Origin of the sequence: Advenella sp. S44 (genome assembly GCF_002810445.1) — a bacterium.
Classification (GTDB): Bacteria; Pseudomonadota; Gammaproteobacteria; order Burkholderiales; family Burkholderiaceae_B; genus Advenella.
In genome coordinates, this window is record NZ_NEXS01000001.1 from 1 (window position 1) to 461,373 (window position 461,373).

The 461,373-nt window shown below is 53.6% G+C and carries 422 protein-coding genes, 4 tRNA genes and 3 pseudogenes (1 of these 429 only partly in view); 165 read left to right on the forward strand and 264 right to left on the reverse strand.

All coding sequences use genetic code 11. The annotated features are described in order from the left end of the window. The 11 genes from CAP48_RS00005 to CAP48_RS00055 form a co-directional block, all read right to left on the reverse strand. Positions 1-572: hypothetical protein (locus CAP48_RS00005; RefSeq protein WP_153045637.1), on the reverse strand; the 572-nt coding region annotated here is incomplete at its 3' end. Between the two features lie 75 nt (positions 573-647). Beyond that, positions 648-1,904 (reverse strand): SGNH/GDSL hydrolase family protein, encoded by a 1,257-nt coding sequence (locus CAP48_RS00010; protein ID WP_153045638.1) that lies wholly within the window; start codon positions 1,902-1,904, stop codon positions 648-650. Between the two features lie 115 nt (positions 1,905-2,019). Next, complete coding sequence (locus CAP48_RS00015) at positions 2,020-2,994, reverse strand: glycosyltransferase family 4 protein (protein ID WP_161495163.1); 975 nt, start codon at positions 2,992-2,994, stop codon at positions 2,020-2,022. A gap of 40 nt (positions 2,995-3,034) precedes the next feature. Continuing rightward, entirely contained in the window at positions 3,035-4,135 is a 1,101-nt protein-coding gene (locus tag CAP48_RS00020) for a hypothetical protein (protein ID WP_100693996.1), read from the reverse strand. A gap of 154 nt (positions 4,136-4,289) precedes the next feature. Next, positions 4,290-9,443: a glycosyltransferase gene (locus tag CAP48_RS00025; RefSeq protein WP_161495164.1), complete on the reverse strand. Its 5,154-nt coding sequence runs from the start codon at positions 9,441-9,443 to the stop codon at positions 4,290-4,292. A gap of 214 nt (positions 9,444-9,657) precedes the next feature. Beyond that, positions 9,658-10,935, reverse strand: a complete 1,278-nt coding sequence (wecC, locus tag CAP48_RS00030; RefSeq protein WP_100693998.1) for a UDP-N-acetyl-D-mannosamine dehydrogenase — start codon at positions 10,933-10,935, stop codon at positions 9,658-9,660. Between the two features lie 34 nt (positions 10,936-10,969). Next, on the reverse strand, positions 10,970-12,091 hold the full coding sequence (wecB, locus tag CAP48_RS00035; protein WP_100693999.1) for a non-hydrolyzing UDP-N-acetylglucosamine 2-epimerase: 1,122 nt from the start codon (positions 12,089-12,091) through the stop codon (positions 10,970-10,972). Positions 12,092-12,211: 120 nt separating this feature from the next. After that, complete coding sequence (locus tag CAP48_RS00040) at positions 12,212-12,871, reverse strand: ABC transporter ATP-binding protein (RefSeq protein WP_100694000.1); 660 nt, start codon at positions 12,869-12,871, stop codon at positions 12,212-12,214. Further along, complete coding sequence (locus tag CAP48_RS00045) at positions 12,868-13,659, reverse strand: ABC transporter permease (protein ID WP_100694001.1); 792 nt, start codon at positions 13,657-13,659, stop codon at positions 12,868-12,870. Before CAP48_RS00045 ends, CAP48_RS00040 begins: the two co-directional genes overlap by 4 nt. 8 nt (positions 13,660-13,667) lie before the next feature. After that, positions 13,668-14,795, reverse strand: coding sequence for a polysaccharide biosynthesis/export family protein (locus CAP48_RS00050; protein ID WP_100694002.1), 1,128 nt, complete (start codon positions 14,793-14,795; stop codon positions 13,668-13,670). A gap of 52 nt (positions 14,796-14,847) precedes the next feature. Beyond that, positions 14,848-15,849 carry an ABC transporter permease gene (locus tag CAP48_RS00055; protein WP_242444272.1) on the reverse strand — a complete coding sequence of 334 codons (1,002 nt, stop codon included), beginning with the start codon at positions 15,847-15,849 and terminating at the stop codon, positions 14,848-14,850. 392 nt (positions 15,850-16,241) lie between these two features. Between CAP48_RS00055 and CAP48_RS00060 the strand changes: the two genes are divergently transcribed. Together CAP48_RS00060 and CAP48_RS00065 are read left to right on the forward strand one after the other, a co-directional pair. Continuing rightward, positions 16,242-17,519 (forward strand): capsule biosynthesis protein, encoded by a 1,278-nt coding sequence (locus CAP48_RS00060; RefSeq protein ID WP_100694004.1) that lies wholly within the window; start codon positions 16,242-16,244, stop codon positions 17,517-17,519. Between the two features lie 35 nt (positions 17,520-17,554). After that, complete coding sequence (locus CAP48_RS00065; RefSeq protein WP_100694005.1) at positions 17,555-19,516, forward strand: FUSC family protein; 1,962 nt, start codon at positions 17,555-17,557, stop codon at positions 19,514-19,516. Between the two features lie 4 nt (positions 19,517-19,520). On the opposite strand, the gene CAP48_RS00070 is transcribed toward CAP48_RS00065, so the two are convergent. From CAP48_RS00070 to CAP48_RS00110, 9 genes are all read right to left on the reverse strand, one after another. Further along, the gene (locus CAP48_RS00070; RefSeq protein WP_242444273.1) at positions 19,521-20,891 is read right to left on the reverse strand and encodes a GntP family permease; all 1,371 of its coding nucleotides are present in this window, start codon (positions 20,889-20,891) and stop codon (positions 19,521-19,523) included. 401 nt (positions 20,892-21,292) lie between these two features. Further along, positions 21,293-23,011 carry a tannase/feruloyl esterase family alpha/beta hydrolase gene (locus CAP48_RS00075; protein WP_100694006.1) on the reverse strand — a complete coding sequence of 573 codons (1,719 nt, stop codon included), beginning with the start codon at positions 23,009-23,011 and terminating at the stop codon, positions 21,293-21,295. Positions 23,012-23,344: 333 nt separating this feature from the next. Further along, on the reverse strand, positions 23,345-24,406 hold the full coding sequence (locus tag CAP48_RS00080; RefSeq protein WP_100694007.1) for an ABC transporter substrate-binding protein: 1,062 nt from the start codon (positions 24,404-24,406) through the stop codon (positions 23,345-23,347). Between the two features lie 34 nt (positions 24,407-24,440). Then, on the reverse strand, positions 24,441-25,565 hold the full coding sequence (locus tag CAP48_RS00085; RefSeq protein ID WP_100694008.1) for an FAD-binding oxidoreductase: 1,125 nt from the start codon (positions 25,563-25,565) through the stop codon (positions 24,441-24,443). Beyond that, positions 25,553-26,929 carry an NAD(P)/FAD-dependent oxidoreductase gene (locus CAP48_RS00090; protein ID WP_100694009.1) on the reverse strand — a complete coding sequence of 459 codons (1,377 nt, stop codon included), beginning with the start codon at positions 26,927-26,929 and terminating at the stop codon, positions 25,553-25,555. The genes CAP48_RS00085 and CAP48_RS00090 overlap by 13 nt, the downstream gene beginning before the upstream one ends. Further along, the gene (locus CAP48_RS00095) at positions 26,926-27,216 is read right to left on the reverse strand and encodes a (2Fe-2S)-binding protein (protein ID WP_100694010.1); all 291 of its coding nucleotides are present in this window, start codon (positions 27,214-27,216) and stop codon (positions 26,926-26,928) included. The genes CAP48_RS00090 and CAP48_RS00095 overlap by 4 nt, the downstream gene beginning before the upstream one ends. Positions 27,217-27,253: 37 nt before the next feature. After that, a complete protein-coding gene (locus tag CAP48_RS00100) occupies positions 27,254-28,045 on the reverse strand; it encodes an ABC transporter permease (protein WP_100694011.1) in 792 nt (263 codons plus the stop codon). Positions 28,046-28,048: 3 nt separating this feature from the next. Continuing rightward, on the reverse strand, positions 28,049-28,921 hold the full coding sequence (locus CAP48_RS00105; protein WP_192871257.1) for an ABC transporter permease: 873 nt from the start codon (positions 28,919-28,921) through the stop codon (positions 28,049-28,051). A gap of 2 nt (positions 28,922-28,923) precedes the next feature. Then, entirely contained in the window at positions 28,924-30,003 is a 1,080-nt protein-coding gene (locus CAP48_RS00110) for an ABC transporter ATP-binding protein (RefSeq protein ID WP_100694012.1), read from the reverse strand. Positions 30,004-30,293: 290 nt separating this feature from the next. Between CAP48_RS00110 and CAP48_RS00115 the strand changes: the two genes are divergently transcribed. After that, positions 30,294-31,112, forward strand: a complete 819-nt coding sequence (locus CAP48_RS00115) for an IclR family transcriptional regulator (RefSeq protein WP_100694013.1) — start codon at positions 30,294-30,296, stop codon at positions 31,110-31,112. 84 nt (positions 31,113-31,196) lie between these two features. Here CAP48_RS00115 and CAP48_RS00120 read toward each other — a convergent pair whose 3' ends face one another. The 3 genes from CAP48_RS00120 to CAP48_RS00130 all read right to left on the reverse strand — a co-directional run bounded on the left by CAP48_RS00120 (position 31,197) and on the right by CAP48_RS00130 (position 33,426). Then, positions 31,197-32,504 carry an FAD-binding oxidoreductase gene (locus tag CAP48_RS00120; RefSeq protein ID WP_100694014.1) on the reverse strand — a complete coding sequence of 436 codons (1,308 nt, stop codon included), beginning with the start codon at positions 32,502-32,504 and terminating at the stop codon, positions 31,197-31,199. Between the two features lie 217 nt (positions 32,505-32,721). Further along, the gene (locus tag CAP48_RS00125) at positions 32,722-33,183 is read right to left on the reverse strand and encodes a GyrI-like domain-containing protein (RefSeq protein WP_100694015.1); all 462 of its coding nucleotides are present in this window, start codon (positions 33,181-33,183) and stop codon (positions 32,722-32,724) included. Positions 33,184-33,237: 54 nt separating this feature from the next. Continuing rightward, complete coding sequence (locus CAP48_RS00130; RefSeq protein WP_100694016.1) at positions 33,238-33,426, reverse strand: YqaE/Pmp3 family membrane protein; 189 nt, start codon at positions 33,424-33,426, stop codon at positions 33,238-33,240. Between the two features lie 211 nt (positions 33,427-33,637). Here CAP48_RS00130 and CAP48_RS00135 point away from each other — a divergent pair, with 211 nt between their 5' ends. From CAP48_RS00135 to CAP48_RS00145, 3 genes are all read left to right on the forward strand, one after another. Further along, positions 33,638-34,177 (forward strand): DUF924 family protein, encoded by a 540-nt coding sequence (locus tag CAP48_RS00135; protein WP_100694017.1) that lies wholly within the window; start codon positions 33,638-33,640, stop codon positions 34,175-34,177. 348 nt (positions 34,178-34,525) lie between these two features. After that, the gene (locus tag CAP48_RS00140; RefSeq protein ID WP_100694018.1) at positions 34,526-35,875 is read left to right on the forward strand and encodes an HlyD family efflux transporter periplasmic adaptor subunit; all 1,350 of its coding nucleotides are present in this window, start codon (positions 34,526-34,528) and stop codon (positions 35,873-35,875) included. Next, entirely contained in the window at positions 35,868-37,433 is a 1,566-nt protein-coding gene (locus CAP48_RS00145; protein WP_192871258.1) for a DHA2 family efflux MFS transporter permease subunit, read from the forward strand. Before CAP48_RS00140 ends, CAP48_RS00145 begins: the two co-directional genes overlap by 8 nt. A 33-nt stretch (positions 37,434-37,466) precedes the next feature. On the opposite strand, the gene CAP48_RS00150 is transcribed toward CAP48_RS00145, so the two are convergent. The 11 genes from CAP48_RS00150 to CAP48_RS00200 form a co-directional block, all read right to left on the reverse strand. Beyond that, complete coding sequence (locus CAP48_RS00150; RefSeq protein ID WP_100694019.1) at positions 37,467-38,117, reverse strand: DUF3540 domain-containing protein; 651 nt, start codon at positions 38,115-38,117, stop codon at positions 37,467-37,469. 38 nt (positions 38,118-38,155) lie between these two features. Then, complete coding sequence (tssF, locus tag CAP48_RS00155) at positions 38,156-40,081, reverse strand: type VI secretion system baseplate subunit TssF (RefSeq protein WP_100694020.1); 1,926 nt, start codon at positions 40,079-40,081, stop codon at positions 38,156-38,158. Beyond that, entirely contained in the window at positions 40,081-40,635 is a 555-nt protein-coding gene (gene tssE, locus CAP48_RS00160; protein ID WP_100694021.1) for a type VI secretion system baseplate subunit TssE, read from the reverse strand. The genes tssF and tssE overlap by 1 nt, the downstream gene beginning before the upstream one ends. Before the next feature lie 67 nt (positions 40,636-40,702). Then, on the reverse strand, positions 40,703-41,524 hold the full coding sequence (locus CAP48_RS00165; protein ID WP_100694022.1) for a type VI secretion system accessory protein TagJ: 822 nt from the start codon (positions 41,522-41,524) through the stop codon (positions 40,703-40,705). Between the two features lie 117 nt (positions 41,525-41,641). Continuing rightward, positions 41,642-42,127 carry a type VI secretion system tube protein Hcp gene (locus CAP48_RS00170; RefSeq protein WP_100694023.1) on the reverse strand — a complete coding sequence of 162 codons (486 nt, stop codon included), beginning with the start codon at positions 42,125-42,127 and terminating at the stop codon, positions 41,642-41,644. A gap of 185 nt (positions 42,128-42,312) precedes the next feature. After that, positions 42,313-43,809: a type VI secretion system contractile sheath large subunit gene (gene tssC / locus CAP48_RS00175; protein ID WP_100694024.1), complete on the reverse strand. Its 1,497-nt coding sequence runs from the start codon at positions 43,807-43,809 to the stop codon at positions 42,313-42,315. A 13-nt stretch (positions 43,810-43,822) separates the two neighbouring features. Then, a complete protein-coding gene (tssB, locus tag CAP48_RS00180) occupies positions 43,823-44,389 on the reverse strand; it encodes a type VI secretion system contractile sheath small subunit (protein WP_100694025.1) in 567 nt (188 codons plus the stop codon). A gap of 59 nt (positions 44,390-44,448) precedes the next feature. Further along, positions 44,449-45,501, reverse strand: a complete 1,053-nt coding sequence (gene tssA / locus CAP48_RS00185; protein ID WP_100694026.1) for a type VI secretion system protein TssA — start codon at positions 45,499-45,501, stop codon at positions 44,449-44,451. 369 nt (positions 45,502-45,870) lie between these two features. Continuing rightward, on the reverse strand, positions 45,871-47,169 hold the full coding sequence (locus CAP48_RS00190; RefSeq protein WP_100694027.1) for a TRAP transporter large permease: 1,299 nt from the start codon (positions 47,167-47,169) through the stop codon (positions 45,871-45,873). An 86-nt stretch (positions 47,170-47,255) separates the two neighbouring features. Next, positions 47,256-47,765, reverse strand: a complete 510-nt coding sequence (locus CAP48_RS00195; RefSeq protein ID WP_100694028.1) for a TRAP transporter small permease — start codon at positions 47,763-47,765, stop codon at positions 47,256-47,258. After that, positions 47,762-48,736 (reverse strand): TRAP transporter substrate-binding protein, encoded by a 975-nt coding sequence (locus tag CAP48_RS00200; protein WP_100694029.1) that lies wholly within the window; start codon positions 48,734-48,736, stop codon positions 47,762-47,764. Before CAP48_RS00200 ends, CAP48_RS00195 begins: the two co-directional genes overlap by 4 nt. Before the next feature lie 416 nt (positions 48,737-49,152). On the opposite strand from CAP48_RS00200, the gene CAP48_RS00205 reads away from it, so the two are divergent. The 3 genes from CAP48_RS00205 to CAP48_RS00215 all read left to right on the forward strand — a co-directional run bounded on the left by CAP48_RS00205 (position 49,153) and on the right by CAP48_RS00215 (position 55,987). Next, a complete protein-coding gene (locus CAP48_RS00205; protein ID WP_100694030.1) occupies positions 49,153-52,773 on the forward strand; it encodes a hydantoinase B/oxoprolinase family protein in 3,621 nt (1,206 codons plus the stop codon). A gap of 402 nt (positions 52,774-53,175) precedes the next feature. Then, on the forward strand, positions 53,176-54,171 hold the full coding sequence (locus CAP48_RS00210) for a tripartite tricarboxylate transporter substrate binding protein (protein ID WP_100694031.1): 996 nt from the start codon (positions 53,176-53,178) through the stop codon (positions 54,169-54,171). Positions 54,172-54,430: 259 nt separating this feature from the next. After that, positions 54,431-55,987 (forward strand): acetolactate synthase large subunit, encoded by a 1,557-nt coding sequence (locus CAP48_RS00215; RefSeq protein ID WP_100694032.1) that lies wholly within the window; start codon positions 54,431-54,433, stop codon positions 55,985-55,987. A 70-nt stretch (positions 55,988-56,057) separates the two neighbouring features. Here the strand turns inward: CAP48_RS00215 and CAP48_RS00220 are convergent, their stop codons facing one another. From CAP48_RS00220 to CAP48_RS00245, 6 genes are all read right to left on the reverse strand, one after another. Further along, positions 56,058-57,005 carry a LysR substrate-binding domain-containing protein gene (locus CAP48_RS00220; RefSeq protein WP_100694033.1) on the reverse strand — a complete coding sequence of 316 codons (948 nt, stop codon included), beginning with the start codon at positions 57,003-57,005 and terminating at the stop codon, positions 56,058-56,060. 110 nt (positions 57,006-57,115) lie between these two features. Then, positions 57,116-57,886, reverse strand: a complete 771-nt coding sequence (locus CAP48_RS00225; RefSeq protein ID WP_100694034.1) for an amino acid ABC transporter ATP-binding protein — start codon at positions 57,884-57,886, stop codon at positions 57,116-57,118. Then, positions 57,883-58,533 (reverse strand): amino acid ABC transporter permease, encoded by a 651-nt coding sequence (locus CAP48_RS00230; RefSeq protein WP_100694035.1) that lies wholly within the window; start codon positions 58,531-58,533, stop codon positions 57,883-57,885. Before CAP48_RS00230 ends, CAP48_RS00225 begins: the two co-directional genes overlap by 4 nt. Before the next feature lie 2 nt (positions 58,534-58,535). Beyond that, positions 58,536-59,396 carry a transporter substrate-binding domain-containing protein gene (locus tag CAP48_RS00235; protein ID WP_242444274.1) on the reverse strand — a complete coding sequence of 287 codons (861 nt, stop codon included), beginning with the start codon at positions 59,394-59,396 and terminating at the stop codon, positions 58,536-58,538. A gap of 130 nt (positions 59,397-59,526) precedes the next feature. Then, positions 59,527-60,678, reverse strand: a complete 1,152-nt coding sequence (locus tag CAP48_RS00240; RefSeq protein ID WP_100694036.1) for a PLP-dependent aspartate aminotransferase family protein — start codon at positions 60,676-60,678, stop codon at positions 59,527-59,529. A gap of 221 nt (positions 60,679-60,899) precedes the next feature. Next, complete coding sequence (locus CAP48_RS00245) at positions 60,900-62,231, reverse strand: PLP-dependent aminotransferase family protein (RefSeq protein ID WP_100694037.1); 1,332 nt, start codon at positions 62,229-62,231, stop codon at positions 60,900-60,902. A gap of 253 nt (positions 62,232-62,484) precedes the next feature. On the opposite strand from CAP48_RS00245, the gene CAP48_RS00250 reads away from it, so the two are divergent. Beyond that, positions 62,485-63,363 carry a DMT family transporter gene (locus CAP48_RS00250; RefSeq protein WP_100694038.1) on the forward strand — a complete coding sequence of 293 codons (879 nt, stop codon included), beginning with the start codon at positions 62,485-62,487 and terminating at the stop codon, positions 63,361-63,363. Positions 63,364-63,402: 39 nt separating this feature from the next. Here the strand turns inward: CAP48_RS00250 and CAP48_RS00255 are convergent, their stop codons facing one another. Together CAP48_RS00255 and CAP48_RS00260 are read right to left on the reverse strand one after the other, a co-directional pair. Next, complete coding sequence (locus CAP48_RS00255) at positions 63,403-64,218, reverse strand: siderophore-interacting protein (protein ID WP_242444275.1); 816 nt, start codon at positions 64,216-64,218, stop codon at positions 63,403-63,405. Positions 64,219-64,325: 107 nt separating this feature from the next. Further along, positions 64,326-64,904 (reverse strand): PadR family transcriptional regulator, encoded by a 579-nt coding sequence (locus CAP48_RS00260; RefSeq protein ID WP_100694039.1) that lies wholly within the window; start codon positions 64,902-64,904, stop codon positions 64,326-64,328. A 278-nt stretch (positions 64,905-65,182) separates the two neighbouring features. Here CAP48_RS00260 and CAP48_RS00265 point away from each other — a divergent pair, with 278 nt between their 5' ends. Both CAP48_RS00265 and CAP48_RS00270 read left to right on the forward strand, forming a co-directional pair. Next, entirely contained in the window at positions 65,183-65,659 is a 477-nt protein-coding gene (locus CAP48_RS00265) for a hypothetical protein (protein WP_100694040.1), read from the forward strand. Positions 65,660-65,818: 159 nt separating this feature from the next. Continuing rightward, the gene (locus CAP48_RS00270; RefSeq protein WP_100694041.1) at positions 65,819-66,430 is read left to right on the forward strand and encodes a superoxide dismutase; all 612 of its coding nucleotides are present in this window, start codon (positions 65,819-65,821) and stop codon (positions 66,428-66,430) included. Between the two features lie 94 nt (positions 66,431-66,524). Here CAP48_RS00270 and CAP48_RS00275 read toward each other — a convergent pair whose 3' ends face one another. From CAP48_RS00275 to CAP48_RS00290, 4 genes are all read right to left on the reverse strand, one after another. After that, on the reverse strand, positions 66,525-67,517 hold the full coding sequence (locus CAP48_RS00275; protein WP_100694042.1) for a hotdog domain-containing protein: 993 nt from the start codon (positions 67,515-67,517) through the stop codon (positions 66,525-66,527). Between the two features lie 175 nt (positions 67,518-67,692). Further along, positions 67,693-68,667 (reverse strand): tripartite tricarboxylate transporter substrate binding protein, encoded by a 975-nt coding sequence (locus CAP48_RS00280; RefSeq protein ID WP_100694043.1) that lies wholly within the window; start codon positions 68,665-68,667, stop codon positions 67,693-67,695. A gap of 69 nt (positions 68,668-68,736) precedes the next feature. Beyond that, on the reverse strand, positions 68,737-70,248 hold the full coding sequence (locus CAP48_RS00285; protein WP_100694044.1) for an AMP-binding protein: 1,512 nt from the start codon (positions 70,246-70,248) through the stop codon (positions 68,737-68,739). A 9-nt stretch (positions 70,249-70,257) separates the two neighbouring features. After that, positions 70,258-71,142: an SDR family oxidoreductase gene (locus CAP48_RS00290; RefSeq protein WP_197707217.1), complete on the reverse strand. Its 885-nt coding sequence runs from the start codon at positions 71,140-71,142 to the stop codon at positions 70,258-70,260. Positions 71,143-71,289: 147 nt separating this feature from the next. Here CAP48_RS00290 and CAP48_RS00295 point away from each other — a divergent pair, with 147 nt between their 5' ends. From CAP48_RS00295 to CAP48_RS00340, 9 genes are all read left to right on the forward strand, one after another. Beyond that, positions 71,290-72,213, forward strand: coding sequence for a LysR family transcriptional regulator (locus CAP48_RS00295; RefSeq protein WP_100694045.1), 924 nt, complete (start codon positions 71,290-71,292; stop codon positions 72,211-72,213). 360 nt (positions 72,214-72,573) lie between these two features. Then, positions 72,574-73,269 (forward strand): GntR family transcriptional regulator, encoded by a 696-nt coding sequence (locus tag CAP48_RS00300; protein WP_100694046.1) that lies wholly within the window; start codon positions 72,574-72,576, stop codon positions 73,267-73,269. A 90-nt stretch (positions 73,270-73,359) separates the two neighbouring features. Beyond that, complete coding sequence (locus tag CAP48_RS00305) at positions 73,360-74,322, forward strand: tripartite tricarboxylate transporter substrate binding protein (RefSeq protein WP_161495165.1); 963 nt, start codon at positions 73,360-73,362, stop codon at positions 74,320-74,322. Between the two features lie 28 nt (positions 74,323-74,350). Then, entirely contained in the window at positions 74,351-76,042 is a 1,692-nt protein-coding gene (locus tag CAP48_RS00310) for a thiamine pyrophosphate-binding protein (RefSeq protein ID WP_100694048.1), read from the forward strand. Next, positions 76,043-77,671, forward strand: coding sequence for a GMC family oxidoreductase (locus CAP48_RS00315; RefSeq protein WP_100694049.1), 1,629 nt, complete (start codon positions 76,043-76,045; stop codon positions 77,669-77,671). Between the two features lie 10 nt (positions 77,672-77,681). Further along, a complete protein-coding gene (locus tag CAP48_RS00320) occupies positions 77,682-78,053 on the forward strand; it encodes a carboxymuconolactone decarboxylase family protein (RefSeq protein WP_100694050.1) in 372 nt (123 codons plus the stop codon). A 988-nt stretch (positions 78,054-79,041) separates the two neighbouring features. Further along, a complete protein-coding gene (locus CAP48_RS00330) occupies positions 79,042-79,872 on the forward strand; it encodes a tripartite tricarboxylate transporter substrate binding protein (RefSeq protein WP_161495166.1) in 831 nt (276 codons plus the stop codon). Between the two features lie 140 nt (positions 79,873-80,012). Then, positions 80,013-81,035 carry an amidohydrolase family protein gene (locus CAP48_RS00335; RefSeq protein ID WP_242444276.1) on the forward strand — a complete coding sequence of 341 codons (1,023 nt, stop codon included), beginning with the start codon at positions 80,013-80,015 and terminating at the stop codon, positions 81,033-81,035. Positions 81,036-81,437: 402 nt separating this feature from the next. Continuing rightward, on the forward strand, positions 81,438-82,193 hold the full coding sequence (locus tag CAP48_RS00340) for a helix-turn-helix domain-containing protein (RefSeq protein WP_100694054.1): 756 nt from the start codon (positions 81,438-81,440) through the stop codon (positions 82,191-82,193). Between the two features lie 688 nt (positions 82,194-82,881). On the opposite strand, the gene CAP48_RS00345 is transcribed toward CAP48_RS00340, so the two are convergent. The 5 genes from CAP48_RS00345 to CAP48_RS00365 all read right to left on the reverse strand — a co-directional run bounded on the left by CAP48_RS00345 (position 82,882) and on the right by CAP48_RS00365 (position 87,323). Further along, the gene (locus CAP48_RS00345) at positions 82,882-83,937 is read right to left on the reverse strand and encodes an alcohol dehydrogenase (RefSeq protein ID WP_100694055.1); all 1,056 of its coding nucleotides are present in this window, start codon (positions 83,935-83,937) and stop codon (positions 82,882-82,884) included. A 63-nt stretch (positions 83,938-84,000) separates the two neighbouring features. Continuing rightward, positions 84,001-84,525, reverse strand: coding sequence for an Lrp/AsnC family transcriptional regulator (locus CAP48_RS00350; protein WP_100694056.1), 525 nt, complete (start codon positions 84,523-84,525; stop codon positions 84,001-84,003). A gap of 82 nt (positions 84,526-84,607) precedes the next feature. Further along, positions 84,608-85,417, reverse strand: coding sequence for an HpcH/HpaI aldolase/citrate lyase family protein (locus tag CAP48_RS00355; protein ID WP_100694057.1), 810 nt, complete (start codon positions 85,415-85,417; stop codon positions 84,608-84,610). Next, on the reverse strand, positions 85,414-86,346 hold the full coding sequence (locus tag CAP48_RS00360) for a hypothetical protein (RefSeq protein ID WP_100694058.1): 933 nt from the start codon (positions 86,344-86,346) through the stop codon (positions 85,414-85,416). The genes CAP48_RS00355 and CAP48_RS00360 overlap by 4 nt, the downstream gene beginning before the upstream one ends. A gap of 5 nt (positions 86,347-86,351) precedes the next feature. Next, a complete protein-coding gene (locus tag CAP48_RS00365) occupies positions 86,352-87,323 on the reverse strand; it encodes a tripartite tricarboxylate transporter substrate binding protein (protein ID WP_100694059.1) in 972 nt (323 codons plus the stop codon). Positions 87,324-87,804: 481 nt separating this feature from the next. Between CAP48_RS00365 and CAP48_RS20580 the strand changes: the two genes are divergently transcribed. Beyond that, entirely contained in the window at positions 87,805-88,053 is a 249-nt protein-coding gene (locus CAP48_RS20580; protein WP_369806317.1) for a hypothetical protein, read from the forward strand. A 440-nt stretch (positions 88,054-88,493) separates the two neighbouring features. Here CAP48_RS20580 and CAP48_RS00380 read toward each other — a convergent pair whose 3' ends face one another. Genes CAP48_RS00380 through CAP48_RS00390 form a run of 3 tightly spaced genes read right to left on the reverse strand, consistent with a single transcriptional unit; the run spans position 88,494 to position 91,513 of the window. Further along, positions 88,494-89,273 carry an enoyl-CoA hydratase/isomerase family protein gene (locus CAP48_RS00380; RefSeq protein WP_100694673.1) on the reverse strand — a complete coding sequence of 260 codons (780 nt, stop codon included), beginning with the start codon at positions 89,271-89,273 and terminating at the stop codon, positions 88,494-88,496. Positions 89,274-89,285: 12 nt separating this feature from the next. Further along, complete coding sequence (locus CAP48_RS00385; protein WP_100694062.1) at positions 89,286-90,368, reverse strand: acyl-CoA dehydrogenase family protein; 1,083 nt, start codon at positions 90,366-90,368, stop codon at positions 89,286-89,288. Then, the gene (locus CAP48_RS00390) at positions 90,365-91,513 is read right to left on the reverse strand and encodes an acyl-CoA dehydrogenase family protein (protein ID WP_369806308.1); all 1,149 of its coding nucleotides are present in this window, start codon (positions 91,511-91,513) and stop codon (positions 90,365-90,367) included. The genes CAP48_RS00385 and CAP48_RS00390 overlap by 4 nt, the downstream gene beginning before the upstream one ends. Before the next feature lie 94 nt (positions 91,514-91,607). On the opposite strand from CAP48_RS00390, the gene CAP48_RS00395 reads away from it, so the two are divergent. From CAP48_RS00395 to CAP48_RS00405, 3 genes are read left to right on the forward strand one after another with little or no spacing between them, the layout of a single operon-like run. Then, the gene (locus CAP48_RS00395) at positions 91,608-92,747 is read left to right on the forward strand and encodes a CaiB/BaiF CoA-transferase family protein (protein ID WP_100694063.1); all 1,140 of its coding nucleotides are present in this window, start codon (positions 91,608-91,610) and stop codon (positions 92,745-92,747) included. Positions 92,748-92,767: 20 nt separating this feature from the next. After that, positions 92,768-93,721, forward strand: coding sequence for a tripartite tricarboxylate transporter substrate binding protein (locus CAP48_RS00400; RefSeq protein WP_100694064.1), 954 nt, complete (start codon positions 92,768-92,770; stop codon positions 93,719-93,721). 23 nt (positions 93,722-93,744) lie between these two features. After that, a complete protein-coding gene (locus CAP48_RS00405; RefSeq protein WP_100694065.1) occupies positions 93,745-94,431 on the forward strand; it encodes a TetR/AcrR family transcriptional regulator in 687 nt (228 codons plus the stop codon). Positions 94,432-94,668: 237 nt separating this feature from the next. On the opposite strand, the gene ssb is transcribed toward CAP48_RS00405, so the two are convergent. After that, positions 94,669-95,175 carry a single-stranded DNA-binding protein gene (ssb, locus tag CAP48_RS00410; protein WP_100694066.1) on the reverse strand — a complete coding sequence of 169 codons (507 nt, stop codon included), beginning with the start codon at positions 95,173-95,175 and terminating at the stop codon, positions 94,669-94,671. 91 nt (positions 95,176-95,266) lie between these two features. Then, the gene (locus CAP48_RS00415; protein ID WP_100694067.1) at positions 95,267-96,484 is read right to left on the reverse strand and encodes an MFS transporter; all 1,218 of its coding nucleotides are present in this window, start codon (positions 96,482-96,484) and stop codon (positions 95,267-95,269) included. A gap of 114 nt (positions 96,485-96,598) precedes the next feature. Between CAP48_RS00415 and uvrA the strand changes: the two genes are divergently transcribed. Further along, positions 96,599-99,454 (forward strand): excinuclease ABC subunit UvrA, encoded by a 2,856-nt coding sequence (uvrA, locus tag CAP48_RS00420; RefSeq protein ID WP_100694068.1) that lies wholly within the window; start codon positions 96,599-96,601, stop codon positions 99,452-99,454. Between the two features lie 27 nt (positions 99,455-99,481). Here the strand turns inward: uvrA and CAP48_RS00425 are convergent, their stop codons facing one another. From CAP48_RS00425 to CAP48_RS00445, 5 genes are all read right to left on the reverse strand, one after another. Next, positions 99,482-101,113, reverse strand: a complete 1,632-nt coding sequence (locus CAP48_RS00425) for an acyl-CoA synthetase (RefSeq protein WP_242444277.1) — start codon at positions 101,111-101,113, stop codon at positions 99,482-99,484. A 46-nt stretch (positions 101,114-101,159) separates the two neighbouring features. After that, positions 101,160-101,999 (reverse strand): DNA-binding response regulator, encoded by an 840-nt coding sequence (locus CAP48_RS00430; RefSeq protein WP_100694070.1) that lies wholly within the window; start codon positions 101,997-101,999, stop codon positions 101,160-101,162. A gap of 167 nt (positions 102,000-102,166) precedes the next feature. After that, positions 102,167-103,297, reverse strand: a complete 1,131-nt coding sequence (locus CAP48_RS00435) for a deoxyguanosinetriphosphate triphosphohydrolase (protein WP_100694071.1) — start codon at positions 103,295-103,297, stop codon at positions 102,167-102,169. 3 nt (positions 103,298-103,300) lie between these two features. Then, positions 103,301-104,434 (reverse strand): 3-dehydroquinate synthase, encoded by a 1,134-nt coding sequence (gene aroB, locus CAP48_RS00440; RefSeq protein ID WP_100694675.1) that lies wholly within the window; start codon positions 104,432-104,434, stop codon positions 103,301-103,303. Between the two features lie 8 nt (positions 104,435-104,442). Then, a complete protein-coding gene (locus tag CAP48_RS00445; RefSeq protein ID WP_100694072.1) occupies positions 104,443-105,018 on the reverse strand; it encodes a shikimate kinase in 576 nt (191 codons plus the stop codon). Between the two features lie 207 nt (positions 105,019-105,225). On the opposite strand from CAP48_RS00445, the gene CAP48_RS00450 reads away from it, so the two are divergent. Next, positions 105,226-107,679, forward strand: coding sequence for a penicillin-binding protein 1A (locus CAP48_RS00450; protein ID WP_100694676.1), 2,454 nt, complete (start codon positions 105,226-105,228; stop codon positions 107,677-107,679). Positions 107,680-107,828: 149 nt separating this feature from the next. Here the strand turns inward: CAP48_RS00450 and cyaY are convergent, their stop codons facing one another. Further along, positions 107,829-108,158: an iron donor protein CyaY gene (gene cyaY, locus CAP48_RS00455; protein ID WP_100694073.1), complete on the reverse strand. Its 330-nt coding sequence runs from the start codon at positions 108,156-108,158 to the stop codon at positions 107,829-107,831. Positions 108,159-108,191: 33 nt separating this feature from the next. On the opposite strand from cyaY, the gene CAP48_RS00460 reads away from it, so the two are divergent. Further along, complete coding sequence (locus tag CAP48_RS00460) at positions 108,192-108,458, forward strand: lipoprotein (RefSeq protein ID WP_192871259.1); 267 nt, start codon at positions 108,192-108,194, stop codon at positions 108,456-108,458. Positions 108,459-108,718: 260 nt separating this feature from the next. Next, positions 108,719-110,017, forward strand: a complete 1,299-nt coding sequence (gene lysA / locus CAP48_RS00465) for a diaminopimelate decarboxylase (RefSeq protein ID WP_100694074.1) — start codon at positions 108,719-108,721, stop codon at positions 110,015-110,017. Between the two features lie 434 nt (positions 110,018-110,451). Here lysA and CAP48_RS00470 read toward each other — a convergent pair whose 3' ends face one another. The 4 genes from CAP48_RS00470 to CAP48_RS00485 all read right to left on the reverse strand — a co-directional run bounded on the left by CAP48_RS00470 (position 110,452) and on the right by CAP48_RS00485 (position 115,143). Further along, on the reverse strand, positions 110,452-110,820 hold the full coding sequence (locus CAP48_RS00470) for a hypothetical protein (protein WP_100694075.1): 369 nt from the start codon (positions 110,818-110,820) through the stop codon (positions 110,452-110,454). A 6-nt stretch (positions 110,821-110,826) separates the two neighbouring features. Further along, entirely contained in the window at positions 110,827-112,179 is a 1,353-nt protein-coding gene (ccsB, locus tag CAP48_RS00475; RefSeq protein ID WP_100694076.1) for a c-type cytochrome biogenesis protein CcsB, read from the reverse strand. A 10-nt stretch (positions 112,180-112,189) separates the two neighbouring features. Continuing rightward, on the reverse strand, positions 112,190-114,298 hold the full coding sequence (locus tag CAP48_RS00480; protein ID WP_369806309.1) for a cytochrome c biogenesis protein ResB: 2,109 nt from the start codon (positions 114,296-114,298) through the stop codon (positions 112,190-112,192). 131 nt (positions 114,299-114,429) lie between these two features. Then, entirely contained in the window at positions 114,430-115,143 is a 714-nt protein-coding gene (locus CAP48_RS00485) for a c-type cytochrome (protein ID WP_100694078.1), read from the reverse strand. Between the two features lie 172 nt (positions 115,144-115,315). Here CAP48_RS00485 and yihA point away from each other — a divergent pair, with 172 nt between their 5' ends. After that, positions 115,316-115,939, forward strand: coding sequence for a ribosome biogenesis GTP-binding protein YihA/YsxC (gene yihA, locus CAP48_RS00490; protein WP_100694079.1), 624 nt, complete (start codon positions 115,316-115,318; stop codon positions 115,937-115,939). A 152-nt stretch (positions 115,940-116,091) separates the two neighbouring features. Further along, on the forward strand, positions 116,092-117,105 hold the full coding sequence (gene hemB / locus CAP48_RS00495) for a porphobilinogen synthase (protein ID WP_100694080.1): 1,014 nt from the start codon (positions 116,092-116,094) through the stop codon (positions 117,103-117,105). Between the two features lie 110 nt (positions 117,106-117,215). Here hemB and galU read toward each other — a convergent pair whose 3' ends face one another. After that, positions 117,216-118,052, reverse strand: a complete 837-nt coding sequence (gene galU, locus CAP48_RS00500; protein WP_100694081.1) for a UTP--glucose-1-phosphate uridylyltransferase GalU — start codon at positions 118,050-118,052, stop codon at positions 117,216-117,218. Between the two features lie 54 nt (positions 118,053-118,106). Then, positions 118,107-118,661 (reverse strand): dTDP-4-dehydrorhamnose 3,5-epimerase, encoded by a 555-nt coding sequence (rfbC, locus tag CAP48_RS00505; RefSeq protein WP_100694082.1) that lies wholly within the window; start codon positions 118,659-118,661, stop codon positions 118,107-118,109. A gap of 144 nt (positions 118,662-118,805) precedes the next feature. Here rfbC and rfbB point away from each other — a divergent pair, with 144 nt between their 5' ends. Continuing rightward, positions 118,806-119,894 (forward strand): dTDP-glucose 4,6-dehydratase, encoded by a 1,089-nt coding sequence (gene rfbB, locus CAP48_RS00510; protein WP_100694677.1) that lies wholly within the window; start codon positions 118,806-118,808, stop codon positions 119,892-119,894. Positions 119,895-120,050: 156 nt separating this feature from the next. Then, positions 120,051-120,317, forward strand: coding sequence for a SinR family protein (locus CAP48_RS00515; RefSeq protein ID WP_153045639.1), 267 nt, complete (start codon positions 120,051-120,053; stop codon positions 120,315-120,317). Positions 120,318-120,505: 188 nt separating this feature from the next. Here CAP48_RS00515 and dsbD read toward each other — a convergent pair whose 3' ends face one another. The 21 genes from dsbD to rplN all read right to left on the reverse strand — a co-directional run bounded on the left by dsbD (position 120,506) and on the right by rplN (position 133,735). Continuing rightward, positions 120,506-122,566: a protein-disulfide reductase DsbD gene (gene dsbD / locus CAP48_RS00520; protein ID WP_153045640.1), complete on the reverse strand. Its 2,061-nt coding sequence runs from the start codon at positions 122,564-122,566 to the stop codon at positions 120,506-120,508. Between the two features lie 9 nt (positions 122,567-122,575). Further along, positions 122,576-122,899: a divalent-cation tolerance protein CutA gene (gene cutA, locus CAP48_RS00525; protein WP_100694085.1), complete on the reverse strand. Its 324-nt coding sequence runs from the start codon at positions 122,897-122,899 to the stop codon at positions 122,576-122,578. Positions 122,900-122,925: 26 nt separating this feature from the next. Next, positions 122,926-124,170 (reverse strand): MFS transporter, encoded by a 1,245-nt coding sequence (locus CAP48_RS00530; RefSeq protein ID WP_100694086.1) that lies wholly within the window; start codon positions 124,168-124,170, stop codon positions 122,926-122,928. Positions 124,171-124,713: 543 nt separating this feature from the next. Then, complete coding sequence (rplQ, locus tag CAP48_RS00535) at positions 124,714-125,103, reverse strand: 50S ribosomal protein L17 (RefSeq protein ID WP_014752483.1); 390 nt, start codon at positions 125,101-125,103, stop codon at positions 124,714-124,716. 259 nt (positions 125,104-125,362) lie between these two features. Next, positions 125,363-126,346, reverse strand: a complete 984-nt coding sequence (rpoA, locus tag CAP48_RS00540; protein ID WP_100694087.1) for a DNA-directed RNA polymerase subunit alpha — start codon at positions 126,344-126,346, stop codon at positions 125,363-125,365. A 131-nt stretch (positions 126,347-126,477) separates the two neighbouring features. Then, positions 126,478-127,101, reverse strand: coding sequence for a 30S ribosomal protein S4 (gene rpsD, locus CAP48_RS00545; RefSeq protein ID WP_014752485.1), 624 nt, complete (start codon positions 127,099-127,101; stop codon positions 126,478-126,480). Positions 127,102-127,118: 17 nt separating this feature from the next. Beyond that, positions 127,119-127,517: a 30S ribosomal protein S11 gene (rpsK, locus tag CAP48_RS00550; RefSeq protein WP_014752486.1), complete on the reverse strand. Its 399-nt coding sequence runs from the start codon at positions 127,515-127,517 to the stop codon at positions 127,119-127,121. A 12-nt stretch (positions 127,518-127,529) separates the two neighbouring features. Next, positions 127,530-127,895 (reverse strand): 30S ribosomal protein S13, encoded by a 366-nt coding sequence (gene rpsM / locus CAP48_RS00555; RefSeq protein ID WP_100694088.1) that lies wholly within the window; start codon positions 127,893-127,895, stop codon positions 127,530-127,532. Positions 127,896-127,926: 31 nt separating this feature from the next. Beyond that, positions 127,927-128,040, reverse strand: a complete 114-nt coding sequence (gene rpmJ, locus CAP48_RS00560) for a 50S ribosomal protein L36 (RefSeq protein WP_024004065.1) — start codon at positions 128,038-128,040, stop codon at positions 127,927-127,929. A gap of 25 nt (positions 128,041-128,065) precedes the next feature. Continuing rightward, complete coding sequence (infA, locus tag CAP48_RS00565; RefSeq protein WP_014752489.1) at positions 128,066-128,284, reverse strand: translation initiation factor IF-1; 219 nt, start codon at positions 128,282-128,284, stop codon at positions 128,066-128,068. Between the two features lie 3 nt (positions 128,285-128,287). Continuing rightward, positions 128,288-129,622, reverse strand: coding sequence for a preprotein translocase subunit SecY (gene secY, locus CAP48_RS00570; RefSeq protein WP_100694089.1), 1,335 nt, complete (start codon positions 129,620-129,622; stop codon positions 128,288-128,290). Between the two features lie 11 nt (positions 129,623-129,633). Then, positions 129,634-130,077, reverse strand: a complete 444-nt coding sequence (gene rplO / locus CAP48_RS00575; RefSeq protein WP_100694090.1) for a 50S ribosomal protein L15 — start codon at positions 130,075-130,077, stop codon at positions 129,634-129,636. Positions 130,078-130,099: 22 nt separating this feature from the next. Next, positions 130,100-130,288 carry a 50S ribosomal protein L30 gene (rpmD, locus tag CAP48_RS00580; protein ID WP_014752492.1) on the reverse strand — a complete coding sequence of 63 codons (189 nt, stop codon included), beginning with the start codon at positions 130,286-130,288 and terminating at the stop codon, positions 130,100-130,102. Between the two features lie 3 nt (positions 130,289-130,291). Further along, complete coding sequence (gene rpsE, locus CAP48_RS00585) at positions 130,292-130,813, reverse strand: 30S ribosomal protein S5 (protein WP_100694091.1); 522 nt, start codon at positions 130,811-130,813, stop codon at positions 130,292-130,294. A 15-nt stretch (positions 130,814-130,828) separates the two neighbouring features. Beyond that, positions 130,829-131,194, reverse strand: a complete 366-nt coding sequence (gene rplR / locus CAP48_RS00590) for a 50S ribosomal protein L18 (protein ID WP_014752494.1) — start codon at positions 131,192-131,194, stop codon at positions 130,829-130,831. A gap of 21 nt (positions 131,195-131,215) precedes the next feature. Next, a complete protein-coding gene (gene rplF, locus CAP48_RS00595) occupies positions 131,216-131,749 on the reverse strand; it encodes a 50S ribosomal protein L6 (RefSeq protein WP_100694092.1) in 534 nt (177 codons plus the stop codon). Between the two features lie 10 nt (positions 131,750-131,759). Further along, positions 131,760-132,155, reverse strand: a complete 396-nt coding sequence (gene rpsH, locus CAP48_RS00600) for a 30S ribosomal protein S8 (RefSeq protein WP_100694093.1) — start codon at positions 132,153-132,155, stop codon at positions 131,760-131,762. Positions 132,156-132,166: 11 nt separating this feature from the next. Continuing rightward, complete coding sequence (gene rpsN / locus CAP48_RS00605; protein ID WP_014752496.1) at positions 132,167-132,472, reverse strand: 30S ribosomal protein S14; 306 nt, start codon at positions 132,470-132,472, stop codon at positions 132,167-132,169. A gap of 11 nt (positions 132,473-132,483) precedes the next feature. Next, complete coding sequence (rplE, locus tag CAP48_RS00610) at positions 132,484-133,023, reverse strand: 50S ribosomal protein L5 (protein WP_100694094.1); 540 nt, start codon at positions 133,021-133,023, stop codon at positions 132,484-132,486. A 2-nt stretch (positions 133,024-133,025) separates the two neighbouring features. Then, positions 133,026-133,355, reverse strand: a complete 330-nt coding sequence (rplX, locus tag CAP48_RS00615; RefSeq protein WP_100694095.1) for a 50S ribosomal protein L24 — start codon at positions 133,353-133,355, stop codon at positions 133,026-133,028. Between the two features lie 11 nt (positions 133,356-133,366). Continuing rightward, positions 133,367-133,735 (reverse strand): 50S ribosomal protein L14, encoded by a 369-nt coding sequence (rplN, locus tag CAP48_RS00620; protein WP_014752499.1) that lies wholly within the window; start codon positions 133,733-133,735, stop codon positions 133,367-133,369. 625 nt (positions 133,736-134,360) lie between these two features. Here rplN and CAP48_RS00625 point away from each other — a divergent pair. Next, positions 134,361-134,960: a TetR/AcrR family transcriptional regulator gene (locus CAP48_RS00625; RefSeq protein WP_100694096.1), complete on the forward strand. Its 600-nt coding sequence runs from the start codon at positions 134,361-134,363 to the stop codon at positions 134,958-134,960. 19 nt (positions 134,961-134,979) lie between these two features. On the opposite strand, the gene CAP48_RS00630 is transcribed toward CAP48_RS00625, so the two are convergent. From CAP48_RS00630 to CAP48_RS00660, 7 genes are all read right to left on the reverse strand, one after another. Further along, the gene (locus CAP48_RS00630; RefSeq protein ID WP_100694097.1) at positions 134,980-135,771 is read right to left on the reverse strand and encodes a MipA/OmpV family protein; all 792 of its coding nucleotides are present in this window, start codon (positions 135,769-135,771) and stop codon (positions 134,980-134,982) included. A 262-nt stretch (positions 135,772-136,033) separates the two neighbouring features. Continuing rightward, complete coding sequence (fhuE, locus tag CAP48_RS00635) at positions 136,034-138,268, reverse strand: ferric-rhodotorulic acid/ferric-coprogen receptor FhuE (RefSeq protein ID WP_242444279.1); 2,235 nt, start codon at positions 138,266-138,268, stop codon at positions 136,034-136,036. 532 nt (positions 138,269-138,800) lie between these two features. Then, a complete protein-coding gene (locus CAP48_RS00640) occupies positions 138,801-139,637 on the reverse strand; it encodes an ABC transporter permease (protein ID WP_100694098.1) in 837 nt (278 codons plus the stop codon). Then, on the reverse strand, positions 139,638-140,816 hold the full coding sequence (locus CAP48_RS00645; protein WP_242444280.1) for an ABC transporter permease: 1,179 nt from the start codon (positions 140,814-140,816) through the stop codon (positions 139,638-139,640). It lies immediately after the preceding gene. After that, a complete protein-coding gene (locus CAP48_RS00650) occupies positions 140,816-141,877 on the reverse strand; it encodes an ABC transporter substrate-binding protein (protein ID WP_100694099.1) in 1,062 nt (353 codons plus the stop codon). Before CAP48_RS00650 ends, CAP48_RS00645 begins: the two co-directional genes overlap by 1 nt. 240 nt (positions 141,878-142,117) lie before the next feature. Then, on the reverse strand, positions 142,118-143,242 hold the full coding sequence (locus CAP48_RS00655; protein WP_100694100.1) for an ABC transporter ATP-binding protein: 1,125 nt from the start codon (positions 143,240-143,242) through the stop codon (positions 142,118-142,120). A 172-nt stretch (positions 143,243-143,414) separates the two neighbouring features. Next, on the reverse strand, positions 143,415-144,785 hold the full coding sequence (locus tag CAP48_RS00660) for an aspartate aminotransferase family protein (protein ID WP_100694101.1): 1,371 nt from the start codon (positions 144,783-144,785) through the stop codon (positions 143,415-143,417). A gap of 354 nt (positions 144,786-145,139) precedes the next feature. Between CAP48_RS00660 and CAP48_RS00665 the strand changes: the two genes are divergently transcribed. Both CAP48_RS00665 and hutG read left to right on the forward strand, forming a co-directional pair. After that, positions 145,140-146,729 carry a gamma-glutamyltransferase family protein gene (locus CAP48_RS00665; protein WP_100694102.1) on the forward strand — a complete coding sequence of 530 codons (1,590 nt, stop codon included), beginning with the start codon at positions 145,140-145,142 and terminating at the stop codon, positions 146,727-146,729. Positions 146,730-146,763: 34 nt separating this feature from the next. Continuing rightward, positions 146,764-147,561 carry an N-formylglutamate deformylase gene (hutG, locus tag CAP48_RS00670; protein ID WP_100694103.1) on the forward strand — a complete coding sequence of 266 codons (798 nt, stop codon included), beginning with the start codon at positions 146,764-146,766 and terminating at the stop codon, positions 147,559-147,561. 214 nt (positions 147,562-147,775) lie between these two features. Here hutG and CAP48_RS00675 read toward each other — a convergent pair whose 3' ends face one another. The 5 genes from CAP48_RS00675 to CAP48_RS00695 form a co-directional block, all read right to left on the reverse strand. Continuing rightward, positions 147,776-149,317 (reverse strand): tripartite tricarboxylate transporter permease, encoded by a 1,542-nt coding sequence (locus CAP48_RS00675; RefSeq protein WP_100694104.1) that lies wholly within the window; start codon positions 149,315-149,317, stop codon positions 147,776-147,778. After that, positions 149,314-149,751, reverse strand: a complete 438-nt coding sequence (locus tag CAP48_RS00680) for a tripartite tricarboxylate transporter TctB family protein (RefSeq protein ID WP_100694105.1) — start codon at positions 149,749-149,751, stop codon at positions 149,314-149,316. The genes CAP48_RS00675 and CAP48_RS00680 overlap by 4 nt, the downstream gene beginning before the upstream one ends. Positions 149,752-149,835: 84 nt before the next feature. Further along, positions 149,836-150,831 (reverse strand): tripartite tricarboxylate transporter substrate binding protein, encoded by a 996-nt coding sequence (locus CAP48_RS00685; RefSeq protein WP_100694106.1) that lies wholly within the window; start codon positions 150,829-150,831, stop codon positions 149,836-149,838. Positions 150,832-151,056: 225 nt separating this feature from the next. Further along, positions 151,057-152,472, reverse strand: a complete 1,416-nt coding sequence (locus CAP48_RS00690; RefSeq protein WP_100694107.1) for a sensor histidine kinase — start codon at positions 152,470-152,472, stop codon at positions 151,057-151,059. After that, positions 152,469-153,149 (reverse strand): response regulator, encoded by a 681-nt coding sequence (locus CAP48_RS00695; RefSeq protein WP_100694108.1) that lies wholly within the window; start codon positions 153,147-153,149, stop codon positions 152,469-152,471. The genes CAP48_RS00690 and CAP48_RS00695 overlap by 4 nt, the downstream gene beginning before the upstream one ends. A gap of 319 nt (positions 153,150-153,468) precedes the next feature. On the opposite strand from CAP48_RS00695, the gene CAP48_RS00700 reads away from it, so the two are divergent. From CAP48_RS00700 to CAP48_RS00755, 12 genes and pseudogenes are all read left to right on the forward strand, one after another. Continuing rightward, entirely contained in the window at positions 153,469-154,902 is a 1,434-nt protein-coding gene (locus CAP48_RS00700; RefSeq protein WP_100694109.1) for an NAD-dependent succinate-semialdehyde dehydrogenase, read from the forward strand. A 261-nt stretch (positions 154,903-155,163) separates the two neighbouring features. Continuing rightward, positions 155,164-157,665 carry a glucose/quinate/shikimate family membrane-bound PQQ-dependent dehydrogenase gene (locus tag CAP48_RS00705; protein ID WP_197707218.1) on the forward strand — a complete coding sequence of 834 codons (2,502 nt, stop codon included), beginning with the start codon at positions 155,164-155,166 and terminating at the stop codon, positions 157,663-157,665. A 454-nt stretch (positions 157,666-158,119) separates the two neighbouring features. Beyond that, positions 158,120-158,635, forward strand: a complete 516-nt coding sequence (locus CAP48_RS00710; protein WP_100694110.1) for an SRPBCC family protein — start codon at positions 158,120-158,122, stop codon at positions 158,633-158,635. Next, the gene (locus tag CAP48_RS00715; protein WP_100694111.1) at positions 158,619-158,960 is read left to right on the forward strand and encodes a helix-turn-helix transcriptional regulator; all 342 of its coding nucleotides are present in this window, start codon (positions 158,619-158,621) and stop codon (positions 158,958-158,960) included. Before CAP48_RS00710 ends, CAP48_RS00715 begins: the two co-directional genes overlap by 17 nt. 587 nt (positions 158,961-159,547) lie before the next feature. Next, positions 159,548-160,321 carry an ABC transporter ATP-binding protein gene (locus tag CAP48_RS00720; protein WP_100694112.1) on the forward strand — a complete coding sequence of 258 codons (774 nt, stop codon included), beginning with the start codon at positions 159,548-159,550 and terminating at the stop codon, positions 160,319-160,321. Then, a complete protein-coding gene (locus CAP48_RS00725) occupies positions 160,318-161,037 on the forward strand; it encodes an ABC transporter ATP-binding protein (RefSeq protein WP_100694113.1) in 720 nt (239 codons plus the stop codon). The genes CAP48_RS00720 and CAP48_RS00725 overlap by 4 nt, the downstream gene beginning before the upstream one ends. A 44-nt stretch (positions 161,038-161,081) precedes the next feature. Further along, entirely contained in the window at positions 161,082-162,278 is a 1,197-nt protein-coding gene (locus CAP48_RS00730) for an ABC transporter substrate-binding protein (protein WP_100694114.1), read from the forward strand. Between the two features lie 84 nt (positions 162,279-162,362). Then, positions 162,363-163,250, forward strand: coding sequence for a branched-chain amino acid ABC transporter permease (locus CAP48_RS00735; RefSeq protein WP_100694115.1), 888 nt, complete (start codon positions 162,363-162,365; stop codon positions 163,248-163,250). Further along, the gene (locus tag CAP48_RS00740) at positions 163,247-164,227 is read left to right on the forward strand and encodes a branched-chain amino acid ABC transporter permease (protein WP_100694116.1); all 981 of its coding nucleotides are present in this window, start codon (positions 163,247-163,249) and stop codon (positions 164,225-164,227) included. Before CAP48_RS00735 ends, CAP48_RS00740 begins: the two co-directional genes overlap by 4 nt. Positions 164,228-164,809: 582 nt before the next feature. Further along, entirely contained in the window at positions 164,810-165,799 is a 990-nt protein-coding gene (locus tag CAP48_RS00745) for a tripartite tricarboxylate transporter substrate binding protein BugE (protein WP_100694681.1), read from the forward strand. Between the two features lie 105 nt (positions 165,800-165,904). After that, a pseudogene (locus CAP48_RS00750) lies at positions 165,905-166,351 on the forward strand (tripartite tricarboxylate transporter TctB family protein); the annotation flags it as partial. A gap of 103 nt (positions 166,352-166,454) precedes the next feature. Continuing rightward, positions 166,455-167,960: a tripartite tricarboxylate transporter permease gene (locus CAP48_RS00755; RefSeq protein WP_100694118.1), complete on the forward strand. Its 1,506-nt coding sequence runs from the start codon at positions 166,455-166,457 to the stop codon at positions 167,958-167,960. A 509-nt stretch (positions 167,961-168,469) separates the two neighbouring features. Here CAP48_RS00755 and CAP48_RS00765 read toward each other — a convergent pair. After that, entirely contained in the window at positions 168,470-169,216 is a 747-nt protein-coding gene (locus CAP48_RS00765; RefSeq protein ID WP_100694120.1) for an SDR family oxidoreductase, read from the reverse strand. A gap of 189 nt (positions 169,217-169,405) precedes the next feature. Here CAP48_RS00765 and CAP48_RS00770 point away from each other — a divergent pair, with 189 nt between their 5' ends. Further along, positions 169,406-170,191, forward strand: coding sequence for an IclR family transcriptional regulator (locus CAP48_RS00770; protein ID WP_100694121.1), 786 nt, complete (start codon positions 169,406-169,408; stop codon positions 170,189-170,191). Between the two features lie 219 nt (positions 170,192-170,410). Here CAP48_RS00770 and CAP48_RS00775 read toward each other — a convergent pair whose 3' ends face one another. The 31 genes from CAP48_RS00775 to CAP48_RS00925 form a co-directional block, all read right to left on the reverse strand. Continuing rightward, on the reverse strand, positions 170,411-171,319 hold the full coding sequence (locus CAP48_RS00775; protein ID WP_100694122.1) for an aldose 1-epimerase: 909 nt from the start codon (positions 171,317-171,319) through the stop codon (positions 170,411-170,413). A gap of 110 nt (positions 171,320-171,429) precedes the next feature. After that, on the reverse strand, positions 171,430-172,242 hold the full coding sequence (otnI, locus tag CAP48_RS00780) for a 2-oxo-tetronate isomerase (RefSeq protein WP_100694123.1): 813 nt from the start codon (positions 172,240-172,242) through the stop codon (positions 171,430-171,432). Then, positions 172,242-173,237 (reverse strand): Ldh family oxidoreductase, encoded by a 996-nt coding sequence (locus CAP48_RS00785; protein WP_100694124.1) that lies wholly within the window; start codon positions 173,235-173,237, stop codon positions 172,242-172,244. Before CAP48_RS00785 ends, otnI begins: the two co-directional genes overlap by 1 nt. Before the next feature lie 491 nt (positions 173,238-173,728). Next, the gene (locus CAP48_RS00790; protein ID WP_100694125.1) at positions 173,729-174,343 is read right to left on the reverse strand and encodes a bifunctional 4-hydroxy-2-oxoglutarate aldolase/2-dehydro-3-deoxy-phosphogluconate aldolase; all 615 of its coding nucleotides are present in this window, start codon (positions 174,341-174,343) and stop codon (positions 173,729-173,731) included. 152 nt (positions 174,344-174,495) lie between these two features. Beyond that, positions 174,496-175,905 carry an FAD-binding oxidoreductase gene (locus CAP48_RS00795; protein WP_100694126.1) on the reverse strand — a complete coding sequence of 470 codons (1,410 nt, stop codon included), beginning with the start codon at positions 175,903-175,905 and terminating at the stop codon, positions 174,496-174,498. A 51-nt stretch (positions 175,906-175,956) separates the two neighbouring features. Then, positions 175,957-176,154, reverse strand: a complete 198-nt coding sequence (locus CAP48_RS20285; RefSeq protein ID WP_192871260.1) for a hypothetical protein — start codon at positions 176,152-176,154, stop codon at positions 175,957-175,959. A 66-nt stretch (positions 176,155-176,220) separates the two neighbouring features. Beyond that, entirely contained in the window at positions 176,221-178,005 is a 1,785-nt protein-coding gene (locus CAP48_RS00805) for an IlvD/Edd family dehydratase (protein ID WP_100694127.1), read from the reverse strand. 33 nt (positions 178,006-178,038) lie between these two features. After that, positions 178,039-179,058 carry a TRAP transporter substrate-binding protein gene (locus CAP48_RS00810; RefSeq protein WP_100694128.1) on the reverse strand — a complete coding sequence of 340 codons (1,020 nt, stop codon included), beginning with the start codon at positions 179,056-179,058 and terminating at the stop codon, positions 178,039-178,041. Between the two features lie 33 nt (positions 179,059-179,091). Beyond that, positions 179,092-180,372, reverse strand: a complete 1,281-nt coding sequence (locus tag CAP48_RS00815) for a TRAP transporter large permease subunit (protein ID WP_100694129.1) — start codon at positions 180,370-180,372, stop codon at positions 179,092-179,094. 21 nt (positions 180,373-180,393) lie between these two features. Continuing rightward, positions 180,394-180,951: a TRAP transporter small permease gene (locus CAP48_RS00820; protein ID WP_100694130.1), complete on the reverse strand. Its 558-nt coding sequence runs from the start codon at positions 180,949-180,951 to the stop codon at positions 180,394-180,396. A gap of 117 nt (positions 180,952-181,068) precedes the next feature. After that, complete coding sequence (locus CAP48_RS00825) at positions 181,069-181,821, reverse strand: SDR family NAD(P)-dependent oxidoreductase (RefSeq protein ID WP_100694131.1); 753 nt, start codon at positions 181,819-181,821, stop codon at positions 181,069-181,071. A gap of 19 nt (positions 181,822-181,840) precedes the next feature. Further along, positions 181,841-182,923 carry an Ldh family oxidoreductase gene (locus tag CAP48_RS00830; RefSeq protein WP_100694132.1) on the reverse strand — a complete coding sequence of 361 codons (1,083 nt, stop codon included), beginning with the start codon at positions 182,921-182,923 and terminating at the stop codon, positions 181,841-181,843. Continuing rightward, positions 182,920-184,452, reverse strand: coding sequence for a tripartite tricarboxylate transporter permease (locus tag CAP48_RS00835; RefSeq protein WP_100694682.1), 1,533 nt, complete (start codon positions 184,450-184,452; stop codon positions 182,920-182,922). Before CAP48_RS00835 ends, CAP48_RS00830 begins: the two co-directional genes overlap by 4 nt. Before the next feature lie 10 nt (positions 184,453-184,462). Further along, positions 184,463-184,999 (reverse strand): tripartite tricarboxylate transporter TctB family protein, encoded by a 537-nt coding sequence (locus CAP48_RS00840; RefSeq protein WP_100694133.1) that lies wholly within the window; start codon positions 184,997-184,999, stop codon positions 184,463-184,465. 6 nt (positions 185,000-185,005) lie between these two features. Next, positions 185,006-185,974 carry a tripartite tricarboxylate transporter substrate binding protein gene (locus CAP48_RS00845; RefSeq protein WP_100694134.1) on the reverse strand — a complete coding sequence of 323 codons (969 nt, stop codon included), beginning with the start codon at positions 185,972-185,974 and terminating at the stop codon, positions 185,006-185,008. Positions 185,975-186,207: 233 nt separating this feature from the next. Beyond that, entirely contained in the window at positions 186,208-187,053 is an 846-nt protein-coding gene (locus CAP48_RS00850; RefSeq protein ID WP_100694135.1) for a fumarylacetoacetate hydrolase family protein, read from the reverse strand. After that, on the reverse strand, positions 187,050-187,796 hold the full coding sequence (locus tag CAP48_RS00855) for a FadR/GntR family transcriptional regulator (RefSeq protein WP_100694136.1): 747 nt from the start codon (positions 187,794-187,796) through the stop codon (positions 187,050-187,052). Before CAP48_RS00855 ends, CAP48_RS00850 begins: the two co-directional genes overlap by 4 nt. 142 nt (positions 187,797-187,938) lie before the next feature. After that, positions 187,939-188,880, reverse strand: a complete 942-nt coding sequence (locus CAP48_RS00860; protein ID WP_100694137.1) for a sugar kinase — start codon at positions 188,878-188,880, stop codon at positions 187,939-187,941. A 110-nt stretch (positions 188,881-188,990) separates the two neighbouring features. Then, on the reverse strand, positions 188,991-189,623 hold the full coding sequence (locus CAP48_RS00865) for a 2-dehydro-3-deoxy-6-phosphogalactonate aldolase (RefSeq protein WP_100694138.1): 633 nt from the start codon (positions 189,621-189,623) through the stop codon (positions 188,991-188,993). Then, positions 189,604-190,509 (reverse strand): 2-dehydro-3-deoxygalactonokinase, encoded by a 906-nt coding sequence (locus CAP48_RS00870; RefSeq protein WP_161495167.1) that lies wholly within the window; start codon positions 190,507-190,509, stop codon positions 189,604-189,606. Before CAP48_RS00870 ends, CAP48_RS00865 begins: the two co-directional genes overlap by 20 nt. A gap of 211 nt (positions 190,510-190,720) precedes the next feature. Then, positions 190,721-192,145, reverse strand: coding sequence for an FAD-binding oxidoreductase (locus CAP48_RS00875; protein ID WP_100694140.1), 1,425 nt, complete (start codon positions 192,143-192,145; stop codon positions 190,721-190,723). A 143-nt stretch (positions 192,146-192,288) separates the two neighbouring features. Next, on the reverse strand, positions 192,289-193,656 hold the full coding sequence (locus CAP48_RS00880) for an FAD-binding oxidoreductase (protein WP_100694141.1): 1,368 nt from the start codon (positions 193,654-193,656) through the stop codon (positions 192,289-192,291). A 167-nt stretch (positions 193,657-193,823) separates the two neighbouring features. Beyond that, the gene (locus CAP48_RS00885; RefSeq protein WP_100694142.1) at positions 193,824-194,915 is read right to left on the reverse strand and encodes a leucyl aminopeptidase; all 1,092 of its coding nucleotides are present in this window, start codon (positions 194,913-194,915) and stop codon (positions 193,824-193,826) included. Further along, positions 194,912-195,733 carry an alpha/beta fold hydrolase gene (locus CAP48_RS00890; RefSeq protein WP_161495168.1) on the reverse strand — a complete coding sequence of 274 codons (822 nt, stop codon included), beginning with the start codon at positions 195,731-195,733 and terminating at the stop codon, positions 194,912-194,914. The genes CAP48_RS00885 and CAP48_RS00890 overlap by 4 nt, the downstream gene beginning before the upstream one ends. Before the next feature lie 149 nt (positions 195,734-195,882). Next, entirely contained in the window at positions 195,883-196,665 is a 783-nt protein-coding gene (locus tag CAP48_RS00895; protein WP_100694144.1) for an isochorismatase family protein, read from the reverse strand. 20 nt (positions 196,666-196,685) lie between these two features. Beyond that, positions 196,686-197,885, reverse strand: coding sequence for an FAD-dependent monooxygenase (locus CAP48_RS00900; protein ID WP_161495169.1), 1,200 nt, complete (start codon positions 197,883-197,885; stop codon positions 196,686-196,688). Positions 197,886-197,920: 35 nt separating this feature from the next. After that, the gene (locus tag CAP48_RS00905) at positions 197,921-198,412 is read right to left on the reverse strand and encodes a (2Fe-2S)-binding protein (protein WP_100694146.1); all 492 of its coding nucleotides are present in this window, start codon (positions 198,410-198,412) and stop codon (positions 197,921-197,923) included. Next, positions 198,409-199,257 (reverse strand): xanthine dehydrogenase family protein subunit M, encoded by an 849-nt coding sequence (locus CAP48_RS00910; RefSeq protein WP_100694147.1) that lies wholly within the window; start codon positions 199,255-199,257, stop codon positions 198,409-198,411. The genes CAP48_RS00905 and CAP48_RS00910 overlap by 4 nt, the downstream gene beginning before the upstream one ends. Beyond that, on the reverse strand, positions 199,238-199,705 hold the full coding sequence (locus CAP48_RS00915; RefSeq protein ID WP_100694148.1) for a CoxG family protein: 468 nt from the start codon (positions 199,703-199,705) through the stop codon (positions 199,238-199,240). Before CAP48_RS00915 ends, CAP48_RS00910 begins: the two co-directional genes overlap by 20 nt. 1 nt (position 199,706) lies before the next feature. Beyond that, positions 199,707-201,980: a xanthine dehydrogenase family protein molybdopterin-binding subunit gene (locus CAP48_RS00920; protein WP_100694149.1), complete on the reverse strand. Its 2,274-nt coding sequence runs from the start codon at positions 201,978-201,980 to the stop codon at positions 199,707-199,709. A 23-nt stretch (positions 201,981-202,003) separates the two neighbouring features. Continuing rightward, entirely contained in the window at positions 202,004-202,987 is a 984-nt protein-coding gene (locus CAP48_RS00925) for a tripartite tricarboxylate transporter substrate binding protein (RefSeq protein ID WP_100694150.1), read from the reverse strand. Between the two features lie 110 nt (positions 202,988-203,097). Here CAP48_RS00925 and CAP48_RS00930 point away from each other — a divergent pair, with 110 nt between their 5' ends. Then, positions 203,098-203,787, forward strand: a complete 690-nt coding sequence (locus CAP48_RS00930) for an IclR family transcriptional regulator (RefSeq protein ID WP_161495170.1) — start codon at positions 203,098-203,100, stop codon at positions 203,785-203,787. Between the two features lie 286 nt (positions 203,788-204,073). Here the strand turns inward: CAP48_RS00930 and CAP48_RS00935 are convergent, their stop codons facing one another. From CAP48_RS00935 to CAP48_RS00995, 13 genes and pseudogenes are all read right to left on the reverse strand, one after another. Further along, positions 204,074-204,469 (reverse strand): hypothetical protein, encoded by a 396-nt coding sequence (locus tag CAP48_RS00935; RefSeq protein ID WP_100694152.1) that lies wholly within the window; start codon positions 204,467-204,469, stop codon positions 204,074-204,076. A 270-nt stretch (positions 204,470-204,739) separates the two neighbouring features. Further along, on the reverse strand, positions 204,740-205,021 hold the full coding sequence (rpsQ, locus tag CAP48_RS00940; RefSeq protein ID WP_024004135.1) for a 30S ribosomal protein S17: 282 nt from the start codon (positions 205,019-205,021) through the stop codon (positions 204,740-204,742). A gap of 1 nt (position 205,022) precedes the next feature. Next, entirely contained in the window at positions 205,023-205,217 is a 195-nt protein-coding gene (gene rpmC, locus CAP48_RS00945; protein ID WP_014752559.1) for a 50S ribosomal protein L29, read from the reverse strand. A gap of 10 nt (positions 205,218-205,227) precedes the next feature. Next, a complete protein-coding gene (rplP, locus tag CAP48_RS00950; protein WP_014752560.1) occupies positions 205,228-205,644 on the reverse strand; it encodes a 50S ribosomal protein L16 in 417 nt (138 codons plus the stop codon). Between the two features lie 2 nt (positions 205,645-205,646). Continuing rightward, a complete protein-coding gene (rpsC, locus tag CAP48_RS00955) occupies positions 205,647-206,453 on the reverse strand; it encodes a 30S ribosomal protein S3 (protein ID WP_100694153.1) in 807 nt (268 codons plus the stop codon). A 9-nt stretch (positions 206,454-206,462) separates the two neighbouring features. Further along, positions 206,463-206,792 carry a 50S ribosomal protein L22 gene (rplV, locus tag CAP48_RS00960; RefSeq protein ID WP_100694154.1) on the reverse strand — a complete coding sequence of 110 codons (330 nt, stop codon included), beginning with the start codon at positions 206,790-206,792 and terminating at the stop codon, positions 206,463-206,465. 3 nt (positions 206,793-206,795) lie between these two features. Next, positions 206,796-207,071 carry a 30S ribosomal protein S19 gene (gene rpsS / locus CAP48_RS00965; protein ID WP_014752563.1) on the reverse strand — a complete coding sequence of 92 codons (276 nt, stop codon included), beginning with the start codon at positions 207,069-207,071 and terminating at the stop codon, positions 206,796-206,798. 12 nt (positions 207,072-207,083) lie between these two features. Beyond that, the gene (rplB, locus tag CAP48_RS00970; RefSeq protein WP_100694155.1) at positions 207,084-207,911 is read right to left on the reverse strand and encodes a 50S ribosomal protein L2; all 828 of its coding nucleotides are present in this window, start codon (positions 207,909-207,911) and stop codon (positions 207,084-207,086) included. A gap of 1 nt (position 207,912) precedes the next feature. Beyond that, a complete protein-coding gene (gene rplW, locus CAP48_RS00975) occupies positions 207,913-208,215 on the reverse strand; it encodes a 50S ribosomal protein L23 (protein WP_100694156.1) in 303 nt (100 codons plus the stop codon). Next, positions 208,212-208,832 (reverse strand): 50S ribosomal protein L4, encoded by a 621-nt coding sequence (gene rplD / locus CAP48_RS00980; protein ID WP_100694157.1) that lies wholly within the window; start codon positions 208,830-208,832, stop codon positions 208,212-208,214. Before rplD ends, rplW begins: the two co-directional genes overlap by 4 nt. Then, positions 208,832-209,521, reverse strand: coding sequence for a 50S ribosomal protein L3 (rplC, locus tag CAP48_RS00985; protein ID WP_100694158.1), 690 nt, complete (start codon positions 209,519-209,521; stop codon positions 208,832-208,834). Before rplC ends, rplD begins: the two co-directional genes overlap by 1 nt. 712 nt (positions 209,522-210,233) lie before the next feature. Then, a pseudogene (locus CAP48_RS00990) lies at positions 210,234-211,798 on the reverse strand (FGGY-family carbohydrate kinase). A gap of 165 nt (positions 211,799-211,963) precedes the next feature. Continuing rightward, positions 211,964-212,752 carry an aminoglycoside adenylyltransferase family protein gene (locus CAP48_RS00995; protein ID WP_197707219.1) on the reverse strand — a complete coding sequence of 263 codons (789 nt, stop codon included), beginning with the start codon at positions 212,750-212,752 and terminating at the stop codon, positions 211,964-211,966. 89 nt (positions 212,753-212,841) lie between these two features. On the opposite strand from CAP48_RS00995, the pseudogene CAP48_RS01000 reads away from it, so the two are divergent. After that, positions 212,842-213,517 (forward strand): annotated as a pseudogene (locus CAP48_RS01000) (bifunctional allantoicase/(S)-ureidoglycine aminohydrolase); the annotation flags it as partial. A 180-nt stretch (positions 213,518-213,697) separates the two neighbouring features. Here CAP48_RS01000 and CAP48_RS01005 read toward each other — a convergent pair. The 12 genes from CAP48_RS01005 to CAP48_RS01060 all read right to left on the reverse strand — a co-directional run bounded on the left by CAP48_RS01005 (position 213,698) and on the right by CAP48_RS01060 (position 228,067). Further along, entirely contained in the window at positions 213,698-214,630 is a 933-nt protein-coding gene (locus tag CAP48_RS01005; RefSeq protein WP_100694160.1) for a delta(1)-pyrroline-2-carboxylate reductase family protein, read from the reverse strand. Continuing rightward, complete coding sequence (locus CAP48_RS01010; RefSeq protein ID WP_100694161.1) at positions 214,623-215,222, reverse strand: helix-turn-helix domain-containing protein; 600 nt, start codon at positions 215,220-215,222, stop codon at positions 214,623-214,625. The genes CAP48_RS01005 and CAP48_RS01010 overlap by 8 nt, the downstream gene beginning before the upstream one ends. Position 215,223: 1 nt before the next feature. Further along, positions 215,224-215,928: an ABC transporter ATP-binding protein gene (locus tag CAP48_RS01015; protein ID WP_206781026.1), complete on the reverse strand. Its 705-nt coding sequence runs from the start codon at positions 215,926-215,928 to the stop codon at positions 215,224-215,226. 17 nt (positions 215,929-215,945) lie between these two features. Next, positions 215,946-216,770 carry an ABC transporter ATP-binding protein gene (locus CAP48_RS01020; RefSeq protein ID WP_100694163.1) on the reverse strand — a complete coding sequence of 275 codons (825 nt, stop codon included), beginning with the start codon at positions 216,768-216,770 and terminating at the stop codon, positions 215,946-215,948. Beyond that, positions 216,770-218,257 carry a high-affinity branched-chain amino acid ABC transporter permease LivM gene (gene livM / locus CAP48_RS01025; RefSeq protein ID WP_255411687.1) on the reverse strand — a complete coding sequence of 496 codons (1,488 nt, stop codon included), beginning with the start codon at positions 218,255-218,257 and terminating at the stop codon, positions 216,770-216,772. The genes CAP48_RS01020 and livM overlap by 1 nt, the downstream gene beginning before the upstream one ends. Further along, entirely contained in the window at positions 218,257-219,174 is a 918-nt protein-coding gene (locus CAP48_RS01030; RefSeq protein WP_100694164.1) for a branched-chain amino acid ABC transporter permease LivH, read from the reverse strand. The genes livM and CAP48_RS01030 overlap by 1 nt, the downstream gene beginning before the upstream one ends. Positions 219,175-219,302: 128 nt before the next feature. After that, positions 219,303-220,430 (reverse strand): branched-chain amino acid ABC transporter substrate-binding protein, encoded by a 1,128-nt coding sequence (locus CAP48_RS01035; protein WP_100694165.1) that lies wholly within the window; start codon positions 220,428-220,430, stop codon positions 219,303-219,305. Between the two features lie 94 nt (positions 220,431-220,524). Then, positions 220,525-221,703 carry an FAD-binding oxidoreductase gene (locus CAP48_RS01040; protein WP_100694166.1) on the reverse strand — a complete coding sequence of 393 codons (1,179 nt, stop codon included), beginning with the start codon at positions 221,701-221,703 and terminating at the stop codon, positions 220,525-220,527. A 239-nt stretch (positions 221,704-221,942) separates the two neighbouring features. Then, positions 221,943-222,845 (reverse strand): transglutaminase family protein, encoded by a 903-nt coding sequence (locus tag CAP48_RS01045; RefSeq protein ID WP_100694167.1) that lies wholly within the window; start codon positions 222,843-222,845, stop codon positions 221,943-221,945. Continuing rightward, a complete protein-coding gene (locus CAP48_RS01050) occupies positions 222,845-225,433 on the reverse strand; it encodes a circularly permuted type 2 ATP-grasp protein (RefSeq protein ID WP_161495171.1) in 2,589 nt (862 codons plus the stop codon). The genes CAP48_RS01045 and CAP48_RS01050 overlap by 1 nt, the downstream gene beginning before the upstream one ends. Positions 225,434-225,578: 145 nt before the next feature. Further along, complete coding sequence (locus tag CAP48_RS01055; RefSeq protein WP_100694169.1) at positions 225,579-226,526, reverse strand: alpha-E domain-containing protein; 948 nt, start codon at positions 226,524-226,526, stop codon at positions 225,579-225,581. Positions 226,527-226,633: 107 nt separating this feature from the next. Then, positions 226,634-228,067 carry a circularly permuted type 2 ATP-grasp protein gene (locus tag CAP48_RS01060; protein ID WP_100694170.1) on the reverse strand — a complete coding sequence of 478 codons (1,434 nt, stop codon included), beginning with the start codon at positions 228,065-228,067 and terminating at the stop codon, positions 226,634-226,636. Between the two features lie 568 nt (positions 228,068-228,635). Here CAP48_RS01060 and CAP48_RS01065 point away from each other — a divergent pair. Together CAP48_RS01065 and CAP48_RS01070 are read left to right on the forward strand one after the other, a co-directional pair. Continuing rightward, complete coding sequence (locus CAP48_RS01065) at positions 228,636-230,141, forward strand: aldehyde dehydrogenase family protein (protein ID WP_100694171.1); 1,506 nt, start codon at positions 228,636-228,638, stop codon at positions 230,139-230,141. Positions 230,142-230,162: 21 nt separating this feature from the next. After that, positions 230,163-231,374 carry a PLP-dependent aminotransferase family protein gene (locus tag CAP48_RS01070; RefSeq protein ID WP_100694172.1) on the forward strand — a complete coding sequence of 404 codons (1,212 nt, stop codon included), beginning with the start codon at positions 230,163-230,165 and terminating at the stop codon, positions 231,372-231,374. A gap of 85 nt (positions 231,375-231,459) precedes the next feature. On the opposite strand, the gene rmuC is transcribed toward CAP48_RS01070, so the two are convergent. The 9 genes from rmuC to rpsL form a co-directional block, all read right to left on the reverse strand. Continuing rightward, the gene (gene rmuC, locus CAP48_RS01075; protein WP_161495172.1) at positions 231,460-233,319 is read right to left on the reverse strand and encodes a DNA recombination protein RmuC; all 1,860 of its coding nucleotides are present in this window, start codon (positions 233,317-233,319) and stop codon (positions 231,460-231,462) included. Between the two features lie 476 nt (positions 233,320-233,795). Next, entirely contained in the window at positions 233,796-234,584 is a 789-nt protein-coding gene (locus CAP48_RS01080) for a MetQ/NlpA family ABC transporter substrate-binding protein (RefSeq protein ID WP_100694174.1), read from the reverse strand. 18 nt (positions 234,585-234,602) lie between these two features. Then, positions 234,603-235,262, reverse strand: a complete 660-nt coding sequence (locus CAP48_RS01085) for a methionine ABC transporter permease (protein ID WP_100694175.1) — start codon at positions 235,260-235,262, stop codon at positions 234,603-234,605. Next, complete coding sequence (locus CAP48_RS01090; RefSeq protein ID WP_100694176.1) at positions 235,259-236,269, reverse strand: methionine ABC transporter ATP-binding protein; 1,011 nt, start codon at positions 236,267-236,269, stop codon at positions 235,259-235,261. The genes CAP48_RS01085 and CAP48_RS01090 overlap by 4 nt, the downstream gene beginning before the upstream one ends. Positions 236,270-236,749: 480 nt before the next feature. Beyond that, entirely contained in the window at positions 236,750-237,061 is a 312-nt protein-coding gene (gene rpsJ / locus CAP48_RS01095) for a 30S ribosomal protein S10 (protein WP_014752595.1), read from the reverse strand. Positions 237,062-237,160: 99 nt separating this feature from the next. Further along, entirely contained in the window at positions 237,161-238,351 is a 1,191-nt protein-coding gene (tuf, locus tag CAP48_RS01100; RefSeq protein WP_100694177.1) for an elongation factor Tu, read from the reverse strand. A gap of 88 nt (positions 238,352-238,439) precedes the next feature. Continuing rightward, complete coding sequence (gene fusA, locus CAP48_RS01105; protein ID WP_100694178.1) at positions 238,440-240,545, reverse strand: elongation factor G; 2,106 nt, start codon at positions 240,543-240,545, stop codon at positions 238,440-238,442. Between the two features lie 15 nt (positions 240,546-240,560). Next, positions 240,561-241,031: a 30S ribosomal protein S7 gene (gene rpsG, locus CAP48_RS01110; protein ID WP_100694179.1), complete on the reverse strand. Its 471-nt coding sequence runs from the start codon at positions 241,029-241,031 to the stop codon at positions 240,561-240,563. Between the two features lie 186 nt (positions 241,032-241,217). Beyond that, positions 241,218-241,595: a 30S ribosomal protein S12 gene (rpsL, locus tag CAP48_RS01115; protein WP_014752599.1), complete on the reverse strand. Its 378-nt coding sequence runs from the start codon at positions 241,593-241,595 to the stop codon at positions 241,218-241,220. 895 nt (positions 241,596-242,490) lie between these two features. Here rpsL and CAP48_RS01125 point away from each other — a divergent pair. From CAP48_RS01125 to CAP48_RS01135, 3 genes are read left to right on the forward strand one after another with little or no spacing between them, the layout of a single operon-like run. Continuing rightward, a complete protein-coding gene (locus CAP48_RS01125) occupies positions 242,491-243,240 on the forward strand; it encodes a response regulator transcription factor (RefSeq protein WP_100694181.1) in 750 nt (249 codons plus the stop codon). After that, positions 243,237-244,349 carry a FecR domain-containing protein gene (locus CAP48_RS01130; protein WP_100694182.1) on the forward strand — a complete coding sequence of 371 codons (1,113 nt, stop codon included), beginning with the start codon at positions 243,237-243,239 and terminating at the stop codon, positions 244,347-244,349. The genes CAP48_RS01125 and CAP48_RS01130 overlap by 4 nt, the downstream gene beginning before the upstream one ends. Positions 244,350-244,363: 14 nt before the next feature. Beyond that, positions 244,364-246,727, forward strand: a complete 2,364-nt coding sequence (locus CAP48_RS01135) for a CHASE2 domain-containing protein (protein ID WP_100694183.1) — start codon at positions 244,364-244,366, stop codon at positions 246,725-246,727. On the opposite strand, the gene CAP48_RS01140 is transcribed toward CAP48_RS01135, so the two are convergent. The 4 genes from CAP48_RS01140 to CAP48_RS01155 form a co-directional block, all read right to left on the reverse strand. Then, entirely contained in the window at positions 246,687-247,496 is an 810-nt protein-coding gene (locus CAP48_RS01140; protein ID WP_100694184.1) for a CoA ester lyase, read from the reverse strand. The two genes, CAP48_RS01135 and CAP48_RS01140, sit on opposite strands and share 41 nt — an antisense overlap. Before the next feature lie 79 nt (positions 247,497-247,575). Further along, positions 247,576-248,778, reverse strand: coding sequence for a CaiB/BaiF CoA-transferase family protein (locus CAP48_RS01145; protein ID WP_100694185.1), 1,203 nt, complete (start codon positions 248,776-248,778; stop codon positions 247,576-247,578). After that, positions 248,775-249,614 (reverse strand): MaoC family dehydratase N-terminal domain-containing protein, encoded by an 840-nt coding sequence (locus CAP48_RS01150; RefSeq protein WP_100694186.1) that lies wholly within the window; start codon positions 249,612-249,614, stop codon positions 248,775-248,777. Before CAP48_RS01150 ends, CAP48_RS01145 begins: the two co-directional genes overlap by 4 nt. 256 nt (positions 249,615-249,870) lie before the next feature. Continuing rightward, the gene (locus CAP48_RS01155; protein ID WP_100694187.1) at positions 249,871-250,848 is read right to left on the reverse strand and encodes a LysR substrate-binding domain-containing protein; all 978 of its coding nucleotides are present in this window, start codon (positions 250,846-250,848) and stop codon (positions 249,871-249,873) included. Positions 250,849-250,963: 115 nt separating this feature from the next. On the opposite strand from CAP48_RS01155, the gene CAP48_RS01160 reads away from it, so the two are divergent. Both CAP48_RS01160 and CAP48_RS01165 read left to right on the forward strand, forming a co-directional pair. Beyond that, the gene (locus tag CAP48_RS01160; protein WP_100694188.1) at positions 250,964-252,124 is read left to right on the forward strand and encodes an acyl-CoA dehydrogenase family protein; all 1,161 of its coding nucleotides are present in this window, start codon (positions 250,964-250,966) and stop codon (positions 252,122-252,124) included. 24 nt (positions 252,125-252,148) lie between these two features. Beyond that, the gene (locus CAP48_RS01165; RefSeq protein WP_369806310.1) at positions 252,149-253,519 is read left to right on the forward strand and encodes an MmgE/PrpD family protein; all 1,371 of its coding nucleotides are present in this window, start codon (positions 252,149-252,151) and stop codon (positions 253,517-253,519) included. Positions 253,520-253,564: 45 nt separating this feature from the next. Here CAP48_RS01165 and CAP48_RS01170 read toward each other — a convergent pair whose 3' ends face one another. Beyond that, positions 253,565-254,524: a GlxA family transcriptional regulator gene (locus CAP48_RS01170; protein ID WP_100694190.1), complete on the reverse strand. Its 960-nt coding sequence runs from the start codon at positions 254,522-254,524 to the stop codon at positions 253,565-253,567. 198 nt (positions 254,525-254,722) lie between these two features. Here CAP48_RS01170 and CAP48_RS01175 point away from each other — a divergent pair, with 198 nt between their 5' ends. After that, positions 254,723-255,175, forward strand: a complete 453-nt coding sequence (locus tag CAP48_RS01175; protein WP_242444281.1) for a VOC family protein — start codon at positions 254,723-254,725, stop codon at positions 255,173-255,175. A gap of 166 nt (positions 255,176-255,341) precedes the next feature. On the opposite strand, the gene CAP48_RS01180 is transcribed toward CAP48_RS01175, so the two are convergent. Together CAP48_RS01180 and CAP48_RS01185 are read right to left on the reverse strand one after the other, a co-directional pair. Next, positions 255,342-255,641, reverse strand: coding sequence for a DUF1289 domain-containing protein (locus CAP48_RS01180; protein WP_242444282.1), 300 nt, complete (start codon positions 255,639-255,641; stop codon positions 255,342-255,344). Positions 255,642-255,674: 33 nt separating this feature from the next. Continuing rightward, positions 255,675-257,048, reverse strand: a complete 1,374-nt coding sequence (locus CAP48_RS01185; protein ID WP_100694191.1) for a lyase family protein — start codon at positions 257,046-257,048, stop codon at positions 255,675-255,677. 200 nt (positions 257,049-257,248) lie between these two features. Between CAP48_RS01185 and CAP48_RS01190 the strand changes: the two genes are divergently transcribed. Then, the gene (locus CAP48_RS01190; RefSeq protein WP_100694192.1) at positions 257,249-257,881 is read left to right on the forward strand and encodes a glutathione S-transferase family protein; all 633 of its coding nucleotides are present in this window, start codon (positions 257,249-257,251) and stop codon (positions 257,879-257,881) included. 30 nt (positions 257,882-257,911) lie between these two features. Here the strand turns inward: CAP48_RS01190 and CAP48_RS01195 are convergent, their stop codons facing one another. Next, on the reverse strand, positions 257,912-258,823 hold the full coding sequence (locus tag CAP48_RS01195) for a DMT family transporter (protein ID WP_100694686.1): 912 nt from the start codon (positions 258,821-258,823) through the stop codon (positions 257,912-257,914). Positions 258,824-258,951: 128 nt separating this feature from the next. Between CAP48_RS01195 and CAP48_RS01200 the strand changes: the two genes are divergently transcribed. Continuing rightward, positions 258,952-259,512, forward strand: coding sequence for a DNA-3-methyladenine glycosylase I (locus tag CAP48_RS01200; protein WP_100694193.1), 561 nt, complete (start codon positions 258,952-258,954; stop codon positions 259,510-259,512). A 197-nt stretch (positions 259,513-259,709) separates the two neighbouring features. Here the strand turns inward: CAP48_RS01200 and CAP48_RS01205 are convergent, their stop codons facing one another. Beyond that, the gene (locus tag CAP48_RS01205) at positions 259,710-260,174 is read right to left on the reverse strand and encodes a PACE efflux transporter (protein WP_100694194.1); all 465 of its coding nucleotides are present in this window, start codon (positions 260,172-260,174) and stop codon (positions 259,710-259,712) included. Next, positions 260,171-261,118, reverse strand: a complete 948-nt coding sequence (gene rocF, locus CAP48_RS01210) for an arginase (protein ID WP_100694195.1) — start codon at positions 261,116-261,118, stop codon at positions 260,171-260,173. The genes CAP48_RS01205 and rocF overlap by 4 nt, the downstream gene beginning before the upstream one ends. A 301-nt stretch (positions 261,119-261,419) precedes the next feature. On the opposite strand from rocF, the gene CAP48_RS01215 reads away from it, so the two are divergent. Further along, positions 261,420-262,190, forward strand: coding sequence for an SDR family oxidoreductase (locus CAP48_RS01215; RefSeq protein ID WP_100694196.1), 771 nt, complete (start codon positions 261,420-261,422; stop codon positions 262,188-262,190). Positions 262,191-262,272: 82 nt separating this feature from the next. On the opposite strand, the gene CAP48_RS01220 is transcribed toward CAP48_RS01215, so the two are convergent. Beyond that, entirely contained in the window at positions 262,273-263,007 is a 735-nt protein-coding gene (locus CAP48_RS01220) for a GntR family transcriptional regulator (RefSeq protein ID WP_100694197.1), read from the reverse strand. Positions 263,008-263,107: 100 nt separating this feature from the next. Between CAP48_RS01220 and CAP48_RS01225 the strand changes: the two genes are divergently transcribed. The 4 genes from CAP48_RS01225 (at position 263,108) to CAP48_RS01240 (ending at position 267,247) form a co-directional block, all read left to right on the forward strand. Further along, positions 263,108-264,313 carry an ABC transporter substrate-binding protein gene (locus CAP48_RS01225; protein WP_100694198.1) on the forward strand — a complete coding sequence of 402 codons (1,206 nt, stop codon included), beginning with the start codon at positions 263,108-263,110 and terminating at the stop codon, positions 264,311-264,313. Between the two features lie 113 nt (positions 264,314-264,426). Then, positions 264,427-265,410: a 3-hydroxyacyl-CoA dehydrogenase gene (locus CAP48_RS01230; RefSeq protein ID WP_242444283.1), complete on the forward strand. Its 984-nt coding sequence runs from the start codon at positions 264,427-264,429 to the stop codon at positions 265,408-265,410. Between the two features lie 123 nt (positions 265,411-265,533). Then, positions 265,534-266,475: a 3-keto-5-aminohexanoate cleavage protein gene (locus CAP48_RS01235; RefSeq protein ID WP_100694200.1), complete on the forward strand. Its 942-nt coding sequence runs from the start codon at positions 265,534-265,536 to the stop codon at positions 266,473-266,475. Continuing rightward, a complete protein-coding gene (locus CAP48_RS01240; RefSeq protein ID WP_100694201.1) occupies positions 266,462-267,247 on the forward strand; it encodes an SDR family NAD(P)-dependent oxidoreductase in 786 nt (261 codons plus the stop codon). Before CAP48_RS01235 ends, CAP48_RS01240 begins: the two co-directional genes overlap by 14 nt. A 244-nt stretch (positions 267,248-267,491) precedes the next feature. Here the strand turns inward: CAP48_RS01240 and CAP48_RS01245 are convergent, their stop codons facing one another. After that, positions 267,492-267,845 (reverse strand): excinuclease ABC subunit A, encoded by a 354-nt coding sequence (locus CAP48_RS01245; RefSeq protein ID WP_242444284.1) that lies wholly within the window; start codon positions 267,843-267,845, stop codon positions 267,492-267,494. 376 nt (positions 267,846-268,221) lie between these two features. Here CAP48_RS01245 and CAP48_RS01250 point away from each other — a divergent pair, with 376 nt between their 5' ends. The 17 genes from CAP48_RS01250 (at position 268,222) to CAP48_RS01330 (ending at position 282,476) form a co-directional block, all read left to right on the forward strand. Continuing rightward, a complete protein-coding gene (locus tag CAP48_RS01250) occupies positions 268,222-268,968 on the forward strand; it encodes a beta-ketoacyl synthase chain length factor (RefSeq protein WP_100694202.1) in 747 nt (248 codons plus the stop codon). After that, positions 268,965-269,741 carry a 1-acyl-sn-glycerol-3-phosphate acyltransferase gene (locus CAP48_RS01255; protein ID WP_100694203.1) on the forward strand — a complete coding sequence of 259 codons (777 nt, stop codon included), beginning with the start codon at positions 268,965-268,967 and terminating at the stop codon, positions 269,739-269,741. The genes CAP48_RS01250 and CAP48_RS01255 overlap by 4 nt, the downstream gene beginning before the upstream one ends. Further along, positions 269,738-270,010: a phosphopantetheine-binding protein gene (locus CAP48_RS01260; RefSeq protein ID WP_100694204.1), complete on the forward strand. Its 273-nt coding sequence runs from the start codon at positions 269,738-269,740 to the stop codon at positions 270,008-270,010. The genes CAP48_RS01255 and CAP48_RS01260 overlap by 4 nt, the downstream gene beginning before the upstream one ends. A gap of 8 nt (positions 270,011-270,018) precedes the next feature. Beyond that, entirely contained in the window at positions 270,019-270,270 is a 252-nt protein-coding gene (locus CAP48_RS01265) for an acyl carrier protein (RefSeq protein ID WP_100694205.1), read from the forward strand. A 13-nt stretch (positions 270,271-270,283) separates the two neighbouring features. Beyond that, positions 270,284-270,856: a hypothetical protein gene (locus tag CAP48_RS01270; protein ID WP_197707220.1), complete on the forward strand. Its 573-nt coding sequence runs from the start codon at positions 270,284-270,286 to the stop codon at positions 270,854-270,856. Next, complete coding sequence (locus CAP48_RS01275) at positions 270,853-272,655, forward strand: AMP-binding protein (protein WP_100694206.1); 1,803 nt, start codon at positions 270,853-270,855, stop codon at positions 272,653-272,655. The genes CAP48_RS01270 and CAP48_RS01275 overlap by 4 nt, the downstream gene beginning before the upstream one ends. Positions 272,656-272,734: 79 nt before the next feature. Beyond that, on the forward strand, positions 272,735-273,478 hold the full coding sequence (locus tag CAP48_RS01280) for a glycosyltransferase family 2 protein (protein WP_100694207.1): 744 nt from the start codon (positions 272,735-272,737) through the stop codon (positions 273,476-273,478). Next, positions 273,475-274,401: a glycosyl transferase family 2 gene (locus tag CAP48_RS01285; protein WP_100694208.1), complete on the forward strand. Its 927-nt coding sequence runs from the start codon at positions 273,475-273,477 to the stop codon at positions 274,399-274,401. The genes CAP48_RS01280 and CAP48_RS01285 overlap by 4 nt, the downstream gene beginning before the upstream one ends. Further along, positions 274,394-274,828 (forward strand): thioesterase family protein, encoded by a 435-nt coding sequence (locus CAP48_RS01290; protein ID WP_100694209.1) that lies wholly within the window; start codon positions 274,394-274,396, stop codon positions 274,826-274,828. Before CAP48_RS01285 ends, CAP48_RS01290 begins: the two co-directional genes overlap by 8 nt. A gap of 19 nt (positions 274,829-274,847) precedes the next feature. Next, the gene (locus tag CAP48_RS01295; protein ID WP_100694210.1) at positions 274,848-275,474 is read left to right on the forward strand and encodes an outer membrane lipoprotein carrier protein LolA; all 627 of its coding nucleotides are present in this window, start codon (positions 274,848-274,850) and stop codon (positions 275,472-275,474) included. Then, a complete protein-coding gene (locus CAP48_RS01300; protein ID WP_161495173.1) occupies positions 275,458-277,809 on the forward strand; it encodes an MMPL family transporter in 2,352 nt (783 codons plus the stop codon). Before CAP48_RS01295 ends, CAP48_RS01300 begins: the two co-directional genes overlap by 17 nt. A gap of 14 nt (positions 277,810-277,823) precedes the next feature. Next, positions 277,824-279,080: an NAD(P)/FAD-dependent oxidoreductase gene (locus tag CAP48_RS01305; protein ID WP_100694212.1), complete on the forward strand. Its 1,257-nt coding sequence runs from the start codon at positions 277,824-277,826 to the stop codon at positions 279,078-279,080. After that, positions 279,058-279,654 (forward strand): hypothetical protein, encoded by a 597-nt coding sequence (locus CAP48_RS01310; protein ID WP_153045642.1) that lies wholly within the window; start codon positions 279,058-279,060, stop codon positions 279,652-279,654. Before CAP48_RS01305 ends, CAP48_RS01310 begins: the two co-directional genes overlap by 23 nt. Then, positions 279,621-280,847, forward strand: a complete 1,227-nt coding sequence (locus CAP48_RS01315) for a beta-ketoacyl-ACP synthase (RefSeq protein WP_242444285.1) — start codon at positions 279,621-279,623, stop codon at positions 280,845-280,847. Before CAP48_RS01310 ends, CAP48_RS01315 begins: the two co-directional genes overlap by 34 nt. Further along, positions 280,847-281,341, forward strand: a complete 495-nt coding sequence (locus tag CAP48_RS01320) for a hypothetical protein (protein WP_100694215.1) — start codon at positions 280,847-280,849, stop codon at positions 281,339-281,341. Before CAP48_RS01315 ends, CAP48_RS01320 begins: the two co-directional genes overlap by 1 nt. Next, the gene (gene fabG, locus CAP48_RS01325; protein WP_100694216.1) at positions 281,338-282,069 is read left to right on the forward strand and encodes a 3-oxoacyl-ACP reductase FabG; all 732 of its coding nucleotides are present in this window, start codon (positions 281,338-281,340) and stop codon (positions 282,067-282,069) included. Before CAP48_RS01320 ends, fabG begins: the two co-directional genes overlap by 4 nt. A gap of 104 nt (positions 282,070-282,173) precedes the next feature. After that, on the forward strand, positions 282,174-282,476 hold the full coding sequence (locus tag CAP48_RS01330) for a hypothetical protein (RefSeq protein WP_192871261.1): 303 nt from the start codon (positions 282,174-282,176) through the stop codon (positions 282,474-282,476). Positions 282,477-282,485: 9 nt separating this feature from the next. Here CAP48_RS01330 and CAP48_RS01335 read toward each other — a convergent pair whose 3' ends face one another. Together CAP48_RS01335 and CAP48_RS01340 are read right to left on the reverse strand one after the other, a co-directional pair. Next, entirely contained in the window at positions 282,486-283,346 is an 861-nt protein-coding gene (locus tag CAP48_RS01335; protein ID WP_100694217.1) for a 4'-phosphopantetheinyl transferase superfamily protein, read from the reverse strand. A 102-nt stretch (positions 283,347-283,448) separates the two neighbouring features. Next, positions 283,449-284,531 carry an ornithine cyclodeaminase gene (locus tag CAP48_RS01340; protein WP_100694218.1) on the reverse strand — a complete coding sequence of 361 codons (1,083 nt, stop codon included), beginning with the start codon at positions 284,529-284,531 and terminating at the stop codon, positions 283,449-283,451. A 476-nt stretch (positions 284,532-285,007) separates the two neighbouring features. On the opposite strand from CAP48_RS01340, the gene CAP48_RS01345 reads away from it, so the two are divergent. Both CAP48_RS01345 and CAP48_RS01350 read left to right on the forward strand, forming a co-directional pair. Further along, positions 285,008-285,427 (forward strand): Lrp/AsnC family transcriptional regulator, encoded by a 420-nt coding sequence (locus CAP48_RS01345; protein WP_100694219.1) that lies wholly within the window; start codon positions 285,008-285,010, stop codon positions 285,425-285,427. Between the two features lie 516 nt (positions 285,428-285,943). After that, positions 285,944-287,101, forward strand: coding sequence for a PQQ-dependent sugar dehydrogenase (locus CAP48_RS01350; protein WP_369806318.1), 1,158 nt, complete (start codon positions 285,944-285,946; stop codon positions 287,099-287,101). A 165-nt stretch (positions 287,102-287,266) separates the two neighbouring features. On the opposite strand, the gene serA is transcribed toward CAP48_RS01350, so the two are convergent. From serA to mnmG, 18 genes are all read right to left on the reverse strand, one after another. After that, positions 287,267-288,496 (reverse strand): phosphoglycerate dehydrogenase, encoded by a 1,230-nt coding sequence (gene serA / locus CAP48_RS01355; protein ID WP_100694220.1) that lies wholly within the window; start codon positions 288,494-288,496, stop codon positions 287,267-287,269. Between the two features lie 231 nt (positions 288,497-288,727). After that, entirely contained in the window at positions 288,728-292,978 is a 4,251-nt protein-coding gene (rpoC, locus tag CAP48_RS01360) for a DNA-directed RNA polymerase subunit beta' (RefSeq protein ID WP_100694221.1), read from the reverse strand. Beyond that, positions 292,975-297,090: a DNA-directed RNA polymerase subunit beta gene (rpoB, locus tag CAP48_RS01365; protein WP_100694222.1), complete on the reverse strand. Its 4,116-nt coding sequence runs from the start codon at positions 297,088-297,090 to the stop codon at positions 292,975-292,977. Before rpoB ends, rpoC begins: the two co-directional genes overlap by 4 nt. Positions 297,091-297,276: 186 nt before the next feature. Next, on the reverse strand, positions 297,277-297,657 hold the full coding sequence (gene rplL / locus CAP48_RS01370) for a 50S ribosomal protein L7/L12 (RefSeq protein WP_100694223.1): 381 nt from the start codon (positions 297,655-297,657) through the stop codon (positions 297,277-297,279). Between the two features lie 77 nt (positions 297,658-297,734). Beyond that, the gene (gene rplJ, locus CAP48_RS01375; RefSeq protein ID WP_100694224.1) at positions 297,735-298,259 is read right to left on the reverse strand and encodes a 50S ribosomal protein L10; all 525 of its coding nucleotides are present in this window, start codon (positions 298,257-298,259) and stop codon (positions 297,735-297,737) included. A gap of 244 nt (positions 298,260-298,503) precedes the next feature. Continuing rightward, entirely contained in the window at positions 298,504-299,199 is a 696-nt protein-coding gene (rplA, locus tag CAP48_RS01380) for a 50S ribosomal protein L1 (protein ID WP_100694225.1), read from the reverse strand. Next, positions 299,199-299,633 carry a 50S ribosomal protein L11 gene (gene rplK, locus CAP48_RS01385; protein ID WP_100694226.1) on the reverse strand — a complete coding sequence of 145 codons (435 nt, stop codon included), beginning with the start codon at positions 299,631-299,633 and terminating at the stop codon, positions 299,199-299,201. Before rplK ends, rplA begins: the two co-directional genes overlap by 1 nt. A gap of 66 nt (positions 299,634-299,699) precedes the next feature. Then, on the reverse strand, positions 299,700-300,233 hold the full coding sequence (gene nusG, locus CAP48_RS01390; RefSeq protein ID WP_100694227.1) for a transcription termination/antitermination protein NusG: 534 nt from the start codon (positions 300,231-300,233) through the stop codon (positions 299,700-299,702). Between the two features lie 10 nt (positions 300,234-300,243). Continuing rightward, complete coding sequence (gene secE / locus CAP48_RS01395; RefSeq protein ID WP_100694228.1) at positions 300,244-300,624, reverse strand: preprotein translocase subunit SecE; 381 nt, start codon at positions 300,622-300,624, stop codon at positions 300,244-300,246. A 34-nt stretch (positions 300,625-300,658) separates the two neighbouring features. Continuing rightward, positions 300,659-300,734, reverse strand: a tRNA-Trp gene (locus tag CAP48_RS01400). Between the two features lie 99 nt (positions 300,735-300,833). Beyond that, a complete protein-coding gene (tuf, locus tag CAP48_RS01405; RefSeq protein ID WP_100694177.1) occupies positions 300,834-302,024 on the reverse strand; it encodes an elongation factor Tu in 1,191 nt (396 codons plus the stop codon). Between the two features lie 46 nt (positions 302,025-302,070). Next, positions 302,071-302,145: transfer RNA gene (locus CAP48_RS01410), tRNA-Thr, on the reverse strand. 79 nt (positions 302,146-302,224) lie between these two features. Further along, positions 302,225-302,298 (reverse strand) — tRNA-Gly (locus CAP48_RS01415). Between the two features lie 180 nt (positions 302,299-302,478). Continuing rightward, positions 302,479-302,564 (reverse strand) — tRNA-Tyr (locus tag CAP48_RS01420). A 142-nt stretch (positions 302,565-302,706) separates the two neighbouring features. Next, positions 302,707-303,714, reverse strand: coding sequence for a ParB/RepB/Spo0J family partition protein (locus CAP48_RS01425; RefSeq protein WP_100694229.1), 1,008 nt, complete (start codon positions 303,712-303,714; stop codon positions 302,707-302,709). 11 nt (positions 303,715-303,725) lie between these two features. Then, positions 303,726-304,523 carry a ParA family protein gene (locus CAP48_RS01430; protein WP_100694230.1) on the reverse strand — a complete coding sequence of 266 codons (798 nt, stop codon included), beginning with the start codon at positions 304,521-304,523 and terminating at the stop codon, positions 303,726-303,728. After that, positions 304,513-305,193 (reverse strand): 16S rRNA (guanine(527)-N(7))-methyltransferase RsmG, encoded by a 681-nt coding sequence (rsmG, locus tag CAP48_RS01435; protein ID WP_100694231.1) that lies wholly within the window; start codon positions 305,191-305,193, stop codon positions 304,513-304,515. Before rsmG ends, CAP48_RS01430 begins: the two co-directional genes overlap by 11 nt. 10 nt (positions 305,194-305,203) lie before the next feature. Further along, entirely contained in the window at positions 305,204-307,144 is a 1,941-nt protein-coding gene (gene mnmG / locus CAP48_RS01440; RefSeq protein ID WP_100694232.1) for a tRNA uridine-5-carboxymethylaminomethyl(34) synthesis enzyme MnmG, read from the reverse strand. Positions 307,145-307,409: 265 nt separating this feature from the next. Between mnmG and CAP48_RS01445 the strand changes: the two genes are divergently transcribed. Next, positions 307,410-308,585 carry a methionine aminotransferase gene (locus CAP48_RS01445; RefSeq protein ID WP_255411689.1) on the forward strand — a complete coding sequence of 392 codons (1,176 nt, stop codon included), beginning with the start codon at positions 307,410-307,412 and terminating at the stop codon, positions 308,583-308,585. Between the two features lie 587 nt (positions 308,586-309,172). Here CAP48_RS01445 and CAP48_RS01450 read toward each other — a convergent pair. After that, complete coding sequence (locus CAP48_RS01450; RefSeq protein WP_100694233.1) at positions 309,173-310,786, reverse strand: ABC-F family ATP-binding cassette domain-containing protein; 1,614 nt, start codon at positions 310,784-310,786, stop codon at positions 309,173-309,175. 257 nt (positions 310,787-311,043) lie between these two features. Here CAP48_RS01450 and CAP48_RS20175 point away from each other — a divergent pair, with 257 nt between their 5' ends. Next, the gene (locus CAP48_RS20175; protein ID WP_161495174.1) at positions 311,044-311,208 is read left to right on the forward strand and encodes a hypothetical protein; all 165 of its coding nucleotides are present in this window, start codon (positions 311,044-311,046) and stop codon (positions 311,206-311,208) included. Between the two features lie 206 nt (positions 311,209-311,414). Further along, positions 311,415-311,834 (forward strand): HIT family protein, encoded by a 420-nt coding sequence (locus CAP48_RS01455; protein WP_100694234.1) that lies wholly within the window; start codon positions 311,415-311,417, stop codon positions 311,832-311,834. An 864-nt stretch (positions 311,835-312,698) separates the two neighbouring features. On the opposite strand, the gene CAP48_RS01460 is transcribed toward CAP48_RS01455, so the two are convergent. From CAP48_RS01460 to CAP48_RS01470, 3 genes are all read right to left on the reverse strand, one after another. Further along, positions 312,699-314,210, reverse strand: a complete 1,512-nt coding sequence (locus CAP48_RS01460) for an MFS transporter (protein WP_100694235.1) — start codon at positions 314,208-314,210, stop codon at positions 312,699-312,701. Continuing rightward, positions 314,207-315,238 carry an AbrB family transcriptional regulator gene (locus CAP48_RS01465; RefSeq protein WP_369806311.1) on the reverse strand — a complete coding sequence of 344 codons (1,032 nt, stop codon included), beginning with the start codon at positions 315,236-315,238 and terminating at the stop codon, positions 314,207-314,209. Before CAP48_RS01465 ends, CAP48_RS01460 begins: the two co-directional genes overlap by 4 nt. A gap of 237 nt (positions 315,239-315,475) precedes the next feature. Next, the gene (locus CAP48_RS01470; RefSeq protein WP_100694237.1) at positions 315,476-316,381 is read right to left on the reverse strand and encodes a LysR family transcriptional regulator; all 906 of its coding nucleotides are present in this window, start codon (positions 316,379-316,381) and stop codon (positions 315,476-315,478) included. Between the two features lie 188 nt (positions 316,382-316,569). Here CAP48_RS01470 and CAP48_RS01475 point away from each other — a divergent pair, with 188 nt between their 5' ends. After that, positions 316,570-316,995 carry a VOC family protein gene (locus CAP48_RS01475; RefSeq protein WP_100694238.1) on the forward strand — a complete coding sequence of 142 codons (426 nt, stop codon included), beginning with the start codon at positions 316,570-316,572 and terminating at the stop codon, positions 316,993-316,995. A gap of 337 nt (positions 316,996-317,332) precedes the next feature. Here the strand turns inward: CAP48_RS01475 and CAP48_RS01480 are convergent, their stop codons facing one another. Beyond that, the gene (locus CAP48_RS01480) at positions 317,333-317,956 is read right to left on the reverse strand and encodes a GntR family transcriptional regulator (RefSeq protein ID WP_100694239.1); all 624 of its coding nucleotides are present in this window, start codon (positions 317,954-317,956) and stop codon (positions 317,333-317,335) included. A 135-nt stretch (positions 317,957-318,091) separates the two neighbouring features. On the opposite strand from CAP48_RS01480, the gene CAP48_RS01485 reads away from it, so the two are divergent. From CAP48_RS01485 to mnmE, 8 genes are all read left to right on the forward strand, one after another. Then, positions 318,092-318,967 (forward strand): hydrolase, encoded by an 876-nt coding sequence (locus CAP48_RS01485; protein ID WP_100694240.1) that lies wholly within the window; start codon positions 318,092-318,094, stop codon positions 318,965-318,967. 64 nt (positions 318,968-319,031) lie between these two features. Next, positions 319,032-320,570 (forward strand): ABC transporter substrate-binding protein, encoded by a 1,539-nt coding sequence (locus CAP48_RS01490; RefSeq protein ID WP_100694241.1) that lies wholly within the window; start codon positions 319,032-319,034, stop codon positions 320,568-320,570. Between the two features lie 67 nt (positions 320,571-320,637). Further along, positions 320,638-321,735, forward strand: a complete 1,098-nt coding sequence (locus CAP48_RS01495) for a C45 family peptidase (RefSeq protein WP_100694242.1) — start codon at positions 320,638-320,640, stop codon at positions 321,733-321,735. A 16-nt stretch (positions 321,736-321,751) separates the two neighbouring features. Beyond that, on the forward strand, positions 321,752-322,696 hold the full coding sequence (locus tag CAP48_RS01500) for an ABC transporter permease (protein ID WP_100694243.1): 945 nt from the start codon (positions 321,752-321,754) through the stop codon (positions 322,694-322,696). Then, positions 322,693-323,514 carry an ABC transporter permease gene (locus CAP48_RS01505; RefSeq protein ID WP_100694244.1) on the forward strand — a complete coding sequence of 274 codons (822 nt, stop codon included), beginning with the start codon at positions 322,693-322,695 and terminating at the stop codon, positions 323,512-323,514. Before CAP48_RS01500 ends, CAP48_RS01505 begins: the two co-directional genes overlap by 4 nt. After that, on the forward strand, positions 323,511-325,154 hold the full coding sequence (locus CAP48_RS01510; protein WP_100694245.1) for an ABC transporter ATP-binding protein: 1,644 nt from the start codon (positions 323,511-323,513) through the stop codon (positions 325,152-325,154). Before CAP48_RS01505 ends, CAP48_RS01510 begins: the two co-directional genes overlap by 4 nt. 187 nt (positions 325,155-325,341) lie before the next feature. Then, entirely contained in the window at positions 325,342-326,589 is a 1,248-nt protein-coding gene (locus CAP48_RS01515) for an FAD-binding oxidoreductase (RefSeq protein ID WP_192871281.1), read from the forward strand. A 305-nt stretch (positions 326,590-326,894) separates the two neighbouring features. Then, positions 326,895-328,301 carry a tRNA uridine-5-carboxymethylaminomethyl(34) synthesis GTPase MnmE gene (mnmE, locus tag CAP48_RS01520; RefSeq protein WP_100694247.1) on the forward strand — a complete coding sequence of 469 codons (1,407 nt, stop codon included), beginning with the start codon at positions 326,895-326,897 and terminating at the stop codon, positions 328,299-328,301. Positions 328,302-328,790: 489 nt separating this feature from the next. Here mnmE and CAP48_RS01525 read toward each other — a convergent pair whose 3' ends face one another. Both CAP48_RS01525 and CAP48_RS01530 read right to left on the reverse strand, forming a co-directional pair. Then, on the reverse strand, positions 328,791-329,429 hold the full coding sequence (locus CAP48_RS01525; RefSeq protein WP_100694248.1) for an FMN-dependent NADH-azoreductase: 639 nt from the start codon (positions 329,427-329,429) through the stop codon (positions 328,791-328,793). 126 nt (positions 329,430-329,555) lie between these two features. Next, the gene (locus CAP48_RS01530) at positions 329,556-330,065 is read right to left on the reverse strand and encodes a GNAT family N-acetyltransferase (protein WP_100694249.1); all 510 of its coding nucleotides are present in this window, start codon (positions 330,063-330,065) and stop codon (positions 329,556-329,558) included. Positions 330,066-330,164: 99 nt separating this feature from the next. Here CAP48_RS01530 and CAP48_RS01535 point away from each other — a divergent pair, with 99 nt between their 5' ends. Together CAP48_RS01535 and CAP48_RS01540 are read left to right on the forward strand one after the other, a co-directional pair. Further along, positions 330,165-331,601 carry a PLP-dependent aminotransferase family protein gene (locus CAP48_RS01535; protein ID WP_100694250.1) on the forward strand — a complete coding sequence of 479 codons (1,437 nt, stop codon included), beginning with the start codon at positions 330,165-330,167 and terminating at the stop codon, positions 331,599-331,601. A gap of 318 nt (positions 331,602-331,919) precedes the next feature. Beyond that, on the forward strand, positions 331,920-332,417 hold the full coding sequence (locus tag CAP48_RS01540) for a carboxymuconolactone decarboxylase family protein (RefSeq protein ID WP_100694251.1): 498 nt from the start codon (positions 331,920-331,922) through the stop codon (positions 332,415-332,417). Positions 332,418-332,775: 358 nt separating this feature from the next. Here the strand turns inward: CAP48_RS01540 and CAP48_RS01545 are convergent, their stop codons facing one another. Genes CAP48_RS01545 through CAP48_RS01560 form a run of 4 tightly spaced genes read right to left on the reverse strand, consistent with a single transcriptional unit; the run spans position 332,776 to position 338,193 of the window. Continuing rightward, complete coding sequence (locus CAP48_RS01545) at positions 332,776-333,894, reverse strand: ABC transporter permease (protein WP_100694252.1); 1,119 nt, start codon at positions 333,892-333,894, stop codon at positions 332,776-332,778. Positions 333,895-333,899: 5 nt separating this feature from the next. Next, a complete protein-coding gene (locus tag CAP48_RS01550; RefSeq protein WP_100694253.1) occupies positions 333,900-335,066 on the reverse strand; it encodes an ABC transporter permease in 1,167 nt (388 codons plus the stop codon). Beyond that, on the reverse strand, positions 335,063-337,153 hold the full coding sequence (locus CAP48_RS01555; protein WP_100694254.1) for an ATP-binding cassette domain-containing protein: 2,091 nt from the start codon (positions 337,151-337,153) through the stop codon (positions 335,063-335,065). The genes CAP48_RS01550 and CAP48_RS01555 overlap by 4 nt, the downstream gene beginning before the upstream one ends. After that, positions 337,150-338,193, reverse strand: coding sequence for an efflux RND transporter periplasmic adaptor subunit (locus CAP48_RS01560; protein ID WP_100694255.1), 1,044 nt, complete (start codon positions 338,191-338,193; stop codon positions 337,150-337,152). The genes CAP48_RS01555 and CAP48_RS01560 overlap by 4 nt, the downstream gene beginning before the upstream one ends. 111 nt (positions 338,194-338,304) lie before the next feature. Between CAP48_RS01560 and CAP48_RS20525 the strand changes: the two genes are divergently transcribed. Next, the gene (locus tag CAP48_RS20525) at positions 338,305-339,054 is read left to right on the forward strand and encodes a TetR/AcrR family transcriptional regulator (RefSeq protein WP_255411690.1); all 750 of its coding nucleotides are present in this window, start codon (positions 338,305-338,307) and stop codon (positions 339,052-339,054) included. Positions 339,055-339,326: 272 nt separating this feature from the next. Here the strand turns inward: CAP48_RS20525 and CAP48_RS20585 are convergent, their stop codons facing one another. Next, on the reverse strand, positions 339,327-339,578 hold the full coding sequence (locus tag CAP48_RS20585) for a hypothetical protein (RefSeq protein ID WP_100694256.1): 252 nt from the start codon (positions 339,576-339,578) through the stop codon (positions 339,327-339,329). A 267-nt stretch (positions 339,579-339,845) separates the two neighbouring features. On the opposite strand from CAP48_RS20585, the gene CAP48_RS01575 reads away from it, so the two are divergent. From CAP48_RS01575 to CAP48_RS01600, 6 genes are all read left to right on the forward strand, one after another. After that, on the forward strand, positions 339,846-341,189 hold the full coding sequence (locus CAP48_RS01575; protein WP_100694690.1) for an MmgE/PrpD family protein: 1,344 nt from the start codon (positions 339,846-339,848) through the stop codon (positions 341,187-341,189). 44 nt (positions 341,190-341,233) lie between these two features. Next, on the forward strand, positions 341,234-343,378 hold the full coding sequence (locus tag CAP48_RS01580; RefSeq protein ID WP_100694257.1) for an acetate--CoA ligase family protein: 2,145 nt from the start codon (positions 341,234-341,236) through the stop codon (positions 343,376-343,378). Positions 343,379-343,416: 38 nt separating this feature from the next. Continuing rightward, positions 343,417-344,565, forward strand: a complete 1,149-nt coding sequence (locus tag CAP48_RS01585) for an acyl-CoA dehydrogenase family protein (RefSeq protein ID WP_100694258.1) — start codon at positions 343,417-343,419, stop codon at positions 344,563-344,565. Positions 344,566-344,698: 133 nt separating this feature from the next. Beyond that, positions 344,699-345,478 (forward strand): class II aldolase/adducin family protein, encoded by a 780-nt coding sequence (locus CAP48_RS01590; RefSeq protein WP_100694259.1) that lies wholly within the window; start codon positions 344,699-344,701, stop codon positions 345,476-345,478. 233 nt (positions 345,479-345,711) lie between these two features. Continuing rightward, positions 345,712-346,701, forward strand: a complete 990-nt coding sequence (locus CAP48_RS01595) for a tripartite tricarboxylate transporter substrate binding protein (RefSeq protein WP_100694260.1) — start codon at positions 345,712-345,714, stop codon at positions 346,699-346,701. A 100-nt stretch (positions 346,702-346,801) separates the two neighbouring features. Continuing rightward, entirely contained in the window at positions 346,802-347,806 is a 1,005-nt protein-coding gene (locus tag CAP48_RS01600; protein ID WP_100694691.1) for a D-2-hydroxyacid dehydrogenase, read from the forward strand. A gap of 204 nt (positions 347,807-348,010) precedes the next feature. Here the strand turns inward: CAP48_RS01600 and CAP48_RS01605 are convergent, their stop codons facing one another. The 5 genes from CAP48_RS01605 to rpmH all read right to left on the reverse strand — a co-directional run bounded on the left by CAP48_RS01605 (position 348,011) and on the right by rpmH (position 351,675). Then, positions 348,011-348,895: a LysR family transcriptional regulator gene (locus CAP48_RS01605; protein WP_100694261.1), complete on the reverse strand. Its 885-nt coding sequence runs from the start codon at positions 348,893-348,895 to the stop codon at positions 348,011-348,013. Between the two features lie 158 nt (positions 348,896-349,053). Further along, complete coding sequence (gene yidC, locus CAP48_RS01610) at positions 349,054-350,733, reverse strand: membrane protein insertase YidC (RefSeq protein ID WP_100694262.1); 1,680 nt, start codon at positions 350,731-350,733, stop codon at positions 349,054-349,056. Between the two features lie 95 nt (positions 350,734-350,828). Then, positions 350,829-351,086, reverse strand: coding sequence for a membrane protein insertion efficiency factor YidD (gene yidD, locus CAP48_RS01615; RefSeq protein WP_100694263.1), 258 nt, complete (start codon positions 351,084-351,086; stop codon positions 350,829-350,831). Then, positions 351,083-351,478: a ribonuclease P protein component gene (gene rnpA / locus CAP48_RS01620; RefSeq protein ID WP_100694692.1), complete on the reverse strand. Its 396-nt coding sequence runs from the start codon at positions 351,476-351,478 to the stop codon at positions 351,083-351,085. The genes yidD and rnpA overlap by 4 nt, the downstream gene beginning before the upstream one ends. A gap of 62 nt (positions 351,479-351,540) precedes the next feature. Continuing rightward, positions 351,541-351,675 (reverse strand): 50S ribosomal protein L34, encoded by a 135-nt coding sequence (gene rpmH, locus CAP48_RS01625; RefSeq protein ID WP_006578231.1) that lies wholly within the window; start codon positions 351,673-351,675, stop codon positions 351,541-351,543. 788 nt (positions 351,676-352,463) lie between these two features. On the opposite strand from rpmH, the gene dnaA reads away from it, so the two are divergent. The 6 genes from dnaA (at position 352,464) to CAP48_RS01660 (ending at position 361,374) form a co-directional block, all read left to right on the forward strand. Beyond that, positions 352,464-353,993 carry a chromosomal replication initiator protein DnaA gene (dnaA, locus tag CAP48_RS01635; RefSeq protein WP_100694265.1) on the forward strand — a complete coding sequence of 510 codons (1,530 nt, stop codon included), beginning with the start codon at positions 352,464-352,466 and terminating at the stop codon, positions 353,991-353,993. Between the two features lie 2 nt (positions 353,994-353,995). After that, on the forward strand, positions 353,996-355,105 hold the full coding sequence (gene dnaN / locus CAP48_RS01640) for a DNA polymerase III subunit beta (RefSeq protein ID WP_100694266.1): 1,110 nt from the start codon (positions 353,996-353,998) through the stop codon (positions 355,103-355,105). Positions 355,106-355,283: 178 nt separating this feature from the next. Then, positions 355,284-357,734 carry a DNA topoisomerase (ATP-hydrolyzing) subunit B gene (gene gyrB / locus CAP48_RS01645; RefSeq protein ID WP_100694267.1) on the forward strand — a complete coding sequence of 817 codons (2,451 nt, stop codon included), beginning with the start codon at positions 355,284-355,286 and terminating at the stop codon, positions 357,732-357,734. A gap of 483 nt (positions 357,735-358,217) precedes the next feature. After that, positions 358,218-358,481, forward strand: coding sequence for a helix-turn-helix domain-containing protein (locus CAP48_RS20590; RefSeq protein ID WP_100694268.1), 264 nt, complete (start codon positions 358,218-358,220; stop codon positions 358,479-358,481). 228 nt (positions 358,482-358,709) lie between these two features. Further along, entirely contained in the window at positions 358,710-359,429 is a 720-nt protein-coding gene (locus CAP48_RS01655; RefSeq protein WP_161495175.1) for a TnsA endonuclease N-terminal domain-containing protein, read from the forward strand. After that, entirely contained in the window at positions 359,392-361,374 is a 1,983-nt protein-coding gene (locus CAP48_RS01660) for a Mu transposase C-terminal domain-containing protein (protein WP_100694270.1), read from the forward strand. The genes CAP48_RS01655 and CAP48_RS01660 overlap by 38 nt, the downstream gene beginning before the upstream one ends. 187 nt (positions 361,375-361,561) lie before the next feature. Here the strand turns inward: CAP48_RS01660 and CAP48_RS01670 are convergent. Both CAP48_RS01670 and CAP48_RS01675 read right to left on the reverse strand, forming a co-directional pair. Then, positions 361,562-362,637, reverse strand: a protein-coding gene (locus CAP48_RS01670; protein ID WP_369806312.1) for an IS3 family transposase whose coding sequence is annotated in 2 segments (ribosomal slippage) — positions 361,562-362,382 and positions 362,382-362,637 — 1,077 coding nt in all. Because the reading frame shifts where the segments join, the coding sequence is not laid out codon by codon here. A 391-nt stretch (positions 362,638-363,028) separates the two neighbouring features. Further along, positions 363,029-363,667: a tRNA-uridine aminocarboxypropyltransferase gene (locus tag CAP48_RS01675; protein WP_369806313.1), complete on the reverse strand. Its 639-nt coding sequence runs from the start codon at positions 363,665-363,667 to the stop codon at positions 363,029-363,031. Between the two features lie 217 nt (positions 363,668-363,884). Here CAP48_RS01675 and rlmF point away from each other — a divergent pair, with 217 nt between their 5' ends. After that, positions 363,885-364,850 carry a 23S rRNA (adenine(1618)-N(6))-methyltransferase RlmF gene (gene rlmF, locus CAP48_RS01680; RefSeq protein ID WP_100694272.1) on the forward strand — a complete coding sequence of 322 codons (966 nt, stop codon included), beginning with the start codon at positions 363,885-363,887 and terminating at the stop codon, positions 364,848-364,850. Between the two features lie 275 nt (positions 364,851-365,125). On the opposite strand, the gene CAP48_RS01690 is transcribed toward rlmF, so the two are convergent. The 3 genes from CAP48_RS01690 to CAP48_RS01700 form a co-directional block, all read right to left on the reverse strand. Beyond that, positions 365,126-365,635, reverse strand: coding sequence for a flavin reductase family protein (locus CAP48_RS01690; RefSeq protein ID WP_100694273.1), 510 nt, complete (start codon positions 365,633-365,635; stop codon positions 365,126-365,128). Positions 365,636-365,767: 132 nt separating this feature from the next. Further along, entirely contained in the window at positions 365,768-366,796 is a 1,029-nt protein-coding gene (locus CAP48_RS01695) for a methionine synthase (RefSeq protein ID WP_197707221.1), read from the reverse strand. A gap of 27 nt (positions 366,797-366,823) precedes the next feature. Further along, positions 366,824-367,807 carry a DUF1852 domain-containing protein gene (locus CAP48_RS01700; protein WP_100694274.1) on the reverse strand — a complete coding sequence of 328 codons (984 nt, stop codon included), beginning with the start codon at positions 367,805-367,807 and terminating at the stop codon, positions 366,824-366,826. Between the two features lie 664 nt (positions 367,808-368,471). Here CAP48_RS01700 and CAP48_RS01705 point away from each other — a divergent pair. Then, complete coding sequence (locus CAP48_RS01705) at positions 368,472-369,329, forward strand: PA4780 family RIO1-like protein kinase (protein WP_100694275.1); 858 nt, start codon at positions 368,472-368,474, stop codon at positions 369,327-369,329. Positions 369,330-369,427: 98 nt separating this feature from the next. Here the strand turns inward: CAP48_RS01705 and CAP48_RS01710 are convergent, their stop codons facing one another. Further along, on the reverse strand, positions 369,428-369,685 hold the full coding sequence (locus tag CAP48_RS01710) for a hypothetical protein (RefSeq protein WP_100694276.1): 258 nt from the start codon (positions 369,683-369,685) through the stop codon (positions 369,428-369,430). 269 nt (positions 369,686-369,954) lie between these two features. Here CAP48_RS01710 and CAP48_RS01715 point away from each other — a divergent pair, with 269 nt between their 5' ends. Continuing rightward, positions 369,955-370,302, forward strand: a complete 348-nt coding sequence (locus CAP48_RS01715; RefSeq protein WP_100694277.1) for a hypothetical protein — start codon at positions 369,955-369,957, stop codon at positions 370,300-370,302. A 75-nt stretch (positions 370,303-370,377) separates the two neighbouring features. On the opposite strand, the gene CAP48_RS01720 is transcribed toward CAP48_RS01715, so the two are convergent. Beyond that, positions 370,378-370,815, reverse strand: a complete 438-nt coding sequence (locus CAP48_RS01720; RefSeq protein WP_100694278.1) for a hypothetical protein — start codon at positions 370,813-370,815, stop codon at positions 370,378-370,380. Positions 370,816-370,829: 14 nt separating this feature from the next. Then, the gene (locus tag CAP48_RS01725; RefSeq protein WP_100694279.1) at positions 370,830-371,009 is read right to left on the reverse strand and encodes a hypothetical protein; all 180 of its coding nucleotides are present in this window, start codon (positions 371,007-371,009) and stop codon (positions 370,830-370,832) included. 181 nt (positions 371,010-371,190) lie between these two features. Between CAP48_RS01725 and CAP48_RS20315 the strand changes: the two genes are divergently transcribed. The 4 genes from CAP48_RS20315 (at position 371,191) to CAP48_RS01740 (ending at position 373,288) form a co-directional block, all read left to right on the forward strand. Next, the gene (locus CAP48_RS20315) at positions 371,191-371,397 is read left to right on the forward strand and encodes a hypothetical protein (protein WP_197707222.1); all 207 of its coding nucleotides are present in this window, start codon (positions 371,191-371,193) and stop codon (positions 371,395-371,397) included. An 84-nt stretch (positions 371,398-371,481) separates the two neighbouring features. Continuing rightward, positions 371,482-371,658 carry a lysozyme inhibitor LprI family protein gene (locus tag CAP48_RS20595; protein ID WP_197707230.1) on the forward strand — a complete coding sequence of 59 codons (177 nt, stop codon included), beginning with the start codon at positions 371,482-371,484 and terminating at the stop codon, positions 371,656-371,658. Positions 371,659-371,670: 12 nt separating this feature from the next. Next, entirely contained in the window at positions 371,671-372,096 is a 426-nt protein-coding gene (locus CAP48_RS01735; protein WP_100694280.1) for a hypothetical protein, read from the forward strand. A gap of 82 nt (positions 372,097-372,178) precedes the next feature. Continuing rightward, positions 372,179-373,288 (forward strand): transporter substrate-binding domain-containing protein, encoded by a 1,110-nt coding sequence (locus CAP48_RS01740; RefSeq protein ID WP_242444287.1) that lies wholly within the window; start codon positions 372,179-372,181, stop codon positions 373,286-373,288. Between the two features lie 236 nt (positions 373,289-373,524). Here the strand turns inward: CAP48_RS01740 and CAP48_RS01745 are convergent, their stop codons facing one another. After that, the gene (locus CAP48_RS01745; RefSeq protein ID WP_100694281.1) at positions 373,525-375,054 is read right to left on the reverse strand and encodes an MFS transporter; all 1,530 of its coding nucleotides are present in this window, start codon (positions 375,052-375,054) and stop codon (positions 373,525-373,527) included. A gap of 2 nt (positions 375,055-375,056) precedes the next feature. Then, complete coding sequence (locus CAP48_RS01750) at positions 375,057-376,193, reverse strand: HlyD family secretion protein (RefSeq protein WP_100694282.1); 1,137 nt, start codon at positions 376,191-376,193, stop codon at positions 375,057-375,059. A 161-nt stretch (positions 376,194-376,354) separates the two neighbouring features. Between CAP48_RS01750 and CAP48_RS01755 the strand changes: the two genes are divergently transcribed. After that, on the forward strand, positions 376,355-377,008 hold the full coding sequence (locus tag CAP48_RS01755; protein WP_100694283.1) for a TetR/AcrR family transcriptional regulator C-terminal domain-containing protein: 654 nt from the start codon (positions 376,355-376,357) through the stop codon (positions 377,006-377,008). Positions 377,009-377,262: 254 nt separating this feature from the next. Here the strand turns inward: CAP48_RS01755 and CAP48_RS01760 are convergent, their stop codons facing one another. Together CAP48_RS01760 and CAP48_RS01765 are read right to left on the reverse strand one after the other, a co-directional pair. Then, entirely contained in the window at positions 377,263-378,240 is a 978-nt protein-coding gene (locus CAP48_RS01760; protein WP_100694284.1) for a tripartite tricarboxylate transporter substrate binding protein, read from the reverse strand. Positions 378,241-378,481: 241 nt separating this feature from the next. Beyond that, the gene (locus CAP48_RS01765) at positions 378,482-379,438 is read right to left on the reverse strand and encodes an IclR family transcriptional regulator (protein WP_100694285.1); all 957 of its coding nucleotides are present in this window, start codon (positions 379,436-379,438) and stop codon (positions 378,482-378,484) included. 179 nt (positions 379,439-379,617) lie between these two features. Here CAP48_RS01765 and CAP48_RS01770 point away from each other — a divergent pair, with 179 nt between their 5' ends. The 8 genes from CAP48_RS01770 to CAP48_RS01805 are packed head-to-tail and all read left to right on the forward strand — an operon-like array spanning position 379,618 to position 385,753. Next, positions 379,618-380,412, forward strand: coding sequence for an enoyl-CoA hydratase/isomerase family protein (locus CAP48_RS01770; protein WP_100694286.1), 795 nt, complete (start codon positions 379,618-379,620; stop codon positions 380,410-380,412). Positions 380,413-380,449: 37 nt separating this feature from the next. Then, positions 380,450-381,349, forward strand: a complete 900-nt coding sequence (locus CAP48_RS01775) for an SDR family oxidoreductase (RefSeq protein ID WP_100694697.1) — start codon at positions 380,450-380,452, stop codon at positions 381,347-381,349. Between the two features lie 17 nt (positions 381,350-381,366). Continuing rightward, positions 381,367-382,047 carry a 3-oxoacid CoA-transferase subunit A gene (locus CAP48_RS01780; RefSeq protein ID WP_100694698.1) on the forward strand — a complete coding sequence of 227 codons (681 nt, stop codon included), beginning with the start codon at positions 381,367-381,369 and terminating at the stop codon, positions 382,045-382,047. Further along, entirely contained in the window at positions 382,031-382,708 is a 678-nt protein-coding gene (locus CAP48_RS01785; RefSeq protein ID WP_100694287.1) for a 3-oxoacid CoA-transferase subunit B, read from the forward strand. Before CAP48_RS01780 ends, CAP48_RS01785 begins: the two co-directional genes overlap by 17 nt. A gap of 9 nt (positions 382,709-382,717) precedes the next feature. Next, complete coding sequence (locus CAP48_RS01790; protein ID WP_100694288.1) at positions 382,718-383,689, forward strand: nitronate monooxygenase family protein; 972 nt, start codon at positions 382,718-382,720, stop codon at positions 383,687-383,689. A 47-nt stretch (positions 383,690-383,736) separates the two neighbouring features. After that, positions 383,737-384,201, forward strand: coding sequence for a MaoC family dehydratase (locus CAP48_RS01795; protein ID WP_100694289.1), 465 nt, complete (start codon positions 383,737-383,739; stop codon positions 384,199-384,201). Then, positions 384,201-384,599, forward strand: a complete 399-nt coding sequence (locus CAP48_RS01800; RefSeq protein ID WP_100694290.1) for a Zn-ribbon domain-containing OB-fold protein — start codon at positions 384,201-384,203, stop codon at positions 384,597-384,599. Before CAP48_RS01795 ends, CAP48_RS01800 begins: the two co-directional genes overlap by 1 nt. Then, entirely contained in the window at positions 384,596-385,753 is a 1,158-nt protein-coding gene (locus tag CAP48_RS01805) for a thiolase (RefSeq protein ID WP_100694291.1), read from the forward strand. Before CAP48_RS01800 ends, CAP48_RS01805 begins: the two co-directional genes overlap by 4 nt. Positions 385,754-385,822: 69 nt before the next feature. On the opposite strand, the gene CAP48_RS01810 is transcribed toward CAP48_RS01805, so the two are convergent. Continuing rightward, the gene (locus CAP48_RS01810) at positions 385,823-386,296 is read right to left on the reverse strand and encodes an AtaL-like protein (protein WP_100694292.1); all 474 of its coding nucleotides are present in this window, start codon (positions 386,294-386,296) and stop codon (positions 385,823-385,825) included. A gap of 191 nt (positions 386,297-386,487) precedes the next feature. Between CAP48_RS01810 and CAP48_RS01815 the strand changes: the two genes are divergently transcribed. Next, positions 386,488-387,369, forward strand: a complete 882-nt coding sequence (locus CAP48_RS01815; RefSeq protein WP_100694293.1) for a LysR family transcriptional regulator — start codon at positions 386,488-386,490, stop codon at positions 387,367-387,369. Between the two features lie 185 nt (positions 387,370-387,554). Here CAP48_RS01815 and CAP48_RS01820 read toward each other — a convergent pair whose 3' ends face one another. The 6 genes from CAP48_RS01820 to CAP48_RS01845 form a co-directional block, all read right to left on the reverse strand. Then, entirely contained in the window at positions 387,555-388,166 is a 612-nt protein-coding gene (locus CAP48_RS01820; protein WP_100694294.1) for a TetR/AcrR family transcriptional regulator, read from the reverse strand. A 102-nt stretch (positions 388,167-388,268) separates the two neighbouring features. Next, positions 388,269-389,909, reverse strand: coding sequence for an AMP-binding protein (locus tag CAP48_RS01825; protein ID WP_100694295.1), 1,641 nt, complete (start codon positions 389,907-389,909; stop codon positions 388,269-388,271). Between the two features lie 48 nt (positions 389,910-389,957). Further along, positions 389,958-391,103, reverse strand: a complete 1,146-nt coding sequence (locus CAP48_RS01830) for a CaiB/BaiF CoA-transferase family protein (RefSeq protein WP_100694296.1) — start codon at positions 391,101-391,103, stop codon at positions 389,958-389,960. A 12-nt stretch (positions 391,104-391,115) separates the two neighbouring features. Next, complete coding sequence (locus CAP48_RS01835) at positions 391,116-392,276, reverse strand: acyl-CoA dehydrogenase family protein (RefSeq protein WP_242444288.1); 1,161 nt, start codon at positions 392,274-392,276, stop codon at positions 391,116-391,118. 43 nt (positions 392,277-392,319) lie between these two features. Further along, positions 392,320-393,507 (reverse strand): CaiB/BaiF CoA-transferase family protein, encoded by a 1,188-nt coding sequence (locus tag CAP48_RS01840; RefSeq protein WP_100694298.1) that lies wholly within the window; start codon positions 393,505-393,507, stop codon positions 392,320-392,322. Further along, a complete protein-coding gene (locus CAP48_RS01845; protein WP_242444289.1) occupies positions 393,507-394,385 on the reverse strand; it encodes a glycoside hydrolase family 88 protein in 879 nt (292 codons plus the stop codon). The genes CAP48_RS01840 and CAP48_RS01845 overlap by 1 nt, the downstream gene beginning before the upstream one ends. A 363-nt stretch (positions 394,386-394,748) precedes the next feature. Here CAP48_RS01845 and CAP48_RS01850 point away from each other — a divergent pair, with 363 nt between their 5' ends. The 3 genes from CAP48_RS01850 (at position 394,749) to CAP48_RS01860 (ending at position 398,411) form a co-directional block, all read left to right on the forward strand. Then, positions 394,749-396,311, forward strand: a complete 1,563-nt coding sequence (locus CAP48_RS01850; protein WP_100694300.1) for an acetolactate synthase large subunit — start codon at positions 394,749-394,751, stop codon at positions 396,309-396,311. A 39-nt stretch (positions 396,312-396,350) separates the two neighbouring features. After that, positions 396,351-397,328 carry a tripartite tricarboxylate transporter substrate binding protein gene (locus tag CAP48_RS01855; RefSeq protein ID WP_100694301.1) on the forward strand — a complete coding sequence of 326 codons (978 nt, stop codon included), beginning with the start codon at positions 396,351-396,353 and terminating at the stop codon, positions 397,326-397,328. Between the two features lie 84 nt (positions 397,329-397,412). Beyond that, positions 397,413-398,411 carry a tripartite tricarboxylate transporter substrate binding protein gene (locus CAP48_RS01860; protein WP_100694302.1) on the forward strand — a complete coding sequence of 333 codons (999 nt, stop codon included), beginning with the start codon at positions 397,413-397,415 and terminating at the stop codon, positions 398,409-398,411. A 131-nt stretch (positions 398,412-398,542) separates the two neighbouring features. On the opposite strand, the gene CAP48_RS01865 is transcribed toward CAP48_RS01860, so the two are convergent. The 6 genes from CAP48_RS01865 to CAP48_RS01890 all read right to left on the reverse strand — a co-directional run bounded on the left by CAP48_RS01865 (position 398,543) and on the right by CAP48_RS01890 (position 404,953). Next, positions 398,543-399,301: a GntR family transcriptional regulator gene (locus CAP48_RS01865; protein WP_100694303.1), complete on the reverse strand. Its 759-nt coding sequence runs from the start codon at positions 399,299-399,301 to the stop codon at positions 398,543-398,545. 62 nt (positions 399,302-399,363) lie between these two features. Further along, a complete protein-coding gene (locus tag CAP48_RS01870) occupies positions 399,364-400,962 on the reverse strand; it encodes an AMP-binding protein (protein ID WP_100694304.1) in 1,599 nt (532 codons plus the stop codon). A 1-nt stretch (position 400,963) separates the two neighbouring features. Beyond that, positions 400,964-402,007: a cyclase family protein gene (locus CAP48_RS01875; RefSeq protein WP_100694305.1), complete on the reverse strand. Its 1,044-nt coding sequence runs from the start codon at positions 402,005-402,007 to the stop codon at positions 400,964-400,966. Positions 402,008-402,029: 22 nt separating this feature from the next. Next, positions 402,030-402,752, reverse strand: coding sequence for an SDR family oxidoreductase (locus CAP48_RS01880; protein ID WP_100694306.1), 723 nt, complete (start codon positions 402,750-402,752; stop codon positions 402,030-402,032). Between the two features lie 17 nt (positions 402,753-402,769). Further along, positions 402,770-403,957, reverse strand: a complete 1,188-nt coding sequence (locus CAP48_RS01885) for an acyl-CoA dehydrogenase family protein (protein WP_100694307.1) — start codon at positions 403,955-403,957, stop codon at positions 402,770-402,772. 24 nt (positions 403,958-403,981) lie between these two features. Then, positions 403,982-404,953, reverse strand: coding sequence for a tripartite tricarboxylate transporter substrate binding protein (locus CAP48_RS01890; RefSeq protein WP_100694308.1), 972 nt, complete (start codon positions 404,951-404,953; stop codon positions 403,982-403,984). A 416-nt stretch (positions 404,954-405,369) separates the two neighbouring features. Here CAP48_RS01890 and CAP48_RS01895 point away from each other — a divergent pair, with 416 nt between their 5' ends. Beyond that, positions 405,370-406,251, forward strand: coding sequence for an NAD-dependent epimerase/dehydratase family protein (locus CAP48_RS01895; RefSeq protein WP_100694309.1), 882 nt, complete (start codon positions 405,370-405,372; stop codon positions 406,249-406,251). 72 nt (positions 406,252-406,323) lie between these two features. Here CAP48_RS01895 and CAP48_RS01900 read toward each other — a convergent pair whose 3' ends face one another. The 6 genes from CAP48_RS01900 to CAP48_RS01925 form a co-directional block, all read right to left on the reverse strand. Then, positions 406,324-407,097 (reverse strand): enoyl-CoA hydratase/isomerase family protein, encoded by a 774-nt coding sequence (locus tag CAP48_RS01900; RefSeq protein ID WP_100694699.1) that lies wholly within the window; start codon positions 407,095-407,097, stop codon positions 406,324-406,326. Between the two features lie 140 nt (positions 407,098-407,237). After that, positions 407,238-408,203: a tripartite tricarboxylate transporter substrate binding protein gene (locus tag CAP48_RS01905; RefSeq protein ID WP_100694310.1), complete on the reverse strand. Its 966-nt coding sequence runs from the start codon at positions 408,201-408,203 to the stop codon at positions 407,238-407,240. 54 nt (positions 408,204-408,257) lie between these two features. Next, entirely contained in the window at positions 408,258-409,253 is a 996-nt protein-coding gene (locus tag CAP48_RS01910) for an NADPH:quinone oxidoreductase family protein (RefSeq protein ID WP_100694311.1), read from the reverse strand. Continuing rightward, on the reverse strand, positions 409,250-410,008 hold the full coding sequence (locus CAP48_RS01915; protein WP_100694312.1) for a crotonase/enoyl-CoA hydratase family protein: 759 nt from the start codon (positions 410,006-410,008) through the stop codon (positions 409,250-409,252). The genes CAP48_RS01910 and CAP48_RS01915 overlap by 4 nt, the downstream gene beginning before the upstream one ends. After that, positions 409,998-410,660 (reverse strand): TetR/AcrR family transcriptional regulator, encoded by a 663-nt coding sequence (locus CAP48_RS01920; RefSeq protein WP_100694313.1) that lies wholly within the window; start codon positions 410,658-410,660, stop codon positions 409,998-410,000. Before CAP48_RS01920 ends, CAP48_RS01915 begins: the two co-directional genes overlap by 11 nt. A 21-nt stretch (positions 410,661-410,681) precedes the next feature. Beyond that, complete coding sequence (locus CAP48_RS01925) at positions 410,682-411,821, reverse strand: CaiB/BaiF CoA-transferase family protein (protein WP_242444290.1); 1,140 nt, start codon at positions 411,819-411,821, stop codon at positions 410,682-410,684. Positions 411,822-411,933: 112 nt separating this feature from the next. On the opposite strand from CAP48_RS01925, the gene CAP48_RS01930 reads away from it, so the two are divergent. From CAP48_RS01930 to CAP48_RS01945, 4 genes are all read left to right on the forward strand, one after another. Beyond that, a complete protein-coding gene (locus CAP48_RS01930) occupies positions 411,934-412,125 on the forward strand; it encodes an acyl-CoA dehydrogenase family protein (protein WP_255411693.1) in 192 nt (63 codons plus the stop codon). Between the two features lie 80 nt (positions 412,126-412,205). Further along, on the forward strand, positions 412,206-413,396 hold the full coding sequence (locus CAP48_RS01935; RefSeq protein ID WP_100694315.1) for a CaiB/BaiF CoA-transferase family protein: 1,191 nt from the start codon (positions 412,206-412,208) through the stop codon (positions 413,394-413,396). 3 nt (positions 413,397-413,399) lie between these two features. Next, positions 413,400-414,305 carry a MaoC/PaaZ C-terminal domain-containing protein gene (locus tag CAP48_RS01940; protein WP_100694316.1) on the forward strand — a complete coding sequence of 302 codons (906 nt, stop codon included), beginning with the start codon at positions 413,400-413,402 and terminating at the stop codon, positions 414,303-414,305. 512 nt (positions 414,306-414,817) lie between these two features. Continuing rightward, a complete protein-coding gene (locus CAP48_RS01945) occupies positions 414,818-415,477 on the forward strand; it encodes an NUDIX hydrolase (protein ID WP_100694317.1) in 660 nt (219 codons plus the stop codon). A 246-nt stretch (positions 415,478-415,723) separates the two neighbouring features. Here CAP48_RS01945 and proC read toward each other — a convergent pair whose 3' ends face one another. Continuing rightward, positions 415,724-416,560 carry a pyrroline-5-carboxylate reductase gene (proC, locus tag CAP48_RS01950; RefSeq protein ID WP_100694318.1) on the reverse strand — a complete coding sequence of 279 codons (837 nt, stop codon included), beginning with the start codon at positions 416,558-416,560 and terminating at the stop codon, positions 415,724-415,726. Between the two features lie 182 nt (positions 416,561-416,742). Here proC and CAP48_RS01955 point away from each other — a divergent pair, with 182 nt between their 5' ends. Further along, complete coding sequence (locus CAP48_RS01955) at positions 416,743-417,531, forward strand: IclR family transcriptional regulator (protein ID WP_100694319.1); 789 nt, start codon at positions 416,743-416,745, stop codon at positions 417,529-417,531. Between the two features lie 9 nt (positions 417,532-417,540). Here the strand turns inward: CAP48_RS01955 and CAP48_RS01960 are convergent, their stop codons facing one another. From CAP48_RS01960 to CAP48_RS01980, 5 genes are all read right to left on the reverse strand, one after another. Continuing rightward, positions 417,541-418,326, reverse strand: a complete 786-nt coding sequence (locus CAP48_RS01960) for an enoyl-CoA hydratase/isomerase family protein (protein ID WP_161495176.1) — start codon at positions 418,324-418,326, stop codon at positions 417,541-417,543. Between the two features lie 37 nt (positions 418,327-418,363). Continuing rightward, positions 418,364-419,929, reverse strand: coding sequence for an AMP-binding protein (locus CAP48_RS01965; RefSeq protein ID WP_100694321.1), 1,566 nt, complete (start codon positions 419,927-419,929; stop codon positions 418,364-418,366). A 34-nt stretch (positions 419,930-419,963) separates the two neighbouring features. Continuing rightward, a complete protein-coding gene (locus CAP48_RS01970; protein WP_100694322.1) occupies positions 419,964-420,746 on the reverse strand; it encodes an enoyl-CoA hydratase/isomerase family protein in 783 nt (260 codons plus the stop codon). A gap of 20 nt (positions 420,747-420,766) precedes the next feature. Further along, complete coding sequence (locus CAP48_RS01975) at positions 420,767-421,759, reverse strand: tripartite tricarboxylate transporter substrate binding protein (protein ID WP_100694323.1); 993 nt, start codon at positions 421,757-421,759, stop codon at positions 420,767-420,769. Positions 421,760-422,183: 424 nt separating this feature from the next. Further along, a complete protein-coding gene (locus CAP48_RS01980) occupies positions 422,184-422,747 on the reverse strand; it encodes an ABATE domain-containing protein (RefSeq protein ID WP_100694324.1) in 564 nt (187 codons plus the stop codon). A 369-nt stretch (positions 422,748-423,116) separates the two neighbouring features. On the opposite strand from CAP48_RS01980, the gene CAP48_RS01985 reads away from it, so the two are divergent. From CAP48_RS01985 to CAP48_RS20600, 5 genes are read left to right on the forward strand one after another with little or no spacing between them, the layout of a single operon-like run. Further along, positions 423,117-424,082, forward strand: a complete 966-nt coding sequence (locus CAP48_RS01985) for a pyruvate carboxyltransferase (RefSeq protein WP_100694325.1) — start codon at positions 423,117-423,119, stop codon at positions 424,080-424,082. A 12-nt stretch (positions 424,083-424,094) separates the two neighbouring features. Then, the gene (locus CAP48_RS01990) at positions 424,095-424,865 is read left to right on the forward strand and encodes a TenA family transcriptional regulator (protein WP_100694326.1); all 771 of its coding nucleotides are present in this window, start codon (positions 424,095-424,097) and stop codon (positions 424,863-424,865) included. Positions 424,866-424,870: 5 nt separating this feature from the next. Then, positions 424,871-425,737 carry an aminotransferase class IV gene (locus CAP48_RS01995; protein ID WP_100694327.1) on the forward strand — a complete coding sequence of 289 codons (867 nt, stop codon included), beginning with the start codon at positions 424,871-424,873 and terminating at the stop codon, positions 425,735-425,737. A gap of 7 nt (positions 425,738-425,744) precedes the next feature. Further along, positions 425,745-426,452, forward strand: coding sequence for a PIG-L deacetylase family protein (locus CAP48_RS02000; RefSeq protein ID WP_100694328.1), 708 nt, complete (start codon positions 425,745-425,747; stop codon positions 426,450-426,452). Further along, complete coding sequence (locus CAP48_RS20600; protein ID WP_100694329.1) at positions 426,445-426,882, forward strand: PhzF family phenazine biosynthesis protein; 438 nt, start codon at positions 426,445-426,447, stop codon at positions 426,880-426,882. The genes CAP48_RS02000 and CAP48_RS20600 overlap by 8 nt, the downstream gene beginning before the upstream one ends. Before the next feature lie 3 nt (positions 426,883-426,885). On the opposite strand, the gene CAP48_RS02010 is transcribed toward CAP48_RS20600, so the two are convergent. Further along, positions 426,886-427,961, reverse strand: a protein-coding gene (locus CAP48_RS02010; protein ID WP_369806312.1) for an IS3 family transposase whose coding sequence is annotated in 2 segments (ribosomal slippage) — positions 426,886-427,706 and positions 427,706-427,961 — 1,077 coding nt in all. Because the reading frame shifts where the segments join, the coding sequence is not laid out codon by codon here. A gap of 63 nt (positions 427,962-428,024) precedes the next feature. Between CAP48_RS02010 and CAP48_RS20005 the strand changes: the two genes are divergently transcribed. Both CAP48_RS20005 and CAP48_RS02015 read left to right on the forward strand, forming a co-directional pair. Continuing rightward, positions 428,025-428,699, forward strand: a complete 675-nt coding sequence (locus CAP48_RS20005; RefSeq protein WP_153045643.1) for a reverse transcriptase domain-containing protein — start codon at positions 428,025-428,027, stop codon at positions 428,697-428,699. After that, positions 428,686-428,898 (forward strand): cold shock domain-containing protein, encoded by a 213-nt coding sequence (locus tag CAP48_RS02015; RefSeq protein ID WP_100694330.1) that lies wholly within the window; start codon positions 428,686-428,688, stop codon positions 428,896-428,898. The genes CAP48_RS20005 and CAP48_RS02015 overlap by 14 nt, the downstream gene beginning before the upstream one ends. Positions 428,899-429,306: 408 nt before the next feature. On the opposite strand, the gene CAP48_RS02020 is transcribed toward CAP48_RS02015, so the two are convergent. Together CAP48_RS02020 and CAP48_RS02025 are read right to left on the reverse strand one after the other, a co-directional pair. Next, positions 429,307-430,059, reverse strand: a complete 753-nt coding sequence (locus CAP48_RS02020) for a glucose 1-dehydrogenase (protein WP_100694331.1) — start codon at positions 430,057-430,059, stop codon at positions 429,307-429,309. Between the two features lie 4 nt (positions 430,060-430,063). Further along, on the reverse strand, positions 430,064-430,456 hold the full coding sequence (locus tag CAP48_RS02025; protein ID WP_197707223.1) for a helix-turn-helix domain-containing protein: 393 nt from the start codon (positions 430,454-430,456) through the stop codon (positions 430,064-430,066). Between the two features lie 77 nt (positions 430,457-430,533). Between CAP48_RS02025 and CAP48_RS02030 the strand changes: the two genes are divergently transcribed. Continuing rightward, complete coding sequence (locus CAP48_RS02030) at positions 430,534-431,127, forward strand: NADPH-dependent FMN reductase (protein ID WP_100694333.1); 594 nt, start codon at positions 430,534-430,536, stop codon at positions 431,125-431,127. A 378-nt stretch (positions 431,128-431,505) separates the two neighbouring features. Here CAP48_RS02030 and CAP48_RS02035 read toward each other — a convergent pair whose 3' ends face one another. The 3 genes from CAP48_RS02035 to CAP48_RS02045 form a co-directional block, all read right to left on the reverse strand. Then, positions 431,506-432,852: an MFS transporter gene (locus tag CAP48_RS02035; RefSeq protein WP_100694334.1), complete on the reverse strand. Its 1,347-nt coding sequence runs from the start codon at positions 432,850-432,852 to the stop codon at positions 431,506-431,508. 78 nt (positions 432,853-432,930) lie between these two features. Then, complete coding sequence (locus CAP48_RS02040; RefSeq protein ID WP_100694335.1) at positions 432,931-433,725, reverse strand: SDR family oxidoreductase; 795 nt, start codon at positions 433,723-433,725, stop codon at positions 432,931-432,933. 69 nt (positions 433,726-433,794) lie between these two features. Continuing rightward, positions 433,795-434,934 carry an iron-containing alcohol dehydrogenase gene (locus tag CAP48_RS02045; protein WP_100694336.1) on the reverse strand — a complete coding sequence of 380 codons (1,140 nt, stop codon included), beginning with the start codon at positions 434,932-434,934 and terminating at the stop codon, positions 433,795-433,797. A gap of 154 nt (positions 434,935-435,088) precedes the next feature. On the opposite strand from CAP48_RS02045, the gene CAP48_RS02050 reads away from it, so the two are divergent. Next, a complete protein-coding gene (locus CAP48_RS02050; protein ID WP_100694337.1) occupies positions 435,089-436,012 on the forward strand; it encodes a LysR family transcriptional regulator in 924 nt (307 codons plus the stop codon). A gap of 259 nt (positions 436,013-436,271) precedes the next feature. Here the strand turns inward: CAP48_RS02050 and CAP48_RS02055 are convergent, their stop codons facing one another. Continuing rightward, positions 436,272-437,159 carry a LysR family transcriptional regulator gene (locus CAP48_RS02055; RefSeq protein ID WP_100694338.1) on the reverse strand — a complete coding sequence of 296 codons (888 nt, stop codon included), beginning with the start codon at positions 437,157-437,159 and terminating at the stop codon, positions 436,272-436,274. Between the two features lie 113 nt (positions 437,160-437,272). Between CAP48_RS02055 and CAP48_RS02060 the strand changes: the two genes are divergently transcribed. The 3 genes from CAP48_RS02060 (at position 437,273) to CAP48_RS02070 (ending at position 440,585) form a co-directional block, all read left to right on the forward strand. Further along, on the forward strand, positions 437,273-438,439 hold the full coding sequence (locus CAP48_RS02060; RefSeq protein ID WP_100694339.1) for a mandelate racemase/muconate lactonizing enzyme family protein: 1,167 nt from the start codon (positions 437,273-437,275) through the stop codon (positions 438,437-438,439). A 24-nt stretch (positions 438,440-438,463) separates the two neighbouring features. Next, on the forward strand, positions 438,464-439,402 hold the full coding sequence (locus CAP48_RS02065; protein ID WP_100694340.1) for an alpha/beta hydrolase: 939 nt from the start codon (positions 438,464-438,466) through the stop codon (positions 439,400-439,402). Between the two features lie 193 nt (positions 439,403-439,595). Next, entirely contained in the window at positions 439,596-440,585 is a 990-nt protein-coding gene (locus tag CAP48_RS02070; protein WP_100694341.1) for a tripartite tricarboxylate transporter substrate binding protein, read from the forward strand. Positions 440,586-440,782: 197 nt separating this feature from the next. On the opposite strand, the gene CAP48_RS02075 is transcribed toward CAP48_RS02070, so the two are convergent. Further along, on the reverse strand, positions 440,783-441,361 hold the full coding sequence (locus CAP48_RS02075; protein ID WP_100694342.1) for a CGNR zinc finger domain-containing protein: 579 nt from the start codon (positions 441,359-441,361) through the stop codon (positions 440,783-440,785). Between the two features lie 141 nt (positions 441,362-441,502). Here CAP48_RS02075 and CAP48_RS02080 point away from each other — a divergent pair, with 141 nt between their 5' ends. From CAP48_RS02080 to CAP48_RS02140, 12 genes are all read left to right on the forward strand, one after another. Continuing rightward, complete coding sequence (locus CAP48_RS02080; RefSeq protein WP_242444315.1) at positions 441,503-442,411, forward strand: alpha/beta fold hydrolase; 909 nt, start codon at positions 441,503-441,505, stop codon at positions 442,409-442,411. 545 nt (positions 442,412-442,956) lie between these two features. Continuing rightward, on the forward strand, positions 442,957-443,514 hold the full coding sequence (locus CAP48_RS20010) for a hypothetical protein (RefSeq protein ID WP_153045644.1): 558 nt from the start codon (positions 442,957-442,959) through the stop codon (positions 443,512-443,514). 293 nt (positions 443,515-443,807) lie between these two features. Continuing rightward, positions 443,808-445,481, forward strand: a complete 1,674-nt coding sequence (locus CAP48_RS02095) for an ABC-F family ATP-binding cassette domain-containing protein (protein ID WP_100694346.1) — start codon at positions 443,808-443,810, stop codon at positions 445,479-445,481. Positions 445,482-446,097: 616 nt separating this feature from the next. Then, positions 446,098-447,081: a tripartite tricarboxylate transporter substrate binding protein gene (locus CAP48_RS02100; protein ID WP_100694347.1), complete on the forward strand. Its 984-nt coding sequence runs from the start codon at positions 446,098-446,100 to the stop codon at positions 447,079-447,081. A gap of 29 nt (positions 447,082-447,110) precedes the next feature. Beyond that, positions 447,111-448,658 carry an acyl-CoA carboxylase subunit beta gene (locus CAP48_RS02105; RefSeq protein ID WP_100694348.1) on the forward strand — a complete coding sequence of 516 codons (1,548 nt, stop codon included), beginning with the start codon at positions 447,111-447,113 and terminating at the stop codon, positions 448,656-448,658. Positions 448,659-448,669: 11 nt separating this feature from the next. Continuing rightward, the gene (locus CAP48_RS02110) at positions 448,670-450,034 is read left to right on the forward strand and encodes an acetyl/propionyl/methylcrotonyl-CoA carboxylase subunit alpha (protein ID WP_100694349.1); all 1,365 of its coding nucleotides are present in this window, start codon (positions 448,670-448,672) and stop codon (positions 450,032-450,034) included. 52 nt (positions 450,035-450,086) lie between these two features. Continuing rightward, positions 450,087-450,302, forward strand: coding sequence for an acetyl-CoA carboxylase biotin carboxyl carrier protein subunit (locus CAP48_RS02115; RefSeq protein ID WP_100694350.1), 216 nt, complete (start codon positions 450,087-450,089; stop codon positions 450,300-450,302). 2 nt (positions 450,303-450,304) lie between these two features. Continuing rightward, positions 450,305-452,395: a 3-hydroxyacyl-CoA dehydrogenase NAD-binding domain-containing protein gene (locus CAP48_RS02120; RefSeq protein ID WP_100694701.1), complete on the forward strand. Its 2,091-nt coding sequence runs from the start codon at positions 450,305-450,307 to the stop codon at positions 452,393-452,395. A 19-nt stretch (positions 452,396-452,414) separates the two neighbouring features. Continuing rightward, positions 452,415-452,840: a Zn-ribbon domain-containing OB-fold protein gene (locus CAP48_RS02125; RefSeq protein WP_242444291.1), complete on the forward strand. Its 426-nt coding sequence runs from the start codon at positions 452,415-452,417 to the stop codon at positions 452,838-452,840. Beyond that, complete coding sequence (locus CAP48_RS02130) at positions 452,833-453,996, forward strand: thiolase (RefSeq protein ID WP_100694352.1); 1,164 nt, start codon at positions 452,833-452,835, stop codon at positions 453,994-453,996. The genes CAP48_RS02125 and CAP48_RS02130 overlap by 8 nt, the downstream gene beginning before the upstream one ends. A gap of 45 nt (positions 453,997-454,041) precedes the next feature. Then, positions 454,042-454,734: a 3-oxoacid CoA-transferase subunit A gene (locus tag CAP48_RS02135; protein WP_100694353.1), complete on the forward strand. Its 693-nt coding sequence runs from the start codon at positions 454,042-454,044 to the stop codon at positions 454,732-454,734. After that, the gene (locus CAP48_RS02140) at positions 454,727-455,386 is read left to right on the forward strand and encodes a 3-oxoacid CoA-transferase subunit B (RefSeq protein ID WP_100694354.1); all 660 of its coding nucleotides are present in this window, start codon (positions 454,727-454,729) and stop codon (positions 455,384-455,386) included. Before CAP48_RS02135 ends, CAP48_RS02140 begins: the two co-directional genes overlap by 8 nt. A gap of 293 nt (positions 455,387-455,679) precedes the next feature. Here the strand turns inward: CAP48_RS02140 and CAP48_RS02145 are convergent, their stop codons facing one another. After that, entirely contained in the window at positions 455,680-456,648 is a 969-nt protein-coding gene (locus tag CAP48_RS02145) for a tripartite tricarboxylate transporter substrate binding protein (RefSeq protein ID WP_100694355.1), read from the reverse strand. A gap of 245 nt (positions 456,649-456,893) precedes the next feature. Between CAP48_RS02145 and CAP48_RS02150 the strand changes: the two genes are divergently transcribed. The 3 genes from CAP48_RS02150 (at position 456,894) to CAP48_RS02160 (ending at position 460,114) form a co-directional block, all read left to right on the forward strand. Then, positions 456,894-458,369 carry an aldehyde dehydrogenase gene (locus CAP48_RS02150; RefSeq protein ID WP_100694356.1) on the forward strand — a complete coding sequence of 492 codons (1,476 nt, stop codon included), beginning with the start codon at positions 456,894-456,896 and terminating at the stop codon, positions 458,367-458,369. A gap of 38 nt (positions 458,370-458,407) precedes the next feature. Further along, the gene (locus tag CAP48_RS02155; RefSeq protein WP_242444292.1) at positions 458,408-459,298 is read left to right on the forward strand and encodes an NAD(P)-dependent oxidoreductase; all 891 of its coding nucleotides are present in this window, start codon (positions 458,408-458,410) and stop codon (positions 459,296-459,298) included. A gap of 111 nt (positions 459,299-459,409) precedes the next feature. Continuing rightward, a complete protein-coding gene (locus CAP48_RS02160) occupies positions 459,410-460,114 on the forward strand; it encodes an IclR family transcriptional regulator (RefSeq protein ID WP_100694358.1) in 705 nt (234 codons plus the stop codon). Positions 460,115-460,157: 43 nt separating this feature from the next. Here CAP48_RS02160 and CAP48_RS02165 read toward each other — a convergent pair whose 3' ends face one another. After that, a complete protein-coding gene (locus tag CAP48_RS02165; protein WP_100694359.1) occupies positions 460,158-460,505 on the reverse strand; it encodes a RidA family protein in 348 nt (115 codons plus the stop codon). A 65-nt stretch (positions 460,506-460,570) separates the two neighbouring features. Then, a protein-coding gene (locus CAP48_RS02170; RefSeq protein WP_100694360.1) for an IclR family transcriptional regulator crosses the window boundary here: on the reverse strand, positions 460,571-461,373 show its 3' portion. The gene runs 22 nt beyond the window's last position; 803 of the gene's 825 nt are visible here — the last part of the coding sequence; its start codon lies beyond the right edge, outside the window; it ends in the stop codon at positions 460,571-460,573.

Sequence of the window (461,373 nt, forward strand, 5' to 3'; positions counted from 1 at the left end):
GGTTTATTTTCTTCTACAAGCGGATCAAACTTGCTGCCTATATTTAAAAACTTGATCTGTTTTATTGAGTTATTCTCTAGATCCGCGAAACGTGACGTATGAGAATTTCCAGCCAAATTAATCCCTTGACAATAATTTCGGATCGTAAAATTCTTAAAATGCAGATTACTATTGGTTAACGACTCACCATTTTTCTTAGGAATCCGAACCGTAAAAAAAGTTGCCAACCGACTACCTTTTCCATCAAATATTACTGCTCCAGCGGAATTTTCGATCGGAGAAAAATTTACTTGTGCTCCATTAAGATCCAAGTTCCAAGCAACAGCATCGCCCCTGTGAACCCCCGAAGCAAATAGGATATTTATGATAGATTTTGAAGTCAGGTCATCTCTTTTATTTAGCAATTTCCTTGCCTCTTCTAATGAAGTAACTACCAACGCTTTTTCAGTAGATTCTGAAGTCTTTAGATAGTCAGGAATTACATAAATATTGATCGGGGTAGCCGCATATGCGATCACAGGCAACAATAGTATCACTGAGGTGAACAACGAATATAACGAGGATTTCTTCATAACTATTCCATCAAAATCTCAACTTGATACTGATTAAACCTGAAGGATTTGGGTTCCTAAAACTATGCTCTAGAATCAAAAGAAGAATAAGTTCAAGTTTGCCTTCAGGAGTTTGACTTCTGTTCTTTTACGCCATAGCCGAAATCCCAACTGTAATTCTTTCGCACCAGCAGGGATATTGAACTTCACGGTATCCTGGATAAGCAATCTAGGGCCTGTAGACAAATAAGAAAATAACCCCACATTATCGGAATACTTTAACCCGACATCCGTAAAAGAGTAATTCTCATGTTCAAATTTTAAACAAAGTAACGCATTGTTCTCGATAGCATCTGCACCACAATCTAATTCATACTCAAGGATCGCGTGCGAAAATTTTGACATATCACTTGGAATAACTACCTTACTTGACCACGACATATCTACCGTCAAATTGATACTATTCAGGTCTGAGCGATAAACCGATAATCTAGGAGGATCATCCGATTTTTTTAAATACTTTTCTAGACGAGAGGCTAAGACACTCGCAACCACGCAGGACCCTTCCGCATTAGTATGCACGTCATCAAAAAATAATTTCTTGTTCCCACCCATCGCCTCATGCAAATCGAGCGAGTCGAATCCCTCTGATCGGAACATTGAATACAGCGTGTCATATATAAGGCTTCTCTTTTCGCACATTTTTCTGTAATAGTTATTATCTAATACATAAAATGAGTCATCAATTTCATTGATAAACGGTGTATTAGCCACTAACAGATTTATGTTGAAAAATTTGCAAAGCTCCTTCAGCGTTCGATAGACATTTTTAAGTTGCGAAAGATTTTCTTTTGCAATGTCCGGTTGAGTGCGCTCACTGGCCGACGCCTGATTTAGTGTAGAGAATAATTTGTATTTATTCCAGAACCCCGCCTTGAAGCTCAAAGCGTGGGTGTCATTAATAGAAATACAAAAAAGGATCGTACATGGCGCATACGGAACGATCTTATTGAGTACAACATTTAGCAAATTTAAGCTCGTTGACCCGGAAACCCCACTGTTTAATACTTCGACAAGATAGCCACGGTTAAGTAAAATTTTCTCTAGCTCTGAATGTATACGCTGATTTTGCGAAGTATACATATTCTCAATAAAAGATCCTCCCAATAAAAATATCTTTTGAGAGGATTCAATATAATTCCCAGATATCATGAAACCATCATCGTTTACCGAGCTCGCATACGATAAATAGCGATCTAGAGTAGGTCGGATCAACTTATACGACTCTGTCGGAGTATGCACTCGACGGGTCAGTGGTTCCTGCTCTTTTAGACGGATAAGACGTTTTTTCATGCTTACATCTAATTATTACGGATGTAATTAGTGTACCGCATTCAATCACGGTAGATAAAAAACTCAATTAACTGTGGTAAGAATTTTGCAGGGCTTATAAAAATACTTATGCTTACTACATAAATGAGCCCGCATCGTATGCAATTATTCCTAAGCGATTTTTCTTATGCTCAAATTCCCAATCGCTTTCACAAATCAGTTTGGAAAAACGAAATTGATCACCAGGTGATACAAATTGAATACTAAAGTTATGCTTTGAATGTTCAGGCAACGCCCCGACATCGTAGGCGATCACCGGTAATCCGGTGAGCGCGGCCTCCAACACTCCATAACCAAAGGACTCGGACAATGAGGTACTACAAAAAAAACCTTTTCTATTAACTGCAAAGCGATATAAGCCCGCCATATCGGCTTGTGAAACATTGAAAAAAATCCTGATACGTCTTTCTAAGCGCATGCTTTGGATTTGATATAGTACATGAGCTAGTCGGTTCACATCGTTTTCCAAACTTGCAACCATAACTCCTACGTATTCTGTGGGAAGTTCTGCCACCACAGTCAAAAAATCTCTAAAATTTTTTGTTCTATCAAATCTCCCAACCCATATCAGCGGTCTTACAACGCTCCCAAATTGAGGAAATTCAAGAGATGTTCCTTCAGGACAAAAAATGGATGTATCCACAATATTTGGCACAATCTTTAGCTTTTCTGCCCATTGTCCAGGAACAAATGGCAGAACTAAATTCAAAGAATATTGACTTGGAACCCATATTTCGTCCAAATGGGAAAGATCTAATTGGCAAAATTCTTTCCCTATGGTGGCGAAATCTGAGGTATGAATCTCATAAATCAGTTTACTGCTTGATATTTTTTTTACTAATTCATGCAAAGTTGTAATCCGTATTTCATCATATTCTACTTTGCGAATTTCAGTAGCCAAATATTCCGAGATATTGTCGTGATCTATCACTGTGACATTAACATTGTTCAATACATTAAAGGATGTTATTCCTCCGAAATTTCTAAGAAAAATAAAATCAAAGTCAACGCTTGGCTCAGCAATAGCTCTGTTCCTATAAACCGTTGTCATCCCACCCAAACTGCAATTCGGATAAATAGTCAGTACACGTCTACGAGGTAATCTCATCGATAAACCCTATTAAAGCTGCAGCTCGATAACTCCATGCCATAGTTTTTTTGCTAGCCCAAAACCCCTCGCAATTCAGATCCCCATTCAATGTCATCTCTACAGCATCACGTAGACCAGCTGCACTCCCGTCATATATCAAAACATTTGATTTACCCCTCATCGGCCCATCTGGGCTGGCCAAAACCGACAACCCCATCGACAAATAATCGTAAACTATTATTGGATCAATTGACATGCTTAATGGGTTTTTCCTCAACGGAACTAGGCCAATTGACCAATTAGAAATAATTTTTTTATAGTTTTTATATTTTCCTCCCTCGAATATTCTTATATTGTCAGGCAAACAAAGACCCTCAGGAATATCGTCACCTATGATTTCAAACTGTACCGCGGGAAACTCTTGCGCAACGCTCACCACTGATGGCCAGTCCAACCATACAGGATCCAAGCTTCCAAAGTAACCAACAATATGAGGCCCGATCGGCTTGCCATTGCAACTCTGTTTTGTTTGTAAAGTGCTTCCTTCACCAAGCAACGCCGTTGCGTTTGGGATAAGCGCTATTTTCCGATCGACGCCAAAGGATCTGGCTTTCTCACGCAATTCCGTACTAACCGCTATTACACCTTCCACGGATCTTGCTATCGTAGCTTCAACCTGAAAACTATATGATTTTAAGAGCTTCAATCGATGCATATCTTCTAAGTCGTGGCCCATATCATATAAAGTACACCAGCCGCAAGACTGCAGGCGCTGTATAGCACTAAACGCATGGATATCTGCGGAACAACTAGATACGAAGATATTAAGATTTCCGCAGCGACGCGCCAGCTGCGTCAACACATCTGAAAAGTGAGAACAATACTCGTGAATCACATATTTCTTGAAGAGAATTTGCAATTTAACGCGCTGGTCCTTTGCTGAAACAAGAATTATGACTGCCGCTCCAGTACGGGCGATCTCCGCTCCCAAAGAGCAAACCCTCCCCCCACTAAAGCCATCGTCAATAGTTGGAGGGGATGAGTAAAAAATAATCAGCCGCTGTTGCTCTGAGATATGATTCAGCACTTCTTCGATGAGCATCTTAAAATGACCTGCCTAGAGTATCTGTAAGAGGTATTCTCACTCGCAAAATATCCAAACATAATTGTGCTTAAGATAAAGCAACTGTTTCGTGTTCGTCAACGCTTTCTCTATCGTGTTTCTATGGGCGACATCACCATAGAAAACTTTGATTTCATCCGTGTGATTTCGCCCCATAGGTGATAACTCCCTGGCGCAGAAAATTTCTTCTCGCCTCAGTAAAAGTAAACTTTTGACTGACAGTTAACACATCGTCTACCAATTTTTCAATTTGGCTTTTGTCCCTTGAATACTGCATCAATAGCTGCACAGCTTCGTCAACTGTATCTGCAAATAGCGGATACTGCTTACCAAAGACCTCTTCATTAATTTCATTACGAGACAAAATAACAGGAACTCCAGCCGACGCATACTCCAGGATTTTTGTTGAAAGTTCTCTAGTATTCTGTTCAAGCTCTTTATGGCGGAAAGCCCATCCAATATGCATTTCTGGCAAAGAAGACATAACTGTCTCTCGAGCCACTGCTTTGTGCCAGACTATACCGGCACCGTTCTTTAGCCTGTCAGCAACAAATTTTTTAAATGCAGGATCGTCTGGAGGATTATGTATCTTATCCCCAAAGATATGGAATTCCACATTTTTATCGAAAGCATATAATCGTTCAAATACCTCAAACATCTCTCGTATACCCCACAATGGGGCAAATTTTCCGGCGTAAATAATTTTTAACGGTTGCTCGTTCCGGAACTTAAGATGGCCCTGCTTTCCGGCCTTCGGGTCGGGTATCATCGGAGATAAAATCGCCGTCCTTCCTACTGTCTGAGGAAACAGCTCTTCCACATATCGTTTGAATTGCTCTGTTTGGCACAGTACTCTATTCGAATAATCGAAAATTCTGTTTATTACTGCAAGCTGATCAGCCTTAAACAGATTCTTTTGCTGAGGCAAATCTGTTATGTAAGTCCAAATCTTATTTTTTAAATACGGAAACTTCGTTGCATTATCGCATAAGTCCATTCCTCGTAAAATGACTGCGCTAAAACCATAATGCGCGTCTTCTTGTTCAATTGCGATTAACGCTTCTAGCGTAGTTAAATTGGCATTATCGGCTATTCTTGGCTCCACCAACCGAACCTTTCCTGACAAATTTAATAGTGGCGCAATAATATGTACACTTTTGATTCGTGATTTGAGAAATAAAGTTACATATACTCCTTTAATGCCGGCTAACGTTTCAGCCAACGACACAGCCCAAATTGCCGATCCATCTGTTAAGTTTAGGTTAACATCGCCATAAATGGCTATGTTAATGTTAGTTCGGTCTGCTTCTTTATCATCCTGTTTAAGGTGATAAGTTTTTCCATTTTTTATTAATTCAATTTCATGTCGAATCGTATTCTCAAAGCCGGAAATTGATCTTACTTTTTCCGATGCTGATTTCGACATTTTACTAAAGAGTTCTGCATTTAAATATAGTTTCTTTATTCCTTCAGCTAACTCCTTAGGGCTTTCTGGGTCAGCCAGAATGCCGCAATTTTCGTCAACGAATTCCGGAATTGCAGCAACCCGATTAGTGATGGGAACAAGCCCAGACGACATTGCTTCGTCTCTAGATACGCCCTGAGTATCCATCCGTGAGGGTACTAAAAATAACCCATATTCTTTGTGCAGTGATGCAATCTCGCTTTGAGTAACAAAGCCCTTATGCAAAGAAACGTTCGCGAAATCTTTGATTGGTTCCAATGTACTTTCAAACAAAGGACCATCTCCCACGAACTTAAACTGTAGTTCATTAAAGAACGGTTCCTGAGAAAGCTCTTTTACTGCCTCCACAGAAAGATCGTTTCCGTAAATTGCCGACGCATAAGGGCGAATTGACAATATCTTCGCTCTGGAAGATGAGTCTTTGGCTATATATGGGAAAAACTCGTTGTTGACATAATTGGGAATAACGCTATAAGAACTCTTCTCTAATCGGCACCCGAAATCACTCTGAACTTCGTTTGCGAGATAATCCGATACGAACACTAGCAATAATTTCTCGCCTACATTTTCGAATATATCAAGCCACATTTCTTGCGCGCGATCGCTAGCAATCCTAGCCTTCTGGAGCGAGCTAGCGGTGTCAAACCGAACAGCGCGACGATACCAAGGTTGAATCTCCGCTCCGTGGATCCAAATGTATATACTGATTTTTCCCAGGTATTTCTTGAGTACATTCCAAATTTTTGAATCGATGAAATGCACTATAATCTTCTTCACCGTACCTTGCTGAAGAAGATTATCTAAAAACTGATAATCGGAACTTAGAACGTCAATACCTTCAAATTCACGGTACTCAATATTTACATGTTCAGATACTCTAAAAACCTCGAAATCCAAATTTTGTTTCTTATATTCTTTAATCCGAGAATGTAAGAAACCATATTTATACAAATCGCTGTAATCCGGATATTGCTTTGTCAACACCAGATTCTCAGAGCTAGATAAAAGAACACTTGGCTTCTCACGGAGATCTCCCAAAATCAATCGTTCAAAAGCTGCTTCTCCTGGTCCCTGAAACCTGAAACCAAGCTTAATCATATGACAATTTTTGGGTATGGTAATTGAGTAAGCAGCGCCAACTTTATTCATTGCGTGCTCTATCTTTTCTCCCTTTGCGTCAAGAAATACATATATGGTCCTGGCATCACCAGCGACCTCCCCATCGCATAAAAGCTGGAACCTATTATTAGTTTCAAAATTTAACTCGGCCCGAGTGAATAGCTTGGTTAGATATATATATTTATGCTGATCCGCTTGTAATGACGATTTGACGACTAGTTTCGAATTCGTAAGCGAAAATCTCAATGTATTTGCAATTTTCTTCGGCAGGTACGAATAAAGCTCCTTGGCCGAAATCCCAGGAAGTTTTTCAGCAGAATCTACCAGCCCACCTCTCGAACTAGGGTTTATCGTATCAACGATACGATAAACCGTATTTTCCAAATCTAAACCTTGGTTATCTATTTCAATGTCGCTTACCATCGAAAGTATACGTGCTAAATCTAATAAGTCTGCGTCCCTACAATAGTTGAATTCGTCTGTACTAAAGAATTCTCCTTTAACATTTTTTTCCAGCTGCTCTTCGGAATGAATATTTGCAGCCGCAAACGCAGACAATCGAAATAGAGAAGCCCTTATACTCAACGAATTAACTGAGTGATACTGAGCCCCATCATTTACTAAGCTTAAAGCGCCTTTTTTTGCGCAGTTGTAGTACGCAGCCTTCCCTATTACGGGAAAATCGGTAGCATATAATCTAGCTAAGGCCAGATCAGTCAAATAATTAATACCGTAATAGTCCTTTTTGCTGATTGGTGCAACAAACTGAGCACCATCCCGTCTTAGCGCAGGCATGAGTTCCGACGCGTCCGTTACCACGGTAGCGAGGCCTTGTTGTTCAGTTCCCGACACGGGCAAGTTGGTGACGATATAAAGTTTTTTGTTTGGATAATTTTGTTGATCAAAGGAATTAACCAGTATTTTCATATCACCGCGTGTTGCTGCAAACCCGACCACCGCAATACTGGGATCCGGTAAAGCTAAATTCTTTCTCGTTATTTTAGACAATACAAAAGCTAATCGATGGCTATACGTATGTTCACTTAAAACCTTCCTCAGTCCTAATAGGCGAAATTTTCTATAATAAACTTCATCCTCACATAGTCTTTTGAGTCTCTCCATTAGTTCAGAGCGCGCATCTGAAGAGACCACCAGATCACCAAACAGTGTCCGAAGACCTCGAGAGAAATTACTCACAACTATTGTGTTTGAAGCCATAAGCTCATATACGCGCCTGGCAAACATAGTTTGAGAATACTTGATTGTATTCATATTGATGCCAAACTTGTAGCCTTTATATGCCTTATCTATTTCTTCGACAGGCAAACATCCAACAATACTGGCGTCGTACTTTTCTGGAAACTTTAAATGAGGATGAGGATTTTCGAAATTACGGTCATAAATATCGACAGACTTTAACTCTTGCCCAACATCGTAAATGTTATCAAAGTCTCGTTGCCGCTCCGGATATCGTAGATAGAACGATCCCGCGAAGCTGAAGGCGTCTTTTCGATCAAAGTACTCAATCGGGTTATGACTCGCAGGCTGAGCAGCAAACGGTAAAAGATATACTCGGCCATGACCTACCTCGAACTTGTATTTCTCAATACAATCCACGTCAGTGGTGAATACGATATCTACTCGCTTTGCAATTGGCAAAAATCGTCCGAAGTGGAATGGATCTTCCTTATTCCAAAACACGACAGGTATTTGGTTTTGCTTACAATAGTCGATCAACTCTATTGCTTCTTGAGAGATATCGCTGATTTTTTTTGCCCAAACTTCCTCAATGCCCTTCCATGCTGACTCCAAAAATAAGATATCGGGCTTTTTTTCGGCTAATTCAGCTTTCCATGTATCTGGACGAATTTGGAACAAATCACACTCATCTTTAAACGAATGATAAGTAAATTCGTCCATAATGCAAGCCATGCGTAAATTTTTTAAATTTTCGACTAATGATTCAAGATCAGACGCATTGTTTTCACGATCGATTTTGTCAGTATTGGCATGAGGTTCGGAATCGTAATTTATTTTTTCCAGTACGATATCATCCGACTTGCTCCGATCCGAAACAAATTCGGTACTGCTATCCAAATTAGAGATCTGGTCTGTCTTCAATGCAGGCTCAGCAATTTCTCTGCTCTCACTGCGCAGCGGTTGTTCCTCACTTGTTATATGCGGGTGATTGGTGTTTACGCTTTGGTTATTCTCACTCAATGCTTTTTGTGAAAGAGGTTTATTACTGTTTGCCGTATCAAGATCGCCTTTCCTTCTCCGCTTCGAATCGCGACGAATGGCTAGCAATGTTTTAGGTAGGTTAACAAATGCACTCCACGATTTGAATCCGTGTATCAGCGCATATCCGAGTCGAAATGAGACAGTATTTCTCACCATTTCAACTTGGTTTTGGAGATTAATAATTTTTTTATCTAACGATTCGAGACGGATTTTTTGCTTTCTGGTTAATTCTACTGCCGTAGCATGGTCCTTTTTTACCTCAGCAAGTTCCGTCTTTATTTTTTTGACTTTTCCACGAACCAAACGCCCATATTCCAACTCTTTCGCTAACCTACTTTCTACAGCAGAATACTTATCAAGCAGCAATAAAAACTCGTCCGTTCTAGTTCGATTTTGTGTGTTTTCAATCGCATCCTTAATCACACTTTCTGGACGCTCTTCATTTGACTTTGACGTACTCATTCCCAATTCCCAACAAGCTAATTTGTTCGTAGACATTTACTGCTCACGTAGCCAGTAAGCGCTACAGTACAACTCGTACCACTCTATCAACTGGTGTCAGACCGTATTTAATATGGTAAGCCATTTCATACGGCCATAAAGAAGCTATTAGCCGATGCCACGCCTTCTACGAACCGCTCTAGAAGACGCAATCACCGTTCAACTACTCACAAAACTACCAGATCCCTTTCGTATCCACCAAACGTTGCGTGGCCTGTATTTCGGGCTGTATTTCAATAAACTCTTTGTGATCGACTAAAACGACAAGTACATCTGAATTTTTAACGGTATTTGCCAGTTGTCCCAACTTAATTTGCGTACCCTCAAATCTGCTTGGCAGCTCTTGTATATTAGGTTCCACAGCGGTCACTTGTCCTCTGTATTTTTTCCCTAAGGCTAGTGTAATTTCAAGGGCTGGGCTTTCTCGTAGATCGTCAATATTTGGTTTGAAAGCCAAACCGAGGCAACCTATTTTTATTTGTTCAAGGCTCTTATCTGCCGTCACTAACTCTTCAACGGCTTCATGCACTTTTTGCTGGACCCACTCAGGTTTGTGGTCATTCACTTCCCTCGCCATTTTTACGATACGCGCCTCCGCTGGCGTCTTATTAACTATAAACCATGGATCAACAGCGATACAATGCCCACCTACCCCACAACCCGGCTGCAGTATATTTACCCGTGGATGATGGTTGGCAAGTTTAATCAATTCCCAAACATTAATGCCAAGCTTATCGCAAATTAACGATAGTTCGTTTGCAAATGCAATATTCACATCTCGAAATGAGTTTTCCGTCAGTTTGCTCATTTCCGCAGTTCGCGCATCAGTAACAAGCAACTCTCCTTCAACAAAAATTCGATAAACATCGATCGCTTTTTGTGAACAATCTTGAGTAATACCGCCAATAATTCTATCGTTCTGAACCAACTCTCGTACCACGTGGCCAGGCAATACGCGTTCAGGACAATAAGCGATATGAACATCCATGTCAGTACTTTGCGCACTAGTCGGAAATTTAAGATCAGGCCTAGCTGCAGCTAACATTTCCACCATCTTCTCGGTGGTACCGACGGGAGAGGTCGATTCCAAAATAACAACATCCCCCTTTTTCAACACAGGCGCTATTGATTGAGATGCTGCCAGTACATACGACTCATCTGGTTCATGGTCAGCTTTAAACGGAGTGGGCACTGCTATCAGAAAAGCATCAGCAGGCTCAGGCATATTGGTAGCCCGTAGAAATCCTTCTGAGACAGCGGCGTGCACAATCATATCCAATTCAGGCTCTACGATATGAATCTTGCCTTGATTAATAGTGTCTATCGCGTGTTGATTTACATCGACACCAATAACCTTGACTTTGCGCGACGCAAACATCGCCGCTGCTGGCAAGCCAATATATCCTAATCCAATTACAGAAATTGTAGTACTAGCAGATCGTTGTGTTGTCATTAATTCACCTGTTGATAATATTTACGGTCGTACATTACAAGCGCTTCCGAATCTCATTAATTATTCGTTCACATGCTTTCCCGTCACCGTAAGGGTTGTGGGAAATGCTCATAGTGTTATATGCATCATCGTTAGTCAGGAGTATGCTAACCTCCCGTTCTATTACGCTTGGATCAGTACCAACCAATCTCACTGTGCCTGCCGCAACTGCCTCAGGTCTTTCCGTCGTATTACGCATAACTAACACTGGCTTCCCCAAAGAAGGAGCTTCTTCTTGGATCCCGCCAGAATCTGTCAAGATAATCGAGGCCCGCCTCATAAGATAAACAAAGGGAAGATAATCCTGAGGCTCGATCAAGTGTACGTTTAAGACCTTGTCTAAAATACGCCCAACGGGCTCTCTCACGTTAGGGTTCAAATGCACAGGATATAAAAAATCGACATCGGGAAACCGAACTGCTAATGCCTTAATAGCAGCGCAGATATTGATAAAGCCTGTACCAAAATTCTCGCGACGATGTCCGGTGATCAACACCAACTTGCTGTCCACACGTAAGAAAGGAAATTTTCCCTCAAACCGTTCTAATAAACCCTTGTCAGACTCTAACTTCTCTTTAACCCAAAGCAAAGCATCTATAACCGTATTACCAGTGACCAGTATTTCTTCCGCGGAAACCCGCTCTTTCAGCAAATTTTCTTTGGATTGGTCAGTCGGCGCAAAATGAAATTTAGCCAACGCTCCTGTTAACTTCCGATTCGCCTCTTCAGGCCATGGAGAGTAGATATCTCCCGTCCGCAGACCAGCTTCAACATGCCCAACGGGTACCTTATGATAATAGGCTGCTAGCGCGGTAGCGAATGTAGTAGATGTATCGCCATGCACGAGAACTAAATCAGGTTGTTCTTTCTCTAAAACTATCTCTATCCGGTTCAATATTTCAGTAGTAATACCCGCCAACGTCTGCCCAGGCTTCATTATATTTAAATCATAATCAGGGGCTATCTCAAACAGCTCCAATACCTGATCCAGCATCTGCCTGTGTTGCGCTGTTACGCAGACAACACTTCTTATATCGTTCTGTTTCTCGAGCAATTTTACCAGCGGCGCCATCTTAATCGCCTCTGGCCGTGTTCCAAACACAGTTAGAACTTTCATTTATTCCTCTTCGTATTTTTCATGTAATCTCCGTAGAACTCTACCCAACATTCATAATCCCACCACATTGTAATTGTAGTTAGTCAGGGTGGCATATTTATGAAACGTACAAACAATGAATTAACAAATTGTTTCGTACATATGTATGCCTTCTTCAATATCTTCGAATTGCAGCACCATGCCATTTTGGACTAAAAGAACATAATCGCACATTGCCCGAACCTGAGACATACTGTGGGAAATTAAAATAACCTTAGACTTGCTGATCCTATTCTTAAAAGCCATTTGAGCCTTATTCCTAAAATGAGCATCGCCCGTTGACATCGCTTCATCAATTAAGTAGTAATCAAAATCGAATGCAAGACTAAGACCAAACGCTACTCTGGACCGCATACCTGATGAAAAAGTCTTCACTGGTCGATCGAAGTAGTCTCCTATCTCCGCAAACCGCTCGACGTATTCCACAATCTGACGAAGCTTCTCTCCATCGGCTCCATACACACGGCCAACAAATTTCACGTTATCTCTGGCCGTAAGTGAACCTTGAAACCCTCCTGACAGCCCTACTGGCCACGAAACAGAGCCTCTCGTTATAATCTTTCCTCTGTCGGGCATATCAAGACCAGCAATCATCCGCATAAGCGTAGACTTTCCAGCACCATTTCTACCAATTAAAGCGATATTTCTATTGTCAGGCGCATAAAAGGAGAGATCACGAAAAATCACAACGCGCCCGGTAGGCGTCATATACGATTTGGTTATATTTCGAACCTCGATCATGAGGCCACCAGTTTGAATCGGCGAATTCGGTAGAGACCTAAAGAAATTAATAACAAGAATACTGACACTTTGAAAGGATAGACAATGGTCACATCCACGTGATCAGGATAATAAGGAAAGGTAGCCAAACGCAGCTCATCAATAATATGCACAAATGGATTCCACAAAAGCAAATTTAGCGCATCTGCCGGTAGTACCCAAATCGGAAATAACACACCAGACAAGATATAAACTGGAAAAAAGAGAAGTCTGATAAAAACTTTTGAATCAGGAAACACATCAACAATCATGCACAGTAAAAGACCGAGCGCGAAAGAAAATACCACACCAATAGCCAGCACCGCGGCCCAACGCAATGGGTCCACCATGCTAACTTTATAACCAAATATAAATCCCAATAAAAACATAAATATTAGGTATACGCTAATAGAAATTATGATTGCAATAACGGCACGAGCAATGATGGTATCGAGTGGCTTTATTTGTCTATAAGCAAAGAGCGCTTTGTTCGCGTCGACGGCAGACATAGACTGAAGCGCAATATTTCGCATCAGAAAAAAAGGAACCATCCCCGAGACTAAAAAAAGCGGAAAATCGATCCCACTCCGGACGGAGATGTTCCTAAAAGAAAATACCATCATATACAACGCTATCTGGGCAGCCGGTTCAAAAAACACCCAAAATGCACCAAACCTTCTCGCACCAAACCGCCCTTGTAGTTCCCTTAAAATAAGAGCAAAGAGCACCGAGGTCGTTATGCGCAACGAAGAACGTTTTTCAAGGGTCATAGTCGAAGTTATAATCTGGAAAGAGTTCTACCCAATACTAACGTTTGAACAATTGGCGAAATGATTTTCTGCCATTCGTATACTGGTGCGTTAGTCACATATACAGCGTCGTCGGGAAACACTTGAAATGCCCGTGCCAGGAAAATTGCCTCTGGACGGCGCATATCAAGTTTGAATACTTCAGCAGCCGGCTGACCTTCTTTCGGCTCCTGGTTAATCCTAAACACAAATACGCCTTGAGGATCAGCTTTTTGTTCATCAAGCCCACCTACAGAACCTAGAACCTCTAATAAGCTTGGATTCCTTGCAGGTAAATCTTTTAACCCCGGTTCTTTTACAGAACCCATTGCAACAAAACGCTGCCGAGCCCTTTCCAGAATGATCTCTGATCGCGGTGACACCTGCCGATTCTTGCCACCAAGCACGTCGTCATAGTTAACCGAGTATGCGCTTTTCCCGTTTCTTACTACAACATTGATAAGATGTGGCTCAAGCACTGGTCCACCAGCCATATTCACCGCATCTAAAATAGTGAGTGGCCCCTGGAGACTAGAAAACCGTCCGGGTGTCTTAACAGCACCTGCTACCAAAACAGAGCCTGATAAATCTCCTACCATCTCACTGTGCACTTGCGGATCAGTAGCTGCCGCACCTTTTAATTTTTTTCTGACAGAATTATCAACTTGAGTTAGTGTAAACCCACGTACATTGACAGTACCGACATAAGGCAACGAAATTGTTCCATCAGACGAGACCCGGACGTTATTAAAAATAGTCCCCCCTGCTGACAATGGAGCAAAAACACCACCTTCAGCAGAATCGGAAATCATAATTTTGATCACATCTCCAGGGATCAACTGAATAGAAGTTGTTCCTGTCTTAGAAACTTTTGCGGATGCCGGCGGAGGGGCTTTACGTGAGTATTCCGCTATATTATCAGGAGCCAAGTCAATAAGTGAATACGGCAAAGCTGGATCTTGTCCCGCTGACGACGATGTAATAGCACTGGAATACGGTCCAGTTCCGGATAAGATAGATCCACACCCTGCCAACATTACCAAAACACCAATTGCGCTCAAGGTTTTGAAAAATAAACGCTGATTAGTAGAACCAAAGCTAAATGAGAGTGATTGCATAGTATTTGTTCACAAAAGAAAGGTTGTGTGTTTGATGTTATTCATGCGTAACTCAATCCATGTGATCTTCAATAGTGGCAACAATAAAACGCACAATGCCCAGAAGCGCCAATAAGCCAATAAGAATCGTAACTAGGTTATAGGTTCGATTTGGATATACTGCACTATCTGGCAAATTCGGGCTTACAACCACCGCTAAGCTGCGAAATTTTTTGTTAATCTCTATACGCGTGTTCTGCAAAGAAGCCAAGCTGATTTTATAAGCTTCCTCTGCTATTCCTGCTTGTATGCTTAAATCACGGAACTTTGCAGCAACTGTATTGAGCTTGCTCCCACCTCCGTCCTGTGCGATAAGCCGCTGAGTTTCCACCTGCAACTGCTTCTCGATTGCACTGATTTTTCGACGCTGCTGCTGAACCTGTGGAGCTCCTGAAGTCAAGGACGATGTGAGGGCACTTAATTTGGCTTTTTCTGTCGCAAGTTCAGCCTCCATTCCAGCGATCATGGAAGAGCGTGAAGTGACTGTCGCTTCCGCATCGAGCAAATTATTTTGGGCCTGAAATTGTAACAATTCGTCGCGTTTTACTTCATACGCAGTACGTGCAGTAGCAAGCTCTCGCTCTACGAATGTCAATTGATCTCGCGTCAGCTTATGCGATAGCTCATTAACAAAATGCTCGCTTTCTCTCAGAATTACATCCAACACGCGCTGCGACATATCCGGATCAAATGCTTCAACCTGTATTTGCAGCAACCCCGTCTCGTCATCGAAATGGACCTTGACCAATTTACGATAGAACTCGATAGTGTCCGATTGAGAAGCGTCACCGCTAAGCCAGTAAAATGGGTCACTATAAACAGATGTATAGTGCTCAGTCCATTTAAGTTCTTTCTTTAAAACAGTCAGCATATCATTTGACATAATATACTGCCTTAAGAACAACGTCTCTTCCCGCGAGGTTGGATTCGTCGCTCCCAGCAATAAAGCAAGCCCGGGTGCATTACTAATAGCCGGATTGGCATTGTCAGTTTGTCTGACGGCAACCTCAGCCACACTAACATATCTGTTCGTGGCAAATAGGGCGTAATATACGATTGCCACGATCATGGGAATCAGAACTATGCCAATAAATAGGAGCCGGTTTTTCGAGGATGAATTTGACATCTACAAGTCGCTGATAGTTTAATCGTGCATGGATTGTAAAATGAAAACTCCATTCAGATAACGGATTTGGATACGAACAACGGTTTTAACTTAAAGCGAATTTTATCTATCACAAATAACTTGTTGATTTATATGTGAATTTTTATTTGCCTTGAAATATAGTTTCATGTATGTTACTGCATGATACAATATTTCCTGTGCATTTTCGCGGTATTCTAGCAACTATGTACGTGAGATTCCTACAGGAAAGCGTATTTATGGATAAGGACGTTTAAACAATTGTGATAATTGAAGGAATCGAAGCGTTCAGCGGCAAAAATATTTTGCTATTGCAGGGGCCAGTTGGTCCTTTTTTTCGTCGCTTTGCAACCGATCTTCGCAGGCGTGGCGCCAATGTGCATGCGATCAATTTCAATGGCGGTGACTGGCTGTTCAATCGTAAAAACGCGATCAACTTTCGCAAGCACCCCAGGGAATGGCGCAACTTCTTCGAAAACATCCTGAACGACCTGGACATTGACATTGTCTTTTTATTCGGCGACTGCCGCCCCATTCACATTGTGGCTCACCAAATTGCCACCCAGTACGGGGTGCAAATAGGCGTTTTCGAAGAAGGCTATGTGCGGCCCAACTTTATCACGCTTGAAAAAAATGGAGTAAATAACCACTCCAGCGCAGCTCGGGAGGCTCAGTTTTATTTCAGCCAGAAAACCATTCCCACGCCAAAAGAAAAACAGGTTGGTTATGCCTTCCCGCATATGATGCTATGGGCGTTTCTATATTACGTGTGCAGTTTGATGCTCAAGCCGTTCTTCTGGCATTACCGTCATCACCGGCGGCTGCATATCATTGAGGGGTATATCTGGACCCGCAGTTTCCTGCGCAAGGCCTATTACCGCATCACGGAGCGGAATATGGAAAAAAATCTGACCACAAACCTGTCCAAACAATATTTTCTGCTGCCGCTACAGGTTTATAACGACGCACAGATCCATACCCACTCGGACTTTGCCACGGTAGAAACCTTTATTCGTCATGTGGTTACATCGTTTTCCAAGCATGCGCCGCTGGGTACGCACCTGGTTATCAAGCACCATCCCATGGATCGTGGCTATAACGATTATTCCAACTGGTTGCAGCAGCTGGAGTTTCTTTACGATCTATCGGGGCGGGTTCATTACATTCATGATCAGCATTTACCGTCGTTGCTGGATCACGCCATTGGCACGGTCGTGGTAAACAGTACGGTTGGTCTGTCTGCATTGCTGCATGGATCGCCGCTCAAGGTTTGTGGCCGGGCCATGTATGACTTCAAAGGGCTAACGTTTCAGGGAACGCTGGATGAGTTTTGGCGGGAGGCCGCCGATGAAAAGGTGGACACCAGCCTTTTCGAGGCGTTCCGAAACTATTTAATTGCCACAACGCAGATCAACGGCAATTTTTATAAACGTATCAAGGGCGAAAAGGCGGCTACGGGTTTGTCCTGGATGGCCCTCGCAAATGGCGCTGGCTCTGTCCAGCCCAACAAGTTTCGTTCCGATAGCCATATCCATGGCTGACTGCTTTAACGCCCAGCTTTAAGTTACCCGCCCCCATGACGAATAACATGCTGCCCTTGCGCCTCGCCCAGGTTATCGGGCTGGACAAACCAGGAGTCGTTTACGGTCTGCAACTTGCCCTTAGTGCCTGGCTGGCGTTTGCCGTTGCGTCGTTTCTGCATATTCCCAATCCGTTCTGGGCCGCCATGCCGGTGTTCGTTGTCGCCCAGGCAACCCGCGGACTGGCGTTCGAACGCGGGCTGTATCGGTTTGTAGGCACGGCGCTGGGTGCCTTGGCCGGCTTTGGCATGATTCATTTCATTCAGGACGCACCCTATGCTGCGCTATTAATGTTGGCGCTATGGGTCGCCGTGTTCGGCGCCTTGACCCATCTGCTTTACGGCGTGCAATCTTACGCGATGCTGATGGCGGGGATTACGGCTGTGGTCGTGGTCATTCCGTGCCTGTTCGCGCCCGAGAACTATATGCAACTGGCGCTGGCCCGGGTGGAATGCACATTTATTGGGGTGATCATGATTACCTTGTCTTCTGCTCTATTCACGCCCAATGCCGATCGTGATCGGTTTTATCTGTCTGTGTGCGAAGTTGCGGCAAGTGCCTGTCATCTTCTGGGTACAACACTTAAAGGCACGACAAAAGACGGCGCGGCGCAGGAAGCCGAGATTCTGGACAAGATCAGTCGCCTGGAAGCATCGGGCATTGCGATCATGGCCGGCTCCCCCATCGCCGCAAAACAAAAGCGGGTGATCAATGCCGTGATCGTCTCGACCATCGGCCTGCTAGCTACCTCGCGCCGGCTACACACTCGAAATAGACCAGGCAAGCCGCTGGCTCCGGAGCTGGGCGATCATCTGCTGATGCTATCGACGCTGACCAAGGACAACGCGCCGCAGGTTTTGCGCCCTGAGCCTGTACAGCAAATGCTGGCGTTGGCCCAGGCAACGGACCCGACGTTGGCGCAGCACATGCAACGCCTGCTCAAAGGGGCCAAGCAGTTGCTGGCCTCGGACCAGGAGGCAGCGCGCTTTGTGTTAGGCACGGATACACCCATGCTTGCGCCCGCGACACATTGGGGGCTGGCGCGCCAGACCGGTCTGCTGTGTGGGCTGATTACGCTGGTGTCGGCCTCGCTCGCCTATGCGGGCGGCTCTTTTATTGGAGAGATGACCGCGCTGGCCACCGCCATGTTTTCTCTGGTGCTCGGTTCCATGATCAAGCCGCAGATCGTCGCGCCTTTTCTGCTTAAGGGCATTATTGCCGGCTCGGTTATCGCTGTTGGCTATCGGCTTGTGATTTTCCCGCATATCCATAGCACGGAACTGGTTGTGATATCGCTTCTGCCCTTCCTGCTCATTGGCGGGGTGGCCAGGGCCAGCAAAATGTTCGGCTTTCCGGCGCTGGATGCTACGATGGCGTTCCTGCTGGGCAGCCAGGCCATGTTGCCGGCACGCGTGGTGACGCCGCTGCAAGTGATGGCAGAGTCGGGATCTATGATTCTGGCAGCATGCATTGTGGCCGGCGGCTTTATTTTGCTGCCACGGCGCAGTGACCGGCATGTTCATGAAGCCACGCGCACGATTAATAAGGATTTATTCAGGCTGATCAATCACAGCGGCAAGCTTGGCGAGCAACGCTGGATGGCACGATCGGTTCGACAGACATTGCGGCTGACGGCGCACCTGGCCCAGTCAGGGCAGCGGCATAGCCTGGCGCCCGCACATATTGTGTCGGCTTTGAATTTTGGACACAGTATTGCGCAGCTGCACAGTTTGCGAGACACCTGGACCCCACATACTCGGGACATTCTGCAAGACCTGGACGCGCAACTGAACACCTTTACCGAAGAGCCCAATACGCTCGCCGCCACCCTGATGCAATACGCCAGGGACGTGCAACAACCCGCGGTTGCGGATGCGCTGTGGTCTGCCTCTGAGGCGTTGATCACCGGACGGGACTTTTTCTCGTACCGCCCGGGCATTCGCCGCAGCCAGGCGTGACGACTTAAAAAGATCCGAACACAGTACCCAGGGTGATCACCGTGACTACGGCAATTAGCGGTATCACAATTGTGACGGCTGCAATGTTCAGATAAGACTGGCGGTGCGTCAGCCCGCAAATAGCCAGCAACGTGATAATGGCGCCGCAATGCGGCAAGGTGTCAAAGCCGCCCGCAGACATGACCGCCACGCGGTGCAGCAGTTCGGGGCTGATATTGTTTTCCTGCGCCAGGCGCAGGTAGTCTGCCCCAAGCGTTTGCAAGGCAATGCTCAGGCCACCCGAAGATGAGCCGGTAATACCGGCCAGCGACGTCATGGCAATGTTCTCGGAAATAAGAGGATTGCCAGGCGCTACGCCCAGCACGAATTCCTTGATGATGGCAAAGCCGGCCAGGCTGGCGATCACCGCACCATAGCCGACTTCGGATGCCGTATTGAAGATGGGCAGCATGGAACCGTAAGCCCCTTTGTTGATGGTCCCTTGCAGGTCTGTCCAGTGGCGCAGCCGCGTAATAATGAGCCACAGGCAGGCAACGACAAGCGAAATAATGATGGCCCACAGTCCCACCGCGCCTTTCACATTCATTGCGGGGAACTTCTCCTTGAGAAAGGCCAGGTCCATCCCTTCGAAGATGCCGTAGGTAAACAGGGCATTGATGCCGATAACCAGGACCAGCGGAATGATACTGCTGACAAATGAAATATTGTGGTCTGTGCTGATGACCTCGTCGGCAACGCCATCGTCATGATTGCCATAGCCTTCTCCAGCCGCTTTTGCCTTGCGGGCGCGACTCACTAGCCACAACATGCCCAGTCCAAACATAATCAGGCCTCCAATAATACCCAGGCCAGGCGCTGCAAAGGCGTTGGTGCCGTAATAGGGAATCGGGATGGTATTTTGAATGGCCGGCGTGCCGGGTAATGCCGTCATGGTAAAAGTAAAAGCGCCCAGCGCAATGGCAGCAGGCACCAGTCGTTTGGGGATATCTGCCATGTAGAACATGACTTTTGAGATCGGATAGATGGCAAAGGCAACCACGAACAGTGAGACGCCACCGTAAGTCAGGATGCCGCAGGCCAGCACAACCGTAAGGATGGCGTGGCGCGGGCCCAGTACCCGCATGATCCAGTTGGCAATAGAGGCGGCTGCGCCCGAGTCGGCCATAAGCTGGCCAAACAGCGCGCCCAGCAGGAATACCGGGAAGAACTGCAGCAGGTATTTACCCAGCGCAGGCATAAAGGTTTCGGTGTAGATCGGCAAAAGCGCCGCAACGTCGCCAGAGAGCAAAACGGCCAGAGCCGCCATAAGTGGTGCCAGGATCAGAACGGAATATCCCCGGTACGCCAAGTACATCAGCAGAACCAGAGATATCATGATAGATATCATACTGAACAAAATAATCCCCTTGTTGAAAGGAAGCGGTGATACGTTTTCAGTACTGGAAAAAAGCAACCGGCCAGTGCGGCACACTGAGTCAGGCCATGCGCCGAATTAGTTGATTTTTCCAGTTCATTGAAAGATTGGCAGCCATTATAGGGATTGAATATGGCAGGACAGCACAAGAGTTATCGCATTAGTATTAACCCTTAGTTTGGTGTGAGTATGCCAGGGATGGTCCGGGCAATCTGCCAACCGCGAAATGGGAGGGCGAAGGCGCGCCAACGCCCATGTCGCCGCGCTTGGCTCTCCTTCTTATGACGGCAGTGCAACAACGGCTATGTGCCATCGATAGAGCGCGAAATAGCATTACGCCTCATTAATGGAATATTTTTCGTTCAATGAGCGACGCATTCAAAAGACGCGGCACGATTGATATCGCCACTACCCGTGTATCTTGGCCATGCCGGGTATTCACAAAGCGGACGGGTTCTGCCTGGTACGCCAGCCGTGTCCGCAACAACTTGTGGTCCCGGCTCAATGCCCTTTTCCACCCAATCCTCCAGTGCACTTAGGGAATCCCAGCTGGCATTGAATACCGTGCTCACGGCATGGCCATATCCTGGGATCTCGTAGTATCGCAGGAACTGATCGGCTTTCTGTTTGCCCATAGTTGCACGCACACGTCGCACGTAATCTTCGGTCGCCCGGGTGGGCACCAGACCGTCAGCAACACCGTGGGTAATCAGTAGCTTGCCGCCGTGATCGGCAAAGGCTGACAAGTCGGTCTGGTTGATATCCTGCAGCCGGGTCAGCTCATCAATACGTTTGCGCCATTTGCCCGGCCGCTCCGGGTCCAGCGACAGACTGTTGAAAGCGGGGTCCTGTGTAATGAAATACTTGACCCATTGGTCCCAGAAACCGGCATGGTAAGGCACGCTTTGGCTGCCGGCCGGGTTGGGCGGCATCGGATAAGCGGGCGCAATAGACCCCAGGGTCAGATAATTGACGGTTGCCTGCAGTTTGCTGTCGCCTGCGGGGCGCCCCAGGTCCACGCCCCAGACGTTAAAGCCCGCATGGCGTACTTCTCCACTGCCCACCGCAGGCCGAAACACGATATCAGAGGCCAACACCTTCATGGCCTTGATCTGTGCATCCGACAGGCATTGGTTGCCGGTGTCGCGCCCATTCTCGCAGCGTAAGGGCCGGCCATCCACCGAGACAGTCGCAGGATCGAACATCCGGTTGCACTGCCGCTGGTTGCTGATCACCCCATCACGAATGCCATCGAGCGCATCGCATGCCTGCATGCCCGCTTTGTACAAAACAGCCCGCTTTTCCGGATCGGGGTAGGCGCCGGGCGCTGCCAGTGCGCGCGTGATTCGACCGAATTGCAAATCCAGCGATGCGGCTGCAAAAGCCGGGTAAAGGGCGATGACGCCATTGAAATCCTGCGGCCACTTTTGAACAACGGCCAGCCCCTCGCGCCCGCCGGTAGAGCCGCCTGCGAAATATTTCACTTGTGCCGGCTTGCCATAATATTTCGCAATCAGTTGCTGGGCAGTATCATGGGTTTTCTTAAGTGCTTCATAGGAGAAGTTTCTTAGCGCTTCGCGATTGAGCGCAAATATGCCGGGGTTGGCCGGGTCGTCGGCCAGTTGATGGCCTGAATCGCTGCCATAAGTGGCATAACCAAGACCAATCGGATCGGGCTTGTCCACCGGACCGGCCGGCAACAGGTCTGTGGTTTTGGCTGGCACACCATTATATCCCCCGCCACCAATCATCAGCGATTTGTCGTTCCAGTGTGCAGGCAGGTTCAGCTGGAATTTGATGGCTGGCGCCGTGGGGTCCACCGGCGCAATATCACCCAATACCTTGCAATAGCCTTGATGGGATTTGGGCGAGTCCGATACCGGCGGCACATACTCGGTAGCGGTGACCGTGGCGCCTCGGGTAGGCAGACCGATAGAGGAAGCCGCAACAGTGCCGCCCTTCAGTTCACTGCAAGAGCCGATAACCTGATCAGGATCAGCGGTCGCGACACAACCGGCGAGAATGGCCGGGCCGCACACGGCGCCCAGCACAGCGACAAAACGCGAAGGTATAGCGGACATGGCCTCTCCTCTTTCCTCTATTGCATCTGTAATTGAATTTTTACCAGATACTAAATGCTTTTGAAGAAAATGGAAAGGGCCGCATATATACCGCTCAGGCTCATCTTGACGGCAGCCGATCGACGTGAAGTCCTCAAGAGGCGGCGATGACCGGCAGTTGATTTTCATCCTTTGCCAGCGCCAATCTGCCGCTGTCCTGACCGGTGTATCCCATTACGCCTGTATTATCCAGTCGGCCTCAAAGGCTGCATTATCCAATCTGGTGTAACCGGCGCGCATTGTCAGAAAGGCACTGACCGGTCAGCTTGTACCGGTCAGCTTTAACCGATCCGTTTATCGTTCGATCTGTTCTTTCCAGTCACGGTTAAGCTTGGGACGAACTTTATTGATGCCGCCCCAGTCCACAACCACGACGTGCTTCATATATTGTTCAAAGTCGCCCAGCATTTCCTTGTGTTCGGTTTTGGCGGCGACATTTTTGTTGGACGGGTATTGTCCGAATTTAAGCGCGCCTTCCTGTGCCGGGACCGACAACAGATATGAAGCCAGCTTCTGTGACAACTCTGGTTCACTGTTTTTGGCGATCACGCACTGGGCCACGGCCAGCAGCACTGAACCTTCTTTCGGGTCAACATACTCCACCGGCAGGTTTTTTTCCTGTAGCGAATAAATGGCCGTAGGCGTCAGCGGGAACAAGGCCGCTTCCCCGGTTTGCGTCATCTCCGAAATTTTGGCAGAGCTCGGAATATAGGCGACCACATTCTTGGCAACGGTGTCTTTAAATTTGCTCAATGCGTCCTGGTAATTGTTGTCGTCGCCGCCGTCAATACGATTGAGCATCAGGAAGGCATGCAGACCATAAGTGCTGCTGGCGACAGACTGGAAGACCACTTTACCCTTGTACTTGGGATCGGCCAGATCTTTCCACGAGGTAGGCGGCGCCCAGTTGTTTTCCTTGAACAGTTTGGTGTTGTAGGCCAGCCCGGTCATCGTGGTCATCACGCCGGCTGCCATGTTCTTGCCGATCAGCGTTTCCGGGTACAACTCGGATAAGGCCTTGTCGTCTTTGATGGGTTCGCACAGTCCCATTCTGGTTGCGCGATTCATGATGCCATCATCCAGAAACATGATATGCATTTGCGGCTTGTCCTTGAACGCCTGTGCCTTGGCCAGAACGTCTGTTGACGTCCCTGGCACTACCACGATTTTCACATTGTTGGCTTTTTCAAAGGCTGGAAAAACGTGCTCTTCGAAACCGCGCTGCATGTCGCCGCCGTTCATGCCGACATAAAGCGTTTTCTGTTCCGCGCTCGCGTTGGCGCCCGTCAGCATTCCGGCCACAGCCAGCATGCAAGCCATAACGACTGGACGTTTTTTTACTGATACTGATTTCATCTGTGTTCCTTTTGCCGGCATTGCATGAAGAGATCTACAGCTTGCCGGAATCAGCTGTAAATCTGTCAATTCGAAAATCCTCGATCTCAATGTCGCTCTTACCACTCACCACAAGCTGCGCCAAGACTTCTCCGGACGCCAGGCCCACCTGGAATCCGGCGCCACTATAGCCAAAGCCATGAAAAAGGCCTGGCGTCTTGCTGCTTGCGCCAAGAAACGGATTCAGGTCCGGCGTGGCGCCTTCGACGCCGCTCCAGAACCGGATAACACTGGCCGTGGCAATACCCGGAATAAGCCCGGACAGTCGGCCAAGCAGCATGCTCACGCTCTGATGCGACGGACGGGCATAGCCGGCTGCCACCGACAGCGCGCGACTGCCGCCAAAAACAATATTGCCGCGTGCGACCTGTCGCGCGTAAATGCCCCCGCCCTGTACACCGAGCACTACATCCATGATGGGCGGCAACGGTTCGGTCACGCCCATTTGCGGATAAATTTCCGTCAGCGGTACCGCGTCCCCAAACATCGCCGCGATGCGGCCAGCCCAGGCTCCTGCTGCGTTCACCAGAAAGCGGGACCGGATGCGGTGTCCGTTTGCTGTTATCGACTCAAAATGCCGTCCGTCATAACGACTCTGTGTAACGGGACTGTGCTCCATCAACCTTGCGCCGCCCTGCTGCGCCGCCCAGGACAGTGCCGGAGACACCAGCCGCGGATTGGCATGGCCATCGGCAGGACACAGCGACGCCCCCGCAATATCGGTGCTTATCCATGGATAGCGGCTGTGCACCTGCCGGGCGTCAAGCAATTGCAAATCCAGTCCACAGGATTGGACCTTGCGGTTATATTCCTGCAGACGGTCCATGTCCTGCGCGGTGAATGCAATTTTCAGATGGCCGCAACGAATGTACTCGCCATCGATACCAATCAGCTCGGACAACTGCCCCCACAGCTGATGGGAACGCGCCGCCAGCGGCATTTGCGACAGCGGCCGCCCCTGGCGCCGGACACCGCCGAAGTTGACGCCACTGGCCTTGGTGCCACTTTGCCCCGCGTCGCACAGCAATACCTGCCAGCCATGCTTTGACAGGAAATAAGCAGTGCTGGCGCCGATAATGCCCGCGCCGACGATCAACACATCGGCATTCAGGGTTTGCATGCCGCCCTTCCTATCTGGATCGGTTTGATTGGTGGCTGGTTGCGCAAACGCTCGACGGCAGACAGGGCAATGCCCTGTTCATGAGCCAGCAGCATGGAAGCGCCCGCAGCGCACATTCTTCCTTGGCAACGTCCCATGCCGACACGGGACAGGGCCTTCATTCTGTTTAAGCCAGAAAGCGGATCGTCGCGCAGCATCTGTCGAACGTCGCCCACGCAGATTTCTTCGCACCGACACAACGTGAGCGTATCCGCTGCAGCATCGAGCCAGTGTGCGGGCGGTGCGAACATGGTATCGATGCACTGGCGCGTTTTCCGACCGCGCGTGATGCGCCTGGCCAGTTGCGCCACCTGTTTTTTTTCGCAAGCGATGCCCAGGTCCTGCAATACGCTGTAGGCGCATTCCATGCCGGTCAGCTCTGCCATATCGGCCCCGCCAATTCGCATCCCGTCGCCGGCCAGATACACGTTGGGCAGGCTGCTTCGTCCGCCTGCCTGCACTTGCGGCTGCCAGCCCTGATCCTGTTGATCAAACACAAAGTCGCAGCCCAGCAGGCTGGCAAGCTGGTTTTCAGATCGCAGACCGAAGCCACAAGCAACGGCATCACACTCCAGCGTTTGCATGGCAGCCTGCGGCGTTTGCCAACTGATAGATTCGACCGCTTCATTGCCGTTGACGCAGAAGGTTGCCACGCCATGCATCAGTGGTATACCGCGAGTCCGCAACCAGGCCATGTAATAAATACCCTTGGCGATGAGCCCCGCATCTGCGCTAAATGCCTGCAGCCCTTGCCGCAGCTTGGGAAAAGGACTGGTATCGAGCACCGCCAGCACCTGTGCGCCTGCCTTGCAATATTGGTAGGCAACCAGATACAGCAAGGGCCCGGTGCCGGCAAGCACCATCCGCTGGCCGATTGCGCACCCCTGATATTTGAGCGCGATTTGCGCGCCACCCAGGGTATAAACGCCCGGCAAGGTCCAGCCTTCGAACGGCAGGACCCTGTCTGTCGCACCGGTAGCGAGAATCACTTTCTGGTATGGGATTGCGTCATGCTGGCCATGGCAAGTGACATAGAGCTGCTGCTCGTCCGCATCCCACGCCAAGGTATTGGGCCGATAGTCGATCTGGCCGGACGCGATCAGGTCTCTTGCGGTATCGTGCAGCGCGCTGGCTTTGCGATGTTCAAATCCGTATAGCTTGCGTGCATCCCGCGTGAAACCCTCGGGCTGCTGGCGGTAAATTTGTCCACCGGGTTTGGGGGCTTCGTCAATGACGATAGACCGCAAACCCGCCTGTACCAGCACCTGGGCCGCGCGAATGCCTGCCGGCCCCGCGCCCACAATGACAGGAACCTGCGCCATCATCTTGTCTGCTCCGGTATCACAAACCGCATGTTTTCCTGCAGCAGCGTGGAGCAGGCACGCACTCGCTCGCCATTTTCCTGCAAGACCACGCAATCCTGGCAGGCCCCCATCAGGCAAAAGCCGGCGCGGGGCGAGCCGGTAAACTCGGTCAGACGCAAATGCGAATTGAGCGTAAGCAGCGCCGTCATGATCGTATCGCCGTGGCGCGCCGAGCAGGCAACACCATTGACGAAAAACGGACACCGCTTGCGGTCCTGGTCAACCAGGCGCATGAAAAGCCCGGACATTACCCTACCCTTTCTGACGCTGATTCGGTGGTCATTGTCACTGCTTTCCGATCAAAATTTTGTCCAGACCGTATACGCGATCCAGTACAAACATGGTAATGGCCGTCAGCAGGATGATCATCGCCGATACGGCCGACAGCATCGGGTTGATGGATTCGGTCGCATACATGTACATCTTGACGGGCAGCGTAATCGTGGTGGGCGAGGTCAGGAAAACAGACATGGTCAGCTCATCGAAACTGTTGATGAACGCCAGGATCCAGCCGCCAAAGATGCCCGGCATAATTAGGGGAAAGGTAATTCGCCGGAATACGGTCCACCGGCCGGCACCCAGCGACTCCGCAGCATGTTCGATACTTTTATCGAAACCGACCAGGGAACCGAGCACCAGCCGTATCACATACGGGGTCACAATAATCACATGACCCAGGATGAGCCACAGTAGGCTGCCGCGAACGCCGAGCATGGCGAAAAGCCGTAACAACGCCACGCCCATGACCAGACTGGGGATCATCAATGGAGATAGAAACAGGCCATTGACTGCATGACGCAAACGAAACTGACCGCGGGCAATGGCGAAGGCGGCGGGCAGCGCCAACGCAGCGCTGATAGACGCACTGGCAAAAGCGACCCACAGACTGGTCTGGAACGCGCCAATAAAACCCGATTCATTAAAGACGGCCTTGAACCAGCGCAGCGAAAAACTGGTGGTTGGAATGGACAGCACATCTTGTGGCGTGAATGCGACCAGACACACGATGACCAGCGGCGCAAGAATGAAGATGGTGACCAGCGCGTTGAACAGCAGCGAGAGCGGTCCGTTTTTCATTGCTTACCCCAGACTGCGCTTATAGGAGCGCTCAAGAATTTGATTGTAGGACATCATGATGATCAGGTTCATAATGAGCAGCATCATGGCCAGCGCCGCCCCCATGGGCCAGTTCAGATCAATCATGAACTGCTCATAGATGCTGTTGGAGACCATGCGCGAGCGGCCTCCGCCCAGCAAAACAGGAATGGCAAACGCGCTTGTGGAAAGGCCGAACACGATCAGACTGCCCGATAGAATGCCGGGGGTCGCTTGCGGCAGAATGACCCGTTTGATGGTCTGCCATTTGGAGGCGTTCAGCGAATACGCCGCCTTGATGGTTTGCGGATCAATTTTATTGAGCGAAGTCCACACCGGAATGATCATGAAAGGCAACATGACATGCACCAGGCCAATCACTACGGCAGACGAGGTATACAGCAATGAACCCAGTCCCATCATCTGGGTCAGCTTGCCGATGGGCGACATCGGGTTGAGCAGCATGCTCCAACCGAACGCCCGTACGACAAGTGAAATAAGCAGCGGCGACAGAATGACAAGCAGGAACACAGAGTTCCACGGCGCTTTCATGCGACTCAGGATATACGACTCCGGCACTCCGATCAGTACACAAATGATCGTCACCAGGCCCGATATCCACAAGGTGCGCCAGAAGACGGTCAGCGTATAGTTACTGGTGAATATTTCAATATACTGATCCAGCGTCCAGCCCGCCTGCACGCCCAGGTCATAATCGTAAGGCCTCAAGGAAAGCACGATGGTAAGCACCAGCGGCACGATCAGCAAACCAATGAACAGCAGGGTTAGCGGCATGGCGCCAAGAAAGCTCATGCGCGGCTTGCGGGCCGGCGCGGCAATAGTGTCCGGTCGGCTCATGATCACGAGTCCCCGACAGATTCTGCAGCCAGCACTTTGAGCGCGCCTTCGTGCCAGTCCAGGCTCACGTTTTCGCCAATTTTATAAACCGGCTCATGGTTGTTGATGACAGAAACAATAACCAGTCCAAAAGCCGCCTGGACTTCGTACATCCACATATTGCCAAGAAAGAAACTGTTCTTTATCGAACCGGCGAACCGTCCCTGGCCTTGCGGGCGAATCACTATTTTTTCAGGACGTACGCAAACCAGCGCCTCGTGTGCGCCGTCACTTGCCGCCAAGTCCGTCTCGGCTGCCAGCGTAATGCGGTGACCGTCCAAATCGAACTGGCGGCCCTGCGCAGTGGTGGTCAGCGTGACAGCAAAGGCGTTGGTCTTGCCCACAAACCGGGATATAAAAGGGGTGGCCGGATTCTCATACATGGCGTAAGGCTCATCAATTTGTATGACTTTGCCTTCGCGCATGACAACCACGCGATCGCTTACCGACAGCGCTTCAGCCTGATCGTGTGTCACCATGATGGTGGTGGTGCCCGCCTGCTGCTGAATCCGGCGTAATTCGAACTGCATCTCTTCACGCAGATTGGCGTCCAGATTCGATAACGGCTCGTCCAGCAAGAGTACGGGCGGCTGTATTACCAGGGCACGAGCCAGGGCGACGCGCTGACGCTGGCCGCCCGACAACTCGCGTGGATAGCGTTGAGCAAATTTTTCCAATTGCGCCATGGCAAGCGCACTTTTTACCCGTGTGGCGATTTCGCTGCCGGGCACTTTGCGCATTTCCAGCCCAAAGGCCACGTTTTTTTCCACCGTCATATGCGGAAAAAGGGCGTATGTCTGAAATACGATGCCCAGCCCTCTTTCATTGGGCTTTGCAAATGTGATGTCTTTGCCATCCAGAATGATGCTGCCCGCCGTTACATCAACGAATCCGGCAATCATTTGCAAGGTGGTGGTTTTGCCACAGCCGGAAGGGCCAAGCAGCGACACAAACTCGCCTTTATCGACATCAAGAGACAGTTTATCGACAGCAGTTATGTCCGCAAACGTTTTGGTCAGGCCATGCAACTGCAAAAAAGACATACGTCCTCACTTCGTTCATATTGGGTAGTGTTCCGCCGGCTGCAGCTGTTTAAGAAGCATCCAGACCAATGAATGGATACGGCAGCAACAAGCGCGGAATGGAAATGACAACTGCCATGCTGGTTATGGCATTGTTTATGACAGCTGTGTTCAAGCCCGCTTATTGTCCCTTGCATGAGCTGATTTATATATTGGTATTTCTACTAATAAAATTATTTTGATTTATATTTCAATATTCGGAAAATTAGATGTAATATTAAATAATTAATTTCATTAAACAGAATAACAGTATGGAACAGCAATCATCAGGCACACAAGGCGTGCTTACCAAGGGCTTGGGTATTTTGCGCTTACTTAGCGAGGCGGGCCCGCAAGGGCTGCGCGTGACCGACATTGCCCGCCAGCTTGAATTGTCGCAGGCAACGGTACATCGTCTTCTGCAAACGCTTATTGCCGAAGGCTTCGTGTTGCAGCGACAGGGAAGCAAATCTTATGCACTCACGCTGGCGTTGTTTTCACTGGTAGCCCGAGCGCACCATCAGGAATCTGCGTTACGCACCATCTGCCGCAGTTCCATTCTCAGGATCGTGGGCACCTTGCAGGACTCTGCGTTTGTGCTTTTGCGCGACCGCTACGATGTCGTGTGCATTGATAAAATGGAAGGCAGCTATATCACACAGTCCCTGACCGGTGGGATCGGCGGGCGTATCCCCATCGGGCTGGGTCAGGGAAGCATAGCCATTCTCGCGGCCCTGCCTGAAAGTGAACAAAATGCCATTCTGGCCTTTAACATCCCAAGGTTTTACCAGGAAGACGGGATTGACGAACCGCAGCTGCGCGCCAGAATCAGACAAGCGCAGCAAGATGGTTATGTGCTCAATACCGGTCCTGGCAAACTGACGGGGATTGGCGGTATTGCCGTTGCGTTTACCGATACCGCCGGCTATCCGGTGGGCGCAATCGGCCTGAGCGTACTCACCGAGAGACTGACCCAGGATCGTCTGCCCTTCATTGTTGATATTTTGCAGCGAGAAGCGGCCGCAATCAGCAGCAATCTGAGCCCCTTTGATCCTGCACTTGGCAGTCCGCACATGGCGTTGTCGAACTAATTTCTCGTACTCGTAATGCGCATCCGATGCGCGTATTTCATAGTGCCAAGCACCCTGCCGACAGGCGCACGGCGCATTGGCTTGTCAGCGTTCGGCGCTGGCCCGGATCCCCTGGTAGAAAATCGCGCTTTTGACCCCCAATGCCCGCAGCGGTTCGGGAGGCAGCCACGAGGGCCCGCCCAGGCTTAATACGGCATCCAGTTCATCAGACTTGCGGTTTAGCATAAGCTCGGCCAGCAGGCGACCGTTTACCGTTCCGCGCAGCACACCCGATCCGTTGCATCCCAGGGAACCAAAGATCCCGTCGGCCAGTTTGCCGAAAAAGATCCCGCCATTGCGCGTCAGCGCTGTCGTGCCGCCCCAGACGAACTCGAATTCATGAGATGCCATCTGGGGAAAGCGCCTTTTATAGTAATTCGTCAGCATCGTGGTATAAGCGGTTGCACTGCGCTCGGACTCGTAGGAGTAAGCGCTACGCACCATGAATCGGTTGCCCGAAATCTTGCGCAACGTCGTGCCAAGGCGGTGAGCCGGCAGCAAACCCCATTGCGGGGCGGGCCCCAGCGCTGCGGCCTGCTCATCCGAGAGTGCCGGGGTCAGCCCTGCGTAGGTGTAAATCGCAATCAGACGGTCTTTCAGGAACCCCAGTTTGCGGGCAAATGCGTTATTGGCAAGCACCAGCTGCCCGGCTGAGAAATCGCCCTTGCTGGTCGACACGGTAAAGCGCCCCGCTACACCGGAAATCCGCTGCGCGAACGTTTCCTCCAGCAGCGAGACATTGTTTGGCATTGTGTCGGCCAGGCCCCGATGCATGGCAGCAGGCTGAACGAAAACGTTATTGGTCGTGTAGTAACCAAAATCGTAATATCGCGTCCCCAGTCGCTGTGCCAGTTGGTCCTGGTCCAGGATTTCGCTATCGATGCCCAGTCGGGCGTTTTTTTCAATGCCCGATAGCAACGACGCCCTGCCTGCAGGCGTGGCCGACGCATTATATTTACCGCTATGCTCGTCCCAGTCGCAATCAATATTATTCTGTTGCAAAGTGCGCTTGAGCCACTGCAACCCTTGTTCATAAACCCGGATTTGCATGCGTCCCAGCAGATCATCCCGTGCCGGGTCCTTCACGATGCCGGACCGGGGAAAGGTCGACATGAAGCCCGAATTGCGGCTGGATGAGCCCTCGCCGACAATGCTGCCTTCCAGAATGAGTACAGTTTTGTCGGGCGCCAGTTCTGCGAGCCGGCGCGCCGCCGACAGCCCGGTAAAACCGGCGCCGATCACAATAAAGTCGAAGGCACGCGGGCCTTGTGGTTCGGTAATGGGCGTGCGCGCGGGCAGCAGGGCGTTCCAGCCGGAACGGCTGGTATAGTGGGGTAAATAGGGATTTTTCACGCGTATCGACTTCAGGACAGTAGAACCAAATAGTTTTCCATCATAAGTGGCCGGCCATAATTTTCAATTGTTTTGTCGCTTCGGCACCAAAACGGGGGCAAATGTGTAATCTATCCGCAACATGACACCACGTGTATTGCTCACCTAATGACACTTACAACACTTATGACATCTGGAATACCGGATGCCTGGCATGTAACGTGCCCATCGTTACGATTTATTTGATGGCAATATATATGCTGACTTCAATCTCGGTTTCCACGCGTCCGCGGTACACTTCGAAATCGGTAGTATAGGCGCGCTCTTGCGGCGTATCGTCATGCTTGAAATAATCGCAGATATCCAGCCACACACGGATCACCGTTTCGGGCATTTTTCCCTTGCCGCTAAAGACCAGGTACTTTCCCGCAGGAATCGTGACCTCGACTAGATCCAGCGTGCATTTTTCCGGTTTCTGGTCGGCCCCTGCCGTAACGGTATACGGACCATCCTGATCTGATTCGTATCCCGCATAAACGCCATAAACGGGTGCATCTGCGGGCAATTCTGGCACAAGTTCCGTATGCACATCATGCCAGAGCAGCGGCAGCCGTGCCGTCTTTAATGTTTGTTCATCGGCATTACTGGTGCGCGTCTGAACGCCAAAAACGGGGAACGACGGCAGATTAACGGCTTGCATAGTTTGCCTTTTGCAATGCCATGTAACGGCTGTGCGACATGGCGTGGTTTCGGTTTATAGTTGGCGCGACGCTGCTATTTTTTTATCAGTGTTGTATTGGCTCAGTGCATAGACCGCCCACAAGGCGGCGGGAAGCCAGCCGATCAGCGTGATCTGCAAAATCAGGCAGATAATGCCGGCAATGGGGCGGCCAATAGTAAAGAACACAATGAAGGGCAGAAAAATGGCCAGTAGTAATCTCATGAAAAATCCCGTAATACGATGCAGTTTTTATGGCGAGATATAACGTCGCAGATGACGACGAATCGCGTAATATCACGGATATATTATAGCGCTGCTCAACCGGCTTGACTGGCCAACAGCGCACCTGGCACAGTTGAAGCATTCGGCCGGATCTACACTATTGCATTCTGCTGTTGCCCCGCCCTTCGCTTTATTCATATAAGGATCGCGTATGTCACCACAGGATATTCTTGACTTCTGGTTTGTTGAAACTCCTTCTCAGCACTGGTTTACCAGCGATCCGGCATTTGACGAAACCATTCGCGAGCGCTTTTCCGAGATATGGCAGCAGGCAGCTCGTGGTGAACTAAGCGGATGGCGCGGCGCCATTCGCGGACGTCTGGCAGAAATTATTGTACTGGACCAGTTTTCCCGAAACATCGGCCGTGGCACGCCCGTCGCTTTTGCCCAGGATCCCATGGCTCTGGTTCTGGCCCAGGAAGCCACGCGCACCAGCGAATTTGCTGACCTGACCCAGCAGGAGAACAATTTTCTGCTGATGCCCATGATGCACTCGGAGTCGACTATTATTCATCAGGCGGCCGAATGCCTGTTTCGCAAATATGGCTCTGATGAGTCGTACCAATTCGAGCTCAAGCACAAGGCCATTATCGACGCCTTCGGTCGTTACCCTCATCGCAACGAGATTCTGGGCCGTGCCTCTACGCCCGAGGAAATTGCCTTCCTGAAGCAGCCCGGCTCATCCTTCTGACGAGGGCCGGCCTTTACCGGTTCTTAATCGCGCTTGACTGCCATCGCTGGCCGGCCCGCCTGCCTCGGCATGGTTGCCGGCGTTGCTGCTCTCATGAAATAAAAAACGTCAAGGCTTACGCCGCACTGAATTTTCCGAAGATTCACAACAGAATCAGGCGGTTTGCGGTTTGGTTTTCAGAAAATATTTGACCGTGATTTTTTCTGTGATTATCATTAATTGACCAAGCAAATATTGCTTACCCAATCAAATATCTCAATGGATCCGGTTCACTCGGAGATGGGCTTTGCCGCAGGTATTGCCCAATCCCCTTGTTTTTCTGGCTGATCTTCACGGTTGTCAACTTTCATGAGCTCCAATCCAAGTACATCGACGGCCACCGCCGGCGCGCCGTCCGCCGTTCCCGTCTCTTCTGGTAAACCGCCCAAAGATAAGCAAAAGAACAAGCCCGCACGCACCAGGCGCAGTTTTCTGTTCAGGCTGCTGTTTCTGGCAATCGTGCTTATTGCCATTATTGCAGGCGTCATGTATTACCTGCATGGTCGCTGGTATGAGAGCACTGATGACGCCTATGTCCAGGGCAATATTATTCAGATCACGCCGCAAGTGCAGGGAACCGTCGTGGGCATTTTTGCCGACGACGGAGACTTTGTTCATGCCGGCGATACGCTGATCCGTCTGGACCACACGGAAGCCGAAGTTGCGCTGAACGCGGCCAAGGCGACATTGGCCAAAACCGTACGCGAAGTGCGCAGTCTGTACAGCCAGGCCAGCGGCGCCAAGGCCAATTCAGGTGCCCAGCAGGCGCTGGTGCAAGCCCAGGAATCGGCGGTCAAGGGTGCTAAAACAGCACTGGAAAAGGCCAGGGCCGACTACAACCGTAGGCAGAAACTGGTCAAATCCGGCGCCATTTCCCAGGAGGAAAGCGCACATGCCAGGGATGTCTTTCTGCAGGCACAAAGCCAGTATCAGTCATCTATCAGCCAACTGGAAGCGACCCGCAGCCAGTTGACGGCATCCCAGCAGAACGCCGAAGTTAGCAATGCCCTCGTCGCCGGTACGCTGATTAACCAGCATCCCGATATCCTGGTTGCCGAATCCCGATTGAAGGCAGCCTATCTGGACTTTGTTCGCAGCACCATCACGGCGCCGACCGATGGCTATGTGGCAAAACGCGCCGCACAAGTCGGCCAGCGCGTGTCGGCAGGCAGCGCACTGATGGCCGTGGTGCCACTGAAAAACGCCTGGGTCTACGCCAACTTCAAAGAAACACAAATGAAAAACATGCGTATCGGCCAGCCTGTGTCGGTTACCTCTGACCTTTATGGTGACGATGTGGTGTATGACGGCGTCATCAGCAGTCTGGGCATCGGCACCGGCAGCGCCTTCGCCCTTTTGCCGGCCCAGAATGCCACCGGCAACTGGATCAAGATTGTGCAGCGGATTCCGGTGCGCGTAGAGTTTGCCAAGCCCGAGCAATTGCAAAAGCATCCGTTGCGCATTGGCATGTCAATGTTTGTCCAAGCCGATCTGCACAACACCGATGGCGCCGTGCTGGCCAGCGGCGTCAACCCGAACAGCAAGTTGCTGACGACGATTTACGACCAGCAGGTAGCTGCGGCGGACCGGTTAATTTCGGACATTGTGCAGCAGAATCTGCTCAGCAACGATACAGACAATATAAGCGCTGATGAGTAACGAGAAATCCGGGACGGCGCCTGCGGGTTCACCCGCCCAGCCTTTCGCTCCGGCCAGCTTGTGGCTGACCACGCTGGGCCTGTGCCTCGCGACGTTTATGCAGGTGCTCGATACCACGATTGCCAATGTGTCATTACCGACCATTGCCGGCAATCTTGGCGTCAGCTCATCCCAAAGCACCTGGATCATTACTTCCTTTGCCGTCAGCAACGCCATTACCCTGCCGCTCACTGGCTTTCTGAGCCGACGCTTTGGCGAGGTGCGCTTGTTCAATATTTGTACCGTACTGTTTGTGATTACGTCGTTTCTTTGCGGCATTTCCACCAATATGACGGAACTGATTATTTTCCGGGCTTTGCAGGGCGCCGTGGCCGGCCCGATGTACCCGATCACGCAAAGCCTGCTGATTTCCATTTACCCTGCGGCTCGCCGGGGAATGGCGCTTTCCATCCTGTCCATGGTCACGGTCGTGGCGCCGGTCGCCGGCCCCATCCTGGGCGGCTGGATAACCAGCAGCTATTCCTGGGAATGGATTTTCTTTATCAATATTCCGGTAGGACTGCTTGCCAGCTTTATTGTCTTTATCCAGATGCGAGCCCGTCCGATATCGATCATCAAATCCGGCGTCGACTATATGGGCCTGATTCTGCTGATCCTGGCTGTGGGTTCACTGCAGGTAGTGCTGGACCTGGGCAATGAAAAAGACTGGTTCGAATCTGACTTTATCGTAACACTGACGATTGTGGCGGTTGTTGGCACGCTTGCGTTCCTGATCTGGGAACTGACTCACCCTAATCCCATTGTGAATCTGACGCTATTTCGGCATCGCAATTTCGCCTTTGGCACCATCGCCCTTATTTTCGGCTACTCTGCATTCTTTGCTATCAGCTTGCTGATCCCGCTGTGGCTGCAGCGCACTCTGAACTATGACTCGATGTGGTCGGGCATTGTGTCTGCGCCTATCGGTATTTTACCGGTCTTTCTCGCGCCCGTAGTAGGCAAATATGCCAACCGTATTGATTTGCGGGTTTTGGCGTGCCTGTCTTTCATTGTGATGTCGTTTACCTCGTTCTGGCGTGCTGACTTCACCACCGACCTGGACTACATGCATATTGCCATGACCCAGCTGGTACTGGGCCTGGGTGTGGCCTTTTTCTTCATGCCGGTATTGACGATTTTACTGTCCGATCTGCGTGCCGACGAAATCGCCGCCGGCTCCGGTCTGGCTGCCTTTCTGCGGGTGCTGGGCGGCAGTTTTTCCGCCTCGATTACCACGTTTTTATGGGACCATCGCACTGTCGTCCATCATGCCCACTTGGCAGAAAATATTAATGTCTATAATCCGACAGCCGTGGAGGCCTTGAAACAGTATGGAGAAACCACCGAGATTGCTGCCTACAATATCAATAACCTGATCAACCAGCAAGCCCTGCAGCTATCATTCAACGAAGTATTCTGGGGGCTGGGCTGGCTGTTTCTGTTGCTGGTGGGTCTGGTCTGGCTGACGCGACCACCGTTTATGGCCAAACCGGGTGCGCCGCCGGCAGGCGGGCACTGAGGCTATTTGCTGGGCAGCAGGCAATGTGTCGAATCAGCCCATATGAATCTGCTTGCCGTCGACCTTGACCAGGTCCTTGGCCGTGACGACGGTGTACTTCGAATGCAGACGGGCCGATTGTTCGGCCTGGTAATCAATGGTGCCGGCGCGCAGGTGCTCCACCTCTTCGGTCAGTTTGAACGACGTGCGGCTCATGAATGACAGGCGGTCCATGATCGACTCATAGACTTTGCCGATCACGCGCATCATGCCGACTGTTGTTTTCACTTCGCGACCGGCATAGGTCATATCCTCGACGACGCACTGTCCGGTTTTCGCGCTCAGCTTCAGTTGCGCAGTCGTCAGGTCCAGGGCGGTGCCCCCGTGCAATTGCATGGCGGCGGCGCTTTGAATATTGACCGAATCAGCCGAGATATTGAGCCGGCCCGGGACGTTGACAGTTGATTCGTTCTGCTGCGCCTGTTCTATGACGGCAATCAGATAAACCCGTTCGCGTTCCGGGCCGCTGATGAGCACGGTGTCGCCGATCTGTGGTTGCAACAGACAACTGGCGGCCCGGCGGCAGACCCATTCGTAGCCATCGCACTCGACAACAAACTCCTGCGCTTGCTGCTTTTTCACAGTGCCGATCAAATGCACTGGATCGTAGACGGGATAGGTTTTAGGCTGGACAACTGAAGACATATTTATTCCTTTGGCGGTTGATCACAACGTACAGCAATTCAGACGGCGGGCCGGGCGCCCATGCGCGGTTTCCAGCGAGCCAGTTCGCCGTGCTGCATGGTAGACAGCACGAGTTCGGACATCATATTGATGGAAACGTGACGGGCAAAGAATTGCTCCAGCACGGCCCCGAATAAATAAGGACTGACACCAGAGAACGCCCCTTCATCCACTTCCAGATGGATACGCGCCCCTCTGCCAAATACGATCGGCCCCGGTACGGGCAAGCGATGGTGCACGGCCTCGACTCGCACATGCCGCACGCCATTGATTTGCTTGGCAATGGCCGGATCCGCAATATTTGCGTATATTTTTAACATCTCGCGCAGCGTTTGTGCACCTTTTTCTGTATCCAAATCAATCAGGCTCAAGTAATTGAGACCTAGATGGCTGATCAGGTGCCAGGCATAAGCGCCCTGGGCCAGGGCAGGCCGCGGGCGTGAGGGACCGCGCAATACCCTGATCCCCTCGATGGGCGCCGACACGCGCAGAGCCAGGTCATTCTTCTGGCCGACTGGCATCAGCATGGGCAAATCACGATTGGTGCACAGCACGTCCAGGCTAAGATGGCGTAGATCCTCGGAAAACGGCGCCTGATGTTTGTCCACAAGTGAAATAAAAACCTCACTGCCAATGTAACCGGTACGCGCGCCATTACGCGCCGCGGTATCGGACATCAGGCGTGGCTCACGCCGCATGGAATAGTAAGCGCCATAGTCATCAGTATCGCTGCCCAGCGAGCCAAAAAACGGGCGAAATTCCTTCTCTGTCAAATCGGATATGTTCGAGTAGCCGGCGACCCGTGCCGTGTTGTATACCTCGAAGTCCAGGGGTCGGGTTCGATCCACCACCAGGTGATATTCGTGCGTGCTGGGCGAGATCGTAATGCGGTCTGCCTTTTTGGGAAACAGATTAATCACAGGTGTGCAGTGCAGGGCCAGATTCTCTGCGGTAACATTACCTTCCAGCTCTGGCATATCCTTGTCAAACAGAAATGTCAGCTCGAAGCATCGGCTCTGTTGCCCACCTGGTGCATTGGCGCTGGCTGCGGCAAGGGCGGACGGCAGCTTGAGCGCCTTTTGCATATTGTTGACGCTAAAGAACATGAACCGCGTTGGAAAGGCGAAATATTCCTGAATGATGCGATAGCCCTGAAAGATGCGAGCTTCGGCCGGCAGCAGGGCCTGATCACTGTCAAATCCTTCATGACGCACGTCATTGACATTGATGCGGTTGATCCATTTGACCGGCTTTTCGGCGTCATGACACAACACCGTAATGGTGTGTCCCATGATCAACTCCAGCAAGCGCTGCATATGAATATCCTGGCCGTTCAAATGAAATACCAACTGGTCCAGTTTGAATTCGTGCAGCTTGACCCCACCCTTTATTTCCAGCGTGATTCTAAGCGAACTGCGCACGGGCTGGTTGCGGGTATTCAAATTCATCCGCTTCAGCGGCAGATCGGGAGGAACGCCGGACAGCTCAGCGGAGACCACTTGCAATGGCCACAGGGTCAAGGCGTGCCCAGTCACAAATTCGCAGGGCGTCTGCTCCGTTTTTGGGATGCGCCCGCGCATCACGGTTCCCTTGGGCAGAGTAAAGCCCTTGGCCAGACTGCCCTCATTCATGCTGGGCGAGACTTGCACCACCGCCATGGACGGAGTCGGCGCCAGATAATTCGGATAAACAACTTCCAGCAGCCGTTGGGAAAATTGCGGAAACTCGGCATCCATTTTCATGTGGATGCGGGCGGTCAGAAAGCTGAAGCCCTCAAGCAAACGTTCGACATACGGGTCTGCCACCTCGATCCCGTTCATTCCCAGACGACCGGCAATCTTCGGGTAGTGATCCGCAAATTCCTTGCCCATCTCGCGAATGTAGGCAAGTTCACGGTTGTAATAGTCAAGGAAACGCTGTTCCATCAGGCGGCTCCTTGTTCCTGCAGGTCCATGTGGCCGCTTTCCAGGTCAATATCGGTGCGGAACAAAAATTCGCGTGGATAGGGATTGCACCATAGCTTGCCACGGATCTCCAGGCTCAGCACATTATGGTGTTCAAGCGAAGTCACTTCACTGACACAGGCTACCTCAAGCGAATCGGCCAGGATACGTGGCTCGAAATGAATAATGGCGGTCTTGATCGATTGCTCCATATCGACCCAGTCTATTTCCGACATGCGCCTGCCGGCCAGGGCCTCTACCCCGAAATTGACGGTGGAACTGCGAACCTGGGGATAGGCCTGCAGGTCATCCACCGTTTCGATATTCACGGTATTCAATACCCAGCGCAGGTCTCTGAGCACAGCGTGACGCAGCGTATCATAGGTAATCATGACGCTGTCGCGGCTTTCCTTTTTTTTCAGCGGCTCATTATCGGTGAGCCGATCCAGCAACGCGGGCTGCAGGCGATCCTTGGCAGCGCGACGCTCGCGCATGCCGAATGCAGTCCGTTTTCCTGAAATGTCTTCCATATCCATATACGACACACCTGTGACTATCTTGCTTTTGTTTTAGTTCAGTTTCCTGGCAATACAGGCAGGCGAATCAGTTTAACTGCCCGTGATGGAACGTGACACTGCGCATATCGAGCAGCGCATATTCGGCCGCGTCGGTCATCCACATTTTCTGCCCCGTTCCGAAATAGATATCCTGGCTGATTTCCTGCCAGTCGGTCCGACGTGACAAGTTGCTTGCATCGTCCAGATCTGCGTAGTTTTTATCTGCAGGCGCCGGATAACGCGCCGGGATCAAGCCGATTTGCGAACGTCCGCTCACAAGCGTGATCTCGGCCTGGACCCAGATCAGATCGGTCAGGCCTTCCGGAGGAATCAGCCGCAATGACTGGATCATATCCATGGGAACCCAGCCATAGCGTCCGTTTGCAATGACCTCGCACACGGGCCCGAGCCGGCTGTCGCCATCACACAGCCATTCAAATGGCTGTCCTTGCTCTTGCCCATTGACCAGCACGGTTCCCGATAGCGTAGGAGCCGCTTCCAGGGCCTGTTCACGCAGGGCCTGGGCGGTCTCGCCATCGCTGCGCAGTGCTTCGAGCAACATGGCCATCCACTCGGGCGGCTGCTCAAATACGGCGGGTGTTTTCTCGCCACGAAAGACGGCGGCGCGTTCCTGCTCGGCCGTGATCGCGCCGGTATACAACACGGCAACAGGTTGGGCCTGGGCATTCATTTCCGAACTCAGTTTCAGTTGCTCAAATGCCTTGTCCCACAGTCCCTTGACAGCCAGCAACTGGAAAAGCCGGGCACGCAGATCGGCGTCTGCCGGTTTTTTTCTTATTTCAGCCTTCACCTGGTCCAGCTTTTCATCGACGCTTTTGCCGTCCAGTGCCTTTATGATGCCTGTCATATTCGTTCCGTTTTAAAAAATGCAATGAGCTAACAGATACCCAGCCGGGGCATACCTGTTAGCTCTTGTGGAGTCTTGCAAGAAGACCCCCTAACTAGTCAAAGAGAAACAACCCGATTAACCGACGACTCGGTTCTGTTTGACGTCATAGGCAACAATAGATTCAGCGCCTTTGCCACCCTGCTCTGTTTGCTCCCAGTACTGCTGCTTGACTTTGGCTGCCTGGAATGCAAAGCTGACCATCATCGCATCACCGTCGTGGGCGCCTGTGTATTGGACCGAAGTCACCAGAACGTCTTCCAGTGTGATTTTGGAGTATTCAACCTGTGTACCACCGGCCTTGCAAACGGACACTTCCACTTTGGTCAGGTGTTTGCCGGTAGCGCAGTGTTTCATCACTGCAGGTGCAGCACGGTCTACACGGGCAACAACGTTCAGGTCGTTAAAGCTGGCTTTTCCTGTACCGCCGCCACCGCCGGTAGACATGGAACCAGGTTGTGTTGCACCCCATGCAAAAGACTGAATATCGCTCCAGTCCTTGTGGTTGGAATCCTTCGATTCCCCGTTTGCACCTTCAATTTTCATAAACATATCAACAGCCACAATTTTCTCCTAGTGAGCTAATTAATTTGATTTGCGATCAGGCCTTGTGGGCCCGTCTTTGCTTCACATACTACTTACTACAGAGATATCCCAGACTTGCGGATATCTGGTTTTGTCCGACACATCGTTTGGATGTGCCGGTCAATCGTGATTGCCCTGCCCAGGGCAGTATTGTTCCGGAGCCTTTAGTTATCGTTTTGCTTCAAAGACGGTAATTTCGAAACAAGACGCAAAGAGACGGTCAGTCCTTCGAGCTGGTAATGCGGACGCAGGAAAAACTTGGCTGCGTAATAACCTGGGTTGTCTTCGATCTCTGTCACCTGAACCTCGGCGGCGGCCAGCGGCTTGCGCGCCTTTGTTTCCTGTGACGAGTTGGCAGGATCACCGTCAACATAATTCATGATCCAGTCATTGAGCCAGCGTTCCATATCGTCACGTTCGCGGAAGGAACCGATTTTGTCGCGCACAATACACTTGAGATAGTGCGCAAAGCGGCAGCATGCGAACAGATATGGCAGGCGCGCAGAAAGCCGGGCATTGGCCGTTGCGTCCGGATCGTTATACTCGTGGGGTTTTTGCAGAGATTGCGCGCCAATGAAAGCGGCAAAATCAGAGTTCTTGCGATGTACCAGTGGCATGAAGCCGTTCTTGGCCAGCTCGGCTTCGCGACGGTCGCTGATTGCGATTTCTGTCGGGCACTTCATATCGACTCCGCCATCATCGGTCGGGAAGGTATGGCAAGGCAGATCTTCGACTGCCCCGCCGGACTCGACACCGCGAATCGAAGTGCACCAGCCGTATTCCTTGAAGGAGCGGTTAATATTGGACGCCATTGCATAGGCCGAGTTGGCCCAGGTATAGCGCTCGTGTGTTGCGCCATCGGTGTCTTCTTCAAAATCGAATTCGTCCACCGGGTTGGTACGTGAACCGTAAGGCAGGCGCGCCAGGAAACGCGGCATTGCCAGGCCGATATAACGGGAATCTTCAGACTCGCGCAGACTGCGCCAGGCAGCATATTCGGAGTTGGTGAAAATCTTGGTCAGATCACGTGGGTTAGCCAGTTCCTGCCAAGAGTCCATCTGCATCACTTCAGGCGAGGCGCCAGAGATGAACGGGCAATGGGCGGCCGAAGAGATGCGGGCCATTTCACCCAGCAGCTCGACGTCAGGCGGACTGTGATCAAAGTGATAGTCGCCGACAATACAACCTATAGGTTCGCCACCGAACTGGCCGTACTCTTCTTCGTAAACACGCTTGAAAATCGGGCTTTGGTCCCAGCCAACGCCCTTATAGCGCTTCAGCGTGCGACCGAGCTCTTTCTTGGTGATGCACATCACCCGGATTTTCAGCAGTTCATCGGTCTCCGAATTGTTCACCAGGTAATGCAGGCCGCGCCAGGCGCCTTCCAGCTTCTGGAACTCTTCATGGTGCATGATCAGGTTGATCTGTTCGGACAACTTGTGATCGATCTCCGCGATAATTGCCTGAATCGTTGAATAGGCGTCCGAAGACATGGTAACTGTATTGGCCAATGCCTGTTCGGCCAGCGTGCGCACCGCATTTTCAACGGCTTCGCGGGCCTGATCAGTCTTGGGTTTGAATTCTTTTTTCAGTAAGGAAGCCAGCCCATCGGACTCCAGTCCTTCCAACTGTACCGCTTCTTTCTGTACGCTCGTGCTCATTTAACTCTTCCTGTTACTTGCTGGTATCGTCTGCGTCGGAGGCCGGGTTGTCTGCCTCAGGGGCAGACGTATCCTTGTTCGGCGCGGCAGCCAGCGTTTTCATCAAGGCGGGATTTTTCAGCACTTTGCTGATCAGTTCTTCTGCGCCAGTCTTGCCATCCATGTAGGTCAGCAGATTGGCCAGCTCAGTACGCGCCTCCAGCAGTTCATTAAGCGCGTCCACCTTGCGCGCCACCTGTGCCGGTGAAAAGTCGTCGATGCTGTCAAAGCTCATGTCCACGCTAAGTACACCGTCTCCGGTCAGGGTATTGGGCACTTGAAACGTCACGCGCGGCTTGATGGCTTTCATGCGTTCATCGAAATTATCGATATCTACTTCAAGGAACTTGCGGTCATTGATATCTGCCTGTGGCACTTCAGACTTACCGGCAAGATCGGCCATAACGCCCATGACGAATGGCAACTGAATGGTTCTTTCGGCACCATAAATTTCAACGTCATATTCGATCTGCACACGCGGGGCGCGGTTCCGTGCAATGAACTTCTGCCCGCTTCTGCGTGACGACATTCGTGTAGCCATTCTTTTAATCTCCAACTCGTGGCCGGTTGAACCGGCGGATCATATTTATCTAAATTCGTTTACTCTTCGCGTGGCAGCCAAGTTTCAAACTGCTCGGCATTACCCGGGGTGAGATTTTTCAGCATTTCATGAAAATTAAGCGGGATGGTTTGCTGCACCCGACGAATCAGGAAAGGAGCCGGATGACTCGGTTCATGAATTTCAAAATAACTGCTGACTTTCTCCAGCGCAACCATTGCTTCGTCACGCGTCTTGATTTGTACTTCGGTCCACGACACTGATCTTTCTGTCATGTGCTGCTGCGATGATGTTACGACATCGCCTGCCGATGATTCAAGGGGGTCGCCACTGCCATTGCTGTTTGATGCCGCCTCGTCGGGCGAACTCGCAGACGCGGCTGTTGACGCACCCAATACGTTTGTGATCAGCTCAAAACTTCGCTGCAGCGACGATACCGACGGCGCCCATTCTGTGCCAAGCCTTTGCGTTACCAGATCCACAATATCCTGCAGGCTTTTGGCTGCATTGGCCAGTCCACCGATTTCGGGGGCCCCCGCGATGGCTGCCTGGTTCAGCGTTTCCACCAGACGAGCCCGGCCACCCGGGAAAAGATCGGCGCGCGAACCTTCCATAATGGACTCAGCGTCACGTAATGCCAACTGGCCATGCGCACCGGTCAGCACATTGGCACTACGTACGCTTCTGCCTACGCCCAGCATGTCGGCATAAGAATTGAGTGCGTTGATGCGTGGCAATGGATCTTCATAATCGTCTTCAACCAGTTGCGGATAAACGCCGTCCCAGCATTGTTGCAGTGCATCCTGCGCCAGCCGAATTCCGCTAGCATAACCGACCAGACCATTCTGGGATGTCCAGGCACAGGTCAGCGCATGGATCACGCGCAAATCGCAAGTCCTGCTACACAGCGCGAGTGCCTGCTTTTCAACCTGGTTCCAGTCAGGCGCCTGGGCATCTATGATCGTTTCGCCAAACTGTTGTTCTGGTTTTTCTACAACTGCCTGTTGTAATGCCAAAAAGGCGGCGTCATATTCCAGGTTCTCGCCACCGTTGTCTTCGCTGAATGCTGAGAACAATTCATCAAATGTTTTCATGTACCCCGGCTATCCTAAACATGCTTTGTGAAACGCGTGTGACGTTTCGCCGTCAAACAACTTGCGCATATTGCCACACGTTACACATTAAAATTCAGATTGAGACTAGGAAAAACCCTAGCGATAACAATAAATTGCATTTGAAATCTTACAAAGTTTATCCAACATCATAAAATTCCATTCTTGATAGAATTATTTCAATCAAACATAAAAACACTTTATTACATTTGAATACAAACTATTTTGTGGCAATTTGAGGCACTTTTGCCGATGATCACGCATTTTGCGACACAGTTATCAGCATGCGCAAAACATGCTTACGTTGTTTACAGTGCACAAACAGACTGCTCGCAGCGGTGTTAGCTCACATTAGCGCACGTTCTGTGGCAGCCACAATACCAGCTCGGGCATCCAGTAAATAATCAGCACTCCAACGATCATCAGAAAAAACATGGGCAGCGAGACCCGGGCGATATAGGGCAATTCCTTTTTGGTCATCCCCGATAGCACAAACAGGTTAAATCCAACCGGGGGAGTGATCTGCGCCATTTCAATCACGAAGATCAGGAAAATACCGAACCACACCAGATCAAGTCCGGCAGCCTGCACGGTCGGTAATAGCACACCGATGGTGAGCACCACCATCGAAATACCATCCAAAAAGCAGCCCAGGATGACGAAAAACACCATGAGCGTTAGTACCAGGCCGAACTGCGACAGGCCCAGCGAGGCGATCCATTCTGCCAGGGCTCGCGGCAAACCGATATAGCCCATCGCCAGGGTAAGAAACTGGGCACCGGCCAGAATGAGTGCGATCATGCAATACAGCCGTGTCGCGCCCAACAGTGATTCCTTAAATGTCGTCCAGTTCATGGAGCCCTGAAGCAGGGAAAGAATGAACGCGCCCACCACGCCCACCGCCGCCGCTTCGGTGGCCGTCGCGATGCCGGTATAGATGGAACCGAGCACGGCGACAATCAGCAGCACCACGGGTATCAAGTAGCGAGACTCGGCGATTTTCTGGGCGAAGGTCATCTTGTTTTCTTCCGACGGGATGGCGCCGGGGTGAAGCAATGACCAGACAATAATGTAACCCATGAAGAGACCGGCCAGCAAAATACCGGGTATCACACCTGCGATAAACAGACGAGAGATCGAAACATTGGCGGCAACGCCGTATACGATCATGATAATGGAAGGCGGAATCAGCAGACCCAAGGTACCGGCGCCCGACAGTGTGCCAAGCACCTGGTCGTCGGGATAGCCGCGACGCTTCAGTTCAGGAATGGTCATTTTGCCTATCGTGGCACAGGTTGCCGCTGACGAGCCCGAAACAGCAGCAAAGATGGCGCAGCCAATGATATTGGTATGCAACAGTTTCCCGGGAAGACGATTAAGCCACGGCGCCAGGCCGCGGAACAAATCGGTAGAAAGCCGGGAGCGAAACAGGATTTCGCCCATCCATAAAAATAAGGGTAACGCAGTAAGCGTCCAGCTGGAAGACGCGCCCCAGATTGTTAGCGACATGGCGTCGCCTGCCGGCCTGGATGAAAACAGCGCCATGGTCAGCCAGGCGCAGCCCGAAAGCGTCAACCCGACCCAGACTCCCGCCCCCAGAAAGCCGAATATGGCGACCATCAATACAACTATGACAAGTGACTCATTCATAATACTTTCCGCGCAGTATCGCGCATGATTTGTCCAAGCTGATCGCCCGGCACGGATTACCGAAAGGAGGTCGCCCTCAGGAGCGATCAGGTCTGCATGGAAACAGGTTCTTCCTCTGTGCGGGAATAGCCTTTTTTCAGGGAACTGATCAGTTCATCCACAATTGCAATACAAAAAAGTACGCAGCCCGTTGCCATACCCGACTGTGGAATCCACAAGGGCGTCGCGTCTTCTCCGGTAGACAGATCATGGTAAGTGTATGAATCCATCACCAGCTTAATGCTGAACCAGGCCAGCGCACCGGACAGCACGACAGCCACAATCAGGGCAAACAAGTTCAGATAATGACGGGCGCGCGGCTTGAGTGCAGACAAAAGGAGCGTGACCCGGATATGTTCGTTTTTTCGAAACGTGCTGGCCAGCGCCAGAAAGCCGGCCGCAGCCATGGAATAACCGGCGTAGGCATCCAGGCCCGGGAAATTGCTTCCCATCTGGCGAATAATGATGGACCAAAGCACGAACACCAGAATGCCGATCATGAACAGCCCGGCAAGCCAGGCTGCAACCTCATAGATACAATTGAGCAGGCGTCTCATTTTGCTTTGTAGTCGTTCAACAGTTTTTCACCATCTGCGCCGGCCTTCTTGGTCCAGTCGGCGATCATGCTTTCACCAATTTTTGTCAGCCCGCTTAACAATTCGCTGGACGGCTTGATGATTTCCACGCCATTTTTAGCCAACTGTTCGTTATACCAGTTGGTTTTTTCCTGCGACAATTCCCAGCCGGTTTTTTCCGCTTCGGCTGCCGCATCCAGCAACGCTTTGCGCTCTTTTTCGTCCAGCGCGTCAAACGCTTTTTTGTTTACAATTACCGTATTTTTGGGCAGCCAGGCCTGTGTATCGTACAGTTTTTTCAAATACTCATAGGTCTTGGTGTCGTAACCCGTAGAGCCCGAGGACATATAGGAGTCGACCACACCCGTAGCCAGTGCCTGCGACAATTCGGCCTGTTGAATCGTGACCGGATGCGCGCCCACTTCCTGTGCAATTTTCGAAGTCACCGGGCTGTATGCGCGCCATTTAAGGCCTTTCATATCGTCAACCGTATTGAGCGGCTTGTTGGTAAAGATGCCCTGAGGCGGCCAGGCAACCGAGTACAGCAACTTCATGCCCTGCGATTCCAGTTTCTTTTCCAGGAAGGGCTTCTGGGCCTGATACAGCTTCCATGCCTGCTCGTAGCCGGTAGCCAGGAACGGCAGACCGTCCAGTTCGTAGATCGGATCTTCGTTGGCAAAGTTGCTCAGCAGAATTTCGCCGACCTGAGCCTGATTACCCTGTACAGCGCGCTTGATTTCGGGTGCCTTGTATAGCGAGGCGTTCGAGTGGACGGTGATCTTGAACTCGCCGTCGGTCGCATCGGCCACGGCCTTGACGAACTTCATGGCAATTTCAGTGTGGAAATTGGAATCCGGGTAAGCGGTAGGCAGATCCCACTGTGTGGCGGCTGAAGCATTCATGCTTAACAGAGCGGCAGCAAACGCGGTCAGAACCAGGGCATTTTTTTTCATGGGTACATCCTTCAATGTCAGGGTTTACGAAGCCGCAGCACTGCCAAAAGAGAAGCAGTGTAGTCGGACTGGCAAATTTGGTTATATCAGCATGATGGTTGTCATATTCGAAAGAATATAAGATTTTTGCTACCGGATACGAGAAGAATTTCACAGAAAGGGAAAACACTGATAAGGTTCGCACCGAAATCGGGCAAAGCGGGTGCTGCTGATCGGAATCAAATCGTCGGTTTGTTACCGGGGATGACTTATTTCAGACAAGTCAGGCTTGTGCCTCTCGAAAAAGACCGGCGAAGCCATTGGCATGATTTGTGCTGATACACTTGCACGATACCGGTCAGTAATATGACAGGCGCGATAGCAAGCACGATTTTCAGATTCAAATTTCTTATTCAATACAGGCAGGGACATAAAACATGAGCAAGTGGCAATTCTGGGTAGACCGTGGAGGTACCTTCACCGACATCGTGGCAATTACTCCGCAAAAAAAATTACTTACCAGAAAACTGCTCTCTGAAAACCCAAGCCAATACGAGGACGCAGCGATCGAAGGGATACGCGAGCTGCTTGAGGTTGCCGCCGGCGATCCGATTCCGGTAGACGTCATTGATGGCGTAAAGATGGGAACCACCGTTGCCACCAATGCACTACTAGAACGCAAGGGTGAACGGGTGGTTTTTTTGACAACCCGTGGCTTTGCCGATGGGCTGCGAATTGCATATCAGAATCGTCCGCGGCTATTTGACCGGCACATCGTGCTGCCCGAAATGCTATATGAGCAGGTATTGGAAGCGGACGAACGAATCGCCGCATCCGGCCAGATAATCACCGAACTGGACGAAGCGGCGTTGCAGACAATGTTGCAATCGGCTTACGACCAGGGCTTACGCAGTATTGCAATTGTATTCATGCACGCCTGGCGTAACGCAGCGCACGAAAAACGGGCAGCCGAACTGGCGCAGCGCATCGGTTTCACACAAATTTCAGCCTCCCATGAAGTGAGTCCGCTGATCAAGTTCGTATCCCGAGGAGACACCACAGTGGTCGACGCGTATCTGTCGCCAATCCTGCGGCGTTACGTGGATCGCGTCGCGGCGCAATTGCCTGGCGTCAATCTGATGTTCATGCAGTCGTCTGGCGGCCTGTCCGACGCCCACCGCTTTCGGGGCAAGGACGCCATCTTGTCAGGCCCCGCCGGCGGTATTGTCGGGATGGCGCGAAGCAGTCAACAGGCTGGGTACGAAAAAATCATCGGTTTCGATATGGGCGGAACATCCACTGATGTATCGCATTTTTCCGGTGCGTACGAACGCGATTACGAGACAGCTGTGGCAGGCGTAAGGATGCGTACACCAATGATGCGAATCCATACGGTAGCCGCCGGCGGCGGTTCCATTTTGCATTTTGATGGCGCTCGCCTGCGGGTAGGGCCCGATTCGGCAGGCGCCAATCCGGGTCCTGCGTGTTACCGCAAGCAGGGGCCGCTCACCATTACCGATTGCAACGTCATGCTGGGCAAGATTCAGCCTGATTATTTCCCCGCAGTCTTCGGCCCCAATGGCGACCAGCCGCTGGATGCGCAGATTGTGAAGGACAAATTCGAATTGCTTAGCGAGCAGGTAAGCAAAACCACGGGCCGCCGAGTGAATGCGGAAGATGTGGCAGCCGGCTTTCTTGCCATTGGCGTACAAAACATGGCAGAGGCGATCAAGCGTATTTCCGTACAGCAAGGTCATGATGTTACACGCTATACGTTGACCACATTTGGCGGCGCTGGTGGACAGCATGCCTGCCTCGTTGCAGATGCCTTGGGGATGACAACCGTGTTTGCCCATCCACTGGGCGGCGTACTGTCGGCGTATGGCATGGGCCTGGCCGACCAGGTGGCCATTCGCCAGCAAACCGTGGAAAAACCACTGGCCGACAGCCTGATTGCCGAACTGGAACTGGTGCGCGACCAATTGGGAGAGCAGGCCAGCGCAGAGCTGACCACACGTCTGACGCCGGGGGTGCAGATCATTCTGAATACCCGCGTTCAGTTGAAATACCAAGGTACCGATAGCGCGCTGGAGGTCGATTTTGGCGACGCAGAAAAAATGCTTGAGGCGTTCAATGAGCAGTACCGCCAGCGCTATTCATTTTTGATCGAAAACCGTCCGCTGGTTGTGGAGTCTTTGCTGGTAGAAGCCGTGATTGCCGGTAGCAGGATTGAAGAGAACACGGTCACGCGACGCGATGACAGCGCACCGGTTGTAGACGCGCGACGCCAGATGTACAGCAATGGCAACTGGCACGATACGCCGGTATTTCGACGAGAAAACCTGCAGGCAGGCGATATCGTTGCCGGCCCGGCCATCATTTCAGAAACCAACCAGACTACGATTGTGGAAGCGGGCTGGTCTGCCAGTCTCAATAGCAAGGATCACTTGATCCTGACGCGTTCAGTACCGCTGCGCAATGCGCTGGCGGTATCGACCGATGCCGACCCGGTCATGCTCGAAGTGTTCAACAACCTGTTTATGTCGATTGCCGACCAGATGGGATTGAGTCTGCAGAACACCGCCTATTCGGTCAATATCAAGGAGCGGCTGGATTTTTCCTGCGCGATTTTCGATGCCGAGGGAAACCTGATTGCCAATGCGCCGCATATGCCGGTGCATCTGGGCTCCATGAGCGAATCGATCAAAACCGTTATGCGGGAGAATGCCGGGAATATGTATCCGGGCGACGCTTATGTGGTGAACGATCCATATCATGGCGGCACGCATCTGCCGGATATTACAGTTATTACACCAGTGTTTGATCGGGATAACAAGCAGATAATTTTTTACGTCGGCTCGCGTGGTCACCATGCCGATGTGGGCGGGCTTACGCCCGGGTCAATGCCTCCGGATTCGACAACTATTGAAGAAGAAGGCGTGCTCTTTACCAATTTCCAGTTGGTGCGCAACGGTCAGTTCCGCGAAAGGGAAGCGCGTGAGATCCTGGCCAGTGGCAAATATCCAGCTCGTAATCCCGATCAGAACATGGCTGACCTGCAGGCACAAATTGCTGCCAATCAAAAGGGGGTCAGGGAATTGCATGCCATGTGTGATAATTTTGGACTTGAGGTTGTCCAGGCCTACATGCAGCATGTGCAGGACAATGCAGAAGCGTCGGTGCGCCGTGTGATTCCGTTGCTGTGTGACGGCCGCTATACCTATAAGCTGGACAACGGCGCGGTCATACAGGTTGCAATCCGGATTCATGATGATCGCGAATCGGTAACGGTTGACTTTACCGGCTCGTCTGCACAACTGACCAATAACTTCAATGCACCGGCTTCCATTGCCGTGGCGGCCGTCCTGTATGTGTTTCGCACGCTGGTAAACGACGAAATCCCACTTAATGCCGGATGCCTCAAGCCAATCAATATTGTAATACCGCCGGCTTCCATGCTTAACCCCGAGCCACCCGCTGCCGTTGTCGCCGGGAATGTGGAAACGTCAATGTGCATTGTGAATGCGCTTTACGGCGCGTTGGGCGTGCTGGCTGCCAGCCAGGGCACCATGAACAACTTCACGTTCGGCAATGCGCTCTACCAATATTATGAAACGGTATCCGGCGGCACCGGGGCCGGACCGGTGCGCCTGGACTCCGACGAAGAAGGCTTTGACGGCACATCGCTGGTGCAGGCGCACATGACCAACTCGCGGCTGACTGATCCTGAGGTGCTGGAACTGCGTTTTCCTGTTCGTCTTGAATCGTATGGCATTCGCCATGGCTCGGGCGGCAAGGGCAAGTGGCATGGTGGCGATGGCGGCGTGCGACGTATGCGCTTTCTGGAATCGATGACCGCGGCAATTCTTTCCAATAACCGGATATACGCACCTTTTGGCCTAAAAGGCGGCGAGCCGGGGCAAACTGGTAAAAACTTTATCGAGCGCCTTGACGGTACGGTGACAGAATTGGGTCCGCAGGACAGCGCCGATCTGCAGCCGGGCGATGTATTTGTGATTGAAACACCGGGAGGCGGCGGCTACGGACGGGCAGAATGAACTGAATCGGCGGTGATCGGCCCGCCGTCCCCAGGTTATAAAAATCGTGTGTCCCTGTGGGGTCAGCCTTTGCTGAATGTGGTGCAAGGCATACCGCTGCAGGCTAGTGGCCACCGGGACCCGGCCTTGCAGCGCATAACCTCCAATGGGGGAAATTAACGCAGCGATTGACTTAGGGATTGACGGGGGCCGGACAGGTTCCATGGGGCATGGCATTGTCGCTTGTATTCTGCCATGCAAACCTGCGGCAATCAGGCAAACGTGTCAGATGAAAGCAATGATCGATATTTCGTTTGTATTGCTCATCGAAGCGGATACACTATGCACAGGGGTACCGCTAACGTCCATTGCCCCATAGTAATTTGAGACAACGATAAGAAACAGTCACCCGACGGAGACAATATGACATTCGTTTATCATCCTGCCGCGCCAATCCGCTCGCTAATGCTGGCCGCCCTTGCCGCCTGCTGTGTCGCGAACACCGCATACGCCGCTTATCCTGAACGCCCTGTAACCTTGATTGTGCCCTTCCCGCCAGCAGGCACAACAGACTTGATTGCCCGGCATATTGCCCAGGCGCTGGAAAAAGAGCTGGGTCAGACCATTGTGGTTGAAAATCGTGCCGGGGCCGGCGGCAATGTCGGCATGGGAGCACTGGCCCGCGCCAAGGCCGATGGCTACACCATTGGCATGGGAACGATCGGCACACAAACCATCAATCAGTTTCTGTATAAAGATATGCCATTTGATCCGCAAAAGGATTTGGTGCCTATTGCGCAGACAGGCACCACGCCAAACGTGATCGCTGTTAACGCCAACTCGGATATCAAATCGCTGAAGGACCTTATTGAAAAGGCCAAAGCAGCAAAAGACAAGAAACTCAGTTATGCGTCTCCCGGCGTGGGTTCGTCGGTGCACCTGACCGGCGCCTATCTGGAGGATGCCGCCGGCATCAGCATGCTTCACGTTCCATTCAAAGGCGTGTCGGGATCCATGCCCGCGCTGATCGGCGGCCAGGTCGACATTCTGATGGATAACCTGCCCAGCACGCTATCCCAAGTGAAAGATGGCAAAAAAGTGCGCGGGATTGCGGTGACGGGCGCGCAACGCGATCCTGCCATTCCCGATATTCCGACCGTAGCCGAATCCGGCCTGCCCGGATTTGACGTCAACGCCTGGTTCGCCCTTTACGCGCCGGCAGGCACGCCGCCCGAGGCAGTCAACACACTGGTGGAAGCCGCAAGACAAGCGCTGGCATCAAAAGACTTGAAACAGAAGTTGGAGCAAACCAGCACCCAGCCGGGCACCATTTTTGGCACGGACATGACCGCATTCGAGGACAGGGAACGACAGCGTTGGAACAAGCTTATCCAGGACAAGCACATTGAATCCAAATAAATATATTCAAATTGATGCGTTTCTGATAGACCTTTATGCAGTTCCGATACACATTTTTCGTCAGGGTAAACCTGTTCGTTCCAGATAGGCATATTTCATCCTCGATAAGCAGATTGATCTTAGATGAGCAGATTCCTTCTAGAGCGACACAGTCATTGTAGAGAAGCGTATTCACTGTAGATAAACATATTCAGTCCCAGATAATTTTATTATTAACCCGTTCCGCGCGCGGAACACAGTTTAAAAGGTTTATAGATTCATGAACGGAGCAGACAGTCTTTGCGATACCTTGCTGGAAAACGACATTGATGTGTGTTTTGCCAACCCGGGTACATCGGAAATGCATTTTGTAGCAGCGCTGGATCGCAAGCCGCAAATGCGTTGCGTGCTGGGATTATTTGAGGGCGTTGTGACCGGCGCGGCCGACGGTTATGCTCGAATGGCCGACAAGCCGGCGGCAACGCTGCTGCATTGCGGACCGGGCATGGCAAACGGCCTTGCCAATATGCATAACGCGAGGCGCGCTCACACCCCCATGGTCAATGTGGTTGGCGATCACGCCAGTTATCATCTGCAATACGACGCGCCACTGACCAGCGATATCGAAAGCCTGGCTACCCCCATGTCCGATTGGGTAAGACGGATTCAGTCTGCTGACGACGTGTCTGGTGCAGCGGCAGCGGCCATAAGCGCGGCCAACAGTGGCTACGGCGCTGTCGCTACGCTGATCCTGCCGGCTGACGCAGCATGGACTGAAACCGCGACCCCCATACAGAAAGCGCCGCCCGTCCAACGCACCCATGTTGCTCCTGATGCCTTGCGCGCCGCAACCGAAGCGCTTAATAACGGTCGCAATACGGTGATTCTGCTTTCGGGCAAAGCACTGCGCAGCAAGGCGCTGGAGACAGCAGCCAGGATTGCCGAACGCACCGGCGCCCGACTGATGGCGCAACAGTCCAATGGACGCATCGAACGTGGCGCCGGCCGTGTCCGGATTGAACGCGTACCTTTTAGCGTTGACCTGGCGCTCAACGCGTTGCAAGACACCGAGCAGTTAATTCTGGTGGGTGCGAAGACCCCGGTGGCGTTTTTTGCTTACCCAGGCAAGCCAGGCGAGCTGGTTCCGGAAAATTGCAAACGTATTGAATTGACCCAACCGGATGATGATCTGCCCGGCGCACTGGAGGCTTTGGCTGATGCCGTTGGCGCCGTTGGCGCCACCAGCACCCCTATTACGCTGCTTGCCGAGCGTAGCGATATTGGCCTGCCATCCGGCAAACTGGATGCCGCCGCAGTGATTCAGGCCATTGGCAGCCTATTGCCAGAGAACGCAATCATTTGCGATGAGTCGTTGACCTCGGGACGAGACGCATTCAAATCCACTTTTAGCTCGGCACCCCACGATTTTCTGCAGATTACGGGCGGCGCCATTGGTATCGGCATTCCGATGGCCACAGGCGCTGCGGTCGCATGTCCGGATCGCAAAGTGGTGCTGATGCAGGCCGACGGCAGCGGCATGTACACGCTGCAAGCCCTGTGGACACAGGCCCGCGAACAATTGGATGTTGTCACCATCATTTTTGCAAATCGCAGTTATGCCATATTGCATAACGAATTTAAGCAGGTCGGCGCCGGCGCGCCCGGTCACAATGCCCACCGTATGCTGGATCTGGACAGCCCCGCCTTCGACTGGGTTCACATGGCCAATGCAGCCGGCGTTGAAGCCGCCCGGGTCACCACAACCGCTGACTTGTCCGATGTGCTGCGAAGCGCCATGGCGCGCAAGGGGCCGTTTCTGATCGAAGCGGTGATCTGATTCAGTATCCGGTGAGCGCAATGGTATGTTGCTGCGCTCACCCCCTATGTGTATTCGGTTGTGTATTCAGCTACCCTGACTTTCGATCACGCGATTTGACCGGTCTTGCTCCCAGAAAATCATCGATTTGGGTTTGTACTTCGCTCATTTGAATTCGCATGAACTTAAGAAACTGCTTGGAACTTTCCGAAAATAGTTTATCTGACCGAAACAGCAGAATCGCGCGAAACTCGACATCAAATAGCGCTCGCTTCAGCAGCAGTCCACTGTCGGCATAACCTATTGCGGTCACAGGATTGGCAACGCCGATGCCCACCCCTTGCCTGGCCAGCTCACATACGGTTTGCGAATAAGGCGTTTCAACGATACGTCTGGGCACCACGTTGGCGTTCTGCAGCAGGGCATCCAGGCGAATGCGACTACTGTCTTCGGCATTAAGTGCGATGAAGTCCATATCCTGAAGATCTGTGAGCGCGATAACCGACTTATTGCGCAATGGATGGTCTTGACGCATGACGACCACGCATTGTGTTCTGTAAAACAGCGAGTGTTCCAGCCCGGCCAGTGACATTTCGTCTGCCATTAAACCAAAATCGGCTTGGCCCGAGGTCACATGCGCATGCACGTCCTTGGAACTCATGATTTGTAAAGAGATATAGGTTTCCGGAAAACGCTGGCGAAAGGACGCCACGACATGCGGCAAAAAGCTAAAGCCCAGCGCAGGGTACACGGCAGCAGTCAATCTGTCCGAACCACCGGACTTCAGGCTGCGAACGCGATGTTCTATTGCCTGCATACCAACAAAATGACGCTCAATATCATTGAGCAATATTTGCGCCTCGCGGGTGGGGACCAGTCGGCCGCGGATTCGTTCGAACAAACACAGATCGGCCGAGGTTTCCAGCTTGCGCAGGGATTGGCTGACAGCCGATTGCGAAATGCCTAGCAAAGCCGCCGTCTTGCTGGCCGTCCCGGACACCATGACCGAGCGGAAAATTTCGATGTCCCGGGCGTTCATATGCGGCTCCTGGAAGGCTATTGATCGCCAGCGGCGGTAATCACACAGGCATGAATGGCCAGTTCACGCAGACAAGGCCGACCATCCATGACCAATTGCCAATGGTAAGGCTAGTCCACCTGCCCCAGAAACTGGGTAATGCGCAAATTGCCCTGATCGCTGAAAAAGTGCTCTGCCGACGTATTTTCCAGGATGGAACCGCGCTCCATGAAGATTATACGGTTTGCGACACTTTTGGCAAACCGGACCTCGTGGGTGACAACGATCATGGTCATACCGTCACGCGCCAGTGCCCGCATAACCTTGAGCACGTCGTCACGCAATTCGGGATCAAGCGCAGAGGTCGGCTCATCAAACAGGATGACTTCGGGATCCATCGCCAACCCTCTAGCAATTGCCACCCGCTGCTTTTGCCCGCCCGACAAATGGGCCGGATACTCATTTGCCTTTTGCGCAAGGCCCACGCGCTCAAGCAACTGCATGCCCTTCTCTGTCGCAGGCCCTTTGCTCATACCTTGAACACTGATCAATCCCTCAATCACATTTGCGATTGCAGTCATGTGCGGGAACAGGTTGAATGACTGGAAAACCATGGCCGATTTTCTGCGTATCTGCTGGATCTCTTGCTTTTGCCTGCCTGTATATTGCTGCTTGGGCTGCACCGTGACGCGGATTCCGCCGATTTCGACCATGCCACTGTCCGGCTGCTCCAGGAAATTGAGGGATCTCAGCAGAGTGGTCTTTCCGGAACCCGACGGCCCCATGATAACGACCACTTCTCCTTTGTCTACATCCAGATCGACGCTATGCAAAACGCGGGTTCCCGCGTAGCTTTTGCAAATACCGCGAGCCTGTACTGCGCTTGTGATTTCAGATGTCATCGAATATGCCTCGCACACCGTTGCTCCAGATAAGTCTGAAGAATTGTCAATATTTGGTTGATGATCCAGTAGATGGCGCCGACCATGAGAAACATCTCCATGTAGCGAAACGTAGCCGCCCCGACCTGGTCAGCCACGCGAGTCAATTCCACCACTGTGACAGTGGATGCGAGCGAAGTATCCTTGACCAGCGCGATCAGACGGCTGCCTACCGTCGGAATGGCAATGACCAGGCCCTGGGGCAGGATGATCCGCTGCATCAGTTTGCGATAACTCAGTCCCATGGACAGTCCTGCTTCCCACTGACCTTCGTCCACGGCATTGATGCCGGAGCGGAAGTTTTCACTCAGATAGGAAGCGGAAAACAGCGTCAGGGCAATAATGGCAGAGGGTACGGGCTCAAGAACAATGCCTATGCGCGGCAGGCCAAAATAAATGAGCAGCAACTGCACCAATAACGGCGTGCCGCGAAAGATGGACACGTAAACAAATGCCGTGTAGCGCAGCAACCTGAATGACGAGATCCGGGCCAGCGCAATAAACAAACCGAGTATGCAACCCAGTATAAAAGAGCTGGCCGACAACAACAAAGTCAAGAGTAATGCGTTTTGCAGCAGCGGCAACGCCCGCATGAACAGCTCTAGCATGGTTATTTCCCCTCTGCTGCGATTTCTTCTTTGGCTGCCGCTATTGAATCCAGCATGTTGTAGTCCTTGCCGACAAACTCATTGCTTATGCGTTCGACAGTGCCGTCCTTGAGCATGCTATCCAATGCGCTATTGACGGCTTCACGCAAGGCGTCCTGTCCTTTTGGCAGTGCCGCCGCCGCCAACTGGTATGTTAAAGGCTCGCCAACCTCCTTGACCGGGATCCCCTTGGCGTGCGCATACTTCATACCGCCGAAATGCGAAATAATGACAGCATCGATCCTGCCATTGGCGATATCATTGAAAATGAGCGCGCCGTTATCGTAGCCCCGGATATCCGAATCAGTCAGATGCTCGCGCGCCCAGCTTTCGTTGGATGAACCGGTTGACACTCCGACTTTCTTGCCAGCCAGTGTTGCTTTATCTGTAATATCGGTATTGTCATTACGAACGAAAATGCGAAACACTTCAACCCCATAGGGGATGGAAAAATCAACCTGCTTGCGACGCGTCTCGGTAGGCGTCATATCGTTCATGACCAGATCGTATTTATCTGTCTTCAATCCTTCGACAAAGTTCTTATAAGTATCGCCAACAAATTTTATTTTCAGCGTTCCCATGCGTTGCGCCACTTCTTTGGCAATGGCAACATCGTAGCCGGTCAATTGATTTTTTTCGTCAAGCATGCTCCAGGGTGGGCTGGCCTGAGTATTGGCAATGCGTATGACGCCAGCGCTTTTGATTTTTTCCAGCAGATCCGTTTGCTGTGCAAGTGCAGGCGCAGCAACGCTCATTCCCCCTATGGCCAAAATCAGCATGCTTGCCAGCTGCCGTGATCCACGTACCCATCTCATTGTTTTCATATTATGTCTCCACATAGATTTGATGTTGCGTTCCATTCGCATCCGGTGCGCCAGTTACGGGCGCATACCGGATGCAACCTCTCTGTCTTTACAGCAGATTTACCGCTTACCGCCTGTCGTCCTACCCGGTCTATTTGCAAGCCTGGACATAGGCGTGCAAGGCGTTTTTTAAATCCTGGATAATCAGTTCGGGATCCTCCAATCCTGCCGATAACCTGATGATGGCCTGGTCCGTTCTCGAAAACATCCTGTCGCGCTGCATGTGCGCTGGATAGAACGCGATCAGACTGTGTACGCCGCCCCAACTGGCGCCAAGCACAAGGTGCTCCAGCGCCGCAAAAAACGCGCGATATGCGTGTTCATTGTCCTGCTTGAGCGTAAACGAAAACAGGCAACCGCCCGGTCCGAAATCACGTTTCCATACTTCATGCCCCTGATCGCCGGGCAGGCAGGGAAACAGCATGTCCCTCACTTCGGGCTGTTGCTGCAACCATGTGGCAATGGTCATGGCGTTCTCGCTCTGCCGACGGTATCTGATCTCGAAGGTTTCTAGCCCACGCAACACGAGAAAACAATCATCCGGACTGGTCTGCAACCCCATGATGCTTTGCGTCTCGCGCAACTGTGCGAACTGCTGGGCATCATTGGTGATGACGGCACCAAGCAGCAAATCGGAGTGGCCACCGAAAAACTTGGTTGCGGCCTCGACACACAAATCAACGCCGTGTTCAAGCGGGCGAAAGCCCAGTGGCGAGGCCCAGGTATTGTCCATCATGGTCATGACACCCTGTTTTTTGGCTTCGGTCACAATTGCCGGGATGTCGGGCATTTCCATGGTGACCGTCCCCGGCGCCTCGACACAAATCATCTTTGTATTGGGTCTGATAAAACGTGATATTTCATGCGCAATAGCTGGGGGATAATATTCAACCTCGACCCCCAGGCGGGCCAGCCATTTTTCTGCATAGGTTTTCAGGGCGCCATAGCTCGCTGCCGAAATAAGCAGATGATCTCCACCTTGCACGAATGCCATCACGGCAAGACATAATGCTGCCTGTCCCGATGGCGTCACGGCGCAGTGCCGGCCGCCTTCAAGGCGAGCAATCTCCTGCTCCAGCAGACGGGCGGTTGGGGTGCCCGTGATGCCATAGCTGAAGCCGTCCGGTTGCCGCGACTTTCTGTGGATGAAGGATTCAACATCGTCAAAAACAACGGTAGAGGCGCGCCAGACCGGGGCCGACAGGCCTGCAAATGCTTCGTTTGCTTGGTAATACTTCTTCATGGTAGTCAAAACTCAGAATGGGGAAAGTCTGGCCAGTGTTGCAGAAGTTGATACCAATGGCTACGCTTATAATTATTGACTCTATAAGTAAAACTTAAGTGTGGTTGAAAAAACGTCTTTGCCGGTCGCGAACGTCCGGCAATTTTCAGGCATGTTGCTAGTGCCATCTGGCGATCGCTTTTGTCCATAAAATGTCGGGCCGTCGGCGATCAGGCTCCGCGTTACGCATACTCCGTCAAGCAACGCCTGACCCGCTCCAATGCCAGTTGCAATACGTCAAGCGTTACGGACCCCAGCGCCAGCCGAATGGCATGAGGTACATGCACCGTAGTGGCGAAAGGCTCGGCCGTCGACACGGAAATCCGCTCCTGCATGAGAATTTTCGCAATCTGATCTGCCCGTACGTCTTCAGTCAGCGGGATCCAGAGAAAGTAAGATGAGGGATGGCCAACGCACGATATACCCGACAGAATTTCGCGAGCCATGGCCTGGCGGCGTCGTGCATCTTCGCGTTTTTCCACTTCGAGCTGCAATACGGTGCCATCGCGAATCCATTCAATTGTCATGGCACTCATCACACCCGGCGTGCTCCAGGTGGTGGCCCGTATTGCCCGCTCCAGCGACTGAATATGGGCAAGGGGTGCCGCGATTAGTCCCACGCGCAAACCAGCGGCAACGTTTTTTGAAAATCCGGTGACATAAATTGTGATATCCGGCGCCAACTGGGCGATGGGCGCAGGCGCCTCTTCCACCAGAAAGGCATAGGCCGCATCTTCGATAATAAGCAGATTGTGATTGCGTGCAACAGCCACCAGTTGCAGCCTGCGTTCCTCGCTCATCACCCAGCCCAGCGGGTTATTCATTGTGGGCATGGTGTAGACGGCTCGTATGCGACGCGCACAACTCAATTTTTCCAGCGCAGCAATATCAGGACCGTAATTGTCTGCCGGGACGGGCACCAGCTCCAGGTGCAACATATCGGCCAGTACCCGAAAGCCGGGATAGGTCAACGCATCGACCGCAATCACGTCGCCAGGATTGAGGCATGCCATGGCGGTCACGGCCAGCCCATCCTGCGCGCCATTCACGATTAAAATTTGTTCAGCGCTCACGGTAAGTCCGCGACTCTCAAGATACTGCGCCAGTGCCTCCCGGTCGTGCTGTCTGCCGCCATAGGGCTGATAACGCAACAACGAGGCCAGGTCACCCGAAGTGGACAATTGCCGGAGTGCATTACGCAGCAATTCCGTTTGCTGAGGCAACGAAGGGTAATTGAAATTCAGATCGATCATGTCCGCGGCCACCACATGCTGGTCGACTCCCTGGCCCGGCGCCTGCGTAATAGCACGAACAAAAGTGCCACGGCCGGTTTCACCGCTAACCAGTCCCATGACTTCGAGTTCTGCATATACACGGGTTGCGGTGACCAGGGACATACCTTCGCGTGCGGCCAATTGCCTATGGGTAGGCAGGCGCGTCCCGGGGGTTAGCTGGCCGGTTCGGATCTGGTGTGCAAACCGATCGACAAATGTTTTGTATCTGAGGCGGGCCATATGAATATGTATCCATGACAATAATTTGATTGTCATAATTATAAGTTTTAAGATGGCGTGTTGCTATTGCGTTCGACATTGAATTTCGGGTCAATAGCAGAGTGATCGCACTGGAAATTGGCTCTCGGCTCAAGTTCAGAAGATCGTTCGGCCCGGGCCGACTCAGGAGTGAAAACAACTGAAGCATATCCTGTGTTGGCGTCTGCCGTGATGGTACGTGCGGTATTGTGTGGATGTTAATTCGAGTAAAACCATGAAACAGGAAAATCGCCAGGCCAGCAAGACAGCAGGCTGGTTCAATGGATTTCTGGGCGTGCTGATTTTCAGCGGCTCGCTGCCGGCAACGCGCGTGGCGGTGCTTGAATTTGACCCGATTTTCCTGACCGTCGCGCGTGCGACCATCGCCGGCCTTTTGGCCTTGCTGGTGTTGCTGGTGTTCCGGCAGAAACGTCCGACGCGGCCGCAGTTGGCGCCACTGTTTATCGTCGCCATTGGCGTGGTTCTCGGCTTCCCGCTACTGACGGCACTGGCCTTGCAACATGTGACCTCAGCTCATTCAATTGTGTTTATCGGTCTGCTGCCACTGGCCACGGCCATATTCGGCGTCATGCGCGGCGGCGAGCATCCGCGCCCTGCTTTCTGGTTCTTCTCGGTAATGGGCAGCATGCTGGTTGCCGGCTTTGCACTGTCACAGGGGTTGAGTGCCTCTCTGACAGGCGATTTGCTGATGCTTGCCGCCATCATTGTCTGCGGACTGGGCTATGCCGAAGGTGCCGCGCTCTCGCGCACACTCGGTGGCTGGCAGGTAATCTGCTGGGCCTTGCTGCTGTCGCTGCCCGCCATGCTGATACTGTCGCTACTGACCTTGCCTGATACGTTCGCCAACATCAGCTGGCCGGCCTGGACAGGCCTGGCCTATGTGTCCTTGTTTAGTATGCTTATCGGTTTTGTATTCTGGTACCGCGGCCTGGCCCAGGGCGGCATTGCGGCCGTTGGCCAGTTGCAGTTATTGCAGCCATTTTTCGGCCTGGCGCTTGCTGCAACAATGCTGCATGAGCCGGTAAGCATGCTGATGGTGGGCGTCACCGTGGCTGTCATTGCCTGCGTCGCAGGATCCAAACGGTTCGCGTGAATGACGTTGTCGTCATTCACGTCACGACAGTGTTGACTTCTATTCCTGTGGGCTGCCCGGCTTCCAGTAATTGCTGATGCGTACTCGTGACTTGTCTATTCCTTTTTCTTCAAGCAAGTACTGACTGATTGCCCGCATATGCGCCGCCTGGCCTGCCCCCCAGATATAACCTTCACCTGCCGGCAACGCGAACGTGCGCACCGCATTCACAAGCGCCTGCTCTGACTCAGAGGACCCCTCGCGATGCAGCCAGGTGATGTTCACCTGCGCCTGGGTTTGAAACGCTTGTTCTTCGGCCGCGTTTTCCACAAGCGCGATGACATAGGCCTTGGCTGCTGCCGGCAGCTCTTCGAGACGTCGACCAATGGCCGGCAATGCTGTTTCGTCGCCGATCATCAATTGCCAGTCAAAGTTAGGTGTCATGACAAATGAGCCGCGCGGGCCGGCGACAACCAGCTCATCACCTTCCGTTGCGCCAGCCACCCAACTGGCGGCTGGTCCGTCACCATGCAGTACGAAGTCAATATCCAGTTCCCTTGTTGCCTCACGGTAGTAGCGCGGCGTGTAATCGCGCGCAGGCGGACGCACCGTGCCTTCAGCAAAGCGCGGTCCTTCTGGCGTGTTGGTCGGAACGATGGGTTGACCATCTGGCGGAAAGAATAATTTCATGTGATCGTCAAACGAAGCGGAAATGAAGTCGCCAAGATCGCGACCATGAAATGTTACGCGAACCATGCGTGGAGTCAGGCAGGTGATTTTTCTGACCTGTAACAGCCGCGCCTTTAACGGGTGGCGCACGCGCTGGGGAGCCAGCTGCGGGCAAATTGGAGCTTGCATCTTTATTTCGGTAGTCATATCGTCATTCTCGTGAAAAACTGGCGGCACGACAAGATATGTCGAGGCCGCATTCAATCGGGTGTGGGGATACGCGTGTCCGGACATGACAGCGCGCATGTGGCCTGTCATGGCCGAGTGCAGGATTCATTGATTTGCGAGACGGCCGCTTGCAGGATCTGGGCAATGCGCTTTTGTTCCTGCGGATCGGCATCGCTTTTGAGCAATAACGCACGCTTGAGCGCCAGACGGGCTTGGAGAAACTCGGCAAGCCAGCCGTCATTGTCAGTGGCATCGTTGTCCGCTGCCATTGCGCCCTGGATATATTTCATTTTGTTGCCCAGGTGCACCAGGGTGGCCAACAGCTCTTGTGCATGCTCGCGATGTTCGCCAAGAAACGCATGCCCTTCAGGCAGCAGCGCATAAGACTTCTTGTTGGCGTGGACCGACACCGATGCATAACCGATTTCATGAATATAGGTTAACGCCGGGTACACCATGCCAGGACTGGGTTTCCAGTATCCTCCTGAACGACGTTCTAGCTCCTTGACCAGCTCATAACCGTGGCTTGACTGCGTTTCAAGCAAGGCCAGAAGCATCAGCTGCAGATCATCGGAAGAAAATTTTCGACCACGAGTGAAATTTGCATCGTGGCGATGCCGGCCCGGCCCCCGCGGGTGCCGCCCTGGTTGCTTTATATCTTTCATGTCTGATTCCTTATTTAATATATCGTACGATATATTTTATGACCTTATTAGTCAAGTGAAAAATGCGACATTTAATAATTTTTCTGCTTATCTATCGGAACTTCCAGCCGTAAAAAACCATGACTGAACCAAGGGCATAATGCGAATATTCTTGCATCATCTTGATTTCAATCGTCATTTTTAATATTCATATGTAATACGTTTCGCTTTGGTTGATATATATAATAAAAAATCATTATTATTTGCATACGCGGTACATTATGTGCCATGGAGGCTTCATGCTAAGTGAAATATCGACCCAGGTGTCGACCGTGAACGGACAAGACTATCTGGTGCGCTGGCGACAGGCCACGACAGACGGCAACGATGCCTTTGACAGCGGTAGTTACAGACAGGCAATCGGTCACTATGATTTTGCCCTGGCCCTGGCCTCGGAATGCTTTGGCGTGGCCGATGATGCTGACACCGCCATTGCAGCCTACGTAATAGCCCATCACAACCTGGCCGATACCTATGAACAGCTAGGTCGCAAGGCGCTGCAGCGCCTGCATCTGTGCCTGGCTCACGAGAGACTGTGTGCAGCCATGAATGACCGGTCACTGCCGCAATCGTGGCAGGACGCGGCTATGAACCACAGCAGACGCACCTACACCGAACTTACCCGGTTTTTGAGTTTGCATCCGGACGATAAGCAGGTACAGCGCACGGTAAGCCAGGGCGCAGCCGGAATTACATTTGAAACGCCGATTCACTAAGGGCAATGATGTCCTTGTTGGCCCGTAAATAGCCCTTATTTGAGGCATTCATTTGGCCGGTAATCGGCCTGTCGTTGGCCTTTGCTTATTTCGACCAGCGTCTTGCCATTGATCGCGCGTTCGGATCCATTCTTAAATGAATTACATGAGGAGCAGTTTATGTCTTATACCCTTCCCGCTCTGCCTTACGCATACGATGCGCTTGAGCCCAATATCGATGCACGGACAATGGAAATCCATTACACCAAGCATCATCAAACATACATTAACAATCTGAACGCGGCATTGGAAGGCGAGAACCTGCCCACGCCTGCCGTCGAGGAGCTGATTTCGGATATCGACAAACTTCCAGAGTCTGTACAAGCGGCGGTGCGCAATAATGGCGGCGGACATGCCAATCACAGCTTGTTCTGGCAAGTGATGTCTCCCCAAGGCGGCGGCCAGCCGGACGGAAAGCTGGCTGCAGCCATTGATGCAGACCTGGGCGGATTGGACAAGTTCAAAGAAGCCTTCACCAAAGCGGCTATTTCGCGTTTTGGCAGCGGCTGGGCATGGTTGAGCGTGACACCTGACAAAAAGCTCGTTGTTGAAAGCACCGCAAACCAGGACAGCCCGTTAATGACCGGCAATACGCCCGTTTTGGGGCTGGACGTATGGGAACACGCCTACTATCTGCAATACCAGAACCGCCGACCGGAATACATTGCTGCATTCTACAACGTAGTGAACTGGCCCGAAGTGGCGCGTCGCTATGATGCGGCGATGGCCTGATCCGGTGTTTACCTGATCCGGTGATAACTTGATTCGGTTATAACTTGATTGCCGCCCGTCTTGAATTATATCGAGCGGGCGGCTTTTGGCTTATTCATTGTCTGATCAAGGTCGATTGGGTCTGGAGCACCAATCGACCCGAGTCAGTCGTAATATCACATGTGACATGAGCCAGGTTGCGTCCCTGGTTAACGATGCGACTGCTTGCTTTCAATAAGCCCTCGGTTCCCGGACGAATGAAGTTTGCGCTTATTTCAAGCATACGCCAGTCCTGCTCTACAGTGGCAAGGCTGGTGCTGATCGCCAGGCCGAGCAATATCCCGCCCTGTACATGACCAACCCGATTGCCGATATGCAATCCGCATTCGACCTCGCATGTAGCTGCCTTTGCGTGCGCCACCGGCAACAGGCCCCAAAATCTCTCTGTAAATGTCGTTGTTGTATCCCTACCGCTAGCGCTGCCGCCATCACTGTCTCTTCCATGAGCGCTTGCTTTCTGCGCTTTGAGGTAAACGTCTTTCTCCTGGTCGGTAAGATCATTGATATCAAGCCATTGCACCTGTTCCACCGTGGTCGGACTTGGCAGCGCTTGCGCCGGCTTATCTGCAGGACGGTTCAGGACCGCAAAATTGGCTTCCGCAAAACAGATTTCCGTATCCCCCGAAAGGAGAGCCACACTGCTGTTGCGAATCGCGATTGCGGTTGCATCCGATCGAAACCGGGTATGGCTTTTGGCCGAAAGACGCTGCGTTGCAGATTTACCAGTAAATGTGAGCCGGGCGCTGACTGTCGCCAGCCTGGTCTCAAATCCGACTTCTCCACGGATTGCGGCCGCCAGCGCAACATCGGCCAGGATACACAGGGCAACCGGTAGCGGCTGGCCGTTGTGGGCAACATTGTTGTCCAGACCCATTGTCAACGTTGCCTCATCGTAGCCGACAGATTCGTATGTAATTCCCAAAAAGTAGGCAGGCAGGTGCCAGCCGACGACACGCTGCAGACTCAAGGCTTTCAAAACACGCAAAACATCCGCGTCAGGCGCGGTGGGGTCCATAGAGGAAAGAGTCTGGGCTTGAGTCGTGTGCATATGTCAATTGAATTGAACTGGAATGATTTCCCGGCGCATTATCTTTGAAGAAGAAACCATTTTACACGGCTTGCGGAATGCGCCTGTCAGGGACCGGACACCTTAGGGGCTTTACATAGGCCTCCATTAGTGTGGCCTGCGGTTACACAGTTGCGTGTGTCTGATATGAGGATATTTAATCCAGCGAAATCCGGTTGTTTTCTATTACTGCTTTCCACTTGATACGATCTTCGTCAACAAAGTGATCGATCTGTTGCTGACTGCGTGGTTGCTGCACATAAAGGCCCAGCGTCTCAAATCGTTTCTGGAACGATTCATTCTTAAGCGTGGTATCGATTGCGGTTCGCAGAGCGTTTACAACAGCGTCAGGCGTGCTTTTGGGTACGGCAAGACCGAACCAGGTTGAAGCCTGATAATTAGTGTTGCCGATTTCTGATACGCTCGGCACATCGGGTAGCACCTTAAGGCGACTGGATGAAGTTACAGCGAGCGCTTTGATTTTTCCATCCTTGATGAGCGGCAGCGAAGTACTGATAACGTCAATCATCAATTGCGTGTCATTGCTCATGAGTGACGTCAATGCCGGCGCACTGCCATTATAGGGAACATGGGTCGCCTTGATGCCGTATTGGCCGAGCAATAATTCGGTGGCCAGATGCAAGGGATTGCCGTTACCCACTGATGCATAGTTAAGCTTTCCCGGATGCTGCTTGGCGTAGTCTACAAATTTCTGCATGCTATCCAGGCCTGATTTTTCATTTGTGATTACAACCAGCGGAATGTCAGCAACAATGGAAACGATACGGTAATCGCGCTCGGGATCGTAGGGAAAATTCTTGTAAAGCAAAGGATTGAGCACCATGCTGGAATTGCTTGCAAGAAAAAGGGTATAGCCGTCGGCTGGCGAGCGCGCCACTTGAGTGGCGCCTATTTTCGTGCTGGCCCCTGGCTTGTTTTCGACCACCACCGCTTGTCCGAGCGCCTGACCCATGTTTTGCGCCAGCGCTCGCGCCAGCTGGTCTGCAGCGCCCGCCGGCGTATATGGTACCACCAGCCTGATGGGCTTCTCTGGATAAGCGGCGCAGGCTGGCGCAACGACTGCAAAGCCGAAGGTAGCGGCAATAATGACACTTGCAATGCGTTGGTTCATGATGAGTCTCCTTGATTATTCGTTTCGCCCCTGAACGGGCTTTTTTTCAATCACACGATGACATTCGTATTAGACTTTACGGCTGTGACCAGCCCAGTATTTATCGCGTAGTAAGCGCTTATATATTTTTCCGGAATCATCCCTTGGCAAGGCAGAGTCGATAATGAATTGGCGCGGAACCTTAAATTTGGCCATGCGTGCCTGCAGCCAGCGCCCGATCGCCTCGGTGTCCAACGTTTGACCGGCTTGCGGTTGTACAAACGCAAGAAGCGACTCGCCAAATTCAGCATCAGGAACACCAATAACGGCGCAATCGGCGATGCCGTCATATTGCAGCAGTTGATGTTCGACTTCTGCTGGATAAATATTGACTCCACCGGAGATTACCATGTCGGATTTTCGGTCGCAGACAAATAAAAAGCCATCTTTATCCAGGTAGCCGATATCGCCCAGACTGATCAGACCCTCTTTGTCGATGTCATTGCGCGCCTGTGGATTATTGCGGTAATGAAAATCCGCATATGCCGGTTGCCGGACATAGATGTAACCGGCCACCCCTGGGCCGCACCGGGCGCCCTCTTCGTCGTAAATTCTGATCACTGCCTCACCCGCCGGTTTGCCTGCGCTGCCCGGTTTTGCCAGTGCCTGATGTGAGTCCAGCAAAGTAATTAGGCCTGCCTCGCTGGACGCATAGGTTTCATAGACAATAGGACCTAACCAATCAATCATTGCCCGCTTAATTTCTGGCGCACAAGGGGCGCCAGTGGAAGCGACAAATCGCAGAGATCCGAGGTCATAGCGTTGACGTGACTGTGGGTCAAGCTTGAGCATGCGGACATACATAATTGGCACAAGATAAAGGACTTCAATGCGGTAAGTTTGAACCAGTTGCAGCACTTCCAAAGGATCGAACCGGTCTGTTAATACAAAGACTTCGCACATTTGCAACGCATTCTGAGCAAACAGACTGGGCGCGCTGTGGTAAATGGGCGCTGGTAGCAACGCCCTGCATCCCGGAACCAGGCCGAGTGTTTGCCGTAGCAGCTTTTGCGCTGCCACTTTGCGATCGGCAGCAATTTCGGGCGGAAACATGTGCCTAACCACACCTTTTGGCTTACCGGTCGTGCCTGACGTATAGGCCATGTGACCACGTGGCGCGTCAGCGTATTCGCCGCTTTCCGGGAAGGCATCGCGCCAGCTCGCATAGGACAATGGCGCATTCGCCTGACCATTGCAAGCGGGATGTTCGTCCACAATCAGCACCGGCATGGAAGGCGGCACCACCGCTTGTATACGGTCCCAGAAATCAGCATGCACAATGAGCAGTCGCGCTCCACTATCGTTGAGCAAAAAATCGACTTCCGCTGCGGTAAAATGCCAATTGATGGGACAGTACGTTGTACCGACTTGCCGGCTGGCGTCAATGGCCTCCAGAAAAGCTTCGCTATTGCGCAACATGATCGCAAACGTGTCGCCTGGCTTTATGCCAAGTGTACGCAGACCAAATGCTAATCGGCGGGCCCGCGACTGATGCACTGCCTTGCTGGTCTTTCTGTTCTGGACAACAACTATCGGTTCCATCGCTACTCCTTAGCTTTGCGCGATTGGTTCCGTCCGCGCCTGAATGCGTTCGCGGGCAACCTGCCAGTCATTTTTATCCCATTCGAAATACTGCTTGAAGTAAGCACCGTTAGCCAGCCAGTCGCCCACGTCCAGCGCGACTGTTTGGCCATTGAGCCAGCTGTTTTCCGGGCATAGCAAAAAAGTGGCTAAGTTAGCAATATCGCTGAACTGACCAAGCCGCTGCATCGGATTCTGACTTGCCAGGGCATCGGTGTTGCTCTCGGTAGGACGTAGCCTTGCCGACGCTCCCTCTGTTGGAATGACGCCGGGAGCGATCGCATTGAATCGAATGCCATGCCGCCCCCATTCGATAGCGAGCGATTTGGTCATGGTATCGACTGCAGATTTGGACATAGCCGAAGGTACGACAAAGGGCGATCCGGTCCAGACCCAAGTGACGACGATTGATACGACGGAGCCAGGATGTTGTGTAGCAATCCAGCGTTTGCCGACCGCCTGGGTGACATAAAAAGTGCCATTAAGCACGGTCTCGGTAATCGCCTTGAAACCATTGACCGAAATATCCTCTGTCGGACAAATAAAGTTTCCGGCCGCATTGTTGATTAAAGCGTCTACTCCGCCGTGTTCGTCCCAGATATGCTGGACCATTTGGTCGACCTTGTCTGAATCCCTGATATCAACAGAATGTACAAAGACACGGCTGTCTGGAACGCTCGCTTGCAGATTCGCAGCAGCCTGTTCCAGAACGTTCATTCTGCGTCCGCAAAGATGTACCTGAGCACCAAGGCTAACCAGCTTTTCGGCCATGGCCAGCCCCAGACCGGTTCCGCCCCCGGTCACCAGTACGCGCTGATCCTGAAAAATATTTTCTGAAAAAATTTGGTTCCGCATGGTTGTCTCCTTGTGCAGACGAGTGTAACAACGCCCTCTGCTGGCAACAATGCGAATAAATCGATAATATATGTTTCCTGCTAGTTGACAATAAAAGCAAGGATATATACCTTTTGTAAGTTAACGACCAAGCAAAGGGGGAGCTTGATGGACAACTACAGTGAGCTGGACCTGAACCTGATCCGCCTGTTCGTGACGATCATTGACACCGGCACGCTCAGCGAGGCCGCCAAACGCCATCACATTACCAAGTCACACGTAAGCAAAAGCCTGAAGCGACTGGAAGCCCAGTTGAATACCCAGCTGATCCGACGCTCAACCCGGCGCCTGGAGCTGACCCAACAGGGTGAGGTGCTGTACCAGCACGGGTTGGGGATATTGCGTGAACTGGAAGCGGCAACGAATCAGATGCTAATGTTGGGCGCAGAGCCGACTGGCACCGTCAGACTCAGTGTCCCAACCGGGCTGGGCGAACTTGTTTTGCAGCCGATTTTGATCGATTTCAAGAAGGCCTATCCGCAGCTTAATCTGCACATCATGTTTTCGAATCGCGTAAACGATCTGATTGAATCCCAGGTGGATGTTGCCTTGCGGGTCGTGGCTGAACCTCCTCAGAATTATGTCGCAAAGAAAGTATGCGATGTGCAGTGGCGTCTTTGCGCCTCTCCCCGCTATCTGGCTACGCATGGTACTGCAGCGCAGGATCCGCAAGGTATTGCTCAACTGCAATTCATTTGCTCATCAAACCGTCGTTTCCATGAGCAGATCCTGCTGGTAAACGGTAAGGCTTCAACAGAGCTGAAGCTCAAGCCTGGCCTGCAGTCGGAGAACTTCCGCTTTTTGCTCACGGCCGCCAAAAATGATCTCGGCGTAGCGCTATTGCCCAGTTACGTTGTTTCACGCGATGTGACTGACGGCCACCTGCAGTTGGTATTGCCACAATATCGGATAGGCGGCATTGATGCGACGCTTTATATCCTGACTACAGCCAGGCCGCATTTGGCATCGGCCGCCATCAAGACTTTGACGCAATACTTGCAGGCGCAGCTCAAAACCGTGTTCAGCGAATGAACGGTGCCTTAATGCACCATACAAAAGCGTAGCACAAGAATAGTACGCGCAATATCGTCTACGGATCATCGGCCGTAGCAGCGTGAAATTTCCGCCTCTACTGAAGCACAATAAACCGGTTGCTAATTATTTGCATTATGTAATAATGTCGACACTAAAAGTTAATCGCGCCTGAGCTAGAAGCGATACGCCATGCTAATGCATTCATTCGTCCCACGATATACGATCATGCCCTAAAGTATGAAAAGGAAGCTTGTCGCAAATGGGCAGCTAAAAAAGCACCCTTACTTTCTGAGCAGGGCGGATCCCTGACGCGTTAAAACTGAAGAATATTTTCGCGAACAACATTGCAAAAATTAAATGAACAGACAATTTACTCCCTCCAGTACACTGCGCACATTACCAATACAAATTTCGGATCAAATTTCTGAACGGATTATTGATGGCAGCTTCGAATCGGGCGAGCGTTTGCGCGAGGTTGAATTGGCGGAATCATTTGGCGTAAGCCGCGCAACCATCCGAGAAGCCCTGCGTTTGTTGGAGCAGCGTGGTTTAGTCCAGATCAAGCCGCAACGCGGCGCGCATGTCACCCAGCTTTCATTAAAGGAACTTGAAGATCTCTTCGAAGTGCGGGCGTCCTTGCTCTCGAGCGCCTCGCGACTTGCCGCAGAGCGTATACACCCAGACAATGTCAGAGCATTAAATTCGTATCTTGCTCGTCTTGAAGAAAACACTGATGATTCTGCCCGGTACTCAGCAATTAGCGGGGAAATGGTCTCTCTCATTGCAGCCATTTCTGAAAACGAAATACTAGCCCACTATATCAGTGACTTCGCTCAGCGGATTGGGCGATATGTGCGAATGGGTCTTCAAAGCGAAGAACGCCGACAAGCATCTCTGCGCACATGGCGTCGACTTGTGGATTTTATTGTGCAAGGAGATGGACCGAATGCTGCGGAAGAGCATCGCCGGCTAGCCCTCGAGAACAGGGATGGCGCACTTAAGGCACTCCAGGAAGGGCAAAAACTGTCTTCCCTGGCGAGTGACGAAATTTAAGACTTATTTAAATTGTTGATAAAAATACTAGCCTGTGCTTAAATGTCGACATTATAAATGTAGAATACATTAAAGGAGATGGTGATGGGAATGAATAGGCTATTCAAGCTACTTTTCACGAGTGTCGCACTGGTCTTATCCAATAACCATGCGTTGGCTCAGGAAAAACCTGTATTGAAAACACCCGTAATGGCCATAGTGCCTTTCAGCCCTGGGGCATTGATAGACATCATTGCCAGGATTTATTCCGAAACGTTATCCAAGCAAATTGGCCAGCCCGTTGTAGTAGAGAACCGCCCGGGCGCCGGGGGCATGGTAGGAACACAGCGTCTGCTGTCTGAAGATGTCGCTCGTAATACTTTGTTATTTGTATCTTCGTCCTATGCTGTCAATCCTTCTGTGCAGGAAAAACTGCCGTTCGACACGCTCCGGGATCTGTCGGGCGTTGCATCCATTGCCTATTCTCCAACGCTAGTCGTTGTTAATCCCAAGAGTCCCTACAAAACTTTGCAAGACTTGATCGCGGCAGCAAAAAAGAAAGATGCATACCTGACTTACGGATCCGCAGGAGTAAATTCCGCGACCGATCTGGTTGGTCGATACTTCAATCAAGAAGCGGGAATACAACTTGAGCACATTCCCTATAAGGGTGTGCAGGAGGGCGTAGCCGAGGTAGTCGCCGGCCGCATCGATGTGTCCTTTGCGCCGATCGCGCTCGCCATGCCCTATATCAAGGATGGCAGGCTCAAGGCAATAGGAATAACCAGTGAACACCGGTCAGACATACTGCCCGACGTACCGACTGTTAGCGAACAAGGCGTTGCCGACTTTGATTATGCGATTTGGTATGGCGTCATTATGAACGCGAAAACACCCGACCCAATGAAAGCTTACATGGCAGAGCAGATTAGCGCTGTAAACAGTAACCCCGACGTCAAGCGCAAACTTGAACAGCAAGGCCTGATTAGTCGAACCGTCTCACTCGACGAATTCGACGCTTATATCAAGCAGGAAATAGAAAAATTCCGAAAAATCCTTAAACCAACCCATTGAATTACCGTACAACAGAAGGAATTGTGAAATGAATGAACTTACAGGCGGGCAGGCCGTTGTCAAAGCATTGCAGACTCAGAGATCGGACGTTGTCTTTGGCCTCATTGGTTCTGCGGGCATGGAGATTTTCGATGCCCTTTACGATGCGCCGGATATACGTTTCATCGGTGTACGCGATGAACGAACGGGCGTGCACATGGCAGACGGTTACGCCAGGGCAACGGGCAAGGCAGGCGTGTTTCTGGCTGGTCAGAATGGACCGGGCGCGACAAATTTGGTTACCGGACTGGCTCAGGCCCACGCGGCTTACTCGCCGGTGATTGCGCTTGCCGGTTCCCTTTCTACCGGCCATGTTTATCGTGATGCGTTCCAGGAAGTAGATCAGCAATCCCTTTTCAAACCCATTACTAAGAAAACGATCACACTGACCCAGACTGCGCGTATCCCCGAGATGATTGGTGAATGCTTTCGTGCAGCGCTATCGCCAAGGCAAGGCCCGGTACTGCTTAACCTGCCCCGGGACCTGCTGGCCGAATCGCTGCCTGAAGAAAACTATGCAGAGGCGGGCGCGGCATATATCACCGACTCTTCCACTGGGTCACCTCAAACGATCGCGGCGGCAGCGGACCTACTGCGCAACGCACAGCGTCCCTTGATCATTATAGGCGGAGGCGTAAAAAACGGCCGGCACCAGGCTGAAGTTATTCGACTGGCGGAGCTGCTCAACGTCCCGGTTGCCATGTCGCCCGGGCATGGTGATGCCTTTCCCTATTCACATCCGTTATATGCCGGTCAGGTCGGCCCGCGTGGCAACGCAGTCGCTTCCGATCTGGCCAAACAGGCTGATGTTATCCTTGCGCTAGGTACCCGATTGGGCTTTAACACCACGTTCTATTTACGTGGAAGTCTGAACCCGGCTGCAAAAATCATCCAGACAGATACTGAAGCGACGGCCATCGGACGGTTTTGCCCTATCGCTATCGGCATTCAAGGAAACGCCGGTTGCATATCGGAAGGATTAATCAGCGAATTGGTTGACCATAAGGCGGGCGCGGAAACTCATCGCTGGACAGAGGCCTTTGCCGAACGACGTGAAGCACTGCTAAAAATTCGCGACGAGGAAAATGCTACTGGTACGGATCCCATCCAGCCGGGCTTCCTGTTCAAAACGTTGCGCGACGTCGCCCCGGACGATGCCATTTATACCATGGATGCGGGCACCCTTTGTCTTCAGGCTACCGATCAACTGCGTTACATGCAGACGCCGTCTTTGTTCACACCGCTGGACTTTGGACTGGTGGGTTTCTCCTATGCTTGCGGCCTTGGGGCAAAAATCGGACAACCTGATCGCACGGTAATCAGCCTGATGGGCGACGGTGGTTTTGGCATGGCATGCAGCGAACTCGGAACCGCGGTTGAGAACGGCATCAATACTGTTTGTATTGTTATGAATAACGGATGCTGGGGGGCCGAAAAAGCGTATCAGCGCGATTTTTTCGGACGGCGTTATATTGGTGCCGATGTGACAAACCCGCCGTTTGACAAGCTTGCAGAACTGTGGGGAGCCAAAGGTTTCAAGGTAACTCATGCTGCCGAGCTGGCAGAAGTCGTCACCGCCGCTATTGAGTGCGGCCGCCCGGCAGTGGTAGATGTGCGCGTCGACCCAGCCGCACTGTTCAGTTTCCGCAAGGATTCGTTCAAAAACAGGGCTGGCAAATAAATGGATACGGAATCGTTTGATTACATTGTTGTTGGGGCCGGCTCTGCCGGCTGCGTGCTGGCCAATCGACTCAGCGACAATGGAAAATTCAATGTTTTACTGCTGGAGGGTGGTGGAGAAGACAACAACATATGGATTCACATCCCTCTGGGCGTAGGCAAGTTACTGACGAATGAAAAATATGTCTGGCCATTCAGAACCGAGCCGCAGCAGCACATGGACGGAAAGCAGATTTATTCTCCTCGTGGGAAGGTCCTAGGTGGTTCGAGCTGTTTGAATGGCATGGCCTATGTGTGGGGAGACCCGAAAGAGTTCGATAGTTGGCAATCGCTCGGCGTCGACGGTTGGAATTACCAGGCACTGCTGCCGTATTTTGCAAAGATCGAAAGCAACCCTTATAGCGACCACCCTTTGCGGGGTAACCACGGCCCTATCAAGATTACCGACAGGGCCAAACGCGAACCCGATACATTGTCAGATGCATATATAGCAGCATGCATACAGGCTGGCATTGAGTGCACAGACGACTACAATGCCGAGAATTACGAAGGCGTGCGCTATCTGGAGCAAAGTGCCAGTAATGGCCGACGTTGGAGTACCGCGCAAGGGTATCTGAAACCGGCCAGATCGCGCAAGAATCTGAGCGTGCGCACCCGCGCGCTGGTCAGAAAGGTACTGATAGAACAAGGGCGATGCGTGGGAGTTGAGTATGATTGGCAAGGGCAAATACAAATCGCCCATGCCGCAAAAGAAACCATACTGAGTGCCGGTGCCATCCAGTCGCCTCAGTTACTGGAACTGTCAGGTATTGGAAATTCAGCTTTGCTAGGTGAACTCGGCATTCCAGTAACGCATCATCTTCCTGCCGTCGGCGAAAATGTCAGCGACCACTTGCAGGTCAGGTGTACATTTCGCACCTCTGTGCCCGAGACGATCAATGATGTGATGCACAGCCCCTTGCATAAACTCAGGGCCGGCTGGAAATACATGACACAACGTAAAGGCTTGCTGGCAAGTACCTCGTCAACGGCTCATGCGATTACCCGTACCGTACCGGAATGCACTCGACCGGACGTTATGATGCGTATTTATCACATCAGTGGCAAGGATCGGTACTCAAGGTCTGGCGTAGGCGGCATCGACCCATACTCCGGATTTTCTCTGGGCGGATTCATGCTCTACCCCAAGTCTCGAGGCTCGATTCACTGCAGTTCCGCCGACCCTTTGGCAGCGCCGCGTATCCAACCCAATTATCTTGAACACGAAGAAGATCGCAGGACTGCGGTTAATTTGCTGCGGCTGATCCGTCGCGTTGCGGCGCAGGAGGCAATGCGAAAAGTGATCGTAACCGAAGAGCGACCCGGTATGGAGGCAATGTCGGACGAAGCCCTACTGGACTATATAAAAGAATCGGGACAGACTGCCTGGCACACCGTGGGTTCATGCAGCATGGGCAGATCTGGTGCATCTGTCGTGGATTCAAAGTTGCGGGTTCATGGCCTGACCGGTCTGCGTGTTGCAGATATATCGATCATGCCTACCATCGCATCTTCAAATACCAATGCTCCTGCAATGATGATCGGAGAAAGGGCAGCTGAGTTCATCCTGAACGACGCCGATAAATATTAAGGAAATAAATATGGTTACTAATCAGGCTATTCCAACGCCACAGTGCGAAGAGCATATTGCGAAAGGTGACTGGAATCCCCTGTGGGATCAATTGAGGGAACTGGATCCGCAATTTATGGAGGCTTATTTAGCGTTCCGAAGTATTCCTCATAAAAATGGACCTCTTCCACAGAAATACAAGGAACTGGTCATGATCGCCATCAATGCTGCCACGACCCATCTGTACGGCCCGGGGGTACGCCGCCACATGCAGAATGCGTTCAAGCACGGAGCTACACGTGCAGAGATCCTGGAAGTGATTCAGCTGACCACGGTAATGGGAATTCATTCATGCAATCTGGCGATTCCGATTCTGATGGAAGAGATTACAAAGCAAGGCTGATGCCCAGATCCCGAAGCGGTAGACAGCCGCTTAAGCACGTATGGCTCCTCGTCAAATTGTGTTATTGCCAAATACATGTTTGATCACCAGACAGATGGTCAAGGATTCATGCAGGCTGGAGTAAGGACATTTACGAAAGCCTACAAGCAACTGGTCGTCATTGAAGGCTTTTTGGACAGATCGAATGTTAAACCGATCACGCACTTGCGCAATTAGAATAGTAGTTCTGTATCGCGCCGACTCGTTTGCTTGCGCAAAAAGACGTTTGCGAGAAACTTTTCCGAGCAATCCGCGCGCACGCAGCCTCCTTACGTGTTGGCAAAGGCATCGAGGCAACGTCACCGATGGGCCAATTGCATATGGACAGAATCACACCAATATTGTTCTTGAGTGTGTGGCGTCGACTGCGACCCTAACAGATCATCGACTAAATGCGCAAGCGCAGCCCGATGGATGCGAGTCAGTAGCCAGTGAAGGCGGAGCGCGACGCGTCAACCGTAGGGCTTCTCGCACCCAGGTCGGTGTCACCAACGCCGGAAAGCGGCTGTTTCTGAAGCTAATTCTGTATGGCGGGTGGGACTAGTTTCGTCTGCCCGCGCGATATTTTCCTATACCTCAACAGACCCTGATATCGTCGCCTGAAGTTTCCGATCCTCAGTATCCAATCTCATATGTGCGCCCTATGAAGATGGTTTCCGCCAGGCGAAAACAGAACGATTTCCTATTGAACAGACGTAAGTGCATGTATAGCATGCATTGCTGATCCTGTCGAAAAACCAAGCGACGGACAATTTCAGATAAAAAATATACCGCAGTAAACTCAAGGAGACGATCCATGATATCGCGAAGGCACATGTTGCGAGCAGGCGCAGGCCTGATTGTCTCAGGAGCTCTCTCAGGGCTTCCTAAGCCAACCATAGCCGCGAAATATCCAACCCGTCCAGTAACCATTGTGGTGCCGTACGGTCCCGGAGGAGTATCCGATGCAATGGGGCGCTTGGCTGCCTCGAACCTTCAAAGCGCATTAGGAGGAGCGTTTGTTGTCGATAATCGAGCTGGCGCTGCAGGTATGATAGGCGCACATCGTGTAGCTCACGCGAAACCGGACGGATACACAATTCTTGAGCATACAAGTGTGTTGGCAATCCATGCCGTATTCAATAAGAAGCTGAACTTCAATATCCAAAAAGATCTTGTTCCCATATCTCTTTTGGGTAAGGGGCCCTGCATATTAATGGCATCGACGAAAACCCCATTTTCTAATATAGCAGAGCTTATTGATTATGCGAAAAATAACCCGGGAAAGCTTAACTATGCCTCTAGCGGTGTGGGCTCTACGGGGCATTTGTTTGGAGAGCGTTTTGCTCGGAGCAATAACCTAGATTTGACCCATATTCCCTACCCAGATAGCGGCCGAAGCTATCTTGCCCTGTTCGCAGGGGAAGTACAGCTTGTATTCGATTCCGTCACCGCTCTCGAGATGATCCGTACAGGAAAGGTAAATGCCTTAGCCGTTACCTCGGAGGACAGGTGGTCGGAGCTGCTTGAGGTGCCAACTATGCGTGAACAAGGCTTTCCAGACATGACAGCAGAACTGTGGACCCAGCTGTTGGCCCCTGCTGGCACTTCTCAGGAAATCATAGAGGCCATTGCCGCGACGCTTGCTGATGCAGCCAAGAGTCCCGAGTATATGACCATTGCTAAGAGAGCAGGGATGTTAGCCATTGGGAGTTCACCGGCGGAAGCACGCAAAGTCTTGGACGATGACATTGCAATGTGGCAAACGCTTGCCGACAATGGCTTCGAGCTCCCTGGCTAGCTTATGGGCGTTTGATTGGGATCGCCGCACTTAACTCGAAACAACCCGACACCGAACTTCCAAACAGATAAACGACAAGGTAACTGTCATTTATTTTTGTCAACATTGGCTTAAGGGTTTGCAACGTTTCTGGACAGAAATTGATTGAAAAAGGATGGACGATGGTTATTGATTGCCATGGACATGTAGTTGCCCCACAGAAAATTTGGGCATATCGCGCATTGCTGCTAGCCAATCGAGGGGCTGACGGTCGAGGCAAATTGCGCATTTCCGACGATGAAATTTGCGAGGCATTACATGCCCCCGACTGGGGAACGAAAGGTTTGATAGAGTTGCTTGATAATCACGGAACCGATATGCAGCTGATATCGCCGAGACCAACACATCTGATGCACAGCGAAAAACCAGAGAAAATCATCCACTGGTTTTTGGAAGAAGTGCACAATATAATCTATCGTCAATGTCAAATGTACCCCTCGCGCTTCCGAGGAGTGGCCGCATTACCTCAGTCGGCCGGACAGCCGATAGAGCAATCTCTCCCAGAACTTCGTCGATGCGTAGAGGAGCTGGGATTCGTTGGATGTCTTTTGAATCCCGATCCCTACGAAAACTCCGGAAGCGGAGAGGCGCCACCTTTAGGTGACCGCTATTGGTATCCGCTGTACGAGTTGCTGTGCAATCTGGACATACCCGCCCACATTCACTCCAGCACCTCGCGATCGTGCCGCTGTGGCTACAGTGAACACATGATCAATGAAGAAACAATCGCCGTTTTGGGTTTGTTGGATTCCGATGTTTTTGAGAATTTTCCGCAATTAAAGATCGTTTTATCCCATGGTGGTGGAGCAATACCCTATCAACTTGGTCGGTTTGAAGCTGCATCCCAACGGAAACACGGTCAGTCTTTTCGTGAACGCCTTCGTTTGCTGCATTTTGATACCGTTTTGTATACATCCGATGCTCTTGAGCTACTGGTGAAAACAGTCGGTGTGGAACGGTGTCTTTTTGCCGCGGAATGTCCCGGGGTTGGAGGTGTTATTGACCCCATCACCAATAGACAGATGGATGATCTCAAACCACAGTTCGAAGCCATGTCATGGCTCAGCGACATTGATCGCAATCTAATTTTTGAAGGTAATGCGCGCCGTCTCTTCAAACTTTGAACAATCAAAGAGGAAACGGCGAGACATATATCTCATGTGACTTCGATCAACCAACCTTTGTGCTGCAAAAGAAAGAATATTCAAGCCAATTGAGCGATTCAAACCGGCCGACTGCTTAATATTTTTTTGATTCGAAACCGACCTTCACCGAAGAAGGCAGTATTACTTCGTTCGGATGTGTCCAGAGCTTCGTAGTTGCTTGCGACGGGGAGGCTAGGCCGCGTTCGTCCCACCCAAATCAATTGGACTAATAGAGTCTTATCCAAGCTAGTGGCATCTCGATAGGGCGATGAACGGCATGCCCGGCACCCTGAAAGGTGTCGTTAATTATCTACCCCATCCATATGTTGAATTATAATTGATGATGACCTCATCCGGCATCAATAGATTATAACTATAGTTATGGATAAAATTCGTTCTGTTGCTCGAGTGTTGAGCGTGCTTCGTGCCATGAACATCAAAAATGTTAGCACGCTCCATGAATTACACTATCACACGGCGCTGCCAAAATCGACAATTTTCAGGCTGCTAGCGACCCTTGTGCAGGAAGGTTATGTAATTTGGGAAGAAGGTGCCAGTATCTATCGATTAACTTCCAAAGTTAAAGAACTAAGTGATGGTTACACTGAGGATTCGCGCATTGTTGACTTGGCAAAGCCGATCTTACTCAAAGTGACACGCGAGATCAAATGGCCATTGGCTTTGGGCTTTTTGGATCGCGATGCTATCGTAGTACGGTTTTCCTCCATGCCCTACAGTCCTTTGGCAATTTCGTCGACGACATTGGGGTATCGGCTTGGGCTTACGAATACTGCGATGGGGAGAGTTTATCTTGCGTTCTGTAGCGACATTGAAAGAGAGGCTATATTTGATCACATTGTGTCAAAGATTTACGATACAGATGCTTTGAGATTCATACGTTGCGATCTTCGCCAGGTGATACAAGCAGGTTACGCTTTGCGGTTTGCTAACGCTATGAGCGACAGTTCCACGCTTGCAGTGCCGGTCCAGGCCGATGCAAGCGCTTTCGCCGTTTTGTCGATGACCACCTTTGGGAATGCCATGACGAATGAAACCATTGAAAGGCATCTTCCGATTCTGATAAATACTGCAAAACAAATCGAAAAGGCAGTCAAAACCGTACCCGGTGTGGATTAACCCCAACCAAGGGAGCACCCCTTTTCATGGTCAAATTTGGGCGCCATTCTCTAAAGTTGTTTCTGTTTAGTGTTGTAATCGCCCCGTCATACCGTGACACATTACTTAATCCATAAAATCATTTCGGCTCGACTGGTCTCCCAACTGCAAGATATTGACCAATTATTAAGAGCACTAATAAAAAGGCTAAGTGAAAAAAAGCGAGAGCAATTCTCGGCATAAAGTCACAACTTTTCTTTAATAGATGAAGGTTCATATAAGACTAAGCGAGCCGATTTACATAAGATTGACTAATCATCGGGCAGAGGCAATATTATCTTATGAACTGTTTAGCTTAGCACTACCTAGATTTAAGCGATCGCTGGACGGGTGTCTTGAGAGAATTTTTGAACAGCATTTCGAAAATCCAATAGTTGGAATTTTAACAGCGGTTGTCAACGGGCTAATGATTGATAGGGCTTCAACGCATGAAAGAATGGAGCTATGAAGAAACGAAACAAATATTCTCCGCAGGTGCATGAACGCTCGATCATATGGTGCTGAAGCACCGCCGTGGCTTATCAATAGCGGTGGGCGACGCTCGGGTGATAGCCTCGAAGGCAGTGTGTGCTGCAGCACTTTGATGATTGGGCAAGCAAACACGAGATCGAATCGGTATAAGTAAGGATCGCCGTTATGTGTGAAATATTCAGACTCTGAGGACCGCCCTACCCTGTACGTTCCCCTCTCGCAGGCGCTCTAAGGTTGCGTTCAAGTGTTCAAAGGCTACCTCCTCTACAGGAAGTGGGCGGACCGTGCCCGATTTGATCAGATTGATCAAATCCTTCAGTTCTTGTAAGGTACCTACATAAGACCCCCTCAAGGTGATAGAGCGTTGTACAAGCGGGGGCAATTGCAATGTAATGTCCCCGCCAAAAAGGCCTACTATCACGGCCGTCCCCCCCTTTCGTAGGGAGGCGACAGCCAATTGGGAGGTGGTGGTGGTCCCTACAAAATCCACTGAAGCAGCGACGCCTCCAGCAGTTAATAGTAGTTGGTTCGTAGCCGAGTCGTCTCGGGGGTCCAGCGCCAACATAGCGCCCGCATCAAGTGCATATTGGCGCTTAGCATCGTCGATGTCCGCTACAGCGATACGCTTAAAGCCCATCGTCATAGCCAATTGCAAGCCAGCCATGCCGACACCGCCGAGGCCAAACAATAACAAAAGATCTTTCTCTTTGTCTATTTGCACCTTTCTAAGTGCGCTGAATGCTGTCAAGCCAGAACAAGCATACGTGGCGGCCAGCGAAGGATCAATTCCATCAATATCGACCAAGTATTTCGGATGCGGAATAACGCACTGTTCAGCATACCCTCCTGGCCGTGCCACGCCTATTGAATTTGGTTTGGCACAAAGATTCTCGTGTCCGCTGTTACAGTCGTCACAATGTCCACAACCTAGCCATGGGAACACCAAAAACGATTTGCCGATTTCGACGTCCGAAATCGGCGCATCCGGCCCTTTTGCAGAGAGACGGCCCACTATCTCGTGTCCCAGGACGAGTGGCGGCTTAATGCCACGATCCACAAGATTAAGGCGTTTCCCACCTCCCACGTCATAATATCCATCCTGTAAATGCAAATCAGTATGGCAAACACCGCAGCGCTGAACATTTATGACAACCTCGGTGCCGCTCGGTACGGGATCTGTATAATCACACAGATTGATCGGTTTGCAGAAACATTGCACAACGTAAGCTCGCATATTTATCTCCGTGGGTTAAAATTTTATTCATTAGAATTCATAGCGAGTTGGTAAATTGCTTGTTCATTGTTCCCAAGAAGTCCAGTCCTGCCAAGTGAATGCAAATTGTCCACCAACACGTCGCTGATGGGCCATGCTAACCGCCAGCTTCATTGATATGTTCCCAGGAATTTGTCTGAGTTTGCCTAGCATTAGTTCGTGCAAACTTTTGTAGTCCCTAACCCGCAATGTAAGTAGCAGTTGCTCCAATCCAGTTGTCCAATGCGCCACTTCAATTTCTGGTATTGCCATCGCCGCTCGCATAACCTCATCGACAGGCTGCTGAATATCGATTTGCATCGTAACAAATGCTCCAATTCCAAATCCCGCAAGCTCAGGATTAACTTCAACCCGATAACCTCTAATTATTCCGCATTTCTCTAACTTCTTAATCCTCTCATTCACCTGGCCCGCCGATATGTTCATCTCCCTTGCAATTGCACGCACCGAAAGTCGAGCATCCTTACCAAGAATCGAGAGAATTTGCTTATCGGTATTGTCAAGCGGATACGCCTCTGCATATCCCTCCTGGTTAGGCTGTTTGCTCATGTCAATTCCCTTATCTCAAATAACTGACATTTTGCCATAACCGGTGACTATCGCTAAGATAGAACTCGTACCAGCATACTCACTAACTCTTCCCGCTATCAAAAATTCCCCTCATCGCCTGTTTGCAATCATTAAGTCCAGTTCCTGCAGCGGCCTTCAAGAAACCTTGATCTGACGAGATTAAAAATCCCGTTACGCCCATCTCAGCATGGTGCTGCGCATCGAGGGCATTGGCCGCGAGCAGGAAAGCTGGTTTTTTCACTGAGTTCACCGCTGCCAGAACGCGTTCGGCTGCCGTTCGTACACGAGGAGCGTTTATCTCACAATCTCTATATGCCGCGGTCAAGTCACCTCGACCTACAAATACACAATCGAGCCCATCAACACTGGCAATTTCATCAATATTGTCAACCGCCTCTGGATCTTCAATCATTCCTATAACGAGTGCCTCACGATCGGCACGCTCAATATGCTCCCAGGTACTTCTCTGACCGTACTCGCCCGACCTAGGGGAATTAGAAAAGCCTCGCTGACCGGCGTAACGCGACGCCGCTACAACTTGGTGGGCGCATTTTGCATCTGTTATATGTGGAACCATCACGCCGAACGCTCCATCATCTAATGCCGCCAGTATCAATTCAGATCGGGCACAAGCGACCCTGACTATTGGTGCGATGCCGGCGGCGCGTGCAGCAAGAATGCATTGATCTATCTGTGCACGACCGAAGGGCGCATGTTCCGCATCGATGACCACAAAGTCGAAACCCAACGCGCCCAGTATCTCCGTAGCATGAGATGTAGGCGTTTTTATGAACGTTCCATAAACCGGTTCGCGCCGTAGCACACGATTCCGAAAAACCTCCGCCGCGCTGTGTATATTGGGCATGCTCATATATCGGCCTTTTCTGTTTTTTGGGGCATCGGGTAGTCGTTCGCATTCAATACCCATCCCGGTTTAAGCGAGAAATCAACTCGAGGAGGGCAGAAAATATCAAAAAGCAAAGTTCCGTTACTCGAAGTGGCATTGGACGTATGGATGGCCGGCGGTGGTATTACATTCAAAGACGGGCTCTCACAATCTAAATGCTGATCAGGAAGCCAATGACGCATATTACTCGTCCAAGGCCAGCGCATATGATGGGTCATAGTCCCCTCAAGAAGTAGCGATGCTTGCTCGAAATCGTCGTGGTGATGAGGGGAAACTTTCTCTATATTTCGAGGCCCGCTCTCCACAATCAAATTAACCATGAAGCTCGAACAACGCCAGATTCTTCCAAATCTGCCTGGCTCATCGGCGACATCCATGTTGTACCAATGGAGCTTGGCCGGGCTATGAGGCTGGGGCCAAGGCTTGAATGGAGCCACCCTGGAGTTTGGCGTCTTATAGGTTTCCGAGTTGATTGCCTTGGAGGCGAGATCGATAGATGCACTCGTAAAAAGAAAAATAAAGCGACCCGTCCCAGTAGCGGTCATCGTACTGTCACCCCGGGGCACAAAGGCAATAGAGAAACCCGGCACGTCTTCGCAACCACTGCTGCAGTCGATGCAAAAACCGGCATCGCGATCGACCGCTATTACCACGTACTCGTCCGGATGCATATCCCGCTGGAAGATCGCGCCTTGCTCCATCTCTGCGTAACACAGCACAAAATTATTTCCTCTTGCGTACCACCGTTTGCTTAGTTCATCGCTTTCGAATGGTTCCGATTGCTTAAAATGGATACAAGAGAAAAGCCCCCAAGGGCCTTCATTCTGATTCGATACAGAACTAGCCTCGGTGGCAGTGGGAAGCGTAGCGCGCGGATCATCAATATCGTACATGTCGTTTACTCTGGCTGGATTCCAGCGGCAGTCACAATAGAATGCCATTTCTTGGCTTCCTCTTGCTGAAATACCATCAATTGTTCGGAATCGAGTGGAAAAGGCTGCACATTGGCAGTAGAAATAAATTCGGAAGCGCGGCTGCTTTTAATTGCGTCTTGTATCAATGCCGCTGCGCGTTGAACAACAGACATAGGTGTACCACGCGGCGCATAAATTCCTTGCCAAAAGGTCATTGAATAATTCGGCAAACCGGCTTCACGCATCGTCGGCACATTTGGAAAGCTTTGCATGCGTTCTGTGCCGGTCACGGCAAGTGCTCGCAATCGACCAGACGCGATATATGGAGCTGCAGAGAGAATATCGAGCGCCATCAAATCTAGTCTTCCACCTACCAAGTCAATGGTGGCCTGTGCATTAGTCTTGTAGGAAACGCGCAACAAATTGATTCCGACCATCTGACTGTATAGCTCTACCGCGGCCAATACAGTTGAGGCGCCCCAGCCGAAAGATAATTTTCCTGGATTCTGGCGAGCGGAGTCAGTTACCTGATCAATAGACTTAAAAGAGGAAGATGAGTTAACCACAAATATCAATGCGCCTTCCACAACTCCCGAAACAGGCACGAAGTCATTGACAAAGTCATATGGCAATGATTTGAAAAGTGACTGATTAGCGGCATGTGTAGTGTTTGTTGTATGAAGTAAGGTATACCCGTCCGGCTTAGACTTTCGGACAAACTCAGTCGCTACGATTCCACTCGCACCAGGCTTGACTGATACCACTACATGATGCTTCGTCTGAGTTTCTATGGCCTCGGCCAGCACGTGGCCCATGCCATCAGTCATACCCGCAAAGGAAGCGACCAAGTTGATTGGCTTATTTGGATAATCGGTGTTTGCCCAAGATTGATTTGGATGCAGCAGAGATCCTCCCAGTGCGCCACTCATTATTTGTATAAATTGTCGCCGCTTCATCACTTTCTCCTCAAAACACTCTCAAAAACAACAAAGACCGGTATATTTTTTATCAAAGAAACTCAATTGAATAGTTATGTCATATATTATTATTCGATTGATTATATTAAATCATATTTTTTAATCAAATGCACATTTTTTAATAAGAATTGGTATTCATCACGTCTGGGGGATTGCAAGTATGCAGTTCGTTACGCGCTCTTATATGGCATAAAAATACAGCGGATGGGTATGAGATCTCCCTCAGTTGCCGCGAGTTTTGACGACCTGAGCACGACTCATGTGCCTTTATTATTCTTTATTGATAAGAAAGTCGCGGCATCTTGCGTTCTGAGCAAAGAGGATAATGCCATCCTGAATAGAGTACATGGCAAGCTTCACGCACTCAATTCCCACTCATATGGATTACATTGGATGCTACGTGACGGCCAAGGCTCGGTAAGAGCCTATGACGTGGGTGGTCGATTCGAACTTAGGGATGATGCTCGATGCAGCTCGAAGCGGTGCCGGACTGGCCCTACTTCCCCTCAGGCTGATCAGTGTTCATCTGCAAACACGAGAGCTTATCCGAGCACTGCCCTCCACTTCAGGACCAATCGTACCAATTCACGTATTGCGGATTCGCACCCGATATATTCAACCCAAGGTAAGCGCCATGAGACACAGCACAGAGCTTGCAAGCCCCTTTCAGTCTAATCCAGAAGTTACTCAGGGGTTTTGGGCAGGATGATGCTCACCGAGCTCGTAAATAAAGCTGTGTAAACCGTCTAGCACTAATTCTGACAGAGTATAGAAAGATCACATCGGTAGGAAATAACTTGAAGCGCGTGCCCGCTCGTCCCGATGAAGCTACGTTAGCGCACATGATGTTCTGACGAAAACTTGCAGTTGATCTTGCTCAATACCGGATCAGTGGCATCGACGCCACACTGTATATCATGTCAACGATCAGATCGCGTATGGCACCGGCAACCGTCAAGACATTGACAAAATACCTGCAACCCCAATTGAAATAGGTATCTGAAGAATAAATGGTATTTTTCAGCCATCCACTGATGCGAGATGTTTTCGTTTCTGCCAATAGATCCGTTAGACTTAAATGAATGGATTGGCGCTCCGCTATTTTTCAGGCAAGGAACCCTAAACACAATTTATAACTACACCTATAGATCACTTAAAGCTGGGATGACGCCGTTCCGTCATTGCAGCAACACCCTCTTTGAAATCATCACTTTGCATTTGAACAAACTGCTCCTGGCTTTCCTTGATGACGGCAGCCTCAAGTTTTTCAGTCAGGCCTTTACGTAAAGTTTTTCTTATGGATACGACAGCCGTTGGAGAGGACAAAGCGATCTCTGTTGCAAGGGATTTTGCATTATCCATTAAATCATCGCTCTTAACGAGGCGATCCAGAAGTCCGTATTCAAAGGCTTCTGTTCCGTTGATTCTTCTACCTGTGAAAAATAGTTCACTGGCTTTTTGATGCCCTATTAGCGTGGGCAAGGTGTACGACAATGCGAATCCCGGGTGGAAGCCAAGCCGGGAAAAATTTGCTGAAAATCGACTTTCTGGACACCCAATTCGGAAATCGGCCGTCAATGCGAGTCCTAAACCTCCACCGATGGCTGCGCCTTGCACGACGACAATACTTGGCTTTGAGCAAGCAAATAAGCGAAGCGCTTCAGCATAAATAGGATTGGTTCCTGACTCTTTCTTGGCGTTTTTCCGACCTGCGTTGTTAAAGTCGGCACCCGCGCAAAATGACTTTCCTTTGGATGCCAGAATGATGACACGGCATTTTTCCATCGCCTCAAGCTGGTTGTATATATTTGCAATTTGAGTTATCAGACTTAAGTCAAAGAAGTTGTGCGGGGCGCGATCAATTTCTACCACGGCGATGTAGTCTTTGACGTTACATATCAGGTCGGGGTATTTATCGATATTACTCATGTTACTCTCCATCTAGTCCAATAAGGTCTTGGCAATTAGCTGCTTCCAGAAATCGTCTTTCCCTGCGGCAATCGTTGCTTTTCCTATCCGATTTGCCCAATATGAATCAGTCCCATACTGCTCCCTCCAGGACCAGGCACGTCGAGTCGCGAAATTTAATTTATATTCGTAGGTAAACCCAATCGCTCCGTGCACTTGGTGTGCGATCCCGGCACAAACGGAAACGGCTTCGCTGGCCCGTAGCTTGGCTGCGGCTGATGTGAAAGCAAAGGTAGCTGACTTTGAGCAACCCGAAAAAATAGCGTCTTGAGCCGCAAGTAAAGATGCGATTCTCGCGCTTGACAAATTACCTGCCATTAATGCAAGTTGTTGCTGAATAGCCTGGTTCTTACCGATAACTTTACCGAATTGCCTTCTCTCGCTTGCGTAAGTGACTGACAGCTCAAATGCAAAATCCAAGGCACCCACAATCATAATGCTTTTGCACAATGCCCCCAACTGCATCAACGACTCACCACTGGACTCATAATCCCACTTGATGGCAAGAGCAGCTTTGGTATTATTAAATGTCACTGTATCCAGTGGCATTTTGGCCTTATCGCATTGTTGACCAATGCTTACTGTATCCTGGCCAAGCGGTACAAGCAGCATCTGGTTGTTTTGCGGCGAAGGCAGAATAATATGACGGCAGCAGCGGGCCCAGGGCACCTTGCTAACGGTGCCGCTGATATGAATCGCATTTTCTGAGTGTTGTACCTGCAAGCCGACAGTTTTACCTTCAGTCACAAATGTCATTGGACCTTCGGGAATGTCTACTTCAGCCATTGAAAGGACGAAGGCAGCAATTATGGTTTCTGCGAGAGGAACGGGAGCCTGGTGATACCCTATTGCGTGAAGAATCGGAAACGCAACCTCCCAAGACTCCTGCATCCCACCATCGGCCTCGCGGCACATAATCCGATGAAAACCACTATTTTCGATGGTGTTCCATAGCTGTTCAGGAAAAACGCCTGACTCCACCTTTTCTATCAGTGCTCTGTTCACTTCCTTAGAAAACAAGTGCCTTGCACTGTCCTGTATCATCTCGTAGCTCATTTCAGTCCCACTCCTTTCGCAATGATGCCTCGCAAAATTTCTCGCGTTCCGCCCCGCAGTGAAAAACTGGGCGCGGCTACGGTCAGGTAGGACATGACGTTATAAAAATCGCTGTCCATGTCCGAGTCGTCGTAAAAATGGCTGTATGCTATTTCTGGCATGGACTGTTCGAGCAATGCTCCCTGATCCTTTAACAAAGACGCTGCCATGGCAGGGTCTTCATTTCTGGACATCATTACGGCAATGCCTTGTGACATGTTCCTCAATGCAAAGTACTGTACGACCAGTCTTCCGATTGCATTCGTTTGATCACGATTTGTCGTATCTGCGGCCGCAATCATTTCCAGCATCAATTGGTGACTACTGAGAAAACGCTCCGGACCGGACCTTTCGAATTTCAACTCACCGATAACCTGTTGCCATCCCTCACCCTCTATTCCAATGAGATTCTCATCCGGGACAAAGGCATCGTCAAAAGTGATTTCAAAAAAGTCGGCCATGCCCAACTGTGTAGTAATCGGTCTGAGCGATACGTCCGGGTTATTCATTTGTACCAGAAACTGCGACATACCCACATGTCTATTAGTATCATCCTTTGGACGTGTCCTAACCAAAGCGATCATATGTGTTGCATGGTTGGCTCCTGAGGTCCATACTTTGCGCCCGTTAATGAGCCAGCCACCGTCGACCCGCGTCGCTTTAGTGCGAATTGATGCCAAATCCGAGCCGGAATCCGGCTCGCTCATTCCAATGCAAAAATAAGCTTCTCCCTTAGCGATCAAAGGAGCGATTTTTGGGGCTAGCTCATCCGGAGAATGACGGATTAGCAAGGGTCCGCTCTGGCGATCGGCAACCCAATGGGCACCAACAGGCGCTCCAGCAGCCAGCAACTCTTCCAGTACGACGTATCGCTCAAGCAACGATTTCTCATGGCCGCCGTATTTCTTGGGCCACGTCATACCCAGCCAGCCAGCCGCTCCCAGTTTTTTTGAGAATGCTTTATCGCGCCCCTGCCAGCTGCGCATACGATTCACCGCAGGATAATCAGCAAGTTCCTTTGCCAAAAACTCACGTACTTCCTGCCGCAACGCCTCGCATTCCGGAGGCAATTTCCCTGGTGAAATATGTATATCTTTTATCGCCAATTTCCTTCCCTCATTTTTAAATATATACTTGCTTGTTAATAAACAAGTATATATACTGAGTCCCTACAGGTCAATATAAATTTGGAGCTAGTTAATGAAAAATGTAGGCCCGTTGGATGGTATCAGGGTGATCGATCTTACTGCCGTAGTGCTGGGGCCAGTCGCGACACAGACACTTGCAGATTTTGGCGCAGAAGTCATAAAAATTGAAAGTCCAGAAGGAGATCTCATGCGTGCAAATGGCGTAGTCAAATCCAAAGGGATGAGTTCTATTTTCTTGGCAATTAACAGAAACAAAAAGTCCGTTTCTCTAAATCTGAAAGACCTAAAAGAAAAAGAGCAACTTCTAGAACTGATCAAGACGGCAGATGTACTCGTACATAACATGCGAACTACGGCAATCAAACGACTTGGACTTGATTACGATACGATAAAAGAGGCAAATCCGAAATTGGTGTACTGCGCAGCGACGGGCTATGGCGATCATGGTGATTTCAACGGACAGCCTGCCTTTGATGACATTATCCAGGCAGGGTGTGGTTTAGCGAGTCTATCCGGCCATGAAAGGGGGATACCTGAATATGCACCGATGCTTCTGGCGGACAAGATTGCTGGTGTATATACAGCGAACGCAGTTCTGGCTGGCATTATCCACCAACTCAAAACCGGCGAAGGGCAGTATATTGAAGTACCGATGTTTGAAACCCTAGTTGCATTTAGCATGACAGAACATCTTGGCGGCGACACCTTTATCCCTCCGCTGGGAGAGGCCGGCTACAAGAGACTCTTGAAAAACGGGAGAAAGCCTGTACCGACTTCCAACGGATATGCCGCTATGCTGCCATACACGGCCTCCCACTGGAAAGCTTTTTTTTCGTATTGCGGGCGGGACGATTTGCTTGAAAAATACGAATTGAACGATCGCCATGAACGCAATAAACGCATTTCAGAACTCTACAGTGATTTGCAGTCGTTAACCGTCAATTATTCCACAGAAGAACTCGTTCACATCTGTAGACAACTGGATATCCCTGCAACCCAGTTTTATTCTATCCATAACATCACCGAACATCCTCACATAAAAAGTGTGAATTTATTTGAGAAATTCAATCACAAAAAAGAGGGCGAAATTCTGTGCATAAGACCTACGTCGTTGTTTGAGAAGACGCCTTTAGGTATCCAGGGAGGCGCGCCAACGCTTGGCGAACATAACGATGACTATCTGAATCAATAACACTTACTAAAGGAGAAGACATGCAACCCCGAAGAATACTTTCCGTCATGGCTGGAGCAATTATTTCCCTCGCCCTACCGTTGGCGTATGCTCAGGATAACAAACCAATCAGAATCATTGTGCCCTTTACCGCTGGAAGTGGATCTGATGATGGATCAAGATTCTACGCAGACCTCATAAGCAAACGCCTGCACAGAACCGTGATTGTAGAAAACAAACCGGGAGCCAGCGGCGTGATTGCGGTTCAAACCGTACTAAACGAACCGGCAGATGGCAATACTATACTACTTGGAAGCAACTCGCTCATCGCTGTTAATCCGTTAACTGTCAAGGATATTTCGTATGATCCGTTCAAGGATCTCGAGCCATTACATGGATTAATGATTTCAAGTCCCGCAATCATCGTTTCGGCTGACTCACCTTATAAGAGCATAAGTGACTTGGTTGCAACCTATAGAGAAAACAGTAACCCATTACTGGTGGGAACGTATTCAGATGGATACAAGCTTGTCGGAAAATGGATCGAACAGGAAACAGATACCAAGGTGACAAATGTACCTTATAAAGGAGGCTCACAGATGGTGACGGATCTCATAGGGGGCCGACTTGATTTTGGACTGAATGACCAAACTGGTATTCTGCCTCTGCTATCCGCGGGGAAAATCCGAGCGCTGGCAATCACGGCCAGCGCCCGAGAACCGAAAATGCCCGACATCCCCACAATGAAGGAATTGGGGTTTGACGGTATGGAATCTTATGTATGGTCAGCATTCTCTGTAAAGCACGGTACCCCCGCACCGATCAAAGCCGAGCTAGCCCAGGCAATTACAGAGGTCCAAAACTCTCCAGAAGGGAAAAAGTTCGCTCAACAGCGTGCCGGTAAGCCACTAGCGCTTTCCCTGGACGAATTAGGTAATTTTCAAAGGCTTGAATACGAAAGGTTTAAGAAAATTGTAGAATCGGCTGATCATTAGCCTTTAACATTAATCACTCCCTTATGACAACAAAAGATAGCCTGCGCATTGATAATACCGCCGCCAGTCAAAATCAGTCCGCCTCTAATCGGCGCACGCAGGCTGAAAGGCGAGAGCTGTCAGAACAGAAAATATTAATGGCAGCAATGGAACTGGTCGCCGAAAAAGGCGCCTACGCCGTCACTTTGGCAGAAATTGGAGAGAGAGCGGGTTTTAGTAGAGGTTTGCCAGCGCACAAATTTGGAAACAAGTCCAATCTTCTCAAGTCGCTTGCGCAATTTATTGCCGAAAATTTTTCGGTCTTCTCTCGCGATGATAGAGCACCGAAGCTCGGTATTCGCCGGCTGGAACTACTCGCGGATGCCTATTTATTGCGTGATGAAAAAGATTGGCTTCCGGCCAGAGCCCTAATCATGCTGACTACTGAAGCTCACCTGCTCGACAATAATGTCTCCGATTATATGGCGCAATACAATCGTATAGTTCTCTCATATATCAGTAAAAACATTGATAGTGCAGTTGCGATGAAAGATCTCAAAGCAGACTGTAATAGTGCCGAAGTTGCAACATTTTTACTCTCTGTATTTCGCGGAGCAACGCTGCTTAGAATTAATGATGAAAATATTGATCTGCATGGACTGCATGATCAAGTTATGTTTTATTTAAAAAGCATCAGACGCCCTCCGGAAAAAAAGCGCACCCAACGCTAAGCAAAAATATTTTTCTGCTTTCATACTTCTCCCATATGATTGAGCGCAGCGGCGTTGAACCGACCTCCAGAATCAAGTGCCACAAACGAAAAGGCCTCTCCAATATTTACAAACTGGAAAGACCTTGATTTAACAACGATTTAGATAACTCAGTGAGTTATCTAAATCGTGATATAAAAACTTATCGTTTACAACTTATCAGAAAACAACATTATTCCAGTTTTTAAAAAGGACTCTCTAGAACGGAATATCGTCGTCCATATCCATGATATTGGCGGCAGGCTTTTGCGCGGGGCGTTGCTGTTGCGGTGCCTGGCTGCGCTGCTGGGGCGCCTGGCGTTGCGAGGATGAGTAAGAATCATCGCCGCCGAAGCCGCCGTCGTCCATGCCGCCTGTACCTGTACTTTCACGGCCCCCCAGCATTTGCATCTGGTCTGCCACGATTTCCGTTGAATAACGGTCTGCGCCGGTGTCCTTGTCCTGCCACTTGCGCGTTTTCAGGCGACCTTCGACATAGATCGAGCGGCCCTTCTTAAGGTATTCACCGACGATTTCGGCCAGGCGGTTGTAGAACACCACGCGGTGCCATTCGGTTTCTTCACGGCGCTCGCCCGAATTCTTGTCTTTCCAGGTTGATGTCGTGGCAATGGATACGTTACAGATGGCGGCGCCGTCTGGAGAGTAGCGCACTTCGGGGTCGCGTCCCAGATTGCCGACGAGTATGACTTTATTGACTGATGCCATGGTTAAATCCTGACTGTAGGTGGTAATCAGGACAGTATGTTAACTGCCCTTACCGGCTTGCACAATTGGGTCATTATAGCCACCGCGGGCTTTACGTAGGAGATTTGAAGCTTCTGGCGGTAAAGAACCAGACAGCGGCCAGTGCCGCGCCCATGAGGAAAACGGCGGGTACACCCGTGTAGCGGGCCAGCAGACCGCCTGCCGCGCCCCCTGCCGCTACGCCCAGTGCCTGCGACATATTATAGAACCCCAGGGCCAGTCCCTTGTGCTCTGCCGGGGCGACGCGCGATACCAGTGACGGCTGCAAGGCTTCCAGAATATTGAACGCCACGAAATAGCCCACGAAGAGCACCACAATGGCCGCGAATGAATGGGTGGCAAAAGCCATGATGGCCATGACAATGGCCAGGCCGGCCACGCTCCACTCCAGGCTTTGCTTGTGCACGTGCCGCGTTTCCGTGTAGAAAACCACAGGCACCATGGCCACAAAAGACGCCAGAATCACCGGCAGGTAAACCTTCCACAGCGTACCGGTGGTGAATCCGCCCAGTCCGATCAGCAAGGGCGGCGCCACCACGAACAGGGACATGAGGATGCAGTGCAGGCAGAATACACCGAAATTGAGGCGCAACAAGTCGCCGTTTTTAAGAACATCGCGCGGGCGCGACTGGATAGCGGGCGTCTGCAAGGGCGCGACCGGCACAATAAAAGTGGCCAGCAGCAGACTGATAAAGCCCAGCAGCGAAATGACCCAGAACAGGCCCGACAGGCCACCATATTCAACAAGCAGGGGCGAGAGCACCAGCGCCAGTGCAAAAGAAATGCCGATGGAGCCGCCCACCATGGCCATGGCGCGGGTGCGTACTTCGGGGCGCGTCGCGTCGGCCACCCAGGCGGTAATGGCCGCGGAAATGGCGCCCAGCCCCTGGATGGATCGGCCAATGACCACGCCGGTAACCGAATCGCTGAGCGCGCAGACGATGCCGCCGATGATAAACAGCACCATTCCGGCGATAATCACCGGGCGGCGTCCGAACCGGTCGGACGCCATGCCCAGCGGGATCTGCAAAATTGCCTGAGTCAGGCCATAAGCACCAATGGCCGCCCCTACCAGGGCCGCATTGCCGCCACCGGTCAGGGTTTTGGCCGCATCAGCAAAAACCGGGGTCAACAGGAACAGGCCCAGCATGCGAACCGCAAAAAGCAACGCAAGCGTCGTGCTGGCACGGCGTTCAGTGGGGGTAAGTTTGAGTTTGGCCGGTTTGGCGGCACCTGCTTCAGCGGGTTGAATTGACGCAGCAGAGTTCATTCAGCAAATAAAGAGACAAAGTGAAAGGAAGGGATAACTGGTGTTGACACCTGCGTTATAGTAATGGATTAGTCCGAGAAAAACCCAGTTCGTTCAACAGGAAAAGATAATTTCATGGATGCCATCCGCATTCGCGGTGCCCGTACGCATAATTTAAAAAATGTGTCGCTCGACCTTCCCCGCCATAAACTGGTCGTCCTGACCGGTTTATCCGGTTCAGGCAAGTCTTCGCTTGCCTTTGACACATTGTACGCCGAAGGGCAGCGACGCTATGTGGAAAGCCTGTCGGCCTATGCCAGACAGTTCCTGCAACTGATGGACAAGCCGGACGTAGACCTGATCGAAGGCCTGTCGCCGGCCATTTCCATCGAACAGAAAGCGGCGGGGCATAACCCGCGCTCCACCGTGGGCACCATTACCGAGATTCACGATTATTTGCGACTGCTGTACGCCCGCGTGGGCACGCCCTACTGTCCGGTACACGGCGAACCTCTGCAGGCGCAATCGGTTGCCCATATGGTGGACCATATCCTGGCCATGACTGCCGATACGCGCATCGCGATCCTGGCGCCCATCGCCCGCGAACGCAAGGGCAGCTACGAAGACGATTTTGCTCAATTGCAGGCGCAGGGGTTCGTGCGGGTGCGCATCGACGGCCAGATGACCGAGCTGGAGCCGCCGCCCGTTCTCAATAAAAACGAAAAGCACTCCATTGACGTGGTCATTGACCGCCTGCGCGTGCGTGAGGAAAGCAAGCAGCGGCTGGCCGAAAGTATAGAAACCGCGCTCAAGCTGGCAGACGGCCGGGTGCTGGTGCTGGATATGGATCAGGGACACGAGCAGCCGTTTTCCATCCGCTACGCCTGTCCGATATGCAATCACGCCCTGGCTGAGCTGGAGCCGCGCCTGTTCAGCTTTAACAATCCGGTGGGCGCATGCCCGACCTGTGACGGACTGGGCCATACCTGGTTCTTCGATCCCAAGCGGGTGGTGGCGTTTCCAACCCTGAGCCTGTCCAGCGGCGCCATTAAGGGATGGGACAAGCGCAACGCGTTTACCCATTCCCTGCTTACGAGCCTGGCAGCGCATTACGAATTCGATATGGATGTGCCGTTTGAAGAGTTGCCACCGGCAATCCAGAAGACGGTGCTGTATGGCTCGGGCACGGAAGAAATTTCATTTGTGTACCTGAATGACAAGGGACGCGGCTCGGTCAAGAAGCATCCGTTCGAAGGCATTATTCCCAATCTGGAGCGGCGCTGGAAAGAAACCGATTCCAATACCGTGCGTGAAGAACTGGGCAAGTATCGCAGCCTGCAGGAGTGCCCTGACTGCGGCGGCTCGCGCTTGCGCGAAGACGCCCGGCATGTGCTGATTGGCAATGAGTCGCGTGGTGGCTCGCGCGTGGGCATGGCGATCTATGAAGTCGAAGCCATGGCGCTGTCCGAATGCCTGCACTGGTTTGAAAACCTGAACCTGAGCGGATCCAAGCAGGAAATTGCCGACAGGATTGTGCGCGAGATACGCGCCCGGCTTGAGTTCCTGAATAATGTCGGCCTCAATTACCTGTCGCTCGATCGCAGTGCCGATACGATTTCCGGCGGCGAAGCGCAGCGTATCCGGTTGGCCAGCCAGATCGGATCTGGGCTGACGGGCGTGATGTATGTGCTGGATGAGCCGTCTATCGGTCTACATCAGCGCGACAATGACCGCCTGATCCAGACCCTGGCGCATTTGCGCGACCTGGGCAATAGCGTGATTGTGGTCGAGCATGATGAAGACATGATCCGCTCGGCAGACTGGGTAGTCGATATGGGCCCCGGCGCCGGTGAGCACGGCGGCCAGATTATTGCCTCCGGCACGCCGGATCAGATTGCCAGCGATGAAGCGTCGCTGACAGGCGCCTACCTGAGCGGACGCCTGCGGATCAAGACCCTTAACCATCGCAAGCTGGACCAGGACCAGGCGTGGCTGCAAATACGCGGCTGTTCCGGCAATAACCTGAAGAACGTTGATCTGAACGTGCCGGCCGGCAAACTGGTGTGCGTCACCGGGGTGTCGGGTTCGGGCAAATCCACGCTGATCAACGACACGCTGGCTACCCTGATGGCGCATGAATTGCACCGCGCCCAGACTGAGCCGGCGCCATTTACTTCTGTAGAAGGGCTGGATCACTTTGACAAGATTATCAATGTGGACCAGAGCCCCATCGGACGAACGCCACGCAGTAATCCTGCCACGTATACGGGTCTGTTTACGCCAATCCGTGAACTGTTTGCCGGTACTCCGGAAGCGCGCACGCGTGGCTATGATCCGGGACGGTTTTCCTTCAACGTCAAGGGTGGCCGTTGCGAGAGCTGCCAGGGCGATGGCGTCATCAAGGTGGAAATGCATTTTCTGCCTGATATGTATGTCCCTTGTGATACCTGTCACGGCAAACGCTATAACCGCGAAACCCTGGAGATACGCTATCGGGGGCGCACCATCAGTGACGTGCTGGACCTGACGGTAGAACAGGCGCTGGAATATTTCAGCGCGGTTCCGGTCATCAATCGCAAACTGCAGACCCTGATGGATGTGGGCCTGAGCTATATCCGGCTGGGCCAGTCTGCCACGACGCTCTCGGGCGGCGAAGCGCAACGTATCAAGCTCTCGCTGGAGCTATCAAAGCGCAGCACGGGCAAGACCATGTACATTCTGGATGAGCCAACAACAGGTCTTCACTTTGCTGACATCGCACTATTGCTCAAGGTCATTAACCAGTTGGTTGATGCTGGTAACACAGTTGTGGTCATTGAGCACAATCTGGATGTGATCAAAACCGCCGACTGGATTATTGATATGGGCCCCGAAGGCGGCCAGGGTGGCGGGCAAATCGTGGCGACCGGCACGCCAGCAGACATTGCCGCTAATCCGAAAAGCCATACGGGACGATACCTGAGGCCTCTGTTGGAAAGAGAAAAGAGGTAGAGGCGGGGACCGTCGCCTTGCCTGCGGCTAGCTGGCTGCGCCAGTGTAGTTGCGCAGTTCCTTGCGGATGATTTTTCCGGTTGTGGTCATGGGCAGCTCGTTGACAAAATAAATTCGGCGCGGATATTCATGCGCAGCCACACGCGTTTTCACATGTTCCTGAATTTCCTTTTTCAGCGCCTCTGATGGCGTCACGTTCTCGTTCAGGACGATAAAAGCGGTGACCGCTTCGGTGCGCTCTTCGTCGGGCAAACCGACCACGGCGACCATGCTGACCTGCGGATGCCCTAGTATGCAGTCTTCGATGGGACCTGGGCCGATGCGATAACCTGCGCTGGTGATCACGTCGTCATTGCGGCCGACGAAGCGGAAAAAACCTTCTTCGTCACGAACGCCCACATCGCCCGTAACCAGGAACTGGCCAGCGAACTTTTCCCTGGTGGCCTCGGGGTTGTTCCAGTAGCCCAGAAACATGACCGGATCCGGAGACTTGACGCCGATATTGCCTTCGGTACCATCGGGTAACGGCTGTCCAAGATCATTGACTATTTGTACGTCGTGACCCGGGGCGGCTTTGCCCATGCTGCCTATTTTGGGTTCGAACAAGTCGGCGCAGGATGACACCAGCATATTGCATTCGGTCTGTCCGTAGAACTCATTGATAGTAATGTTCAGGTTGCGCCGCCCCCATTCGATCAGCTCCAGCCCCAGGCTTTCACCGCCACTGGCAATGGAACGGAGTGCCAGCGGCCAGCGCTCGCGCGGGCTTTCCAGCCGGCGCAGCATTTTTAGCGCTGTGGGCGGCAAAAAGGTATGCGTTACCTGATGCCGCGACATGATGTCAAAGGCCGCTTCCGCTGTAAATTTGGAGAATCGGCATGCGAGCACGGGAATGCCATGATGCAGGGACGGCATGAGCACATCGAACAGGCCGCCAATCCATGCCCAGTCTGCGGGTGTCCACATGACTTTGGCATTCTCGGGAAAAAAGTTATGCGAGATTTCAACACCAGGCAAATGCCCGAGTAGAATCCGGTGTGCATGCAGGGCCCCTTTGGGCTTGCCAGTGGTGCCCGAGGTGTAAATGATAACGGCAGGATCATCTGCAAGCGTACGCACGGGCTCAAGCGTGTCTGGCTCTTGCTGCAGCGATGTCCAGAACGCCAGCGTATCTGCTACGTTTCGCGTGGCATCGATATCTATGACCGTCGTTAACTGCGGCAATGGATCTGAAATTGTCGCCAGTTTGGCGATACCTTCGGTATTGGTTACCAACACCCGCGTCCCGGAATTGGTAAGACGATAGGCCAGCGCATCAGAGCCGAATAATGAAAACAGGGGAATCGCAATAAGCCCCAGCTTGTAGCAGGCAATATGCGCAATGGCGGTTTCAATACCCTGCGCGAGCAGGATACCCACCCGGTCGCCGCGTGCTGCGCCCGACTTTTGCAGCACACGCGCAAACTGGTTGGAATAGGCTTTCAACTGATCGAAGGTGTAATACTGAATATCAGCCGGCGATTTTTCATGAATGATAGCCAGACGACCCGTGCCATCGGCCCATTTATCACATACGTCAACACCAATATTGTAATGTTGCGGCACATTCCAGTGAGTGGCCGAAACCGTTTCGGCATAGGTAGCATGGCGTGTTAGCACGATGGGTCTCCTTTTTCTAAATTGTAGCCCGTTTCGCTGCCTTGCCTTATACGTCATTGGTGTTTTTCATACTCTCGGAAACCCGTAATTGCTTCATTTTCCGGCGGTATTCCGATGGAGTCATGCCCTGCTTGTTCAGAAATGCCGTTGCGAAATTGGCCGAGTTGGAAAACCCGACATCCTCAGCAATGGTAAAAGTGCGTAGCGATGTAGTAGCCAGCAAATGTTTTGCGGTTCGCATGCGTAAATCACGAATGTATTCAAACGCACTGCAACCGCAAACATTGTAGAACGCACGATTTAACCGCTTTTTATTCATGGATACCAGCGCCGACAGTTTGGGCAGGCTCAGGTCTTCGGCCAGGTTATCCTGGGCATATTGCATGACGATGCGTACCGCGACCTCGTCATCGCTGTCAATGGCACTGTATTGCGACGGCCGGTCTGGGATGAGCATTGATGGTTGTTGCTGGCGAACGCTGTGCAGCCGCTGCGAAATACCGGTGTGGATACGAATGCGTGCGACAACTTCGTCATGTGGACGAGACTTGGAGATGAAATCAGAGGCACCGTATTCCAGCGCCTGGATGCGTGATTGCGGATCATCCTGGTTGCTGTAGAAAAGTACGGGGATGTCTGTAGTAAGTGTATTGGCCTTGAGGCGACGGCATAGCGGAATGCCGTCCAGCCGGGGCAGATTCAACTCGGAGACAATGACATCGGGTTGCGACGTAATGGCTTTTTCGTATCCCTGCAGTCCGTCAAATGCAACTGTGATTCGAAAGCCAGCGCTACGCAAAGCAGCAAGTATGCCTTGCAGGTTTTGCATATTGCCGTCGACAAACAGCGTATGGGGGCTGCGCGAGGATGAGGCCGGACTGTCCATAGGATTTCGCTTGACTATCAAATTTAAAAGGCGAAATCATTTTCCAACAAGATGCAAAGTTCCTATTTTGAAATTAATCCTAGATGGTTTTAAAAAAAAGAATGAAACCCGCTTTTATCGAAAATTTTTAACGTCAGTCAATCCGACTGACACGACAACAGGGATGTTTATACGACAAACAGACGCTTGTATTCCTTGATTGCATAACGATCGGTCATGCCTGCGATATAGTCGGCAACGGCCCGTGCCTGCCTGCGCTCGTCTTCATGACGGTAGCTCGCCGGCATGAGCCGCGGATCATCCACAAATGCCTTGAACAGCGATTGCACAATCGTGGTGGCCTTGTTGGCCATGCGCATGACCTTGTAGTGACGATACAGATTGTGCATCAGAAAGGATTTGAGCTCATCGGCCTGCGCGCGCATGGGTTTGGAAAATTGCAGCAACGGCGGGGCGTGAGTTACGTCCTCTCGCGTCTGAATCCGGTGCGCCTGCAGGTTTTGACGTGCTGTCTGGGTCAGATCGACGATCAGCGCGTTTATCATGCGACGGATAATTTCGGCAATCAGCCGACGCCCGGCAACGTCGGGAAACAAGCGACTCACTTCATCGTGATAGGTGGCAAAAAGCTGCACCTGACGCATCTGCTCAATTGTAATCAGACCCGAACGCAGGCCGTCATCAATATCATGATTGTTATAGGCAATTTCATCGGCCAGGTTGGCCAGTTGCGCTTCCAGGCCCGGTCGTTTCTTGGCAATAAAGCGCTGTCCGACTTCGCCCAGTTGGCGCGCATGAGACAGTGAACAATGCTTGAGGATTCCCTCACGGGTTTCGAAAGTCAGGTTCAGGCCGTTAAACGACGCATAGCGTTCTTCCAGCTCATCAACAACGCGCAAGCTTTGCAGATTGTGCTCAAAGCCGCCGGCATCGGGACGCAATGTCTGCATGGATTCATGAAGCGCGTCCTGCCCGGCATGGCCAAACGGCGTATGGCCCAGATCATGCGCAAGCGAGATCGCCTCGGTCAGGTCTTCATGCAAGCCAAGGTTGCGTGCCACTGCGCGCGCAATTTGCGCCACCTCCAGACTATGGGTTAGCCGGGTGCGAAATAAATCACCTTCGTGATTCACAAAGACCTGCGTTTTATATTCCAGCCGCCGAAACGCGCCGCTGTGAATAATACGGTCGCGGTCCCGCTGGAACGGGTCGCGCGCGGGATCTATCGCTTCTGAATGCTGCCGGCCTTTGGATTGAGCCGGATGCGTGGCATAGGGAGCGAGCGTGGTTCCTGTCATGCCTTACGCCTGGTTTTGCGCCATTGCCTGGCCCTGTTGGAAATCTCGGTCAATGGCAATGTCGCCAACGGTCAGGCTCAGGGTTTCCTGAACCAGCTTCAGGGGCGCTGCGCGAACCTGTGCCTTGCCGATGGCAGACATCAGGACATATCGTATTTCGCCGCCTTCGGTTTTTTTATCTCCCTGCATCAGATCAAGCCAGGTACTTTCGCCGAAATCGGGCGCGATATCGGGGCAACCGATGGCCCGCACCAGGGCGCGCACCCGCTTGATGTCGGTGGAAGGAAGGCCAAGTACCTTGCCCGACAGCACCGCGGCCTGCACCAGACCGCAGGCGACGGCCTCGCCGTGCAACCATGTGCCAAACCCCAGGCCCGCTTCTATCGCGTGTCCAAAGGTGTGGCCCAGATTAAGGATGGCGCGCAGGCCGGTTTCCTTTTCGTCTTCGGACACCACCTGAGCCTTGAGTTCACAGCATCGTCCAATGGCGTACGCCAGTGCATCGGCATCAAGCGCCACCAGCTGCTTCACATTGTTCTCGCACCATTCAAAAAATTCGCGATCCAGGATCAGCCCGTATTTAATAACTTCGGCCAGCCCGGCAGAAACCTCACGGGCTGGCAGCGTACGCAGTACATTGATGTCGATGTCGACACTGACCGGCTGATAGAACGCACCGATCATATTTTTGCCCAGCGGGTGATTGACCGCCGTTTTGCCCCCGACCGAGGAATCGACCTGGGCCAGCAGCGTGGTGGGTATCTGCATATAGCGGATGCCGCGCATATAAGTGGCTGCCGCAAAACCGGCCATGTCACCGATCACACCGCCGCCAAGTGCCAGAACGACGGCGCGGCGATCCAGTTTTTCGCCCAGCATGCGGTCGTAGATGATGTTAAGGGTGTCGAGCGACTTGAAAGATTCGCCATCGGCAACAATGATGGTGAGTACCGGCTTGTTCAGGCTGGCCAGCGCCTGACGCAGCATATCGCCATAAAAGCCGTCGACCACCGGATTGCTGATGACGACCAGCCGTGTGGCGTTTTCCGGGACAGAATCAGCGATGTGCTGCAGGCGTCCCGGCGCAATGTGAATGGGGTATTGTCCAGCGGACGTAACGACGTTAACGGGAGCCATGGAAGCCATCAGATTCTTTCACCTCGTTGTTGATAATCTTTCAATAAACGGTCAATGGCCTCGAGCACCGTGTTGATGGAGCCGTGGCTGGTTTCTACCGTGAAATCGGCCAGGCTCTCATAAATGGGTTCGCGCTGCCTTAACAACTCAACGATACGCGCTTTGGGGTTGGCCGTCAGCAGCATTGGGCGGTTTTTGTCCTTTGCGACTCTCCGAAAGAGCTCATCGCTGCCCGCCTTCAGGTACAGCACGATACCGCGCGTACGCAGCAGTTGCTGATTTTCTGGGGCCACGACGGCGCCGCCGCCGGTGGCCAGCACGACGTCGCGGCGCAGGGTGATCTCTTGCAGCACCTGCGTTTCACGGCGCCGAAAGCCGGCCTCGCCCTCGATATCGAAAATGGTAGGGATACTGACCCCGCAGCGGGATTCCAGCTCGTGGTCCAGGTCCAGGAACTCTCTGCCCAGGGAACGGGCAAGACCTCGGCCTATGGTTGTTTTGCCGGCGCCCATCATTCCAATGAGGAAAATGGGCGCCTGATCGGTTCGGCGGACATGGGTACCGCCCTGTTCTGTGTGCTGCATGTGCGTGAAAGGTTTTTCTCCCGGTTACGCCGGGGCGTGAAAATACAGCTGTTCTTTTGACGTTGTCAAAGAAATGACACCATGTTTTCAAGGATTTGTCGTTTATTTGTTGCAACATAGCACATGTTCGCCATACTGCACAATTCAGTTACAGAAACAGCCGAAAATTCCAGCTTTTCGCGCTGGAAGGGATTAAAATTGCCTGCGATGAGTACACGTAAACCCAACTCCCCTCGTAAAACCCCGCAGCGCTCGAGCGCAGGCTCGCGCATAGGCCGGTTCCTTTTTCAATCCGTCATCTTCTGCATCGGCCTCGGGCTTTGCGGCTTGTTGCTGGGCACCCTGGCCGTTGCGCTGACCTGGCCAAACCTGCCCGATCTGAAGGCGATGACCGATTATCGTCCACGGGTGCCGTTGCGGGTTTATACGGCAGACAAGGTGCTGCTGGCGGAATACGGCGAAGAGCGGCGTAATGTGTTGCGCTTCAATGAAATTCCCGATGTGATGAAACAGGCATTGCTGGCGGCAGAAGATGACAATTTCTATGATCACGGGGGGGTAGACTGGTCTGGTGTTGGTCGTGCCGTCCTGGCCAATATCGTCTCGGGCGCCAAGTCCCAGGGAGCCAGTACCATCACCATGCAGGTAGCACGTAATTTTTACCTGTCCTCGGAAAAATCCTTTATTCGTAAATTCTACGAATTGATGCTCACCTACAAAATCGAACAAAACCTGAGCAAGGAACAAATTCTTGAGCTGTATCTGAACCAGATCTACCTGGGACACCGTTCCTACGGTTTTGCCGCTGCCTCGCGCACCTATTACGGCAAACCGCTATCCGAAGTCACCATCGCTGAAGCGGCATTGCTGGCCGGCATTCCCAAGGCACCTTCCCGTTTTAATCCGCGCGCCAATATGAAACGCGCCATTGCGCGCCAGCACTATGTGCTGGGCCGTATGCAACTGCTGGGCTATATCACACCAGAACAACATCAGCAGGCCCTTGCGCAAAAAATTGTACTGCGCGACGTGACGCTGGAAACCCCTGAAACCAACATTGCGCGCCACGGCCAATACGTAGCAGAACTGGCCCGGCAACTGATGTACAACGTCTATAAGGATAATGTGTACGGACGTGGTTTGAGCGTATACACGACGATTCGTTCGGAAGACCAGGAAGCAGCCTACCAGGCGGTTCGTGAAGGCATTATGTCGTATACGCGCAGAAAGCCCTACCCCGGACCGGCCGCGCAGGTGGATCTGCCCGAAGGCATTGAAAACGATACGGAACGGTTTGATCTTGCCCTGGAGGAGATCCGCAACAAATATCGCGATAGCGATGATCTGGTGACGGCCGTGGTGCTGTCCTCCAGCGCCACCAAAGTGGTCGCGGCGCGCACCCCCGAGCAGATCTATGAGTTAAGCGGCAAGTCGCTGGGCTATGTAAAGCGGGCCCTGGTCAAGACCGGTCCGGTTGCGCGCCGGATTCAGCGCGGTTCCGTTATTTATCTGCAGAAGGTCGACAACGTCTGGACCATTATTAATATGCCCGGTGTCGAGGGCGCTTTCGTTTCGCTGAACCCACAAAACGGCGCCATCGAATCCATGATCGGCGGCTTTGACTTTAACCGTGGCGACTTCAATCGCGTCACTCAGGCCTGGCGCCAGCCCGGCTCTACCTTCAAGCCTTTTGTGTATGCAGCCGGGCTTGAGCGCGGCATTACCCCAGGCACCAACATTTCAGACCAGCCTTTCCATCTGAGCGCAGCCCAGACACGCAACAAGCCGTGGAGCCCGAAAAACTACGGCAATTCATACTCTTACAGCCAGACTATGCGCCAAGGCCTGTACAAATCGAAAAACATGGTCTCCATCCGCATCCTGCAAACGGTGGGCCCTGAATTTTCCAGCGAATTTATATCCCGCTTCGGCTTTGATCCGGCCCGCCAGCCGCCCAAAAGTGCCTACCTGACCATGGCATTGGGCGCCGGAAGCGTGACGCCGCTGCAAATGGCCAGTGCGTATTCAGTTTTTGCCAATGGCGGCTATCGCGTCAATCCGTTTATCATTGACTCTGTCGTCGACATTTCCACAGGACGGGTCATTATGAAGGCCCAGCCAGCAAAAGCGGGCGATGAAGCCAACCGGGTCCTGGATCCGCGCACAGCCTACGTCATGAACGAAATGCTGCGCGGGGTTGCCAAATCGGGTACGGCGGCCAGAACGCAGGCAACACTGAAACGCAGCGACATCGCCGGCAAAACCGGTACGACCAATCAGTCGTTCGATGCCTGGTTTGCCGGTTTCACCCCAAAACTGGTAGGCATCTCCTGGCTGGGCTTTGATCAGCCTAGATCGCTGGGCGACCGGGAAACCGGCGGTGGCGCAGCCATGCCGATCTGGCTCAATTACATGCAGGTAGCTCTCAAGAAAGTGCCTGTCACCGCATCTGGCCCCATGCCCGAAGGGCTGACCAAGGTGGGTGATAACTACTATTTTACAGAATTTCCTCTGGGCAAGGCACTGGCCAACATCGGTGTCTCTGGCAGCGGCGTGCGCGACCCGAACGCCGCCAAACCGGCAGGCTCGCAATCGGGCGATGCGATCGGCAAGGCCCTGGAGTCGTTCAATCCCATGGGCGGGCCGCCGATACGGTTCTAAGCCCCCTGGCCGCCGGCTTCCGAGTGACTCGGATACCAAACGGCCTGACAACCACCGCTACGATTGTCATAGAAAAAGGACTCATGCACTGCAAAGCATGAGTCCTTTTTCTATGGGCGCAGGGGTGCAGGCGGCTGGTGCCGCCAATGTCAGAGCGTTACTGTGAGCGTCTGGCCAGTGATGTCGGAAAAAATGCGGCTTAGATTGTCTGCAAGACCCGTACCGTCACGTGTGTCAACCCAGTTGTTATTATCAAATTTGTAATGGAATCCGCCTGATGGCGCTGCGACCCACATTTCCTGTAGCGGCGCCTGACTGTTGACTACGACGTGGGATTTCTGATCGAATACAATGGTGAGCACCTGGCCGCTGCGACTGGCATCAAGATCGATATCCAGGGTTTCAAACCAATTGTCGACCTGCTCGTGGATCTTGTCCAGGATGGCATCTGCGCGTGCAAGAAATTCTGATTCAGTCATAATATGGTTCTGTAAAAAATTTAAGGGTGTACCGTGTCTGGGTTAAGTATAAAACGCCGTGTAGCCATTATTGTAACCCTCCTTGTCGGCAGTGTGGGTTTAACGGCTTGTGGCTATAAAGCACCACTGTATATTCCTACGCCAGAACAGAAACAGAAACTGCAGGAGCGGGAGGCGCGCATCGAGGCTCGCAAGGCCAAGGCAGCCGCAGAGAAAAAGGCAAAGCGCGATGCGGTCAGCGATGTCAATGCCGCCGCCGATCATCCGGTTCACCATGCAGATTCGAACGCCGTACCGTGATGGCGCATGGCCAATCCCCACAATCGCAAGTCCGCAGCTTGCAGTTTATGGCTCGCAATGCCTAGCAAAAGGGTCGTACGCGACAGCAAGCCTGGTAAAGTGAGTTCACTCGATGAACGCCAACGTCAGCCCCGGCATGAAGCCTCCGGTCGCATGAAGTGATACCTTGTATTGGTCACGATGGCCTCAATTATTACGGTATTGTGGTGCTACGTTGCCCAATACCAATCTTTTAATCGTCTTAATAACTACTGTTTATCATGTCTGAACTAAATGCCCCGGCGGGTACACCTTTTTTTCATTACGACAACTCGCAATTGATGGCCGAGTCTGTCTCTATTGCCGAACTGGCCGAACGCTACGGCACGCCGTTGTACGTGTATTCCCGCGCCGCCCTGAAAGCCGCCTGGGAATCTTACGCACAGCCGCTGACGAATCGGAATGCGTTGGTCTGTTTTGGCATGAAGGCCAACTCCAATTTGGCTGTGTTACAACAGTTCGCTCAATGGGGGAGCGGTTTCGATATTGTTTCCGGCGGCGAACTGGCCCGCGCCCTTAAGGCCGGTGCGCAGGCCGACACCATTGTTTTTTCGGGCGTGGGCAAGCAGGATTGGGAAATCAAGGCGGCACTGCAGGCAGGCGTCAAATGCTTCAATGTGGAATCGACCGACGAGCTGGAACGTATCTCGTCAATTGCGAGCCAGCTCGGATGTGTCGCGCCCGTGTCTCTTCGTGTGAACCCGGACGTGGATGCCAAAACTCATCCCTATATTTCCACCGGCCTGAAAGATAACAAATTTGGTATTGCGATTGAAATAGCTGCGCAGGTGTACCAACGGGCTGCCGTATTGCCAGGAATCAGAATTGTTGGCGTCGATTGCCATATCGGGTCTCAGATCACGCAAATCGAACCCTATCTGGATGCGCTGGAGCGCTTGCTCAATTTGCTGGATACGCTGGCGGGCATCGATATCGCGCTGGAGCATCTGGATATTGGCGGAGGTTTGGGTATCCGCTATCAGGACGAGACCCCTATTGCCCCGGCCATGCTGTTGGACGAAGTGTTTGCTATGCTGCAGGCGCGCGGCTATGGCCATCTGCAACTGATAATGGAGCCGGGACGTTCGCTGGTGGGCAATGCCGGCATCCTGGTGACGCGCGTGCAGTATCTGAAGCATCACCAAAGCAAGAATTTTGCCATTGTGGACGCAGCCATGAACGATCTGCTGCGGCCCACCCTGTATGACGCCTGGCATGGCGTTCTGCCGGCCGTCAGCCGGTCTGGCCACAGCAGCGAGGCTCAACCCAGGGTGTACGACATTGTGGGGCCGATTTGCGAAAGTGGCGACTGGCTCGCGCGCGACAGGGAATTGCAATTGTCGCAAAACGATCTGCTTGTGATCGAATCGGCCGGGGCCTATGGGTTTGTCATGTCCTGCCAGTACAATAGCCGGCCACGCTGTGCCGAAGTCATGGTCGACGGCGACCAAAGCTATCTGATCCGCCCACGCGAAACCGTGGAAGAGCTCTTTGCTTCGGAGCAGATGTTGCCGGGCTGAACCTTGTCTTGAACCGATTCAATGGAGCGAATGCAGCGGTGGGGCATTCGCTTTTTCCGTTAAACCCGCAGAGAATGCACAGCGGAGGGACTGCAATGGCCTATGCCTGCCTGCGATGCTGCGTTGTCTTGCCAAACGGGTCTGCTCGCTTATCCGACAGGCTGCGTTCCCTGGGCCGATGGGCCCACTCAGTGAGGGCCTCTTCGCCAGATTGACCTGGTCAATGTGGCCAATCGTGCTGACAGCGCGCGACCGCGGTGCCTTGTTGCTGTCGCGCCCATGGCGCCGGGCTTTGCTGGCCGCAGCCAATGCCCAGCGGTAACGCGACAACAGACCGGCTGTTACCCTCATCCGCCCGAAACGCCCGCGATTTAACGGTTCTAGCCTAGTCGGTCGAGTCAATAGCTTGTACGCAATATACAAATAAGAATTCTCTATTTTACGTATAAAGTTTTCTTATATACAGTAGTGGTATTCGTTAGGCGTTTACGTTTTTGGTGTTTCCTGACTGCGGCAGAAATCGTGTTTTGGTCCATCGTCCTGCCAGGGCGATGGTTTTTTGGCGCATCGTTTGACCGGAAAATGGGGCGGCGCAGCCATCCGACCAAGAGATATTGTGAAGCCATCGGCCGACCAGGGTGACGGTTGTTACCGTGCAGGTCGCCGCTAGCGCAGAAAGATAAATTGACGATTTCCCTGTTGGGATACCCGGTTGCTGTATAACCTGGTATCCCCTTTTTTTTGGTGCTTTCGGCACTATAATCGGCTATTGCCTTTTTAGGCAGGCCGGCATTTGTGTCCATGTCCTGCTACAGCTCTCCGTAGGAGTGCAAACCCGACAGGAAGATGTTGACGCCCAGGAAGGCAAAGCTGGTGATAACCAAGCCGACCAGCGACCAGTAGGCAGCAAAGGTGCCTCGCATGCCCTTCATAAGACGCAGGTGCAGCCAGGCGGCGTAATTGAGCCAGACGATGAAGGCCCACGTTTCTTTCGGGTCCCATTGCCAATAGGTACCCCAGGCATCGGCAGCCCAGAAGGCGCCCAGAATGGTGGCCACGGTAAAGAACGCGAAGCCGATGGAGATGGAGCGGTACATGATATCGTCCAGAACCTCCAGCGGCGGCAGCTTGGCGGCAATGACACGACGTCCGAGCAGGATGGCAGCGACGATGATCAGGCTGGCCAGGAAATAGACAAACCAGAAGCCCATATTGTCTCTGTCACTGAAGATGAAGAGCTCGGACACCATCGCGCCGCCAATGAGCAGCAGCGGAATCATGGGTTTCCAACTGGTGGTGGCGCCATGCTGTTTCACCAGATAAGCAAAACCCACCATCGCTGACAGCGAAAAGGATCCATACCCGATGAAGTTGGCCGGCACATGCAGCTTCATCCACCAGCTGCGCAATGCATTGTTCAGAGGGGTAATGACTGCTGCATCACGTTCGAACGTGTACCAGAGTAGGAAAATGACCGCCGAGGAAATGATGAGCAGCACAAAGCCGCCCAGGGCACGCGTGTTATAGCGCCTCTCGTAATACAGGTAGAACAGGGCGGTGATCAGACAGAACAGCACGAAGACTTCATACAGGTTGCTGACCGGGATGTGTCCCATATCAGGGGCAATCAGGTGACCCTCGCGCCAGCGCACCAGCAAGCCGGTAAAGCCGGCAAAGACACCGGCCCAGGTGAATGCCGAACCCATCCAGGCACCCGTTGTACTGACAAAGCCGATCCAGTAACACACGGTAGCCATGAAAAACAGTGCGCACATCCACAAAATGGCCGATTGCGACGACAACAGATACTTCAACAGAAAGTTGGTTTCTGCATGGGCCAGTTGCCCGTCGTACAGCCATAGTGCCAGGCCCGCGGCCAGCGCGCATGCAATCATGAGCTTGCGAGCCGGGCGCCAGAGCCAGCCGATCCAGGTGGCAGCAAACGTCATTCCGACCAGAATGGCTTTTTCGTAGATATCCATCGAATCCGAATACCGGAAAATCGCATAAATTGCCCCGGCCAGCAGCACGAGCAAAAACACGAGATCCGAGAGATCCGGTTTGCCGCGCAGCACACGACCGTCGCCAGACTCGGAGATATTCTTTTCCCAATCGGCCAGATGGTCGGCGGTTCCTGATGCGGTCACAATGGTATTTGACATATAAATGCCCCTAGGCTTTTTGATTGCCGGTAAAGTGATGGCGGAAGCGCTCGAATTCACGATTGAAGTCGAGTGTACGCTTTTGAGAGGTCATGGCTGCCATCATGCGGCTGTCGTTATCGCCCTGTCCGGGCTTGATCCAGATCCAGATACGGCGATCGCGGATGTAAAACATGGAAAACACACCGAGCATTAGCAGGATGGAGCCCCCATAAACCAATAGTTTACCCGGGGAGCGAGTCGCCTGCAAAACACTGGCCTGAATATGCTGGAAGGTTTTCAACTGAAGGAACACGGGCGCCGGATAATTTGCCAGGTCAGAAACGGCCCGCAAGGACAGATCGAACCAGCGCGCCTGCGCTTGGGCGTCAGGGCCTTCGAATACGATGGGTGCAAGTCCAGACTGCTCTCGCGCCAGATTGCGCAGCTCAATGGCGCCGAACAACAGATACTCACGCAGGATTTTCTTCATGGGCTCGCGCAGTTCCGCCGGAACCCGGTCCTTTTCAGGTACGCCAACGCCTTCGACATATTTGTCGATTCCGGCAAAGCCATCGGCGGCAAACACGCTAAGCGCGCGCTCGGCCAACTGGACAATGACCGCCTTGTCGATGCGAGGATCCTGGTTCTTTTCTGCATAGGCAGTGGCCGCTTTCAGACGCATGGCCTGGTCATTGAAAGCGGCGCGCATGGCGAGAAATTCGTTGACGGAACTTTTACCATCGGCTGGAATCCGGACATAGCGGAACATCGTATCGCCGGGCAACTGCATGCCAATCAGAAAGACGGGAGCGTCTTCCAGCATGACCGGGAGCATGTAGTTGTTGAATTTGATCGACTGGTTACGGTCATCGGTCAATGTATAGGACACGCTGGGCCCGATGTTATGCAGTTTTTTCTCGTTTCTGCCCGCAGCACTGCCGGTCACAGCCAGAATGTCTTCCTGAAATGTGCTGGGCTGGGCCGCGCCCGGACTGGGGGCAGACAAATCTTCAACGTTGATGGGTTTGAAGTCGTCGAACGTCACTGTGTAGTTCTTGGCCTGTCCATTAACGGTCGTGGTGACACGCGTCTGTTCACCCACGGCACCGGCCAGTTCAAAGGGCGCACTGCCGCTGCCAGCCAATGGATAACCCGTCAGGGAGACCTTGGAGCCGCCGTCGTGGAAACTGGACTGATAAAGCGTGATGCCATGCATTTGAAATGGATGGTTCACCTCGATGGTTTCGTCGGAAACCTGGCCGGTTTGCTTGTCTGTGATCGTGACTTCGCTGGCAAAGCGCTTAGGCATGCCGTTGGTTTCGTAATACTCAATGATGAATTTATTGAGTTTGATGTCAAACGGCAGCATTTGCAAATACTGCCCGCCGCTTAGCGCCAATATCCCGGTATTGGACGTATTGCCCTCTGCAATTGAGATATTGCCGCGAAAACTTGGATTACCCGGCGAAAAGCGGGCCTCGGGAGGCACCTCGGAAACATACCGGGCCGTCTCGGGAATAGGCTGTTTGCCGCCCAGCCAGATTTGTAGCCGATTGGGCAACTCACTATCGAGCAGCCCGCCAATACAGACAATGACAATGGCACCGTGCGCGAAAATATAGCCCAATCGATTGGCGCTGCCTTTCTTCGCAGCCAGCAGCGTCCCCGTAGCGTCTGTCTTTTCCTTGATCGCATACCCGTGCTTCTTAAGCCAGCCCCGGGCCTGCTCCAGCGAGGCAGTGGCGCCAAGACCGGTTTGAACGTCAATGCGATGAGGGAAGGCGCGCAAGCTGCCTTCGCGAATATATTCGCGAAACGAGCGCATATCCTTGAGCATTTTGGGCGCATTGCGTATCAGGCAAATGCTGGTGGAGACCACCAGAAAGGTCATGATGAGCAGGAACCACCATGTGTTGTAAATTTTTGCCACGCCGAATTTGCTGAAGACAGCGTACCAGTACATGCCGAACTGGTCGGTGTAGGTCAGGTCTGGCTGGTTTTGCTGCAACACGGTGCCGATAATGCTGGCCACGCAGATGAACATGAGCAGGCTCACCGCGAAACGCATAGAGCCAAGCAATTCTACGAGCTGGGCGCCCCAGGCTCTGGCATTTGATCTTGATACTGAGTTTGTCATAAGAAAAAGGGGCACACGATACGCGTTACCCCTTCTTTGACCCGTTATCGCGGAAAAGTTCCATAATGCGAGTCAGAAATTGGCGGCCGCGGCAAATTATGAATTTGCCGCCTGACCACTGAGCTGTTGAATCAGCGAATGCCGGCTGCGTAATCAGCAACGGCCTGAATGTCTGCCTTGTTCATGCGGTTGGCAATTTTGCCCATCATGTTCTCGGCGCCGCCCTGCTGGCGGTAGCCGTCTGCAAATGCATGCAATTGGGCTTCCAGGTACTCAGGATGCTGGCCGGACAGACGCGGAAATGCAGAAGGAATGCCCTGGCCGGTCGCGCCGTGGCAGGCCGCACAGGCAGGAACGTTACGCTCGGGGATACCAGCGCGCCAGATCTGGCGGCCACGTTCCACTACTTTCAGGTTCTCGCCCTGCTTGGCCTTGGCCGGCTGTGTTAGTTGCTGTTTACTGAGAAAGACCGAGAGATTCTGCATGTCTTCCTTGGTCATTTGTGCCACGATAGGCGCCATGGCAGTCGGTTTGCCATCAGGGGTCGCGCGAATAACTTTATCGGCAGGCGCCTTGAAGTGTTCAAGCTGAAGCGTGAGATATTCGTGTGACATGCCGGCCAGATTCGGATACATGGCAACGCCACTGTTTCCGTTGGCGCCATGACAGGCGACACAGGCAAGAATCCCGCGAGAAGTATCGCCTTTCGTATAAAGGGCAGCGCCTTTTTCGGCGTCAGGAACAGCGGGTGCATCTGCAGCCTCTGCGCCAAAAGCTGCTGTACCGAAGGCAATGCCAGCCATAACGCTGCCGGCAACCAGAATGTTTGTTAAAACTCGCTTCATGAATATCCTCTGTGATCCCATGGATCTGGGGCGCACTTTAGCAGCCACGGCCCGTATTTTAAAAGATAAATGCATCTAAACACGGAAGTATAAACCGCAAACGTGAATTTAGGCATTTTTTGGCCTAGCAATTATACAATAGAGGACGAATTTTTTTTTGCCGGAACCCTTTGTGTCAATATTACATCGCGCCTCGTTTTACACTTCAGCCGCCCGGCTCGATCAGTTGCCGCCGCCGGGGGCTCCTGAAGTCTGTTTTGTGGGTCGCTCCAACGCCGGCAAATCGTCCGCCATCAATGTGCTAACGAACCAGAAGCGGCTGGCGTTTTCGAGCAAAACGCCTGGACGTACCCGGCTGATCAACCTGTTCGGTATTCCGGATCCACTGGAACCGGAGCAGCCGCTTGGCTTTCTGACCGATCTGCCCGGTTACGGTTATGCCTCTGTGGCGCGAGACGCGCGCGAGGAATGGGCTGAGGTGCTGGGCGCGTATTTGCGCCAGAGAACATCGTTGGCCGGTGTTGTGTTGCTGATCGATATCCGCCGCGGCGTGACCGACCTGGATCGGCGCCTGGCCAACTGGATCGCCCCTTCGGGCAAGCCGGTTCTGGCCTTGCTGACCAAGGCGGACAAGCTGCCTTACGGACAGCGAATCAAGGCGGTCTTTAACGTCAAGAAAGAACTGGCCGATATTGGGGCACTCAATGCCGTGCCTTTTTCCGCGACCCAGCGCATCGGACTGGAAGAAGCCGACCACAGCATCGTCAACTGGATTTCGCCACAGGTGGTCCCTTAAATTGCCCGCTTTTGCGCTCAACCCGGCCAGGCTGGACTGAACTTTCCGGACAACGAACACTCTGATCACTCAATCGAGCAACGACGCACTTGCACGAACAGTTTCTCTTTTTCATGCACCCAACGGGTGCGCATTGCCTTACGGACACTGCCATGACTGCTATTATTACCGCCGATTTTCCCGCATCCCGCCCCCGCCGCAACCGTCGTGACGACTTCTCGCGCCGACTGGTCCAGGAAAATGTGCTGACCGTCAATGACCTGATTTACCCGGTATTTCTCAAGGAAGGCAAAGGCGTAACCGAGGCAGTGGCTTCCATGCCGGGCGTACACCGGTACAGCCCGGACACACTGCTGCCCGTGGCCGAGATCTGTGTTTCGCTGGGCATTCCCGTGATGGCGCTGTTCCCGTCCATAGATCCGGAATTGAAAACCCCCGACGGCATCGCCGCCACGCGTGAAGACGGCTTGATTCCGCGCACCATTGCCTTGCTCAAGAAAGAATTCCCGGAACTGGGCATTTTGTGCGATGTCGCGCTTGACCCCTATACCAGCCACGGGCAGGACGGCGTGCTGGACGAAAACGGTTATGTACTCAATGATGAGACCACAAAAATCCTGTTGCAGCAGGCTCTGACGCAGGCGCGCGCCGGTGCAGACTACGTGGCCCCCAGCGATATGATGGACGGTCGAATCGGCGCGATCCGTCGCGCGCTGGAACAGGAAAATTTGATTTACACGCGCATCATGGCCTATTCAGCCAAGTACGCCAGCGCCTTCTACGGTCCGTTTCGCGATGCCGTGGGTTCGGCCACCAATCTGGGCAAATCCAACAAAATGACTTATCAGATGGATCCGGCCAATCGCGACGAGGCACTGCGCGAAATCGCCGCCGATATCCGCGAAGGCGCCGACATGGTCATGGTCAAGCCTGGCATGCCCTATCTGGATATTGTGCGTGATGTAAAAGAGACCTTCCGCGTACCCACCTACGCCTATCAGGTTAGCGGCGAATATGCCATGATCAAGGCTGCTGCTCAAAACGGCTGGCTGGACCACGACAAGGTCATGATGGAGTCACTGATGTGCTTCAAGCGCGCTGGCGCTGACGGGATTTTGACGTATTTTTCCATTGAAGCGGCGCGCATTCTTGCTGCTCGTCGGTAAGCGGTCCGCAGTCCGGCGGGCATGAGCGGTTCCCTAGCGGGGCCGATCCATTACCTGGCAACACATACGGCGGATTGATATCCGCCGTGAATGCCTTTATACAGACAGTATTACAGCTTGAAGCCGTGATACTTCTGGCCCAGCGCCACCGTGGCTGCAAAAAACCCGGCCTTGCTGCCGCAATCATAGCGCGTGCCTTCGTACGCAAAACCGAACACATTGCGGCTTTCCAGCAGCGCAGCAATGCCGTCGGTCAACTGTATCTCGCCGCCGGCGCCTTTGCCAATATGGCGCAAGTATTCAAAAATTTCCGGCTCAAGAATATATCGCCCGACCACGGCCTTGTCCGAAGGCGCATCGGCCGGCGCCGGTTTTTCCACGACATGGCTCACCTGAATCGTGTTGGATGATACCGACTTGCCTGCGATGATTCCGTATTTGTTCGCGTCTTCGCGGGCAATAGTCTGAATGCCAAGTACGCTGCCATTGTTGGCATGCGCAGCCTGGATCAGTTGTTGGGTAACCGGAACGTCTGAATCGATCAAGTCATCGGCCAGCAGCACCGCAAACGGCTCGTTTCCGACTACCGGTTCGGCGCACAGAACCGCGTGGCCCAGGCCTAGCGGCGCCGACTGGCGGATGTAAATACAGTTGACGTTGGACGGAATGACCTGGCGGACCTGCTCCAGCATTTCCTGCTTGCCCTTTTCTTCCAGTTCGGACTCCAGCTCCGGCATGGAATCGAAATGGTCTTCAATGGCACGCTTGTGTCGTCCGGTAATGAAAATCAGATCGGTAATTCCCGCCTTGACCGCCTCTTCGACCGCGTATTGAATTAGCGGTTTGTCCACAACAGGCAGCATTTCTTTGGGCATGGCCTTGGTCGCCGGCAAAAAGCGGGTGCCCAGACCCGCGACAGGAAATACAGCTTTACGGATCGGATTCATGTAAACCTCGTTGATGTATCGGATGACGCCATTTTATGACAAAACGCCTGGCGCTCAGAGGTATAAGTCTTGCAGGCAAGCAAACACAGGAAAATGGCGGTCTCTGTCCGACAGTATCATGTGCTCGCGCGGCACCTGCCAATTGATATTCAGTTGCGGGTCATCGAAGGCCAGGCCGCGCTCGTAATCGGGTGCATAAGCGGCGTCGGTCTTATAGGTAAAAATCGCCTGCTCGCTTAGCACCGCAAACCCATGTGCAAACCCGGCAGGGATAAACAAGGTCTGCTTGCGCGCTGCATCCAGTTCAATTTGCAATGTTTGTCCGAACGTGGTGCTGCTTTTGCGCAGGTCGACAATCACATCCAGCACACGCCCCACCACGACGCGCGCCAGTTTATTCTGGGCATAGGGTGGCAACTGATAATGCAGGCCCCGCACTACACCGTAGGACGACTGCGATTCGTTATCCTGAATAAAGCGCAACTCGCGTCCCAGCGCATCATCGAGCACCTGCTGGCGCCAGGCCTCCAGGAAATAACCGCGCTCGTCGTGATGCACCGTGGGGGTGATGAGCAGGACATCGGGAATAACCAGGCGTTCTGTTTTCATGCGAATCAGGGACAATCCCAATCTATTGCGTCAGCGCTGATTATAGCGGATCGGTCACCTTGCCCATCCCTGGCGGGCTTCGCGGTTTACACCTGCCCTGTTATGATGAGTGATTGCAACTTTTATATTACGACCCCGAACACAATGGCATCTTTGCTTGTTACCGGAGGCGCCGGGTTTATCGGCGCCAACTTTGTTCATTACTGGCTCGGACAGCATCCAGACGACACGCTGGTAGTGCTGGATGCACTAACCTACGCGGGCAACCGCAGCAGTCTTGCCGGGCTGGAAGACCACGCCAATTTCACGTTTGTACACGGCAATATCTGCAATACGGATACCGTGATCGCCTTGCTGCAACAGCATCGCGTCGATACCATCGTGCATTTTGCCGCGGAAAGCCATGTGGACCGCTCAATCCAGGGGCCTGACACATTTATCCGGACTAACATCACCGGCACCCACAGCTTGCTCAAGGCAGCGCGCCAGGTATGGATAGAGGCACCGGCGCTGCAACAAAAAGCGCCCCAGCCACACCGCTTTCATCACGTCAGTACCGACGAAGTTTTCGGCAGCCTGACACCTGATCAGCCAGCGTTTACCGAAGACACCCCGTATGCGCCGAACTCACCATATTCGGCCAGCAAAGCCGCTGCTGACCATCTGGTGCGCTCCTACCATCAAACTTACGGCCTGACCACCACCGTCAGTCGCTGCTCAAACAATTACGGACCCTACCACTATCCGGAAAAGCTGATCCCGCTGACATTGACGAATATTCTGCACAATAAAGCCATTCCGGTTTTTGGCGATGGCCAGCAAATCCGCGACTGGCTTTACGTACTGGACCATGTTCGCGCGATCGAGGCGATACTGACGCAAGGCAAGGCAGGCGAGACCTGGAATATCGGTGCCCGTTGCGAGATGACGAATCTACAATTGATTCATAAACTGTGCCGGATCATGGACCACATGTTTGCCACGCGGCCGCAAGTACGCCAGCAATTTGCGCAGGCAACAGCGGCGCACGCGGGTCGCTCAGCTTCGCTCATTCGCTACGTGCAGGATCGGCCCGGCCATGATCGGCGCTACGCCATAGACTCCACAAAAATTGAACAGGAACTGGGCTTTGTCGCAGTCGAGCCGTTTGACGCAGGCATTGCCAAAACCGTCGACTGGTTCCTGGATAATGAACGATGGTGGCGTGCGGCCGTATCACCACCAACATCATAGCCACGCGTCTTGCGGTACCTGCTGCGCCTTTGATGCGGCAAGGAGCAGCCACTGATGCTTGTTGAAGCGTCAGCACCGCCTCGCAACTATCTGGCCCATGGCCGCGGATTTGTATTACTATATCGGGAATGGTTTTTCATAGTCAGGGGAAATGAGATGAAAGTGCTGATCACGTATGACCGTCGTCTGCTGGGTACCCGATTTACCAAGTTAAAACAGCGGATAGACGAACACTTCCCCAGCCGCTGGCACTGCTTTGATTCAAGCTATATTGTGTCGACCGATTTGGGTGTTACACAGGTACGCGAGCTTTTGCTGCCTGCCCTTGATACCAACGACAGTCTCCTGGTGATCGAACTGGGAAATAAATGGGCTGGGATCGGTCTTTCGGAAAAGAACCGAAGCTGGCTTGATCTGGACTGAACCCTCTTCTCTTGCTGCATCCACATCCGGTGTGCTGCCACACCCGGAGAGCAATACCATTCGCGTCTTCTCCTGCGATCTGTCTCTTGCCAGGATATGTCCCCTGTTTATCGAAAGCACACACTGCACGCATGGCCGCAGACGGCAACAGCAGGCTTGAATGCCTGGCTCCCAGTGGCGCCTTGTCGTTAGCGCAGCGCCAGTTGTAATTTTTCCATAAACTTGTCCGCTTTTTGGAAACCGACCACGCGATTGTCCGTCATTTCCTGACCGTTGCGATCAAAGAAAATAATGCCCGGCGGGCCGAACAGGCGAAAACGCTTGAGCAGCTCGCGATCCTGTTCATTGTTGGCGGTGACGTCAGCCTGTAATACCAGCATGGAATTTATGGCCCCGGCTACCCGGCCATCGGAAAAGGTAAACTTTTCCATCTCGTGGCAGGAGATGCACCAGTCGGCGTAGAAGTCCAGCATGACCGGTTTGCCAGCTGCGGCGATGCGCGCCTCAAGCTCGTCCAGTGATCGCACCCTTTCGAACCGGACTTTGGCAACGGTGCTCTGCTGCACCGCACCGTTTACCTGCGCAATCCCTTTGAGCGGGGACAGCGGATCCCGGCTGCCGGTTGCCAGGCCCACCAGCAACAGCAATGCCCACGCAGCGGCCAATAAGCCAAGCGCGCGCAACATAAGCCGCCACGGGCCGGCGCTGGAGACAGGACCTGTGTCACTGCGGAAAGCGCCCAGCAATACCGCCAGGCACATACTCAGAAAGGCCCATCCCAACATTTGCGCCCATAAAGGCAACACGGGCATCATCATCCACAACGCCGTAGCCAACAGCAGCAAACCGCAGAAATACTTGATGGCTTCCATCCAGGGCCCGGCCTTGGGCATAAGCGCGCCCGATGTCGCACCAAGGATCAGCAACGACGCACCCTGCCCCCAGGCCAGCACAAACAGGGCCAGGCCGCCCAGCAGCAAATTGCCGGTTTGAGAAATAAACAGCAGGATACCGGCCAGCGGCGCAGCAACGCAGGGGCCGCAAATAAGCGCCGACAACATGCCCATGCCGAATGCGCCGCCGTATCGCCCGCCGGGCATGCGCGACACTTTGTTATTCAATGATGTTTGCAGCGAGACCGGCATCTGTATGGTAAAGGCGCCGAACATGCCAATAGCCAGAACGATAAGCACCAGCGAGAAAGCGGAGAGCACCCACGGGTTTTGTATCCAGGCGGCCAGCACGGAACCGACTGACGCTGCCGCAATGCCCAGCATGGTGTACACCACGGCAGTGCCCAGCACATACATCAAGGTCAGTGCGAAGCCGCGTCCTTTGGAGGGAGCACCGCCACGCGCCTTCTGATCTCCCACGATGACTGACAACAAAATAGGCAGCATGGGCAGTACGCAAGGCGTAAACGAGAGCACCACGCCCAGGGCGAAACAGATCAGAAGAATACGCGCCAGCCCGGCCTCTGATAGCCATTGGGCGATGGTGGTATCGCCGGCATCGAACAGCGAGGCGGTGCCGGACTTGGCTGAAGCGGCCGCCGAAGCAGAAGCGTCACCGGTAGGCTGCTGGCCGGCCTGATCTGCAGCTTTGCCGGCGCCATCCTGGCCGGCAACGGCATCGGTGACATCGGCTGCGTTTGAAGACGCCTGCCCCTGCACCGTGTCAGATGCTTTATTGTCGGAAAGTGGCGTGCTAACCGTGCCAACCGGCGCAGCCCCGTTTTTGATGCCACTGGTGCCGCCCACAATGCTCAGTCCGCCGCCCGGCGCAGGCTCCAGCGCGATATCATAAGTTATGGGGGGATAGCACAGACCGGCATCGGCGCATCCCTGCCCCACCACCTGCAGCGTGAAGGGCTCGGTCTGCTTCAATAGCGGCAAGCGGATGCTGACCTGATCGTGGAACACTTCCATGTCCTTGTCGAAGGTCGGATCGTGCTTGACCTCGCCCTTCGGAAACACCGGTGTCCCCAGCAGCGCAGCGGCTTGGGTGCCGGCGGCATCGTCTTTGATATGGAATTCAAAGCGCTCACGATACATGTAGTATTTGGGCGCAATGCGATAATCAATCCGCAATTCGGACGGGGCCTGCATTTGCGCAGAAAAAACAAAAGCCTGCTCTGGATCCAGAAACTCTTCTTCTGCATGTACAGTAGGGCCGGCCACCAGCAACAACATGGCCATAAGCCCCAACAGCCACATAATGCGGCCCTTCAAATCCGACAACGTGAACACGCGACCTCTCTACACCGATGTTTGTGCCCGCACCCAATCCAGATACGGCACGTGCCCGCCTAGGACGGGCAGGATAATAATTTCAGGAACATCGTAAGGATGCAATTGCACAATCCGCTCCTGACAGCGCACACTGGCCTGACTGGAGGTCTTGATGGTAAGGGTAATTTCCTCTGTCCCTTCGACGTTCTCTTCCCACAAATAAATAGACAGACTGGCCGGACTTAAGTTCACACAAGCTGCCAGATGTTCTTCTACCAGCACATGCGCGATACGTTTTGCCAGCAGCGTATCGGGGACGGTGGTGTACATGACCACGCATTCAGTTGTCATTGGAAGCTCTCCTGGGTAGGGTGAAATTACTCCAGTTCCATCCCCTTGCGTTCGGGAATCAGGAACAGGGTCGCGATAATATCCAGTATATACAAGGACGCCAGTAACGCCAGGGCCACTTCAAAGGAGTACGCTGCCGCCAGCGCGCCGACCACGACCGGTCCGAAGCCGCCAATAGCCCGGCCGATATTGAACAGCACATTCTGTGCGGTGGCCCGGGCTGCCCGGGGGTACAGCTCGGAAATCAATGCCCCATAACCGCCAATCATACCATTGACAAAAACGCCCATCAGCGCGCCGCCCCACAACAACGCGGTCGGCGTCGTGAGTTGGGAATAGACGTAAACCATAATGACGGCGCCCGCCTGATAGAGCAGAAAACTCGGGCGGCGACCAATGCGGTCGGCCAGTTGTCCGAACAGCCAAATGCCCAGGCTCATGCCCAATACGGTCATTGCTGTCCAGCTGGCTGATTTGGTGAGCGAGTATCCGAACTGCGTGGACAGGTATGAAGGCATCCAGATCATCAGGCCGTAATAACCAAAATTCTGTACAGAACACAGGATGATCACCCCGATGCTGCGTCTTACGGTTTCCACGTCTGCCACCAGCAATCGCAATGGCGCAAGCGAAAATGAACGTGCAACCGGGGCAGATTTGACAAAGTGTTCAGGCTCTCCGATGTATGCGCGCACAAAAAACGAGACAATGGCCGGCAGCACCCCCACGGCAAACATACCGCGCCAACCGATAATGGGTAGCAATAGCGGCGTGAGCAACGCAGCGGCCAGTACACCGGCCTGCCAGCCCAGGCCGACATATGACGACACACGGGCGCGCTGCGAAGGACGACAGGCTTCGGTTGCCAGCGCCATGCCGATACCGAACTCCCCTCCCAGGCCCAGCCCGGCGACGGTGCGATAGACCAGCAGATCCCAGTAGCCCTGCGCCAGGGCGCACATGCCCGTAAAGACGGCAAATAGCAGAATCGTCCAGGTCAGAACCCGGACGCGCCCGTAAATGTCGCTAAGCAGGCCAAAGCCCACGCCACCGACCACGGCTCCAACCAACGTCCAGGTGACCAACGAACCGGCTTCGGTACTGGTCAGGCCCAGGCCCGCACTGACCGCAGACAGGATAAAACCCAGAATCAGCAGGTCGAATCCATCCAGCGCATAACCGATGGATGAAGCCCAGATGGCTTTTCTGGCATTTTTTTGATAGTCACGTTCTGCGGGCGCAGCAAGACCTGACACAGACGAAGCACGCATTGTTCGTTCCTGTTGGGGGGAAAGAAAAGGGGGGGAATTTTGCAGGCCTTATTGTAGCGCGGCGGCGACTGCCATGAATCTGAAAAAATCACTTAAGCGGAAAAGAGCGCAGTTCAGAGCGAAAAGTACTGTCTTTTTAGAACGGTATTTTTTTAGTCCCAGGCGGTTTTGGATTCGGCCAGCTATCAAAGGCCCATTCCACGGTACACCACGTTTGTTGCGAAAGTGTCCGGCTGATTACGCGCCGCTTCGGTGCCTACTAGGAAAGGGACCGACTGCGCCACGATTTGGCGCCTATTGTTTCCGGGACTGACTGGGCCCCTTTTTTAAACTTATTGCGCAAGATCGTGTTCGATCAGCATTCTGACATACCGGGTATACGGAATACCTTTGCCTGGCACAGGTGACGGCAGGACAAAACGCAAAAAAGCATCTGCCGAAACAGATGCCTTTTTGCTACCGGTGATGCAAGACCCCCGGCAAAGGAATACTACGACGCCCGCCGGTGCATGCACACCGACTGTCGACGATGGAATTTACGCCTTACTCGGCGTCAACCACTTCGTCGGCAACTTCAGGACGGTCAACCAGTTCCATAAATGCCATTGGCGCATTGTCGCCCTGACGGAAACCCATTTTCAGAACGCGGGTGTAACCACCGTTACGCTCTTTATAGCGAGGACCGATTTCGGCAAACAGTTTAACCACAGCATCGCGGTCGCGCAGACGGGCGAATGCCAGGCGTTTGTTGGCCAGGGTCGGCTCTTTGGCCAAGGTGATAAGGGGCTCGATGACACGGCGCAGCTCTTTGGCTTTAGGCAATGTCGTTTTGATCGCTTCGTGCTGAATCAGAGAGACAGACATGTTGCGGAACATCGCCAGGCGATGGCTGCTGGTACGGTTCAGCTTACGTAGACCACTACGGTGACGCATGATAATTTCCTTTGAATCTAAGTTAAAGACGGCTTATGCCATCTGTTTGACCGGTTCTTCTATCCTGCCATGACAGTTGTCATAACTGGCGGTCCGGTTGGTATAGGAACAGAATCGGAATACCCTATTTGAAATAGGATAAACCCGAAACCATCCGGTTCTTTTGGTCCCTTGCAGGAACCGGCAATTTTACAGCAAATACAAACTCAAGCTCATGTTGGCGGCAGCGTTTGAGATCTGCCGCCAACAGTATTGAACCTTAAGGACGCTCAAGTCCCAGTGGCGGCCAGCTTTCCAGCTTCATGCCCAGAGTCAAGCCGCGTGCAGCCAGTACTTCCTTGATTTCATTCAAGGATTTACGGCCCAGGTTAGGTGTTTTGAGCAGCTCGTTTTCTGTACGCTGGATCAAATCACCAATGTAATAGATATTTTCTGCCTTGAGGCAGTTGGCCGAGCGAACGGTCAGTTCGAGATCGTCAACAGGACGCAGCAGGACAGGGTCGATTTGCGGTACGCCGCGCACCGGTGTTTCAAACGTATCGCTGGCGCCTTCCAGTGCAGCAAAGACGGAAATCTGGTCCATCAGGATGCGGGCAGACTGACGCACGGCTTCTTCAGGAGAAATCACGCCGTTGGTTTCGATATCCAGAATCAGCTTGTCCAGGTCGGTACGCTGTTCAACACGGGCGCTTTCGACAGCGTAGCTGACGCGGCGGACCGGGCTGAAAGACGCATCCATCTGGATACGGCCGATGGTGTGTGAACGCTCATCGCTCAGTGCGCGCATATTGCCGGCGACATACCCACGACCCTGCTCGATCTTGATTTGCATCTCAAGCTTGCCGTTATCTGTCAGCGTGGCAATCACGTGATTCGGATTGATGATTTCTACGTCATGAGGCAGATCAATATCGCTGGCCAGTACCGGGCCAGAGCCGGATTTACGCAGCGTGACTGTCACTTCTTCACGATTGTTCAGTTTGAATACAATGCCCTTCAGGTTCAGAACGATGTCTACGACATCTTCACGCACGCCTGTCAGCGTAGAGTACTCGTGAACCACACCTGTGATCTGCACTTCGGTTGGCGCAAAGCCTGTCATGGAAGACAGCAGAATGCGACGCAGCGCGTTGCCCAGTGTGTGGCCATAACCACGTTCAAACGGTTCCATAACCACTTTGGCGTGGTTCTCGGTAACCGGTGTCACTTCAATGGAACGGGGTTTCAAAAAACCTTGAGACATAACTCTGTGTCCTTTTCAATACCCTCGGCTCGTTACACCGATAAGGCTGATGGATAAGATAAATATTGCTTGGATAAAACCGGGATTGCAAAAAACAGGAAACCGTCACGGTTTCCTGTTTTCATCACGCATTAACGTGAGTACAGCTCGACGATCATGGATTCGTTGATATCACGAGCGACATCAGCGCGATCCGGAGCCTGTTTGAACGTACCAGTCAGTTTGCTGGTGTCCACTTCGACCCACTGCGGCAGACCGTTGCCGGATGCCAGATCCATAGACTCTTTGATACGAGCCTGTGTTTTGGATTTCTCACGAACAGAGACAACATCACCGCTGCTAACCAGCATAGATGGAATGTCTGCCTTGTGGCCATTCAGTTCGATTGCACCGTGGGCAACCAGCTGACGGGCTTCTGCGCGTGTAGAACCGTAACCCATACGGTACACGACGTTGTCCAGACGTGACTCCAGCAACTGAATCAGGGTCTCGCCAGTGTTGCCACGGCGACGCTCAGCTTCAGCGAAGTATTTACGGAATTGCTTTTCAAGCACACCGTACATACGTTTCAGTTTTTGCTTCTCACGCAATTGCAGGCCGTAGTCTGAAGTACGGGCACCGGAGGTGCGGCCGTGCTGACCAGGTTTGGAATCAAGCTTGCATTTGGAGTCAAGTGAACGACGTGCGCTCTTCAGGAACAGATCAATGCCTTCGCGACGCGAAAGTTTGCATTTTGGTCCAGTATATCGTGCCATTATTTTCCCTTGCTAAATTAAATACGACGACGTTTAGGAGGGCGGCAACCGTTATGCGGGACTGGCGTGATGTCTGAGATACTGGAGATTTTGATACCCAGTGCATTCAATGCACGCACTGAAGATTCACGACCAGGACCTGGGCCCTTGATACGTACTTCCAGTGTTTTGATACCATATTCCAATGCTACACGGCCCGCTGACTCGGCTGCAACCTGCGCTGCAAAAGGCGTCGATTTACGTGAGCCCTTAAAGCCCGCGCCACCCGACGTCGCCCATGACAAGGCATTGCCTTGACGGTCAGTAATAGTGATGATTGTATTGTTGAAAGACGCATGAACGTGTGCAATACCGTCCGATACGACCTTTCTGATTTTTTTGCGTGCGCGTGCAGCGCCGCCAGAAGCTTTCGCCATAATCTACCCCGATTATTTCTTCAGTGATTGTGCTGAACGACGTGGGCCCTTGCGTGTACGTGCGTTTGTACGTGTGCGCTGGCCGCGAACGGGCAGACCACGTTTGTGACGCAGACCACGGTAGGTACCCAGGTCAATCAGACGTTTAATCGAAAGTTGTACTTCACGACGCAAATCACCCTCGACTGTGAACAAACCAATCTGTTCACGGATTTTTTCGAGTTCTGCATCTGTCAGGTCTTTCACTTTCTTGTCAAAGGCCACACCGGCTGATTCGCAGATTTTGCGAGAGCGAGTGCGTCCGATGCCAAAAATAGCGGTCAGACCGATTTCAGCATGCTGATGCGGCGGAATGTTAATGCCAGCTATACGGGCCATGTCTGTTCCTCGTTAAATCGATGCGCCGGGATTAACCCTGACGCTGCTTGTGACGTGGATCTGTACAAATTACTCGTACAACTCCGTGTCGTTTAATGATCTTGCAATGACGGCAGATCTTTTTTACCGATGCCATTACCTTCATGGTTGACTCCTAGTTTTGTTTCCACTTATTTAGAGCGGAAGACGATTCTTGCGCGTGAAAGGTCATAGGGCGTGAGTTCCACGGTTACCTTGTCACCCGGAAGAATCCGAATATAGTGCATTCGCATCTTGCCGGATATGTGGCCAAGAACCACATGTCCGTTTTCGAGCTTTACACGAAATGTTGCGTTCGGGAGGTTCTCGACAACCTCACCCTGCATTTGTATGACGTCATCCTTGGCCATGATCTATCTCATAGGTAAGCTCGAACCCTTAAAACTTGTCTTCTTGAGCAGCGAATCATACTGGTGGGACATCATATAGGCCTGTACCTGCGCCATGAAGTCCATAGTTACCACCACGATAATCAACAGCGAAGTGCCGCCAAAATAAAACGGTACGTTCTGCCACTGCATTCGAAGGAATTCGGGAACCAGACACACCAATGTGATGTAAATGGCACCAACCAGTGTCAGGCGCATCAAAATTTTGTCGATGTATTTTGATGTCTGCAGCCCCGGACGAATACCCGGAACAAATGCGCCGCTTTTCTTCAGATTGTCTGCTGTTTCCCGACTGTTAAATACCAGCGCAGTATAGAAAAAGCAGAAAAACACAATCAAGGCGGTGAATACCGTCACATACAACGGCTGACCAGGCTGCAATGCTGCTGCCGTGTCGCTTAACCAGCGCATGTTACTTGACTGCGAAAACCAGCTGGCAATGGTTGCCGGAAACAGGATGATGGATGAAGCAAAAATGGGAGGAATCACACCTGCCATATTCAGCTTCAGGGGCAGATGCGAGCTCTGACCGCCATAAACCTTGTTGCCGACCTGACGCTTGGCGTAGTTCACCGTAATCCGGCGTTGACCACGCTCAACAAACACCACCAGCGCTGTAATCGCTACCACCAGCACCAGAATAAACAGTGCGGACACCGTTCCGATCTGATTCTGGCTGACCAGCTCGAACATGCTTGCCAGAGCGGTTGGCAGACCGGCCACAATACCTGCAAAAATCAGGATTGAAATACCATTGCCAAGACCGCGCTCGGTAATCTGCTCACCCAGCCACATCACGAACATGGTTCCGGTTACCAGGGTGACCACAGTCGTGAAAACGAACATGGCGCCAGGTGAATTGACCAGATCCGGCTGAGCCTGCAGCGTGGCGGCAATACCAAAGGATTGCGCCAGTGCGAGCACGACCGTGCCGTAGCGTGTGTACTGGGTAATCTTGCGCCGGCCAGCCTCGCCCTCTTTCTTGATCGCTTCAAGAGAAGGCACAACGGAGCTGACCAGTTGCATGATGATCGATGCCGAAATATACGGCATGATCCCCAGAGCAAATACCGAGAAGCGCGACAGCGCGCCACCCGAGAACATGTTAAAGAGGCCCAGAATCCCGCCTGACTGTGAATTGAACAGCTGGCGCATGGCGTCGGGATTAATACCCGGCACCGGAATATGCGTACCCAGCCGATACACGACCAGAGCGAGAATCAGGAACACAAGACGCTGCCTGAGGTCGCCGTATTTTTTACCGCTACCTGCTTTTCCTGCTGCCTGTGCTTTAGCCACTTTTGCCCCTTTTACTCAGCGAGTGAACCACCAGCGGCTTCGATCGCTGCGCGGGCACCGGCTGTTGCTGTCAGGCCTTTTACGGATACTTTGCGGGAAAGCTCACCAGACTTGATGACTTTCACGTAACGTACCTGCTGACCAATAAAACCTTGCTGCTTGAGCACCTGAACGTCGACCTCGTCGCCTGTCAGCTTCTGCAGATCAGACAAACGTACTTCTGCATGCAGGTGCTGACCCAGAGGCGTAAAGCCGCGTTTTGGCAAACGACGTTGCAGGGGCATCTGACCACCCTCGAAGCCGACTTTATGAAAGCCGCCTGAGCGTGATTTCTGACCTTTGTGTCCACGGCCGGCGGTTTTACCAAAGCCTGAACCAATGCCGCGACCTACACGACGCTTGGTGTGCTTGCTACCTTCAGCGGGGGACAATGAGTTGAGTTGCATTTCGGACATCTCTATTCCTTTACGATAGGCTTCAGGCTTCCGAAACGGACACGAGATAATCGACTGTGCGAATCATCCCGCGAACTTCCGGTGTATCCACCAGCACACGGCTGCTGTTTACTTTACCCAAACCCAAACCGCGCACTGTATCGCGGTGACTTTGTTTGGTGCCGATAACGGACCGAACAAGCGTGACTTTAATTTGCTTCTTCTGTGCCATCATTTACCCCAGAATCTCTTCGACGGACTTGCCGCGCTTGGCTGCCACCTCGGACGGTGTCAGGCAGGCGTTCAGACCGTTCAGTGTTGCGCGTACCAGGTTGTACGGATTGCTTGAACCCAGGCTCTTGGCAACCACGTTACGTACACCCATCACTTCGAAGATGGCGCGCATTGGACCGCCGGCGATCACCCCGGTACCTTCGGCAGCCGGTGAAATCAGAACGGTAGATGCGCCATGCTTACCCACGACGGTGTGGTGCAGTGTACCGTCATTCAGGGCAACACGAACCATGCCGCGACGGGCCTGTTCCATTGCTTTCTGAACTGCGACGGGCACTTCGCGTGCTTTACCTTTACCCATGCCGATGCGGCCATCGCCATCACCAACGACTGTCAGCGCTGCGAAGCTCATTGTGCGACCACCTTTAACAACCTTGGTCACACGATTAACCGCAATCATCTTCTCGCGAAAACCGTCATCGCGTTCTTGCTCAGGGGCGTTTTTGCCTTGTGCTTTTGCCATTTGACAATTCCTCGATTAGATCTTGAGGCCGGCTTCACGCGCGGCTTCGGCCAGCGCCTTGACGCGGCCATGGTAACGGAAACCGGCACGGTCGAATGCTACAGATTCGATACCCGCTGCCTTGGCTTTCTCGGCAACCCGTTTTCCAACAATGACGGCTGCCTCAACGTTGCCACCATTTTTCTTGCCTTCGGCCAGTTCCTTGCGGACTTCAGGCTCGAGCGTAGAAGCGGTTAACAACACCTTGTCGCCTTCCGGCGAAATAACGTTTGCGTAAATGTGAAGATTCGAACGGTGAACTGCCAGACGGTATGTACCGAGTTCTGCAATTTTCCGACGAGTCGCCACTGCACGACGCAAACGGGATAATTTTTTGTCCATGATATATCCTTGCCTGCGCTATTATTTCTTCTTGGTTTCTTTCATGACGACGCGTTCGTCAGCATAACGAACACCTTTGCCTTTGTAAGGCTCTGGTGGACGATAGGCGCGGACTTTCGCGGCAACCTGGCCAACAGCCTGCTTGTCGAAGCTCTTCAGAACGATTTCGGTCTGGGTAGGGCATTCGGCTTTCACGCTTTTTGGCAGCGGGTGCATGATGTCATGCGAGAAACCAAGTTGAAGCTTGAGTGAATCTCCCTGAACCTGGGCACGGTAACCCACGCCGATCAGATTCAGACGACGTTCGAAACCCTTGCTGACGCCGGTAACCATATTGTTTACCAGAGCACGCAGAGTGCCGGACATTTCTTTTGCGTGACGTGAATCATCAGCCACGGTGAAAGAGATCTTGCCGTCGTCCAGCTTGAGTGCGACTTCGCCGCCCAGTTGCTGGTTCAGTTCACCCAAAGGGCCTTTAACATGAATGTTGTTGTCCGTGATGTTAACTTCAACACCTTTAGGGACTTCAACAGGATATTTTGCTATACGTGACATATTCTTCTCCTTATGCCACGTAACACAGAACTTCGCCGCCTACGCCTTCATGACGGGCCTTGCGGTCTGTCATGACGCCACGCGAAGTGGAGACGATGGCTACACCCAGACCGTTCATCACCTGAGGGATGGCAGTACGGCCTTTGTAGATGCGCAGTCCAGGTCGTGATACGCGGTCAATGCGTTCAATCACGGGACGTCCCGCGTAATATTTCAGTGAAATTTCAAGCTCGGGCTTGGCTTTTTCACCTTTGATTTCAAAGCTCTCGATATAACCTTCTTCTTTCAGCACGGCGGCAATAGCCACTTTCAGCTTAGAGGAGGGCATCGATACCGAGACTTTCTCGACCTGCTGCGCGTTACGGATACGCGTCAGCATATCGGCGATTGGATCGCTCATGCTCATAATTTATTCTCCTACCAGCTAGCCTTGGTCATACCGGGCACTTCTCCGCGCATTGCCATCTCGCGCAGTTTGTGACGGGTCAAACCAAATTTGCTGAACACGCCACGTGGGCGTCCGGTAATAACGCAACGGTTACGCATACGGGTTGGGTTTGCATTACGCGGTAATTGCTGTAATTTCAAACGTGCGTCGTAGCGCTCTTCGTCGGATTTCGATGTGTCGTTAATGATCGCTGTCAGTGCTGCACGTTTGGCTGCGAATTTCTCAACCAGTTTGGCGCGCTTGATATCGCGATTGATGAGTGAAAGTTTTGCCACGTCATCGCCCCTTAGTTACGAAACGGGAAGCTGAAGGCTGTTAGCAGCGCTTTGGCTTCTTCGTCTGTCTTAGCTGTGGTTGTGATACTGATATTCAGGCCCCGCAGTGCGTCGATTTTGTCGTATTCAATTTCAGGGAAAATGATTTGCTCTTTCACCCCAACGTTGTAATTACCACGACCATCGAACGCGCGACCAGAGATACCACGGAAGTCGCGTACGCGAGGCAATGCAATCGTCACCAGACGATCCAGAAACTCGTACATACGCTGACCGCGCAATGTCACCATGCAGCCGATAGGATAATTTTCACGAATTTTAAAACCGGCAATTGCCTTTTTTGTTTTCGTGACCACAGGTCTCTGACCAGAGATTTTTGTCAGGTCTGATACCGCATGCTCAATGACTTTTTTGTCAGCAACAGCCTCGGAAACGCCCATGTTCAGTGTGATCTTGGTAATGCGAGGCACTTCCATGTCACTTTTGTAACCGAACTGTTTTTTCATTTCGCCAGCAATCTTGCTGTTATATAAATCTTGCAAACGAGCCATGATTACGCCCCTTTCGCTTTCGCGCCAACGACTTCGCCGTTAGAACGGTAAATACGGACGTTGCGTCCATCGACTTCTTTGACGCCTACACGATCACCCTTGCCAGTAGCAGGATTGAACAATGCCACATTGGAAATGTGGATAGGCATTGTTTTGTCAATGATGCCGCCTGGGTTGTTGTTCATCGGATTAGGTTTTGTGTGTTTCTTGACAACGTTCACGCCTTCAACCAGTACGTAATTAGCGTCAACACGGGCCAGTACGACACCGCGGCGCTTTTTATCACGACCGGTAAGGACGATAACCTCGTCACCTTTACGAATGTTTTCCATCTATCTGCCCCTTACAGCACTTCAGGTGCCAGTGACACGATTTTCATGAAGCGCTCGGTACGCAGTTCACGCGTCACAGGCCCAAAAATACGTGTACCGATAGGTTCAAGTTTGGCGTTCAGCAGCACGGCTGCATTTCCACCAAAACGGATCAGCGAACCGTCTTTACGACGAACGCCCTTGGCGGTACGTACGACGACCGCATTATAGATTTCGCCTTTTTTGACGCGCCCGCGCGGAGCTGCATCCTTGACAGTCACTTTGATGATGTCACCGATGGCTGCGTAACGGCGCTTTGAGCCGCCCAACACCTTGATGCACATAATACGGCGCGCACCAGTGTTATCAGCCACGTCTAGCGTGCTTTGCATTTGGATCATGATTATTCCTGTTCCAACTTAGTTACATACACTGCCGGTTTCCCGGCAGCCCGTTTGCCATTTCTGGTATCTCAACCCGTTCTTTTCCAATTGACGCCCGGTTTATTAAAACCAAGGAAAATCAGTACATTAGGCAGGGCAGCAAGCACCAGATGCTATTCATATAACCAGTTTTGGTCCCGTCAGGCCGCGCCCGTTAGTATTGCGTGCGCCACCCTGGGTTGAAATCTGTTTAAATAGTTTCCCCGCTCGTAAACGAACGAAGTCCTCTAATATATCCTATCTGTACACCGGATGCAAGTAAAAAACACAGCAAAAACACCAATTACTACTTGAAAAACAACAACTTTTTTAGAAATTCAGCGCATTTTGGTGCATCCTGAACATGCGACCGGTTTTATTGACCGTTGATTTAGCGTACGCAGTAAAGAGCGCGTTGATTGACGACGGCAAGAGCGCAAAGCGTCGGACATGAAGACTGCGCAACGCCGACACATGGCGCCATGCATGTATTCTGTACAACACAAAAAAGCCTTCTGAAGTGCAAAAATAAGATACATGATACTATCTTATAAATAATGATAACAAAATGTTAAATTGACTTCGAATGGTGCTCCCCCGAAATATGATCATAGCGAAATCGGTAAAAACACGGCGGCGCGGCGCCACGCTTGAACAGGCTATTATTGAAGTGGCCTGGGACAGGCTCGTTGAACACGGCTACACCTCGTTGACCATGGAGATGGTTGCCCGCGCAGCCCACACCAGCCGCTCGGTGCTCGCACGACGCTGGAACAGTAAAGCATCGCTGGTGCTGGCGGCCATTAAATACCAGCTTTCCAAGCATCCTCCGCAAGTGCCCGATCAGGGCGATGTGCGGGCTGAGCTGCTGGAGTATCTGCAGCGCCTTGGCAGTTTTGCACCCATCTTTACAACGATCAACGCCTTGCTGTCGAACGAGATGTTTCGCAAGGCTTTTGCCACGCCGGAAGAGGTCAGGCGGGCGCTAAGCGCGGGCAGAACGGATTATTTGAGCGTGATTCTGGATCGTGCAGTGGCGCGCAACGAAATCGACCCGGACAAGTTAACGCCGCCCATCAAGACCCTTGTGCGGGATCTGCTGCGTCAGCATGTCATGATGCACCGGGCCGCGCCGCCGGAGCAGCTGCTGGTGGCCTGGGTCGATTCAATTTTTCTGCCACTGGTGCGACGCACCTCACCCTGAGGCCATTGGCCAGCGAATACTAGAACCGATAGGCAACGCCAAGGGCACCTACTGCCTGCGATTTGCGACGGACCAGCGGGCTGTCGGCTGCGTCCCCCATGAGCCGACTGACACCGGCAGCGCCAGTGATGCTCCATGTTTTGGTCAGGTCATAATTGAAGCCAACCCGCAGGGACACATCCTTGAATCCGGCCGACGGCCGGTATTTCGACAAGCCGGAGTCGGCTGCCTGCTGCGTATTGATGCCGAAGTAGCTGTTCATGTACTTAGCGTTTGCCCAGTTGACCGAGACACTGGGAATGACTCTGAAGCGTTCCGATATTGAATACGGATAAGAGACGCGTGCATTTGCGATGAGTCCTCGCTCGCTTTTGCTTATTGCCTGGGTGGCCGACACTGTGAAGATGGCTCCCCAGGCATTCGTCGATACGAAAACACGTGCACCCAACGCATGGGACAGTTTGCCGATACCCTCGGGCACGTCGCTTTTGCTATACCCCTCCATCATGTTCACCCCGGCTCCGACGGTCAATTGCGGGGACTGCCAAATAGTTAATCCCAGGCCATCGCCCGAGCGGGCAAAAAAACGCCCATACCGGGCATCCACCACGGGAAACGGCCGCAACCGATATTCATCCGCACCCTCATAACGCGGCGCAACGGCTACGCCCAGGCCAAGTGTCAGATGATCGCCGTCGGCGGCGTGAGCAGCCGCTGCTGGCAGGCTTAATAAAGCCAACAGGATTCTGGGCCGTATAGTCGGGGGTAAATAAGCTTGTACATATCCATGGGTTTGAACGGCACGCTTCATGCTGGCTCCAGGGCAATTAAAACTTGGATTTAAGGTTCGTGAAAGAATCTTAAAGACAATCCCCGGGGCTTGTCAAAGTACGTCGATGTATCTTATTTTTGAATAAAACAGATCCGTTCCCGTTGGTCGGGTTTGTAATTGAGATACAGATGCGAACAGCGCCGGCTCTCCCCACGCGATAATTGGGCCGCCAGGCACCAATACAGAAGAGGCAAACACATCGTACGGTACTAGGTGTCTGCCATGGCTTAAGTATTGGTAATTAGTACTTGTAATTTAACGTGGCCATGACGTTGCGCGACGCCCCCCATGCTCCCTGACTGTAAAAACCGACTTGCTGATAATATTTTTTGTTCAACAGGTTATTCAGGTTCAACTGCACCGACACACGATCGTTGACTTGATAGCGGGCCATCAAGTCAACCAGGGCATAGGATTGCTGGGAAACCTCTTCCTGGCCATTCGGGCCATCGGCTGTCGCATACAGTTTGCTTTGCCAGTTGACGCCGCCGCCTACGGTCAGCCCACCAAGCGCGCCGGATAGCTGATAGGTCGTAAACAATTTGAATAGTGTTCGCGGCTGGTCGGTCTGAATCGCGTTTCGCTCTGCATCATGCGCCGTCCAATGCGTCAGGCCCGCCATAATGTTCCATCCATCCAGTGGCTCGCCCGAGATCTCCAGGTCGTAGCCCCTGCTGCGCGTGCCTTTTGCAGCATAATAAGCCTGGTTAACGGTCCCGGGAACCAGGTAACCCACGTCGGTCTGGGCCAGATTGTCCTGGTTAATCTGAAACAGCGCTGCGCTTGCATTCAAGCGGCCCTGCAGAAAACTTCCCTTTACACCCACTTCATAGCTATCGCCTTCGAGCGGATCCAGCCAGCGTCCGTCCCGATCCTGATAATTCTGGGGGTTGAAAATGCTGGTATAGCTGACGTAGGCAGTCAGGTTGTCATTCAGATCATAAAGAATGCCTGCATATGGCGTAAAGGCTGACTTGCTGAATTTGTACGGAGAGTCGCCCTCTTGTTCCGTTTTCCATTCACTATAGCGACCGCCCAGGATCACCTTGAGCGAGTCGGTCAGGTTCAGGCGGGCAGCGGCGTACAGCCCGGTCTGCCAGGTGCGGCCCAGCAGCGAGACAGATTCGTCTGCCCATTGCGGCTGCGCATATGAGCCATCCCACTCAAAAAAGTTGCCTATGGGCGCGACATTGATTGGCGAGCGGCCGTAAAACAGCTCTTTTTGCCGGCTATGACTGGCTCCGAAAACAAGCTCATGCTGGCGCCCGAACAGCTCAAGGGGTCCGGACACTTTGATGTCCGCGCTCTTTTGCGTGCGATCGCCATAATAACGAGCTGGGCTGGCAGTCATTCCCAACCCGGTTTCCCTGTCAGGCCAGCCGCCGGTAAACAGCAACTTTTCATCAGATTCGTTTTTGCTGTAATTCAGTAGCGCATCCACCCGCCAGCCATTGTCGAACTCGTGCTCCAGATTCAGAAACGCGCCCTGGGTCGTGCTGGCCCATTTACTCCAGTCCGTGCCGATATTCAGTCCACGGTCCCAGTCGGTACGGCTGCCGTCTGCATACCACAGGGGGAAGCCACCCCATGCGCTTGCCTTGGGCGCGTTCTCCTGGTAGTGATAGCCCAGGCGTAACACCGTGCGGTCTGTCAGATCGGCTTCGACGGTGCCGTAAAAAATCGATTTGCGTGTGCTGTAGCGATCCAGATAGGAGTGCCCCTGCTGGTGTGCGCCCACAATTCTGCCGCGCACCCTGCCGTCTTCTGTCAAGGGTGTCTGCAAATCTGCAGAAGCCCGGTAGGTGTCATGGGAGCCGGCGCCCAGCGACAGGTCTGCCGCAAAGTCCCTGCTGCTGGCGCGTTTGCGTACGAAATTGACGGCAGCAGAAGGATTACCAGCCCCGGTCATCAAGCCCGTGGCGCCGCGCACTACCTCAATACGATCATAAATGATCGGATCAATAGCCGATTCCCCGGCCGCCCATCCGCTGCCGCCTGTCACAGCAGTCGGAATACCATCATACAAGTACGTATTGATGGAAAAACCGCGTGAATTGAAACTGTAGCGCTCGGTGTCATAATTCTGGACGGAAATACCGGGTGTACTTGCCAGCACATCTTTGACAGACTGCATGTTCTGGTCCTCAATGCGCTGGCGGGTAACCACAGTGACGGACTGCGGCGTCTCACGCAAGGACAGCGACAAACCGGTGCTGGCACGAGTGGCACGAGGCGTATATGAGCGCGTGCCTTCCGTGGTGACCTCGTCTGTTGCGGAACGGGCGGCAATGGCCTGCAGCGTCGTGACCGGCGCGGCAGGGTCGACCTTATCCGACCCGCTTGCAGCCACCTGTGCAAATGACGCGCCATGTATTGTCATGGCCAGCGTCCCCGCTACCCATGGGGTCAGACGCGACACGGTTATAGACTTATCGCACTGACGGGTAACCGGGCAACGACTCAAATGCTGGCGCATGACACTGTGTCCTTCTGGATTATTTCAAATGATTACGAGACGGCAAATTGTAATGCAAACGATTCGCATTCCATTCATTTAATTGCAACAATATTCTTCAGAAGCGGAATCTGGGGGAAAAAATGCATAAGAGTGTTGTTTTCATGATGCCGGATGCAATATCTGGCACAGGATGAGAGCCGGTGAAAAGTGTAAACCGGCGTTCCAGACGGAGATGCAAACGCGGGCAATTGTCACGTGGCAGCTTGATTTACGCAAGGACTGTTCATCAGTCCCATGAAAGGACTAACCCGATTTGACTGCTCGGCAGGTTACAGGACTGACCCGATCTCATCGCTTACGCTAATTTAAGCGGACGCAAATTCAATCTGCACGTGCATCGCCTGCCCGCAGTAGATTTACTTTACTGCGAAGGTATACATGTTCCGCGACGTGGCTTACGCCTGTGGCATCGTCATAGGCAGGAGATCCGGGCCACCTGCCCGCAGCAGATTTGCCATACTACGAAGGCGTACATGTTCAGCGATGCGGCTTACGTCTGTAGTATCGACATACGCAGGCGTTCGGCGCGTCGCCGCAGCCATTCGAGCGTGAGTAGCATGACAACGGAAAATAGAATCAGCAATGTCGCAGCGGCAGCGATGGTCGGATTCAGATTCTCACGGATCCCACTGAACATGACACGCGGCAGGGTGTACTGGTCGGGCCCCGCGATAAACAGCGTCATGACCACTTCATCGAACGACGTGCCAAAGGCGAACAGCGCCCCCGAGATCACGCCCGGTGCGATAAGGGGAAGCGTGACTTTACGGAATGCGTACAATGGCGGTGCGCCAAGACTGGCCGCCGCCCTGCCCAGATTGGTGTCGTAACCTTCGAGCGTGGCCATCACTGTGATCAGCACGAACGGCGCGCCAAGCACGGCATGCATGACAACCAGCAGGCCCAGATTGTTGGCCAGACCCAGGGGCGCAAAGAACAGATAGGCGGCCACGCCCAGAATAACGACCGGCACGACCATGGGGGAAATCAGCAGCGCCAGCAACAGCCCTTTGCCGGGAAAGCGCGCCCGATACAGCGACAACGCCGCAGCCGTTCCCAGCACCGTGGCAATCGCGGTCGCCAGCGGCGCAACAATCAGCGTATTTTTCAGTCCCAGCATCCACTCGGGCGATTGGAAGAAGTTTTCGTACCAGCGCAGGGAAAAGCCACTTAGGGGGTAGACCAGGAATGAACTGTCATTGAACGACAGCGGCACAATGACCAGCACCGGCACAATCAGAAACAATAGCACCAGCAGAGCCAGCAGCCAGTGAACCACGCGCCAGATACGTTCGGAAGGCGTAAGAATGGTCTTTTGCTGCGCCATTTACGCTACCCCCAGGCGGGTCGAGCCGCTAAGCCGGCTGTAGACCGCATACAAAATCAAGGTTGCCAGCAGCAGCATGGCAGCCAATGCCCCGGCCAGGCCCCAGTTGATGGTGCCATTGGTATAGAAGGCGATAAAGTAGCTGATCATCTGATCCTTCGGGCCGCCCAGCAGTGCCGGTGTAATGTAATACCCGATTGCCGTAATGAAGACCAGCAGGCAGCCCGCGCCAATGCCGGGCAGGGTCTGTGGAAAATACACCGCCCAGAAACTGCGCAAGGGATGACAGCCCAGGGAAACGGCGGCACGCATGTAGGTGGGCGAGATACCTTTCATCACACTGTACAAAGGCAGGATCATAAACGGAAGCATGATATGCACCATGGCAATATAGACGCCCAGCCGGTTAAATACCAATTGCATGGGCGCATCAATCAGCCCGATATGCAATAGCAGGCGATTGATCAGACCGCCATTTTGCAATAGCACGATCCAGGCCGCCGTGCGCACCAGTAAAGACGTCCAGAAGGGTAGCAACACCAGAATCATGAGCAGATTACTGCTGCGCGCGGGCAGCCTGGCGAGCAGATACGCCAGCGGGTAGGCCAGCACCAGCGCCACCAGCGTTACCACAGTTGCCATCCAGAAGGTGCGCAGGTAAATGGCCTTGAAAATGCCCTGGTTCGGCGGCGCCGCAGCAATGCTGCCGTCGGGCGCCTGTTTCAGATCCAGAGCAGTCAGCAGATAGTATGGCGTTTGCGCCCGGGCATTGTTTTTCAATATGCCCCAATAGGTCTGGTCGGACCAGCGCGGATCAATCTGGTCAAATGCTTCCTGGAAGCTGGGCGGATCAATCTTGAAGGGCAGCTTGCGGGCCGTTTTGGCAATCAGCGTACGAAACCCCGCCTGTTCGAAATTGAGGCGCTGCATCAGCGGCCCCATTGCCTGTTCGGCGCGCGCCCGGGCCAGGTCATCGGCCAGGGCACGGTACATGGCTTCGCTCACCGGCGTACCGGGTTCCCACTTGTGCAGGGTTTTAACGGTGGCGGGCAAAATAGTGACCACTTCAGGATTAGCCACGCTTTTGCCCAGGAATGACGCGATAGGCGCCACAAAGGTCAGCAGCAGAAATAGCAGCAACGGCACCACCAGCCAGAGCGCCTTGCGTGGTCCCGTCATTATTTGGCAACCCAGGCGTTATACCGCTGCTCCAGGGAAACACCATTGTCGATCCAGAAATCCACATCCAGTGCAATGGCGTTCTTCTCGTTTTCGGGTGCCGTTGGCATATCGGCCAGATATTTCTTGTCTATCAGCGGGATCGCTTTTTTATTGACGACACCGTAAGCGATATTTTCGGCATAGACTTTCTGGGTTTCGGGTTTGCTGGCAAAGGCGATGAACTTCATTGTCTCGGCTATGTTCTTACTGCCTTTGGGAATGGCCCAGTAATCCAGATCGTAAACACTTTGATCCCAGACAACTTTCAGATTTGTCCCTTCGCGGGCCGCCTGGGAAATCCTGCCGTTATAGGCCGAGGTCATGACCACGTCGCCTGATACCAGATACTGGGCTGGCTGCGCGCCCGACTCCCACCACTGGATATGGGGCTTGAGCTCATCCAGCTTGGCAAAGGCACGATCCACGCCCTCGGGCGTGGCCAGCACATTGTAAACGTCTTTAGGCGATACGCCATCGGCCATCAAGGCGATTTCCAGCGTGTATTTTGCGCCCTTGCGCAGACCGCGCTTGCCCGGGTATTTTTTGACATCCCAGAAATCGGCCCAGCTGGTGGGCGCATTGTCCTTGAGTTTGTCGCCATGATAGGCCAGCGCAACCGACCATACAAACATGCCGACGCCGCAGTCTTTGTCGGTCGCCGCCTCGATAAAATCGGCTTTGTCGCCAATGCCGCCCCAGTCAATCGGCTCGAACAATCCCTCTTCGCAGCCACGCACCAGTTCTGGGCTTTCCACTTCCACGGCATCCCAGCTCACACTGCTGGTGTCTACCATCGCCTTGATCTTGGCCTGCTCCCCGTTGTATTCGGCTGCAGTGATCTTGATGCCCGTTTCTTTTTCATAGGGTCCGTAATACGCCTTTTCCTGCGCCGTTTTATTGTCTCCGCCAAAGGAAACCAGCGTCAGGCTATCGGCCGCATGGGCACCCGCTGCGCCCAACCCCAGGCAGGTCGCTACTGCGGCGCGCAATACGACGCCCTTGATTGTTGTACTTTTCATTTGTCTCTCTCCACATTAAGGTTGTGATACCACTGTGCTGGCTCTACCGCTGAGCTTGATCTACCGCTGCCGTCTTTCGGCCTGTGTACGCTTTCTGCCGGTATCCGTCTTACCGCTGTACTTCTTATACCGGCGCCCTCATTAAACCGCCGTCCTTCGTATACTGCCGTTCTTCCTACGCCGTCCGTCTTAATCCGACTACCTCGCTAAACCGCCGGCCTTGTTCCGTCACTATCCGTGCTAAATCGCCGCCGTCACCTCTATCGGGTCCAGAAGCCGCACAAATTCGTGATTCCAGCCCAGATCGACGGTATCGCCCACCGCGATTTTCTGTTGAACCTGGGACACCGGCTGCTTCACCACAAAGTCGGGATCGCCATTGATAACCAGCCGAACACGAACATGATCGCCCAGATAAATGACTTCCCGGACCTTGCCCTGGCAACGCACATCGGTAGCGTTTTGCGCCGGATTGATCGCAATTCTTTCGGGACGAATCGATACCGATACGCGATCACCCGCTTTCATTCCCAATTGCGGCGTACCCTGGATTTGCATACCGCTGTCCAAATCAACCGTGGCCTGACGCGCGCCCGCATGCGCAATGGTGCCATGCGTACGGTTGTTTTCGCCGATGAAACCGGCAACAAATGCGGTGTCGGGCGCCTCGTATATATCCTGGGGAGAGCCGATCTGCTGGACCATACCGTCATGAAAGACGGCGACGCGGTCCGACATGGTCAGGGCCTCGTCCTGATCGTGCGTCACGTAGACAACCGTCACGCCCAGTTCGCCATGCAGCCGTTTGATCTCCAGTTGCATATGTTCGCGCAACTGTTTGTCCAGCGCTCCCAACGGTTCATCCATTAGCACCAGTTCAGGCTCGAATACCAGCGCCCGCGCCAATGCCACGCGCTGCTGCTGGCCGCCTGACAACTGCGAGGGGTATCGTTTTTCCATGCCATTGAGCTGCACCATGGCCAGTGCCTTGCTGACTTTCTGCTGCCGGGTGGCGGCATCGACCTTGCGAACCTTCAGTGGAAACGCCACATTCTCCTGTACCGTGATATGCGGAAACAGGGCGTAATTCTGAAAGACCATGCCGATATTGCGTTTGTGAGGAGGCAGGTTATCTATTTGCTCTCCGGCCAGTTCAATGGTGCCCGATGTGGGTGTCTCGAAACCGGCCAGCATCATGAGCGTGGTGGTCTTGCCTGAACCCGAGGGACCCAGCAGGGTCAGAAATTCCCCCCGCCGGATATCCAGGTTCAGATGCCGGACAACCTGGTTCTTGCCATCGTAACTCTTGCGCACGTTCTTGAAACGCACCAGAGGGTTGTTGTTATTCGCATTTGCTGCAGACATAAACCTTGCTTCTCCCAGTATCACTCATGCAACGACGGGTCGCGCCGACGACGTGCCTGCCACCAAACGGCGCAATCAAATCATTGCATCGCATGCGGCAATCACATCTGAATTATTCCAAATGTGATTGCCAGCCGTATCCCGTGAGGTTTGGACCTCCGATGAATCAGCTTCAAGACTTGAGCGACTGCTGCGTGGCGTCCAGCGCCTGCGTGACAGCATCGACCAGCGTATCCACCTGCTCTGCCGTGATAATCAACGGCGGGCAGAAGGCCAGGGTATCGCCGATATTGCGCGTGATCACGCCCAGTTCCTGCAGCTTGCGACCCACCGCAGTTCCCAGCTGCCCCGGGTTGGCCAGCGCCGTTTTCGCTGCCTTGTCCGTCACAAGTTCCACGCCTGCAATCAGCCCGACGCCCCGCACTTCGCCTACCAGCGGGTGGTCGCGCAGGCCGGCAAGCCGTTGCTGCAGATGCGCACCTGTCACAGACGCATTTTGTACAAGATTTCTTTCACGGATGATATTCACGTTTTCCTGACCTACCGCGACTGCGACCGGATGCCCGCCAGCGGTAAAGCCGTGGCCCAGCACGCCCAGCTTGTTACTTTCATCTGCAATCGGGTCGAACATGCGACTGTTAAGCAAAATGGCCGACAGCGGCTGGTAGGACGAGGAAATCTGCTTGGACAGTACCATCACATCGGGTTTGATGTCATAGGTTTCGCTGGCGAACATCTTGCCGGTGCGGCCAAAGCCGCAAATGACCTCGTCGGCCACCAGCAGCACGTCGTATTTGTTCAGCACCGCCTGGATTTTTTCCCAATAGGTTTTCGGCGGCACAATCACGCCGCCCGCGCCCATCACCGGTTCGGCAAAGAATGCCGCAATGGTGTCCGGACCTTCCTTCTGGATCAGCGCCTCAAGGTCTGCCGCCATGCGGGTGGCAAATTCATCTTCCGTTTCGCCGTCCCGGCCTTCGCGCCAGTAATGAGGGCATGTCGTATGCAATACACGCTCAATGGGCAGGTCAAAGCCTTTGTGATTGCCCGGCAAGCCGGTCAGGCTGGCCGAGGCGATCGTGACGCCATGGTAGCCCTTATGGCGGGAAATGAATTTTTTCTTGTTCGGCTGGCCCAATGCATTGGACCGATACCAGAGCAATTTCATGACCGTATCATTTGCTTCCGAACCCGAATTGGTGAAGAACACCTTGCTCATGGGTACCGGCGCAAGATCAACCAGGGTTTTGGCAAAACGAACAGCAGCTTCGTGCGTTTTGTGGGTAAACAAATGATAGAACGGCAGGGTCTGCATCTGGCGCATGGCTGCGTCCACCAGTCGCTGCTCGCTGAACCCGACCGCGACACTCCACAACCCGGCCATCGCTTCGATGTATTTTTTTCCATGTTCATCTTCCACATAAATGCCATCACCGCGCGTGATGACCAATGGCCCTTGCGATGCATGCGTAATCGCATTGGTATATGGGTGCATGTGAAACGCGATGTCGTCACTGCCCTGCTGTGAAATTGAATTGCTCATTGTGTCTCCAATATCGGTTGCGTCTGGTTCTTCGTAAGGTTGCGTCTGGTTCTTCGTTATTATCCATGCTAACTGGTTCCTTGGCGAGCGCAGGGCCAATTGTGCGGGAAATCACCGAACAATCGTGGCAGCCCCGGCCACGACGATTGCCGCGCGTGGCAACAAACCATGCCGAGCGCCAGGACAGCAGCAATAATGCAATTGCAATTGGAAATGCAATGTCCTCGTCGCGTCGTTGCAGATCCGCGAGGATAATAAGCTATGATTATCATATTGGTGGTGCAATAATACAATTGGCATCTTCCTGCGAGAGCCATTTTCCCTTAACCAAAACTCGAAGTGAAACTATCTCCCATGTCTGATTTGAACTGGTCCTTCCCCTATCCGTCCCAGAAAATGCCCGTTTTTGCCCGCAACGTTGTCAGCACATCGCAGCCGCTGGCCGCGCAGGCCGGCCTGGCCATGCTTTACCGCGGCGGCAACGCGGTTGACAGCGCGCTGGCTACGGCAATCGCGCTGACCGTGGTGGAACCGGTGATGAACGGTATTGGGGGCGACCTTTTCGTGCAGCTCTGGCATGAAGGCAAGCTTTACGGTCTGAGTGCCTGCGGGCGCTCTCCCGAAAAATGGACTTACGATGTGTTCAAGGGCCGCTCAAGCATGGACGACAAGGGCTGGGGCACAGTTACCGTGCCAACACAGGTGGCTGGCTGGCGCGCCCTGTCGGAACGATTCGGCAAGCTGCCGTTCGAGGATCTTTTTGAACCTGCTATCCGCTACGCAGAAGAAGGCTTCATGGTCTCCCCGACGATTGCCCGTATCTGGGAAGCACAGGGTAAGACCTGCAAAGATCAACCCGGTTTTGCCGAGGCCTTTATGCGCGATGGTCGTTTCCCCACAGCCGGCCAATTGTGGACATTTCCCGAGCAGGCCGCCACACTCAAAGATATTGCCCAGACACGGGGTGAAAGTTTTTATCGCGGCGCCCTTGCCGAAAAAATTGTCGCATTTTCAGATAAAACCGGCGGCTACCTGAGTGCTGCCGATATGGCCGGCGCCGCTGCCGAATGGGTCGAACCCATCAGCGCCCGTTTCCGCGATCTGACGCTACACGAGATTCCTCCCAACGGCCAGGGCATTGCTGCCCTGATGGGCGTTGGCATCCTGGATCAGTTCGACCTTGAGTCCATGGGCCTGGACAGCCCCGATTTCTATCATGTCGGTATCGAGGCCATGAAGCTGGCGTTTGCCGATCTGCACGATCATATCGCCGACCCGGAACACATGACCATGACGACAGCAGACCTGCTCTCGCCGGCCTATCTGCAAGAGCGCGCCAGGCTGATCAGCATGGAGCGGGCATCCACACCGGCTGCCGGCATGCCTGCCCGTGGCGGTACCGTGTATCTGACCTCGGCCGACCAGGACGGCACCATGGTCTCGTTTATCCAGTCCAATTATCATGGTTTCGGTTCCGGTGTTGTTGTGCCGGGCACCGGCATTGCCCTTCATAACCGTGGTTGCGGATTCAACGTTCGTGAAGGCCATGCCAACTGTGTCGGCCCGAAGAAAAAACCCATGCATACCATTATCCCGGGCTTTATTACGCGTAACGGCGAGCCGCTGATGTCTTTCGGCGTGATGGGCGGCAGCATGCAGGCACAGGGTCATGCGCAAATGGTGGCGCGCCTGGGCGCGTTCGGGCAGAACCCCCAAGCCATGAGTGACGCGCCGCGTTTCCGTGTCGAGAACGGGCCGGTTGTCAACCTGGAAGCTCATACGCCGCAGGCCGTTATCCAGACTCTGACGGCGCGCGGACACAAGGTGGACGTGGCACGTGCCGACAGCCTTGAATTCGGATCAGCACAACTGATTTATAAAGCCGAACACGGCTATTATGCGGCTTCCGATTCCCGTCGTGATGGCCAGGCCGTTGGCTTCTGAAACACCAGTCAATTGCCTGACGAACGGAGGACCTATGCCGAACCCCATTTTTTCGCTGCAGCAGGGCTCAACTCCCCTGCTTATCTCTATCCCCCATATGGGCACCCGGCTGGATCCGCAGATTGCCGCAAACTTTACGCAAGTGGCCGGTTTCGTAGACGACACCGACTGGCATCTGGATCGGCTTTACGCATTCGCCCGGGACGCGGGCGCCTCGTTCCTGACGCCCGTGTATTCGCGCTATGTGATTGATCTGAATCGCCCCCCCGACGACGAAAACCTGTATCCGGGCCAGGACACCACGGGCTTGTGCCCCGTGGATACCTTTAATAAAGAGCCCCTGTATCTGGCGGGGCGGGAACCGTCGGCACAGGAAAAGGCGCGACGCCGAAAGATATTCTGGGAACCCTACCACAGTGCGCTTGAAGCTGAGCTGCAACGCATTAAAGACAAGCATGGCTACGCCGTACTTTGGGAAGCCCATTCCATCCGCTCCCAAATCAGTCGTTTTTTCCCTGGCAGGCTGACCGACTTCAATTTTGGCACCGCCAACGACACCAGTGCTCATCCACAACTATGCACAGCGCTGGCCAGCCAAATTGAACAAGATGGGCAATTTACCGCTGCGGCCAATGGACGCTTCAAGGGCGGCTATATTACCCGCCAGTACGGCAAGCCGGCCGAACACATTCATGCCGTGCAACTGGAACTAACCCAGATCGCCTATATGCAAGAGACCCGGCCCTTTGCCTATGACCCCGACAAAGCGGACAAGGTCACACCGCTGCTGGAACAAGCCCTGGAGACAGCGCTGCAGTATGCGCGCAGGTAATGGACTTGTCCGCCGCAGCCAGCTTATGAAGCGTTTGGGCATGCTACTGATACCTGCCTCGCAGGTAAAATCGGGTTGCCATCCATTTCACTTGAAATAATCGAAAAGCAGACGTGCAACTTGTCTGCTCCAAATAAAAGGGGGAGCACCGCTCGTGCTCCCCCTTTTTGTTCCTCACAAAACAATACTATCAGTTGCGTCTACTCGTCGTCCTTTACTCGCCATCATCTGCCGCCTGCGCCAGCAACTTCTTGCCTTTACGGCTGAATTTGCGCAACAGTAAAGGCAACAGCACCACGGCAGCCGAGGCCACCCACAGTCCGACGGAAATATTGCTTTGGACCAGGATGCTGACGTCGCCATTGGTAATAGACAGGGCACGCCGCAAATTTTGCTCCATCATATTGCCAAGCACGACGCCCAGCACCAGCGGTGCCATCGGAATCTCCATCTTGCGCAACCAGTAGCCGATAACGCCAACGATAACGACCATCAGCAAATCAAAGCTGCCCGCGTTGATGGCATACACACCAATAAAGCTGATGCACAAAATGCCAGGAACCAACAGCCAGCCCGGCACGGCGAGCACTTTGGAAAACACGCGAACCATCGGCACGTTCATGACAAATAACATGACGTTGGCAATGAACAGCGAGGCGATCAGGCCCCAGACCAGTTCAGGCTTGGACTCGAACAGCACAGGTCCTGGCGTGATGTTATACAGCGTCAGCGCACCCATCATGACCGCCGTGGTGCCCGAGCCCGGTACGCCAAGCGTAAGCATGGGCACAAAGGAACCGATGGCCGAGCCGGTGGCAGCCGCTTCGGGCGCGACCAGGCCTCGCATATCGCCCTTGCCAAACTTGGCATTGGGGTCCTTGCCTTCGATAATGCGTTTTTCCTGCGAATACGCTACCGCTGCAGCCACGCTGGCGCCCGCACCGGGCAGTACGCCAACGAAAAAGCCGACAAAGGCGCTGCGCACGACGCTCCACCACGTAAAGGCCAGCTCTTTCAGATTGAATATTTTGCGACCGCTGGAGTCGACTTCCACATGCTGCCCGCCCATGACCTTCTCCAGCATCTCCAGCAGTTCGGCTACTGCAAACAGCGCGATCACGACCACCACAAATTCGATGCCATCGGCCAGGTGCACAGAATCAAAGGTATAGCGATAGACCCCCGAGTTTGCATCCACGCCAACCACGGCAATGGCCAAACCCAGCATCGCTGCCAGCGTTCCCTTCACCGGCTTTTTACCCAGCAGACTGGTCAGGCAGCAGAACGAGAAAATCATCAGGACAAAATATTCGGGCGGGCCAAAGGCCAGTGCCCAGCGAGCCAGCAAAGGCGCCAGCAGCATAATGCCAATCACCGACACCATCGCCCCGAAGAACGCCGACCAGGCGGATAACGAGAGCGCGACATTGGCCAGACCCTGACGCGCCAGCGGATAACCGTCAAGCGTGGTCATGATCGCGCTGGCTTCGCCGGGCACATTCAGCAGAATTGAGGTAATGCGCCCGCCGTATTCGGCGCCCACGTAAACCGCCGCCAGCAGAATCAGGGCTGACTCAGGCGGGAAATTCATGGCAAAGGCCAGTGGGATCAGCATGGCTACGCCATTGATCGGACCAAGCCCTGGCAACACGCCAACCAGCGTTCCCAGAAAAGCGCCAACGGCGGCGATCAGCAGATTACTCCATGTGAGCGCAACGCCAAAACCAATAGACAGATGATCAAGCAAGCCGCTCATAGCAGGCCCTCCAGAATACCTGTTGGCAGCACGACATCAAGCGCACGATCAAACAGGAGAAAAAACAAAACGCCCATGACAACACCGCCGATCAGGCACTTGATCCAGCTGCCGCCGAACAGGCGTCCGACCAGCACGGTCATCGCAGCCGTCGCGATAATGAAGCCGAGCCACTGGAACAGGAAGGCATACCCTAGCGCGACCAGTACCATCATAAAAATACGGCCGTTCGCGCCCGGGGGATTGGCCTGGGCGGTAAATTCGTTTTTGTAGATCAGCCACAACCCGCACAGGCCGATGACCAGCGCTATCAGCAAGGGAAAGGCGCGAGGGCCCACGGGTTCGTAAGAAACGGGGGCCTGCAGATTCCAGCCGAAGACGGTCAGGAATAGGGCAACGCCCAGGGATACAATCCCCAAAATGCGATCATTCATAGTGGTAGTTCCAGACAGAAATTGTCACAGCGCCGCAGCGCTTGCCGCTGCCCGCACAAAAGGCGGCAGCGGCAAGGGGCACCGTTATTTTTTCATCAGGCCAAACGAGTCAGCCAGCTCGCGATAAGCCGCAACGCGTTCCTTGACATAGGCATCCAGCTCGGCACCGGTCTTGTCAAAGGGAAACAGCCCCTGTTGCTCACGCAGTTTGGCAAAGCCAGGATCTGCGGTCATTTTCTTGAATGCATCAAGCCAGAAGTTGTAATCTTCGTCAGACACTTTGGGGCCAACGTAATAGCCGCGAATAATCGGCCACTCGATATCAAAGCCCTGTTCCTTGGCGGTAGGTACATCCTTGAATTTACCCTCCAGACGCTTATCGTTAAATACGGCCAGCACACGGATGGGCGCGCCGCCTTCGAGCATGGTGAAGGCTTCTGCCGCGTCACCCATATAAGCCTGGATATGGCCGCCGCGCAGTGCGGTGACAGACTCGCCACCGCCTTCAAAGGCCACGAAGCGCATTTTCTTGTAATCTACGCCTGCCGCCTTGGCCGTGAGTGCCGCTTTCATCCAGTCCTGGCTGCCCACAGTGCCGCCGGCCCCAAGCACAACCTTGGTCGGATCCTCTTTGAACGCCTGCATCAGCGATTTGAGGTCTTTGTAGGGAGAGTCGTCGCGCACGACAGCCACGCCGTAGTCTGTACCCACGGCAGCCAGCCAGCGTACGTCCTTTTCGTTGTACTTGCCGAATTTGCCCTGGGCCAGATTCAGTAGCGAGCCGCCGGAAAACGCCACGATATTGCCGCCTTCCGCCGGTTTTTGCGCAACAACGTTGTTGTAGGCAACCGCACCGATGCCACCGGGCATATAAACGATACGCATCGGCGCCTTGAGCGCGCCACTTTGTTTAAGGCCTTCCTGCGCCAGACGGCAGGTCAGGTCAAAACCACCACCCGGCTGGGCCGGGGCGATACATTCGGGGCGACGGGGTTCGTCGGCAAACGCGGCCGGTGCAATCACAAGCTGAGCCGCAATGACAGAGGCACCGAAAACTCGGGACAGGAAAGAAGAACGCATGATTAGTCTCATCTTTATAATTAAATGGCAGGAAATGGCAGGCTTGCAGCCTTGCCGCCGTTCCTTGCGGCTGCAGCTTACGCGCCGGCACACACGCATGCATCCGGCCTTTGGCGAAGCTACCCTGCGCGCCGGACAATGCCACAGCTCACAGGACCACAGGAACTTTGCGTACATTACAGATGGAACCTTTCGATTGCCTTTCAAATCGCCGCGCACGGCCGTTTATTGTCCAGAACTAAGGGTAAACACTAGGCGCACACGCAGTCCCTTGAGCGCCTGTCCGGGTTCCAGCAGCATATGCCCCTGATGCATCTGCAGGATGGTAGTAACAATGGCAAGCCCCAGGCCGGCACCAGGCAGATGCTTGCCCGCCTTGCCCCGCCGAAACCGCGTGCCTGCCTTCTGCCTGTCTTCTTCGGTCATCCCCGGACCGCTATCTTCGACCACGACCTGTGCCGTCGTCGCGTTCAGGCGATCAAGCGATACCGCGACCTTGCCGTCGCGCGGACAATAGCGAATGGCGTTGTCCAGCACATTGCGCAGGGCTTCCTGCAAGAGCCAGGAAACACCCAGCACGCACAGCGGTGTTTCAGGCCGGATCACTTCCAGGTCAATGCGTCGCTCGCGTATGACCGGCCATAGATCGCGCACCAGTCCATTGACCAGCTCGCCCAGATCCACCGATACGCTTTGCTGCCAGACCTGAGTATCGAGCGAATCGCGCACTCTGGCCAGCGCCAGCATCTGGCTGGTCATGCGGATGGCCCGATCAACGCCTTCGTTCATGGACAGCAGCACTTCGCGCAATTCCTGCGGATCGGACTCACGCAAGGCATAATCCAGTTGCATCTTCAGCACCGACAACGGCGTTTTCAACTGGTGTGAAGCATCGTCCAGGAACTGGCGCTGGCGGTCCGCCTGCTCGGTATAGCGCTGCATATGCACGTTGATCGCATTGACCAGCGGCATGACTTCTTTGGGCATGCCATCCGTGCTCACCGCACGCAAGTCATTGATGGTGCGCGAACGCATCTCATGGCGCAGACGCTCAAGCGGACGCACCGCGAAAACAATACCGACAATCACGATGACCATCACCACGGTGATCAGCAGCAGGTCGCGCCACACCGACCGCCACAGCATGCGGTTAATAAAGGATTCCCGGCCCTCTATTCCTTCGGCTACCTGAATGATGATGCGTACACTGTTGTCGCCATAAAGGGGAGGCACCGCTTCGCGGGCCATCACGACAGAGCGTACCGGCTCGCCCAGGTAATCGGTATCGAAAAAATAAGCTTTGCCCGATTCCAGCGCCATATCCGGCATCGGCAGGTCGGCATTACCGATCACCGACAGGCCATCGTCGGCGGCGATCTTGAAAAACACGTTGGCATTGGCAGTCAGTTCGTAAAACTCAAGCAGCGTATAGGGCTGCTCAAGCGAGAGACCGCCGCTTTGTGTAGAAATATTGTGGTTCAGAGAGTTCAGCGCCCCCACCAGCGAGCGATCATAGGCAACTGTAATCTGCTTGCGCAGATCTTTATTCGACAATCCCAGGGCGGTGAGCATGGTAAGCAAAAGGGCGGGTACCAGCAACCACAGCAGAATGGACTTGAGGCTGCGCGAGAACAGATTCATGCCGGTGTCGCCAGCACTTCCAGGCTATAGCCCACGCCGCGCACTGTCACGATTTGCGCACCGCTGTCGGTCAGTTTCTTGCGTAGCCGATGCACAATAACTTCAATGGCCTCCAGGTTGACCTCCTTGTCGTCAGCTACCACACGATCCAGAATTGACTGCTTGCTCACTGGCTCGCCGCTGCGTTGCATGAGCACACGCAACACAGCGGTTTCCCGGGGCGACAAAGCCAAAGGCTGATCTCCCAGATAAAACTGCTGCAACGCCGTATCCAGCGACAGGTTGCCCAATATCAGCCGTGGACGGCTTTTGCCGCGACTGCGACGGATCAACGCCGTCAGGCGCGCTTCGAGCTCGCCCACCTCAAAAGGCTTGGCCAGAAAATCGTCGGCGCCCTGGTGCAGCAAATCAATACGCTGATTGAGCGAATCGCGCGCAGTGAGCACCAGCACGGGCGTGCGGTCATCGCGTGCCCGCATGCGCGCCAGCACGCCTGCCCCGTCCAGTCCCGGCAGACCCAGGTCCAGAATTACCGCATCGTATTCTTCAAGCTCCAGCCGCCGCACCGCCAGCAGACCGTCATCGGCCCACTCGACAATAAATCCGGCATACCTGGCCAGACTTTTGGCGAGCCATTTTGCCAGCGAGGGTTCATCTTCTACAAGTAATATTCTCATTATTGCACTATGGCAAGGGTGATAAGCTATTAGGGCCCAAGCAAATCGGATGGGGCGATTATGACCTCTGGGATCACAGACTGCAACCGCATTGCCCGGTTTTGCACGGCAACGTAGATACAAGCTGGATCTGGCGCAGGCTGACCGGATCGTTGAAAAATATTTCATTACCCTGTGCTGCGCATGCAAAATTGCGCCAGTCCGTTTATTATCAGGTCAGGCACAACAAAAATTAAAAAAACCACCCGTATGCCGAAGCGTCGCACGCGACGATCGGCAAGTTTTCGTATAAATACCATAGACAAAGAAAGGATAAGTAATGAGCCAGTATGAAGCACTCAGTCTTTACATTGATGGTGAGTTTCTTTCAGGAGACGGTCGTACCACGCAGGATGTCGTTAACCCCGCTACCGGCGAGGTGCTGGCACAATTGCCACACGCCAGCGAAGCAGACCTGGACCGGGCGCTGAAAGCAGCGGATCGGGCCTTCCAGACCTGGCGGCACAGTTCCCCCATGGATCGCTCGGCGATTTTACGCAAGGCCGCTGAACTGGCGCGCGAACGGGCGCAGGACATTGGCCTGAACCTGACGCGTGACCAGGGCAAGCCGCTGGCCGAGTCAGTCGGTGAAATCATCAGTTGTGCCGACCACTGCGACTGGCATGCCGAAGAGTGCCGCCGCATTTACGGCCGTATCGTGCCGCCCCGCAATCCGGCTGTGCGCCAGCTAGTCGTGCGCGAGCCCATTGGCGTGTGCGCTGCCTTTACGCCATGGAATTTCCCGTTCAACCAGGCCATTCGCAAAATCTCTGCAGCCATCGGCGCAGGTTGCACGATCATCCTGAAAGGGCCGGAAGACGCACCCAGCGCGGTAATGGCCATTGCCCGTATTTTTCATGACGCCGGCCTGCCCAAGGGCATTCTGAACATCGTGTGGGGCGATCCGCCAAAAGTTTCTGATTACCTGATCCGCTCGCCTATCGTGCGCAAAGTGTCATTTACCGGCTCGGTTCCCGTGGGCAAGCAACTGGCCGCGCTGGCCGGCGCCCATATGAAACGCATTACCATGGAGCTTGGCGGACACTCACCCGTCCTGGTCTTTGACGATGCCGATATTCCCAAGGCGGCCAAAATGCTGGCCAAGTTCAAGATCCGCAACGCCGGGCAGGTTTGCATTTCCCCGACCCGCTTTTACGTGCAGGACAAGGCCTACGATCAGTTTCTTTCTGTATTCGTTGAGACGCTCAAAGGCGTCAAAGTGGGCGACGGTACCGCCAAAGAGACGGAAATGGGACCGCTGGCTCACGAGCGTCGCGTTGGCGCCATCTCCTCTTTCGTGGAAGATGCCCGCAAGGGAGGCGCGACCATTGAACTGGGCGGCGATCCGCTGGGCGGCCAGGGATACTTCTTCCCGCCGACCGTTGTCACCAATATCAGCGACGAGTCGCGCCTGATGACCGAAGAGCCCTTTGGCCCGATCGCGCCGGTGGTGCGTTTTTCAGATACCGACGAAGTCATCAAGCGCGCCAATAGCCTGCCTTTTGGCCTGTCTTCCTATGTGTTCACCACATCACTGCAAACCGCAACCAAGGCATCCAATGAAATTGAAGCGGGCATGGTCAACATCAACCACTTCGGCGTGGCCCTGCCCGAAACACCGTTTGGCGGCGTCAAGGATAGCGGCATCGGCAGCGAAGGCGGTACCGAAACCTTCGACGGTTATCTGGTAACCAAATTTATTACGCAGGTTTGATGATGCCTGGCGATGCCCTGGCGGCGTCGTCAATTTGATTTCAGGTATGACCGGCGCCACCGCAAGGGGCGCCGGTTTTTTTATCGCGCTGCGCTGTGCGCCATGCCGATTAACAGATGGGAACGAAATGCCCCGGTCAGCGACCCGGTTATTTGATGCACAGCAGTGCTAGAATGACAAAATCGGATCTGACGCACTGCTGGCTGACTGGCTGCTTTGTATTTAAGGACATGTGGTAAGCCACCAAGGTGTCTGTGACAAATGAATTCTCAACGAATGGAGCAGATCATGAACGCCATCGCGGCATTACTCACGCTACTATCCGGACTGGCGCTTGCCATCGGCGGCGGCTGGCTGTTATCACTGGGCGGCAGTATCTATTACGTGGCTGCGGGTATCGTCCTGCTGATCACGGCATTGCTATTGTTCCGGCGCCGGCCTTTCGCGCTCGTACTATATGCCGCCTTTCTGATCGGTACGGCCGTCTGGGCGTTCTTTGAATCGGGCTATGACTGGTGGCCACTGGCAGCCCGTCTGGGATTTTTCCTGGTACTTGGTCTCATCCTGCTGCTGCCTGGCGTTGCGCGCCCGCTGCGCAGCCGTCTTGAATCTGATCGTCGCATGGCGGCCAACGAGGCCACCAACTCCAAGGCCGTGCTGGCCGTTATTACAGTCGTAATCGCGATTGGAACACTGGGCAGCATCTTCAATCCAACGCATGAAATCGATGGCGCGCTGCCCGATGCCGTGGTCAGTGCGGAGCCCGATATGGGCAACGACGCCCACACAGGCGATAATGACTGGCACGCCTACGGTCGCACCGGTTATGGACAACGCTATTCGCCGCTGGATCAGATCACGCCCGACAATGTCAGCAAGCTGAAACTGGCATGGTCCTATCAGACGGGGGACGTCAAGCTCGAAGGCGATACCAATGAGTTTACTTATCAGGCGACCCCCATCAAAATCGGCAATACGCTTTATTTGTGCACACCTCACAACTGGGCGATTGCACTTGATGCCGATACCGGCGAGAAAAAATGGGAATACAAGGCAGATGTGGTAGCCGATGGACAGCGGCAGCACCAGACTTGCCGCGGCCTGTCCTACTGGGCCGGTGATGCAGCCGCCTCGGGCGCTGCAGCGTCCACAAATAGCGACACCGAAACGACAACCGCCGACAATAGCCAGGCAGATGCGACAAGCACGACCCCTGCTGCTGCGCCTGCGACCGCATCCGAATCCGGCGCCGCTTGCAGCACGCGTTTGTTTCTGCCTACGGCCACGGCCAAACTGATTGCCCTTGATCCGGAAACCGGTGAAGTGTGTAAGGACTTTGCCGATAATGGCGAACTGGATCTGACCCACAACATGCCATTCAAACAACGCGGGTATTATTATTCCACCTCTCCACCGGTTGTTGCCAATGGCAAGATCGTTGTGGCTGGCGCAGTCAATGATAACTATGATGTCAACTCGCCTTCCGGCGTGATCCGGGCCTATGATGTTCGCAGCGGCAAGCTGTTGTGGAACTGGGACTCGGGCAACCCGGACGATACCGCCCCCTTTGATCCGAATAATCCAGACCAGAAATACACGGTGAGCTCGCCCAATAGCTGGTCTGTGGGCAGTGTCGACGAAGAATTGGGACTGGTGTATTTCCCCATGGGCAACCGCACTCCGGATCAACTTGGCCAGTACCGCAACGAGCACGAAGAAAAATATGCAAGTTCCGTCGTCGCGCTGGATCTGAATAACGGCCAGGCCCAATGGGTCCACCAATTCATCCACCACGATCTGTGGGACATGGATTCGCCCGCACAGCCGACCCTCATGGACATCAGTACGGCCCAGGGCGTGGTTCCATCCATGGTTGTGCCCACCAAACAGGGTGATATTTTTGTGCTGGACCGACGCACGGGACAAGCCGTGTTGCCGGTGCGGGAACTCAAGGCGCCACAGGGCACCATCGAAGGCGAACACAGCGCCCCTACCCAGCCAGAATCGGCATTGAACTTCAAGCCAGATCCGCTGACAGAAGGCAAAATGTGGGGCGGCACGCCATTTGACCAGCTCTGGTGCCGTATCCAGTTCAAATCTCTGCGCTACGAAGGCCAGTACACGCCACCCTCTTTGCAGGGAACCATTGTGTATCCGGGCAACTTCGGCGTCTTCAACTGGGGTGGCATTGCGGTGGACCCGAAACGCCAGGTCATGTTCGGCATGCCGTTGCAACTGGCGTTCGTGTCCCAGCTTGTCCCCAAAGAGGAACTGGGCAAAGATGTACAGATGAACGTCGGGGAACAAGGCGTCAACAGCAATGAAGGCGCGCCGTATGCCGTCAATATGTACCCGTTCCTGTCGCCAATGGGTGTGCCTTGCCAGCAACCGCCATGGGGCTTTGTGGCCGGCGTGGACCTGCGCACCGGCCAGACCGCATGGAAACATAAGAACGGTACGGTTCGCGACCTGACTCCGCTGCCGCTGCCCATCAAAATGGGTGTGCCCGGTATTGGCGGCCCGATGGTTACCGGCGCGGGCGTCGTCTTCATGGCTGCGGCCGTGGACAATTACCTGCGCGCCTATGATCTGACCAGCGGCGAGGTATTGTGGAACGCCAGACTGCCGGCTGGCGGGCAGGCAACCCCAATGACTTATCTGAACAGCAAGAACGAGCAGATGGTCGTACTGGTAGTCGGCGGCCATGGATCGGTCGGCACCAAGCTGGGAGATTACGTCATGGCCTACAAGCTGGCGCAATAACAAACCAGCAAGACCGGGACTCTGCCTCGCACCTGATGTGAGGCAGAGTCTTTTTTTATATACCGTTGTTACAGCAAGATCGTCTCCAGAGCGTCGTTCCCGCCAGGTCCATTCCGCCCCTAGCTTGCGACCCGCACAGCGCCCGAGCATGGGGCTTGGCATTGGCCTGTCATACTGCTCACCAACACCGCAATATTGTCGATAGCGTTCAATCCGTATTGTCATGTAGCGGGATCGATAGGCCGGGCTTGATCGAGGGCGCTCGATATTGCACTTGGGATATTTCCCGCTCGATAGTGCGCTTGAACTAGTCCACACTCGATATTGCGCCGAGATGACCGGCGTGTGATAAAAACAATTGCCTGCTGTTTTTTGCCTGCTGCCTGTTGCCTATTCCGTTTCCCTGTTTTACACTTAGTGCAACCATATGGTTGCATATTAACAGGAGGAATATATGTCTTCAAATCAGATTGAAAAAAGCGTCATTATCAAGGCGCCCGTTGCCCGGGTGTGGCGCGCTCTGACCGATGCACGGGAATTCGGAGAATGGTTCGAAGTGGCGCTGGAAGGGCCCTTTACTGAGGGCGAGCCCGTTAAGGGCAAGTACATTGGTCGCCTGGACGAAGAAGTAATTCGGCAATATCAAAGCCAGGCAGGTCTGACGCCATCACCAATCAGGCAGCCGCAAGAGAACACGACATTTTGCACAGTGCAGCGTATAGAGCCCGAACACTACTTCAGCTTTCGCTGGATTCCGTTTGGCATCGACGCCGCCGCGGACCCGCAGAACGAACCTACCACGCTGGTTGAGTTCCGGCTGGCTCCTGTGGCAGACGGCACCCAACTGACCGTGACGGAATCCGGGTTCGACAATGTGCCGGCACATCGCCGCGCCCGCGCTTTTTTGATGAACACCGGCGGCTGGAGCGGCCAGGTTGAAAATGTGAAAAAATATGTCGAACGTGATTGATCAGACCATTGCAGATGTGTTCTTTGCGCTTGGCGACGGTAACCGGCTTGCGTTGGTGCAACAACTGGTGACAGAAGGGGCGCAATCGGCAACAGGGCTGTCACGCAATGCCCATATCACCCGCCAGGCCATCTTCAAGCATTTGCAGGTACTTGAAGGTGCACGGCTGGTCGTGCATGAGCGCCGCGGTCGCGAGGTCTTGTATGCGCTGAACCCGCAACGGCTGGACCAGGCCAACGCATTCCTTAGCGGCATCTCGGCCGGATGGGATCGAGCCATCGGGCGCCTGCAGGATATGGTCCAAACTGATCCCTCTGCGCATTAAGCGGCGCGTTGCCATGTGCCAGGGCAGCGACGACATAGACCCAGCGCAGATGCCACATAGCCCAAGGCAGTGGCCACATAGCCCCGAGGCTATATCGACATAGGCTCACGACAGTGACGACATAGCCTTAACACAATGGCAACAAAGATCCAAGGCAAGCGCCGACATAGCTCGAAGGCAATGACGACAAAGTCGCAAGGCAGGGACGACATGGCCCCGGACAGTGGCGCCTAATACGCGCCATGCGCTCGGGGCAATCTACTGCGACAATCCAGTTCGCTGAGGCGACTCCGCGCGACGCGCCAATGCCTTTCTTCAGGCCTTTCTTGACGCCCTTTTTGCCGCCCTTTTTGCCGCCCGGCCCGCCCCGACGGTGCTCATTCCGTCCATCACGAGACCCTGATTCGACCTCGCCTTTTTGTATCTGATCTGCCCGTTCTTGCGGCGTTCTGACATCACATCCTCCCGCTTCAGATTCACCTATGGTTAGCACTAATAGCAAATTGACGTGTTCGTAAGCATACTGTCCGCTACAACTAGTAGCGGGTGTATCGCCTGCTCTCTTGCGGGTTTCACAAGACAAGAATATGACAGATCTAATATTAGAGACAAAGAAACTGACCAAGGAATTTCTTGGTTTTGTGGCAGTGAATGCCGTGGACTTGCAGGTAAAAAGGGGTTCCATTCACGCGCTTATCGGCCCCAATGGTGCGGGCAAAACAACCTGCTTTAACCTGCTTACAAAATTTATCACACCCACATCCGGCGAAATTTTTTTCAACGGCCAGAATATAACATCTGAAAAACCCTCCCAAATTGCACGCAAGGGAATCATTCGGTCGTTCCAGATTTCCGCTGTGTTTCCGGATATGACGGTCCTTGAAAATGTACGCATCGGACTGCAGCGCGAAGAAGGCACGTCGTTTCATTTCTGGAAAAGCGATGTGTCTCTGCAAAAACTGAATGATCGCGCCCGCGCGCTTTTGGCAGAAGTCGACCTGCTGGAGTTTGAGGACCATATCACCGCAAGCCTGCCGTACGGCCGCAAGCGCGCGCTGGAGATCGCCACCACGCTGGCGATGGAACCCGAATTGATGCTGCTTGACGAACCCACGCAGGGCATGGGACATGAAGACGTAGACCGGGTAACGCAACTGATCAAGAAGGTCAGTGCCGGGCGCACCATCCTGATGGTCGAACACAATATGAATGTCATAGCCTCTATTGCCGACCGTATTACCGTTCTGGCCCGGGGGACAGTCCTGGCCGAAGGCGATTACGCCACGGTGTCCACCAACCCTGCGGTTATGCAAGCCTATATGGGCACTGCCGACGGCGCACTGCAGGGAGCACACGCATGAGCGTCATCGCCCTTGAAATAAAAGACTTGCATGCATGGTATGGAGAATCGCATATCCTGCATGGCGTGAATATGACCGTACCCAAAGGCAGTGTGGTGACCCTGCTGGGACGCAACGGCGCCGGGCGCACCACGACAATGCGCGCCATGCTGGGCCTGACCGGCAGCCGCAAGGGCTCGGTGCAAATTCATGGCACACAAGCCATTGGCCTGCCGACGCACAAGATCGCCCATTTGGGCATTGGCTACTGCCCCGAAGAGCGGGGAATTTTTGCCAGTCTCAGCTGCGAGGAGAACCTGCTTCTGCCGCCCACGCTGAAGAATGACAAAGCAGAGGCCAACGCCATGTCGCTGGATGAAATCTATGCCATGTTCCCGAATCTGAAAGAACGTCGCAATTCACCCGGCACCCGGCTATCGGGCGGCGAGCAGCAGATGCTGGCGGTCGCCCGCATTCTGCGTACCGGCGCCGATATTCTGTTGCTTGACGAAATTTCGGAAGGCCTGGCCCCGGTTATTGTGCAGGCCCTGGCCGGCATGATTAAGGCGCTCAAACAGAAGGGGTTGACGATCATCATGGTCGAACAGAATTTTCACTTTGCTGCGCCACTGGCAGATCATTTCTATGTCATGGAGCACGGTGAAATCGTAGAAGCATTTCCTGCTGCACAGCTGACAGCAAAACAGGAAACGTTGAACGAACTGCTGGGCGTTTAACGGATCAACCAACAACAATTAATCCTATCTATTGGAGAGTAACGATGAGACTCACAAAAACCCTTTTTGCGCTTGCCATGGCGTCGCTCGGCACCCAAGCCATGGCCGCTGGCATTTCCGACGACGTGATCCGAATCGGCTTTATTACCGATATGTCGGGCGTCTATTCCGATATTGACGGCAAGGCTGGTGTGGAAGCCATCAAAATGGCGATCGAAGACGCCGGCGGCGCGATTGACGGCAAGAAAATTGAACTGCTGAGCGCCGATCACCAGAACAAGGCCGATGTGGCTTCGGCCCGCGTACGCCAATGGATCGACCAGGACAAGGTAGACATGATCATTGGCGGCACCAACTCGGCTACCGCCCTGGCCTCGGCAGCGGTTGCCGCCGGCAAGAAAGTGCCCTATATCGCCATTGGCCCGGGCACCACGGCGCTGACCAACGCCAACTGCACGCCCTATACCATCCACTACGCCTATAACACCAAGGCGCTGGCCAACGTGACCGGTGGCGCCGTGGTCAAGCAAGGCGGCTCAAAATGGTTCTTTCTGACTGCCGACTACGCTTTCGGCCATTCGCTTGAGGCTGACACCACCACGGTCGTCAAGCAGGCCAAGGGCGAAGTCGTGGGTTCGGTCAAGGTGCCGCTGGGCACAACGGATTTCTCCTCCTACATGCTGCAGGCACAGTCTTCAGGCGCACAGATTATGGGTCTGGCCAATGCCGGCGGTGATTTCATCAACTCGATGAAGGCAGGCGCCGAGTTTGGCGTTTTCCCGGCCATCAAGCCTGCTGGTCTGCTGGTGTTCATCAACGACGTGCACTCGCTGGGCCTGCAAACCACGCAGGGCCTGTATCTGACGGCCTCCTGGTACTGGGATCAGGACGATGAGTCGCGCGCCTGGGCCAAGAAGTTCGAAGACAAAGTCAAGCGCAAGCCGTCGTTTCTTCAGGCGGGCGACTATGCCGCCGTTGGCACCTATCTGAAAGCCGTGGCGGAAACCAAGACCGATAACGGCGATGAGATCATCAAATGGTTCAAATCCAACAAGATCGACAATATGTTCATGAAAAACGGCGTAACCCGCAAGGACGGCCTGGTGGTGCATGACATGTATCTGATGCAGGTGAAAACACCGGAAGAATCCAAAGGGCCTTGGGATTATTACAAGGTTGTGGAAAAAGTCCCGGGTGAAGTCGCCTACGGCGCGGAAAGCGAATCAACCTGCAAGCTCTGATTTGCAGACCTGTCCTGGCAGGCGCTCCAGCCGGACACCTGCCGGATTCACGAATGTTATTTAAACTGACGCAGTCATTGAAATATGATTACCATTTTTGGCATACCCCTTGCTGCTTTTCTGGGCCAGATTCTGCTTGGCCTGGTCAACGGCTCCTTTTACGCGGTGCTATCGCTGGGCCTTGCCGTGATTTTCGGCCTGCTCAATGTGATCAATTTTGCCCACGGTGCACTGTATATGCTGGGGGCGTTCGTCGCGTGGATGGGCCTGCAGTTTCTGGGCCTAAACTACTGGGTCATGCTGATTGTCGCGCCAATCATTGTGGGTCTGCTCGGCATTATTATCGAGCGACTGCTGCTGCGTCATCTGTACAAACTCGACCATTTATACGGTCTGTTGCTCACCTTTGGCCTGACACTGCTCATTGAAGGCATTTTCCGCAGCATGTACGGCGTATCCGGACAACCCTACCCCACCCCTGAATCGCTACGTGGCGCCGTCAACCTGGGATTCATGGTATTGCCCATTTACCGTGGCTGGGTCGTGCTCGCCTCGATCGTCGCCTGCCTGGTGACCTGGTATGTCATTGAACGAACCCGCCTGGGTGCATTGCTGCGCGCCGGTACCGAAAACTCGAAACTGGTGGAGGCTTTCGGCATTAATGTGCCGCTCATGGTCACGCTGACCTATGGCTTTGGCGTTGCGCTTGCCGGTTTTGCCGGTGTGCTTGCCGCGCCGGTACTGCAAGTGTCTCCGCTAATGGGATCGAATCTTATTATTGTCGTATTCGCTGTGGTGGTGATCGGCGGCATGGGGTCCATCATGGGTTCTATTGTCACCGGCCTCGGGCTGGGCGTTATTGAAGGGCTGACCAAAGTATTCTGGCCAGAAGCGTCCAGTACGGTGGTCTTCATTATTATGGCAATTGTCTTGTTATTGCGTCCTGCCGGACTCTTCGGGAAAGTGAAATGAACCGCCAACTGCTTGCCCTGCTGATATTTACCCTGGCACTGGCCTTTCTGCCTGCATTGGGCGTCTATCCGATTTTCGTCATGAAAATCCTGTGTTACGCACTGTTCGCCTGCGCCTTCAATCTGCTGCTGGGCTATGTGGGCCTGCTGTCGTTTGGCCATGCCGCGTTCTTTGGCGGTGCGGCCTATGCTACCGGCCACGCTATCAAGGTCTGGGGTATTTCGCCTGAACTGGGCATTCTTTTTGGTGTGGTGATTGCAGCGCTGCTGGGACTGATCGTGGGCTGGCTGGCCATACGACGCAGCGGCATCTATTTCACCATGATCACGCTTGCCATGTCGCAGATGGTATTTTTCTATTTTCTGCAGGCACCGTTTACCGGCGGCGAAGACGGCCTGCAGGGCGTACCCCGCGGCAAGCTGTTTGGCCTGATCGACCTGGGCAACGACGTGAACCTTTACTATCTGGTCATTGTCGTTTTCCTGATTGGCTATTTCATCTGCTGGCGCACCGTGAAGTCGCCATTTGGCCAGGTACTGCATGCCATCAAGGATAATGAGCCCCGTACGGTTTCGCTGGGCTATGACGTTGACAAGTTCAAACTGCTGGCATTTGTGCTCTCCGCCGCCCTGGCTGGCCTGGCAGGCGCCACCAAAACACTGGTGTTTGTATCTGCAACGCTGTCGGACGCCATGTGGCAGATGTCCGGCACTGTCGTGCTGATGACACTGATCGGTGGCGTGGGCACCTTTACGGGCCCGGTGATCGGCGCACTGATCGTTGTCTTCATTGAGAACAAAATCGGCGAAATCGGAAGAATGCTAGCCAGCGCTACGGGCGTTCAATGGTTCCAGACGCTGGGCGAATCGGTCACCATTGTGATGGGGCTGATCTTTATTCTGTGCGTGATGGCATTTCGCAAAGGTATCGTCGGAGAGCTGGTGGCCCGGCTGCCGGCCAATCGCAAGAAATACTGACGGCCCCCCCGCGGCATGGCCGCAAGCGCCAGCAGCCCGCCTGAGAACGCCTCAGCGGGCTGTTTTTATTGACTCAACGATAGCCGCGACCGCATTGCAAGCGTTTGCCAACCTGCCGTGTGGCATGCTGTCGCCATAATTGCCAATCCATGCCTTGCGAATCACAGTCGTCAAGTGCGCGCTATACCATCAATGGCTTAGTCTGATCTGATATCGGACAAGATATGCGACGCATCCGGCGCGCAGGGACTGTAATTTCACATATGTGCACGCATGTCGGCTTTTCCCGTGAAGTATTGCGGACAACATGGGGACCTGTCTTCATATCGGTTGTAATATCACGCATGTCGTATATAGCCAAATGCGGCGCGCCACGGCAGCACAACCGTGCACGATTATATTGCATCAAGTCTCCGCAATTACCCTAGGTTCAAATAATAGGGCTTGCTTCCAGTGCATGTTCCTTAATACTATCTTGTTTTAATTGAAGCCAAGTTGCGCGTGACCCGCCACAGTGTTTGAATTAAATCCGCCAGGATCTCATCTGTAATGATGCATCTCCGAGAATTCTATAACGAAGGAATGTCAATGAAAAAGCGTACCCTTTTTTCAGTTGTTACATCCGCCATTTGTCTGAGCGCCGTAGCCATGGGCTCTGCACAGGCAGCGGATTATCCAAGTAAACCTATCCGCGTCATTGTGCCGTTTGCACCAGGCGGCTCAACCGATATCGTCGCACGGGTCGTCACAGCCAAAATGAGCGATATCCTGGGCAAACCCATGGTCATCGAAAACAAGGGAGGCGCCGGTGGTGCGATTGGTGCAATTGAAGCCGCTCGCGCCAAACCCGACGGCTATACATTGTCTATCGCCACTGTCTCCACCATGGCTGTCAACCCCGCGTGTAAACCTACAGGACTGGGTTACGATGCGCTGAAAGATTTCGCGCCCGTGGTCAACTTCGCCAATGTACCAAACGTTGTTGAAGTCAATCCGAAGTTCCCGGGACAGGATTTCAAGGCTTTCCTTGAAGAGATCAAGGCCAACCCGGGCAAATATTCCTATGGCTCATCGGGCACATGCAGCGTGCTGCACCTGGCCGGAGAAGCTTTCAAACAAACTACCCAAAGCGACATTGTGCACGTGCCTTACCGTGGCGCGGGCCCAGCCGTAACCGACACTGTCGGCGGACAGATACAAATCATGTTCGACAACCTGCCTTCATCATTACCCCAGATCCAAGGTGGCAAACTGCGGCCTGTGGCAATCGCCTGGAAAGAGCGCTTGCCAGCCCTCAAAGATGTACCCACTTTCGCTGAGCTTGGTTACGAAAACCTGAATCAGCCTGTCTGGTATGGCCTGCTGGCCCCTGCCAACACACCCAAGGAAGTGATCGATAAACTCAACAGTGTGGCTGTAGAAGCACTGAAAGATCCCAAAGTTGTTGATGCGCTTGAAAAACAGGGCGCATTTGTTTCCGGTAACACGCCAGAAGAATTTGGCCAGGAAATCCAGCAACAATACGATTGGGCCAAGGACGTTGTCAAGAAAGGCGATATCAAGCTCGACTGACGCAACAGGCTGACTGTCAAAGTGCACCCGGGACTGGGCATCCCGGTTGCACTTTGACCGCAGCATGTCCTTGCGCAAGGTAAATTAAAAACGAAGGTTTAGTATATGCACATCAAAAATCAACAGGATTTTTGGGCAGGAATCATGTTCATCGCGATCGGCGCAGGCTTTGCCCTGTTTGCCGAATCCTATGACATGGGCACTCCAGCCCGCATGGGTCCGGGTTATTTTCCGTTCTGGCTGGGCGTCAGCCTGGCTCTTCTTGGCGCTATCGTCTTTATGTCCTCGTTGCGAGGCGAGCCTAAAGAAGACACCGATATCGGCCATTTCGACTGGGACATTCTTTTTCTGATCATCGGTTCGATCGCTGTATTCGCTCTCATGCTGGACCATCTGGGACTGTACATTTCGGTTCCCTTGCTGATCATCTTCAGCAGCCTGGCCAGCCATGAATTCAGCATCAAGATCGCGATATTCAATGCCATTTTCCTCACGCTGTTCACTTGGCTGGCATTCATCAAGGGACTTGGTCTGATTTTCCCCTTGCTGCCAGTCCCTTTCGGTGAATGGTCTCTGCTCGCGCAGATCTTCGTCCCTCTGTCACTCATCATTGCTGTTGTGACGCTGGCACGTCGTCTCAAAGGAAAATAACATTATGGAACTACTTGAACACTTGGCGCTGGGGTTTTCGGTCGCGTTTACGCCTGAAAATCTGCTTTATGCGCTGCTCGGATGTATTCTCGGAACATTGATCGGCGTACTGCCCGGTATCGGCCCTGTGCCTACCATTGCGATGCTGCTGCCGCTTACCTACGTTCTGCCTCCTGTTGCCGGTTTGATTATGCTTGCCGGTATTTACTATGGCTCCCAGTACGGGGGGTCAACCACGGCTATTCTGGTGGCGCTTCCGGGGGAAACCTCGGCGGTGGTCACGGTGCTCGATGGTCACCAGATGGCCAAGAACGGGCGAGCGGGTGCGGCACTTGCCATCGCCGCACTAGGCTCGTTCTTTGCTGGCTGCTTTGCGACAGTACTGCTGGCCGCGTTCGCTCCACCACTGGCTGAGGTGGCCTTCAAATTCGGGCCGGCAGAGTATTTCTCGCTGATGGTGCTGGGTCTGATCGGCGCTGTGGTGCTGGCTTCAGGCTCGTTGCCCAAAGCCATCTGTATGATTCTGCTGGGTCTGCTGCTGGGTATGGTGGGTACCGATGTGAACTCGGGTGTGGCCCGCTTTGACTTCGGTGTACCGGAACTGCAGGACGGTATCGACTTTGCCGTGGTTGCCATGGGCGTTTTCGGTCTGGCCGAAATCATGAATAACCTGGCACAAAAGGAAAATAGGGTCAACATTACCGACAAAATCGGTAGTCTGTATCCGAACAAGCAAGAGTTCAGGGAAGCGGCACCAGCCGTTCTCCGCGGCACGCTGCTGGGTTCTGCTCTGGGTATTTTACCCGGTGGTGGCGCCGTGCTCTCTTCGTTCGCGTCCTATACCATGGAGAAAAAGCTTTCCAAAAATCCGGAACGTTTCGGTAAGGGCCACCCTGCCGGTCTGGCCGGCCCTGAGTCTGCCAACAACGCGGCGGCGCAAACTTCGTTCATCCCTCTGCTTACACTGGGTATTCCGGGTAACGCGGTAACGGCGCTGATGGTGGGTGCGATGACCATCCACAACATTCAGCCTGGCCCGCAGGTCATGAGCAGCAACCCAGATCTGTTCTGGGGTCTGATCGTGTCCATGTGGATCGGTAACATGATGCTGGTGATCCTGAACCTGCCACTGATCGGTCTATGGGTCAAACTGCTCAAAGTGCCTTACCGCATGCTGTTTCCGGCTATTGTGCTGTTCTGCTCTGTCGGTGTGTACTCGTTGAACTACAACGTGTTCGACATCTATGTGATGGCTATCTTCGGCATTATTGGCTACTTCTGGAGCAAACTCAAATGCGAGGGCGCGCCGCTGTTGCTCGGACTGGTACTGGGTCCGATGATGGAAGAAAACTTCCGTCGCGCACTGCTGCTATCGCGAGGTGATTTCACCACCTTTGTGACCCGGCCGCTGTCCATGTCATTGCTGATCGCAGCAGCCATTCTTGTGGTGATCGTGGCCATCCCGTCCATCCGCAAGAAACGCGAGGAAACCTTCGTCGAAGAAGACTGACCCGCGTTCTGAAAGAATAATCCCCGCCCGGATCTGTGATTAAAAACAAGAGGATCCGATCAGGCGGGGATTTTTTTGTCTGTCATTATCGGAATTGTTCCGTCGCGATCCTGGAATCGGTTTCGGTCTACCTTGGAACTGCTCTCTGGCACTGTCTTTGAATCGCTCTCTCTATCTCGAAATTGTTCCATAACGCCATCACGGAATTGATTTCGGTTGCCATATCGTCATTGATTTCGCCCAGTAGCCAAGCCTGATCGGAAAGAAGCAAGCGTGCAAACCTATGGGTATGCACGCTTGCTTCTTTATCTGACGGACCGGCTGGCAAAGGAGTGCGGTCGCTTGGCATTGTCATGATGCACTCGCCGGCCTGACGACTGCCTGCCGAACACCCCTAATTACGCGATAGCAGCGCACCGAATGCCAGCGTGTCAAAATCGGCCTGCATCGCTACCGCGATCCGCTCTGCGCTACCGTAACCAAGCGCTACTACAGCGCCATCCTGCGTATTAAAGTGACCAGCCGCCATCAATAATCTGTGTCGTGCCAGTCGTATATACAGACTCGTCCGATGCCAGGTACAAGGCAAGGTAGGCGATCTCTTCAGGGCGACCGACACGGCCGATGGGCTGGCGCGATACAAAATTGGCCCGCATCTCGTCTTCAGACGTCCCATATTTTTTGGCTTGGCCAGCAATCCGGTCTTTAAGCGAAGGCGACTCGACGGTACCAGGGCAAATTGCGTTGCAGCGAATGCCCTGGCCAACATAGTCGGCAGCCACCGCCTTGGTCAGCCCGATTACAGCGGCCTTGGTCGTCCCGTAGACAAAACGGTTAGCCACGCCTTTGACACTTGAGGCCGCAGAGGCCATATTGATGATGGACCCCTGTTGTTTCTCCAGCATGCCCGGCAGGAAGGTGCGGATCATGTAATACATGGAGGTCACATTCAAATCGAAGGAGAACTCCCAGTCTTTGGGTTCGCATCCCATAATATTGCCGTCATGCACATATCCGGCGCAATTGAACAAGGCATCGACGGCGCCGATTTCCTGGTACAGCGCTGCAATTTGCTCGGGTTTGGTCACGTCCAGCTTGCGCGTCTCGCAGCCCTTGAGTTCGGCCAGCAGCGCTTCGTTAATATCGGTGGCGTATACTTTGGCGCCTTCGCTGACGAACAATTCTGCTGTCGCCCTGCCTATGCCCTGACCTGCTGCAGTGATAAGTACGGTTTTTCCTGCCAGACGCTGTCCCATGGGGATTCTCCTTGTGTTTTCATTAATAAAAGTTGCTTTGATATATAAACAAAGGTATCTTACCGGAATAGTTGGGGCGCTTCAATCACCGCTTTCTTTCTGTCACGGGGGATTTACCCCAATACCGGGCCGAGCGTGGAAAAAACTCGTATACTCTGACATCACTTTTATCAGTAAAACCTCAATTTTATGATTGGAAAAACCGCCACTGCTGCCCAATCGCGTTATTCGGCACCCGCGCTGGAAAAAGGGATGGCTATTCTTGAAGTCCTGAGCGAGAGCGCCCACGGCTGCACCATGAATGAACTGAGCGCCAGGCTCGGACGCTCGGTCAGCGAAATTTTCCGCATGGTGATTGTGCTGGAGAAACTCGGCTATATTGCCGCAGATTCCAGCGACCGCTACGCACTGACGCTGCGGCTATTCCATCTGGCCCACCGGCATTATCCGGTCCGCCAATTGACCGAATGCGCCCTGCCGCTGCTGCAGGAACTGGCCGTGCGCATCCAGCAGTCCTGTCATCTGAGTATTTACCGTCAGGGCAGACTGGTGATCATCGCACAGGTAGACAGCCCGGCCAGGTGGTCGCTTAGCCTGAAACTGGGCACAGAAATGGGACTGGGCGATACCTCATCGGGTCAGGTTCTGCTGGCCTTTTGCGATGACGAGGAACGCGCGCGCATGCTTCAGACGCATGTGCCCACAGACGGTGAACTCCTCCTGTCCGAAGTTCAGTTGCGCCGACAACTGGCCAAAGTCAGAAAAGCAGGATATTCAGTCATGAAAAGTCGACAGATCCAGGGCGTGACCAATATTGCAGCACCCGTACGCAACGAGCACGGCCAGGTCATTGCCGCCATCAATGTGCCTCATATCGCCCGTATCGATGCCTTGCACACGCCTTCAGCAGACGCCATACGCCCGATGCTGCTGGATACCGCAGCACACATCTCGCGTCGGCTGGGACATGAATAAAACCGCAAGGGCGTGCAGAATACAAACCTGCAAACCTGCGCCCCGGGCATATAACCCCGCATCACGGCTGGCTGGCCGGTATGTCAGGTGCTATTGCAATAATGACATTACACGTTGGCCAGCGATATTTGCCAAGCACAGTATTGCAACTGGCAATGGCAGCGGTGATCGAATCAGCGCGCCGGCTGCAAATGCCAATACGCGCCGCCTCTAGCAATACTATTCACTGAAAGCGACATCAAAGGTCATCACCGACGTCAGCGATTGTCCCGGCTCCAGCGGTTGGCCGCCAACCTGAGTCGGGTCGTAGGTGGCATTCAGGTTAAACGCATCGGACGTATTGCTGACCGGTTCAACGCAGAACCAGTCTTTGCCAGGCGGGCTATAGACTACCAGGAAATCCAGGGGCTGGGTGGCCGTCATGCGCAGGGTCCGCCGCTCGTGGGGCCAGTGAATGTCTGCCACGTGATCCCAGCCCGTGAAGGGATGATCAAACACATGCCGATCAATCGCAATGCCTTGTTTGAGTGCATCGGTATCCGGATGCATTGCCAGTTCCAGGGGCATGACTTCCTCATCGCTGATCCAGGCCTGCCCCACGCCCGCCGTCAACGTGGTGTTGGGATGACGAACGAAATACGGATGGTGTCCCATGCCCACCGGCATGGCCCGGTGTCCGGTATTGGTGACCGTCAGGTGCACCTTCAGTCTTAGCGGCTCCAGGACAAAACGCTGCGCGGCAACAAACGCATAGGGCCAGGCATCCGGCGTATGTGTATAACGTATGACAAGCTCGTTTTCCTGTTGTGACTCCACGGTCCAGGGCTTGTTGCGCACAATGCCATGGATGCTGTGCGGCGAATCGGGCTTGGCCGAAGGGTACGTCACCCGCTGCCCTTCAAACTCGAAGGTGCCATTACGCAGCCGTCCGAACCAGGGCAGCAGTGGAAAGCTGGACATTTCCGAAACCAGGCCATCGTCGATAGCCTGCCGCGAGGCATCGCGCAGCCACGGGCAAATAACGTTGTCGATGTGGTGCCGGTAACCGCAAATTGCGCCCCCGATGTGGGGAGCAACAATGAGTTCGGCCTGCTCGGCGCGCAGGGTAATCAGTTTCGTTTTACTCATTCCGTGTCCTTTCTGTGCAGTTCAAGTCGTAGCTGTCTAGTTCCAAGTCCTATCCTTGCAGTTTGATATCCGATCGGTGCAGTGGCAAGTTCTACCCGTGTCGCTCCGGTTCAGGCGTCAAGCGCCGTCTGTGAAGCGGCGTGCCAATAGCGCTGCAACCACCCCAACCCTTGCCGGGTCCCATTGGCAGGCCGGTATTCGCAGCCGATCCAACCGTCGTAACCAAGAGATTCGAGCTGCTCGAAGACATAGACATAATTGAGCTCTCCGGTGTCGGGCTCATGCCTGTCTGGCGCGCCGGCAATCTGCATATGGCCGATCAGACCAGCGCCAAACGATTCCCGGATATGACGGGTGACATCGCCTTCCGTTCGCTGGCAGTGGTAAAGATCCATTTGAAGGCGCAGGTTTTCCATATTGACCTGCGCCAACACGTCGCGGGCCTGGGCCTGGCCCGACAGAAAATAGCCGGGCATGTCTGTCGGATTGATCGGTTCTATCATCAGCTCCAGACCGGCGCCCTGCAGCAGGCTTGCCGCTTTTGACAAGGTGTCCAGGTACTGTTCGTGCGCAGCGGCGCGCGCAGCCTGATCGCTTACGATGCCGGCCATCACGTGAATGCGTGGCACGCCCAGGATTAGCGCATAGTCTATCGCCTTTTTTACGCCGTCCAGGCACTCGGTCTGGCGACCGGGCAGGCACGCCAGACCCCTTTCACCGGCCTGCGCGACGCCGGGCGGCGCGTTGATAAGGACCTGGTGCAATCCATGGTCCTGCAACCGGCGGCGGATCTGATCCGCCTCTTCGTCATACGGAAACAGGCATTCGACCCCCGCAAAACCATCCTGTGCCGCCATGGCATAGCGGTCCAGAAAGGGAACCTCGGTGTACAACAAGGACAGGTTTGCAGCAAACTTCAGCATTACTGATACCCCATCTGCGCCAGCAGGGTATCGGGCACGGTGATGCCTTCTTCTCGCGCCGTATTGGCCAGATTATGACGGCGCGCGCCGGGCAGGCGTACCCCGTCGTCTTCCAGCATGGCGGCGATCAGGTCTTCAAGACGATTGAAATACGTTTGCTGGCCGGCCAGGGCCTGAGGGTCAATGAGGATGAACGCCTGGCCCAGGCGAGGTTCGTTGCCGGTGTCATCATAAAGCGGATCGGCCTCATAGCCAAAGTTGGCCCCGGTAAGCGCAACGCACAGCACTTCGACCATGAGCGCCAGCATTGATCCTTTGACCCCGCCAGCGGCCTGCATACTGCCTTTGAGGGCTGCCTTCGCGTCATTGGTGGGTCGGCCTTCGCTATCGAGCGCCCAGCCATCGGGAATCGGTTTATCATCGCGTGCCGCCAGAATCACCTTGCCCCGAGCCACCTGCGATAAAGACAAGTCAATGACCACCGGCTCGGCCTGCTCGCGTGGAAACGCCGCGGCAATGGGATTGGTGCCAAACAGCGGCCGTTTGCCGCCCCACGCCGTAATGGCCGAAGGCGAATTGCTGAAGGCCAGGCCGATCAGTCCGGCCTGGGCCACTGGCTCCAGATGATAGGCTGCCATGCCGAAATGATGACTGTTGGTCACGCCCGCAATACAGATGCCGGTTTGCCTGGCCTTTTCTATCGCTTTTGTAATTGCCAGTTCGCAGCCCGGAAAGGCCAGGCCGGTGCGGGCGTCCACCAGTAGCGCCGAGGCTTTTTCCTGAACAATTTCCGGCTCTGCGGCCCCATCGGCCCGTCCCGAAGACAGATGCAGCGCATAACTGGGTACGCGCGATACGCCATGCGTGGCAATGCCGTGCGCATCTGCAAAGACCAGCGCCTTGGCGGTTGTCTCGGCCATGACCGGGTTCGCCCCGGCGGCCGCCAGCGTGTCCTGTGCCAGGGTGATCAGGGAAGAAAGTGAAATTGTGCTCATGCTGCCTCGTCCATATTGTTTGTGTGTCATTCATGGTTGTGCTGTGAGCTCAATTCGCAGCACAACCTGCTTCTACCTAATGATAATTCAGGAAACCGCCGCCTGCCGGGGATCGCCGTGGCAGCGGCTAATTTGTTGTGTTCTCAAATTAGACCGACGAATACAAACAGACCGACGTTGCCTCGAAGTCTGAAAAAAGATTGCTTGGCGCTCGGGCCGCGGTATCTTGCTCGGGACTGTGTTTGTCAAATTTTCCGAACGCCATGAAACGGCGCTGGCGGGGCGTTGGTCAGGAGGGCTATCGGGCAGGTGGTGGCTGAAAGGCGTGGCGGGAAGGCGCTGACAAAGTGACCCTAAAAGGCCGACGCTATCCGGGAGGTGCTATCCGGGAGAGGAGATGGTCGGAAGGCACGAGCCGCAAGAGACGCGCACCCGGAGTTGCGGACCGGGGCGCGAGCAGAAAAAGCAGTGCCGCAAATCAATGGCCCTGCTTACGCGATCGCCGCCGCGGCCAGGGCCGTGATGCCGGCCCAGTCTTTTGCCTGCACCAAGTGCCCCGGCGCCAGCCAGGAACCGCCAACGCAGGCCACGTTAGGCAGGGCCAGATAGGCCGCTGCGTTTGTCGCGTCAATCCCGCCAGTCGGGCAAAAGACGATATCGGGCAAGGGGCTGTGTAGCGACTTGAGCAGTGACACGCCGCCTACGGCTTCTGCCGGAAATAGCTTTTGGGCCGAAAAACCGGCATCAAAGGCGTTCATGGCCTCGGTCGGCGTGGCGACCCCCGGCAAAAACGGCACCTGGTTGGCGGCCAATGCCGGCAGCAGGGCGGCGGGCAGGCCCGGCGATATCGCAAAACGCGCACCGGCCTGCAGCGCCGCTTCCAGCTGGCCTGCGTCCCGCACCGTACCTACGCCGATCAAGGCTTGCGGAAATGCATTCACCAACTCGCGCACGCCATCGAGTGCGGCGGGTGTACGCAATGTGATTTCAAATGTGTTAATGCCCCCGTCCAGCAATGCACGGGTGACCTGCAGCGCCTCGTCAACCGACTGAATGACCATGACCGGCATGACCGGTCCGCGCTTGAGAATGGCAAGTGTATCCACGACGGTATTTCCTTTCTAATTTAAGTTCTCACTGCGACAACAGAACTGGTCCCCCGGTTCAGGCAAGACAGCAGTATCTGCGCAGCCGATTGCATTACCGGCTTTACAGCAAATACTGTCCTTGTTGATGTTGACCTCAGTTCAATTGTGATTTACGCATTCCAGGATACCAGTTTACCCGGATTGAGAATATTATTCGGATCATAGGCATGCTTGATGAGCCGCATCAGCTCCAGCGCATCGTCTCCGTGCTCTTCCTTCAGGAATGCCATTTTGTGAATGCCCACACCATGCTCGCCCGAGCATGTGCCATCCATACGAATAGCGCGCGATACCAGACGACGGTTGATGCCTTCAGACATCTCCCATTCTTCGCGGCTGTCAGGGTCGATCAGCATCTGCACATGGAAGTTGCCATCGCCCACATGGCCCACGATCGTATAGGGAAACGGCATCCCTTCAAGCTCCTGAGCCGTTTCGCTCACGCATTCGGCAAGCCGGGAAATCGGGACGCACACATCGGTGGCGACCGAACGTGAACCCGGACGCAACTGCAAGCCTGAATAGTGCGAATTGTGACGGGCTGTCCACAAGCGCTTGCGGTCCTCGGGCTTTTCAGCCCATTCAAAATCCATGCCGCCATTGTCCCGGGCAATTTCCTGCACGATTTCCGCCTGTTCCCGCACGCCGGTCTCGCTGCCGTGAAATTCGAACAGCAATAGCGGTGTTTCCTTCAGGGTCAGCTTGCTGTAGGCATTGACGGCCTTCACTGCGCGCGTGTCCATGAACTCCACCCGGGCTATTGCCACGCCCGACTGCATCACTTCAATGACGGACTGCACGGCAGATTCCAGCGTCGGAAAGTTGCATATGGCTGCGGTGACGGCTTCCGGTTGCGGGTACACCCGCACGGTAACTTCGACAATAATACCCAGCGTGCCTTCGCTGCCAACAAACAGCCGGGTCAGGTCATAGCCCGAAGACGATTTGCGGGCACGGCTGCTGGTACGAATCACTTTGCCGGCCGCCGTGACCACTTTCATGGAAACCACATTCTCGCGCATGGTGCCGTAGCGCACCGCATTCGTGCCCGAGGCCCTGGTGCTGGTCATGCCGCCAATGGACGCATGCGCGCCCGGATCGATGGGAAAAAACAGGCCCGTGTGACGAATTTCCTCATTGAGCTGAGTGCGGATGACGCCGGGTTGCACGGTAACGGTGAAGTCTTCGGCATTGACGGCCAGCACCCTGTTCATCTCGGCAAAGTCCAGGGTGACGCCGCCTTCAATGGGCAGGACGTGCCCTTCCAGTGATGAGCCAATGCCAAACGGGATCACCGGCACGTTGTACTGATTGCAGATTTTGACCGCATCGACCACTTCTTCGGTGTCGCGCGGGAAGATGACGGCATCGGGCGGGCATACCGGATACGGAGATTCGTCGGTACCGTGGTGCTCGCGCACGGCCATGGAGGTAATAAAACGTTCGCCGAACCGCGCCTGGAATGCCGCGACGGCGGCATCCGGAAGGCGGCGGGTGGCTTTTTTTTCCAGAACTGTCATAGTATGCTCACTGCCCTGCTGTCGTGTATTTCGTTTGACATCAGCAAAGCCTCAATAATAATAAAAAATCCGGCGTGATAACCCACAATCGCGGGCCATATACTGGCCGCCTGCGAGGGCATGCTGCCCGGCACCGCAGCAAGCGTTGCATGGCAGCCCGAAATAACCCGGCTGCCCTGCCATTTTGCCATGGTCCGGGCGTTTACCCATACCCACCAGCACCACGTCCTTCACAATGCAGGTCGCCATGCGCAGTTCCGGTGCCAAAGACCACATATCATGCAACGCTGACCACCGGTCATGTAAACAAGCCGATCAGTGATTATCGCGCGACTCGCCCCGCGTTTGGATAATATCCACATAAGCGGTCGCCGCTTCCAGACAGGCGCCATCGCCCTGCTGACCCACCATGCCACGGTAGATCTCCTCCCACGGCGTCATGTTCAGCAATTCTGGTTTAACCCAGGCCTCGCGTCGCGCCCGCAGTTCCTCGTCGGAAAGCAAGACATCAACGCGACAGGCGTTCAGGTCAACCCTGACGATATCACCGGTGCACAGCAAGGCAAGTCCGCCACCGACGGCCGACTCGGGCGAGACGTTCAGAATGGACGGGCTGGCCGAGGTTCCACTCTGGCGACCATCGCCCATGGTAGGCAGCGTATCAATTCCCTTGTTAAGCAGATAGGCAGGCGGCTGCATATTGACCACTTCGGCGCCCCCCGGGTAGCCCACCGGGCCGCTGTTGCGAATGACAAGTATTGATTTATCGTCAATTCCCAAAGCAAGATCCTCAATACGATCATGATAATCTTCCGGGCCTTCAAAAACCACTGCCTTCAGATCCATGACGTTCGGGTGCGCCGGGTCGGACAGGAAACGGGCACGGAATTTGTCGTCAATCACACTTGTCTTAATGACAGCATTGTCGAACAGATTGCCGGTAAGTACAACATAGCCGGCAGCCTCTTTAAGCGGCGTATCGTAGGCCCGAATCACTTCCCGGTCCGGCGCCGGCACCTGGGCCAGATTGTCGGCCAGTGTCTTGCCGGTCACGGTCATGGCCGTGCCGTCTATTTTACCGGCATCCAGCAGTTCTTTCATGACTGCCGGCACGCCGCCCGCACGGTGAAACGCTTCACCAAGAAAACGCCCCGCCGGCTGGCAATCGACCAGCAACGGAATTTCCGGGCCCAGGCGCTGCCAGTCTGCCAGCGTGTGATCGACGCCCATATGGCGAGCAATGGCTACCATGTGTATCGGACAATTGGATGAACCGCCTAGCGCGGCCGCTGCGACCACGGCATTTTCAAAGGCGGCGCGGGTCATGATATCGGACGGACGCAAATTTTCCCCAACCATCTCGACAATACGACGCCCGGTCTCATAGGCCATCCAGCCGCGTTCCCGGTGCGGACCCGGGATGGCTGCACAACCGGGCAGCGACATGCCAAGCGCTTCGGCCAGCGAATTCATGGACAATGCCGTGCCCATGGTATTGCAGTGCCCCACCGACGGCGCCGACGACGCAACGTTGTTCATAAATTCTTCATAGTCGATTTCACCGGCAGACAGACGCTTGCGCGCGTCCCAGACCACAGTGCCCGAGCCGGCCAGCTTGCCCTTCCACCAACCGTCTAGCATGGGTCCGCCGGAAAGCACAATAGCGGGGATATTGACAGTGGCAGCAGCCATCAGGCAGGCCGGCGTCGTTTTGTCACAACCTGTGGTCAGCACGACGCCGTCCAGTGGATAGCCGTGCAGGATTTCGACCAGACCCAGATAGGCCAGATTGCGGTCAAGGGCGGCGGTCGGGCGCTTGCCCGTTTCCTGTATCGGATGCACCGGAAACTCCAGCGGAATCCCGCCCATATCACGAATGCCATCACGTACCCGTGTAGCCAGCTGCACATGATGACGGTTGCATGGAGATAGATCGGAACCCGTCTGCGCAATGCCGATAATGGGCTTTCCCGATTGCAGTTCTTCCCGGGTAATACCGTAATTCATATAGCGCTCGATATACAGGGCAGTCATGCCTGGATTGGCCGGATTGTCAAACCACCGGCGGCTGCGCAAAGGCTTTTGTTCTGACGTAGACATAACGGGTTCCTTCTATTTCAATTGTAATAATACTCAGGCGTCGGAGGCCTCTTTGGCCGCTTCCAGTACGCCTTCAACGGTTTCCTTGCCAATTTTGGCCTTCAGGCTTTCCACAATCGGGGCAACTTTCTCACGGATTTTCTCTTTTTCCTCGGTAGAAAACTCGGCCACCTTCACGTTGTTCTCTTTCAGATACTTGAGTGCATCCTCATTGCCCTGCCGACTGGCCTTGCGCTGAAATTGCTGACTCTCTTTTGCTGCTTCGGTGATCACATCTTTTTCGTCCTGTGATAACTGGTCGAACCATTTTTTCGATGCCAGGAAAACAAATGGGGTATAGACGTGGTTGGAAAGCGTCAGGTAAGGCTGCACTTCATAGAATTTACTGGTCTGGATGGTAGACAATGGGTTCTCCTGACCGTCCACTGTTTTGGTTTCCAGCGCGGTGAACAACTCTGTAAACGGCATGGGAATCGCATTGGCGCCCAGCCCCTTGAACACGCTCAGGGCGACCTGGTTTTGCATCACACGCAGCTTGATGCCGTTGATGTCATCCATCTTGGAAATTTCGTGACGGGAATTGGTGATATTGCGAAATCCATTTTCCCAGTAGTTCAATCCGATCAGGCCCTTGGCAGGCAGTTTGTCCAGCAGCTTTTTGCCTTCAGGACCATCCAGTACCGTATCGGCCACTTTTTCGTTATCGAACAGGAACGGCAGGTCAAAGACACCGAATTCCGGAATCAGGCTGGCAATCGGTGCCGTGGACACAAAGGTGATTTCACCGGAACCGCTGATCAGGGAGTTGATTAGCTGTTCATCGGGGCCCAGCGCGCCATTGCCGAAGGTCCTGACCTTCATTTTGCCATCGCTCAGCTTGCTGACCACTTCGGCAAAGTGGGCAGAGGCCTTGCCTGTAGGACTGTCATCGGCAAGGCCGTAGCCAAAGCGGATGATGCGTGGCTTGATGTCCTTGGCCCACACCGCCGCGGAACCCATGCCCAGCAGTGCTACCGCTGTCATGCCTACAATCGTCTTTTTCAAAGTTTTCATTTTCGTCTCCAGAGTATTGGTATTGAATGCAAATCAGTAGAACCAGTTCATCGGTACAATGACGATCTGCGGAAAAATCACAAGCAGCATAATCAACAGTGTGTAAGCCGCCACATAAGGCCACACACCTTTGATAATATCTTCCATACGGATGCGGGCCACACCGCAGACCACATTCAGTACGGTTCCCACCGGTGGCGTCAGCAGGCCGGCGCAACCGACCATGATGAATATCACGCCGAAATAAGTGGGATCGATGCCCGCTTCCTTGATCACAGGCATGAGCACCGGCGCCAGGATCAGGATAGTGGGCGTCAGGTCCATGGCAGTGCCTACCAAAATCAGAAGCACCACAAGAACAAGCATCAGCAGTACGGGCGAGTCAACCAGAGGGCCAAGCATTGCAATCAGCTCCCTGGGCAGATCGGCCAGCGTGATCATATAAGAGGTGACCAGGGCCGCCGCCACGAGGAACATGACCACGCTGGTGGTTGTTGCGGAGTTCACCAGCAGTTTCATCAAGTCGCGTGGTTTAATTTCGCGATATATCACCATGCCCACGAACAGCGCATAAACAGCGGCCACGGCTGCCGCTTCGGTCGGCGTAAAAATGCCGAAGCGCAAGCCGCCGATAATGATAACCGGTAGCACCAGCGCCCAACCCGAATCACGCAGCGCCTTGGCCCTGACAGGCCAGGGTTCCTTGGGAAATGGCTTGAAGCTGGTGGAGCGGCGCGCCACCCAGGTCCATACCAGCGCCAGGGTCAGCCCCATCAGCAGGCCCGGTACAATCCCGGCCATGAACAGCTTGGTAACCGAAATATTGGTGGCCACGCCGAAAATAATGAATGAAATGGACGGTGGAATGATGGGTGCAATAATGCCGCCGGCAGCGATCAGGCCGGTGGATTGTTTCATGTCATAGCCGCGGTCGCGCAGCATGGGCACCAGCATGGCGGCAAGCGCCGCTGAGTCGGCAACAGCAGAACCGGAGAGTGCCGCCAGCAACACACTTGCCATAATGGCCACATAACCCAGCCCGCCGTGTACATGCCCCACCAGGGAACTTGCCAGCGCGACCATGCGGCGCGACATCCCGCCGGCGTTCATGGCCTCGCCAGCCAGCATGAACAGCGGGACAGCCATGAGTGAAAAATTGTCGGCGCCGGCAAGCATATTTTGCGCAAGAATCTGGACATCGAAAAAATCCAGATAGAACATCAGCCCGACAGCGGAAAGCAGTAACGCAAATGCGATTGGCATGCCAAATGCCATAAAACCGAGCAGCACGGAAAGAAAGATGGTGACAGTCATATTGTTTTCCCCTGGTACTCGTTATTCAATCTCGTCGCTGTTGTCGACAGCGGTTCTGAAGCGATACCGATAGGCGCGGTCTGTCGGCGTCATGATGGCAATCGCAATATCGCCAATGGCAAGAACAAACATGGCCGCGGCGCTGAACCATACCATGCCGCTGAACAGGGCCTGCGGCCACCCCGTGACGGGCAGCGAGGTATTCACACCAATGACCATCTGATCCCATCCGCCATCCATCAACAGCCAAAGGATCCACATGATGATCAACTGGCGCAAAATGTGTATGATTTTTTGCAACATGACAGGCAGTCGGTCAAGCAGCATGTTCACGCCCAGATGCTGCTTGGTCCGAAACGCAATGACCGTGCCCAGGAAAATCAGCCAGACAAACGACATCCGGGCGACCTCCTCGGAAATGGTAATGCCCGAGTTAAAGCCGTACCTGAGGACGACGTTGCCAAACACCAGCAGCAGCATCACCAGTACGCAAAGCCCCAGTACATAGGTCAGTGTTTTTTCCACCGTTCGCGTAATCGCTGCCACCGATTGGAAAACAGGACTTTCCAGTATCGTCATGAATATCTCCTTTTGCTAAGACGCGATGCGGCTTCTGGCTGCATGCATCATTTTTTTTTCTGCGTTGCATCCCATGTATGGGACACAGTCGCACGGGTTTGTGACGCTACGGTGTCGTCAATAGGTTGCCCGCCCGCCGGACAAGTCGAATACCGCGCCTGTGCTGAAGGCACACTCTTCAGAGGCCAGCCAGCAGATCATGGAGGCAGCCTCGTCCACAGCAAGAAACCGCTTCATCGGAATCCGCGACAACATATAGTCGATATGTTCCTGTGACATCGAATCGAAAATCTCAGTCTTTGCTGCCGCGGGGGTAATGGCGTTGACCAGAATATTGCGTTCTGCCAGCTCCTTGCCCAGCGATTTGGTCAGTCCGATCAGCCCGGCCTTGGAAGCGCTGTAATGCGATGCATTCGGATTGCCCTCTTTGCCGGCAATAGAAGCGATGTTCACGATGCGGCCATAGCCGTTTTCCAGCATGGCCGGCACCAGCACGCGGCAGGTATAGTAAGGGGCCATCAGGTTAGTTTGCACCACCTGCTGCCATACGGCAGGATCCAGTTCCCAGGTCACCCCGTTGCCGCCGGTGATGCCGGCGTTGTTCACCAGAATATCGACCTTGCCATATTGCTTCAACGTATCGTCGGCCGCGTTTTGCACGGCGGCCAGATCGGTCAGATCCAGTGCATGCGCAGTGACCTTGCCCAATGCGCTCAGTTGCTGGCGCGTTTGCTCCAGACGGTCCGCATCCAGATCCCACAGCGCGACTGACGCGCCCGATTGCAGCATGCGTTTTGCAGCAGCCAGGCCAATACCACGCGCGCCCCCCGTAATGACGGCTACCCGGTTCTGTAAACTGTTCTGACTCATTGTCTATCCTTGTCGTAAATTAAAGTGTTGCCGGCATGCCGATACCATAGTGCTGCGCAGAATCCTGCAGCAGGGGCGTAATGGACGGATGCAGAACGACGCCGTTTTTCTTTTGCCGCTCATACAATGCCAGCCCGCGATCCCCGGGCATGCGGACATTGTCAAAGCCTGGCCGAGGCGGATTGTTGCGGCAGGCGTCGGCAATCCAGTCCATCTGACGCAGGAACGCCTCGTTGCCGCCAAAGGCGCCCGGATCATACAGGCTGACGAAAACCGTCGCGCCCCATCCCTTGATGTTGTCGGCCCGGCCATGACCGGCCAGACCGCCGGTCAGCGCTTCTATCAGCAATGCCAGGCCAAATCCCTTATGCCCCACCGACAGGCCGCCCAGTGGCAAAATCGTGCCGGGCGGGTCCTGGTTCAGTACAGCGGGGTCGCGCGTTGGTTTGCCAGTACTGTCAAGCAGCCACTCTTCCTCGAATTGCCTGCCTTCCCTGGCCAGACGGCCGCTCATGCCGTTTGTGGTAATAGAGGCGGAAATATCAACCAGAAAGGGCTTTGCCGACGGTATGCCAACGGCAATAGGATTGGGCGTAAATACGGCGCGGGTCCCACCGAATGGCGCCACGCTCTGGCCGGCAGGATCCGAGCAACTGAGCACGATCAGCATATTTTGACGAATCGCGCGTAACAGGTAACTGGCCAGGCAGGCAATGTGATGGCTCTGCCTGATGACAGCCGTGGCAGTGCCATATTGCCGCGCGCGCGGCACGAGCATGTCTATTGTCTGGTTTACCAGCCAAGGCCCGGGCAGGCGGCGTCCGTCCAGCAGCAGCGATGCCCCTTTGTCGCTGACAATATCGGCGCTGCCTTGCCGGGTCATCTGCCCCTGTTCAACCTGCTTCAGGTAGGGATTGAGCAACGCCAGGCCGTGGGTGGTGTGGCCCAGCAAATCCCCATCAAGCAGGACATCTGCGACCGTTCGCGCAATAGCGTCCGAGGTGCCGGCGGCCGCCAGTAACGCGCGCGCAAATTCGCGCAATGTCTCGGCATCATATCGGTCGCCGTCCTGTTGCACAGCGTGGTTTGCAGTCTGGTTCATGTGTTGATTCCTGGTTTGTTGACCGGGTCCTCATTACCGCCGGATGGCGGTTTGGATTTCCCGAGGAACAGTTTGATAAAGGGAACGGACCAGATCAGAATCGCCACCACGCCCAGCACAGCGGCGATGGGACGACTGAAGAACATGGAAAAATCTCCGTCTGCCTTAATCATGGACGAAATAAAGTTTTCTTCAAGCATGCCACCCAGCACGACGCCCAGCACGGCCGGTGCAATAGGGAACTCGTTTTCTTCCATGACATAGGCAAGCAGGCCCATCATCATCATGATGATCACGTCAAAAGGACTATTGTTGATGGCGAACGTACCCACAATACTGAACAGCAAAATGATGGGCATGAGCATAGAACGGGGCACCCGCAATACATTGCGGGCAATCTTGACCAGGGCATAACCCAGCGGCAGCATAATGATATTGGCAATAATAAACACCAGGAAAATCGAATACATTTCGACCGCATTGTTGGTAAAGATCATGGGGCCCGGCGTCAGATTTTTCATATACAGCACACCGACCACAATCGCCGTGATGGAGTCGCCCGGTATCCCAAAAACCAGCGCCGGGATCCATGCACCGGCCAGCGCAGAGTTGTTCGAGGCGCCGGCCTCGACAATGCCTTCCACATGCCCGGTGCCGAATTTTTCAGGTTCTTTGGAAAACTTCTTGCTCATGCCATATGACATCCAGGCGGCAATGTCGGCGCCAGCCCCCGGCAATGCGCCTACCACGGTACCCAGCACGCTGCCGCGCAGAATGGATAGCGGATACTTTTTGGTCAGCGTCCACATGCCGGTAAAGATATTGCCGATCTGCGCCTTGACCTCGCCCAGTCGATCCTGGGAATTGACGGCGTAACGCAAGACTTCGGCAATCGCAAACATGCCGACCATCATGGGCAGCAAGGTGACGCCATTCATCAGATCTTCATTGCCGAAGGTAAAGCGCGGATAGGCCGCCGGATTATTCATGCCCACGCAGGCCAGCAACAGGCCGATCAGCAGCGACACAAAGCCCTTGAGCTGGCTGGCCGGGGTAATCACGATCGAGCAGGACAGCCCCAGCACAACGAGCCAGAAAAACTCATACGAAGAAAAATTGAGCGCAAAGTTGGCCAGCATGGGCGCGCATGTGATGAGCACGAGCGTGCCAAACAGGCCGCCAACAAACGAGAACACAATACTGGCTCCCAGCGCCTGATCGGCCAGGCCCTTGCGGGTCATGTTGTAGGCTTCATCCGTGTAGGCCGCCGATGACGGCGTACCGGGGATTCGTAGCAGACATCCGGGCACGTCGCCCGACGTGATGGCCATGGCCGTGGAGGTCACCATCATGGCAATGGCGGGCACCGGGTCCATAAAGAAAGTGACCGGCACCAGAAGCGCGACCGCCATGGTGGCGCTCAGGCCAGGTATGGCGCCGACAAACAGGCCGAAAATGGCGGCCACCAGAATGACGCCCAGTACGAATGGGTCGGCGACCAGACCAAGCGCAGCGGTAAAGTTGCTCATGAACATAGGGTCACCATGCGAAGGATTCCAGCAGTCCCCAGGGCAGCGGAACTTCCAGAATATTGTAGAAAGAAAAGTGGATCAGCAGCACGCCGATCACAGTCAGAATCGCACTGCGCAGGGGCTTGACGCCGAACACCAGGAAGGTGATCATCAGGATAATGCCGGATGCAATAAAAAAGCCCAGCCATTCCGCGGTCAGAAAATAGAAAACAAGCGCCGCCGGAATCATGCAGAAGCGCAAAAACGTAACCATATTCAAGCCCGGCCAGGCCAGCCACCGCTGATTATCCTGGCTGCGTCGGCTTTGCACAAGCAGACAGACTGAACAGATGAGCAAGCCGATAGCAATCAGGCGCGGGAACAGCCCCGATCCAAACTCCTGGCCGGGCGTGGGCGGAAACGACAGCGCCATGACAAAAACGATAATGGCAAAAATGCCGATGATAATGCCGGAAAGGGTATCACTGATCTTCATGGGAATTTTCCACAGGGTCGGCAGCGTGGTCCGGCGCGCCAGGCGCACCGGACCGACTACCCGGTTCATATCAATTTATTTGGCCATACCGATGGCTTTGAGAACCTCGCCGAAATCTTCCGTGGATTTGGCCATGTACTCGCCGTAATCCTTGCTGTTGGCATACGCTGCCCCAAAGCCGCGCTTGGACATGAAATCGCGGAATTCCTTGCTCTCATTAACGTTCTTGAGTGCGGCTTCCAGTTTGGCGGTTATATCATCCGGCAACCCCTTGGGACCGGCAATGCCGCGCCAGACGCCCACCGTCCAGTCATTGCCGGTCGTTTCCTTCAGTGTCGGCACATCGGGATACATGGGCGAGCGCTCTTTGGACATAATGGCCAGCGGCTTGGCTTTGCCCGCGTCAATCATCGAGCGCGCTTCCGGCAGCGAGGTGGGCACGATATCAATGCCGCCGGCCACCAGTTCCAGCATGGCTGGTGCTGAGCCGTTGGACGGCACAAAAGGCACTGAATTAGGCGGCAAACCCGCATTGTTCACCAGCCCGGCGATAGCAATATGCCAGATGCCGCCCTGCCCGGTTCCCGATGCCTTCAGTTTGCCCGGATTAGCCTTGATGGCCTCCATCAGCCCTTTCATGTCTTTGTAGTCTGAAGTCGCACTCACCGTCACACCGGCAGGGTCCTCATTCATCAGCGCCAGCGGGGTGTAGTCGGCAGGCGTAATCGTCGTCAGGCCCAGATGTTTCATGGTCGCGATTTCAACCGTGAGCATGCCCAGCGTATAGCCGTCGGGTTTGGCTTTGGAGATAGCCATATGGCCCACCACACCATTGCCGCCGGTGCGGTTGACAACATTGACCGGGTTATCCAGTTCTTTTTCAAGCAGCGTGGCGATCATGCGGGCCGTGGCGTCTGTTCCTCCACCTGCACCCCAGGGCACGATCATGGTGATGGGGCGCTCGGGATAGGCTGCGTGAGCCATGCCTGCGCTCACTGCCATCGTCAACCCCAGCAATGCTTTAAGCGTATTGCGTTTGTTCATATTTGTCTCCGATTACAGGCAACTCCAGCGCAGCCGGGCTCCTGATCTATATTGTCCATACACGCCGGTTGCGTGACGGCCGATTCTGTTTTTACACGTTTACCACTGCGGTCAGGTGGCTGCCACCCTTTGGCGGGTGGTCGGATGCCTGACCTCAACAACAACCTGAATTCCGCAAGGAGATTCAGGATCAAACAAACGTGGCGCCTCCTTCGCGCCACGCCTTGCCGGCTTTACGCCTGCACAACCTTTTGCGTCTGTTCGCCCAGACCTTCAATGCCCAGACGCATGGTCTGGCCAGCCTTCAGGTAAACAGGCTCGGGTTTAACACCCATGCCCACGCCCGGTGGCGTGCCTGTGGAAATCACATCGCATGGCTGCAGGCTCATGAAGTTGCTCAGGTAAGAAACGATGGTTGCCACATCAAAAATCATTTTGGCGGTGGTCCCGTCCTGATAGCGTTTGCCGTCCACTTCCAGCCATAGATTCAGGGCTTGCGGGTCAGGCACGTCATCGGCCGTGACCAGCCAGGGTCCGATAGGGCCGAACGTGTCGCAGCCCTTGCCCTTGTCCCATGTGCCGCCTCTTTCGATCTGATATTCGCGTTCCGACACGTCGTTAATAACGCAATAGCCGGCCACATAGGACAGTGCGTCTTCCTTGCTGATATAACGGGCCTCTTTGCCGATAACCACGCCCAGCTCGACTTCCCAGTCTGTTTTCTTCGACCCGCGAGGGATCGCCACGTCATCATTGGGACCCACAATGGCGCTGGTCCACTTGTTGAATACGACAGGCTCAGAGGGCTCAGGCAGGCCGGACTCGGCCGCGTGGTCAGAATAATTCAGGCCGATGCAAACGAATTTGCCAATGTTGGCCACACATGGTCCGATTCGCGGATTGCCTTCAACAACGGGCAGCGTGGACAGATCCAGTTCGCGCAGGCGCGCCAGGCCTTCTGCGCTGATGGTGCTGCCGTCAATGTCGCCGATGACGCCAGACAGGTCTCGGATGCGGCCGTCGCTGTCGACGATGCCTGGTTTTTCTTGCTTGCTTTCCCCATAACGGATGAGTTTCATACTGACTCCTGTTGGTTTGTGTATGCCGATGTCGCTGCGCCGGCTTGCTGATAGTCGTTGTAGTGCTTTTGCACATGATCCAGGTGCCGGTACATGGCTTCGGAAGCCTTGGCCGGGTTGCGTTCGGCCAGGGCTCGCACAATATGTTCGTGATCATCAAACGTCGATTGCAGAATCGACGGTATGACGGTTGTGATCGTACGGCTCTTGCGGCTGAGCAGACTGATGCTTTGCGCCACCCTTTGCAGGTAAACGTTGCCGCAGGCATTGATGATGGTCTGGTGCAGTTCTATATCCAGATGCCGAATGGCTTCGTGGTCATTGCGGGCCAGCGCGGCGCGCGCTTCCTCGACATTGACGCGCAGGCGCTCAATTTCCGCTTCGGTCAGCCGCTCGCAGGCCAGGCGCGTAATGCCGCCTTCGATAATTTTGCGCGCATCGAACAACTCGTTGATCTGGTCAAAGTGTAGGTCGATCAGCAGGCTGAGCGGCTCGATCAGGTCTTCCACATTAAGCGAACTGATGAAGTTGCCTTCGCCCTGCTGAATCTTGACCAGCCCCAGCAGCGACAGGCCCCGGATAGCTTCCCGAACCGCAGGCCTGCCCACATCAAACAATACCGCCAGCTCGCGCTCTGGCGGCAATTGCTGGCCAGCCACCAGTTGCCCCTTGCGGATCATATCGATCAATCGCTGGGCAACCAGTTCCGACACGGAGCGGGATTTGATGGCTTCGAACTTCACTTTTCTATTTTCACGCTTTCTGTTTCAGCTGGGCCGTTCGTCTGAAATCATCCAGACTACACGACGGATTTCGGGTTCGCGTTCAATGGTAAGACCACTGAATGCCATGCCGCAACTGTAGGAAACCCTAAGTTGGGTTACTTCAAACTGCGTCCAGTTCCGCCAGCCTGGCACGGTCGGGATAACCTTCAGTGTCGCCTGCAACCTGTACTGCACACGCCCCGATGATGGTGGCACGGCGCACGCTGGCCTGCCAGTCCAGTCCTTCGAGTCGACCGCTGATCAGACCGGCGGCAAAGCCATCCCCGGCGCCCACAGTATCCACGACTTTCTCCACCGGATAGCCAGGAATCCGAAACGGATGGTCCCCAGCCTGTCCGAACGCGCCGCGGGCGCCCAGCTTGACAACTACCGCCTGCGCGCCCAGGCCCCGATAAAATGCCGCAATCCCCTCTTCACTGTCGGCACCTGTGAGAATACGGCCCTCTTCCAGGCCGGGCAGCACCCAGTCGGCCAGGCCGGCCAGCTCATTAAGGCGCGTCCGCATCAGTTCAACGGACCCCCACAAGGCAGGGCGCAGATTGGGATCAAAGGAAACCGTTCCACCCGCGCGGCGCATGTGCTGCATGGCGGCGACGGTCAGCGCATAGGTGCCAGCATTCAGGGCCGGGAAAATACCGGTGACATGCAGATGCCGGGCCTGGCCCAGCCAGTCCGGGTCCAGATCATGTGCCGTCATGGCGCTGGCGGCAGAGCCCGAGCGATAATATTCAATTGGCGGGTCGCCCTCGGTGACTTTGCCCTTGAGCATAAAACCGGTGCGCTCACGCGGCACCATCAGCACGCGCGAGCAATCGATGGCTTCCTGCTCCATAACATTTTTCAAGTACTTGCCCATGGTATCCTCACCAAGCCGGCTGGCCCAGGCGACTTTTGCGTTCAGCCGCGCCAGGGCTATGCCCACATTGGTTTCGGCGCCTGCCGTCATTTTGTGAAAGGTATGCACCGCTTCCAGCGGCCCCGGTTCGGCAGCCACCAGCAGTACCATCATTTCTCCAAACAGCGCCACATCAAATGTCGCCATATCTTTACTCTCCAGTCATTATCTGTGTTTTCTGATTCTGTACGTGCCCGTGCAGCAGTTGTTGCCGGGCGATATCAAAACGCTTGTTAGTCCAAGGGCAGGCACGCGATCTAATGCGTCTGCGGGCACGCCGCCTGCCAAGCCTGTACAAACCGCTGTGCACGTTCACGTGTCACTGCCACCGGCTGCCCCGGCCGATACAGGTCGGACCCCAACCCGGCGCCGGCGCAACCCGCCCCGACATAGCTGCCCAGGTTTTCGGGATTGATGCCGCCGACCGCATACACCGGTACTTGCGCGGGCAAAACCGCCTTGAGTGCCTTGACGTAATCCGGCCCGAACACGCTGGACGGAAACAGTTTGAGAGCCTGGGCGCCCGCCTGCAAGGCGGCAAAGGCCTCACTGGCGGTGGCAAACCCGGCGCAGACCTGGAAACCGTAGGTGCTGACCGCCTCGGAGATCAGCGCCGGGCTGGTGTTGGGGGTAACCATCAGCCTGCCGCCAGCCGCAGACAGCTGCGTCAGGTGCTCTGGAGTCAGGACCGTTCCGGCCCCGATCATCAGGCTCTCGCCAAAGGCCTGGCTCACCCGCTGCACACTGACCTGCCAGTCTGGCGAGTTGGTGGGGATTTCAATGGCGTCAAAGCCCGCCTCATGCAACGCTTGCACGTGATCGAGCACTTCGTCGGGACCGATGCCGCGCAAAATGGCGATCAGCGGCAACTCAGGTGTCCAGGGATTCATGTATTTTCCTTATTCCGTTCAAAATGGCCGTATCGGCATCCTGGGTGGTAAACGCAATACCGGCCAGGTGCAGGGCGCGGTCATAGCGCGTAAAGAGCGAACCGCTGCCCACTAGCGTGACTGGCGTATCGGCCGAGACCGAAAAACGCTGGCGCATATCGCGCACTTCAGAGCCGATCAGCAGCCCCGAGAGGTAATCATCAACCTGCTGGGCAGCCAGATGACCCAAAATATACCGCGCCCTGACGGTAAACAGCTCGCTCATGGTGTCGCTGGCGGCAAGTCCTGCCATCACGCCGCGATCAAAGGACTCGGGGTGTGGTTCGGTCGCCGGCAGGCCGCGGCCCAGCAGCGAATGATGGCGCAGTACGTCGAACAGCTCCCCGGTCATGACCGTCGTAAAGCTGTGGATGACATCGTGGTGGACGCGCGCCCATTTGCTGTGCGTGCCAGGCAGTATAAACAGGGCAGATGCCGTCTCTTGCAGTGCGCCCAGCAACTGGGTTTCCTCGCCTCGCATTACATCGGCGCCATCCGGGCCGGGCACGCACACCCCCGGAATAATACCAGCCTGGGCAGGCCAGCCTGGATCGACCGACGTCAGGCTTGTGCCCAGCGTATTGAGCGATACCGGGCAGGGCAGATAGTTTGCCTGTTGCCAACCGACATTGCTGCCCGCCATGCCGGCAATGTAGATGCGTGAAATATCGGCCTGCACGATCTGCATTTGTTGCAGCAGGTCTTGCAGCACAGCGGGAAACGACTGGTTCTGCATCCGTGTAATGCCAAAAGGCGATACCGCACTTTTGACGGCAACGCCGTCTTCAACCAGCCACAATCGCAGATTGGTTGAACCCCAGTCTGCGGCAAGATAACGCGAAACCATGTTGTCTTCTTCTCCTGTTATAGCGCCCACGCATGCCGTGTTCGGTCCGACGCCTGCGGCCATTCAACGGCACAGGCGCCATGCAGTGGCGGCGATCAGCTTATCACAAATGAACAGACAACCCGACTGCGCAATACCTTTGTTTCATTACCGCAGCCACTGCGCCGGATCTTTTCGAGCTGCTCGTCAATCACGTTCGTCATTAGTCGGTCTACGCCGACCAGCTGACGATTTTGCCCGGATTGAAGATATTGTCGGGGTCATAGGCATGCTTGATGCTGCGCATCAGTTGCAGGGCGACTTCGCCATGTTCTGCTTTCAGAAAACCCATCTTGTGGATGCCCACGCCGTGCTCTCCGGTGCAGGTGCCGTCCATTTGTATGGCGCGCTGCACCAGGCGGTTGTTGATCTCTTCTGCCTGATGCCATTCCTGTTCATCATCGGCATCAATCATCATGACCACATGGAAATTGCCATCGCCGACATGGCCGACAATAGACCAGGGAAAGGCGACGCTTTGCAGATCGGTCGCGGTGTCGGTAACGCAATCGGCCAGGCGCGAAATGGGCACGCACACATCTGTGGTGATGGCGCGTCCACCAGGCCGTTGCTGCAGGCAGGCGAAATAGTAATTGTGGCGGGCCGTCCACAGCACGGTGCGCTGCTCGGGTTTTTCAGCCCACTGGAATGCCGTGCCCCCCTGCCCGGCGGTCAGTTCCTGCACGATCACGGCCTGTTCCGCAATGCCGGCGGGAGATCCGTGAAATTCGAATAGCAGCAGCGGCTGTTCGGCCAGCGCGGTTTTGCTGTAGGCATTGACAGCGCGCACGGCACGCTCATCCATGAACTCGACACGGGCAATGGGCACCCCGCTTTGCATAATGTCGGTCACGGCCTGCACAGCATGGCGCAACGTCGGGAACGAACACACCGCGGCAGTCACCGCCTCGGGCAGCGGATACACACGCAGGGTGATCTCCACAATCACGCCCAGCGTGCCTTCGCTGCCCACATATAAATGCGTCAGATCATAGCCGGCCGATGATTTGCGAGCACGGCTGCTGGTACGGATGACTTCGCCAGTTGCCGTGACCACTTTGAGCGACAGAACATTGTCGCGCATGGTCCCGTAGCGGACCGCGTTGGTCCCGGAAGCGCGGGTCGCCGTCATGCCGCCAATAGATGCGTGCGCGCCCGGGTCAATGGGAAAGAACAAACCAGTATGGCGAATCTCATCATTTAACTGTGTGCGAATGACTCCCGGCTGCACGGTTACGGTGAAATCTTCCGGCTGGACGGCCAGCACCTGATTCATGTCGCGAAAATCGATCGTGATGCCGCCTTCAATGGGTAGCACATGGCCTTCTATGGATGAACCAATGCCAAATGGAATAAGCGGCACATTGTGTTCGGTGCACAGCTGGACCGCCGCGATCACATCGTCCGTGTCTTTGGGAAAGAGCACGGCGTCTGGCGGTACCGGTGGATAAGCCGATTCATCACGAGCGTGATGTTCGCGCACGGCATGGGTTGTGGTGAAGCGCTCGCCGAAACGAGCAGTAAACGCCGCCACGGCGGCCTCGGAAAATTCTCTGCGAGGCATGCCGGAAGCGGGAGTGGCGGGAGTGTATGCCATGAGTGTGCGACCTTATAAAACGGCAATAAAAAAGGCAAAAATAAACGAGATTAAAAACCGGAAGAAACAAGGCAATAAAAAATGGGATAAAAGCAGGATAACAACGGGATTAAAAAGGGCAATAGCAATGTCGATGAATAATATCAGTCAAGGATGCGTGCCGCGTTCAGTACCCCTTGCGGATTGAGTGCCTCACGGATGCGGCGCATCACCTGCTGCTGGGTATCATCACGACTGTAATGAAGAAATGGTTTCTTCAGTCGGCCGATACCATGCTCGGCCGAAATGCTGCCATTGAACCTGCCGGTAAGTGCGTACACCGCCTCTTCTACCGGAACAATGTCGTCCGGATGCAGATGGCCGGTCGTCAAGTGCAAATTCCCATCGCCAAGATGACCAAAAAGCAGGTTGGAGGCCTGTGGCCAGCGCTGGCTGATCTGGGCCATGGCCTGTTCTATGAAGGTGCCCATATCCTTTAGCGGAATGCCTATATCGAAGGCCACGAATGGCCGCAGCGACGTGAATAGTTCTCCGATGCCATCACGAATCGCCCACAGATCTGCAGCGTGGTCCAGGCTTTGCGGCACGATGGCATCCTGGACGGCGCCGTTTTCAAGCATGGATTCCAGAAAAGCATCGAAACCGGCATGGAACATGGGCGTATCGGCGCCTTCGGTTTCGAGCAGCACGGTCAGTGGCCATGCGCCATCAAAGGGAAGAGCCCTGCCAGTAACCCTCGCAGCCTGGGCCACATAGTCGGCCCACATCACTTCAAAACTGGACAACTCCGGCAGCGCGCTGCGCGCCGCTTTCAGCAAGGGCGCGATCTGCGCGAACGAAGCCAGTCCGACCAGCGCCGAGCGCCGTGCCTGCGGACGCGGGAACAGGCGCACAACCACACGCGTGATAATGCCCAGCGTGCCCTCGGTGCCGATAAAAAGCTGCTTCAAATCCAGGCCGGTATTGTTTTTGAGAGTACGATCCAGCATTGTCATGATGGTGCCATCGGGCAGCACGACCTCCAGACCCAGCACCAGTTGCCGGGTGGTGCCGTAACGCAGGACCCGGTTGCCACCGGCATTGGTCGCCACGTTGCCCCCGAGCTGACAGGAGCCGCGCGCGCCAAGGTCCAGCGGAAAATACCAGCCTTTTTCTTCCACCGCAGCACACAGGGTCTCCAGCACAACGCCGGCCTGCACCAGCGCGGTACCACCCGCTTCATCGATATCTTCAATCTGGTTCAGCAGTTCGAGCGAAATGACCACATCGCCTTCATCAGGCGCTGCCCCGCCGGCCAGCCCGCTGCCGCCACCCGCGATGGTGATTTTCCGGTTATGCCTGGCGCACAGCCCAACCAGCGCAGCCACCTGCTCGACCGTCGCAGGGCGGGCCACCAGTTGCGGGGCACCTGCCTGCAGACCACTGGCGTCACTGCCGTATCGGGCAAGCGAGGCCGGGTCCGTCAAAACGTTCAGTTCTGGCGGCAATTGGGAAGTAAAGGGGTCTGACATGAAAAAGACGATCGTAAAAAATGAAGGAAGACTTATTCTATACGATCGTCAGGTACCTGATGGATATATCCGTGCCACGGCGAGCACCCGCACGGATTGATGCTTTCGCGCATGGCCGACAAACCATCATGCAGGGCATCTGCCGGAGAACGCTCGAAAACAACAGCTTAGCGCGGCCAGTTGCTCAACGATGTCCGCGGCGGATTCACCGCCCCTTTTTCGGATAGTTCCGGGTGCACCACATCACCATCGCGAACAATCTCCACGCCATCCAGGGTGAGGCTGCAGCCGCGCATCGGAATGTCCATATGGCATGCCGTATCGTTATCTCCGCCCAGTTCCACATTTGGGCCCAGCGAAAATAGGACGTTGCCGTAAAATGACAAGGCGTTCATGACGTGCTCTTGATGCAAATGGCGCGTCGCTTCAAAGTGGTACCAGCGCGCCGCATCGTTCAAGCCCCAGCCAATATGCGAAATGGCGTAAGCGCGGTTGTCATCGAACCCGGCCATGTAGGTGCGCAGCAGGTCTGCATCCATGCCGCTCCCCTCAATCTTCGTGACTGAGCCACGCTCTACCGTCAGGACGACATCGCTTTGCAGGTAACGCTTGAACGCTGTCAGGATATCGCCTGCTCGTAAAACGACGGTGCCGTTGACCGCGCCATCGGTGGCCTGGGTGAACACGAAACCGGAAGGAAAATTGTCCCAACGGCCGGGCTCGTCTGTAAATCCATATTCAGACATGACGGGATATTGGCCCAATTCATATGTGATATCGGTACCGTAGCGGGACGTAATGTGCATGTGACGGGCGGGGATCAGGATTTCACGGGCACGTTCGACTCGTTTGGCCAATTCGGGAGTCGGGAACATGGCGCGCAATACATGAGGCGGTTCCATGATGCGCAGCACCCGCACGCCTGCCTTTTGCATCTCAAGCTGTTCACGCGAAAAAAGCAGGCCCACCAGGTCAATGACCATATCGCAGCGCTTGAGCATATCCAGAAGCAAATCGTGGCCCGTGAACGGGTGGCGCCCCTGCACGCCAGTCTGTAGTGACTGGTCGCGCTGAACATTCACATTGAACGCCTGTGCGCCCAGGCGATGCGCTGCTTTCAATAGGGCCTGTACATAGTCGGTCCATTCTGTTCCGGCGTTCAAGACGGCAATCCGTTCGCCCTCTTGCACCTTGCATAGCCGCAACTCTTCCAGAAACAACTCAACGAGGTCGAAATCCACTGCTGATGATGTCGTCATATTGTCTTTTGCGCTCCATATTGTAGAGCCTGTCTTAGTATCGACAGACATAGATCCGTATTTTCCGCCTGCAATTGGTGAGCGGCGCCTTCGGCCCGCAGCACCTTAAGGCTTGGGTGACTCTGCTGAAACCGGGCCACTTCGTCGCTGTTGATCACACCGCTGGCCATTGCTACGACCAGCGTGACGGGACAGTTGGTCGCCGCCACGTCCTGATAGATATCCTGTTCGTGAAAATCGCGATAAGCCACATCAATGACCCGCGGATCGCAAACCGCCATCCACTGCGCGCGCTGGCGGCGCAGCGGTTCAGGCCACGGTGCGATCCCGGCCTGCTGCAAATACGCGTCGGCTTCACCCCGGCGGGCCGATTCGACCATTGCGTGGGTGCGTTCGCTGCCGATAGGATAGGGCCGGGTACCGGGCGCGCAGGCAGGAGGATCCAGCATCACCAGTTGCCCGATCCGGTGCGAACGCGCCGCCAGTCTTGCGCCAATGCGAGCGCCCATCGAATGGCCCACGACGATCGGCTCGTTCAGATCCATTGCGATCAGGAAAGCCTCCAGATCGTGTGCACATGCATCTAGCCCATAGTCCAGATGCGGCCCTTGCTCACTTAATCCGCGTCCCCTGACATCCAGGATCCAGACATCATAACCATCCTGCGCTATTGGTTCGGCAATGTGGCTCCATAACGCCGCAGGACTGACGATACCCGGCACAATCACCACCGGTCCCTTGGCTCCGACATAATGAAGGTAATGCTGCCGGATACTGTTGATCCGGACGTGTCCGCCGTCCTGGCGAGGTTCTGTCATGATGTCACTCCGTGAATGATACTCATCAAAAGGCATGCCACTGCGGCACCAAGAACATCTTGCGCTGACCGGACGCGATGCCGCATCTGAAAGATGCTCCATCGTGTGCGGACCCGTCTCGAAAAGGCGCTAACATCTTGTGCCGGGACTTATTCAGCAGGGAATGGACCCTTTTGTACTGAAGTGAGCGGTATGAGGTTGATGACCTCTTCGGTGGACATGACGTCAGCATATTTGCTGTGCATATCAAACAAGTTGACGGCATGAGAGGTCTGAGACCGGTCAAAGACGGCATCATGCGGCACAATCACGTGGTAACCATAAGATGAGGCGTCCACGGTGGAGGCACGCACACAGCCACTGGTTGTCGTGCCTGTCACGACAACACAATTGACATCGAACGTGGTTAGATAGCTAACCAGGGGTGTTCCAAAAAATGCGCTGGCGTGATGTTTCGGTAACAGTATATCGCCTGCACCAGGTGCGCATTCCTTTACCATTTCGTAGCCTTTGGGCGGAATAGACATGATTGCAGGGGCTTTTTCTGCGAAGCGCTGTCCATCATGATTTTTTTTGTAGGCCACATGGGGGAAAACTACCGGAAACCCACGAGCGCGAAAAGCATCGATCAGCCGAGAGATGTATGGGACTGCTCTCCAGCCATATTCACCGCAACTGGTCGGATATTCACGCTTGATGGATTCCAGGATCGGCAGGCGCGCATGTCCTACGGAACGGTATTGGACGTCAATGACCAGTAAAGCGGGCCGAATCTCGCCTTCGAACGGCTTGCCGAACCCCGCTGTTCGGTAAATTTCCTGCTCCTCCGGAGTGATAACGTGTTGCCACGGCGACGCTGAACGGTCCGGACCCCCGCTTTCTTCTTCGCGCAGATATATCTCTGGCGTCGAATCGATATTTGATGCTTTCATTTCCTTCCTTTCACTTTCATTCAAACGCCGACGGTCAGCGCGTTGTAACTTACGATCCAGTCGTAGCGCTCTCGGACTTTTTCTTTACTCCACTGTTTTTCGATATAGCTGCGCGCCCTTTGCTCTTTGCCGAGGTCGGCATGGTGAAAGACGCGAAGCATATCCATAGAAGCGCGGGCCACCTTGTATCCGCGTTCCCGACGTAAGGCATCATATTGCTGCAGGGCAGATTCAATGCCTTGGTCTCCAGTAAGTACATTAACCAGGACGCAACTATCCTCGAATGCCAGATTCACGCCTTGGCCCAGGTACGGCACCATGGAGTGACAAGCATCCCCTGCCAGCGCCACATGACCGCGCGCCCAGGTGGGCAATTCGTCGCGCACAAACAAGCCCCATTTGTAGAGCACGTCGGCGCCACTGATCATTTCTATGACCTGTTCATGCCAGCCCTCGAAATCGCCTAAGCATGCTTCAAGTTCTCCAGGCTCTGACCAAGATTCCTGTTCCCATTGCTGACTATCCACCTGGCCGGAGAAACTGATAAATTGCCTGCCGTCATGCTGCACCGGGTAACTGGTGATGTGCGCCGTCGGGCCGACCCAAGTAGTCGCCATCGGGGTACGGTATTTTTCCGAAATGCGTTCGATCGGTACCAGTCCGCGCCAGGCGATAGCGTTCGTAAAGTTCTGCCGCACTTCACCAAACATCTGTTGACGCACTTTTGAGTGCACGCCGTCTGCACCGATCAGGACATCGGCTTTGACCGACGGTTTGCCCTCAAAATGCACCGTGACCCCGTCATTAGTCTCGTCATACCCAATACATTTGTGATCCAGATGAATGCATCCTGGCTGCGCTTTCTCCAGCGCGCTCAGCAGAATACGATGCAACTCATAGCGCAGCACCATGTACAAGGTATGTTCCTTGCTGTTTTCAGCGCCTTTGTTATACACGGACCAAGCCTGGGCGGTATTCCACAGGCGTACCACCCGGTCAATGGGCGGCAGATTGATTTTCTCAAGATCTGGCCCCAGACCTAGATCGTTCAGGACCCGAGCGCCATTGATGGAAATCCACAAGCCTGCGCCTAATTCTCGATGAGCAGGAGCCTGCTCGTACACAGCTACCTGCACCCCCTTGCGGGCCAGGCCCAGCGCCGTCGCCAATCCCCCCATTCCGGCGCCGGAAATCACCACTTTCTTTTCTGCATTTGCCATTTTGTTCATCCTATATATCCACTTTCCATCACAAATTAAGAATTTTCATTCAGTGTGCGCGCCGTATCCTGTACGGCCTCGATAATCTTCTGGTATCCCGTACAACGACAAATATTTCCATGCAGATAATGCTTGATTTGCTCTACCGTAGGTGCAGAATGACGCGTCAGCAGGGCGCGGATCGCCACAATCATTCCTGGCGTACAGAAGCCGCATTGCAAGGCACCATGCTTGACGAAAGCCGTCTGGATTGCGGACATCACCTCATCGTTCTTCGCCGATTCAATTGTCTGCACCGAAGCGCCTTCACATTCCATGGCGAGCGTGCTGCAACTGGATACAGGCTTGCCATCCACCAAGACAGTGCAGGCGCCACAAACTTCTGCGTCACAGGACCGTTTGGTTCCCGTCAGGCCGAACTCATTGCGCAGAACGTCGATCAACAAATCTCGATGCGAAATTGTGGCGTTTTTACACTCGCCATTTACGACAATTGAAATATCCGACAACTGAGTATTCACATTCATTTCACACACTCCATCGCACTGCGCACGGCCAGCACCGCGACCAGATGCTTCCGATAAGACTCGGAGCCGTACACTCCTTCGAGCACATCCAGTCCGGCCATGTCTCGCGCCGCAGCCTGCATGACATCGAACTCACTCACCGCATCGCGTTCATTCAGGACAGCACAAACATTGTTGAGTCGCTCGGGCAGGCCAGTAATCGACCCGGCCCACGACTCCCACACAGGCGTTCCATCGACTAGATTACGTACACATGCAACGCCCGCCGAAGGCCGATTCAGGTACACGACTTTCCGATAGGCGCAACGGCACTCCTCCGCTCCCAGGGGAACGACAATTTCCGTCATAAATTCAGCCTCTTCTCGTACGGTCGAATAAGGACCATCAAAAAATTCGCGCACTGGAACGTCGCGTTTACCCTGCCGTCCAATGAGGACAACGCGCGCGTTCAGAGCCGCCAATAGGGCAGGAGGATCCGCATTCGGTTCAGCAAAGCACAGATTTCCAGCCAGCGTGCCGGCACTGCGCACGCGAATATTGGCAATGTTGTGACTCAAATCGGCATAACCGGAAAGGACCCTTTTTACGATCTCCGAATCTGCGATTTCCTGATGAGTCACCAGCGCGCCAATATGCAATGAACCGTCCTGCATCTGGATTTGATTGAGACGCGGAATTTTTTTCAGATTGAGGACATGGCCGGCCTCGATCACCCGTTCCTTCATGCCGATGATCGCCTCTGTGCCGCCCGCGTAAAAGATGAAATCATCGTCGAAATCACTGGCCAGTTTCAATGCATCCTCTATGCTCTGTGGACTATGGAACTCAAACCGTCTTGGCTTCATCTATTTGCTCCAGCTCCTCATGTAAATTCACATCGAACTCGCGAAATATATCCGCGCATTTTTTCTTGACGACGGGATAACCCAACGTCGCAAGTTTTCCAGATATCTGGATATCCGCATCAATGTCGATAGTGACCAACTCCTCTTCTTGTCCAAGCATAAGGATCAGCTTGACCGAAACGCCGGTCGCAGTCTTCTTGTCCTTGCCGGAAGCGGTAATGCCAACCCGCTCATTCTCGACATATTCGTCCACGACAATCTCGCATGGCATTTCGAACTTGAAAGGTCCCACTTTTTGTCTGATCAGGGCCGTATAGTCTTTCAAGGGTTCGCGCTCTTCTACATCGCTGCAACCCGGTATCAATCCGGCGATTCGCGTCACGTCGAACAATAAGGCCCACAATGCCTCCCTGCTCGTGTCGACGCTCGTTTTTGTTTCAAATTTCATTTCAATCTTCCTTTTGTAAGTGAATAGCGCGCCAGACTTTTTCTGGAGTCAGAGGTAAAGATCGTATGCGTACGCCATATTTTGTCCGGATTGCGTTAGCCACTGCAGGCGCGATAGGTAGAATCGAGCCTTCTCCCATTCCCCTGGAGCCAAAAGGACCAGGGCCGTCTTCGTTTTCAATGAAATGGGTATGCATATTAGGCGCCTGCTCGATCGTGGGCACCTTGTAATCAAAGGCAGAGCCGTTGATTATCTGGCCGTCTTCGTATACATATTGTTCAGTTAACGTATGGCCAAGCCCCATCATCGCCGCGCCTTCGTCCTGACCTTCTGCGCTTTTCATATTCAGGACTTTACCGACATCGGCACAGAGCGTCAGATTATCAACTGTGATTTGGCCGGTATCTTCATCAACCGAAATTTCGCACACGCCCGCCGCCGTCTCCCAGAACAAGGGGGCCTGTTTCAAGGTACCGTTCTTGCTGTATGGCGTGACACGGCCAATGGCCGAGAACTCGCCAGCAGTCAGCCCCTGGAAGCGGCGCAATAACTCCTTGAACGAAAGAAATTCCTTTGCGATTTGCACGCCGCCTTCAACGATCTGCACATCTTGGAGCTCTACACCCATCGCAAGGCTGCCCGCCTCCTGTAACTGCTCGCGGATTTGCCGCGTGGCGTCTTCGATCGCCAGTCCAATAATGACAGTGGAACGACTCGCGCCGGTGCCCCAGTCATAGGGCGCCGATTGCGTGTCCGGTTCCAGTACCGTTACATTTTCCAGCGGCTGGTTCAGGTTACGCGCCGCGATGAGCCGCTGCACGCCGCGGGCGCCCTGGCCGATCTCTGCAGTAGTGGCTGCAACAGTGATATGTCCATCGGCCGATAGCCGCACAATGGCTCCCCCAACGGGAAGGATGCCTGGGTCGGTTGCAGCAACTGCTACGCCGCGCAGCTTTGCCCCGTCGCTGGAATCGCTCATCGATTCCATCAGCGCGAGCGCATGCTTCAGTTCGTCACCTACGTCGACGTCGATGGGGCGCAGATCGGCCTTGATGACGCCATGTCGGGGCGCAAGATTGTGCCGGCGAAACTCAATGGGATCCATTCCGATGGCATGTGCCATATCGTCAATTTGAGATTCACATGCCCAGACTGCCTGAGGTCCGCCGATTGAACGGAACGATGCTGCCGGCACAGTATTTGTATAGACCGCACGAGAACGCAGGCGCAGGTTTTCGAAGACATACGGCCCGATCGCACGAATCGCCGCCTTGGTCGAGATGGCGGGGCCCGTATCAGCATAAGCGCCACAGTTGGCCACGACGTCAATACTGCGCGCAGTCAACTTCCCATTGTGGTCCACTGCGGTTTTGATCGTAATCACCGTGTCGACGCGACGACAGGTTTGCATGGACTCCATGAGGCTTAACTGCAATTTGACCGGACGCTTGACGAATCGGGACAGTGCGGCGGCCAGCGGATCCAGCTTTACCGATGCCTTGCCTCCAAAACCCCCGCCAACATACGGCGTATGCACACGCACCTTGGTAATGGGCAGGCCGAATACTTCCGAGCAGACTCGCTGGATAGCTGTCGGCGTCTGTCCGTTGCTCCAGAGTTCAAGTCCCTGATCGTGATAATTGGCAATAACGGCGTGCGGCTCCATGGCATAGTGATAAATACCAGGAAAAACGTAATCGTCTTCTAGCACTCTGCTGGCATTCTCAAATGCTTCATCGACCTTGCCCTGCTCATAGTCATACAAGTGGCAAATATTGGTGCCTTCGACCGGTTTGGGTCCACCACGAAAATAGAAGTCGTTCAGAACGTCGAAGTTTTCATGGACCAGCGGCGCATCGGCTTCTAGGGCCGCCTTGCCTTCCGTCACAAAGGGCAGCACCTCGTAGTCGATGTCGATAAGCTCAATCGCATCTTCCGCAATGGCCTCGGACTCAGCAATGACTACGGCCACGGGTTCGCCTGCATAACGGGCGATTTCGGTGGCAATAACAGGACGGTCGTTGAAATACAGGCCCCAATGGATCGTCGCACATAGTTGCGGCGTCAGATCCTGACCGCTGAATACGCCCAACACGCCAGTAAGGGCTTTGGCTTGGCCGCACTCAATGGAGAGAATCCGCGCATGTGGATGAGGACTCCTGATGATTCGGGCGTAGGCCATATCAGGCAAAACCATGTCGGTTACATAGCGCGCTTCGCCCGATACTTTTTCCATGTAGTCGGGGCGAGTTTCAGTTCTGTTTTGTGCCTTCATTTGGGTTCCAACTTGCATAGCATTTAATTAATTGTGATTCCGCCAGCCTTGATCACGGCCAACCACTTCGCGGTATCGGCTATCTCCAGTGCTTTCAGTTGTGCAACACTCTCATGCATGGGCACAGCGCCTTGCGCTCGCAACTTGGCGATGATCTCTGGATCTTTCAGCATCACGCCGACCTGTTTGTTCAGTTTTTCGATCACGGGTTCTGGCGTGCCCTTAGGCGCATAGATAGCGAACCAGGTATTGGCTTCAAAGCCAGGCAATGCACCCTCATCCAGCGTGGGTACGTCGGGCAGTTCTTCAGTCCGTTTTTTTGTTGTCGCAGCAAGCGCACGCAACTTGCCGTCTCGAATATGACTGAGCACTGCCGGACCCTGCTCTATGACCATGTCGATACGTCCGGCCAACAGATCCACCACCATTCCGCCACTGCCCTTGTATGGGACGTGAAGAATATCAAGTTTGGCCTCTTGTTTGAACAACTCCGGGAAAACGTGCTGCGATGTACCGGGCCCTGCCGAACCATAGGTGTATTTTCCAGGCGCTTCGCGGATCATCTTGATCAGATCATCAATTGTTTTAGCCGGACTTGATGCAGGCACGACTACATAAGAAGGCAGGTTGGCCAGCGTAGAAACAGGCGTTAACCGCTCTTGCGCTTTATGCATGTTGTCTAGCAACGAGGGCAGGATAGTATGCAGCGATACCGCTCCGACTAACAGTGTATGACCGTCGGGCGCCGCGCGTGCCACATTGTCGGCCCCTATCACTCCCGAGGCGCCCGGTTTGTTTTCCACTACAACGCTCTCGCCCCAAGTCTTCTGCAGGTTATAAGCAACTAATCGGGCGAACATATCCGTTGCCCCGCCGGGCGGATAGGGAGCTACTATTTTAATGAGTTTGTCTGGGTACGCCTCCACTGATTCGGCATGCGCCGGCAAACCCAAAAGCGCAGTACAGGTCGTAGCCAGCCAGATCAAGGCTATTTTCAAAGTCCGCATTATCTCTCCTAAATTTTTTATCTAAAATTCTGCTTGACAGAATGCACTTACGTCTAATAGAATTTATAACACGATATGAACCTAATTCAAAACTAGGGTATTTACCAACTATGAATAAAAGCGAACCTGTATCGGCCGTTGAACGCGCACTGGCAATCCTTAACGCTTTCAGGCCCGATGAGCCTTATGTCTCCCTGCATGAACTGTCACTCCGCACCGGGCTATACAAAAGCACCTTATTGCGGCAACTGGTCACACTAACCCAGTATCATTGCGTCACTCGTCTGGATAACGGACAGTATCAACTGGGCGCCCGAGTGCTCAATTGGGCGCATGTCTACACGACTTCCCTGAACCTGGACCAGCATGTTCCTCCGGCGCTGGACCGACTGGTTTCCATCACAGGTGAAGGCGCGTCATTCTTCACCCAGGATGGTGACTTGCGCGTTTGCCTGTACCGCGCAGACTCGAACAAAGGCATTCGTGATCATGTCAGGCAAGGCGAACTGTTGCCGCTGGACAAGGGCGCGGCCGGGCGCATTTTGCTTGACTACAGGAAATCGTTGGATCAGATGCCCGCCCCCAAGGTGTTGTTTTCCATTGGCGAACGTGAGGAAGAAATCGCGGCGCTGGCGGCCCCTGTTTTCACCAAAGATGGCCTGAAGGGAGCATTGGCGATCTCCGGCCCGGCTACCCGTTTTCTTGAAGAGAACGTTGCGCAGTGGAAACCTGTATTGCTGGAGGCCGCTCAAAGCCTGAGCCATACGCTCGGCGGTGGCCATTTTTTTACGTCGCGGTGAGCAGTGACATTGTGTTCATGTGAGCAAGTCGCTCGCTGATGGAAAATAGAGGCCGGTGTGACCTGTGACGTATCAGTCCGCAGGCAGTCCAGCTCAGCAGCCATGCGATGGGACAGTCAGACTGGCGTCGGAATATTATTTGGATCAGCACGCTTTGGCCCGCATGATCGAGGGAACTGAGCAGGAAAAACCTGGATTACTCGGACGGCCAACCTGACCTCTGACGAAGTAGTACTGATCGCCATCCGCCTTCCTACGATGGGGCAATTTTTGATAGCACGTGAGTTTAGCGCGGCTTGCAATCGCTGGCGACGGTAGCCGCCCTGCCGTTGCGTCCCACTTTGAGCAGACGGCTGCCCTGATTGGTGTGGGCAGACTGTCGGATGACTTCGCCGCTGACAATCCAGGTGACCGTCCCGTTGGTAAACGCCGTAGCATCGCCATCGGTCTGGTCGGCACGCGTCAGTTCATACGTCCCCCGCTTGTCGCTCACGAACACTTTGCTTGCCTTGTCGTTGACGAACTCATAGGCCACGCCCAGTTGCCGCTTACTCTTGCAGGTATAAACGGACTTCTGCGCGTGACTGGGATCGCTGCCCGCTTTGTTGCCTTGCGCTGACCCGGTAGCACAACCGGCCAGAACGATGCTGGCCAGGGCCATCGGGATTAGTATCAGACGCATGCCGTCTCCTTTGATAAAAATAGTGTGATTGTAGTCAAACAATGCGAGCTGCAACACGATAAATCGACATGTGGGTCTGGCGTTCTGCGCGAGCCGTGGACTTACCCCAAAAAAGCACGCCGCCCTCGCATGATTTGCTGGCGATGCCCACAAAAAAAGCCACCCTTCAAAAGGGTGGCTTTGGTACTTCTTCTTCGCATGCCGGCAGTCTGTGCCGTCGCAAACCTGCAAGATGCACAGGCTGTTGACTTGGCTAGCGCCGGTCAAGCATCAGATGACGCGTGCTGCTTCAATAAGACGAACTACACTCCACGATTTGCTGCGTGAAATAGGACGGCCTTCAGCAATTTCTACTGTGTCGCCTTCGTTGATCTCATTGGATTCGTCATGCGCTTTGTACTTGTTTGAACGGACCACGATTTTGCCATAGATGGGGTGCTTGACGCGACGTTCTACCAGAACGACCACGGACTTGTCCATCTTGTTGCTAACCACTTTACCGATCAGGGTACGCTGACGCTTTGCGGGTGTCGTTTGCGTTGTTTCGCTCATATTACTTACCTGCAGCTTTTTCAGTCATGACGGTGCGAACACGCGCAATGTCGCGACGCACTTTCAATAACTGACTGGTGTTGGACAGCTGCTGAGTGGCGCGCTGCATACGCAGGCTAAATTGCGCCCTCAACAGGCTTTCGAGCTCTTTGGACAGCTCGGTCGTCTCTTTGGAACGGAGTTCACTTGCTTTCATGAATCTCTCCTTATGCGCCGAAGTGACGTGTGACAAACGTTGTCGCGATTGGCAGTTTTGCAGCTGCCAGACGGAACGCTTCACGTGCCAGCTCTTCGCTGACGCCGTCCATTTCGTACAAAACTTTACCAGGCTGGATCTCGGCTACCCAATACTCCGGGTTACCTTTACCGTTACCCATACGAACCTCTGCAGGTTTCTGAGAGATTGGTTTGTCTGGGAAAATTCGGATCCAGATACGACCGCCACGTTTAATGTGACGGGTCATGGCACGACGGGCTGCCTCAATCTGGCGCGCTGTCAGGCGACCGCGACCAGTAGCTTTCAGACCGAAGTCGCCAAAGTTTACATTGGTACCGCGAGTGGCCAGGCCGGTGTTGCGGCCTTTTTGCTCTTTACGGTATTTCCTGCGTGCTGGTGACAACATGATTATTCTCCTTCTGTCGCAGTTGCTGCAGCTGGCGCAGCAGCATCGCCGGCTTTGCGGCCGCTGCTGCGACCACGACCGCCTGGACGACGCTGTCCATCAGGACGGTCACCGCGAGGACGACGTGGACGACGCTCATCTTCACGAGGAGCAGCAGCCACTTCAGCTGGCATTTCGCCGTTAGGCAGCAGATCGCCTTTGTAAACCCAGACTTTGATACCAATGATACCGTAGGTAGTCTGTGCTTCAGAGGTGCCGTAGTCGATGATGGCGCGCAGTGTATGCAGAGGCACACGACCTTCACGATACCATTCGGTACGCGCAATTTCGATACCATTCAGACGGCCGGCGGACATGATCTTGATACCCTGCGCACCCAGGCGCATGGCGTTCTGCATCGCGCGTTTCATGGCGCGACGGAACATGATCCGTTTTTCCAGCTGCTGAGCGATAGAATCAGCGATCAGCTGAGCATCGGTTTCAGGCTTGCGAATTTCTTCGATGTTAACGTGAACCGGCACGCCCATCAGGCGTTGCAGGTCTGACTTGAGGCTCTCGATATCTTCGCCGCGCTTGCCGATGACAACACCGGGACGCGCTGAATAAACAGTGATCCGTGCATTTTTTGCAGGACGCTCGATAAGGACGCGACCGACGGATGCGTTTTTCAGTTTCCGTTTCAGGTACTCGCGAACGCGGACGTCTTCGGCCAGCATGGCGCCGTAGTCTTTATCGTCAGCGTACCAGCGTGAGCTCCAGTTACGGTTAACTGCGAGACGGAACCCGGTAGGGTGAATTTTCTGACCCATTGTGACTCCTTATGCGCCGACTTTGACCACAATGTGGCAAGTCTGCTTCTCGATACGGTTACCGCGGCCCTTGGCCCTTGCGGAGAATCGCTTCATTGACTGAGCTTTGTCGACATAAATCGTTGTGACTTTCAGTTCGTCAATATCGGCACCATCATTGTGCTCGGCATTCGCAATCGCGGATTCCAGGGCTTTTTTGACGATGCCAGCGGCTTTTTTAGGTGTGAATGTAAGGATATTCAACGCATGTGCCACAGACTTGCCACGGATCATGTCCGCAACCAGACGGGTTTTTTGCGCAGAGATATGTACACCACGAATAATGGCTGTAGTTTCCATCGCTTACCTCTTAGACTTTTTGTCTGCAGCATGGCCCTTGTACGTACGGGTATGAGCAAACTCGCCAAGCTTGTGACCAACCATATTTTCGTTCACATACACAGGCACGTGCTGACGGCCATTGTGAACAGCAATTGTCAAGCCGATGAAATCAGGCAGGATGGTTGAACGACGCGACCAGGTTTTGATCGGTTTTTTCTCTTTCCCATCGACGGCGGCATCCACTTTTTTCAGCAAGTGGGCGTCTACGAAAGGACCTTTTTTAATAGAACGTGACATTTAGTTCGCCCCTTATTTACGCTTGCGACGTGACACAATCATTGAGTCAGTACGCTTGTTGCGGCGGGTTTTGAAGCCTTTGGACGGTGTACCCCATGGGCTGACCGGCTCACGAGCTTCGCCTGTACGGCCTTCACCACCACCGTGTGGGTGATCAACCGGGTTCATGGCAACACCACGAACGGTCGGACGAATACCACGCCAACGCATCGCACCGGCTTTACCGTATTGACGCAGGCTGTGTTCTTCATTGCCGACTTCACCGATTGTCGCGCGGCAATCAATATGCACGCGGCGAACTTCACCGGAACGCAGACGGATCTGGGCGTAAATGCCTTCACGGGCCATCAGTACAGCGGATGCACCGGCGGAACGGGCGATTTGCGCGCCTTTGCCTGGCAGCATTTCGATGCAGTGGATGGTTGACCCGATAGGGATGTTGCGGATCGGCATGGTGTTACCCACGCGGATTGGCACTTCCTTGCCGGACAACAGCGAGGCGCCCACTTCCAGACCACGAGGAGCGATGATGTAACGACGCTCACCATCTGCATAGCAAAGCAGGGCAATGTGTGCAGTACGGTTAGGATCGTATTCCAGGCGCTCTACTTTTGCAGGAATGCCATCTTTGTTGCGACGGAAATCGACCAGACGGTAATGGTTTTTATGACCACCGCCACGATGCCGCACCGTGATATGACCGTTGTGGTTACGGCCGGAACCACGTTTCTGGTGCTCTACCAGGGCTGCAAAAGGCGTGCCTTTATGCAAACCAGCGTGTACGACCTTGATCATGCCACGACGGCCGGCAGAAGTTGGTTTTGTTTTAACTAAGGCCATCTCAGTTTACCTCCGTAAAGTCGAGTTCCTGACCTTTTTTCAGTGAAACGTAGGCAATACGGTTGGCTTTGCGGCGACCGGTAAAACGGCCTGAACGCTTGACCTTACCCTTACGGTTCAGTACAGAGACGGACTCAACTTCAACTTTGAACAGCATTTCAACAGCTGCTTTCACTTCGGGCTTGGTTGCATCGGGTGCAACACGCAGCGCGATTTGGGGTTTCTCACCAGATTCGGCGATGAATGTCGCTTTTTCAGTGATGACGGGAGCCAAAATCACTTGCAATAAACGTTCTGCTTTCATCCCAGCATCTCCTCGAATTGAGCGATAGCTGCTTTGGTGATCAGCACTTTTTTGTAGTGGACCAGAGACAGCGGATCAGCGTAACGCGGTTCTACAACAGCTACGTTCGGCAGATTGCGAGTTGCCAGGTAGGTGTTTTCATCAACGGTGTCGGTGATGATCAGAACGGAATCCAGACCCATGGCTTTCAGTTTGGACGCAGCCAGTTTTGTCTTGGGCGTGTCGAAAGAGAAAGTGTCAACAACGGCGATGCGATCTTCGCGAGCCAATTGAGACAGGATCGAACGGATACCCGCGCGATACATTTTTTTGTTGACTTTCTGGCTGAAATTTTCTTCAGGAGAGTTCGGGAATGCACGACCACCTCCACGCCAGATAGGGGAAGACGTCATACCGGCACGAGCGCGCCCAGTGCCTTTCTGGCGCCATGGTTTTTTCGTGCTGTGCTTGACCTGTTCGCGATCTTTCTGGGCGCGATTACCGGAACGTGCGTTTGCCTGATAGGCAATCACGACCTGGTGAACCAGCGCTTCGTTGAAATCACGACCGAAGATTGTGTCAGGTGCGCTGACGGTTGCGTCAGACTGACCCTGATCGTTCAGGAGCTTAAGATCCATTATTTGGCTCCTTTCGCAGACATTTTGATGGCCGGCAGAACCACGACATCGCCATTCTTGTGACCGGGCACAGCGCCACGGACCATCAGAAGACCACGTTCAGCGTCAACACGGATTACATCAAGATTTTGAACGGTACGGGTTACATCGCCCATATGACCGGACATACGTTTACCAGGAAAGATACGACCTGGATCCTGCGCCTGACCGATAGAACCGGGTACGCGATGCGACCGCGAGTTACCATGAGAAGCGCGCTGGGAACCAAAGTTGTGACGCTTGATAGTACCTGCGAAACCTTTACCAATCGTCGTGCCTTGCACGTCGACTTTCTGGCCGGCTTCGAATACGCTTTCGACAGCAACAACGGCGCCGGCTGAAAACTCAGCGGCTTTTGCAGGATCGAGACGGAATTCTTTAAGGATGGAACCGGCTTCTGTACCGGCTTTTGCGTAGTGACCTGCTTGTGCCTTGACAACACGGCTTGCACGGCGTTCGCCGTACGCGACCTGAACGGCAGCATAGCCGTCTGTGTCCAGAGACTTGACCTGGGTAACACGGTTGTTGGATACGTCCAGCACGGTGACAGGGATTGACTCGCCTTCTTCCGTGAAGATACGCATCATGCCAACCTTGCGACCAACCAGTCCCAGCCGATAAGCGGCAGGCGTAGGTGTCGTATTCGACATCATTTTCTCCAATTCCCAGCTACGATTGGCTGGGGCTAAATTTAATATGATTCATCCGGTTAAACTCAAGACTGCAACGCTTTGCCTTCCCGGACAACAATACCCATGCAGGTTCAATTCAAAGTGCTGTCAGCGGTGTTGCGACACCCAAAAAAAACGGCATTGCAAAACCAGCAACTGACCAAACAAGGCAAGGCGCATACAGGTATAAGAGCCATAAAGATGACGTTGCGCCGCACCCACGGTGCCCGCTTCATTAATCTTTAAAATCTTTCTTTGATACCTGAGTAGCGCCTAAAACCAGTTCAAAAGCCGGTCAATCAGTGAACCCAACTACAGTGGTTAGCCTGCGACTATAGCATTACGCGAGCCTTTTGGCAAGAAAACTTAGTCGCAATGCGCAAAAAAGCCACGCCGAATCAATCATTTATGTTAGAAATTTGCGACAGGGGCACGTGCTGTCTTGTTGTATGCGACTTTCCCAAATCCCAAAAGCGGGCGGTATGGTACGGGTTAACGGTCAACGGCGCGAACGCAAGGGCGCTATCCTAGCCAGCCGGGACTGTCGCTGTCGCGGCTACGCCTTGGGTTAGGTGGCCTGTTCATTGTTGAAATCGAGTGCGACCCTGGAGGCAATCGTCATTGGAATGACTCAACAGCCTGCTTGGCGTCGCTGTCCGATGGCGACGTATTGCATAGCGTCAAATAGGTTTTAATTGCGCTGTTCAAGCTCCCTCACGCCCGCCAGCGCATGCATGGACGATTGCATGGCCGGATACAGACCTTCGTATATGGCAAAAAGCCGCTGGTACGTCTCGCACGCATGCTCATTTGGCGTGGCGCGGCACACCACATGGGCCCAGCCTTGTTCTACTTGGGCTTCGCTGACCAGGCCAAGTCCGACAGCACCCAGTAGCGCCGCCCCCATGGCTGCTTCGACGGCCTCTTCAATGGTGTACACCGGATACCCGGTGACATCGGCAATTATCTGCATCCACAGGTCTGAGTTGACGGCACCGCCGACCACCACCAGGCGCTGATCCAGGGCCTGCCGGCGCTCGCCCACCGCCCGCATGTTGTGCCACAAGGCAAAGGCGATACCCTCAATGACCGCCCGATACAGATGAGCCCGGGTATGGGTCAGATTCAGCCCGGCAAAGGCGCCGCTGGCGCGGGCATCCCATACCGGGCTGCGCTCACCCATGAGGTACGGCAGGAACACCAAGCCATGTGCACCGGGCGGTAGCGGCGCCGCCTGCTGCTCCAAAAGCGTATAGACAGAGATGCCCTGCTGCGTGGCCTGGGCCAGTTCGGCCTGACAAAACTGTTCGACAAACCAGGTTACGGCGCCGCCGGCCGTTGCCGCCCCTCCAAACACATAGCGCTGAGTCTGCCCCTTGTAGACGTAAGGCATGCAGACCAGGTCGCGGCCACTTTCCGTTTCGGTCTGCAAATAGCCCCAGCACATGCTGGTGCCAAGCATGGCCACGTGGTTTCCGGGCTTGCGTACGCCGCCTGCGAAAGTGGCAACGGCCGCGTCAATGCCGCCCAGCACAATGGGGATTGCGTGCGTCAGCCCCAGTTGCGCCGCCTTGTCGGCTGTCGTGGTGCCAACCACGTCGGTGCTCTCAAGCAGCACGGGCGGCATTTTTTCCGGATCAAGCCCGACCATGCGCATGGCCTCGTCGGACCAGACATGGCGCTGCATATCATAGACGCCGCCGATATTGCCAGCAGAACTGTGGTCTACCGCCAACTGGCCCGTCAGATAGTGGGCGATCCAGCTATTGGGGGCAGGAACCACGCTGTTTTTTCCCAGACTTGCGGTTCGTGATTTTTAATCCACAGCATTTTGGTGAAGCCATAATAACTGTCCACGCCATTGCCGGTAATTTCAAACAGACGCTGCAGGTTGACCTGCTCTTGAATCGCATCGGTTTCTGCCGTTGCCCGCCGGTCCATCCAGATCAGGCATGGGTACAAGGGCTGACAGTCGGCATCGACAGGAATCCCGGCGCCGCCATACAGGCTGCTGATGCACAGACCCGCGATCTGTTCCTGCAACACGCCCTTGTGCAGCGCATGCGCCACGCAGCTGCGCACACTGCGCAGGAACGCATCCAGCCAGACGCTCGCATCCTGTTGTGCCCACAGCGGCGCAGGCGTGTCCGGGTGGTACGCGACACTGTCCTGGGCAAGGACCCTGCCGTCGGTTCCGACGACAAGCGCCTTTGTGCTCTGCGTGCCAATGTCCACGCCAATGATATATTTGTCCATGGTTCCGTCTCTCTGGGATAAGCCAATATGATGTATCGTTCAAGAGCATGCCGCAAGCAGCGGAAAATATGGGTTGTTATAAAATTCACATTATTATTAAGCGTAAGCGGACATGACGGTTGATGCACGCCGTGCATGAACGCATCGTCGCGCAGGACGAGCTTTTCATAGATTCGCTAAGACATAATCGTGCAGGGATTTGACCGTGTATTGGAGTTCTTGCTGGCGATTTCGCCAGTCGCTTTCACATCCGCTCAGGTAGGCCTCCCGTGCAGCGACTAAAACACCCGCTTGTTCAGCCGGGAGCGAAGCCGCTGCCCAATCGGCAGCAACATTCTTAGAGACAAACTCACCGGTAACTGATGTCCGCCACATACGCGCTAAAGTTAGCAGGACGTTGCGCTCATCCCCCTGTAGCGTCCCGACTAAAGCTGGCAGAACATCTCTGATTGCACGACGTATCTCTGATTTTGCAATAGCTGGTAAAAGCTCGTTTGCGTTCGGTCCGATTAGCGGTTTCGCTTCCTGCCGTGATTGGGCTAGCACCAGGGTAAGCTCTGGGTCACAGACAGGTTCGGGATTTTCACCGGCCTCGTACTCGTGACGCAGCCACTCGCCGTAAATGAACTCGCACCGCGCAGGATAGGGTGGATCAACAAGATCTGAGCGCAAAAAGACAATCACTTCAAGAGGATGGCGTCCATCCGGATCAAAAGGGTATCGCCCCGACATCTCCATGAACTCCGAGACAAGACGTCTTCGAACCTCGGACGTCATCGGCTGGTCAATGACAACAAGCAAATCTACGTCGCTGCGGGGACGAAGCTCACCAGCCACAGCCGAGCCATGGAGATAGACGGCCACGAGTGATCTTGCCAGCCGCTTCTGGACAATTGACAACGCTTTATTTGCTTCGGCAGGAACGATCACTAAACTGCCCATCTGAAAAATCAAGAGAATGATGCTTTTGAGGATGTTACCCCCTCACGCGGCGGTGTCAACCCTATTATCCGTTGTTGGCACGGATGTTAAAAGCTTACCACCTGTGGGTGCTGGCCCGTCCGCTCTCGGGCTTTGCCCAAACTTTCTCCCCATATATTGTCAAAGTCGGCCCCACTGGGGGCAGCAACCAACCAGAGCAAGACCCGCAGGCCGAAGCCGTACTATTTGTGGTCGAAGGCGAGCTTTCGCTGACGCTTGCAGGCCGCGAGCATGTGCTCACTCCCGGCGGCTATACCTTTATTCCGCCCGCTTCAGATTGGGCAGTACGTAATACCAGTGGCTAGACCGCGCGCTTTCATTGGATCCGCAAGCGCATCAGGCAGTCCAGGGCATTGCTGCGCCCGCTGCCTTTGTCACCAACGAGCAGCAGATTACGCCCACTCCCATGCCCGATACCGAAGGCCGCTGGGCCACAACCCGCTTCGTGGACCCGGCTGACATGAGCCACGACATGCACGTCAACATCGTGGCCTTCCTGCCCGATAGCGTGATTCCCTTTGCCGAGACGCACGCATGGAGCATGGCCTGTATGTGCTTGAAGGCAAGGCCGCTTATCGACTGAACCAGGACTGGATAGAAGTTGAGGCGGGTGACTTCATGTGGCTGCGCGCCTTCTGCCCGCAGGCCTGCTACGCTGGGGGATCGGGCAAGTTCCATTATCTGCTGTACAAGGATGTCAAACGTCATATGAACCTGACACTGGCCGCGACCCGGTAAGCCTGGATGATCTCTCACGCCCTGTGGGGCCCTGTAGCCTGTAGCCTGGAGCTGGGACTGGACCTCGGGCTTGCGGCTTGCATCTCGCCTATGACATCTTGCATTCCGATATGGCATATCGCCTATGCCATATCGCCGCAATCACACCCGCAATAAGGTCAGGCCAGGACAGACGCGCTTTTACAGGCCTGCTGCAGCTCGCGCGCAACGCGCTGCGGCCAGATCCCATGCAGCGCAGCCCACGGTTTTGAACATGATGGGGCGCGAGTAGTCGATGTCGCTTTCAATGGCCTGCGCCAGGGTAGTCACATCGCTCCAGTCCTTTTTCGCCCGAATGTAATCGCCGGCCTCGTGCTGCGCGCCGATCAGATCGTCCACATAACACACGCTGTTCATGACGGTCTCGGACGCAACTTCCACCATATGCGAGCGAAAGGCGCCCACGCCGATAATCAGGCGTCCGGCAAGCGGGGGCGCATGATAAACCGGTTCCACGGCTGTGGTCAGCGTGATGACCGCATCAAACTGTTCCGGCAATTGGTTCAGATCCGTCACGTGCAGCCCGATACCCAGGCCTGCGTGACGCTCGCAAAACGCCTGTGCTTTTGCCCTGGACTGCTCGCGCGCAGCAATATATACGGTGGCGTCGGGATACAGCTCGGCAATGGCCTGCACGTGACCATCGGCCTGGGTGCCAGCGCCAATGATGACGATGTGCTGGGGCTCACGCGCCAGGAAAAGCTGCAGCCCCGCCATGGACAGCGCAGCCGTACGTCTTGCGGTCACAGTGGGGCCATCCAGGACAAAAAGCGGCACGCCGGTGGCGCTATCGAGCACCGACACCATGCCTTGAATGGTCGGACGGTTCTGTGACGGATTATCGGGCAGCAGAGAAATCAATTTATGCGCGCAAATATCCCGTGCTGTGCAGGGCATAGAGAGCAAAACGCCATCTTTGCTTGCCGGCACGGTCAATACTTGGCGATCCGGGCTCTGGATCTGGCCGCTGGCATATTCGAGGGCTGCATCCAGAATGTGCTGGCGCAATGGCCCGAAAGGGGTCAACTGGCGTGTTTCTTCGGCGCTAAATACGCGTATGGCCGGACTACTCATTGGTGTCTCCTGTTTCTGCATCGGGGCGCTGGGTTGCCATCCACAGCACTTGCGCATCTTCTTCGCTGATACTGATACAGCGATGCCCCATGCGACTGTCAATATAGAAGCTGTCGCCCGGCCCAAGCGTTGCCTCGGCATAAAATTCCGTATGCAACTGGATCTTTCCACTGATCACATACACGAATTCTTCGCCCTCATGGCGATTCCAGTCACTGAATGCGCTCAGATCCCTGGCGGTAATACGAGTCAGAAACGGCATCATCCGTTTATGCGAGAGCTGCGAGCACAGCAGTAAGTGCTCATAGTAACGTGTTTTGTGGACCTTGCCCTGTCCGCTGCGGTCTACCACGCAACGACCTGCCCCCATGGGCTCGCGCGCCGGCGTAAATAGCTCGGACACATCCAGCGACAAGCCGCTGGCCAGCTTTTGCAACACATCATAGGTGGGCGACATCAGCCCGTTTTCGATTTTCGACAGTGTGGAGGCGGCAATACCGCAGGCCCGGCCGGCCTGCTCTAGCGTCAGGTCATTGGCCAGTCGCACGGCGCGCAGACGCTGCATCAGCGGCGTTTCTTCACGAGCTGCCATACTAATGACTTCCCAGATAAGCGTCGCGGATTTCCGGGTTTGCCAGCAGTTCCGCGCCGGTACCGGTCATCCGGATCTCGCCGGTGACCATGACATAAGCCCTATCGGCCAGTTTCAGGGCATGGTTGGCGTTCTGTTCAACCAGGAAAATGGTCTTGCCATTCTTGCCCAGCTCACGCAGCACCGAGAAAATCTGCCGGACAATAAGCGGCGCCAGGCCCAGGCTGGGTTCATCCAGCAGGATCATGTCCGGCCGGCTCATGAGTGCGCGGGCGATGGCCAGCATTTGCTGCTCTCCGCCCGATAACGTGCCGGCGCGCTGATTGCGACGCTCTTTCAGGCGCGGGAACAGCTCAAACATGTGTTGCCGGTCTTCGTCCAGATGCGCATCGCCGATGGGCAGCGTACCGATCATAATATTTTCTTCCACCGTCATCTTGGCAAAGATGCGGCGGCCTTCGGGCACCTGGGCAATGCCCTGGCTGGCAATTTTGTGCGGTGGCAACCGCAACAGGTTACTGCCTTTATACAGAATCTCTCCCGTACGCGCACGGGGCGTGCCGAAGATGGTCATGAGCAGGGTACTCTTGCCTGCGCCATTGGCGCCGATCAGCGTCACGATTTCGCCCGGATTGATATGCAGGGAAACGTTTTTGAGCGCCTGAATTTGCCCGTAATAAGAGCTCACATCCTTGATCTCGAGAATTGGGGTGTCTGTCATGCTTAGTCCTCCACTTCAGTGCCCAGGTAGGCCGCAATCACGACCTCGGAATTGCGGATGTGATCCGGCGTACCGGCATCAATCACCTTGCCCTGATCCATCACAATGATGTGCTCGGAAATCTCCATCACCAGCCCCATATCATGCTCGATCAGCAGCACCGTCACGCCATGCTCGCTGCGCAGCTTGCGAATGAGCGCCGAAAGCTCGCGCGTCTCGCGCGGGTTCAGGCCCGCGGCCGGCTCGTCCAAGCAAACAATCACCGGATTGGTACACATGGCGCGCGCAATTTCCAGGCGACGCTGCCTGCCATAAGACAGCTCTCCGGCCAGCCGATTGGCGTCTTCGGACAGGTTCACGATTTCTAGCCACTGGAACGCATTTGCCAGACTGGCTTCTTCTTTGTCTGAAAAATCGGCGGTAACCAGCAGCCCTGAAAACAGATTCCGGTTCTGCTTGCGATGTTGTGCAACCAGCAGATTTTCCAGCACGGTCATATCCTTGAACAGGCGGATATTCTGGAAAGTACGTGCGATTCCGGCCCTGGCGACCAGGTACGAACCGCCGGTAATCTTGCGACGCAGCAGCTGTCCGACCTCTACCTGCCCGTCGTCCTGCGTCAGATAAACATGACCTTCAGAGGCGGCATAAAAGCCGGTGATGCAGTTGAACACCGTGGTCTTGCCTGCACCGTTGGGGCCGATAAGCGCCGTGATGGACCCCTTGCGGACATCGAAACTGACATCATTGTTGGCAATAATGCCGCCGAATCGACGAGTCAGGTGCTGAACCGATAGCAATGCGTCCTGTGCCACTTGCTGAACCATTATGCCACCTCGCTTTTTCTGAATACGGAACGCTTGGGCCGCAACAACCCGTTAGGGCGCCAGATCATCATCAAAATCATGAGCAGGCCGAAAAGCAATACGCGATAGCCGGCAAACTCACGCAGGAATTCAGGTAGGAGCGTGAGCGTAAAGGCGGCAATAATCACGCCGATGGAAGACCCCATCCCGCCCAGGACTACGATGGACAGGATCAGGACCGATTCGAAGAAGTTAAACGATTGCGGGCTGATAAACCCCTGGGCCGTCGCGAAGAACACACCGGCCAGGCCACCGATCATCGCGCCCAGCATGAAGGCCGACAACTTGACCGTCACATGGTTGATGCCCAGCGAGCGGCAGGCAATTTCATCTTCGCGCAGGGCTTCCCACGAGCGGCCGATAGGCATGACGCGCAACTGGGTGAAGAACCGCAACGCGATCATGCTAATGACGAACAGCAGCAAATAGACAAAAAGATAGCGATATTCACTACTATAGGGCAGGCCAAAAAATTCGTGGAACGGCACCGCATCGCCGCGTGCCCGCCGCACGAATTCCAGGTTGAAAATCGTGGGAGCCGGGACCGATGCACCATTTGGCCCGCCGGTAAAACTGATCCAGTTAACCAATACCAGCCGAATGATTTCGCCAAAACCCAGTGTCACGATGGCCAGATAATCTCCGTGCATCTTAAGCACCGGGAAACCCAGCAGACCACCGCATAATGCGGCCAGCAGCGGCGCAAGAAACAGCGCGGTCCAAAAGCCAATGCCCAGGTACTCTGCGCCAAGCGCCAGGAAATAGGCGCCTACCGCATAAAACGCCACAAAACCCAAGTCCAGCAAACCGGCTAACCCGACCACAATGTTCAGCCCCAGCCCCAGCAATACGTACACCATTGCCAGGGTCAGATTGTTCATCCAGCTCTTGCCAAACCAGCCGAAGTAAAAAAACAGCAATGGCAGAATGAGCCCCACCAGGAACAGCACCGGCAGCACGCCCTTCCAGGGGTGCTTTTTACCGCGACGCTTAGGGATACGCACTCCCATCGCAATCATGACAAACAGCACGACAAGCACCAGCGCGATCCCGGCGCCACGGTAAATGACACCAGTCAGGCCCAGCGTCAGGAACACGACTATCAGTGCGCCGCCCCAAAGCAGCACGCGCGTCAGCCGCTTGCCGCCGTCGGCATACTCGTCTTCGACCTCAACGCCATGTTCTGTCTTGATGAAGTTCTGGATGAAATCCTGGCCGATGCGGGTTTGTGCGCCGACCGAGACGAAAAAGCGTACGAACGCGACGATCAGGCCGATAACCACGCCATTGAGAAAGAACGGGCTGCGAAACCAGTCCAGCGTAAAGGAATACTGCTTGAGTACAAAGTTGGTAATGGGACTAAATACCAGCATGGTCAGCACGCCGGCTATCACGGCATCGCGCAGGGAATGTCCGAAATCGATCGTTGAAGTTTGCGTGGTACTCATTACACTTTCTCCACGGCAGGCCGACCCAGCAGGCCACTTGGCTTGAAGATCAGGACCAGCACCAGCACACTGAAGGAAAAGACATCCTTATAATCGCTGCTGACAAAGCCGGCAAACAGCGATTCGAGCACGCCCAGAATGAGCCCGCCCAGCATCGCGCCCGGCAGCGAACCGATTCCGCCAAGAACGGCCGCACTGAAGGCCTTGATCCCCAGGATGAAACCGATATAAAAATCAAAGGATCCGTAGTTGAAGGTCACCAGCTCGCCGGCCACGGCCGCCATCACAGACCCAATCACAAACACGGTTGAAATAATCCTGGTGGTGTTGATACCCAGGATGGTTGCCATTTTCCGGTCCTGCTCTACCGCCCGGCATTGCCGGCCAAGACTGGTTTTCTGAATCACCCAGGTCAGGGTCATCATGGCGATAAAGCTCACAAACACGATGAGCAAATCAAGGTAGCGGATCTGAAAGAAACCACCGTCGGAGCCGATGGTAAAACCGCCCTGGATGACAGACGGCACGCCCTGCACATATGGACCCTGGCTGACCTGCACATAATTTTGCAGCAACAGGGAAACGCCGATAGCGGTAATCAGCGGCGCCAGGCGATTGGTTGTTCGCAATGGCCGATACACGGTGCGTTCAATATACCAGCCGTACAGCCCCGTGATAAACATGGTGACCATCAGAGTCAGCAGCAAAGATATCGCCAGCGAATCTATACCAAAAAATGTGAATACGGCAAATGCGATCGCAGTGATATAGGCACTGATCATATAAATTTCGCCATGGGCGAAGTTGATCATGCCGATAATGCCATAAACCATGGTGTAGCCAATTGCAATCAAGCCGTAAATGGCGCCCAGCGTGACGCCATTTACCAATTGCTGGCCCAGAATATACCAATCCATGTGTTATACCTTTTCAGGGTGAATACAAGGGCCTGGCGTTTTGCAGGAAAACGGCCATCGCTTCCGGGAAATGTTAATGCGGCAAATGCGGACGGCACACTGTCAGGTGCGCCGTCATGTTCGGGAACTTATTGCTTGTACTCGACGTACTTGCCTTCTTTGTTCCATACATACAGGACGAAATCGTTGGAATTGAGATCACCCTTTTCGTCCCAGCCCTTATTGCCGGTTACCGTTTCAACCGGATTGTTCTTGAGCCAGTCGGCCAGCTTGGTGCCATCGATTTCATCCTGATTGGCTGCCAGCGCCGCTGCCACGGCTTGAACCGCTGCATAGGAATACAGCGTAAAGCCTTCTGCATCACTGCCGGATTTTTTCAGCTCATCGACCACACCCTTGGAGGCCGGATCATTACGTGGATCTTTCAGAAAGCTCATATACACGCCTTCGGCATTCTGCATGCCGCCGGCTGCCGTGATAAAGGCCGGGTCGGCAATACCATCATCAGAAATGAAGGGAATTTTCAGGCCCTGCTGACGCATTTGCTTGACCAGTACACCAGCCTCGGCATACAGGCCGCCGAAGAAGACGGCATCTACGTTGGCGCCCTTGATCTTGGTGACCAGCGCGTTATAGTCGCGTTCGCCGCGTGTCACACCATCTTCAAGCACCACCTCGATATCGAGCTTCTTGGCCGCATCGCGCGTGGCATTGGCAAGGCCCACACCGTAAGTGTCCTTGTCATTGATGATCGCAACGCGCTTGACCTTGAGTACCTCTTTCATGAACTGCGCATCCACTTCGCCCTGCTGATCATCGCGACCGCAGGTACGCAGGATGGTGGTCAATTCGCGCTCTGTAACGCGTGGGTTGGTAGAGGCCGGCGTCACATTCAGAATATTGGCTTCGTCATAGATTTCTGACGCAGGAATCGTGCTGGACGAGCAGAAGTGTCCTACCACGGCAGTCACTTTTTCCTGATCGACCAGGCGGTTGGCAGCCGCAACAGCCTGCTTGGGATCACAAGCGTCATCAACCGTCACCAGTTTGAGCTGCTTGCCGTTGACTCCACCCTTGGCATTGATTGCGTCTATGGCTGCTTGCGCGCCCGTCTGCAATTGCTTGCCGAATGCCGCGCTACCGCCGGTCATGGGCGCACCCAGGCCGATTTTGATTTCATCTGCGGCCAGCGCCGGCGTGCCGAAGGCAGCGGTAAGCGCGGAGGCCAGAATAATTCTGTTCAACATTTTATTCATGCTTTTCTCCTGATCGACTAGCATGGGTCCTGCACGAAGCAAAACCAATTATGAATTTGCGACAGGCACACGCCGGCCACACGACTTACCACCACTACCAAACATTTTGTTCCACAATGGGCTGATTGTTTAAGACACGCTCCCATCCCATGCGTGAGAGATCCAGACTTCGATACTTTCCAAACTCGATAAGCTCGGCTAGCCCGCGACCAACAGCGGGTGATTGTTGCATACCATGTCCGCTGAAACCATTAGCGTAAACCATATTTTCAACATCGGGATGGTACCCAAGAATCACGTTCTGGTCGAAGGTGTTGTAATCGTAATGCCCCGCCCATGCGTGCTCGCAGCGCAGCGCCTCGAACGCAGGCACGCGCGCAGCCAGGGTCGGCCACAGCAGTTCATCGAACAGATTGTGCGTCACGTCGTAGTCGAAGCATTCGGGATCCTGTTCGGCAGGCGGCTGGATGCCACCGATAAAGCCGGCGCCTTCAGGATGAAAATAGGCGCCGCTCGGATCGATAACCATGGGGCAGTCGACGATTTTTTCGGGACAGGTGAAATAAAAGACGCAGCGCTTGCGGCTCTCTTGCGGCAGCGTGACGCCCACTTGCGCCGAGAGCGCCGCCGCCCCCGTGCCGGCCGCATTGACCAGCGTGTCGCAAGCGATTTGCCGGCCGCTTTTGAGCGAGACGCCGGCAATCTTGCTGCCGCTTTTATTGATGGCTACAACTTCATCTTCAAGATAAGTGACGCCCTGGGCGATGGCCTTGCGACGGAAGGCGCGCATCATGCCATAGGCATCAAGCCAGCCCTCGCCTGTCACGCCATACGAGCCAAGCGCCAGATCGCTGACGTTCAGCCAGGGCCACCTGGCCGTGAGCTGCGCAGGCGTTTTCAAAACAATGTCGGACCCCAGACCGCGCTGCAGCGCATTGTTCTGCCGCATGACAGCTTCGCCGCCCGGCGTTGAGAGAAACAGATAGCCTTTTTCCTGAAAGCCCACGTCTGGTCGTTCCCCATCGACCGCCAATGTGTTGCCGATGTTGCGCAAAAATTGGGTACCAAACTGTGATAGCTGGATATTTTCGGGCGTGGAAAACTGATGCCGAATGGAAGCGGCCGACAACGCCGTGGCACACTTCTGATAACTGGCGTCTTTTTCAATAACCAGGATTGACCCGTCGAAAGAAGCCGATGCACTCAGGAAATAGGCGAGCGAGCTGCCTGTGGCTGCACCACCAACGATCACGACATCATATTGACTATTCACACCAAATTTTCCACGAGAAATCCAGACATATATCTAAATTCTCATAAGAAAAAAAATTCGTCAATAAGTATTTTTACTTTAAACATGAAATTTTTGAGGTCTATTTTTTTATTTTTTAAATCAATAGCTTGCAGCGTAAAGCGCGCCACCTTTTTGCCTATGGAAAACCCTTAGTGCAATCATTCCGACAGGAAAAACCTGATTACCACAATTGAAATAGCGCCGCCATCGCACAAGAATTATCGCGGCATCTCGCTTTGGGGCATCACAGTCACGGAGGTTTGCAGATCGTGTGCACTACTTCCGTACATCATGCCCCGAATGGGCGATACGTCAGAAAAGTCACGGCCCCAGCAAAGGGTGATGTGTTCCAGATTCGGAAATACGTTATTGGTTGGATCCGAATCAATCCAGCCATGACCCGGAATATAGACAGAGACCCAGGCGTGCGACGCATCGGCCCCGATCAGGCGCGGCTGACCGGCCGGCGGATGGGTCAGCAAGTATCCGCTCACGTACCGCGCCGCCAGGCCAATGGCGCGCAGGCAGGAAATCATAAAGTGCGCAAAATCCTGACAAACGCCGCGGCGCTTCTGGAATACCTCGGCAACCGGCGTGGAAATCGTTGTCGCTTGTGGGTCAAAAGCAAATTCGTTGAAGATGCGGGTTTGCAACGCCTGCACCGCGGCCAGCACCGGCATGCCTGGCGTGATAACCTGGCGCGCCCAATGAGCAATGTCCGGCAGCAGTCGGATGTGATTGGATTCAAAGCGAAACTGCGTGGCTTCGAAATCATAGGGCAGAAACGTCTTGCCGGGCACATAGCTCAAATGGCTGACCACCTCTTCCCAGGCAGGCGTATTGTCAGCATCCGGCAAGCGGCGGTGGCTCAGATTGACCACCGAATGCGCGCGCACCGACAGCCTGTTGTGATCACTCATCAGCGTGAAATATTGCAGAGGATTGCCAAAGCAGTCCACCAGAAAATCGATCCTGTCCGGATACGGATCAATATCGATAACGTGCGACTCAGGCACCTGCCACGGCAGGATACGGGGCGACAGACGCAGGATCTGGCGTGACTGGGTCACCGACGAATGGTAGTCGTATTTCGTATCATGCTGAATGTGATACGTCACCATCACAGGAAGTCCTTGTTCACCGTCTCAAGACCGGTATCGCTCGATATGGTGTCGGTAACAAGGAAATATTGATGGCTGATGCTGTTGGCATAGATCGACAGCCCGTAAGAAATATCCGCACACACCTGGGACAGCTGCGTGTAAATCTGCTCGGCTGCCGGCGTGCCGACGACAAATGGGGCAAGGTCAATCGCATCCATATCGCTCACAACCGTCTGCAGGATCTGTCTGCTTTGCGCTTCGTGGACATTGAATGCTGCGCTGTTATCCAGCAGGCTCTGGCAAAGGTAACGAAGCGAATACGGATTGCTGCGATCGAACACCAGCAGATACAGTACCGCCAGCATTTCTTCTTCCCGATGATAGCGCGCGCGATAGGTGACAATGCTATATGCGATTTCCAGCAGCGATTCGAGCATAATGGTTTTGTCGTGTTCGCTTTGCCGCAAGAAAAAGCCAAGCGTATCGTTCATGCGACCCAGTTTTTCGATCAGGCGTCCAAGCAGCAAAAAGCTCCAGCCCTCATCTCGGGTCATTTGCTCGTGCGTGAAGCCGGACAGAATGGAACAGCTGGCAAACAGCTCCTGTATGCGTTGCTGCACCACAGTCAGATCCAGTTCAGTGGCCCCCAGATAGGCAGGCATGTTATTGACCACCCACCAGACATCCAGGGAGAGCTTTTCCCGTATATTGAATGCGCACTGATGCAGATAGTTCACATTATTGCTCAGGGCGCCAGCGCGCGATGACGGCGCGAGGGATAGTCCAAGCTGACGACGAATGAAATTAAGATCGTAGGTGTCATCGGCGCCGATGTCTTGTTCCGAAGGCGCAGCCAGTATATGCAGATGTGCGCCAAGTTTGTATAGCAGCGTAATCAGCGTCTCTTTTTCGGTCATGCGCTCGGTCAGGTTGCGGATGATGGTGCGCAACAAGAGTACCGAATGCTCGGTGCGGATGCCATAGCGCCCCATCCAGAACAGATTTTCTCCGATGCGTGCCGGCGTGGTCGTATGCGCCGCCAGCAATTGCTCAAGTGTCAGCGGCCTCGCCTCTACGGCGCGTGGGGCAACCCGGGCCGTGCCACGCGCCGGCGGCACGGTCACGACCGAGGGCGCCGCAGCGCGGGCCACGCTACATACCCATAAATCCTTGTTGATCTGCCGGTTACGTGAAGACAGCACGGGTGTATTGCTTCTATCTTCCACTCGCACCACACCGCCGCGCATGACCTCGTACGAGCCATCAGGCGTGAGCGCAGCAAATACCCGCATGGTGAAGCGGCGCATCTGCAGTTGCCCGGATTCAAGATCTATTTCCGGGATACCCGCCAGCGGGATCACCTCGTGCGCAACCAGCGATCGCGGGCTGATTTGCAATCGCTCCAGCAGGGCCTGGCGCTGCGCCGCATCCAGATCGGGCGCGTATTGCGGGCTAGCGCGCATCGAAGAAAAACTGGATTTAAACATGAGTGAATCAAAGTGTTCGCGGGCATAGGACAGATTGGCCTCGTTGCCGCACCACCAGCTGCGTAGCGAATTCATGAGCAAAGGCTCGCCGCGCAGATGCTCACAAATGCCGGGAAGAAACTCCAGAATGCCCGCCGATTCCAGCACGCCGGAACCCAGTGCGTTGCATACGGCCACGTTGCCCGAGCGGATCGCCTGCAACAGCCCAGGGATACCCGGGTAATCGCAGCCGAAAAGCTCCATGGGATCACATTCGCTATCTTCCAGGCGACGCAATACCACATGCACTCGCTGCAGCCCGCGCAGGGTTTTCAGGTAAAGGACATCGTTGCGTACCGTCAGGTCAAGACTCTCGGTAATCGGCACGCCCATCTGCCGGGCCAGAAACACATGTTCAAAATACGCGGGATGCTTGGGGCCGGGCGAGAGCAGCACCGTGACGGTATCGTCGGCATCGACTGCCACACCGGTCAGCAGCGTCTGGCGCAGGACACGGAAATAATCGGCTTGCGGGCTGACCCGCAACTGGTTGAACAGCGCAGGTAGCGCCGTACTCATGATCTGGCGGTTCTGCAGCGCATAGCCGGCGCCTAGCGGACCCTGTGTCCGGTCCTTCAGCACCCGCCACTGTCCTGTCTCGTCGCGGGCAATGTCCACAGCATACATATGAAGATGGTGCTTGCCGGGGTCCTGGGCATTGATGCAGGGCCATAGAAAGCCGCGCTGGCCGAATATGAGCGAGGGCGGGACCAGCCCGTGGCGAATCAGTTTCTGGGGGCCATAAATATCGCGCAGCGTATCGTTGATCACGGTCGCGCGCTGCACCACCGCCTGCTCGATAAAGTCCCATTCCTGCGCTGATATCACATATGGAATAACACTAAGCGATTCCCAGGGCACGGCTGTACCGTCTTCGCTATAGGCATTGTAGATGCTGCCGCGGTTCTGAATATTTTCGGTGATGTACGCCAGAAAGCCCTTGAGGTCATCGGGGGCCAGGTTTTTGAGCGCCGAGAGCACATAATCCCACTCGGGCGCCAGGCGTGCAGACGAGTCGCGCAGTTCGGAAAAAGCGCCGTCCGGGGAGGGGCCTAGTAATTGATCAAGGGAAACGTCCATGCAACCATTGTGGATGACTTTACAATAGGTCATTGTACGCAATTTCGATAGAACGCCTACGATTGCTTTCACTATACACCGGCAACGATGTACTTGCACCACACAGACCGGCGGCTGCTGGACTCGCTCCGGTTTTTCGCAGATCTTACTGCACCGGCTGCCACAGAAAGTCATCGGTGATGCCCTGCCCGATCACCTCCATTTTCTCCAGATACCGGGTCAGCCAGTCGTGCAGTCCGGCCTTGAAAATTTCATCGATGGTCGTATAGCGCAGGTCCGCATCCAGACGCCCGGCAAGGCGCAAGGTTTCATTGGACTTGGCATTGCGCACGTGTTGCAAATGGGCCAGCAACTCGCGCGAGGAGTGAGCCAGGGAATGCGGCATGTCCGGGTGCAGCACGATCAGTTCAATCACGCGCTTGGGGTCGACGGTTTCGCGAAATACCTGGCGATAGATTTCCAGTCCCGAGAGCGAGCGCAGCACAGCAGTCCAGTGATAAAGCTGCGTGACCAGCTTGCGCTTATCGTCGGCCGCATTTTCCAGGTAAAAACGGATTTCCAGCATGCGCGCCGTATTGTCCGCGCGCTCCAGGTAGGTGCCCAGACGCATGAAATTGTACGTTTCATTGCGCAGCATGGTGCCTTCCTGCGCTCCCAGGGTTTGCAGGGAACGGGTCTTGATCCACTCAAAAAACCGGGTCGGATTGGTCGCCAACACCGGCGTTTTGAGCAACCTGTTCATCTCCAGCCAGGTGAAGTTGATTGTCTCCCAGAGTTCTGAAGTCACTGTGCCGCGGATCGCTCGCACGTTTTCGCGCGCCTGCCGGATGCACGAGGCGATGGACGATGTATAGCGCTTGCTGTTGACCACAAAATCGATCACATGGCCGGCACTGATTGCGCCATATTCTTCTTCGTACTTGTCCAGCGTTTCCAGCGTCGCCAGCACACTGCGCCAGCTATAGTCCGAATGTTCTTCATCATTGGTCATCAGCGTGGTCTGGTAACACACTTCAAGTAGGCGCACGGTATTTTCCGCCCGTTCCAGATAACGGGACATCCAGTAAATATGATCGGCAGTACGACTTAACATGCGTGTTCCTTATTTTTCATTCAACGATATTGCCTGGCTGCACCGCGTCCTGGTATCATGGCATCAACCACGACCACCGGTGCCCCCGGCTGGTCCGCCACATTCTTCTAGTCGCGCCGGTTGATCACCCAGGTATCCTTGGTGCCGCCCCCTTGCGACGAATTGACCACCAGTGAACCCTCCTTCAATGCCACACGGGTCAGCCCGCCCGCAGTCATGCGGATCGTCTTGCCCGAGAGCACAAACGGGCGCAGGTCCACATGGCGCGGAGCCACTCCCGCGTCCACGAAGGTCTGGCAGGTCGACAACGCCAGGGTGGGCTGAGCAATATATTTGGCCGGGTCTTCCTTGATGAGTTGCTCGAACCTGGCCAGTTCCGCGCGGCTTGCCGCCGGCCCGATCAGCATGCCGTATCCGCCGGCGCCATGTGTTTCCTTGATAACCAGCTCTTTCATATTGGCAAGCACGTAAGCCTTGTCTTGCTCGTTGCGGCACATATAGGTGGGGACATTGTCCAGCAGCGGCTTCTCCCCAAGATAAAAGCGGATCATTTCGGTGACATACGGATAGACCGACTTGTCATCGGCAATGCCGGTTCCTATGGCATTGCACAGTGTCAGATTACCCGCCTTATATGCCCGCATCAGTCCGGCCACGCCCAGCGACGAGTCCTTACGGAAGACTTCGGGATCCAGAAAATCGTCATCCAGGCGTCGATACATCACGTCCACGCGCTGCGGGCCCTGTGTGGTTCGCATATAGACATAATCATCCTTGACGAACAAATCCTTGCCTTCGACCAGCTCTATCCCCATTTGCTGGGCAAGGAATGTATGTTCAAAATACGCCGAGTTGTACATGCCAGGCGTGAGCACCACGATGGTGGGCTTATCTATGCCCTCGGGCGCAGACTCGATGAGCGTTTCCAGCAGCAGATCGGGATAGTGCGCGATGGGCGTCACCTTGATTTTGCTGAACAAATCCGGGAACAGCCGCATCATCATCTTGCGGTTTTCCAGCATATAACTCACACCGGAAGGCACCCGCAGATTGTCCTCAAGCACGTACAGTTCGCCCTCGCCGGCGCGTACGATATCGATGCCCGCGATGTGCGCATACGTGCGCTGCGGCACGTCTAGCCCGACCATTTCGGGACGGTACTGGGAATTGTTGATAATCAGGTCGGCAGGAATAAGCCCTGCGCGAATCATGTCTTTGTCGTGATAGACGTCATGCAGAAACATGTTCAGGGCGCGTACGCGCTGCTCGACGCCGCGTTGCAGGTCATTCCACTCAGCAGCAGGAAACACGCGGGGAATGATATCGAACGGTATCGTCCGTTCCGTGGCATCGCCATCGCCGTATACCGAGAACGTAATCCCCACCTGCTGAAACAGCGCCTCGGCCTCTTCGCGCTTGTTGGTCAGCAGATCTTCTTCCTGCTGGTCCAGCCACGCCAGGTATTCTTCATAATGCTTGCGCGCAACTGGCTTGTTGTTTGCCTCTTGCAGCCATATCTCGTTATAAAACTTGGGAGCCATAAAACTGTTTCCTTTGTTAACTGATTGTGCAGGGTTTCAGAGCAACATTTATGCCACTGTCGTGCTATCGCCTGCGGCGGCAACAGGGGGCCGGCGATTATCCGCGCAGATCAACAGGGAAAATACGAATGGGACGGAGCCTCCTTTAGTGTTAAATTTCCTTTAAGAAATTTTTTGACTTTAAGAAAAGATAGCGGTACGCTACGCAAGTATAGCGAGCACAACAGGGTGTATAACAGGCATTACTGTATGCATTGCAAGCATCGGGCGGGCGTGACTTTAAGCATTGCAGGCATTACCGCGGGCGTTACCGCAAGCACTATTACAGGCATACTGCTGGCATAGTGCAATCATTCCGCACCCTTTTTCACACGTAATAGTGAACGGTGCTTGAAGTTTCATTTGCAATATTTTTTGTTGTGTTAACAATAGCATATAAGACAGAATTTTCGCCAACACAGTCTGCTTGGCGTATGTTGGCAATTATTAACATTTTCGATTCTGCCATCAAGGTGTGAATCGTTACCATATCACTACCCCGGTCCGGCCGGCAAAAAGGAAACTGAAAATGGACTCAGTCAAGGAATTACTCAGCGCGTTGGGCATCGCCCAGGAATCGGTCACCGGTGGCTCACTGCCGGTTCACTCGCCCATAGACGGTGCGCGCATCGCCGATGTCACGCAGCACACGGCACAGCAGACAACGCAAGCCATTGACCAGGCGGTGGCCGCCCAGAAGGCATGGCGCAATGTGCCGGCACCGCGACGCGGCGAGCTGATCCGGCTGCTGGGTCAAGAGCTGCGCGAGCACAAGGCGGCCCTGGGCCGTCTGGTGTCGGTGGAAGCGGGCAAAATCACTGCGGAAGGCGAAGGCGAAGTCCAGGAGATGATCGACATTTGTGATTTCGCAGTCGGTCTTTCACGTCAGTTGTATGGCCTGACGATCGCCTCCGAACGGCCCGGACACCGCATGATGGAAACCTGGCATCCAGTCGGCGTGGTCGGCGTGATTACAGCCTTCAACTTTCCGGTCGCCGTTTGGTCCTGGAATACCGCTCTGGCACTGGTTTGCGGCAATGCGGTGATCTGGAAGCCTTCGGAAAAAACACCATTGACGGCGATGGCAACCCAGGCACTGTTCGAACGCGCCCTCAAACGCTTTGGTGACGCGCCGGCCCATCTGGCCCAGTTGGTTATCGGCCAACGCGATGTTGGCCAGGTGCTGGTAGACAGCCCCAAGGTCGCACTGGTATCGGCCACCGGTTCCACCCGCATGGGCCGCGAGGTCGGTCCGCGAGTCGCGGCACGCTTTGGGCGCAGCCTGCTGGAGCTGGGCGGCAACAATGCCATTATCGTCAGCCAGTCTGCCGACCTGGATCTGGCGGTGCGCGGCATTCTGTTCGGCGCTATTGGCACTTGCGGCCAGCGGTGCACGTCTACCCGCCGCATCATCGCACATCGCGAGGTTGTACAGGAGCTGACCAATCGCCTGAAAAAAGCCTATGCGTCGGCCACCATCGGCAATCCGCTAGATTCGGGCACGCTGGTCGGCCCTCTGATTGACAAAGCGGCCTTCGACGCCATGCAACAGGCGCTGGTCCAGGCTGCTGAACAGGGTGGCACGGTAACGGGCGGCACGCGCGCGCTTGACGACCGTTTCCCCGATGCGTTCTACGTGAATCCGGCCATCGTGCAAATGCCCAAGCAGACCGAGGTGGTACGCCATGAAACCTTTGCGCCTATCCTGTACATCATGAGCTACGACAAGTTCGAAGAGGCGATTGAGATGCAAAATGACGTACCCCAGGGTCTGTCTTCTGCCGTATTTACCACCGACCTGCGCGAGGCGGAGCAGTTTATGTCTGCATCAGGTTCCGATTGCGGTATTGCAAATGTGAACATCGGCACCTCCGGTGCAGAGATCGGCGGCGCCTTCGGTGGCGAGAAAGAAACCGGGGGCGGCCGCGAGTCTGGCTCCGATGCATGGAAAGTATATATGCGGCGTGCCACTAACACTGTGAACTATTCACGCGAATTGCCGCTGGCACAGGGCATCCGCTTCGGCGAAGAGTGACGGCCAAGGCATTCTAATCTTATGGCATTTACCTTCCGCTTTGCTGAACCCTTTGCGCAGGTCAAAGGCTCGCCCATCCGCGAACTGTTTCGCTATCTGTCGCAACCGGGCATGATTTCGTTTGCCGGCGGCTATCCCGCACCCGAGCTGTTCGATGTGGCCGGCCTGCAAAACTCACTGGAAGCTATCGCCCGCAATCCTGGCACGACGCTGTCATACGGCGCAACCGAAGGCTGGCCCGCGCTGCGTGAATCGTTTGCCAGGCTGAGTACCGAGCGTGAGATTGCGACCGATGCCGAACAGGTGATGGTGACCAGTGGTTCTCAACAAGGCTTTGACCTGCTGTTGCGCGCCTTCATTGAGCCCGGCGATACGGTAGTCGTAGAGCGCCCCACTTACCCTGCGGCTTTGCAGGGGCTACGCCTGGCAGGCGCGCAGATTGTCACCGTTGCCAGCGGCACCCAAGGTCCGGATCTGGCGGAACTGACTACCGTGTTAAAGCAACATCAGCCAAAACTGCTCTATCTGGTTCCGACCTTTGCCAATCCCACCGGCGCGACCATCAATCTGCAAGGTAGACGCCAATTGCTGGATCTTCTTCTGGGCTCGTCCTGCGTACTGATAGAGGACGACCCTTATGGAGAGCTGCGCTTTGGCGGGACGCCCGTTCCCACGCTTGCCGGGCTGGCTCAGGATACCGCCGTGGCCGACCAGATCGTGTATCTGTCCAGCCTGTCAAAAATTATTGCGCCGGGCCTGCGTCTGGGCTGGATGCGGGCGCATGCCGATATTCTGCGACGTTGTGTGCTGGCCAAGCAGGTGGATGACCTGTGTTCCGCGCCCTATCTGCAGGCAGTGGCCGCCCATTACCTGGACTCTGGCCGGTACGGCGCCCATCTGCCAACCATTTCCTCGTCTTATGGCGAACGCGCACGGCTGATGATTGATTCGCTACGGCAACACTTCGGCAGTCACCTGACGCTGCTCGAACCCGAAGGCGGCATGTTCCTTTGGGGACGCCTGCACGATGGCCTGGATGCCACTGCGCTTCTGCCGCTGGCCATCGAGGAGAACGTCATGTTTGTTCCGGGTAGCGCCTTTTATGCAGAACAGCCTGACCCCCAGGCGTTTCGCTTAAGCTTTACCATGAGCTCGCCACAGCAGATTGTACAAGGGTGCGAGAGACTGTTTCGCGCCGTGCAGCGACTTGCACGGGAGCAAGCTGCCCGCTAGGGCCCAGTTTTTGCCGGCCAGAATGAACGCTTTTCCAGGCTCAGGCGTTTTATTCGCGGACCAGGCCTGCCGGCCCCCAAGCCATTCAGTTGCGTGTGATTGGTGGCGTAGCGGTCGCCGGCTTAGCCGTTGCCGAAGCAGGCAATTCGTTTTCGGGTAACGCGGCAGACATCACGATCGCGCCCGGACCGTCGGTTTTGCTGCTGGTGCTGCTGCTGGTGCTGCTGGTATTGTCGGTGCTGTCGGTATTGCTGGGGTTGCTGGGGTTGCTGGGGTTGCTGGGGTTGCTAACGACGTTATCGATATTATCGGTGTGATCCGCGTTGCCGCTATTGCCATTGTTATCGCTGTTGTCGCCGTTGTCGCTGTGATCATCATTGCCCGATGCGTCAGACGGCATCCGGGGCTTTTGGGCAGCAGCAGCATCAGCAGTTGCAGCTGACGCCTTTTCGGACATGCCGGAAAGGCGGTGCACGTCGACTTCGGTGTTGATCGGCTGCAATGCCGGCATTGTCTTGCTGGCCTTGGCCGATAGACTCTGGAAGCGATCCACCTTGCCCGTTAGTCCCTGGTTGCCTGCAAAACTGCGGACAACGGCGTTGTAATGCGTGCTTAGCGTGCCAATGGTGCCACCCAGTTTACTCAGGTGCTCGGCCACCCTGGCCACCTGGTTGTAGACATCGCTGGCCCGCTCCCCAATTGCCTGCGCCTGTTCATTACTATCGGCCATCATCCATAAGTAAGACACGGTACGCAAAATCGGCATCAATGTCGTATGTGATACCAGAATCACGCCGCGCTCGTACCCGTATTGGAAAATATTCTGGGCATGTCGCAGGGCCTCGATATAGGCGCCTTCAATCGGCATGAACATCAGTACAAAACCCGGACTCTTCATTCCTTCCAGCGCCGTATAATCCTTGGCGGCAAGCTGATCGATATGCGAGCGCACGGCGCGCAAATGCGCATCCAGGAACGTTTGCCGCGCCTGCTCTTCGGTGGCGTTGACGGCCTGTTCATAGGACACCAGCGAGACTTTGCTGTCGAGCACGATTTTCTTGCCATCGGGCAACAAGACGATGAAATCCGGGTAGTTGGCGCGACCGTCCTCGCTGCGAAACAGCACCTGGGTATCGAAATGGGCGCCCTTGTGCAGGCCGGCCGCCTCCAGCGCGCTTTCCAATTGCATCTCGCCCCAATTGCCAAGGGCCTTTTTATCGCCCTTGAGCGCACGCGCCAGCGCCTGCGCATCGTGGGTCATTTTCATGCCCATATCCATCAACTGGCCAATTTGCGAGCGTAACAGGCTATGCCCCTGCAGCGACTGGTCATGCACTTCATTGACGCGGGTCTGAAACCGGTCAATCTGCTCACGCAAAGGTTGCAGCAGCCCTTCGATAGACTGGCGGCTGTTACGCGAGAACGCCTGTTCCTTTTCCTCGAAGATGCGTGAAGCCAAATTGCGAAACTCGGTGCTCAGCTGTTCCCGGGACGCTTCAAACTGCGCGCGCATGGCATCCAGGCTTTGCGCCTTGTAGGCGTAATCTGCCTGTAGCGAAATATGCTGTTTTTCAAGCGCATTGCGGTCCGCCTCCAGATCACGCAATTGCGTTTCCAGCCGGGCCAGCTTGTCGGCCTGCACCGCATTGTGCTGTTGGGCGTGCATCGCATCGCTGCGCGTAGCCGCCAGCTGACTGGCCAGTTCGTCCTTCTGCGCATCCAGCCCTCGATATTGCGTTTGCAATTGTTCGTGACGCAGCTGCTCCTGCTCATGCAAGCGATCACGCTCGGCCAGCAACTCCTGCAGGCCGGCGGCACGAGCCCGTGCCGTGGCAAGTCGATAATTCATGAACAAGGCGCATAGCAAAACGCCCGCCAGCCCACCGGCCACGACAAGAAGCCACAGCAGGGGCAGGGCCTGTAATGCACTTACCATGTCATTCATGCGCGCACTCCGGCATGGACCGATGGCAGACATGCCCCGGCATTATCAGCCGACGGATGGCACTCGTTGACATGACAATGGTGATGAAAAGACAGAACAGACAAACACATAACGGCAAGACCCTGGAAACCTGCCTGACAATCAGGCATGTCATGCATTCTAGCGCAAACGCACCACGGTGGCACGACCGGAAGAAAGGCCGTCATGCTGCCAAATCAAGACAGCGCAACATGATGTGTATGACTTTTGCCAAATCGTGGGTCTCCCTATAACCTTTGATAACCCGAGGCTCGCGTCTGGCGGCCAAGCGGCCGTGGCCGCCGCCGTCGCGGTACGTCGATTATGCAACAAAGCGCTCCGGCAGGGGTAACAGCGGATTACTACAGGCGTCTGGCCCGGCGCGAAAGACCGCGCACAAACGCATCGGGGCTGCATCGCTGCAGCCCCCCGTCCTTCAAACAGGTAGAGCGCGCTTATCAGAATGCAGGGACGATCGCACCCTTGTATTTTTCTTCAATGAATTTTTTCACATCTTCTGTCTGCAGCACCTGGATCAACTTCTGGATAGCCGGTGACTTGGCTTTGTCTTCTGTGGTGGCCACCAGGTTCGCATAAGGAGAATCAGCGCCTTCAATAAACAAGGCGTCTTTGGTCGGATTCAATCCCGCTTCCAGCGCGTAGTTAGTGTTGATCAGCGCCAGATCGACGTCGTCCAGTACGCGTGGCAATGTGGCCGCTTCCAGTTCCTTGAATTTCAGGTTCTTGGTGTTATCCGTTACATCCCTTGCGGTTGCCAGCAAATTGGCGGGATCTTTCAGCTTGAGCAGACCCTGCTTTTGCAGCAGCAGCAATGCGCGAGCGCCATTGGAAGGATCGTTCGGGATGGCGACAGTCGCGCCGTCTTTGAGTTCGGAAATCGCCTTGATTTTTTTGGAGTACGCGCCAAAGGGCTCTACATGGATCAGGCCCACAGGAACCAGGTTTGTGCCCTTTTCCTTATTGAAGGTGTCCAGGTAAGGCTTATGCTGAAAAAAATTGGCGTCCAGCTGTTTATCTGCAACCTGCTGGTTGGGCTGAACATAATCGGTAAACACCTTAACCGTCAGATCGACCCCTTCCTTGGCCAGTGCCGGCTTGATGTGCTCAAGCAGTTCGGCATGTGGCACCGGCGTGGCGGCAATGCTCAGTTTTTCATTGGCCATGACTGACAAGCTGACCAGAGAACTGGCCACAAGCAGGCCGCCCAGAATGCGTTTTAAGTTCATTTGCAATACTCCTTATTGCTATTTTCGGTTGAAATGTTGAACCAGATAATCCCCTACGGTCTGCACCAACTGGACCATGAGGATCAGAATTACCACAGTAATAATCATCACTTCAGTTTGATAGCGCTGATACCCGAAACGGATGGCCAGATCGCCCAGGCCGCCGCCGCCAATCACGCCTGACATCGCCGAATAACTGATGAGCATGATCGTGGTCACCACCACCGCACTGATGATGCCTGTGGTGGCCTCGGGCAACAACGCCCACAACACGGTTTGTCGCGAATCGGCGCCCATGGCACGGCACGCTTCGGAAATGCCCGGGTCCAGCTCACGCAGCACGTTCTCAACCAGCCGCGCGAAAAAGGGGGCTGCGCCAACCACCAGCGGAGGTATCGCCCCGCCTACGCCGAGCGCACTGCCCATAATGAGCCGTGTAAACGGAATCAGCACGATCAGCAGAATCAGAAACGGCACCGAACGCAGTACATTTACAACCAGTGACACGGACTGGTAAATGGGTTTGTTAGCCAGCAGTTGCCGATCGCTGGTCAGAAACAGGTAAACGCCCAGTGGCAGGCCGATAGCAATGGTCCACAACAGCGACCAGCCGGTCATCAAAAGTGTATCGATTGTGGCCTCGCCAATCAGGGGCCAGTCCAGCGTACTCCAGTTCATACTCTCAACACCTCATAATGGACCTGATTGGCCCGGAAAAAGGCTTCCAGCGGCGCATAGCTGGCTGGATCGGCATCGACGGCCAGCACCAATTGGCCGTAGGGCGTATCCTTGATTTTTCCGACCGCGCCCTGCAGGATGCTCAGGTTCACGTTCAGGTCGCGGCTAGCCTGACTCAGCAAAGGCTGCGCCGTACTGTGGCCCCGGTATGTCAGGCGCACGATATGACCTGGCACGCCTTCGGTTAGCGCTTTCCAGCCATCGGCATCCACTCCGCTTTCGGAAAGCAGCGACAAAGTCGTCGCATGTTGCGGGTGCAAAAATACGTCCAGCACCTCGCCCGATTCCGCGATGCGGCCGTGGTCGATGATCGCTACGCGATCGCAGACGCTGCGGATCACATCCATGCTATGGGTAATCAATACCACCGTTATCCCAAAGCGCTGGTTGATATCCAGCAGCAGGTTCAATATGGATTGGGTCGTTTCCGGATCCAGGGCGCTGGTGGCTTCGTCACAAAGCAGCAGCTCTGGCTCGTTGGCCAGTGCCCGGGCGATGCCTACGCGCTGTTGTTGCCCGCCCGAAAGCTGTCTGGGGTACTTGTACGCATGTCCTTCCAAGCCGACCAGCTGCAACAACGCCATGGCCCGCTTTGTTCTTTCCTTGCTGTCCATGCCTGCAAGACGCAGCGGAAAGGCCACATTCTGCAGAACAGTGCGGCTGGTAAGCAGATTGAAGTGCTGAAATACCATGCCGATTTTATGACGCAGGGTGCGCAGTGACGCTTCACTGATTTTGGTAATGTCCTGTCCGTGCAGCAGCACACTGCCGCTACTGGGACGCTCCAGCAGATTGAGCATGCGGATAAGGGTGCTTTTGCCTGCACCAGAGCGACCAATAATGCCGAAAATTTCACCCTGCGCGATGTCTAGGCTGACGCCAGACAGCGCCTCGATGACTTTGTCGCCGGACGCGTAGGATTTATAAATATTTTTTAGCTCAATCAACGTGCATACTCTGAAAGCGGTGTTGTTGTAACGAATTTTATATTACCAGTACAAATTTGTTTTTATTTGAATATTTCTTATGGAAATATAGAATGGATAAAAAATCAAGTGCGGTAAATGCCCCAATCGATCAACGCCCCTGCGGCCTTGTAAGCCCCGGACCGTCCGTCAGCATTCACGATGCCATCGTAAGCGCTGCGTACAGGATAGCTTGGCGCGCTTTCTGCGCATGACCACATTAGCCACATTAGCCACATTAGCCACATTAGCCACATTAGCCACATTGACCGCATTAATCGCAGTGTCGTCTCTACCGTCTATTGCGCTATTCTGCCACAATCGTGCACGGCTGACGCTGCGGCATTATGTTTTGCCTTGCTTGCCCGCAAAAGAAAATACCGTGCCAGGGCACGGTATTTTATGGCCAGCGAGCCATCGCCAGGGCGGCAGATCAGACCGGCCAATGAACAACCATTTGTCTTATTGCAGTGCGATTTCTACATCAACACCAGCAGGCAAATCCAGGCGCATCAGCGCGTCAACGGTTTTATCTGTTGGATCAACGATGTCCATCAGACGTTGGTGCGTACGGATTTCGAACTGGTCACGTGATGTTTTGTTCACGTGAGGTGAACGCAGTACGTCGTAGCGTTTAATGCGGGTTGGCAGTGGTACGGGACCACGGACAACAGCACCGGTGCGCTTTGCAGTATCCACGATCTCGGCAGCTGACTGGTCGATAAGTTTGTAGTCAAATGCTTTAAGGCGAATACGGATTTTCTGGTTTTTCATGGGAATTCCTAAAGAACAATTATAAAGAACGAACTACCTGATCGGGGCAGCGACAAAGATGACCGACAGTCCGAAGACTGCCGGTTGCATCTGTAAATATTACTTCGTGATTTTGGCAACCACGCCGGCGCCAACGGTACGGCCGCCTTCGCGAATCGCGAAACGCAGACCTTCTTCCATGGCGATCGGGGCAATCAGCTCAACGTCCATTGATACGTTATCGCCAGGCAGAACCATTTCTTTGTCCTCTGGCAGCTTGATCGTGCCAGTTACGTCCGTTGTACGGAAGTAAAACTGCGGACGATAGCCCTGGAAGAAGGGGGTGTGACGACCGCCTTCCTCTTTGGACAGAATATACACCTCGGCGGCAAAGCCGGTGTGCGGCTTGATCGAACCGGGCTTGGCCAGAACCTGACCACGCTCAACGTCTTCACGCTTCGTACCACGCAGCAAAATACCCACGTTATCGCCCGCCTGACCTTCGTCCAGCAGCTTGCGGAACATTTCCACGCCCGTGCAAGTGGTTTTGACGGTGTCCTTGATACCGACGATTTCAATCTCTTCGCCAACCTTAACAATACCGCGCTCAATACGGCCTGTGACCACCGTACCACGACCAGAGATCGAGAATACGTCTTCTACGGGCATCAGGAATGTACCGTCTACGGCACGCTCTGGCGTCGGGATGTAGCTATCGAGTGCTTCGGCCAGCTGCAGGATGGCTTGCTTGCCCAGTGGGCCTTCGTCGCCTTCCAGTGCCAGTTTGGCTGAACCCTTGATGACCGGTGTGTCGTCGCCGGGGAAGTCGTATTTGGACAGCAGCTCGCGCACTTCCATTTCGACCAGCTCCAGCAGCTCCTCATCGTCAACCATGTCCGCTTTGTTCAGGAACACAACAATGTACGGCACGCCAACCTGACGTGACAGCAGGATGTGCTCACGCGTCTGGGGCATTGGGCCGTCAGCGGCCGAACATACCAGGATCGCGCCGTCCATCTGCGCAGCACCCGTGATCATGTTTTTAACATAGTCGGCGTGGCCCGGGCAGTCTACGTGGGCGTAGTGGCGGGTGTCGGTCTCGTACTCAACGTGAGACGTGTTGATCGTGATACCACGCGCTTTTTCTTCAGGCGCCGCGTCAATCTGGTCGTAGCCTTTGGCTTCGCCGCCAAAGTGCTTGGACAATACCGTTGTAATCGCCGCTGTCAGCGTTGTTTTGCCATGGTCAACGTGACCAATCGTACCTACGTTTACGTGTGGTTTGGTACGTTCAAACTTACCTTTTGCCATAATATCTATCCAATACTTAATCTATCTGAATATGAAAACGTTGCGCCTGTCTGAATCTTTTGCAGAGCAGGCGCAACACCTGTTGTGTTTATTTGCTGCGGGCGCTGATGACTTCTTCGGCAACGTTCTTAGGCGCTTCAGCGTATTGCTTGAATTCCATCGTGTACGTTGCGCGACCCTGTGTCAGAGAACGCAGATTGGTTGCATAACCAAACATTTCTGCCAGCGGCACTTCGGCTTTAATCACTTTGCCGCCGCCAACCATGTCGTCCATGCCCTGAACCATACCTCGGCGTGAGGACAGATCGCCCATCACAGTACCGGCGTAATCTTCAGGTGTTTCCACTTCCACTGCCATCATCGGCTCCAGCAGAACCGCCTGGGCCTTGCGCATCCCTTCCTTGAAGGCCATGGATGCGGCCATGCGGAAGGCATTTTCGTTCGAGTCAACGTCATGGTAAGAACCGAAGAACAGCGTTACCTTGATATCAACAACCGGGTATCCGGCGACGACACCGGCAGACAGGGTTTCCTGAATACCTTTGTCAACAGCAGGGATGTATTCACGAGGAACCACACCGCCCTTGATCGCGTCAACGAATTCGTAACCGGCGCCACCAGGAGGCAGCGGCTCCAGTTTCAGTACAACGTGACCATACTGACCACGACCACCGGACTGTTTAACGAACTTGCCTTCAACTTCTTCACATACCTTGCGAATGGTTTCACGGTAGGCCACTTGTGGTTTACCCACGTTGGCGTCTACGTTAAACTCGCGCCTCATGCGATCTACCAGAATTTCCAGGTGCAGCTCGCCCATACCGGAAATAATGGTTTGGCCTGATTCTTCGTCACTGCGCACGCGGAAGGAAGGATCCTCTGCGGCCAGACGAGACAGGGCCATACCCATTCTTTCCTGGTCAGCCTTGGTTTTTGGCTCAACTGCCTGTGAAATCACGGGCTCTGGAAACTCCATGCGCTCGAGCATGATATGAGAATCCAGGTCACACAGCGTTTCGCCTGTTGTCACGTCTTTCAGACCGACCACAGCGGCGATGTCGCCAGCCAGAACTTCCTTGATTTCTTCGCGGTTATTCGCATGCATCTGCAGAATCCGGCCGATACGCTCTTTTTTGCCCTTGATGGGGTTATAGACCGTATCTCCAGAGCTCAGCACGCCGGAGTACACGCGCACGAAAGTCAGCTGACCAACGAAAGGATCGGTCATCAGCTTGAATGCCAGCGCTGAGAATTTTTCCTTGTCTTCGGCCTTGCGGGTAACAGGATTACCTGCATCGTCTTCGCCGGTAACAGGAGGAATATCGGCCGGAGACGGCAGATAGTCAATCACTGCATCCAGCATGCGCTGCACGCCTTTGTTCTTGAAGGCAGTACCGCAAAGCATTGGCTGAATTTCACATGCAATGGTACGGTCGCGAATCGCCTTGTTGATTTCAGCTTCGGTCAGCTCGCCGCTCTCAAGGTATTTGTCCATGAGTTCTTCGGAAGCTTCGGCAGCCGTTTCAACCAGTTTTTCGCGCCATTCATTGGCTGTATCCACCAGTTCAGCAGGAATATCCAGGTATTCAAACTTGGTACCCTGGCTGGCGTCGTCCCAGACGATGGCTTTCATCTTGATCAGATCGACCACGCCTTTGAAGCCGTCTTCTGCGCCGATAGGCAGAACGATAGGCACAGGATGGGCGCGCAAGCGGTTTTTCAGCTGGTCATAGACCTTGAAGAAATTGGCGCCGGTGCGGTCCATTTTGTTCACAAAGGCCAGACGAGGCACTTTGTACTTGTTAGCCTGACGCCATACAGTTTCAGATTGCGGCTGAACGCCGCCTACTGCGCAGTAGACCATGCAGGCACCATCGAGCACACGCATGGAACGTTCAACTTCAATCGTGAAGTCAACGTGTCCCGGGGTGTCAATAATATTGATGCGGTGTTCCGGATAGTTACCCGCCATGCCCCGCCAGAAAGCGGTGGTCGCGGCTGAAGTAATGGTAATACCGCGTTCCTGTTCCTGCTCCATCCAGTCCATGGTGGCTGCACCATCGTGCACTTCACCAATTTTGTGGCTCACACCGGTATAAAACAGAATACGTTCTGTCGTTGTGGTTTTACCAGCGTCAATATGGGCAGAAATACCGATGTTGCGGTATCGTTCGAGCGGGGTTTTGCGGGCCATGGTTGTGTCCTTAATTTACCAGCGGAAATGGGAGAAGGCTTTGTTAGCCTCTGCCATTTTGTGTGTGTCTTCACGCTTTTTCATTGCAGAGCCACGGCCTTCGGCCGCATCCATCAGTTCCCCGGCAAGACGAAGGTCCATGGATTTTTCACCGCGTTTTTTAGCGGCTTCACGCAGCCAGCGCATTGCCAGCGCGAGGCGACGAACAGGACGGACTTCGACGGGTACCTGATAGTTGGCACCACCCACGCGACGGCTTTTTACCTCGACGATGGGTTTGATGTTGCTGATTGCCAGGTTGAACACTTCAATAGGTTCTTTACCTGTTTTGGCCTGAACATGATCAAGCGCGCCATAAATGATACGTTCTGCGACGGCTTTTTTGCCTGCCAGCATGACAACGTTCATGAATTTTGCAAGATCAACACTGCCGAATTTTGGATCAGGCAGGATCTCGCGTTTTGGTACTTCGCGACGACGTGGCATTGTACTTCCTTAGAGTGTCTGTTTCAGTTGAACCACTTGCGTGGCCGTGGCTGCCTATATGAGAGGTCAGCCCCTTACGTACCGCAGATAATTTTTTCTCGCAGCTGCGGCTGCACGCTTACCAACCGGTGGGAAGGAAGCATTGTGTGCGTGGGCACCAATCCGGCTAAAACCGTTAAAAGCGGATTACGCTTTCTTCGGACGTTTTGCACCGTATTTGGAACGCGACTGTTTACGGTCCTTGACACCTTGCAGGTCAAGAGAACCGCGCACGATGTGATAGCGCACACCCGGGAGGTCTTTTACACGACCGCCACGAACAAGAACCACAGAGTGTTCCTGCAGGTTGTGACCTTCACCACCGATATACGAAATGACTTCGAAACCGTTGGTCAAGCGCACTTTGGCAACTTTACGCATCGCAGAGTTAGGTTTTTTAGGTGTGGTGGTATACACGCGAGTGCATACGCCACGACGCTGAGGGCAGTTTTCAAGTGCAGGACTTTTGCTGCTCTCATGGCTGCTTACGCGCGGTTTACGCACGAGCTGGCTGATGGTTGGCATGACCTTCTATCCTATTTCATGTACAGAAAACCTGTACCGATTTATATTTGCGTCTGTTTTACGTACTGACGTTAATGTACGCCTGGTGAAAGAATGGACAGCAAAGTCGCGATAGTAGCGCCGGCATATGACCGGAACGTGTCGGGACTTGTTCGGACAGGATTCTTCTCTTGCTGAAAAAACCTGTACAGGCTTGTGCCCTGCATGGAGGACCAACACGTTGTTGCATTTATGCATATTTGCGTATGCATGCTGTGTTGCCCGAGTGCATGTTGCTTTGACACGACATTCTGACCAGGATACTGCTTTTAAAATTGTGCTCCCGAAGATGCCTTCGCGCCGGACTGTGAAAGAAAATACCAGGAAAGTTTGCGTGAAACGTTCAGGGATATTGCTTTGCCACAATTACCGGGGCCGGCCTGCCATATGTTCTGGTTCCGCTTGCCGGCTTGCGCTTTGCTGATACTGCTGCAAAGCACCACCGCCCGGAACCCGCGCCATTTCGCCAGATACAATAGCTGCGACTGCCTGTCAGGCTTGCAACTGAAGCGTCAAAAGGCGCCTTTTACAAAGCGCCAGCCGGCGAAACGACCATATAACAGAGACCGTCAAACAACCAAAGAGCAACAAGTCTTACTGCTATTACCTACCGCTATTAACACTAGGTAGCCCGTCACATTAACACAATGACAACAAAACGTCAAGAAAACAGCACGTTGCAAATCACAGGGGGCGCTTTGCGGGCATCCCCCGGAAAAGACCAGCATGTGCGGCTCGCGGCGAAATAGTCCATAAAAAACAACGGTTTTGCTATAATTCGTGACACTCTTTCCCTTTTGCGGGGATCATGCGCCTGGTCAGTCATCCTGAGCCTCGCCATACTAGGAATAATCACATGAAGATTGCCATACTAGAAGATGATCTTGCCCAGGCGGCGCAAATGGTACAGGCCGTAGAAAAAATGGGGTATGGGTGTACGCACTATAGCTCTGGCAAGGAATTGATGTCTGCCCTGCGCGATCCGGACATGTTCGACCTGCTCATTCTTGACTGGGAACTGCCCGAGATTACCGGCAAAGACGTGCTAACCTGGGTTCGCAACAATATCGGCTATTCCCTGCCGGTGCTGTTTCTGACCAGCCGTACCAGCGAAGAAGACCTGGTCGAAGCCATCGAGGCCGGCGCCGACGATTACCTTGTCAAACCCTACACCGCGCAAGTCTTGCGCGTTCGCATGCTGTCGCTGCTGCGGCGCGCCAATCCGTCCGACATTGACAACACCATGATTGAAGTGGGTCCGTATGTGATCGATACCCGACTGCGATCGGTGCGCTTGCACAACGAGCCGGTGTCACTGGCACCCAAGGAATTTGACCTGGCTGTCCTGTTTTTTCGCAACATGGGGCGGCTATTTTCCCGGGACGCGCTCAGTGCGTCCATTTGGAATCGCGAGATTCCGGCAACCTCTCGCACGCTTGACACGCATTTGTCCAACGTCAGGCAAAAATTGCAAATCCGTCCCGAAAACGGCCTGCGTATTGTTTCATCATATGCACTGGGCTACCGACTGGAAACCGTTGCCGAACCCTCTGCCGCCGATGCGCAGGCACAACCTGGGCAAACCCGCGCCAACGGCACGACATGAGAACACGCTGCTTCGCTGTTGTCTGTCTGGCGGTCCTGCTGGTCGCCGGTCCATTGGTTAGCGCCCCCGCGCTCGCCCAGGCAACCGGCGCTCGCGGCGAGTACTTCACCTATCGCTTGGTTCCCGGCGACATTCTTCTGACCCTGTCCCAGCGTTTTACCCGTAATCCGGAAAACTGGAAAGCCATCCGCCAGATCAACGGCATTTCCGATCAGTACAAAATTCCCGTCGGATTCGAGCTTAAAATCCCGTTTTCCATGATAGACGAGGTGCCCGCCAGCGCCACCATCTCGCATTTGCGCGGGCAGGCCTTTCTGAACGGGCGTCCGATCCGGCAAACCGGTGAGCAAATTGCCGAAGGCGCCGTCATTACCACGGTAGCCGACAGCAACGTCACGTTGACGCTGCCTGACCAGAGCAAAGTACTGGTGCCGGCTAATAGCACGGTGACCGCCAAGCGGCTGCAGCGCTTTTCGGGCACCGAATATATTGATGCCATATTCACCATCGACCAGGGCGAGATCCACAGTCATGTCAACCCGGGCGGCCAGGGCGTCGGTCGCTTTGAAATTCGCACGCCGATCAGCGTAACCGGGGTTCGCGGCACCGTTTTGCGCGCCGGAAGGCGCCAGGACCAGGGCGCATACAGCGTCATCGTCAAGGGACAGGCTGACTTCGCGCCCGCCAATGATGTCGCGCCCGCCACACTGACCAGCAACCAGGGGGTAGTCACCTCCGCAACCGGACAATCGGCAGGGCCGCATTCCTTGCTGCCGCCCCCGAAGCTGCACCCCATGGAGTCGCATTCGCAAAGTCATACGCTCAGTTTTGACCCGGTGCCCGGTGCGACAGCCTATGAAGTGATTCTTGCCGAGGACCGCGACGGCTACGACTTGCTGTGGCGCCAGCAAATGACCGAGACCACAACCGAACTGCCGGCGGTACGCGATGGGACGGTCTATGTACTGGTTCGTTCTGTGGACCAGGCGATGCTCACCGGTAGCGACGCGATTCTGCAAATCCAGCAAACCCTCAATACCGTCAACGATGGTCAGGGCTTGCCGGTTCGCGTTGGCAACGGCAGCAATCTGCTGCGGCCGTTGTTTTAATCGGCGGCAGCGCGATGCGAGGGGCACTTGGCCGGCGCTACAATCGGGAGTGGATCCTGGTGGCGCTGCTAATGCTCAGCGTGACTACGCTATGCAGCCAGTTCTCGGTTCTTTCGCGTGTCAGCTTCGGGCTGTACGATGTCGCGCTCAGCTACACGCATGCGCGTCAGCCGGACTCTGATATTGTCATTGTCGTGATCGACGACAAAAGTCTGGCTCAAATCGGTTTCTGGCCCTGGAGCCGCAGCGTTCACGCCGATTTGCTGGAGCGGCTGCGCCATGCGCGCGCCGTCGGATTCGATATTCTTTTTGCCGATGCCGATCCGCGCTTTCCGCTAGAGGACCAACAGTTCGCCGATGCCATCGGTCAAAACGGGCATACGGTGCTGGCCAACTTTCTCTCCGACCCGGGCCGACGGCTGTCTGTCAATCCCATTCCCAAACTGACAGAAGCCGCCCGCAGCCTGGGTTTTATCAATATTGTCCCCGATACCGACGGCATGGTCAGGCGTATCCATCTGACAGCGCCGCATGACAGTGCGCAGAAACACTTTGCCCTTTCTATGCTCGCTGTTGGCGGCGTGAACGCATCGGTCAGACCGGCTGCCGCAGCAGACCGGCAACAGCCCTATCTGCTTCCATTTGTCGGCGCGCCAATGAGTTTCCCCATGATCTCGTACAGCGACATACTGTTTGGGCGCGTGCCGGCCAGTTATTTCGAGAACAAGTTTGTGCTGATCGGCGCATGGGGCACCGGCATGGGCGACCGCTTCCCGACACCGGTTTCCTCCGGTATTGTCGACAATATGTCGGGCGTGGAAGTGCTGGCCAATGTGCTGCAATCGGCACGCGAAGGAAACTGGATTGTGAGCCCGGCGCCCATGACCCACACCCTGGTGTCGTTGGTTCCCGTTTTGCTGCTGCTGGTCGCAGTGCGGCAACTGTCACCCCGGCGCGTTCTGCTGGCCACGCTGGTGGCGCTGCTGCTGACGTTAAGCGGATCATTGCTGATGCTCTGGCTGCACAACGACTGGATCTCCCCGGTTGCGGCCATGGTCGGCATCGCCCTGACTTATCCGGTGTGGAGCTGGCGCACGCAGGAGATCGCCCTGAATCAGATGAGCTGGGAAATGAGCGAACTGAATCGCGAATATCCTTTGCTGCGCGCAGAAAAAGCGCTGGCAGAGGCGCCCCGCAATTTTCATTTGTCATTGAATGAACGAATCATGGAGTTGCGCTTCGCACTGGATCGCGTGCGTTCGCTGCGCCAGTTCATCAGCGACAGCTTCAATGCGATTCCGGACCCGGCCGTTGTATTCGATGCCAGCCATCAGTTGACGTTATGGACGCGCAGCGCCAGCCGTTATATGGCGGGCCTGGGCACGCAGACCCTTACCGAAGGACTGGGTATTCAGTCTTTGCTTCACGCCATCATCGACGACCCGCTAGTGTGCCGCGAGCTCGTGACGGCCATCGAGCACCCGGAGCGCGCAACTTGCAGCCAGCTGGCGCAAACCTATAACGCAGCAGCGGCGATCCACACCGAAGAGGGATTCGAAGTGCGCGACCGCGCCGGCAATGATCTGCTGCTCAAGTCCATGCCCACCTACACCGCAGGCCGTCGCCGCTCGGGATACATTCTGAACCTGATCGACATTAGTGCGCTGCGCCAGGCCGAACGCAAGCGGGACGAGACTCTGCGATTCATCTCGCACGATATGCGGGCGCCCCAGAACTCCATTCTTGCCCTGATCAACCTGCAATCCGATCCCGATCGCGCACTGCCCGCGTCTGAGCTGTTGCAACGCGTGGGACATCTGTCGGAAAGGACGATCGGCCTGGTGGAAGACTTCATCCAGTTCACGCGTGCCGAAAAAGCCGACATCGATTTTGTGCCGTTGAACCTGAGCGATTTGCTGCAGGATGCGATCAATGAGCTATGGGTCGACAGCCGCGCCCGTAATATTCCGATTGTGAGCAACATCGAGCCGCTATGCGCCTTCATCAAGGGAGATCAGTCACTGCTGATGCGCTGCCTGGGCAATCTGCTGGAAAATGCCTTCAAGTACAGCCCGGACAATACGACCGTCACATGCAGCGTGACAGCGGCAGGCGAGTTCTGGGAACTGAGCATTCAGGATGAAGGTTGCGGCATCAGCGCTGAAGACCAGCAGCATCTGTTCACGCCATTTACGCGCGTGGGCTCCGGCAACCAGCAAGACCCAGGCGGCCTGGGGCTTGGTCTGATTTTCGTCAAAACGGTTGTCACGCGCCATCACGGTGATATTCGCGTGCAGTCTGCTCCCGGACGCGGCACCACCTTTATTGTCCGTTTGCCTAAGGATGTGACTGAAGAATCCGTCGAGCTTTCTCTATAACAGGCATGTCCACCATCTGGCCGTCCAGCTTGAACGCAGCACGACCACTTTTCTGATATTCATCCAGCACGCGTTGCGCCCAGTCTTTTTCCTGCGCAGTGGGCTCGAATACGGCGTGAATCACGGCCAGTTGCGACGGATGGATGCACAGCGCGCCTGCAAAACCCATACCCCTGGCCAAAGATACCGACTGCCTGAGCCCGTCGGTATCGGCAATGTCAGGAAAAACGCCATCCAGCGGCGCCTCAATACCAGCCGCACGGCTCTGGATCACCAGTTGCGGGCGCACGCTAGCGAGCAACTGCTGCGCGCCTGGCGAGCCGCCATCCATGTTCAGGTCCAGCGCCAGGTCCAGCGCGCCAAACGAGAGCCGCGTCACCCCGGGGGCCTGGCATAGTTCCGGCATGCGCATGATGCCCATGGCGCTTTCAATAATCGGATATACCGGCTTTCTGGCCATGCCGGCGGCCTTGATCTGTGATTCGCTCTCAGCCTTGGGCAACATCACGCCTGTAATGTTTGCCACTTTGGCGCAAAGCGCAATATCGTCGTTGAACCAGCGGCTGCCCGCATCATTGACGCGCAACAGAAATTGCGACTCGGGACTGGCGTTGGCAAAGTCGCGCAACGCCTCGCGAGCGCTTTGCTTGGCGTCGTGTTCCACCGCATCTTCCAGGTCAACGATGACGATATCGGCGCCACTGGCCAGCGCCTTGGGAATTCTGTCAACCCGGGTGGCAGGGACAAACAGCGCGGATCGCATTTTCATGACTGGCAAACTCCTTGATTATTGCAGTTGGTATTGCAGATGTCGGCGGGCTGGCGATTCCGCCTTTTGGGGCAACGCGTCAGACAATACCGGCAGACTGCCACTGACCGATCGTGACCTCATCATATCCCAGTTCATCCAGAATCGCGGCCGAATGCTCTCCGAGATCGGGGACAGCATCGATGCGAAAGTCGTAGCTGTTGTTCACGCCCGGCGGCAAAATGGCCGGTAATGTGCCCACGGGGCTGTCCATTTGCGTCCAGCGGTTGCGCGCCTTTAACTGTGGATGGTCCCACACCGCCTTCATGTCGTTGACCCGCGCGTTGGCAATGGCGGCTTTCTCCAGGCGCTCGATGATCTGTTCATCGTCGTAGGCCGCAAAGGACTGGATGATCAGGTCACGCAAGGCATCGCGATTGGCAGTGCGCATCGTGTTGGAGGCAAAACGGGGGTCGGTGGCCAGTTCGGGCTTTTCCAGCACCTGTTCACAAAACACTTTCCATTCGCGTTCGTTCTGCAGCCCCAGCATAATCGTTTTGCCGTTGCCGGCCAGAAACGGCCCATAGGGGTAGATGGACGCATGCGCGGCGCCCGCTCTGACCGGTGGCGGCGCGCCCTCATAGGCGTAATACATCGGGAAACCCATCCACTCGACCATGCTTTCCAGCATGGTCAGGTCGATATGGCTGCCTTCGCCGGTCTTGCCCCGTTGCAGCAGCGCCGACAGAATATGGCTGTACGCGTACATGCCGGCTGCAATATCGGCGATGGAACAGCCTGCCTTGGCCGGCTCATTAGCGCTGCCGGTGACCGAAACAAAACCGCTCTCACTCTGGATCAGCAAATCATAGGCTTTCTTGTGCTCATACGGGCCGCCGGCGCCATAGCCGGAAATATCACAAACAATCAGCCCCGGATATTGTTCGTGCAGTGCATCGAACGACAGCCCCAGGCGGGCTGCGGCCCCTGGCGCCAGGTTCTGCACCAGCACGTCTACCTGAGGCAGCAGCCGCGCCAGCACTTCTTTGGCCTGCGGACTTTTCAAATCCAGTGTGAGACTTTCCTTGGAGCGATTGGTCCAGACAAAATGAGACGCCATGCCGTTGACGCGTTCATCATAATTGCGTGCGAAATCGCCCACACGCGGACGCTCGACCTTGATGACGCGCGCGCCCAGGTCAGCCAGCTGGCGTGTGCAGAATGGCGCTGCAATCGCATGTTCCAGGCTCAGGACGGTGATGCCGTCAAGAGGGCGAACGCCCGTAGATTGTGTTTTTTTCATTTGAAATGTACCTCTCCAGTCTGGACAACGGTGCCCTGCTGCTCTGCCCATACACGGGCCCGGCCGGCTTCGACGATCGCGCCCTGAGCGCGGAACTCGTCCGGCGCAATCAGGGGCCGATGCCCGCGAAATGAAAACCCGGTCACGGTTTTAGCGGGGTTGGCCTGGCAAAACGCCTGCAGCAGACGCGTTGCGATCATCGGACCATGCACCACCAGGCCGGGATAGCCTTCGGCCTGCGTCACGTAGGGATGATCATAATGGATGCGATGACCATTGAAGGTGACCGCCGAATAGCGAAACAACATTGTACTGGTGGGGATAATGCTTTCGGACCAGTCGCCGGCAGGCGCGGCCTCAGTCCCGCCCAGTTTGGGTGCAGACGGTTCGCGATAAACGATATCCTGCTCCTCGTGGATGCAGACTTGACCATCCTGCTTGTATTCATGCGTGACCGTCACGAAAAGCAGCTTGCCGGTGCTGCCCTGTTTTTCCCGGATGGCGGAAATGGTGGACACACATTGGCCATCGCGCCCGACCAGTAAGGGCCTATGAAATTGCAGGCGTCCGCCGGCCCACATGCGATTACGATTATCGGCAGCGGGCAGAAATCCGCCGCGCTTGGGGTGGCCGTCAGTACCCAGCTCATCCTGCGCTGCGGGCTCAATGAACAGCGCCCACTGCCATAGCGGCGGGAGCGCCTGCCCGGCCTCGGGCGCCGCTGTCTGCAGCGTCGCGGCAATTTTTCTTACATGGGACGGATTGATAAAATCCTGTGCCATCTGCTGGCGACCGATCCAGTCGGAAAGGTCGGACTGCTGAGCATCCTGAGTCATTCGCACTGTTTCCTGGCAATAGATAAAGCATCAGCATAACCGCTAGGCCGCTGACAGGGGAATTCTTAATCCTGAAAGGCAGACTTTACCTGATCCTATGGCGTGCCGGATTGGCCGCAAGCGGCAAATGGACACGCGGGGCCCTGAGGCGTGGCCAGATGTCAGCGCTATGGACCCGTCGCGTGCCGTTATATGCGGTTGCACCGTCCCGACCGCCCAAGCGCAGATGCATCACAAAGGACCAGTTTACCGCCTCTTAGCGCTTGTCGCGCTTACGATTGCGCAGGCTGCGGTCCTCTTGCGCAGAATCGGCTTGCGCGGTCAACCCGGCATCTGCCTGCATAAGCGCCACCAGTTCCTGCGCGAAAGGCGGAAGGTCGACCAGGCTTTGCACGCAAACGTACAGGCGGCGCAAGGCCCAGCGATCGCTCAGACGGATAATTTTTAGCGGCATGTTCGCCACATAGCGCGCCGCAGCTGTTTCGGGGATCACGCCAATACCCGCATTGGCGGCAATCATCCGGCAGGCCGCTTCGAACCCGCCCACTTCCACACGAAAACGCAAGGGACTGCCCAGCGTCTCGGCGGCTTGCTTGAGGAACGCATGAATGGCACTCCATTCGGACAGGCCGACAAACTCATAGGACAAGGTTTCTGCAAAAGCCAGCTCATCGCAGGCCGCCAGCGGATGATTCTGCGAAGTCACCAGCACCAGATTGTCGGATCGATACGGGATAAAGCGCAAGCCATCTTCCGAGGCAATCTGCTCTTGGTCGATGCCCGCGACCACGCCAATGTCGGCTAGCCCTTCGGCTACCAGCTTGATAATCCGATAACTGAGGCGCTCGCGCAGTTCGACACTGACATCCGGGTGCAGGGCAAGATAGCGGCTCAGAATGTCGGGCATAAATTCGTTCATGGCGGTCGTATTGGCATACACGCGCACTTTGCCCTTGATGCCTTCGGCAAATTCCCGGATATCGCCTCGCAGATGCTCAAGCTGACGCAAAACAATGTGGGCATGGCGGACAAACGCCTCACCCGAGGGCGTGAGCGTGACGCCCTGGCTGTTACGATACAACAACGCAGTTCCCAGGTTGTTTTCCAGATTCTTCACCCGGTTGCTGGCTGCCGGCAGCGACAGACAGGAGCGCTCTGCTCCCTTGGTCAGACTGTTCACTTCACTAATATGCACCATCAACTGCATGTCAGTGAGGTCAAAATGCATCGCCATCTGCGGTGCTCCTTAATAAACACTAAAGTCTTTGTTAAGCAAACATCAATATCCAGAACCGGTGCAATCTGTCAAAGTACAGGTTGTTACTGTTAACCTTTCCGAGACTTCCATCATGCAACATCAAGCTGACGACTACCAGGACATTCGCGATGCCATTCGTGATTTGTGCGCCCAATTTCCTGCTGAGTATTTTCGTGATATTGACGAGAAGCGCGGCTACCCCGAAGCATTTGTCAATGCCCTGACCGAAGCCGGCTGGCTGGCCGCCCTGATTCCCCAGGAATATGGTGGTTCGGGCCTCAGTCTAACTGAAGCGAGCGTCATCATGGAAGAGATCAACCGTTGCGGGGGTAATTCCGGAGCCTGCCACGGCCAGATGTACAACATGGGAACGCTGCTGCGCCATGGTTCGGACGAGCAGAAAAAGCATTACCTGCCCAAAATCGCCACCGGTCAGCTACGTTTGCAGTCCATGGCCGTGACAGAGCCGACTACCGGCACCGACACCACCAAGATCAAAACGACCGCCGTCAAAAAAGAGGGCCGTTACGTGATCAATGGCCAGAAAGTCTGGATTTCCCGGGTTCAGCATTCGGATCTGATGATTTTGCTGGCCCGCACCACCCCCCTGGAGCAGGTTACCCGCAAGTCCGAAGGCATGTCCATTTTCCTGGTCGACATTCACGCCGCCCTCAAGGGTGGTATGAGCCTGCAGCCGATTCCGAACATGGTTAACCACGAAACCAACGAGCTGTTTTTTGACAATCTCGAACTGCCTGAAGAAAGCCTGATCGGCGAAGAAGGCAAGGGCTTCAAATATATTCTGGACGGCTTGAATGCCGAACGCACCCTGATTGCGGCAGAATGTATTGGCGACGGATACTGGTTTATCGATAAAGTGAGCGCCTACGTCAAGGAACGCAAGGTGTTCGGCCGCCCGATAGGTCAGAACCAGGGCGTGCAGTTCCCCATTGCCAAGGCCTTTATCAATATCGAGGCAGCCAGCCTGATGCGCTATGAAGCCGCCCGCCGCTTTGACGCCAAGCAGGCGTGTGGCACGCAGGCCAACATGGCCAAACTGCTGGCCGCAGAAGCCTCGTGGGAAGCGGCCAATGCGTGTTTGCAGTTTCATGGCGGTTTCGGCTTCGCTAACGAATACGATGTCGAGCGCAAGTTCCGGGAAACCCGACTCTACCAGGTCGCCCCCATTTCGACCAACCTGATTTATTCCTATGTCGCCGAGCACGTTCTGGGCCTGCCCCGTTCGTTCTAAGCTAACTGATTATTACCCGCTATTTTGTCCAGGAAGCCTGTTATGACGCAAACACCCAGCGCCACTCTTGCCGAGTTTACCGCCACGCTCAGCTATGACACGATCCCTGAAGCGGTCATTGCCCGCTGTGAGGATTTTCTGTTAGATACCTTCGGCTCCATGGTGGCCGGTTATCCGGCGCGACCGGTCAAATCCATCCGCGATTTTGCTCTGGCCATGGGTCCGGCCCGGGGCAGCGCGCAAATTATCGGCTCTGCGCAAACCACCTCACCGCTGTTTGCTGCCCTGGTCAACGGCGCGGCCGCGCATATGGTGGAACAGGACGACGTGCATAATGGCTCGGTATTTCATCCGGCGGCTGTGGTGTTCCCGGCAGCGCTGGCCGTCGCCCAGGATATCGGGGCCTCTGGCAAAGACCTGCTGACCGCTTGCGTGGCGGGCTACGAAGCCGGTATCCGGGTGGGCGAGTTTCTTGGCCGTTCCCACTATCGCATTTTTCACACAACCGGTACGGCCGGCACCATTGCCGCTGCCGTGGCTGCGGCTCGCCTGATGTCGCTCTCGCCTGCGCAAATGCTCGATGCCATCGGCTCGGCGGGCACCCAGGCCGCCGGCTTGTGGGAATTTTTGCGTACCGCTGCCGACTCCAAGCAACTGCATACTGCCAAGGCGGCAGCCAATGGACTGACTGCAGCCTGGCTGGCGCGCGATGGCTTTACTGGCGCGCGGCAAATTCTGGAAGGGGCTCAGGGCATGGGCGCGGGTATGTCCAGCGATGCCGATCCTGCCCGCCTGACCGACAGGTTGGGCTCACGCTGGGCACTGGCCGAAACGTCGTTCAAATATCACGCTTCCTGCCGCCATACGCATCCTGCCGCCGATGCGCTGGCCCGTGTCATGCAAGATCACGGGCTGGCCGCTTCCGATATCAGCCGTGTAATAACCCATGTCCATCAGGGCGCCATCGACGTGCTGGGCACAGTCACTCGTCCCGAGACCGTACACCAGTCCAAATTCTCCATGGGTACAGTGCTGGCGCTGATTGCGCTGCGCCAGCGTGCCGGCATGCCGGATTTCGATGCGGCCCTGAACGATCAGGCGGTTGCGCAGTTTCGTGACCGTGTCACCATGGAACTGGACGAAGAAGTCGATACCGCTTACCCGCAACGCTGGATCGGCAAGGTGTCGGTGATCACGCAGGACGGACGAACCCTGCAGGGCCGGGTCGACGAACCGAAAGGCGATCCGGGCAATACCCTGTCACGAGAGGAAATTCATCAGAAAGTGCTTGGCCTGGCGCAATACGGCAATTGCCTTTCCGACAGTCAGGTTCAGTCGGGCATGCGGGCGATCGAAAACATCCGCAAGATGCCGCGCGTTCAAGCTATTTACTAAACCGGGCGGCCTGGCGGCCCGACACAATATTGTGCCGCCCGTCTGCTATTGATACCGCTCGCGATAGGCCAGCGGCGACAAGCCGCTGTATTTGCGGAAGGTATCGCGAAATGCCTTTGCGTCGTTGTAGCCTACGCCGTACATCACGTCTGAAATAGTACTGGAGGTCATTTCAAGTTGCCGTTTGGCCGCTTCCACCCTGATCCGCTGTTGATACTCCAGTACAGACTGGCCGGTGGCCTTGCGAAAGCGCCGCTCCAGCGTGCGTCGCCCCATGGCAAAAGAATGACAAAGCTGTTGAACCGTTACTTTTTCAGAGTAGTGCCGCTCCAGGAACGACTGCACCGGCATAATGGTGGGATCGCCATGCGCCTTCCAGCCATTAAAAATAGAAAATGGCAACTGTGAATGACGTTCGTAATCCAGCTGGAATACCTTGGCGCAATAGATGGCAGTGGCCCGATCCGAATGCATTTCGATCAGGTGCAGAATCAGGCGGCTGGCCGAAATCGCGCCGCCACTGGTAAATACACCTCCATCAAAATCCATGGTTTTGTCGGCATTCCAGCGCACCCGAGGAAATGCCTGCTGCATGGCCTCCAGTGCCTGCCAGTGCGTCACCGCCCGCAATCCGTCAAGAATACCCGCTGCGGCCAGCAGGGCGCTGCCCATACACAAGCTGGCTACCGGCGCACCTTGTGCAAATTGGGCGGCGATCCAGCCGATCAGGGCGGCGTTATCGCTTAACGCTGCCGGCGATGGTGTGGTTGGCGGCACAATGTATAAATCCGCTTGCGGGATATCCGGCAGCAAATGGTCAGGATGAATCGTGTAATGACCGTTGCCAGCCCGTATCTCGCTTTTCGCCCCGGCCAGCGACACCGTAAATGGCGTGGGCAGGTTGTGCTGCTTGCGGTAGCTGCAGGCTTCGGCAAGTCCCAGCCTGGCCTGTTCCAGCCCGGCAAGATTGACACCTTCGGGTACAAGAAAAACAATATGCTTCATGGCTCGCTCCGCTTGCGGATTTCCGGCAGCGAACGCAACCGGACACGGGCACACTATACGGCAGAATGATGTCGCAAACAACCCGTGCAATTGCCGTTATTTGCACTTTCCACGAACTACGCTCCCCTCTATAGTGTCAGCATGTCAATAGCGGCGCTACTGAAGACGCCCACCCCAATAATCCGACTGGAGTTCACAGTGAATACAGACAACCCCACCCTGCTTTACGTCAATCTGCCGGTCGCCTCCATTGAAGCGACCAAAGCCTTTTTCTCGGGACTTGGCTTTACCTTCAACGCCATGTTCTGCGGTGAAGACACGCTATGCATGCAAATCAGCCCGATGGCAAGTGTGATGTTTCTTCAGCAAAAGCGTTTTTCCGACTTCACACCCAAGCCGATTGCCGATGCGCACAACAGCAGCGAAGTGCTGCTGTGCATCAGTCGCGGTTCCAGAGAACAGGTGGATGAGCTGACCAACCGTGCCCTGTCGCTTGGCGCGACCGAAGTGCGCGAACCTCAGGAGCACGGCTTCATGTACGGCCGCAGCGTGAACGACCTGGATGGCCATATCTGGGAAATCATGTGGATGGATATGGCGCAGTTTCCAGGCAATGATGCCGCGGCAAAGACCGACAATACAGCCGCCTAGCGCTACCGTATGCGTTTTGTCAGTTCGTCATCTAGTTTGATTGAAGTCGCTGCGGCCATGTTCGACCTCCGGTAGCAAAAGGCAATACCGCTAGCTACTTTCACTTTTCTCACCTCTGCCGGGCATCAGCCTTGGGTATGACAGGAAAAATTCTAGCGCGCATCGGTCAGGTGCCTGGCAGGCGCGGTTCGTCGTCTTCGATATCGGTCTGGCTGTCTGCGGCCTGACCGGTGACGGCCTGCGCTCTTGCCGCCAGTGTTTCCAGAATCAGCTTGTGCCTGCGCTGGGTACACAGGCGCAGTACTTCACGTTTGCGGGTGTCGGAAAAAGTCTGCCATTGAAAACGCTCTTCCCGGTTGCGCAGACAGCCCCGGCAAAGGCCGCGGCTGTTGACCTCGCATATCCCCCGGCAGGGGCTGGGAATGTCGAAAAACTCGAGCTGTTCCATGAATAATTCAGACTGCATTGTGGTCAGTCATAGTCATAAGCGTCATTGCGTTTACAACCCGCCCTCGGTCAGTTTTTTCGGATCCAGCAGCTTGCGCAATTGCGCCTCGGTCAGATCGGTGTTTTCGGTGGCCACGTCGATCACCGGCCGCTTTTCCTTGTAAGCCTGTTTGGCAATTTCAGCAGCCTTCAGATAGCCCACCACCGGATTGAGCGCAGTGACCAGGATCGGGTTCCTGTCCAGCGCTTCCTGCAGGCGTGCTTCATTCACCTTGAAGCTGGCAATGGCCTTGTCCGCCAGCAGACGCGAGACATTGGCCAGCAGCTCAATACTGTTGAGCAGGTTATGCGCAATCATGGGCAGCATCACATTCAATTCGAAATTGCCCGACTGCCCGCCCACGGTAATGGCTGCATCGTTACCGATCACCTGTGCCGCCACCATGGCCGTGGCTTCCGGAATTACCGGATTGACCTTGCCCGGCATGATCGAAGAGCCCGGCTGCAATGCCTCCAGTTCAATTTCGGCCAGTCCCGCCAGTGGTCCCGAGTTCATCCAGCGCAAATCATTGGCGATTTTCATCAGGGAAACTGCGGTGGTCTTAAGCTGTCCTGAGAGCGCCACGGCAATATCCTGCGAACCGATGTGGGCAAAAAAATTGTCGGCCGGGGCAAAGCGCACACCCGTCACCGTACTGATCTGGCGCGCAAATTCCTTGGCAAAGCGTGGGTGGGCGTTGATGCCGGTGCCCACAGCGGTGCCGCCCTGAGCCAGCGTCTGCAGCAACGGCTGCTGCGCCTTGAGCATCTGGATGTTCTGTTCGACCTGCACGGCCCAGCCTTCGAGCGACTGGCTCATCCGCACGGGCATGGCGTCCATCAAATGGGTCCTGCCGGTTTTCACATAGCGATCAACGGCGCGCGCTTTCTTGCGAATCACTTTGGCCAGATGTGTGAGCGCCGGCAAAAGCTCCTTGTGCAGTTGTACGGCAGCGCTGATATGAATCGTGCCCGGAATCATGTCGTTACTGCTTTGTCCGTAGTTGACGTGATCGTTAGCGCTGACCGGCTCGCCATAGAGTTTGGAAGCCAGTGTCGCCAGCACCTCGTTGGCGTTCATATTGGTGCTGGTTCCCGATCCGGTCTGGTAGATATCAATGGGGAAATGAACCATGAAATCGCCTTCGAGCAGCGTATCCACAGACGTCACAATGGCCTGGCCCATTTCGGGCGGGATCTGTTTGAGTTTGACATTGGCTTTTGCCGCAGCCGCCTTGGCCAGCAGCAGAGAACGGATAAAGGCCGCAGGCAGGCGCTGCCCGCTGATCGGGAAATTATTGATGGCGCGCTGGGTTTGAGCGCCATAGAGCGCCTGCGCGGGGACCTGCAATTGGCCCATGCTGTCTTTCTCGATCCGTGTTTTCATTGCTTAACCTCGTCAGTTCAAAATATGAAATCCTGCGATGCGGCGTCCTGGCCCGCGACCCCATTATAAGCACCGGCTGGCGGCGCAGGAAAGCAAAGCCCGGCATCGCCCGGATTTGCACAATCACGCAGCTGCGCTCTATGATAGGTGCGAATCGCCCCATTTTTCCACATCCCCCTTTTTCCTGTAAGGATTCGACCATGTCCGCCAGCCGCCTGACTTTTTATTCCAACCCCCAGTCCCGTGCCGCCGTTATTCACTGGATGCTTGAAGAGCTGGGCGAACCCTATGAGACCGTCTATCTGAACTACCAGGGCGACATGAAAACGCCAGAGTACCTGGCAATCAACCCCATGGGCAAGGTACCTGCCATTGTGCATGATGGCCATGTCGTCACCGAAGGCGCCGCCATCTGCGCGTTCCTGGCCGACCAGTACCCACAGAAAAACCTGGCGCCCGCGATCGACAGCCCCATGCGCGGCACTTATTACCGCTGGCTGTTTTTTGCTGCCGGCCCGCTGGAAGAAGCGGTGACCATGAAATCCCTGGACATGCCGATACCGGCCGATAAAAGCGCGATGCTGGGCTTTGGCACGCTTGAACGCACGGTAGATGTCCTGGAGCAGGCAATATCGAGCACCACCTGGATCTGTGGCGAGCAGTTCACCGCCGCCGACGTATATGTGGGTTCAGCCATCCGCTTTTACATGCAATTCGGTGTACTGCAGGGCCGGCCTGCGTTCAAGGCTTATGTGGACCGCCTGACACAACGTGCGGCCTATCAGCGCAGCGTGAAAATCATGGAACAGGCCACCGCCCAATTACAGCGCTAAATTAACGATAACTGCGGACGGGGGTGTCCGTCAGGGCAGCGCTGCCGGCGGTCGCCGCCGCAGTCGCACCTTCATTTCGCTGACCGCTACGCTCACGATAATCAGTATGGCGCCGAAAAGCGCCAGCGCCGAATGACGCTCATCGGCAAATACGCGTCCGATAATACCGGCCCATACTGGTTCGCCCGCATAGATGACCGTCGCGCGCGTTGCAGAAATATGGTTTTGGGCCCAGTTCATGGTGATCTGGATTACCGCACTGGCCAGACCTAAAACCAGGATGCTGATAATCAGCACCGGCGAAGTCAGCGCAGGCATGTTTTCTCCACGCATCGCCCCCGTCAGGCCCGCCATCAGCGCGGCAGTGGCCAGTTGCACGATGGTGACCCGCCGCAAATCCACGGTGCCCGCAAACCGGCTAATCAGTATGACTTCCACGGCAATCGCAATGGCGCTCAATACCGTCAGCCATTCGCCCGTACCGGCCCCGCCCTCCATGCTTTGCGGATTGGCCAGCAATACCAGCCCGGTAAACGCCAAGCCTGCGCCCACCCAGTTCATAAACGTGGGTGGGCGCCTCAGGAACAGCCATTGCATCAGCGGCACCAGCGGCACATACAGCGCAGTAATAAACGCCGACTTGCTGCTGGCAATGGTTTGCAGGCCGACCGTCTGAAAGCTGTAACCCAGGAAAATACACAACCCGATCAGCATGCCCGCTCGCACTTCCAGCGCGGTCAGGCCGCGCAGGATACGCAGCGAACACAGCATCATGGCCAGCGCGGCACAGCCAAAGCGCATGCAGACAAACAGGAACGGATCACTGTGCGCCAGCGCATTTTGTACGATCAGAAAAGTGGCGCCCCAGAAAACCGTGATGACGACAAGTGCGATCTCGTAGCGGTTAAACCCAAGCATAGTGCGGGTGTCAGGAAGGCTCATGTTGAGGGTCTGTCGCAAGCCGGGCGATGGCCGAGCGCTGCAGTTTATCCAGGAGGTAAAATAATGCAGAATGGTAGCAGACCATCGCGGTTTGCCGCTCCCCTTTTTTTGCTTCATCAGGAAACATCATGAGCTACTGTGTGTTCGTTGCCCAATTGCCTCCCCAGACCGCTTCTGCCCATAAACAGTATCACGATGAGCGCTACGGCTTTCCTGTAGATGATGATAACGAGTTGTTCGGTCGTCTGGTGCTGGAAATCAATCAGGCGGGGCTGTCGTGGTCGACCATTCTGAACAAGGAAGCCGGCTTTCTTAAAGCCTATGACAATTTCCATATTGACGTTGTCGCGGCCTACGCGGATGCCGACCGCGAGCGCCTGCTCAGTGACGCTGGCATTATCCGCAACCGGCTCAAGATAGATGCAGCGATTCACAACGCCCGGGTCGTGCAGTCACTGCAAAAGGAGCATGGCTCCTTCCGAGCCTGGCTGCAACGGCATCACCCCATGAGCAAGGACGAATGGGTACGCCTTTTTCGCAAAACATTCAAGTTTACCGGCGGCGAAATTGTGGGGTCTTTTCTGATGAGTATCGGTTATTTGCCTGGCGCACACGACGAGAATTGCCCCATCTATCATCGCGCCCTCAAAGCCGGCGCCGTGTGGCAGCAGGCTCCAATGGCAAAATAACAGCCGGCCGGCGTGCATGCATGCCAATGAACCCTGCCAGACAAGCGGGCAAGAGGCGCATTCAGTCTGAGGTAACTGCATGACGGCAACCGTCTGTCCCCCGGCCGGAGCGCAGCACCGGCGCCCTCCGATTGCGAGGCAAATCGGGTACGCCGCAAGCTATCCCGGCGCCGGCCGCAAATCCTTGTAGCGCCGCCTCAGCATTCCTGCACGGGCCGCCCCCAGTAACGGCTGCGCAGTGTGTCGTAGACCAGATTGTAGATATACGCGTACGGCAGATAGAACAAAATCAGTCCAATATCCAGCACCAGCGCTTCCCATAAGCCGATGCTCAGCCACCACATCACAAACGGAATTGCCATGAACAACAAACCCAGCTCGAAACCGAAGCTGTGCCAGATGCGCATGATCAGCGTCTTGCTTTTGCCGGTGGCCGTCAGGAAGCGATCAAATAAGGCGTTGTAAACCATGTTCCAGATCAGCGCCATAATGGCGATGACCACCGTCACGACGCCCATGTCGGTCATGGAATGCCCCGACAAAATGGCGGCCAGCGGTGCCGACAGCCCAATGGCCAGAACTTCAAAGATTAAGGCGTGCAGGAATCGTTCAAGAATCGTCTTGTTCTTTTCCTGGCTTGTCTGGGTTTGCTGCATTGTCATTCGCTAGTTCGGGTTTTCGGTTTTGGGCGCACCAGCGTGCTTTCTCCGAACAGGCTGCGTACCAGGTCCAGCGCCACCTCAGCGGTCTGGTTGCGTACGTCCAGCGCGGGATTTAACTCCACGATATCGAGCGAAGCCATGCATTCGGTATCAGCAATCATTTCCATGCACAGCTGCGCTTCGCGATAATTGGGGCCGCCACGCACCGTTGTGCCAACCCCTGGCGCAATATCCGGGTCCAGGAAGTCGACATCAAAGCTGACATGCAGGTGCGTATTTTCGTCCAGGCCGTGCAAGGCCTGTTCCATGGTATGACGCATGCCATATTCGTCAATAAAGCGCATGTCATACACTTCGATGCCTTGCTGGTGAATGAAGGTTTTTTCACCTGTGTCGACACTGCGGATACCGATTTGGCGCAGCATGTCGGCCTGCAACGCAGGCACCTGTCCCGCCATTTCAACCAGTTCGCGCGGCCCATGTCCGAACAGGCAGGCAACGGGCATGCCATGAATATTGCCACTCGGGGTCAGGTCAGCCGTATTGAAATCAGTATGAGCGTCCAGCCACAAAACCCGCAGCCTGCGTCCTTGCTCGCGGCAATAGCGCGACACGGCGGAAATCGAGCCCACGCCCAGGCAATGATCGCCCCCCAGCATGATGGGAAACCGTCCTTCGGCCAATTGCGCATAAAGTGCATCGTGAGCCAGCTGGTTCCAGGCGATCACCTGTTCCAGATGCCGGTAGCCGTCTAGCGGCGGCTGCCACGGGTTGGGCGGCCCGTTCAGGTTACCGCAATCTCGCACCTCGATACCCAGTTGCTCCAATGTTTGGGTGATACCGGCAACGCGGATGGCCTCGGGCCCCATGCTGGAGCCGCGGTGGCCCGCACCGACATCGGTCGGCACGCCGACCAGGCTGACTTGCTTGCGTATGTCCTGCACTTGACTGTTTCTCCTGAAGATTGCACTGGCGCCGCGACGGTTCACTGGCCTGACAGCTGCAACCCTCTGATCGGGCGTTTAAGACTCACGGCTATTGTAACCGCAAAAGGCGTCAAAACCGAGACGCGCTTTTGACCGGGCCGCCTTGCCCGATACCGGCTCTCAAGCATGGTCACCGACGGATCCGCACAACGCTGAACCATCATTTACGCACCTATTCTGTGATCACACTTTAATCTTTTCATTGCGCCAGTTATGATACTTGTCAGCAAATGACGATTATCACAACCAGGAGAGACAAATGGACTTGCAGGGACGACGAGTATTGATTACGGCCGGCGGCGGCGGAATCGGGCTGGCCATGGCGCATGTTTTCAGCAAGGCAGGTGCATCGGTGTTCGTCACCGACATCAATGAGTCTGCACTCAGAATATTGAAGTCGGAACTGCCGCAAGTGCATGCTGTCACTGCAGATGCGGGCACCGAAGCGGATGTCGTGCGTAGTGTGAAGCAGGCTGTTGAGGCGCTCGGTGGCCTGGATATTTTGATCAACAATGCCGGGATTGCCGGTCCTACCGGCCCGGTAGAGGACATTACCCTGGCCGAATGGGAAAACACGCTGCGCATCAACATCACGGGCCAGTTTCTTTACGTGCAGAATGCCCTGCCGCACCTGCGCAAGGGAACCCACCCGGCCATCGTCAATTTGTCATCGGCGGCGGGCCGCCTCGGCTTTGCGGGACGCACGCCCTATTCGGCGTCAAAATGGGCGGTCATTGGCTTTACGCGGTCGCTGGCCAATGAACTGGGGCCCGACGGCATTCGCGTCAATGCCATTTGTCCGGGCGCGGTAGACGGCCCGCGCATTCAGCAGGTCATCAGCGCCAAAGCCAAAATGCTGGGCAAACCCCATGCCGAGGTAGAAGATACATACAAGGCCCAGTCAGCCATGCACACCATGGTCACTGCGCAAGATATCGCCAATCAGGCGCTGTTCGTGTGCAGCGACCTGGCTCTCAATATTTCCGGGCAGGCCCTGGCCGTGGATGGTCATACGGAAAAGCTATTCTGAGGCCCGCCTGTCAGACCGGGCGCGGGCGGGTAGCGCTGGCCTCTTGCGCTGCCCGCCCGTGTTACGCGTGCCGACACATCGCTTACTTTCCTGAATCGGCCGCCCTGGCCACGGCGCGGCGCTCTGGCGGCTGAAACAGGCTGGGCGTGCGTGTTGTCATGTACTCAAACGCTTCGCGGATGTCGGCGACCACGGCCCGCCGGGCGGCGGCGGCATCACCCTGCTGCAGTGCCTCGATCATGGCCCGATGATGCGCAACGGCAACCTGTTCCCGGGTACGGGGCGAACCCTGGCGCAGATCGTAGTTCAGAATCGGGCCGATGCGCAGCCACAAACTCTCGACCATCAGCAACAGCACCGGCATGGCGGCTGCCTCGTAGATGGCAAAATGAAACTGCTGGTTCAGGCTGACCAGCTGCTGCGTATCGGCCAGCGGTTTGGCCATTTCCTGCGACAGCCTCGCATTGATCCGGCTGATCTCTGTCAGTAGCCCCTCACTGGCGTTGCGGGCCGCTTCGGCAACCGCCATCCCTTCAATTTCAAAACGGATGCGCGTAATTTCCGTAAAGGTTTCTACACTCAATACCGGCACCCGCACCGAGCGGTTCGGCGTCACCTCCAGCGCATGGTCGGCCACCAGCCTGGAAAAGGCATCGCGCACCGGCATCATGCTCACGCCCAGCGCCTCGGCCGTTTTACGGATCGAGAGCTGTTCTCCGGGCATGACTCGGCCGCTCCACAGCATCTGTTTGATCTGGGCCAGAACGGATGCACTGAGTGTTTGTCGGCTGGAGCCCGCTTCGCTATCTTTTTTCATGTAAGGGTAATTACCAAGGTTTTTTCTGTGATCACAGTTGTTATAGTTGACTTATACCAACTACAACATACTTCTGCAACCGCAGTGTATAGGAGACAGGATGAAATCAACAACAGTACTGCTTGCCGGATGCTGCGCGCTGGCTGTCGCCCCGCTGGCCCAGGGCGCCGATGCCATATCTGACAAGGAAATCCGGATCGGCTTTATTACCGATATGTCGGGCGTGTATGCCGATACCGATGGCCCTGGCGGTACCGTGGCTATACAGATGGCGATCGACGAGGCCGGCGGCGCCATCAATGGCAACAAGATCACGCTTGTGACAGCCGATCATCAGAACCGGGCGGATCTGGCCGCCTCCAAGGCACGCGCCTGGATCGACCAGAATAAAATCGACGTCATTATCGGCGGCACCAATTCGGCCACCACACTGGCCATCGCCACCGTGGCGGCCGAAAAGCATGTCCCGTTAATTTCCGTGGGTGCCGGCGCCACGGCCATCACCAACGAATACTGCACGCCTTATACGGTGCACTATGCCTACAATACCCGGGCAACAGCCTACGGCGTCGCATCGGCCGTGCTCAAGCAGGGCGGCAAGGACTGGTTCTTTATTACAGCCGACTATGCGTTCGGACACGCGTTGCAACAAACGGCGTCCGAGGTGGTCAGTCAGTCTGGCGGCAAAGTGATGGGCAGCGTCAAAGTGCCTTTGAGCACGGCCGACTTCTCGTCATACATGCTGCAGGCCCAATCGTCGGGCGCCAAAATCTTGGGCCTGGCTAATTCGGGCAATGACTTTATCTCGGCGGTCAAGGCAGCCAACGACTTCGGCGTGACCGAGAGCATGCGGCTGGCCGGCCTGCAAGTATACATCAGCGACATTCATGCGCTGGGACTGGAGCCGACCCAAGGTATGTACCGTACCGCTCCCTGGTACTGGGATCAGGACGAAGACTCCCGGACCTGGTCGCAGGCCTTCATGAAAAAGCACGGCGCCATGCCTACCTTCAACCAGGGCGGGGACTATTCGGCCGTCAAAACGTATCTGAAGGCCGTGTCCGCCAGCGGCACCGACGACGGCAAGAGCGTCATGGACTGGTTCAGGTCGAACCCGATATCAGACTTCTATATCAAGAACGGCAAAATGCGCGCCAACGGCCTGCTGGTGCATGACATGTTCCTGTACGAAGTAAAAAAGCCGTCAGAGTCCAAAGGGGAGTGGGATTACTTCAAGGTGTCGGCCACCATTCCTGGCGAGCAAGCCTACGGCCCCGAGTCTGAAGCTTCGTCGTGCAAGCTTTGAGACAGGCCCGTGATCGCTGCCGTCAGTAGCGTCAAAGCTGCGCCCGGCATTTATCTCGGGAGCGTGCCCCTGATTTTATCCCCCGCCCCATGTCTTTCGGGAACCCTGTTATTGTGAATGCAACTTTTCTACCTTCAGTCAGTATTATCGGCACCGGCCTGATCGGCCAGGCCTGGGCGGTGGTCTTTGCCCGCGCCGGCTGCGCCACCACGATCTGGGACGGCAATGCCGACGCTGCCCGGCAGGCTGTGGCATTGATTGACCAACAGATGCAGACGCTGGCGCATTATGGCCTGGTCGACGATGTTCCCGGCGCCATGGCGCGCATCCAGGTCGCAGACAGTCTTGAAGCGGCGGTCGCCCAAGCTGACTATGTGCAGGAAAATCTGCCTGAAGTACTGGAGATCAAGCTGGATGTTTTTGCCCGGCTTGATGCGGCCGCCCCGCCACAAGCGATTCTGGCCAGTTCCACCTCGGGTTTTCCGGCGTCGGCCTTTACCGAAGGCCTGCCCGGTCGTGAGCGCTGCCTGGTTGCCCATCCGGTCAACCCACCGTCGCTGATTCCGGTAGTGGAACTGTGCGGCGCCCGGTGGACCAGCGAGCAAACGCTCAAGCGCGCGCGCGATATCATGAATGTGGTAAAACAGAAGCCGGTCACTGTACGTGCCGAAATCGACGGATTCATTCTGAACCGCTTGCAAGGGGCGCTGCTGCGCGAAGCCTTCAGGCTGGTGGAACAGGGGTATGTCTCGGTACAAGATCTGGATACGACGGTCAGTGACGGCCTGGGTCTGCGCTGGTCGTTCATGGGACCGTTCGAGACCATTGACCTGAACGCCCCCCAGGGTATCAGTGACTACGCCCATCGCTATGGCCCCTTATATCAGGCCTTGGCCAAAACCCAAGTCGATACCGGCGCCTGGTCTGGCGAGCTGATAGACAGCGTCACCACGGCAAGACGGGCTGATCTTCCAGAAAGCGAGCTGGCCGCGCGCCGTGCCTGGCGCGACCAGCGGCTGATGGCACTGGCCGCCCACAAGCGACAGCATGCCAACAACAACACGCAAGACAAGGATAAAGAGAAGGACAAAAACTAAGACAATATCAAGGATACGCAGGATGCCAACAGCGCGAACTCTGATCGTTTACCACCCTGAACCGCTTGCACCTGCGTACATCGCCTGCACGGCCACTTATTTTCTGAACTTGGACAACACGTTATGAGCACAAGCAAAAAGCCGCATAAAGTCATTATCACCTGCGCCGTCACCGGCGCGATCCACACCCCCAGCATGTCGGCCCATCTGCCGGTCACCGCCGACCAGATCGCCGATGACGCCATCGCCGCCGCCAAAGCGGGCGCAGCCATTCTGCATTTGCACGCGCGCAATCCCAAAGACGGCCGCCCCACGCAAGACCCGGAATTTTTCAAGCCTTTTCTGGCCCGCATCAAAGCGGAGACTGACGCCGTCGTCAATATCACCACAGGCGGCAGTCCGCATATGACGGTGCAAGAGCGCATGCGTCCGGCCACCACCTTCAAGCCCGAGCTGGCGTCCCTTAACATGGGTTCCATGAATTTTGGCCTCTACACCATGCTGGATCGCTTCAAGCAATTCGAGCACGAATGGGAGCGCGAACATCTGGAGAAAAGCCGCGACCTGGTATTCAAAAACACGTTCCAGGATATTGAAACCATTCTGCGCCTGGGCAATGAGAACGGCACGCGTTTTGAATTCGAGTGCTATGACATCAGCCACCTGTATAACCTGGCTCACTTCATGGACCGCGGTCTGGTCAAGTCACCGCCCTTCATCCAGTCTGTATTCGGCCTGCTGGGCGGCATCGGCCCGCATCCCGAAGACTTGATGCATATGCGACGTACCGCCGACCGCCTGTTCGGACAGGACTACCAGTGGTCCATTCTGGGCGCAGGTCGCAATCAGATTCCGCTGGCCACCATGGGCGCAAGCATGGGATCCAATGTACGCGTGGGCCTGGAAGACTCCCTGTGGATCGGACCGAAACGCCTGGCCGAATCCAACGCCGATCAGGTATCACAAATACGCCAGGTGCTCGAAGGGCTGAATCTGCAGATTGCCAGCCCCGACGAGGCACGCGAGATCCTGCAGTTGAAAGGAGCCGCCAATGTCGACTTCTGAGGACAACCATCACACGCGATTTTCGCTGGCCGGCCAGACCGCGCTGGTCACCGGCTCCAGCCGGGGCATCGGTCTGGCCACTGCGCGCGCGCTGGCCGAACAGGGCGCCAAAGTTATTATCAATGGCAGAACTGCCGCGACCGTGTCGCAGGCCGCGCAAACCTTGCGACAGGCTGGTCTGGATATTGTTGAGGCGCCGTTCGATGCAGCCGATATCGAACAGTCTGTCGCCACCGTTGACCGCCTCATACATGAGCATGGCCCGATTCAGATTTTCATGGCGAACGCCGCCATGCAACACCGGGAAAGCCTGCTGACTTTCCCCCAGGAAAAATTTGAAGAGGTGCTATGGCTCAACCTGACTGCGCAATGGGCACTAGGCCGCCATCTGGCCGCTCATATGACACAGCAACAATATGGTCGCGTGATTGTGACCGGATCGGTGACGGCGCTGCAGGGACGCAAGAACATCACTGCCTATACCGTGGCCAAAGCCGGCCTGCATGCGTTGGCCCGCCAATGGGCCGTGGAACTGAGCCCACACAATATCACCGTCAATGCGGTCGCTCCCGGCTACATTGCCACGGAGTTTAACGATGCGCTGCAAACTGATGACCGCTTCAATCAGTGGCTGTTTGACCGTGTCCCCCAGAAAAAATGGGGCAGCCCTGACGATATTGCCAATGCCGTCTGCTATCTGGCTTCACGCGAAGCCTCGTTTATCACCGGCCAGACACTGGCCGTGGACGGCGGGTTTACCATTGCGCTGTAGACATTGATACCGGGGCGGTGGCGGCCCATCGTCGCCACCGTCGCGCCTGCGAAGCGTCAAATTGCAACATCAACGGGAAGTCAGCTCAGAATTGAACTCGATCAGCGCAAACGCTGGCGACGCGCCTGGCCTGTCCATTACCCCGAAGACGGCATGCCCGCAATTTAGCGAACAATATCACCCTTGAGCGCGACGCCCGTCACGAAAGCCCCCGCATGACATTCGTAATTTTCCGTGCTGGCATTCACATTTTTTTGTAATAACTGACGATATTGCTCACGCCTGTGCCGCCCAGTTCGCTGGCCCGCTGTTGCAGTTGTTTATACGCCGACAGAAATGCCCAGATGCACGCTTTTTCGTCTGTTCCCTTGCCCACCCGACTGGTTTTCTTGTTGGTTACGGCATCGGCCTGGATGATTTTTCCCGGTCCCTTGCGTCCGAAAGTCATTTTGATGGAAGGGTCGACAATGCCTGCCGCCTCGGGGGTGGCAAGCGCCTGGGCGATCGACAGATCATAGCGCGTGTCGCGGGCATGCGCCTGCGTACTCGCCACTGCCAGCAGGCCGGTCAAACATGCGGTTAAAATTTTACCTGGCATTGCATTTCTCCTGAGCAAAATATTAGAAACCACTACACTGCCGTCAGGCAGGATATGACAACGGCGCCTGGGCTTGACACGATCTGAATTCAACTGCGACATGTATGTGCTGTACAGGTCCGCAAGCTGGCAAATGTGTACTATATTTCTGTAACCCGGCAGAACCGGAAACAGGGATACGTTAACCGCCAAAGGGGGTTGTCCCGGTGCCCGATGCAGCCAGCGTGCCCGTTTGCACAGGCACAGACTGCTATCGGATAACGCCATACCTGCCGTTATTCGTTTTTACACAAAAATATGCTAACTATTGTCACAACCAGAAACATATTACAATGATTTTTCTAACTGCCGACATTCTGGGAAATCCTGACTGCACATGTTCGCCTTTGACTTGACTATCTCCGAACAACACGCCTTCGCGCCAGGGCTGTCTACGGCTTCGCAATGGGCGAACTGGCTGCAGGCTGGCAACGCGCAGGCCAGGGAACATATGCGCGCGCAGCAGGAACAGGCGCCACCGGCACTCGATTTGCTGCCGGCCATGCAGCGCCGTCGGCTCAGTGCGCTTTCCCGGCTGGTCTTTGCCGCCGCCTGGCCCATCCTGGAAAAAAATCCCCAATGTCCCTTGGTATTTTCTTCAAGCAATGGCGAAATCAATCGCAGTTTTCAACTTCTGATCGAACTGGCCAAAGGCAACGGTGTTTCTCCCACGTCTTTTGGACTGTCGGTACACAATGCCATTGCCGGACAACTGGCTATCCATCATGGCAATTATGCCGAGCAGTCTGCCATCAGTGCCCACAGCAACGGCCTGGAAAACGCCATGCTCGACGCCTGGCTCATGTTGCAGGACGGTGCCGAAAAAGTATTAGTGCTTTATGCCAGCGACCCGCTAGATACCCAGTATGAGGTTGACATTGAGCGGGGGCCTTTCCCGCTGGCCTGTGCGCTTCTGGTGCATAAAGGCTCAGACTGGCGCATCAGCTGCGACAACTCGAGCAGCGCGCCGCTTAATGCCGACGGCAGCGCGGGGGTATGCGCGCGTTTGCTGGCCGGGCATTCGCAATGGGCAACACCGGCGGCTGACCGACCGGCCCGCTGGATATGGACGCGCCACACATGAACCGGTTTACCGCGGCCTTCTGGCATAAATGGCGCTTGCTGGTCATTGCCAGCGGCTATGTGGTTTTCGGTTTATTCGGCGTGGTCGTGAAAATCGTCCTGCTGCCCTATACCAGCGGCCTGCTAGACCCGTCCCTGCCGCAGAACCACAAGCGGACGCGCAGCATTATCCAGTTTCTGTGGCGGCAGTTCCTGCGCTACATCCGCCTGATGGGCGGTATCAATTATCGATTTGCCGGGCAGGATCGGCTGGGCCTGCCCGGCCAGCTCATTATCGCCAACCATCCCTCGCTGCTCGACGTGGTTTTCATGCGGGGGTATGCCCGGCAGTCCAATTGCATCGTCAAGCAAAGTCTGCTGGACAATCCCTTTTTAAATAGCGCCATCCGCGCTTGTGGTTTCATTCCCAACGATGGCTCGGCCGAAGTGATTGACCGTGCCGTTGCCGCATTGCAAGGCGGGCAGTCGGTTCTTGTATTTCCCGAGGGAACGCGTACCGGGGACGATAATGTCATCCGCTTTCATCGCGGCGCATGCGCCGTTGCTCTGCGCGGTGCTACTGTGATCACCCCTGTTATAATTCGGATGCGCCCCCGCTGTTTCAAACGGAATCAGCCGTGGTATCACATCCCGCATGAAAAAGTTAATTATGAATTCATCATCGGCGATGACATTGATCCGACCCAATGGAGGTCGGGAAAACCTATGCCCGTGGCAACCCGGCAACTGAATGCCTATCTACAGACTTATTTTGAACGAGAACTACAGAAATGACCACAGCGCTCAATCTGGAAATTAAAGAATTGATTATCTCCAGCCTTGGACTCGAAGATATCGGGCCGGACGATATCGAAGATGGCGCCCCGCTTTTTGGCGAAGGACTCGGCCTCGATTCGGTTGATGCCCTTGAACTGGGCCTGGCCCTCCAAAAACACTTCGGCATCCAGTTCAATACCAAGACTCAGAATTTACGTGACCATTTCAAGGACATTAATACGCTTGCTGCGTTTGTTAACGAACTGAAAAACAATCCACATCCCTGAGGGCTACCATGAATCCATCAGACCACATTTATCAGACGCTCAAGACAGCCTTGGTTGATCTGTTTGAAATTGACCCGGAACGTATTCGGCCTGATGCAGATCTGTACAACGACCTGAATATCGACAGTATCGATGCAATCGACCTGATCGACCATATAAAACGCGTCACCGGTCACAAGCTGATGGCAGAAGACTTCCGCAGCGTATGTACGGGGCAGGATGTCGTTGATGCCGTAAGCCGCAAGCTCACACCGGCATAAGGGGAGCCGGCTGGTGTCGTTTCGATTGCCGCGCGGCGTGCTGCGCCTGTTCAATCTGCTGGTCATATTAACGCTGGCAGCCTATCCGTTTCTTGTGTATTACAGCAAGGAACGGGTCGGCACCCTATGGGTTACCGGTGGCCTGCTGCTACTGTGGGGTATCAGAAGCCTGATCAGCCGGCAGCGCTGGCAACAATTTGTCGCACTGGCCCTGCTGCTGTGCGTGCTGCTGTTTCAACTGACCGACAGCCCCGATTTCCTGTACTTTTATCCGGTTGTCATCAATCTGGTGTTGCTGGCGGTGTTTGCCGGCAGCCTGTTCACCTCAATGAGCGTCGTCGAGCGGATCGCACGTAGCCAACAGCCCGATCTTCCGCAGTCCGCCGTACGATACACCCGGTCAGTCACCAAAGTCTGGATTGTCTTTTTTATTTTGAACGGCGGCACCACTTACCTGTTGTGGCAAGCAGGTTATTTCAAGGCCTGGTCGCTGTACACCGGCTTTATTTCCTATGTCCTGATGGCACTGCTGTTTGTCGGGGAATGGATTTACCGTAAGCGTTACAAACGGAAGCATCAGCCATGAGCGAGGCGACCGCAGGCATTGTCCTGCCTTTTCCCCATGCCGATTCGTTCATCGCCTTGCGGCCAGCCATGCAACGCGCCCGATTTGAAGCAATCATCAATCAACTGGTCGCCCAGTTGCAGGCCCGCGGCTGCACACATGCCGCCTTGTGGTTTGATGACAGCGCGCTATTTAGTTGCGCCCTGCTTGGCTGCTGGGCTGCCGGCGTTCGCGTATTGCTGGCGCCAGACCTGCTGGGCGATACCTGCAGCTGGGTCCAAACCGATGCGCAATTGTGGATCAGTGACCAGGCGCTGGCCCACGCCGCCATACCCGTCTTGCGTCTGGATGCCGTTGACGTTGCGGTAAGCGAGCCCGCTGCCCCGGCTGGCGCCCGGTCGGAAACTGACCGGCGCGAAGCGCTCGATACACCGCCGCGTGTATTCCGGGATCATGCACAGGGGTTATTTTTGCCGCTGCCCGCTAATGCCCAGGCCTTTTTGCGAACCTCTGGCTCCAGCGGCGTACCCCGTATCATCCGCAAGACATTCGGGCAGTTGCAGGCCGAGGCACTTACGCTGATCGACACCTGGTCCTTGCATGCCCTGCCTGCCACGCTCATCGCCAGCGTCGGTCACCAGCATATGTACGGGCTCACATTCCGGATCATGGTGCCGCTACATGCCGGCCTGACGCTGGACCGGATGCAGTCCCGTTACCCCGAAACGCTGGCCGAACAAACGCTCATGTACGATCAGTGCATCTGGATCACCAGCCCCGCTTTGTTGCAGCGGCTGCCCGACAGCCTGCCATGGCCGGCGCTGCTGCCGCGTCTGGCACGCGTTGTGTCTGCCGGCGGTGCACTGGCTGAGCAGACCCGCGCTACGCTGCTGCAACGGCATTGGCCGTTGCACGAAATTTACGGAAGTACGGAAACCGGCGTGATTGCGACCCGGCATGTACACCCATCCTGGACCCCGCTGCCGGGTGTTGCGCTGCAAACCGATACGCAGGACCGGCTTGCCGTGTCCTCGCCATGGACAGACGGTATTGAACAAACGGCCGATGTCATCAGTCGCAGCGACGAAAACAGCTTTACGCTGCTGGGCCGGGCCGACCGTATTCTGAAACTGGAAGACAAGCGGATTTCCCTGAACCGGATTGAACAGTCTGCCTTGTCCCATTCCTACGTCCGCGATATCCATTGCGCCCCGAGTCCGCTGGGCGGCCGACTATGTGCAATGGTAGAGCTGTCGCCAGCCGGTGTCCAGGCATTCCGCCAGCACGGGCGTCGCCATCTGATACTGGCCATATCCGATCTGTTACGCGAATCGATCGATACACTGGCCATTCCGCGGCACTGGCGTTTTCCGACAGTGCTGCCGCGCAATGCGCAATCGAAGATCACCCGGCAACAGGTTCACGATTGCTTCACCCAACCGCTGCGCAGTCCCCAATGGGACATTGACCATGCCGATTCAACCGCACAGTCGCTACAGGCACAAGCCTGCGTCCAATACGACCTGACTGCCACTGTTCCGATTGATTTGGTGTATTTTTCGGGGCATTTCCCCACTTTTCCGCTAGTGCCGGGGGTGGTGCAACTGGGCTGGGCATTGGAACAGGCCAGAGCGCGCAACTTGTGTCGCGGAGAACCGCAAGGAATTGAGAACCTGAAGTTCCAGCATTTTTTGCGTCCTGCCGATCCGTGCTCAATGACGTTAAAATGGGACAATGACAAACGCAAACTTTACTTTTCCATGCGTACCGGAGCGACCATGACGGCATCGGGACGCATTGCCTTTGCCGTTTCGGCCTGACGCCTTGCCCAGAGTTTCATTGCCTGCCATGACAATCCGGTTAACTGCCACTACAGACGTGCTACGGTAAATAATAACTATGAATCGCACCATTGCCCTGATTCCCTTCTACAACCACCCGGACACCATCGAATCGGTGGTGCAACAGCTGCGCCGTCATGATCTGCCGGTGCTCATCATCGACGATGGATCCGATGCGCCCTCACGGCAGGTGCTGGACACGCTCAAGAACTGGCAAGAAGTGCATATCCATCATAAGCCCGCTAACGGGGGCAAGGGCAGTGCCGTGAAGGTCGGTTTTGAACTGGCCGACGCAATGGGCTACTCCCACGCGCTACAGGTTGACGCCGACGGCCAGCATCATCTGGATGACGTGCCCGCCTTTCTGGACCAGTCCGAAAGGCATCCTGATGCGGCCATTTGCGGACGACCAGTCTATGGCGACGACATTCCGGCAGCCCGCCTGCACGGACGCAAGCTGAACCTGTTCTGGGTGCATCTGCAAACCCTGTCGCGCTCCATTCCGGATGCCCTTTGCGGCTTTCGGCTGTATCCGCTGGCAGCAGTCCGGTTCGTGCAAGATACGCCCTATCTGGGCAACTGGATGGACTTTGACCCCGAGATCCTGATGCACTTGTACTGGCGACAGACCCCGCTGCGCTGGATCCCGACCCGCGTCTCCTACGCTGCCGACGGAGTCTCGCACTACCGCATGGTGCGGGATAACCTGCTGATTTCCCGTATGCACGTGCGCAGCTGCCTGCACTTATTGCCGTTTCTGCCCTCACTGCTGCGGCGCGCCTTTGGCCGGAACAAACCATGAGCGAGCACTGGGCCAGCAAACAGGAACGCGGCAATCGCTTTATGCTCAGGCTGGTTGCGCGCCTGATCCGTTACTGTCCCATGTGGCTGTTAGGTGTGCTGTCGCGTATCGTCGTGCTGTACTTCTACCTCACCTCGCCGTCGGAGCGCCGCAATATCGCCGACTATCAGCGACATTTACGCAACTGGTCAGGCAGGCCGGACCTGTTACCTGGCTTTGCCCCGGTTTACCGGCAATTTCTGGCTTTCGGGCAGGCGCTGATTGACCGCTTTGCCGTCTGGCAGGGACGCCTGCGCTACGAACACATTGTCATTGACGACCCCGATTGTGTGCACAAGGAAATGCTCTATGCACAGGGCCGCGGCCAGATACTGATTTGTTCGCACCTGGGCAATACAGAAATCAGTCGTGCACTGGTGTCCCATCACAAGGGGCTGGTACTCAATATCCTGATTCACAGCAAGCATGCTCAGATGTACAACGAAGTCATGGCAGACCTGGGCGCCGACAATGACATTCGCCTGTTGCAGGTCACTGATCTGGATATCGATACCATGATGATGCTGCAGCAGCGCGTCGATAACGGCGAATGGATCGCCATCGCGGCAGATCGCGAACCGGTGCGCGGCGAAAAGGTGGTGCCGGTCTCATTCCTGGGCAATACCGTTTTGTTCCCGCAAGGCCCCTGGCTGATGGCCGGCTTGCTCAAGGCCAGCGTCAATACGCTGTTCTGCACGCGTCAGCGTGACCGCTATGCCCTGCACATCGAACGCATGAGCGATCGCATCCAGTGGTCTCGCCAGGATCGTGACCAGGTGATCGGCACATGGGTGCAGCGTTACGCCCAACGGCTGGAACAGGTCTGTGTCCGGGCACCCCTGCAATGGTTCAATTTCTATGATTTCTGGAAGCGCAATGACTAAGCATCCCGCCCTGAGTATTTGCGTGCCCATGACGATTCCGTTCTTCGATGTCGACGCGATGCATATTGTCTGGCATGGTCATTATGTGAAATACCTGGAAGTGGCGCGTTGCGCGCTGCTCGACAAACTGGGCTACAACTACGACACCATGCGCGAGGCCGGCTATGTCTGGCCGGTGGTGACCATGCAGCTCAAGTATGTGCGCCCCGCGGTATTTGGCCAGCAGGTGCTGGTGCGGGCCCATATACAGGAATGGCAATCACGCTTGCGTATTGCGTATGTCATAACTGATGCCGCCTCGGGCGAGCGCCTGACCCAGGCTGAAACTACCCAGGTGGCCGTGCTTCTGGAAAACCGTGAAATGCAGTTCGAAACCCCGCAGGACTGGCAGGACATGATCCGACGAACGCTGCAGTCCGAACTGTAAATTTTTAGCGAGTAACTCTATGTCTATCATCCGGTCCCTGTTATGTGTCTCACGCTTATCTCTTGTGCTGACCTTCAGTTTGCTGTGCAGCGCCGCACATGCCTTCACCCTGCCGGATCTGGAAAAGCAGCTGTCGGCCCACCAGACCGTACAGGGCGACGTGCAGCAAAAGCGGTTTCTGCGCTCACTGGAACAGCCGCTATTGAGCCGGGGTACATTTGTCATGGCGGCAGACAAGGGGCTGCTGTGGGAAACGCTAAGCCCCATCGCCAGCCTGATACGCATTACGCCGCAGGGAATGATGCAACAAGATGGGGCCGGGCATTGGCAACCCATGCGTCAGCAAGGAGCCGGCAGTCAGGCCCAGATCCGCCTTTTCATGGATGTGCTCTCGGGCAATACGCGCGCGCTTTCGGGACAATTTACGCAGCGGCTGCAGGGCGAGCCCGGGAACTGGACGCTGACGCTGGAGCCATCGTCGGCCGTGCTCAAGCAAATTTTCCGACACATTACCATTATGGGCGGCCAATCGATCAATCAGGTCACGCTGGCAGAAACGCAAGGCGACCGGACCGAGATCACGTTTTCGAATCTGCGTATCAACCAGCCGCTGCCCGCCGATGCCCAGCATGCGCTTGAACCCTGAACGCGCCTGGGCCTGGATTTATGCCCTCGGCTTGCTCGGGCTGTTGTTGTTCGCCGCCTGGCAATTGGCGTTCAGGCAACCGATACACACCGATCTGCTGACGCTGCTGCCGCCGGATGGCAAACAAAGCGAGGTTCAGGCCAAAGCACAGGACAATATCCGGCAGGCGCTGAACCGCCAGATTATCGTGCTGACCGGCGCTGCCGACCCGGCCACGGGCCTGGCCACTGCCCAACGGCAGGCGCAACAATGGCGCGCCAGCGCGCTGTTCCAGCGGGTGGATCTGCATGTCGGCGGCGACCTGGCCCAGTTGCGAGCCCAATTGCGCCATATGGATCAGGCTGGCCTGCCACCGCAATTGCGCGAGCAACTGGCCCGCGATCCGCAGGCCTGGTTCAGTGAGCGCGCCCGCCAAATTATGTCTCCGCTGGGGGACCAGGCTCTGGTGCCGCCCGACCAGGACTGGCTGGGGTTCACTTCCCGACTGTCAGACAAACTGCAATCGGCTTCTGCCGTTCACTACGATATCACCAGCAACACCATGCAGATCAACGCTGACGGGCGCCTCTGGTACGTGATGCGTGCGCAACTGGATCCGGCCGATGGCGCCGGACGTGACGAACAGTTGCTCGCGCTGATCGACCGCACCCGGCAACAGGCAGCGCAAGAGGACGTTCGGGTGCTGACAGCCGGTGGCGCTATTTACAGCGCCCAGGGTAAAACCGAAGGCGGCAAGGAAAGCACCTGGATGAGCGCGGTCGGCAGTACGCTTACTATCCTGTTTCTGCTGCTGATGTTTCGTTCGCCGCGCATTCTTTTGCTGGCGCTGCCGGTGGCCGCAGGTATTGGTGCCGGTTTTGCCGCTAGCATTGCCTTGCTCGGTTCGGTTCATATTCTCACGCTGATTATCGGCACCAGCCTGGTCGGACTGGTCGTGGATTTTCCGCTGCACTGGCTCAGCCACGCCACGCTTGATACGCGCTGGCAACCGTGGCAGGCGGTCCGCCGCGTATCGCGTCCGTTTATCGTCAGCCTGGCCGTGACCGTAACCGGTTACCTGTTCCTGCTGCTAACGCCCCTGCCGATCCTGCAGCAAACAGCAGTTTTTTCTTCCGCAGCTGTAATCAGCACATTTTTGTTTACGCGGCTATGGCTGCCGGCGCTGTTTCATCGCTGGCGGCCGCGCCCCACGCCCGGTCTGCCGCCGCTACTGGCGGGTCTGCGCCACGGCGTGCGCAGTACCGGCGACCGCATCCGGCATTCCCGTGTACTGGCCGCTTTGGTGCTGGTCATCGTCGGCAGTGGTTTATATCTGAGCAACTGGCAGGACGACATCCGTCACTGGGTGGGCACACCCGAGTCCTTGCTTAGCGAAGCGATCGAGGTGGCCCGCCTGACCGGACTGGAGCCCACCAGCCAGTATTTCATTGTGCAGGCCACCGATGAAGAGCGTTTGCTGCAAGCCGAAAAACACCTTGCCGCCGGGCTGGACACCCTGGTCGCGCAAGGCAAACTGCGCAATTACAGCGCCCTGATCCAATGGGTCAATCCGGCCAGCGAACAACAGGCGCTGGCTGTGACCCTTGACTCCCTGTCACGGCAACCCCAGGTCTGGGCAGCGCTGCGCGCCCTGGGTGTGCCCGACAGTGCCTTGCGGGCAGAACTGGATCAGCGACAAGCCCGCCCCGTGCTAACCATAGCGCAGTCGCTTAGCGGCCCCCTGGCTGAACCCTGGCAGGCCCTGTGGCTGGGACGCGACGAGCAGGGCCGCCCCAGCAGCATGGTCACGATGAACGGGCTGCATGACCCGGCCGTCTTGCCGGCGATCGCCCAGGACATGCCGGGGGTGACATTGGTCGACCAGCGCAGTCACATCAACGCCCTCTTTGCCCAGACTCGCCTGGAAGCGATCATCCTGAAGCTGCTGTCCTATACCGTCGGATTCCTCATTCTGTATCGCGTCTTCGGCACTCGCCCGGCCCTGCGCATTCTGCTGGTGCCGCTGTCGGCATCCGTCACCGTCATGAGCCTGTCTGGCCTCATCGGCATGCCCCTGAACCTGTTTTGCATTTTCGGACTGCTGCTGGTGACGGCAATCGGTATCGACTATGCGGTCTACGCGTATACCCCTACGCTGCCGCCAGAGGAAAAGACGGCCGGTATATTCATGACTTCGGTGACCACCATGATCACCTTTGGCCTGCTTTACTTTAGCGCCACGCCCGCCGTCTCTACCTTTGGCCTGAGCGTGGTGCTGGGGGTGCTTTGCAACGTCATATATACTTTCTGGTATATGCGATCGTTCCTGACGCCCCCATCCCGATCCGAACCCTGACGGAGCCTACACTTATGGAATCACACCACTTACCCGCGACGACAGACATCGCCATTATCGGCGCCGGGCCGTCCGGATCCGTTGCCGCCGCCTTGTTACGCCAGCAGGGCTGGCAGGTGTGCGTGCTTGAGCGCCAGCATTTTCCGCGCTTTTCTATCGGCGAGAGCCTGCTGCCCTATTGTATGGAAATCCTCAAGGAAGCCGGTCTGCTGCAAGTGGTCAATGAAGCTGGCTTTCAGATCAAAAACGGTGCCGCCTTCACCTGGGGCGAACGACAGGCCGTGATTGATTTTCGTGACAAATTCACTGCAGGACCGGGAACCACCTTTCAGGTAGAACGCGCCAAATTTGACCAGATTCTCATCCAGGAAGCGGCCAACAAAGGCGCCCAGGTCTATTTCGGCCACACCGTCACTCAGATGACGAGCACACAGGAGCACGCTACGCTGTCGGTTTCTACCGACCAGGGCCAGTCTTATACGCTACAGGCCCGTTTCGTGCTGGATGCCAGTGGCTATGGCCGGGTGCTGCCACGCCTGCTGAATCTGGAACAGCCATCGCCGTTCCCCATGCGAGAAGCCTGGTTTACCCACATTCAGGACAATATCAGCGATCCCGATTTCGACCGTGAAAAAATCGTCATCGCCACCCACCCCCACGACCGCGCCATCTGGATGTGGCTCATTCCATTCAGTCATGGCCGCTGCTCCATCGGCGTGGTGGGCGAACCCGACCGCTTGGCCATGAACGGACGCGAGCCGTTGCCGTTTTTGCAGGATATGGTCAATGAAATACCCCGCTTGCGACACCTGCTGGCCGATGCCAAATGGGATACGCCGGTCAATCCGCTGCGTGGCTATTCGGCCAACGTCACAACCCTGTATGGTCAGCGTTTTGCCCTGTTGGGCAACGCCGCCGAATTTCTCGACCCGGTATTTTCCTCCGGCGTTACCATCGCCATGCACTCAGCCAAACTGGCTACCACGCTGGTAGACAAGACGCTGCGCGGGCAGGCTGCAGACTGGCAACGGGATTTTTCCGATGCCCTGCGCGTGGGTATAGACACCTTCAGGACCTACGTGGCCGGTTGGTATGACTGCCGCTTTCAGGATGTTATATACTCCACACAAATTAATCAGGATATTCGGCGCATGATCGCTGCCATCCTGGCCGGGTATGCATGGGACACAAGCAACCCTTATGTTGAAAAATCAGAACGGCGCCTGCGGGCGCTGGCGGAGATATGTGGTGAAGCACAACTGGATACCTGAACGCAAGCTTGCGGGCGGCTGGCTGTGCCTGCTGCTGGTGCTGTTGCTCACCGGCTGCGCCGCCACGTCGATATTGCCCCGCCACTATCACGAGCCCGCACAGGTTCAATCCTACAAACTCGGTCTGGTCACGGCGCCCGGACAGACCGAGGACAGCCTGCTGGTCGTGCAGCCTGACGCGGGGGGCGCCAGCCGCTGGATCCAGACCAATCCGCTAGGGGCGCCACTGGCCCGCCTGTTGCTGCGCGACGGCGACTGGACGAACGACGGCTTTGCCCCGCCCAATCCGAGGGCCCGCCAGCTGTTCGAAGCCATCATTGCGGCACAGATCGGCAAGAAGCAATGGGCCAACGCCTATCCCGAAGTCGACATCACCCCGGTCAAAACCGGCGGCATGCGGAATGCCTATACATTCAGTCGTCATGGGCGCACGCTGTGGTCGCTGCAACTGCCCGCAACGCCCCATGACCAGGGTCGCCGGCAAACCGCCCCGCCTGTTTCAGATTCCGTCATCCATATTACCTTGCCGGATGACAGCCAATGGCAACTGACACCGATAGCCACAAGCCCATGAGAAGTTACCTGAGCCCGCCCGCCACTGTCAGCGCTTTGGGGCTGACCTTCGCCGAGACAATGCAGACACTGTTTGACGCCTGCGTATCGCCACTGGCTCCGGAAACCCAGTGGGTCCCCGGCAAAACACTTTATACCGGTCGCCCGGCAGCTGCCCCGCCTGCCCTGCCCGCCGGCACACCGGCGTACTTCGACACATACAACAACCGTCTGCTGTGGCATGCGGCGAGCCAGATGCAGGACACGATCGAGCGCGTTCGCGCAAAGTATGACGTCGAACGCATCGGCGTCATCATTGGCACGACCACCACAGGCGTGGACGACAACTACCCCGCCTTCCAGGCCTTTGCCCGCGATGGGCAGTGGGATCGGCAACTATACCGGCACGAACGCCAGCTATTGTCGGCACCCGCCGATTTCCTGGCCCACCATTTCGGCCTGGGCGGGCCGGTCTACAGCATTTCCACCGCCTGCACCTCAGGCGCAAGAGCCATTATCACGGCGCACCGGCTGCTTGCCAGCGGTTTATGCGATGCGGTCATCTGCGGCGGCGTCGATTCCCTGGCCCATCTGACCATCAACGGCTTCGATTCCCTGCAGGCCTTATCGGCCGGCATTGCCAACCCGTTTTCCCTTAACCGCGAAGGGATCAATATCGGCGAGGCTGCGGCCCTCTTTGTCATGACGCGCGAGGACGGCGACGGCCTGCCCCTGCTGGGCTTTGGCAACAGCGCCGACGCCTGGCATATGTCTTCGCCCGATCCGCAGGCCAAAGGCGCCATCCTGGCCATCCGCCAGGCCCTGGCAAATGCGCAGCTGCAGGCCCAGGACATCGGCTGGATCAATCTGCATGGTACGGCGACGGAACTGAACGACAGCATGGAAAGCCTCGCCCTGGCCCGCTGCTTTGAGCGTGGCGTGCCCTGCACCAGCACCAAGCCGCTGACCGGGCATACGCTGGGCGCGGCAGGCGCGCTGGAAGCCGCGCTGCTGTGGGGCGTGATCCATTCAGAGACCAACCCCACAGGCCGGTTGCCGGCGCAATTGTGGGATGGCCAGGTCGATCCCGCATTGCCCGCGATCGAGCTGACAGACCACCGCTCGCGATGGAAAAAGGAGCCGCGTATTGGTATGAGCCTGTCCTTTGCCTTTGGCGGCAATAATGCCGTGCTGATACTGGGAGAGGCGTCCTGATGCACACTCCCATTCGCCATCTTGCGCCTTTGCTGCCGCACGCCGGCAACATGATCCTGCTCGATGAGATCATCTCGTATTCCGACACGCAGCTACACGCTCTGGCCCGCATTGGCCCCGATCATCTGTTCCTGGATGCGGACGGGCGACTGCCGATGTACTGCGGCATTGAAATCATGGCGCAGGGCATTGCCGCACTGGCCGGTTGCCACGCCCGCGATGCGGGCCGCCCGCCAAGCCTGGGCTTTTTGCTCGGAAGCCGCCAGTTTGATATATTGCGTTCCTCTGTCGCACAGGGCAGCCTGCTGCATGTCCAGGTGCAAGCCTCCACGCGCGATGAGACCACAGGCTTCGGGGTCTTCGATTGCCGTCTGTCGTTGCTTGAGCAACCAGACAACACCGATCGGGCCGCCGCGCAAACGGTGGCCACGGGCCGGCTGAGCGTTTTCAGCCCGCCAGATATTGAACAATACATGCAGGAGCAAACGGCATGACCACCGCTCGTATTCTCGTTACCGGCTCCAGCCGGGGGATTGGCAAGGCCATCGCCCTGGACCTGGCGCAAGCCGGCTTTGATATCACGCTGCACTGCCGCCAGCGTTGGCAGGACGCGCAGGAAGTGGCCGGGCAAATCCGCGCCCTGGGCCGTGACGCCGACATCCTGCAATTTGACGTGTCTGATCGCCAGACCTGCCGACAAACGCTGCAGACTTACCTGGAAAACCATGATGCCTTCTATGGCGTTGTTCTGAATGCGGGTTTGACGCGAGACAATGCCTTCCCGGCCTTCACCGATGAAGACTGGGACCAGGTGCTGGACACTAACCTGGGCGGCTTCTATAACGTGCTTCACCCGCTCATCATGCCCATGATCCGTCGGCGCAAGCCCGGCCGCATTGTCTGCATGGCCTCGGTCTCGGGACTGATTGGCAACCGCGGGCAGGTCAACTACAGCGCGTCCAAGGCAGGCCTGATCGGTGCGGCCAAGGCGCTCGCCGTGGAGCTGGCAAAACGCCGCATCACCGTCAATTGCGTGGCGCCCGGCCTGATTGACACCGACATGCTGGATGTGCAGGTGCCCGTAGACGAGATCCTGAAATTGATACCGGCCCAGCGTGCCGGCAGCCCCGACGAAGTGGCAGCGGCCGTCACCTTCCTGATGTCGGACAAAGCCGGCTATATCACTCGCCAGGTGCTATCGGTAAATGGGGGCCTTTGCTGATGAAACGTGTGGTTGTCACAGGGATTGGCGGCATCACAGCACTGGGCAGCGACTGGCTCCGGATCCGGTAGGCCTTTGCCCAGAAACGCAGCGCCATATGCACGATGCCGCAATGGGATCGCTATACCGAACTGAACACGCGGCTGGCCGCCCCTGTGGCAGACTATCAGCACCCGGCCCACTGGGAGCGCAAGCAACTGCGCAGCCTTGGCCGGGTATCGCAACTGTGCGTGGATGCGGCCGAACGCACCCTGGCACGCGGAACGCGTATTTACGCAGAAATCGTCGGTTTCGACAGCAATTCGGACGGCGCGCATATTACGCGCCCCCAGTCCGACACCATGCACCGGGCCATGAGCCTGGCCATTGAAGACGCCAGCATTTGCTCGAAACGAAACGACGCTTGATGCCAGGTGTCAGGTCTCGATTGTCGGCATAACGCCAAAAGCGACAGGCTGCTCAAGCCTGAGCGGGCGAGCTTCACCGGGCACTGCCTCTGTCGCAAGGATTCGGAGGGGTGGCGCCTGTGTTGACCGGCTCTCACCGGACCATACTACCGCCATCATCCAGCTTGGACCGATCATGGCCGACAGTCCGTGCCACTGCCACTCACCCAGCCCCGTCAGGTGCCAGGACGGGTCCTGCCTGGCAGGTGCTCCAGACGGGGCGACACCTCTGCCACCCACGGCGCGTGCAACATCCATCGGCAACGCCCCGTCGACCATAGCCGTGGCTTTTACTGGCTCTGCATGGCGTGATGACCCCTGGCGCAGCCCCACCCGCAGCATGTCTGCCGGAAAGTCGCCGCCGACCGCCTTCACTAATGCTTCCTTGAGCGTCCACAGCCGGAAGAAAAATCGGGTCCGATCCTGTCCCTGCAGACGGTGCAACAGCAACTTCTCATCGTCATGGGCAATGAGTTTGGCCAGCGCCAGTTCATCAAGGGGCCGCAACCGCTCCAGGTCAACACCAATCTGCCCATGCAGCGCGGAGGCCGCCCACAGGGCATGGCCGGCACTATGCGACAGGCTTGATGATTGGCAGGGGCCACGCAAACGGCGCTGCAGGGCCCGGCTGACACGCCACTCATTAGCCTTGCGCGCGGCCAGACGTGCCGCCTGGCGGGCACGGTCCTCGGCGGTCAGCGCCTGCGGGTCGTACTCGACCTGCAACGCCGGGCCGGCAAACCACAGTTGCAGCAGCGCGGGCCTATCTGAAACGGAAAATGGCATGAATATCGCAAACGAAATGGCAATGACGCCATTGTACGTATTCATGCCATTTGCAGGTACTTCTTTGAAGTCTGATTTTAAAGGCTGGCTGCCTCATATTCGACTTATTTGGCGTGACAGTCGGCGCATTAGCCGGCCCCCTGACACTTAGGGCAGCGCGGCAACGGTTTCGACGTCGCGTTGAACCTGCCCGACGCCTAGATAGGAGAACAGGTCCTTGGCATCGGCAAGTTCAGGCACCAGCGAAATAGGCTGCATCTGCCCCAGTTTGCGAGCAGTGTCCCGCATGTAGACCAGCGCCGAGAAGTCTTCCAGCGCGAAACCGACAGAATCGAACAAAGTGATCTGTGTGTCGGCTTCACGACCCTTGGCCTGGCCTTGGAACACCTGCCACAAATGGCTGACGGGAAAATCGGGGGCCGCATTTTGCAGTTCCCCTTCCACGCGCGTTTGTGGTTCGAACTCTACGAACACGGTTGCCAGCGACAGAATGTCCGGGTGCAGCTCGGTTTTGCCCGGGCAATCGCCGCCCACCGCATTGATATGCATGCCGGGTTTGATCATTTCTGGTGTCAAAATGTGCGCGCGCGAATATTCAGCAGTTACCGTGGTCACAATGTCTGCACCCTGCACAGCATCAGCCACACTGTCGGCAATTTCAACCGTCATTCCAGTATGGCGCAGGTTATCAGCCAGCTTTTCGGAGGCTGCGCGATCAATATCGTAGACGCTCAGTTCCTGGATACCCAGCAGATAATGAAAGGCCAGCGCCTGAAATTCGCTCTGGCATCCATTGCCAATCAGGGCCATGCGACGGCTATCGCTGCGCGCCAGATATTTTGCGGCCAGCGCCGACATGGCGGCAGTGCGCAGCGCGGTCGTCAGCGTCAGTTCGCACAGCACATCGGGCTTGCCCGTGCTGTTGTCTACCAATGCGCCAAAAGCCAGCACCGTGGAGAGCCCTTCCGCAGGGTTATGCGGATGACAATTGACATACTTGAATGAATAATTCTGTTTATCAGCGATGGGCATCAGCTCCATCACACCATCCTGTACATACTTGGCAACCCGCGACGACTTGTCAAACTCGTCCCAGCGCAGGTAGTCAGAAAGGATAGAGTTCATCACGCCATCCAGGGTCTGCTTCATGCCCTGCTGCTGCACGATGCGCGCCACGTCCTGCGGACGGATCAGCCCGGTTGTCAGATTTAGCTGTTTCAGATTGCTCATATTATCTCCATTTATGTTTTGTCGGTTCCGATATCGGTTCCGATGCCAGTGTCCGATTACGCCCGCGCGCCTTTTCTATCGCGTGCCCCACGGTGACGGGCCATGTACCGGCTCTTGCCGCTGCTAGCGGACTTGGCCCGTATCCTTCCGTGCGCGCCTGTCCGTTTTTCCGGTCATAGTGCCCTCGCCATGACCGGCTGATCCATGGCGGCTGTTCCATGACGCCGGAGGCGATGAAGCCTGTCCAATGACACCTGGGCCATAGCACCGAGGCGATGCCGCCTGAAACATGACGCCGGGGTCAGCCCCTGGCCATTGACTGCAACGGGCCTCGTGTGCCGACTGTGTTGGTTACTGCCAAAGTTTCGTTTCTTCTAGTGTGCCGCAAAGTGACGGCAAAGCATATCGGCAATATTGAACACTTTTGGTGATTCTTTTGCCATAATGGCAGTTCAAAATGACTGAATGAGCAAAATATGGATTCCACAGACCAAGCGCTTATTTCTTTATTGCGCCAGAATGCCCGCTACGCGATCGCCGATCTGGCCAAAAAACTGGGATTGTCCCGCGGTACCATACGCAACCGCATGTTGCGCCTGGAAGACAGCGGCGTCATTATCGGCTACACGGTGCAACTGCGTCCGGACACGCAAGTGCAGACCATTCGTGCATGGATGAGCATCGCCATTGAAGGGAACATGAGCCGCCAGGTGATCGCCAGCCTGCTTGGTGAACCCTGCATTGTGGCCCTGCACGACACCAATGGCCGCTGGGACCTGCTGGCCGAACTGGAGGCCGGGTCGCTGGCTGAACTGGGCCAGGCACTGGAGCGTATCAGACTGATCCGCAACATCAGCAATTCGGAAACCAGCATCCACCTGAAGAGCTTTCGATAACGACATGCGCTTTGTTGCTGTTGTTGCTGTTGCTATTGCCATTACCGCGACAATTACAGTTGCAATTGCAATCGCCGCTGCCCCGTTGCCGATGGATTTTGCGGATTGGCGAATATGGAGGCCTGACAGTGAAAAGACAAGTTAACCGCTGAGCTGCTCTACCCAATGGCATGAGTGGGCTAGTGATGCCTCGCATTGCATTTGTTTTACACGCCGGCAAAGCAGTTCTCTGCCACGGTCGCACAGAACACTGATTTTCATTTGTGATAAGCATCTTCTGCCAGTTGCAGGTATATTCGTTTATATTCTAATCATCTACTCATTCAGCCAGTTGTCAACTTCAAGTTGAATCCGTCATTGCATGCGCTGGGCATCGCGCCGAACCTCAACGTGCGCAAGTGAGCGCCTATTGCCAATAGCCACCAGGAGATCCGTATGAAGTCAGCCGTACCTGTATCTTTGCACTTGCCATCCAACTCAGTGTCGATCACGCCTCGGACGACCAGCGTGGCGCTATTGCGCAGAACGATTACCAATATGGTGATGGCAGCCGCCGTTGTGACCGGCTTTTATGCTGCTACGGCAAAAGCGCAGACGACCCTGTCTGTCGGCGACAAAGCGCCCGTTGCCGAAAACATCACGACAGAAACACTGCTGACAGGACTGGATCACCCCTGGTCCATGGCATTTTTGCCGAAAGATGCCGGCATGCTTATTACCGAGCGCAGCGGCAACCTTAATTACCTGAAACCCGACAGCGACAAGCCCGTTGTCGTGGACGGCAGCCCCAAGGTCTGGGCCAAAGGCCAGGGCGGTTTGCTTGACGTGGTTCTTGCCCCTGATTTTGCCGAAACCCGCAACGTTTACCTCAGTTATGCCGAAGAAGGCAAAGATGGAAAAGCGGGAACTGCCGTCGGATTCGGTCAACTGACCCCTGACAATACCCGGCTTGAAAATTTCCAGGTGGTTTTCCGCCAGGAACCCAAACTGTCTGTGGGCAACCACTTTGGCTCGCGCATCATCTTCGATCGCAAGGGCTATATGTTCATCGCGCTGGGCGAAAATGACCAGCGCCCCACGTCCCAGGATCTGGACAAGCTGCAAGGGAAAATTGTTCGCTTGTTTGCTGACGGCCGTATTCCCCAGGACAACCCATTCGTGGGCAAACAAGGAGTACGGCCCGAGATCTGGTCGTATGGACATCGCAATCAACAGGGAGCGGCGCTCAATCCCTGGAGCGGCGCACTATGGACCAATGAACACGGCCCTCGCGGGGGCGATGAAGTCAATATCCCCGAGCCAGGCAAGAACTACGGCTGGCCGCTGGCTACTTTCGGCATCAACTATTCCGGGCAACCGATTCCGGAAGCCAAGGGGACTGAAGGCGCTGGCCTCACGCAGCCCATTTACGCGTGGAAAGTCTCGCCTGCGATCAGCGGCATGGCCTTTTACGACCATGACCGTTTCCCGTCATGGAAGCAAACGGTTTTCATTGGCGCCCTGGCGCAACAGCGTTTGCTGAATCTGAAGGTGGAAGGCGATGCGCTGAAAGATGAGCAGGTCATATTCGAAGGCGAGCGCATTCGTGATGTGAAAGTCAGCCCAGACGGTTATGTTTATGTCCTGACCGACACCGGCGATGGCAAGCTGATACGACTGGGCATGAAGGAATAAAGACCGGCGTACTCAGAAATAAAAACTCGGGCACTCTGGAATAAAAACTAGCGCACCATGAGATAAACGCCTGAACACACCGGCCTGGAAAAATTCAGGGCCCGGTGCAGCTTGGTGCTGTGCCGGGCCCTTTGCCAGCCTGCATCAGGCCGGCATACCGATTGATCAATACAGGACGCGTGTCTTGATGGTGCCTGGGATTGCCCTGAGCTGAACCAGCGCCTTGTCCACTTCAGGCGTTTCCACGTCGATCACCACATACCCGTTCTGCGGATCGGTCTGCAGGTACTGGCCGACAATGTTGACGCCATCTTGCTGGAATACCTGGTTGATTGCCGTGAGCACGCCGGGGCGGTTTTCGTGAATATGCAGGAAACGGCGAGCGCTCTTGTTCTCTGGCAGCGAGACTTCAGGGAAGTTCACCGCAGACAGCGTAGAGCCATTGTCGGAGTATTTGACCAGCTTGCTGGCTACTTCGATGCCAATGTTTTCCTGGGCTTCGGAAGTCGAACCACCGATATGCGGCGTCAGGATCACGTTATCGAACTTGCGCAGTGGAGAGACAAACTCTTCGTTGTTGGACTTGGGCTCGGACGGAAACACGTCAATGGCCGCGCCGGCGAGCCGCTTTTCTTCCAGCGCCTGGGCCAGCGCGTCAATATCGACTACCGTTCCACGCGATGCGTTGATAAGATGCGCGCCCACTTTCATTTGCGCAATGCGTTCTGCACTCATCAAATTTTTGGTGCTGTCATTTTCCGGTACATGCAGCGAAACCACATCTGAAATATTCAGCAGGTCGGTCAGCGAACTGACCATGCGCGCATTGCCCAGCGGCAGCTTGCTTTCGACATCATAGAAATAAATTTCCATACCCAGCGCTTCGGCAAGAACCGACAACTGAGTGCCGATATGACCATAGCCGACAATCCCCAGCTTCTTGCCACGGACCTCATGGCTGCCCGTGGCCGATTTGACCCATTCGCCACGATGCACTTCGGCATTGGCCGCCGGCACGCGACGCATCAGCAAAATCAGCTCGGCCAGAACCAATTCGGCGACAGAGCGCGTATTGGAAAATGGCGCATTAAATACCGGGACGCCCAGACGCTTGGCTTCCTGCAAGTCTACCTGGTTGGTACCGATACAGAAACAGCCGACGCCGACCAGTTTCCTGGCCGACTGCAGTACGTCTGCGGTCAGTTGCGTGCGCGAACGAATCCCCAAGAAATGAGCATCGGAGACGGCTTGCTTGAGCTGATCGCCTTCCAGTGCTTTTTTGTGATATTCGATATTGCTGTAGCCCGATGCGTGCAGCACATCCAGCGCATTCTGGTGAACGCCTTCGAGCAATACAATTTTGATTTTGTTTTTATCAAGGGACACTTTTTCCATGGGTTTCTTCGCTTAGACAGTTGGGTGTGGGGAGATTTATTGTATCGAAATGTGCTGGTGGCGTCTTGCAAACCCACCGAACATTTCAAATGTACTGCTTGCCGGCTTAAACAGAGGTGAATTTTCTCATGTCGTCATGAATTGTCGGCATAAAAAAGCGCCTTGCATCAGTGACGCAAGGCGCTTTGGGCTCCCGGCCGAAACCGGGATGACATCTGGCTACCTGTCTGCTTATTCGGCAGTGGGCGGCTCGTCGTCGGAGTTGGAACCCAAAGGTGCAAACACATTGTCCAGCGTAACCGGAGCAGACTCCTCGAAAGGATTCTCCTGGGCACGCACGGCAGCACGTTCGGCACGTTCGTTTTCCTCTTTGGCCTTGCGGGCCTGGTGGAACGACATACCGGTTCCGGCGGGGATCAGGCGACCCACGATCACGTTCTCTTTCAGACCGCGCAGTTCATCACGTTTACCCATGATGGCCGCTTCGGTCAGAACTCTTGTGGTTTCCTGGAAGGAAGCCGCAGAGATGAACGAATCGGTGGACAGCGACGCCTTGGTAATACCCAACAGAATGTTCTCATAGGTAGCCGGGATCTTATTATCGGCAACCACGCGATCATTCTCGTTAAGCAGTTCGGCACGCTCAACCTGTTCACCGGTGATGAACGAGGTATCACCCGCATCCACGATGTTCACACGACGCAGCATCTGACGAACGATCACTTCAATGTGCTTGTCATTGATTTTCACGCCCTGCAGACGGTACACGTCCTGCACTTCGTTGACGATGTATGTCGCCAGCTTCTCGATACCCTGCAGACGCAGAATATCGTGAGGATCAGCCGGACCATCTACAATCATCTCACCCTGGTTCACCACCTGGCCATCATGCACCAGCACCTGCTTCTCTTTCGGAATCAGGAATTCATGCACGGTGCCATCGGTCTCGGTAATGACCAGACGCTGCTTGCCCTTGGTATCCTTACCAAACGACACAGTACCTGTGACGTCTGCCAGCATACCGGCGTCTTTGGGCGAACGAGCTTCAAACAGCTCGGCCACACGCGGCAGACCCCCGGTAATATCGCGGGTTTTCTGTGATTCCTGCGGGATACGAGCCAGGATTTCCCCGATATTGACCTGCTGACCATCGCGTACGGTAATCAACGCACCGACCGGGAATGAAATATTCACGGAGTGATCGGTACCGGCGATTTTGACCTCTTCACCAGCCTCATTAACCAGCTTGATCTGCGGACGCATCAGCGTCTTGCCGCTACGCGATTTCGGTGTAATGACCACCAGCGTTGACAGGCCGGTCACTTCATCGAGCTGTCTGGCAACGGTTTGACCCTCTTCGATATTCTCGAAGCGGACCTCACCCGAGTACTCGGATACGATCGGACGGGTCAGCGGATCCCATGTAGCCAGACGGGTGCCGGCTTTGACACTATCGTTATCGCCAACCAGCACGGTTGCGCCATAAGGGATCTTGTGACGTTCGCGTTCGCGGTTGCTATCGTCAAAAATCACGATTTCACCGGAACGGGAAATAGCCACGCGTTCGTTCTTGGCGTTGGTCACATACCGCATCGAACCGGCAAAGCCAACGGTACCGGCAGACTTGGTATCAACCGAAGAGGCCATGGCCGCACGCGAGGCTGCGCCACCAATGTGGAACGTCCGCATGGTCAGCTGGGTACCCGGTTCACCAATAGACTGGGCCGCAATCACACCAACGGCTTCACCGGTGTTGACCATATTGCCGCGACCCAGGTCACGACCATAGCAGTGCGCGCAAAGCCCGTGGCGGGTCTCGCAGGTCAGCGGCGTACGGATCTTGACCTCGTCCACACCGATACGATCGATCAGTTCCACGGCATCCTCATCCAGCAGAGTGCCGGCCGCAATAGCGGTTTCCTGCGTATCAGGATTGACGATATCGGCAGCCGCAACACGACCCAGAATACGGTCATGCAATGGTTCGATAATCTCACCACCTTCTACCAGGGCTTTCATCAGATAGCCGTTGGTTGTGCCGCAATCGGTTTCGGTGATGACCAGATCCTGGGTCACGTCCACCAGACGACGAGTCAGGTAACCGGAGTTCGCCGTTTTCAGCGCGGTATCGGCCAGGCCTTTACGTGCACCGTGCGTGGAAATAAAGTACTGCAGTACGTTCAGACCTTCACGGAAGTTGGCGGTAATCGGCGTCTCGATGATCGAACCATCGGGCTTGGCCATCAGGCCCCGCATACCGGCCAACTGACGGATCTGCGCCGCTGAACCACGGGCGCCCGAGTCGGCCATCATGTAAATGGAGTTGAACGATTCCTGGCGGGCATTTTCGCCCAGACGGGTGACAACCGGCTCTGTCGCCAGCTGCTCCATCATGGCCTTGCCCACTTTATCGCCAGCCTTGCCCCAGATATCCACCACGTTGTTATAGCGCTCCTGCGAAGTCACCAGACCTGACGAATACTGCTTGTCGATCTCTTTGACTTCGTTGCTGGCCTGCGTCAGGATTTCCTGCTTCACAGTCGGAATGACCATATCACCCATGGCAATCGAAATACCGGCACGGGTGGCCAGGCGGAAACCGGCTTGCATCAACTTGTCAGCAAAAATCACGGTATCGCGCAGACCGCAGCGACGGAACGACTGGTTAATCAGGCGTGAAATTTCTTTCTTTTTCAGCGCACGATTGAGCACGCTGAACGGCAGTCCATTAGGCAGAATTTCCGACAGAATCGCACGGCCGGCAGTGGTTTCAAAGCGGCGCAGCACAGGCTGCCATTCACCCTGATCGTCTTTCTCGTACTCGTTCAGGCGCACAGTCACGCGTGACTGCAGCTCAACTTCACGATTGTCATAAGCACGGATCAGCTCGGCCAGATCGGCAAAGAACAGGCCTTCGCCCTTGCCGTTGATGCGTTCACGAGTCGCATAGTACAGACCCAGCACGATATCCTGGGAAGGTACGATGGAAGGCTCGCCGCTGGCAGGGAACAATACGTTGTTGGATGCCAGCATCAGCGTACGCGCTTCCAGCTGTGCTTCGAGCGACAGCGGTACGTGAACAGCCATCTGGTCACCGTCAAAGTCGGCGTTAAAGGCGGCACATACCAGTGGATGCAGCTGAATCGCCTTGCCTTCGATCAGGACCGGTTCGAAAGCCTGAATACCCAAACGGTGCAGCGTAGGCGCACGGTTGAGCATCACAGGGTGTTCACGAATCACTTCTTCCAGAATATCCCAGACTACAGGCTCGTGGGCTTCAACCAGTTTTTTCGCGGCCTTGATCGTGGTCGCCAGACCCATAATCTCAAGACGATTGAAAATAAATGGCTTGAACAGCTCCAGCGCCATCAGTTTGGGCAGACCGCATTGATGCAGTTTGAGCTGAGGGCCCACCACAATCACTGAACGACCGGAGTAGTCCACCCGTTTACCTAGCAGGTTCTGACGGAAACGACCGCTTTTACCCTTGATCATATCGGCCAGGGATTTGAGCTGGCGCTTGTTGGCGCCCGTCATGGCCTTGCCGCGACGACCGTTATCCAGCAGCGAATCGACCGATTCCTGCAACATACGTTTTTCGTTGCGCAGGATAATGTCCGGCGCCTTCAGTTCAATCAGGCGCTTAAGACGGTTATTACGGTTGATCACGCGACGGTACAGATCATTCAGGTCAGAGGTCGCAAAGCGGCCGCCATCCAGCGGCACCAGCGGACGCAAATCCGGTGGCAGCACGGGCAGCACTTCCATGACCATCCAGTCCGGCTTGATGCCGGATTTCTGGAAGCCTTCAATCACTTTCAGACGCTTGGAGATCTTTTTGATCTTGGCATCGGAACTGGTCGCCTTCAGTTCGGCGCGCAAAGACTCCGCCTCGCGATCGATGTCGATCGTGCGCAGCAGCTCACGCACGGCTTCAGCACCCATCAGGGCTGTGAAGTCGTCGCCGTACTCTTCGGTCTTGGCCAGGAAATCGTCGTCGGACATGATCTGACCACGCTTGAGCGGCGTCATGCCTGGTTCGATCACGCACCATGCTTCAAAGTACAGTACGCGTTCGATATCGCGCAGGGTCATGTCCAGCACCATGCCCAGACGGGATGGCAGGCTTTTCAGGAACCAGATATGCGCAACCGGGCTGGCCAGTTCAATGTGACCCATGCGTTCACGACGCACTTTAGTCACTGTCACTTCGACGCCGCATTTTTCGCAGATCACGCCACGATGTTTCAGGCGCTTGTATTTACCGCAAAGACATTCGTAATCTTTGATCGGGCCAAAGATCTTGGCGCAGAACAGACCATCACGTTCCGGCTTGAATGTCCGATAGTTGATGGTTTCTGGCTTTTTGACTTCGCCATAGGACCATGAACGGATTTTTTCAGGAGAGGCAATCCCAATCTTGATGGCATCGAACTGCTCATCCTGGGAAATCTGTTTGAATAAACCTAATAATCCCTTCATTCTTTACGCTCCAAATCCATGTCCAGTGACAGAGAGCGAATCTCTTTCACCAGCACGTTGAACGACTCAGGCATACCTGCGTCGATGACGTGATCGCCTTTAACAATGTTCTCATACACTTTGGTACGTCCGGCAATGTCATCCGATTTAACGGTCAGCATTTCCTGCAGCGTATACGAAGCACCATAGGCCTCAAGTGCCCACACCTCCATCTCACCGAAGCGCTGGCCACCAAACTGGGCTTTACCACCCAATGGCTGCTGCGTCACAAGAGAGTACGGACCCGTAGAACGCGCATGCATCTTATCGTCCACCAGGTGATGCAGTTTCAGATAATGCATATAGCCGATCGTGACGGGACGCTCGAAGCGCTCGCCAGTACGGCCATCGAACAGGTAAGCCTGGGTGCGAGAGTCGGTCAGTTGCAGACTTTCTTTCACATCATCAGGATAGGCCAGTTCCAGCATACTGGTAATCTCTTCTTCGGTAGCGCCATCGAACACAGGCGTTGCCAGCGGCACACCGTTTTGCAGATTGCGTGCCATTTCAATGATCTGATCGTCGGTCAACACATCAATCTGCGCCTTGGCGCCAGTCGTGTTGTACACCTTGTTCAGGTACTCGCGGATTTGACTCGCCTGGACCGCACGCTCATCTTTCATCAGATCGGCAATCCGGTGGCCCACACCTTTGGCAGCCCAGCCCAAATGCACTTCCAGCACCTGACCCACGTTCATCCGTGACGGAACGCCCAGCGGGTTCAGTACGATGTCTGCGGGCGTGCCGTCAGCCATGTGAGGCATGTCTTCCACGGGTGTAATACGCGATACCACACCTTTGTTACCGTGACGGCCGGCCATTTTGTCACCAGGCTGCAAACGACGCTTCACGGCCAGGTAGACCTTGATCATTTTGAGCACGCCTGGAGGCAGCTCATCGCCCTGCGTCAGTTTCTTGCGCTTCTCTTCGAAGGCCAGATCAAACTCATGGCGTTTCTGCTCGACCGATTCCTTGGTCTGTTCCAGGGCCACTGCAGCACCTTCGTCAGACAGGCGGATATCGAACCAGTGCCAGCGCTCTACGCCGTCCAGGTATTCCTCGGTAATCACAGAGCCTTTTGGCAGGCGGTTCGGACCACCATTGACCGTCTTACCGATCAGCAGCTTGCGGATACGATCAAAGGTGTCGTTCTCAACAATACGCAACTGGTCATTCAGATCTTGACGGTAGCGGCTCAGTTCATCATTAATGATGGATTCGGCACGCTTGTCGCGAGGCACGCCTTCACGGGTAAAGACCTGAACATCAATCACGGTACCGACCATGCCCGAAGGCACGCGCAGCGACGTGTCTTTTACGTCTGAGGCTTTTTCACCGAAAATCGCACGCAGCAGTTTTTCTTCCGGCGTCAGTTGGGTCTCGCCTTTTGGCGTGACTTTACCGACCAGAACATCATCGGCGCGCACTTCTGCACCAATATGCACAATACCAGACTCGTCAAGACGGTTCAGCTGGGTTTCTGCCAGATTGCTGATGTCGCGTGTGATTTCCTCGTTACCCAGTTTGGTATCACGGGCAACCACGGTCAGCTCTTCGATATGGATAGACGTATAACGATCATCCGCCACCACTTTTTCGGAAATCAGGATCGAATCCTCAAAGTTGTAGCCATTCCACGGCATGAACGCGATCAGCATGTTCTGGCCCAGTGCCAGTTCGCCCAGGTCAGTGGACGCACCATCGGCCAGTACGTCGCCGCGAGCAACGTGATCACCACGCTTGACGATAGGACGCTGGTTGATGTTGGTGTTCTGGTTCGAACGCGTGTACTTGATCAGGTTGTAGATGTCCACACCCACTTCACCGGCCTGGTTTTCGTCGTCATTGACACGAATCACCACGCGATCGGCATCAACATGATCGACGATACCACCCCGTTTTGCCTGCACTGTCGTACCGGAGTCAACCGCCACAGTACGTTCAATACCCGTACCCACCAGCGGTTTTTCAGGACGCAGACACGGTACGGCCTGGCGTTGCATGTTGGCGCCCATCAGTGCCCGGTTGGCGTCATCGTGTTCCAGGAACGGAATCAGCGAGGCGGCAACAGAAACAATCTGGGATGGCGCCACGTCCATGTAATGCACATTTTCAGGCGCAGTCAGCATGGTTTCACCGGCTTCACGGCAAGCGATCAGATCATCCTGGAAGCGACCTTCTTCGTCCAGCACCGCGTTGGCCTGGGCGATCACATAGTGGCTTTCCTCAATGGCTGACAAATACTCGATCTGGTCACTGACCTTACCGTCTATAATCTTGCGGTAAGGGGTTTCCAGGAAACCGTAATCGTTCAGACGGGCATACAGCGCCATGGAGTTGATCAGACCAATGTTCGGACCCTCTGGCGTTTCGATCGGACACACACGACCATAGTGCGTCGGATGCACATCCCGAACCTCAAAGCCGGCTCGCTCACGCGTCAGACCACCCGGGCCCAATGCAGATACACGACGCTTGTGCGTAATCTCGGACAGCGGATTGGTCTGATCCATGAACTGCGACAACTGGCTGGAACCGAAAAACTCCTTGATGGCAGCCGAAATCGGCTTGGAGTTGATCAAGTCATGCGGCATCAGGTTATCGGCTTCAGCCTGACCCAGACGCTCCTTGACAGCACGCTCAACGCGCACCAGGCCGGCACGGAATTGATTCTCGGCCAGTTCGCCTACGCAGCGCACGCGACGGTTACCCAGGTGATCGATATCGTCAATCACACCCTGGCCGTTACGCAGCCCCACCAGTACTTTGATGGTTTCAAGAATGTCTTCGTCGGTCAGCGTCATCGGGCCAGTGATATCGTCGCCACGACCCAAACGGCTGTTGACCTTCATACGACCAACACGCGACAGATCATAGGATTCTTCGCTGTAGAACAGACGCTGGAACAATGCTTCGACCGCTTCTTCGGTTGGTGGCTCGCCCGGACGCATCATCCGGTAAATCGCGACACGCGCAGCCATCTGGTCAGCCGTTTCGTCTGTGCGCAGAGTCAGTGAAATAAACGCACCACGATCCAGTTCATTGGTGAAAATGGTCTGGATCTCACGCACGTTCGCATCACGGATCTTGGTCAGCAGCGATTCGGTGATCTCATCATTGGCATTGGCAATCACTTCGCCTGTGTCCGCACTGATCACGTTCTTGGCCAGTACGCGGCCAATCAGATAATCTTCAGGCACGGAAATGCGTTCGATCTTGGCATTGGCCAGTTCGCGCAGGTGCTTGCTGTTGATACGCTTGTCTTTTTCGACCAGCACATTGCCGTTCTTGTCAGCAATATCGAAACGGGCAACTTCGCCCTTCCAGCGTTCGGGCACCATTTGCATCAGCGCGCCTTCGGATTTGACATCGAAATGATCAAATTCGTAGAAATGCGCCAGAATGGTTTCCGGTGTCAGGCCAATAGCCTTGAGCAAAATGGTAACTGGCATCTTGCGGCGACGGTCAATACGGAAGAACAACACGTCCTTCGGATCGAACTCAAAGTCAAGCCACGAGCCGCGATAGGGAATTACGCGGGCAGAAAACAACAGTTTGCCCGAGCTGTGCGTTTTACCACGATCGTGTTCGAAGAACACGCCGGGAGAACGATGCAGTTGTGATACGATTACACGCTCAGTACCGTTGATAACGAAAGAACCGGTGTCTGTCATCAGGGGAATTTCACCCATGTAGACTTCCTGTTCCTTGATTTCTTTCACGGTAGGTTTGCTGACTTCACGGTCCATCAGAACCAGTTTGACTTTGGCGCGTAGCGGTGAGGCAAAGGTCAGTCCACGCAACTGGCACTCTTTGACGTCAAACACGGGTTCGCCCAGCGCGTAGCTGTCGAACTCCAGCCTCGCCATGCCATTGTGGCTGACGATCGGAAAAATGGATTTAAACGCCGCCTGCAGACCTTCGTCTTTGCGCTGGTTTGAAAAAACCGACTGTTGCAGAAAAGTACGGTAGGAATGTAATTGTGTAGCTAACAGATAAGGTACGTCCTGGACATCTTCGCGTTTTGCGAAGCTTTTACGGATACGCTTTCGTTCTGTGTACGAGTAAGGCATGAGCACTCCGACTCGAGAGGGTTGTAAGAATTATGGGGTTGTCCATAATCCATGGGGTTTTACGACTCCACGAAAAACGCCTTCTTTCAATTTATTCTGTCGCTAAGACAGTGAAAAGGTCGTCTTTCCTAGAAACGCAAAAACCCGGAGGTGGCAAAAGCCACTCCGGGTATCATCGTAAGATGATTACTTGAGTTCAGCTTTAGCGCCGGCGTCTTCAAGTTTTTTCTGCGCTTCTTCAGCTTCAGCTTTAGAAACACCTTCTTTAACTGGTTTTGGTGCACCGTCAACCAGATCTTTCGCTTCTTTCAGGCCAAGACCTGTCAGTTCGCGAACGGCTTTAATGACGTTCACTTTCTGAGCACCGGTTTCAGTCAGAACGACTGAGAACTCAGTTTGTTCAGCGGCAGCAGCAGCTTCGCCACCGGCTGCAGGAGCAGCAACAGCAACAGCGGCAGCAGCAGCTGACACACCGAATTTTTCTTCCATTTCTTTGATCAGCTCAGACAGTTCCAGCACAGACATGCCGGCGATAGCGTCGAGGATTTCTGCTTTGTTTAAAGCCATTTTAGAACTCCGAATAAATTTAAATAATTGCCAGGGTTTTGTATCGCTTAGTCTTTAAAAAAGAACCAACAGGTGCCTTAAGCGGCTTCCTTCTGATCGCGCACGGCAGCAAGGCCACGAACGAACTTGGTTGGAACTTCATTAAGCGTACGCACAAATTGTGTAACAGGTGCCTGCATGGTACCCAACAGTTTGGACAACAGCTCTTCGCGAGAAGGCATGGTGGCCAGGGCTTTAACGCCGTTGGAATCAAGGAGGCTGCCGGGAAGGGAGCCGCCCTTGAGTACGATCTTGTCATTCGTTTTGGCAAATGTAGACAGTACTTTTGATGCAGAAACAGGATCTTCACTGATCGCATAGATCAATGGACCCGTCAGTTGATCAGACAAGCCTTCGAAAGGCGTGCCATCGATCGCACGACGGACCAGCGTGTTCTTGAGAACACGCAGATAAACACCTGATTCACGTGCAGATTTGCGCAATACGGTGACAGAAGCAACGTCAATACCACGGTACTCAGCAACAATAATGGATTGTGCATTCGCTACTTGAGCGGATACTTCCTCGATTACTGCCGCTTTCTCATTACGATTGAGACTCACGGTTTGATCACTCCATCTAAAGACGCGGCTGGGAACAGTTCCCAATTGCGTCAACCATATGCGGCGTACCTCTGGTCGAGCTCTGCTAAGAATTCTTCCATGGGACGCCGTCTACGCAGGATCCGGAAGAACCTCTCCGGTTTTAAGCCGCCCTCCTCTGTCACAACGTAACAAAAAGGGCCGCTCCAGCGGTCTTTGACAGCAATGCCTGATGCGCGATCAGGCACAGCCCAAAGTTCTGTTATCAGGCTGCCAGAGAGGCAACCTCGATTTTCGCTCCACCACCCATTGTGGATGAAACGGCCAGCTTGCGCAGGTAAACGCCTTTTGACGTAGCCGGACGGGCTTTGTTCAGGGCTTCAACCAGCGCAGCCAGGTTTGACTGTAGCTTTTCAACGTCGAAAGACGCACGACCGATAGTGGCGTGAATGATACCTGCCTTGTCGGTACGGTACTGAACCTGACCGGCCTTGGCGTTTTTCACTGCCGTGACCACGTCTGGTGTCACGGTACCCACTTTAGGGTTAGGCATCAGGCCACGAGGGCCCAGAATCTGACCCAGTGTACCGACGATACGCATTGTGTCGGGAGACGCGATGACAATATCAAAGTTGAACTGGCCAGCCTTGATCTGCTCTGCGAGGTCTTCCATGCCAACGATATCGGCGCCGGCCGCCTTGGCGGCTTCGGCTTTCTCGCCCTGGGCAAATACAGCCACACGAACGGATTTACCGGTACCCGCAGGCAGTACAACAGAACCGCGAACCAATTGGTCGGATTTCTTGGGATCAATACCCAGCTGAACGGCCACGTCGATAGACTCATCGAACTTGGCCGTTGCTGTTTCCTTGACCAACGTCAGGGCTTCAGCAACAGGATACAGCTTGGTGCGATCGATTTTGGAAGCAATAGCTGCCGCGCGTTTGGATACTTTAGCCATTAGTTCACTCCTTCAACCGTAATACCCATGCTGCGGGCACTGCCGGCAATCGTACGTACTGCTGCATCAAGATCGGCAGCGGTCAGGTCTGGTTCTTTTGATTTTGCGATCTCTTCAGCCTGAGCACGTGTCAGCGTGCCAACTTTGTCCGCGTGCGGACGTGCTGAACCTTTCTGGATGCCGGCAGCTTTCTTGATCAGAATCGTGGCCGGCGGCGTTTTCATGATAAATGTAAAAGATTTATCAGCAAACGCAGTGATCACAACTGGAATTGGCAGACCGGGCTCCACGCCTTGAGTCTTGGCATTGAATGCCTTGCAAAACTCCATGATATTCAGACCACGCTGACCCAGCGCAGGACCGATTGGGGGTGATGGGTTGGCTTTCCCTGCAGGCACCTGCAGTTTAATAAAGCCGACGATTTTCTTCGCCATGCTATGCTCCTTACGGGTTCAATCGCGGCTTGGCGCCGCTCCCCGGGGTTAATGAAAGGGTATTGTTCAGGTTTTTTCGACCTGACTGAAATCCAGTTCTACAGGGGTGGCACGACCAAAAATGGTCACATTGACACGCACCTTGCTTTTCTCGTAATTGACTTCTTCCACGTTGCCGTTAAAGTCGGCAAACGGACCTTCCTTGACGCGCAGCATTTCGCCCACTTCAAAGAGGATTTTCGGACGGGGTTTCTCAACACCTTCTTCCATCTGGGAAAGAATCTTTTCTACTTCTTTCTCGGAAATTGGTGCCGGACGGTTACCCGATCCACCCAAAAACCCAGTCACACGACTCGTGTTCTTGACCAGGTGCCAGGTCTCGTCTGTCAGATCCATTTCAACCAGCACATAGCCAGGAAAGATCCGACGTTCAGTAATGGCCTTCTGCCCGCCGCGCATCTCGATCACTTCTTCGGAAGGAACCAGAATGCGGCCAAATGACGTCTGCAGGCCAGCCCGCTCGATACGCTCGAGAAGGGCTTTATGAACACTTTTTTCCATGCCAGAAAAGACATGCACAACGTACCAACGTTTACTCATCGCCTGTCCTTTAATTCCAGCCTAAAAACACGCCGTAAATAATCCACTCAATCAGTTTGTCAACAAGCCACAGGAAAATGGCCATGACAATGACAAAGGCAAACACAATCCCGGTCATCTGAATCGTTTCGGCACGTGTTGGCCAAACCACTCGCTTCAGTTCCGAATAGGCGCCTGTCCCGAAATCGACCAGGCGACGTCCTGCCTCGCTGAACCAGAAAATTAAAGCAGCAACAACCAGACTACCGACAAACATGCCCACACGCGCATAGATATTCATATCGGAAAAATATGAATACGCAAAAATGCCGGCGGCAATAATAATCACCGCCAGTACGATCTTATACTTGTCTGACGGTGTTGTTACGGTTTCTACACTGCTATTTGACATGTTAAATTGAGCTGTTTACAGCCCCACAAATGGGTGGCAGGGGCAGTAGGAATCGAACCTACAACCTTCGGTTTTGGAGACCGACGCTCTGCCAATTGAGCTATACCCCTGTAAACCTGTCTTCTGCGCGGTTCAGAAGCGGAGGGTAGTGCATATATAACTATACACTACCCAAGCACCGCGTTGTACTGCAATGGCAACTACTGCTATTACTTCGTGATTTTGGCAACCACGCCGGCGCCAACGGTACGGCCGCCTTCGCGAATCGCGAAACGCAGACCTTCTTCCATGGCGATCGGGGCAATCAGCTCAACGTCCATTGATACGTTATCGCCAGGCAGAACCATTTCTTTGTCCTCTGGCAGCTTGATCGTGCCAGTTACGTCCGTTGTACGGAAGTAAAACTGCGGACGATAGCCCTGGAAGAAGGGGGTGTGACGACCGCCTTCCTCTTTGGACAGAATATACACCTCGGCGGCAAAGCCGGTGTGCGGCTTGATCGAACCGGGCTTGGCCAGAACCTGACCACGCTCAACGTCTTCACGCTTCGTACCACGCAGCAAAATACCCACGTTATCGCCCGCCTGACCTTCGTCCAGCAGCTTGCGGAACATTTCCACGCCCGTGCAAGTGGTTTTGACGGTGTCCTTGATACCGACGATTTCAATCTCTTCGCCAACCTTAACAATACCGCGCTCAATACGGCCTGTGACCACCGTACCACGACCAGAGATCGAGAATACGTCTTCTACGGGCATCAGGAATGTACCGTCTACGGCACGCTCTGGCGTCGGGATGTAGCTATCGAGTGCTTCGGCCAGCTGCAGGATGGCTTGCTTGCCCAGTGGGCCTTCGTCGCCTTCCAGTGCCAGTTTGGCTGAACCCTTGATGACCGGTGTGTCGTCGCCGGGGAAGTCGTATTTGGACAGCAGCTCGCGCACTTCCATTTCGACCAGCTCCAGCAGCTCCTCATCGTCAACCATGTCCGCTTTGTTCAGGAACACAACAATGTACGGCACGCCAACCTGACGTGACAGCAGGATGTGCTCACGCGTCTGGGGCATTGGGCCGTCAGCGGCCGAACATACCAGGATCGCGCCGTCCATCTGCGCAGCACCCGTGATCATGTTTTTAACATAGTCGGCGTGGCCCGGGCAGTCTACGTGGGCGTAGTGGCGGGTGTCGGTCTCGTACTCAACGTGAGACGTGTTGATCGTGATACCACGCGCTTTTTCTTCAGGCGCCGCGTCAATCTGGTCGTAGCCTTTGGCTTCGCCGCCAAAGTGCTTGGACAATACCGTTGTAATCGCCGCTGTCAGCGTTGTTTTGCCATGGTCAACGTGACCAATCGTACCTACGTTTACGTGTGGTTTGGTACGTTCAAACTTACCTTTTGCCATTACCGACTCCTGAAGATTGGGGCTGGATAAATAATTAAAACGCTCGTGGTGCCCATGGCGGGAATCGGACCCGCGACCTCTCCCTTACCAAGGGAGTGCTCTACCACTGAGCCACATGGGCAAATTCTTTCTAACAACTTGTCCCGGCCATATAAAAATTAACGTACATATGGCCTGGACAATAGGAAACCGGTGCGGGATGGAGCGGGTGAAGGGAATCGAACCCTCATCATCAGCTTGGAAGGCTGTTGCACTACCATTGTGCTACACCCGCAGGATCCTGAAACGTTCCTGCATTCGCAATTTGTTATTGTTGAGGCGGTACTATTCGTATACCAGTATCGCCACTGTCTCTGCAAGAGGATGACGAGTTGCTGCAGACGTAAAATCTGGGCAAATCACTCACTCCGGCAGCCAATGACTAACAAAAGCCTTCACAAAGAACAAATTCGGCTGGTGGTGGAGGTTGGATTCGAACCAACGTAGGCGTAAGCCAACAGATTTACAGTCTGCCCCCTTTAGCCACTCGGGCACTCCACCAAGAGAACTACGGATTATGTAGTACTTGCGATACGCTGTCAAGTACTAATTATGACACTGCTAGTAAATATCCTGATTTGTGACAACTTTTTCCTCTACAGTCGAAAAATCGTCGCAATTGAACCACGGCGCAGCCCATATGTCAGCTTTCCAGAATATTGCCCAACCCCTGCTTTTCCAGCAACGCATTCAGGTGCTCCCAGCCGTGAAAATCAATCATCAGCTGACCTTTGTCCTTGCTGCCCATTTTAAGGCTGACACGGGTGCCCAAATGGTCTGACAGGGCCTCCTCCAGGCGCTCCACATCCCGGTTTGCGGCCCTGGGCTTGGGTTGACTCTTGCTCTGCCCTGCGCTATTGACCAGCTTCTCGGTCTCACGCACCGACAACTTGCGCGCCACGACCTGATTGGCCAGAATGATCTGTGTCGCCGAATCCACGGCCAGCAGGGCGCGCGCATGGCCCATATCCAGCTGCCCCTGTAGCAGAAAATTCTGGACCGGCTGAGCCAGATTCAACAGGCGCAGCAGGTTGCTGGTCAATGAGCGCGAGCGACCAATGGCTTGGGCGGCCTGCTCATGCGTAAACTGGAATTCGTCAATCAACCGTTTTACCCCTTGCGCCTCTTCAAGGGGATTGAGGTCTTCGCGCTGAATATTCTCGATCAAGGCCATCACAGCGGCGTTCTCGTCAGCCACTTCGCGCACGAGCACCGGCACTTCTGCAAGACCTGCCAGCTTGGCCGCACGGAATCGACGTTCCCCGGCAATAATTTCGTATTTCTCTGTCTGGTCGCCAGCAATCGGCCGGATCAGGATCGGCTGCATAATGCCCTGACTGCGTACCGATTCGGCCAGTTCATTCAATGCGGCCTCGTCCATCTGTGTCCGCGGCTGGTATTTACCGGCGCGGATCTGGCTCAACGGCACGCTCGAAGGCAACTGCTCGGCTGTTTTCTCGTCTCGGGACAAATCCTCGATGACATTGATGTCATTGCCTAAAAGCGCAGACAATCCGCGCCCCAGGCCCTTGGCCTTCTTGACCGCTGCAGGCGCGACGCGCGCCGCGGTTTTTGTCGCGGATTTTGCGGGCGTTTTGGTACTGCTTTTTGCTGCGGTTTTACCGGCAGTTTTCGATGACGCTGTTGCCATGATTTCCTCTGTTATTCCTTATCCATTGCTTTGACGCGCTTGATGACTTCAGCCCCGAATTCCCGATAGGCTTTGGCGCCGCGCGACGACTTATCGTACAGCACGCCAGGGATGCCATGACTGGGTGCCTCGGCCAGCCGCACATTGCGGGGTACGACCGCTTTGAACACGTTGTCGCCGAAATGCTCCATCAGTTGCTCCGATACCTGCTGCTGCAACGTGATCCGGGAATCGTACATCACGCGCAGCAACCAGATCATCTTCAGATCTGGATTGATGTTCTTGTGGACCCGTTTGATCGTGTTTACCAGATCAGAGAGTCCTTCCAGTGCGAAGTACTCGCACTGCATGGGAATGATTACGCCGTTTGAACATGCCAGCCCGTTAAGGGTCAGCAGCGACAGTGTTGGCGGGCAATCGATCAGCACGAAATCGTAATCGCCGGCTACCTGGGCAATAGCGTTTTTCAACCGATGCTCGCGATTTTCCAGTTCGAACAGATCAAAGTCTGCACCTGACAGCTCGCGGTTGCCTGGCAATACGTCATACCCACCCGTTTCCGAACGGACCCGTACATCCTCAATTCCGGCTTCGCCGATTAGTACCTGATAAATGTTTAAACTTAAACTATTTTTATCAATGCCGCTGCCCATGGTCGCATTGCCTTGCGGATCCAGATCCACCAGCAACACCCGTTTTTTGTGTAACGCCAGACTGGCCGCCAGATTAATTGCCGTCGTCGTCTTCCCTACCCCACCCTTCTGGTTTGCGAGACAGAATACGCGAGGGGATTTTATTTCATTTGTCATATTTTCCTACTTGCTGCAACCATACAAGACAACGCTCAGCGTCCAGCTCCGGCACATTCAGTTTCTGAACCTGCGCAACTGTCCACGCGCCCTTTTCTTTCAGTTGTGATACTTCTTCTGATGCCAGGCGCCCTTTCATTGCGACCAGATACCCTTCACTCCCCACATGCCTGCCAGACCAGTCGCTAAAGTCAACCAGTGAGGCAAACGCGCGCGAAATAACCAGGTCGGCCTGGGCCGGCGGCTTTCGCTCAATACGGATATGCTCGGATACCAGATTCGAAAGATTGAGTACGCCCGCAGCCTGCCGGATAAATGCCGTTTTCTTTTCAACAGCGTCTACACAGCATACCTGCCAGTCAGGCCTCATTATAGCCATGACTGCCCCTGGCAGACCACCACCAGAGCCCACATCCAGCACAGAAATTTTGCGACCCGGGGCAAAGATATCACTCAGGGGACCGATCACTGACAAACTATCAAAAACATGCTGAATCAGCACTTTATCCGGATCTCTCAAGGCGGTCAGGTTATACACTTTATTCCAGCGCAATAACTGATCCTGATAGACGCTCAACTGCTGGACCTGGGCGTCAGTGATATCCAACCCAAGGGTGGCAGCTGCACCAGCAATGCGGTCATGCCGCTGTGCTATCTCATGCTCGTTCATGCCCATCCGCTCATTCTTCAACGACTAACGGCGCAGTCTTCTTCAGCATTTTCGTCGAAAGCTGCAACCGTTTCAGATGGATCAACAGAATGGAAATGGCAGCAGGCGTCACACCCGATATCCTGCGCGCCTGCCCCACAGTCTCGGGGCGTGCGTCCTTCAGTTTTTGACGCACTTCGAATGAGAGACTGGCCACGGTATCGTAGTCCAAATCCGCGGGGATTTTCTGTTCTTCAAGATGGCTCTGGCGCCTGACTTCTTCCTGTTGACGGGCAATATAACCGGCATACTTGACCTGAATTTCAACCTGTTCTTTCACTGTGTCGGACAAGATATCTGCCGGCCGGAGCATCAAACCGTCTTCGGTGGCAGCATTGGTCAAGGTTTCATAAGTTACAGACGGTCGTTTCAACAGCTCAGCGAGCGAATAGTCGCGCTCCAGAACCTTGCCCAGGAGTTTTTCCGAAATATCTGCGTTGAATGTCCTGGGCGAGACGCGAGTACCAGACAGCCTGGAAATTTCCAACTGGACTGCATCACGTTTTTTGCTGAAGAAGTCCCAACGCGCGTCGTCAACCAGACCCAACTGCCGCCCTATTTCCGTCAGCCGGAAATCAGCATTATCTTCGCGCAGGCTAAGTCTGTATTCTGCACGCGAAGTAAACATTCGATACGGTTCCGTCACGCCGCGCGTAATCAGATCATCGACCAACACACCTAAATAAGCCTCATCACGCTTCGGCGTCCAAGGCTCAAGCCCTTTTGACTGTCGGGACGCATTAAGCCCGGCAAGTAAACCTTGGGCCGCCGCCTCTTCATAACCCGTGGTGCCATTAATTTGTCCTGCAAAAAACAGACCAGATATGACTTTTGTTTCAAGACTGCGTTTCAGTCCACGTGGATCAAAGTAGTCATATTCAATGGCATAGCCTGGTCGCAGCACATGCGCGTGCTCCAGGCCCGGTAAGGTGTGGATCAGTTCCAGTTGCACATCAAAAGGCAAGCTGGTAGAAATTCCATTGGGATAAATCTCGTTGGTAAGCAGGCCCTCTGGTTCCAGAAAAATCTGATGAGAATCCTTATCGGCAAAACGGTTTATTTTATCTTCTATAGAAGGACAATACCTGGGCCCTACCCCATCGATAACCCCCGTATACATAGGCGAACGATCAAGACCATTCCTGATAATATCGTGTGTCCGACTATTGGTATGTGTAATCCAGCATGACACCTGACGCGGATGCATTTGCGCCGATCCCATATAAGAAAACACCGGCACAGGGTTTGTATCGCCCGGTTGCTCTTCCAATTTACTGAAATCAATACTGCGAGCATCAATACGGGGTGGCGTACCCGTCTTCAGCCGCCCTTGTGACAATTTCATTTCTTTCAGACGTTGACCAAGACTGATTGCGGGAGGATCGCCCGCCCGCCCGGCAGAGTAATTATTCAAACCCACGTGGATTAAACCGTTCAAAAAGGTGCCCGCTGTTAGAACAACGGTCTTAGAGCGAAACACCACCCCAATCTGGGTTGTAGCACCAACCACCCTATCCCCTTCAAGAACAAGATCATCGACCGCTTGTTGAAACAACCACAAATTCTGCTGATTTTCCAGCCGCGAGCGAATAGCCTGTTTATAAAGAACCCGATCCGCCTGCACGCGTGTCGCTCTTACCGCCGGGCCCTTGGAACTGTTTAACATTCGAAACTGAATACCCGCCTCGTCTGCAGCGATAGCCATCGCGCCGCCCAAAGCGTCAATTTCTTTAACCAAATGTCCCTTCCCTATTCCGCCTATGGACGGATTGCAGGACATCTGCCCCAAGGTTTCAATATTATGGGTCAATAAGAGGGTTTTGGATCCGGAACGCGCAGCAGCAAGCGCCGCTTCAGTACCGGCGTGACCTCCACCAACAATAATGACGTCAAATTCGTCTGGGTAGTTCATTCTGTTCTTTCAATGATAGGAATAGCGAGATGTTCCACGTGGAACATTAAAAGGAAATTCTGTGAAATGCTATTTTAAATGCAATAGCAAATAAAAGGCACAATCTAAATTGTTCCACGTGGAACAATTGTGGATAAGCATGTTAATAACGCTGTGAATATGCAGTGAATATATAGGTATTATTTGTGCATAAGATCATCAACATTCAGGCATAATAAGAATTATAGCCCTGTTGATAAAATTAATACAGTAAGAGACGCAAAAAGTGATTACAAGCATTTCCTCCAAACTTCCTGCCGTTGGTACCACAATTTTTACCGTTATGACCAAAATGGCAGCTGATTTCAAGGCAACGAACCTGGGTCAAGGCTTTCCGGACTTCGATCCTGATCCAAAACTAGTCAACCTGGTGACTCAGGCGATGAAAACCGGGCACAATCAGTACCCCTACATGCCAGGCGATCAACGGTTGCGTAGCAACATCGCCAAAAAGGTGGAAACACTGTACGGCCACCAATATAACGAGGATACCGAGGTGACTGTCACCAGTGGGGCGACCGAAGCGCTAATGGCAGCCATTCTTGCTGTGGTCAATCCCGGAGACGAAGTAATCGTGCTGGAACCGTGTTACGACTCCTACGTTCCGGCCATTCGTCTTGCTGGCGGTGTTCCAGTTTTTGTCCCACTATTAGCACCTGCAGATCAACAAAGCCGTTATTCAGTGGACTGGGACAGGGTAGGGGAGGCGATTACGCCCAAAACCAGGCTAGTGATACTGAACTTTCCCCATAATCCTACTGGTATCACGCTGGCCGACAGCGATCTGGACGCCTTGGAAACTATTATTGCCGATACCAATGTACTTTTGCTTGCCGACGAAGTCTATGAACACATTGTTTTTGACGAAAAACCGTTTCTGAGCCTCTGCTGTCGCCCGACATTGGCGGCGCGAACCTTTCATATTTCTTCATTTGGAAAAACCTACCACACAACCGGCTGGAAAATAGGGTATTGCTGCGCGCCTGCAGGCATGACTGCGGAATTACGCAAAGTACATCAGTTTATGGTGTTCACAGTCAGTTCGCCAATGCAAGTCGCGCTGGGGATCTATACCGAGGACCCATCAACTTACCTCTCGTTGCCTGCTTTTTACCAGGAAAAACACGATTTTCTCTACGAAGGTCTGAAAAATACCCGCTTTAAACCGATACGTAGCCAGGGAACCTTTTTTCTACTGGCCAATTACGCAGAAATTTCCCAGGATGACGAGCTTACTTTCGCCAAGTGGTTGACTCAAGAAAAGAAAGTCACTCTGATTCCAGTCTCTGCATTTTATCGTAATCCGGGTGATGTCGAATCTAACCATAACCTGGTCCGTTTCTGTTTTGCAAAAAAACAGGAGACCCTGGAGCAGGCACTTTCGGTGCTAAAGCACCTCTAGTTATTAATCTATTTGAATATATAAAAGATTAAGAGATAGATACTCTGTGGATATGTTGAAACGGATGAATTTACGTGAATATTCAGATAATTAGGGGCAAATCGGGTTGGTGAATACCTGGCTTTTGACCGGTGTATAAAAATGAACAACTTTAGCCCTTGGGAGTTTCCAGATGCTTATCAAGTTTTGATACAGAAGTTATTCACAATAGCCCGCCCAGTGCTTATCCACAGGCACAAATCGACAAAAAGCATCGTTTTGAATGCGTTTTTGGGGCTTTTTTACGCTCTTGGTTGACAGATTATTTGAATATTCGTTTGGTCATATATTGAATGCGAGATCGGGAATGTTGGGAAATCTATCTGTAGATTTCCCAACATTCCCGGAAACGCGAGGCGCGCAACTTTCATGGTTGCCGAGAGTTAAGCCGGGCAGGGGTCGATTTAGCCGGCTTTATCAAGCATGACGCAGCGAAAACCGTCAGGAGAAGGTCGAAAGAGGGCAGATAGGCACGGGACCGGCAATGATTACAGACCAGACGTAGATCGCTGATGCGTCTTTGATGGGCAGGATTTTAGACATTCGCGTCAAAGTGGCTCCAAGCTCCAGCCGTGCTCAGTAGCAAGTAAGCGATCTGTAAGTCCGAGGTTTTCCAGAAATGAGTCATCATGCGACACCACGATCAACGCGCCTTGATAACTACGCAACATGCTTTCCAATGCCTGTACTGAGGGCAAGTCAAGGTGGTTGTTTGGCTCATCAAGTAACAACAGTTGCGGTGGTGAATCGGCGTAGAGTATGCAAGCGAGAGCTCCCTTTATACGCTCACCGCCGCTCAGCGACCCGCTGGGTGTCACTATCTTCCGCGCGTCAAGCCCGAGTTGAGCCAAGCGCATGCGTAGATCCCCTTCGGTAGCGGTGCGATTGGCTAATTGTAACTGTTCTAGTATCGTCTTCTCCGGATCCAGATTTTCTAATCGCTGATCGAGATATGCGTTCTCGGGCGTCACCTTGGATACCCCGGCCAAAGGCGCAACTTGGCCTGCAAGCACTCGAAGCAACGTGGATTTACCACAACCGTTAGGGCCCACAACACCTATACGCTGTTGTCCACCCACGAACAGGCTTATGGTACGGGTTGCGCCCCCTACGTACGGCAACTCCACGCCATTCAAATCTGCCACTTGACGCTTTACAGACTGCGTGATTGGTATTTCATGCAGGGTTATTTGCGACTCGTCTTCAACTTGCTGCGCGGCTTCACGCACGCGTTGGTTGAGTTGTGCCCGACTGGCGGCCTGTTTCTGGCGCAGCGTACCCCACGATGTTTCGCTGCGCTCTTTCTGACGACCCAGCAGAATCTTAGCTTGATTGGCCTCCTTGCCTTGCCGATTGCCGCGTGCCTGCCGTCGCTCCTGCCGTACACGCTGCTTGCGCATGCCCTGTTCCTGGCGCTGACGTTCAAGCTTGCGCTCACCGAGGTTTTGTAGGGCGTTCTGCCGTTCGTGTGCCTTAGTCTCGGCATAAAATGAGTAATTGCCCCCGTAGCTGTGCAGTCCCTGGGAAGACAATTCCACGATACATTCCATGGACTCCAACAATTGCCTATCATGACTGACCACAATCAGCCCACGTGGCCAGCGTTGTAGTTGTTCGATCTGAGCCTGTCGGTTCGGTCGGTCGAGATGGTTGCTGGGCTCATCAAGAATCAAGAAGTCTGCATCCGAGAGCATGGCACCAATCAGGGAAACTCGCATCACCTCACCGCCGCTCAGAATGCTGGCAGGTGTATCTGCTTCAAGGTGGCTCAAGTTATTGCGCTCAAGTTCATAACGGAGTCGCTGGTGTATGTCCCAGTGATCTCCCACGGTATCGAAATCCGCCGGTGCTGTACTGCCTGACTCAATACGTGCCAGCGCATCTAGCGTGTGATTTACCCCCGCCAAGTCGGCCACTGTAGAACCCTCAGGATGAACCACTTGCTGGGCGAGGTAATGCACGCTGCCGGAACGCTGGCAACGGCCGGTGGTTGGTTGTAACGACCCAGCCAGGATGCGTGCTAGCAAAGTTTTGCCGACACCATTGCGTCCGACCAGTCCCGTTGAGCGCATATCGAACTGCTTGTGAAGGTCGGAGAAAAGAGTTCTGCCGTCTGGCAGAACGTAGGACACGTCTTTTAGTACGAGATGGGTATTCGTCATGCTCTATTCCAAAGATGCCAAGAACTCCCCTGTACTGGGGGCTGGTGGAGACTGGCCGTCATAACAACGGCGGCATCAATGGCGCATTGGACAAACACCTCATATTGGAATGGATAGGCCAAATATTGTACAAGCCCTTGTAGAAATGGACAATGCAGTAATTTCAACTAATTGAACTTCCAAACTCATGACCGAAATGCCCGACAACATTCGGCACCTGCGCGAATAGCAGGTGCCGGGCTGAAAAGCCACCGACGATGAAATACACTTTCAGGCGGACGCGCACGATTCCGTTGCTTGAGAGGAATGCGGTGGTGGAGAAGACGGTACGGGACATCTTCAACGCCGGCGCTGAGTGCCTGTTACGGGTGCCGGACTTCGCAGAAAAATTCAACGATGGGATTGATCTGTTAACCATCTGAGGGTGGTATCAGATTGATGGCGTGAGAGTGTCCCATCAACCAATAAATCTGCATACCCCTTATAATTCGGGATAACCCAGCGGTGGCGCTCATGGTAGCGGCGATCTTTATTGTGCTGCATTGCAGCAATATTGAAGCGCCTATAATGGGACCACCTCCGTTTATGGGACCACATCCGTTTTCAATCAGGCGATAGAGGAGCAAACATGGCCTACGATAATCAGAATATTTTCGCAAAGATTCTCCGCGCAGAAGCGCCGTCCTTCAAGATATATGAAGATGACAAGACGTATGCCATGATGGACATCATGCCGCAGACCAAAGGCCATTTGCTTATTCTGACCAAGGAAGAGGCAGAAACGTTGCTCGATTTGTCGGTGGAAGGTGCCCAGGCGTGTATGGCGACTGCAAAAAAAATCGCGCCAGCGCTGCTGGAAGTGACCAAAGCCGATGGATTTATCCTGTCACAGTTCAATAACGAGATTGCCGGACAAACCGTTCATCATGTGCATTTTCATCTGGTTCCCCGGTATATTGGCCAAAAAGTAGAGCGCCATGGTCGGGTAAAGGGGGATATGGACGAGATTGCTGAGCTTGGCCGGCAAATTGCTGCGGCAATTCAATAATCTATTTCACCCCGACATGCAATTGAACTGTCGGCGCTATACGTTCGGCGCAATAAGGTCGACAAGGCCCATAAAAAGCGTTTCCCAACACAGCAACTGCCCAATAGAATCGCCGTCCGAGGGCAGTCCGGCATAACAGCCGCCCAACAAAACCCATCGGGTGTGTTTCTTATCAAACAAACCTGCAACATCTGACGACTGCGCTAACCGAAACTACCCCGTTACTGACAGCGCCGACAGAATCCAGACAGGATCATGTTGGCACTGGCTGATCTTGGGCGACCTGGCGGGCGAGTCGGTTTGGGTCCTTTATTTTTGTAGCTGGTCTTCAGAAGAAGATCAGGGGGATTGAGATGTTTCGGCGACAGAGAAAAATTTAATAATATTTCAATTGAAATATTATTAAATTGGTTCAAGGTTGTGAAGGGCAGTGAAGGGCGGTTATGTTGTATGTGCTGTCATGTGATGTTATCGACTGGCATACGAATTTCGCTTATCGCCCGTGATGACGGCTTGGAACGTTTCCGTGGCGCACTGAACCGGCCGGCGACCACGGTGGCCTGGAGGATCAGACGGCAAAGCGCATTTACGGCTTCAGCTATTTGCTGAGCGTACACACCCAATTTCGGCAAATGGCTGGCCTATTTCACGTGCCGGTGCTATCTCAGCCAACGTCAGCTATCACAGTTATCACGGTTTTCTTCAAACTATTTACACCTCAGTCTATAATCTTATCTGTCGTGAAATTGCGTCAGATAAAGTAATGCGCATCGGGAGATCAATAGTATTTGCAGGCATCCCATGCCGGTTTGTCGGCTGCACGACATGGTCGGTTCAAGGGCATAGTTGGAAGGGCACACGCCTTTATGTCCTTGCATTATCCGTCGGCGTTGGCGTCGCTTGTGACTTGCGGTCGGATCGGCTGCCCGATTTGCGACGACGTTTGAATCTGATCCGGTTTTTTCGTTCCTTGTGTACGGTAATTCCTTCGCCAGCTTTGGGATCAAGTTTATAAAACCAGTAAGCGGCGACGATGGACAAGAGTCCGATTACCCAGAACCCGGTATGAATATCCCCAATTGAAACGTGGCTGGCGCCTCTCAGTTGCATGCTCAGATCCAGCGTGACTGTGGCAATACCCATGCCCAGGCTGATGCCGATCTGTTGCGCGGTGGCAGAAAAAGAGCTTGCCTGACTCATTTGTTCCGGCTCGATATCCGCGAATGCCAGGCTATTTACACCGGTGAACTGCAATGAGCGGAAAAAGCCCCCCATCAGCAGTACGGTGCCCATAAGCAGTATCGGCGTACTCTGGATGAAAAATGCATTTGTGATTGTCATTAGGCCGGTAAGTGTGCCATTTACCAGAAGTACCGTGCGAAAGCCCCACCGGCCGAATACCGCAGTTGCAATGAATTTCATCATCAGCGATCCGATGGCCATCGAAAAGGTGATCATGCCGCTGGCTAGCGGCGAGTAGCCAAACCCAACCTGAAACAGCAGGGTAAGTAGAAACGGCATTGCCCCAACCGACAGCCGCGTCATATTGCCGCCAATGACAGCAGCTGAAAAGGTGGGAATTTTAAGCAGCGACAGATCGATAATGGGTTCTGGGTGACGCCTGGCATGGCGCTTGTACAGCAATGTGCATACCAGTCCGGTGGTCAAAAGCAGCAGCGGATACCGATACCCATGGGTATGGTTGCCGATGGCTTCAATACCAATAACAAACGTCGCCATGCCCACGCCAATGAGCAGAAAACCGAGCCAGTCAAGCCGAGGTTTTCTCTCGCTGCGATACTCAAGTACATATCGGAGCACCAATGCAATGCCGATAATAGCGATTGGGATATTGATGAGAAATATCCAGTGCCACGAGGCATAGGTCACCAGAAACCCGCCCAGGGGCGGGCCCAAAATCGGGCCGAGCAGGGCGGGAATGGAAAGAAATGATGTGGCTTTCAGAATCTGGTTACGCGGTATTGTTCGCAACATGATAATACGGCCTACCGGAACCATCATTGCACCTGCAATACCCTGGATGAATCGGGACACCGTCAGGGAAGTCAGATCCCACGATAACGCGCAGGTGAGCGACGTTAAAGCAAACAGGGCAATGGCAAAGAGAAACAGGCGTTTGGCCCCGAAGCGATCGGCGGCCCAGCCGCAGATCGGGACAAACACCGCCACTGCCAGCAAATACGAGGTGATAGCCACGTTCATGCGAACCGGGGTAGATTGCAAAGAAACTGCCATCATCGGAAGGGCGGTTGCCACCACAGTGGCGTCGAGCATTTGCATGAACAATGCGCACCCGACGATAAATGGTATTAATTTGACGGCAATATCTTGCTGGACGGGATCGCGACTTTTCATGTCAGTTGATATCTTTTTGAGAGTAGTCGGTATAGCGGTCCGGTAACGAGCAACACAAATACCATTCGTGATACATGGAAGGCGGTAACAACAGGGGGACTCAATTGCAGCACTTTTGCCGTAATGGTCATTTCCGCGATGCCGCCGGGACTGTTTGCCAGATACAGAGTTGCCAGCGGGATATCGGAAATCAGCGACAGCAGGCCGCAAAAAATCAGGGCCAGACACAGGGATCCGATGCAGACTAGCGCCACCACGCCCAGATATTTTGGTGCACGCCTGAAAAAATCCGGTCCAAATTTGTCACCAAGCGACCAGCCAATAAACATTTGCCCGGCGTGCTGTACTTCCGGAGGAATGATAGATAGCGCTATATGGTTGCTCGTCAGCACCGTCATAATAAATAGCGGGCCAAGCACCCAGGGGTTTGGAATACGCAGTTTGCCGAAAACAAAGCCAAATGCGCAGGTAAGGGCAATCATCTGAAAAAAGCCGCTGTAGGAGAACGCGATAGCAGCCGTTGTGTTTACGGTCAGGCCATGCAATCCAAGAAACTTATAGACAAAGGGAACCGTTACTACGACAAGCAAAACACGCAGGCTATGGGCAGAGGCCACCCGATCTATCCGGGCATTATTGCGTTCGGCAAGATTGGCCATTTCGCTCGCGCCACCGATAGCCGAGGCGAACCAGGCAGTTTTGAAGTCCACATCTGCCCAGCGGCGCAGGACAAAAGCCCCTGCGCCGCCCAGAAACAAGGCGAACAGCATGCCCAGCACAATAGCAAATGTGTTATCCAGGACAATATGCAGTACTTCTTCGGTGAAATAGAGTCCCAGGGATGTACCAATCACCCATTGGCCCATGCTTCGGAATGCCACATGCGATTGCGTGCGGGCCCCGCGCAACTTGCTTATAGCGGTGATAAGCAGCGGCCCGATCATCCAAGGTAAGGGTAGATGCAGCCAGTTTGCCATTAGAGCACCAGCAAGTGCGAACAGAAATCCGGCTAAATAACGCTGCATCATATTCCAAGACAATTGACATAATTTAAGCGTTCATTGTACGTTTTCAAATGAAAAAATGCGAAGGAAAACTGTTTATATTTGAAAGTCTTATATAAGACTTGTGTCATAACGTCGTTTACATGCCATGAAGCGGGCCCTTCGAAACCCAATACAACTGCGGGGGTCGTGTCGCACTGCAAGTGCGGCTCGCATCGCATCTGTGACGGCCGCAAGCGCCGCGGTGGCCGATCACATCGATCATCGTCCTGCCGGCGAGGCGGCATCGTTGATGTGCTGATGTTGTGAGCACTGAACGATAAATTGAATAAGCTGGCGCACCGGTTGGGCCAGGGCTTGTTCCTGCCTGTGAAGCAATCCTGTCTCACGATAGAATGTATGAGCGCCTAAATCAATGGCGCGAACTTTCGCAGGCCAGCGCGCGAAAGCGGCGGTTTGCGGAAAGAGCGCGACTCCTGCACCATTAGCCACAAGCTTGACAATTGTTTCAAGTTCATCACATTCGCAAATTTCCTGCAGGCTCACATGCATCTTGCGCAGGAAACGATCAACCAGCCGCCCACCGAACGAGGCGCGGTCGTAGCGGATGAACGGCTGCTCAGACAGCAAGGGGGCCCAGTCGCTTCCGGTGATATGAGAAGGAACGATAAGCCTGAAGGGTTCGCGTGCCAGCGTTTGCCATTGCAGTTCACTTTGCAATTGAAAAGGCGGGCGAACAATGGCTGCCATGTCTACATCACCCGCGTCCACCAGATTCACCATGTCCATGGATACACCAGGAATGATGCGGGTATGGCAGCCCGGGCAGGCTTTGTGAAAGTCGGCCAGCGCATAAGGCAATACCGTCCGTTGTAGCGTTGCAATGGCGCCGACGTTGATATGCATGGCTTTAGCGTTGGCGACAGGCGCAGCACCCAGATTGCTGTAAAGTTGAATTAGTTCTTGTGCCTGCAAAAGTAACTGTTGTCCCTTTGCATTGATTTTCGCCGAACGTCCCTGCCGGTCAAACAGTAAAAATCCCAATTCAGCCTCCAGACGCTGCATCTGGGCACTGACTGCCGCCTGGGTAAGGCCGATTTTCTGCGCGGCGGCGGCAAACGTACCCTCGCGCGATACCGCGACAAACGTTTTGAGTTCCCGGATCATCGTATTCCCAATACATCAATAATATTTGTATATATTACAAATATATATTGATTTTAGTTTTTCAACACTGAGCCTACAATAAAAATTCGGTCCCGGCTCTCGCACGCTGGATCATCCAAAGTGCGATGGCATTGCAATAAACGTTACCAATACCGACGCAGCCAACCTTACATTTTTCAGGAAAACCAATGAGCTTGTCACCTTTTCATTTAGCTATCCCCGTCTATGACCTGGCGGCTGCCCGCCATTTTTATGGCGAGGTGTTCGGCCTGTCCGAAGGACGTTCAAGCGAGCAATGGGTCGATTTCGATTTTTACGGACACCAACTGGTCATTCACGAACATCCGCAAACGGCGAGCCAGCAACAAGCGCACACCAATGCCGTAGACGGCCACAACGTGCCGGTGCCGCACTTTGGCATCGTGCTTGAATGGGGTCAGTGGGAAGCGCTATCGGAACGCCTCAAAGCGCTTAATACCAAGTTTGTAATAGAACCTGGCATCCGCTTTAAAGGTCAAGTGGGTGAACAGGCCACCATGTTTCTGTTTGATCCCTGTGGAAACGCGTTGGAATTCAAGGCGTTCCGAGACATGAACCAGTTGTTTGCGAAGTAAAAAGAATCGAGTCCCGCGATAGGTCTGGCCGCGGCCGCAAGCAAGAGCGCTGATATTTCATGAATCAGCCGCTCTTGTATTGACGCAAGTCCCGGCCTTGCAGGGCCGTTCAGCGAAGGCTGAGAGCGCCGCGCCATCCAGCGTGAGCCACGTCCGGCGGGAAAGGGCGTGCTTGCCAATGGACGTGTTCAAACAAGCGTAAGATGACCCGCTACCGGAGTGACTGGTCTACACCGCGATTATTAACCACTGCGACCATCAACCGCTGCACCACGCACTATTTGGTGCCTGGAAGAAACCCGCATCCGTGCATATCCGGCCGCTTTCTGACGCGATCTTAGGTGTTGAGGCGGCTGATGTGCCGTTCTATCAGTTTGACGGACAGCTCGGCATCGCGCGCTTCAAGTGCCGCGACAATATCCATATGATCCAGCGCGCTCTGCAGCAGGGCATCGCGTGATTGCCATACGGCCTGAGAAGAGCCGCCAAGGCGTTGTCTTAAATCTTCGATCATCCCTTCAATGACCGGGTTGCCGCTGCAGGAAAAGAGCAAAATATGAAACCGGTTGTTGATTTCATTTTGTTCACTGCGCGTGCCGTGATCGGCGGCATGACGAAATTCTTCGGCCAGCATTTTGAGCTGATGTAATGTGTCCTGATCAATGTTCTTGACGACGTTGCGAATGCTTTCTTTTTCTAAAAAAACACGGGCTTCGCGGACATGGCGGATAGTTTCGGCATCGGGCGCATAGACGCGATAGCCGCGGTTGGGCGCATGTTCAAGAACCTGACGCAGCACGAGTTCGGACAAGGCGCGACGTGCGTCGAAACGCGAGGCTTTGAAGCGCTCTTCGATATCGCTCAGGCGTATCCACTCACCGGGCCGAAAGCCGCCATTACGTATTTCCAGTGCAATTTCGTCACCCAGCATACGGGGCACTTTACCTCGTACTTTTGCCATATGGCTGTTTTCCTTCTGCGCTAACAAGAGCCGCAATCTGTTGTTGTGTGATTACATTATACCTTGTATGGACGCATTTTTGTGCGTATACTTTGTGCATATAGTTTATGCGCATAAATATGAGGAGCAGTAAATATGTCTGTAGCAACCGCAGAAGCGACCCCGGAATTACGCGGGGAAAATATGTATGATTTGGGGCACACGACGATTTTTTCCTGCCACAAGGATCCTCGTTTCAGCTTCTGTATGTATGTGCCACGCTCGGTTCAGCAGGCCGGTCCGGCGCCTGAACTGGTTGTCGCGGTGCATGGAACCGGGCGAACTATTACAGAATATCGCGATGCTTTCAGCCATTTTGCGCGGTGGAACAATTGCGTCATCTTGTGTCCATTGTTTCCTGTCGGCGTGCAGGGCGATGACAATCGTAATGGCTACAAATATATCAGTGAAGGCGATATTCGATATGATCTGGTGGTGCTCGATATCGTCGAGCAAATCAACCAACGCTACGGCTTCAATTTCAAGGATTTCGGACTTTTCGGATTTTCAGGCGGCGGCCACTTTACTCATCGATTCACGATGCTGCATCCGTCCCGGGTCTGGGCAGCCTCTGTGGGTGCGCCGGGCTCCGTCACGTTGCTGGATCCAAAACAGGACTGGTGGGTCGGTACTGGCAATGTAGCGGAACTGTTCGGCATTGAAATTGACCTGGATGCGCTGGCGCGTGTGCCGGTGCAAATGATTGTTGGTGATGCAGATACTGAAACCTGGGAAATAACGCATAAACCAGGTGGCCGACATTGGATGGAAGGCGCCAATGATGCGGGACGCACGCGTCCCGAGCGCCTGGATACGCTGCGTCGCTCTTTCGAAGCCGCAGGCGTCAAGGTCAGGTTCGATGTCGTGCCAGGCGTTTCCCATCGCTGGGAGGACTGCATCGATCAGATTACTGACTTTTTTTCCGACGTATTGGTGCAGCGCCGCGCATCGGCCCGCGCTCAAATAGGTTGACAACAAATCGGGCCAGAAGTTGTAAGCCTGTCTTTTCTTTCGTGAAAATGGAGCTGTGCATAATATGAAAAAATATCTGCTTTCCCTTTTTTCCCTGGCTGGCTTCTTTGTCGCGGGCGCCAGCGCCCAGACTTTGAATGTCCAGATACCGGCCGATCTACGCAGTTCACAACCTGGCGTCAATCGTGACAGCACGGCTGATATGGTTGTCTCGCACATGGTCGAGGGACTGGTCGCGTTCGATAATGTGGGCACGGTAAAACCGTTACTGGCCGAACGCGTCCAGGAATCCGACGACGGCCTCACTTATACGTTCTTCCTGCGCAAGGGCGTCAAGTTCCATAATGGTGAGCCGTTGACGGCGCAGGACGTTCTGTGGAGCTGGAAACATTATATGGATCCTGATGTGGGCTGGCGCTGCCGGGCCGAATTCAGCGGTCGCAATGGCACCAAGGTCACCGACGTGTCGGCACCGGACGACATGACGGTGAAAGTCGTCATTGACAAGGCCGATCCCATGTTCCTGAGCACACTGGCGCGTCCCGATTGCGGCATGACCGGGATTTTGAACAAGGCCTCGGTCAAGGAAGACGGCAGCTGGGACAAGCCCGTAGGCACCGGACCATTCAAGCTCGGAACCTGGAGCAAAGGGTCCTATGTTGAGCTGCTCAGCTTCAAGGATTACGCAAGCATGGATGGCGCCGCGGATGGCTATGTCGGCAACAAGCAGTCATTGGTCGAACGCGTCAAGTTCCTGGTGGTGCCAGATGCTTCTGCGGCAAAGGCAGCACTGGTGCGTGGTGATCTGGACCTGATTCCGGACATTACCAGTTCCGATTATGAAGAGCTCAAGCAAAATACCAATCTGCAAATATCACATAGTTATACGGCAAGGCGCAATACGCTTCTGATCCAGACTGCCGATCCTTTGATGACAAAGCCGATGCGTCGTGCTATTGCATCTGCAATAGACATCAAATCGCTGGTCGAGATGGTGACCAATGGACTGGGCAAACCGAATAATTCTGTCATTCCCACAGGCACGCCGTCCTATACATCCGTGCAGCAGACAGGCTGGAAGTATGATCTGAATGAAGCCAAAAAATTGCTCCAGGAAGCCGGATATCGGGGACAACAAATCTCCCTGATTACGAACAAGGATTATCCATCCATGTATAACGCGGCCATTCTGACTCAGGCCATGCTGCAGCAGGCGGGCATCAATGTGAAACTGGACGTGATGGATTGGGCGACTCAGCTGGACCGCTATAACTCTGGAAAATACCAAATGATGGCGTTCTCATACTCGCCACGTTTTGACGATGCCTTGCTGTACGAACATTTCATGGGTGACAAAAAGGTCCAGAAACGCAAGGTGTGGGATAACCCCGCCGATCTGGAGCTTCTCGCACAGGCACTGGCTACCGGCGACAGAGCCAAACGACAGCCCTTACTTGACCAATTGCACAAAGACTTTCTGGAAGACGTGCCTATGGTGATGCTCTATAACGGCATTACGATTGATGCGACCTCCAACAACGTGCAAGGTTATACAAGCTGGCCAGGTTCGGCGGCCCGCTTGTGGCAGGTAAGTAAAAAGTAAATACCGCAAGCGCGCAATCATGGCGCTTTATTGAACAAAACCGATCAGCACGTAGTGAGATTGAGATATGCATAACGATAATATATTGCCGTTTGTCAGGATCAGCGGCGGTCCACGTGAAAGAGGGCGCCAGCATGGTGAGCAGGCGAAGGATCGTATCCGGCAAGCGGCAGAGTTTTATGTTGGCTTGCTGGAAAAACGTGATATCAGTCCGGCTCGCCTGCAAACGCTGACACAGGCGTTTCTGCCAGCCATCGAGGCCTTTGACGCCAGTTATGTTGAAGAGATGCGTGGCATTGCCGAAGGCGCAGACGTACCGTTCGAGCACATCGTAGTAATCAACGCCAGGCGTGAATTGCTGATGTACGCCCGTATGCAGCCTGATACACTGGCGCCGGACGGATGCACGGCAGCGGTGGTCTTGCCGGAGATGAGCGCCGACGGGGTGTTGATGCACGGGCAGAACTGGGACTGGCGGGTCGAATGTGCACAGACTTGTATCGTGATGCACATTGTTCGGGATGACGGGCCCGATATCCTGGTATTTACCGAGGCGGGGCAGCTTGCGCGCTCAGGATTCAATGCGGCGGGTATCGCGATTACGGGTAATAACCTTGAATCGGATCGCGCTGGCATGCGCAACGGAATCCCGTTGCCTCTGATTCGGCGCAAGGCGCTGGAAACATCACACTATGCCCATGCCATCCGGGCCGTATATCACAGTCCCAAATCGGTGGCCAACAATATGATGCTCAGCCACTGTGAGGGCGAGGCCATCGATATCGAGTGCGCCCCGGATGAGAGTTTTCTGCTGCATCCTGAAAATGGCCTGTTGATCCATGCCAACCACTGGGAAAGCCAGGTAGCGCTTGTCAAACTGCGGGAGCTGCTGCCCAGCCCCGATTCGGTGTACCGGGGACGGCGCGTCCTGCGGCATCTGACCAAAGATGGCGGGAAAATCGATTTCGAGACGTTCAGGCAGGCCTTCATGGACCGGTTCGGCTACCCCTATGCCGTTTGCCGGCCTCCCCAAAAAGCCACGTCGGGCGATCATTTGAGTGCGACTGCCGCCACTGTGCTGATGCGTCCTGCTGAAGGGGTCATGGAAGTGGCTATTCTGCCGGCAGTCCAGCCAGCCTTTCAGCGGTTTACGCTGTCCGTTTGACATAGGGTAGGACACCATGTTTCGGTTTATATGTGCCCGTGTGGCGATGTCGATTCCCACGCTATTGATTGTCGGCGTCACAGTATTCATGCTGATTCGCCTGATTCCGGGCGACCCTGCAGCGCTTATGCTTGGCGACATGGCCGATCCGGCCAGCCTGGAAGAGTTACACAAGCAATTGGGCCTGGACCGTAGCCTGCCCGAGCAGATGGCGATCTGGTTCGGCAATGTGCTCAGCGGAGACCTGGGCGTCTCCATCTCGACAGGCGAATCGGTCACATCGCTGGTGTTACAGCGGTTTACCATCAGCGCACCGATTGTGTTATGTGCCGTGGTATTTGCCAGCCTGGTTGCTGTGCCCGCCGGGATGATTGCCGCCTGGCGCCAGAACAAACTGACCGACACGGTGCTCGTTAGCACCGCAACGCTTCTGCTTTCGATTCCGACTTTCTGGTTGGGCCTGTTGTTTCTGCTTTTTTTTGGACTTCATCTTGGCTGGTTGCCGGTAGTTGGCTACGTCTCTCCCATGGAAGACTGGCGCGGCGGATTACTGTATCTGATCATGCCGATTACTACCTTGTTCCTGCACGAGATCGGGGTCGTTCTCAGGATGGCGCGGGCCTCGACACTCGATGTCTTGCGGCTTGATTATGTGACTCACGCAAGGGCCAAGGGGTTGTCGGAACGCGTGGTGCTTTGGCGCCACACGTTCAAGAACGCTTTCGGCCCCACCTGGACGCTGATCGGTCTGGTGCTGGGTAATCTGCTGGGTGGCGTGGCGGTGGTCGAGACGGTGTTCACCATCCCCGGACTGGGACGCCTACTGGTTGATGCGATTTTCGCGCGCGACTATCCAGTGATCCAAGGCTGTATGTTGTTCATTGCCCTGATCTACGTTCTGGTCAACCTTCTGGTCGATCTGTGTTACCCCATTTTCGATCCGCGAGTTACCGTGTCATGAAATTAAACGCCAACACCAATCTATTGCTCGGTTCCCTGCTTTGCGGAACGATTCTGGTGGCCGCCCTGCTGGGTGCGGTCTGGACTCCGTTTGATCCTATGACGCCCGATTTCGCCCATCGACTGCATGCCCCGGACAGCACTTACTGGCTGGGCACCGATGAGTTCGGTCGCGACACATTCAGTCGTATCCTGTATGGCGCGACCACCAGTGTTGGCATCAGTTTCATGACCGTATTGATCGCCATGGTCGCAGGAACCGTGCTCGGGCTAATTGCCGGTTACATGCGGGGATGGGTCGATCGCATCATGATGTGTTTTACCGACGCCTTGCTCGCATTTCCGGGTATCTTGCTGGCACTGGGTCTGCTGGCGGTCGTGGGCGCCAACAAATACGGGATTATCGTGGCACTGGGTATTGCCTACCTGCCTTCGGTTCTGCGGCTGGTGCGCGGCAGCGTGCTGCCCTTGCGGGAAAGGGAATTCGTCCACGCGTCCCGCATTATGGGTAACTCCGAAATTTTCATCCTGTTTCGCCATATTCTGCCCAACTGCTTTGGTCCCATGATGGTGCTGGCCACATCAATGTTTGGCTGGGTACTGCTGGCCGAAAGCTCGTTAAGTTTCCTGGGATTGGGTGTGCCACCGCCGGCGCCTACCTGGGGCAATATGCTGGCCGGGAGCCGCCCGTTTATGATGCAAGCCGCCTGGCTAGGCATCTTTCCTGGCGTGTGTATATCCTTGACCTTACTTGGTATTAATTTGCTGGGCGATGCATTGCAGGACAAGCTTGATCCATACTCTAAGGGGAAATCATGAACGCGGCGCCGCTTTTGGAGGTGAATCACCTGCAGCTTGAAACCCGTCATGGTGCGAAACGGGTGGTTGACGATATTGGTTTTTCTATGATGCGCGGCCAGATTGTCGGCATCGTTGGCGAATCGGGCTCGGGCAAGAGCATGACGGCGCGTGCCATCATGCGCCTGGAGCCGCCGGCAATCCAGCGGATTGCGGGTCGCATACTGTTTGATGGCCACGACGTGACGACGATGCCGCCAAAACAATTGCGTCAGATGCGCGGTGCCAAGGTGGGAATGGTATTTCAGGAACCCATGACGTCGCTGAATCCATCCATGACCATTGGCCGTCAACTGGACGAAGGGCTGGCGCTTCACAGCGACTATACAGCCGCCAGACGCCATGAACTGACATTGCAGATGCTCACGCGCATCGGAATCCAGGATCCCGAAAAATCACTCACGGCCTATCCGCATCATTTCTCCGGAGGCATGCGACAGCGCATCATGCTGGCGGCTGTCATGCTGGTCAGACCGGCACTGCTGATCGCAGACGAACCGACCACCGCACTGGATGCGATTGTTCAGCGTGATGTTCTGGAATTGATGGTCGAGCTCACGCGCGAGCAACAGACAGCAGTCTTGCTGATCAGCCATGACTTGCCCATGGTTGCCCGCTACACCGACAAGATCATTGTGATGGAACGGGGCCGCATCGTTGAACAGGGTTCCACTGCCGAGATTATCGCCACGCCGAAGCACCCTTACACCCGAAAACTGCTGTCTTCCCTGCCTAGCCGCGTCCCGGCCAGGCAGATTGACCGGGGCCTGACGCCCATCGTAAAGGCAAAGCAAATCGTGGTCGATTATCCCGGTCGCGGCGCTCTATTCAGAAAAAATCCGAGTGTCAGGGCCTTGCACGGGATTGATCTGGAGATTCATCCTCGCGAGGTACTGGCACTGGTTGGCGGTTCCGGATCCGGCAAAACGACATTGGGCTGGACCATTGCAGGCCTGCTCAAAAAAACCAGTGGTCAGCTCGCATTTGACGGTGATCCTGTTGATCGGGCCAGTGCAACCTGGCAGCGCTACCGACACGATTGCCAGATGGTATTTCAGGATCCCTATTCTTCGCTGGATCCAAGAATGACGGTGCGCAAGCTGCTCGAAGAGTCGTTGCGTACTATGCCAGACATGAATGATCGAGCCAGAAACCGGCGGATTGACGAGGTGCTGGAAGAGGTTGGCCTGCCTGCCCGGGAATATGCCGATCGCTATCCGAATGCACTATCGGGCGGACAGCGACAACGAATCGCCATTGCGCGTGCATTGTCCAGACGGCCAAAATTTGTGATTGCCGACGAACCGGTGTCAGCACTGGACGTGACCGTGCGTGCCCAGATACTGAGCCTGTTTTCGGAACTGCAAAAGCATTACGGCTTCTCTTGCCTGTTTATCAGCCATGACCTGGCTGTCGTGGAGCAGGTTGCCGATCGCGTAGCCGTGATGCAAAAAGGAAGGATTGTTGAGCAAGGCAGTCGCGACGACATCTTTGACGCTCCCAGGCACGCCTATACGCGTGAGTTGCTGTCAGCAATTCCACTGCTGGAAATTACGCCCGCCGGCGGTGTAAAAACACGATGGAGATTCCAGGCCGATTGACCGCACAACGAAGACGGGACGATGCCCGGTGACCCGGGTCGTCAGAACGCGGTATCGTCGCGGTATGTTAATAGCAACTGCAATTGCACGAGGAATAAAGATTTCAGGAAATGATGATGACAATAACCCGCAAACTCAGAACCTGCCCGATCCACTATCGCTCGCAAGCGGGCAGGGAGCAGCACGTTTGAAAGCGGATGTCGTTGTACTAGGCGCCGGCATTGTCGGCGTGTCTATTGCCCTGCATCTGCAGGCCAGGGGGCGCGATGTTGTGCTGCTGGACAGGCGCGAGCCGGGTATGGAAACGAGCTTTGGCAACGCCGGTCTGATAGAGCGATCCAGTGTTATACCGTATGCGTTTCCACGGGATATCCGTCTGCTGCTGTCCTATGCTTTTAACCGGAGGACCGAAGTTCGCTATCAGCCGCTATTTCTGCCGCAAATTGCAGCATGGCTTGCACGTTACTGGTGGCATTCGTCGCCGCAACGGCTTGCACAGGCTGCAGCGCATATGTTGCCCTTGATTGAACGCAGTGTCGTGGAGCACGACGAACTGGCACAAGTTGCGCAAGTGGATCATCTGTTTCGTCGTACCGGCTGGATCGAGTGCCTGCGCAGCCCGGCGTGGCTCGCGCGAGCGCAAGCGGACGCCGACAAACTGAAACCCTATGGCTTGCGTTATCGCGTGCTTGACCAGCAAGATCTGGCGGCTCAAGAGCCGCATCTGAAGCCGATCATGGCCGGCGCGATTCACTGGCTGGATCCGGTAACGGTCAGCGATCCCGGCGCCGTGGTCAGCGGTTATGCGGCGCTTTTCGTACAGCGCGGTGGCCGATTGCTGCGGGGCGATGCGCTCACGCTTGCCAAACGTGAGACGTCTTGGACTGTCGACACGGAAGCCGGCCAATTGCAGGCGCGTGAGGCTGTCATTGCATTGGGTCCGTGGTCGGGCGATTTGCTCAAACCATTGGGATATCGAGTCCCGGTTGCGGTAAAGCGAGGCTACCATCAGCACTTCAAGGCGCACGATAGCGCTACGCTGACGCATCCTGTTGTCGATGTGGAAAACGGCTTTGTGTTATCTCCAATGACAAACGGCATTCGATTGACGACCGGTGTCGAGCTTGCACGCAGGGATGGACGCGCCTCTCCGGTACAAATGACAAAAGCTCGGATCCAGGCAGCACAGATGCTCAATCTTGGAGAGCCGGTCGAAAAGACGCCCTGGATGGGCGCCAGACCCTGTCTTCCAGATATGCTGCCTGTCATTGGGGCGGCATATCGCCATCGTGGTTTGTGGATGGCTTTTGGCCATGCCCATCATGGATTTACGCTAGGGCCTGTGACTGGCAAACTGGTGGCAGATTTGATGACTGGTCAAGATCCGGGATTTGACGCAGCGCCCTATGATGTAAAGCGGTTCGGGCGCGCGTGACAGCGCTGTAGGGTAGGGCGCACGACACAGACCAGAATACAGGCGAAAAAAATGCCCGCACAACGTGCGGGCAAGTGGCTGAGATTTAATTCTATCACTATTTACAGAAAAGTCTATGGTTCGCAGGTATAAACCTGTTTCAGAGGTGAAAGCCGCCCATTGCCGGGATGAGAATGAACCGCTGATCGCCTATTACCTTTGCAAGGCATTTTTCTTTGCCCAACATGCCTGATTTGCCCGCCAGGTTTGAGGATCGGCCCTTCAAATAACCGATATAATAGGCCAACTTCACTGATATTTCGCCTATGTCTGCACCTGCCAACGATCCTATTGCCGCTATCGCAACCGCGCCAGGACGCGGCGGTATAGGCGTCATCCGTATTTCAGGACCCGATTTGACCGGGCTGATCTCGCAACTATTTGGGCGCGAGCTGGCGGCGCGCCATGCCTATTTTCTGCCATTTCGCGACAGCAAAGGCGAGCCCATTGACGAAGGCATCGCCCTGTATTTCCGTGCCCCGCATTCCTATACCGGCGAGGATGTGCTGGAATTGCAAGGGCACGGTGGTCCGGCGGTTTTGAAACGCATACTCGATCGTTGCCTGCAGGTGGGCGCGTCGCTGCGCATGCGCCACGCCGAGCCCGGCGAATTTACGCAGCGCGCTTTTCTGAACAACCGCCTGGATCTGGCACAGGCCGAAGCCGTGGCCGACCTGATTGACGCTTCCTCAGAGGCTGCAGCGCGCAGCGCCATGGCTTCTTTGAGCGGTTCCTTTTCTGCACAGGTCAACAGTCTGGCGGATCAAATCATTCATTTGCGCATGTTGGTAGAGGCGACGCTCGACTTTCCCGAAGAAGAAATCGAATTTCTGGAAAAATACCAGGCGCGCGAAACCCTGGGCGGTATTATTGGCGACATGGCAGAACTGGTGCGGCAGGCGCGCCAGGGCATGATTCTGCGCGAAGGCTTGCACGTTGTGCTGGCGGGCCAGCCGAATGTCGGCAAATCCAGCCTGCTGAATACCCTGGCAGGCGACGATATAGCCATTGTCACGCCGATTGCCGGCACCACGCGCGACAAGGTCACGCAGCAGATCCATATTGAAGGCGTGCCCATCCATATTGTCGATACGGCAGGCCTTCGCGACACTGACGACACCGTGGAAAGTATTGGCATCGCGCGCAGTTGGGCAGAGATAGAAAAGGCAAATGTGATTATTCACCTGCAGGATGCGCGCACACCAAACGACGAATTGGATGTCGGTATTACACGCAGGCTGCCGCAACGCACCCCTGTGCTGGAAGTCTTCAATAAGATCGACCTGCTTGATGACGCGGCGCTAAAAGCGCTGATAGCCCGTCCTTCAGCAAATGGCAACACAGCCAGTACACACGAAGTTTCGCGTATTCTGATCTCTGCCGTCCATGAAACCGGCCTGGACGTGCTGCGCAGCAAACTGCTACAGATTGCCGGCTGGAACCCGGGTGCCGAATCACCCTGGCTGGCACGCGAGCGGCATCTGCAAGCGCTGCAAAATGCCGCGCAACATTTGCTTAATGCCAAGGAGCATGCGGCACAAAACGACCGTGTGCTGGATCTGTTCGCCGAGGAATTGCGGCTGGCGCATGAGTCGCTGTGGAGTATTACGGGCCAATTTTCCAGCGATGATTTGCTGGGTGAAATCTTTTCGAATTTTTGTATTGGGAAGTAAGGTGGGGTCGATGGGAATTCATCGACGTCTGCTGATTTGGCAAGAATCCTCGAAAAATAATAAAAGGGATCTCTGTTTACTGGCGAATTTGGAGATACAGACTATGTCACCCACTTATGACGCGCAGGCTTGGTTCCAAGTAGGTGGCCTTTTCTTTTCTGGATAAGGCCGTTGTTCCTTGGACGTCGCCTTCATGTCTTTTCCTTTGCGACGGACATTGATGACAAGCAACCTAAATCCCTGACAGAGCCGGCTGCGCTCAAGAGCACCAGCGGGGGAGAGGCATGAATGCGCCCTAACGGCCGATGATCCAGCGCTATTGGCTGACATCAAGCAGCGAGCCCGAGTTCTACGAGACTGGCGATGCACGTCCGAATGATTGGGATGTATCCCAAGACGATTCAATCCAGTCATGAGATGACTCCATGGGCGGTCATAAGAATCTCGGCCTTGCGTATGGCGAGCGCAAGTTAATCTTCATTACTGTCTTCATGCCACTCTAGATGCGGCTATGGTAGTGTCGATATTGGTGGCCTGATCGTGCGCAGCCTGCCGTTGTGCTTTAACGATATTTATCTCCAGCGCCATTCCCTGCGCTGAAAAAAATCGCAGATCGTGCAATCCGATCGTTGCCAGAATGGCTTTCAGATAGGGCGTCAGAAAATCCGGCTGGCGGCTGCGGTCGCTGCCAAAAAATCCGCCGGATGCAATCGCAATATATACCGGCTTGCTCTTCAACGTACCCACTTTTCCAGCTGGCGTGATAGTGAAACTGCGATTGATGCGCACCACAAGGTCTATCCAGGTCTTGAGCGAGGCAGGGACTGTAAAGTTGTGCATCGGCGTGCCAATGACAACCAGATCAGCTTCTTCAAGTTCGCATATCAGTCTTTCTGATTCTTCCATCGATCCTTCAGATGACGAACGCTCGCCGTTGTTGCCGGCGGCATTGGCCAGTGCGTTGGCATAGTCGGCGTCGATGGCGGATGCGGCGTGCAAGCGCCAATCGCGCCGGATGATGCGGCTTACCAGGTGCTGGCTGCAGAGCCGATCCACAATGGCCTGGGATAGCTGAGTGCTTTCCGATTCTTCGCCACGCGGGCTGAACGTTAAATGCAATAATTTCATAAGCGTTCCGTGTTCGATGCTTGTTAAACAGATGGCTTGGAAGATAGTAATAATAAATCGTTATCACAATTGTGATTATTGTAATCCAGAGCTATTTTCTTCATGAGACATATAGACCGAAATGACTTAGCCGACGGCCGATAGCGCCATGCCAAAATGCATGCCGGTGCTCAACAAACCCTGGCGGAAATAAAATCGCTGTGCAAGCGAATTGGCCAGGCCGGTATCAAGAACAAGACGAGCACACCCCGCATCAATGCCTATGGTCTGCAGCGCGTGCAGCAGCCTAGCGCCACAGCGCTGGCCTCTGGCTGTGTCCAGGGTAACCAGGTCGTCGACATACAGAAATGGACCGTAGATGAGGTTTTCCTGCATGCGATAGCCTGCAAGCGCAATCACATCTGTGTTATCCCAGATGGCAAGCATGCGGTAGCCATTTTGCTGCATCCGTTGCACGCGTTCAAGCATATCTTGCGCATCTGTCAGATGTGGACGCAATTGTTGTACGACAGTAAAGGCCGCAAGAATCTGGTTTTCGTTTTCCAAGTGCGCCAAGCGGGTGGTATCCAATTTGCCAGGCGTCTCAGTGGTGTCCGACTTCGGGTTAGCGACGGTGCTTTGAACTGCTTGTGTCATTTACGAATTCCTTTTCAAATGTGATAGATGTCTTGGAAGGAATCGTAATACTGTTATGCCATAATCTAAAGAGCCAAGAATTAAAATACGGACTAGTCCATGAATCAGACACAGCGCTATGGTTTATCGTCCCTGGATCCTCAGGCCAGTATGCCTTTGTACCAGCAGATTTATCTGCGTTTGCGCAATGCCATCGCAGATGGATTGATATCGCCGGGCCAGCGGATCCCTGCGGCGCGTGCGCTGGCAAAAGAATTGGGCCTGGCGCGTGGCACGATTGAGTCTGCCTATAGTTTGCTGGCCTCTGAAGGTTATGTGCAGGCGCGCGGGCAGGCCGGAACGGTGGTCATGCCCGGGCTCGAACATCTTGGCGGCACACCGTTGCCTGGCAAGCCAGTTTCTATATCGCTGGCCGCCCTGCCACAGTATCCACCAATTGCGCCATTTCAGATGGGACTGCCAGCGCTGGACGCCTTTCCGCGCAAAATCTGGGCCCGTCTGGCCGCTCGCTGTGCACGTAGCACGCAGACAGAGGACATGGTTTATCCATCCTTAGGCGGCGCCACAACACTACGCGAGGCCATTGCCGGCTATCTGCGAGTGTCGCGCGGCATCGATTGCGTTCCGCAACAAGTATTTATTACCTCGGGATATCGGGATACCATCGATCTGGTCTCGCGCACGTTGCTGGTGGCGGGGGACAAGGCGTGGGTCGAAGATCCGGGTTATGGACCGACAAAAGATTTACTCAGAAATGCGGGCATCTCGCTGGTCCCGGTCCCTGTTGATGATGAAGGTATCTGTGTAGAACGCGGTAAACAGCTTGCGGCCGATGCCCGTCTGGCAGTGGTCACGCCTGCGCACCAGAGCCCCTTGAGTGTGTCGCTATCGCTGGCGCGGCGCCTGGCCTTGCTGGACTGGGCCGCGCAAAATGATGCCTGGATTATCGAAGATGATTATGACGGCGAGTACCGTTATCTGAGTCGCCCATTGCCCGCGCTCAAAAGCCTGGATGGCGAGGGCAGGGTGATTTATTCGGGCACATTCAGCAAGGTCATGTTTCCCGGTCTTCGTCTGGCTTACTGTGTTGTCCCGCAAGGATTGGTGACGCGGTTTGACAACGCAGTGCAGATACTGGGAAGCGGCGCACCGGCATTGGTGCAGGCGATTGTTACTGCCTTCATGAAAGAGGGCCATTTCAGTCGGCATATTCAACGTATGCGCCGCTTGTATGCAGAGCGCCGTGAAGTGGTGGCCGCCGGTTTAATGGACGTATTGGGAGATCAATTGCGCGTGGAGCTGCAGCCGGGCGGCATGCACCTGATTCTGCGCCCACGGGACAGTGCGGGTATGCACGACGTGGCGATTGCGCAGAGCATTTGCGAGCAGGGCATGTTTGCGCATGGTCTTTCGGGCTGGTATTTGCAGCCGCCTGTCACGCATGGCCTGATCGTGAGTTTCACTAATGTCGCCTCGCGCGACGCGGCTCGCCAATTGGGTGAACGTATTCTGCCGTTGTTGCGGGCAGGCTTGTGAATCATAGGTGGTTCAGGACAAATCCGTTTGCTGGGCTCGACACGGCTTGTGGCGGATATTGGTTCGTTTGAGCGTGCCAAGGTATCGGCATGGAGTGCAGCCGGCTGATCGGTCATGGCCTATAGCAAATCATCAATCTTGGCCCTTTTGGCTGGCCGCTTGCTGTTTTACTATGCATCCATAGTGGTCAAGGCATGAATTACAGGCAACGTTAGCGGCGCCACGCCGATTATGCCGAATGCCATGGTCAGCTCAGATGGACATACCATTTGCCAATTCTGTATATATCAACTGTCATACTCATTCTCGGAGTTCACAATGCAAGCCCGTTACGATTTTCCCAAAACCGCTCCTGCTGTTTACAAAGCCATGTGCGCGCTGGAAAGCGCCGTCATGCAAAATCCTGATCTGGATAAATCGCTCATTCATTTGATTAAAATTCGCGCCTCCCAGCTCAACGGCTGCACATTCTGCGTCAATATGCACTTGCAGGAAGCGCGCGCGGATGGGCTCAATTCGCAACAATTGGATTTGCTGTGCGTCTGGCGCGAAGCGCAGGTTTTCAGTCCGAAAGAGCTTGCGGTTATTGCCTGGGCCGAAGCGATTACGCTTGTCTCGCAAACGGGTGCTCCCGACGAAAACTACAATGCCATGCGTGAGTTTTTTACCGAGGCACAAATTGCCGGCTATACACTGGCGCTGGTGGCAATCAATGGCTGGAATCGCCTGGTGCTGACCGCCAGAACTGTGCATCCGGTGGATGCCACTGCCGCTGAAAGTACGGACGCAACTGCTGCTGCCGTGGCAACTGCCTGATTGCGAACCGCCTGCATTGAGTATCATCAATAGCAGGATGTTATTGGCGTGGATCAGCGATGGCTGGCCACGCCATTCTTATTGCCACTTAACGGCTTGCGGTCACTCGTTTCGGATAAACGGTCTCGGATAAACGGCTTCCGGCCGGCGGTGTCAGCGCAGCGATTTCCAGTCAACAATTTTCAGTCAGCGCCTGAAAAATTCTGGAAAGGTCCGCGTGGCGGCAGCCACCGCTTATCAGGTTCACGATGCCCATTTCAAGGTGCAGTTTTCAGACTATCAGCATGCACCATCAAGAGCGCGCCATTGCCGGATAGCCGGCTGACAGTGGGTGGTGTGCTCGCGTTCATTATCCTGCTTACAGCTTATTGCGAAATAGCCACGCGGCAAGCGGCATGGTCACCAGTGTGATTGCCACAAATGGAATAAAGTCATGCCACAACAGTGTCAGTGGAGCGCCTTCCAGATAAATTCTTCGCACCAGGTCTATGGCAAAACGAAGCGGATTGGCATATGTGGCCATTTGCATGAAATGCGGCATATTGCTAATCGGCGTCGCCAGTCCCGACAGCAGAGTCAGTGGCATGATCAGTACAAACGTGTAAAGCATAGCCTGTTGCATATTCGCAGACAAGGCTGAGATCGACAGGCCTATCCCGACGATGGTGATCATGAACATCAGCATAGCCAGAAAAAGCGCCCAAAAACTGCCGGCCATGGGAATATCAAACCAGTATAGTGAAATCGTCAGCACCAGCATCGCTTGCGAGAGTCCGATGGCAATGGACGGCAGCGCCTTGCCGATCATGATCTGCAGCGGGGTATACGGAGTGACTAGCAATTGATCGAACGTGCCTTGCTCGCGCTCTCGCGCCACGGAAAGTGCCGCCAGCATAATGGTCTGTATCATGCTGAGTGAGGCGATTAGCGCCGGCACAATATTCCAGCGTGACTCCAGATTCGGGTTGTACCAGGCGCGTGACATGACAGTCACTGCCGGCTTGGCCTGGTCGTGCCCGTCGCGCTGGTTATACGCCGATATGATGGCCTGCAACTGCCCGGCCGCAGTTCCCGCTGTCGTTGAGTTACGGCCATCCAGAATGACCTGCAAAGGTGTGGTATGGCCGGCCGACAGCAGGCGTTCGAAGTCAGGACTGAAATGCACCACCAGCAGGGCTGAACCGGTATCGATCACATCTGAAATCTGGCTGGCAGAATCAAGTGTCGCTACCCGATGGAAAACCCCGGTACCGTCAAAACGTGCAATCAACTCCGTTGATGCACCACCGCGGCTTTCATCCAGCACGGCATAGGGAACGTTGGTCAGATCGAAATTGGCAGCATAGCCAAACAGCAGACTTTGCAGGATGGGCGGCACGATCAGAATGACCCGATTGGCCGGATCCTTGAGCACTGCAACGAATTCCTTTTGGCAGAGATTGGCCAAGCGTAGCAGATAGTAAAAAAAGGCCAGCATAGGGTTCAATCCAGTCTCTTGCGGGTGACAAAACGCGCCAGCCCGAGCAGGACGACGGCATAGACCGCCAACACACTGCAGTTTTTGATGATCATGGGCCAGTAATTACCGGCAAGGAAAAGCGATTTGACCAGCTCAAGAAAATAGGTTGCCGGAACCAGTTGGCCGATCACGTAAACCGCTGTGGGCACATTGCGCAGATCGAAGATAAATCCGGTCAGCATCATGGCCGGAAGAAAGCTCGCCAGCAGGGCAACCTGACTGGCCAAAAACTGGTTTTTGGTCATGGCAGAGATCAACAGGCCGATGCCCAGGGAGACAAACATGTACAACATGGAGGCCAGTACCAACACCCACATTGATCCGTAAATTGGTACATCGAACAGGACGCGGGCCGTGACCACGCACATGACCAGCCCCAGCAGGCCGATAAAAAAATAGGGGATGATTTTTGCGATAAGAATTTCGACAGGATGCACCGGGGTGACAAACAGGGCCTCAATCGTACCGCGCTCCCATTCACGAGCCATGACCAGCGCAGTCAAAAAGGTTCCGACCAGCGTCATGATAAGTGCAATAAGACCTGGCACCAGATACCACGTACTGTTGTTGGCGGCGTTGAACCACATGCGATCGACGATGAGCACCGAACCTTGTGTTGCGGGGCTAAGGCTGCGCGAGGCCTGCTTTTGCCCCCATATGGCTACCGCACCGTCCAGATAGCTTCTGATGGCGCTGGCGCGCGTCGGATCTGACCCAAGCAGCAGGGTTTGTACCTGGGCATCGCCGACAGAAAGACGGCGTGCGAAATCGGACGGAATTCTGAGGATGGCGTCGGTTTCATGCGCTTTCATCATCTCGGTGGCTTCGTGCATGGATGTCACTCTGAGCGGCAAAAAATACTCGGATAACTCCAGACTGGACACCAGGCTTTGCGCCACGGGCGAGGCGTCTTCCTGCACGATCGCCACACGCGCGTCGCGTACGTCAAAGGTTAGCGCATATCCAAAAATAAGAATCAGCGCTATCGGCAGGCCGATACCAATCATCAGGTTGCTGGCGTCACGCCACAACTGCCGAAACTCCTTCCGTGTCAATGACACCAGGCGCAGCCAGAAGCCCCCAGTGCGCCCGGGTTGTGCGGTAGCTGCAGATTGCGACTTTCTGTTCATGCCGCCACCTTCTTGCTGTTGCTGCGTTCGCTGCGTCCCTGCTCGACGATACGGATGAAGGCAGCCTCCATGGTCATTCTGTCAGTCCCGCCTGCCTGCGCACGCACTTGATCAGGTGTGCCATAGGCAACGAGTTTGCCGGCATCCTGAATAACAATACGGTCGCAATATTCGGCTTCTTCCATAAAATGCGTTGTAATCACAATTGTGGTTCCGCCACCGGCAAGCCGGGTAATGCGCTGCCAGAAGCCTCGACGAGCCAGGGGGTCGGTACCACTGGTTGGCTCATCCAGAAACAGCACATCGGGCTCATGCAGCAGCCCGACGGCCATGGCCAGGCGTTGCTTGATGCCACCCGGCAATTGGCCTGCCGGCATTTTCTCGTAACTTTGCAGTTCGAACTGCCTGGTGACCGCGGCAATGCGCTGGGACAGCCGCTTGCCCATCAGTCCATAGGCGCGACCGAAAAAACGCAGATTCTCCATCACTGACAGGTTGCCATACAGGGCGAACTTCTGTGAAACATAACCAATACGCTGCCGGGCGACGGCGCGCACCTTGCGCATGTCCATACCGGCCACTTCGGCATGACCACTGCTGGCTGGCAGCAGCCCGCAAAGCATGCGAAAGGTCGTGGTTTTGCCGGCGCCGTTGGGGCCAAGCAAACCAAAAATCTCACCACGTTTGACATTGAAGGTCGTGCTATCCACGGCTGTGAAATCCCCGAATTTTCTGACCAGATCTTTGACGTCAATCACGATACTGTTGTCTGCTTCAGCGGATGTTGTTCCTGGCTCCGTATGCATGGCTTTCTCTCTGTAAGCGGCATGCTCTTTATTGGAGATATCTTCCCGGTAAGAGGTCTCGTCCCTGTGAGAAGGTTGCTCCCTATGACCGGCGTGCCCAGTATGAGGGGACTGCGCCATCTGTGTTTGACCGACCGCGCCCGCAGGTGCCTCCCGGTTTGTCTGCTGGACAGCTTCTGTGTTGCCGGCACTATCAGCTTTACCAGGGGCTGTATTCGGATTTTCGGAATGCGTGATGGGCGCGGTGTCGACATCCTCGTTGGCGCCGGTGCGCAGTAAGACCATGAAGCCGTCTTCCAGTCTTGCCTGTGCCGGCTCCAGCTTTCGTCCGTTCAATTGCAGTTGCGATAGTTCGGATCCGGGGCGCCGAATGACGCGGACATCGCCCGCTTCGGGCACGGCGTCAATGACTGCGGCCGTGTTATCCAACAGCTGTGCCTGCAACTGGCGCGGATGCTCATTGTCGGCCGGCGTCACCAGATAGCACAGGTCATGAGCGTGTTCACTGGTCTTTTCAGGTGGACCGCTGGAAAGCAGCTGGCCTTCATGCAGCACATATACTCGGGCGCAGCGTTCTGCTTCATCCAGATACGCTGTCGTCAACAGTACCGACAGATTTTCCCGCTCACGCAATTGCTGCACGATTTCCCATAATTCGCGACGCGACAGCGGGTCCACGCCAACAGTTGGCTCGTCCAATAGCAACAACTGGGGCGATCGGACCAGCGTGCAGGCCAGGCCCAGTTTTTGTTTCATGCCGCCTGACAGTTTGCCGGCCAGGCGCGCGGTAAACCGCTTCAAATCCGTCATGTCCAGCAGATTGGCAAAACGATCCCGGCGCACGTCATGCGCAACGCCATGCAGATCGGCATACAGATCAAGGTTTTCCTGCACACTCAGGTCTTCATACAGGCCGAATTTTTGCGGCATATAGCTAATGCGATCCTGCACTGCCTGCGGATTGCGAATAACGTCAATACCCAATACCTGCAAGGCGCCGGTATCAGGGCGCATCAATCCCGACACCAGCCTGAGAAACGTGGTTTTGCCAGCTCCATCGGGACCGACAATCGCCGTAAGCTGGCCCGTCGCCACCTGCACATCCACGTTGTTCAATGCCTGTACCGTGGAACCTGTTTCCTTTACCTTGAAACGCTTGCTGATCCCGTCGGCGCTAACGGCAAGATTAGCATTGTGTGCCAGATCGTCTGTCGTTTCGGTAAAGCGACCATCCGGTGCTGCGATAGCGTTGACGTCAGTTGCGGGATCGCGGCTGGTCACTTGTTAGCTCCGGACGACAGCCGGTTTTGAGTATCCGGTACCGCCTTGTCAAGTGCAATATTGACGGTAGCCGGCATGCCAAGGCGCAGCCGGTTCTGCGGATCGTCAACTAAAATACGCACTTCGTAGACCAGGCTGGTGCGAAGTTCTTCAGTCTGTACATTCTTTGGCGTAAATTCTGCCACAGGTGAAATATATCCAACGCGCCCGGAGATGGTTTCATCCGGATGGCTGTCAGTTATGATTGCAGCTGGCATATCGGGCTTGACATGCCCGAGCTGCACTTCGTTCACATACGCCCGAACCCATTTAGGCGAGGTCAACGCCAGGGTATAGGCGGGCTTGACCGGGGAGGCCATATCGCCAGGTTCCAGCAACCGTGCGCGGACAATTGCATTGGTGGGGGATTTCAGGACAGCCAGTGTCAATTGATGTTCCAGCAGCGCAAGATTGGCTTTTGCCGCCGCCAACTGCGCCTGTGCCTGGGCGATATCCTCATCACGAGGCCCGATCTGGGCCAGCTTGAGGGCCTTGCGCTGATTTTCAAGCTGAGCCTGGGCGACCTGGGCCGAGGCCAGCGTATCGTCCACTTCCTGTTTACTGATCGCCTGACCACCGGAGCGCTTCGCAATGTCTTTCAAACGGTTGTGGCGGATCTGCGCTTGCCTGGCTTCGGCCTGCGCAGCCCTCACCTGGGCTTGCAACTGGTCTACTTCCTCGGGGCGGGTGCCGTTTTTCAGTCGCAATAAAGCCTGCTCCTGTGCGCCAACCTGCGCCTTGGCCTGATCGGCTTGTAGCGCCAACCGGCGGGTGTCCAGCGTAGCCAGTATCTGACCTGCCTTCACGCTGTCGCCTTCCTCAACCCGCATTTCACGTACCCGGTCGCTGTTTTCAAAAGCCAGTGAGATCTGCCGGATATCGACATTGCCATAGAGCGTCAAATGATCGGCTGTCGGGGATGGGCGCCCATAAAACCACCATGCGCCTGCTGCAATGGCGCTTACGGCAAGAACGACTACAACTGCAATTTTTTTATTCATGATTGAAATAATCCGTCCACACCCAGTGTTGGGCAAGAGCAAATGAGTTATAATTCTAATTCAAATTTGAATTCTATGTAAAGCACAGTTGTAATATTTCTTACAGATATCATGATTGCAAAAAACCGCTACCGCAGCAAAAGCCCCGAATCGGCCGCTTCCTCGACCTTTGCCTCTTCCAGCGTTCGCAGTGGCCGCGCCAGCCGCAGCGACGGCGATGCAACAGTACGGCATATCATCGCGCAGGCCGGCACGCTGTTTGCCGAACGTGGCTACGCCGATACGACCAGCAAGGCGATCTGCGAGGCCGCTGGCGTCAACATGGCAGCTGTGAACTATCATTTCGGCAGTCGGGACGGCCTGTATCTGGTCCTGCTCAAGGAAGTGCATCGCGAAGTCATGAGCCTGGATTTTGTGCGGCAGATCGGCCATAGCGCGGCGCCGCCTTCGGACAAACTCTATCTGTTGATAGAAGGACTGTTGCGCGCGACCTATGATGCCAAAAGCTGGCATATACGCTTATGGGCGCGAGAGTTGCTGGCGCCATCGCCGCTGTTGTCGCAAATAATGGAAGAAGATACGCTGCCCAAGTTCGAGGTCTTGCGGGACGTCATCATGGAATTGACCGGCATGCAGTTGACTGATCCGCAGTTGCTGCGCTCCGTATTGAGTGTCATCGGACCGGTCATCACGCTGCTGATGCTGGACCGGCGCATCACGACCCCGATACAGCCACTCTATATGCATACCGTCCAGGACATGGCCCGTCACATGCACACGTTTACGATTGCCGGATTGCAGGCAATAGCGCGACAGGCTGGCTACGCTGCAGACATCCAGGATAAAGCAGGCAAGCAATGAATCGGCGCAATGCCTGTTTGCATAAGTGTATAAGTGCATAAGTGCTGCCCTTGCGCCTGATGTCCTCTTGGTGGCCTGTCTCTGGCGAAATCAGCAGGACTGGCTATTTGATGACAATGACGATATGACCACCTTTGCCATACAGGCTCTGTCTATCACGAGACTTTTAGCACCCCGGCCGCTGCCAGGCGCGCAATCTCGGCGGCCTCGCATCCCAGATCACGCAGTACGTTCTCGGTGTGTTCGCCTATGCGCGCAATTGGAAGCCGAGGCTACAAACGCTCGCCGTCAATACTAATCGGCAGTAGCGGCATGGGCGTTTCTGATCCGTCTTCCAGTACCTGGCGGCCGAGCCCAACGCTTTGCTGCAAGTGCGGGTCGTCGAACAACTCTTCAGGCTTAGTGATGTAGGCGAACGGGATTTGCCGCGCCTCAAAAACAGGAGCAAGCGATTCGGCCTGCATACCTTTGAGCGTTGCTCCCAATTGAGGAATCAGCCAATTTACGCGCGAGCACACGGTCATTATTGGTTTTCAGACGCGGATCAAGATAAAGATCGGGCCGCTGGAGAATTTCGCACAGCGCTTCCCATGGCGCATCGCCGGTTGCGCGATTGGAATTCTTCATACGCAACGCGGCCAACTCATGTCTCCCGACTGTCGGAGGTGCTCCTTGCACAAGATGAGATAGCAGCGTTCACAATCTTTCAAAGCGCAGTTGCCGGGTATGCCTAGAATGGATGCTTACATTTGTTCGCGGCCCAATGGCTGCCTTCACATACAAAGCGATCCATGCTCATACACGAACTTGCTCAATACGGTGCCCGAGAAAGCGGAGAACGTACGCTAACCGCTCCGGTACGTCATCATACGAAACGTGCAGTACTTGACTGGCTGGCAGCCCTGTATCCCGGCGCGCGAATGTCCCCCGGTGTAGAACTGGTCAGGGCGCATGCCGATGAAGTCGGAGCCGGCCATGCCCGCCTGCCGGGGTTTGGCACCACCACGTTTCCGGCAACAGCGGCGTGGATTAATGGCAGCGTGTCGCATACAGTCGAGTTTGACGATATTTTCCGTGATGGCGTCTATCACCCGGGTTGCCCTGTTATCTCGGCAGCGCTCGCGGCGGCGGATACGCGAGACTGTAGTGGGCTGGATTTTATGACAGCCATTGTGGTGGGCTATGAAATATCCACTAGACTGAGCGCGGCGGTTCAGCCGGCGCACTATCGCTATTTTCATACCACCGGAACGGTAGGCAGCATTGGGGCGGCAGCAGCTGTGGCAGCATTGTATGCGCCCGGCGATCAGAGCGTGATGCAACACGCCATCGCCACTGCCGCCACTTTTGCTGCCGGATTGCAACAGGCGTTTCGCTCGGATGCCATGACCAAGGCTTTGCATGCCGGCCACGCTGCTGCCGTGGGTATACGGTCGGGTACAGCGGCAGCAGCTGGCGTTACCGGTGTGGCTGATATTCTGGAAGGCGAGACAGGCTTTGCCGCGGCATTGGGCGGTTCTCTGAACTTGTCACTCGTAACCGCCGGTCTTGGCACGGACTATAACATTACGCGCATCACCCAGAAAAATCATGGCTGTTGCGGGCATACCTTTGCTTCCATTGATGCTGCCCTTGCCCTGCAGCAGGCGCACGGGATACGGGCGGATGATATCGCATCGATCAAGATTGCAACCTATCAAACCGCTATCAACGTTACCGGCAATGCCGACCCGCGGACAGCATTCGAAGGCAAATTCAGCTTGCCCTATGTGGTTGCTCATGCCTTGCGTCAAGGGTCTGTCAGACTGGACGCCTTCAATAGCGAACGGCTCAATGACAAAGCCACGCGTGCTCTCATGAAAAAAATCAATGTGGCTGCCGATGACTCGCTGACCGCCGCGTTTCCACGTCACCGCTCTGCGCGTGTGACGATCGAGATGAACAACGGCAAGCGTCATGAGCATTATGCGCAGGACCGCAAAGGCGATCCGGAATGCCCGCTAAGCGACCAGGAACTTAATGATAAATATGATGAGCTGGTGACGCCGGTACTGGGCTCAGCTCACGCCGTTGAACTCAAGTCTCAGGTCTGGAGTCTTGAAGACTGGCAGGTACGGCAGTTATCGCTACGCTGACGCCCAGGACAATGGCAATTTCACAATAAAGCATTGATAAAACCATGACCCATGATGATTCAAAATACAGTGGCGCCCCATCCAGCAACCGCCGCGCGTTTAACAATGCGTTGCTCAAGCCAACATCGGTTGCACTGATAGGCGCTTCCAGCAACCCGAACAAAAATACCGCCCGTCCCTTGCGGTTTATGCAGAAACACGGTTTTTCCGGCGACATTTATCCGGTCAATCCGTCGGCCATGCAGATCGATGGCGTCAAAGCCTGGAGCAGCATTGATCAGCTTCCCGGTAACGTAGATCATGCATTCGTGATGATCGAGAGTGCCGGCGTCTCCGGTGTGGTGGAGCAATGCGCCCGCAAGGGTATCGGCATCGTTACGATCTACTCTGATGGGTTTGCAGAAGCGGGTGATGAGGGCATTCAAAGGCAACAGGAACTGCGCGCGACTGCAAGGCGCCTGGGCGTGCGGGTGCTCGGACCTAATAGTATCGGCCTGGCCAATGTCCACAGCGGTGCTGTCATTTCCGTTAATGCCGCATTCGAAATGGACAATCTGACCGCCGGCGATATCGGCATTATTTCGCAAAGCGGCTCAATGATGGGCTCGCTCATGTCCCGGGCCGCTGCGCGCGGCTTTGGTTTCTCCCAGCTGGTGTCCGTCGGCAACGAGAGCGATATTTCAGTTGGCGAAGTACTGGATGCCATGGTGGACGATGATGCAACCGGCGTGATATTGCTGTTTCTGGAAACCTTGCGGGATGTGCACACATTAAGTTACGCGCTAGAACGAGCGTGCAGCGCCGGCAAGCCGGTGATTGCATACAAGCTGGGGCGCTCGGAACAAGGCGATGCACTGTCGCAATCGCACACCGGCGCTATCGCCGGCAATGATGCCGCCATGGACGCTTATTTCCGTGCGCATGGCGTCATACGCGTCAATATGCTGGAAACCCTTTTTGAAATCGCGCCGCTAGCCTCCCGGTATGCACATTTGCGCCCAAAAGCCCGGCGCGATACGCCTGCTCGTGTGGCTGTGATTACTACTACCGGCGGGGGTGCCGCCACTGTTGTTGACAACCTGGGACTGCGCGAGTTTGTTGCGGTGGCGCCGCCTGCACCGTTCATTTCGCATATGGCCTCGCGCGGCTTGAGCATACGCCAGACGCCGGTCATTGATCTGACGCTGGCGGCAAGTAGTGAACAGTATCAGGATCTGTTGACTGAAATAATGCAGACCGACTGGTGTGACGCGGTGTTATGCATCGCCGGCTCCTCGGCACAATTTCATCCGCAATATGCGGTCCAGCCCATACTGAATGCCGTTGCAACAGCGCACGGCAGCAGCAAACCACTGGTGGCATTCTTGTCTCCTGAAGCGCAGGCATCATTGCTGTTGCTGCAAAAAAACGCCATTGCGGCCTTTCGTACGCCCGAATCATGCGCCGACGCCTTGGCAGCATTTTTTGTACCGCTAGGGCAGCGACTGCCAGAGCAATTGCCGCCTGTGCTGTTACCTGATGGCTGCCCGGTCAGCGGCAATTTGAGCGAGCCCGAGGCGATGTCGGTCTTTGGCGCACTGGGTATCGATGTCGTTTCGTCTGCCATGGTGCAGCCGCATGCCACAGACCATTCAATTGAGTATCCAGTGGTACTGAAGGTTGTCTCGCGAGACATTCTTCATAAAACGGACGCCGGTGGTGTGAAGGTTGGCATTGACTCTGACGAATCCCTGGCCGCCGCGTTGAACGCGATGGCTGATCAAGTCAAGACTCATTGCCCGCAAGCGGCGATTGACGGCTACATGGTGCAGAAAAAGGAAGATCGCCTGATCGAACTGATGCTGGGCTATCGGCATGACCCGCTGGTTGGTCCGACCGTGATGCTTGGCGCCGGCGGCATCACAGCCGAACTCAAGCCAGACTTCTCTTTGCGCCTTGCGCCGGTGTCAGAGCCGGTGGCTTGGGAAATGATTCGTGAGGTGAAGCATACGCAATTGATCCGCGGCTATCGAAAACTTCCGCAAGGCGATTGCCAAGCGCTCGCGCGCGCCATTGTGGCCTTTTCCCGGCTAGCGCTGATTGAATCGCAGCCGGTGACCGAAGCAGAGATCAACCCCCTGTTTGTTCGTGATGATGGCGTTGTTGCGGTTGATGCCGTGATCCGCTTGCATGAAATATCACAGACGTAATAACAATCTAGCCAATCAAATCAGGAGTAATAATAGATATGGACTTTGAGCTGAATACAGAACAAAAAGGATTTGAGTCGGCGGTGCGCCGTTTTGCTGAAGATCAATTGCGCGATGGTGCTGTTGCACGAGCGCATAGCCAGGACTATCCGTGGGACATATCCAGTCGCATGGCTGATCAGGGCCTGCTGGGAATTACGATTGCCCAAGCCGATGGAGGGCTGGGCGGAACATTGATGGACGCAGTCATCGCGATACAGACAGTGGCGTCTGTATGCCCACGCAGCGCGGACGTGGTGCAGGCTGGTAACTTCGGGGCGATTCGTGTATTGGCGGAATATGGCTCGAACTTTCAGAAAGAGAAGTATTTAAAGCCATTATTGGCCGGCAAAGCGCTGATTGCAGTTGGCATGACAGAACCCGATGCCGGCTCCGCTGTGACCGAGCTCAAGACCACGGCCACCCGCGACGGCAACGGCTGGCGCATTAATGGAACAAAAATCTTCACGACTCACGGGCCACATGCCGACTTCATCCTTGCTTATGTGCGTTTCGGCCCGGGCACCAAAGGTATCGGCTCGGTCATGATTGAGACCAGCGCCGAGGGCATGAAACTGGGTAAACGTTCCGCTTTCATGTCGGACGAGGAATGGGTCGAGATCTTTATGGATAACGTCTATGTGCCCGATGAGCAAGTCGTGCTGGGAGAAGGAGGGTTCAAAAAACAGATTGCAGGCTTCAATGTGGAGCGCCTTGGCAATACGTCACGATCCCTGGCGCTGGGACGATACGCGTATGAAGAGGCCAGGCAGTGGGCGATGCAACGACGACAATTTGGCAAACTGCTGTGCGAATTCCAGGGCATCCAGTGGAAGTTTGCTGATATGAGAATCAAGCTGGATGCTGCGCAATTACTGCTGTACAAGGCGGCCTCGGGTGCCGATAACGGGTTTCCGTCGCCGACAGAGACTGCCATCGCCAAAGCGTACTGTAACCAGGTTGGCTTTGATGTGGCCAATGACGCATTGCAGGTAATGGGAGGCATGGGCTACAGCCGGGAATCGCTGGTGGAATATTGTGTGCGCCGCTGTCGCGGATGGATGATCGCGGGCGGCTCTATCGAAATACTGAAGAACCGGATTGCCGAGGGCGTTTTTGATCGCACATTTTCACAGCGCGCACTCTAGGGCGGCCATTGCTACAAGAATGCCTATTTCAATCGCGATATAGGGTTATCTCCAATGAGCGCTTCGCTCAACAGTGTTTTAATATGTATACTAAAGAATGCAATAGAATACATATTTTAGAGAGGACGAAATAATGAGCCAGATTCACATAGCCAGTGCACAACAGACATGCAGCCAGGCCGAGTGGCAGGCGCGTGTCGATCTGGCCGCCTGCTACCGGCTGGTGGCGCACTATGGCATGTCGGATATGATTGCCAACCACATTTCGCTACGCGTGCCGGACGAGGAAGATGCGTTCCTGATTAACGCCTATGGACTGCTGTACGAAGAAATCACGGCATCCAGCCTGCTCAAGATCGACCACAAGGGCAATATATTGAGTTCGCCCGATTTTGGAGACCTCAATTACGGCGTAAACAAGGCAGGCTTTGTGATTCACAGCGCGATCCACGAGGCCCGCCCCGAGGTCGCCTGTGTCATTCATACCCACACCTGGGCCGGGATGGCGGTGTCTTCTCTCAAATGCGGTCTGCTGCCGTTGAATCAGACTGCAATGCGCTTTTTGCGTATCGCTTATCACGACTACCAGGGTGTCGTCCTGGATCTGAGTGAGCAGGAATCTCTGGTGAAGGATCTGGGCACCTCCGAAGCCATGATCCTGCGCAACCATGGCTTGCTTACCACGGGCAATACGATAGGCGAGGCTTTCAACTGGATGCATCGTCTGGAACTGGCCTGTCGCGCTCAGATCGCCGCCATGTCCTGCAACACGCCGCTGAACCAGGTCAGTCCAGCTGTGCTTGAACAAACCTACAAGAATTACCAGCCTGGCACACGGCGTCCTTACGGGCAGATGGAGTGGCCGGCATTGTTGAGAAAAATGGAAAAGCTGGATGCCAGCTTTATGGACTGAGTCAACGCTTGTGCGTTGCGCAGTCTGAGCATTGCGGTCGGCTTTGGCGCGGCCGCTGCGCTTATCCGGGCCGGTAGAGAGTCAGGGCAGAAGAATCAGAGTTGAATCTCCCATGCAAGTGACGAGAACGCCATTGCGGCGATCCATGGACTTGCATGTTTGTCTGCACCTGTACGCCGGAAAAATCGCCATTACAGATGTAATTACTTCAATGAATACGAGGAGACAGAACAATGCACAGGCGTTATCCAAAGATCGGGCAGACCGTGATTCTGGCCACTATTTTGGCCATCTATGCGGCCGCCTCGACAGCCCAGGCGCAAGAGGAATGGCCGGCCAAGCCGGTCAAAACAGTGGTTGCCTTCACTGCGGGTGGCACCACCGATATTATTGCGCGCGAAATAAGCAACGAGCTGGGCAAGATGTGGGACCAGAGCGTTGTCGTAGAAAACAAGCCAGGAGCAGCCGGCAACATTGGTACGGGCGCAGTGGTCAGCGCCAAGCCCGATGGCTATACGATCCTGATGAATTCGATCGGCCCCATCGCTGTTAATCCATACATTTACTCTAAAAGCACCTTTAACACAATGACCGATTTGCGCGCGGTTGCATTGGTCGCGGATGTTCCAAATGTGCTGGTAGTGGCGCCGTCGCTGAATATCAAATCAGTGCAGGAACTGACCAAACAGATCGAGGCCAAGCCCGAGACATTCAATTGTGCGTCTACCGGTGTCGGTACAGCCGCCCATTTATCATGTGCCATGATGGCAAAAACCCGCGATCTGCGCGTGACGCATATTCCCTATAAAGGTGCGGACGCCTTGAATGACGTCATGTCGGGGCGTGTACAGTTCATGTTCGCCACCTTGCCTTCTGTCATAGGAAGTATCAAGGGCGGAAAACTCATACCGCTGGCGGTATCTACCGACAAGCGTTCGCCCGCGCTCAAAGATGTACCGACGATGCAGGAAGCCGGCTACAAAGACTTTGCCATGGGCTCCTGGTTCGGATATTTCGCGCCGGCAAAAACGCCTGACAATGTCATCGAGAAACTGAACAAAGATATCAATGCGGTGCTGCAAAATCCAACGATCAAAACTAAACTATCCAATGAAGGTGCCGAGCCGGTGGGAGGGTCGGCCGAATCATTCACTCAGTTTGTGAAAGCGGAAAATGCAAAGTGGAAAGCGTTTACTACCGAGATGAATATTTCTGCAAAATAGCGGGTTGTTGTACCGAATCTCGCTGATTTCATTCATTATCTCTTAAATGGGGAAGCGCTCCTGCTTGCCCATTTTTATCATCGATTGCGGTAAAGACATCATGGCAACACGGGCATTGAACGTACTGATTTCGGCAAGGATTCTTGAGTATGTACGCGAGACGATCAGCTCGCGATATGACCTGGCGCATATTCATTTCATACCGTACAGCGGCCATCGACTGGACGACCAGACACTGGCGCAGATTGATATTGCATTTGTGTCCCGCGATATCACGGGGCGCTCAACCAAGTATGTGCTGGAAGCAAAAACGGACACTTATTACCAGATGATGGAAGACGCGCCCAATTTGCAATGGGTGCATGTTCATTCTGCAGGTGTCGATCGTCCGGTTTATGTCCGTTTGCGGGACAAGGGCCTGAATGTAACCAGCTCTACCGGAGCGCTCTCGGGTATAGTGGCGCAAAGCGTCCTGGCAGCCGTACTGGCGCTGAATCGGCGCTTTCGCTTCCTGGAAGCGGCACAGCGCGAGCATGTCTGGGCGCCGCTGCTGGATGATCTGATGCCGGCGGACCTGGAAGGGCAGCATGTGTTGCTGGCAGGGTGGGGCCCTATAGCACAGACGACACAGCGCTATCTGGCCATGCTTGGCATGAAGGTAACGGTGCTGCGCAATAGTACGGTGACGGGCCATACAGACGTTCCCATGGCGTCGTATGACGACTTCCTGCGAATCTTGCCCGAGAGCGATTGGCTCGTCCTGGCTTGCCCGCTAACGGATACAACCCGGGGGCTCGTTGGCCGCAATGCGCTCAATGCGATGAAGCCCGGCGCTCATATCGTGAACGTGTCGCGCGGCGAAGTGATTGTAGAGTCTGAGCTGATAGAGGCGTTGCGCACCGGCAGTATAGCAGGTGCCTACCTGGATGTGGTAGATAAAGAGCCGCTGCAGCCGGAGTCGCCGCTATGGGATATGCCAAATGTCATGATATCTCCGCACACTGCCGGCCATTCGACCGGCAATGAAGCACGTGTGGCTGACATTTTTGCGGAAAACCTGAACAACTGGGTCAAGGGGCTGCCATTGAGAAATCTTGCGCGTTAACACGTATACGCTGTTGCACTATGAAGGAGCTACGTCGCTGGTAATGGCTTTAGCCAATGCAGTGTGTTCGTGCAATGACAGGCGCCATGGCGGTAGTAAATTAGTTGATCAGCCCATCAGCCCATCAGAGCATCAGAGCATCAGAGCATCAGAGCATCAGAGCATCAGAGCATCAGAGCATCAGAGCATCAGAGCATCAGAGCATCAGAGCATCAGAGCATCCAGCAGTTCGCGAATCGCCGGCTGCTGCGCGTCAATGGCTTTAACGCACACATAAAATTGCCGTTGCGCCCAGCTGTCTTCCAGACGCAGCAGCTGCAGCCCCATGGGCTGCAAATAATTGGCAGCGATTTTCTCTGGGACTACGCCGATACCCAATCCTTCCCTGATCATCCGACATCGGGCTTCGAAATTGGATACCTGCAGGTTCACATTGGGAGGGCGCGACAGGGAAGGCTCGACATAGGCCAGAAAAGAGTCCAGCGAATGGCGGGGAAAGTAACCGAGCAGATCGTAGTCCAGCGCCTCCTCAAGGAACAAGGACTTGCGCTGCGCCAGCGGATGCCCAGTGGGCACGACCAGACCTACCCGATCCTGTTTATAAGGATACGAAACGACGCCCGTAGCGGGCTGGTCTGCGTGATAAATGCCGATGTCGCCCGAATCTTGCGCTACCAGTCGTGGCACGTCGTAACTGTGGCATTCGACCAGATCAATCCGCAGGCGGCTATGGGTTTTCAGGTACGTCGCCATCTGTTGCGGCAGAAATTGCAAAATGGTTGACGGGTTGGCCAGCAGTCTCAACTGGGCTTTACCGTCATTGGCAAATTCGTGAATCAGTCTCTCTGTCAGCCGCAAGTTACGCAAAATGGACTTTGCATGCTGGTACAGCAACATGCCAGCGGGCGTCGGCTCAACCCCGCGACCATGCCGCGACAGCAGGGTTTTGTTCAGGTGCTGTTCCAGATCAGTAATGCGCTTACTGACAGCAGATGTCACCAGATTCTCGCGCTGCGCCGCCCTGGACAGACTTTTTTCTTCTACCGCAGCAACAAAGGCTTCCAACGAGGGGATATCCAGTTTTTTCATGCGTCTCTCTTGTATGTTCCCGGGTAGCAGGCCGGCCCGTGACAGTTGCGCAAAATCATACCATGAACGATCGGGCACAAAAAAACCGCTATGGCAGAGGCAATAGCGGTTCAGTGTTTCCGGGTGACTAACCGCCAGGCCGAGGGCCTGGCTTATGGTCAACCTATGTTGGCGTCGTTGGCGGCCTTGTTCATATTGCGCGTGATGAACCACTGCTGGGCAATGGAGAGCACGTTATTGACGCACCAGTACAGTACTAGGCCGGCCGGGAACATGAACATCATGGCGCCGAAGACAAGCGGCATGAACATCATGATCTTGGCCTGCATCGGATCCGGTGGTTTCGGATTCAGGCGCATTTGCAGGAACATACTGGCCATCATAAAGATTGGCAAAATGAAGTAGGGATCATGCACCGACAGGTCATGGATCCAGCCTAACCAGGGGGCGCCGCGCATTTCTACGCTGGCCAGCAGCACCCGATACAGGGTCAGGAAGACGGGGATCTGCACCAGGATCGGCAGACATCCGCCCAGCGGGTTGATTTTTTCCTTGCGGTACATTTCCATCATGGCGGCATTGAGCGCCTGACGGTCATTCCCGAACTTCTCCTTCATGGCCTGCATCCGCGGCGCGACGTTTTTCATCTTCGCCATGGATTTGTAGCTGGCCGCCGATAGCGGGAAGAAAATCAGTTTGATCAGGACGGTAAGTAGAACAATCGTCCAGCCCCAGTTGCCAACAATAGAATGGATCCACTGCATGACCGCAAACATGGGCTTGGCAATGATCGTGAGCCAGCCGTAATCGACCACGACATCCAGGCCGGGGGCGACAGAAGCCAGGGCATCCTGGTCCTGCGGACCTACCCAAAGTTCAGCATTCGTCGTGATGCTGGCGCCGGGCTCCAGCGTGCCCAGTGGCTCGACGGTGCTGACTGCGTATAGCCCTTCGGGGGTCTTGCGCAGGTTATAAAGCCGATCCTTGCCTTCGGGCGGCACCCAGGCGGTGACAAAATAATGCTCGATCATGGCGACCCAGCCGTCTTGGGCCTGCTTGACGTACTCAGCGCTGTTTTTGTCTATGTCAGAAAACGAAAACTTCTGGAAGCGTCCTTCTTCGGTGTAAATAGCAGGACCGGTAAAGGTATGGTAGAAACTGGATGCGCCTGGCGGGTCGTTGCTGTCGCGGGTAATTTGCAGATACTGCGACGGCTGTTGCGGCTCCTGACTGGTGTTGGTGATTTCGTCCCGGACGTCGACGCGATACGTACCCTTGTTGAACGTATAGGTACGTGTCACTTTCAGACCACCGGATTCGGATTCAAATATAACCGGCAACGTATCGCCGGTCATGGTTGTCTCGGAGGACACCAGCTTGAACGGCTTGTACTGATCCGGATAGTTTTTCTTTTGACCGGCCGGTGCAACAATACCGCTTTGTACCGTGTAGCGCGAGATCTCATTGTTCTCCAGCAGTACGGCAGACTTGGATTCGTCCGCAGTATCGCGGTGCTTGCGCAACTCGGCATGAACCAGTTGTGCACCCATCGTATCAAACTGGATACGGAATTCGTCGGTTTCGATATCAACGATTTCAGATGGCGCACTTGTCGCTGCCTGGGCCTGAGCCGGCGTGGTTGACGCACCTGGCACCGCTGGTGCAGATGGCGTATCGGCTTGCGGCGTTTCCGAAGCCGGTGCAGTGTTATCCTGCTGCGCGACCTTGGGCTGTTCGCCAAGAAGAGAGGGATGACCGGTGTAGGTTTGCCAGTTGTTCCACAGCATAAATGCCGAGAAAACAAATATCATCCAGAGTATGGTGCGTCGGATATCCATGTAACCTAATTACAAGTGAAAAGCGGTTGGAAAAACGCACTAGTGTAACCTAGTGCCTATCGCGGGGATGCGGTTTTGCAGGCAGTCTACTGAAATTATTCACGATTTGCTGTGCTGGTAGTGTCAGGGCACGCCCTTGCGGGCGGTACCGGATCGTAGCCACCCTGGCTGAAAGGATGACAGCGGCAAAGCCGTTTAGTCCCCAGCCACAGACCTTTTCCGGCGCCATGGGTATGGATGGCCTGCTCCATATAAGCCGAACAGCTTGGCGTAAACCGGCAGGACTGACCAACCCACGGACTAATAAAATAGCGGTAAAAACGAATGGGTGCAATCAGAAGCTGGCGGATCATGGCTGCGTATTCCTGACAGCAGGACCGGCAACAGCCCGCGCGAAATGACCATCCACTTCCTGGCGTACACGCTGGCGCAGGATGGTGAGCGAACACGGCTCTATCTTGCCATGCAGGCGCACCAGGTAGTCGGCGGCGGGTAGCTGAAGACGATAATGACGAAAAGACTCGCGAATCACCCGCTTGATGGTATTGCGGGTTGTAGCCCGCACAGCGAATCGCTTGGCAACAATCATGCCCAGCCTTGCCGCAGGTTCGGGCAATGGGGGCGTGGGCTGCGCGTGGTTCAAAGTGAACAACGCCCCCCGGGACACACGCCGTCCTTTCAGGACATTCGTGAATTCAGAGGGGCGGTGCAGTCGCGCCGCTTTGGGATAGGTGGCGCTTTGCATGAAACGGACGGGAACCGTCATCAGCCTGGTCAGGCGCGATCGGATCGAAGTCCGGATCGCACTCAGACGGCCAGACGTTTACGGCCTTTGGCGCGACGAGCGTTGATCACGGCGCGGCCACCACGTGTTTTCATGCGGACACGAAAGCCATGTGTGCGTTTGCGACGAGTTACGGAGGGTTGGTAAGTACGTTTCATGGAAATTCCACCAAAAATAAAGAGCTAAAGTTAAATACGGCTAATGCCGAACGGTTGTCCGCCGCCGTTTTCAAGACAAAAACATTGATACGGTGACTCTGCCCGGGCCGCCAAACCCCACACTGGTGGCGTTCTGACTGATGACGGGTTACCGCAAAGGCTGACCGCAGGCTGTCTGGTTGTGTTGTGCCGCAGTGCATGCCGTAAGGGGCAAAGTCATTGGCGACTCATCACTTTGTTCTGCGCCGCTCCGGGTACGGGTGTTGCCACCTGTGTTGCCCGTGCGCTGGCTTGCTGCTGGACTCTGGCTGCCAATCAAGGCGTGACGGGCTCGGGGCACCCGGCCCATGTACCTGCCAAGGTACCTTTATAACCAAGGGTGTTTTGGATAACTACCAAGGATATTTTCGAACCTGTTTGAAGTCGGCCCAGCGTCTTTTTACCTATTGCAAAGCCCAAAGTACACCAAAATGCACAGCAGGCGCGTATCGCAATTTTGTAAAGCCTTATATTTCATCAAATTTTTTGTGGTTAGTCAATGGTTTAGACGGGTTTTTCAATAATATTTGCGTTTCTGTTGTCAAGCCTCGGCTCATTTGCGGCCGGTTTATGCCGGCACCGCCCACATTTGAGCTGGAAAATACGCGAAGTAAAGCGAATTCCCCGGATAGTTGCTCAATTTTGTTGCGGATTGGCGGTATCGGTGGAAACTTTGAAACAGGCGGGCTGCCTGTGGATAACTTTGTCCGAATCAGGGTAAAATAGGATGTTTTCAGATTGACGTCGATATGCAAGAGTTTTGGCAATCCTGCGTGCATTCCCTGGCCCAGGAACTCCCTCCCGAACAGATGAAGGCATGGGTGCATCCCCTGTCTTTTCTCAGTTTTGATGAAGAACTGGGCGAAGTTCGCGTGTCCGCGCCAAATGCCATCAAGCAGAACTGGGCTCGCACCAACTATACGCAGCGCATCCAGGAGTTGGCCAGCAACTGGTTCAATCGACCAGGTATACGGGTCATTTTTCAGGTAGCGCGGCGCGATCAGCAGGTATCCCAGGTGCACGGGCCCGCCGTGTCTCCGCCGGCTGGCATGCCGGGCGCTGGGGCCAATGGCGTCTCGGCACCCCGCGAACATACCGACGGCGTTTCGGTCCCGCTTAACGGCCATGGGGGCCACGGTGCGTCACGCTCCACGGCACAAGCGACGGCAGCCGATGCAGCAACATCGACCAAGGAACCGGTAGTCATTATCGAAACACTCGGGCAGGCGCCCGAAGACCACGTGTACAAGCGGTCGCACATGAATGCGAACCTGACGTTTGAAAGCCTGGTCATTGGTAAGTCGAACCAGCTGGCTAACGCGGCGTCGGCACAAATTGTTGAGAATCCCGGTGTCTCTTCGTATAACCCGTTTTTCCTGTACGGAAGCACGGGCCTGGGCAAGACTCACCTGATGCACGCCATCGGCAATGCGCTATTTAAGGCTGGCAAAGTCAGTCGCGTTCGCTACATCCACGCCGATCAGTACTATTCCGATATGGTCAAATCGTTCCAGACCAATACCTTTGATGACCTGAAGCGTTACTATCATTCGCTGGACCTGCTGTTGATCGATGACATCCAGTTTTTCCGCAAGAAGGAACGCACCCAGGAAGAGTTTTTCCTGCTGTATGAAACCATGGTGCAGCGCGGGCGCCAAATCGTGATTACTTCCGATACATACCCGCGCGAATTGCAGGACATTAACAGCCGGCTAACGTCGCGTTTCGATTCGGGTCTCACCGTGCAGATTGAGCCGCCCGAGCTGGAAATGCGTGTGGCCATTCTGCTGCGCAAGGCCGAAGAGAAAACCGCCATCGTCCTTAAGGAAGAAGCGGCTTTCTTCATAGCGAAGCATTTGCGCAGTAACGTAAGAGAGCTGGAGGGGGCGTTGTCGCGAGTATCGGCTTATGCCGGTTTCCATGGCGTCAAGATTATTACGGTCGAATTTTGTAAGGAAGCCCTCAAGGATTTGCTGTCGGTATCTATCGGTCAGATTACCATCGAGAATATCCAGAAAACAGTGGCCGATTTTTACAAGTTGAAGGTTCAGGAGATGTACTCGAAACGCCGGCCGGCCAATATTGCCATGGCCAGGCAGATCGCCATGTACCTGGCCAAGGAATTAACGCAGAAAAGCCTGCCGGAAATTGGAGATTCGTTCGGCGGTAGAGATCACACAACGGTGCTGCACGCGGTTCGCAAAATTACCGAACAGCGTGCCAAGAACGCCGAGTTGAATCACCAGTTACACGTATTGGAACAAACCTTAAAAGGATAATCATGCAACTGTTACAAGCGAATCGCGATGCGCTGCTCAAACCGCTGCAAACGGTCGCCGGGATTGTAGAGCGCCGGCACACGATGCCGATTCTGGCAAATATTTTGCTGCGGAAAGAGGGGAACAAAATTGCGTTCGTGGCTACCGACCTAGAGGTTCAGATCACCACGCATGCCGACTTCGGCGTGGGTGACGATGTGGAGTCTACAACGGTTGCCGCACGCAAGCTGCTTGACTTTGTACGTGCGCTGCCTGCAGCCAATGAAGTCAAACTCAAACTGCAGGATGGCAAGCTGGGCATCCAATCCGGCAGAAGCCGTCTGGAGCTGCAAACGCTTAATGGGTCCGAGTATCCGACGGTGTCTGTGCCCGATAGCTGGAACGTGTCTTTCACGATGCCGCAACGGGCCTTGCGCAAACTGTTTGGCATGGTCCATTTTTCCATGGCGCAGCAGGACATCCGTTATTACCTGAACGGCACACTGATGGTCTTTGAGCCGGGCATGGTGCGCGCCGTGGCCACAGACGGTCACCGTCTGGCCCATGCCGCTGAAGACATCGAAGGCATCCAGTCTTCCAGCGAAGTCATTCTGCCGCGCAAAACCGTCCTGGAAGTGCAGCGCCTGCTGGACGACAGCGACGAGCCCGTCAATATCGACGTATCGGCCAGCCAAATCCGTTTTACCTTCGGCGACATCGAGTTGATATCCAAACTGGTCGAAGGCAAGTTCCCCGATTTCAAGCGTGTTATTCCGAGCGATTACACTCGTCATTTCAATGTTAATCGCGAAGCGCTGCAAAGCAGTCTGCATATTGCATCCATTCTCATGACAGACAAGCTCAAAGGCATCAAGCTGAATCTGGAAAACAATCTGCTGCAAATGAAGTATATCAATGCAGACCAGGAAAATGCCCAGGATGAAATCGAGATCGATTACAGCTTTGAGCCGTTAAGTGTGGGGTTTAACGTGACGTATCTGCAGGACGTGCTGGCCATGGCCAAGACCGAAGAAGTGATCTGGTCCGTCAAGCCGGATGTCAACGCCTCGGCGCTGATTACCCTGCCAGAAGAAAAGCACTTCAAATACGTTGTTATGCCAATGCGTATCTAAAATCGTGACAGCCGGCTAAGCCTTTGCCCAGCAAAGGGGTGGCCGGTTATTGTTCACAGCGGGGTGCGTGGGGCGAAACGTACCGGCAAATTACTCTAAATTTCAATTGAAATATTGCCGCTGCGTTTTGCATTCGCTTCCCCGAAAGCAGTTATTTAATCGAAGAGTTATCAAAACTATGTCAGAAAATACCCAGCCAGTTCAGGAAAACGGATACGGCGCCGAGTCAATCAGAATGCTCAAGGGCCTTGAGGCCGTGCGCAAGCGCCCCGGCATGTACATTGGTGATACGTCGGACGGCACCGGTCTGCACCACATGATTTTCGAAGTGGTGGACAACGCGATCGACGAAGCGCTGGCGGGATATTGCGATGACATCGTCGTGACAATCCATACCGATAACTCGATTTCCGTGACAGATAACGGTCGTGGTATTCCAACTGACATACACAAGGGTGACGAATTCCACCGCAGCGCGGCCGAAATCGTCATGACTGAGCTGCACGCCGGTGGCAAGTTCGACCAGAACTCCTATAAGGTATCTGGCGGTCTGCACGGCGTGGGTGTCTCCTGCGTCAACGCCCTGTCCGAATGGCTGCGCCTGACGATTCGCCGCAACGGCCAAGTCCATCACATGGAATTTCAGCGCGGCGAGCGGGTAGAGCCGCTGAAGGTTGTCGGCACCAGTGACAAGACAGGTACCGAGGTGCGCTACTTGGCCGATGGGCAAATTTTCGAGAACATTGAGTACCATTACGAGATACTGTCCAAGCGACTGCGCGAGCTATCGTTCCTGAACAATGGCGTCAAGGTGCGTCTGATTGACGAGCGCCAGGGCAAGGAAGAAAACTTTGCATTCTCCGGTGGGGTCAAAGGGTTTGTCGAATACATCAACCGCACCAAAACCGTCCTGCATCCGAATGTCTTTGCCGTATCCACACAGTCCAACAGCGATGGCCCAAGCATTACAGTGGACGTTGCCATGCAATGGAATGACAGTTATGGCGAAAGCGTATTGTGCTTTACCAATAACATCCCGCAACGAGATGGTGGCACCCACCTGACTGGCCTGCGCGCTGCGATGACACGCATCATCAATAAGTATATTGGCGACAATGACATGGCTAAAAAGGCCAAAGTCGATACAACGGGCGACGACATGCGGGAAGGCTTAAGCTGCGTGCTGTCGGTCAAGGTGCCCGAGCCCAAGTTCAGTTCGCAGACCAAGGAAAAACTGGTCTCCAGTGAAGTGCGTCCGGCGGTGGAAGAGGCCGTTGCGCGTACGCTGGAAACCTGGCTGCTTGAAAATCCGACCGATGCCAAAGCCATTTGCGCCAAAATTGTGGACGCAGCACGAGCCCGCGAAGCCGCGCGCCGTGCCCGCGAGATGACTCGTCGCAAAAGCGTGCTCGAAGGCGCAGGCCTGCCCGGTAAACTGGCCGACTGCCAAGAAAAAGACCCCGCCAAATCTGAAATTTATATTGTGGAGGGCGACTCTGCGGGCGGTTCGGCCAAACAGGGGCGCGATCGCAAATTCCAGGCTATTTTGCCACTGCGCGGAAAAGTGCTGAACGTAGAAAAGGCACGCTTTGACAAACTGATTGCCAGCGAACAAATCACAACTTTGATTACCGCGCTGGGCACCAGTATCGGGCCCGATTTCAATGTAGAAAAGTTACGCTACCACCGCATCATTATCATGACCGACGCCGACGTTGACGGCGCGCACATCCGCACACTGTTGCTGACGCTGCTGTATCGTCAGATGCCGGAACTGGTCGAGCGTGGTTATGTTTATATTGCGCAGCCGCCGCTGTATCGCGTCAAGTGGGGCCGTGAAGAACGCTATCTGAAGGATCATACGGAAGAGGCGCAGTTCATGATGCAGGTCGCGCTTAAGGATGCAGGGCTGGAGCCGCAGAATGGGGCCGAGCCAATCGCAGGAGATGCCCTGGCCGAACTGGCGCGTCAGTATGTGATTTCCGACAGTGTGATTCATCGGCTGTCCAAAATCATGGATGTGGAAGCTCTGTCGGCCATCGCCGAAGGCGTCGTTATTAACCTGGACGACGATGCTTCTGCCAAGGCGTCTGCAGAGCAGATGCAGGCTGCGCTGCAGGATCCATTACATCCGCAGGCCGTTACTGTCACTGCAGAATTCGACCAGGAAACTGAAAAGTATCGCCTGGTCCTGCGTCGCATGCATCATGGCAATATCAAGGTGACGATATTCGATAGCCGCTTTGTTGAAGGTACCGACTACGGCGTCATGTCACGCGCAGCGCATACCTTCAACGGTCTGATCGACAAAGGCGCACGCGTCTATCGTGGAGAAGGCGACAAGCGCAAGGAAAAGTTCGTCAGCGACTTTCGCGAGGCTATCCAGTGGTTGCGCAGCGAAGCCGATCGCGTGGTCAGCAAACAGCGCTACAAAGGTCTGGGCGAGATGAATCCTGAGCAGCTTTGGGAAACCACCATGAATCCAAACGTGCGTCGCCTGCTGCGCGTACAAATTGAAGACGCCATTGCTGCCGATGAAATGTTCACCACGCTCATGGGCGACCAAGTCGAACCGCGTCGCGCGTTTATTGAGCGCAATGCATTGATGGCGGGGAATCTGGATGTGTAGGTGTCTGTCGGTTCTCATAATTAGTGAAAAATTCTCACAATTAATGAAAATCGATTCTCACAATTAGTGAAAAAATTTGTAGCTATACAGATCGCCAAACAGGCTCCGATGTTTTATCGGAGCCTGTTTTTATTTGTGCGGGGGTTTGGGAGGTAGATCACCGACAGACGACTAGTTGGCATCGCTGCGGTCGGGAATGAGTGATAGATCATATGATGCTGAGAAACAAAAAGTATCAAATTAAATATTTAGTCGTAATTTTTTGTCTTGTGGATCTTGATTTCAGTCAATTTAAAAAATCTTGATTTCGTTCTTTAACTATATGATTAATAATAAGAAATTATAAAATATTCAATATATGCTATGAGTTAAATTAATTCATATTAACTATTGATTGTTTTTTGTTGATAGCTTCTAACTTGTTCTCCTGGCCTATATTCATTAGACTAAAAATATACAAAATTCAATGGGACGGTTGGGTACATGGATGCGATCGAACTGAACTATCGATTGAAACGTGCGGGGCACACTCAGGTGAGTTTGGCACGTGAATTGGGTGTGACTCGCGGAGTCGTCAATGATGTCGTTCATGGCCGCAAATCGGCCTTTCGGGTAGCGTCCCGTGTCGCTGACGCCGTTGGAGTTGACGTTCACGTACTCTGGCCAGGTCGTTATCGGCAAGAATCGTTAGGCCACCATCCAATAAACAATCGATCTCAACAAAAGGAGAATATGCGACAGAAATAAAAAAACCGAACAACTTTTACGCTGCTCGGCTTTTGTCTTCAAAGAATGAATATTACGTCTTCGCAAGCATAGTATTCCTTCTTTTGAGGGCTTAAGTCAAGCCGTTTTCCCCTAAAGCGTAACAATTTTTACCTTGCGCCCAAGCGCTGGGTGGGCACGTTCGCGCCTCTACCCATCATGCTGGGCATAGGTACAGGGGATTTTTTTGCCAAAAAAAGGAGTACTAACGTGGTTCAAACCAACCCCAATCGATCTGCAAACACCCCACACATCGACCGTGCGCGTACGGTTATCACGCGATCAGGGGCCATCGTACGCGGTAAATTTTCCAGCAGAAAAAACCAGCGCATGATTCATTACGAAGGCCTCTTGGAGTTGTCGGCCTGCTATATGTTCGAAATGTCATCAAATATCATTGCGTATCGTGAACAACCGCTGAAAATTCAGTACGCAGACGGAAATCGGCTACGTCGATATATCCCTGATTTCAAAGTGACGCTCAAAACTGGTGAAATCGTACTAGTAGAGATTAAACACTCGACGATTCTGGCTCGCATAGAGATACATCACAAATATCGTGAAATTTCAGCTCACATGCAACGGATAGATCAGGCGTACTGCATTGTCACGGACACTATTATTCGACAGGAACCGCGACTCAGCTCGTTGCGTTATGTCTATGGGCAACTATTGAGGCAAGTACCGACCCAAATTCAACTGGATACCATAGCATCCGATCTCGCCTCTCATTCCGCGTTCTTGAAGAACGCAAGCATCAAAACCGTTAACTCGCTGTTGAAGCCGTACGGTGTTTCCGCATTTGACCTACTAGCAAGTGGTCATCTTGTTTGCGATTTAACACTACCAGTACAGGAATCTACTCAGACTTCCATTAACAAGGAGAACCGTCATGAATGGTTTCGAATTTCAGAAGAATTGTCGATTTGAACACGATGGAATGGCATATCTGGTCATGAGAATAAATCCTGATAAGAGCATCGTCGCAGAGCGCATCGGCGATGGACAAGTTAGCTGCTGGGCTAGTGATGAGTTACTTAAAGCGTTTACTGAAGGCACTCTAAAGTTTCTCGATTCAGTCACAAACGTTGAATTAGGCTCGTATTATCAACGGCCAATAAATGATTTGAATGAAGATATTAAGAGTGAACTAGAGCGAAGGAAAATTTATGTAGTTGCTATTCGGAAAGCGGCTCCTAGCGTTAATACACCAGAGACGTTTATACCGATACTTAATGCTGTGGCTCAACGGATAGGAGATCCACGTCCTCCGTCATTCACAACGCTCTATAGGTGGGTAAGAAAGGCCGCACTACACGGTGAATTTAGGGCGTTGGTTCCTAGATATGATCGCCGAGGTCCACGGCACCGACGCCAGGATACAAGGATCACTGAGTTATTCGAAGAGGCAGCTCAAAGGGCATTTTCACAAAGCCCTCAAGCAACCATAGGAATGGTGATCGAAGTAGCCAGAACACTTATAACAGAAGAAAATGCGTTGCGCCCGGCTTCTGGTCTGTACAAGATTCCTAGTGATGCAACATGTTATCGAATGTTTGCGCAGTTAGATCAATATGAACAGACGGTTTTGCGTGAAGGAAAAAGAATCGCGATGCGAAAATTCAAATTGGCTGGCGCAGGAGCAGTAACGACACGCATACTGGAGCGAGTTGAAATTGATCACACACCTCTTGATCTATTTCTCATTGATGAAAAGACCTCGTTACCACTAGGTAGACCGACGCTGACTATAGTTCTAGATCACAATAGCCGCATGCCCCTAGGTTATCACCTGGGGTTTAACGCTCCGTCTACATCGGCTGTTCTAGCCGCGCTTCGCCACGCGATTCTTCCAAAAGAAAAACACAAATCGACCATTGGGCTAGAGATACATGGCGACTGGCCATGCTACGGAATTCCAGAGAGCATAGTGGTGGATAACGGACTGGAATTTCATGGAAAAGCATTAGAGCAGGTGGCATTTAATTTGGGAATTCAGATTCAATTTTGCCCGAAAAAAGAGCCGCAGTTTAAAGGTGTCGTTGAACGCTATTTAAAAACCATCAACTATTCATTTGTACACATGCTTCCAGGGACATCGTATGCTAAGTATTACCAGCGAGGCGACTATGATCCACAGGAGCACGCGGTTTTGACACTCAGAGAGTTTCGAGAGATCTTCGAAAAATGGATAATTGATGTGTATGCGAAGAAAGTACATCGAGCTCTCAATACCACACCATTGGAAAAGTGGAATAGTAGTGCGAAATCCTACACTCCCAGGCTACCAAGATCCCTCAGTCAACTCACGACTGAGATGGTAATACCATGTACAAGGAGACTGCGAAACGACGGGATCATGCTACTTGGATTGCACTATAGTCATGACGACCTGGCCCCCATTCTTCGCCGATTTGGGCCAGGCGTACAGGTAACAGTCACTTACGATCCCAATGATTTGGGCACAATTCGCGTTTTTGATCCAGATTCAAATGAAAAATCTTATTTTGCGTATGCGAAAAACTTTGAATACGCTAACGGATTGACACTCGATCAGCACCGGCTTATCAGACGCGAGCTGATTCGCCAGGGGCAGTGTGTAAGCGATTCAATAGCGTTGTCTCAAGAGAAGCAGGCGATTCGTGACAAAGTCAAGGAACTTTCAATCAGTAAAAAACATTCTAAGCGGCGTTACGCTGCGCGACTTCGTGGGGCGCAAAAAGAAGCCACAGCGAATAAGGTCTCCAGGCCGCATCATCACAAAAATAGCAGGCAAACAGTCGATATATCGCACTTTCTGGGTAAACCTCTATCTGGTCTGCAGGAGCGATCTCCACTTTCTACCTTCAAAATGCGCAAACCGGGGATAGTATGATGGATCGGAAACAATTCTTTAACGCTCTGCAGGCCTTTGATACCGAGTATGTCAATTTTGCTGCTTTCGGCCATATCATCAAGGAAATGGAAATGGCGCTGGATCTTTATCGACAAACCGGACTGGTCAGAAATCTTCTGATAACCGGTGTAAATACCCCATCTTTAATACACCACACACATAGAATTTATAATGTTAATTTATAGTCAATGGGTGTCATGTCATTGAGTGAATCGTGCGGTCTTTCGGTGTTGTAAATCGTTGTCCAGTGTTCCGTGATGTGTTGAACTTGCTTCAACGACGTAAAAAGATATAAATCTAATACCTCTTGGCGGTACGTACGATTGAAGCGCTCAATATAGGCGTTTTGATAGGGGCAACCGGGCTGCGTATAATCAATATAAACGCCATGTTGATGTGCCCACTGAACGAACTCCGCGGAGGTGAACTCGGGGCCATTATCGACACGAACTCTACGTGGGTAGCCGTGCCAAGAGGCCAGCCCATCTAGGTAACGGGTGACACGAGCAGACGGCAAGCCCGTGCCAATATCGATTCCTAGCAACTCGCGATTGCAATCGTCAATCACATTAAATGTACGAAATCGCACGTTATTTTCTAAGCGGTCCGACATAAAATCCATCGACCAACACTGACCCGTACTTTTAGGTACGACGAGTGGTTCGGGTTGGCGAGCAGGCACGCGTTGCTTGCGCTTTGTCTTTATGTTGAGTCGCAATGCATTATAAACACGCTGTACACGCTTATGATTCCAGCGGTAACCTAAAGCGCGTATGCGCTTAAAACACTTGGGGAACCCCCAACGTTGATGTCTTTCAACCAGCGTGTTTAGCACTGTAATTACCTCGCTATCATCACAACGTTTAGGCTGATAGTAAAACGCGGTGCGACTCATCCCCGTAATCATGCAGCTTAAAACAACGCTGATGTCATGCTGTGCCTGTAGCGCTTTTGCCCAGTCTTTACGCGTCGCAACAGGCACTACAGCTTTTTTATGATTTCTTCCTGCAACTGAGACTTCAAACTTAAATCAGCATACATCTGCTTTAAGCGACGATTCTCCTCCTCGAGCTCTTTGAGTCGTTTTACGTCGGAGAGCTCCATGCCGCCATATTTGGCTCGCCATTTATAAAATGTGGAGTTACCTACATGATGCTTGCGGCACAGCTCTTTAATCGGTATCCCAGCTTCCGCTTCTTTCAACATCGCCACAATTTGGCTTTCTGTCATCCGTTTGCTCATCGTAAAAATCCTTTTTTCTTAGTGTAAGAAAAATTCTACGCTTCAGCTGTATTATTTTAGGGGATAGTTACAAAAGATTTGTATATGATGTTAATCAAATTGATGTGACTAATTTATCACCGGCATCTCATTGCATCGACGCCTATAAATTTACGGGGGACATCTGTATTACTTCCATTAGACTGCGTACTTGGTACAACAAGCTTAATGGATTCCGCTTGCCCCCGATTATGATGTAGAACCGGCGTAGGCAGCATGACCTCATCCAGTACATCTTTGTTGATAAAGGCTGGCGATACCATCCTGCAATGGGCATTCGCATCAGATCATCACCAATATCCTCACCCGCTGAGCGCAAGCCACTGTAGGCAGCCGTACCACATTACGCCCCTCATCTATTCGTATAATTTCGCCTATATACCTCTTCCCCCATAGCCTGCACCTGCTGCGCGACCTGTGCCCTGAAGGGCGCCAATAAACGGTCGAAACTTTGCTCAGGTTCAAGCAGCGACAGACTACGCGCAATCGCTTCAATGGTGGACACTGCAGCAGGCTGACTCGTCTTGCGTATCCGGTATTCCGACGGCATGCCAGGGGGCAGGCTCAGCCGAGGCAGCGTGTCCAGCACCGGGTTCGCGCCCACTATTTTGCGTGCCTTGCGCCAGGTGCCGTCCGGCACGATGAGCAGCGACGCGGCAGGCTCACCGCAAGAGGAAGTGGAAACGGCAGCAACCTGCGCGCTGCTTGCTTCCCGCTCGGGAAAGAGCAGTAACACGCGGCCCGATAAGGCAACGATGTCATCCAATTGCGGAAAATGCTCGCCCACCAGCAACTGTGCATTAAGCAGCCCCATTACCGCCAGGCGGGCGGTATTCAGGGGATGGTTCGCTTCATCCGGGTGTTGTAGCACCAGTACCTGCGTGCGGTTAGGAATGCGACTTATATACGCACACAGGCAATGCGATGCAGGCCGCTGGCAATGCTCGCAACGAGGACGGGGCAGCTTTTTCAACTCAGACATGTGCGCCATTATACAAAGCCTGACGCACTGACGAGCGGCTGCACTGGCCGCCTGCCCAAGCCCTTTCGGCTTGCACAACGGGCGTCATTTTCGTGACGCTGAGCTCAACCTTATCGCCGGCACTGCGGGCGAGCCCTGATTGAATTTCAAGCCATTTTTAACCACGTTTCCCGAACTCATTGATATCATGGCCAGATCGTCCACTTCAAAGTAGCCCCAGAACCCAATGCCCACCCTATCCTCGTTCCATCCCCGCAATCGCCATCAGGGCCGCTACGATTTCCCAGCGTTGATCAAAGGCACGCCGGAACTCGGCGCCTTCGTCCGGGCCAATCCCTATGGCGACCAAAGCATTGATTTTGCCAATCGCGCCGCGGTTCAGGCGCTTAACGCCGCCCTGCTCAAAACCTGGTACGGTGTGACTCACTGGGATATCCCGGAAGGCTATTTATGCCCTCCCATTCCGGGCCGGGGCGATTATGTGCACCATCTGGCCGACCTGCTTGCAGAACGCAATGCAGGCGTCATACCCCGTGGTCCGGCGGTGCATGTGCTGGACATCGGCACAGACGCCAGCGCGATCTATCCGATAATCGGCCATTTCGACTATGGATGGCGTTTCACGGGATCGGACATCGATCCGGGTGCCGTCAAATCAGCACAAGCGATTATCCAGGCCAATCCACGCATCAGGGGCGCAGCCGAAGTACGCCGGCAGAAATCCCCAGCGCATATATTCAAAGGCCTGGTCGGCGTCAATGATCGCTTTGACCTGACACTGTGCAATCCCCCCTTCTATAGCTCACCGGAAGAGGCGACAAACAATTCGGAACGCAAATGGCGCGGTCTGGGCCGAGCAGGAGCCCGGCACAAGCGCTCATTACTTAATTTTGGTGGTCGCGATACCGAGCTGTGGTGCGAAGGTGGCGAGGTCCTGTTCATCAACCGCATGGCTGAAGAAAGCACCACCGTCCAGAAACAGGTGCTTTGGTTCTCCACCCTGGTCTCGAAAGAATCAAACCTGTCCGAGGTCTATCGCAGTATCAAAAACGCCGGCGCACTCGATGTGCGCACAGTCGACATGGCGCAAGGCCAGAAAAAAAGCCGCTTCGTTGCCTGGACCTTCTTGAACCGTGGGGATCAAGAAGCATGGCACAACAGACGCAAAGCGAATGCTATACGCAACGGCTAGCCGCAGCTGACACTGGTAACGACATCATTATTCATCGACCCGCAAATCCAGACGCTGCGAATTGTATTCAGGGGATATGCCCTGCGCACGGGCAGCAAAAACGCTGAATGAGCCAGCTCTCCGACGGCACACTATTGCCGTCACGCCCATTTCGATGGTTTGGGCGGCGCATTCTGATCGGGAGCCAACGCCCGAATGGCTGCGTCAACAGGTCGAACCTATCCTGGCGCAGATAGAGGGGGTTACGCCGTAACATAGACTGCTCGCTAATATTGTCAAACTGCGTAAGGCGTGGCGATGTTCCGATACTGTCCTTTGAAATACAGCAACGGCTGTAAGCAAGCGCCCTCCTGCAGCTTCAACGCTTTCACTTGCCCAATAACAATCAAGTGATCGCCGGCGGCGTATTCAGCGTATATTTCGCAATCAAGCCAGTGAAGGCTGCCGGCAAGGATCGGGCTACCCAGGGGCGACGTCTGCCACTGGACGTCGCGCCACTTGTCCGAGCCGCTCTGGGCAAACTGATTGGAAATCGCCACTTGCTCGTCGGACAGAATATTGACAACGAAGCGACCTGCCTGGCGAATTTTGGGATAACTGGCCGAACGTGTCATCACGTTGAACGACACCAGCGGCGGGTCCATAGACACGCTATGGAACGACTGGCAGGTAAAGCCAATGGGCTCGTCTTCGAAGTGCGATGTGATCACCGTGATGCCGGAAGCGTAGTGCCCGAGCGCTTCGCGAAAACGCAAAGGCTCAATCGCAGTAGTGGAAAGTGACATGATGCAATTGAAATACTGGATGTAGCTTGAAAGTGCTAAAGAAAGGCAGTCCGGGCGGGTTGCCAGACGCGCGTCCTTAGCCTGTGCCTGGTTGTCACTAGCGGTTCGCAACGACCAGGCCCCGACAGAAAATCAGTTTGCCAGTTCCCTGCGAACGATGTCCGCTCCGGCACTCAACGCATTCAGCTTGCCTCTTGCAACGCTACGAGACAATGGTGCCATGCCGCAATTGGTGCACGGATAGAGCTTATCGGCATCAACGAACTGCAGTGCTTTTCGCAGCGTATCGGCCACTTCATCGGGTGTTTCAATGGTGTTTGTGGCCACATCAATGGCGCCCACCATCACTTTTTTACCGCGAATCAGTTCGATCAGATCCATGGGAACGTGCGAGTTTTGGCATTCCAGCGAAACGATGTCGATACTGGACTTCTGCAACTTGGGGAACGCTTCTTCATACTGCCGCCACTCGGATCCCAGCGTCTTTTTCCAATCCGTATTCGCTTTGATGCCGTAGCCATAGCAAATATGAACCGCGGTTTCACACTTTAGTCCTTCAATGGCTCTTTCCAGCGTAGCGACGCCCCAATCATTCACCTCATCAAAGAACACATTGAACGCGGGTTCGTCAAATTGGATGATATCGACACCCGCAGCCTCCAGCTCTTTGGCTTCCTGATTAAGAATCTTGGCAAATTCCCAAGCCAGTTTTTCGCGACTTTGGTAATGGGCATCATACAGAGTATCGATCATCGTCATGGGGCCCGGTAAGGCCCATTTGATCGGTTGATTAGTCTGTTGTCGCAAAAACCGGGCGTCGTCAACAAACACGGGCTTGCGCCGGGCGACGGCACCCACGACCGTTGGCACGCTCGCATCATAGCGAGCACGAATTCTAACGGTCTTGCGGTTCTCGAAATCCACACCTTCCAGGTGTTCAATGAATGTTGTCACGAAATGCTGGCGCGTTTGTTCACCATCGCTAACGATATCAATCCCCGCGTGCTGTTGTTCCTGTAAAGAAAGACGCAACGCATCTTGCTTGCCCTCGATCAATCCCTCATCCTGCAGTTTCCAGGGGGACCAGAGTTTTTCGGGTTCGGCAAGCCAGGCGGGTTTAGGCAGGCTGCCAGCCGTTGATGTGGGTAATAATTTTTTCACAATAGTAGTCATGGTGTGTTTGAGTTTTTAAAGATGGGAATGCGCGGACCATTGCTCAAGAATCGCCCGGTATGGTTTGATGAAATGCTCCTCGGCATACCTTCCCTGCTCGGCAGCCAGGCGGCTACGTTCCTCCCGATCATAAACAATCCGGGTTAGCGAATAATCCTGGTGCTTCAAACTCGGCTGATAAGATTTGCCTGCGGTAGAATTTGCGTTGTAAATCTCTGGCCGATAAATTTTCTGGAAGGTGTCCATCGTGCTGATGGTGCTAATAAGCTCAAGGTCCGTATAATCACGCAGCAAATCGCCGGAAAAATAAAAGGCCAACGGCGCCGCACTATTGGCAGGCATGAAATAGCGGGCCTTCATCCCCATTTTTTTGAAGTACTCGTCAGTCAATGAATATTCATCTTGGTGGTATTCCACGCCCAACACGGGGTGCTGGTTTTCAGAACGATGATAGGTCTTGCTGCTCGACACGCTTAGGCATATAACTGGCGCTTTGGCGAAATTATCCTTGTAAGTCTTTGAGTTTACAAAGCACTTGAACAACTTGCCATGCAATTGTCCAAAATCCTCGGGCGCACCAAATTCGGGCTGATGCTTGGCGTATTCCGGCAGCAACACACTAAAGTCATAATCTCGCACGTAAGAAGAAAAATTGTTTCCTACCATGCCCTCAATGCATTCGTTGGTTTTTCGATCAACTACGCTTGTCTTTAATATTTCAATCACAGGCAGGTCGCGATCATTGCTTTGCCCTTCAAAGCGCATTTCAACTGAGATAATGTCAAGGTTGACGCTATAGCGATCGCCAGTGGGGTTGTCCCAATGCGCCAGGGCATTAAAACGATTGTCAATCATCTTAAGGGTATTGCGCAGATTCTCTTGCCGGCTCTCGCCTCTGGCGAGATTGGCAAAGTTGGTAGTGATGCGCGTATTGTCTGAAGGACGATAGTCTTCATCGAAACAAGTGCTCTTAATGGCAAATGTAAACTCTGTACTCATTATGGTGCTGCCTTAATTCCCAGGATAAAACCCACATTTATCTATTTAACGCAGCTCAAATTTTCTTTTTCAATTTCAGCAATCTAGACATTTGTGATGCAAAGGAGGCAGTCTATATTGCATTAGTCATATTTAAAGTGAATTAAATTCATTCTCTTGTTGGCTTCATTCATACAATGGCGAGCGCGCCGATCGGCACGTCAATGTGCCCCTCTCCTATTCGCTATCTTTTCATTGCCCCACGGCGCACTCATTGTGCAAGAAGGTGTAATGACTCAGTTTTTTAAGCTTAACTTGCCTTGCCAATATCAATGCGACAGGCAGGGCCAAAGGCCAGAGGAATGCCGGTGCAGTGCAGGTAATCTCCCGCCGCAAGGGCTGCCGCTTCGATTCTGGCCCGGGTACCAGCTTAAATTTCCTAGTGTTCAAGGCTCGGTTCTGCCCCATAAATGGGGATGAGTACTCACCAAACACGCTGCTTTAGAAGCCATGTATGACTATGCGACCAGGGTTTTGTCGTTGATTTCAATAGCCAAATATAGAAATTGTCGCTCCACGGGTTACCACCTCCCTTACAATAGCGCATGAATTCCTTTCTTTCGCTCCTCTTTCCGTTTCACCCCCGCATTCAGCACATTTGGTCCCTCCCTCTATCGGCGGTTGCATGAAAGTGCCCAAGCGGCTTATGCCGCTTCTTGAAGAAGGCCTTATCGACGAAGTGCTCAGCCAGCTCATGAGCGGCAAAGAAGCCACCGTGTATGTCGTACGCAGCGGCGACGCCACCCGTTGCGCAAAAGTGTACAAAGACGCCAAACAGCGCAGCTTCCGGCAGGCTGCGTCGTACCGGGACGGCCGCAAGGTACAAAATTCCAGGCAGGCCCGCGCCATGGAAAAAGGCAGCCGCTACGGTCGCCAGATGCAGGAAGAAGTCTGGCAGAACGCCGAAGTAAATGCATTATTTCAACTGGCCAATGCCGGCGTGCGCGTGCCTCAGCCCTATATATGCACCGACGGCGTGTTGCTGATGGAACTGGTCGTTGATGCAGAGGGCGATGTCGCGCCGCGACTGAACGACGTGGACCTGACCCAGGAACGCGCCCTGCAGCTGCACGCCATGCTGCTCAACCAGGTGGTACGCATGCTTTGCGCAGGCGTCATACACGGCGATCTGTCCGAATACAATATCCTGCTTGCCGCCGATGGCCCGGTCATTATTGATCTTCCCCAAGCCGTTGACGCTGCCGCGAACACAGAAGCGTGCGCGATGCTGGTTCGCGACGTAAACAACCTCGCGGCGTATTTCGGGCGCTTTGCTCCAGAGGTTCTGTCGGCCAGCTATGGCAAGGAAATCTGGGCACTTTATGAAGCAGGCGAACTTAACGTGGATGTCGAACTGACCGGCTATGTCGAGCCCGACGCCAGCCCCGTCGATATGGACAGCCTGCTGCTGGAGCTGGAAGATAGTCGCCTGGAAGAAGAGGCGCGGATGCGCCGCGAGCAGCAATTGACCAGCACCCAGTAAGTAGACTGCGAAACGACAAACCACATACTCATGGATGATTTCCTTCTCGTTTTTTAGAGTGGGCGTCCGCTGCGCGGGGAAAAGCCTGGAAATTTAACTCATTTTCTTTTGTGTTTAGCTTCGTCTTCTCGCTCCATGCGATCCAACGAGTGCTCAGTTTCATTTTCGCTGAGAGATTGTTGTTGCATCATGCATTGATCAAAATTTGCTGATCCAGGCTGGATACCAAGATTTGCGCATTGTTTGCGATATCCCTCTGCTTCCATTTCGTCTAAGGCCTGGCATCCGCTCAGAGCGCCCATAACAATCAAGCCTACAAATAAAGTCGTTTTTGTGGGAAGGAGCCGATGAATCATTTCTTATTCCTTTGAAAATTGGTAACTGGTATTACTTCATTATTGGCGACTATGGCAATAGATGAGCAATATATGATCATCTTACTAAGATAAATTTGTTCAGGCCTGACATTTATCTTTACTTACATCTTTTCTGAATACAGCGCAAGGGTCATGTCGTTTTTAGAAATAGATATATGGCACACTTTGGCAAGGTTTCATTTGGCCCGTGTAAGCTTTAGGGTCATGTTATTGGCCAAATCTCTCTAAAGTCATATAAAGGGTTTGAAATGAATAAGCGTTTAAAAAAAGTCAGTTCCGCAATTGTGCTTGGATTTGCCTTTAGTGTTCCCTTTATCCAAGGATGCGCGTCACAGTCAGATGAAACACGTGTATCGGCCGCAGTCGATGATAAACAATTTATGGCCTGGTTCGACAATTTAACGAGTCAAATAAAGGCTGATCCAACCTATAAACGGATACCGATTGAAACGCAAGCGCAGCAAAATGAATTTTTGGGCTGGTTACATGCGGCATACCGCAAACAGATCACGAAGAATGAACTGACCCATCGAATTAACAGCAAATACCCAAATCATGAATCTGAAGCCGCGTTCATAGCTTCAAAACTTCCCTAGACTTTGCCAAAGCCATGATCGCCGGGGTTCTGGAACCAGAATTCCGGCTATTTGCGTCCCCTGCCATGCCACTGTTTATTTTTCCCGTGTCAGAATCCCAACATCCTCGTTGATGTTCAGTGGTTTGTCCAATACGTTTAATTTGTCCTCATCCACAGATTGCAGGGTGTCTTTTGATCTGACACCAAAGAGCCAATCGTCATCCTTTTTATTCTTTGAAATCAGGCGTATAAGGGTATGTTTGCCTTTTATTTCTGTCGTCCAGGCACCATGTTCGGGCTTCTCTACAGCCCCTCCCGTCAGTAAATATTTACCTTGATTGTCCAGTTTCAGACGAATGTCGTCACCGCCGAATGTGCCGGGTGGAAACGTTGCCTCGGGTTTGGCACTAGTAGTCGTTATTGCCCTGCTTCCAGCCTGCGTTGACTGAGTTCCAACGGTTTGGGCTAATCCTTGAAACCCCAATAGGCTTAGAGAGCATAAACAAATGGTCTTAAAGAGACGGTATTTCATAGATATAGCACTCCTTAGCTGGACGCAATTGTAATAATGGGCAGTTGCGTGCTATTGGTCGTATCGGCAACATTCAGCAATAGCATGACAAACGAAATCAACTCTATGGTATCGACATCATCCTGGTCTATCCAGTACCAGTGTCCTGTGTGATACCGCAGCAAACGCATCGGAAGGGGCCGAATTTTCAGCATGGATACGCACGTTGTTGAGCAAAGGATCGACCCGATTGAGTCCGTTGGTCATTTCCCCTTTTAAAACCGGGCCTGATTGTTTTTAAGTTGGTCAATAGTGCTGTAGATTTGATTCAACAGAAAATATGACATATATACTGCCTATTAAACTTGGAATAAAAACGGGATGGGATAGAAAAGAATGCAGCGCTTTTTGAGATTGAAGATATATATTTCAACGTTGACACTGTTGGCTCCAGGTGCGCTACTCGCGCAGAAAGTTGGCGTGCCCATAACCTCAGTGGAGTATAAAGCAAATAATAAAGCGCAGCTAATGGACTGCGCTAATGCGATGACGCAATCAGATATCAACCAGTGCGCCGCAGCCGACTACAAAAAGGCGGATTGACAGCTGAACAAGACTTACAAGGAAATATTTGGCAACGCAGAAGCAGCCCAGCAGACTGCGTTGAAAGCGGCGCAGAATGCCTGAATAAAATTTCGTGACACAGATTGTGCGTTTCAGACATCGGCCGTAGAAGGCGGCTCCATGTACGCAGCTGCACTTGCCAGTTGTCTTGAGGATAAAACATCCGCTCGTACCAAAGAGCTCGCGGCATTGCTGCACTGTAAGGCAGTCGATACGACTTGCGTCCTTTCCGGCAATTGAGGGTCGATTGATATGAGATTGGGTACTGAAGGCGTGAACTTATCGGCGTTGTACGAGGCAGAGGACGGTTTTTTTAATCAGACACAGGTTCGGGTGTTTTCCTGGTTTGATAAGATACTGGTGCCTCTGTTGGCGCTTGTAGAGGTTTTGGCGTTATATTTCATACAAGATTATGTCATTTCTCATCTGAAAAAATGGATTCTGTCAGTCATGACCCTTTTCGGCGGCCTTGCTTTTTATTGGTTTTGGGTGCTCGACGGACGGCTGTATTGGTCGCCAAAGCAAATGCCTATGTTCAAATCGGCTGAGGAACGAGCCTTGCTTCGTACGGAAAGAGCCATTTATGAACGCCTGCGTGTGGTCGAGCCGCAACAGATTGTTTTTGATCCCGTTTTAGACGGGAAGACATGCTTAACGGTCCGAATATTGTTAATTTAGTGAACGAGTTTGCAATGGACGACTTACTTAAAACCTATTTTCGATAAATGTCGGGATTTTCTTTTTAAGGAATTTCAACGGTTTGTTTAGATTTATATATCCAATCATTACACGTTTTATTTTCGCCGCCGGCTTTATATTCGTCTCGGTACTGTTCTCATCGCCAACCCTGGCGCAAGCTGCGCCTACTGCTAGCAAGACGGTAAAGGTTGGAATATACGAGAGCGCGCCCTTTGTCGTACGGGAAAATGGGCAATATTCCGGTATGGCAATAGAGCTTTGGGAAGAGCTTGAGAGAAAAGTGGGGCTGTCGTCTACCTATCAAAGCTATCCCTCATTCCATAAATTGATTGAAGCGGTTCAACGCGGTGAAATCGACGCTGCCGTATCGAATCTGACGATTACCAGACAACGAGCACAATCCATTGCCTTTACCCAGCCCTGGTATGACTCGGGGCTGAGAATCATGACTAGGAATAAAGGATCGGGGTCGTTCCAAACCGTATTTGATGGTCTGATAGATAGTGGACACTTAGCAACCTTTGTCTGGCTGTTGATTCTTGCGCTCTTTGCAACCGCAATTATTACGCTTATAGATCGCAAGCTCGATAGCGAATTTCCACGAAGGTGGCGAGAAGGTCTGGCGGATAACTTTTTTCATACCGTATCGATCCTGACCACTGGGAAAACCACTCATAAGAATTTATTTGGCTGGGTTGGCCGAATATGGTCAGCAATCTGGATGGTGATCGGTGTAGGCATTATTGCCTACGTGACCTCCTCTATCACCAGTGTTATGACAACCACCTCACTGACCAATCAAATTCATTCTTTGTCGGATCTGTCAGGTAAAACGGTTGGAGTGCTGGGGGGCAGCGTGGCCGAGGACTATATTCAGGAGCTGAACATTCAAACGCGCAGTTATACAGACATGGACGCATCGGTGCAGGGATTGATGTCAGAGGAGGTCGATGCGCTTGTAGGCGATGCGCCGGTACTGGAATACTTCACCCATTCGCATCCAACACAGCCGGTTCGTGTTGTCGGTAACGTGTTTCACCCAGATAAGTATGGGTTTGGTTTTGCCCTGCAAAGCGATTTATTACGGCCAGTCACACTTGAACTGTTAGGGTTGCGCGAGCAAGGGCGCATTCGAGATCTGCGGGTGAAGTATTTCGGTAATACTCGTTAACCGGCCTGTTATGTATCGGCCGACTTGTGATATCTGGTATTAGAGGCCGTTGGCCTAGAAACCGATTGGCCATCTAGACTTTGGGCAGCAGCGTGCTGACCCAAGTGTTGGTACTACCCGCTAAGTGCCGGTTGGGTACACTCAACAGACCTAAATGGCTTTACGAGCATTGGGCTTTGTTGTCGCTACACTGAGCGTAATCAGAATACTTGTCATAGTAGACAGCGTTGATAGTGTTAGCCGGGTGAGGCTTGGATAGGAGGAGCTATCGGATTTGCGGGAGAAGAGCGCAATAGCACCGCTAGCACCAGGCTAAGCAGGCTTGTCCAGAAAACAAGATGAAAGCCGTCAATATGGGCAATCACTTGAGATTCACGTGCAATGATACTTGCGATACCATTTAACCCAGAACGTGTGCGTTCCACGACCAGCGGCTCACCGGCCTGCACATAGGCGCTCAATGATACATAACTGGTGTCTGCGGCCATACGGAGCCAAGTTGACATGATGGTACCGGCCATTACCGGCATCAATACGCGTGCTATTGAGACATACGCACCGAGCGCCACGCCATGCTGCGGATTGAGATTGGTTACGAATGCGACAATTAATCCGATGAGCATAATACTCTCGCCAAGCGACTGCATAATCAGGATCGTGATGAATTGATCCACTCGCCAGTTGTGACTGATATGCGTGCCTAGCCATGCTGTGATCGCGATGACAGTCAGTCCGCATACGATGAGCAGCCTGGGCTCAGCGCGTCTGGCCAGATAAACGGCCAAAGGCGTAGCGACGAGATAAGCAGCGAATGCAATCAGAGTGGCCGAGCCCGTCTGCAGCGGCTTGAGATCGCCCATTTGTGCGAGAAATGTTGGGATCAGCAAGGAAGTAGGCGTCATCAGCACACCGAACAGACACGCAATCACCAGGCAAATGAGGATGTTTCGATTGCCAAACGCTGCAAGATCTCCAAATGCATTTGGCTGTAACGCTGCGCGAACAACAGCTGCGAAAAACAGAATAGCCCCTCCCGCGACTGCGGTAACCACCAGGCCCGAATCTAGCCAGCCCAACCGTTCGGCCGATTCGATACCGATAAATATCAATACCAAGCCTGTGCAGTACAAGGTCATGCCGGCCCAATCAGCCTGCCGCAGTTGCTCTTGGTTGACAGGCGTTAGCGGCATTGCTTTCCAGGTAAGCAGGGCAATGAGCGGCCCGATAAATGCCGTCATCCAGTAGACCCAGTGCCAACTGACTTTTTCCACCAGAAAGCCCGACGCGCCATACCCCGCATCCATGCCGGTAGACACGCGCAAGCTATAGGCGGCCATAACAACCAGCCAGAGTCGCGGGTGCACGCTGCGTAACCCTAAGCTAATAGTCAATGGCAGGTAGATGCCCATACACAAGCCTGCAATAGTATGCAGAAGGACCAGCATCGGATAATTGTGTGCGAAAGCGGGAATGAGCAGAGTTGCGAAACCAAGACACAGACTGGGCATAACGAGAATCCGTGTCGGCCCGATAATGGTGGCAAGCCAGGGGACAACAGACATGGTAGCAAGCTGTGCGCCATTTAGCGCGGTGCCCAGCCACGCGGCTTCCAGAATATCTAGACCGAATTGGCCGCGCAGATCTGGTAATGCCGAAGAAAACAGCCGTCCTTGCAAAGTCGTGAGAACCGCGCCCAGAAAAATGGCCACTACGGTGAGTGCAGGGCGGGCATGGGTCGCATTAGCGAAAAGAGATCGGAGCGCCATGATCAACCCGATTCCGCCTGGGTTTTGTACGCGACATGATGCGCTTCTTTCGTGTAGGGAGGGATATTTTCTCCTTTTGTATTGATTCTGGCTTCGACAGACATTCCAGGCTGTAGCCTGTTTAATTCCCGCTGCCCAGGGGCCAATTCGATACGTACAGGGATGCGCTGCACAACTTTGGTGAAATTGCCTGATGCATTGTCTGCCGGTAGCAACGCCGATTCGGCACCACTCATAGGCGCGATTTCTCTGACCCGGCCACGAAACTGCCGGCCGGGAAGGCCATCAACACTCACGACAACTGGCTGACCAGGCTGGACATGGGCTAGCTGCGTTTCCTTGTAATTGGCGATAACGTAGGACTGATCGGAAGGCACAATAGATACGATCTGAGTGCCGGTGCTGACCAGGCTGCCGAGTTGAACATGGCGTTTGTTTAGCACGCCATCGAAGGGAGCGACAATGCGCGTATAGTCAAGGTCGCGCCTGGCACCTTCAAGTTCGGCAGCAGCGGCGTTTACATCGGCTGCGCGCAGCCCACGCTGGCCTTCGAGGACAGCCAGCGATTTACTGGCCAGGTCAGCCTGGGCGATGGCAGCTTCGTGCAGGCCCACCGCATGATCCAGGTCCGCCTGGGCATTTTCAAACAATTGCCGCGATACAGCTCCTTGCCGGACCAGCTTTTCCTTGCGTTCCGGATTGCTCTTGTATTGACGAACCCGAACCTGGGCCGCGCGGGCGTTGGCCTGCTCACCCTTGATGCGAGCGCGCTGTTCCGAGATTTCCCTGCCGAGATTGTCCAGATTGGCCTGAGCTTTGCTCAGTTTGGCCAATGCGGATGCCACTTTCAGGACATAATCGCTGTCATCGATCTGCACAATCAACTGGCCAGCGTGCACTGTTTGGTAATCTTCTGCCGGCAATGCCTTGATATAGCCGGAGACTTTGGTGCTCAGCACCGCAAAGTCCGATTTCACGAACGCATTTTGGGTCGTTTGAATAGTCCGGCTACTGGTCCATTCGCGCCATTGGGTTGTTGCCAGGATAAGCAGAGCAATGATGGCTGCGCACCCTACCCAGGGAGCCAGGCGCAATGCCAGCGGGCGACGGTTTGTCGTTTCTTCAGGCTGAATAGTCATTAAGCGTCCTTGCAAATTTCATCTTTGTGTGGATGCAACCCTCGTGCATGGCGCTTGCGAACAGCGCCAAAATCATGGTTTCCAATAAATCTAACATCGTTAGTTTTGTTAAATGATACACTAACAGCGTTAGATTTCAAGTCATCAAGCCAAGGTGCGATATGAGAGTCCCGAAAATTCAGCGAGAACAAGTGGTCCAGGCGGCGCTCGCGTTGCTGGACCAGGACGGCCTGGAAGGGTTGACGATGCGTAAACTTGCCCAGTCTTTGAAGGTCCAGGCGCCTTCGCTATACTGGCACTTCGATAGTAAGCAGGCGCTGATCGACGGCATGGCAGATGCCCTGGTGGATACTGTGGCAAGAGATCTTTCTAAAGCTGCGTCATGGGAGGATCGTATCCTGCAGGTAGCCGGAGAACTTCGTCAGGCATTACTGCGCCATCGCGATGGCGCCCGAGTATTTGCGGGCACGTATGTGGTGACCGATAACGTTTTACGAACCAGCGAGGCCATGATCTCGGCATTCGTGCAGGCCGGTGCGAATGCGGAGCTTGCCGCAGTTTACAGTTTCAGTACTACCTATTACGTTCTTGGTTTCGTCATGGAAGAGCAGGCGCTGGGGCCGGGCAGTACGCTGGATTTGGCTGAGCGCAAGCGCCAGTTCTTGGCATCCACACATGAAAAATATCCGTATAGTCTGGCTGCGAGCGAAGCAATATTTTCTGAAAATTTCGATCACCGCTTCGTGATCGGGCTGGAGCTACTGATCGCTGGCTCGTGTCAGCATATTCGCACCGACTGCGCGCAATCTCACTAGTTGACTGGAGTCAGAGTAATGCATATTGACACTCGTCAGTTCCCCTTGATCTGGCCGGCAACGGGATTTCCATCACGAAACCCTGATGAGAAGAACGCCGCCACCTGTAGATGGCGGTGTTCTTCGAAGGTGAAAGTGAGCACACGGTTTTGGCATGAAATGGTGTTGCAGCACGACGCCAAACTCCGGATGCACGCTACCGCCCGACCTCCTACGCTAGCAGTGCCTTGTACTCCTTATTGCAGGCTGCACGCCTAATCCAGCGTGATATCAAGTTTTTTGATAATTTTACCAAATCGTTCAATTTCAGATTGATAGAAGTGATTGAGCTCTTCGGGAGTACGAAATATCGCGTCAGCTCCCTGTATGGCCAGGCTCTTTTTCACTTCCGGGTTTTTCAAGGAAACTTTGTTGGCGTCGCTCAGTTTCTGAATAATGTCGTCGGGAGTCGCTGCGGGTACAAAAAGCGCATACCATTGAGAAAAGTCCATATTGGAAATGCCTTGTTCTGCGAAAGTAGGTACGTCTGGCAGAGAGCTGGCCCTGGCCTTGCTTGCGACGGCAATTATTTTTATTTTTCCAGAATTTTGCTGTGAAATTGCAGATGCCGTACCGACAAATGCCATATCGACTTGCCCACCCATCGTGTCAGTAACCGCAGGGCTGTCTCCTTTATAAGGGATATGAACAGCATCCAGTCCTGTCGCAGCTTTAAATGCTTCGCCGGTGAGGTGCCCCGTTCCGCCCTGGCCGCTGCTGCCGAATGACAGTTTGTGGCTTGTTCCATATTGGATAAGTTCTTTTACAGTGCTAATGTTTAATTTCGTGCTAACCACCAGGACAATCGGCACGGAACCCACCATGGCTACTGGTTTGAAGTCATTTTTAGCATCGTAAGGTAGTTTTTTATATAGTGTTGAATTGGTACCGTGAGTGGCACTATTTCCCATTAATAACGTGTAGCCGTCGGCTGCAGATTTTGCGACAAACGCAGCACCCACGATGCCATTTGCACCTGTTTTGTTGTCAACTACAGTTCTCGATTTCAGTTCGTCACCCATGTATTTGGCCATCAGTCGGGTGAGAAAATCGTTTGCACCGCCAACTGCATACGGCGAAACAAAGGTAATCGGTTTTTCCGGGTAGGCAGCAAACGAAGTTCCGGTAAGGACGCCTCCCAGGATAGCCATTAAAAATCGACAGAATATAGTCGAGCGATGTATTCCAAACATGATGTCTCCTTCAGTTCATGCAAATTGTCTATCAGACTGTTAAGCGGGATGCATGCATGTAGTCTATGAAGGAGTAGGTCCATTTATCTGTGTTGGAATGCGGTATCCGAAAAAACAAGTCCATATCATGGTACATCGATGATTCTTTATACGAAATCTTCTATTTGAGACCAGAATATGGACTGATTTCATGGTTGCGACATACGCCTTTGATTTTCTACTTGGAAAATGTCGAGCATGCTCACGTCACGCTTTCACTTGTGATCCAATCTGCCTTTCGGATTTGCTTCAGGTAATACGGGATAGCTTGAGTTTTTGAATCCAGATAGTCGATACGGCTGGGAGTATCACTTCGGGCGTGAAGTGCTTCAAAAGGCATGGAATACGGGATTCTGTCACGATCCACTTTTTTTTTGAGATCGGCTTCTATGGACTGAGCGGTATCAGTCAGGCATTGCACGATCTTTTCCAGGCGCCCGTTGTTTAAACGGGAAGCCAGCGTTGATAAACAAATGCCGGCTGCCGGACTGCCGTCTGGTGACATGATAACAACACCAACAGAATGAACTGGCGGATCTTCCATGACTTTATTGTAGGAAAAACCGCGATTTCTCGTGCTTGCAATGCTTGCGCGTACTGACGCCTCCGTTACCCGTGGGTTTTTCTTTTGTGTTCTTTCTATATTAATCCTGAGAATTCGATTTATCTCGTCGTCCGGTAAGGCGCTTAATATAGCGAGGCCACTGGCGCCGACATTCAATGGCCTGTGCCTGCCCACGTCGTGTACAAACATTTTGATGGGAAACGAGCCATCAAGACGTGCGACACAGACACTGTCAAATCCTGATCGCACGGACATAAAAATGGTATCACCAGTATAGTCCGCAATTGATTCGAGATAGGGCAGGCAAATATCTCGCAATGCAACTTTTGGTGCGGCAGCCAGACCAAGCTCGTAGGCAAAACTACTCAAAAAATATCGCTTGCTCTCTATATCCTGACGCACCAGCCGCTCGGCAACTAGGGCCTGAAGTAAACGATGCGCCGTGGGTCGCTCCAGCCCAGTCCGTCGATATAGATCGGCTAATCGGCTGCCCTGGCGATTATTTGCAGCAACGACTCTTAACAATACCAGCGCCCGTTGCAAGGATTGCGTCCCCATCGCCTTTTTTTTCGACTCCGACAAAGTTGTGTTCATGGCTCCTCCAGAAAACAGAATAGTTTGTCTATATTGTGGACTAAATTTTTCCCAATATACGACTTATAAACGGCTAGTTCATATGTTGGACATCTATTAACCGCACTCGTGAGATAAATAGGTAATGAAGCAGCAAATTGCCTCTACCATCGTTGCATTCAATACCAACGAGAGCGGAAATGGAAAGTAAGAGCGAGCAGTTACTGGTTCGTCAACGCGACGGCATTGGGTGGATCCTTTTAAATCGCCCGATGAAGCGCAATGCAATTACACACGAGATGTATGAGTCTCTTTACTTAACCTTGCTGGAAATGGAAAGAAACACTGATATCGGATGTGTTGTCTTGTCTGGCAACGGAACGGAGTTTTGCGCCGGAGGCGATGTTGGTGGGATGAGTAAGTCCGGCGACACATCATGTGCCGAAAGGATAGACGCAATGCGTAAGCGAACACGCGTCATTGAGCGCTTGCATCTCATGGATAAACCCACGATTGCAATGATGAAAGGAAATTCAGTTGGGGCCGGAATGTCATTGGCTCTTGCATGTGATCTCAGGATTGGCGATGCAACAACGAAAATGCGTACCGGTTTTTTATCGTTGGGCTTATCTGGTGATTACGGTATTCATTACTTCTTACCAAGAATTGTGGGCGAAGCCAAGGCAAGGGAAATATTTCTATTATCTCGAACAATCGCTGCTCCGGAAGCGCTTGCCTTAGGGTTATTGAACCAGATGGTGAACGACGACATGCTGGAGGAGCAAGTTATTCACATTGCTTCGACGTTGGCCTGCGCGCCACAGCCCGCTCTCGGATTTATCAAGCAAAACCTGAGTCAATCCTCTTCAATGACGCTGTCTGAAATGCTTGATATCGAATGCGAGCGACATATTGAATGCACAGAAAGCCAGGACCATACAGCAGCAGTGCATGCGTTTCTGAAGAAAAAGACGGTAAAGAGAAACCTATCCTGATTAACGAAACGGAGAAAAATTTATGCAAGAAGAAGCTATGCCACAGGTATGTGATGGAAGAGTTGTGATCGTGACAGGCGCAGGACGCGGAATTGGCAGAGAATATGCTTTGCAGCTTGCGGATAACGGAGCAAAGGTCGTTGTTAATGATCTTGGCGTTTCCAGATCCGGAGAGCAGCCCAGCGAAAGTCCGGCACAATCTGTCGTGGATGATATCACGGCAAATGGCGGCCAAGCCATCGCGAACTATGATGATATCGCCGATTTTGCCGGCGCGAAAAACATGATAGACGAAACAGTGGCCCATTTTGGAAAGCTGGATGTATTAATTAATAATGCGGGAATATTGCGAGACAGGATGTTGTGCAATATGAGCGAAGAGGAATGGGATGTAGTTGTACGGGTCCACATGAAAGGGACTTTTGCGACTTCCAGACATGCCGCCGCGTACTGGCGAGATCGGTTTAAAAAAACAGGCCAGCCTGTCAACGCGCGAATTATCAATACCTCTTCAAGTTCTGGTTTATACGGAAATGTCGGCCAGATTAACTACGGGGCTGCCAAGGCCGGTATCGCCGCAATGACGATCATCGCCTCTCGCGAGTTAGGGCGTTACGGTGTCACCGTCAATGCGATTAATCCTCATGCCCAGACGCGCATGACTGAGGGTATTCGCCAGCGCACTGCCCAGGAAATTGCCGCAAGGGATCCCAAATGGATTTCACCTGCAGTCATTTGGCTGGCTTCCATCTACAGCACCGAAATCACTGGTCGGGTATTTGAGCTTGGAGGTGGCCATCTTGCTGCAATGGAAGGCTGGCATAGAGGGCCGCAAGCCGAACCTATGGACAATGTAAATGCCATTGGACCGGTAATTGAGGATCTTGCCCGCAGTGCCCGTCGCAATGCCGACATGAAAGGATTTGATCTGGATTGAATTGAAGGAGCAACGTGTTGATTGATAAACAAGTGCAATCGGTTCATGCAGCCGTAAGTGACATTGAGGACGGGGCAGTCATATTGGTTGGCGGATTCGGCACTTCCGGCCGTCCTGCCGATTTGATGGAAGCATTATTAGACTTGGGTGTACGTGATCTGACCGTTGTTGCCAACAACGCGACTGTAGGAGACGACATTGTCTCGGAGCTCATGGCGGCACACCGAATACGCAAAGTGGTTTGCTCATTTCCACGAGGTCTTAAAGGGAAGACCATCTTCGACGAGCTGTATGGATCCGGAAAAATTGAATTGGAACTGGTTCCGCAAGGAACTCTAGCAGAGAGAATAAGAGCTGGCGCTGCAGGTATTGGAGGTTTTTACACTAAAACCGGCGCGGGAACCCGTTTGGCAGAGGGTAAAGAGACGCGTGACATTGAAGGCGAGCTTTACGTACTGGAAAAACCAATCAAAGGTGATGTGGCATTAATAAAAGGTGCAAAAGGGGATCGTTGGGGGAATCTTGTATATCACCGAGGCGCACGTATTAATAACCCGGTCATGGCAGGCGCTGCCAGGCTGGTGATTGCTCAAGTGAAGGAAATAGTCCCCCTGGGAGCATTTGATCCGGAGCACGTTATTACACCCGGGGTTTTTGTCGATCGAATTGTGGAGGTACGTCATGAACGTCAAGCTTAGCCGGCAAGAGATGGCACGCGTCGTTGCTCAGGACATTCCCAACGGTAGCTGCGTCAATCTGGGTATAGGGCTTCCCACGACCATAGCAGATTATGTTCCATCTGATAAGGAACTGATGCTTCAAAGCGAACAGGGCCTTTTGGGGCTGGGGCCCGCTCCGGAAAACGGGCATGACGATCCAGATGTTGTGAACGCCGGGAAATCCCCAGTAACGCTGGTGCCGGGGGCTTCGGTTTTCAGCCACAGTGACTCTTTTTTGATGATTCGTGGTGGGCATATCGACATTGCCTGTTTGGGCGCCTTTCAGGTCGCTGAAAATGGTGATCTTGCGAACTGGACAGTTGATGCGCCGGGGCAAATCCCGGGCGTTGGGGGAGCCATGGACTTGGCTTCCGGAGCAAGTCATGTGTGGGTGCTCATGGAACACACAACGAAAGAGGGACACCCCCGAATCCTTCAATCTTGTACTTACCCCTTGACTGCTCCCGCGTGTGTTGACCGGATTTACACAGATATAGCCGTTTTGGATGTGACCGATTCCGGTTTGGTGGTCGCACGTCTCGCCGAAGGCTGGACGATTGAAAGCTTGCAATCGTTTACTGGAGCGAAGCTAATGGCGGCAAAAAATATCGCTATATACAGCCCCGATAATTACGTATAGGAAAAACAGATGCAGACAGCGCTTACACAAATTCTGCAAATTAAGTACCCGATTGTCCAGGGTGGCATGCAGTGGGTTTCCCGGGCAGAATTGGTTGCTGCGGTATCGAACGCTGGTGGCCTGGGCATTCTGACAGCACTGACTCAGCCAAGCCCGGAGGCTCTGCGCCGTGAAATTAAAAAGGTTAGAGAGTTAACTGACAAGCCTTTCGGCGTCAACCTTACCTTTTTGCCGACTTTAAAGCCCATACCCTATTCTGAGTATTTGGATTCTATTATTGAATCAAATGTCAGGATCGTGGAGACTGCCGGTAATAACCCGGTGGACTATATGGCAGCAATGAAGGCCGCTGATATCCGTGTTATCCATAAGTGCACGTCACCACGGCACGCGCTGAAAGCGCAGGAAATCGGCGTCGACATCGTTTCAATTGACGGGTTTGAATGTGCTGGACACGTTGGCGAGAGCGATATTCCCGGACTGGTGTTGATCCCTGCTACGGTAGAAAAGGTCACGATCCCCGTCATTGCGTCCGGAGGTTTCTGCGATGCGCGAGGCCTGGTTGCAGCACTGGCCCTGGGGGCATCTGGAATCAATATGGGTACGCGCTTTATGTGCACCAAGGAAGCACCCGTACATGCGTATATCAAACACGCCATTCAAAAAAGTAGCGAAAACGATACTCAGCTCATTTTACGCAGTCTGCGTAACACAAGTAGAGTCTGGAGAAATACAGTTTCAAAGGAAGTGGCAGAACTCGAGCGCGAAGGCGCCGGTATAGACAAAATTGGTCCATTGGTAACAGGAGCAAAAGGCAAAGGAGTCTATGAGACAGGAGATGTCGAAAGCGGAATATGGACTGTCGGGCTGGTGCAAGGCCTGATTAAAGATATTCCATCCTGCGCAGATCTTATTTCCGGAATAATGGAAGATGCGCAAACAATGATATCAATACGCTTGCCTCAGTTGCTTAAATATTAATTTTCAGAGTCTCGTCGGCACTCTGATCTTCAAACTGGGATATGGAAATGATAAATGTTGAAACGCCTTACGATTTGGAAACACATATAGGAAAGGAGCTTGGCACAACGGAATGGAAAGAAATTACGCAGGAAATGATAGACGATTTTGCTCGTATCTCGGGTGATGACAATTGGATTCATGTCGATGTCGACAGGGCTCGAAATGAGCTCCCCGGTGGAAAAACGATTGCACATGGCATGTTGACGTTATCTCTGATGTCAGGCATGGGCAGCAAAATCGTGAACATTAGGAAAAGAGGACGCGGAATTAATTACGGATCTAACAAAGTTAGATTTACCTCGCCGGTACCAGTGGGTTCGTCAATTCAATTAAAACGCAGTCTCGAGAAATTTGAGCGTATCGACGGCGGAGTCCGATTGACTTATTCGAATGTAATGTTCAGGAAAGGTCAGGAACGTCCCGTCATGATAGCGGAGTCACTCAACTTAATATACGAGGAAGGACAGTAATGACGGATGTCAACAATGGAGAAACTATTTCTCCTCGCCGCATTTATGTCGATCATCTGCGCGATGGAAAGCTGGCTTATCAATTCAGTACAGTCGCACAGCGTGCGGTGTTTTATCCGCGAGTTCGATGTCCGTTCACCGGCGATGATTGCTTGGAATGGCGTATCAGCATGGGATTGGGCACCATTTATAGCATTTCTGTTGTCTATCCTCGAAAAGAGGCGGCCTATAACGTAGCGCTTATCGACATTGACGAAGGATTTAGAATGATGAGTAAAGTAATGACGAATGAACCCGAATCTGTCAGGATTGGGCAGCGTGTCGCACTTCGGGTCGTCTCAGAAGCCGGTCTTGAAGATCCTATTCCCGTTTTCGACATAGTGGATGAACAGTCATGAACAATGAGTTTCGTCATGGTCGTGCTGCACTAGTCGGGGTTGCAGAGTCTGATTTGGGACAGGTTGGTGAAGGGTTCTCCGCCATGGATCTCATGGCGCAAGGTGTGTACAGGGCGCTTGAGGATTGTGGAATTTCCATTAAGGACGTTGACGGGCTGTTTTGTGCCACGTCCCAGAGCCGCCTGGCCGGACTGGCACTGGCAGAGTATTTAAATTTACCGCAAGCTTACTTGGATTCGTCGTCAACGGGGGGCTCATCTTTTATGGGTCATCTGGTTCGGGCAGAAGCGGCGATTGCAGCTGGCCTTTGTAACGTTGCGGTCGTCGCTTATGGAAGTACTCAAAGATCGCAGGGCCGCAACAATACAAGCAAGCCCGAGTGGAATCCGTATGAGACACCTTTCAAGCCTTTCTTGCCTCCCACTGCTTATGCTTTGGCTGCTGCACGACATATGCATCAATTTGGTACAACACGCGAGCAGTTGGCTGAAGTCGCTGTAGCAGCCCGAAAATGGGCGCAGTTGAATCCAAAAGCGGCCCAACGGGAAGATCTATCCATTTCTGATGTGCTGCAATCAAAAATGATTAGCTACCCTTTGACTATCAGAGACTGCTGTCTGGTTTCGGATGGAGGCGGCGCGTTGGTGTTAACGACACCGTCTCGTGCTCGTCATTGTAAGAAACCCGCTGTCTATTTACTTGGATCAGGGCATTGCACAACACATCATACAATTTCCAGCATGCCAGATCTGGTTACAACGGGAGCGCAAATATCGGGGGCCAAAGCGTTCTCCCAATCTGGCCTCACCACATCGGAAGTCGATGTCGTAGGCGTATACGATGCATTTACGATAAACACGATACTTTTTCTTGAGGATTTAGGCTTCTGTAAAAAAGGAGAAGGAGGCGATTTCGTGAGCAATGGAAATATTGCGCCTGGTGGAACGCTTCCTGTCAACACTAATGGTGGCGGGCTGTCCTATTGTCATCCCGGTATGTATGGCATATTTCTTCTGATCGAAGCAGTACGCCAATTGCGAGGGGAGTGTGAGCAAAGGCAGATTAATCATGCTAACGTCGCCTTGGTGCACGGTAACGGCGGCGTGCTGTCTTCTCAACATACCGTTCTTCTCGGGGGAAGTGCCACCTTGTAGGCAGGAGATGAATGAGTATGTAAACATTACGACTTCCCATTCCATGCTCATTGCTGCGCCTTGTGCTGATCACAGCTGGCCGCTCGCGACCAGTTCGCGGGTCCGACTCAGGGTCGTCAGCAAGGCTTTCCTGTAGCCGTTGTCGCCGTTCATCCACGCCTGCTCTGCTTGCTCTTCGGGGCCGTTGGCCTCTTTGCTCCGCAAGCCGAGATAACAGTAGAAGCGAAGGTGGAGCGAGCCGTCTGGAGCTTCGAATAACTCGTTGATGATCGCGCCCTCGCGCGGGCCAGTGGCCTGAAAGAACGTAACCTTGCTCTGCGGCTCCAACGTGATGATCTCGCGCAGGTCATCGCCGGCGATCGTGGCCTGACGCACGATGTGAGTTGCGCCCTCCTCTATGATGTCGCAACGTGTGCACAGGCCAGGCGGGAGAAACAGGCGAGCGTCGCGGGCTTTGAGGACGAGGCCATCCCAGACCTGGGCGCGGGTTAGCGCTGCCACACCGTCGGGATTCACAGGGACGGCGGCGGTAGAATAGATCATGAGGATAACTCCTTAATTTAGGCTACTTCGTTTGCAATATTTGGTTCGCGCGTATCGAGGTAAGCACTAATGGCACGTTGTGCATCAACAACCCCGCTATGCTTTGGTTGCGTACGACTAAATAATAAAGGGTTTCACATTCAAAACAAAGCCCCTAAAATAGAGACTCTGCGTATCAAAAATGAGACATCATGGATTTTAACGCCCTAAAAGATTTTCAGCTGGTAGCCGCCCACGGAGGCTTTGGAAAAGCCAGTCGCGCCAGCGGCAGATCCAAAGCAACATTGTCGCGTCGTGTCGCCGATCTGGAAGAAGCACTGGGCGTTCGGCTCATCGAGCGAGGCACTCATAGCCTGAAGTTGACCGAAGCCGGCCAATTGTTGCGGGCTAGGACAGAGGGGCCGATGCACGAGGTCTCCGAAGCAGTAGCCGCAGCACGAGATGGTCTTGCGAAACCGCAGGGCCATCTCCGTATCGCGGCACCGCTCCTGTTTTCACAGTTAGCACTGGGACGACTTGCCGCTCAGTTTTTAGCAATCTATCCTGAAGTGCAGATCGAAGTCGTGGCAGAGGATCGCCTGGTCGACCTCGTTGACGAATACTTCGATGTCGCCATTCGCATCAATCCAAGCCACGACAGCGCATTGGTCGGCAGATGCTTTGCCAAAGACCAACTGGTCCTTGCGGCCGCACCATCCATTGAAATGCCAAAGGGGTCCGGTAAGAAGCCTTTTCCTGTCCCGGCGGTCGTCATGCCAACCTTTCGCGACGGAGATCTTTGGTACACCGGCAATGGTCAATGCATCATAAAACCACAACCTGTTCTACGCCTGTCATCGCTTCTGATGGTCCGCGACGCCATTGCAGCCGGTGTAGGGGCAGCAATGCTGCCTCGGTCTATCATTGGGGGTCAGCTGGCAAAAGGCGAGCTGGTGATTTGGGACACCGCTGGCGACGAAGTTGAGCTTTGGGTGCTAAACACATCTCGCCGTTTGCAAAGCCCCAAAGTTCGAGCCTTTGTGCAGTTTATTTGTCAGCAGTTCCCAAGTGGTTCATTCGTCGTTCAGAATTAGCCCCTTAAGATGCATACCATTCGATAATGAAAACCAGCTTCGGTACCGGCCTCTCGGAATCGCTTGCACCGCTTAGCAACGCAGGCTGACGCCCTCTTCACAACGCGTGTCGGCCGGATTCCGGCCTCAGGCAGTCTGGACCTTTTACGAGAATAACCTTTGCCAATCATTGGGCAATACCTGCATCAGGCGCCCGGGTTAGTGAATCGCAAAACGGAATTTTTTGCGGCTTTGGCCAGTACACGGCCAACCACTGGGTCGCGACCACTACGATGCCACAACAGCATATTTCCGTCATGGCGTGCCATATTCGTCAATACGGCCGATCGCACATCGAAGTCGCGTGGCAATTCGCCGCTTTTCATGCCTTCTTTAAAAATCTGCTCAAGCATGTTTTGCATGACTGAATAGTACTTATTAACCTCCTCCTTAATGGCCGCACCAATATTCATCGATTGGATGCTGCTCAGAATGATAACCGCCAGATCGTCAGGGTATTCCTGCCCCCATTTGGTCTGCATGTTCACGAACCGAACCAGTTTTTCAACGGCGGTTTCGTCCGTCACCAGCACGGTTTCGGCGGTGCGCTCAATGGAACGAGCCCGGATCACTTTGAGCAGATGCACCAGAACGGCTTCTTTGGTCTTGAAATAATAGTAAACCGCGCCTTTGGTGAATCCTGCAGATGTGGCGACCTCTTCCAGGCTTGTATTGGAATATCCTTTATCTGAGAATAATCTAAGCGCTGCCAATTCTATTTTTTCAATACTGGCTTCGCTTGATTGACGTCGGCCCATACAAAAAACTCCCGTAAATAAAAATTATTTTATTTGGAACAAGCGCAGGCAGTTTATCGCCCCAAGCTTATCGCCCAAAATATTCACAGCACCGTCAGTCCATTACGCGCGAAGTGCGCGCACTGATACGTTATTCGCCTTTCGATCCCACAGGGACAAGTCAGGCAACTTTGCTCGCATGGCGCCACGCTGCAATTTTCCGGTTGCCGTGCGTGGCAGGCTTTCCCTAAAAACAAGGTAACGTGGCACCATGTAATGAGGCAGGTGCTGAGCCAGATAACTCAGCACTGTCTCGTATTCTACCGCGTGCCCGTCACCCGGTACGATGCACAGCAGGATATCGTCGTCGCTTTCAAACCCCGAATCGACGCCGAGCGCCATGGCTTCGGCAATCGACGGGTGCTCCAAAGCGACCGCTTCAATGTCGCTAGCCGAAATGTTTTCTGCGCGCCGGCGAATTCTTTCGGATCGACGATCGCCAAAAAACACCTGACCGTCTTCATTGGTCCACCCGCAGTCTCCGGTATGAAACCACAGGTTGCGCCAGGCTTCAACCGTCTTGTCGGGCATGCCCAGGTACCCCTGCATAATGGTCCACGGATAGCGCGGCCTGATCACAAACTCGCCCATCGTACCGGTTGGCACAGGCACGTCGGTGGCAGGATCAACGACGGAAAATTCGAAAAATTCTGTATCTATGCGCCCGCAACTGCCAACCACAAGCGGTTTCGATATATCGGACCAGCTGGCAATGCCGATTTCCGTCATGCCCCACACCTCCAGGCCCCGGACCCCAAAACGCGCTTCAAATTGGGTAGCAATGCGCTTGGGAAAGGGTGCCGTGCGCACCACTCTCAATGCATGGTCGCGATCGCCGCTTGCAGGCGGTTGCGCAAATACCATTTCCAGCATGGGGCCATGCGCAGCGGTGGCCGTCGCACCCGTTTCGCGAATCCGGCTCAGCCAGCATTCAGGACGGAATGAGGTATCCATGACAACCGTTCCGCCCACCGAAAAGGTGGCCAATACGGACATGAATTTACCCGCCATGTGATACATGGGATAAAAACTGTAAAAAATGTCGTCCTGGGTCAGGCCGGTTTTCTGGGCCGAGCGCTGGGCCAGCAGACTCACCTGCGCATGCGGCATCTGCACCCCTTTGGCGCTACCGGTCGTGCCTGATGTAAAAATAACAGATGCAATATCAGCGGGTCCAACGGGCACTTTAGGACAAGCAGCATCGACGGGCAGTTCGTCAGATACCACCACCTTAATGCCGGCGTCAACGAGTAGCGCTACCGCAGGTGATGAACCACGCGCATCCGCATCGGCGTCCAGCACCAGTATTGTCTGCAGCTGTCCAAGTTTCTGGGCGCTGCCCGCGATCACATCCAGATGATGAGAAAAAGTCACCAACAGCTTTGCCTCGCTCACGGTCACGGCATGCTCCAGCGTTTGGCCGCGATACCCCGTGTTGATGCCAACATCTATGGCATTGATAAAATTGACGGCTAGCCAGGTGTGGATGACTTGCGGACTATTCTCCAGCATAATCAGAACACGGCTTTGACTTTGCACGCCCAACGCGTCAAGCTGCCCCGCCATCCGGCGTACATTGGCGTGCAGCTGCGCATACGTTTGCGTAGACGAACCGTACATGGCCAGACAGGGTCGTTGAGCAAACTGATCACAAACATGATTTATTAGATCCGGCACGGTCGCGTGAGGGATACTCGGAAACATGAAGGCGCACTCCTGTTCTTTCAGCAATGAATTTTTAATGTGCTCAGTCTACCGGGAATGCTCCGAATATTGTTGGCTAATTTCCTCCCGATCGGAATTTAGATGAGGGGGTCCCCGGCGAATCAAAGCCGGTGTACGCGACAATTTGACCGGGTTGCCAAGCACCCGTTTCGAGGGTTGTCCTTCTACCGGGAGTTCGACAATTGTCCTGTTTGCCGCCGTTTGCGGGTGCGCCAGCATCGCTTCCATGCGCATGATGGGCGCGGCCAGCACGCCTTTAGATTGCAGTGCCGCCACGGCTTGAGCGGTGTCTAGTACTCGCAGCGCAGGCCGCACCCACTCTACAATCTGCTCCCGGCATCGAATCTGACTTTGTTTGTCAGGCAGCTCATATTGCACCGAATAGTCGGGCAAGCCAAGCGCATCACAAATGAGTTTTAAAGGATTATCTCTGAAAAATCCCAGAACCGTAATCCAGCCATCCGTGCACTGGCCCGTGAAATTTAACGCCCGATCAAACCATCGGGTTTCATAATCGTAATTGAGTGCTGTGGCCGCTTCAAGGCATTGCATGGCAGTGATGGTTTCCAGCAACGAGGTGCTTACCTTCTGGCCCTGCCCTGTTTGCTGACGCTCCAACAGCGCCAGCAAGATTCCTTGCACCAACAAATTACCTGACGTGAAATCCGCAATCGGCACGTTCAAAAATACAGGCTCGTCGCCGCCGCTGGTGGTTTTCCAGCCAATGCCGCTAATCGATTGCAGCAGCAGATCCTGGCCTGCCATCTCTGCATAGGGTCCCGACTCTCCGAATCCACTGGCGCATGCATAAATGAGGCTCGGGAACTGCGCGCTTATTTCAGCAAAGCCCAAACCCAGCTTTTCCATCGCACCGGGTCGATAATTATGTAGTAGCACATCCGTTTCTTCAAGCAAGCAAAAAAACAGGCGCCGATCTTCCGGGTCCTTTAAATCCAGACATACAGAACGCTTGTTGCGATTGACCGCGGCGAAATAGCTGCCCATTTCGCCCCGATCATTGGCCACCAGGTCGCTATAACGCAATGAATCGCCACGAGGCGGCCGTTCAATTTTGATCACATCCGCACCGAAATCACCCAATACCTGCCCGGCAATCGGGCCTTGCATGATCTCGCACATTTCCAGAACTTTGATATTTTTGAGCGCTGACATCCCGGCCCTTCCTTATTTTGAGAATAATTCCTTGGCGATCATCAATCGCTGGATCTGATTTGTCCCTTCCCATATCTGGGTGATCTTGGCGTCACGCATCATGCGTTCGACAGCGTAGTCTTTCAAGTAGCCATATCCCCCGTGCAATTGAACCGCATCGGTCGTCACGGCCATTGCGGCATCGGTGCAGGCGGTTTTGGCGATGCAGGCCAGGAACTTGGCTTGCGGATCCCCGTTCACCACCAGCGTTGCAGCGTGCAACATGGTCGCACGGGCACTTTCCACCTTGATGGCCATGTCGGCCATCATGCCTTTGAGCATCTGAAATTGATAAATCGGCTTTCCGAACTGTTCACGCGTCCGGGTGTAATTCACCGCCTCGTCCAGGGCGCCTTGCGCTATTCCCAAACCATGTGCTGCATATTTCAATCGCGATGCCAGCAGACCCGCTTTGATATACTTTTCACCTTCTGCGGGATCCCCCACAACTCTGTCTTGCGGTATTTCGCAATCTTCCAGGATGACATCGGAAGTGGGACTGCCGCGCAAGCCCATTTTTTTTTCTGGCGCGCCAAACGATATACCCTTGTCGTCTTTGTGCACCAGAAAGATGCCGAAGCGTTCATTTTCGGTTCTCGCAAAAATCAGATACCAGTCGGCCCAACCACCGTTTGTGATAAAACGCTTCGTGCCATTGAGCACCCATCCCGCCTCTGTTTTGACGGCACGCGTCTTCACGCCCATCAGATCCGATCCGCCTTTAGGCTCAGTGAGTCCCCACGCGCTTCGCTCCTTTCCCTGTACCACGGGTGGAATAATCATCTGCTTTTGTTCTTCGCTGCCAAAACGATTCAGAATCATCATGATCCAGCAGGTAGAAATGGTCGTGGCCGAGGCGGCGCAAACCCGTGCAATCTCTTCAATCGCCACCAGTTGCGTAATAAGATCCCCCTCTTGTCCGCCGAACCGTTCCGGAAACGGCAGCCCAGGCAACCCCAGCGCCAGGCTGGCGTTATACGCTTCGAGGGGTGGCCGTGCCTCCTCGTCGACTGCAGCAGCGTGCGGACTGACCTGCTCTCGTGCAAACTTGCGAACCGTCTCGCGAAAGGCTTGATAAGTTTCGTCATAATGCGTCAATTCCACCTTGTTCTCCTGATCTGTTTTTAATGTCAAATGTTTTAATGCTTTCTGTACTTTGCGAGAGACCGGCCGATTGCTATGCAGAGGTGTCTACGATGGCTGGCGGCCAGCTGCGCGACGGAATGCGATTGCGTTCCGTCTCGGGACACGCTTTATCGATCTGTTCCTGGGAAAGCCCGAGTGCGCTCAGAATCACATCTGTGCGATCTTCAATATCGGTCTCTGGCGCCGGATACGGCTGCTGATCAAACCTCGGCAGCACGGGCACCTGCTGCGCATGGGCATTTGGGTGACGGTGCCTGATATGCGGATGCGACCAGATTTCGTCCGGCGCCAGCACCGGTACAACGCAGGCCTCTGTCCCCTGAAAGAAGTCGCTCCATTCATCCCGACTGCATGCCATGAATTTTTCCTGAAAAGTTGCACGAATCATCGGCCAGTTGGCCACATCCATATGGTCCGGCACCTCCGATTCAACGAGCCGCTGCCAAAGATTGTGAAAAAACTGTGTCTCCAGCGCACCAACCGAAATATATTTTCCGTCCTTGCATTCGTAGCAGCAGTAGTATGGGTTGCCGCCGTTGAGCAAACCTTCCCCGCGCGTCGGGAGTATCGCTGTACCCCATACCGGGTAGTGCATTGCCATGAGAGACATTGCGCCATCAATCATGGCCACATCAATGTATTTTCCTTTGCCCGTCCGGCTGCGTTCAAACAATGCGCTCATAATGGAGAATGCAGCCATGCAACTGCCGCCGGCGAAATCCGCGATGAGATTCAAAGGTACGGCCGGCGGACCATCCGTCGGGCCCAGCGCGCCCAGCACCCCGGTTAACGCGAGATAGCTGATATCGTGCCCGGCGTCCTGAGCCATCGGGCCGTCTTGCCCGTATCCAGTGACAGAACAATAAATCAGACCCGGATTCAGTGTCGCCAGCGCTTCATAACCGGCGCCCAGCCGTTCGGATACGCCCGGACGAAAGCTTTCAACGAATACATCAGCGCTTTGAGCAAGCGCCTGCAAGGCCTGTTTTCCTTCGGGCGCTTTCAAGTCCAGCTTGATGAACTGTTTGCCGCGCGCAAAGGTGGACAGCGGATTACCGGCGCGCCCGCCGCCCACGCATATCACTTCTGCACCCAGGTCCGCCAGCAACATGGTGCAATAAGGGCCAGGCGCAAGGCGTGACATATCAATGACCCGCAGGCCCGATAGGGGTCGGTCATTCTTCGCTGGTTGTGTCTGAGACGGAGCCTTCGAGGTCATTACATCACCTCTTCAAAAGCAGCATCATCAAGGCGGTCGCGCAACGCATGCGCGGCCAGCAGGAAAAAGCCCTGGCCAAACAGCGTCCAGTCGAACGCGACGCCCGGCCCGCCCGGCACCATTGCCACACCTGGCACCTTGCCGCTGTCTTCGACGGCGCCCGCCACGACCGTGAACGCGCGTAACGCGCGATCCATCAGCGCATTGGCATCATGTTCCGGTTCAAGCAGCTCGTGCTTTATGGTCAGCGCCGCCGCATACGCAAACATCAGCGTTGCCGACGCTTCAAGATTGGACAGCGGGTCATCCAGCACGTGATAGAAATAGCCGGATGCATCCTGCAATGCTGCCATCGCCTGCATCACATCATTCAATATGCGACGGATTCGCTCGGCGTGGCGATGTTGCGGAGCAAGTACGAGCAGCTCTACACACGCACCAAGCAGCCAGCCGTTACCCCTGGCCCAAAAAGCCGATTGCGGAAAATGGTCCGGCTTTTCGCACCATGCGTGCCGCGCCAGCTGTTTCCGTTTATCAACCAATGCATCCACGTGAATCAGCACCTGATCAAAGGCCAGATCAATAGCATCGTTATTCTGAGTGGCCAATCCGAATTTAGCCATGAACGGACACATCAGATAAGTGAAATCAATCCATAGCTCAGGTCCCTCGCCCCGTGACCAGATGCCGCCCGCCTGGGTGCGCGGTGCTTCCAGCAGGGACTGATATTGTTTGCGCGCCGCTTCCAGCAAACGCACATCTTGAGTGCGCGTATACATATCCAACAGGGGCACACCCACCGCTGACGTTTCCGAAGCCAAGGGAGTGAATGTCCGGATATGACCACCGGAGGAAGTATGCCAATCCCCATAACTCAAATTGCCATCCGACTTTTGGGTCGCGGCTATCCGCTTCACCTGCCGCTGCAAGAATGGGCGATATTCTGGCTGATCCCAGAGCATCAATGCCGACAAAGCTGGCGCTTTTTGCCAACAATCTCGTTCATTCGGGTGGGCACAAATATACGAGCTAACCTTCGCTACCAGCGCATTCAAAATCATGTTGACTTTCCTCTTTTCAAAGAATACTATGTGGCTGGTATGTTATTCGAAAGAATAATTCGGTGTCAAGAAATTTGATTTTTTATAAATACGGTTCCCCTTTTGCGCGATACGGACACGCATCTGCCCCTCGCTTATCCGGGGTCCCTGTTATTGATGACGTTTTGACAAAGGTTGAAAATGAATGGTTCTGAAGCTATCGTAAATACATTGCTGGATCACGACGTTGATGTCTGCTTTGCCAATCCAGGCACTTCCGAAATGCATTTTGTCGCTGCGCTCGATACCCAGCCCCGCATGCGTTGCGTACTGGGGCTGTTCGAAGGGGTGGCAACCGGCGCTGCGGATGGCTATTATCGAATGGCCGACCGACCTGCTGCAACGCTGTTGCATCTGGGGCCGGGTCTTGGTAACGGTTGGGCAAACCTGCATAATGCGCGCCGGGCCGGTTCGGGCGTCATCAACATCATCGGGCAACACGCGCTGGATCATATTTCTAACGACGCCCCGCTTACCTCCGACATCGAAGGGGTCGCCGGCCCCGTTTCGCACTGGACCCGCACCATTACGGCCCTGGACAGGGCCAGCCAGGACACGGCGGCGGCGATTGATCAGGCGCGACAGCAACCAGGCCGCATCGCATCCGTGATCCTGCCGGCGGATGTGGCGTGGCAAACCACCCATGCGCCACGCACGCAATTGCCCCAGGCTCGTCCCAAGCCATACGTTGCCGACGAAGTCATTGAAACGATTGCCAAGGCGCTCGCCGACAAAAACATCAACCCGTCCAATACCGCCATTTTGCTGGGCGGACGGGCAATGCGAACGCAAACGACCGAGATTGCAGGCAAAATTGCGCAACACCTGGGCTGCCGCTTATTGGCCGAGACCAAGAACGCCCGTTCGGAATGTGGCCGCGGGAGAGTCAATGTGCCGCAAATGCCCTATCCGATCAAGGGCGCGCTGGAGTCCCTGCATGATATCCAATTGCTTATTCTTGTGGGTGCACAAGCGCCCGTTGCATTTTTCGCCTATCCAGATATGCCGCGTTTCCTGACCCGGCCCGACTGCACCATCATGACGCTGGCGCAATCCTCCGAAGACATGTCGAACGCTTTGACGCAACTGGCCGATCGCCTGGGTCTCGCACAGCAGCCCGCCCCACTATCGGACCTGAAGCCGGATTTTGATTTGCCAACCGGCCCCATTACATCGCTGGGTATCAGCCAATCTCTTGCCTTGCAGCTTCCTGCCAACTGTATCGTGGTGGACGAGGCGATCACCACAGGCCGGCAATTGCGTGACTGCATGCCACAGGCGGAGCCACACGACTGGCTGGAAATTCCTGGCGGATCCATTGGGTATGGCTTGCCCGCCGCAGTCGGCGCCGCCGTTGCCTGCCCAGACAGACGAGTCGTCGCCATCGTGGGAGACGGCTCTGCCATGTATACCGTGCAAGCATTATGGTCGATGGCGCGCGAAAATCTGAACATTACCGTCATCATCTGCGCAAATCGGAAGTATCAGATTTTGCGAGGGGAGCTTGATCAGATGAAGGGAAGCGAGCCCGGACCGAGCGCCCAGAGGATGCTCAACCTGAACCATCCTGAACTGGACTGGGTCGCGCTGGCTCGGGGCCATGGCGTGGAAGGGCTCCGGACAGACTCGATGGAGGGATTCAATGCCGCATTGAATCGGAGTTTGCAGCAAGATGGCCCCTTGTTGATTGAGGCGCTGATTTAAAAAACAAAAAAGAAGCAACACATATTAAGGAGACAAAGTATGCAATTAAAAAAGAACAGATTCAGGTTGTCTGTTCTGGCGCTGGCCACCGCATTTTGCGCAGCCACCGCCAGCGCGCAGCCTGCGGCGTTCCCGGCTCGTCCGGTGACGCTTGTTGTTGCCTACCCGCCAGGCGGGACTACCGATTCACAAGCGCGAATTGTCGCGAAAAAGTTGTCGGAAATTTGGGAACAACCGGTAGTGGTAGAAAACAAGCCGGGCGGCAATACGGTCATCGCCAGTAGTGAAGTGGCAAAATCCAAACCCGATGGCTATACGCTGCTCCTTACCGCCATGCCGTATGTGCTCAATCCGATGCTGTTGTCCTCGTTGCCGTACGACACCCGCAAGGATCTGATTCCGGTCACGCTGCTATCGACCGTACCCGGCGTGTTTATCACGTACCCGGATTTCGGCGCCAATAATGTGCAGGAATTCCTTGCCAAAGCCAAAGCCGCCCCTAAACCGCTTGTGTTTGGTTCAGCCGGCACCGCCACTTTTACGCATCTGGCGGGCGAACTATTCAGTAGTATGACAGGCGTCGATTTCCTGCATGTGCCTTACAAAGGGAGTGCAGCCGCGCACCAGGATTTGATTGCAGGCAGGCTTGACCTGATGTTCGATAACGGCGCCTTGCCGCATATTCAGTCCGGTCGTGTTCGTGCGCTTGGCGTGACGTCGGCCAAGCGACTTCCCTGGCTACCCGACGTGCCGACCATAGCGGAACAGGGGCTGCCCGGTTACGAAGCAGCGGCATGGTTCGGCATCTTTGCTGCGGGCGAAACGCCAGAACAGACCATCCAGAAAATCTCCAAAGATTTCACCACCGCCTTGGAAGATCCCGAGATCAAAGCGCATTTCGCCACGATTGGCGCCTTTGCCGAAGGCGGCTCCCCCGCCAGGCTGGAACAATACCTTGATGCCGAGCAGGCGCGCTGGGGAAAAATCGTTAAAGAACAAAACATCAAGATTCAATAGCATCACAACGCTTCATCCGCAACTTTTCAACTCGCACTTTACGTGCGCTGCCCTTTTATTGCCGCTCTCAGGAGGACCTGAAGTATGAAATTGACCAAAATCGTTCAACTCGGTGTCGTGTGTGCATTATCAACCCCCGCCCCAGCACTGCATGCAGCCGAATCAGCAAATACCTTTCCAGATAAACCAATTGTGATCGTCGTGCCGTTTGCTGCGGGCGGATCTACCGACCAGATCGGGCGCATGATCGCCCAACATCTGCATAAAAAATTCTCTGTGCCAGCGATTGTGGAAAATCGTCCGGGCGCGGCCGGCACTATTGGAAATGCATATGTTGCACGCGCCAAGCCAGATGGATATACATTACTGATCGGCGGTACCGACATTACCGCAAGCCAGTATCTATACAAAAGCCTGCCCTACGATCCGGCAACGTCGCTTCAGCCAGTCGCGATTGTTTCCGAATTTCCGTTCCTGATGGTGGTAAAAAAAGACGCCAAAATCAATTCGGTCAAGGATTTCATCGCATACGGTAAAGCCAATCCGGACAAAGTCAGTTATTCTTCGGCCGGGATGGGTAATTCGACCCATTTGGCCGGCGCCGCCTTTCAAAAGGCCGCGGGCTTGCCAACCATGGTTCACGCCCCGTTCAACGGAAGCAGCCCGGCCCTGACTGCCGTTATCGGCGGACAGGTCGATACCGTCTTTGACACGGCAATCACCGCCTATCCCCAGGTCAAGGCCGGCACGCTGAAACCGTTAGCCGTACTGTCCGCAAGACGCCTTGCTTTTTTACCGGACGTGCCCACCTTGAGCGAGCTGGGCTTCAGCGCGTTCGACCAAATTTCACCCTGGTCCTGGAAAGGCTTGTTTGCACCGGCAGGCACACCGCCACCCGTAGTCGAAAAGCTGCATGCAGCGGTCGATGAACTGATCCGCACACCGGAGTTTTCAACACTAATGGAACAAAACGCCTCGATCCCCGTGCCGCCGATGACGCTGCCCGAAGCGCGCAAATTCATTGAGAAACAACGTAAGGGATGGAAACAGGTGATTACCGCAGCTGGGGTTGAGCCGCAATAAACGTGATAGAACGAACGCCGGTCAGCCGGCGTTTGCCGATCCCCGGCCTGCCTTGTGGTTCTGAAGGCTCTGATTGTGCCTGTCCGGATGGCTCAGACTGTGCTGGCAAACGCATAAAAAAACAATAAAAATCAGCGCTCGCCCGCAAGCAAATCCAACTCAAGCTTGACATACCGGGTCGGAAACTCCAACCGCGCATAGTAAATAATCACATCATTAGCGCAGGCCAGACGCTTTACCTCAGCAACGCTCTCGCCCGCCGCCAGTTGCAATGCATTGGCGGAGACGAATCCGGCGTTGATAATTGCCAGGCTCTGTCGGGATTCATCGACATGCAAACCCGGAATACGGGCAATGACTGATGCGGCGGCATGACTCAGGAAGTTATCTTCATATTGCTGAAACAGCGCCATGTCAACGTACACTTCGCTATAGCAATACGGCACATTGTTCCTGCTATGCAGCCGACACAAATGTTTATAGGACTTGGCCGGCTGTGCGCGACATTGCATGCCCATATCCGGCAATTGTGTGATAGTCCCTTCAGACTCTGTAATGCTGTGCGTGCCCAGCACATCGCTGAGCGCCACGGCTTCCTGCCAGGTGGTGGGCAACTGCAGTTCACTGACCTGAGGCGGCCGCCGCTCAACGAAAGTTCCCCTACCCCGGCTCCGAGTGATCAATTGTTCGGCCTCCAAAATCTCCAGGGCATTGCGTATCGTCATGCGAGATACCTCATAGGTACGCATGAGCTCTTCCAACGGCGGGATCTGGTCACCCACACGCCAGAGCCCGACGTCGATACTGCGTCGGAATTCAGTGGCCAGTTGGAGATAGATGGGTTGCTTGCTACGGCTCAGTACGGCGTAATTGGAAGTTTTATCTGTCATAGTCCGGTAAAAAAGGAGGCCGCAGACGCGGGTTGACCCTGGCGTCTGCGGATCGGCCGCCGTCAGGCCAGCGTATCCAGGAGCTGCTGTGCTTGCTTCTGCAGTTCACCTCGCTGTATTTTATTGGAATTGGCGCTTTGAACTACAGGAAAGTCCGTCACGAATACAACTTTCTTCGGTACTTTGAAACCCGCAAGCTGACGTCGGCTATGCGCGATAATCCCGGTCTCCGACAGGTTTGCCCCTTCATGCGCGATGACAAACGCCACTGGCACTGACTTACCCTGTAAGCTGGCGCCAACGACCTGGCACGATTTGACGCCGTCCAGGGATTCAATATAGTCCTGCACTTCCTGCGGATTCACCAGAAAACCACCCAGTCGCAAGTAATCTCCCTTCCTGGCTTGAAAGATGAAATGCTGGTCGTTCACGGTATAACCCAGGTCACCGGTGCGAAAATAGCCGTCGCTATCCATCGCCTCGCGCGTCGCCTCGGGATTATTCAGATAACCACGCATCATGCTCGGCGCCTTGATTTCAATTTCGCCTAATTGACCATGTGGCAGCACTTGGCCCGTATGCGTATCGCGGGCGCGCACCCGGCCGTCAGGACTGGTTAGTCGTCCACCCGGCAACTGGCGCTGCTCCAAGGAAGCGTCGGCGTCTTGTGAGGCCACCAGCGCCTGCATCTCGCTGGAACCGTAGAGTCCGACCAGTGTCATCCCCATACTTTGCGCTCGCGTCGGAAAGTCGCCCAGGGACGGCGCAAAACTGGCAAAGCCGGCCAGCTTCAGGCTGGCAAGCGGGTTATCGCCATCGGACTGCTGCGCATAATCCAGAATCCTGTTTAGCAATTCATTGTTCGCAAAGGTATGCGTGACCTTAAATTGCCTGATTTGTTCTGTACATTCTTTGGGATCCAGAACCGGTGAGGAAACCATGGCAGCCCCTGCGAACATGGCGCCCAATGCGCTGGAGAAACCGAATGCGCCGCACAACGGCGCCCCCAGTAGCAAAATGTCCCCGGCAGCCATATCAAAACGCCTGGCCACCTCGTAGCCATGACCGAGCAACGTCTGCTGGTCATGCCAGACGAGCTTGGGTAGCGAAGTCGTTCCAGAGGTGGTGTAGACCAGCACAGGCGCCGTGCCTTCAGGGGGTTCAGGAAGACTGACTTTACCTGGCTCGTCCGAATAGTCCAGCCACGCGGGCGCCCCCAGCCAGTCGGGCTTGCCCGCATCGCCCACAGCCACAATGCCCTTGAGCGTATCAAGAATACCGGTATCCACTTCCTGTAGAATTCCGCCAAAATCCAGGTCCTTGAATCCAGGCCAGAGCACGAGCCAGCGGCATTCCCCGCGGGACAGCAGGTCGGCCACCTCCCGGCTGCGAAACCGGGTGTTCATGGCAATCACGGTGATGCCCAGACGCGCGCAGGCGTAAAACACAGACACCCAGGCGCTGCAGGTGGGTAACCATAGCGCCAGCCGTTCGCCAGGCTGGGCGCCGTTTGCCACCAGTAGCCGCGCAACCCGGTCGGTCTCATCATGAAGATCCTGAAAGCTAAACGCTTTGTCTACGTCATATAACGCCGTTGAAGCGGGACGCACACGCAGGTGTTGGTCCAGCAACTGATGAAACGTCTTCATTTCAATTGTCATGCTACACCGTCGCGATGGGGGTCACCGGAGAGCCGACTGCGCCAGGCAGACGCAGTGGCGGAGCCGTCAACAGGAAGCGATAGCGATTCTGTTCCTGCAGCCAGAGCGCCAGATCTTTCAGATACCATAGCTCTGCCAATGGCAGGCCCAGCTTGAACAGGCAATGGTGGTGCAAGGGCAGCAACGATTTTTTCTCGCCCTCATTTAACGCCGGATACGCTTCGACGGCATAATTGTCTGCGCAAATACATGCAATGCCGCTGTCGGTTATCCATTGCAGCAACCGTGAATCAGCACCATTGAGCACCGCGCCGGCCTCGTGCAACGCTTGCGCATCCGGCGCGCCGGCCATCTCCATGACGGTTTCGGCAAAACCGGTGCGCAACACCAGCATATCTCCCTGTTCGATCTCGATACCATCTTTTTCCAGTACCGCCATCAACTGCTCGTAGCCGATCAGGGTGCGTCCATGGCCGTAATGCCTGACAAAGTCCACCAGCACGCCGCGCCCCTGCATGCCCTTGACTGCAAAATTCTCTACGCCCAGCTTCAACGCGCCCATACCGTGATTGCATTCACCTTCGCCGTCGTCGCCCTCGTGGGTATGGCCGGCATCCAGGATATCTTCGCCACCACGGTAGCCGTTATAGTAGGTTTTTCTCAGCGCGCCAGTATCGTCTACGTCGAACTGGGCGCCCACATGGGCAAGTGCGTCCCATTGCGTTGAATATTGCAGCGACAGCGTGACCTGGTCATCGCTCAGAATATCAATGGCGCTTGAATCCAGATTTTCCATGGGGAAATTCATATACGGAACGCCATCTTTCTCGGTCGCCGCCAATTGGGGCGGCTTGCGTCTGGGGTTCAGCACCATCCCGCCAGGCATATCCAGCGGCAGCGACAGGCAAAAAACCTTGCCTTGCTGAACTTCCTTTACCCCTTTGAGCACCTGCTCGGAAGTCAGTAAATTGACTCGTCCCAATTGATCATCTGGGCCGAAATCACCCCAGTTCGAGCCTTCCGGCCGCTTTTTCCATCGTTGCATTCCCATCTCCTATGGTGTATCTCTACGCAGCGCCAATCGTCACACCGCCGCAAACGTAATGCGTCTGCCCGGTGACAAAACTGCAGCGTTCGTCAATAAAATAAGCGACTGCATGCGCGACATCCTCGGGTTTGCCTATATGCCCCACAGGAATGCCGGCCAACAGCTTGCGCGTTGCCGCATCGTCGGCATTGTTCACGCTATTGAAAAATTCGGTGGCGATCGGACCAGGGGCAATCGCATTAACCGTGATCCCCGCGTTTGCCAGCTCCAGCGCCCAGGTTCGTGTCGCGCCAATCAAGCCGGCCTTGGTCAAACTGTAAATCGTGCGGTTCGTCTTGCCCAACGCCGCCCGGGAACTGATATTCACAATACGCCCTGCCCCCAGGTCGCGCATTCCTGGCAGCAATGCCTGCGTACACGCGATCGCCACTTCAATATTAAGCTGCACGGCCATCTGCAAGTCGGTAAAGTTCACGCTTTCGATGTCACCGGCTGGCACGATACCCACATTGTTGACCAACCCGTAATAAGCGCGCTCTTGCGCCAGCTTTTCCAGTAGATCTGACAGCTGGGCGCGATCCGAAAGATCGACCTGTTCAAACGCTGCTTCTTGCGGCCAGTCTGACGGCTTGGTACGTGCAATGCCCGTCACGGCATACCCATCGTCGAGCAACCGGTGACAGATCGCACGGCCGATCCCTTTGCTTGCGCCTGTAACCAGGACTTTTCTTTGTTCCGTCATCTTTTTTCCGTATCAGTTCATGGTGTTTCGGTTTGCTGCTGCTTGATCAGCTCACGCGCAATAATCAGCTTTTGAACCTCTGTAGCCCCTTCATAAATACGCAGTGCCCGTATATCACGATAGAGCCGTTCAACCGGACTATCACTGACCACACCGCGGGCGCCCAGCATCTGTACCGCCCGATCAATCACCCATTGCGCAGATTCAGTCGCCGCCATTTTCGCCATCGCGGTTTCCTTGGTGGTGCGAGCGCCCTTCACATCTCGCAACCACGCGGCTCGATAAGTGAGCAACGCAGCTTTGTCAATTTCAGTTGCCATCTCTCCCAGATGTGATTGAGTGAGCTGAAAATCCAGCAGTGTCTGATTGAACATTTTTCGCGCACCGGCATAGTTCAGCGCCTCTTGCAATGCACGGCGCGCAAAACCATTGGCAGCTGCGGCTACCGAACTGCGAAAAATATCCAGCGTACGCATGGCCAGCTTGAACCCTTCATTGAGTTTGCCCAACATGCGGTCCGCGGGAATCCGACACTCATCAAAACGCAGTGTTGCCAGCGGATGCGGCGAGATCGTGCGAATGTTCTCTTCAATATGCAGGCCAGGTGTATCGGCATCCACAACGAACGCGGTAATCCCGCGAGCGCCCAATCCGTGGCCCGTTCGCGCAAACACCGTGTAAAAATCCGCAATACCGCCGTTGGATATCCACGTTTTACGACCCGTTAACACATACTCGTTGCCATCGGCATCGGCCCGGCACGAAAGCGCAGCCACATCGGACCCTGCCTCAGGTTCCGACAGGGCAAACGCGGCAATAGCCTGTCCGCTGCTCACTTTAGGTAGATACGCATCCTGGAGGGCGCGACTGCCACCCAGACTGATCGCACCGGACCCCAGCCCCTGCATGGCAAACGAAAAATCGGCCAGGGCATCGTATTGCGCCAGCGTTTCACGCAAGATGCACAAGGACCGGGAGTCCAGGTCCTGCCTGGCTCCGCCCCACATGCCGTTTTCTCCTGCGGGCACACAATATTGCAGCCAGCCGGCCTTGCCTAAAGCGGCCACGCGTTGGCGGCAGGCCGTAAAGTCATCGGCATGGTCAAGCGCGTGTAAATTATCCTGACACCAGCGGTCAAGCGTCTGGCCCAGTGTCCGGTGAGAGTCATCAAAAAACGGCCAGTCAAACATATCGTTCTGAATCATTACGAGTTGGTCTTATCAAATAAATTATTTCATGAGCTCTGCCGCTGCAGGCCCCCATTGAACCGCGGTATTGTCAATATGGCGAGCGAAGTCGCTTGCGTTTCGATAGTCGATCATAAGCCCGAACTGATTTGCGCAATTTTTGAATGCGGTAGTGGACATCGCATGATGAAACGCATCATCAAGTTTGCTCACGATTGCCGGATCCATCCCTTTGGGGCCTACCAGTCCGAAAATGCTGGGCGCAACAATATCGAACCCCGCCTCCTGCATGGTTGGCGCCTGATTGAACTCGTCTATGCGTTTATTGGTAAAAACGGCGAGCAGCCGCAAACGCTTATCGCGCACATACGGCGCCCATTCTGCCGTCTGCGTCATGAAATCGACATCGCCACGAACCAGCCCGGTTGACGCTTCAATACCGCTTTTATATGGTGTATGAATCCACTGACCACCGGTCGTTGCACCCAGTTTTTCCATGGCCAGGTGTTGCGGCGTACCCACCCCTGCGGTGCTATAGGTCATGGATTTTTTCTTCGCTGCCGCGATCAGATCCGCAATATTGTGATAAGGAGAATCAGCGCGCACCAAAACGCCCACCTGGTATTGGGCCATCATCGCAATGGGCGTCAAATCCTTGCGTACGTCATATGAAATATTTTTGACGAGAAACTGGTTCAGGACTGCGCCGGTAGACAACGCTGCCAATGTATAGCCATCCGGCTTTTGCCGTGCGATATAAGAAATGGATAGTGAGGAACCTGCCCCGGGCTTATTCTCCACGACGATGGACTGGCCCAGCTTTTCTGCCGCGCCCTGCGCCAACGCCCGGAAACACATGTCGGTTCCACCACCGGCGCCATAACCCACTACGAGCTGAATCGGTTTATCGGGGTAGGTATCGCTCTTGCCGGCGCCTGACGCGGCAGGTGTAAACAGCAGGCCGGTAAGGGCAAGCACGTTTGCCGCTGCATAAAAAACCACGTTCGCTTTCATAAATAGTCTCCAATTTTGATCGTTTCCATACAACGATTCTGCAAAAACCAGCTGCCAAAGGCTTAATATACTAATAGTCTATACTTCTAGACGTATAGAGGTATAGCTAGTATTTACCCTAATACAGACGTTGCATGGTGGCTTACTATTTCTGTTTGATCTATGGAGCAAGAAAGTAGGGCCTAGCCCCGTAAGCAAGGTTCGTAATGATGTTTTTATGATGTATATGGTTATCGCAAGTGGGTGACGCCGCCTACTTATTAACTTAAGCCAGTTAAAATAGCTGGACGTGGAACTGCTCAAAAGTTGCTACGTTAACAATTCTCTGGCTGGCCTGAGTGCGTGACTCTGATCAAATCTGAATTGCTGAAAAATAATCATCCACAATTAAACACATACGTAATTAAGTAACCAATATGAATACTCTTTTGCTGGTAGGTGGTGACCTCTGCGAACGGACAGCAACGCTGTTTGATCCGGCCCATTGGAAGTGCATTGGTCTGCGCCGTAACACGGCGACACCTGCCCGCGAGGACACTATTTCCTGGCACAAGGCCGATCTACTGAACCCGGAAAGTCTCTCTTTCCTGAGTGCGAGCGAATTCTCCGAGATCACCCATATTCTGTATGCCCCGTCGCCAGACAGCAGGACCGAAGCACACTACGCCGGGGTGTACTCGCTTGGCCTGCCAAGGCTGCTAAACAGCCTGCCCGTCGGTTGCCTGAACCGGCTACAACGGTGTGTATTAGTGGCGTCCTCTGCCGTTTGGGGCCCGTCCGATAATTGGGTAGACGAAAATACTCCGGCTGAACGCACGAACTTTCGGGCCATCTCGCTGCTGGAAGCCGAAGATGCGCTGCATGCGTCGTTATCGCCAGGCGCTGGGGTCTCGCTGCGTTTGTCGGGCTTATACGGCCCGGGGCGGTTGCAATTGCTAAAAGGGCTGCAGGCTGGCACAATCACCGCGCCAGACGGGCCTGGCCATTGGGCGAATCGGATTCACATCGACGATGCTGCACGAGCCTGTGCGCATTTGCTAACGATGACCAATCCCCAGCCACTTTACATAGGAACGGATAATTGCCCCATGCCAACAGCGCAGTTATACGACGCGCTGGCGCAGCTGATGGGCGCGCCCTCACCTACCCGGCAACTACGGGCGCCCAGCGGCAAGCGGCTATCGAACGCGCGGCTGCGAGCCAGCGGCTGGACACCTGAATGGCCGAATGCGCTTGAGTGGTATGCGGCGCAAGGGGTATCAGCGACACGAAAGGGGGCCCCGGGACTATTGCAATGAATCGGCATCAACGAGGACTCATAAAGCATGGAACATGCGGTCGGGCACGTTCATCACACGCGCAATCTAACGCTAACATCCTTTAAATCTAGGCTGTCTCTTCTCGGCGAATGCGTTCAGTCCTTCAGCAGCATCCAGAGACCCTTGCAATGTACGAAACATCATTTGCTCTAAACGTAAGCCTGTTGCCAAATCCATATCGCGACTTCGAATCACCAGTTCTTTTGCCGCCTGGACAGCCAGAGGTGCATTGGCAGCGAGTCGCAACGCGTAATCCATTGCAGTGCTCATCAAATCGCCGGGTTCGACAACTTTGTTAACCAGTCCCCAGCGCAACGCAGTATCCGCATCGATGGTATCACCCAGCAACAGCAACTCCATCGCTATTGGATGTGGCAATTGCTGAGCGACGCGCTGTGTTCCGCCATTTGCAGGAAAAATACCGCGCTTGACTTCCGATAGTGAAAAGGTTGCATGTTTAGCACACACACGCAGGTCGGTTGCCAAAAATAAAGTCATCCCTCCTGCCAGACAATATCCATTCACTGCCGCAACGACTGGCTTCCAAAGCTCCAGCCCTCGATTAAGTAGTTGTCCTTTTTGTGTTAAAAACAGTTCTGGCAGCGGTGATTCCTGACTTATAAATGACTTCAGATCAGCCCCAGCTGAGAACGCTTTGTCACCAGCCCCGGTAATGATCGCCACCCTCACGTCTGGATCGTCTCTAACCCGGGTCCAGGCTTGCGACAGTCCCGAATAATGATCAGCGTCCATCGCGTTCATACGCTCCGGCCTATTAATGGTGATGGTAGCCACATTCTTTTCAAGATAAAAATCTATGGACACGAAATACTCTCCCATTGAGATTGATTCGAAGACCTGAAGATGATCAAGGGATCTGGCCGATCGGCCAGGCATCTGGATGCAGCAGCGCAACTGAAACTGATGGATAGGCGAATTTAAGCGCTATCCATCGAATCATCAAATTACAATTGAGGGATCCCGAATTTTTTCACCAAACTCGATTCGCGATTAATTTCACTCTCCTGGAACTTTCTCAATTCATCTGCATCGCCAGGGAACTCGCTAAAGTTATTGTTTTTTAACCATTCGGCAGTTTCTTTTTCTTTCACAATCTCCAGTGACGTTTCTTGCAATTTTGAAACGATATTATCTGGCGTGTTGCTTGGTGCAAAAATTCCCCACCAGGCAACCTGGAAGAAATCTTTATATCCTAATTCTTGTAAAGTCGGAGTATCTGGCTCTGCGGGAAAACGTTTGTCTGAGGTCATGGCCAGCAGACGGACTTTTCCGGCTTGTACCATTGGTAGTGCGGCACTATATTCCACAGTTGTAAAATCGGTTCTGCCTGCTGCCACATCGCTGACTGTGGGTGCGCTTCCGCGATAATTGATCGCGTTAGCTTGAACCCCGGCTAACGACAATAGCCATTCAGTTGCAATATTGTAAGTTGCACTACCACTACCGTAATTTAACGATTTCGGCTCTTTTTTCCCTGCATCAAAGAGTTCTGTTACTGATTGATAAGGGGAACTACTCGGTACATAGAGCCCCATAGGAGAGTATGCGATTCGCGCAACGGGCTTTAAGTCCTTTAAGGGATCATATGAAAGCTTTTTGTATAGTGCAGCATTGGTCGTCACCGGCCCATTCGCAGCCCATAAAAGCGTATATCCATCTGGAGAGCTGCGAATTACGGATTCAGTTGCAATAATCGCATTCCCGCCCGTTTTGTTTTCTACAACGATGGTTTGAGAGAGTTTTTTTTCCAATTGCAATGCCATATATCTCGCAACGGTGTCCGTGCCTGAACCCGGCGGATAAGGAACCACAAGTCGTATCGGCTTATCGGGATATGCTGCATGTGCAGTTGACGCTGCAGATACCAGCACTGCAACCCCCAGGATGCAACTTTTCAATACATTCTTCATTTCAATGTCTCCTTTGAATTTGATAAATGTGAGAATTTTTCAAAAATTTTGTATTTACGGGTGCATTGCAACCCGGCCGATGACCTCTCTACTGGAGATTGCCTCAAGGGCTTCGCGAAAATTTTCCAGACTGAATGTTTTGAATGTTCTGGGTCTAAGTATTCCCAAAGCCGTCCATTCCAGCATTTCCTGAAATCCATTTCGAACCAGCAAACTCACGTGGCTTTCTGGCTCCTGCCTGGCCCACCCCATGTAATATCCCCAGTAAAGGCCTATTACAGTAATATTTTTTACCAGCAAAATATTTGCTGGAATTTGAGGTATTTTTCCGCTTGCAAAACCCATCGGGATAATACGACCTTCGGGGGCAATGCATCGTAAGGAGGTGTCAAAGATAGCGCCACCCACAGGATCGAAAACGACATTGGCGCCCCGTCCTTGTGTCGCCTTAAGTACAACGTCCCTGAAATCTTCATTGCGATAGTTAATTGCAAGATCAGCCCCGTGTTCCGTTGCTACCTGGGCTTTGTCGTCGCTTCCCGCTGTCGCTATCACTTTGGCCCCCAGTTGTTTGCCAATTTCGATAGCTGCCAGTCCACTGCCACCGGCAGCGCCGTGAACTAAAAGCACTTCATTTTTTAATAAATTTGCTTTCCATTTCAAAGCGGCATACGCTGTGGCGTAGATGGTTGGAAAATGAACAGCAGCTTCAAAAGAAACGGCATCAGGCAGTTTGAATACCGTATTCTCGGGAGCGACAACCTCCTGAGCGTATCCGCCGGTTTTTATCCCCGCAACGACCCTGTCTCCAACCCTTATATGATGAGTGTTTGGGCCGCACTCTGTTGCAATCCCTGCCACTTCCGTACCAGGCGTAAAGGGAGGGTCCCATTTATTTTGATGCTTCCCGTCAATCACCAGCAGATTTGCAAAACTGACTCCTATTGACCTTACAGAAATGCGTACGCCTTCAGAACTCATCGCGGGACTGGATACCTCTTGAATCGACGCATTTTCCAGGCCAAAACCGGAACACACTACCGCTCTCATTGAATTCTCCCATGTCGACCTGCGCCGCTTGCAAATTCAGAAGCGCCCGACTGAGCTTCTATTTTTTTTGCCTGTTGAGCCAATTCCTCTTCTAATTTGAGCGCGTGCTCCAACGACAGATTGCTTTGTTCATAGGTCGATCTACGATCGGAAATCATCGCAAGCTGCGGAAAATGAGCAATTGTTTTTGCAAGGGCTTCGGCTTCTGTACGCGCTGTCCCATCAGCCACGACACGATTGGCAAGGCCCATTGTTAACGCTTCCGGGGCAGAGACAATTCTCGCAGTCAGAAGCATATCTATGGCATGTCCCATACCGACAATTCTTGGAAGTCGAACGGTAGTACCATCGCTCATCGGAACACCCCAGCGTCTGGACAGTACGGCAAACGATGCCGATTGCTCAGCGACGCGCAAATCACACCACAAAGCAACCCCTAATCCGCCCGCGCATGCATGTCCGGCAATCGCGGCAATGACTGGTTTTGACGCAGGACGTGCAAGCGGCCCGCTTGCACCTGCCCATGCGTCATACTCAATTCCTTGAGATAGCTCTTTTAGATCCGCGCCCGAGCAGAATGCGCCGCCAGCGCCACATAAAACGGCCACACGCGCCTCATCATCACTTTCAAACTCGGCAATTGCCTTCCCGAGCGCCGCAGTCGCTTCCTTGTCCAGAGCGTTTTTCACCTCTGGCCGATTGATAATAATTGTGGTTACGTACTGATTTTTTTCTACAATAATTTTATTTTTCATCGGATTTATTCAAGGTTGGATTGGGAAGGAAAGCGTGAACCGCAAACAGCGATATTTCTCTGGCTAATTTTTCACGTTGACTGCGTGTCTCGCCCTCACGAGGCTGATACCAGCGTGAAGTCCAATTCAGTGCACCGAGTAGGGGCTTGACCGAAACGCGTACATCCATTTCTCGGAACTCTTTATTTTTCAACCCGTCTTCCAGAACCTGGATATAAAGGTTTTCATTTGCATCGCGCATTTGCGTGATAATCTTCATTTCTTCTCGCTCACTTTCACTGGTTCTCCCACTCATATGCATTTGAGCTCCAAGCCCGGAAACCCGTAAATACGGCAAGTGTTCCATCATTAGCAAAGTGTGCGCCTCTGCCATCTTCATTAGACGTATACGAGCTGAATCTTCAGTTAAGGCATGTGGTTCAATCGCTGCCCGGGTCAACTCCATTGCTCTGCGAAGAACAGCAAAAAACAGCGTCACTTTGTTACGAAAGTGATAGTAAATAATCCCTTTTGTCGCGCCGTATTGATCACTGATATCATCTAAGGATGTTGCCGCGTACCCCATTCTCATAAATGTTTCCGCAGCGGCATCCAATATCGCTAGCTGCTTCTCGTCCCCTTCCGGGGTGCCAATTTGACGTTTTCGTGCCATGGTCAGTTCCAAATAAATTCGTTAAGATCCAAATTCCGCACGTATCGTATCACTGTGCTCACCCAGAGCTGGCACAGAACCAATCTTTCGATTTGATCCTCGAAAAGTGGCCGGTGGGGCAACTAGTTCAACCTCACCATTTTTAGTGTTGACGGCCATTCGCCTGAGATGCGGGTGAACAGAAAGTGCTGCAACATCATTGACTCTCGAGTAAGCAACGCCAGCTTTTCGCAGCTTCGCCTGCAAGGCTTCCATAGAGATAGTTCTTAACAAACTGCAGATCAGGTCGTTTAATGATTGCTTATTCTCTACGCGCAACTGATTAGTCGAATATTCTTGTTTATCCAATAAATCTTCCCGCTCTAACACAACACTCGCAAATCTTTTCCATTCACCGTCGTTCTGAATGCCAAGCAAAATCGTTTTTTCTTCTCCCAACTCGCCTCCGACTGGAAACGCACCATAGGGAGCAATCGTTGGATGAGCCAGCCCTACGCGGGGCCAAATTGTGCCGGCATAGTCATAATGCAATAGCGGAACACTCATCCAATCACACATTGCTTCGAACAGGGATACGTGAATCGCGCTACCCTGCCCTGTTTTCTCTCGCTGGATGATTGCTTCCAGGATAGCGGCATGTGCGTACATGCCAGTACCAATATCACAAGCCGATATGCCGATTCGGCCTGGCGCTTCTGTTGTTCCGGTCACCGACGCTATGCCACTTTCCGCCTGGACCAGTAAGTCATAAGCTCTCATATCTGCAAAGGGGCCCTCCTCTCCATAACCGGTAATATCACAGGTAATAAGACGAGGATATTTAGCGCGTAACTCTTCCCACCCAAATCCTGCTCGCTTGGATGCTCCCGGCCCCAAATTCTGGATGAACACATCGGCCTTTGAGATCAGTCTCTGCAATAACGCCGCGTCCTCCGGCTGTCCGTAATCCAGCACGATGGATTCCTTCCCTCGATTGAGCCAGACAAAATACGTGCTGTCTCCATTCACGGCATTGTCGTAGCCGCGGGCGAAGTCGCCCTGAGGCCTTTCAATTTTTATAACCCTGGCGCCTGCATCGGCCAGCCGGGAAGAGGCATACGGAGCGGCCGCAGCTTGTTCCACAGCGACGACCAAAAGTCCTTCCAAAGGGCGATTCATCATAAGTCTCTCATCGAGTTAAATAATAATTTATTGATAATAATGCTACTACGTAGTATTATTATTTGTCAACATGTTCGTCGCTTTCGATGCTTGTTCAATTTGTCCCTTCCCCATGCAGGCCCGTGAAGCCACCATGGCCAAGTTGATGGCTACTGCATCCGCACAGGAGGCTATAGAGTCTGTTATTCAGCGTTGGGAAGGAGCAGGCGTACAGACTGGATCTGAGTTGAAACATCTATATAGAGAAATCAGCGCGTTAAGAATCTATGAAGGTGTCACAGAGGTCCAACTACTCACGTATTGATTCAGATATCGTAAAAAGCACGATCATGACAAACGGCACCATAAACTCACTAATCAAACTGACTTCAGCGGGGACAATTTATGACCAAGACGGGAGCTTTACAAGGAGTTCGGGTAGTAGACGCGACAAATTTTGTATTTGGCCCGGTTGCAACGCAGCTACTGGGTGACATGGGAGCAGATGTAATTAAAATCGAGCCACCATCAGGAGATCCGACCAGGGGGATCGGACGCACCAGAAGTGCGTCGATGGGATCGTTTTTTCTGAATTTGAACCGTAATAAACGAAGCGTGACGCTGGACTTGAAGCGGCCAGAGTCAATTGAAGCGTTAGTAAAACTTTTAAAAACAGCGGACATATTCGTTCATAACATGCGAGACAGTGCAATAACAAAGTTAAAACTGGACTATGAACAGCTGTCGCCAGTATGTCCCAAACTTATCTATGCATCTGCTCAAGGCTTTGGCAAAGGAGGAAGCTACTTCGGTCGTCCTGCATACGATGATGTCATTCAAGGCATGAGTGGCATTGCCGGTCTGTATGAACGCGCAGGCGAAAAACCGTCTTATTTTCCCATGCTGCTTACTGACAAGCTTTGTGGATATTTCCTGTATTCGGCCATAACAACAGCCTTGTTCCATCGGGAACGTACAGGTAACGGGCAACAAATTGCTGTGCCAATGCTTGAATCAATGGTTTCATTCAATCTGCTTGAACACATGTCTGATGCGGTGTTTATCCCAGAGGGCAACGAAACCACGGAAAACGTCGGATACTCACGTGTTTTTGGTAAATTTCATCGCCCGTTACCGACCAAAGATGGCTACATTTGTTTTATCGCCAACACGGACGCTCAATGGAAACGATTATTTTCAGTAATGAATATTGGCGAACTGAGTAACGATACACGGTTCGATAGCATCGGAAGCAGAATGAAGAATATAGATGCGCTTTACCAGATAGTCGAGAATAATCTGCTGGCTCGCTCGACAGCCGAATGGCTGCAACGCTTTGAAAAGGCTGATTTACCTGCAAGCCCGGTTAGCGGCCTGAACGACTTGCTCAAAAACCCGCATTTAAACGAAGCAAAATTCTTCAAGCGTTTTGATCATGCCAGTGAGGGACATCTTCTCATGCCAGATATACCCACCTCTTATTCGGATTCTCCTGGATCAATCCGTATAGGGCCTCCGAAATTAGGAGAGCACACCTATGAAATATTAGATGAATTAGGATATAGCCAAGAAGAAATCTCGTTATTGTGCGAGTAAACAATGAGTATTTGGACAAATCGTCATCAGACTCCCAAGATACTGCTATCAGAGCTACCGTTACAAGAGTTCAATCCAATTCAGGAGAGGTACAACGAACGTGATGCAATCATATACGCATTGGGTGTCGGTGTTGGTCAAGCCCCAGAAGACCCATTTGAGCTTGGATTCGTGTATGAGAAAGAGCTGAATATATTGCCAACTTTCAACGCGACTCTTGCCTCACCCACCGCCTGGCTGCAAGATTTAAAACATAGCATTGATTTAACACAGCTCGTTGCTTTATCACATCGTCTTGACGTCTTTAATCAGCTTCCTTCAGCCGGCTCAGTCACTTCTTACGTTCGAGTCACGCACGTTTATGACCGTGGCATCGGTAAAGGTGCGGTTATCCATTGGGAAAGAACGCTTGTTCTTAATGAATCGGGTCAAATCATATCTCGTCTGCATGCTAGAGCCTTAGCGCGGGGAAACGGTGGGTTTGGTGGTGAGCCTTCGCCCAAAAGGAATGACGAATTTGTACCTGATCGCCCATCCGACTATTCAGTCGAATGGCAAACAACCAAAGCACAATCGCTGCTGTACCGGCAATCTGGGGATTTAAACCCTTTACACGTAGATCCTGAAATTGCAAGCGATGCCGGATTTGCGCGTCCAATTCTACATGGCTTATGTACTTTAGGAATCGTGGCTTTCAATCTGATGAAGATTGCCCGTTACAGCGATACGAGTCAAATAAGGAAAATAAGTACACGGTACGCAGGCATCGTTTATCCTGGAGAGAAATTACTTATCGAGTTCTGGCAGGAAAAAGAGCAATGGCATTTTCAGTGCAAAGCATGTGAGCGAAATTCAATCGTCTTGGACGGAGGAACCGCGACTTTAGCCGGATCATATTCATCGTTTTGACTTTCTTGCTTAAAAATCCCTGCATTAAAGCTGCCCATACTTTCTTTGAATCCTTACCATGCAATCGCAGTCCCGTTTATGGTGAAGATGAGATAAACGAAGGTTTCTCATTTACCTATTAGAAATAAATAACGGTATTATTCGCGCGCAAGCGCTAGTCCAGCCGAACGACCGATATTCTCTGGAGAGCCGCTGCCGCAGCGAGAATACCAGTATGCATACGTGTTTCAGCTCAAGGCAGGTGTACGACTTCCTAGATTATTGACTTCCGCGTCTCCACAGGCTCATCAGCACAGTTCCGGAAAATCTTCATCGCCAGGGCCCATCCCTGCTCAATCGGATCGTCGCACCCGTCGCCAGGCAATAACGCCCCCAGCGCTCGATTCACGGCAGTTAATTCTGAAAGAATAGCAAAACTTTAATAAAGATCATTTCCATAAAATAAATTTAGCACTACGATGCGTCAAAAAGTACAGTTAGTAAACAAGCCACGCCGCTATGAGCCGCTTTGATTGCTTTTTAAAGAGCGCACAAATTCGGCCCAGCTGGTGCAGTGTAAACAATACAGTCATGCAAGCTCGGCCAAGCCGGTCGAGCAAAAAACACATTACTTTCAAATTGCTATGCGTAGAAAAGGACAATATTTGGTCACATCAACTGTCCCGATTTATAAGAATCCGTGGATAGAGGTGACGGAAGATAGGGTTATCAGGCCGGACCAAACTGATGGCATTTTCGGTTTGGTCGACATGAAAGATGGTGTAGCCATTCTTCCCGTACTGCCAGACGGTCAGGTTATTCTGGGCAAGGAATACAAGTACGCCCAACAGAAGGAAATGATCGAAGTTATCGGTGGTGGCATAGACGCCAATGAATGGATAGACGAAGCGGCCTGCAGAGAACTCGCAGAAGAGGCGGGAGTAAAGGCGGGCCGATTAATGTATCTGGGCCCGACAGATCCTTTTACTACCTTGGTACGTACCCGAGATCATCTTTTTATAGCAACTGAACTGGAAGCGCTGCCGGCAAAGCCGGACACTGATGACTTTGTCGAACCTATTACCATTGCGCTCAAGACAGCGGTGGAATATGTTCTTACTGGGAAAATCACACACACCACATCATGCCTTCTCATACTTCGGGGAATGTTGGCATTTCCTCAATTCAAATAGGAGATACCCAGTGGTGCCATCGTTACCCCGCACATTATTATGAAGGAGCCTTCGGCACAACGGTTGAAGGTGTCTAAACGACATGACGTCACGGGCACGATACTTTCAATGGAAAGAACCAGAGAGCCGCAGACCGCCCATTATCCGCCGAATGTTTCAATTCCTCATAAGAAGCAGATTGTTGCGACGCAGAGGATGTCTTCAACACGAGCATATTGGGGTCGAATCGCGCAAAGCAGTGTTGTGTCATTCGAAAAATGCTGAATTACGTCGCTGAAGGGGATCCATTGAGGTGGATCCACTCAACTCCCTTGCCCGGTTATACGCTGCATTTGATGCCGCTATGATCAGTTCACGTAGAGCATAGTCTTGCTCAAAAACTTCGATCGCCGCGTGGGTAGTCCCATTGGGAGAAGTCACTGTATGTCGCAGCATCTGTAGATTTGCCTCAGGAAGGCATTGCAACTTGGCCGCACCATATGCTGTGCAGGCGACTAAATCCCGGGATAAAGACGCGGGCAAACCGAGTGACTCTGCTGCATCGGCAAGCGCTTCACTAAATAAATGATAATAAGCAGGCCCACTTCCGCTGATGGCTGTGACCGCATCCAGTTGTTCTTCTTTATCCAGCCAAAACGCCTTACCGACTGATTCAAACAGTTTATTAATCAACTCAAAACGATAGTCGGCAAGCGGATGATTGGTATACAGGGCAGTACAGCCGGCGTTGACCTGGACAGCTGCGTTTGGCATAGCGCGTACAATAGGCACCTTTGTTGCAGTGGCCGACTCCACAGAGCTGACAGAGACGCCTGCTGCAAGTGAGACAATACAGGCCCCTGACAAAATTTCTGCACTGAGCTTTTCTAATACATCGGTCACTAAATTTGGTTTTACTGCGACAACAATAACGTCAAACCGGGTGCCCTGGACGCATTCAATATCGACAAGACAGTCCGCTTGATAAACAAGACCCGACGCATGCGGGTCTACTGCCACAATCTTTTGGGCCACTTTCCCGGAAAGCCACATTTCCCCCAAAGCGCTTCCCATTTTACCGTAACCTAAAAATAGAATATTCACGAATATATCTCCCTTCTTTATAGTTTGCAAATGACACTGTTTTTATAGACCCAACACAGGAGCGACAACGGATTCCGTTGACGTTATTGTCCCTGATCAGCAATTACTTTCTATCCCCGACAAAAAACCGATAAAATCCATTGTTAACAGAACCAATCCCTTCTCGCTTGAAACCGCTTGTTATGGCCGCCGATTCAAAAAAAAACTCCGACCCCAGAGAGTCAAAATTCTATGTAACCGCCGTTGAACGGGCGATTTCCGTACTCTCTGCCTTTGATAGCTCCCATAGGCATCTGTCTATGTCACAGCTGTCAGAGTTAACAGGGCTGGATATTAGCGCCATTCAAAGATTCACTTACACGTTGACGACATTAGGGTATCTGCGTCGAGACCCGGGTACGAAGAAGTTTGAAGTCTCTCCGCGTCTGCTCAATTTTGCGCATTTGTATCTTGCCGCCAATGAAACGCTTTCGAAAGCGATGCCTTATTTGCAAAGACTGGCGGACGAAACCGAAGAGATTGTCAACCTGAGTGTTTTAGACGGTACCGATATGATTCTTGTTTCAAGAATTATTACCCGTCATGCCATCAATCCCAACATCCAGGTCGGTTCCCATATGCCTGCTTTCTGTACTGCATCTGGTTTGGCATGGCTGGCCGAACTTTCTGAAGAACAAATCAATGATGTGCTTCGATCCTCCACATTGAAAGCGTACACGCAGTACACGGAGACCCGCATCGACAAGATATTTCAGCGGGTCCAAGAAGTCCAAAAAGTCGGCTACGCTTTTACCCAGGAAGAATATCGTCTCGGTGGCGTATCAACAGCTGGCGCCATATGTGATCGGGTTGGAAAAGTACAAGGCAGCATAAGCGTTACTGTTGCTACACCGCGCTGGAACCAGAAAACGGATCCGAAACGCTATGCTGACCTTCTTCTGGCAACTTGTTCTGCTATTTCCAACAATTGAAAATTGGCATCACTCGCCGATAAATTGCGGCTGCCGCTTTTCTGCAAACGCAGCGGCCGCATTTTTATAGTCCTGGCTATTATTTGATCGATCTATAATTTTCTCTATTTCGTCTGTATAGTCGTCTACGCAATTCGTTGAGATTGCGTTCAATTGCAACTTGCTTCCAGATATCGACAAGGGCGCTCCGTCTATCATGGAAGAGCCAAAAGCCAGCGCAGCATTCATCACGTCATGCTCGCACATTTCATCCAGAAATCCGGCTTCAAATGCCGATTTGCAATCCACCAGTTCACCGGTGTACAACCAGCGTCTCGTCTTGCCAATACCAATCAAATGACTGAGTCGGATTAACTGGATCGTCGGATATACAAGACCCAGCTTGGCGACAGGAACGCCAATCCTGGCGCTAGAGTCTGCGACGCGAAAATCACAACACAGGGCCAGACTGCACCCCCCGCCAACACAAACGCCGCTAATGGCTGCAATCACGGGCACTCCGAGATTTTGTATAGAGGCATAGCACTCCTGAATGCGGGCCCTATAGGTGTCGGCCTTTTCCTTGTCGTCAAGCACAGCGCGAAACGCTGTAATATCGTCACCGGCACAAAAATGCCCGCCAGCGCCGCTCAGAATAACCAAACGTATTTTTTTATTGGACGCAAACCCTACAAAGATATCGCGCAAATCAGTCCACGCTTCAAAGTTGCACGCATTGCGGCGATGTGGACGGTTGATTTGCACAACAGCAATCCGTCCATCTTCCAGCATTTTCACATCTATTTCAGAAGTCATATTTTTCCCAATCAAGTCAATAAGCGATATCGGAAATTTATTTTCCGATTTTATAGCCGCTTTTTTCCAGACTCCAAGCCTGGTGAGTGTCCAAAGAGAGCTCCTTTTTTTGAATCCGCTGCGTGGCGGTTTTCGGGAACGCATCAATAAATTCGATATAGCTCGGCACCTGAAAATATGGCAAGCGGGATTCGCTCCATTTAATGAGTAGCAATGGATCTATGCTGCTCCCGCTTTTTGGCCGTATGAACAATTTCAACTCATCTTCACCGATATCACTTGGAACCCCAACGAGTGCAGTTTCTTCGACCTGCGGGTGTTCCGCGAAAACGCGCTCAACCTCCCAGGCCGATATATTGATTCCCCGGCGACGCAACATGTCTTTTTTGCGCCCGGCATAATAATAAAATCCATCGCTGTCCTGCCTGCCCAGATCGCCGGTGCAGAACCAATCACCTCGTCTGGAAGAGTGCTCAGCCTCTGGATTCTCAAAATATCCCAGAAAGGCCAAGCCCGGGACTCTTGCTTTGATTGCTATTTCTCCGGATTGACCCTCTTTAACCGGATCGCCATTGTCATCCAGCAATTGAATATCAAAGTAGTCCAATGGTTTCCCAACGGATCCCTTTGGCCCGTCAGGGTTTACGGTGACAAAGGTTATCATTTCGGATAACCCATACCCTTCTCTCATTTCCACGCCGAAACGCTTGGAAAAGTCATCCCACAGATGGGGAGGACAGCCGCCGCCCCATGCAATTTTCACAGAATGCTCCCGGTCGGACGTTTTGGGCGGCTGTTTCAGCAACATCGGAACCACCGTACCCAGGTAATGAATGTGGGTAGCACCATAGCGTTTGGCATCGTCCCAGAATCTGGAGGCACTAAACCTTTCGAGCATGGCCAATGTCGTTCCTCCAATTAATGCTGAAATCACGACGGCAACACCAGCACCGTGATGCAACGATTCCCATAGCAGGAACACATCGCCCGGATCCGGCTGAGTCAGTCTTAGTATCGCTTGCGGTCCAGCGCGCAGCGTGCGATCCGACTTGAGCACTCCTTTGGGCGCGCCGGTCGTTCCGGAACTGGGAGTCAAGGCCAAAATATCGTCAGGACCAATATCTACGCCAGGGGAGGCAGCTTCGTATTGTTTATAATTTTCAAAGGCAAATGAATCATCTGCGTTGCCTCTCCAAAATGTAATCGGCAGCGACACCGAAACATCATCAAGATTTGTGGAATAGGCAGCATCGGCAATCATAGCCACCGGGCGCAAACTTTCAAACACATGCTTTAGTGCTGCACCTTTCAAGTGAATATTCACCGGAATCCGTACCGCCTTTACCTTGGCAAGCGCAAATAAAGTCAGAATATGGTCTGGATGATTAGGCAGCATCACCGCGACTCGGTCTCCTGGCTTTACGCCTTGTGCCAGGAGATAATTTCCGAGCCGATTAACAGATTCGTTGATTTCCCTTAATGAATATTTTTGTTCCTTGAACTGCAGGAAAGTGGTATCAGGAGCCTCCTGTGCGCGTCGATCAAGCAAGGATGAAAGAGACTCTTCGGGTACCGGGTCAATATCGATATGAGTGTAAGACATAAGTGTATCAGCAGGTTCCAAGCAATTAAAATTTTCAGACGGACTGAGGGTTCGATTTTTTAGCTGCTCTTTCCGCAAAGAATTTTTCCATCATTTTGGCCGGCTCGCCCGAGGCATAACATTCACGATGGATACGCGTCGCAGCAGCAATGGCTTCCCGAAAGCTCGCTTCGGTTATCTCCTTGAAGCGCGCCTTATCCATTCGCATGGCAATCGGCGGCTTCGAGGCCAGCTCCCTGGCGATTTCCAGACTTTTTGAAAATACCTCTGATTGCGCAACAAGATGATGAATCAGCCCAATTTGATGCCCCTCTTTGGCATCCATCATTCTCCCTGTCAACGTCAACTCTGTGGTTCTGGACAAGCCAAGCATTTCACGCATAATCCAGGGCCCGGTCACGCTGGCAATGCCGGAGTTAATCTCTGGTTGCCCTATCTTTACTCCCGGGTGTGCAACGCGGATATCTCCCAGTAACGACACTTGAAATGCAGACCCTGCCGCCGTTCCATTTAGCGCCATCACAATAGGCTTGGGGAAACTGCGCAGCGCGTCATAATATCGTTCCCATTCTCCGATCCACTCCTCTGCCCTGTCGCCATCAAAATCATGAGCTTCGTTTAAATCCTGTCCGGCCGAGAATGCCCGGTCTCCTGCACCGGTAATAATAAGGGCTCGCACTTGCTCATTTTTTGCCGCTTGCTCTATGGTGTCGATAATTTCAGTGCGCATGTCTGTATGCCAGGCGTTCAGACATTCAGGGCGGTTCAGTGTCAGCACCAGTACCGAATCCATCATTTCGTTTTTTATGTATTGCATTTTCAATTCCTTCAACGTATTCAGTTAGATATTTTCAGATCCGTATCATTGATGATCTGGTTCCATTTTGTGATTTCAGCTTCAACCATGTCTGTAGCCTGCGCCCGATCTCCAAGCGTGGCCGTCACGCCCTGCTGCGAGAACTTTTTGATTACTTCGGGATCGGCAAGCGCTTTCTGCAAACCGTTGTTTAGTTTTTCCACAATATTGTCGGGCGTATTTTTAGGAACCAGAATGCCAAATAACGACGTGGCCTCTACACCCGATAGACCCTGATGCGCCAGTGTTTCTACATTAGCGAGCTGAGGGATCTTGGAATCTCCGGCAATACCAAGCACCTTGATCTTGCCGGAGGGCACATTGGCAAGCGTGATAGGCGTTGTTGCAAATAAAAGCTGAATCTGATTGGAAAGCAGATCCGTCATAGCTGGCGCGGCACCCCGGTATGGCACATGCAATATATCGACCTTCGCACGCAGCTTGAACAGCTCCCCGACGGCATGTTCAAGAGACCCCGGTCCAGACGAGCCGAAGGCAATTTTGGCCGGATTTTTATGCAGATAGGCAATTAACTCCGAGACGTTATTGGCTGGCACGTCTTTATTCGCGATCAAAGAAACGGGCAGTTTTCCGACAACGGCAACCGGTTCGAAATCCTTTTGCAGGTTATACCCGACTGCTTTTTCTCCCAAAAGCTTACTGCTTAACGAGTAAGACGAGAGTGCAGCCATAAGCAAGGTGTAACCGTCTGCCTTGGAGCGAGCAACATATTGCGCGCCGATATTACCGGTAAAGCCTGCTTTATTTTCCACCACAACCGGAACTTCCAGATTTTCAGCCAATGCCTGAGCCAGAATACGGCCCACGGTATCAACAGCGGCGCCAGCATTGTATGGCACCACCAAATTTACCGGTCTCTCAGGGTATTCCTTGGCCATACTACAACACGAAAAAATCAAGCCCAGGATGGCGAGAGTCACTTTGCCTCCTGCATTTCTAAAACGCACACTCATCAATGTCTCCCAACGTGATGTCACTTTATAAGAAAATAATATTGCCTAGCAATAATCAATTATTGTATAGAAATATATTATCATTGAAATTGGGGTATACCCGTGAAATTGTCGGTAGACGGTCAAGAAGTATCGGAATGCCATGCGTTGTTAGCAGTCGCTTTATTTTTGATCTATTTTCTGAAGCACCGCTGGACAGCCCATACCATTAATGTCGCTAGCGACATACAGTCGCTGTGAGTAAGTCGAATGAATTGGATTCTGCTGGCGCTAATCAGACAGGCAACGTTGGTACGCAGCAATGGATTTCGCAGAGCCAGCTTATCCACGCTGCGCCAACTTCCATTTGAATCGAGGAGCCGCTCTATGGGCTACGCACAGCTCATAGCCGGCGCATTTAATCGAATACCAACAAGCATGCCATTCACTCCCCTGCCTGCGCCTTTTTCCGCTGTTTCGCAATAAACCGCGCCTTTTTCTCTTTATTTCCACACGTACCCATATCGCACCATCTGCGGGTACGACTCTGGCTGGTATCAAAGAACGCGGCCTGGCAACTGGGTGATGCACACAAGGCCAGTTTTCCGTCTCGCTCGCCTGCCAGAATGCTGATCGCATCGGCGGCGATCACGCCCAAGGCATCTTCCATGCTTGAGGTCGAGCCAAGCTTCCATTGCCGCTTGCCGTCGGGTGTCAGAAACGCGGCGGCCGTGCCCTGTGCGCTGAAGTCATTGATGACCTGCACAGCCGATGCAGGCAGCGCACCCCCGATCGCAGCAGCGGTCGCAGCAGCGTGAATCGCCTCCCTTAACTCCCGCGCGCGGTTGAACTGGGCTGTGGTACACGTTTTTACCGCCAGGCCATAGACGGCCAGCCAGTCAACAAGCCGCTGCGGCGTAGGAATACGCTCAATAGGATTGCCGCAACGCTCGGAAAGCGTCCCCGTGAAGCTGGTTGCCAGAACATTACCGAGGCTATAGATTGCCACACCTTTTCTCCGAACCAATAATCATAAGCTTTCTGGATCGACAGTAAGCTCGGCAATTATTTTTGCACGCCGACTAACAACTCATTCGCACTATCAGCTCATAGTCACAGTACTCGGCACGGCTATAACCCGCAGTAAGTGCACTCAATATATCAGCGCAACAGCAAGATCGATTCGATTGTGGAGCGAAAGCAGACGTAGGCACGAAAAGCATTGAATAGAGTAAGCAACGTTTTTTATAAGAACCCATTTTTTTGATCTAGGTAAATTACTTTTAAAAATCGAATAGATAAAATGCCAGCATAAATTAATCGAATACCCGACGAAAAATAGCAGATTTGTCTTGATTGAAATGCTGGAAGTGCGCCAATGATAAGACAAACGTCGACATATTCAGAAAAATTTAGGAGACTCGAATTGATTCAAAAGCGCCGTGTGGTCGGAAACTCGAAGGGGTCCATAACGCTAGTAGACTGTACTCTGCGCGATGGAGGATATCTGAATGGCCATTCTTTCACGGACCACCAGATTGAAGTAATACTTCAAATTCTCTCAAATTCCGGTGTTAACTATATAGAGGTAGGCTATTTTAAACGCCGGAATTATGATCCTCGAACCCCGACTATCGGCCAATGCCCAAAACAATTCCTACAATCGCTCCCTACGTTACTATCTGCTGAATACCTAGTTATGATTCCTCCGGACCACGTCCAAGTAGACGATTTGAAGGAGCTAGTAGGCACGAAAATATCTGGAGTACGGTTTACCTGCAGCGAAGGCAATATTAATACCGTTTCCGCACTGGGAAAAAGATGTAAAGACTTAGGCCTCAAAACCTGCGCCAATATCATACGAATTAGTGAGCTTAACAAAACTCAATTAAGACAAATGGTTAGACAATTGCATGCCAGCGGGCTAGACGCAATATATGCAGCAGATTCCAATGGAGCGCTTTACCCGGAACAAGTGGCTGTAATCGTCAACGAAATACGAAATCATTACGATGGATCCATTGGATTTCATGGCCATGATTCAATACATCTTTCGGTAGCAAACGCACTGGCTGCGATTAGAGCTGGCGCTACATGGATTGATGGGACAATAGGCGGAGTCGGCAAAGGCGGTGGAAACGCGCCAATAGAAGTATTGTTGGCTCAAGCTGCTCAATCAGAAAGAAGAGCTATCGATATAGACGGGTTCGCGACGGCTCTGCCTTATTTTGATCAGGACTTTTTCCCGAATCGCTTCACAGAAAGACTTAACAACGTGTTGTATGGAATAGAAAATCTGAATCTCGATGCGATCAAAGAACGCCAAAATCCTCATCTCAGTTAATGGAGCAATCAAATGAGTGAATTTTTACAGTCTTTACGAAATAAGATCAATACACGGAGAAAAATGACAAGCCCGCTGTACCAAACGGTCCTTTCGGGCAACGCGAGCAAGCGGCTACTCCAACAGTTTGTGATAAACCGCTTCCCAATAAAAAATCATTGGACCCGTAATATCCTAGGCATTGCATCACGAATTCCGGATCACCCCATTCGTACAGAACTGGTCGAAAATGTATTTGAAGAAGAAACGGGTTATTTTAGTAAATCCAAACGACACCTGGAAACTTTTGTTGACTTTGGGAAATGTGTTGGGGTATCGCAGCAGCAAATTAATGCAGCACCCCTGCTGCCCGAGACCAAGGCTGTGATTGAACACAATATTGAGGCCTGCAATACGGAGATTCATTTTACCGCTGGAGTTGCGTCTGTACTATTACTTATGGAAGGGCAGCCTCCTGTGGTCACAAATGAAAATAAATCCATGCTTTCTGTTATGAAAGACGTATATAAGCTTCCCGAAGAAGGATATGAATTTTTTGTTCATCATGCCAGTAATGTAGAGCTAAACAATGGTAGTTTCGCTGCGGTCAGTGAATTAGAAGAGGATCACGCTGCCACCGCAGAGAAAATACTGGAGATATATTGCAACACGGATGAATTAAAAATACAGGCGCTTAAATACTTGGATCGCGCAATTGACCGAAGACATGCACACTTCGATGCCATATATAACCTATTCTACGATGCATCAGAGCCTCCGTTTAGATTTGATGAGGAGGAATAGCCATTATGGGCAAAGTCGCCTATCATGCAGGATCTTATATAGATGAGAGAGACGCTGTAATTCCCGTATCCGCTTTAGCTATGCGCTATGGTCTCTCTATATTCGAAGGTATTCGCGCATATAAATCTCGCTCTAATTCAATCGTCTTGTTTAGACTAAACCAACATATCGAAAGACTCAGAAACTCACTTGAAGTAGTGGGATTCCCAGATCCCGGAATCGACGAGCTGCCGGTGATTATCGAGCGTCTCATTGTGGAAAATTCAATCTCGGACGATTGCTATATACGCCCGAGCATTCACGCGATAAACGACGGCGACATGGGCAGTACGATTTCGCCTGCAATGACAGTGACAATAAAGCAAATGGGCCGAAAAACTTGGCTTAAAGATAATAGGCTGGCCAAGGTTGCCACTTCAAGCTGGAGAAAGGCCTCTGCTGATATTTACCCTCCCGCTTTGAAGTGTATATCCGCATATACCATTCCATTCGTCGCAGGCAAAATTGCTTGTTCGAAAGGGTATGATTTCCCGATATTCCTCAGTAAAGAAGGATATGTCAGTGAAGCTCCTACCTCAGCTATTTTTATAGTATCTAAAGGGGAGTTAAAGACGCCTTCTCTAGAAAACTGCCTACTTCCGAGCATTACTCGGCAAGCGGTAATAGACATGGCTGATGAATTGAATATACCCGTTAATGAAGAATCTTTGACCGTACAGGATTTATATCTAGCAGACGAAGCTTTCTTATGCGGAACCGGTCTTGAGTTTGCCCCTATTGAATCAATCGACTCATACAGACTGCGACAATGTGTGGCTAGACCAATAACGCGTCGAGTGATTGACTACTATTTCGAAATAGTAAGGAGTTGAAATAGTAATGAATAAAAGTCTGTTAGTTGTTGTGGCGCATCCTGGTGATTTCGTGTGGCGAGCTGCAGGGGCTATCCTAATACATCGAGCTGCTGGTTGGAGCGTAAAAGTAGTCTGCTTGACTTTGGGTATAAAAGGGGAGGCTGGAAAATTATGGAAAGAAGAAGGTGCAAACTACGTACATGTACAAAAGACTCGCGAAGCCGAAACCCGGGAAGCAGCAAAGTCATTAGGAGCAGAATTAGAAATTTTACATCTTGACGATTACCCTTTAGAAGTAGATAAGGATGTAACAATTCAATTGAATAAAATAATTAGAGTGTGCCGACCAGACGTGATTTTAACGCATTCACCAATCGACCCCGGTAATGTAGATCATGCGAATACTTGTGAAATGGTAATTCAAGCTCGTACTTTTGCCTCCGCTCCAGGGTACGGCGCTGATATGGTTTCTCCTCCTAGCCTGTTTCACTTCGAGCCACACCAGCCTGAATTATGCGATTTCAAAGCCGACACTTTTTTAGATATAACGAGTGTATGGAGGCAAAAGAAAGAAGCTTTTCAAAAAATACAGTCGCAACAAGGCGTCTGGGACTATTACGAGAGAGTGGCTCTACAACGCGGAACGCAAGCAAGTCGGCGATCATCGCATACGATTACGCATGCAGAAGCTTTTCAGCGTGCCGGCCCAGCTATGGTGAAAATTCTTGAGTAACGTTTTTTGTAATTGTAGTTACGTTGGTGGGTTAACTTATGCTTTCTGCATAGATGGTCAACTCGGAAATCCGTCTTTCGTGCTTCTATCTAAGAATAGTAGAATAGTTGAACGAAAGATGGTTCTCGGCATTGCAAATCGTTATAGCTGCGAGGTTACATTGGCAGAATGGCAGCCCGCTACTTCCACATTTAAGTTGAGATATTTCACGTCTAGTGGAGAAATTGACTTTTGTGGGCATGGAACGCTCGCAGCCGCTGCCTGGCTATCCAAGTTTCACTCTATTGGCGCACCGATGGAGTTTAGTGTATTGGGCGGTAGCGTAATAGTAGACAGATTCGGACAAAATGAATGGGGCTATAGGCAGGCAACGTTCAGTTTGATAGAGCTATTTTGTAAATACCCCATCTTTAATACACCACACACATAGAATTTATAATGTTAATTTATAGTCAATGGGTGTCATGTCATTGAGTGAATCGTGCGGTCTTTCGGTGTTGTAAATCGTTGTCCAGTGTTCCGTGATGTGTTGAACTTGCTTCAACGACGTAAAAAGATATAAATCTAATACCTCTTGGCGGTACGTACGATTGAAGCGCTCAATATAGGCGTTTTGATAGGGGCAACCGGGCTGCGTATAATCAATATAAACGCCATGTTGATGTGCCCACTGAACGAACTCCGCGGAGGTGAACTCGGGGCCATTATCGACACGAACTCTACGTGGGTAGCCGTGCCAAGAGGCCAGCCCATCTAGGTAACGGGTGACACGAGCAGACGGCAAGCCCGTGCCAATATCGATTCCTAGCAACTCGCGATTGCAATCGTCAATCACATTAAATGTACGAAATCGCACGTTATTTTCTAAGCGGTCCGACATAAAATCCATCGACCAACACTGACCCGTACTTTTAGGTACGACGAGTGGTTCGGGTTGGCGAGCAGGCACGCGTTGCTTGCGCTTTGTCTTTATGTTGAGTCGCAATGCATTATAAACACGCTGTACACGCTTATGATTCCAGCGGTAACCTAAAGCGCGTATGCGCTTAAAACACTTGGGGAACCCCCAACGTTGATGTCTTTCAACCAGCGTGTTTAGCACTGTAATTACCTCGCTATCATCACAACGTTTAGGCTGATAGTAAAACGCGGTGCGACTCATCCCCGTAATCATGCAGCTTAAAACAACGCTGATGTCATGCTGTGCCTGTAGCGCTTTTGCCCAGTCTTTACGCGTCGCAACAGGCACTACAGCTTTTTTATGATTTCTTCCTGCAACTGAGACTTCAAACTTAAATCAGCATACATCTGCTTTAAGCGACGATTCTCCTCCTCGAGCTCTTTGAGTCGTTTTACGTCGGAGAGCTCCATGCCGCCATATTTGGCTCGCCATTTATAAAATGTGGAGTTACCTACATGATGCTTGCGGCACAGCTCTTTAATCGGTATCCCAGCTTCCGCTTCTTTCAACATCGCCACAATTTGGCTTTCTGTCATCCGTTTGCTCATCGTAAAAATCCTTTTTTCTTAGTGTAAGAAAAATTCTACGCTTCAGCTGTATTATTTTAGGGGATAGTTACACATTTAGTACAGCATCTAAACAATAAAGGATTAACGTATACGAGGCTTCTTGACGATATCTCGATCTCGTCAAAAACGCAATTGGAGGAAAAGCAAGTTCAAACTCTTATTGGAAAAGTTCGTACTATGCTGAACGAACAGGGGCTAAAGTTACAGAATAAAAAAACCAAGATAACTTCTCGCAAGAACCCGGAAAATTTGATGGAAGTAACTGGACTTTGGCTGAACAGAGGGCGGGCACGTGTACATCGGAATGAGCGACGAATAATTCGTGCTGAATTACATAAATGCGAGAGTATGTCGCGGTTAAGTAAATCCTCACCTGAATATCATGATTTTTATAATAGATTATCAGGACGAGTCGCGAAACTCACCTATCTCGAGCATAAAGAAGCTTTGTCTTATCGATCTCGGTTACGAGAGATTTTGCCAATTTATGAAAAAAATGAGATTCACCGTACTATCCAGTTAGTAACTTCCTTAAAAAAATCTTCTATAAAAGATCGAGGAAAATACGCCTACTATGCGAAATTTCATCAAGTCCGCTATCGCCTTAACATCTTAGGACGGACAGACGGTGGATTAGCAAAAAAATTGGCTACAACATTACAAACTTGTAAGCCTACATCTGACAAAGAGAGGTTGTTCTATCATGACATTATCTGAGGAGACCGTTGGAACTATTAAATGTTATTTCCCGTTAAAAGGTTTTGGCTTTATCGCAAGACAGGCCGGGAAAGATCTGTTCTTTCATTTTCGTGATGTACAAGGCGAAGAATGGGCGTTAGAGGGTGTAAAAGTGAGATTTCGTGTCGAACGGACAGCTAAAGGCTTACAAGCTGTAAATATCTCTAGAAATGCATAGCCTGCTTAAATAGCCATAGAAACAATGAAAGAATTAAATAACATTTAAAATCAAATGGTTATAATGTTTTTGTTGTCCTAAAATTATTTGCATTAATTGTGAGACAAAATCCGGAAATTTTCACTAATTATGAGATTTCAAAAAGAGCCAGTCTCACAATTAATGAAAAAGGCCTTTAAAATCAAGCACACGATTTTCACTAATTGTGAGACTCGACAGGTGTTGTGCGTTCTCATAATTAATGAAAAAGTCTCACAATTAATGAAAATCCATTCTCATAATTAGCGAGAAAAATCTGTAGCTATACAGATTGCCAAACAGGCTCCGATGTTTTATCGGAGCCTGTTTTTATTTGGACAGAGGTTCAGGATGTTAATCCCATATTTGCAATTCTCTTGATTGGTGCATCTAAATCGTGAGACCTCCGTCCACGCTGAGAGTCGTGCCCGTGGTAAACCCTGCGCTTGGCGAACACAGGTAAAGAACCGCCCCAGCAATCTCTTCGGGACGGCCAGTCCGTTTCATGGGCTGCAGTTCATTGAGAAAATTTCGCCCACTTTCTTCGGCTCTTATTTCCTCATTCATGGGCGTGTCAATCACACCCGGACATATCACATTGACCCGGACTCCTTGCGTAGCAAATTCCACTGCCGCCGATTTGCTCAGCCCGATGACGGCAGACTTGCTCGCGTTGTATATCGCCGAGCCAGGAAAGGCGCGAATGCCCAGAAACGATGCGGTATTGACGATGCCACCTCCGCCACTTTTTATGATCGCAGGAATTTCGTGCTTCATGCTAAGCGCGACACCGCGCACGTTGACGGCCAGGATGCGGTCAATGTCCTCAGACGATATTTCGGTAACGGGTGCCGGCGGGAGAAAAATACCCGCATTGTTGAATGCAAAATTCACGCCACCAAACACCTCAACGGTGCGTTCGACAGCGAAGGCAATTTCATTTTCAATTGAAACATCTGCCCGTACAAAGAGACCTTTTCCCCCGGCTTGTTCAATGAGGGCGACTGACTCTTCGCCCTCATTTTTCCTTCGCCCAACAACGACAACATTGGCTCCTTCCTGCGCAAACGCAAGTGCGGTGGTCCGGCCAATGCCTGAGGTACCGCCGGTAACGATAACGACTTTTCCTGCAAATGTTTTCATAGTATTAATTCCTTGTTGGGTTCTCGATCTTCTGGCGCTCGGCGTAGGTCGTACGCGCTGCGTCCATGCGCGGCGAATTCGCGATTACCCACTCAGCAAGTGCCCGCACGGGCACTAGCAGTTCCTGCCCAAGTTGTGTCAACGCGTACTCAACTTGAGGCGGCTTTGCCGGCGTCACCGTACGAGAAACAAAGCCGTTTTCCTCCAGATCCCTCAAGGTGGAAGCTAGCACTTTCTGGCTGATCTCGCCGACCTCACGACGCAGGGCATTGAATCGGTAGGGCCCAGTTCCGAGAATATGCACCACGAGCATCGTCCATTTATCACTGATCCTCGCAATCATTCCGCTGACGTGCTCGCACTGAGCAGTATCTTCGCGGTGATTAGGTTTCTTCAAAGTGCCTCCTTGTTGGATTCGATAACTTATCGTAATGTAGTAACTCGTCGAAACCAGCATAGCATATAGGAGTTATTATGAACGTAAAACCAAGAATTGCAGTCATCATCGGCTCTACCCGCTCGACGCGATTTGCCGATAAGCCGGCGCAATGGATTTTGAAGCAGGCCAAGGCACGCACTGACATTGATGCAGAGTTGGTAGATCTGCGCGGCCATCCGATGCCGTTCTTCGACGAGATATCCTCGAACAGATTCGCGCCAAGTCAGAACCCCGAGGCGGTGCGGTGGCAGGAGACTGTTAGCCAATTTGACGGGTTCATCTTCGTTGTACCGGAATACAATCACTCCTTGCCTGCCGTGCTGAAAAACGCGCTCGACCAAGCTTATCAAGAATGGAATCACAAACCTTTCACAGCTGTCGGCTATGGCGGAGTTGGCGCAGCGCGTTCTATTGAGCATCTGCGACAGATTGGCGTCGAGTTGCAGATGGTGTCGACGGCCACAGCCGTCCATATCGGAGGGAGAGACTTCTATACTGTTTTTCCCTTGGGTCAAGACCGGCCAATCGAGGAAATTGAGGCTAATCTTCTGCCTTCTGCGCACAGTGCGTTTGATGAGCTGGTCTGGTGGGCAGGGGCGACGATAGCTGCCCGAGGGGCTAAAGCATAAGCCCCGCCGGCACTTATCGCCATGGACTGGCCTGGCTTGGCGCAATCGGCAGCAGAAACGGAACAACCGTATGCCGACTGTCTTGAAGCGCTCCTACGTGCTGAATGCAGCCTCGTTGGGCGCGCAGCCAGCACACGATGACACGAATAGCCGGGAAAAGCGACGCTACGCGCCTAAGGTGAAAAAAGCTGCTGCCTGTTGAAGGAGGCGGTGACACAACGCCGGACCATCGTCGCGGCGCCATGTGACAGTTTCGCCGGGCAGCCCGTCCATCTGCAGGACGGGCATGAACCCAGCTTCGTTAATCACTACAACGGCGTTCGGCCCTTTCAGGGATCGCCGGCGACGTTCCCCGATCTGGCGACTGGTCCAGTGCCGTTAGGCGCTTTCTTCGGCAACTCGGCGCATTGCCGTATCTCGGAAGCGGATATTGTGCGGTATGGCGCAAATAATCAATATTGCAGTGACGACGCAGGCCAGCGAAATCACATATAAGCCCATCGATGCGCTGCCAGTCATATCCTTGACCTTGCCGACCATGTAAGGCGCGATTATGCCGCCGATTTGGCCAAGGGAATTGATCATGGCTACGCCGCCGGCTGCGGCGACACCGCTAAGTATGCGGACGGGAAACACCCAGAATATACCGAAAGAGGCAATGATACCCGTCGCGGCAATACTAAGGCCCAGCACCAATATCACAGTGTTGTCCCAATAGATCGCACACAGCACATAGCCCACGGCACCGGCCAGTGCGCAGCCGGCCAGGTGCCAGCGGCGGTCGCCGGTCCGGTCGGAACTTTTACCAATCAGGATCGTTCCGACGATCGCGGCAATGTAGGGTAGTGTCGTAATCAATCCGATGATAAACGGATCGGCCGTCCCTGCTGTTTTGACAAGCTGCGGCATCCAGAAAAGCAGGCCGTAGATTCCCATGCAAAGTCCGAGATAAATCAGAGAGAATAGATAAATGACCGGCCGTTTCAACGCTACGCTTAAAGAGTGCGTGTTGTCGACTTTGGGATCATTGCCAATTTCGGTTGCCAGCATGACTTTCTCCTTGTCGGATAGCCATTTGGCATCTTCGATGCGATCGTTGAATGCGAACAAGACCACCAAGCCCAGGATAACCGAAGGAATCCCTTCGATCAGGAACAGCCATTGCCAGCCGGGCATGCCATAGGCGCCATCCAGCAGCTTAAGAATGGCACCGGAAATCGGTCCACCGATGATGCCGCACAACGCGATGGAGCCGAAAAACATATTATTCATGCGTCCGCGGTAACTGGCGGGAAACCATTGCGTAAAGAAGTAGAGCACGCCTGGAACGAAGCCGGCCTCAAGCACCCCAAGCAGAAAGCGCAGCGCATAGAACGAGGTCTCGTCATAGACGAACATCATGGCGGCCGAGGTGATGCCCCAAGTGATCATGATCCGTGCGATCCAGCGGCGCGCGCCGACTCGTGCCAAAATAACATTGCTTGGGATTTCGAAAAGCAAGTAGCCAATGAAAAACATACTGGCGCCAAGCCCGTATGCAGCTTCGCTCAGGCCGAGCTCCGATTGCATTTGCAGTTTCGCAAAACTGATGTTGACGCGATCCAGATATGCCATGATAAAACAGGCAATTATTAACGGTATGATCCGCCACGCAACTTTGCGCAGCAGAGCTGCCTTTTCCTGTTCCTCCGATCCAAGCGCCGTATCTACCCTCGTGTTCACCATTCTTCGTCTCCTGATTTTAATAATAGGTATCGCCTGCAACGACTGGCGACCCGCGTGGAATGGGTTCGCTTCTTTGAATTACCCCCGCCCCACAAATGGCATTTTGGTAGCCATGACCGTCATAAATTGCACATTGGCTTCAAGCGGGAGGCTGGCCATATGCACAATGGCATTTGCAGCGTGAGCGACATCCATCGTAGGCTCCGGGATGCGCTCGCCGTTTGCCTGCAGTACGCCCCCCTTCATGCCTGCCACCATTTGGGTCTGCGCATTGCCGAAGTCCACCTGGCATACCGCGATTTCGTATTTCCGGCCATCGAGCGCGCAGGCTTTTGTCAAGCCGCTGACCGCGTGCTTGCTGGCGGTATAGTCGGCTGAATGCAGTCTGGGCACATGTGCCGACAACGAACCATTATTGATAATGCGTCCACCTCGTGGCGTTTGCGTACTCATTTGCCGAAATGCCGCTTGTGTGCAAAGAAACGTGCCGGTGACATTCACGTCAAGCATTTGTTTCCAGCGTTCGTATGCCAGTTCTTCGACAGAATTTCCGGCAACGGCGAGTCCGGCATTGTTAAACAACATGTCGAGCCGGCCAAAAGCGTGCTGCGAAGCGGCGAATAGCTGATCGACGGAGGACGGCTGAGTGACGTCCGTCGGTATGGCAATGGTTCGGATGCCGTGGTCCGAAAAAAGAGTATCGCAGTCGCGGATTGTCGCTTCGAGAGTCTCCAGATGACGCCCGGCAAGAGCGACGCGCCATCCGTCCGCCAATAGTGCGCGTACGGTTGCCCTGCCTATACCGCTGCCTGCTCCGGTGACTATGGCGACCTGATTATGGGGAACGCGACTAGCGTCCGGTTTGTCTCTCATTTCTCCCTCTCCTTGTCTATTTTTTATGGCGCGATCGCGCATTGCGCCGATGCCTGTGCTGTGCTCCTATCACAGTGACTCATTGAGCATTGCCATGTAATCGTCCGGGGATGCCTCGCGCGGATTGGTTTTGTGGCTATGGTCGGCGAGCGCGCCCTCGATTACGCGGGAAAACAATGACTCCGAAACCTCAACGCGGGCGAGCCCATCGGGCAAGCCAAGACGATGGGTCATGCTTCTGATTGCCGGCGCGAGTTCATCGGGCGAATCGAGCCCCATGCATTGAATAAGGCGTTCGAGCTTGCGTTCTTGGATGACCGATGGCGCGGAGGCATTAAAACGGAGCACCGCCGGCAGAAATATCGCATTCAATGTTCCGTGGTGCAGCGTCGGATTGATTCCGCCGAGCGAATGGCTCAGGCTGTGTACGCAACCCAGGCCTTTTTGGAACGCCAGGGCGCCCTGCATCGACGCGCTCATCATGTTCAGGCGCGCCTCCCGATCATGGGGTTCGCTGACTGCTCGCTCAATATGGGTCCATGCGCGGCGCAGCCCGTCCAGCGCTATGCCGTCTGCAGGTGGATTAAATAGTGGAGACAGGAATGTCTCAATGCAATGGGCGATGGCATCCATACCCGTGGCTGCCGTCAACAGAGGAGGCAGCTCAAGCGTAAGCTCCGGATCGCAGATAGCGGATTTCGGCAGGACGTGCGGCGACAGGATACCCACCTTGCGCCCATCATCGAGAATCAGAATGGCGCCGCGCCCGACTTCGCTACCTGTACCCGCGGTTGTCGGAATAGCAATTACAGGCGCTGTCGTGGATGTGATTTTTGCAAGCCCCCCTTCGATGACAGCGAATTGTTTAAGGGGCCCTTCATGTGTGGCGCAAACGGCGACACCCTTGGCAAGGTCAATGGAGGAACCGCCCCCGATGGCAATGACTCCATCGCAATCATTTTCGATGTACATTGCAGCAGCTTTGTGTACTGCTCTTTCATTCGGATTGGGTGGCGTTTCGTCGAAAATGACTGCAAGATCCGGCTGTTCTAAGTTGGTCATAACAGCATCAAGTAGTCCAATGGCACGGACGCCTTGGTCAGTCACGACTAACGGGCGTTTAACACCAACGCGGTCGCATTCCGCCTGTAATAAACGGACTGCTCCGAAGTCAAATTGAATGTGGGTGAGATATTGGATGAGTGCCATCTGAATTAATAAAAAGTTATAATTGCAACTGACATCAGGACATGTTTTCCCTCTGTCTCCCGTTTTATGCCTATTATTTACGCTCCCAGTATGGGCAAATTTGAAATAATATCCACTGAAAATTGTGCATATAGGTATAACTATTCGTTAATCCATGACGCCTTCTTTATCTTCCATTGCATCAAGATTGCACGTTAGGCATCTTCGCTTGTTAATTGCAATTTACGAACACGGTTCCCTGTTGGGTGCGGCCAATGAGGTTGCAATTAGCCAACCTGGGGCGAGCAAAGCGCTCCAGGAAATTGAAACTACATTTGGAGCAGCACTATTTAATCGCACCAACCGGGGACTGCAAGCTAACGACTTAGGCTTATGTGTCGTGAAGTATGCTCGTATGATGTACACCGACCTTGGGCACTTACGAAATGAATTGGATGCGATTCAGAAAGGAGAGGGTGGGCGTGTCTCCGTCGGGTGCATCATGGGAGCAATACCCTTACTTACTGATGCCGTTTCGGATCTAATGCAAACCCACCCGGGTATGTCAGTGGAGATTGTTGAGGATACTAGCGCTACGCTTCTGAGCTTAATCGATGCTGGCAGGCTTGATATGGCGATATGTCGCACGACAGTCAGCAAAACACCGGAAATTTATGAAAGTGAGTTGCTTCAGCCAGAAGAGTTGAGAGTGATCGCTAAGCATCAAAGTCCGCTGGCGTACGCTGACCGTTTGACTGTCCAGGATCTGGCTCAATGTAAATGGATTGTGTACCGTGCCAATATGCCGATGCGTCTTTTGCTGGAGCGCGAGTTTTATGATGCTGGAATTCGTTTTCCCACTAATTTGCTCGAAACAACGTCCCCATTTGCGACGTTAACTTTATTGATGAGAAATCCATCGTTTGTTGCTTTAGCGTCGACAGATGTCGCTTCATTTTTCGCCAGCAATAATTTGGTTAGCATCCTACCGTTTCAGTTTACGCTAGCCAGCGAACCGTACGAGTTGGCGTATCGTCGAGGCCCGCTGTTGTCGATCGGAGCAAAGTTAATGAGATCTTGTTTAATGAGTCGTCAATAGACCAATCCCGCGTCGATAAGCGACGAAGATAGTAGCCCTCAATACAAACAACCGACGAGCACCTAACTTTCTAAATTGGTTTTGAGGCGCAGCTGCGGGTGTGCGATTCATACATTGATGTGCTGCACTTGTTGTATCGTAAGCCAGTCATGCATGACTTCATTAATTCGTAACGCAAACTCACCTGGGGACAACAGATTTGGACTCGGTTCGTCAAATTTCTCTCGAGTCAATTTCAAAAATATTCCCTTGATGAGATTCAAGTTTTATTACTATCAAAATGCTCAACAAGAAAGTCAATAAAAAGTCGTGTTCGCATGGCAAGGTTGCGTTGGCTAGGATAGTAAACAAACAGGTCGGCGGTTGGCAGAATAAAATCCGGCAATACCCTTTTGAGCCGCCCGCTGTGTAAATACTTGGCCAGATCCCATTCCGATCGTATTAAAATTCCGTGCCCGTCCAATGCCCAGCCAAGGACAATATCGCCATCATTGCTGGACAACATTCCTTCGACTTTTACCACTTCACTGTGATTTTGATGGACAAATCGCCATATGCCATATGCATCATCATTCTGCCTGTGAATAATGCACCTGTGTTGGGCCAAGTCTGCCAGGCGTGTGGGGGTGCCGTATTGCTCAAGGTACAGCGGAGACGCACAAAGAAAACGTCTGTTGGATAAAATTCGACGGGCATTAAGTCGCCTGTCTGCCAATGCGCCGAAGCGAATCGCCAGATCAAAACCACTTTCGACCAAATCTATTGGCCTGTCGGTAACTTCCAATTGCACTTCAATTTGCGGATTCAATTTGACAAAATCCGATACTAAAGGCGCGATGGTCGTTCTTCCGAATCCCAGCGTCGCATTCACCCTGAGCAGACCCCGAGGCGTACGTCCTGAGGATACCAAGTCTTCCATTTCCCGAATTTGCCCAAGAATTCTCCCGGCATGAAGAACATAAGATTGCCCTTCGCTGGTCAGACTCAAGCTACGGGTTGTCCGATTCACTAAACGGACTCCGAGCCGTTTCTCCAGGGATGCTAATCTTTTTGTAATAGCCGGAGGGGTGACGTTCAAAGCGCGCGCTGTAGCGGCAAGGTTTTCCAGACGAGCAAGCGTCACAACAAATTCGAGATCAGATATCATTAATCGTTAATTAATAGTTAATAATGAATTAATTGTAATTTAATTCATTTGAATGAAAAGCGCATTACCATGAGGGCTCTCGTTACTATCTAAATAGCCACACCTGAGCCACTATGAAAATTGTCGAAATCCGTGAAAAAACATTGCCGATCAGTTCACCCATCCGCAATGCCTATATTGACTTTAGCAAAATGACACTGAGTTTAGTGGCTGTGATTACGGATGTAATACGAGACGGTAAGCCTGTCGTGGGGTACGGATTCAATTCTAACGGGCGCTATGGGCAGGGAACGTTGATGCGCGAGCGCTTTATTCCTCGTTTGATGGAAGCTGATCCGCAGTCGCTGCTCAATGACGAAGGTACGAATTTGGATCCGCACAAAATTTGGTCGACCATGTTCCTCAATGAAAAGCCTGGCGGGCATGGCGAGCGGTCAGTGGCGATTGGGACTATCGACATGGCTGTTTGGGATGCGGTAGCCAAAATAGAAGGTAAACCGCTATTTCAACTTCTTGCCGATAAGTACGGAAATGGAAAACCGGATCCAAAGGTTTTTGTTTATGCAGCAGGTGGTTATTACTACCCTGGTCAGGATCACGAAAAACTCAAAGACGAAATGCGCAGCTACATTGACCGTGGATACACTGTTGTTAAGAAAAAAATTGGCGGAGCGTCTCTGGATGAGGACTTGCGTCGAATCGACTCGATTCTGAGTGTATTGCAGGACGGCCAGAAATTGGCGGTTGACGCCAATGGTCGCTTTGATCTTGATACCGCCATTGCATACGCAAAAGCGCTGTCGCAATACGATCTGTTCTGGTACGAAGAGCCAGGCGACCCGCTAGATTATGAATTACAGGCAGCACTGCGCAATTATTATCCCAATCCAATGGCGACGGGAGAAAATTTATTCTCCATGCAGGATGCCCGCAACCTGATCCGATACGGCGGTATGCGTTCAGACCGCGACTGGCTGCAATTTGACTGCGCCTTAAGCTATGGACTCGTTGAATATCTGCGTACTTTGGACATGCTGCATGAACATGGCTGGTCAGCACAACGATGCATTCCTCACGGCGGACACCAGATGTCTCTGAATATTGCTGCAGGCCTGGGACTGGGGGGCAACGAGTCTTATCCCGACTTGTTCCAACCCTTTGGCGGCTTTCCCGATGGTGTCAAGGTCGAGAATGGCTATATCACGATGCCGGATTTGGTGGGCATCGGCTTTGAGGGTAAGGCTGATTTGTTTGAAGAAATGCACAAGCTTTCCTCTTAACGTTTGTCAACACGGAGCCCTGACATGAAGCTGGATAAAAGTGCTCAAGCATTGATTGATTTGTCCCGCAAGCAAAACAATCCGCCGCCGGATCAGATTTCAGTCGCACAGTTACGGGATCTGTCAAATGCACAACGGGCGCAATTGCAGCCTGATCCGCCACCGTTGCCAAGCGTTGTAGATTCTGTCATTAAAGGGTTTGCGGTCAATATCCCGGCCAGAATTTATAGAGCCCAGACCGCAGTGTCTAACGCGCCAGTGGTCATCTTCTTTCACGGCGGCGGCTTTGTGCTGGGCGATCTGGAAAGCCATGATATTGTTTGCCGTCAAATATGCAAGCAGTCCGGTTGTGTCGTGATCGCTGTCGACTATCGCCGGGCGCCGGAAAGCAAATTCCCGGCTGCGGTAGAGGACGCGATATCTGCCGTACACTGGGTACGCGCACATGCAGCAGAGCTGGAGATTGATGAAAATCGAATTGCGCTCATGGGCGATAGCGCGGGCGCAAACCTCGCAACGGTTGCCGCCATTGATATGAAGCGTACCGGTTTGCCGAAAGTGGCCCTGCAGATATTGCTGTATCCCGTAACGGATCAGTATGGTGATTATGAAAGCAAGCGTCGTTTCCAAACCGGCTATATATTAACAAAAAAGAATATTGATTTTTATGCGACGCAATACTTCACGAGCGCTTCTGAAAAGAAAAACTGGCGAGCTTCCCCCATCTACTACGAAGATCTGTCGGGGTTGCCCGAAGCGTTAGTTATCACAGCCGGCTTCGATCCTCTGGCAGACGAAGGTGAGGCGTATGCATTACGTTTGGTGCAAGCGGGGGTTAAAGTGACGTTGCGCCGATTCACGGGACAGGTTCACGGCTTTGTGACACGGGGGCGGATTATCCCCGAAGCGTTTGAAGCAATCACAGAAGCTGCCGTGTTGTTAAAAGAACGCTTTGGAAATTAGCTACCGGGTGCCATATACATTGCGGGTGCAATAGGCATGCGGTGTCACAGCCCGACGTTGCTGACGCGCTGTGACACCACAGGTATTGACGAGCGCACGGGACTTTTTCTCGTGCCGCCGGGGCATCGCGGGGGCGAGGTTTTTCTGACGTAAAAAATTTGAACCAATAAGATTTTAATCTGGGAGACAAAATATGCTTGGTACGGTAAAACAAAACATTGCCAGGGCGGCAATCACGATTGTGATGATGGGAGCGACTGCGGGTTGGGCGCAAGATAAATACCCAAATAAGACGGTTGAAATTGTCGTGCCATGGACGGCGGGGCAAGCCACTGATATCGCGGCACGCGCGATTGCCAACGAACTGTCGGAGAAACTGGGACAAACTTTCTTTATCTCCAACAAGGCAGGGGCAGGCGGCGCTGTCGGTAGCGCGTATGTGGCACGCGCCAAAAACGACGGCTATACCCTGCTTGCCGGTTCCACCGGTTCAGTCGTCATTAGTCCATTGTTGAACGATACACCTTATGAGGCATCCGATTTTGTGCCGGCCGCCATGATTGCCAAGAGCCCATCGGTTCTTGTAACAGCGGCGGATTTTCCGGCAAAGAATATTAATGAACTGATTAAAGTGCTTAAGGAAAATCCAGGAAAGTATACGTTTGCATCCTCGGGAAACGGCTCGGCCACGCACTTGATGGCGGAAGCATTCAACCTGGGCAATGGGATTGAGGCAGTGCATGTACCCTATAAAGGCAGCTCCACAGCGTTAACTGATGTCCAGTCAGGGCGCGTGACGTATATGTTTGATACCGTTGCATCAATAGCTGGCATATTAAAATCCAACCAAGTTACGGCATATGGCATTTCCTCCAAGGAACGCAGCGCTTCACTTCCAGAAGTACCGCCCATTGCCGAGGTCACCGAACTGAAAGATTTCGATATCGCCTCCTGGATCGGGTTAATGGCGCCGAAAGAGACATCTGCGCAGGATCTTGCCGCAATTGAAAAAGTAGTTCAAGACTATTTACAAACGCCAGAAGCCAAATCCAGATATCAGGGCATGGGGTTGGGCGTCGATCCGATCTCAAACAGTGAGTTTCAGAAAGTGGTTGACGCAGAAGTGACCTTGTATTCAGACTTGTTGAATAAACTTGGGCTGACCAAAGAGCATTCGAAATAGCGGTATTCAATATGGGTTTACCGCTACCCAACAAGTGTTCGCACCATGATAAATCAGCCGGCCGGGGCCGCATGAGGGGACGTCCCGGCGCAAATTCAATATCAGCCTCCGTCAATCAGAAAAGACCGCAGGCCAATCCGAAATGGCATAAGCACCTGACATCGCGGTGCGCCTGCCTATTGCGGTATGGCATATTCCTATTGCCCGCTCTTGCGGGCGCGATGGGCCGCGGCTTTCATTCTGTTTCCACAAGAGGCCATACTGCACCAGCGGCGCCGATGTGACTTGGTCTGGTCGTGAAAGAATAATGTGCAATCATGCGCTTCGCATTGCCGCACAAGCTGCAGATTCTCATGCAGCAACAAATGCACAAGCGCTTGTGCAACAGGTTCAAGCAGGCTGGCTGCATTCACATTGTGCCGATGCCTGACGATCTTGAATTCATTGCTGGTTGCATCCCACGCGAGTTCCTGCGTTGGGCGGCCCGACTCCAATACCTGATTAATGACGACGGGTTCTGCCGGACTTGCTGTTTTGGCGGCAAGAATCACTGTTCGGGCATTGTCCCTGAGTGCGCGCGCCAGCTTGGCCAACCCCGCCGGCGCCCGCCGACAATCATCGGGCAGTATCCCGGCGAGCCTGAGCCATTCCAGCACACTGCTGTCGTCATCGAAGCAATCGCAATGCCGAAGGCCCATGCCATATGTGGTGTTGATAAAGTCCAGCGCAAGATTATTAGCGATAAATAAAGGCGTTCCACTAGCGACAGAGGGCATGATAGACGTAACCGGTAATTTGTATGTTGACAGGATACTCTTATTGCTGATAACCTGCAATCTCAATATTTACAGGTTACTAAGGAGCCAGTTATGATATCCACTAAATCGATGGCAGCCTCGGCCGGTGCGGCTGCGGCGATGCTTACAGGAGACGCGCAGCTCGCTAGTGCCGCTGTCTCGCAAAGCCCACAAGTTCATTATCGTTACGAGCAGGTTGGCAAGGTGAACGTTTTCTATCGCGAAGCCGGCGATCCTGGCGCGCCGGCCGTCCTGCTGCTGCATGGTTTTGCCGCGTCCTCGTACATGTGGCGCGACCTTATTGCAGCACTGGCAGATAGATACCACGTTATCGCGCCGGATTTGCCGGCATTTGGATTTACAGAATCTCCCGAGCGTGGCAAGTATGAATATTCATTCGCCAATATCACGAAAACGATTGAGCAATTCACGGCTCAGCTAAAGCTTGACCGCTATGCCCTGGCGGTGCACGACTATGGCGCTCCCGTAGGATGGCGCCTGGCCTTGGCTCATCCTGACCGTGTGACGGCAATTATTTCGCAGAATGGAAATGCCTATGAAGAGGGTCTGGCCAAGGGCTGGGAACCGATACGCCAGTATTGGCAAGCGCCCACCCAGGAAAACCGGCAGGCCCTGGCTGACTTTCCGACACCGGCGTCAGTCAAATGGCAATATCTTGAAGGGGTCAGCGACGTGAGTGTCGTGGCGCCAGACAGCTATACCCTGGAAGGCGCATTCATCGCCCGGCCGGGCATGGCAGAGATACAACTGGATTTGCTGCTGGACTATGCCTCCAACGTAGAAAAATATCCCGAATTTCAGGCCTATTTCCGTCAGTATCAGCCGCCATTGCTTGCCGTTTGGGGTAAAAACGACCCATTTTTCCTGCCCGCGGGCGCCCAGGCGTGGCAGCGCGACATTGCTGAAGCAGATATTCGTTTTTACGATACCGGTCACTTCGCCCTGGAAACGCACGGCAAAGAAATTATTCCTGTCGTGCGCGAATTTCTGGACAAGAACGTAAAGTGACCGTGCGCTAAGGCATGCGCTTCGCACGCTACGGCTATGCTGGCATGGCCCGCACTACGCTGCGGGCCATTTTATGTCGCAGCCATTTCCCTTCTGAGAAACTTTTTCCAGGCCGTCGTCACCTCCAGTCGACGTTGCACTTGCCGGGCGGGCAAGGCTGGCTGCGCCATATGCATGCCGTTAAAAGTTTACATTTTTTCAAGAAAATATCAGTGACAAGCAAAATTCGTTGATGAGCGTAAACGTAGATGGCCTGAAGTCGACATTACGCGTTTGCTCTGGTGCGAGACTTCATTGATTTGCCGATTACATTTTGTTAAGCCGGTATTCAGCAAAATGTACATTACATTACAAGATTATTACATTTTTGACACACTAATGAAATAAATTTTTCGGTCTATTACACTGAAGATTCTGCTTGGCAAAATACAAATATCGGCATTTCCCTAGTTGCGCATATTTTTTAATCTTGCCTGCGATAAGAGCCGCAGTTGACAGCGACATTTATAGAAGATGAGTAGCATTTTGCAAATAGGTAAGACATTATGTCAGATTTAGACATTTCAAAAATTAATCATGTCGAGATCAAGCAGGACCGAGTAATAAAGGTTTTTGCACACGGCAAAAAAAGTGCGATCCGGTTTAATAGAGAAGTCACTGCATTAAAGCGCCTTGCATACATAGAAGGTATACCGTCACTGTTTTCTTACTCCCCCACGCATCGTTGCATTGCTATAGAGCGCATTCCGGGTACGCCACTATCACTTGCAGATCATATCCCTGATCAGTTCTTTGCTCAGCTTCGTGTATTGATTGAAAATTTGCTGCTTTGTGGCGTTGCCCGCCATTCGTTGCCAGCACGTGACGTGATTGTTCAGCCGGACGGCAGTGTAGGCCTTGTCGATTTTGAGCGCTGTAGCTTCAGGCATTTCGTTGGAGATCCAATGTGGTGGGTTGCCAGCAAGGTTGCTCATTTCAATCTACTTCGCTTGATTGACAGTTATGCGCCTGTACAGCTGACTTATGATGAGCAACATATGCTCTATAGGCAATATAAATGGCAAAATCGATATCGTAATATCAGACAGTGGCTTCAGAGGTGATTACGATGCTGGCTAAGTTCAACGAGCCGGGTGCCACTGCGTGCGTAATCGACCGTTAATTGGGAAAAATAGCCCGTCATCCAGTCAATAGCAGTGGCGTTGGTCGCGTCCGCACCCACGATGGAGCCCGAATTTGAGTCTCTGCTGCTACAATTGCCCCTTCCTTTTTCGCCGTTGTCGCCATCTTGCCGTCAGGTAAGCTGCCCGTTCGGCTTCTCGCCCCGTCATCCTTGATCACATCCCGGTCAGTCTCGGCTGGGGTTTTTGTTCCCGAAAATGAAGACCTGCCCTCAATGATTATTCTCAAGAACGTGACCTTGCGTCGCGGCAGCAAAGTATTGCTCGATAAAACGTCAGTCACACTCAATCCTGCAGAAAAGGTGGGCCTGGTGGGCCGCAACGGTGCGGGCAAGTCTTCATTATTTGCATTGCTCAATGGCACGTTGCACGAAGATGGCGGCGAGTTTTCCATTCCATCGCAATGGCGCATGTCGCAGGTGGCGCAGGATATGCCGGAAACTGAGCAAAGCGCAACGGACTTCGTGGTGGAGGGCGATACCCTCCTGCTGGCCGCTCAAACCGAAGTTGCTGCATCCGAGGCCAGTGATGACGGCATGCGTATGGCGCACGCCTATATGGCCTTGCATGACGCGGGGGCGCATGATGCCGCTTCCCGTGCGCAGGCACTTATCCTGGGCCTTGGCTTTAGCGTGGCCGAACTTGACCGGCCCGTAAACAGTTTTTCAGGCGGCTGGCGCATGCGCCTGCAACTGGCACGAGCGTTGATGTGCCCCTCGGACTTGTTGTTGCTTGATGAGCCAACCAATCACCTGGATCTGGACGCCTTGGTGTGGCTGGAAGCGTGGCTCAAAAACTATGCCGGCACCATGGTTGTGATCAGTCATGATCGTGAATTCCTGGACGCTGTCACCAACGTGACACTGCATATCGACAACGGTACGCTGGTGCGCTACGGTGGCAATTACAGCAAATTCGAAGATATGCGCGCTGAGCAAATGTTGCTGCAACAGGCGGCGCACGCCAAGCAACAGGAAAAGGTTGCGCATCTACAAAAATTTATTGACCGCTTCAAGGCCAAAGCCAGCAAGGCCAAGCAGGCGCAAAGTCGTGTCAAGGCACTTGAGCGCATGGAAAAAATTGCGCCCATGCTGGCCGACGCCGAATTCCAGTTCGAATTTAAGCAGCCGCTTAGCATGCCCAATCCCATGTTGTCGATGACGGACGCCAGCTTTGGCTACCTGCCGTCCGAAGACGCGCCGGCCGATGCCATGCCAACTGTCATCGTGAAGAACATCAACCGCTCAGTACTGGCCGGTCAACGCATTGGCATTCTTGGCGCCAACGGGCAAGGAAAATCAACGCTGGTAAAAACCATTGCTGGCGCCCTGACGCCGATCGCAGGCGATATTATCCCAGGCAAAGGCCTGAATATCGGTTACTTCTCGCAGCAGGAACTGGACGTCTTGCGGCCAGCCGACAGCCCGCTGGAGCACATGATACGTCTGGTGCGCGATACACCCGCCAGCATGCGACCCAGCGCTATGGACTGTCGTGAACAGGGGCTGCGCAATTTCCTGGGCACTTTTAATTTCAGTGGTGATATGGTCAAACAGTCTGTGGGCAGCATGAGCGGCGGTGAAAAAGCGCGGCTGGTATTGTGCATGATTGTCTGGCAGCGCCCCAATTTCCTGCTGCTGGATGAGCCGACCAATCACCTGGATCTGGCCACACGCGAGGCCCTGAGCGTTGCATTAAACGAGTTTGAAGGCTCGGCAATGCTGGTCAGCCACGACCGTGCATTGCTGCGGTCAGTCTGCGATGAATTTTGGCTGGTCTCGCGTGGCGGCATGACAGACTTTGACGGCGACCTGGATGATTACCAGATCTATCTGCTGGAAGAGGCCAAGCGTCAGCGCGAAACGGCAAGCTCGCGCAATGCAAAGTGATAGTTCGTCAAACTGTGCCGGTCGGGGCGGTATAAAGAGCGAAACCCAGGCCTGTAGCGAGATGATCACGACTCTGCAGCTATCGTGCTGCGGCGGCAAATGACGAACCCGCCTCTCATGGGTCAACATGACGGCCGTGATAGTGATAAATGTGATCTCCAGCCTGGTAGTCATTTAGAATCCGTTTATTAATCCCGGTCCGGAACGTACATACCTGCTTTCCGGACACTAACTGCTCAAGACTGGGCGTCACCAACCACGGGCGCGTTGAACGCGCTTGCTGCTTGTCTCGCAAAACAGAATAACGCCAATAAATGTGCACGCAACCATGCCGTATATCAGTACTGTGCATGCCTGAACCGATGCGAGAATCAGCGCGGCCGTTGCCTCTCGATTCTGCAACTGCATCCAGTGTTTTCTACCGCACAGCCCGATGACCCAACTTTAATAAATCCGAAGATGCGGCTTCATGCCGCGTCTTCCATTCCTTCTCGAGCTTGACAATTCATTTTATACAACTATAGAATAGAACGCATGTTTCGTCAGGCATAACAACGTAAAGCTGCGCGGCAGCGAAGGTTTTCGCCTTGGCTAATAAATAAAACAGGAGACCCTTATGCATTTCAAGCATGTTATTGCGGCCATAACCGCAATTTTCACTTTGACTGTGGCACCCTTGGCTCGCGCTGCAGATTATCCGAAGCAGCCGGTACGGCTGGTCGTGGGCTTCAGTCCAGGTAGCACCATCGACCTCGTTTCAAGAATCATTGCCGAAGGTTTGTCCCGCAAGCTGAATGCAAATTTCGTCGTGGAAAACAAGACCGGTGCAAATGGAATACTCGCGGCGACGGCTGTGGCTCAGGCGAAGCCGGACGGATACACTTTGTTAGTGAGCAACTCCAGTTCTATCACCGTCAATCCAATACTGTACAAAAAGCTTGGCTATCAGCCATTAGAAGACTTAGCGCCTATCAGTACGGTCCTGTCCGTGCCATTTGTACTTGCAATCAATCCTCAGAATCCTCGCACCAAGAATATCAATAGTGTGAAAGACCTCGTCAATAAAGCCAAGGCTGAGCCCGACAAGGTCACCTATGGCTCTGCTGGAAATGGCAACCTGATGCATCTGGCTGGTGCACAACTGGCCACCATGTCTTCCACGCAAATGGTGCATATACCGTATCGAGGTGCTGCGCCCATGGAAACCGCGCTGCTTAGTCAGGAGATTGATTTTGGGTTCGATACATTAAGTGGCGTTCATCTTATGAAATCGGGGAAACTCAAGCCCCTTGCCGTATCAACCAAGGAGCGTTGGCGGGATCTGCCAGATGTACCGGCAGTGGCAGAAACAGGTTTTCCCGACTTTGACATTTCCTTCTGGGTGGGTACGTTCGCGCCGGCAGGAACACCGCCGGAAATAATCGAGCTTCTCAATCGCGAGATTGCCGCCGTCGTTCAGGATCCGGAAATCAAAAACCGTCTTATGCCTCAAGGAAATATTCTGACTCAATCGTCAGAGGAGTTCATCAGCAAAATCAAGACGGAGCTGGGAACAAACAGTGAGTTGATTATGCGCGCAAATATTAAAGTTGAAGAATAAAAGCCTCATACGGGCGAGTGGAGTTGTATATGGTTTGGGATAAAGAGTTGGATGAACTGGCGCTCAGAACAAGACTGTCAGAGCAAATGGGAGGCGAAGATAAGGTCGCCCGGCATAGAGCCAACGGCAGGCTGCCAGTCAGAGATCGAATTGGCAAACTGGTTGATGCCGGATCATTTTATGAGGTCGGAGACTTGGCCGGAACAGGGCGATACGACTCACATGGTCGTTTAATTGACTTTGTACCATCAAATTTTATAACTGGCAGAGCGCGTATCGATTCCCGACCCGTGGTGTTGGCCGCTGATGATTTCACCGTGCGCGGCGGAGCAAACGACGGATCGGTCGGTGACAAGCTTATGGCGTCCGAGAGTATGGCGCGGGATCTTCAGTTACCTCTGATTCGCCTGGTGGACGGTACAGGGGGCGGCGGTTCGGTAAAAAATATTGAAGTCAAAGGCCATGCCTTGCTGCCGAAGCTGCGCATGTGGCCAGCTATGACGCAAAATCTGGCGACCGTACCCGTTGTTTCGATGGCTCTGGGTTCGGTAGCCGGGTTAGGCGCCGCAAGGGTAACAACAAGCCATTATTCGATTATGGTGAAAAATACCTCACAAATGTTCATTGCTGGTCCGCCCGTTGTAGCCAGAATCGGGCAGAAACTCGAAAAAAACGAATTGGGCGGTAGTGCCATCCACACTCGTAATGGCGTCTGTGATGATGAAGTGAACAGCGAAGAGGAGGCGTTTGAACGGACACGCCGTTTTCTTTCCTATATGCCCCGCTCGGTATTTGAGCTGCCACCTCGCACCGAAGAAAAACCGCCTGCATCTGAGCAATTCGAGTGGCTACGTACCGTGGTCCCTCAAGATAATCGTTCCGTGTACAAAATGCGGCCTATCGTAAATGCTTTGGTAGATGAAGGGTCGTTCATGGAAATCGGGGCGCGCTGGGGACGTCCGTTAATCACTGGATTAGCGCGGATTAAAGGGTTGCCTGTAGTGATAATCGCCAGCGACCCTTATTACTATGGCGGCGCCTGGGACAAACAAGCCTCTGAAAAATTTGTGCGCATGCTTGATCTGGCCGAATTATTTCATTTCCCCGTTGTCAATTTCGTTGATGTGCCCGGTTTTCAGATCGGGCTAGCTGCCGAGAAAGAAGGTGCCATGCGCTATGGGGTACGTGCGCTAACGGCGGTTGCACAATCCACTGTACCGTGGTGTACCTTTATCGTGCGTAAAGCGTTCGGCGTTGCAGCCGGTGGCCATCAGAGCGACGGACGTTTCAATTTCCGATATGCCTGGCCTTCCGCGCAATGGGGTTCGCTGCCTGTCGAAGGTGGATTAGAGGTCGCTTACAAAAGCGAATTGGAGGCCGCCGAGAAGCCGGAAGAAAAGTTGATTGAAATAGAAGAGCGTGTGCGTGCACTCACTTCCCCGTTCAGAAGTGCAGAGGCATTTGTTATTGAGAACGTGATTGATCCCGTTAGCACCCGCGCATTGCTGGAAGAGTTTGTGGATGTCGTGGCGCCAATATTGAAGCCCGGTCCCCGATCGTTTAGCTATCGTCCTTGAGGTAAGCACCGATGAGCGAACAACAATTGCGCAAAGTACTTGTCGCAAACAGAGCAGCGGTGGCGCAACGAGTCATACGTGCGCTGCGTGAACTCGGCATACAGTCAGTTGCGGTCTATTCAGAAGCAGATCACGACTTACCCTACTGGAAAGAAGCCGACGAAGCATACGCGATCGGACCGCCCGCCGCACAGGCAAGTTACCTGAATACAAAGGCAATTCTGGATGTCGCTAAATGCAGTGGTGCGGATGCTATTCACCCCGGGTATGGCTTTTTATCAGAAAACGCCGATTTTGCTGAGCAAGTACAGGCAGACGGCATGGTATTCATCGGGCCAAGCCCGAGGTTTATTCGTGAGCTTGGACATAAGTCTCAGGCCAGAGCGTTGATGAGCCGGCATGGTATGCCTATGGCCCGCAGTTCCGACGTCTTGCCGTCATTGGAGGCGGCTCTTGTTGCCATAAAGGATATTGGCTATCCCGTATTGCTCAAGCCAGCGGGCGGGGGTGGGGGAATCGGTATGATTCCAATCCGTCGTGAGCAGGAGGTTGAAAAATCGTGGCAGCAAGCGAGCACGTTAGCACAGCGGTTTTTCTCTCAGGCTGATCTGTTTGTGGAGCAACTCATTGAAACACCGCGCCACATTGAGTTCCAATTTCTGGCTGATCGCTACGGAAATGCCCGTTGCGTTTTCGAAAGAGATTGCTCAACGCAAAGACGCCATCAAAAAGTCATCGAGGAAGCACCGGCGCCGGCACTGGCCAGAAGCATCATCGACGCTATGGCAAGCAAACTGGAGACGATACTTTCCAGGCTGCAATACGATGTCATCGGAACTGTCGAAATGTTGTACACACCGCAATCTGGATTTGTATTCCTGGAAGTAAATACTCGTCTGCAAGTTGAACACGCGGTAACGGAAGCGGTTACCGGCATTGATTTGGTCCATGCCCAAATACGGTTGGCAGCAGGGGCCAGGCTGGACGAAGTAATACCTGAGCGACCTGTTCTGAAAGGGCACGCCATTGAAGCTCGCGTGTATGCCGAGGATCCGATACGGTTTTTTCCGTCGCCAGGTTTTCTGACGGCATTTGAGCCTCCTGTGCACCAATCGGTACGGATCGAAACCGGGTACTGCAGTGGAACGCGGGTGTCCAGCCACTACGATCCGATGCTGGCCAAGGCCATCGCCTGGGGCAATGATCGAGATGCTGCAATAGACAACTTAATTGCCGCGTTGAAGGACTTCAGAATTGAAGGCGTAAAGCACAATATCCCGTTCATACAGGATGTCCTGTCATATCCCGGCTTCAGGCAAGGACAGGTGTCTACGGATATGCTGAGGCAAATCCAACAAACCGCAATAACAAGCTAGATAGCGCAATTTGCACGGCCTATCACCAATCACTAAAGTCGAGGAAACGAATATGAAATATCTGGAGTCGTCAGTAGCAGGTCGAATAATCAGCCTTCAGTTACAGGTCGGCCAAAGTGTAAAGGAGGGAGACGAAATCGCAATCATTGAATCGATGAAGATGGAACTTCCCGTCGAAGCAGAACATTCCGGCACAGTAGTTAGAATATTGGCTGCTGTGGGTGACGAAGTTGACGAAACACAGGCATTGGCTGAAATCGAAGAATGATTATGATTACAACTGAAATACGACATTTTCAGGGAGCCGCTGTTGCCTTAATAAGAATCGACAATCCGCCGGTAAATAGCCTGGGCAGCCAGTTAAGAGTGCAACTAGGTGAAGCATTGACGTCAGCCATCGCCAATTCTATGGTCCAGGCGATTGTTTTGACCGGCACAGGGCGATTCTTCTCGGGTGGCGCGGATATCCGCGAATTCAATACGCCAAAAACTGGCGTGCAGCCTGTGCTCAGAGAGATTATTTCAATCATTGAAAATGCAGCCAAGCCTGTTGTCGCAGCCATCAATGGCATCGCTTTGGGTGGAGGCCTGGAGTTGACTTTGGGTTGTCACGCGCGAGTTGTTTCGCAAGAGGCGAAATTGGGCCTGCCGGAGGTCAAGCTGGGGGTGTTGCCCGGCGCAGGCGGGACGCAGCGACTGCCACGGCTAGTTGGTGTGCCCGCAGCGTTGGATATCATTGTGGGCGGAGAGCCCCTGACAGCTGATCAGGCGCTGGCCTGTAGTCTTGTGGACCAAGTAGCGGCTGGCAGTCTGCTGGACGAGGCGTGTGCCTATGCTGTTTCGATTATACAGGGAGCGCGGGCTCGATCGCATATTGACCAAGCGCCACTTGACGAGTCCGTCGATGAAGCGGTCTTTGAGAACGCCAGGAAAAAGGCAAAACGAAAATATCGCGGATGTACGGCCCCCTTGACATGTATCGAATGCGTTGCAAAGTCGCTTTCAACCGATCTTTCATCGGGCTTGGCCTATGAGGCAGAGCAGTTCGCCTTGCTTGTCAATGGCGAACAATCCAAAGCGTTGCGGCATATATTTTTTGCCGAGAGAAAAGCAGGAAAGCGACCTGCCATGAACGGGGCTTCTTTTGCCATTCGCAAGGTCGGTGTTGTCGGTGCAGGTACTATGGGTGGTGGCATTGCCATGAGTCTGGCCAATGCCGGAATTCCGGTTGTGTTACTCGAGCAGTCTGATGCTGCCCTCAAGAAAGGTTGGGAGACGATCCAGCACAACTATGCCGGTAATGTCAAACGCGGCCGTTTCACCGAAAGCCAGGTGCAGCAACGGTTACTGTTGATTCAGCGAACGACCCGGTATGAAGATCTGTCGGACTCAGATCTGATTATCGAAGCGGCATTCGAAGATATGGCGGTGAAAAAGGAGATTTTCACTCGCCTGGATTCGGTGTGCAACATGGACACGATTCTGGCCTCCAATACCTCCAGACTGGATATTGACGAAATTGCTGCGGTGACTTCTCGCAAAGAGAAGATCCTGGGCATGCATTTTTTCAGTCCTGCAAATGTCATGAAATTGCTGGAAGTTGTCAAAGGCGCTCATACATCAGACCAAGTCATCAATGCCGTATTCAAATTGGCGGTCAAGATGGATAAAACGCCGGTGCTTGTGGGGGTGTGCGACGGTTTTGTCGGCAACCGCATGATCAGCCATTACACGCGCGAGGCCTATTTTCTGTTGGAGGAGGGAGCCAGCCCTGCTCAAATTGACGGTGCCTTGCGCAGCTTTGGTATGGCGATGGGACCTTTAGAGATGCAGGACATGGCAGGCCTGGACATCAGTTGGGCGGCAAGGAAACGCCAGGCCGCAAGCCGTCCCCCCCATCTTCGCTACTCATGTGTTGCGGATCGGATTTGCGAAATGGGGCGATTCGGCCAGAAGACTGGTTCAGGATTCTATCGTTATGCGTCTGGCAGTCGCACGCCCTTGCCTGATCCCGAAATCGATGTGCTAATTGCACGCTGCGCGCAGCTGGCGGGAATCACCAGGCGCGAGATTTCAGATCAGGAAATTATCGCACGCACTATCTACGCCCTGGTCAATGAAGGTGCAAAAATCGTGCAAGACAAAATTGCACAGCGGCCTTCTGATATCGATGTGGTCTATGTGGCCGGATATGGATTCCCGATGTTTCGCGGTGGGCCCATGTTCTATGCAGACAGTGTCGGCTTGTCAGCAGTGCTTGAGACCGTTAAAGACTTTCATGAACGGTTTGGCGATTACTGGTCGCCCGCACCATTGCTGACGCAGCTGGCACAAAACGGTGGAAAATTTTCGGACCTGTAACTCACCTGCCGGCAGGTATATGGCAAATAACCAGCAGATTCAACAAGGAGCAATTATGGCGTCTGAGCACAAAGGCCCTGAAGCCTACTATTTCGAGCGGCTTGAACAGGGAATATTTGAAATACAGCAATGTGTCGACTGTCACAAACACCAATTCTATCCGAGAACGTTGTGTGTTCATTGCGGAGGCAGCCAGTTAATCTGGAACAAGCCTTCTGGCACCGGGACGGTATATTCTTACAGCATCGTACGGCGCAAGCCTGAAGCAGGCGGTGATTATAACGTTGTGCTGATTGATCTTGAAGAAGGGGTAAGGCTAATGAGCTCAATTGAAAATTGTGCTTTGGCGGATATTCATATCGGTCAGAAAGTGCAGGCCCGGGTTGCGCGTCGCGACGACGCCGCTGTCGTTGTGTTTGATGCTGTGGAGGTTGCCCATGCTTGATCTACGTGGCAAGGCAGTTATTGCTGGGGTTGGAGTAGCCGGTATGGGTGAAGCGCATGGCTACACGGAAATGGAATTGTTGGCTCAGGCAGCAACGCAAGCGGTTGCCAACGCCGGCCTGACCATGGCCGACATAGACGGAATTGCAACCTGCAGCTCTTCAGCCACGATGTGGGCGTTACCCGCTATCGAATACCTGGGGCTTCGCCCGAAGTTTATCGAAAGCACCATGTTAGGTGGATCCAGTTTCCTGGCACATCTGCTGCCGGCCATGCAGGCCATTGCCTCAGGGCAATGTAATGCAGTGCTGGTATGTTATGGGAGCACACAGAGGACAGCAACGTTCGGCCGTAAAGAAGGGGTAAAAGCACGGGCACTGCTTGATCCCCAGCCTTACGAGCAACCGTACAAGCCGCTGTCTCCCGTTACCTCATACGCACTGGCTGCACAGCGACATATGTATCAATATGGAACAACGAGGCGTCAGTTGGCGGAAGTGGCAGTCGCCGCCAGAAAATGGGCTCAGCTCAATCCAGAAGCGTTTATGCGCGATCCAATGAGCATTGATGATGTCCTGGCGGCACGCATGATCTCTGACCCATTTTCAGTCAGGGATTGCTGCCTGGTTACTGATGGCGCCGGGGCCTATGTGCTCGTGGCGGCGGACAGGGCTCGCGATCTGCCTGTTAAACCCGTGTATGTGCTGGGCAGCGCAACCGCAGTGTGGAATCGACAGGTTTCTTCCATGCATGATCTTACGGTGACAGCCGCTTCTGAATCAGGGCCTCGCGCAATGCAAATGGCGGGTGTTGATCACAAAGACATAGATTTGCTCCAGCTTTATGACGCCTTTACGATAAATGTACTGCTTTTTCTGGAAGATCTGGGTTTTTGCCCCAAAGGAGAAGGTGGCTCCTTCGTTGAAAATGGCGGCATCGCACCGGGCGGTCATACTCCGGTCAATACCAATGGCGGCGGGCTTTCCTGTGTTCATCCCGGCATGTATGGCATCTTTACCCTTATTGAAGCGGTACGCCAGCTTCGCGCAGAAGGGGGGCAACGTCAGGTTCCATCGGCCAGCATAGCACTTGTACATGGCAACGGAGGAACATTGTCAAGTCAATCGACAGCTATCCTGGGGAACGTGCAGCCTTGACCACAATGTTGGTCGATACGACCCCTCAATCAATCAGGGACAAAAATGCTTAACAAAACCTTCGCCGACCTGGAAACAGCAGTGGCAGATGTGCACGATGGCGCAACCATACTTATAGGCGGCTTTGGGGCGTCCGGTGTTCCTACGGAACTGATTTGTGCGCTTCTGGACCAAGGTGCGCGTGATCTGACTATCGTGAACAATAATGCGGGCAATGGTCCAATAGGTCTGAGTCAATTAATCGAAGCTGGTCGAGTGAGTAAAATGATATGTTCATTCGCACGCTCATCCAACAAACAGCAGCCCAATGCCAGCGCATTCGCTGATGCTTATCGTGATAAGCGTATAGCGCTTGAATGTGTTCCGCAAGGCACGATGGCCGAACGAATGCGCGCGGCGGGATCTGGACTGGGGCCGTTTTATACACCAACGTCGTATGGCACTGCCCTGGCACAGGGCAAGGAAGTCAGGGTGGAAGATGGCATAGGCTACGTACTGGAGTATCCGTTGAAGGGCGATTTTGCCTTTATCAAAGCCCAGTATGGCGATCGATGGGGAAATCTGACCTACCGTTATGCCGGTCGGAATTTCGGACCGATCATGGCCATGGCGGCGACAACTACTATTGCACAGGTAGACAGTATTCTTGCCTTGGGGGCGCTTCCTCCCGAACAAATCGTAACGCCAGGCATATTCGTCAAGCGCATTATCGAAGTCAAGAGAGATCACCATGTATAAGAAACTATCGCGGGCTGACATCGCCAGATTGGTTGCAGCTGACATCCCTGACGGCTGTTACGTTAATCTGGGCATCGGTATTCCCACCTTGATAGCCCAATACTTGCCAGACGACAGAGAGGTAATTCTGCACACCGAAAACGGCATCGTCGGGATGGGACCGGGAGATAGTGATGCGCCGCTGGATTTGGATTTGATCAATGCCAGCAAGGAGCCCGTCACGATCATTCCGGGCTCCTCGATCACTGACCACGCAACCTCTTTCGCCATGATGCGTGGTGGTCATATCGACTTGACTGTATTAGGCGCCTTTCAGGTATCTGCACTTGGCGATCTTGCCAATTGGGATACCGGGCGCGCAGATGCTATTCCTGCTGTCGGCGGGGCAATGGATCTGGTTGTGGGAGCAAAGAAAGTGTATGTCACCATGGAACACGTAACGCGAGAAGGCGAACCCAAGATAGTGCCTGATTGTGATTATCCGTTAACAGGTAAATCGGTTGTAGACAGGATATATACTGATCTAGCCATTATAGATATCACCAATAATGGATTGCTGGTGTCGGCAATGGTGCAAGGATTGACTTTTGATAACTTGCAGGCTTTAACAGCGGCGCCGCTGAAAATGAACAAAGACGTTGTTGCGTTGTAAATGCGACTGACCGCAGTCCAAATGATTGAATTAAAGCGTGCCGGGAAGTACCACCCCCGGCACGCTGGCCGTTGTTCAAAGTTTAGAAGACAATTTGTAAAGAAGCTATCCGCATAGAGCCCGACTTCGACCAGGGGTTCCCCCGCATGACATGGTGCCACAGCAATGAACCTTGAAAACCGTCTTTATGATCATAACGGGCCAGTAGCTCAAGTCGCAAGAATTCTATCTGCTAGTGTCGCTATTTCAACTGGCATAGCACATTGGACGCTGGTCAATCAAACTGGCAGGTTTCAATCGACGCGGGCACCCGAGAGGTTCACCGCTTGAGCCCATTGATCAGCTTCCGACTTTACATAGTCTCCGAATTGCTGTGGATTTAATTCCATGATCTGGCCGCCCATATCTTCTATGCGCTTGGTAAAGGGGGCATCAGAGGCCACCTTTGCCGAAGCCGCGTGCAATTTCTGTTGGATCTCGGACTTGAGGCCGGCCGGACCGAAAATACCAAACCAGGTTGCAGCATTGAAATCTTTTAATCCGGCCTCAGTCATTGTGGGTACATCCTTAATGGCGTCAATCCGTGTCGGGTTGGCAATTGCAACCGCATGCAGTTTGCCGGACTGGATTTGAGGCAGGGCAGCAGATAAGGTGATGAACGCCGATTGCACCTGTCCGGCAAGCATATCGGTAATAAGCGGTGCATCCCCGCGATAGGGCACGTGTATGAATTTGGCCCCGGTCTTATTCTGAAACATCGCTTGGGCCAGGTGTTGCGGCGAGCCATTGCCAGGCGAGCCCACCGTAATTCCGTCCTTGCTGTTCTTGGCCTTGCGGATGTACTCGTCCAGAGAATCTACTTTGTAATTGGGGCTTGTGACAAGCACGATTGGAATCCTGGCGATCAAATGAATAGGCGTGAAATCCTTTATGGGATCATAGTTCAGCTTGCGATATAAGCTTGCGCTAATGGTGTGAGCTGCAGTAGTTGTATAGAGGGTGTATCCATCGGAAGCAGCACGAGCAACACCACTGGCCGCCAGGGTTGTTCCCGCGCCAGGTCGATTCACAGCAACCACCGGTTGCCCTAGCTCTTCGGGCAATTGACTTATGACCATGCGAGCAATGACATCAGTCGCTCCACCTGCGGCATAGGGAATGACCATTTCAATTGGTTTATCGGGGTAGTTGCCCGCATATGACGCCGGGGATACGGTCAATATCGATAGGCTGGCGGCAAGCGCCAAGGTTTGGAAGTTCATCCTGTTTCTCCTCTGTCTATGTCAGTACGCACCGGGTTATGCGCGCTACGTTCAATATGTCGATTCTATTTTATAAAAATAGAACTATCGTTCTATTTTGTGATTATGAAGAGTAGGCAAACATTTTGCAAGTATTGAATACGGATGACGGCAGCGGGTCCTTGACAATTAGATTGTCAGATATAATAATAAAAATAGAATGAACGTTCTGTTAAACAGAACATTTTAGAATGCGGAGTGAGTTGATGGAACAACAGACAAATTTAACCCCCAAAGCCTTTTTGATAAATGGTGAATGGGTTTCGCATGAACAGGACTATTTTGAATCAATCAATCCTGCTAGTGGCCAGGTAAATTACCGGCTGTCAACGGCCAACCACGAAGATGTTAATCTGGCTGTGCGTACGGCAACGAATGCCGCCCGGCAATCTTCATGGCGCGATATGCTGCCACATGCACGGGCACAGATTCTTAATCGAATGGCCGCGCTGATCACGGAGCGAGCCGAGGATTTCGCCCGCCTGCAAATGATGGAAAATGGCAAAGTGTGGGCAGAGTGCAAGAACCAGGCCGCCAGTGCGGCGGCAACATTTCGTTATTACGCTGGCGTATGCGAAACACTTGGCGCTGAGGTGACACCGTCGCGTGGGAATTATCTTTCTATGGTTGCTTATGAGCCCTATGGCGTTGTTGCTGCGATTACCCCTTGGAATTCACCGCTGACGATGGAAGCACAAAAGGTCGCGCCTGCCCTGGCGGCAGGAAACGCCGTTATCCTGAAGCCATCCGAGGTAACACCATCCGCCGCTGTGTTGTTGGGCGAGTTGGGGCTGGCCGCAGGGCTGCCGCCCGGCATATTGAATGTGCTGACGGGCCACGGGGCAACCACAGGCAAGGCACTCGTAGAACATCCCGGTGTTCGAATGATCTCGTTTACCGGGGGTACTGCCAGCGGGCGTGCCATCGGCATGGTCGCTGCTGATCGGATCATACCCGTCGCCCTGGAGCTGGGCGGCAAGTCGCCCCATATTGTATTTGATGACGCAAATCTGGCAGCCGCGGTCGAGGGCATTGTCGGCGGTATTTTTGAAGGTAGTGGGCAATCTTGCGTGGCAGGCTCGCGCCTGTTCGTTCAGCGCAGTGTATATGAGAAGCTGCTGACGCTGCTGATTGAGCGGACCGAGCGTATCAAAGTGGGTTTGCCGGAGGACGCCAACGTGGAAATGGGGCCACTGGCCACGTTTGCTCACCGCGAGCGCATTGAGCAATTGGTAGATAGTGCTCGGGATGAAGGCGGCAAAATACGCCTGGGCGGTAAGCGCCCTGAGCAACCGGAATTACAGCAAGGGGCTTTCTATCTGCCCACTATCATTACTGAACTGAATAATCAGAACACATGTGTGCGTGAGGAAATTTTTGGACCCGTGCTGTGCGTGCTTGCATTTGAAGATGAAGAGGATCTGATAAAACAGGCGAATGACAGCGTATATGGGCTCGCATCGGGTATTTGGACATCCAACTATCAACGTGCGTGGCGCATTGCCTGCGCGTTGGAAACCGGACTGGTGTGGATCAATACCTACAAACAACTGTCTATTTCCACGCCTTTTGGTGGATTCAAAAATAGTGGCATTGGCCGCGAAAAGGGCATCAATGGCGTGCGCATTTATCAGCAAAGCAAGGGAATATATTGGAGTATGGACCCGCGCAGTTTGCCCTGACTACCGTCACAAAATATTGACATTTGCAATAAAGGAACATGATGTTTACATTCAAAATAATCGGCTTTATTGGAGTCGGCGTGATGGGCGAGCCAATTTGCCGTCATCTGGCGCAAAAATCGGGCCTACCCGTACTGGCGAACGATCGTGACAACGCGCCACTGGAGCGGCTTGCCGAATTCGGGGTGCGCAAGGCGTCGATAGCAGAGATTGCTGCTTCTGCTGACGTTATTTTTATGTCGTTGCCGTCAGGGGAGATTGTTCGCAATGTTGTGGAAGGCCAGGAAGATAGCGGGTTGCTCAGTTTGTGCCATCGTGCCCAGGTGGTTGTTGATCTGAGCACATCGCCGGTGCCGCTGACACGTGACCTGGCTGCCAAGTTTGCACAACGGGAGATCCATTTTGCCGATGCGCCTGTGATGCGCACACGAGCCGCAGCCGAGGCCGGTTCGCTGGCCGTGCCCGTCGGTGCCGAAAGCACACTGTTTGACCGAATTCGACCGCTGCTCGGTATGTTTGCAACCGATATCACCTATGGGGGGGATGTTGGCGCAGGACAGGTCATCAAGATCCTGAACAACATGGTATTGTATGAAACCGTGCAGGCACTGGCTGAAGCACGGGCTATTGGCGCTCGCGCCGGTGTGGATCCCGAGACGCTGTTCCAGGCTATGTCTACAGGCTCGGCCGATAGCTTTGCATTACGCAATCACGGTCTCAAATCCATTGTGCCGCAAGTGTTTCCTGAGCGCGCCTTCCCGGTAACGTACGCGCGCAAGGATCTGCAATATGCAGTGGCCCTGGCCGAATCAGTGAAGGTGGATGCTAGCGGAGCGAGAAATGTGATTGCCAGTTTTGACGCTGCCATCGCGCAGGGACATGGCGATAAATACGCGCCAGCCATTAGCCTTGTGCTGGAGGAAAGCTGATTTATTTAGTTGGAATATGTCATATAGCGTTGCCGATGGCGCCTTGGCGTCGTGCCGTTGTGTTATGGCATAATACTGTACTCACCATTGGGGTACACGGTTAGACAGAATATGGATGCCAATCAATCATCAGAGAGCGGAGTTGCTGCCGTCGATCGTGCAATCGCTATCTTGCAGGCGATGTCCAGTGAAGCAACGCCTATGGCCCTGGCAGACCTTGCGCGCAGTACCGGCTTATACAAAAGCACGTTACTGCGCCTTATCGCATCACTTGAAAAAGCCTCGCTTGTCGCCAGGCGCGCAGACGGTAGCTATGTGCTAGGCCCTTATGCTTATCAGTTGGGCCGGGCGTACGAGGCTACCCACCATCTGGTTGAAGTGCTTCGCCCTATCCTGGCCGGGTTGGTGGCGCAAGATACAGAAAGCGCATCTTTCCATGTGTATGACAGCAGCAGCACCCGGCTTTGTCTGCTGCGCATAGACTCTCACCATTCGACGCTGGATCGTATTGATGCGGGCGACTTGCTCCCACTGGATCGTGGGGCAGCCGGTAAGCTGATCACGCGTTTTCGCAGTACCAGCCTGGAGCCAAAACTGCCCAACGTAACCGCAGTCTCCCTGGGCGAACGCGATCCAAACTGTGCTGCAGTGGCAGTCGCCGTATTTGGTCCGGGCAACCAGATTGTCGGCGCGATATCGCTGTCGGGCCCGAAAGAGCGTTTCACGAACAAGGCAATTTCCAAGATGACCAAACAAGCGCTTATTGCTGCTGCGCAAGCGACGCAATTGCTGGGCGGACATTGGCCCGAATCCTGAAGACGTGCCTCCTTTTCTCAGTTAAAGGCCCCAACCACACCACTTATGCCAATGCAACCGCAGCAATTTCCACTTTAATTCTCGAGTCTGCCAGCCGCGCTTCCGAGCAAACCCGGGCTGGCGGACAAGCCGGATCGATCCACTTGTCGTAAACGATATTGAATGCGTCAAAATCAATAATGGCGGCCAGGTAAACGTCGACTTTAAGCAGCTTGCTTTTACTTGAGCCCGCCTCAGCCAGCAAAAGATCAATATTTTTCAATATATTGAGCGTTTGCTCTTGCAATGTGCCTTCCCGATTTTCAGCAACCTGGCCGGATATAAAAATCATGCCGTTTGCCGATACCAGCTGACTCATGCGGTTTCCTGCGTTGATGCGTTCAATAGTCATGGTTATGTCTCCTGTGGTGATATTTCAATTGTCGAATCGGCCTTACCGTCAAAATCTGGTGGGCTTTAGCGTGTTTTTCGCTCTGGGGATTTATTCTCGGGCGTGCGTTCCGGCGTTACCGATCGATATTCGTCCAGTTGCGCGGCGATTTCGGCGCAGGCGGCTTCCAGGCGTCGACGGGTCGCTTCGTGGTCGGGGACGATGCCCCGACGATTAACATACGCAACAATGATCGACGCCACGGCGCGGCCATTGGCCTGGACGATGGGGCAGGCAATGTCTGTTACTCCCAGTATGTCTCTGCTTTCCCGCACGATCGAGCAATCGCGACGAATGGCGGCAAGCTCCTCATGCAGCGAAACCGAATCAAACTCATCGCGCATCAGCGCCATGCTGGCCTGGATCATTGCGTTCTGTACCTCTGGCGGCTGAAAGGCGATAAGAACGAGACCGGAATGCGCGTCAATAAGAGGACGGCGATAGCCCAGACGCAAGGAAAAATTCATATCGGAGCCACCATTGGACACCCCGATAACAACCGTTTCTCCACGATTGGCAACAACCAGGTGAACGGAGTGGCGGATACTTTCGGCCAGTTTGTCCAGAATCGGCGTGGCGACAGTGACCAGTCCGCGTGTCCGTGGCGTTTGCATGCCGAGTGAAAATAGTTTGTTGGTCAGCGTCAGTCCGTCGGAAGCAGCGTCCCGTGCGACATAACCTCGTTCAATCAGCACGTGGACCATACGGAATATTTCATTGCGCGAGCGGCTCAAATGATCCGTGAGTTGGCGCAGGGTCAGAGGCTCTCCTTCGCTTGCCAGCAGTTCCAGAATATCCAGTCCCTTCTCTAGTGCCGGGGCCGAATACG

Excerpts from the sequence above, each read along its gene's own strand:
- CAP48_RS00010 (WP_153045638.1), bottom strand. The coding sequence starts at position 1,904 with ATGAAAAAACGTCTTATCCGTCTAAAAGAGCAGGAACCACTGACCCGT.
- CAP48_RS00015 (WP_161495163.1), bottom strand. The coding sequence starts at position 2,994 with ATGACAACGGTTTATAGGAACAGAGCTATTGCTGAGCCAAGCGTTGAC.
- CAP48_RS00020 (WP_100693996.1), bottom strand. The coding sequence starts at position 4,135 with ATGCTCATCGAAGAAGTGCTGAATCATATCTCAGAGCAACAGCGGCTG.
- CAP48_RS00025 (WP_161495164.1), bottom strand. The coding sequence starts at position 9,443 with ATGAGTACGTCAAAGTCAAATGAAGAGCGTCCAGAAAGTGTGATTAAG.
- wecC (WP_100693998.1), bottom strand. The coding sequence starts at position 10,935 with ATGACAACACAACGATCTGCTAGTACTACAATTTCTGTAATTGGATTA.
- wecB (WP_100693999.1), bottom strand. The coding sequence starts at position 12,091 with ATGAAAGTTCTAACTGTGTTTGGAACACGGCCAGAGGCGATTAAGATG.
- CAP48_RS00040 (WP_100694000.1), bottom strand. The coding sequence starts at position 12,871 with ATGATCGAGGTTCGAAATATAACCAAATCGTATATGACGCCTACCGGG.
- CAP48_RS00045 (WP_100694001.1), bottom strand. The coding sequence starts at position 13,659 with ATGACCCTTGAAAAACGTTCTTCGTTGCGCATAACGACCTCGGTGCTC.
- CAP48_RS00050 (WP_100694002.1), bottom strand. The coding sequence starts at position 14,795 with ATGCAATCACTCTCATTTAGCTTTGGTTCTACTAATCAGCGTTTATTT.
- CAP48_RS00065 (WP_100694005.1), top strand. The coding sequence starts at position 17,555 with ATGACGAATAACATGCTGCCCTTGCGCCTCGCCCAGGTTATCGGGCTG.
- CAP48_RS00070 (WP_242444273.1), bottom strand. The coding sequence starts at position 20,891 with ATGATATCTCTGGTTCTGCTGATGTACTTGGCGTACCGGGGATATTCC.
- CAP48_RS00075 (WP_100694006.1), bottom strand. The coding sequence starts at position 23,011 with ATGTCCGCTATACCTTCGCGTTTTGTCGCTGTGCTGGGCGCCGTGTGC.
- CAP48_RS00080 (WP_100694007.1), bottom strand. The coding sequence starts at position 24,406 with ATGAAATCAGTATCAGTAAAAAAACGTCCAGTCGTTATGGCTTGCATG.
- CAP48_RS00085 (WP_100694008.1), bottom strand. The coding sequence starts at position 25,565 with ATGCAAACCCTGAATGCCGATGTGTTGATCGTCGGCGCGGGCATTATC.
- CAP48_RS00090 (WP_100694009.1), bottom strand. The coding sequence starts at position 26,929 with ATGATGGCGCAGGTTCCTGTCATTGTGGGCGCGGGGCCGGCAGGCATT.
- CAP48_RS00095 (WP_100694010.1), bottom strand. The coding sequence starts at position 27,216 with ATGTCCGGGCTTTTCATGCGCCTGGTTGACCAGGACCGCAAGCGGTGT.
- CAP48_RS00100 (WP_100694011.1), bottom strand. The coding sequence starts at position 28,045 with ATGAAAAACGGACCGCTCTCGCTGCTGTTCAACGCGCTGGTCACCATC.
- CAP48_RS00105 (WP_192871257.1), bottom strand. The coding sequence starts at position 28,921 with ATGAGCCGACCGGACACTATTGCCGCGCCGGCCCGCAAGCCGCGCATG.
- CAP48_RS00110 (WP_100694012.1), bottom strand. The coding sequence starts at position 30,003 with ATGTCTTTTTTGCAGTTGCATGGCCTGACCAAAACGTTTGCGGACATA.
- CAP48_RS00115 (WP_100694013.1), top strand. The coding sequence starts at position 30,294 with ATGGAACAGCAATCATCAGGCACACAAGGCGTGCTTACCAAGGGCTTG.
- CAP48_RS00125 (WP_100694015.1), bottom strand. The coding sequence starts at position 33,183 with ATGCAAGCCGTTAATCTGCCGTCGTTCCCCGTTTTTGGCGTTCAGACG.
- CAP48_RS00130 (WP_100694016.1), bottom strand. The coding sequence starts at position 33,426 with ATGAGATTACTACTGGCCATTTTTCTGCCCTTCATTGTGTTCTTTACT.
- CAP48_RS00135 (WP_100694017.1), top strand. The coding sequence starts at position 33,638 with ATGTCACCACAGGATATTCTTGACTTCTGGTTTGTTGAAACTCCTTCT.
- CAP48_RS00140 (WP_100694018.1), top strand. The coding sequence starts at position 34,526 with ATGAGCTCCAATCCAAGTACATCGACGGCCACCGCCGGCGCGCCGTCC.
- CAP48_RS00145 (WP_192871258.1), top strand. The coding sequence starts at position 35,868 with ATGAGTAACGAGAAATCCGGGACGGCGCCTGCGGGTTCACCCGCCCAG.
- CAP48_RS00150 (WP_100694019.1), bottom strand. The coding sequence starts at position 38,117 with ATGTCTTCAGTTGTCCAGCCTAAAACCTATCCCGTCTACGATCCAGTG.
- tssF (WP_100694020.1), bottom strand. The coding sequence starts at position 40,081 with ATGGAACAGCGTTTCCTTGACTATTACAACCGTGAACTTGCCTACATT.
- tssE (WP_100694021.1), bottom strand. The coding sequence starts at position 40,635 with ATGGATATGGAAGACATTTCAGGAAAACGGACTGCATTCGGCATGCGC.
- CAP48_RS00165 (WP_100694022.1), bottom strand. The coding sequence starts at position 41,524 with ATGACAGGCATCATAAAGGCACTGGACGGCAAAAGCGTCGATGAAAAG.
- tssC (WP_100694024.1), bottom strand. The coding sequence starts at position 43,809 with ATGAGCACGAGCGTACAGAAAGAAGCGGTACAGTTGGAAGGACTGGAG.
- tssB (WP_100694025.1), bottom strand. The coding sequence starts at position 44,389 with ATGGCTACACGAATGTCGTCACGCAGAAGCGGGCAGAAGTTCATTGCA.
- tssA (WP_100694026.1), bottom strand. The coding sequence starts at position 45,501 with ATGAAAACATTTGATGAATTGTTCTCAGCATTCAGCGAAGACAACGGT.
- CAP48_RS00190 (WP_100694027.1), bottom strand. The coding sequence starts at position 47,169 with ATGAATGAGTCACTTGTCATAGTTGTATTGATGGTCGCCATATTCGGC.
- CAP48_RS00195 (WP_100694028.1), bottom strand. The coding sequence starts at position 47,765 with ATGAGACGCCTGCTCAATTGTATCTATGAGGTTGCAGCCTGGCTTGCC.
- CAP48_RS00200 (WP_100694029.1), bottom strand. The coding sequence starts at position 48,736 with ATGAAAAAAAATGCCCTGGTTCTGACCGCGTTTGCTGCCGCTCTGTTA.
- CAP48_RS00205 (WP_100694030.1), top strand. The coding sequence starts at position 49,153 with ATGAGCAAGTGGCAATTCTGGGTAGACCGTGGAGGTACCTTCACCGAC.
- CAP48_RS00210 (WP_100694031.1), top strand. The coding sequence starts at position 53,176 with ATGACATTCGTTTATCATCCTGCCGCGCCAATCCGCTCGCTAATGCTG.
- CAP48_RS00215 (WP_100694032.1), top strand. The coding sequence starts at position 54,431 with ATGAACGGAGCAGACAGTCTTTGCGATACCTTGCTGGAAAACGACATT.
- CAP48_RS00220 (WP_100694033.1), bottom strand. The coding sequence starts at position 57,005 with ATGAACGCCCGGGACATCGAAATTTTCCGCTCGGTCATGGTGTCCGGG.
- CAP48_RS00225 (WP_100694034.1), bottom strand. The coding sequence starts at position 57,886 with ATGACATCTGAAATCACAAGCGCAGTACAGGCTCGCGGTATTTGCAAA.
- CAP48_RS00230 (WP_100694035.1), bottom strand. The coding sequence starts at position 58,533 with ATGCTAGAGCTGTTCATGCGGGCGTTGCCGCTGCTGCAAAACGCATTA.
- CAP48_RS00235 (WP_242444274.1), bottom strand. The coding sequence starts at position 59,396 with ATGAAAACAATGAGATGGGTACGTGGATCACGGCAGCTGGCAAGCATG.
- CAP48_RS00240 (WP_100694036.1), bottom strand. The coding sequence starts at position 60,678 with ATGAAGAAGTATTACCAAGCAAACGAAGCATTTGCAGGCCTGTCGGCC.
- CAP48_RS00245 (WP_100694037.1), bottom strand. The coding sequence starts at position 62,231 with ATGGCCCGCCTCAGATACAAAACATTTGTCGATCGGTTTGCACACCAG.
- CAP48_RS00250 (WP_100694038.1), top strand. The coding sequence starts at position 62,485 with ATGAAACAGGAAAATCGCCAGGCCAGCAAGACAGCAGGCTGGTTCAAT.
- CAP48_RS00255 (WP_242444275.1), bottom strand. The coding sequence starts at position 64,218 with ATGACTACCGAAATAAAGATGCAAGCTCCAATTTGCCCGCAGCTGGCT.
- CAP48_RS00260 (WP_100694039.1), bottom strand. The coding sequence starts at position 64,904 with ATGAAAGATATAAAGCAACCAGGGCGGCACCCGCGGGGGCCGGGCCGG.
- CAP48_RS00265 (WP_100694040.1), top strand. The coding sequence starts at position 65,183 with ATGCTAAGTGAAATATCGACCCAGGTGTCGACCGTGAACGGACAAGAC.
- CAP48_RS00270 (WP_100694041.1), top strand. The coding sequence starts at position 65,819 with ATGTCTTATACCCTTCCCGCTCTGCCTTACGCATACGATGCGCTTGAG.
- CAP48_RS00275 (WP_100694042.1), bottom strand. The coding sequence starts at position 67,517 with ATGCACACGACTCAAGCCCAGACTCTTTCCTCTATGGACCCCACCGCG.
- CAP48_RS00280 (WP_100694043.1), bottom strand. The coding sequence starts at position 68,667 with ATGAACCAACGCATTGCAAGTGTCATTATTGCCGCTACCTTCGGCTTT.
- CAP48_RS00285 (WP_100694044.1), bottom strand. The coding sequence starts at position 70,248 with ATGGAACCGATAGTTGTTGTCCAGAACAGAAAGACCAGCAAGGCAGTG.
- CAP48_RS00290 (WP_197707217.1), bottom strand. The coding sequence starts at position 71,142 with ATGCGGAACCAAATTTTTTCAGAAAATATTTTTCAGGATCAGCGCGTA.
- CAP48_RS00295 (WP_100694045.1), top strand. The coding sequence starts at position 71,290 with ATGGACAACTACAGTGAGCTGGACCTGAACCTGATCCGCCTGTTCGTG.
- CAP48_RS00300 (WP_100694046.1), top strand. The coding sequence starts at position 72,574 with ATGAACAGACAATTTACTCCCTCCAGTACACTGCGCACATTACCAATA.
- CAP48_RS00305 (WP_161495165.1), top strand. The coding sequence starts at position 73,360 with ATGAATAGGCTATTCAAGCTACTTTTCACGAGTGTCGCACTGGTCTTA.
- CAP48_RS00310 (WP_100694048.1), top strand. The coding sequence starts at position 74,351 with ATGAATGAACTTACAGGCGGGCAGGCCGTTGTCAAAGCATTGCAGACT.
- CAP48_RS00315 (WP_100694049.1), top strand. The coding sequence starts at position 76,043 with ATGGATACGGAATCGTTTGATTACATTGTTGTTGGGGCCGGCTCTGCC.
- CAP48_RS00320 (WP_100694050.1), top strand. The coding sequence starts at position 77,682 with ATGGTTACTAATCAGGCTATTCCAACGCCACAGTGCGAAGAGCATATT.
- CAP48_RS00330 (WP_161495166.1), top strand. The coding sequence starts at position 79,042 with ATGGGGCGCTTGGCTGCCTCGAACCTTCAAAGCGCATTAGGAGGAGCG.
- CAP48_RS00340 (WP_100694054.1), top strand. The coding sequence starts at position 81,438 with ATGGATAAAATTCGTTCTGTTGCTCGAGTGTTGAGCGTGCTTCGTGCC.
- CAP48_RS00345 (WP_100694055.1), bottom strand. The coding sequence starts at position 83,937 with ATGCGAGCTTACGTTGTGCAATGTTTCTGCAAACCGATCAATCTGTGT.
- CAP48_RS00350 (WP_100694056.1), bottom strand. The coding sequence starts at position 84,525 with ATGAGCAAACAGCCTAACCAGGAGGGATATGCAGAGGCGTATCCGCTT.
- CAP48_RS00355 (WP_100694057.1), bottom strand. The coding sequence starts at position 85,417 with ATGAGCATGCCCAATATACACAGCGCGGCGGAGGTTTTTCGGAATCGT.
- CAP48_RS00360 (WP_100694058.1), bottom strand. The coding sequence starts at position 86,346 with ATGTACGATATTGATGATCCGCGCGCTACGCTTCCCACTGCCACCGAG.
- CAP48_RS00365 (WP_100694059.1), bottom strand. The coding sequence starts at position 87,323 with ATGAAGCGGCGACAATTTATACAAATAATGAGTGGCGCACTGGGAGGA.
- CAP48_RS20580 (WP_369806317.1), top strand. The coding sequence starts at position 87,805 with ATGCTCGATGCAGCTCGAAGCGGTGCCGGACTGGCCCTACTTCCCCTC.
- CAP48_RS00380 (WP_100694673.1), bottom strand. The coding sequence starts at position 89,273 with ATGAGTAATATCGATAAATACCCCGACCTGATATGTAACGTCAAAGAC.
- CAP48_RS00385 (WP_100694062.1), bottom strand. The coding sequence starts at position 90,368 with ATGAGCTACGAGATGATACAGGACAGTGCAAGGCACTTGTTTTCTAAG.
- CAP48_RS00395 (WP_100694063.1), top strand. The coding sequence starts at position 91,608 with ATGAAAAATGTAGGCCCGTTGGATGGTATCAGGGTGATCGATCTTACT.
- CAP48_RS00400 (WP_100694064.1), top strand. The coding sequence starts at position 92,768 with ATGCAACCCCGAAGAATACTTTCCGTCATGGCTGGAGCAATTATTTCC.
- CAP48_RS00405 (WP_100694065.1), top strand. The coding sequence starts at position 93,745 with ATGACAACAAAAGATAGCCTGCGCATTGATAATACCGCCGCCAGTCAA.
- ssb (WP_100694066.1), bottom strand. The coding sequence starts at position 95,175 with ATGGCATCAGTCAATAAAGTCATACTCGTCGGCAATCTGGGACGCGAC.
- CAP48_RS00415 (WP_100694067.1), bottom strand. The coding sequence starts at position 96,484 with ATGAACTCTGCTGCGTCAATTCAACCCGCTGAAGCAGGTGCCGCCAAA.
- uvrA (WP_100694068.1), top strand. The coding sequence starts at position 96,599 with ATGGATGCCATCCGCATTCGCGGTGCCCGTACGCATAATTTAAAAAAT.
- CAP48_RS00430 (WP_100694070.1), bottom strand. The coding sequence starts at position 101,999 with ATGGACAGTCCGGCCTCATCCTCGCGCAGCCCCCATACGCTGTTTGTC.
- CAP48_RS00435 (WP_100694071.1), bottom strand. The coding sequence starts at position 103,297 with ATGACAGGAACCACGCTCGCTCCCTATGCCACGCATCCGGCTCAATCC.
- aroB (WP_100694675.1), bottom strand. The coding sequence starts at position 104,434 with ATGGCTCCCGTTAACGTCGTTACGTCCGCTGGACAATACCCCATTCAC.
- CAP48_RS00445 (WP_100694072.1), bottom strand. The coding sequence starts at position 105,018 with ATGCAGCACACAGAACAGGGCGGTACCCATGTCCGCCGAACCGATCAG.
- CAP48_RS00450 (WP_100694676.1), top strand. The coding sequence starts at position 105,226 with ATGAGTACACGTAAACCCAACTCCCCTCGTAAAACCCCGCAGCGCTCG.
- cyaY (WP_100694073.1), bottom strand. The coding sequence starts at position 108,158 with ATGACTGAATCAGAATTTCTTGCACGCGCAGATGCCATCCTGGACAAG.
- lysA (WP_100694074.1), top strand. The coding sequence starts at position 108,719 with ATGTCTGAACTAAATGCCCCGGCGGGTACACCTTTTTTTCATTACGAC.
- CAP48_RS00470 (WP_100694075.1), bottom strand. The coding sequence starts at position 110,820 with ATGGACACAAATGCCGGCCTGCCTAAAAAGGCAATAGCCGATTATAGT.
- ccsB (WP_100694076.1), bottom strand. The coding sequence starts at position 112,179 with ATGTCAAATACCATTGTGACCGCATCAGGAACCGCCGACCATCTGGCC.
- CAP48_RS00480 (WP_369806309.1), bottom strand. The coding sequence starts at position 114,298 with ATGACAAACTCAGTATCAAGATCAAATGCCAGAGCCTGGGGCGCCCAG.
- CAP48_RS00485 (WP_100694078.1), bottom strand. The coding sequence starts at position 115,143 with ATGAAGCGAGTTTTAACAAACATTCTGGTTGCCGGCAGCGTTATGGCT.
- hemB (WP_100694080.1), top strand. The coding sequence starts at position 116,092 with ATGACTGCTATTATTACCGCCGATTTTCCCGCATCCCGCCCCCGCCGC.
- galU (WP_100694081.1), bottom strand. The coding sequence starts at position 118,052 with ATGAATCCGATCCGTAAAGCTGTATTTCCTGTCGCGGGTCTGGGCACC.
- rfbC (WP_100694082.1), bottom strand. The coding sequence starts at position 118,661 with ATGAAAACAGAACGCCTGGTTATTCCCGATGTCCTGCTCATCACCCCC.
- rfbB (WP_100694677.1), top strand. The coding sequence starts at position 118,806 with ATGGCATCTTTGCTTGTTACCGGAGGCGCCGGGTTTATCGGCGCCAAC.
- CAP48_RS00515 (WP_153045639.1), top strand. The coding sequence starts at position 120,051 with ATGAAAGTGCTGATCACGTATGACCGTCGTCTGCTGGGTACCCGATTT.
- cutA (WP_100694085.1), bottom strand. The coding sequence starts at position 122,899 with ATGACAACTGAATGCGTGGTCATGTACACCACCGTCCCCGATACGCTG.
- CAP48_RS00530 (WP_100694086.1), bottom strand. The coding sequence starts at position 124,170 with ATGCGTGCTTCGTCTGTGTCAGGTCTTGCTGCGCCCGCAGAACGTGAC.
- rplQ (WP_014752483.1), bottom strand. The coding sequence starts at position 125,103 with ATGCGTCACCGTAGTGGTCTACGTAAGCTGAACCGTACCAGCAGCCAT.
- rpoA (WP_100694087.1), bottom strand. The coding sequence starts at position 126,346 with ATGTCTCAAGGTTTTTTGAAACCCCGTTCCATTGAAGTGACACCGGTT.
- rpsD (WP_014752485.1), bottom strand. The coding sequence starts at position 127,101 with ATGGCACGATATACTGGACCAAAATGCAAACTTTCGCGTCGCGAAGGC.
- rpsK (WP_014752486.1), bottom strand. The coding sequence starts at position 127,517 with ATGGCGAAAGCTTCTGGCGGCGCTGCACGCGCACGCAAAAAAATCAGA.
- rpsM (WP_100694088.1), bottom strand. The coding sequence starts at position 127,895 with ATGGCCCGTATAGCTGGCATTAACATTCCGCCGCATCAGCATGCTGAA.
- rpmJ (WP_024004065.1), bottom strand. The coding sequence starts at position 128,040 with ATGAAGGTAATGGCATCGGTAAAAAAGATCTGCCGTCATTGCAAGATC.
- infA (WP_014752489.1), bottom strand. The coding sequence starts at position 128,284 with ATGGCCAAGGATGACGTCATACAAATGCAGGGTGAGGTTGTCGAGAAC.
- rplO (WP_100694090.1), bottom strand. The coding sequence starts at position 130,077 with ATGTCCGAAATGCAACTCAACTCATTGTCCCCCGCTGAAGGTAGCAAG.
- rpmD (WP_014752492.1), bottom strand. The coding sequence starts at position 130,288 with ATGGCACAGAAGAAGCAAATTAAAGTCACGCTTGTTCGGTCCGTTATC.
- rpsE (WP_100694091.1), bottom strand. The coding sequence starts at position 130,813 with ATGGCAAAAGCACAAGGCAAAAACGCCCCTGAGCAAGAACGCGATGAC.
- rplR (WP_014752494.1), bottom strand. The coding sequence starts at position 131,194 with ATGGACAAAAAATTATCCCGTTTGCGTCGTGCAGTGGCGACTCGTCGG.
- rplF (WP_100694092.1), bottom strand. The coding sequence starts at position 131,749 with ATGTCACGTATAGCAAAATATCCTGTTGAAGTCCCTAAAGGTGTTGAA.
- rpsH (WP_100694093.1), bottom strand. The coding sequence starts at position 132,155 with ATGAGCATGAGCGATCCAATCGCCGATATGCTGACGCGTATCCGTAAC.
- rplE (WP_100694094.1), bottom strand. The coding sequence starts at position 133,023 with ATGGCTCGTTTGCAAGATTTATATAACAGCAAGATTGCTGGCGAAATG.
- rplX (WP_100694095.1), bottom strand. The coding sequence starts at position 133,355 with ATGGAAAACATTCGTAAAGGTGACGAGGTTATCGTCCTTACCGGTCGT.
- rplN (WP_014752499.1), bottom strand. The coding sequence starts at position 133,735 with ATGATCCAAATGCAAAGCACGCTAGACGTGGCTGATAACACTGGTGCG.
- CAP48_RS00625 (WP_100694096.1), top strand. The coding sequence starts at position 134,361 with ATGATCATAGCGAAATCGGTAAAAACACGGCGGCGCGGCGCCACGCTT.
- CAP48_RS00630 (WP_100694097.1), bottom strand. The coding sequence starts at position 135,771 with ATGAAGCGTGCCGTTCAAACCCATGGATATGTACAAGCTTATTTACCC.
- fhuE (WP_242444279.1), bottom strand. The coding sequence starts at position 138,268 with ATGCGCCAGCATTTGAGTCGTTGCCCGGTTACCCGTCAGTGCGATAAG.
- CAP48_RS00640 (WP_100694098.1), bottom strand. The coding sequence starts at position 139,637 with ATGGCGCAGCAAAAGACCATTCTTACGCCTTCCGAACGTATCTGGCGC.
- CAP48_RS00645 (WP_242444280.1), bottom strand. The coding sequence starts at position 140,816 with ATGACGGGACCACGCAAGGCGCTCTGGCTGGTGGTGCCGTTGCTGCTA.
- CAP48_RS00650 (WP_100694099.1), bottom strand. The coding sequence starts at position 141,877 with ATGAAAAGTACAACAATCAAGGGCGTCGTATTGCGCGCCGCAGTAGCG.
- CAP48_RS00655 (WP_100694100.1), bottom strand. The coding sequence starts at position 143,242 with ATGTCTGCAGCAAATGCGAATAACAACAACCCTCTGGTGCGTTTCAAG.
- CAP48_RS00660 (WP_100694101.1), bottom strand. The coding sequence starts at position 144,785 with ATGAGCAATTCAATTTCACAGCAGGGCAGTGACGACATCGCGTTTCAC.
- CAP48_RS00665 (WP_100694102.1), top strand. The coding sequence starts at position 145,140 with ATGTCTGATTTGAACTGGTCCTTCCCCTATCCGTCCCAGAAAATGCCC.
- hutG (WP_100694103.1), top strand. The coding sequence starts at position 146,764 with ATGCCGAACCCCATTTTTTCGCTGCAGCAGGGCTCAACTCCCCTGCTT.
- CAP48_RS00675 (WP_100694104.1), bottom strand. The coding sequence starts at position 149,317 with ATGAGCGGCTTGCTTGATCATCTGTCTATTGGTTTTGGCGTTGCGCTC.
- CAP48_RS00680 (WP_100694105.1), bottom strand. The coding sequence starts at position 149,751 with ATGAATGATCGCATTTTGGGGATTGTATCCCTGGGCGTTGCCCTATTC.
- CAP48_RS00685 (WP_100694106.1), bottom strand. The coding sequence starts at position 150,831 with ATGCGTTCTTCTTTCCTGTCCCGAGTTTTCGGTGCCTCTGTCATTGCG.
- CAP48_RS00690 (WP_100694107.1), bottom strand. The coding sequence starts at position 152,472 with ATGAATCTGTTCTCGCGCAGCCTCAAGTCCATTCTGCTGTGGTTGCTG.
- CAP48_RS00695 (WP_100694108.1), bottom strand. The coding sequence starts at position 153,149 with ATGAGAATATTACTTGTAGAAGATGAACCCTCGCTGGCAAAATGGCTC.
- CAP48_RS00700 (WP_100694109.1), top strand. The coding sequence starts at position 153,469 with ATGAGCCAGTATGAAGCACTCAGTCTTTACATTGATGGTGAGTTTCTT.
- CAP48_RS00705 (WP_197707218.1), top strand. The coding sequence starts at position 155,164 with ATGAATTCTCAACGAATGGAGCAGATCATGAACGCCATCGCGGCATTA.
- CAP48_RS00710 (WP_100694110.1), top strand. The coding sequence starts at position 158,120 with ATGTCTTCAAATCAGATTGAAAAAAGCGTCATTATCAAGGCGCCCGTT.
- CAP48_RS00715 (WP_100694111.1), top strand. The coding sequence starts at position 158,619 with ATGTCGAACGTGATTGATCAGACCATTGCAGATGTGTTCTTTGCGCTT.
- CAP48_RS00720 (WP_100694112.1), top strand. The coding sequence starts at position 159,548 with ATGACAGATCTAATATTAGAGACAAAGAAACTGACCAAGGAATTTCTT.
- CAP48_RS00725 (WP_100694113.1), top strand. The coding sequence starts at position 160,318 with ATGAGCGTCATCGCCCTTGAAATAAAAGACTTGCATGCATGGTATGGA.
- CAP48_RS00730 (WP_100694114.1), top strand. The coding sequence starts at position 161,082 with ATGAGACTCACAAAAACCCTTTTTGCGCTTGCCATGGCGTCGCTCGGC.
- CAP48_RS00735 (WP_100694115.1), top strand. The coding sequence starts at position 162,363 with ATGATTACCATTTTTGGCATACCCCTTGCTGCTTTTCTGGGCCAGATT.
- CAP48_RS00740 (WP_100694116.1), top strand. The coding sequence starts at position 163,247 with ATGAACCGCCAACTGCTTGCCCTGCTGATATTTACCCTGGCACTGGCC.
- CAP48_RS00745 (WP_100694681.1), top strand. The coding sequence starts at position 164,810 with ATGTCAATGAAAAAGCGTACCCTTTTTTCAGTTGTTACATCCGCCATT.
- CAP48_RS00755 (WP_100694118.1), top strand. The coding sequence starts at position 166,455 with ATGGAACTACTTGAACACTTGGCGCTGGGGTTTTCGGTCGCGTTTACG.
- CAP48_RS00765 (WP_100694120.1), bottom strand. The coding sequence starts at position 169,216 with ATGGGACAGCGTCTGGCAGGAAAAACCGTACTTATCACTGCAGCAGGT.
- CAP48_RS00770 (WP_100694121.1), top strand. The coding sequence starts at position 169,406 with ATGATTGGAAAAACCGCCACTGCTGCCCAATCGCGTTATTCGGCACCC.
- CAP48_RS00775 (WP_100694122.1), bottom strand. The coding sequence starts at position 171,319 with ATGAGTAAAACGAAACTGATTACCCTGCGCGCCGAGCAGGCCGAACTC.
- otnI (WP_100694123.1), bottom strand. The coding sequence starts at position 172,242 with ATGCTGAAGTTTGCTGCAAACCTGTCCTTGTTGTACACCGAGGTTCCC.
- CAP48_RS00785 (WP_100694124.1), bottom strand. The coding sequence starts at position 173,237 with ATGAGCACAATTTCACTTTCTTCCCTGATCACCCTGGCACAGGACACG.
- CAP48_RS00795 (WP_100694126.1), bottom strand. The coding sequence starts at position 175,905 with ATGACAGTTCTGGAAAAAAAAGCCACCCGCCGCCTTCCGGATGCCGCC.
- CAP48_RS20285 (WP_192871260.1), bottom strand. The coding sequence starts at position 176,154 with ATGGCGACCTGCATTGTGAAGGACGTGGTGCTGGTGGGTATGGGTAAA.
- CAP48_RS00805 (WP_100694127.1), bottom strand. The coding sequence starts at position 178,005 with ATGTCTACGTCAGAACAAAAGCCTTTGCGCAGCCGCCGGTGGTTTGAC.
- CAP48_RS00810 (WP_100694128.1), bottom strand. The coding sequence starts at position 179,058 with ATGAAAACTTTGAAAAAGACGATTGTAGGCATGACAGCGGTAGCACTG.
- CAP48_RS00815 (WP_100694129.1), bottom strand. The coding sequence starts at position 180,372 with ATGACTGTCACCATCTTTCTTTCCGTGCTGCTCGGTTTTATGGCATTT.
- CAP48_RS00820 (WP_100694130.1), bottom strand. The coding sequence starts at position 180,951 with ATGACGATACTGGAAAGTCCTGTTTTCCAATCGGTGGCAGCGATTACG.
- CAP48_RS00825 (WP_100694131.1), bottom strand. The coding sequence starts at position 181,821 with ATGAGTCAGAACAGTTTACAGAACCGGGTAGCCGTCATTACGGGGGGC.
- CAP48_RS00830 (WP_100694132.1), bottom strand. The coding sequence starts at position 182,923 with ATGAACCAGACTGCAAACCACGCTGTGCAACAGGACGGCGACCGATAT.
- CAP48_RS00835 (WP_100694682.1), bottom strand. The coding sequence starts at position 184,452 with ATGAGCAACTTTACCGCTGCGCTTGGTCTGGTCGCCGACCCATTCGTA.
- CAP48_RS00840 (WP_100694133.1), bottom strand. The coding sequence starts at position 184,999 with ATGAACCGGGTAGTCGGTCCGGTGCGCCTGGCGCGCCGGACCACGCTG.
- CAP48_RS00845 (WP_100694134.1), bottom strand. The coding sequence starts at position 185,974 with ATGAACAAACGCAATACGCTTAAAGCATTGCTGGGGTTGACGATGGCA.
- CAP48_RS00850 (WP_100694135.1), bottom strand. The coding sequence starts at position 187,053 with ATGAAACTCATCCGTTATGGGGAAAGCAAGCAAGAAAAACCAGGCATC.
- CAP48_RS00860 (WP_100694137.1), bottom strand. The coding sequence starts at position 188,880 with ATGGCGACATTTGATGTGGCGCTGTTTGGAGAAATGATGGTACTGCTG.
- CAP48_RS00865 (WP_100694138.1), bottom strand. The coding sequence starts at position 189,623 with ATGAATCCCTGGACACCTGAGTTGCCGCTGATCGCCATTTTGCGCGGC.
- CAP48_RS00870 (WP_161495167.1), bottom strand. The coding sequence starts at position 190,509 with ATGGTTTCGCGTTATCTTGCCGCAGACTGGGGTTCAACCAATCTGCGA.
- CAP48_RS00875 (WP_100694140.1), bottom strand. The coding sequence starts at position 192,145 with ATGGCATACACTCCCGCCACTCCCGCTTCCGGCATGCCTCGCAGAGAA.
- CAP48_RS00880 (WP_100694141.1), bottom strand. The coding sequence starts at position 193,656 with ATGTCAGACCCCTTTACTTCCCAATTGCCGCCAGAACTGAACGTTTTG.
- CAP48_RS00885 (WP_100694142.1), bottom strand. The coding sequence starts at position 194,915 with ATGACGACATCATCAGCAGTGGATTTCGACCTCGTTGAGTTGTTTCTG.
- CAP48_RS00890 (WP_161495168.1), bottom strand. The coding sequence starts at position 195,733 with ATGACAGAACCTCGCCAGGACGGCGGACACGTCCGGATCAACAGTATC.
- CAP48_RS00895 (WP_100694144.1), bottom strand. The coding sequence starts at position 196,665 with ATGAAAGCATCAAATATCGATTCGACGCCAGAGATATATCTGCGCGAA.
- CAP48_RS00900 (WP_161495169.1), bottom strand. The coding sequence starts at position 197,885 with ATGGCAAATGCAGAAAAGAAAGTGGTGATTTCCGGCGCCGGAATGGGG.
- CAP48_RS00905 (WP_100694146.1), bottom strand. The coding sequence starts at position 198,412 with ATGAATGTGAATACTCAGTTGTCGGATATTTCAATTGTCGTAAATGGC.
- CAP48_RS00910 (WP_100694147.1), bottom strand. The coding sequence starts at position 199,257 with ATGAAGCCAAGACGGTTTGAGTTCCATAGTCCACAGAGCATAGAGGAT.
- CAP48_RS00915 (WP_100694148.1), bottom strand. The coding sequence starts at position 199,705 with ATGAAATTTGAAACAAAAACGAGCGTCGACACGAGCAGGGAGGCATTG.
- CAP48_RS00920 (WP_100694149.1), bottom strand. The coding sequence starts at position 201,980 with ATGAAGGCACAAAACAGAACTGAAACTCGCCCCGACTACATGGAAAAA.
- CAP48_RS00925 (WP_100694150.1), bottom strand. The coding sequence starts at position 202,987 with ATGCGGACTTTGAAAATAGCCTTGATCTGGCTGGCTACGACCTGTACT.
- CAP48_RS00930 (WP_161495170.1), top strand. The coding sequence starts at position 203,098 with ATGAATAAAAGCGAACCTGTATCGGCCGTTGAACGCGCACTGGCAATC.
- CAP48_RS00935 (WP_100694152.1), bottom strand. The coding sequence starts at position 204,469 with ATGCGTCTGATACTAATCCCGATGGCCCTGGCCAGCATCGTTCTGGCC.
- rpsQ (WP_024004135.1), bottom strand. The coding sequence starts at position 205,021 with ATGAGCGAAACAACGCAAACGACACCCGCAAAGCGTCAGCGTACCCTG.
- rpmC (WP_014752559.1), bottom strand. The coding sequence starts at position 205,217 with ATGAAAGCAAGTGAACTCCGTTCCAAAGAGACGACCGAGCTGTCCAAA.
- rplP (WP_014752560.1), bottom strand. The coding sequence starts at position 205,644 with ATGTTGTCACCAGCACGCAGGAAATACCGTAAAGAGCAAAAAGGCCGC.
- rpsC (WP_100694153.1), bottom strand. The coding sequence starts at position 206,453 with ATGGGTCAGAAAATTCACCCTACCGGGTTCCGTCTCGCAGTTAACCGT.
- rplV (WP_100694154.1), bottom strand. The coding sequence starts at position 206,792 with ATGGAAACTACAGCCATTATTCGTGGTGTACATATCTCTGCGCAAAAA.
- rpsS (WP_014752563.1), bottom strand. The coding sequence starts at position 207,071 with ATGTCACGTTCTATTAAAAAAGGTCCTTTCGTAGACGCCCACTTGCTG.
- rplB (WP_100694155.1), bottom strand. The coding sequence starts at position 207,911 with ATGGCCTTAGTTAAAACAAAACCAACTTCTGCCGGCCGTCGTGGCATG.
- rplW (WP_100694156.1), bottom strand. The coding sequence starts at position 208,215 with ATGAAAGCAGAACGTTTATTGCAAGTGATTTTGGCTCCCGTCATCACT.
- rplD (WP_100694157.1), bottom strand. The coding sequence starts at position 208,832 with ATGGATCTTAAGCTCCTGAACGATCAGGGTCAGTCTGACGCAACCGTC.
- rplC (WP_100694158.1), bottom strand. The coding sequence starts at position 209,521 with ATGTCGAATACGACACCTACGCCTGCCGCTTATCGGCTGGGACTGGTT.
- CAP48_RS01005 (WP_100694160.1), bottom strand. The coding sequence starts at position 214,630 with ATGAGTAGTCCGGCCATACGCGTATTTAGCGCCGAAGAAACACGCCAG.
- CAP48_RS01010 (WP_100694161.1), bottom strand. The coding sequence starts at position 215,222 with ATGGCAGCTCGTGAAGAAACGCCGCTGATGCAGCGTCTGCGCGCCGTG.
- CAP48_RS01020 (WP_100694163.1), bottom strand. The coding sequence starts at position 216,770 with ATGGTTCAGCAAGTGGCACAGGACGCATTGCTATCGGTTCAGCACCTG.
- livM (WP_255411687.1), bottom strand. The coding sequence starts at position 218,257 with ATGAGTACCACGCAAACTTCAACGATCGATTTCGGACATTCCCTGCGC.
- CAP48_RS01030 (WP_100694164.1), bottom strand. The coding sequence starts at position 219,174 with ATGGATTGGTATATTCTGGGCCAGCAATTGGTAAATGGCGTCACGCTG.
- CAP48_RS01035 (WP_100694165.1), bottom strand. The coding sequence starts at position 220,430 with ATGAATAAAATGTTGAACAGAATTATTCTGGCCTCCGCGCTTACCGCT.
- CAP48_RS01045 (WP_100694167.1), bottom strand. The coding sequence starts at position 222,845 with ATGGTGACGTATCACATTCAGCATGATACGAAATACGACTACCATTCG.
- CAP48_RS01050 (WP_161495171.1), bottom strand. The coding sequence starts at position 225,433 with ATGGACGTTTCCCTTGATCAATTACTAGGCCCCTCCCCGGACGGCGCT.
- CAP48_RS01055 (WP_100694169.1), bottom strand. The coding sequence starts at position 226,526 with ATGTTAAGTCGTACTGCCGATCATATTTACTGGATGTCCCGTTATCTG.
- CAP48_RS01060 (WP_100694170.1), bottom strand. The coding sequence starts at position 228,067 with ATGGCTCCCAAGTTTTATAACGAGATATGGCTGCAAGAGGCAAACAAC.
- CAP48_RS01065 (WP_100694171.1), top strand. The coding sequence starts at position 228,636 with ATGGACTCAGTCAAGGAATTACTCAGCGCGTTGGGCATCGCCCAGGAA.
- CAP48_RS01070 (WP_100694172.1), top strand. The coding sequence starts at position 230,163 with ATGGCATTTACCTTCCGCTTTGCTGAACCCTTTGCGCAGGTCAAAGGC.
- rmuC (WP_161495172.1), bottom strand. The coding sequence starts at position 233,319 with ATGAATGACATGGTAAGTGCATTACAGGCCCTGCCCCTGCTGTGGCTT.
- CAP48_RS01080 (WP_100694174.1), bottom strand. The coding sequence starts at position 234,584 with ATGAACTTAAAACGCATTCTGGGCGGCCTGCTTGTGGCCAGTTCTCTG.
- CAP48_RS01085 (WP_100694175.1), bottom strand. The coding sequence starts at position 235,262 with ATGAACTGGAGTACGCTGGACTGGCCCCTGATTGGCGAGGCCACAATC.
- rpsJ (WP_014752595.1), bottom strand. The coding sequence starts at position 237,061 with ATGAAAAACCAGAAAATCCGTATTCGCCTTAAAGCATTTGACTACAAA.
- tuf (WP_100694177.1), bottom strand. The coding sequence starts at position 238,351 with ATGGCAAAAGGTAAGTTTGAACGTACCAAACCACACGTAAACGTAGGT.
- fusA (WP_100694178.1), bottom strand. The coding sequence starts at position 240,545 with ATGGCCCGCAAAACCCCGCTCGAACGATACCGCAACATCGGTATTTCT.
- rpsG (WP_100694179.1), bottom strand. The coding sequence starts at position 241,031 with ATGCCACGTCGTCGCGAAGTACCAAAACGCGAGATCCTGCCTGATCCA.
- rpsL (WP_014752599.1), bottom strand. The coding sequence starts at position 241,595 with ATGCCAACCATCAGCCAGCTCGTGCGTAAACCGCGCGTAAGCAGCCAT.
- CAP48_RS01125 (WP_100694181.1), top strand. The coding sequence starts at position 242,491 with ATGAAGATTGCCATACTAGAAGATGATCTTGCCCAGGCGGCGCAAATG.
- CAP48_RS01130 (WP_100694182.1), top strand. The coding sequence starts at position 243,237 with ATGAGAACACGCTGCTTCGCTGTTGTCTGTCTGGCGGTCCTGCTGGTC.
- CAP48_RS01135 (WP_100694183.1), top strand. The coding sequence starts at position 244,364 with ATGCGAGGGGCACTTGGCCGGCGCTACAATCGGGAGTGGATCCTGGTG.
- CAP48_RS01140 (WP_100694184.1), bottom strand. The coding sequence starts at position 247,496 with ATGAAAATGCGATCCGCGCTGTTTGTCCCTGCCACCCGGGTTGACAGA.
- CAP48_RS01145 (WP_100694185.1), bottom strand. The coding sequence starts at position 248,778 with ATGAAAAAAACACAATCTACGGGCGTTCGCCCTCTTGACGGCATCACC.
- CAP48_RS01150 (WP_100694186.1), bottom strand. The coding sequence starts at position 249,614 with ATGACTCAGGATGCTCAGCAGTCCGACCTTTCCGACTGGATCGGTCGC.
- CAP48_RS01155 (WP_100694187.1), bottom strand. The coding sequence starts at position 250,848 with ATGGCGATGCATTTTGACCTCACTGACATGCAGTTGATGGTGCATATT.
- CAP48_RS01160 (WP_100694188.1), top strand. The coding sequence starts at position 250,964 with ATGCAACATCAAGCTGACGACTACCAGGACATTCGCGATGCCATTCGT.
- CAP48_RS01170 (WP_100694190.1), bottom strand. The coding sequence starts at position 254,524 with ATGAAGCATATTGTTTTTCTTGTACCCGAAGGTGTCAATCTTGCCGGG.
- CAP48_RS01180 (WP_242444282.1), bottom strand. The coding sequence starts at position 255,641 with ATGCAGTCTGAATTATTCATGGAACAGCTCGAGTTTTTCGACATTCCC.
- CAP48_RS01185 (WP_100694191.1), bottom strand. The coding sequence starts at position 257,048 with ATGAAAACACGGATCGAGAAAGACAGCATGGGCCAATTGCAGGTCCCC.
- CAP48_RS01190 (WP_100694192.1), top strand. The coding sequence starts at position 257,249 with ATGTCCGCCAGCCGCCTGACTTTTTATTCCAACCCCCAGTCCCGTGCC.
- CAP48_RS01195 (WP_100694686.1), bottom strand. The coding sequence starts at position 258,823 with ATGAGCCTTCCTGACACCCGCACTATGCTTGGGTTTAACCGCTACGAG.
- CAP48_RS01200 (WP_100694193.1), top strand. The coding sequence starts at position 258,952 with ATGAGCTACTGTGTGTTCGTTGCCCAATTGCCTCCCCAGACCGCTTCT.
- CAP48_RS01205 (WP_100694194.1), bottom strand. The coding sequence starts at position 260,174 with ATGACAATGCAGCAAACCCAGACAAGCCAGGAAAAGAACAAGACGATT.
- CAP48_RS01215 (WP_100694196.1), top strand. The coding sequence starts at position 261,420 with ATGGACTTGCAGGGACGACGAGTATTGATTACGGCCGGCGGCGGCGGA.
- CAP48_RS01220 (WP_100694197.1), bottom strand. The coding sequence starts at position 263,007 with ATGAAAAAAGATAGCGAAGCGGGCTCCAGCCGACAAACACTCAGTGCA.
- CAP48_RS01225 (WP_100694198.1), top strand. The coding sequence starts at position 263,108 with ATGAAATCAACAACAGTACTGCTTGCCGGATGCTGCGCGCTGGCTGTC.
- CAP48_RS01235 (WP_100694200.1), top strand. The coding sequence starts at position 265,534 with ATGAGCACAAGCAAAAAGCCGCATAAAGTCATTATCACCTGCGCCGTC.
- CAP48_RS01240 (WP_100694201.1), top strand. The coding sequence starts at position 266,462 with ATGTCGACTTCTGAGGACAACCATCACACGCGATTTTCGCTGGCCGGC.
- CAP48_RS01245 (WP_242444284.1), bottom strand. The coding sequence starts at position 267,845 with ATGCCAGGTAAAATTTTAACCGCATGTTTGACCGGCCTGCTGGCAGTG.
- CAP48_RS01250 (WP_100694202.1), top strand. The coding sequence starts at position 268,222 with ATGTTCGCCTTTGACTTGACTATCTCCGAACAACACGCCTTCGCGCCA.
- CAP48_RS01255 (WP_100694203.1), top strand. The coding sequence starts at position 268,965 with ATGAACCGGTTTACCGCGGCCTTCTGGCATAAATGGCGCTTGCTGGTC.
- CAP48_RS01260 (WP_100694204.1), top strand. The coding sequence starts at position 269,738 with ATGACCACAGCGCTCAATCTGGAAATTAAAGAATTGATTATCTCCAGC.
- CAP48_RS01265 (WP_100694205.1), top strand. The coding sequence starts at position 270,019 with ATGAATCCATCAGACCACATTTATCAGACGCTCAAGACAGCCTTGGTT.
- CAP48_RS01275 (WP_100694206.1), top strand. The coding sequence starts at position 270,853 with ATGAGCGAGGCGACCGCAGGCATTGTCCTGCCTTTTCCCCATGCCGAT.
- CAP48_RS01280 (WP_100694207.1), top strand. The coding sequence starts at position 272,735 with ATGAATCGCACCATTGCCCTGATTCCCTTCTACAACCACCCGGACACC.
- CAP48_RS01285 (WP_100694208.1), top strand. The coding sequence starts at position 273,475 with ATGAGCGAGCACTGGGCCAGCAAACAGGAACGCGGCAATCGCTTTATG.
- CAP48_RS01290 (WP_100694209.1), top strand. The coding sequence starts at position 274,394 with ATGACTAAGCATCCCGCCCTGAGTATTTGCGTGCCCATGACGATTCCG.
- CAP48_RS01295 (WP_100694210.1), top strand. The coding sequence starts at position 274,848 with ATGTCTATCATCCGGTCCCTGTTATGTGTCTCACGCTTATCTCTTGTG.
- CAP48_RS01300 (WP_161495173.1), top strand. The coding sequence starts at position 275,458 with ATGCGCTTGAACCCTGAACGCGCCTGGGCCTGGATTTATGCCCTCGGC.
- CAP48_RS01305 (WP_100694212.1), top strand. The coding sequence starts at position 277,824 with ATGGAATCACACCACTTACCCGCGACGACAGACATCGCCATTATCGGC.
- CAP48_RS01315 (WP_242444285.1), top strand. The coding sequence starts at position 279,621 with ATGGCAACTGACACCGATAGCCACAAGCCCATGAGAAGTTACCTGAGC.
- CAP48_RS01320 (WP_100694215.1), top strand. The coding sequence starts at position 280,847 with ATGCACACTCCCATTCGCCATCTTGCGCCTTTGCTGCCGCACGCCGGC.
- fabG (WP_100694216.1), top strand. The coding sequence starts at position 281,338 with ATGACCACCGCTCGTATTCTCGTTACCGGCTCCAGCCGGGGGATTGGC.
- CAP48_RS01330 (WP_192871261.1), top strand. The coding sequence starts at position 282,174 with ATGCCGCAATGGGATCGCTATACCGAACTGAACACGCGGCTGGCCGCC.
- CAP48_RS01335 (WP_100694217.1), bottom strand. The coding sequence starts at position 283,346 with ATGAATACGTACAATGGCGTCATTGCCATTTCGTTTGCGATATTCATG.
- CAP48_RS01340 (WP_100694218.1), bottom strand. The coding sequence starts at position 284,531 with ATGAGCAATCTGAAACAGCTAAATCTGACAACCGGGCTGATCCGTCCG.
- CAP48_RS01345 (WP_100694219.1), top strand. The coding sequence starts at position 285,008 with ATGGATTCCACAGACCAAGCGCTTATTTCTTTATTGCGCCAGAATGCC.
- serA (WP_100694220.1), bottom strand. The coding sequence starts at position 288,496 with ATGGAAAAAGTGTCCCTTGATAAAAACAAAATCAAAATTGTATTGCTC.
- rpoC (WP_100694221.1), bottom strand. The coding sequence starts at position 292,978 with ATGAAGGGATTATTAGGTTTATTCAAACAGATTTCCCAGGATGAGCAG.
- rpoB (WP_100694222.1), bottom strand. The coding sequence starts at position 297,090 with ATGCCTTACTCGTACACAGAACGAAAGCGTATCCGTAAAAGCTTCGCA.
- rplL (WP_100694223.1), bottom strand. The coding sequence starts at position 297,657 with ATGGCTTTAAACAAAGCAGAAATCCTCGACGCTATCGCCGGCATGTCT.
- rplA (WP_100694225.1), bottom strand. The coding sequence starts at position 299,199 with ATGGCTAAAGTATCCAAACGCGCGGCAGCTATTGCTTCCAAAATCGAT.
- rplK (WP_100694226.1), bottom strand. The coding sequence starts at position 299,633 with ATGGCGAAGAAAATCGTCGGCTTTATTAAACTGCAGGTGCCTGCAGGG.
- nusG (WP_100694227.1), bottom strand. The coding sequence starts at position 300,233 with ATGAGTAAACGTTGGTACGTTGTGCATGTCTTTTCTGGCATGGAAAAA.
- secE (WP_100694228.1), bottom strand. The coding sequence starts at position 300,624 with ATGTCAAATAGCAGTGTAGAAACCGTAACAACACCGTCAGACAAGTAT.
- tuf (WP_100694177.1), bottom strand. The coding sequence starts at position 302,024 with ATGGCAAAAGGTAAGTTTGAACGTACCAAACCACACGTAAACGTAGGT.
- CAP48_RS01425 (WP_100694229.1), bottom strand. The coding sequence starts at position 303,714 with ATGGCAACAGCGTCATCGAAAACTGCCGGTAAAACCGCAGCAAAAAGC.
- CAP48_RS01430 (WP_100694230.1), bottom strand. The coding sequence starts at position 304,523 with ATGACAAATGAAATAAAATCCCCTCGCGTATTCTGTCTCGCAAACCAG.
- rsmG (WP_100694231.1), bottom strand. The coding sequence starts at position 305,193 with ATGAACGAGCATGAGATAGCACAGCGGCATGACCGCATTGCTGGTGCA.
- mnmG (WP_100694232.1), bottom strand. The coding sequence starts at position 307,144 with ATGAACTACCCAGACGAATTTGACGTCATTATTGTTGGTGGAGGTCAC.
- CAP48_RS01450 (WP_100694233.1), bottom strand. The coding sequence starts at position 310,786 with ATGACGAATACCCATCTCGTACTAAAAGACGTGTCCTACGTTCTGCCA.
- CAP48_RS20175 (WP_161495174.1), top strand. The coding sequence starts at position 311,044 with ATGAAATACACTTTCAGGCGGACGCGCACGATTCCGTTGCTTGAGAGG.
- CAP48_RS01455 (WP_100694234.1), top strand. The coding sequence starts at position 311,415 with ATGGCCTACGATAATCAGAATATTTTCGCAAAGATTCTCCGCGCAGAA.
- CAP48_RS01460 (WP_100694235.1), bottom strand. The coding sequence starts at position 314,210 with ATGAAAAGTCGCGATCCCGTCCAGCAAGATATTGCCGTCAAATTAATA.
- CAP48_RS01465 (WP_369806311.1), bottom strand. The coding sequence starts at position 315,238 with ATGATGCAGCGTTATTTAGCCGGATTTCTGTTCGCACTTGCTGGTGCT.
- CAP48_RS01470 (WP_100694237.1), bottom strand. The coding sequence starts at position 316,381 with ATGATCCGGGAACTCAAAACGTTTGTCGCGGTATCGCGCGAGGGTACG.
- CAP48_RS01475 (WP_100694238.1), top strand. The coding sequence starts at position 316,570 with ATGAGCTTGTCACCTTTTCATTTAGCTATCCCCGTCTATGACCTGGCG.
- CAP48_RS01480 (WP_100694239.1), bottom strand. The coding sequence starts at position 317,956 with ATGGCAAAAGTACGAGGTAAAGTGCCCCGTATGCTGGGTGACGAAATT.
- CAP48_RS01485 (WP_100694240.1), top strand. The coding sequence starts at position 318,092 with ATGTCTGTAGCAACCGCAGAAGCGACCCCGGAATTACGCGGGGAAAAT.
- CAP48_RS01490 (WP_100694241.1), top strand. The coding sequence starts at position 319,032 with ATGAAAAAATATCTGCTTTCCCTTTTTTCCCTGGCTGGCTTCTTTGTC.
- CAP48_RS01495 (WP_100694242.1), top strand. The coding sequence starts at position 320,638 with ATGCATAACGATAATATATTGCCGTTTGTCAGGATCAGCGGCGGTCCA.
- CAP48_RS01500 (WP_100694243.1), top strand. The coding sequence starts at position 321,752 with ATGTTTCGGTTTATATGTGCCCGTGTGGCGATGTCGATTCCCACGCTA.
- CAP48_RS01505 (WP_100694244.1), top strand. The coding sequence starts at position 322,693 with ATGAAATTAAACGCCAACACCAATCTATTGCTCGGTTCCCTGCTTTGC.
- CAP48_RS01510 (WP_100694245.1), top strand. The coding sequence starts at position 323,511 with ATGAACGCGGCGCCGCTTTTGGAGGTGAATCACCTGCAGCTTGAAACC.
- mnmE (WP_100694247.1), top strand. The coding sequence starts at position 326,895 with ATGTCTGCACCTGCCAACGATCCTATTGCCGCTATCGCAACCGCGCCA.
- CAP48_RS01525 (WP_100694248.1), bottom strand. The coding sequence starts at position 329,429 with ATGAAATTATTGCATTTAACGTTCAGCCCGCGTGGCGAAGAATCGGAA.
- CAP48_RS01530 (WP_100694249.1), bottom strand. The coding sequence starts at position 330,065 with ATGACACAAGCAGTTCAAAGCACCGTCGCTAACCCGAAGTCGGACACC.
- CAP48_RS01535 (WP_100694250.1), top strand. The coding sequence starts at position 330,165 with ATGAATCAGACACAGCGCTATGGTTTATCGTCCCTGGATCCTCAGGCC.
- CAP48_RS01540 (WP_100694251.1), top strand. The coding sequence starts at position 331,920 with ATGCAAGCCCGTTACGATTTTCCCAAAACCGCTCCTGCTGTTTACAAA.
- CAP48_RS01545 (WP_100694252.1), bottom strand. The coding sequence starts at position 333,894 with ATGCTGGCCTTTTTTTACTATCTGCTACGCTTGGCCAATCTCTGCCAA.
- CAP48_RS01550 (WP_100694253.1), bottom strand. The coding sequence starts at position 335,066 with ATGAACAGAAAGTCGCAATCTGCAGCTACCGCACAACCCGGGCGCACT.
- CAP48_RS01560 (WP_100694255.1), bottom strand. The coding sequence starts at position 338,193 with ATGAATAAAAAAATTGCAGTTGTAGTCGTTCTTGCCGTAAGCGCCATT.
- CAP48_RS20525 (WP_255411690.1), top strand. The coding sequence starts at position 338,305 with ATGATTGCAAAAAACCGCTACCGCAGCAAAAGCCCCGAATCGGCCGCT.
- CAP48_RS20585 (WP_100694256.1), bottom strand. The coding sequence starts at position 339,578 with ATGACCGTGTGCTCGCGCGTAAATTGGCTGATTCCTCAATTGGGAGCA.
- CAP48_RS01575 (WP_100694690.1), top strand. The coding sequence starts at position 339,846 with ATGCTCATACACGAACTTGCTCAATACGGTGCCCGAGAAAGCGGAGAA.
- CAP48_RS01580 (WP_100694257.1), top strand. The coding sequence starts at position 341,234 with ATGACCCATGATGATTCAAAATACAGTGGCGCCCCATCCAGCAACCGC.
- CAP48_RS01585 (WP_100694258.1), top strand. The coding sequence starts at position 343,417 with ATGGACTTTGAGCTGAATACAGAACAAAAAGGATTTGAGTCGGCGGTG.
- CAP48_RS01590 (WP_100694259.1), top strand. The coding sequence starts at position 344,699 with ATGAGCCAGATTCACATAGCCAGTGCACAACAGACATGCAGCCAGGCC.
- CAP48_RS01595 (WP_100694260.1), top strand. The coding sequence starts at position 345,712 with ATGCACAGGCGTTATCCAAAGATCGGGCAGACCGTGATTCTGGCCACT.
- CAP48_RS01600 (WP_100694691.1), top strand. The coding sequence starts at position 346,802 with ATGGCAACACGGGCATTGAACGTACTGATTTCGGCAAGGATTCTTGAG.
- CAP48_RS01605 (WP_100694261.1), bottom strand. The coding sequence starts at position 348,895 with ATGAAAAAACTGGATATCCCCTCGTTGGAAGCCTTTGTTGCTGCGGTA.
- yidC (WP_100694262.1), bottom strand. The coding sequence starts at position 350,733 with ATGGATATCCGACGCACCATACTCTGGATGATATTTGTTTTCTCGGCA.
- yidD (WP_100694263.1), bottom strand. The coding sequence starts at position 351,086 with ATGATCCGCCAGCTTCTGATTGCACCCATTCGTTTTTACCGCTATTTT.
- rnpA (WP_100694692.1), bottom strand. The coding sequence starts at position 351,478 with ATGCAAAGCGCCACCTATCCCAAAGCGGCGCGACTGCACCGCCCCTCT.
- rpmH (WP_006578231.1), bottom strand. The coding sequence starts at position 351,675 with ATGAAACGTACTTACCAACCCTCCGTAACTCGTCGCAAACGCACACAT.
- dnaA (WP_100694265.1), top strand. The coding sequence starts at position 352,464 with ATGCAAGAGTTTTGGCAATCCTGCGTGCATTCCCTGGCCCAGGAACTC.
- dnaN (WP_100694266.1), top strand. The coding sequence starts at position 353,996 with ATGCAACTGTTACAAGCGAATCGCGATGCGCTGCTCAAACCGCTGCAA.
- gyrB (WP_100694267.1), top strand. The coding sequence starts at position 355,284 with ATGTCAGAAAATACCCAGCCAGTTCAGGAAAACGGATACGGCGCCGAG.
- CAP48_RS20590 (WP_100694268.1), top strand. The coding sequence starts at position 358,218 with ATGGATGCGATCGAACTGAACTATCGATTGAAACGTGCGGGGCACACT.
- CAP48_RS01660 (WP_100694270.1), top strand. The coding sequence starts at position 359,392 with ATGAATGGTTTCGAATTTCAGAAGAATTGTCGATTTGAACACGATGGA.
- CAP48_RS01675 (WP_369806313.1), bottom strand. The coding sequence starts at position 363,667 with ATGGCGCACATGTCTGAGTTGAAAAAGCTGCCCCGTCCTCGTTGCGAG.
- rlmF (WP_100694272.1), top strand. The coding sequence starts at position 363,885 with ATGCCCACCCTATCCTCGTTCCATCCCCGCAATCGCCATCAGGGCCGC.
- CAP48_RS01690 (WP_100694273.1), bottom strand. The coding sequence starts at position 365,635 with ATGTCACTTTCCACTACTGCGATTGAGCCTTTGCGTTTTCGCGAAGCG.
- CAP48_RS01700 (WP_100694274.1), bottom strand. The coding sequence starts at position 367,807 with ATGAGTACAGAGTTTACATTTGCCATTAAGAGCACTTGTTTCGATGAA.
- CAP48_RS01705 (WP_100694275.1), top strand. The coding sequence starts at position 368,472 with ATGAAAGTGCCCAAGCGGCTTATGCCGCTTCTTGAAGAAGGCCTTATC.
- CAP48_RS01710 (WP_100694276.1), bottom strand. The coding sequence starts at position 369,685 with ATGATTCATCGGCTCCTTCCCACAAAAACGACTTTATTTGTAGGCTTG.
- CAP48_RS01715 (WP_100694277.1), top strand. The coding sequence starts at position 369,955 with ATGAATAAGCGTTTAAAAAAAGTCAGTTCCGCAATTGTGCTTGGATTT.
- CAP48_RS01720 (WP_100694278.1), bottom strand. The coding sequence starts at position 370,815 with ATGAAATACCGTCTCTTTAAGACCATTTGTTTATGCTCTCTAAGCCTA.
- CAP48_RS01725 (WP_100694279.1), bottom strand. The coding sequence starts at position 371,009 with ATGCTGAAAATTCGGCCCCTTCCGATGCGTTTGCTGCGGTATCACACA.
- CAP48_RS20315 (WP_197707222.1), top strand. The coding sequence starts at position 371,191 with ATGCAGCGCTTTTTGAGATTGAAGATATATATTTCAACGTTGACACTG.
- CAP48_RS01735 (WP_100694280.1), top strand. The coding sequence starts at position 371,671 with ATGAGATTGGGTACTGAAGGCGTGAACTTATCGGCGTTGTACGAGGCA.
- CAP48_RS01745 (WP_100694281.1), bottom strand. The coding sequence starts at position 375,054 with ATGGCGCTCCGATCTCTTTTCGCTAATGCGACCCATGCCCGCCCTGCA.
- CAP48_RS01750 (WP_100694282.1), bottom strand. The coding sequence starts at position 376,193 with ATGACTATTCAGCCTGAAGAAACGACAAACCGTCGCCCGCTGGCATTG.
- CAP48_RS01755 (WP_100694283.1), top strand. The coding sequence starts at position 376,355 with ATGAGAGTCCCGAAAATTCAGCGAGAACAAGTGGTCCAGGCGGCGCTC.
- CAP48_RS01760 (WP_100694284.1), bottom strand. The coding sequence starts at position 378,240 with ATGTTTGGAATACATCGCTCGACTATATTCTGTCGATTTTTAATGGCT.
- CAP48_RS01765 (WP_100694285.1), bottom strand. The coding sequence starts at position 379,438 with ATGAACACAACTTTGTCGGAGTCGAAAAAAAAGGCGATGGGGACGCAA.
- CAP48_RS01770 (WP_100694286.1), top strand. The coding sequence starts at position 379,618 with ATGGAAAGTAAGAGCGAGCAGTTACTGGTTCGTCAACGCGACGGCATT.
- CAP48_RS01775 (WP_100694697.1), top strand. The coding sequence starts at position 380,450 with ATGCCACAGGTATGTGATGGAAGAGTTGTGATCGTGACAGGCGCAGGA.
- CAP48_RS01785 (WP_100694287.1), top strand. The coding sequence starts at position 382,031 with ATGAACGTCAAGCTTAGCCGGCAAGAGATGGCACGCGTCGTTGCTCAG.
- CAP48_RS01790 (WP_100694288.1), top strand. The coding sequence starts at position 382,718 with ATGCAGACAGCGCTTACACAAATTCTGCAAATTAAGTACCCGATTGTC.
- CAP48_RS01795 (WP_100694289.1), top strand. The coding sequence starts at position 383,737 with ATGATAAATGTTGAAACGCCTTACGATTTGGAAACACATATAGGAAAG.
- CAP48_RS01800 (WP_100694290.1), top strand. The coding sequence starts at position 384,201 with ATGACGGATGTCAACAATGGAGAAACTATTTCTCCTCGCCGCATTTAT.
- CAP48_RS01805 (WP_100694291.1), top strand. The coding sequence starts at position 384,596 with ATGAACAATGAGTTTCGTCATGGTCGTGCTGCACTAGTCGGGGTTGCA.
- CAP48_RS01810 (WP_100694292.1), bottom strand. The coding sequence starts at position 386,296 with ATGATCTATTCTACCGCCGCCGTCCCTGTGAATCCCGACGGTGTGGCA.
- CAP48_RS01815 (WP_100694293.1), top strand. The coding sequence starts at position 386,488 with ATGGATTTTAACGCCCTAAAAGATTTTCAGCTGGTAGCCGCCCACGGA.
- CAP48_RS01820 (WP_100694294.1), bottom strand. The coding sequence starts at position 388,166 with ATGGGCCGACGTCAATCAAGCGAAGCCAGTATTGAAAAAATAGAATTG.
- CAP48_RS01825 (WP_100694295.1), bottom strand. The coding sequence starts at position 389,909 with ATGTTTCCGAGTATCCCTCACGCGACCGTGCCGGATCTAATAAATCAT.
- CAP48_RS01830 (WP_100694296.1), bottom strand. The coding sequence starts at position 391,103 with ATGTCAGCGCTCAAAAATATCAAAGTTCTGGAAATGTGCGAGATCATG.
- CAP48_RS01840 (WP_100694298.1), bottom strand. The coding sequence starts at position 393,507 with ATGACCTCGAAGGCTCCGTCTCAGACACAACCAGCGAAGAATGACCGA.
- CAP48_RS01850 (WP_100694300.1), top strand. The coding sequence starts at position 394,749 with ATGAATGGTTCTGAAGCTATCGTAAATACATTGCTGGATCACGACGTT.
- CAP48_RS01855 (WP_100694301.1), top strand. The coding sequence starts at position 396,351 with ATGCAATTAAAAAAGAACAGATTCAGGTTGTCTGTTCTGGCGCTGGCC.
- CAP48_RS01860 (WP_100694302.1), top strand. The coding sequence starts at position 397,413 with ATGAAATTGACCAAAATCGTTCAACTCGGTGTCGTGTGTGCATTATCA.
- CAP48_RS01865 (WP_100694303.1), bottom strand. The coding sequence starts at position 399,301 with ATGACAGATAAAACTTCCAATTACGCCGTACTGAGCCGTAGCAAGCAA.
- CAP48_RS01870 (WP_100694304.1), bottom strand. The coding sequence starts at position 400,962 with ATGACAATTGAAATGAAGACGTTTCATCAGTTGCTGGACCAACACCTG.
- CAP48_RS01875 (WP_100694305.1), bottom strand. The coding sequence starts at position 402,007 with ATGCAACGATGGAAAAAGCGGCCGGAAGGCTCGAACTGGGGTGATTTC.
- CAP48_RS01880 (WP_100694306.1), bottom strand. The coding sequence starts at position 402,752 with ATGACGGAACAAAGAAAAGTCCTGGTTACAGGCGCAAGCAAAGGGATC.
- CAP48_RS01885 (WP_100694307.1), bottom strand. The coding sequence starts at position 403,957 with ATGATTCAGAACGATATGTTTGACTGGCCGTTTTTTGATGACTCTCAC.
- CAP48_RS01890 (WP_100694308.1), bottom strand. The coding sequence starts at position 404,953 with ATGAAAGCGAACGTGGTTTTTTATGCAGCGGCAAACGTGCTTGCCCTT.
- CAP48_RS01895 (WP_100694309.1), top strand. The coding sequence starts at position 405,370 with ATGAATACTCTTTTGCTGGTAGGTGGTGACCTCTGCGAACGGACAGCA.
- CAP48_RS01905 (WP_100694310.1), bottom strand. The coding sequence starts at position 408,203 with ATGAAGAATGTATTGAAAAGTTGCATCCTGGGGGTTGCAGTGCTGGTA.
- CAP48_RS01910 (WP_100694311.1), bottom strand. The coding sequence starts at position 409,253 with ATGAGAGCGGTAGTGTGTTCCGGTTTTGGCCTGGAAAATGCGTCGATT.
- CAP48_RS01915 (WP_100694312.1), bottom strand. The coding sequence starts at position 410,008 with ATGAAAAATAAAATTATTGTAGAAAAAAATCAGTACGTAACCACAATT.
- CAP48_RS01920 (WP_100694313.1), bottom strand. The coding sequence starts at position 410,660 with ATGGCACGAAAACGTCAAATTGGCACCCCGGAAGGGGACGAGAAGCAG.
- CAP48_RS01925 (WP_242444290.1), bottom strand. The coding sequence starts at position 411,821 with ATGATGAATCGCCCTTTGGAAGGACTTTTGGTCGTCGCTGTGGAACAA.
- CAP48_RS01930 (WP_255411693.1), top strand. The coding sequence starts at position 411,934 with ATGCAGGCCCGTGAAGCCACCATGGCCAAGTTGATGGCTACTGCATCC.
- CAP48_RS01935 (WP_100694315.1), top strand. The coding sequence starts at position 412,206 with ATGACCAAGACGGGAGCTTTACAAGGAGTTCGGGTAGTAGACGCGACA.
- CAP48_RS01940 (WP_100694316.1), top strand. The coding sequence starts at position 413,400 with ATGAGTATTTGGACAAATCGTCATCAGACTCCCAAGATACTGCTATCA.
- CAP48_RS01955 (WP_100694319.1), top strand. The coding sequence starts at position 416,743 with ATGGCCGCCGATTCAAAAAAAAACTCCGACCCCAGAGAGTCAAAATTC.
- CAP48_RS01960 (WP_161495176.1), bottom strand. The coding sequence starts at position 418,326 with ATGACTTCTGAAATAGATGTGAAAATGCTGGAAGATGGACGGATTGCT.
- CAP48_RS01965 (WP_100694321.1), bottom strand. The coding sequence starts at position 419,929 with ATGTCTTACACTCATATCGATATTGACCCGGTACCCGAAGAGTCTCTT.
- CAP48_RS01970 (WP_100694322.1), bottom strand. The coding sequence starts at position 420,746 with ATGCAATACATAAAAAACGAAATGATGGATTCGGTACTGGTGCTGACA.
- CAP48_RS01975 (WP_100694323.1), bottom strand. The coding sequence starts at position 421,759 with ATGAGTGTGCGTTTTAGAAATGCAGGAGGCAAAGTGACTCTCGCCATC.
- CAP48_RS01985 (WP_100694325.1), top strand. The coding sequence starts at position 423,117 with ATGATAAGACAAACGTCGACATATTCAGAAAAATTTAGGAGACTCGAA.
- CAP48_RS01990 (WP_100694326.1), top strand. The coding sequence starts at position 424,095 with ATGAGTGAATTTTTACAGTCTTTACGAAATAAGATCAATACACGGAGA.
- CAP48_RS01995 (WP_100694327.1), top strand. The coding sequence starts at position 424,871 with ATGGGCAAAGTCGCCTATCATGCAGGATCTTATATAGATGAGAGAGAC.
- CAP48_RS02000 (WP_100694328.1), top strand. The coding sequence starts at position 425,745 with ATGAATAAAAGTCTGTTAGTTGTTGTGGCGCATCCTGGTGATTTCGTG.
- CAP48_RS02015 (WP_100694330.1), top strand. The coding sequence starts at position 428,686 with ATGACATTATCTGAGGAGACCGTTGGAACTATTAAATGTTATTTCCCG.
- CAP48_RS02020 (WP_100694331.1), bottom strand. The coding sequence starts at position 430,059 with ATGAAAACATTTGCAGGAAAAGTCGTTATCGTTACCGGCGGTACCTCA.
- CAP48_RS02030 (WP_100694333.1), top strand. The coding sequence starts at position 430,534 with ATGAACGTAAAACCAAGAATTGCAGTCATCATCGGCTCTACCCGCTCG.
- CAP48_RS02035 (WP_100694334.1), bottom strand. The coding sequence starts at position 432,852 with ATGGTGAACACGAGGGTAGATACGGCGCTTGGATCGGAGGAACAGGAA.
- CAP48_RS02040 (WP_100694335.1), bottom strand. The coding sequence starts at position 433,725 with ATGAGAGACAAACCGGACGCTAGTCGCGTTCCCCATAATCAGGTCGCC.
- CAP48_RS02045 (WP_100694336.1), bottom strand. The coding sequence starts at position 434,934 with ATGGCACTCATCCAATATCTCACCCACATTCAATTTGACTTCGGAGCA.
- CAP48_RS02050 (WP_100694337.1), top strand. The coding sequence starts at position 435,089 with ATGACGCCTTCTTTATCTTCCATTGCATCAAGATTGCACGTTAGGCAT.
- CAP48_RS02055 (WP_100694338.1), bottom strand. The coding sequence starts at position 437,159 with ATGATATCTGATCTCGAATTTGTTGTGACGCTTGCTCGTCTGGAAAAC.
- CAP48_RS02060 (WP_100694339.1), top strand. The coding sequence starts at position 437,273 with ATGAAAATTGTCGAAATCCGTGAAAAAACATTGCCGATCAGTTCACCC.
- CAP48_RS02065 (WP_100694340.1), top strand. The coding sequence starts at position 438,464 with ATGAAGCTGGATAAAAGTGCTCAAGCATTGATTGATTTGTCCCGCAAG.
- CAP48_RS02070 (WP_100694341.1), top strand. The coding sequence starts at position 439,596 with ATGCTTGGTACGGTAAAACAAAACATTGCCAGGGCGGCAATCACGATT.
- CAP48_RS02075 (WP_100694342.1), bottom strand. The coding sequence starts at position 441,361 with ATGCCCTCTGTCGCTAGTGGAACGCCTTTATTTATCGCTAATAATCTT.
- CAP48_RS02080 (WP_242444315.1), top strand. The coding sequence starts at position 441,503 with ATGCTTACAGGAGACGCGCAGCTCGCTAGTGCCGCTGTCTCGCAAAGC.
- CAP48_RS20010 (WP_153045644.1), top strand. The coding sequence starts at position 442,957 with ATGTCAGATTTAGACATTTCAAAAATTAATCATGTCGAGATCAAGCAG.
- CAP48_RS02095 (WP_100694346.1), top strand. The coding sequence starts at position 443,808 with ATGATTATTCTCAAGAACGTGACCTTGCGTCGCGGCAGCAAAGTATTG.
- CAP48_RS02100 (WP_100694347.1), top strand. The coding sequence starts at position 446,098 with ATGCATTTCAAGCATGTTATTGCGGCCATAACCGCAATTTTCACTTTG.
- CAP48_RS02105 (WP_100694348.1), top strand. The coding sequence starts at position 447,111 with ATGGTTTGGGATAAAGAGTTGGATGAACTGGCGCTCAGAACAAGACTG.
- CAP48_RS02110 (WP_100694349.1), top strand. The coding sequence starts at position 448,670 with ATGAGCGAACAACAATTGCGCAAAGTACTTGTCGCAAACAGAGCAGCG.
- CAP48_RS02115 (WP_100694350.1), top strand. The coding sequence starts at position 450,087 with ATGAAATATCTGGAGTCGTCAGTAGCAGGTCGAATAATCAGCCTTCAG.
- CAP48_RS02120 (WP_100694701.1), top strand. The coding sequence starts at position 450,305 with ATGATTACAACTGAAATACGACATTTTCAGGGAGCCGCTGTTGCCTTA.
- CAP48_RS02125 (WP_242444291.1), top strand. The coding sequence starts at position 452,415 with ATGGCAAATAACCAGCAGATTCAACAAGGAGCAATTATGGCGTCTGAG.
- CAP48_RS02130 (WP_100694352.1), top strand. The coding sequence starts at position 452,833 with ATGCTTGATCTACGTGGCAAGGCAGTTATTGCTGGGGTTGGAGTAGCC.
- CAP48_RS02135 (WP_100694353.1), top strand. The coding sequence starts at position 454,042 with ATGCTTAACAAAACCTTCGCCGACCTGGAAACAGCAGTGGCAGATGTG.
- CAP48_RS02140 (WP_100694354.1), top strand. The coding sequence starts at position 454,727 with ATGTATAAGAAACTATCGCGGGCTGACATCGCCAGATTGGTTGCAGCT.
- CAP48_RS02145 (WP_100694355.1), bottom strand. The coding sequence starts at position 456,648 with ATGAACTTCCAAACCTTGGCGCTTGCCGCCAGCCTATCGATATTGACC.
- CAP48_RS02150 (WP_100694356.1), top strand. The coding sequence starts at position 456,894 with ATGGAACAACAGACAAATTTAACCCCCAAAGCCTTTTTGATAAATGGT.
- CAP48_RS02155 (WP_242444292.1), top strand. The coding sequence starts at position 458,408 with ATGATGTTTACATTCAAAATAATCGGCTTTATTGGAGTCGGCGTGATG.
- CAP48_RS02160 (WP_100694358.1), top strand. The coding sequence starts at position 459,410 with ATGGATGCCAATCAATCATCAGAGAGCGGAGTTGCTGCCGTCGATCGT.
- CAP48_RS02165 (WP_100694359.1), bottom strand. The coding sequence starts at position 460,505 with ATGACTATTGAACGCATCAACGCAGGAAACCGCATGAGTCAGCTGGTA.